The sequence below is a fragment of the Streptomyces sp. NPDC111606 genome, from assembly GCF_055656945.1.
Genome location: NZ_JBVKBY010000008.1, coordinates 1 through 454,776, shown reverse-complemented (window position 1 = coordinate 454,776; position 454,776 = coordinate 1). Strand labels below are relative to the sequence as shown.

The window sequence follows — 454,776 nt, the reverse complement described above, 5'->3', positions numbered from 1 at the left end:
AGCTGACGAACGCCCAGAAGCTCGCCCTGTCCGCCAACCCCCACGGCTCGATCCAGGCCCTCTTCGACGACTGCGCGATGGCGGCGGCGGACAAGCTGATCGGCGACTTCGGCGGGCCGGCGTGGGACGAGGAGTCGCACCGGAAGCTGTACGACAAGGTGCGTGCCGAGATCGTTGACACGACGGTCCGTGCGGTGGGCCAGGTACAGCAGGTGCTGGCGGCCTGGCAGGCCGCTGAGCGCCGCCTGAAGGCCGTACGCAGCCCTGTCCTGCTGGCAAACCTCACGGACGTCCGCAAGCAGCTGGACGCCCTCGTGAAGCCCGGCTTCGTGACACAGGCGGGCCTGCGCCGCCTGCCCGACCTCATGCGATACCTGATCGCGGTGGACCGGCGCCTCCAGCAGATGCCGACGAACGTCCAGCGCGACTCGGCGCGCATGGAGAAGGTCCACGAGATGCAGGACGAGTACGCCTGGCTGCTGGAGCAGATGCCGCAGGGCCGTCCGGTTCCTTCGCAGGTGCTGGACGTCCGCTGGATGCTGGAGGAGCTCCGCGTCAGCTACTTCGCGCACGCGCTCGGCACGGCGTACCCGATCTCGGACAAGCGGATCGTGAAGGCGATCGACACACTGGCGCCGTAACCGTCCGTGCACGCAGGGTGAGTTCGACCAGTGGGCTCACCCTCCTGTACAGTCTCTTCTCGCAGCGCAAGGCACGAATAGCGCCGCAAAACCTGGTCCTGTGGAGCAGTTTGGAGTGCTCGCCACCCTGTCAAGGTGGAGGCCGCGGGTTCAAATCCCGTCAGGACCGCAGAACGAGATCGGCCCGCATCCCACCAGGGACGCGGGCCTTTCTTCATCCCCACCACCCGCCTCCCGCCGTGCCAAGGTGGAGGCCGCGCCCGCGGCGCAGCCGCAATCGAGTACAGCAAATCCCGTCAGGACCGCAGTGAACGAGATCGGCCCGCATCCCGGCAAGGGAAGCGGGCCTTCTTCGTGTCCGGCGCCGGTTTCCCCCCCGCCCGGCGGCGGCCGGGGGAGCCCCCTGCCATCTTGACGGAGTCACATTCGCTCGGTACCCAGAAATCAGGGCTCTTCCCGGCGTGGCCCCCTGGAGGTGGCGTATGGCGGCATCGACTAGGCACGAGACGCGGGCGTTGCTCCGTGCGCACCTGTCGGCCGCCTCCTGCTATCCACGACATCTCACTCGCCACTGCCCGATCTGCCATCACCTGTTGCGTCTGGCGATGGCTTCCGCTCCGTACCCCGCCCCTCGCACCGCACAGCCGGCCCCACCCCCCGAGGAGGTCGCCGAGGACGAGGCCGCGTCGCCGGCGTGACCGCGGGCAACGTCAACTTCCGTCCCGCCGTGGGGCGCTGGAAGCCGTGTGCCCCAATAGCGCACATGGGCCAGAGGCAACAAGCACCGCGCGATGTGACGGGTGTCACCGCATGAGTTTCCGTAAGCCTGGTACTTACACCTCGCCTACAACTGGTCAATTTAATATGTGCAATTGCACCAGCTTCCCGCGATCGCCCGGTGCACGCTGAGTGACCCTCAGGGCGAATCCACAGGAGATCCGACGCCCCTCCCCAGACTCCGACAAGGCCGCCCACAGGACCACCTGCCGGCACACATCCTGCGCACAAAAAAGATCGCGCTGGACTCGGCGGAGTCCAGCGCGATCCACGACGCACCCTTGTTGCGTGCCTGAAGTGCTCTGATTGGCTTGGGCGTGGGCTCTGTTGGGGCAGAACCCGCGTCGCTTGGAGCTAGGGGTCGGGCGCCACGGCGGTTGGGGGAACTGCCGTTTTGCCCGGTTATGGAGTTGTTCAGGCCTCGCTGCGCTGCTGCGGGATGCCCGCGAGCAGTGCGCGGACCTCAGCCTCGCGGTAGCGGCGGTGTCCGCCGAGCGTACGGATGGAAGTAAGCTTCCCGGCCTTCGCCCACCGCGTGACCGTCTTGGGGTCGACGCGGAACATCGTGGCGACCTCAGCCGGGGTCAGCAGCGGCTCGGCATCAGGGGTGCGAGCGGTCATGAGCGGCCTCCTCGGGAGAACCGAACCTTCTCGGTTCTTTCCTCTAAATTCTGCACCTTGACCCGCGTTGCCCGAAATGGCGGACGCGAGTCGAGTCGGTTATAGGACGAACGGCTTGTCCTCGGCACTACAACTACACCATCTGTCCAGCCGCGTCGGCCAAACCGATGGAATTGCCCTCCCAGGTGTTCATCAGCGACGGAAGCCGATGGACCATGCCATAGCGGACAGTCACGCCACTGTGACGATCAGTCACAGTGGCGTGCAGGAGTCCCAAGACCCCCCAAAGCGTGCAATGTCGAGCGAGAGTCCTCCCCGGACTCCTTGTCCTATTTTGGCACGAGGAGGGGTTAGGGGCGCAAGAGCCGCGTAAGTGCGGTCCGTCACGCTTACGCGCATTGATGGATCCTTCGCGCAGTACGCCCGGATCGGGGCCTACGTCCCATGTTGACGAGACATCAGGAACCCCAGAGCGAGCACGAAACCCCAAAACGGGCGTTTCGTCAAACGCCAGTTCGTTACATCACACAGTTCGTTACGTCACACGAGTCATGACGTCTCACCCGGACCGCTCAGTTGGCGGAACGCCGGTCCCGTACCGAACGCCAGCGCTCCACGAGCCGCCCGTAGGCCGTCCCCGCGGCCGCCCCGTCGCCGCGCCGCAGCGCGTCGATGCCCTCGGCCACGTCCGCCGCCGAGTGGTCGTCCTCCAGCTCGCCGGCCGGCAGCGTGTGCACCAGGCCGCCGTAGTCCAGCTCGACCAGTGAGCGCGGATGGAACTCCTCCAGCCAGCGGCCGACGTCCACCAGGCCGTCGATGAGGGGCCCTTCGTCGATGGCGTCCTTCAGGGTCCGCAGGGCCCGCGCCACCCGCCGCCGCGCCTGCACCATCGGCGTCCGGTAGCGCAGCATCGGGGGAATCTCGCCCGAGCCCTTCTCGAAGCGCCGCTCCCCGTCCGACACCAGCACGAACCAGTGCAGCGGCACCTGCCAGGTCGAGGTGCGGATCCACGGCCGGGCGTCCGGGTTGCGGGCCAGCCAGCGCTCGTAGTCCTGGGCCGCCTGGCGCCGTACGACCTCCGGCAGCACCGCGTCCAGAACGGGCTTGGGCAGCTCGTCGCCGAGCTCTTCGAGGGCCTGCCAGCCGCGCAGCCGGGTGCGCCACGGGCACACGCACAGCACGCCCTCGACCTCGAGCACGAAGGCGTCGCCGCTCTCGTGCACCGGCACGGGGATGGGCGGCGTGGGCAGCAAGTCGGCCAGGGAGCGGCGCAGTTCGTCCTGGTACGAGGGCCGGTCGGCGCGGCGGGCGTAGCGGGCCCAGTGGTCGCGCTCCGGTTCCGGGAAGGCGGCCAGTGGCTCGTACACCCGCAGATAGGTCGCGTACGGGACGATCACCGAGGACACCTTGGGCACGCCTGCTCCCTCCCCCGCCGTCTGCCAGGGAAACCTGCGAAACCCGCTCACAAACGTGCGGGAAAACTATGCAAATCGTCGCACGGGTGCACTCCGGGAGTAGGTGATCCTGAGCACTGCGGGTTGGACGGGCGCCGACGGGTTTAATCTCATGCTCAACAGCTCTCCCGCCACCCGTACGGGAGCCAGCTCCAATCGCCGCACCGTACTCAGGAGTCACCACAGTGACCGACGTAACACACGGCGTCCTGCACACCCTGTTCCACTCGGACCAGGGGGGACATGAGCAAGTCGTGCTCTGCCAGGACCGCGCCAGCGGCCTCAAGGCCGTCATCGCCATCCACTCCACCGCCCTGGGCCCCGCCCTCGGCGGTACGCGCTTCTACCCGTACGCGACCGAGGAAGAGGCCGTCGCCGACGCGCTGAACCTCGCGCGCGGGATGTCCTACAAGAACGCCATGGCCGGTCTCGACCACGGCGGCGGCAAGGCCGTGATCATCGGCGACCCGGAGAAGATCAAGTCCGACGAGCTGCTGCTGGCGTACGGCCGGTTCGTGGCCTCCCTGGGCGGCCGCTACGTCACCGCGTGCGACGTCGGCACGTACGTCGCCGACATGGACGTCGTGGCCCGCGAGTGCCGCTGGACGACCGGGCGCTCCCCGCAGAACGGCGGCGCGGGCGACTCCTCCGTGCTCACCGCCTTCGGCGTCTACCAGGGCATGCGGGCCTCGGCCCAGCACCAGTGGGGCGACCCGTCGCTGCGCGGCCGCAAGGTCGGCATCGCGGGCGTCGGCAAGGTCGGCCACATCCTGGTCGAGCACCTGGTGGCCGAGGGCGCCCAGGTCGTGATCACGGACGTGCGCGAGGAGGCCGTCGGCCGGATCGTCGCGGCGCACCCGGAGTCGGTGACGGCCGTCGCCGACACCGCGACCCTGATCCGCGTCGAGGACCTCGACATCTACGCCCCCTGCGCGCTCGGCGGGGCCCTGAACGACGACACGGTGCCGGTGCTGACCGCCCGCATCGTGTGCGGCGCGGCCAACAACCAGCTCGCCCACCCGGGCGTCGAGAAGGACCTCGCCGACCGCGGGATCCTCTACGCGCCCGACTACGTGGTGAACGCCGGCGGCGTCATCCAGGTCGCCGACGAGCTGCACGGCTTCGACTTCGACCGGTGCAAGGCGAAGGCCTCGAAGATCTACGACACCACGCTGGCCATATTCGCACGTGCGAAGACGGATGGGATTCCGCCGGCCGCCGCGGCCGACCGGATCGCCGAGCAGCGGATCGCGGAGGCACGCAGGGCGCTCTGATCCGGGCGGCAATCGATCATCCGGAAGCCCTAACAAGGGTTTGAGCGGTACCCGCCGGTGGGCAGTTGGAGAGAACTCTCACTTCTACCGGCGGGTCGACCGCCAATAAGTGGTTAAAATCGCGGTTGACCAGCGGGGACGGGGCACCCCGAGGGTTGTGGGACCGGGCACGTGGTGCGGGCGACGTACCGTATGGGCGCGGGCTCAGGTACCGTGGAAGCCCTACGGACCGGTCTCTCCGAGGAGAGCCCGTTCCAGATCATGAACGCGTGTCAAGACTCTGGGGCCGTCGAGCCCCGTCACCGAGGGGGTCGAGCCATGGGGCGCGGCCGGGCCAAGGCCAAGCAGACGAAGGTCGCCCGCCAGCTGAAGTACAACAGCGGCGGGACTGACCTGTCGCGTCTGGCCAACGAGCTGGGCGCTTCGACTTCGAGCCAGCCGCCGAACGGCGAGCCGTTCGAGGACGACGACGAAGAAGACGACCCGTACGCCCAGTACGCGGACTATTACAACGACGATGAGGACGACGAGGACGACGAGTCCGGTCCCACGTCGCAACAACGCCGCGGCGCTTGACTATCCAGCAGTGCCTGACCCGGTCCTGAGCGGTTACCCGCCGGACCGGGTTTTGCGCTGCCTTCGCAGGCGTCAGCCGTTGTAGTCACTCACCAGGGCGGCGCCCGTCTCGTGGTCGCCCCGGTCCGTGATCTCACCGGCGACCCACGCGTCGACCCCGCGGTCGGCGAGCGTGGCGAGCGCCGCGTCCGCGGACTCCTCCGGCACGATCGCGATCATGCCGACGCCCATGTTCAGCGTCTTCTCCAGCTCCAGACGCTCGACCTGACCGGTCTTGCCGACGAGGTCGAAGATCGGGGCCGGGGTCCAGGTGGAGCGGTCCACGATCGCGTGCAGGTTGTCCGGGATCACCCGGGCCAGGTTGGCCGCGAGGCCGCCGCCGGTGATGTGGCTGTACGCGTGCACGTCCGTGGTGCGGGTGAGGGCCAGGCAGTCCAGCGAGTAGATCTTCGTGGGCTCCAGCAGCTCCTCGCCGAGGGTGCGGCCGAGCTCGTCGATCTGCGCGTCCAGGGCGAGGCCGCCCTGGTTCAGCAGGACGTGCCGGACCAGTGAGTACCCGTTCGAGTGAAGGCCGGAGGCCGCCATGGCGATCACCGCGTCACCCGTACGGATGCGATCCGGGCCCAGCAGCCGGTCGGCCTCCACGACGCCCGTACCGGCGCCGGCCACGTCGAAGTCGTTCTCGCCCAGCAGACCCGGGTGCTCGGCCGTCTCGCCGCCGACCAGGGCGCAGCCGGCGAGCACACAGCCCTCGGCGATGCCCTTGACGATGGCGGCGACCCGCTCGGGGTGGACCTTGCCGACGCAGATGTAGTCGGTCATGAACAGCGGCTCGGCACCGCACACCACGATGTCGTCCATGACCATCGCGACCAGGTCGTGGCCGATCGTGTCGTAGATGCCCATCTGGCGGGCGATGTCGACCTTCGTGCCGACACCGTCGGTGGCGGAGGCCAGCAGCGGGCGCTCGTAGCGCTTGAGGGCGGAGGCGTCGAAGAGGCCGGCGAAACCGCCGAGGCCGCCGAGGACCTCGGGGCGCTGGGTCTTCTTCACCCACTCCTTCATCAGCTCGACCGCGCGGTCGCCCGCTTCGATGTCGACGCCCGCGGCTGCGTAGCTGGCACCAGTTGTCTCAGACATGGCTAGTGAGAACCTTCGTGTCGTACGGCAGGCGTTTTTTGAAAAGGCACGGCACGGGCCGCTTACGGGCGGCGGATCGCGTCGGCGGCGGCCGTGGCGGCCGGGCCGGCGGCCAGCTCCGTCTCCAGCAGCTGCTTGCCGAGCAGCTCGGGGTCCGGGAGATCCATCGGGTACTCGCCGTCGAAGCAGGCGCGGCAGAGGTTCGGCTTGGCGATGGTGGTCGCCTCGATCATGCCGTCGATGGAGATGTACGAGAGGGAGTCGGCGCCGAGCGAGGTGCCGATCTCGTCGATCGTCATGCCGTTGGCGATGAGTTCGGCGCGGGTGGCGAAGTCGATGCCGAAGAAGCAGGGCCACTTCACGGGGGGAGAGGAGATCCGGATGTGGACCTCGGCCGCTCCCGCCTCGCGGAGCATGCGGACCAGGGCCCGCTGGGTGTTGCCGCGCACGATGGAGTCGTCGACGACCACCAGGCGCTTGCCCTTGATGACTTCCTTCAGCGGGTTCAGCTTCAGACGGATGCCGAGCTGGCGGATGGTCTGCGAGGGCTGGATGAACGTACGTCCGACGTACGCGTTCTTCACGAGACCCGCACCGAACGGGATGCCGCTCGCCTCCGCGTAGCCGATGGCGGCCGGGGTGCCGGATTCCGGGGTCGCTATGACCAGGTCGGCGTCGACCGGGGCTTCTTTCGCGAGCTTGCGGCCCATCTCCACGCGGGAGAGGTACACGTTCCGGCCGGCGATGTCGGTGTCCGGGCGAGCCAGGTACACGTACTCGAAGACACAGCCCTTGGGCTTTGCTTCCGCGAATCGCGAGGTGCGCAGACCGTTCTCGTCGATGGCGATGAACTCGCCCGGCTCGACCTCACGGACATAAGCGGCGCCGCAGATGTCGAGGGCGGCGGACTCGGAGGCGATGACCCAGCCGCGCTCCAGGCGGCCGAGGACCAGCGGGCGGATGCCCTGCGGGTCGCGGGCCGCGTACAGGGTGTTCTCGTCCATGAAGACGAGGCTGAAGGCGCCCTTGACCTGCGGAAGGACCGTGTGGGCGGCTTCCTCGATGGTCAGCGGCTTGCCGTCCTCGTCGACCTGGGCCGCGAGCAGCGCGGTGAGCAGGTCGGTGTCGTTGGTGGCCGCGACGCGCGGGGTGCGGCCACCCTCCTGCTTGGGCAGGTCGGCGACCATCTCGGCGAGCTGCGCCGTGTTGACCAGGTTGCCGTTGTGGCCGAGCGCGATGGAGCCGTGCGCGGTGGCGCGGAACGTCGGCTGGGCGTTCTCCCACACGGAGGCACCGGTGGTCGAGTAGCGGGCGTGGCCCACTGCGATATGACCCTGGAGCGATCCGAGAGAGGTCTCGTCGAAGACCTGGGAGACCAGGCCCATGTCCTTGAATACGAGGATCTGGGAGCCGTTACTGACCGCGATTCCCGCGGATTCCTGGCCCCGATGCTGGAGGGCGTAGAGCCCGAAGTACGTGAGCTTTGCGACCTCTTCACCCGGAGCCCAGACACCGAAGACGCCACAAGCGTCCTGGGGGCCTTTCTCGCCGGGAAGCAGATCGTGATTGAGTCGACCGTCACCACGTGGCACGGCTCCGAGTGTAGGCGAGATCGACCACTGGTCCGAATTGGGGATACGCGGCAGTAAAGGATCACTCAGCGGCGGACGCGTTTACGCGCTCGCCGTTTTCGCTGGTCAGCGTGAGGGTGCGATGATCCACTCGGTACTTCACCGTGCCGTCGAAGAGGCCCAGGAGGGTCTTCTCCGTATTCATGAGTGAGGTGTCGCACATCATTCGCGTGGTGGACGCCGTGCCGAGCGTGATACTGCCGTCGCGGACCGTGGCCTCGGCCCTCACCTTGTTGCATCCGAGGCTGCCGTTGACCAGGCCGGTCTTCTCGTCGAACGTGAGGTGGGCCTTGCCGTCGGTGTCGGGGCTGGTGATGGCCCACTTCGTGCCCTCCAGCGGGGCCGCCTTCTCCTTGGTGAGGGCGACGCGGTCACCGTCCGCCGTGGTGAGGGTGAGCTTGTCGCCGTCGACCTCGGCGGTGAGGTTGCCGTCGGAGAGGGTGCGGGCGAGGCTCACCTCGAAGTCCGGGGTGACGCCTTCGCAGGCCATCTCGGTCGCCTGCATCTTGTCGAAGGTGACCTTGCTGTCGGTGAAGGCGGCGTCGGCGCCGAAGTTGTTGCAGCCCAGGTTGCCCTTGACCGCGCCCCCGTCGGCGATGCGCACATAGGCGTTGCTCGGGGCGGCGCTCTTCTTTCCGTCGACGGTGACCTCGTCGACGGCCCAGTGCGCGCCGGTGACGGAGGCCGACGCCCCGGAGCCGACCGTGTCACTGCCGGCGTCCTCGCTGCCGCAGGCCACGGCGAGCGGGAGAAGGGTCAGCGCGGCGACGGTGGCCAGTCGCTTCTTGTCCTTGCCGAGTGTGCCGAGTGTGTTCATGCCGGTGGGACGGGAGGGACGCGAGACTGGTTCCGCTTGTGAGGCCGGACGGGGCACGCCGGCCGTGTCCCGCATTCCGTCTGCCGTGACCGGCTCTTTCGCAGGTCCCGCCTCACCCCATGAGGGGCAGCAACCCGCCCAGATCCGCCCGCTCCCCGCTCGCACGCACCTTGGCCTCCGCGACGGCCGCGTGCCAGGCCACCCGCCCGGTCGCCAGCCGGATCCAGGTCAGTGGATCGGTCTCGACGACGTTCGGCGGCGTGCCCCGGGTGTGCCTCGGCCCCTCCACGCACTGCACGACGGCGTACGGCGGGATCCGCACCTCGGTCGACCCGCCGGGCGCCTTCACGGCGAGCGCGTCGGCGAGGAGGCGGGTGCAGGCGGCGAGGGCCTGACGGTCGTACGGGATGTCGAGACCGGGGACGGCGGCGTTCAGGTCGTCGGAGTGGACGACGAGTTCGACGGTGCGGGTGACCAGGTGGTCGGCGAGGGCTATCGCACCGGTGCGGGCTGCGAGGAGCCGGTCGCCGGGGGCGTCCGCCAGCCGCTGCGTGAGGTCTTCCTCGGTGCGGGCGTAGAGGGCGGCCAGGTCGGCGTTGGCTGCGGCGAGATCGCGGGTCCCGTCGTCGATGTCGCCGGCCCGGGCCGCGGTGGCGAAGGGCCAGTCCAGGAGGGTGAGGTCGGCCTTCGCCGGCTCGTCCCGGTCGAGGCTGCGGCTCACGTCCCGCACGGCCATGGTCACGTGCGCCGCCAGGTCCCGTACGGTCCAGCCCTCCAGGCGGGTGGGCAGGGCGAGTTGCTCGGGGGTGAGGGTGCGTACGGCCTCGCGTACATGCCCGAACTGGGTGAGGACCGCGGTGCGGATCTTGGCGGGGTCGTAGGTGCGGGCGCGCTTCTTGGCCGGGGGCATGGACGCGAGATTAGTCGTCGGCACCGACAACCGGGCGGACCACCTCGAACACCTCCTGGTTGCGCGGCACCCCGACACCGCGCCAGCGGAAGGGCACACCACGGGCGCTGTCCGGGTCCGGGCCGTCCATCAGCTGGAAGTGGAGGTGCGGCTCCGAGGAGTTGCCCGAGTTTCCGCAGCGGGCGATGACCTGCCCGGCGTGCACCCGGTCGCCCTCCCGGACGGCGAGCGAGCCGCGCCGCAGGTGGGCGTAGGCCGCGTAGGTGCCGTTGCCGAGATCCAGGATCAGGTGGTTGCCGAGGATGCGGCGAAGGCCCGCCATCTCGCGGACCGAGCCCTCGATCAGCATCAGGTACAGCAGTCCCGCGAGCGAGTTGCGGCTCAGGTGATCGCGCTGTCCGTCAACGGCCCGCACGACCGTGGCGTCGGCGACCGCGAGGATCGGTTCGTCGAAGGCCGGGAAGTCCTGGGGGCGCCGGGCGATCGGCCACAGCCAGTGGAAGCCGGGGCGCCCGCCGGGTTCCGGCTCGGCGAGGATGTCGATGGCGTACGTCTGCCCGTGGGCGTGGACGCCGTGGCTCGGGGTGCGGTCTGCCGGGCTGTTCAGCGCGGACCAGCGGCCGGTGACCGGCGGGGCGACCTCGAGAGGTTCCGTGGCCCGGCGCGAGCTGTCCGGGGCGCCGCCCCAGCGATTGACGACGGTGACGACGACGTACGCCAGGACCAGCGGCAGGAAGTCCCACCAGACCGGGTAGCCCCAGCCGAAACAGATGTGGGCGATCACCAGGCCGATGAAGGCCAGCTGGAGGCCGCGGAAGGCCACCATGGCGAGCTTGCGTGCGGACATCGTTCCCCCTCTGGGTCGGTCCCTCTCTCGGTCCCCGTTCCGGGACTTGCTGCGGGACTTGCTGCGGGCCTCGTTACGGACGGGCCGCCGACAGAGCCACCAGCAGCGGTACGACCCGCCCCGGCGGCACCTCGTAGCGGCCCCGGCCGGTCGTGTGCAGCCAGCCCGCGCCGGTGAGCTGGCGCAGGTGGTGGTAGATCTGGCCGGTCGTGCCGACCTCGTCCAGCTCGGCCAGTTCGGCCGCGGTGCGGCGGCCGGCGATGACCTCGCGGAGCAGCCGGAGCCTGACCGGGTGACCGAGGGCGGCGAAGGACTCGGCGGCCTCGGTGAGCTCGGCGTCCAGCAGCCCCTCGGTCAGCGCTCCGTGCTGCCACTCGTACTGCTCCCCGGTCGGCAGCCGTACCGCACCGGTGAACAGCACTCCGCCGTCGGCCGCGCCCAGCTCGGCAAGCTGCTCCTTGAACCCCTGCAGGGCCCAGAAGTCGCCCTCGCCGATGCGGGGGGCGCCCTGCTGCGCGCTCTCCAGCGCTGCCAGCCGTCGCTCGAGGTCGGCGACGCGTTGTTCGAGTTCCACGCTTCGATATTACGGAAGTACGTAATTACGAGCAAGCCTTGAGGCACGGGCGCCCGGGAGGCGGTACGGCAAAGCCCCCGCCCGGTGACCGGACGGGGGCTTCGGAGCCGTGGGCCCCTCGTCTACTTCAGCAGCGCCGGAATCGTCGCCTCGTGCGTCTCGCGCAGGTCCTCCAGGGAGAGCGCGAACTCGCCCTGCAGCTCCACCGAGTCGCCGTCGACGACACCGATGCGGGTGACCGGCAGGCCCCGCGCACCGCACATGTCGTTGAAGCGGAGCTCCTCGGAGCGCGGCACGGCGACGACCGCGCGTCCCGCCGACTCGGAGAAGAGGAAGGTGAAGGCGTCCAGCCCGTCCGGTACGACCAGACGCGCGCCCTTGCCGCCGAGCATCGCCGACTCCACGACCGCCTGGATCAGACCGCCGTCGGACAGGTCGTGCGCGGAGTCGATCATGCCGTCCCGGGAGGCGGAGATCAGGATCTCGGCGAGCAGCCGCTCGCGCTCCAGGTCGACCTGGGGCGGCAGACCACCGAGGTGGTCGTGCACGACCTGCGACCAGGCCGAACCGCCGAACTCCTCACGGGTGTCGCCGAGGAGGTAGAGCAGCTGCCCGTCCTCCTGGAAGGCGACCGGCGTGCGGCGCGCGACATCGTCGATGACGCCGAGGACCGCCACGACCGGCGTGGGGTGGATGGCGACCTCGCCGGTCTGGTTGTAGAGCGAGACGTTGCCGCCGGTCACCGGGGTGCCCAACTGCAGGCAGGCGTCCGCCAGTCCGCGCACGGCCTCCGCGAACTGCCACATCACCGCCGGGTCCTCGGGCGAGCCGAAGTTCAGGCAGTCGGAGACCGCGAGCGGCTTGGCGCCGGTCGTGGCGACGTTGCGGTACGCCTCCGCCAGCGCCAGCTGGGCACCGTGGTAGGGGTCGAGCTTCGCGTACCGGCCGTTGCCGTCCGTGGCGATGGCGACGCCGAGGCCGGTCTCCTCGTCGATGCGGATCATGCCGGAGTCCTCGGGCTGGGCGAGGACGGTGTTGCCCTGCACGAAGTGGTCGTACTGCGAGGTGATCCACTTCTTGGAGGCCTGGTTCGGGGAGCCGACCAGCTTGATGACCTGGTCCTTCAGCTCTGCCGAAGTCGTGGGCCTGGGCAGCTTGTTCGCGTCGTCGGCCTGCAGCTCGTCCTGCCAGGACGGGCGGGCGTAGGGGCGCTCGTAGACCGGGCCCTCGTGCGCCACGGTGCGCGGGTCGACGTCGACGATCTTGCCGCCGTGCCAGTAGATCTCCAGGCGGTCGCCGTCGGTCACCTCACCGATGACGGTGGCGATGACGTCCCACTTCTCGCAGATCTCCAGGAACCGGTCGACCTTCTCCGGCTCGACGACCGCGCACATGCGTTCCTGCGACTCGCTCATGAGGATTTCCTCGGGCGAGAGCGTGGAGTCGCGCAGCGGGACGTCGTCCAGGGTGACGCGCATACCGCCGGAGCCGTTCGAGGCCAGCTCGGAGGTGGCGCAGGACAGGCCGGCCGCGCCGAGGTCCTGGATGCCGACGACCAGCTTCTCGGCGAAGGCCTCCAGGGTGCACTCGATGAGGAGCTTCTCCTGGAAGGGGTCGCCGACCTGGACGGCCGGGCGCTTCGACGGCTTGGCGTCGTCGAAGGTCTCGGAGGCGAGGATCGACGCGCCGCCGATGCCGTCGCCGCCCGTGCGAGCCCCGTACAGGATGACCTTGTTGCCCGCGCCGGACGCCTTCGCGAGGTGGATGTCCTCGTGCCGCATCACACCGATGGCACCGGCGTTGACCAGCGGGTTGCCCTGGTAGCAGGAGTCGAAGACGACCTCGCCGCCGATGTTGGGCAGGCCCAGGCAGTTGCCGTAGCCGCCGATGCCGGCGACGACACCCGGGAGCACCCGCTTGGTGTCGGGGTGGTCGGCGGCGCCGAAGCGCAGCGGGTCGACGACCGCCACCGGGCGCGCGCCCATCGCGATGATGTCGCGGACGATGCCGCCGACACCGGTCGCGGCGCCCTGGTAGGGCTCGACGTACGACGGGTGGTTGTGCGACTCGACCTTGAAGGTCACGGCGTAACCCTGGCCGACGTCCACGACACCGGCGTTCTCGCCGATGCCGACAAGCATCGCGTCGGACTCGGGGGCCTTCTCGCCGAACTGGCGGAGGTGGACCTTGGAGGACTTGTACGAGCAGTGCTCGGACCACATGACCGAGTACATGGCGAGCTCGGCACCGGTGGGCCGGCGGCCGAGGATCTCCACGACCCTCTCGTACTCGTCCTTCTTCAGGCCGAGTTCGGCCCAGGGCAGCTCGACGTCGGGGGTCGCGGCCGCGTGCTCGACCGTGTCCAGAGGCGTCCGGCTCATGCGTTGACCAGCTTCTTGAGGATCGAGGTGAAGAAGGGGAGACCGTCGGTGCGGCCCGACCCGATCAGGGGCTCGACGGCGTGCTCCGGGTGCGGCATGAGGCCTACGACGTTCCCGGCCTCGTTGGTGATGCCGGCGATGTCGTTGAGCGAGCCGTTCGGGTTGAAGTCGAGATAGCGGAACGCGACCCGGCCCTCCGCCTCCAGCTTGTCCAGCGTGTACTGGTCGGCGACGTACCGGCCGTCCATGTTCTTGAGCGGGATGTGGATCTCCTGCCCGCTCTCGTAATCACTGGTCCAGGCAGTTTCCGCGTTCTCCACCCGCAGCTTCTGGTCGCGGCAGATGAAGTGCAGATGGTCGTTGCCGAGCATCCCGCCGGGCAGCAGGTGCGCCTCGGTGAGGACCTGGAAGCCGTTGCAGATACCGAGGACCGGCAGTCCGGTCTTCGCCTGCTCGATGACGGTCTCCATCACAGGCGAGAACCGGGAGATGGCTCCGGCGCGCAGATAGTCGCCGTAGGAGAAACCGCCGGGCAGCACCACGGCGTCGACCTGCTTGAGGTCCTTGTCCTTGTGCCAGAGGGCGACCGGTTCTGCGCCCGCGAGACGGATCGCGCGCTGAGTGTCCCGGTCATCGAGACTCCCCGGGAAAGTGACGACGCCAATACGAGCGGTCACTTCGCGGCCTCCGCGACTTCCTCCACCTTGACGGTGAAGTCCTCGATCACGGTGTTGGCGAGGAAGGATTCCGCGAGATCGTGGATGCGAGCGAGCGCGGCCTCATCGACCGGCCCGTCAACTTCCAGTTCGAATCGCTTTCCCTGACGTACGTCCGAGATGCCTTCGAATCCCAGCCGCGGCAGTGCGCGCTGCACCGCCTGGCCCTGGGGGTCGAGGATCTCCGGCTTGAGCATGACGTCGACTACGACGCGTGCCACTGGCACTCCCGGTGTGTGGTGCTGAGCAGGTTCCTTCAGACTACCCGCACAAAATTTCTACGCGAGTAGAGTTGTAGGAAGCTACGTGACAGCCATCACGATGAGGTACCGGAGGGGGGCGTTCACGAAAAGTTACGGGAAAGATCCCCGATCAGCCGCAGATAGGTATTGCGCCCGCCCGTCTCCCACCACCACCCTCAATCGAAGTCGCTGCGCTCCCTCTTGATTTTTGACACGCGGACAGATTTAGTCGGGCTTCACATTGCATTGCCGGGCACTGTACAAATGAATTGGCAAATAGCCGACACTCGGCACGTCATCCCAGCTGAGCTGTATGACATGCCGGACGAAGGGACCGATATTCGTGGCGCAGAAGGTCGTGGTCACTCTCTTTGACGACATCGACGGCTCGGAAGCGGCGGAAACGATCGCCTTCGGACTCGACGGCAAGTCGTACGAGATCGACCTGAATGAAGCCAATGCCAAGAAACTGCGTAAGGCGCTCGCGCCCTACGTGGACGCCGGCCGCAAGCGGTCGAAGTCAGGCAAGGCGTACAAGCAGACCGAGGTCGCCCCGGACCCGGCGGCCGTCCGGGCCTGGGCCCAGGCCAACAAGATGGAGGTGCCGGCCCGCGGCCGCATCCCCAAGAAGGTCTACGAGGCGTTCGCCTCGGCCCAGTGAGGTGCTCCGAGGACCTGTCCTCAGGGTCCGTCAGCGCACCCTGAGGACGGCCGACTTGAGCCGGTGCGACAACCGACTTGCGCTACCCCCCTGCTGATCAGCTAATGTCTGGGACACGCCGCCGAGCGAGGCAGAAAAAGCCCAGCTCGCCGAGCATGCGGGTGTAGTTCAGTAGTAGAACATCCCCCTTCCAGGGGGAAGGCGCAGTGTGCAATTCCTGTCACCCGCTCTGCACCGCCGGCCGAACCACGGAAGTGGATCAGGTAGGCTGGTGCTCGCACCGATCGGTGAGAGCCGGTCGGGGGCAATGCGGACGTAGCTCAGTTGGTAGAGCGCAACCTTGCCAAGGTTGAGGTCGCGAGTTCGAGCCTCGTCGTCCGCTCGGGAATGAGACCCCGGTCCTGATGGACCGGGGTCTTTTCGTTATCCGGTGCGCATCCCCCTGACATTTGTCATGCGGAGTGATGACAGCGCGCACTGCTTCCGGCGTCGGATCGCCGGGACGCTGGTGTCATGAACATCAACGAACACGAACACGTGATTGAGGTCACTGACCTGCGTCGTGTGTACGGGGGCGGGTTCGAGGCGGTGCGCGGAATCACGTTCTCCGTGGACCGCGGCGAGGTCTTCGCGCTGCTCGGCACCAATGGCGCGGGCAAGACGTCCACCGTCGAGCTGCTCGAAGGGCTCGCGCGGCCCGCCGCGGGGCGGGTGCGGGTGCTCGGGCACGATCCCCACGCCGAGCGGGACGTCGTACGGCCGCGGACCGGGGTGATGTTGCAGGAGGGCGGCTTTCCGTCCGAGCTGACCGTCGCCGAGACCGCGCGGATGTGGGCGGGGTGCGTGAGCGGGGCCATGCCCGAGGCCGAGGCCCTGGACATGGTCGGGCTCGGGCGGCGGGCCGGGGTGCGGGTGAAGCAGCTGTCCGGCGGTGAACGGCGGCGGCTGGACCTGGCACTGGCCCTGCTCGGCAGGCCCGAGGTGCTGTTCCTGGACGAGCCGACGACCGGGCTCGACGCCGAAGGGCGCCGGGACACCTGGGAATTGGTGCGGGAGCTGCGCGACGCCGGTACGACCGTGCTGCTGACCACGCACTACCTCGAAGAGGCCGAGAACCTCGCCGACCGCATCGCGATCCTGCACGAGGGACGCATCGCGGCCGCCGGGACACCGGCCGAGGTTACGGCGGCCCAGCCCTCGCGGATCTCCTTCGAGCTTCCTCAGGGCTACTTCGTGGGAGATCTGCCGCCCCTCGACGACATGGGCGTGCGCGAGCACGAGGTCGACGGGCGCGTCGTACGGCTGCGCACCCACGAGTTGCAGCGCACCGCGACCCGGCTCCTGGTGTGGGCGGAGACGGCAGGGGTGGAGCTGCGGCGGCTGGACGTGCGGCCGGCGTCGCTGGAGGAGGCGTTCCTGGGGATCGCGCGGGAGGCGGCCGGCGCCGCCGAGAAGAAGGAGTACGCGGCATGAGTACGGCGATGACCACCCCGGTGGGACGCATGACGGCGTTGGCCCGCGCGGAGGTGACGCTGCTCGGGCGCAGCAGGGGGACGCTGTTCGCGGCGCTGTTCGTGCCGCTGCTCCTGCCCTTCAGCGTGCGGGAGGCGGCGAAGGGGATGGACCTGGCGGAGGCCGGCCTTTCCCTCGGCACGGTCGTCCTGCCCGCCTCGATCGGCTTCTCACTGCTCTACGCGGTGTACGCCACGCTCGTCTCCGTCTACACCGCGCGGCGCGAGGAGCTCGTCCTCAAACGGCTGCGCACCGGCGAGCTCAAGGACAGGGAGATCCTGGCCGGGGCCGCGCTGCCGGCCGTGGTCACGGGCGTCGCGCAGAGCCTGGTGCTGGCGGTCGGCTGCGCCGTCCTGCTCGACGTGGGCGCGCCGTCTGCTCCCCATCTCGCCGTACTGGGCCTGCTGTTGGGGGTCGTGCTGTGCGCGTCGCTGGGCGCCGTGACCGCGTCGTTCACCCGCAGCGTCGAGAGTGCGCAGGTCACGACACTGCCCGTGGTGTTCCTCTCCATGATCTTCTCCGGCATGTTCGTCCCCCTCGAGGTGCTGCCGGACCGGGTGGCGTCGGTGTGCGAGTTCCTGCCGCTGACCCCGGTGATCACCCTGCTGCGGGGTGGCTGGACCGGCGACCTGTCGGCGTACGAGGCGATCGGTCCCGTGCTGACCGGGCTGGCCTGGACGGTCCTGGGCGTGTTGGCTGTGCGACGGTGGTTCCGATGGGAGCCACGGCACTGAGGCAGGGGGGACGGCGCATGCGCGGGCCGGGTACGTGGTGGCGGGGCAAGAGCACACCGGCGAAGGTGGAGACGTACACACGGTGGTCGTTCCACTTCTTCGCGGTGATCGAGGTCGCCACGCTCGGTCTGCCCGCCGCCGGCTCGACGATGTCCGAGCCCGGGATCGCGCGCTGGCTGTTTCTGATGGTGTGCGTGCACGCCGTGGCCTGTGCCTTCACCGCCTCACGGGCCCTCGACTGGACGTGCGGCCGCCGTGAGCAGCCGCTGCGGTCGATGGCGGGGCTCCTCGCCGTCGCCCTGGCGGTCCTCGTCGCCACCACCCTCATCGTGCGGTACGGACCGGCCGGCGAGGACGTCGACACCGCGGCGGGTACGGTCCTCGGCGGCACGCTGGCCTTCACGGTCGGCACCCTCACGCTCGGCGTCAGCAGCAGGCGGCGCGTGTTCGCGGTCGTCGCGGGGACCGCGGTGGCCACCGGACTCGTGGCCCTCCCGCTCGGCTCCCCGGTCCCGGCGGCGCTGGGCGCGACGGTCGCCGTCTTCATCGCCTGCGGAATCCTGGCCCTCACCTCCGGTTTCTCCGTCTGGCTCCTCAACGCCGTCTACGAACTCGACGAGGCCCGCGAGACCCGGGCCCGGCTCGCCGTCGCCGAGGAGCGGCTGCGGTTCGGACGGGATCTGCACGACGTCATGGGACGGAATCTGTCGGTCATCGCCCTGAAGAGCGAACTCGCCGTGCAGCTCGCGCGGCGCGGGCGGCCCGAGGCCGTCGAGCAGATGATCGAGGTGCAGCGGATCGCGGGCGAGTCGCAGCGCGAGGTGCGGGACGTCGTACGCGGTTATCGGGAGGTCGACCTGGAGGTCGAGCTGGCCGGTGCGCAGGGGGTGTTGAAGGCGGCCGGGATCGAGTGCCGGGTGACCGGCCGGACGGCGGGGCTGCCCGTCGAGGTGCAGTCGGCGCTGGCCTGGGTGGTCCGGGAGGCGACCACCAATGTGCTGCGGCACGGGAATGCCGGGCGGTGCTCGGTGGGGGTAACGGTGAGCGAGGGACGCGTGGTGTTGACGGTGGAGAACGACGGGGCTGCCGGAGCCTCCGACGGGGGTGGGGGCTCCGGGCTCGCCGGACTGCGGGAGCGGCTGGCCGCGGTGGACGGGACGCTGGACGCCGGTCATGTGGGCGAGGCGGTGTTCCGGCTGGTGGCCGAGGTGCCGCTGGCGGGGGCGGGTGTGCGGGAGGTCGCCGTATGACCGACCTGCGGAGCGACCGAGCGACCGGCCGCCCGGCAGGGCCCGTACGACTGCTCCTCGCCGACGACGAGCATCTGATCCGGGGGGCGCTCGCCACCCTGCTCTCCCTGGAGGACGACCTGGTGATCGTCGCCGAGGCGGCGACCGGGCCGGAGGCGCTGGCGATGGCACGGGCGCACGAGCCGGACGTGGCCGTCCTCGATCTCCAGATGCCCGGCGCGGACGGTGTGAAGGTCGCCACATCGCTGCGGGCCGAACTGCCCAGGTGCCGGGTGCTGATCGTGACCAGTCACGGGCGGCCCGGGCATCTGAAGCGGGCCCTTGCGGCGGGTGTGCGCGGGTTCGTCCCGAAGACCGTCAGCGCCCAGCGGCTTGCGGAGATCATCCGGACCGTGCACGCCGGTAACCGTTACGTCGACCCGGAGTTGGCCGCCGACGCCATCGCCGCCGGGGACTCGCCGCTGACCGCCCGGGAGGCCGAGGTGCTGGAACTCGCCGCCGACGGGGCGCCCGTCGCGGAGATCGCGGAGCGGGCCGCGCTGTCGCAGGGGACCGTGCGGAACTATCTGTCCTCCGCCGTCTCCAAGCTCGGGGCGGAAAACCGGCACGCGGCGGTGCGGCTCGCGCGGGAGCGGGGTTGGGTATAGTGGTTCTCGCGCCACGGCGCATGCGAACGTAGCTCAGTTGGTAGAGCGCAACCTTGCCAAGGTTGAGGTCGCGAGTTCGAACCTCGTCGTTCGCTCAGTTTCGAAAGGCCCCCGGTTCTCCGGGGGCCTTTCGCGTTACGCCCAGCTCATGCCCGTCAGGCGCTCGTACGCCTCCACGTACTTCGCACGGGTCGCGTCCACGACCTCCTGCGGCAGCGGCGGCGGGGGCTGCTCGCTCTTGCGGTCCCAGCCGGAGGCCGGCGAGGTCAGCCAGTCGCGCACGAACTGCTTGTCGTACGACTGCTGCGCACGGCCCGGCTCCCACTGGTCGGCCGGCCAGAAGCGGGACGAGTCCGGGGTGAGGACCTCGTCGGCGATGATCAGCGTCTCCCCGTCGAACCCGAACTCGAACTTGGTGTCCGCAAGGAGGATGCCGCGGTCGCGGGCGATGTCCCGGCCGCGGGAGTAGACGGCGAGGGTCGCCTGGCGCAGCTGGGCGGCGGTGTCGGCGCCGACCTGGCGGGCGACCTCCTCGTAGGAGACGTTCTCGTCGTGCTCGCCGACCGCGGCCTTGGTCGCCGGGGTGAAGATCGGGGCGGGGAGTTCGCTGCCGTCGACGAGGCCCTCGGGGAGGGCGAGGCCGCAGACCGTGCGGGACTCGTTGTACTCCACCAGGCCGGAGCCCGTGAGGTAGCCGCGGGCCACGGCCTCCACCGGCACCATCTGGAGGGACTTGCACACGAGCGTGCGGCCCTCCCAGTCGGCGGGGGCGCCCGCGGGCACGTCGGTGCCCAGCACGTGGTTGGGGACCAGGTCGGCGAGCTGGTCGAACCACCACAGGGAGAGCTGCGTGAGAATGCGGCCCTTGTCGGGGATCTCGGTCGGCAGCACCCAGTCATAGGCGGACATACGGTCGCTGGCGACCATCACGAGGTCACCGGCCTCGTTCTGGTACAGCTCGCGCACCTTGCCGGTGTGCAGGTGCACCAGGCCCGGAACCTGGATCGGCTCGGGCTTTTCTACGAATCCGGACACGGTTCCTCCCCGTGGTTCTGTCCAATGGGTCGATTGTCCCGTACGTGGCGCTGACCTTGGACTGGGGGTGTGCTGGGTGAGCTCAGTCACGCTTGCAGATGCGGTCCAGGAGGTTGGCGGTGGCGCGCTGGACTCGGGCGTCGACGTGGCCCGGGCGGTCCAGTGCCGGGGACCACGCGAACGTCCCGGACGCGAAGACCAGGGCGCCGGAGGTGGCGCGGTAGAGGGACGTCTCCTGGTGGCGCAGGACGCCTTCGCGGTCGGCGTACGGGGAGTGGGCGAGCAGGATGCGCTCCTCGTGCTCGGGGAGCGGGGTGCGCGGGAAGTAGCGGTCGGCCTCGCCCGCGACCATGTCCTTGATCTCGTCGCCCTCGTGGGCGCCGGTCGCCTCCCACAGCCAGTGGTCGGCGTTGCGGACGATCAGGGGGTGCGGCTCCGGGACCTGGCCCGCGTACTGGATGCCGATCACCTCCTGTTCGGGGCGGTCGATCTCGCGCCAGAGGACCGAGCGGCCGGGGCCCTTGCGCTTGCGGCAGGTGAGGAGGCGGTCCGGGACGCCGGACGGGGACGGACCCAACTCCACCTGCCAGTACATGGAGTTGGCGGAGAGGAAGACGAGGGATGTGCCGTTCTCGCGGGCGAGCTCCACGGTGCGGCGCATGTTCGTCGACCAGTACTCGTCGTGGCCGGGGAAGACCAGGCCTCGGTAACGGGCGGGGTCGACGTGTCCTGCGTGCAGGTCGCGGGCGTCGGCGTAGGCGATGTCGTAGCCGTAGCGCTCGGCCCAGCGGATGAAGTCGTAGGCGTGGCCGACGTGCAGGGGCAGGCCCGCGCCCGCGTACGGGCGGTCGAAGGAGACGGTCGTGGCGGCGTCGGCCTCGCCGAGCAGCCGGCCGTCCTCGTCCCACGCGTGGTAGAGGCTGGCGCCGATGCGGCCGTCCTCGGGGTAGAGGTTGTAGGCCTGCCAGGTCACGTCGGGCAGGAGCAGGAGCAGGTCCGCGGGGTGGTTGTCGCGGACCGTGAACGGGATGTGGGAGCGGTAGCCGTCGGCGGTGGTCAGGACGGCCACATACGCGCCGATGCTCCAGTACGACGGGATCTGCAGGCGCCAGGACAGCCACCAGTGGTGGCAGGAGACCGTGCGGTCGGCGGTGAGCGGGGGCGGCTGGACGATGCCGGAGAGGCGGGGGCTGGTGGTGATCTTCGCTGCGCCGTCACCGCCGTAGTGGCCGATGCGGTAGATGTCGACGGCGAATTCCTGCGGCGGGTCGACGGTGATGTGGAAGTCGACGGCCTCGCCGGGGGCGACCGCGCCGGTGGAGATGAAGCCCTTGATCTGGCGGCGGACGTCGTCGGCCGAGCGGGGGCCGGCGCTGCGGGGTGCGGGGACCCTCGGGGTGTCCGACGTCGGTGGGTGGGCCTGGCCGTCGACGTACCAGGGGACGACCTGGCCTGTGTCGTCGAAGTACGTCACGTTGCCGCGCAGCCAGGGGACCGGGCCCTGACCGAAGGGGTCCGTCACGGCGTGCGCCAGTGCGCCCGACTCCCAGCGGCGGATCTGCTCCGACCCCATGCCCTACCCCTCCCTCGTTCCCCCGTGGTTGTGCATCAAGCGTCGTGTGGTGTGGTGCGCGTCTGCTGCAAGTGCCCTGTGTTGCAGGCGGTTGCCTGCGATGGCTTGCGGTTTCTGCCGTGCGACATGAGCTTTTTGTGGCTGTCGTATGTCGTAAGCCCTTGCCATGTGCGCTATCGGTCCCAGCACATCACATTCCGCACGCATCCTGTCACTATTCGTTGCGAATTGGCCGAAAGTGGAACCGGGGGTTCCGACCGCGTGCGGCGGGCACGGTCGCCGTCAGACCAGGCGAACCGGCTTCTCCGGGCGTATCCCCGACTCCACGAGCCAGGCCCGCAGGGGCGTCGGGTCGCCGTCCTCGATGAGGCTGAGGACTCTGGGGGTCAGGTCGGCGGCCCGTTCGCCGTTGATGAGGAGCGTCGGGCCGTCGAGCCAGTCCAGCCCCGGCACCGCACCGGCCGTGTCCATCGCGGCGCAGCACACCATCGCCGTCACATGATCCGTGAGCAACTCGCGTGAGGTGCGGGGCGGTTGCAGCGGGAAGAGGGGGAGCGCGTCGATGTCCAGAAGGGTCGTACCGGGGTCCGGGGACGCCGTCCGCTCCGGCGGTGTCGCGGCCTCCTCGCGGGCCAACTCGGCGGTGATGCCTGCGGCAAGGGCGGAGCTGCGCTCGGTCTCCTGGTCGTCGGCGGGGTGGTCGTCGGCCATGGAGGCGTAGGGGGGTTTGGGGGGCTTGAGGTGCGCGGTGGGCGTGGGGGCCCGGTCGCCGGAGCCTGCGGGCGGGTCCGTGGGCTGGGAGCCGGCTTCCGTGGGAGACGTCCGGTTCTGGGCGCTGGGTGGCTCGGGGTGGCCTGTGTCGTCGGGGTACGCGGCGGTGGGGCCCGGGGTCGTCAGGTGGTCGAGGACCCGGGCCAGGGTGGGGCCGTCGGTTTCCGGGCCCTCGGTGGTGCGGCGGACGCCGAGGGCGTCGAGGACGCGATGGAGGCGGGCCGCGTCGGTGCGCCATTTGCGGTCGACGACCTCCTCCGGGTACTCCTGCCAGCCCACCGGGGACCAGTCGGGTCCGGGCTCGGCGGGGCCGCCGTGGAAGAGGCGGGCGGCGAGCAGTGAGGTGGCCTCGTCGACCGCGCCGGGCTCTTCGAGCAGGTCACAGGCGGGGCGCTCGCCCAGCCGGGAGGCGAAGCCCTCGGCCAGCCGGTCCCGGCGGGAGAGTTCGGTGAGCGCGGCGACGACGCCCGCGTCCAGGCGGGACGGCCAGCGGCCCATCCGCCAGGCGGGCAGCGCGACCCGCGTCAGCAGCCGGTCCCAGCCCGCGTACGCCAGCCCGACCTGTTCCTGCGCGACGATCCGCAGTCCGTAATCCACAGCCTGTGCACGCTCGGCGGCCGCGGCGGCCACGCCCCGCTCCATCTCGGTCGCGTGGTCCCGGCAACTGCGCAGCAGCACCCGAGCGACCCACCCGATGCCCGCGCACACCGCCCGCGACCCAGGGCAACGGCCGCGCGTCGAGGCGACGGCCACAGCGGCGTCCAGGCCCCGGACGAAGCGCCGGGCCTGGGCTATGTCCGGGTGCGCCGAAGGTCCCGTACCGGCGACGACCGGGGCGAGGACCGCTCGAAGCTCGCCGACCCGCATCCACCACAGGAACGGGGAGCCGATGACGAGGACGGGAGCGGCAGGCGTACGGCGGTGGGGGCCGCGCGAGCTTCCGCCGCGCAGACCGTTGAGACCGTCCTCCTCGCGGTCCTCCGCCGGGGGCGGCGGGCCGTGGGACGGGTGGGTGCGGTCCTCCAGCCAGCTGTCGCAGTCCGGCGTGAGCGCTATCGCGGACGGGGCGGGAACGTCGAGGCGGTCGGCGAGGTCGCGCACCAGCCGGTACAGGTCCGGGGCCTGCTCCTCGCCGATCGGCACCGTGGGACTGACGGCGGGGCGGGAGCGGGCGACCACCAGCGCGATCGCGGCGGCGGCGAGCAGGACGAGGACGGCGACGGGGGTGACGACCCAGCGGGCGGCATGCCAGCCCGGGCCGACGAAGTGGCCCGTGGAGACGCCGGCAAGCAGCACCACGGCGACCGCCGCGGGCAGCAGGGCGACGGCCAGCGCGCGGCTGCGGATACGCAGCACCGCGAGGGCCCGGGCACGCGCGGCCTGCGCACCCATCTCCACACCCATACCGGTCACGGCCGGACCTCACCCCCTCCGCGCTGCCCTGGCTGTCCGAACTGTCCTGGCTTTGCTCACTCCCCCACTGTGGCACCCACCACTGACATCGCAATGCCGGTGGGCCAAGTGCCGGAACGCTTGCGCCGCACCCTAGTTGGGGCTTCGGCCCACGTCAGCCGGATGGGGCATCGGTCACTCGATGGAATGGCTTTGGGGAAAGGTGGATGACGGACAGCGAGGATCAGGCCCCTGATCACGGCAGGTGGCGAGACCTGGTCCCGGACGGTGGCGGGCCCCGGTCCCGGCATGGATCAGGCCCCGAATCCTGAGACGGATTCGGGGCCTTCGGGGTTTATCCGGGTCGGGCGCTCGGGGTGGCTATTCGCCCGTCGCCGCCTTCGCCGCGATGTCCGTGCGGTGCTGGGAGCCGTCGAGCCGGACGCGGGTCACGGCCCGGTACGCGCGCTCGCGGGCCTGGGTGAGGTCCGTGCCGGTGGCCGTCACGGACAGGACGCGGCCGCCGGCGCTCAGGACCGAGTCGCCGTCCTGCTTGGTACCGGCGTGCAGGACGTACGCGTGCGGGGCGTCCTCGGCGGCCACCTCGTCGAGGCCGGTGATCGGGTCGCCGGTGCGCGGGGTGCCGGGGTAGTTGTGCGAGGCGACGACCACGGTGACCGCGGCGTCGTCGCTCCAGCGCAGGGGCTCCAGGTCGGCGAGCTCCCCCTTGGCGGCGCCCAGCAGGACACCGGCCAGCGGGGTCTTCAGGCGGGCCAGGACGACCTGGGTCTCGGGGTCGCCGAAGCGGGCGTTGAACTCGATGACCCGCACCCCGCGGGAGGTGATCGCGAGACCGGCGTAGAGCAGGCCGGAGAACGGGGTGCCGCGGCGGCGCATCGCGTCGACGGTCGGCTGGAGGACCGTCTCCATGACCTCGTCGACCAGCTTCGGGTCGGCCCACGGGAGCGGGGAGTACGCGCCCATGCCGCCGGTGTTCGGGCCCTCGTCCCCGTCGAGCGCCCGCTTGAAGTCCTGGGCGGGCTGCAGCGGGAGCACCGTCTCGCCGTCGGTGATGGCGAACAGGGAGACCTCGGGGCCGTCGAGGTACTCCTCGATGACGACGCGCTCGCAGGAGTTCGCGTGCGCCCGGGCCGCCTCGATGTCGGCGGTCACGACGACGCCCTTGCCGGCGGCGAGGCCGTCGTCCTTGACCACGTACGGGGCGCCGAAGGCGTCGAGTGCCTCGTCGACCTCGGCGGGCGTCGTGCAGACGTAGGAGCGGGCGGTCGGGACGCCGGCCGCCGCCATCACGTCCTTGGCGAACGCCTTGGAGCCCTCGATCTGCGCGGCCTCCCCGGAGGGACCGAAGACGGGGATGCCCGCCGCGCGGACGGCGTCGGCGACCCCGGCGACGAGCGGTGCCTCCGGCCCGACGACCACGAGGTCGGCACCGAGCCGTTCCGCCAGTGCGGACACGGCCGTGCCGTCCAGGGCGTCGACCTGGTGCAGTTCGGCGACCTCGGCGATGCCGGCGTTGCCGGGGGCGCAATGCAGCGCGGTGACGTCGGGGTCGAGGGACAGGGAGCGGCACAGGGCGTGTTCGCGGGCGCCGCTTCCGATGACGAGGACCTTCACGGGGGTCAGCCTAACGGGGTTTTTGTGCGGGGTGACGAGGGGCCGGGGGTTCGTGACCTGTACGTTCCTCCAAGACGCCGCGCCCCGCTACTCGTTCGTGAACTCCTCCACCACGGTCGCCCCCAGCTCCCGCACGATCAGTTCACGGCCGGAGAGCGCCGACTCGTTGAGGTCGGGGTCGTCGTCCTCGGGGATGTCGTCCTCGATGTTCACCGGCGGACGCGGTTCCGGGGCGTACGAGGGCTCGGGCGCCGGGGTCGGGGCGGCGGCCGACGCGGAGGCAGTCGGGGGCGGGGTGGGCGCCGTGGGCGTGGGCTGGGGAGGGGCCGGGCGCTGGGCGGACGCACCGCCACCGCCGTAGCCGCTGTTGCCGCCGCCGCCCGAGCCGTAGCTGCCGCCGCCTCCGCCGAAGCCCGGGGAGCCGCCCGGCGGCGGGGGAGCCGAGCCGCCGCCCGACGGGTCGACGACGGCCTCGATCTTCCACTGGACGTTGAACTGCTCGGCCAGTGCCTGGCGCAGGACGTCCTCGCTGCCGCTGCTCGCGAAGTTGTCGCGCGCGCCGGCGTTGACGAAGCCGAGTTGGAGGGTGGTGCCGTCGAAGCCTGTCACCTGGGCGTTCTGGCTGAGCAGGATCCAGGTGAAGCGGCGGCGGTTCTTGACCGCCTCCAGGATGTTCGGCCAGAGCATGCGGGGGTCGACGCCGCTGCTCGGGGGTGTGTGGGCGGGGGCCGCGCCTGCGGTGGGGGCGGGTGCGGGTGTGGGCGCCGGGGGCTGCTGCGGTGGGGGTGCCGGGGTGCCGCCCGTCGGGGCCGGGGGCTGTGTGCCGCCGCCCGCAGGGGTTGCCGTGGGCCAGCCGCCGGGGCGTCGGCCGCCGCCTGCGGAGGCTGCGGTGGGCCAGGCGCCGGGGGCAGGGGCGGCGGGGGCCTGGGGAGTGGGGGCGGCCGGGTCGGGCGTAGGTGCGGATGGTGCGGGTGCGGGCTCAGGGGTGGGCGGAGCCTGGGAGGGCTGAGGTCGGTGGCCGCTCTGCGGCGCCTCGCTCGGGGCTGCGGGTGCGGGCGGGGTCTGCCCCGTGGGCGCACCCTGCCCCGCCGGATCCGGGGCGGCCGTACCGCCCGACGGAGCACCGGGACCGGCCGCGGGTGCCTGCCCCGGCCCTCCCGACGCCCGTACGGCAGCCCGGGCCGCGGCGGGACCGCCACCCGGTGGGACCGGCGCGGCGGCCGCTCCCGCGTGGGCGTCGGGGCCGGGCACGTACCCCATCGGGGGCATGCCGGCGCCGCCGCCGGCGGAGAAGTTGACGCCCCGCTCCAGTCGGTCGAGGCGGGCCATCACGGAACGCTCGTCCCCGTACGCCGCGGGCAGCATCACGCGCGCGCAGATCAGCTCGAGCTGCAGCCGGGGCGAGTTGGCCCCCCGCATCTCGGTCAGCCCCTCGTTGACGAGGTCGGCGGCGCGGCTCAGTTCGGCGGCGCCGAAGATGCCGGCCTGGGCCTGCATGCGCTCCAGGACATCGGACGGGGCGTCGATGAGCCCCTTCTCGGTGGCGTCCGGCACGGCGGCGAGGATGACGAGGTCCCGCAGCCGCTCGAGCAGGTCGGTGACGAACCGCCGGGGATCGTTGCCCCCTTCGATGACGCGGTCCACGACCTCGAAGGCGGCGGCGCCGTCGCCGGTGGCGAACGCCTCCACGACGGAGTCGAGAAGCGAGCCGTCCGTGTACCCGAGCAGGGAGGTGGCCATGGCATACGTCACACCCTCTTCCCTCGCTCCGGCGAGCAGCTGGTCCATGACGGACATGGAGTCACGCACGGAACCCGCGCCCGAGCGCACGACGAGCGGCAGCACGCCGTCCTCGACGGGGATGTTCTCCCGGCCGCACACATCGCCGAGGTAGTCCCGCAGGGTGCCCGGCGGGACGAGGCGGAAGGGGTAGTGGTGGGTCCGGGAGCGGATGGTCCCGATGACCTTCTCGGGCTCGGTCGTGGCGAAGATGAACTTCAGATGCTCCGGCGGCTCCTCGACGACCTTCAGCAGTGCGTTGAAGCCGGCCGACGTGACCATGTGGGCCTCGTCGATGATGTAGATCTTGTAGCGGCTGCTCGCCGGTCCGAAGAAGGCCTTTTCCCGCAGCTCACGGGCGTCGTCCACACCACCGTGCGACGCGGCGTCGATCTCGATGACGTCGATGGACCCGGGGCCGTTGCGGGCGAGGTCCTGGCAGGACTGGCACTCGCCGCAGGGGGCTGGCGTAGGACCTTGCTCACAGTTCAGGCACCGCGCGAGGATCCGCGCGCTGGTCGTCTTGCCGCAACCGCGCGGACCGCTGAACAGGTACGCGTGATTGACCCGGTTGTTCCGCAGCGCCTGCTGCAACGGGTCGGTGACATGCTCCTGCCCGATGACCTCGGCGAACGACTCCGGGCGATAGCGGCGGTACAGCGCGAGAGACGACACGCATACGAGGTTATAGGCGCCCACTGACAACCCGGCCCCGGCGGTCCAGGCCACGGGAACGCAAGGGCCCCCCACGCACCCGCCAGAGCCAACCTACCCTTGCTGCCTTCCGGCCCTGGGGGAGTTCAGTCAGATAGCGCCGCGTGAGGGGCTTCCCAGAGAGTACCCGATGTCAGCAGTGGGGAACGAGTTCGCGAGCACTCCTCAACGTCTTGTATTGTTTGCGGCGGAGGATTCGCCTAGAGGCCTAGGGCGCACGCTTGGAAAGCGTGTTGGGGGCAACCCCTCACGAGTTCGAATCTCGTATCCTCCGCCAGTGCCTCACCGGGCACGATGTCGAAGGGCTCCACCGTTCGCGGTGGGGCCCTTCGACGTTGTCCGTCTCAGTTTCCGTCTCAGTTGGTTTCCGGGAGCTCCCACAGCGCATCGCCGACTTGCTGCGCGACCTTGCGGAGCATGGTCCCCGTGACATGCATGTAGCGAGCGCGCATCCGAGCCGCTCCCCCGGGCTCCCAACCCATGATCGAGTCGATCACGACGTCCGGGACGCCGAGGATCAGGAGCACGGTGACGGCGGTGTGGCGAGCGTCATGGAGACGGCCATCCCGGAGACCGGCGTCCCGAGGCAGCCGCTTCCAGATGTGGAAGTCGGTGTTCGGACTCAGGGGCCCGCCGGTCGGCGAGGCGAACACGTACCCCTTGGCCTCCCAGTCGGCCCCGGCAGCCATCCGCTCCCGCTCCTGTGCCTCTTGTGCTGGCGGAAAATCTTGATCAGCGGATCGGGCAGGCCGATGGTTCGCCGTCCGGCCCGGGACTTGGTCGACTTGTGCTCACGACGGGTCTGCTCACGATTAGGGCAGTAGCCCGCTTTCCGGCCGCAAGGACTGGCACCGCAGCCGTGTGCGTACTTCGGGCGGAGCCGATTCGGCCCGGCCTCGCCACCGTTCGCGGCACGGACTGGTAACGGAGGCAGGGGCGGACGGCGAACGGGTGGGCTCACCTGGGCGCGGAGTGCAGTTCGTGTACCAACTGCGGGGTGAGCAGCTCGCCGGCGCGGTCGGCGAGGACGGCCATTTCGTAGCCGACGAGGCCCACGTCGCACCCTTCGGCGGCGAGGACGCCGAGGCAGCTGCCGTCGCGGATACGACCGACCATGAGGAAGCCCCCAAGCATTTCGATCATGACGAGCTTCATGCCGTGGAAGCCGTGTGCCGTCGCCGCGTTCTGGGCGAGGCTGGTGATGCCGGAGACGACGGCGGCCAAGTGGTCGGCGCGATCTCGGCCGAGGCTGTCCGAGGCGGCCATGAGCAGGCCGTCAGAGGAAACGGCGACGGCATCGGTGACGCCGTCGGCGGTGCGCACGAACTCCGAGACGAGCCAGCCGAAACTCTGGACGGCGGTGGTCACGATGACGCTCCTTGGGGGTTTCTGGCTTCGGCGCGGGCGACACCTGCTCGGAAGCCGTTGAGCAGGGAGGAGACAGCGGGCCTGGCGGGTGGGGGTGAGGTGGAGGGGTCCTCCACGGGGGCGAGCAAGCGCCCGGGGAGGACAAGCAGGGCGGACAGGCCGCCGCCAGGAGTGTCGAAGAGGTGGACTTGAGCGCCTTCACCGAGGCGGTGGGCGAGTCGGCCGACGACGAGGTGGCCGAGGAACCGGGTGGGTGCGGCAACCAGGGTCTCCTCGCCGGAGTCGGAGAGGAGGGCGCCCGCACGTGCTTTGTCGGCTTCGGACATGCCGATGCCGTGGTCGACGACACCGAAGGAGTACGTGTCGTCCTCGGTGTCGTACCAGCCGTGCACCTCGACCGGTTCGGTCGGGGGCGAGAAATTCAGTCCGTTCTCGATGAGCTCGGCGAGGAGGTGGGCGACATCTGCGACGGCGTGCCCACGCACCCGCACCCGCTCCACGGTCGCGATCAGAACTCGACGGTACTGCTCCACCTCGGCGACTGCGGACTGGACGACCTCCAGACCGTCGGCGGGTGCTGCCGTGGCCCGCGGCGAATTCTGCCCGGCCAGGACCAGCAGGCTTTCGGCGTTGCGCCGCATACGGGTGGCGAGGTGGTCGAGCTCGAAGAGCTCGGCGAGGGCGTCCGGGTCGAGTTCCTGCCGTTCCAGGCGGGTGATGAGGCTGAGCTGGCGACGCACGAGGCTCTGGTTCCTGCGGCCGAGATTGGCGAGCGATTCCGTGGTGTTGCGACGCAGGCCGGCCTGCTGGGCAGCCAGCTGGAGGGCCGTGTGCTCAACCTGCTGCAGGGACGCCGCGACCTCGGCGATCTCGGCCGCACCGCCCAGCAGCCGTGCATCGGGGCTGTCCCGTACGTTCTCCGGCGGGAGGAGCTGAGCATGGTCCTGCGGGGACTGCTGGATACGGGCGACGGCTGCGGGCAGCCGGCGGCGCGCCACGTCGTGAGCGGTCTCGGCGAGCCCACGGAGCGGGCGCGTGAGGGACCGGGAGGCAACAGCGGCGAGGCCCGCGACAAGGGTGGCGATGAGCGTGCCCGCGACGAGATAGGCGGCGAGGGCCAGCTCGGCGTCGTGGCTGAGCCGATCGGCCCGGTCCCGTACGCCGACACCGACCGACTGCTGGACGGCGTACAGATCGTCGACGAGTACCGTCATCGCGTCCCACCAGGTGCCGGCGTCGGCGCGCAGCGGGGAGCCGTCGGCGGCGTCTTCCGCCTGTTTCTCGTAGGCGGTGGCGCGTTCGGCGTCCTCGGTTGCGAAGGCTTTCTCCAGTGCCGCGTGCTGAGGTGCGGTGGCGACCTGCCGGAAGCGGGCGAGGGCGGCGACGCGTGTGGCTCGCACCTCGGTGAAGTCGATGTACGCGCGGCCGTGGAAGGCGCCTTGGGCGAACACACCGTTGAGGAGTCCGCGTTCGAGAGCGACGGACTCCTTGGTGGCGGCCAGCTCGCGCAACGCGGCCAGTCCGTCACGCAGTTGACGGTCGGCGCCGGTCGCGGTTTCCGCCACCGGATCGACGGCGTTCAGGGCGTTGACGGCGCTGGTGTAGAAGGTGAGGGTCGCGGCCTGGCCGGCGGTGCCTCTGTCGGCGGCGGCCCGGATGTCGGCGAGACGCCGCAAGTTCCGCTGGACGACGTCCTCGACGGCGCTTTCGCTGCGCATTCGGCGCAGTGCCGTGTCAACGCGCTTGCGCGTGGCGGAAAGCGGTGAGCGGAACTCCTTCTCACCGCCCAACAGGCCGTTGGTCAGGCCGCGTTCACGTTGCAGCTGGTGCACCAGCGCCTGGATGCGCAGGCTGAGGCCCACCTCGGCACGGGTCGTCCGGGCATCGCCGAGGGCCTCGGCGCGGCCGTGCACCGCGAGACCGGTCACCGCCAGCAGCAAGCAGATCGGGACCGTGATGACCACCGCCACCCGGCCCCTGATGCTGCGCCAGCCAGCCATGGGCCGTCGCCCTGGAGTCGTTCGGCCCCCGTGGCGGCGCGCTGAACCGCCCCTGCCTAATCTGCCCTTGCCGATCGCAGCAAGCCTGCCGCGCAGCGGCCGTACGGGCATCCACACCCTCATGTCACGAAGTTAGTCCGACCGCCGTAGCGGCCGGTTTCCTGCCTGTTAGACCGCGTGGGACATTCCGTTGCGCCCCTCTCACACCGCAGAGCAAGAGATTGTGACCGCGGAATGGTCAAGCACAGGGGTGTGGTGCGGGCGGGACCGTGACGAGCGTGGCTCTACGGGCAGCCGCCTCTCCGCGTCTTCGTACTGGACCGCGAAGCCCTGTCCCTTGCGGTACGCGGCGACAGGAAGACGATCGCCTGGCTCGACCTCGCGGCCGGGGGTGGGGCCGAGGTGGTGCCGTCTCCCATGACGCTGGTCGAGGCGTTCGACGGCAGAACCACCGAGCAGCGCTGGGACTGGGTGCTCTCCCGGCTCAAGGTCGCCGACATCGGCAAGGACGAAGCCCGCCAGGCCCGGCGCCTCCTGGCCGACACCAAGCTGCACGGTCACAAGTACGCCATCGATGCCGTGCTCGCTGTCATCGCACGCCAGCAGAAGGGGCAGGTCACCGTCTTCACCTCGACGTGGACGACCTGGAGAAGCTCCTCCCGGACACCATCGTCGTCAAGCAGGTATGACCCGGCGCCCTGGTCTCGGTTCTGGTCTCATTCATCCCCGTCCAGCACGGTCCACCACCCTCCTATTGCCCCATTTCGCCGCAGGTCAGGACGCCCTCGATCGCCACCGGACCCCCAGACGAACATTTGGAAAGCGTGTTGGGGGCAACCCCTCACGAGTTCGAATCTCGTATCCTCCGCCAGTGCCTCACCGGGCACGATGTCGAAGGGCCCCACCGTTCGCGGTGGGGCCCTTCGACGTTGTCCGTCTCGATCTACGGAAAAGATCTACGGAAAAGCGCGTGGCGCCGACCATCCGCGGAACGGACGGGCAGCGCCACGCGTGGAGCCGGAGGCTTAGCCGGGGAACGGCTTGCTCGCCTCGTCGTCACCCTTGATGCAGGCGTTGAGCTTCTTCTGGATGGCGGCCGCCTCGTTGAGCGTCCTCTTGGCCGCCGCGGTCTCCCCCAGCTGCTTCAGCTTCGCGGCCTTGGTCTTGAGGTCGGCGATCTGCTGGCGCATCTGGTTCGGGTGGCAGGTGACGGCGGCCTTGGCCGAGACCGCGGACGGGGCGGCCTGAGCGGGCACCGACGTGATGAAGAGGCCGCCGACGATGGCCGCGGAGACGGCCAGGGCGGAGAAGCGCTTGGTCATGAGTTGTTCCCCCAGTTAGGGCTTGCGATGGTCGGAATGGATCTTACAGAGCCACCGAACTCGCCAGTAACTTGCCTCGCGACCCACCAGAAGCCGCTGTCAGCCGCCCGTCTCCGGCCCCCAGCGCTCGGGCCCCACGCCGCGCCAGTCGATCCAGGACACCTCCGCCACGTCCGACGGGTCGATCTCCAGCCCGGCTCGGCGGAGGAACTCCGCCACATCGGCCACATTGTGGGCCAGCCCGAGGATCTCGCCGTCCACGCGCACGCGCCGGCCTCCGGTGGCGGACGGCGGATGCACGGTCACGCGTATCGGTGCGGACATGTCCTCAGGATCATCCGGGAAGTCGGCCCCTGCACCCCAGCTCGTCATCGACGATGCCACCGATGGCCGTCCCCGCCCGAACGGCCCAGGTCACGCAGTTCCCACCACGCGGCGGGGCCGGGGCGCCGTTGCTGCCAGTAGGGGTGGAAGAACACCTTGACCGACAGCCGGTAAAGGCGCCGGCGCAGCTCCGTGCGGCCGGGCCGCTCGGCCAGTTGCCGGTAGGTGGCACTCCACTCCCGCTGTGCCTGGGCGAGGTCGTCGGGAAACGTTCGCATGGCCAAATTCAATCATGTGTTCGATTTTTGAGGCCACACCGGTGAGCGCTAGCGTGGGGTCCCATGATCGTGTGGATCAACGGCACCCATGGTGCGGGCAAGACAACGACCAGCGCACTCGTGCAGCAACTGCTCCCGGACTCAAGGGTGTTCGACGCCGAGAAGGTCGGCGAGACACTCATGGACATCACACCGGGGCTGCCCGGGACGGACAACTTCCAGCACTGGCCGCCGTGGCGGCCGCTCGTCGTCGAGACCGCCCGCCGCGTACTCGACTACACCGGCGGCACCCTGGTGATGCCGATGACCGTCCTGGTCGAGGAGTACTGGCGCGAGATCAGCGCGGGCCTCGCGCACCATGCCATCCCGGTACGGCACTTCGTCCTCCACGCCGACCAGGACACCCTGCGCGGGCGGATCGCGGGGGACACGGTCCTCGGCCCCGACTCCCCGTTCCGCCTCAGATACCTCGAGCCCTACGCCGAGGCGGCCCGCACATGGCTGCACGCCGAGGCCGAGGTCGTCGACACCACGCACCTCACCCCCGCCCAGGCCGCCACGCAGATCGCAGCAGCCGTCAAGGGCTGAGGTCAGGCCGCGGTCTCCGCCAGTCGCTGGAACGCCCGCGTGGTGTCCGGGTGTGCCATCTCGTCCAGGAGGTGGCGCCAGTCGGGGTCGGTTGCGCGGTGGGACACGTCCCAGGCCGCGAGGAGTGGGGTGAGGTCGGTCTCGCGGGGTGTCTCGGTCAGGTCGTCCATGGCGGTACTCGGGGTCGGCAGCAGGTTCATGGCCGGTTTCCTTCCGGGCGGGGAATCCAAACCTCTGGGACGCGTGGGGTTCTCGGACCCGCCGTCAGACGCCGGTCGGCAGCGCCGGCTCCAACGGCTGTTCCGCCCAGATCGTCTTGCCCTTGGCCGTCTGGCGGGTCCCCCAGCGCCGGGTGAGCTGGGCGACGAGGAGGAGGCCGCGGCCGCCCTCGTCGAAGCTGCGGGCCCGGCGCAGGTGGGGGGCGGTGTTGCCGCCGTCGGAGACCTCGCAGATGAGGGAGTCGTCGTGGGTGAGGTGGATGAGGCGGAGCTGGATGGGGGGTTCCGCGTGCCGGATGGCGTTGGTGACGAGTTCGCTGACGACCAGTTCCGTGACGAACGCGGCGTCCTCCAGATCCCAGGCGTCCAGCTGGGCCAGCGCGTCCTTGCGGGTCTGGGCGACGGCGGAGGGGTCGGCCGGCACGTCCCAGGTGGCGACCTGGGAGGCGTCGAGCGCCCGGGTGCGGGCGAGCAGGAGCGCCACGTCGTCCGGCGGGCGGGGCGGCAGCAGATCGGTGAGGATCCTGTCGCACAGGCCGTCCAGGGTCGGCTCCGGGCCCATGAGCAGGTGGCGGAGGCGGAGCATGCCGTCGTCGAGGTCGCGGTCCGGGGACTCGATCAGGCCGTTGGTGTAGAGGGCCAGCAGGCTGCCCTCCGGCAGGTCGATCTCGGCCGCCTCGAAGGGCAGGCCGCCCAGGCCCAGCGGAGGGCCGACCGGGAGGTCGAGGACCTCGGCGGTGCCCTCGGGGCTCACCACAGTCGGTAGCGGATGCCCGGCCCGGGCCAGCGTGCAGCGCTGGGAGATCGGGTCGTACACGGCGTACAGGCAGGTCGCACCGACCTCGCCGGCGGGCTCGGAGTACTCCTCGAGCGGCCGGCCGACCTCGGGCTCCGTGGACAGGCGGGCCACCAGGTCGTCGAGGTGGGTGAGCAGTTCGTCCGGGGGCAGATCGATGTCGGCGAGCGTGCGTACGGCCGTCCGTAGCCGGCCCATCGTCGCGGAGGCGTGGATGCCGTGGCCGACGATGTCGCCGACGACCAGCGCCACCCGCGCCCCCGACAGCGGGATCACGTCGAACCAGTCACCGCCGACGCCGGCGTGCGCGCCGGCCGGGAGATAGCGGGACGCCACCTCGATCGCCGCCTGCTTGGGCAGCCGCTGCGGCAGCAGGCTGCGCTGCAGCATCACCGCGGTGGCACGTTCGCGGGTGTAGCGGCGGGCGTTGTCGATGGAGACGGCCGCCCTGGCCGCCAGTTCCTCGGCCAGCACCAGGTCGTCCTGCTGGAAGGACTGGGACTTGCGGTGGCGGGTGAAGACGGCGACGCCCAGGGTGGTTCCGCGGGCCGTCAGGGGCACGGCCATCACCGAGTGGACGCCGAACTCGCGGACCCGGGCGGCCCGGGCCGGGTCCCGGGCGACCAGCCGCGTGATCTCGGGGTGCGTCATCTCGTACACCCTCGCCCGTCCCGAGCGGAGCGCCACGACCGGCGCGGTGCCCTCCGGGTACTCGTCCACGTCGCCGAGGGCGACGACCGCCTCCGGCATGCCCGGCGTCACGGACTGGTGTGCGGCCCGTCGCATCACGACAGGGCCCGGCGGCGGCCCGCCCTCCGGGAGCGGCTCGTGCAGGTCCTCGAGGGAGGTCAGCAGGTCGACCGTGACGAAGTCGGCGAGTTCCGGGACCGTCACCTCTGCCAGCTCCTGCGCCGTACGCATCACGTCGAGGGTGGTGCCGATGCGCCGGCCCGCCTCGGCGATCAGCTGGAGCCGTTTGCGTGCCCAGTGCTGCTCGGTCATGTCGTGCGCGGTGAGGCAGACGCCCCGTATCTCGCCCGTCTCGTCGCGCAGGGCCGACAGGAAGATCGACCAGGCGTGCTCGCGGGTCTCACCGGCGGCGCGCAGGAAGTTCTCGTTGTACTGCGGCTCGCCCGTCTCCAGGACCCGGACCATGCTCTGCTCCGCCCGGTCGCCGGCCGGGTCGTCCACGATCTCGTTGACCCGCAGTCCGAGCATGTCCGCCTCGGTGAGGGCCACCGAGCGTTCCATGTCCGCGTTGGCGCGGCACAGGCGGAGCCGGGTGTCGTAGAGCGCCAGCGCGCAGCACGGGGACTGGGCGAAGCTCCAGGTCACGAACGGATCGTCGGCGGGTGGTGAGGGCTGCTGATCGGTGAGGGCCGACACCAGGAACCATTCACCGGCCCTGTGGTGGCCGAGGACCCTGATCTCCAGCCGCCGGCCGTCGCGGTGCCGGACCACGACCTTGCCGTGCCATCTCGGCAGCCGGGCGAACGGGGGCGGGTCCGGTGGGACCGGCCCGGCCAGCAGCTCGGCCGCCGGCTGCCCGACGGTCTGATCGGCCGAGTAGCCCAGGAGCTGCTCGGCGCCCGCGTTCCACCCGGTCACCGTGCCGTGTTCGTCGACGGTGACGCGGGCCGTGAGCGCCTCGCCGACCACATCGTCGAGCGGACGTGTCGTCCGGCCGGTGATGACGGGCTCGTCCATGATCGTTCATCTCGCTCTCGCCGAGATTCACCGGGATCCTGAACCGGCCCGCGCACGTCGGGCCGTCGCTTCGAGGTCGTCTGCCACACTCACGCCCCTCTCTCCTGGCACCCGGGACACACCGTCGTCCGGCCTGCCACGCGGGTGCGGCGCAGGGGCGCGCCGCAGCGGGGGCGGTGCGGGTCGGGGTCGTCGCGCCGGCCGGTGAGCCAGGTGGGGCGAGGGGGGACCCGGCCGGCGGTGACCGCGGGGCGCAGGGTGCGGCGCATCTCGGTGTAGCGGCCGTGGCGCTCGGGCTCGGCGAGGGCGTACGCCGGGGTGTTCGGGCGCAGCCTCGCCCGCCAGAGGATCTCGTCGGCCAGGAGGTTGCCGAGGCCGGCCACTACGCCATCGGAGTCGTCGCCGGCCGGCCACAGGCCCTGGAGTTTGCGCTGGTCGCGGCTGCGGAGCCGGTGGTCGCGGGCGACGGTGAGCAGGACACGGGCGTGGGGCTCGGCCGCATCGTCCGGGTGGTCGCGGAGCAGCAGGTCGGTCATGCCGAAGTGCAGCGCGAGGGTCGGGCCGCCGGTGCGGGCGAGCAGCCACTTGCCGTGCCGCTCCGCCCCGGTGACGCGCCGCCCCGCCGGCGAGTCCCGCAGCCGCCGCGTGCTCACGCCGTGCAGGACGCCCGGGTCGCGGACGTCGACGCGGCGGATGGTCCGGCCCTTCGCGCAGGACTGGAGCACGTTCCGGAAACCCTCGACGTCTGGCAGCTCAGGCATGGCGGACGGCCTTCGCGGTTGGATGCCGTGCTCTTATCTGTTTGCCCTTTTTGGGAGACTTCTCACATCGCCGGGCCCGGGCGTCGGCTCAGCGCCGCTTGAACTCCACCGGCCCCGCGTTCATCTCCACGGTGCCGTCCGCGTGCAGAACCGGGCGGCGCTCGGTCATACGGCCGCTGTAGGCCTCGACGTGGTGGATCTCCGCCCCGTCGGGCGCGGTGAAGTCGACCAGGGCGATGGCCACCCAGTACCGGGTCTTCGTGTTCTCGAAGAGCGGGACCGTGACGGTCGAGCCGCGCCCGTCGGTGACCACGACCTTCGCACCGAACCTGCGGAAGGAGCCGAAGCCGTTGCTGACCGCGGAGTAGGCGCAGAGCAGGACGTAGCCCTGCTGGTCGGGGCGGACGATACGGAGCGTCTCGCGGCCGGGGACGCGGGCGTCGCCGTCGAGGCGGATGAAGGGAGGCTTCTTCCGTGACCCCAGGCGCTTGTAGTAGACGACGTCCGCGCCCTTGCCCTTGTGCGCCGTGTCCGAGGGCGCCGGGCGCGAGCCCTTCTTCGCCGTGATGAGGGTGCCGGGGGCCCGGTCGCCGCGTATCGCCTTCGACGCCGGCACGAACAGGGCGTAGAGGTCGAGGTCGGCGCCCCGTCTGCGGCGCTGCTCGCTGCCGCCGTCCCACTCCAGGGTCGCGGTGACCACCAGCTCGCGGTCCGCCTTGTCCAGGCTCATCGCGACCTGGCCGCCCTTGTCGAGGCTGATCGTGCCGAGCGGGGGCTTGCGCAGGCTCATCGGGGGCGCGGTGGGGGCCGGCTGCGCCCCGCCCGAGGGCGGCTCGGACCGCACCGGCTCCTGAGACGCCACCTGCTGCTCGGGCTCCTCGGCCGCTTCCGGCTCCTCCTCGGCCACGTCTATGCCGAAGTCGGTGGCGAGCCCGGCCAGCCCGTCGGCGTACCCCTGGCCGATGGCGCGCAGCTTCCAGGCCTCGCCCCGGCGGTAGAGCTCCATCAGGAGCACGGCGCGTTCGCCGTCCGTGAGGGCCGGCGGGCGGAAGCGAACCGGGTCGGCGCCGGCTTGGGAGGCGCGCACGAGCACGTCCTTGACCTCGCGGAAGGTGCGGTTCGCGTCGTCGGGATCGCAGCTGCCGACCAGGACCACCCGGTCCACGCCGGCCGGGAGCGCGGCCGGGTTCACCGCGATGCGCTCCGGGCCCTCGGCATCGGCGGCGAGGTGTTGGACGGCACCGGACTCGGCGGACGGCTGGTTGTAGAAGACCAGGTCGTCGTCGGACCTGACCTTGCCGTCCGCCGCCACCAGCAGGGCACTGAGGTCGACCGTGCCGCCCTCGGCGTGCAGCTCGGCGACGACGGGCCCGGAGCCCACCGCTGTGTTCCCGCCCTTGGTCAGCTCCGGCATGCCGCCCCACCCCTCGAAGATCCCCCGGTGATTTCCCGCCACCCTGCCACATGGCGGGACGCTCAGCGCGGCTCGCGCACCACCGCCGTCTCCCCCGCCGGAACACTGACCGAACCCGGCACCGGCTTCCCGGTCAGCAGCTCCGTGGCGTCCGAAGCCACGGCCACGTGGACGGGACGGTCGGTGTGGTTGATGAGGAAGAGATAGTCGGCGTCCGCGCCCCGCCGCGAGGCCGCCTCGACGCCCCGAGGGGTGCTGCGCACCGGCTCCACTCCCGCCTCGCGGCGGATGCGGTCCAGGAGCGCGGCCAGGGTCTGCGGGTCGGGAAGGGTCGCCACGTACCAACTCACCCCGGAACCGGTGCTGTTGCGCGTCACCGCCGGTACACCACTCAGCGGCCCGGTCGTGTACGACTCGACCGGCTCGGCGCCGGACAGCCGTACCCGCTCCGACCACAGGGTCCCCGTACCGCCCCCGCTCAGCCCGACCGGCTCCCCCGGCAGCAGCGGGAACAGCTCGTCGGTCCGTACCCCGAGCGCCTCCCGGAACGCGCCCGGGTAACCGCCCAGCCGGACATGGCAGTTCTCGTCGACCGCCCCGCTGTGGAAGCCGACCGCCAGAGTGCCGCCGTCCGACGCGAAGGCCGTCAGATTCCGCGCGCCCTCGTCGTCCACCAGGTACAGCGAGGGGGCCAGCACCAGCCGGTAGGCCGACAGATCCGCGTCGGGGCGTACGAAGTCCACCGCCACGCCTGCCCGCCACAGCGGCTCGTACCAGGCGCGGACCAGGTCCAGGAAGCGGAGCTCGGTGCTCGGCTGGGAGGGGAGTTCCATCGCCCAGCGGGAGTTCCAGTCCCAGACGATGGCCACCTGGGCCGGGACGGTACTGCCCCTGACCTCCGCCAACGCCCGCAGATCCGCGCCGAGCCGGACCACGTCCCGCCAGATCCGGCTGTCCGTGCCGGCGTGCGGAAGCATCGCCGAGTGCCACTGTTCGGCACCCGCCTTCGCCGCCCGCCACTGGAAGTACGCGATGCCGTCGGCGCCCCGGGCCACATGGGCGAGGGCATTGCGCCGCAACTCGCCGGGCCCCTTGGCCCGGTTGACCGGCTGCCAGTTCACCGCGCCCGTCGAGTGCTCCATCAGCAGCCAGGGGCCGCCCGCGAGGGAGCGGACCAGGTCGCCGCTGAGCGCGATGTCGATCTCGGACTTGGGATCGGCCGACCGGAGGTAGTGGTCGTTGGAGACGATGTCCAGCTTCGGGGCCCAGCGCCAGTAGTCGAGGGCATCGAAGTTGTACATCACCATGAAGTTGGTGGTGGCGGGGACGGCAGGGGCCGCCGCCAGCAGCACCTCGCGCTCCGCCTCGTACAGCGAGAGCAGCTCGTCGCTGCAGAAGCGGCGCCAGTCCAGCTGATGGGTGGGGTTCGGAACGGCGCCGGTGGGGCGGGGCGGGAGGATCTCGTCCCAGTCGTAGTACCACTGGCTCCAAAAGCGCGTGCCCCAGGCGTCGTTCAGGGCGGCCAGGTCGTCCGCGTACCGCTCGCGCAGCCAGCGCCGGAATGCGGCAGCGCTCTCGTCGCAGTGGCACTCGGCGTTGTGGCAGCCGTACTCGTTGTGGACGTGCCACATCGCCAGCGCCGGATGGTCCGCGTACCTGGCGGCCAGCGCACGCGCGATGCGCAGGGCGGCCTCCCGGTAGGCGGGGCTCGAGGGACAGAACGTCTGACGGCTGCCGTACGACAGCCCCCTGCCGTCCTTGTCCACGGGCAGCGCCTCGGGGTGGGCGCGGAAGAACCACGCCGGGGGCGCCGCCGTCGGGGTCGCGAGGTCGGCCGCGATGCCGTGGGCGTGCAGCAGGTCGAGGACGCGGTCCAGGAGGGAGAAGTCGTACTCGCCCTCCTTCGGCTCCAGCAGTGCCCAGGAGAAGATGCCGACGCTGACCATGGTGACCCCGGCCTCGCGCATCAGGCGCATGTCCTCGGCCCAGACCTCCTCGGGCCACTGCTCGGGGTTGTAGTCGCCGCCGTAGGCGATGCCCTCGACAGACAGCTCGCGCTTCATCGGGCGCCCCCCGACAGCAGCCGGCGCGTCGTCGCCACGCCCCACTCGTCCAGTGACAGCAGCCGGTCGCTGGACGCCATCAGGCCGCCCGTCGCCTCGACATGCGCCGCCCACTGCTCCCGGGTCTCCACGGCCGGGCGGGCCATCAGGCAGTCGGGGTCGTTGGTCCAGAGGCGCCCGTGCTGCCACTGGCGGCCGACGCCGGTGAACTCGGCGGGGTCCTGGCCGGGTTGGCTGTAGTCGTCGGCCTCGGGGCGGCGGTGCGGGGCCGTGTCGGGGCTGACCCGCATCGCGTCGAACAGGCCGATGGACGCGAGCAGGGGTGCCCCGCAGCCCAGCAGGTAGGCCTCCTCGCCGATGGCCTCGCGGATCAGCCCGATCCCGGAGCGGTACGCCGTCAGCGCGTCGGCGTCCGGGTCGTGCCGTACGCCGTCCAGGGCGCCCGCGTAGAGGAAGTCGGCCTTGAAGTAGTCGTAGCCCTCGGCGCGCAGGGTCCGGAAGACCTCCGTCAGATACGCCGCCGCCCCGGGGTGCGTGGTGTCCAGGACGCGCAGGTCGTGGCCCCAGTTACGGCCGGCGTGCGTGAAGCCGCCGTCGGCGGTGCGCACCAGCCACTCGGGGTGCTCGGCGGCCAGGTCGCTCGCCGGGTCGACCAGGAAGGGGGCCGTCCAGATACCGGCGCGGCGGCCGCGGGCGCGGATGGCGTCGGCGATGCCCGCGCGGGAGCGGAAGCGGCCGGAGAGGGTGAGCCAGTCGCCCAGGGCCTTCTGGTAGCCGTCGTCGATCTGGACGACGTCGATGGGCAGGTCGAGGGTGTCCATCGCGCGGAGGTTCTCGTGGATGTCGTCCTCGGTGACGGCGGTGAAGTACTCGTACCAGGAGCACCAGACGGTGGGCGCCGGGCGGGGGGCCTCGCCCCCGAGAGCCGCGGCCCAGTCCGCCAGTACGGCCCGGATGTCCGTGCCCGTCCACTCCTTCACCGGGCCGTCGGCGCTGACCTGCGCCGTGTCCCCGTCGACGACCAGACGGATCGACGGCACCGCGCGCGTCGGCTCGACGGCCGCCCACAGACGAACGGGTGAGCCGTCGCCGGGGTCCAGGGCCAGCAGCCCCTCGCCCTGGAAGGCTCCCTCGGGAACGGTGACACCGGGCCGGTAACAGACCGTCGCCCAGTTGTCGTTGGCCGGACGGTACGGCTTCTCGCCGAGGGCGTAGGAGCCACTGGGGCTCCAGGACTGCCAGCCCTCCTCGTGGACACGGGCGTGGACCGTGTCCACGGGCACGGAGGCGACGGGGGTGAAGGGGTGGTGCACGGGTGTCTCTTTCAAGAAGGGGGCCGTCAGCCCTTGTTGGCGCCCAGCGTCAGACCGCTGACGAACTGCCGCTGGAGCACGAAGTACACGATCAGCGTGGGGATCGCGGTGAGCAGGGCGCCGGCGGCGACCAGGTTCGGATCCGTGAAGTACGCGCCGGTGAGGTTGTTCAGCGCCGAGGTGATCGGCATGTTCTCGCCGGTCGAGATCAGGACGAGGGCCCAGAAGAAGTCGTTGTAGATCCAGATGGACAGCAACGTCGCCAGGGCCGCCATCGCCGGGCGGCACAGCGGCAGCACGATCTGCCAGTACTGCCGCCACACCGAGGCGCCGTCCACGAGCGCGGCCTCGGTCAGCTCGTGCGGCAGCGAGCGCATGTAGTTGCTGAGCACGAAGGCGCAGAAGCCCGACTGGAAGGCGACATGAATCAACACCAGGCCGAGCGCGGAGTCGTAGAGCTTGCCGCTCATCGTGATGCCGGGCAGGTCGACCAGCAGGTACAGCCGGTACAGCGGGGTGATGATGACCTGCTGCGGCAGCAGGTTGCCCGCCGTGAAGACCAGCAGCAGCGCCAGGTTGATGCGGAAGTCGAAGCGGCTCACGTAGAAGGCGACCATCGAGGACAGGAACAACGTCACCAGCACCGCCGGCACGGCGATGATCATGGTGTTGACGAAGTAGTGGCTCATGTCCGACTGCGTGAAAGCGTTCGTGAAGTTGTCGAAGCTCAGCGTGTCCGGCCAGGACACGTATCCCTTCTCACTCGTCTCCGAGTACGGCCGCAGCGCCGCGTAGATCGCCCAGAGCAGCGGCGCGAGCCAGGCCAGCGCGGCGCCGGCGAGGAAGACGTGCAGCAGGATCCGGGCGGGGCGGACGGGGGCGCGCTTCTTGCCGAGCGCGAGGGTGCCGGTGCTCATGCGCGCCGCTCCTTCCGGAAGGTGGCCACCAGGTAGGGGATGATCACGACGAGCGAGATCAGCAGCAGGACGACCGCGATCGCGGAGCCGTATCCGATGCGGCTGGACTCGCCGATGATGTTGTTGGTGACCAGGATCGAGAGCAGCTCGGTGCCCTCGGCGCCCTTGTTGAAGACGAAGACCAGGTCGAAGGCGCGCAGGGCCTCGATGATGGTGACGACCAGGACGACGGTGTTGGTCGGGCGCAACGTCGGGAAGATGACGTTCTTGAACGTCTGCCACTCGTTCGCGCCGTCGAGCGCGGAGGCCTCCCGCAGCGAGGGGTCGACGCCCTTGAGGCCGGCCAGGTACAGGATCATCATGTAGCCGGTGTGACGCCAGGACGCGGCGACGAGGATCGCCCAGAGGTTGAGGTCCGGGTCGCCGATCCAGTCGATGTACTTGCCGGGCTCGTTGGCCCCGATGAGGCTGTTGATCAGGCCGGTGTCGGGGTTGTAGACGAGCTGCCAGACGAAGCCGATGACGGCCATCGACAGCACGACGGGCAGGAAGAACGCGGTCTGGTACACCCTGCTGAACCGGATCTTCTTGTCCAGCTGCACGGCCAGGAAGAGGCCGAGCGGGGTCGGGATCGCGATCAGGACGACGAACCAGATGACGTTGTGCTGGACGGCGGGCCAGAACTGCGGGTTCTGCTCGAAGAGTTCCTTGAAGTTCTGCAGCCCGACCCACTGGATGGAGTCGAAGCCGATCCCGTCCCAGGTGGTGAAGGCCAGCGCGATCGAGGCCAGCGCCGTCACCCAGACGAGAGCGATGTGCAGGACGGTCGGCAGGCCCGCCATCAGCCCGAGGGTGAGCCGGTCGCGGCGGGTCAGCAGACGGCGGTGCCCGTGGGGCACCTTCTTGGCGGGGGCAGCGCCCGGAGGCGGCACGGCGGCCGCCTCCGGGATCTCCTTGGTGGTTTCTGTGGTCATGTCGATCAGCCGGACGCGAAGATCGTCTTCTTCTGGCGCTCGATCGAGGACAGCAGGCTGTCCACGCCCTTGGGGTCGCGGATGAACTTCTGCAGCGCGGGCTGCATCACGGTCGACGTGAAGTCGGGGCGGCTGTCACGGTCCATGAACTGCGTCAGGGACTTGGCGCCGGAGATCATGTCGTACGCCTTCTTCTGCAGCGCGGTGTACGACGACGTGTCGGCCTTGGTGGAGGCGTGGACCACGCTCGGGTCGGACTTGAGATAGATGTCCTCGGCGTCCGGAGTGCCCAGGTACTCCAGAAGCTTGACGGCCTCGGCCTTGTTCTTCGGGCTCTTGCTCATCATGAAGCCGTCGGTCGGCGCCTCGACGGTGTCCTGCCCGAACTGCGGGTCGATCTCCGGGAAGGCGAAGAAGTCCAGGTCGTCCAGGGCGGCCTTGTCGGTGAACTGCTGGGCCACGAAGGTGCCGAGCAGATACATGCCGGCCTTCTTCGAGGCGAGCGTCTGGGCCGCGTCCTGCCAGGTACGGCCGACGGCGCCCTCCTGGTGGTAGGGGAGGATCTCGGTCCACAGGTCGAAGACCTTGCGCACCTTGGCGTCGGTCCAGGAGGCCTTGCCGCCCATCAGGTCGACGTGGAAGTCGTAGCCGTTCTGGCGGAAGTTGATCTGGTCGAAGGTGCCGAGCGCGGGCCAGGCGTCCTTGTCGCCGAAGGCGATCGGGACGAGCTTGTCCTTCTGCATCTGCTTGCACAGCGCCACGAAGTCGTCCCAGGTGGTGGGGACTTCGTAGCCGTTCTCCTGGAAGACGCTCTTCCGGTAGAAGATCGCCCACGGGTACGTGTACAGCGGCACGAAGTAGTACTTGCCGTCCTCGCCCTTGCTGAGCTTCTTCATCGCGTCGGGGAAGTTGCCCCCGATGGTCTGCCACACGTCGTCGATCGGGGTGGCGAGGCCCTTGGCCGCGAAGAACTGCATCCGGTAGCCGGCGAACCAGGTGAACACGTCGTCCGGCGTGCCCTGCAGGTAGGAGTTGATCTGCTCCTGGAAGGTGTTGGAGTCCTTGGTGTTCACGTCGACCGTGATGCCGGACTTCTTCTTGTAGGCCGCGTAGATGTCCGCGAACGCCTTCTTCGGCACGGCGTCGGACGCCTTGGAGCCGAGGGTGACGGTCTTCGGGTCGCTCGCCGTGCCACTGCCGCCGCAGGCGCTGAGCAGCGGAATGCCCGCGCCGAGTACGGCGGCGCCACCTATGCCGCGCAGCAGGGTGCGACGACTTGTCGAGGGCAGTGAGAGACCGGAGGGGGAGAGGTGCTGCATCTACGGCTCCTGAGGGCAGGGTTCGATCATGAGGGTTGGACGCGTCGAAGTCCGTCGTAACCGATCAGAAATCAACTTGACCGAACACGATGGCGCAATAACAGCCGTATGTCCGGTCATGCGTCAAGGGATGTCGATCGACGTTTCGGAAACGTGACCGATATCTCGGACCTCAAGGTCATCGTCGGGATGATCGAATCCGGGAACGTTCACGGCGCCTGCAAGTCCCGCCATCGAGGCGCGTGTACGGCACAGGTTCTAGCGGACGACCACGGTCTTGGTCTCGCTCACCTGGTCGACCTCCGACGTCCGCACGGTCACCTTCATCTCCCACTTCCCGGCGAGAGGCAGGCTGAGGAAGCTGTTGCCCCAGTAGCCGCCCTTGTCGGCGAGTCCGGCGTCGATGGGGCCGACGTCCTTGGCCGGGAGGGTGAAGGAGACGCGCAGTTCGGGGACGGTGGCGACGCCGGCGTCGGGGCCGAAGACGATCGCCTCGAGGGAGTTGTCGCCGACCCGGCCCGGGTCGAGGGTGATCTGCACCTTGCCGCGGCCGCCGGGGGTGCCGACGTCGAAGGGGACCACGGTCACGGAGGCGCCGATCACCGCGGGCGCCTGCGCCGCCGCCTCGGCCTGCGCCCGGCCGGGCAGGGTGCTGGTGAGCACCGTGGTGACCGCCAACACCGCGGCACCCACGGCGACCTCCGCGAGAACGGAACGGCGCAGCGCGCGGCGCTGCGGGTCGGTCGTCGGCGGTACGTCGGCCTCGGCCGCGCGCGGGGCCTCGGGCAGCGACGGCGGCCCGCCGACGGGCTCCGGAACCCGGTCGCGCTCCTTCTCCTGCACGACGGCATCCACGACGGCATCCACGACCGCCGCCGCGTCGGCCGTGGCCAGCCGCGCGGTCCAGCGCCGGGACACGGCCGCCGCCGCGAGCAACAACGCCACCGCGACGAGCTTGAGGACCAGGAGCCTGCCGTACGTCGTGCCGGTGAGCGCGTCCCAGGAGCCGAGGCCGCGCCAGGACTGGTAGACGCCGGTGACGACCAGGACGGTCACCGAGGCGAACGCGAGGCGGGAGAAGCGGGTGACCGTGGCCGGGGTCAGGTGCGCGCGGTACAGCGTCGCGAGCAGCGCCGCGAGACCGCCCATCCACACCGCCGTGGCCAGCAGGTGCAGCGCCGAGGACGTCATCGCCACCGGCACCTGGATGCCAGCGGAGGCGTGCTCGCCGGCGGCCCAGGTCACGGCGAGACCGACGGCGAGGGCGGCGCCTGCCCAGCCGTAGGGCTTACGGCGCCCGGTGAGCCGTACGAGATAGACGGCGGCGACCGCCAGGAGGCCCAGCCGGGCCAGCAGGACCGCGCCCGGCCTGCTGCTCACGGTCCGGGCCAGGGCGTCGGCGCTCAGGGCGCCCATCGGGCCCTGGCCCGTCTCGTACGGGGCACGCAGCACCAGCAGGGCGAAGGTGGCGGCGAGGAGCGTCCACCAGGCGGCCCTCAGCAGCCTGCGGAGCACCGGGGCGTCCGGTGGGCGGCACACCGCCATGAAGGTCGCGGCGCCGATGAGCAGGGCCGCGGCGAGGTAGGCCAGATAGCGGGCGATGTTGTAGAGGGTCTTGGTCGCCGGGTCCTCGGCGGGCCCGGTGTCCACGGTTGCCGTCGTCAGGGACGGCTTCCCGACGGAGAAGGTGAACGCCCCCGACACCGGGTGGCTGTCGGCCGACACCACCCGCCACGCCACCGTGTAGGTGCCCTCGGCGAGCTTCGCGGGCAGCGTCACCCGGGCGCTGTCACCACCGTCCGAGCCGTGCTCCGGCTCACCCGTGCGCAGCCGGCGGCCCTCGGGGTCCAGCACGCGGAAGGAGTCGTCGAGCAGGCCGACGGACTCCGTGAAGGTCAGGGTGAGGTCACGGGGGGCCGACTTGAGGACGGATCCGTCCTCGGGGTCGGTGGCGCGGAGGGCCGCGTGGGCCGACGCGGGTCCTGTACCGGCGAGGAGGAACAGGACCAGCAGGGTGCCGAGCAGCACCAGCCTTTGAAAGTGTCGTCGCCCTCGACGTCCTGGCCGTCCGCCATCACACCTCACGCCACTTCTCCGTCATCGATCGGTGCCACCTCGGCGTCACATACGGACGCGAAGGGTTCCACACTCACCGGCTCACCCGCTCATCTCGAACCAGAGCAGCTTCCCGGCGCGACGGTCGAGGCTGCCGTCACCGAGGGACACGCCGCCCCAGTGGTCGGCGTATTCCTGTACGAGGCGCAGGCCACGGCCACCGTCGGCGTCCGGCGGGGCGAGCGGGACGTGATCGTGGGGCGGTCGGACGAAGGGTGCGGGGACGCGGGGGTGGCTGTCCCAGACACCGACGCGCAGACGTCCGTCGGCGAGCGCGGTGAGGCGGAGCGACGCGGGGCCGTTGGTGTGCCGGTAGGTGTTCGTCACCATCTCCGAGGTCATCAGCTCGACGGCATCGAGGATCTCGGCTCTGCCGTGACTGACAAGCACCGACCGCACGGTCATGCGTGCGACCCGTGCCGCGCGGGGGTCGTGGGGGAGGCGGAGGGCGTACGTCCAGGTGTCGGGCGGGGATACGGTGCGCATGGATCCTCCGGGAGTCTCGCAAGAAAGGGGACTTGAGCTCGCTCAACTGCCGTGCCGGGCGGTGGCATTGCCTGGGTTGGTGCGCTTCCGGCTTATGGGCGCGGGGAGTTGGGCGACCTGGGCACTAAGGTAAAAGCAAAGGGAAGATAGATCTTCCAGACATGGAAGATGAGCCTGCGATTACCTCATGTGGGTTACAAGAACGCCGCGTTCGCGGCCTGGAAGGAGGTGCCGTGCCGCCCACCAGCAACCCCACCCTGCGCCAACGGCGTCTCGGCGTCGAACTGCGCAAACTCCGTGAGCGTGCCGGGTTCACGGTGACCGAGGCTGCCGCGCACCTCGGGGTCAACCAGGGACGCGTCAGCATGATCGAAACTGGGCGAAGCTCCCTCAGCGCCGACCGTGTCCGAACCGTGGCGTCCGCCTACGGCTGCCCGGACGAGGCACTCATCGACGCCTTGGCGGCGATGACCGGACGCAGGGCGCGCGGCTGGTGGGAGGAGTACCGCGAGCATGTACCCGCCGCACTGGTCGACCTGGCCGAACTGGAGCATCACGCCAGCGCGCTGCGTGTGGCACTCGTCATCCACATCCCGGCGCTCCTGCAAACCACCGACCATGCACGAGCCCTCTTCCGGTCAGTGGTGCCACCGATGCGCCAGTACGAGGTCGAGCACCGCCTCACGCACCGCATCAAGCGGCAAGGACTTCTCCATCGTGCCGACCCGCCCCCGTACACAGCGACCATCCACGAGACGGCACTCCGCATGGGCTTCGGCGGCCCTGTCGTCACCCGTGGTCAGCTCAAGCATTTGATCGACATGAGCGAACTGCCCCACGTCACGCTCCGGGTGATCCCTTTCGGCACGGACCGTTTCCCCACCACCGGCCAGTCCTTCGACTACGTCGAGGGTTCTGCCCCTCAGCTCGACACGGTCCAGTTGGACTCGCACCACGGCGCCTGCGAGTTCCTCGACGCTGAGGCACAGCTGAGCAAGTACCGGGCCGTACTGGACCGGGTGGAGTCCTGCGCGCTCGACCCCGCCAAGACGCGCGACTTCATCCACCATCGCATCCAGGACCTGTGAAGGAACCAACATGCAGACGCTCCACTGGCAGAGGTCGACCTACAGCGGTGACGGCTCGAACTGCGTCGAGATAGCCTCCACCCCCACCGCCATCCACATCCGCGACTCCAAGAACCCGACCGGCCCGCACCTCACCCTCCGGCCCACCGCGTGGACGGGCTTCCTCTCGCACGCGGCGTCCCCGAGGCGGTGATTGGCTGTGCTGACACTTGAGGACCGACTGCGACGCTGCACCCGTTCTGCCGTCCATCTGGAGATGCGCGACGAGTACATGCGCTCGGACCCCAGGTTCGCGGCCTGGCAGAACGGCGTCCGCAACGATCCTGCGGAGAGCGACCCGAAGCGCCGGCCATGGCTGCGGCTCATCACCGACCTCGTAGCCCAGGGGGTCGACGTACGCAGGGCCAGGATCGTGTCGGAGCCGGTGTCGGACTACATCCGCTTCGAGCACCACTTGACCGACCCAACCGTGCAGGCAGGCGAGCAAGTGCGCTGGCTGTCTCGCCGTCACGCATCCGGGCTGGCCCTGCCCGGCAACGACTTCTGGCTCTTCGACAACGACTCGGTCGTCTTCAATCACTTCGCCTGTGATGGAGAACTCGCTCCGGACGACGAGGAGTTCACGGGCGATCCAGCCGTCGTGAAGCTGTGCTCGGATGCGTTCGAGGCCGTCTGGGCTCTGGCACTGCCACACGGGGACTACAGGTTTGCCTGATCCACACTTCACCGGCTGCGTGGACGACTACGGCTCTCAGTGCAGGGATGCCAACGCACCCGCTATCAGGGCACGCGCCTCGGCTCCCCGCGCGGCTCCCTGCGAGAGGCGTTCAAAGGCTCTGGCGTAGAGCTCGATCTGGCCGGGCTCTGTCAGGGTGGAAGCAGCATCCAACGAGTCCGCATGCACCCTGGTGTTATCGAAGATCGTGAAGGTCGGCATGGGCCACACAGTCCGTCGATGGGAAAGCGGGACGATACCCACGGCAACGTTCTGGAGATCCATCACCCCTAGCAGGTGACCAAGTTGTGCCCCCATGGTCTCGGCACTGCACAGCCGGTACCGCAACACCGGCTCCTCCAGCACGAACGAGAACCGGCGGGAGCCATCGCTCAGTACGGCGCTACGCCTCATACGGGCCGCCACCGCGTCGCTTACGTCGTCCGGGGCTCCCCGAAATTCCGCGATGGACGACAGAAGACCGGTGGCGTATCCGGGGGTCTGGAGGAACCCAGGGATCACGTCAGACACGTAGACGCGGAAGACCTTGGTTTGTTGGTACAGATCGGCCACGGACTCCTGCAGGCGACGCAGACCACTCCGCTGGAGTCGCCGCCACTGCACATGTGCATCAGCCGACTGTCTGTTTGCCGCGATCAAGTCGGCGGCCTGGCCCTCAGCGGCGCAGACCCGGCACCACGCTTTGATGTCCGCGTCGGAGGGTGGGGTCTTGGCGTTCTCGATCCGGGAAGACTTCGACTCCGACCAGCCACACCTGACAGCCAGCTCCCGCCCCGTGATCCCGGCTTCCTTCCGGATCTCACGCAGACGCCCGGCGAGATCTTCGCGTGCCTTCTGAACGCGTGAAGAGGGGTGCGGGGGCATGAAGCCGGCCTTCGTCAGATCTCGTACAGGTGGTGCGGGACCGCTCGTTCCCAGACTGCCTCGAAGGCCGCAGAACACAGCTTCACGGCCTCCGGATCTGCCGTGATCTCGTCCTCGACCACCGCTCCGTCACCGGAGAAGTGGTGCACCCGGAGCAGCACGCCGTCGAACAGCCAGAAGTCGTTTCCCGGCAACGGGATGCTCGTGGCTCGCCGCCGTGGCAACCATCGAACCTCCTCGCCCGCCGTGACGTTGGCGTGCGTCACGTAGTGCTCCCAGCGGATGTACTGGGATACGGGCTCGGAGACCACCCTGGCCCGTCGGATCACTACGCCCCGGGCCACCGTGTCCGTGATCAATTGATCGTACGGATGCCACCAGGATTCGCGGTCCTTCCAGTTGATCCGCTCGCCCCGCTTCCACGCCTCGAAACGGTCGGTTGAAGCGTAGGAGTCGCGCAGCTCCAGGTGGATCGCAGACCGCTCGCACTGCCCAAGCAGCTCAGCGAAGCTGGGCACGCTCGACGGCATCACAGGCCTCCCTGATCATCGGGATCATCCGGGCCGGAATCCGGACGATGGCTTCGCTATCGGGCACCCTGCCGTTCGCGGGGCTACTCGCCTCGCACTCCGCCTGAGTCTCGGGGCTCGGCTTCCAGCCTTGCAACAAGATCTCCTGAGCTCCCGCGTCCGCCCAGACGGTGGGGCAGTGGTCCCGGTCGGTGTCGGGGTCAATTCCCACAAACTCTACGGCCATGGCTGGCTCCCCTTTTCGGGTGCTTGCTCGGGCTTGCATCAGCTTCATTGAAATGCCTGGACGGCATCAGAATCACCCCCGACAAGCGAATCGACATGCAAGCTCATGCAAGTTCGTAGAGCCCTGGGGGCACCGACTCCTAGCGTCGCTGCATCACGCAGACGATCCGGGGAGGCGGCAGTGTCACAGAACCCACAGGGCTACCACCTGACCGAGTTACCGACTGCCGAGCCCTCCACCATGTCTGGCTGCCCGAACTGCCTGTCCCTTTCCGTCAGCAGGGAGAACGCACGAGCCAGAGGTGACTACAGCGCCGTTTCCGACGCGAACGCAGAACTGCGCCAGCACCAAGTAGAGGCGCACCCATCATGAGAAGCGAAACCCCCGCGTCTCTCTTCGCCGACCGGCCCTTGATGACGCTCCGGGTGTCGCGTGACTCCGGGCGAACGTGGGGTTCTGAGCAGGCCGTATTCGCCACGGCCGACCTCCCGCCCCTGATGAACCACCAGTGGCCGCCCTGTCAGTGCCGGCGTTGCGCCGCGTCCGGCAAGCGCTGCGACCGCTGAGGCCTCATTCCCATGGACTCCCGCCCACAAGGGCGGCGGCGGTCAGCCATGACCGCGATCAGATCACTTGAGCAGGAAGGCACAGCGAATGCTGAACGGAACCAACCTGTATTCCCTCGACATCAACGCGGCCTCGTTCGTGAAGGCCTGCGGCGGCCCCTGCACCGAAGGATGCGTGACCCTCGCCCGAATCGGCGACGGCGCCTGGGCCCTCGGCGACAGCAAGCGGCCCGACGCACCGCCCCTCCGCTTCACCACGGAGGAACTGGACGCGGCCGGCATCGACCCGGCGCGCTTCGGACTCAACGTCTGACCCTCCCCCCAACCAGCCGGGCCGGCCCCCTCCGCCGTCCCCTCGCCCGGCCCGGCTGGTACCTCTCGAACGGGAACGACAGGTGCACCACCACGCCTACCTATGGACCGGCCCCAAAGCGCGCTTCGACAACGAGGCCCTACGGCGACCTCCGCACCCTCAGACCCCACCCCCACCGGCCCCGAACGACCCCGCAGCCGAACGCCTGCTCCAGCGCTACCGGGAAGTGGCGACGGCGTTCCCGACCTCCGACCTGCCACCGCTGGAAACGGCGTACTGGCTCGTCAAGCCGCGTTCGCTCGTGCGTGGCACCTGGGATGAGGCGAGGGATGCGGCGATCTGGCTCGGAGAACGGCTGGCCGAGTACGCGCATCGGTTCGCCTGCGAGCGCGACCGTGACACCGCCCGGCTGGCCCATCTGGTCGACTCCGCCGCCGAACGACTCGCTACGGGAGCCGACGTGTCGTACGGCTTCTACCTGGAACGCCCCGCGTACCTGTCGCTGGCCATGGTGACCTGCTCCCCGAACCGATCAAGGTCCACCGTGTCGTGTCCCCTCGGATGACCGTCACCACGTCGGCCGAGCCGACACCCCACCGTCCACCACCAGGTCATGCCCCGTGACCCAGGACGCCATCCCCGACGCCAGGAACACACAGGCGTCCCCCACGTCCTCCGGACGCCCCAGTCGCCCGGTCGGCGCCGCCCGCTCCCACCGCCGCACCCCCTCCGGCCACGCCTCCTCCAGCCCTTCCCGGTGGATCAGCCCGGGCGAGACCGTGTTGACGCGAATGCCGAAGGGGCCGTACTCCAGGGCGGCCGAACGGGCATGCATCACCACGGCCGCCTTGGACGAGGCGTAGTGGGCGTGCAGGGGGGCCGGACGGGTCGCCTCGATGGACGCGATGTGGGTCACCGAGCCGCCGCCCTCCTGCTCCCGCATCACCTCGGCCGCGGCCTGCGTACACGCGAACACGCTCGACAGATTGGTGTCCACGACCGCCCGCCACTGAGCCACCGTCATGCCGGGCAGCTCCCGCGTCGGTTGTACGCCCGCGTTGTTGACCAGCGCGTTCAGTCGCCCGTCACCCCACTCGGCAGCCTCGGCCACCACCCGCCGGCACTCCTCCTCGTGCGCCAGGTCGGCCCGCAGCACGAGCGCCCGGCCACCCGACTCCCGGATCCGGGACGCCACGTCCCCCGCCGCCTCCACCGCCGTCCGGCAGTGCAGCACGACCGCCGCCCCCTCCTGCGCGAACCGCGTCGCGATCCCGCGCCCGATGCCACCGCCCGCACCCGTGACCAGGGCGACCTGTCCTTCGAGGAGTCCGCGTCCGCTCATGGGCGGCACAGTGCCTGGATACGGTCGGCCTCGGCGGGATACCGCGCCGTCAGCTCCGCCAGGTCGCCGTGCTCGTAGCCCTCGTAGGTGAAGCCCGGCGTCATCGTGCAGCCGAAGAAGGCCCAGGACCCGCCCTCCACCACCCGCGCGCCCATCCAGGTTCCGGCGGGAACGGTGAACTGGATGTGCTGACCCCTCAGGACGTCGGGGCCGAGCACGACGGTGCGTGACGTGCCGTCCGGGGCGAGGAGCAGCATCTCGAGCGGGTCGCCCAGGTAGAAGTGCCAGACCTCGTCGGACGGCAGGCGGTGCAGGGCCGAGAAGTCGCCCGCGGTGAGCAGGACGACTATCGCGGTCCCCTGCGGCCGACCGTCGGGCAGCTCCGGCCCCGCCCAGGTCCGCCGGAACAGCCCGCCCTCACGAGGGATCGGCTCCAGTGAGTAGTGCGCGACGAGGTCTTCAGGAGTCACGCCGGGAAGGCTACCTCCCGGGTCAGGAAGGCGAGTTGGGCCTTCTTCTCAGGGATGTACACGTCCGGGAGGTCGACCTCCGGCAGCACGACCACCGGGCCGGCCGCGAAGCCCTGCCTGAGGAAGCGGGCGATGGCCCTTTCATTGCGCACATCCGGGTCGACGACCACCCGTCGGCGGTCCAGGGTGCCGAAGACGTACGACGCGATGACGGCCAGCAGCACCGAGGTCCAGCCGGGCCGCGCGCCCTCGGGACCGGCGGGCGCCAGCAACAGGTGGATGCCGATGTCGCCCGGAAGCACCTCGTAGCACTCGCTGACCCGGTCCGCCTCCGGCTCGTATGTCTGGAGCACCGCCACCGGGTCCCCGTCCACCGCCACGAGGAAGGCGTGGTGGGTGTCGAGGGTGTCCATGTGGGCGTAGATCCCGGCCACCTGGTCCCGGGTCAGGCCGTTCATGCCCCAGAAGGCGGCGCGTTCCTGGCTGACCCAGCCGTGGACGACCTCGGCGTCGGCCTCCGGGTCGAGGCGCAGCACCCGCACGGTGCCGAAGCCTTCGACGGCCTGTTCGTGAACGGCTTCTCGGACGGGTTCCGTCACGGCGGCGGGCAGGTCAGACATCGGACTCCTTCTCCAGCTCGGTGAAATCGGTGACGACCGGGACCAGATCTCCCCCGACCCACAGGGGGAGCTGGTCGCGGTGGTGGGGTGAGGCCGGGATGCCGGACGCGCCGAGCGGGACCACCCAGAGGCCGGCCTCGCGGTCGGCCAGGTCCCAGACGTAGCGGGCGGCGGGGCCGCGGACGCTCAGGTCGGTGAGGCCGGGTACGGCGGACGTGCACAGCACACAGTCGTGGTCGCCGGACAGGCCGGGTCCGTCGTACGGGGCGGTGGCGAGCGCCCGCCAGGGGGCGAGGCGGTGGGTGTCGCCCCAGGTGCCGGTGGGCTGCCCGGCCTGCGCGGCGGCCACCTCCTCGACCGCCTCGCGGACGATCTCGGCGCGGTCGATGCCGTACAACTCCTCGGCGCGCAGCAGGTGTTCCAGGGCGAAGCCGACGCGCGGGAGCAGGGCCAGCCAGGGGAGCAGGACCTGCGGATACGCGGGCGGGGCGGACAGCGCGGCGAAGGCCGGGTGCGCGGCGAGCCGCCGTACGACCGCACTGCGCACCGCGGCGTACCCGGCCGCGGCCGCGCTGTCCGCGTCCATGCGGCGGTCCCAGGTCAGCAGGGTCCGGCGGATGCCGGCGGCCTCGGGGGTGAGGGTGTCGACGACCCGCAGCATCTCCAGCAAAGGTTCCGCGGAGGCGAGTTGGGTGTCCATGTGGATCGCCGGCATGTCCGCCGCCGACCAGTGGTCCTTCTCGCCCAGCAGGGCCCTGATGCGGTCGGCGCGATGGGGCGGGGCGAACTCGACGCCCAGGGGTGCGGCGATGCCCCGCTGGTTGGCCATGGCGGCGACGCCGTCGGTGAGGCCGCCGCGGGGCGTCTCGTGCCAGCCGAGCCAGTCGTGGCCGGGCTGCCAGGCGGGCACGAGCCGGGTGCGGTTGGCCTCGGAGCGCACCGGCACCTTCCCGGCGACGCGGTGCAGCAGACCGCCCTCGGTGTCGGCGGCCTGGACGACATTGACGGGCTCGGCCCACAGGTCGACGGCCCGGTCGACGTCGGCGACGCTGCGGGCCCGGAGGAGCGGGAGGAGGGCGCTGAAGCCGAGGTCGGCGGTGACGCGGGGCGGGTAGCGGAGGGTGACGGCGAGGGGGCCGTCGGCCGGGGCATGCCCCATGGAGAAACCTTCCTGCACCTCCTCGGGCAACCCTTCCTGCAGCCCCTCGGACAGCCCCTCCTGCAGCCCCTCGGACAGCCCCTCCTGCAGCCCCTCGGGCAGCCCTTCCGGCCCCCCGATGATCACCGGCCCCCGCTCCGTCTCGATCACCTCGATCTCGACCGGCTCCTCCCCCGCGACCTCCACCACCTCGGTGTGCCGGACGGCCCGCCGCCAGACCCCGTCCGGGTCCAGGGCCTCCACGCCCGCCCCGGTGCGCCGCAGCCGCTCCCGGTACAGGTCCTGGTAGTCGGCCATGGCGTTGGTGATGGCCCAGGCGACCGCGCCGGTGTGGCCGAAGTGGGCGATGCCGGGGACGCCGGGGACGGCGAGGCCGATGACGTCGAACTCGGGGCAGGAGAGGTGGATCTGCTGGTAGACCCCGGGCTCCTCGATGAAGCGGTGCGGGTCACCGGCGATGATCGCGTGCCCGGTGACGGTCCGTTCGCCGCTCACCAGCCAGCCGTTGCTGCCGGAGGTGGCGGGCCCGTCGGCGGCGAACAGCCCGACCGCGTCGGCGCCGAGATGCCGTACGACCTGCTCACGCCAGAGCTTGGCCGGGAAGCCCGCGAAGAGGATGTGGATACCGAGCCAGATGCCGAGCGGGGTCCAGGGTTCCCAGCGGCCGGGGGTGAGCCCGGCCTGCGCGAACTCCGGGCTGCGGCGGGCACCTTCGGCCAGACTCTCGTTGACCCCGTCGACGTACGCCCGCACCCACCCCGACGTCTCCGGATCCTGTCTCTCCAACGCGTCGAAACAACGTCTCGCCGTGTCGTCGAGTCGGGCCCGTCTGACGAACCGGTCCCAGGGCAGGGCCTCGGCGCCCAGGAAGGACGCGGACGTGCCCTGGGAGCGGTGCCGCTCCACCTCCAACTGCCAGGCCCGGTCGAGGGCGGTGACGCGGCCCTGTACCCGGGCGAGTTCTCTCGCTCCGTCGGCGCGGAGATGCGGTATGCCCCAGGCATCACGGAAGATCTCGCCGGTCACCTGTGCCCCTCCCTTGCTTTAGGTTAGGCTTCCCTAAGTTATTGGTGCGGGAATCGTACGCGAAAGGTGAAGACACCATGGGCCAGGGGCACGGCTGGGAGGGCGCGGTCCTGAAGCTGCTGCGCGCCAAGGACTTCGTCTTCACGGTGACCGGCGCCGAGGACGTCACGCCGCAGTATCGCCGCGTCCACCTCACCGACGGCGGCATGCTCGCGGTGACCGGCGTCCATCCCACGATGTGGGTCCGCCTGTGGTTCGACAACGCGGGCAAGCCCCACCAGCGGGCGTACACCCTGGTCGACGCGGATCCGGCGGCCGGCACCTTCAGCCTGGAGTTCGCCCTGCACGAGGGGTGCGCGAGCGACTGGGCGCGGGCGGCGAAGCCCGGGGACACGATCGAGGCGACCGTCCACGGCACGGACTTCGCCCACCCCGACCCGGCACCCTCCCACGTCTTCGCCATCGCGGACACGGCCTCCCTCCCCGCCCTCAACTCCCTCCTCACCACCCTGGACCCGGCACCCGCGACGGTGTGGTTCGAGGGCGAGCGGGACGGCCTGCCCTTCCGGACGGCCGAGTCCCGCCACGACGTACGGACACTGCCCAGGCGCGACGCCGGGGCCCACCTGGTCACCCAGGTGAAGGAGGCCCTGCCCGGCCTCCTCGAGGACACCGCGGAGCCGTACGTCTGGATCGCCTGCGACACGGCGACGACCCGCGCCCTGACCTCCTACGTCCGCAAGGAACTGGGCCTGCCGAAGCAGCGGGTGAACGCGCTGGGGTACTGGCGCCCCTGACCGGGCAGGGACGCGTACCCCTTGCGCGTCCCTGCCCCCGCGCGCGTGCGGACGGCGCGCGCGGGATGATCGGGGTCATGGACGTCACCCTGCATCTCGCCCAGGACCCCGAGGCCGACGCACTCCTCGGCCGCAGCCCGCTCGCCGCGCTGGTCGGCATGCTGCTGGACCAGCAGGTCCCGATGGAGTGGGCGTTCAAGGGCCCCCGTACGATCGCGGACCGGCTCGGCGCGGACGACCTCGACGCGCACGACATCGCGGCCCAGGACCCCGACGCCTTCGTGGCCCTGCTGTCCGAGAAGCCGGCCGTGCACCGCTACCCGGGGTCCATGGCCAAGCGGATCCAGCAGCTGTGCCAGTACCTCGTCGAGCACTACGACGGCGAGGCCGAGCTCGTCTGGAAGGGTGTCGCCGACGGACGCGAACTGCTGCGCCGGCTGGAGGACCTGCCCGGCTTCGGCAAGCAGAAGGCCCAGATCTTCCTCGCCCTCCTCGGCAAGCAACTGGGCGTACGCCCCACCGGCTGGCAGGAGGCCGCGGGCGCATACGGCGAACCGCAGTCCTTCCGCTCCGTCGCCGACATCACGGGGCCCGAGTCCCTGACCAAGGTGCGCGCACACAAACAGGAGATGAAGGCGGCGGCCAAGGCGGCGAAGGCGGCGCGGAAGTAGGCAGCGCGGCAATGACCCCGTGACGGCCGCCGGCCGCGGCCCGTGGCAGGCCGTCAGTCGAGTGGACCGCCCCGAATGGCGGGCGGCACGGGGACGTTCCCAGCATGGAGCATGACCGAGTCACCGGGCGGCCCCCTCGGGGGCCGGGACTATGACGACCGGCGGGTTCATGCGGGACATCCGCCCGGGGCCGGAGCGCCTCGCGAGGCCGAGCCGCCCTTCGAGGGGCCCCTGCACGTCCTCTCCCGGGCCGCCTGGCAGGTCGTGCTGGGCACCGGGGTCTGTTCCCTGGTGCTGGGCATCCTGGTCCTGGTGTGGCCGGATGCCCCGCTCTTCGTCTCCGGGGTCCTCTTCGGGCTCTATCTCCTGATCAGCGGCATCTTCCAGCTGGTCTCCGCGTTCGGCACGCACCGGACGACCTCGCTGCGGGTGCTGGCCTTCGTCAGCGGCACCGTGTCGGTCCTCCTCGGTCTGTTCTGCTTCCGCCGTCCGATGCAGTCGGTCCTGCTGCTCGCCCTGTGGATCGGCATCGGCTGGCTCTTCCGCGGCGTCACCCAGACCCTGGCCGCCGCCTCCGACAAGTCCATGCCGGCCCGCGGCTGGCAGATCTTCCTCGGCATCGTCACCATCGTCGGCGGAATCGTGCTGATCGACTCCCCGATCGAGTCGGTCACCGTATTGATGCTGCTCGGCGGGTGCTGGCTGGTGGCGGTCGGCGTCGTCGAGATCGTCATCGGAATCCGGATGCGCAAGCGGGCGCGCCAGGTCCCGCACGAGCTGTGATACGCGCCGCGGACCAGTACGCCGTGCGGGCGTATCTCACCCCGAACCGGATGAACGCCGTACGGCTCCCGGGGAGATGACCTTCCGTGAGTACCGCGAGTACCGCACGACACCACTCGCGCAGCCGGGCCTGGCTGCGGGTCCTCGTGCTGCTGCTCGCGTTGCTGGTGCCGGGCGCGCACGCCCAGGCCCACGCCCTGCCCGTCACGGCCGGCATCTCCGGCGAGGTCGCCGAGCACGACGTCCTCGACACGGCTCTGCGGCCGGCGGCCCGTGCCGACCGGCGCAACGCCGTACGGGCGCGTCCGGCCCCGCCCCCGAGGCCGGCGCCCGGCGCCGCACCGACCCCTCGGTCCTGCCCGCCGCCCGGGCAGCCGTACGTCCCGCACATCCTGCGCACCGTGGTCCTGCGCTGCTGACAGACCCCAGCCACGAGGTCCGTCAGTACGACGCAAGGAGCACAGTCATGCCCACCGACCACTACGCGGTCCTGCGCGCCCTGCTGCGCGCCGAGGCCGCACGCAACACGCCGACGCCGCAGGTGAAGAAGGCCAAGCCGCAGCTTCCCCCGAAGGTCCGGGAGCGCGGCTGACGCGGGCGGCGGAGGCGGGCTTCCTCCAGGTCACCGCCTCCGCCGCGCCGTGCCGAACAGCGACCGGGTGATCTCCCGCCCGATCTGCGTACCGACCGACCGAGCCAGGGACTTGAACATGCCGCTGCCCACGACCTGCTCGACGACGGAAGTCTGCTCCTTCTGCCGGGCCCGCCGGTCCGCCGCCCCCGTCGCCTCGCGGATCTCGTCGGGCCCCTTCCCGCCGCGCGGCTCGCGCATCTCGTCCGGGCCCTTGCCGCCACGCGACTGGAGCCGCTCGTACGCCGACTCCCTGTCCACAGCCTGTGCATATTGCCCGTACAGCGCGGACGCCATCACCGCCTGCTCCAGCGCGCCGGCCTCGACCGGCCCCATCAGCGACTCAGGGGCCCGCAGCCGGGTCGCGGCGACCGGTGTCGGGGCACCCTTCTCGCTGAGCACCGTCACCACGGCCTCGCCGGTGCCGAGGCCGGTGAGGAGCTCCTCCAGGTCGTACGCCGAGTTGGGGAAGGTCTTCACCGTGGCCTTGAGCGCCTTCTGATCGTCGGGCGTGAAGGCGCGCAGTGCGTGCTGGATGCGGTTGCCGAGCTGGCCGAGCACATCGGCGGGGACATCCTTCGGTGTCTGCGTCACGAAGAAGACGCCGACCCCTTTCGAGCGAATCAGACGCACGGTCTGCGTGATCGAGTCCAGGAATGCCTTGGACGCGTCGTCGAACAGCAGATGCGCCTCGTCGAAGAAGAACACGAGCTTCGGCCTGTCGGCGTCCCCGACCTCGGGCAGGTCATGGAAGAGGTCCGCGAGCAGCCACATCAGGAAGGTCGAGAACAGCTGCGGTCTGTCCTGTACGGCGGCCAGCTCGAGGACCGACACGACGCCCCGCCCCTCCGGTGCCGTCCGCAGGAACTCGCTCGTGTCGAACTCCGGCTCCCCGAAGAAGTCCGCCATGCCCTGCGCCTCGAAGGCGGTCAGGGACCGCAGGATCACCCCGGCGGTGGCGGTCGAGAGCCCGCCGATGTTCCTGAGCTCTCCCTTGCCCTCGTCGGAGGTGAGGAAGGCGACGACCGCCCTGAGGTCCTTGAGGTCGACCAGCTCCAGGCCCTTGGTGTCGGCGTAGTGGAAGATCAGGCCGAGAGACTGCTCCTGGGTCTGGTTGAGCCGGAGCACCTTGGACAGCAGGACCGGGCCGAAGCTGGTCACCGTGGCCCGTACGGGGATGCCGTGGCCGATGCCACCGAGGGCGTAGAACTCGGCGGGGAAGCCGGTCGCCGTCCACTCCTGGTGGACCTCGGCGGCACGCGAGCGCACCTTGTCGTTCGGCTGCCCCGGCGCCGCGACCCCGGACAGGTCGCCCTTGATGTCCGCCAGGAACACCGGCACACCCTGCGCCGACAGCTGCTCGGCGATCAGCTGGAGCGTCTTGGTCTTGCCGGTGCCGGTGGCGCCCGCGACCAGGCCGTGCCGGTTCAGCATGGGCAACGGCACCCGGACCTGCGCGTCGGGCAGGCACCGGCCGTCCCAGAGCAGGGCGCCCAGATCGAGGGCAGGGCCGCCGAAGGCATACCCGGCGGCGATCTCCAGTGCCTCCTGCGGCAGCGCGGCGGCACTGCCCCGCACCTCGGGAGCCCCGGTCGACGACACGGTGCCCGAACCGCCCTTGGCCCTGCTCTCCCGCTCACTCATGCCGGCCCTCCGCCCACTGAAATTCCGACGTACCCCCCGTTCGGAGCAACTCCTCCCACCACCCGTCTCCCCGTCCATCTGGCCGTCGCCGTCTCGATCTTTGCCGTTTCATTCCGTTTGCCCCAGCTTTTCCAGCGTCGCACTGCGTCGCCATGGCTGCGCCCGGAAGGTCTTGACCGGTAGGCTTTCCGTGTGATCTTCAAGCGCATCGGAAACGGCCGGCCGTACCCCGACCACGGCCGGGAAAGCACCCGGCAGTGGGCGGACGTCGCGCCGCGCCCGGTCCGCCTCGATCAGCTCGTGACGACCAAGGGCCAGCTCGATCTGGAAACCCTGCTCGCCGAGGACTCCACGTTCTACGGCGACCTCTTCGCGCACGTCGTGAAGTGGCAGGGCGACCTGTATCTGGAGGACGGTCTCCACCGCGCGGTGCGCGCGGCGCTGCAGCAGCGCCAGGTGCTGCACGCGCGCGTCCTCGAACTGGACTGAACCCAGGGCGTCACTGGTTGGCCCTTTCGGGTAGGACCGGGCGGCATCGAATGATCATCTAGTAGGCATTGCCGCTCGGGCGCACTACGCTGCGCCCATGAGCATGCTGACTCCCCCGGGCATGGGCGGCCAGTACCGGATCAAGGGGGACAAGTACCCGCGAATGCGCCGTCCGCGGCGGCGCGGCAGGCTCGTCGTCCTCACCGTCGCCTCGGCCGCCGTACTAGGCATGATCGGCTGGGGCACGCTGCAGCTCATCGATGTCTTCACGGACGGCGGAAAGGCCTCGGCGGCCGGTCCGAAGGCCGACTGCGGGTCCCGCGTGACGCCCTCGGCCAGTGCGGCGGCGCCACTGCCCAAGCCGGGCAAGATCACCGTCAACGTCTTCAACGCCACGACACGCAGCGGCCTCGCCAAGCAGACCGCGGACGAGCTGAAGAAGCGCGGCTTCAAGATCGGCGACGTGGGCAACGCGGCCAAGGAGTACGACAAGAAGGTCAAGGGCACCGGGCTGCTGCTCGGCCCGTCCTCGGCCCTGGACACCGCGCTGCCCGTCCTCGGTACCCAGCTCGGCACCGCCGAGCGCCGCACCGACCCCGCGCGCAAGGGCCCGGCCGTCGACCTGATCATCGGCAACGGCTTCAAGGAGCTCACGAAGAAGGCGGACGCCGACAAGGCGCTGACCGCACTGGCCAACCCCGAGCCGACGCCCGACGCTTCAAAGCAAGGCTGCTGAGCAACGCCTCCGAGGGGCGGGGGCTGTGCTTCTGTGCGGCTCCGCCGCGCGGGCGCGACCAGCCATGACCGGCCCGCAGCCGCCGTAGATCCGCACCCCTACGGCGAAAAGGCGTTCCGCCCGTCCTACTCGGCGGCGCCGTACAGGCGGTCCCCCGCGTCTCCCAGCCCCGGCACGATGTACCCGTGCTCGTTGAGGTGGTCGTCGACGGCGGCCGTCACGACTGTCACCGGCGTGCCCGCCAGCTCGCGTTCCATGAGCTCGACGCCCTCGGGGGCGGCCAGCAGGACCACGGCCGTGACGTCGTCGGCGCCCCGCTTGATGAGCTCCTGGATCGCCGCGACCAGCGTGCCGCCGGTGGCGAGCATCGGGTCCAGGACATAGACCTGACGGCCCGAGAGGTCCTCGGGCATGCGCGTGGCGTACGTGGAGGCCTGAAGCGTCTCCTCGTTGCGGATCATGCCCAGGAAGCCCACCTCGGCGGTCGGCAGCAGCCGGACCATGCCGTCCAGCATGCCGAGGCCGGCGCGCAGGATCGGCACCACGAGGGGGCGCGGGTAGGAGAGCTTGACGCCGGTGGTGTCGGTGACCGGGGTCGTGATGTCGACCGCTTCGGTGCGCACGTCCCGCGTGGCCTCGTAGGCCAGCAGGGTGACCAGTTCGTCGGCGAGCCGGCGGAAGGTCGCGGAGTCGGTGCGCTGGTCGCGCAGCGCGGTGAGCTTGTGGGCGACCAGGGGGTGGTCGACGACGTGGAGACGCATGTCCACAACAATAACCGGGGCCGGTGCGCCCAGCGTCCTCACGCGCAGCAACCCCAGGGCCATCACTTAACCCATGTGCTGGCATCAAACCGCCCATCGGAGGGAAAGTGAGAGGGACGTACCGGGGGTGGTGTGCCTATGCCTGACCGTGAGTCCCCGGCGGACACCGCGCAGCAGGAAGCCGACTCCGCGCGCCGTCGCCGCCGGGCACAGTTCCTGCGGGAACTCGCCGAGGCCCGCGCGCTGCGGGACCGCGTCCAGCCACGCCGCGCCAAGGCGGCCCGGCTGCGCCACGCCCTGCGCATGCGGACGTTCCGCTGGTAGGGCTAGGCACCGGGGAAGATCCGCGCCCTTCGGGGGCGTTGAGGCGGTGGGCGTGCGTGGACACCTGGAAAAGCCGCGTACGATCCGGACGTGGCGGCAACGAGTGTGCTGGTGAGTCCTTCACGGACGTGCTCGCGGAGCCCCTCGGGACGACGCGATCAAAACTGCCGGACACAGGGAGCCGAAGACGTCCCCTGAACGCCTTGTTTCTGCCACGATTCCGAGTGGGTGGGCTCGGAGCACAGCTCTCCCCGCCCCCAACCTCCGCCGGGGGGACCCCCAACCGGCACGCCTATGACCAGTGGGAGAGTCACGGTGTACTTCGCCGCACTGCTCGCGCGCACCGAAGACGGGTGGGAAGCGAGCGACAGAGAGCTCGACGATGTGGAAACCCTGTCTGATCTGGCCGAACTGGCCCGTGAAGCCTCGCCCGAGGACGACACGGTGCTGGTGCTCATCGAGCAGGAGGACGCCTGGTTCGGCGTCGTCCGGATCGACGGCGAGGACGACCCTCGTATCTACGTCTCGGACGCCGCCGCCGCTGCCCGCAGCAGCTACGGCGAGATCCTGCTCACCGACGAACTGCTCGGCAGGGAGCCCGGCGACGACAGCGCCGACCTGGACTCCCTGGACCTCGACGGCACGGAGGAGCCCGACAGCGACTCCGATGACGACGAGGAGGGCGGCGGCGCGGACGCCGTCCCGCACAGCCCCGTCGGCGACGCCGAGATCCTCGACGACCTCGGCGTCGGCGAGAAGGAACTGAAGGCCCTGGACGCCGAGGACGCGCTGGGCGCCATCGCCGAGGCGCTGGGTGCCTCGGAGGTGCTGGAGACCGTCCGCTGACCTCGTTCGACCCGGGGTCGGTACCCGAGGGGCCCGAGGTGCCTGAGGAATCCGAAGTGCCCGACCCCGTACGCGACCGCTGGCGGGCCGCGATGCGGCTCGCCCTGGACGAGGCCGAACTGGCCGTCCGGGGCGGGGACGTCCCCGTCGGCGCCGTCGTGCTGTCCGCCGACGGCACGACCGTGCTCGGCACCGGCCACAACGAGCGCGAGGCGACCGGCGATCCGACCGCGCACGCCGAGGTCCTGGCGATCCGCAGGGCCGCCGCGCAATTGGCAGGGGCGGCGCGAAGCGCCTCCGGCGAGGGTGGTGGTGGGCGACGGGCGGGCGAGTGGCGGCTGTCGGGCTGCACGCTCGTCGTCACGCTGGAGCCCTGCACGATGTGCGCGGGCGCGATCGTGCAGTCCCGGGTGGACCGGGTCGTCTACGGCGCCCGGGACGAGAAGGCCGGCGCGGCGGGCTCCCTGTGGGACGTCGTGCGCGACCGGCGGCTCAATCACCGGCCCGAGGTGATCGAAGGCGTGCTCGCCGAGGAGTGCGCCCGGCTGCTCACGGACTTCTTCCGGGATCGGTGATCCGAGCTCGGCGAATACCGATTTCAGAGCAGGGCGGGGGGTGCTGTAAGGTCTCCCTCGGTAGCGTGTCCGAGCGGCCGAAGGAGCTCGCCTCGAAAGCGAGTGTGGCGCAAGTCACCGAGGGTTCAAATCCCTCCGCTACCGCTGAAGGAGGGCCTCGTCGTCAGACGGGGCCCTTCGTGCTGTTGATCTCCCGTGAGGCGCGAAGGTTACACTCACCGCCGGTAACACGGGGCCCTTTCGGCTCTTTCGACTCGTTCGGCGCAGCAGACAAACCCAGAAACAGCAGCCACAGGGGAGGCCGCGATGGCGGTGAATTCGAAGAAGGTCGCCGTCTATGTGGTCGTGGTCTTCGCGCTCTACGTGATCATCACGGACCCGTCCAAGGCCGCCGACTACGTGCAGATAGGGTTCGAGGGCATATCGGACGCCGCCCAGGCCATCGGCGACTTCATGACGTGGATCGCCAACGGTGGCGACAGCTAGGTCCTGCCGCAGGGAGAACTCATGATCCGCCACCTGGTCCTCTTCAAGCTCAACGAGGGCGTCGAGCGCGACGACCCACGGGTCGTGGAGGGCGTCGAGGCCTTCCGCTCACTGGAGGGCAAGATCCCCGAGCTGCGGCACTGGGAGCTGGGCTGGAACTTCAGCGACCGCCCCATCGCCTACGACTTCGCCATCAACTCCGCCTTCGAGGACACCGCCGCCCTCCGCATCTACGCGGAGCACCCCGAGCACCAGGCGGGCGTCGCCCTGTGGCGGGAGTTCGCCACCTGGGTGATCGCCGACTACGAATTCTGAGCCACGGTCCCCCGGCTCCCCCCGGAACGTCAGCAGCCCTCCGCCGGAACGGCGGGGGGCTTTCGCGTGTCTTGCGCAGCGTCGCATCCCCAACACGGGATTATGCGGTACTTGAACACAATGAACTGTCTTGTGATGCTATGACCGCTTTTGACGGATGAGTTGATGGATCACGAGGTGGAGTTGACCGTGCCGGCCAGTACTGCGCCTCAAGCCCCGACCCAGGAGGACACCCCCGCGTCCCCGCCGCCCCGCAGCCGCGGTGCCGACACCCGGGCGCTGACCCAGGTGCTCTTCGGGGAGCTCAAGGACCTGAAGCCGGGCACGCCGGAGCACAACCGCGTGCGCGGGGCGCTCATCGAGGCGAACCTCCCGCTCGTGCGCTACGCGGCCGCCCGCTTTCGCTCCCGCAACGAGCCGATGGAGGACGTGATCCAGGTCGGCACGATCGGGCTCATCAACGCCATCGACCGCTTCGACCCGGAGCGGGGCGTGCAGTTCCCGACGTTCGCCATGCCGACCGTCGTCGGCGAGATCAAGCGTTACTTCCGGGACAACGTCCGCACGGTCCACGTACCGCGCCGGCTGCACGAGCTGTGGGTCCAGGTCAACAGCGCGACCGAGGACCTCACCACCTCCTTCGGGCGCACCCCCACCACCTCCGAGATCGCCGAGCGGCTGCGCATCACCGAGGACGAGGTGCTGTCCTGCATCGAGGCCGGACGCTCGTACCACGCCACCTCGCTGGAGGCCGCGCAGGAGGGCGACGGGCTGCCCGGACTGCTGGACCGGCTCGGCTACGAGGACCCGGCCCTGGACGGCGTGGAGCACCGGGATCTCGTCCGGCACCTGCTGGTCCAACTCCCCGAACGCGAGCAGAGAATCCTTCTTCTGCGGTACTACAGCAACCTCACCCAATCGCAAATCAGTGCGGAACTCGGGGTCTCCCAGATGCACGTTTCGAGGCTACTCGCGCGTAGCTTCCAGCGACTGCGTTCGGCGAACCGGATCGACGCGTAACCGCAAGCAGGATCGAGTCGTCACCGTCGCGAGCGAATCGCTCACCAGGGCGGATCCCGACAGTTCTCTGTTGAAAAACCGTCAGACCCCCTTTATCCAGGGCGGATTCGAGTCTCACATGTCGACATGTCACTACAGCGTGTTGCCGACATGTGACATTCTTCGGGAAGCGCGTTTGCCGTGGCTTCGGCTCCGGTATTCAGGTGAAGGCTGGCGTTCCTCGTTCGGAGCGTTCGCCACGACCGTCCCGCGACCCAAAGGGGGTGGCATGTCCGCAGACCAGGGCAGCTCGAAGGTGCTCACGCTCACAAAGAGCGAGTCCGCGCCCGACGCCGTTCTCGACGACGTCACGGCTCTGGAGGCCGTCCCGGCCCAGGCCCTCCCGGCAACCGATGTCCCGGCCGTACCGGCCTCGGGTGACATCGACACCCGCACCCTGTCCCGCTCCCTGTTCCTGCGGCTCGCCGCACTGGACGAGCACAGCCCCGAGCGCGCGTACGTTCGGGACACGCTGATCGAGCTCAACCTCCCGCTGGTGCGCTACGCGGCCGCCCGCTTCCGCTCGCGCAACGAGCCGATGGAGGACATCGTCCAGGTCGGCACCATCGGCCTGATCAAGGCGATCGACCGCTTCGACTGCGAACGGGGCGTGGAGTTCCCGACGTTCGCGATGCCGACGGTCGTCGGCGAGATCAAGCGGTTCTTCCGCGACACCTCGTGGTCGGTGCGCGTCCCGCGCCGGCTCCAGGAGCTGCGGCTGGCCCTCACCAAGGCCAGCGACGAGCTCTCCCAGAAGCTGGACCGCTCCCCGACGGTGACCGAACTCGCCGCCGTGCTGGGCGTGTCCGAGGAGGACGTCGTCGACGGCCTCGCGGTCGGCAACGCGTACACCGCCTCCTCGCTGGACTCCCCGGCGCCGGAGGACGACGGCGGCGAGGGCTCCCTGGCCGACCGGCTCGGGTACGAGGACACCGCGCTCGAGGGCGTCGAGTACCGCGAGTCCCTCAAGCCGCTGCTGGCCAAACTCCCGCCCCGCGAGCGCCGGATCATCATGCTCCGCTTCTTCGCGAACATGACCCAGTCGCAGATCGGCGAGGAGGTCGGCATCTCCCAGATGCACGTCTCCCGGCTGCTGACCCGGACCCTGGCGCAGCTGCGGGAGGGCCTCATCTCCGACTGACCCCTGCTGTGCCCTTCATATTTGACGGAGCGTCAGCCACCATGGCCCGATGCTTCGCCGGATATGGACGACCTCGACACCTGGCCGTCGGCGCGCCGTGATCGGCGCTTCGGCGGCCGTCGTCTGCCTGGGCGGGGCTCTGGCCGCGTGCGGAGGCGGCGGAGGCGGTGACGGGTACGTCGCGACAGGCGCTGCGGGCGGTCCGCCCCGTGTCTCCGGTCCGGCTGCCGCGCCGACGGGCGAGGTGACGCTGGTGCCGCTCGACGGGCCGAAGGGCGGCGAGGGCGGCGGCAACAGCAGCGGCAGCGGCAGCGGCAGCGGTGAGCGTGGCGGCAACTCCCCCGATCAGGGCGGGAGTCAGGAGCCGGCAGCCTCCCGGGAAGCGGGGCGCGGAGGAACAGACCGTCCCGACCGCCTCCCGAGTGAAACCCCCGGCCGCGCGGTCACGCCGGCCGACCCCGCGGCCCCGCCCGGCAGGTCACCCGCGCCCTCGACGCCCGCGACCACTCCCGCACCCGCGAAGCTGACCGTGGGCGACCCCGTACGGGAGCCCACCGACAAGCGCTGGTGCGAGAAGGTGACGCTCGACTTCCGCAACTCGGGCGGCACGGCCGTGCGTTCGGGCACCGTCACCTTCGGCACCCACATCATCGGCGCGCTCGGTATCGACTGGGCGACCATCGAGTCGTCGCAGGAACTCCCGGCGCCGATCAAGGCCGCTGCGCGCAAGGAGAAGAGCTGGACGGTGTGCGTCGAGGCCTGGCGGGTGCCGCTCGGCATGCACATCGAGACGCGGGACGTCTCCGTCCGGTGGAAGTGAACCCGGCAGCGCCTACTTGAGCGCCAGCCAGGCCACCGCCGCCACGATCGCCACGGCGACGATCACGCCGACGATGAGGCCGATGCGGGGGCCGCCGGAGGAAGCCTGCTGCTGCCGACCGCCCTGCGGGCCCTCGTCGACGAACGCGCGGAACATCTGGGTGCTGCCTGCGGGGTCGTGGTTGCCCTGGGGGCCCTGGGTGTTAGCCATGGCCTAGGACCCTAGCGAATCTGCCCGTTCGGCCCAAGTGGGAGCTCCCGCCCTGCACAGGGGTGCACAGGACCCACCCGACCTGCACATTTACGGTCGCAATACTTGCCTTTGCCAAGTTTTTGCGGCCCCGTCGACCCTTTTGTTTGCCTGTAGCAACCAATGGCTTCTATGGTTGCCCTAAGCAACAAATGACGGAGGTGTGATGGCCGAGCAGGCGCAGTACGAGGAGCTGGTCCGTCAGTTCAGCGCCTTCGGCGCCGTGAAGCGGGAGATGGGGCGGGTGCTGCCGTCCGACTGTCCCGCCGGTTCCGCCGCCGTACTGACGTTGCTGAACCGCCACGGCGACATGCGCATGAGCAAGCTCGCGGAGTTGCTGGCCGTGGACATGTCGGTCACCAGTCGCCATGTCGCCCACATCGTGGAGCGCGGCTGGATCGAACGGTCCGCCGACCCGGCGGACAAGCGCTCGCGCATCCTGCGTCTGACGCCCGAGGGCCTGGCACAGGTGGACCGGCTGTCGCGGTGCACCACGCAGATGCTCGCCGAGCGCCTGAGCGACTGGACCGATGACGAGGTCATCCAGCTCACCCGGCTCATGGCGCGGCTGAGGTCGTCCTTCGACGAGTCCCCCCGTACACCCGCGATCACCCAGTAGGAAAAGGAATTTCATGGCAACGACCACACCAGCCGGTGTGCGGGCGCACGCCAAGCACTCAGCAGGTGCCTCCACCGACGGCGCCCCGATGTCGCACCGGCAGATCATGGAGGCACTGACCGGGCTGCTGCTCGGCATGTTCGTCGCGATCCTGTCGTCGACGATCGTCTCCAACGCCCTGCCCGACATCATCAAGGACCTCGGCGGCGGCCAGAGCGCCTACACCTGGGTGGTCACCGCGTCGCTGCTGGCGATGACCGCGTCCACGCCCCTGTGGGGCAAGCTCGCCGACCTCTTCTCCAAGAAGCTCCTCATACAGCTGGCCCTCGTGATCTTCGTGGCCGGCTCAGCGCTGGCCGGTCTCTCGCAAAACCCGGCCATGCTCATCACGTTCCGCGCGGTGCAGGGCATCGGCATGGGCGGTCTGTCCTCGCTGGCCCAGATCATCCTGGCCGCGATGATCTCCCCCCGGGAGCGCGGCCGGTACAACGGCTACCTCGGCGCCACCTTCGCGACCGCGATGGTCGGCGGCCCGCTGATCGGCGGTGTCATCACCGACACCGACTGGCTCGGCTGGCGCTGGTGCTTCTACGTCGGCGTGCCCTTCGCCGTCCTCGCCCTGATCGTGCTGCAGCGCACCCTGCACCTCCCGGTCGTCCGCCGGAAGGTCAAGGTCGACTGGGCGGGCGCGTTCTTCATCACCGCCGCGGTCTGCCTGCTGCTGGTCTGGGTGACCTTCGCCGGTGACAAGTACGACTGGGTGTCCTGGCAGACGTACGCGATGACCGGCGGCGCGCTCGCGCTGCTGCTGATCTTCGTCCTCGTCGAGTCCAGGGCGAGCGAGCCGATCATCCCGCTGCGGCTGTTCCGCAACCGCACCATCACGCTCGCCTCGCTGGCGTCCCTGTTCGTCGGCATCGCGATGTTCGCGGGCACGATCTTCTTCAGCCAGTACTTCCAGCTGGCCCGCAACGAGTCGCCGACCATGTCCGGTGTCCTGACGATCCCGATGATCGTCGGCCTGTTCGTCTCGTCGACCGTCTCCGGCCAGGTCATCACCCGCACCGGCCGCTGGAAGGCGTGGCTGCTCGCCGGCGGTGTGCTGGTGACGGCGGGCCTCGGGCTGCTGGGCACGATCCGCTACGACACCCCGTACTGGCACGTCGCGATCTTCATGGCCCTGCTGGGTCTCGGCGTCGGCATGATGATGCAGAACCTGGTCCTGGCCACGCAGAACCAGGTGGCCCCGAGCGACCTGGGCGTCGCCAGCTCGGTCGTGAACTTCTTCCGCTCCCTCGGCGGCGCCATGGGCGTCTCGGCCCTCGGCGCGGTCCTCAGCCACCGCATCACCCACTACGCCGAGGAGGGCATGGCCAAGCTCGGCGTCCAGGGCGGCTCGTCCGGCCACGGCGAGATCCCCGACCTCGACGCGCTGCCGGGGCCGGTGCGCACGGTCATCGAGAGCGCGTACGGCCACGGCGTCGCGGACGTCTTCCTGTACGCCGCGCCGATCGCCTTCCTCGCCCTCCTGTTCGCCCTGTTCATCAAGGAGGTCCCGTTGAAGACCAAGGGAGCCCTGGCCCAGGCCGCCGAGGGCGCCGAGCCCGCGACGCCGAAGCCCGCCGAGACTGCCGCGCCGGCCGCCGCGCGGGAGCGGGTCCCGAGCTGGGCCGCCGCCTCCGCCTCCTCGGACACGGAGGCCGCTCCCGACGGCACCCAGAAGCTCGCCGCCGTCGCCACGGTGGCGCGTGCCGAGGAGTCCGGCGGTACGCCGTCCGGCGGAGTCCCGGTCCGCGGCTTCGTGCGGGGCGCGGAGAGCGCGCCGGTGCCGCAGGCAGCCGTCACGCTGATCTCCCTGGCCGGGCGCCAGCTGGGCCGCTCGGTGGCACAGGCCGACGGCTCGTACGCGGTCGACGCGCCGGGCGCGGGCTCCTACGTCCTGATCGCCTCCGCCGACGGCTTCCAGCCGCAGGCCTCCACGATCGTCGTCAACGGTGACGAGGCGATGGCGTACGACATCCTGCTCAGCGGCACCAGCGGCCCGACCGGTGTGGTCCGGGCCGCGGGGAGCTCGCTGGCCGTCAAGGACGCGATGGTGATCGTCACCGACGTGCGCGGCGATCTGCTGGCCACCGCGGCCACCGGTGAGCAGGGCGAGTTCAGCTTCGCCGAACTGGTCCCGGGTGCCGTGACCGTCGCGGTGAACGCCGCCGGATACCGGCCGCGCGCCCTGCCCGTCGAGATCGGCGGCACCGGGGTCACCCGGGTCGAGGTCGACCTGGAGGCAGGTGCCCAGGTCCAGGGCGTCGTGCGGGCGCCGCACGGTCCGCTGGCCGACGCGCGCGTCACGCTGGTCGACGCCGCGGGCAACGTCGTGGGCAGTGCCACCACCGGGCCGGACGGGGCGTACGCCTTCACCGACCTGGACGGCGGCGAGTACACGGTCATCGCGACGGGCTACCCGCCGGTGGCGACGGCCCTGACGGTGACCGGCCGCGGAGCCGACGACCACGACATCGCACTCGCCCACCCCGGCGAGTAGCCGAACTCCGGCCCGTGGTGGCGGCGCGCTCTGAGCGGAGGTGCGCCGGCGCCGCGGGCCGGTTTCTTTATGGCCAATTTGTAAGACTTTGCAGGGAGTTGGACGGGATGGGACTGACGGGACTGACCGCGAGGATCCGCACCCGGGACGGATGGGCCGTCTCTCACGCGGTCGTCACGGTGACCGACATGACGGGCACGCAGGTGCTGCGGGCCGAGGCGGACGCGGAGGGGGCCGTACGGGACGCGAATCCGCTGCCTGCGGGGGCGTACACCGTCATCGTCACCGCCGTCGGCTACGCCCCGGCCGCCGCGAGCGCCATCGTCACCGCGAGCGGCCGCGCCGAGGTCGGCACGGTGACGCTGGCCCGGCAGGGCGGCACGGAACTGCCGCCGCCCGGGCCGTGGACCGTCGACCCGGCCCACTCCAGCGTCGCCGCCGTCGCCCAGCACCTGGGGATCTCCAGCGTGCACGGCCGGTTCACCCGGTTCTCCGGTGCCATCGAGATCGCGCCGGACGACCTCACCAAGTCCCGCGTGGAGGCGGTGATCCGGGCCGACTCGATCGACACGGGGAACGGCGTGCGGGACGGGCACCTGAAGTCGCCGGACTTCCTGGATGTGGAGAAGTACCCCGAGATCACATATCGCTCGACGGGCGTCACGGCTGCCGCGGGCACCGACCGCTGGACGGTGCACGGCGAGCTGACCATGCACGGTGTCGTACGGCCGGTGGACCTGGACCTGGCCTACCTCGGCACGGGGGCCGACCCCTGGGGCGGGACACGGGCGGCGTTCCGCGCGACGACCGAACTGCACCGGGACGACTTCGCCATGAACTACAACCAGGTGGTGCAGGCGGGGATCGCGGCCATCGGCACGACGCTCAAGGTCGAGCTGGACATCCAGGCGGTGCAGGGCGGGTCGCTGCCGCAAGGGTAGGCACGCCAGGGTCAGGCTGAGAGGGCCGGTCCGCCCCTAGGCTGACCCCATGGCACCGAACATCGCGACCAACACCCGCGTCTCGCTCGAAGAGCTGCTCGACTTCGTACGGCCCCGCCATCGCGCCATCCTCCTGACCCGGCGGGCCGACGGCAGCGCGCAGGCCTCGCCGCTGACCTGCGGGGTCGACGACTCGGGGCGGGTCGTGGTGTCCACGTATCCCGAGCGGGCCAAGACACGCAATGCCAAGCGGGACCAGCGGGTCAGCCTGCTCGTGCTGAGTGACGACTGGAACGGGCCGTGGGTCCAGATCGACGGTTCCGCCGAGGTCATCGACTCGCCGGAGTCGGTGGAGCCGCTCGTCGAGTACTACCGCAACATCGCCGGGGAGCATCCGGACTGGGACGAGTACCGGGCGGCGATGCTGAAGCAGGGGAAGTCGATCATTCGGGTGACGCCGGAGAAGTGGGGGCCGGTGGCGACCGGCGGGTTTCCTGCGCGGCTGGTCGAGGGCGCGTGAGAGCGCGGCTTGTTCCGGGCGCCTGAGAGCTCGGGGGGCCGGGTGATCGTGCGAGTGCCGGTTGTCTGTGGCTGATCGCGCCCACGCGGCGGAGCCGCATATCGATACGGCCCCGCGCCCCCCGAGGCACTGCCGCGCCCTAGGGGCGTTGCTCGCGCCCTGCCCTTTCGACCATCGCCTCGATGCCCGCCACCAGCAGGTCGAGGGCGAAGCCGAAGTCCCTCTCCCACATCTCCTGCACCGTGTCGCCACCCCGGGCCTCCATGAGTTCCGCGGAGTCCTGGACGATTTCGGCGGCCTCGGGAGCCTGCGTGACCGTGCTCATGGCGTGCTGGAAGTAGTCGTCCGGGGTCATGCCGAACGCCGCGCTGCGGGCGATGAAATGGCCCTCGATCGTGCCGAAGCCGTACACGAACTGGAAGACGGCGGAGATGGCCGCGACCAGGCCGTGTGCCGGGAGGCCGGTCCTGCGGATGATCCGCTGGACCTGGCGGGAGAACGCGAGGCTGTTCGGGCCGATGTTGACGTACGTGCCGATCAGCGGCGACAGCCACGGGTGCCGGACCAGCAGGCCGCGGTACTCGCGGGCCAGCGCGCGCAGTTGGTCGCGCCAGTCCTCGTCGGCCTCCGGGTCGGGCAGGGTCAGTTCACCGAACGCGGCGTCCAGGGCGAGTTCGAGCAGGTCGTCCTTGGTGTCGACGTACCAGTAGACGGACATCGCGGTCACGTTCAGCTCGGCGGCCAGCCGTCGCATGGAGAACTTGGCCAGCCCGTCCGCGTCCAGCAGCCGTATGGTCACCTCGGTGATCCGGTCCCGGTCGAGCCCGGAGGGCTGCCCGCCGCCTCGTCCGCCACGACGTTCCTTGCCCTCCAGCCAGACGCTGGTCCGCGCGGACTGCCCGGCCCTCACCATGGCGCACCTTCCTAGACATTCGCATCGTCGTCGCGGGAAACGCCCCTACAGGGGCGCAGGGCTGTATGCGGCTGCGCCGCGTGGGCGCGACCAGCCACAACGGCCCGCAGTCGCCCACCAACCGTATGTGTCCCGACCTCTCAGGCGAACTCTGCCCGCTCAGCACGCCGAAGCAACGCCCACGCGACCAGCCCCCCGAGCAACACGGCCGACGCCCCCACCAACAGACTGCTCTCCAGCCCGGAGGAGAACGCGTCCGTGATCTCCGCCTTCTCCTCGGCCGACCCCGCGGCCGCCAGCGCCGCCGGCAGGGACGTCGCGGCCACCGGAATCAGCGCCGCGAACCGCGAGTTGAGCAGAGCGCCCAGCACGGCGACGCCCAATCCCGTGCCGAACTCCGCCACCGTCCCGTTGATCCCACCGCCGACGCCCGCCTTCTCCGGCGGGATCGCACTCATGATGGCGTGTGACATCGCCGGACTGGCGACGGCGGCACCGGTGCCGATGAGGACCAGCCCCAGCAGCGTGCCGGCGTAACCGCCGGAGGCCATCGTGGCGATGGAGGCGAGGCCCGCCGCCATGACCGCCATGCCGAGCCCGATGGCCAGCGGGTTCCCCAGTCGGCCGGCCCACTTCGCCGCCACGCCGGTGAAGTTCAGCGCCACGATCATCAGGGCCAGCGGGGCCGTCCGCAGCCCGGCCTCCAGGGGCTCGTAGCCGAGCACGAACTGCATGTGCTGGGTGAGCAGGAAGAGCGAGCCGCCCATGCCGAAGGTGATCAGCACACCGCCCGAGACCGCCCCCGTGAACTGCTTGTTCCGGAAGAAGTGCATGTCGATCATGGGGTACGGGATCCGGCTCTCCCAGTACGCGAAGGCGGCCAGCACGACGACGGCCACGGCCGCTGTCGCCAGGACGCGGCCCGACGCCCAGCCGTGTTCGGGCCCGGTGATGATCGCGTACACCAGGGCGACCATGCCGATCGTGGAGAGCACGGCGCCCAGCAGGTCGGGACGGTCTCCCTGCGGGTTCTTCGACTCCGGGACGAGCACCACGACCGCGACCAGGGCGAGCAGCGCGACCGGAATGTTGATCAGGAAGATCGCGCCCCACCAGAAGTGGTCCAGCATGAAGCCGCCGAGCAGCGGTCCGGCCGCGAAGCCCAGCGAGTTCACCGCGGCCCAGATGCCGATCGCCTTCGGCTGTTCCTCCGGCGTGAAGATCTGTATGGCCACGGCCAGGACGGTGGTCATCAGCAGCGCGCCGCCGACGCCCATGCCGGCCCGCGCCGCGATCAACTGGCCCGTGGAGTCGGCGAGGCCGGCCACGAGCGAGCCCGCGCCGAACAGGGCCAGGCCCGCGGCCAGCATCTTCTTGCGGCCGTAGCGGTCGGCGGCGCTGCCCGCGGTGAGCAGCAGGCCCGACTGCACGAGCGAGTAGGCGTTGATCATCCACTGGATGTCGGAGGTGGCCGCGCCCAGTTCGCGGGTGAGGGAGGGGATGGCCACGTTCAGGACGGTGTTGTCGAGCACCACGGTGAGCACCGCGACGCACAGGACACCGAGGATCAGCCAGCGCTGCGGGTGGCCGCCCGGCGCCGCGGGCTGTGGCTGGGCCGGGGCCTGTTCCTGAGGGGACGTCGTCATGCTGTACACCGTAGAACAGATCCCATACACCGTACAACGCGAATTCCCGCCGCACCGGAAAGCCGGAAGGGCGTACGGCCGCCGAGGCCGTACGCCCTTCCGCTTCGAGAACCGTCAGCCGCTGGTCCGCTGCGTCAGGTCGTAGAACGTCGATGAGCCGACGGTCACCTGCTTGAAGTTGGCCTCGACCCACTCGGTGATCTGCGAGGACGTGCCGCTGCTGCTGCCGCCCATGCCGCCGCCGGAGCCGCTGGAGATGAAGTAGTGGATCTTGCCGTCCGTCACGTACTTCTTGAACTCCGCCAGCGTCGGGGACGGGTCGGTGCCGTTGAAGCCGCCGATCGCCATCACCGGGTCGCCGGTGGAGAGCTGGTAGCTCGCGGCGTTCTGGGCGCCGATGGCCGCGGCGGCCCAGGTGTAGTCGCCGGCGTTCTTCTCCAGCAGTTCCTTGGCCTCGTCGCTGACGCTGGCGCCGTTGAGCAGGCCGCCCGCGCCGCCACCGCCCATGCCGCCGCCGTCACCGGTCCGGCCGCCGGGGCCACCCTGCTGGTTGTTCTGCCCCTGCCCGCCCTGCGTGTTGCCGTTGCCGTTCTGCCGGCCTTGCAGGCCCGGCATACCGCCGCCGGGGAGGCCGTTGCCGTTCTGCTGGTTCTGGCCGCCCTGCTGGTTGTTCTGGCCCTGGCCCTGCTGGTTCTGGCCGGGCATGCCGCCCCCGCCGGGACCACCGCCCATGCCACCGCCACCACCGGGCCCACCACGGCCGCCCGAGACCGCCGGACCCGCGGTGACGATCGAGCCGGTGTGCCCCTCGTTCACCGTGGTGAGGGTGTACGCGGTCGGGCCGGCCAGCGCGGCGACGAGGCCCAGGCCGACGACACCCATGGTCAGTTGGCGTCCGAGCCTGCTCGCGAAGATCAGGCCCAGCGCGGCGGCCAGACCGCCGACCAGGACCAGCCACTTCAGCCAGGGCAGGTAGTCGGAGGACCGGTTGAGCAGGACGTAGCCCCAGACCGCGGTGGCCGTCATCGCGGCCCCGAGGGTCAGCGACGCCCACATCTTGTCCCGCTTCTCCCAAAGCAGCGCCGCGCCCATGCCGATCAGCGGGGCGATGTAGGGGGCGAGGGCCACCGTGTAGTACTCGTGGAAGATGCCCTGCATGTAGCTGAAGACCAGCATGGTCGTGATCAGCGCGCCGCCCCAGACGAGGAACGAACCGCGCGTCACCGACGTACGGCGCGCCTTGCGCGTGGCCACCAGGCCCGCGATCAGCAGGATCAGCGCGGCCGGGATCAGCCAGGAGATCTGGCCGCCGATGCTGGATCCGAACAGCCGGTCCCAGCCGGTCTCACCCCAGTTGCCGCCGCCACCGCCGCCGCCGACGCTGCCGGTCTCCTCGCCGTTGAGCCGGCCGAGGCCGTTGTAGCCGAAGGTCAGTTCAAGGAAGGAGTTGTTCTGCGAGCCGCCGATGTACGGGCGGGAGGAGGCGGGCCACAGCTCGACGATCGCGACCCACCAGCCGCCGGAGACGACGATCGCGACCAGGCCCGCGGCGAGCTGACCGATCCGCTTCTTCACCGGCACCGGCGCGCAGACCGCGTACACGATCGCGAGCGGCGGCAGGATCAGGAAGGCCTGCAGGGTCTTGGCGAGGAACGCGAAGCCGATCGCGACACCGGCCCACACGAGCCACTTCGTACGGCCGTCCTCCAGGCCCCGGATGACGAAGTAGCAGGCCACGGCCATCAGCAGGGCCAGCATCGCGTCCGGGTTGTTGAACCGGAACATCAGCGCCGCGACGGGGGTGAGCGCGAGCACCGCGCCCGAGATCAGGCCGGCCGCGGGGCTGAACCGGCGGCGCACGGCCGCGTACACCACGGCCACCGTGCCGACGCCCATGAGGACTTCAGGGAGCAGGATCGCCCACGAGTGGAGCCCGAAGAGCCGCACCGACAGGGCCATCGGCCACAGGGACGCCGGGGGCTTGTCGACGGTGATGGCGTTGGCCGCGTCCAGCGAGCCGAAGAAGAAGGCCTTCCAGGACTGGCTGCCCGCCTGGACGGCCGCCGAGTAGAAGGAGTTGGCGTAGCCGGAGGCGCTCAGGTTGTAGAGGTAGAGGGCGAGGGTGGCGAGGAGGAGGCCGAGGAAGGCCGGGCGGGCCCAGCGCGGGTCCTCGGGGCGGCCGCGCCACAGGCGCCGTACGAAGGGCTGCTTGGGTTCACCGGCCTCGGGCGCCGGCGCGGCCGACGGGGGTGGCGGGGGAGGGCCCCAGGTGCCGGGGCTCGCGTCTCTGCCGTGGTCGTGGGTCTGCTGGTCGTCGTGAACGGTCATCGCAAGTCCCTGGAGTCGGTGTCGTGCGGGCGCACCGGCTGCAACTGCATGGTGACGTCCCGCCAGTTGCCGTCCGCGGCTTCACCGGCGCGGAACTGGGTGGTGTCGAACGGGTGGTGGGGAGCGCTCTCGGTCACCGGGCGCTGCGGGAGCGGGCCGCGGTGGCCGGGCTGCGCCATGGAACCGGCGCCCACCGTGGAGTAGGTCGGGGAGGAGGAGTGGTGGGCCGGGGTGTGCGAGGCGCCCACCGTCGCGTCGGCGTCCCGCCGGTCCGGGAACACCCACGCCCTGAAGAGCAGGAAGCGCAGCACCGTCGCCGCGAGGTTGGCGGCGATCAGGACGGCGAGTTCGGTGGAGTGGCCCGGGTCGCTGCTCGCCGCGTTCAGGGCGGCAAGCGAACCGCTGGTCAGGGCGAGGCCGATACCGAAGACGACCAGGCCCTGCGCCTGGTGCCGGACGGCACCGCCCCGGCCGCGCACCCCGAAGGTGAGGCGCCGGTTGGCCGCCGTGTTGGCGATCGCGGAGACCAGCAGGGCGAGCGCGTTGGCGATCTGCGAGCCGGTGAAGACGCGGAAGCCGCTGTAGAGGAGGAGGTAGAAGAGGGTGGACAGGCCGCCGACGACACAGAAGCCGACGAGCTGACGGGCCAGACCCTTGGGTACGTCCTCGATCTCGCGGTCGCGCGGGTCGTCGCCGAAGGGGCGGGTGAGCCGGTCCAGCGACAGCGAGCCCGTCGCCAGGGCCCTGCCCACCCGCCACACGCCCTTGAGGTCGTCGGTCGCCGTCTTCACGATGTGCACCGTCGAGTCGGGGTCGTCGACCCAGTCGACCGGCACCTCGTGGATCCGCAGGCCCGCGCGCTCGGCGAGCACCAGCATCTCGGTGTCGAAGAACCAGCCGGTGTCCTCGATCAGCGGCAGCAGCACCTGGGCGACATCGCGGCGTATCGCCTTGAAGCCGCACTGCGCGTCCGAGAAGCGGGCCTGGAGCGAGCCGCGCAGGATGAGGTTGTACGAGCGGCTGATGAACTCCCGCTTGGCGCCGCGCACCACGCGCGAACTCCGGCTGAGCCGGGAACCGATCGCCAGGTCCGAGTGGCCGGAGATCAGCGGCGCCACCAGCGGCAGCAGGGCGTTGAGGTCGGTGGACAGGTCCACGTCCATGTAGGCGAGGATCGGGGCGTCCGAGGCGGACCAGACGGTCCGCAGCGCCCGGCCGCGGCCCTTCTGCTCCAGCCGGAAGGCCCTGACCTCCGGGATCTCCGCCTCCAGCCGCCGGGACACCTGCGGGGTGGTGTCCGTCGACGCGTTGTCCGCGATCGTGATGCGGAACACGTACGGAAACGTGCGCTTGAGGTGGTCATGCAGTCTCAGCACACACGGCTGGAGGTCCTTCTCCTCGTTGTAGACGGGGATCACTACGTCCAGGACAGGCGTACCGGCGTCGCCGGCCGGGAGGTGCTCCCGCGCCGGCAGGGTGCCGGGAGAAGAGTCGGTTCGCATGACACCGACTTTTGTCAGGCGCCCTGTTCCGCCCATGTGGTGGCACTGTGCTGTGCCTGTGAGTGCTGTTGCCAGCTCATTTCGGGGCTCGGCGGCGTCGGGAGAGCGGGCAGATGCACCGTGAAGACGGTACGCCCGGGCACGCTGTCGACGGTCACGGCGCCACCGTGCGCGGTCGCCACGGCCTGCACGATCGCGAGGCCGAGGCCCGTCGAGCCGGTGGCACGGGAGCGCGCCGAGTCACCGCGCGCGAACCTCTCGAAGACATGCGGGAGCAGATCGGACGGGATGCCCTGGCCGTTGTCCTCGACGTCCACGCACAGCCACGGGCCGCGTCGCTGCACCCGGGCGGTGACGGTCGTACCCGGTGGGGTGTGGTTGCGGGCGTTGCCGAGCAGGTTGACGAGGACCTGTTGCAGACGGGCCGCGTCCGCCGAGACGAGCGCGGGTTCGTCGGGCAGGTCGAGGCGCCAGTTGTGGTCCATGCCGGCCGCGCGGGCGTCGCTGATGGTGTCCACGACGAGCGGGATCAGGTCGGTCTGCTCGAACTGCAGGGGCCGCCCGGCGTCCAGCCGGGCGAGCAGGAGGAGATCCTCGACGAGGAGGGTCATGCGCCCGGCCTCGGACTCGATCCGGCCGAGCGCGTGCCGGGTGTCCGGGCCGACCTCTTCCCTGCCGCGTCTGGTCAGCTCGGCGTACCCGCGGATGGAGGCGAGCGGCGTCCTCAGCTCATGGCTGGCGTCGGCCACGAACTGCCGCACCCGCATCTCGCTCTGCTGGCGGGAGTGCAGGGCGCCGTGGACGTGGTCCAGCATCCGGTTGAGCGCGGCGCCGACCTGGCCGACCTCGGTGTGCGGGTCGGTCTCGGTCGCGGGGACGCGTTCGCTGAGGTTGACCTCGCCGGTGTGGAGGGGGAGTTCGGAGACCCGGGTGGCGGTGGTGGCGACCCGGCGGAGGGGGCGGGTGGCGACGCCGACGATGACGGTGCCGGCGATACCGGCGGCGACGAGGGCAGCGGCGGTGACGCTGGCCTCGATGAGGATGAGGGTGTTGAGGGTGTTGTCGACGTCGGTGGTCGGGATGGCGACGTAGTAGGTGCCGTTGGGTCCGGTGGCGTACTGGACGCGGTATTCGCCGTAGCCGGGGATGTCGACGGTGTGCTTCTTGGTGTCCTGGGCAACGGAGCCGACCGCCTTCGTCGCGGCCTCACTGAGCGACTCGGGCTTCATCTGGGGGACGCCGTTGTCGTCCGTGGTCTTCTTGCCGATCTGGGCTTCGGTGACAGAGCCGTTCTGGACCTTCGCCGCGATGGTGCCGCTCGGCTGCGGCCCCTTGGCGACGAAGTCCTTGAGGACGACCGCCTTGGGCTTCCTGCCCTGGTCGGGCGCCTCGTCGTCCTTGGGCTGGTCCGGAGGCCTGAACGCCCCGGACGCCCGAGCCGCGACCTCGTTGAGCTGACCGTCAAGCTGTTCGTACAGATGCGAGCGCAGCGCAAGCGTCGTCACCGTGCCGATCACCGCACACACCACGGCGATCAGCACCACCGACGCGACGACGAGCCGCGTCCGCAGGGTGCGCGGCTGACCCGCCCGTCTCTTCTGCGTACGCGGTCGTCGTCGCCCGCTCATGACGCCGCGGGCTTGATCAGGTAACCGGCACCGCGCCGGGTGTGGATCATCGGCTCCCGACCGGCGTCGATCTTCCGGCGCAGGTAGGAGATGTACAGCTCGACGACATTGGCCTGCCCGCCGAAGTCGTACGACCAGACCCGGTCGAGTATCTGCGCCTTGCTGAGCACCCGCCGCGGGTTGCGCATGAGGAACCGCAGCAGCTCGAACTCGGTGGCGGTGAGGTGGATGTTCTCCCCGCCCCGCGACACCTCGTGGCTGTCCTCGTCGAGCGTGAGGTCACCGACGACCAGCACGGAGTCGGAGCGCCGGTCTGCGGCGCCGGAACGCCGGATGAGCCCGCGCAGCCGGGCCACGACCTCCTCCAGGCTGAACGGCTTGGTGACGTAGTCGTCCCCACCGGCGGTGAGCCCGGCGATACGGTCCTCCACGGCGTCCTTGGCCGTCAGGAACAGCACCGGCACGTCGGGCAGCTCCCGCCGCAGCCGACCGAGGACGGTCAGCCCGTCCATGTCCGGCAGCATCATGTCCAGGACGACGGCGTCGGGCCGGAAGTCACGCGCGGTCTGGATGGCACCCGTGCCATCCCCCGCACTCCGGATCTGCCAGCCCTCGTATCGCAGGGCCATGGACAGGAGTTCGGTGATCGACATCTCGTCGTCCACCACAAGCACTCGGACGGGGCTCCCGTCCGGCCTCAGCAGTTCGGTGCGCCCCTGGGGCGAGGTCGTGGTCATGGTGGACACCTAATCGGCGTCCTCTGAGAACACGCTTTCTGGAGCCTGTGAGTTTCCTGAGAAACGCACAGGCGGCTCTCAGGCGGCCCCTGGGAACTCCTTGGCCGACGGCGAGTTCGGGCCTCCGCCGACGCGCTCGAACGCGGTGCTCCGCTCGACCCGGGCGATGTGCACGACGTACCGCTCGTACCAGTGCTCACGACCGTACGCCTTGCCCGCACGGTGCTCCGCGTCGGTCCGCCACTGCTCGATGCCGGCGAGGTCCCGGAAGTAGGCGACGGTGACGGACAGGCCGCCCGGCGTGTGTGCCGAGTCCTCGCCGAGGAACCCGGGGATCTCCTTCACCAGCTCTGCCATGCGCTCGGCGGTCGCGTGGTATCCGGCATCCGTCTCGGTGCGCACGGACGTGAACACGACGGCGTAGTAAGGGATTTCATGGGCTGGGACAGGTGCCATGTGGTGATCGCTCATGTCAGTCACCATCGGTCCCGGCGCCGCACGCCGTCCAGGCTCCTTACCGAAAGGGATCCGGACGGGATCCAACTCTTTGCCAAAGCCGACCCCTTCCAGCGCGGGGACGCCGTCAGAACAACCCGTCCTGCACGCTCGCCTCCCGGTCCCTGAACTCCCGCACCGGCATGGTCAGTTCGCCGCCCTCCTCACCTCCGCCCGCCGGCACCAGTTCCCAGCCCGTCATCAACCGCGTGTCGACCACGATCACCCCGCCCCCCGTCTCCACATGCAGGTCCGGCCCCGCAGCCGCCGCCAACCGCCCGCTCACCACCCCGCCCGCGACCAGCTCGGTCACCTGTCCGGCGGCGGCCGGCAGATCCGCCAGCCCGAACACCCCGGCGTGGTCGACCGGTTGGCAGGGCTCGCGGGTGAGTGACTCCGGCCAGGCGGGAAGGGCCACGGCCCGGGCGTGCAGGGCCTCCACCTCGGCCGCCCGCTCCGCCGCCGACCCCGGCAGCGCGGACCGCACCGCCCGCTTGTCGGCGTACGGAATCCGGTCCGGCACCCGCAGGGCCGCCCGCAGCAGTTCCTCCGTGCGCCGCGCCGCCATCAGTGGGCCCACACCCAGCCAGCTGAAGCAGACCGCCCCTTGTTCCAGCAGCCGGGCCGAGCCTCGCTCAAGGGCGGTGATGCCGACCTTGGTCATCCCGGGGCCGAACCAGGCCAGATATACGTGGTACGGGCGTGGGTCGTCCGCGATCGTGTCGGCGGCCACCGAGTGCGCCCGGTCCAGCCGCGCGCACTCCTCGCACCGCGCCCCCGTACTCCGCCCCGGCACGACCGCCCGCACCGGACACGCATGCCCCCGCGCTCCCACGCATGTCCGCACTCCCCCTTCCGCGACCCCGAAGGCCACCCGCTTCCCCCAGGTCAGCTCAGAGCGCCGACCACCGTCCCACGCCAGCTCAGGGCCGTCCGCCGACCAACGCAGCCCCTTGCATCTCCATGCCTGTGCCATCGCTCTTCGAGAGTAGAGGCAGGCACTGACAACGGCCGTTCAGCGGCTCATCGGCCCACCGGCCTCAGTGCGCTTCAGCGTGCTTCGGCGACAGCGGGCTCCTGCTCGCCCGTGACACTGACGGCCTCGGACGTCGCCGCGGCCGGACGCCGTTCCAGTGCCCGCCCCCGTCCCGCCAGCCGGCACCCCCAGCAGTCCGCGTGCCCGGCCCGCGCGCTCAGGTCACGCGCCCCCATCGGCCACTGCCCTCGCGGCCGCACGCCCGGAGGCTTGCCCCAGCCGGAGAGGTGCAGGGCCCAGGTGACGAGGACACTCGCCGCCGCGATGCCGAGTCCGCCTGTGATCAGCACGGCCGAGACCGTGCATATCCCCGCCCCCACCACGGCGGAACCGATCGTCGCGATCGCGGTTCCGGTCCATCCTGCGACCGTATGCCCCTCGTCATACTGGCTCATGTGCCTGCTCCCTCCTCGTAGGCAGCTAATCCCTCACGATGTAAGAAGTTTAGCGACTCAATCTCTCACGAGCTAAGGCAATTAGAAAAGATGCAAGCCAAGCCGCGTCCCGCCGCCACCCCGGCCCAGGCGCTGGAGGCGATGGACTCCCTCATCGCGGCCCACCTGCTCGGCCAACAGGAGATGGCCCAGCGGCTGGGCCTGAACATCACCGACCTACTCTGTTTCGGCTGTGTCCTGAAGGCCGGCGAGAACCTCCTCACGGCGGGCGACCTCGCGGAGCACGCCCACGTCACGACCGGCGCGATGACCGGCATCCTCAACCGCCTGGAACGCGCCGGCTTTGTCACCCGCCGCCCCGACCCGACCGACCGCCGCCGCGTCCGCGTGGCCGCCGTCCAGTCCGCGGTCACCCGCGTCGAGGCCCTCTACGGCCCCTACTACGCCCGCCTGATCGACCTCTTCGCCGACTACTCCGCCGACGAGATCGCCGTACTCACGGACTGGTTCACCCGGACGACGGGCCTCGCACAGGCCTACATCGACGAGCTCCGCGACCAGGACAAGACCTGACACCGGCCTCGCTGCGGGCCCGGCTCAGTCCCACCGCGCCCCGCCCAAGTACCCGGTGACACGTTCCAGTGGCCACACCTCGCCGATCTTGTGCCGGATGTCGAAGAGGTTCGCCGCGTGGACGTCCGGGTCACGGTCGCCGACCGCCTCCTCGACGACGACCGGGACGAACCCGTGCTGCATGGCGTCGAGCGCGGTGGCGCGCACGCAGCCGCTGGTCGTCAGCCCGCCGATGAGGAGCGTGTCGACGCGGTTCGCGGTGAGGTACGCCGCCAGTGCCGTACCGAAGAAGGCGCTCGGGTACTGCTTGGTCACCGTCAACTCGTCCGCCGCCGGAGCCAGTCCGTCGATGAAGTCGCCGTACGGACTCCCCTCGGCGAACACCCGCAGCGTCGGCACCTTGCGGAAGAAGACGCCGCCGTCACCGCCGTCGGGCCGGAACCGCACCCGCGTGACCACCACCCGGATCCCCGCCCCGCGCGCCGCCGCCAGCAGCGCCCGCATGGCGTCCACGACCGGTTCGACCCCGGCGTACAGCGGGCAGTCGGGGTCCACGTAGGCCCGAGCGGGGTCCACCACGAGCAGGGCCGGGGAGTTGCCGGGGGCGAGGTGTCCGGCCAGGCCGGCCCGCTCGTAGTCCTCCTCCTGCGCGGCCGGCCCCGGCCGCCGTAAACCGCTCATGTCTGCCGGCACTTCAGCAGCGGCTGGATGCGGGTGCCGAAGGCTTCGATGCCGGCCAGGAAGTCGTCGAAGACCAGCATGATCCCCTTGGTGTCGTCGACCTCGGCGATGTCGTCGAGCATCCTCGCGACGGTCTCGTACGACCCCACCAGCGTGCCCATGTTGAGGTTCACGGCGCCCTCGGGCAGCACGATGGTGCGGGCGGTCGAGGTGTCGTCGGCGGTGGTGTCGGAGGCGGATTCGCCCGCCATGTACGCGAGGGCCGCGCGGTCGGCGTGGTCGTGGTAGTCCTGCCACTTGGCCTGCGCGGCCTCGTCGGTCTCGTCCGCGATGACCATGAACAGGGACAGCGCCCCGACGTCCCGGCCCGTCTCGCGCGCCGCGTCCACGAGGGTGGCGGTGGAGTCCGCGAACGCGAGCGGGGTGTTGACGCCGCTGCCGAGGATGAAGTTGTAGTCGGCGTGCGCGGCGGCGAACCGCATGCCGGTGCCGCTCTGGCCGGCGGCGACGATGTCGATGTGCCCGTTCGCGGGGCGCGGCGACAGCACGCAGTCGTCCATCTCGTAGAACTCGCCCTTGAAGTTGCTCACGCCTTCGCGCCACAGCTCCTTCATCACGGTGACGTACTCGACGGCCCGGTCGTAGCGGTTGCCGAAGTGCTCGTCGCCGGGCCACAGGCCCATCTGGGAGTACTCGCCGGGCGCCCAGCCGGTGACGATGTTGACGCCGAAGCGGCCGGGGGCGATCGAGTCGACCGTCGTGGCCATGCGGGCGACGATCGCCGGGGGCAGGGCGAGGATCGGCGTGGAGGCGTACAGCTTGATCCGGTCCGTCACCGCGGCCAGGCCCGCCATCAGCGTGAACGACTCCAGGCAGTGGTCCCAGAACTCCGTCTCGCCACCGAACCCCTTGAGCTTGATCATCGAGAGCGCGAAGTCGAGGCCGTGCTCCTCGGCCTTCTGCACGATGGCCTTGTTCAGCTCGAAGCTGGGGAGGTACTGGGGGGAACTCTTCGATATGAGCCAGCCGTTGTTGCCGATGGGGATGAATACGCCGATGTCCATGCCGCTCCTCGCGGTCGGGATTTCTTCAACTCCACGGTAGATAACGGCTGTTGACGTTCCGTCGGGTGGTCGGGTGCGGGGCGTGAGGATCTCGCGAACCGGCGAACCGGTTGAGCGCGGAACGGTAAAGTCCGCGACATGAACGCTCGGCTGGCACTGCTCGGCACGGTGGCCCCCGGTGTCGCGGAGAGCGAGGTGTTCCGGCTGGCCCTGCAGCACGCGGTGGGCGAGCTGGGCGCCCTGGGCGGCATGATCCATCTCCGGGGCCCGATGTCCGCGCTGCGTCTGGTGTCGACGGCCGGGCTCCCTCCCGCCCTCACCCGGGCCTGGGAGATCATCGCCCAGGAGGGCCCCCTGGCCCCGGCCCACGCGCTGCACGAGGGCAACGGGGTGTGGGTCCCGCTGAGCCCGACCCAGGCGGGGGACTCCGTGGGCGCGGACACGGGGCCTCCGGGCGCGGACACCGGGTCTCCAGGCGCGGGCACCGAACTGTCGAAGGCGGCCACCGAGCCAGTGGGCGTAGACGCCCTCTCAGGGGGCCCGGCCACCGCCGCACTGAGCACGGGCACCGTCTCCGCAGGCACGGCCACCAACTCCCTCGGCGGGGCCGCCCACCTACCGCGCGCAGAGAGCGTCTCCGCGGACGCAGGCGCGGTCACCGACTCCCTCGGCGCGGCCACCGACCCACCGAGGGCAGACGCCGTCTCCCCGGGCACAGCCACCGGCCGCTCAGGCACGGCCACCGACTCCCCCGGCGGGGCCGCCCACCTACCGCGCACAGAGACCGTCACCGCGGACGCAGGCGCGGCCACCGCCCTACTGAACACAGACACCGACCCCCCGGAGACGACCACCGGTCCTCCCGGCGCGGCCGCCCACCTACCGCGCACAAAGACCGTCACCGCAGGCGCGGCCGCCTCCCCACTGAACACAGACACCGACCCCTCAGGCGCGACCACCGGCCCTCCGGGCACGGCCACCAGTTCTCTCGGCGCGGCCACCAAGTCACGGGGCGCAGACACCGTCACCCCGGGCGCGACCACCGCCCGCCTGAGCACAACCACCAGTGCTCTCGGCACAGCCACCAACCCACCGGGCACAGCGACCGATTCCCCAGGCGCACCGGCCGACCCACCAAGCGCAGACGCCGTCTCCCCAGGCACGACCACCGTCTCCCCGCACACAGCCACCACCCCCCAATGCACAACCACCCCCTGGCCCGGCACCGGCCTGGTCGCGCTCCCGCTGTTCAGCGGCGGGCGCAGCATCGGTGCCCTCAGTGTTCTGATGGGCGACGGAGGCGAACCGGGCCCCGAGCAGTGGGAGTTCCTGCGCGCCGTCGTCGCCTGGACCGAGGACCGTATGGTCCAGGCACCGCCCCCGGCCGGCCCCTCCCACCCCGCGCGGCCGGAGCAGAACGGTGAACGCCTGCGCCAGGCGCTGAAGGAGGTCAGCGTCGGCTCCTGGGACTGGAACATCCAGACCGGCGAACTGCTCTGGGACGAGGCCGCGCTGGAGCTGTACGGCACCCGGCCCGAGGACTACGTCGGCCGGGTCGAGAACTGGATGAGGTGCGTCCACCCCGACGACCTGGCGCCGACGCTGGCCCTGGTGGACCGGGCGATCCGGGAGCACGGCGTGTTCGAGGCCGAGTACCGGGTGCGCAAGCTGAACGGCACCTGGGGCTGGACCCAGGCCCGCGGCAGAGCGACGTACGACGACGCCGGCGAGCCCCATCGGATGATCGGCGTCGGCTGGGACAGCGACGAGCCGCGCTCCGCCCGTGACGCGCTCGGCCGGGCCCTGCGGCACATGAGCGACGGCTTCCTCGCGATGGACGACGACTGGCGGATCACCTTCGCCAACGTGGAGGCCGAACGCACCCTGGGCTTCTCCGAGGAGGAGCTGTTCGGCCGCCTGCTGTGGGACCTGCCCGCCGCCGAGCAGGTGCCCGGCCTGGAGATCCGCTGCCGGCAGGCCGCCGCCGCGGAGAAGTCGGTCAGCTTCGACGTACGGCTGCCGAACGGACGTCTGTGTCACCTCCGGCTGGTCCCGGGCCCCGACGGCCGCACGATCTACTTCACCGACGTCACCGAGAAGCGGCGGCTGGAGGAGGAGCGCCGGTCCGCCGAGCGGGCCGCGACCGAACGGGCCGTACGGATCGCGGAGTTGACGGCTGCGCTGGCCAAGGCGACGACCTCGAAGGACGTGGTGGACGCGGTCGCCCGCCGGGTGCTGCCGCCGTTCGAGGCTACCGGTCTGGTGGTGCAGGCCGTGGAGGGCGACCGGCTGCACACCGTCGGCTCCGTCGGCTACCCGGAGGACGTCCTCGCCGTCCTCGACGGCCGCGAACGTACGGAACCCAGCCCCCTGTGGGACGCGATACTGGGCGGCGCGCCGCTGTTCATGTCCTCCCCGCGGGAGTTCGCCGCCCGCTACCCCGAGCTGGCCGACCTGCCCGCCCGCGCCGGCAAGCAGGCCTGGGCGCTCCTCCCGCTGACGGCCTCGGGCCACACCTTCGGCATCTGCGCCGTCACCTTCGACCACCCGCGCCGCCTCACCGACGAGGAGCGCACCCTGCTCACCGCGACCAGCGCCCTGGTCGCCCAGGCCCTGGAACGGGCCCGCCTCTTCGACGCCGAGCACACCCGGTCCCGCGAGCTCCAGCGCAGCCTGCTCCCCCGGGCGCTGCCCACCGTCCCTGCCTGCACGGCTGCGGCCCGCTACCTTCCGGCCGGCCCGGGCACGGACGTGGGTGGCGACTGGTACGACATCATCCCGCTCTCGGGCGGCCGGGTCGCCCTGGTCGTGGGCGACGTCATGGGCCACGGTCTGCCCGAGGCGGCGACGATGGGCCGGCTGCGCACCGCCGTCCACACCCTGGCCGACCTCGAACTGCCCCCCGACGAGATCATGAGCCACCTCAACGACATCGTCGGCGGCATGGGCGAGGAGTCGTACGTGACATGTCTGTACGCGCTCTACGACTCCACGACGAGGATCTGCTCCATAGCCGGAGCCGGCCACCCGCCCCCGGCCCTGCTGCACCCCGACGGCACGGTGGTCTTCCCGCCCCTGTCGGCCGACCCTCCCCTGGGCGCTGCCGACCCCCCCTTCGAGACGACGGAGATCCCGGTCCCCGAGGGCAGCGTGCTCGTGCTGTACACCGACGGCCTGGTGGAGTCGTCCAAGCGCGAGATGGACCAGGGCATGGCGGCGCTCGCCGATGTCCTGCGCTCCTCGCACGCCGACGGCACGGCGAAGGACCTCGAGCAGCTCTGCGAGCGGGTCACCTCCGCCCTCCTCCCCGACGACCACCAGGCGCCCGACGACGCGGCCTTCCTGCTGGCCCGCCTGCACGCGCTGCCCGCCACCCGCATGGCCTCCTGGCCCCTCCCCGACGATCCCAGGGCGGCCGGCCAGGCCCGCGGCCTGATCCGCAAGCAGCTCGCCGCCTGGGGCCTGGACGACCTGACCCCCACCACCGAACTCCTGGCCAGCGAACTCGTCGGCAACGTCATCCGGCACGCCAAGGGCCCCCTGCGCCTACGGCTCCTCCATGGTGCCGAGCTGATCTGCGAGGTCTTCGACGGCAGCCTGACGATGCCGCGCATACGCCGGGCGACGGAGACGGACGAGGGAGGCCGGGGGCTGCAGCTGGTCACCGCGCTGTCGCAGCGGTGGGGGACGCGGTACACGGCGACGGGGAAGTGCATCTGGACGGAGCAGGCGTTGCAGCCGGCGGCGGACCCGCTGGAGCGGATGTTCCTGGACGTGGCGGGCCTGCCGGAGCTGCTGGGGCTGCCGGGGCCGGTCCCGGACCAGGAAAACCCTCCCGCTGCCGGGGTACCGTAAAAGCGCCACATATGTGAGGCGTAGCGACATATGCGGTATATGCCACATAAAGCGCTCCGCAAGAACCGGGGTGTGACGCCATGGCCCACCGCCGCACCGAATCGGCCGGTACCGCCAGAGAGCTGCTGCAGCAGCTCGGGGATCTCACGGGCCGGATCATGGACCAGATCAAGCTCCAGCAGGCGCGCGTCGAGCTCGCCGCCGCGCTCCAGCGCCAGGTTCTCGCGGCGGAGCTCCCCGCCGTGCCCGGTCTGCAGGCGGCCGGACGGTACACGCCCGCACGGGGCGGGCTGGACATCGGCGGCGACTGGTACGACGGCTTCCTGATGCCGGACGGCTCGGTGGGGTTCGCCATCGGGGACGTACAGGGTCACGACGTCGAGGCAGCGGCGCACATGGGGCAGGTGCGGACCTGTCTGCGCGCCGTCGCGACCGCCACCACGGACCCCGCGGAGGTGCTCGAACGCACCAACGACCTGCTCGTCGCGATGGCCTCCGAGCTGTTCGTGACCTGCTCGTTCCTGCGCTTCGACCCGGCCACCGGGGAGCTGTGCGACTCCCGCGCCGGGCATGTCCCGGCGGTCTGGGCGACGACCGCCGGGCGCTGCGAGATCGTCCTGCACGACGGCGGCCTGCCGCTGGGCATCCACGCCGGCGAGCACTATCCGTCGTCCCGTCGGCAGCTGACCGGCGCGGGCGCGTTCGTACTGCTCACCGACGGTGTGGTGGAAGGCCCCGGCTACCCGATCGACGACGGCATGAAGAAGGTGGCCGACCTGGTCGGCGACGCCTGCTGCACCGACCCGGAGGAGCTGGCCGCACAGGTGATCAAGGTGGCGGACCTCACCGGCCACAACGACGACGCCGCGGTCCTGGTCCTCCGCTACGACGGACTCGGGGAGCACGGGCGGGGCGGCGGCGATGACCTCTGAGGCGTCAGATGCGCGGCTTCGGCGGTACGGCGCCGAGGGCCTGCGACTGGTTGTGGTGACGGCCGCCTATTACGGCAGCGCCGAGCTCGGTCTCGAGCAGGAACTGGTACGAGGCCAGATCACGCCCTTCTGGCCGCCCACCGGCATCGCGCTCGTCGCCCTGATGCTCTGGGGGCTTCGCATGTGGCCGGCGGTCGCGGTCGGGGCGTTCGTGGTGAACGTGGCGCTCGGACCGTCGATCCTCCCCGTGCTCGCCATCGCGGCCGGCAACACCATCGCCCCGATCTGCGCCTGCCTCCTCCTGCGCCGCGCGGGATTCCGCCCCACCCTGGACCGACTGCAGGACGCCCTCGCCCTGGTCTTCCTCGGCGCCCTGGGCGGCATGGTGATCAGCTCGACCATCGGCACGGGCGTCCTGGTGGCCGCCGACGCGCTGCCCGCCGACGACTTCTGGGCGGCCTGGTCGGTGTGGTGGACGGGCGACGCGATGGGCGTCCTCTTCATCGCCCCGCTCCTGCTGGCCGTCCGCACCGCCGACCTGCCCCGAGGCTCTCCGGTGCTGCGCGGTGCGGAGGCCCTGCTCCTGCTGGGCGGCACGGCGGCGGTCACCCTGGTCGCCACCCGCAGCTCGGTCTCCCTCCTCTTCCTGGTCGTCCCCTTCCTCATCTGGGCGGCCTTCCGCTTCCAACTCCTCGGCGCCGCCCCCTGCGCCCTGACCGCCTCCGTCGTCGCGATCTACGCGGGCGCCCTCGGCTCGGGCCCCTTCGCGGGCCAGGACCTCCTCGCCAAGATGGTCATCCTCCAGGCCTTCAACGGCACCGTGGCCCTGACGGCCCTCCTGCTCTCAGCAGTGATCACCGAACGGAACCAGACCCTCCAAGCGCTCCAGGACGCCTGCGACGACCTGACCGAAGCCCTGACCCAACTCGCAGCGGACCGCCCCCTCAGCAAGCAACCGCCCAGGACCGACTCGATCCACAGCGCAAGCTCGAATCCTCAACGGGCTCTCGGAGGCAACCGCCAACGGGGGGCGTAGCGACGCCGTATCGCATGTGACGTTTGAGCATCCAGGTGCGCTGGGAATTGCGGACAGCCTGTGTGACGGCTGTGCCTGAGTCACGGGAACGGCCCGTACACGATCAAGTCGGTCGGCGGGTTCCCACTTGCCCTCTGTGAAGGAGACGCATGCGCAATCGCGCTGCCTTTGCCCTGTTCGCTGCCGTCGCCGCGCTGGCCGGCTTCGCCGCCCCCGGTGCCTACGGGGACGAGACCCAGACCGACGTCCAGATCAGCAACGTCTCCTTCGACGGCGGCAAGAACACCGTCGTCGGTCTCTACGCCAAGACGATCACGGTGTCGGGGACCTTCACCCACCCGTCGGGCATCCAGGACGCCGACTTCGTCCTGTGGCGTGGACCGGATGGCGCGAACCCCTACGAGACCTACGACGACCGCATCGTGTCGGGCCAGTACTACTCCCACGCGGACTGTGTCGCCTCCAGTGCCACCACCTCCACCTGCTCGCAGACGATCTCCCTCGAACCGGACTGGAAGTACGGCGGCACCGCGCTCACCAACGCCCACGCCGGCACCTGGAAGGTCAGCGTGCAGGGGGTGGCCAATGACGAGGACTGGACCCACTCGGCCGGCTACACCACCACCCGGCTGCAGCGGCACTCCAAACTCACCGTGAACGCGGCCCCGGAACCGATTGCCAAGGGCAAGACCCTCACCGTCACCGGCAAACTCACCCGGGCCGACTGGGACAACCTCGACTACCGGGGTTACACCAACCAGCCGGTCAAGCTCCAGTTCCGCAAGGCCGGTACCACCACCTACACCACCGTCAAGACGGTGTACACCTCCGGCACCGGCAACCTGACGACCACGCTCCCCGCGTCCGAGGACGGCTACTGGCGCTGGAACTTCGCGGGCACCACCACCACCCCGGCCGTCAACGCGACCGGCGACTTCGTGGACGTGCAGTAGCCCGGAGCGCAACAACGAACCCCCAGGTCTACGACCTGGGGGTTTCGCATGCAGTCTCAGTCAGAGGTGATGTCGACCGTGACCGAGCCGTAGGCATAGGCATGCCGGGCGTCGCCGTAGTACTGGACGGTGTACTGGACGCTGCCCTTGGCCTTCGGCTGGTCGGTGTAGTGGAACGTGCCGTCGGCGGCGACGGTCGCGGAGCCGATCAGCGTGCCCTCACCCGCCATGGGGTCGTCGAGCCGCCAGATGTCGACGGTGGTCCCCGCGCCGAAGCCCACGGGCGCCACGAGCTTTCCGGTGAGGGTGAGCTTCTGGTTCCGGGGTGACGAGGCGGGTGCCTGCACGGTGACGGTGGTGGCGACCTGCGGGTGGTTCAGGACCTGCAGCGTCAGGGACGAGGAACCGCTGGTCTCGGTGACCGCGAAGATCCGGCTGCCGTCCGGAGCCCAGGCCAGACCGCCGGGCACGAGGGTGGTGTCGGCGTACTCGGAGGGCGCCGGGAAATCCCAGGCGGTGTAGGCCGTGGAGTCGCCCTGCGCGAACAGTTGCACGTCGGCCCAGGAGGGCCCGTAGACGCCCGCCGCCGTCGTGCCGTCGGGGGCGATGGCCACCGCGGTGGGGGACCAGCTGGTCGTCTGGATGCCGTCGTCCGCCAGGTCGGCCGTGCGCAACACCTGGTGGTAGTGGGCCGCGGCGCAGGCGAGGACGACCTGCCCGCCGTCCGGCGTCAGGGCGACGTCCTGCAGGCTCTGGCATCCGTCCGGCCCCGGATCGACGCGCTGCGCCTGGGTGTCGGCCTGACCGGTACTCACGTCGTACACCGCCACGGCGGCCGTGTTGCCGTCGGACTCGGCTGCCACGAGAGTGTTCGGATCCTGCGGCGTGGCGGCCAGGCGGGGCGAGCCGCGGAACGTGTCGAGGCCCTGGTCCCGGGTGACGACCGGCTGCGCGCCGCTCAGGTCCAGCGAGCCGAGGGCGCCCCTCCAGGTGTCGAGGCTGTAGCCGAACCAGATCCTGCCTCCGGCCAGCGCGAGGGAGGTCGGACCGGCATAGGCACCCGCGCCGGTGCCGGTGTCGTACCGGGCGGTCTCCTGCAGGGTGACGGTGTCGATCGCGGCGATCGCGCCGGCGTCGCGGAGCGCCACGTACAGCGTCCTGGAGTCGCTGGACAGCGCGAATCCCCACGCGCCGTCCGCACCGCTGATCTGCTTCACGACCTGGCCCGTGTAGTCCGCCACGAGAACGCTGTCACCGAACGGGTCACTGAGAAAGACCTGCTGATGGGTCGCGTCGACGGCGATGTCCCGATACGAGCTGATCGGCAGTGGGCTACTGGTGTCCGCGGCGGCCGCGGTCGTTCCGAGGCCGAGAAGCGAGAGGCTCAGGGCAGCGGAAAGTGCCGCTCTTTCTGCGAACTGTCTTATGCGCACGTGGTCGGTCGCTTCCTTCAGTAGAACGTCTGGAGGTGAGCTCCGCGAAAGGCACGACGAGCACAGCGGTCAGGCACTGTGCTCGTCACTGCCACTGTCATGATCGACAGGCGGCACTCCTCCAGCGCAGAGCCCCAGGCAGACGTCACACCGGGGGATCCATCACGCAGCGCGGCGCACAGCCGGGAGACCGCGCCAAGCGCCTGATTCGGCATTGACCGACGTGACTGGTTCCCGGCGGCCGTACGGGCAGTACGATCCCGGTTCATGGTCGTGGGCATGGGGCGGGACGGAATACAGGACACGGTCGAACTGGCCTACCGGCCGACGCGCGCCGACCTCCTCGCGGGCGTCCGGGTGCGTGAGCGGCGTCGGCGCCTCCACCTGGTCAGGTGGGGCTTCACGGGGCTGTTCGGGGTCGGCGCCGTGCTGGCGTTGGCCGGGGACGCCTCCGTGCAGTCGTTCGTGACCGCCGTCTTCTGTGCCGCCCTGATCTGGTCTATCCCCCACCTGCAGGCCCACCACGCGTTGCGCACGGTCTCCTGGCAGGGCGAGTACCGCACATCCGTGAGCGAGACGGGGATCGCAGCCGAGACCGGACACGTGACGCTCGTACAGCGCTGGTCGGTCTTCCGCGGCTACCGCGAGACTCGCGACCACGTGGTGCTGCTCAGCCGAGACCCGAACATCCTGCTCGTGGAAGTACTGCCCAAGCGAGGCCTGCACTCCCCGCAGGACGCGGAGCGACTGCAGGCCCTCCTGAGCCGCCACCTGCCCCGCGTCTGAACAGAGTTCGGCGACGCCCGCACCAACGCTCCCTGAACCGGGGCCTCGAAATGCCAAAGGCCCCGGAGTGATCCGGGGCCTTCGATTCAGGTGCACTCGGCAGGATTCGAACCTGCAACCTTCTGATCCGTAGTCAGATGCTCTATCCGTTAAGCTACGAGTGCTTGTTGTTCTGTTTTCCCGCCGATCCCGGCCCTTCCGGCCCGCTCGCGGCGACAGGAAGAACATTACATGACTGCCGCCGCCATGTGAAATCCGTTTGCCACACCCCTTGTGACCTGCGGAAACGGCCTGATGGGGCCGGATCTCGACAGTGCCGCGAAACACCGAAGCCCCGGTCCTGGGACCGGGGCTTCGTGATCTAGCGCGGAGGCGGAGGGATTTGAACCCTCGATGGGCTTTAAGGCCCAAACCGCATTAGCAGTGCGGCGCCATAGACCGGACTAGGCGACGCCTCCAGCACAGCCGCTCGCGCGAGCGCGAGTGGTGCGTGCAGATGATGACACAGTCGAGCGTGCTGTCACCAATCGACCTCCACGGTACTAGGCGGGTGGGCCACAGGGCAAAGCTCTTCCCGGCGTGCTTCGCGGAGCGCCGGGCCGACGGGGGCGGGGCCGCAACGTACGCGGGGGCGCGGCGTTAGTCAGGTCATGTTGCAGGTCAACCGTTCCGCCCCGGCCCGGCGCCTTCGCCGGCTGCTCTTCGTCGCCGCCGGCTCCCTCGTCGCCGTCGGCTCCGCCTCCGTCGTGCCCGCCGCCGCGCACGCCCAGGCCGCGCCGGTCCCCCTGGCGCCCCCGTCGCTGAAGGACCCCGGTCGCTCCGGCGACCACCTCACCGTCACCGTCCGCAACGCCGGCGGTGGCGCCGACGGGACCTACGAGCTGTCCTGCCACCCGGCCGGCGGCGACCACCCCGACGCCACCGCCGCCTGTGCGGCGCTCGATCGCGGTGGCAGGTGGGGCAAGGACACCTTCGCCCCGGCGACGCGGGACGGCTTCTGCACCATGCAGTACGGCGGGCCGGCCACCGCGCATGTCACCGGGACCTGGGCCGGACGTCCCGTCGACGCGCGGTACGACCGCAGCAACGGGTGCGAGATCGACCGCTGGGACCGGCTCGTGCCGCTCCTTCCCGACCTGCGCCGGCAGGGACGGCCGTAGCCGCACGACAGCACCGCGCCGCCCTGCGTCAGGGAAGCAGGGGGTCCGGTACGCCGTCGCACAGGCTTTCCATGGGGGAAGCATCGGCCCCGTAAAAGTCCCGCGAAGGTCTCGCGAAGCCCGAAGGACGCTGGCAGGACGTCGGCACAGGCGGTCATACGTTCTGGGTCACTTCGTCGTGCGACCTCCCTCTCATCCGGCGTCGCGAGCGCAACCCCAGCCTTTAGACTCCCTCGCGTGACACGTCGCGGGCCGGTTGGCAAGATGGCCCGAGCGGTCGGCAAGGTGCGGTAACAGGGAGGAAGCGTCTCGTGAGCAGCAGGCCATCCCGAGGCGCTGCTCGCCTCGCAGCCATACTCGACGCGCTTCCCGATGCGTTGGTGCTGGTCAACGCCAATGGGACCGTCGTCAACGCCAACACCATCGCCCTGGAGGCCTTCGAGGCGCCGGGGACGGCTCTGGTGGGGCGAGGGCTGCTCGATCTGCTGCCGCAGTTCGACTCCAAGCTGATCCCGGGCTCCATGCGACGGCCCGACCACATGGACCCGCAGGGCCGGACCAAGCCGACCCGGATGATGGCCCGGCGGACCGACGGCAGCGAGTTCCCGGTCGAGGTCACGTCAGCGAATCTCGAGAACGGGCAACAGGCCTACGACGGATACGGCTACGGCGGTGACGAGCTGCTCATGCTCGTCGTACGCGATCTGACCGGCACCGTCGACACCGAGGCCGAGCTGGCGCGTTCGCAGCGGCAGACCGAGATGATCCTGCGGGCCGCCTCGGAAGGTGTCGTGGGCACCGACACCGACGGGCGGATCGTGCTCGTCAACCCGGCCGCCGCTCAGATACTGGGTTACCGGGCCAGCGACCTCGGTGGACGCGAGCTGCACACGCTCGTCCTGCACTCCCGTGCCGACGGGTCGCCCTTCCCGTACGAGGAGTCGGCGCTCGCCGACACCCTGCGCTCGGGGCGCAAGCACCGGGTGCGTGGGCAGGTGCTGTGGTCCAAGGGCGGGGACGAGGTGTCCGTCGACCTGACGACCGCCCCCGTGCGCGACGGCGACCAGCTCGTCGGCGCCGTGATGACCTTCGCCGACCGTCGGCCCTACGACGCCCTCGCCGAGGAGAAGACCACCGCCGACGAGCGGCACGCCGAGGAGCTGGAGCGGCTCGCCGAGGAGCACGCCTCCGAGCTGACCGCCCTGCGGCAGAAGCATGTGAGCGAGATCGAGGAGCTCCGGGAGCTGCACGCCGAGGAGCTCGCCGCGGGCGAGGAGCGGTATGCCGCGCTCGGGGAGCGGGAGAAGGACCGGTACGAAGCGCTGGCGGCTCGGCATGAGCAGTTGCTGACGCTGCTCGCGGGCTCGCTCCGGGGCCCGCTCGACGAACTCCGCCGGGAACTGGCCGCGCTCGCCGCCGACGACGCCGGGCAGCTGTGGCCCGAGGCCAACCAGGTGCTCCATCACCTGTCGGCCGGCTACTCCCGGATCACGACTCTCATCGACAACGTCCTCGGCTACCAGCAGCTCGACTCGGGGACCGACCAGGTCTCCCGTACGAAGGTGATGCTCGACGCCGTCGTCGCCGCGGGTGTCGACGGCGCCGTGGAGCTCATCGGGCCGGGGCGGGTGCAGTTCGCCGTGCACGCGCCGCCCATCGAGGCCGAGGTCGACCCGCAGCGCCTCGCCACCGCGCTCGCGCATCTCGTCGCCGATGTCGCGGGGGTCGACGCGACCGGCAACTCGCCCGTGTCGGCGGGCGGTTACATGGACAACACCGTCGTCGTCGCCGCGGCACAGCGCGGTGAGGTCGTACGGATCGAGGTGCGCGGGCCGTATGCCGGGGGAGACCCGGTGCACGAGCCGATCGTGCGCGGGATCGTGCGGGCCCATGGCGGTGTGCTCCAGACGCACGAGGTGCCGGGGATGAGCGGCAGTGCGTACGTCCTCGAAGTGCCCATCGGGGGTGGGGCGGGAGCCGTTCCGGCCGCCCCCCTGGACGACGTCGCGCCCGAGGCCGCCGACGGGACCGAGGGCGCCGCTGCGGCTGCCGGTGCCGAGCAGGGTTCCGGTGCCGGTGGGCGGCGGCGGGCCCGGCGGTCCTCCGTGGACGCCTTCCTGGAGAGCGACACGCCCGGCGCCGACGCCGATTCCGCCGACGCGGAAGGCTCGGCGCCCACCGGGCGGCGGCGCAGGCGGGCGGCAGCTGCCGCTCCGGAGCTGCCCCAGGGTGCGTCGGACGCCGGCGGCGAGGCCTCCGGCGGTACCGGCCGGCGGCGCGGACGGCCTGCCGAGGACGGCGGGGACGGCGTCTCCGAGGGGGCCGTCGTCACGGCCGCCGAGCATGCGGCGGGTGCCGCGGCCACCGGGAACGGCCTGGGCGGGACCGTGCCTCCGCAGGGGGTGCCCGCGCCCGGCGGACGACGCGCCCGGCGGGACGGCGGGGAGCAGCACGCTCTGCCGCCCGCCCTGCCCGCGGCCGGTGCCTCCGCTTCGGCTTCCGGGTCCGGTACGGCCGGCTCGGGCGATGCTCCTCAGCCGTCCGGACGACGTCGACGTGCCCTGGCCACGGCCGCCGAGCGGGGTGCCGCGCAGGCGCAGGAGGCTGGGCCCCGCCCGGTGTTCGCGCTGCCGCCCGCCGCGGCGGACCGGACTGCTGCCCCTGCCGGCAGGGGGGAGGGGCAGGGCGGCGGTGAGCCGGCTGTGGCTCCTCCTCCGGCCGCGGCTGTGACGCCGGGTGTGGCTGGGGCGCCGGGTGCGCCTGTGGCTCCGGGGCCGATCCCTGCTCCCGGGCAGACGCAGGCTCAGGTTCCCGGGCAGGTTCCGGCGCCCACGCAGGTGCCGGCTGCCGGGCAGGGCACTCCTGGGGACGTTCTCGTCGACGAGGGCCGGCACGATGCCGTGCCGCACGATCAGGCCGCCGACCACACCCCGCCGCAGCCGCATCCGACCAGCGCGCCGACCGGGCGTCGCCGACGGGCCGTGGGCCAGCCGGCTGCGGATCAGCCCGCCCAGGCCACCGCGCCGAACCCCGCTGGCCCGAGCCTGCCCCTCCCCGCCGAGGCGGCCCCCGGTCAGGCAGCCCCCGAGCAGGGCACCCCGGCGCAAGGCACCCCGGCCGCGCAACCGTGGCCCGCCGCCGATGACACCCCGGACGCCGGGACCGCCGTACCGGCGAACGTCGCTGCCGGCACGCCCGTACCCCCGCAGGCCGCGCCCGGTGCCCCCGTACCGCCGAAGCCGAACGGCCCCCGGGCCGCGCAGTCCCAGCCCGCGCCGGGCACTCCCGCTCCGGGCACCCCGCTGCCTCCGGAGGGGGCGACTGTGGCCGGTCAGGCGGAGCGGGCTGCCCAGCCGCTGCCCGCGGAAGCCGCCGCTCCGGGTGCCCCGGCCGCCCCCGTCGACCCGAACTCGACGCAGGGCCGGGCGATCAGTGTGCGGACGTTGGGGCAGGGGGTGCCGTTCACACGGCAGGCCGCGCAGGTGCAGCAGCCGGCGCCGCCCGCGGCGTCAACGGCCACGCCTCCCCCGCATCAGACCAACGGCGGCCGGCGTCGCAAGCTGGGTACGCCGCCCGACCCCGCCGCGCGGCCCGGCGCTTCGCCGGAGCTGGCGGCGCGGCCGCATCCGCCGACCGAGCAGCCGGTGCCCGCACAGCCGCAGCAGTCGCTCGGCGGGCAACCCCAGTCCCAGCCGTCGCCGGCCGGGCAGTCGCGGCCGGCGCCGACGGCCGAGGCGGCCGGACGGTCGTACGCCATAGGCGCGCCGGACGAGAACGCCGCCGAGGGGCCCGAGCCGCTGGACGGGCCGGGCGGGGCCATCGAGGTCGCCGACACTCCGCGGCCGCAGCCGATGGACGACGAACTTCCGCCGGAGCCGCTCGACAACCCGCGGCGGCTGCTGGTGTGGCCCGCGCCGGATGTGACGACCCAGCAGGCGCTGAGCGACCGTGGCTACCGGCCGGTCATCGTGCATTCGCGCGAGGAGGTCGACGCGCAGATCGCGGCGTTCCCCGCCGCGCTGTTCGTCGACCCGCTGACGGGGCCGATCACGCGGACCGCGCTGCAGTCGCTGCGGCAGGCCGCGGTCGCCGCGTCGGTGCCGGTGATGGTGACCGCGGGCCTCGGACAGGCCTCGCGGGAGGCGGCTTACGGCGCCGACCCCGCCGTGCTGCTCAAGGCGCTGGCGCCGCGGGACAGTGAGCAGCACCCGCCGCGGGTGCTGCTGATCGAGGAGCACGCGGAGATCGCGCTGGCGCTGACCGCGACGTTGGAGCGGCGCGGGATGCAGGTGGCGCGGGCCGCGAGTGATGCCGACGCGGTGGCGCTGGCGGGTGATTTCCGGCCGAACCTGGTCGTGATGGACCTGCTGCAGGTGCATCGGCGCCGGGCCGGGATCGTCGACTGGCTGCGCGCGAACGGGCAGCTCAACCGCACGCCGCTCGTCGTCTACACCGCCGCCGTCGACCAGGCCGACCTGCCTCGGCTGGCCTCGGGCGAGACGGTGCTGTTCCTGGCCGAACGGTCCACGAGTGGTGAGGTGCAGAGCCGAATCGTGGACCTGCTGGCACGGATCGGTACCAACTGAGGATGTTGCTGAAGCGCCCCGAGCGGGGCGCGGGACTGTGTCGATGTGCGGCTATCGCCGCGTGGGGCGGGCAACCACGGATTACCCGCAGCTGCCCGCCCCACGACAGTTCCCCGCAACGGCGCCCCGTCAGAGCTGGGTGACGTCCAGGCCGCCCTCGGCGTACTGCCTGCGCAGCACCTTCTTGTCGAACTTGCCGACGCTCGTCTTCGGCACCGCCGCGATGACCGTCCACCGCTCCGGCAGCTGCCACTTCGCGATCTTGCCCTCGGCGGCAAGGAATGCGCGCAGGGTCTCGAAGTCGGCGCTGGCGCCCTCCTTGAGGACCACCGTGGCCAGCGGACGCTCGCCCCACTTGTCGTCGGGGACGGCGACCACGGCCGCCTCGGCGACGTCCGGGTGGGACATCAGCGCGTTCTCCAGGTCGACCGAGGAGATCCACTCGCCGCCGGACTTGATGACGTCCTTGGCGCGGTCGGTGAGGGTGAGGAAGCCGTCGGCGGAGATGGTGCCGACGTCGCCGGTCTTCAGCCAGCCGTCCTCGCTGAACTTGTCGGCGGGGCGCAGCGGTTCGGCGTCAGGGCCGTTGTAGTAGGCGCCCGCGATCCAGGGGCCGCGCACCTCCAGCTCGCCCGCCGACTCGCCGTCCCACGGGATGCGCTCGCCGCCGGGGCCGGTGAGCCGGGCCTCGACGCTCGTCGGGAAACGGCCCTGGGTGAGCCGGTACGCGAACTCCTCCGCCGTCCCCACCGCGTGCGCCGGCGGCCGGGCGACCGTGCCGAGCGGGGAGGTCTCGGTCATGCCCCAGGCGTGGCAGACCCGCATGCCCAGGTTGTCGAACGCCTCCATCAGCGAGGGCGGACAGGCCGAGCCGCCGATGGTGACCTGGCCGAGGGTGGAGACGTCCCGGGGGTTCGCGGTGAGCTCGGCGAGCAGGCCCTGCCAGATGGTGGGCACGGCGGCCGCATGGGTCGGCCTCTCGCGCTCGATCATCTCGGCGAGGGGCGCGGGCTGGAGGAAGCGGTCCGGCATCAGCATGTTGACGCCGGTCATGAAGGTGGCGTGCGGCAGTCCCCAGGCGTTGACGTGGAACTGGGGCACCACCACGAGCGAGGTGTCCTGGTCCGTCAGGCCCATCGACTGGGTCATGTTGACCTGCATGGAGTGCAGGTAGATCGAACGGTGCGAGTAGACGACGCCCTTCGGGTCGCCCGTGGTGCCGGAGGTGTAGCACATGGCGGCGGCCTGCCGCTCGTCCAGCTCCGGCCAGTCGTACGTCGTCGGCTTGCCGGCGATCAGTTCCTCGTACTCGTGCACCTGCACGTCGGCGGCCGCGAGGCCCGAACGGTCACCCGGCCCCGACACCACCACGTGCTCCACCGTCTTGAGGTGCGGCAGCAGCGGCACCAGCAGGGGGAGGAGCGAACCATTGGCGATGACGACCCGGTCGGCCGCGTGGTTGACGATCCAGGCCAGCTGCTCGGCCGGGAGGCGCAGGTTGAGGGTGTGCAGGATCGCGCCCATGGAGGGGATCGCGAAGTAGGCCTCGACGTGCTCGGCGTTGTTCCACATCAGGGTCGCGACCCGTTCGTCGCCGACCACGCCCAGGTCCTCGCGCAGGGCGTGCGCAAGCTGGGCCGTACGGCCGCCGACCTCGGCGAAGGAACGGCGGTGTGGCTCGGCCTCACCGGTCCAGGTGGTGACCTGTGATGTTCCGTGGATCGTCGACCCGTGGGTCAGGATCCTCGAGATCAGCAGCGGTACGTCCTGCATGGTGCTCAGCACGGCGTCCTCCCGGGGCGACATTGCCTACGCGGTAGTAAGGGTTGCGGAGATTCTGCGCGCATACCGCGCGGTATGTCACTAGTACCGGCTGATCGATCACGTCACGTTGCGTTCACGGGGCTGTGACGGTAGGCGGGACGGGGCGGTCGCAGTGCGTCGGTGACGGCCTTGCTGCGGCTTCGGCTGCGGCTTTAGCTTCAGTTGCGGCTGCGGCTTCGGTCCTACCGGACCAGCATCAGCTCAGGGTCCTCGCGCAGCTTCCCGAGGGCTCTCGACACCGCCGACTTGACCGTGCCCACGGAGACACCGAGCACCTCGGCCGTCTGGACCTCGCTCAGGTCCTCGTAATACCGCAGGACGACCATCGCCCGCTGCCGCGCCGGGAGCCGCATGATCGCTCGCCACATGGCGTCGTGCAGCGCCTGCTGCTCCGCCGGGTCGTCGCCGCCGGGAGTGGGCTCCGGCTCGGGCAGCTCGTCGCAGGCGAACTCGTCGACCTTGCGCTTGCGCCACTGCGACGTCCGCGTGTTCAGCAGCGCCCTGCGCACATAGCCGTCGAGGGCGCGATGGTCCTCGATGCGCTCCCAGGCCACATACGTCTTGGTGAGCGCGGTCTGCAGCAGGTCCTCCGCGTCGCACGGGTTCGCGGTCAGCGACCGGGCGGTACGCAGCAGCACCGGCTGGCGGGCCCGCACGTACGACGTGAAGGAGGGATACGTCGCGTTCGGAAAGGACCGCGTCGCGGCGTCGGAAGCGCTGGTGCAGACGGGTGTGGTCATGGCTCCACGCTATGAGCGACCCCTACTTCAGCGGATCGGCCGCAGGTGCCGAAGCAACGTCCGCCTCAGGTTGTAGGGGTGGGGCTGACTCCACCTCCTGAAGGTGGACGAGCGACGGAGGCATACTGCGGGATTACCCCTGAGGGTCAAGCGTCGGCAGCAAGGCCGGGATCACCCGTCGGCGGCCAGGACCAGCCCCGATGTCGGCACCCCTGTCCCCGCCGTCACCAGCACCCGCTCCGCCCCGGGTATCTGATTCACCGATCTCCCCTGCACCTGCCTCACCCCCTCCGCGATTCCGTTCATCCCGTGCAGATACGCCTCCCCGAGCTGCCCCCCGTGTGTGTTGAGCGGCAGCCTCTCCTCGGCCACGAAGTCCGCGGCCTCCCCCTTTCCGCAGAACCCGAACTCCTCCAGCTGCATCAGGACGAAAGGAGTGAAGTGGTCGTACAGAATCCCCACGTCGATCTCCCCCGGCCCCAGCCCCGCGGTCCGCCACAGCTGCCGCGCCACCACTGCCATCTCCGGCAGGCCGGTGAGATCGTCCCGGTAGAAGCTCGTCATCTGCTCCTGCCCGCGGCCGGTGCCCTGGGCCGCGGCCGCTATGACGGCCGGCGGGTGGGGCAGGTCACGGGCACGGTCGACGGACGTGACGACGATCGCCTGACCGCCGTCCGTCTCCTGGCAGCAGTCCAGCAGCCGCAGCGGCTCGACGATCCAGCGCGAGGCCGCATGGTCGGCGAGGGTGATGGGTCTGCCGTGGAAGTACGCAGCCGGGTTGGTCGCGGCGTACTTGCGGTCCATGACCGCCACATGTCCGAACGCCTCCGGCGTCAGCCCGTAGGTATGCAGATACCGCTGCGCCGCCATCGCCACCCAGGAGGCGGGCGTGAGCAGCCCGAACGGTAGCGACCAGCCGACCGCCACGCCCTCCGCCGACGGCTCCCGGTGCTGCACTCCCGAGCCGAAGCGTCGCCCCGACCGCTCGTTGAAGGCCCGGTAGCAGACCACCACCTCCGCGATCCCCGTCGCCACGGCGAGCGCCGCCTGCTGGACGGTCGCACAGGCCGCGCCGCCGCCGTAGTGGACGCGCGAGAAGAAGGACAGCTCACCCATCCCGCACGCCTGGGCGACGGTGATCTCCGGGCTGGTGTCCATCGTGAACGTCACCATCCCGTCCACGTCCCCCGGCGTCAGCCCCGCGTCGTCCAGCGCGGCCCGCACCGCTTCCACCGCCAACCGCAGCTCGCTGCGCCCCGAGTCCTTGGAGAACTCGGTGGCTCCGACACCGACGATCGCCGCCCGCCCGGCGAGGGCGTCCCGTGCCCGCACGCTCATGCCGGGCCCTCCGACACGGTGACCGTCACCGTCCCGGTCACGTGCTTGCCGATGCCGTTCGCGCCGGTCACCCGAACCGTGGCCGTGCCGCCGTCGACTTCCTCGATCCTGCCCGTCAACACCATCGTGTCCCCCGGGTAGTTGGGTGCCCCGAGCCGTATGGCCACCTTGCGCAGGACGGCTCTCGGTCCGAAGTGGTCGGTGATGTAGCGGCCGACCAGGCCGTTCGTCGTCAGGATGTTCATGAAGATGTCGGGGGAGCCCTTCTGGCCGGCCAGCTCCGCGTCGTGGTGCACGTCCTGGTAGTCGCGTGAGGCGATGGCGCCGGCGACGATCAGTGTGCGGGTGATCGGGACCTCCAGCGGAGGCAGTTCGTCACCGGCCCTCATGTGCCTCCCCCTGACTCCCTCACCGCCCGTCATGTGTCCGCCCCCTGCATCTCCTCGGCCTCCCGACAGCACCAGACCGGCAGCACCAACTCCTCCTCGTACTCCTGGAATTCCAGCCGCACCGGCAGGCCGATCCGCACCTTGTCGTACGGCACCCCCAGCACGTTGCCGATCATCCGCACTCCCTCGGCCAGTTCGATCAGGCCGACCGCGTAGGGAGGGTCGAAGGCGGGGAACGGCGGGTGGTGCATCACGACGTACGAATAGACGGTCCCCTCGCCACTCGCCTCGACCGTGTCCCAGTCCAGCCCGCCGCAGGCGTTGCAGCCGGGCAGCCAGGGGTGGCGCAGGGTGCCGCAGCCGATGCAGCGCTGGATGAGCAGTCTGTGCTGCTCCACGCCCTCCCAGAAGCCGGCGTTGTCACGGCTGACGACAGGGCGCGGGCGTGCGGACTTCTGTCGCCGGTCCGGCTGTGAGGGCTGCTCCCGCCCTGCCCGACGTAAGGGCGCGTACTTGAGGATGCGGAAGCGGTGGGTGCCTGCGAGGTCGGGGCCGACGCGGATGTCCATGCGGGTGGTGACGAAGTACCCCGTGCCGAGCTTCGTCGTCTTCTTCTCAGAGATCGACTCGATCACCGAGTCGAAGGTGATCTCGTCCCCCGGCCGCAGGGGCCGTAGATACTCCTGCTCGCAGTCCGTGGCGACCACCGAGGTGAAGCCCGCCTCGTCGAGCAGGCCGAGCAGGTCGTCGTACGCGTGCGTGCGTCCCGTATGGCCGACGAGGCCGCTCATGGTCCATGCCTGGAGCATGGTGGGCGGTGCGATGGCGTCCGGTCCCGAGTACGCCGGGTTGGTGTCGCCCATCGCCTCGCACCAGTGCCGGATCATGGGCGCGTTGACGGGGTCCCTGCCCGCACGGGCCACGGCGGCGCGCCGCCCCTCGTAGGCCTTGAGCCGCGTCTCGAACTCGTCGCCCGCTTTCACCTCATGGCTCACCACCGGCTCGTAGCTCACCGTCGCCCCCTCGTCCTCATCGCCCCACGGCGCATCGCACTGACACTTCTGGTACACCGCGACCGCCGATCCGGTTCCCACCGCTTGTCGGGAACGTCCACGAGGCCCCACGAAGGTTTCTGACTGTCCGTCAGATACGACACACTGTCAAGGCCGTGGAAAAACGCCTGCGCGGCGGTACCGAAGTACCGCCGCGCAGACGCGTTGCACCCACAGAGCACACCCCACACAGTCCGAGGAGGCCGGTGCCTGAGCACGGGGCACCGGCCCCCTCAGCTCACCACCAGAGCGGCGTGAAGTTGACGGACGTGTTGTCGTTGCCCTGGTTGACGGAGGTGAACGCGGAGCCGTTGACCTGGGCCGTGTTGCTCTGGTTCGAGGCGCCGGAGCCGGTCGCCTGCTGCTGCGTGGTGGACGAGTTGCCGGAGTTGTCGTCGCCGACCCCGCTGCCGATGAGGCCCTGAGCGGCGTTCGTGACAGCCGCGCTGGATCCGTCGTCCGCGAAGGCGCCGTTGTCCGCCGTCGCGACGCCGGCGAAGAGGGCGGCGGCCAGCGGGAGTGCGGAGACGGCGGCGATGACGCGGGCGGTACGGATGCTTGCCATGTTTGTTCCTCCAGAACAGGTGCGTCCAGGCTCCCCGCCGGACGCATTGGTGGTGCATGAAGTACTGCTCGTTCCAAGGCAGTTGGCCGACCGCCCCGGAGTTCTGCACGACGTCGCGAGATCAGAGTTGCCCACCGAATCCCCGGCGAACCACCCCGGAAGCCCCTATTCGCCCTGAAGCGTGATGACAAGTCGATAAACCCCTTTCGCCACTTCCAACCCCCAAGACAGGGCAGTACGGTCACCTCCACCCCAAGCCGCACAAGGGAGGAAAGGTTCCGGCGCACTTCCGGCCAATCCCCGCCGTCCGGCGCGTCGCCCGGCGAGTCGCACCCTTCGCCTCTTTCTTTTTTCGAACATGCGTACGAACATAGAGGCATGGCCACCACCGACCGGCAGGCCACGACGCTGGCCCTCGCACACGCCCTGTCAGCCGCCGAGCGCGGACTGGCCGTCATCCCCCTGTCCCGGACGAAGCTCCCGGCCCTGCGCTCCCCGCACCGCGACGACCCCGACCCCGCGCCCTGCCACGGCGAGTGCGGCCGTTTCGGGCACGGGGTCTATGACGCCTCCACCGACCCCGCCCGCATCCGCGAACTCTTCGCCGCCGCCCCCTGGGCCACGGGCTACGGCATCGCCTGCGGCCTGCCCCCGCACCATCTGATCGGCATCGACCTCGACACCAAATCCGGTACGGACTCCTCCGCCGCCCTGCGCGAACTGGCACTGCGCCACCTGTTCACCATTCCGCCCACGGTGGTCGTCCTGACCCCCAGTGGCGGCCGCCACCTCTGGCTGACCGGCCCGGCCGACGTCGTAGTCCCCAACTCGGCGGGCCGCCTCGCACCCGGCATCGACATCCGGGGCGCCGGCGGCTACCTCGTCGGCCCCGGCTCCCGCACCGACCACGGCACCTACAGCACCGCTCCCGGCACCTCCCACATAACCCCCGCGCACTGCCCGCGCGCCCTCCTGCGGCTTCTGCTCCCCCCGCCCCGTACGCACCACCTCACGCCCCCATCGGCCGGCGGCCACGGCCAGGGGCTCGTCCAGTTCGTGCTCGCCGCCCACGAGGGCCAGCGCAACACCCGCCTGTTCTGGGCGGCCTGCCGGGCCTACGAGGACGGCATCGGCGCCGCCCTCGTCGACCCCCTGGTCGAGGCGGCGCTCAACACCGGCCTGACCGAACGCGAGGCCCGCGCGACGATCGCGTCGGCGGCACGGATGACGGGGCACCGGCCCTGACGGGCGCCGCCGCGCGAACCGAGGCCTTGAAAAATGCACGGGAGCTCGATGCACCACCGCCCTAGAGTGCCGACCATGTCGCTGACCCGCCTCGTCCTCACGTCCGGCCGCTCGCTCGACCTCTCCGAGCTGCGGCTCTCCTCGACGTACGGCGGAATGCTGGAGGGGTACCCCTGCAAGCTCGTCAACGACATGAAGATCAAGGGCCTCGTCCACGCCGCGGAACGCGCCCGTCCTTCCGTGCCGGTGCACCTCGTGCCGCCGCCGCGCGAGTATCCCGACCAGTACGCGGGCGCGTTCGGCCCCGTCGAGGTGCTGCCCTCCGTGGCCTGCGTCGGCGACTTCCACTCCACGGCCCTCGACCGCGACCACGACCCGGTCCTTTACCGCTCCGCCCTCACGATCATCTGGTTCCAGCCCACTACGCACGTGCCGTACGGCTGCGATGCGGAGGATGCGCTGCGGGACGTGGATTGGGAGGAGCTGGCGCGGGACTACGAGCTCTAGCGCTCTGCGATCTTCAGCGTGCTCCGAGTTCTCACGCCCTACGGCCTCTCGCGGGGCACGGCCTCTCGCGCGCTGAGGCCCCTGAAGGCAGCGCTCCCCGGGCGGACGTGGGGTGGGGAAATCGGCTTGCCCCGCGGGGGAGCTCCTGTGCCAAGGTCGGCCGATGAGCGTTTCCCGACGTGAGCTGTTGCGCTGGCAGTTCGATCTGACCTGGGCGCTGTTCGAGTACCACCTCGACCGGCTCCGGCCCGAGGACTTCCTGTGGGAACCCGGGCCGTACTGCTGGACGGTACGCCGGGCCGCTGACGGCACCTGGGTGCCGGACTGGGCGGAAACCGAGCCCGACCCCGTCCCGGTGCCGACGATCGCCTGGGTCAGCTGGCACATCGGCTGGTGGTGGAGCGTGGCCACGGACCATCTGCGGGGACGCGCACCCCGGGAGCGGACCGACGTCACGTGGCCCGGCGACGGCCCGGCAACCGTCGCCTGGCTGCGTGACCTGCGCACGGACTGGCTGGCGGCCCTGGAGGGGCTGGACGACACTGGCCTGGACGACACGGCGCTGTTCCCGTGGCCGGACGACCCGCAGTACACCGTCGCCCACATGATCGGCTGGGTGAACGCCGAGCTGATGAAGAACGTCGCGGAGATCGGGCAGTTGAGGCTGTTGCGGGCGAGTCAGAGCTGACGTCTGACCTGGACTTTCCCTGCGTGCCGCCACGAGATGTCCAACTCGGCTCGCACCCCCAGAATGGTCATTACCGGGTGTTTCGTGCGCCGGATCGGATCGGAGACGCCATGACAGACCTCAAGTTTGAGCAGAAGCGCTCCCTGTCCCGCCTGGAGGCGGCTGATCAGCTCGCGGCGCTCGCGGCCGCCTTGCGGCAGGGCGGGGAAGCCGAACTGGAAATCGACCCCTGGAAGTTGAGCCTGCGGATCCCCTCCGACCTTCACAGCGAGATCGAGTTCGAGGTCGAGGATGGGGAGATCGAACTCGAGATTGAGCTCAAGTGGCCGATCACATCGGCCGGCCGGACCAAGTCGTCATCGGCGACGGAAGGCACGGAGAAGGCCGAGGGCGGGCGAAAGAGCGAGCCTGCCAGTCCCGGCCGGACCGGCGCAGCCGGCGGCAGAGCTACTAAGCGGACCGCAGCAAAAGGGACCGCTGCGAAGCGAACCACCGCGAAACGAACCACCGCTGCCGCGAAGCGGACTGCGGCGAAGAAGTCCTGAACCCGCCGGCGCCGCAATTCGCAGCGCAGCACGCCAGACGCCAATGCTCACAAGGGCGCCTCCGGCGGGGGCACTCGGACCGTCAACGCCCCCGCCGATAGGCCAGGACGATCCCGAGCGCAGCCAGCACCGCGACCACGACGACAAACCAAGTGGGCATGGAGTCGAGCCCCTTGTAGGCGATCGAGACGGTCGTGGGCATCGGGCCTCCTTGGGCGGCGGCAATGTCCGAGTGCCCGTTGTGGAGATCGAGATGCGCTGCCCCGGAGGCCTGATCGTTTCACCTGGTCAGAGGCCGTCTTGTGCACGGCGGGTGTGGGCGGCGCAGCCACGCTTGTCGCGCCCGCTACGTGCCCCGGGCGCGCGATCGCGCCCGCTCAACCACCGGTCACAGCGGGAACGATCACTGCGGCGACAGCAGACAGCAGACCCCCTACAGCGAGAGCGCCATTGAACTTCTCTTTCGCCGTTGGGAACACGGAGCGGCTGACGTTCCCGACCTTGCTGCGCAGGACGATCATCTTGATCTTCTGCCACCTGTGCTGACGCTTCGAGCACCCCATCAGCACGCCGTAGGCGTTGTTGCGGCAGTAGGTCTGCCCGTCTCGGTTGACCGCCCCGCACCAGACCGGCACCTGGAAGGCGGCGTAGGCCGAGACGCCGACTGACAGAGCCACGATCACCGACAACGCCCATTGCTGGCTCCAAGCAACGACCAAGGCAGCGGCCACCATGTATCCCCAGTACAGACGCACTACTTTCCCCATGGGCACGCAGAGTATCGGTGCATATGCACAGCGCATAGACGCGAAATGGACACGCGCCACCTATCCACGCGTGCTGAGTGTCGTGCGCGATCACGGAGCAGCGAGCATGCGTGCGACGACTCGCCCAGGAACTGCCCCCGGCGGGGGCGGCCGTTGACCTCGTCATTGGCGAAGTGCGTACCTGGCACTTCAAGCCCTGGATATGGGTGGATCTCACGGCCCCGGGCCTTGGCGAAGGGTGAACGCGCCCCCTGGTGTCCGAACGTGCGGAAACCCGCGGGGACCCACGGTGGCGAACGGGCAGCGCTCAACGGAGCGGCCCCCGACCATTTTGCCTGGTCAGGGGCCGTTCACTTGCGCGGTGGGTGTGGGATTTGAACCCACGGTGACTCGCGCCACGACGGTTTTCAAGACCGTTCCCTTAGGCCGCTCGGGCAACCCACCTCGGCCCCGGCCCACCTGGGGCGGAGCGGCTACAGCCTACCGGCCGCGCGGGATGCGCGGGGTGCGTGGTCCGCACGGGGCCCAATGGCTCCGCCGTCAGGAGTGGTTGGTCGGGCGGAGCCGGTCGTACGCGTGCGTTGCCGTCGGGGTCAGCTGTCGCCCGTGCGGGAGCCCAGGGTCAGGTCGACCGTGCGGGACTGGCTGCCCCGTTCGTAGGTGATCGTGACCTTGTCGCCGGGCTTGTGGGTCCAGATCTCGCCGATCAGGGTCGGGCCGGAGTCGATCACCCGGTCGTCGAGCTTGATGATGACGTCGCCGGGCTTGAGGCCGGCCTCGGCGGCGGGACCGCCCGCCTCGACCGCGTCCGAGCCACTGGCGCCCTGCTCGGTGATCTTGGCGCCGTCGGTGGTGTCCTCCAGGGAGACGGAGGCGCCGATCTTGGCGTACACCGGCTTACCGGTCTTGATCAGCTGCTGGGCGACGTACTTGGCCTGGTTGATCGGGATGGCGAACCCGAGGCCGATCGAGCCGGACTGGCTGGTGCCGCCCAGTCCGTTGGCGGCGGACTGGATCGCGGAGTTGATGCCGATGACGTTGCCCTGCGCGTCCAGCAGCGGGCCGCCGGAGTTGCCGGGGTTGATCGAGGCGTCCGTCTGCAGGGCGCTCATGTACGAGGCGTTGCTGCCGGTGCCGTCGCTGGAGGCCACCGGGCGGTTCTTGGCGCTGATGATGCCGGTGGTGACCGTGTTGGAGAGGCCGAAGGGGGCGCCGATCGCGATCGTCGAGTCGCCGACGGCCACCTTGTCCGAGTCGCCCAGCGTGAGCGGCTTGAGGTCCGACGGGGCGCTCTTGAGCTTGATGACCGCGACGTCGTAGCCCTGCGCGTTGCCCACGACCTCCGCGTCGTACTTCTTGCCGTTCGCGAAGGTCGCCGTGAGCTTGCCGCCGTCGACCGCGTCGGCCACCACGTGGTTGTTGGTGACGATGTGGCCCTCGGTGTCGAAGACGAAGCCGGTGCCCGTGCCGCCCTCGCCGCCGCTGCTCTCCGCCTGGATGGTCACGGTGCTCGGCAGCGCCCTGGCGGTCACGCCCGCGACGGTGCCCGGGTCGCGCTTGACGGAGCCGCCGCTGTCGGGGGCCGAGACGGTCGTCGAGGAGGTGTTCTCGTTGTTCTTGGCCAGGGTGTAGCCGAGACCGCCGCCCAGGCCGCCCGCGACCAGCGCAGCGATGAGGACCCCGGCGAGCAGTCCGCCCCGCCCGCGGCCGGACTTCGGCGCCGGCTCCTGGTAGGTCGCACCCCAGCCCGAGCCCGCACCGAAACCACCGGCACCGAAGCCACCTGCACCGGCACCGGCACCCGCACCACCCGCGGTGGCGCCGCCATCGGCGTACGGCGGTGTACCGGGCGGCGGCGGGGGCGGCCACGACGCATCGGGGGCCGAGCTCTGCGGAGCCGGAGCCGGAGCAGGAGCGGGAGCAGAGGCAGGGGTCGGGCCCGGGTCGGGCTGCTGGGCTCCGTTCGAGGCGCCCTCGGCGGCAGGCTGCTCAGAGCCGTCGGAGGCCGCGTGGGCGTAAGGCTCGGTACCGGTCGACGCCGCCGGGGCATCACTCGGCACCGGCGGGATCGGAGCGGTCGGAGCGTCACCGCCCTCGGGAGCCGGGCGCTCCTGGGACGCCGGAGCAGCAGGAGCATCCACCGGCACGGGGGGTGCGGACGGGGCCGGGGGTACCGCGGCGCCCTCGTTCTCGGTGCTCACAGCTTCTCTCCTCGATCCACGGCTGTTGATATCGGTCGCACTCGGTCACGCCCGTTCACGCTGGCCAGTAATTGTCGGCAGTCGGTGCGCTTCAGCTCTGCATGTCAGCTCTGCATGGCTTTTTGTATGCCGTCAGCTTTTCCCACGGGCCGTCAGAGCACCATAAGCGGTCGCTGTGGGTCCACGGCCATTCTTTATATAGGTCATGTGAGACTAAACATGCACAATTCGAGCGTCTTCACGACTCCTCCGGTCCCACGCCTACCCCCGCTCGGTGGCACCATGACGCGGTGACCCACGCACGGCAGCAGCAGATCCGAGTCGTCGCCCATCGCGGAGCCTCCGAGGACGCCCCCGAGCACACCCTGGCCGCGTACAAGAAGGCCATCGAGGACGGTGCGGACGCCCTTGAGTGCGACGTACGCCTCACCGCCGACGGTCACCTCGTATGCGTCCACGACCGTCGCGTCAACCGTACGTCCAACGGCCGCGGCGCGGTCTCGGCGCTGGAACTCGCCGAACTCGCCGCCCTGGACTTCGGCTCCCGCAAGAACCGCGACCCATGGAAGAACCGCGCCGAGGAGCCGGACTGGGAGTTCCGGCCGGAGGACCCCGAGGACACCTCCGTACTCACTCTGGAACGACTGCTGGAGCTCGTCGCCGACGCGGGGCGGCGCGTGGAACTGGCGATCGAGACCAAGCATCCGACCAGGTGGGCGGGGCAGGTCGAGGAACGGCTGCTGCTTCTGCTGAAGCGGTTCGGACTCGACGTGCCCCCTTCGGCCGCCGAGTCCCCGGTGCGTGTCATGAGCTTCTCCGCGCGCTCGCTGCATCGCGTGCGTGCCGCCTCGCCCACGCTGCCCACGGTCTATCTGATGCAGTTCGTCTCACCGAGGCTGCGGGACGGACGCCTGCCCGCCGGCGTCCACATCGCGGGCCCCTCGATCCGGATCGTGCGCAGTCACCCTGCCTACGTGGAGCGCCTGAAGCGGGCCGGTCACCAGGTGCACGTCTGGACCGTGAACGAGCCGCAGGATATCGATCTCTGTGTCGAGCTGGGCGTCGACGCCATCATCACCAACCGCCCGCGCGCGGTGCTGCACCAGCTCGGCCGCTGACACACGGGGATACCCGGGGATACATGGGGAAACCCCTAAAACCCCTTCAACCCCTGCGCAAACCCTTGACCCCTGAGCCCCTTCAGCGCCATCCTCCACTCTCGGCCACACCTACGAATTCCAGCCATCCCGATTACAGGGAGTGCTCCGGCGCGTTCGGTCCGTATTCGATCGTTCTGAATGCGTCCCCGGACCTTGGTTGGCCGGTTTCCGGTACAGGCCAATGGGGCATCCACACCGTGGCGTGGGGCAAAGGAGGTCTCGGGGGTGGCGTTGGTGGTGGCACAGGAGGTGCCCACGTCGTCGAGCATGGCCGTTCCCCATGGTCCTGCGGGCGTGGGGAAAGCGCGGCATCGTATGCGCTCTCAGTTGCGCATACGTGGCGTGGCGGAATCGGTCATCGACGATGCCGTACTGATTCTTTCCGAACTCTTGAGCAACGCGTGCAAACACGGCCGACCGCTGGGTGACGCGCTGTCCGGGGACGGCGACGTGCGTGCCGCATGGCGCATGGAGGCGGGCGGCAGGCTCACGCTGGAGGTGACGGACGGCGGCGGACCCACTCGCCCTGCTCCGGCCACGCCCTCGGTCACCGCGCACGGCGGCCGCGGGCTCAACATCATCACCGCCCTGGCCGACGACTGGGGCGTACGGGACGACGCCCGCGGCGAGGTCACGGTCTGGGTCGTGGTCCACGACCACGTTCATGATCCGGATGCCGGGCACCGCCGCGACGATTTCGCTACGCGCGTCGCAGCGCCGACCGTGGGCGCGATATCCGGCCTCGACTTCGCGGACGCCTTCGACGACCTGGACTGAAGGCACGGGGCTGAAGCAACTGCAGGGGGCTGAAGTAACCGCATGGGACCGACGGGACGGCACAGCACTGAAGCAACTGCCCAGGGCTGAGGGAACCGAGGGAAACAGAACCGGACAGATCGGTTTCGACCGGCGCTCCGCCTCCGCCGCGAAGGGCCCGCACTCCCGGCGCGACCCGTGGGTTGTCCACAGCCTCCCGTCGACCATGGCGTGAACGGCTAGGCTCGCGCCCGTACGAGACGAGCCGTAACCGGGAGACACCCACGATGGCCAAGAAGCGACCCCAGACCAAGGCAAAGCGCCCGCAGATCATCGACGGCGAGGTCCCGGTCGTCGGCGCACGCGAGCCCTGCCCCTGCGGCAGCGGCCGCCGCTACAAGGCCTGTCATGGCCGGTCGGCCGCGCATGCGGTGACCGAGCTGGTGCAGCGCCCGTTCGACGGGCTGCCGGGCGAGTGCGACTGGGTGGCCCTGCGCGAGCTGGTGCCCGCCGCCACCGTCGAACTGCCCCTGAAGGGCGGCCTCCCCGAGGGCGTCCCGTCCGTCACGCTGGCCACGGTGCTGCCGATGGCCTGGCCGGCCCTGCGCCGCGACGACGGTTCGGTCCTGCTCGGTCTGCAGAACGACACGGCGTCGGGCGACATCAGCCGCGACCTCGCCGACACCCTCCAGCAGGCGCTCAGCGCGCAGCCCGGCACCCCGGTCCAGGGCCGCCGCGCCCCGGCCGACGGTCCGCGGCTGCAGGATCTGCTCGACCCCGAGGGCGCCTTCGAGCCAGTTGTCCACTCCGGCTTCGAGTTCTGGGTCCCGGACGCGGAGAACGCCACTCCGGACGTGGCCGCCTCCCTGGAGCGGGCCAACGCCGCGGCCATCCCCACCGTCAAGCTCACCGGCGTGGACGCCGCCTACTGGTGCGAGACGCCGGACAAGAACCACCTGCGCTGGGTCATGCCGCACCCCGAGGAGCAGCTTCTGGACGCTCTCGCGCGGCTGCACGCGGCAGGGAAGTCGAACCTCGGCGAAGGCACCCGTCTCGTGGGCTCCTTCCGCGCTCACGGCCTCACCGTGCCGGTCTGGGACCTGCCGAGCGGTGTCGGAGCGGAGGACGTGGAGAAGCCGGCCGCGGAGTTCGCGGAGCGCCTCGCCGCGGCTCTGGCCACGGACGCCCCGCTCACCGCGGACGAGCGTCGCGCGCGTGGCGGCCTGACCAACCGGCAGGTCACGCTCAGCTGACGGGCGACTCGCGGATCGGATGCGGCTGAACGACCGTTCAGCCGCACGGCCCCCCTCGGGAGGGGTGAATCCGATCACAACTCCCATGTGGAGCAAGGGAATCCGTGACTGGAAAGCCCGGATCGAATTTGCGAACCGCCGATCTCTTGTTACCGTTCCATTAGCCCGGTTGCTGGTGCATCCCCCGTCGCCAGCAACCGGGTCTTTCCATGTGCGCAGACCTTTACGGAATGACGTCACATGTCAACGGCCCGTGCTCGCGCCGGAATTGCCCGGTGCGGAGTTGCTCGCGGAACGCAGCAACAGCGCCCCGCCCCCGGCCCGCTCGGCGAACTCCGTGACGGCCGTGTAGGCGCCCGCATCTCCCCGCGTGCGCTCCCGGGGTGTCTCGCAGGTCCCCGGCTCGTCCTCGGCGCCCACGGCGCAGCGCATCTGCAACGTGCGTCCCCCGGGCCCCATGAGGCTCAGCACGGAGTCCAGCGCGCCACCGGTCGCATTGCGGAAGTAGGTGCGCGCCCAGGTGTCCTCGCCCTGTGTGAGGACACAGGTCTGCGCCTCGATGCCCTCGGGCGAGGTGAGTTCGGGACCGCAGCGGACGGCGGTGGCAAGGCCGAGGTCCAGCAGCGGGGTGCCGGTGTCAGCGGCCGACGGCGCCTTGGCGTCGCCGCGAGGGGACGGACGTACGGTGCCGTCCTTCGGGGCGGGCGGGGAGGACCGGACGGCATCACGCGCGGGCGCCCCCACGGCGGCGCGGCCCGCTTCGACGACCTGGCCGGCGGCCGCCCAGGCCAGCGGCAGGGCGACCGCGGCCGCCGCGACGGACGCGAGGGCGATCAGACGGATTCTTCTGTGCTTCGGCCCGCGGCGATGCGATGACGGTGCCCGGTTTCCCCTGGAATGACGCGACATATAGCGGAACATAACGACCGCGCACGTGTGCACCGTTCCGCGCGCGCCGGAGAGCCCTACAACTCGGGCGCGCTCACACCCGTACGAGTGAGGGCCTCGACCACGGCGTCCACCACTGCCTCCACATCCGGCACCCACGGCGAGGCCGAGCCGGGCAGCGGGGCGCGCTGCCAGCTGATGGGGCCCTGGCCCGTCTCGGACGGGGGCAGGGCGATGTAGCCGCCTTCGCCGTGGAAGCGCAGGGAGCCGGGGACGAAGTCCTTGGCGTACAGCAGTTCGCCCAGCTGTTCCATGGAGTACGGCTTCACCAGGATCGCCCAGCGGGCCGGTGAGGCGACGACCGGGCCGAGGCGCATGCCCATGCGGTCGAGTGCGGTGAGTGCGTGAGCGGCCGGCAGGGCGGGCAGGCTGACCGCGCAGGGAGCCTGGCCGCCGGTGGCGAGGATGATCGGCGCCGTCGGCCGGTTGGTCCACCACCAGCGCAGCATGCGCTCGTCGGTGGTGGCCGCGAGGAGGCCGGGGTCGAAGGGGTGCGCGCCGGGCACCGTGCAGTCCGGGTCGGGGCAGCCGCAGCGGGAGTGTCCCTGCGGGTGCGTCGTCACGCCCGGGAGTACGGGCCAGCGCCATTGCGTCGCGAAGGTCAGGGCCGCGCTGATCTGCTCAGACTTCCCGTCACCGCGCAGGAGCCTGCGTCGCTTTCCGAGGATCTCGCGCATGAGCGCTCGTTCCTTTCCGTTGCACCGCTGGCAACACCGTGGTCCACATCACACCATGTGTCGATCACTTCACTGTGCGTACCTGTTGGCGCATCACACCCCTGCAATGAGCAAGGGGAACCCCTATGGGTCGAGCGTTGGCTGCGTCCGCGGCAGCCTCGTCCATACTGCGTCTACCAAAAGCATGGGCGTGGCGTGGGGTGGCGAAGTCTGGCGTTTTGCCGTCGCGCGTATTTCTCTTCGCCTCCGCCACGGGAGGATGGGGCACGATCGTCAGTGGCTAAGACGCCCGGGTCCGTCACCAGGTTCCGGGTGGTTGTCCACCACCCCTGGCCTTCACCGAGTACGTACCCATCACGACCGCTGTGACGCTCCGTCGAGCGAAACCAGTCGACCGCAATACCCCGTTCCCTGAGGCAGTTTTAAGCCAACTTTGCCTTTACGCAAGAGGTCTACCAGGAGTGTTCGGGTGACCCACGGACACCAGGAATCCCGGCAGGACAATGCTGGACATCCCCTTACGAGTGCGTGTACATGTGGAGACACTGCTAGCGGCGCAGAATGACATGGGGGTTTGCGATGCTTTTGAGCAATACGCACCGGTCGGAAAGCCGGACGCCATGAACGCCCCTCACCCTTCGAAAGTGGCCGGAATCGATTCCACGGTTCCCTCGCCCGCACACACTGTCGCGCCCGCGCCCGGGGCCTCGGGAACCCCAGCGGTTCCCCCACCGAACCCGCCGGGCGCAGTGCTTCAGGACCGTCTCGCCGGTTGGGTCTCGGACCTCACGACGCTCCATGAACTCACCGAACGCCTGGCGCGCACGAACGCACTCGACGACGCCCTCCAGGAACTGCTGCGCGCCGGATCCGCCCTCGTGGGCGCCCGGCGCGGTCTTGTCGTCCTGGAACCCGCCGACGGCCTCGGCCCGGACACGACCATCGGGCTGGGCCTCGCGCGCGCCGACCTCGGGCACATCGAGACCGTGCCGCGCAGCTCCCTCTCGTACGGCAGGATCCTCGACGGGCTGCCCGGTGGCGACGGCGAGATCGCCGAGCCCGACCTGTTCGCCGGGGACAAGCTCGACCCCCGCCACCGCGAGGTGGCCGCCCGCCTCGGCTACGCCGCGAGCTATGCCCTCCCTCTGTCCACCGATGCCGCCGGCCGCCTCGGTGCCGCCGTTTGGCTGTACGACGAGCCCGCCGAACCGGTCGAGCGCCAGCGCCACCTCGTCGGCCTGTACGTCCGCTACGCCACCGAGCACCTGGCCCGGCTCCTCGAGGTCGAGCGCACGCGCACGGCCATGAGGACGATGGCCGAGGAGCTGCTCCCCTCCCGTCTGCCCCGCATGGCCGGCGTCCAGCTCGCCGCGCGGCACCGCACGGGCCCTCGCGGGGGCGGTGACTGGTACGACGCGCTGCCGCTGCCGGACGCCGCGCTCGGCCTCGCGGTCGGCTCGGTGACCGGGTCCGGGCCCAGCGCGGTCGCCGCGATGGGCCGGCTGAGGGCCAGCCTGCGGGCGTACGCCGTGATGGAGGGCGAGGACCCGGTCGCGGTCCTGTCCGACCTGGAGCTGCTGCTCAGACTCACCGAGCCCGCCCGCTCCGCCACCGCCCTGTTCGCCTACTGCGAGCCCTCCCTGCGCAAGATCACGCTCGCCGGTGCCGGGCACACCCCGCCGCTGCTGATCGGCGATCGGCGCACGGAGTTCGTGGAGACCTCCGTGTCCGCCCCGCTGGGCATGCTGGCGTGCTGGGAGGCGCCGAGCGTGGAGCTGCTGGCGGAAGCCGGAGAGACGGTTCTGCTGTACACCGACGGGCTGCTGCACCGCACCGGCGACCCCACCGACCGCGCTTTCGCACGGCTGCACTCGGCGGCGGCCGGGGTGCCGCGGGCGATCCGGCACGACCCGGACGCCGTCGTCGACCACGTCCTGCGGACCGTGCTGCCGGACGGGGTGGACCGGGCGGACAGCGAGGAGGACGTCGTCCTGCTGGCTGCGCGCTTCGAATAGCGGCCCGTGGCCCGTCGGTCACTCACCCATAACAGGCACGTGGCCTGCGCCATAGCAGTGCCCGGCACCAGGTCCTGCGCTCCTGGGCCTTGCTCGGTACGACCGTATGATGGACGGGGTCCAGTGCCGTATCGAGGAGGATGACCGCCGTGGCAGAAGAGTTCTCGGAGACCCCGGAGACTGCCGAAGAAGAGCCCATCAAGCAGCGCAAGAACGGCCTCTACCCGGGCGTGTCCGACGAGCTTGCCGAGAACATGAAGTCCGGCTGGGCCGACACGGAGCTGCGCGGCCTGGAGCCGATCCCGCAGGCCGCCGAGACCGCCGTGCGACGCGCCGCGCTGTCGGCGCGGTTCCCGGGCGAGCGGCTGGTGATCCCCGCGGGCAACCTGAAGACGCGCTCGAACGACACCGAGTACGCCTTCCGGGCGTCGGTCGAATACGCGTACCTCACCGGCAACCAGACCGAGGACGGTGTGCTCGTCCTCGAGCCCGCCGCCGACGGTCACAAGGCGACGATCTATCTGCTGCCGCGCTCCGACCGCGAGAACGGTGAGTTCTGGCTGTCCGGCCAGGGCGAGCTGTGGGTCGGCCGCCGGCACTCGCTCACCGAGGCGGAGACGCTGTACGGCATCCCCGCTTCCGACGTGCGCGAGCTGGCGGACGCGCTGCGTGAGGCCACCGGCCCGGTGCGGGTCGTCCGTGGCTTCGACGCCGGCATCGAGACGGCGCTCACCGACAAGGTCACCGCCGAGCGCGACGAGGAGCTGCGCGTCTTCCTGTCCGAGGCCCGGCTCGTCAAGGACGGGTTCGAGGTCGGCGAGCTGCAGAAGGCCGTCGACTCGACCGTGCGCGGCTTCGAGGACGTGGTGAAGGTCCTCGACAAGGCCGAGGCGACTTCCGAGCGCTACATCGAGGGCACGTTCTTCCTCCGCGCGCGCGTGGAGGGCAACGACGTCGGCTACGGCTCCATCTGCGCGGCCGGTCCGCACGCCTGCACCCTGCACTGGGTGCGCAACGACGGGCCCGTGCGCTCCGGTGACCTGCTGCTGCTCGACGCGGGCGTCGAGACGCACACGTACTACACCGCCGACGTCACGCGCACGCTGCCGATCAACGGGCGGTACAGCGAGATCCAGAAGAAGATCTACGACGCCGTGTACGACGCCCAGGAGGCCGGAATCGCGGCCGTGAAGCCGGGCGCGAAGTACCGGGACTTCCATGACGCGTCGCAGCGGGTGCTCGCCGAGAGGCTCGTCGAGTGGGGGCTTGTCGAGGGGCCCGTCGAGCGGGTGCTGGAGCTCGGGCTCCAGCGGCGTTGGACGCTGCACGGGACCGGGCACATGCTCGGCATGGACGTGCACGACTGCGCTGCCGCGCGCGTGGACTCGTATGTCGACGGCACGCTGGCCGCGGGCATGGTGCTGACCGTCGAGCCGGGGCTGTACTTCCAGGCCGATGACCTGACGGTGCCGGAGGAGTACCGGGGAATCGGTGTGCGGATCGAGGACGACATCCTGGTGACCGAGGACGGGAACCGGAATCTGTCGGCCGCGCTGCCTCGCCGGTCGGACGAGGTCGAGAGCTGGATGTCCTCTCTGAAGGGCTGATGTTTGGTCGATGGCCGGACACCGAGGGGGTGTCCGGCCATCAGTGGCCGGTCGCGCAGTTCCCCGCGCCCCTTCAGGGAGTTGGTGTGGACCTGCATGTAGAACTCGTCGCCGTGGAAGGGCGCCGCGCGGGACTGGAGCGTGCCCTGCGCGACGCTGTACGGGACGGGCGGCTCAGCCCTGGCGCGCGGTTGCCCGCGACTCGGCGCCTCGCGGACGAACTCGGCATCTCGCGGAACACCGTCAAGGCGGCGTACGACCAGCTTGTCGCCGAGGGGTATCTCACCGCTCGGCAGGGGGCCGGTACGCAGGTCGCCGCTTTGCCGCCCATCGACACCGAACCGCCGGAGCCCGCCGCACGCGCGCGTGTGCCGCGTTTTGATCTGCGGCCCGGGAGTCCGGACGTGGGGACGTTTCCGGCGGCTGCCTGGCTGCGGGCGTTGCGCAGGGCCATCGCCGCGGCGCCCTCACCGGCGTACGACTACGGCGATCCGCGCGGGCGCATCGAGCTGCGGAGCGCGCTGTCGGGGTATCTGGGGCGGGCGCGCGGGGTGATCGCTCCGGCGGAGCGGATCGTGATCACCTCCGGGTATGTGCAGGGGCTGGCGCTGCTCACGCGTGTGCTGGAGGGCGGCACGTTCGCGATGGAGGACCCCGGGCTGCCGTTCCATCGGGAGGTGGTACGGCGAGGCGGTGGCGACGTGGTGCCCGTTCGGGTGGATGAACGAGGCGCTTGTGCCGAGGGGTTGGGGGGCTGTGACGCCGTTGTCGTCACGCCCGCGCATCAGTATCCGACCGGCGTGACGCTGCACCCGGAGCGGCGGCGGGCGCTCACCGACTGGGCACGCGCGCGTGGGGGCTTGATCGTCGAGGACGACTACGACGGGGAGTTCCGCTACGACGGCCGGCCCGTGGGCGCATTGCAAGGGATGGCGCCGGGCCAGGTGGTGTATCTGGGCACGGCCTCAAAGACGCTCGGGCCCGCGCTGCGGCTCGGCTGGATGGTGCTGCCGCCGCACCTCGTCGACGCCGTGGCCGACGCCAAGCTGCACAGTGACCATCACACCGAGTCCATCGGCCAGTTGGCGCTCGCCGAGCTGATCGACAGCCATGCGTACGACCGTCATGTGCGCGCCTGCCGGCTGCGGTACCGGCGGCGCAGGGACCAGCTCGTGGAGCGGCTGGGGGCGCGTCGGCGGGTGCGCGGGATCGCGGCCGGGCTGCATGCGCTGGTGGAGGTCGCCGACGAGGCGCGGGTGCTGGCGCGGGCCGAGGAGGAAGGGCTCGCGGTGGGGCATCTGGGGGAGCACTGGCATGCGCCGGGCAGTGGTGAAGGGCGGCCGCAGGGGCTGGTCGTGGGGTACGGGACGCCTCGGGAGCGGGTGTATCCGGAGGCGTTGGAGGTGCTGGGGAGGGTGTTGGAGGGCGGCTGAGAAGAGCGTGCCGGGGGTGTGCCTGGGGATGGCCGGTCGACGCCGATTGGGCCACTGAATCGGCTCATGATTGGTGCTACTGAGCAGCCCACTGCGTTTCTAGTGTCGTAGGCATGACGCACTCGCTCGTCCCGCCCGCCGGTCCGCAACGCGTCCTGGCCCTCGCCCAGTTGAGCAACTCGGTCGGGGACGGGGCCTACTACACGACGTCCGCTCTCTATTTCACCCAGGTCGTCGGCCTCGACCCCGCGCGCGTGGGACTCGGGCTGACCGTCGGCTGGGCAGTCGGATCACTGGTCGGGGTTCCGCTGGGGCGGCTCGCCGACCGGCGCGGCGCGCGCGGTACGGCCGTGCTGCTGGCCCTCGCGACGGGGCTCGCGGTGGCGTCCTTCGTGGCGGTACGCGGATTCGTGCCGTTCGTGCTGGCCGCGTGCGGGTACGCGGCCGCGCAGTCCGGGCTCGCGGCGGCCCGGCAGGCGCTGCTCGCGGGGCTGGTGCCGGCCGCGGAGCGGACCGGGCTGCTGGCGCATCTGCAGTCGACGCTCAACGCCGGTCTCGCGGTGGGTGCCGGGCTGGGCGGGCTGGCACTGCACGCCGGGACACGGGCGGCGTATCTCGGGGTGTTCGCGCTGGACGCGGTGAGTTTCCTGCTGTGTGCCGGGCTGCTGCTGCGGCTGCCCGCCGTGCCGCGACCGGCGCTTGTGCCGGTGCCCTTGCGGAAGGGACGCAGCATCGGCGTCCTGCGGGACCGTCCGTACGCCCTCGTCGCCTTGCTCAACACGATCCTGTTGCTGCGGCTGCCCCTGCTCAGCCTCGTGCTGCCGCTGTGGATCACTCGTAGGACCGAGGCGCCCGCCTGGCTGGTCTCCGCGTTGTTCGTGCTCAACACCGGTGCGGTGATGCTGTTCCAGGTCAGGGCGGCGCGCGGGGTGACCGGGCTTGGCACCGCCACGCGCGCCGTGCGCCGAGCGGGCTGGGTGATGCTCGCCGCGTGCGTGGTGTTCGCCCTGTCGGCGGGAGCGTCCCTGTGGGTGGCTGTCGGCGTTCTGGTGGTTGGCGCGGTGCTTCAAGTGGTTGCCGAGATGGGGCAGTCGGCGGGTTCCTGGCAGCTGTCCTTCGACCTGGCTCCCGAGGGCCGCGTCGGCGAGTACCAGGGCCTGTTCGGAACCGGCGTCACCGTCGCCCGCACCCTCGGCCCGCTGCTGCTCACAGCCCTGCTGGTGGAGTGGGGGACACCGGGCTGGCTGCTGCTGGGCGGGGCGATGCTGGCCGCGTCCTACGCGATGGGACCGGCGGCACGGTGGGCCGCCGGTCGCCGGGCCGGGGAGGACCGCGTCAGGCAGCCCGCGCTCGTGCCGTGACGGGCAGGGCGTCCAGGAACAACGCCCCCGCGAGGAGCCCCGCACTCCCCCGCGGGCTCCACGCGCGTGCGTGCAGGTCGGCGTCGAGGGCCGCCAGGGCCTGTGCGCCCACCGCCGTGTACGTGCCGCCCGCCTCCAGCACTGCGCGGGCGCCCGCCTGGACGTGCCGCAGTCCCATCGGGCCCGCGGTGTAGAGGAGTTCGGTGTCCTGGAGGGTGGACATCACGGTGAGCAGGGCGTTCAGGCGGGCCTGTTCCTCCGTGGCGCCGGCCGCGCGGGCTGCGGCGAGCGCATCCGACGCCCGCCGTACGTGCGGGAATCCGGCCCGCGCCTCGCCCCGCGCCCCGGCGGCGCCGTACTGCGCGGACACCGAGGAGCCCCGGGACGGTCTGCGCGGGGCACGCTTGTCGGTGTGGGCGGCGATGCGCTTGGCGGTCGCGGCGACGTCCCGTGCCCCGCCCCGGGGGTCGAGTGCCGCCGCGGCGACCAGCAGGCCGAGCGTCCACAGGGCGCCCCGGTGGCCGCCGCCCGCGAGGTGCGCCGAGTGCTCGGCGCACCGGGCGATCGCGCCGAGTTCGCTGCGGAGCCCGGGCGTCGGCTCGCCCGTGCGCCGGGCCGCGGCCGCCATCGCCGCAAGGCCCGGCGTGAGCGCCTTGGCCGACCAGCGCAGCATGCCGTGGTCCCGACGGGTGACGCGGGCGCCCAGGTCGCGCGGGTCGGGCAGGCCCGGCTTGGGAGCCAGGGCCAACTGCCCGGTCAGCGCGGTCACGGCGGCCTGCGCCAGTTCCTCGTCCTCGCGACTGCTCATGGCCGTATCCCTAGGAGGAGGCCGAGGCCGACGGGGTGGCGCTGGGCGCGTCGCCAGGGGCGCCGCTCGGGGCGCCGCTCGGGGGCGTACCGCCACCGCCGCTGCCCGCGCCGGTGTTCTCGGCGTCCGGGTCGACGCCGATGGTGAGGGAGCCCTTGTAGCCCTTGGACGGGTCCTTCTTGTGGACGGCCTTCAGGGTCAGCAGGCCGCTGGAGGCGCCGCCGCCGTCGTAGACCATGTCGTCGTCGAGGGTGGTGTAGCTGCCGGAGTGCCTCGAGTACGGCTCCAGCGTGAAGATCTCCTCGGCGATCGCGTCGTCGAAGAACAGCTGGCCGGTGTAGTTGACCTTGCCGCCTTCGTACGTGCCGTCCTCCTTCCGGCCGCCGGTGTGCACCTTGAGGTGGATGTGGCAGGTGCGCGGGGTGTACCAGCCCGGGAAGATCGTCTCGAACTTCACGACCCCGTCGGCGTTGGCGATCTGGTACCCGCGCAGATAGGTGTTGTCGTTCGCGGTCGAGCCGTCCTCGCTCTCGGCGGGCGCGGACCCACCGGGGTTGGCCGTGGTGTAGCCGGAGTAGTAGCCCCAGGCGTCGCAGTGCCAGATCTCCACGGCGGCGCCCTTGACCGGGGTGCAGCCGTCGGTGGCGTCCACGACGGTGAGGCGCAGCGTCAGCGGTACGCCGCTCTTGCCCTCGGTGATGTCCTTTCGCACCAGGGCGTCGTCCAGGTAGTACGGCCCTTCGGTGACGCTCGACATCAGCGTCATGCAGGAGCCGGCGCTCTCCGAGGCGGTCGTGGTGGCCGTCGCCGCGGCGTCGGTCGCCGTCGTGGCCGTGTCGGCGAAGGCCGCCTGATAGCCCGCGACGGCGAGCCCGCCCGCCGCGACCGTGCCACCGGTCACCACGATCGCGCGGCGCCGGGTGATCGACTTGTCCGTGTGGTTTCCCGTCATGGCCAGGAAGTTAGGGATGCCCCCCGTCAACAGCGTGGGGTGGCACTGTGCGGGGGCTGTGAGTCCTGAGGAAGCTGAAGCCTGCGGGTTCGCCGCGGAGGCACGTCGGGTCAGAGAGCCGGCGCGCTTCCCTTTTGTTGAGGTATGTCGTGAATACGAGTGTGGGGTGATGCTCAGTCGGATACTCGTGCGCAATGGCACGGACACTGAAACGGCACGTAAGGCACGACGAGCACAGCGCGACCGGCAAGACGGCCGAGACCGCGCGGGCACCTGAGGCCGGGCCGGACGAGCAGGTGGAGCAGCGGGCTCCGGACACTCCGACGGACCTGCCCAAGCGCTCCTGGGGGGCGGTGCTGAAGGGCACCTTGAAGGAGTTCAAGAAGGACGAGCTGACGGACCGGGCCGCAGCGCTCACCTACTACAGCATCCTTGCGCTGTTCCCGGCGCTGCTGGCGCTGATCTCCCTGCTCGGGGTCGTCGGAGAGTCGGCGACCCAACAGGTGCTGGACAACATCCAGAAACTCGCCCCGGGCGCGGCGCGAGACGTCCTGACCAGCGCGGTGCAGCAGATGCAGGGCAACGCCGGCCTCGGCTCGGTCATGGCGATCGTGGGTCTGTTGCTCGCAGTGTGGTCGGCCTCCGGCTATGTCGCCGCCTTCATCAGGTCCGCCAACGCGGTGTACGACGTCCCGGAGGGCCGCCCGGTGTGGAAGGTGCTGCCGGTGCGCGTCGGTGTGACCGTGGTGCTGATGGTCATGGCGGTGATCAGCGCGGTGATCGTCGTGTTCACCGGCGGCCTGGCCCGCCGGGTCGGCGACACGCTGGGGGTCGGCGACACAGCGCTCACGGTGTGGTCGATCGCGAAGTGGCCCGTGCTGGTGCTCCTGGTCACGATCATGATCGCGATCCTGTACTGGGCGACGCCCAACGCGAAGGTGCGCGGCTTCCGCTGGATCACGCCGGGCAGCTTCCTGGCGCTGGTGATCTGGATGATCGCCTCGGCCGGGTTCGCGCTGTACGTGGCGAACTTCGCCTCGTACAACAAGACCTACGGCACCTTCGCCGGAGTGATCATCTTCCTGGTGTGGCTGTGGATCACGAACCTGGCCATCCTGCTGGGCCTGGAGTTCGACGCCGAGCTGGCCCGCCAGCGCGCCGTCGCGGGAGGTCACACTGCCGACGACGAGCCGTACGTGCAGCCGCGCGACACCCGCAAGTGGGACGAGGAGGACCACCGGCGGCTTGAATCCTGAACCGGTGGCCCCGACTTACGGCCTGTTCCCCCACGCCCCGCACCCCTCGCCACCGCCACTACACCGCCATCAGCGACGGGTCCTTCTTCCACTTGAGGATCTTGTCGAAGCTCACCACCGCCCCGCCCCGGCCCGGCTTGTTGCCGAACTGGACGTGGTCGGCGAGTTCCTCGATGAGGCAGAGCCCCCGGCCGTGCTCCGCGTCGGTGGTCGCCGGGCGGGGTGCGCGCAGCGGTGCGGTGAAGCCGGGGCCGGAGTCGGCGACCTCGATGTGGCACTTCTCGCCGTCCAGGTACGCCGTCACGCGGTACGCCTGCGGGGAGCCGTCGGGCATGGTGTCGCCGCCGTGCTCAACGGCGTTGGCGCAGGCCTCGCTGAGGGCGACGGAGAGGTCGTAGGACACATCGGGGTCGACGCCCGCGGTCTCCATGGTGCCGATCAGCAACCGCCGGGCAAGGGGCACGCTCGCAGCTTCGCGCCGCAGATGGAGTGACCACCAGATGCTCATGCTCCAGCCTCCTGGCCGCGGCTCGACATACCGTTACGTATTGCCACGAGTGCCCATCGGTAAGCACATCACTGACGTGATGCCGCCCATATGGTCGATGCGCCCACGCGGGAATCGGTGTATGTGGGGGCGGCCCACACCAGAGGGTGACCTACCGGTCGTACGGCCCCAATGACCCGTACTGCCCCTATGCCCCGTACGTCCCCTACCGCTCGTATGTCATCTTGCGGACCTGCCGTATGGCGGCCATAAGGCCAGTGCGATGATGACCCCGCCATGACTGCCCCCCACCCGCGCACGGTGCGCTCCGGGAGTGATCTCCGGATACTGCGGGCCGCGGTGTTCGCCGCGGTCTGCGTCGTGCTGGCCGGGGTCGGGCATGTGCTGGGCTCCTGCGCCACGATCCCGCTGTGGACGCTGGGCGCGGGGTTCCTGGGAGTCCTCCTGGTCACGGTGCCGTTCACCGGGCGTGAACGCTCGCTGCCCGGGATAGCCGCGCTGCTCGCGGCGGGTCAGACCGTCCTGCACACGCTCTTCGGGCTGGGGCAGCACGGGGCGAGTGCCGGTGCGGCCACCGGGTCCTCCGCCACGTCCGCCTCCCTGTCGGACGCCGCACTTGTGGAGCAGGCCGCGCGGCTCGTCTGCGGGACCGCCGCGGCGGCCATCAGCCCCGCCCAGGCCCAGCGACTCCTCACCGAGGCGCGGCTGAGCCCGGCCACCGGGGCGCACGCCTCCCACCCGTCGTCGGACGCCATGTCTGCCGCCACCGACTCCTCCGCATCGCTGCTGCCGTCCCTGCCCATGGTGCTCGCCCACATTCTCGCGGCGGTCGTCGCGGGGTGGCTGCTGCGGCGCGGGGACCTGGCCCTGCTGCGGATCGCCGAGATGTCCGCGGTGTCGGCGCATGTGGTCGCCGAGGGGGCTCTCGTACGTTCCCTGCGCGGGGCGCTCGCACTGGTGCGCGCCCTGCGTGCCGGGCTTCCGGGCGCGCCCGAGGCGGGCCCGCGACTCCCGCGCGCCGAGACGCTCGGGCGGTCCGCACCCCGCACCGTCGCCCTCCAGCACACGGTGATCAGGCGCGGCCCGCCGGCCGCCGCGTTCGTCCTCGCCGCCTGACACGACGCGACCGCCACTCCACCGAGGTGGGGATGAGGGCCGCCGTCGTGCGGCACGCGCGCGTGCCTGCGTGCACCGATCGCGGGAAGAGGGGCTTTCGCTCGGACCTCTGGACTTCCCGGAGGGTCACCTCTTTTCCGTCTGATCGGGCACCCCCGCGCACGCGTACTCCTCTTCACCACCGGAATCCCGATCTCACTCACAGTGGAGTGCTCAGCATGAAGGCCTCTCGTATCGCCGCCGTCGGCGCCCTCGCCGGCACGACCGTGCTCGTCCTGTCCGTCCCCGCCTTCGCCCACGTCAGCGTGCAGCCGGAGGGCACCGCCGCCAAGGGCGGTTACGCGGTGGTCGACTTCAAGGTCCCGAACGAGCGCGACGACGCGTCGACCACCAAGCTCGAGGTCACCTTCCCGACCGACCACCCGCTTGCCTCCGTGATGCCGCAGCCCGTGCCCGGCTGGAAGGCCGAGGTCACCAAGTCCAAGCTGGACAAGCCGCTGGAGATGCACGGCAAGAAGATCACGGAGGCCGTCAGCAAGGTCACCTGGACCGCCGACGGCAAGGGCGTCGAGCCCGGCTTCTTCCAGAAGTTCCCCGTCTCCGTCGGCACCCTGCCCGAGGACGCCGACGAACTCGTCTTCAAGGCCATCCAGACGTACTCCAACAAGGAGGTCGTGCGCTGGATCGAGGTGCCGCAGGAGGGCCAGGAGGAGCCCGAGAACCCGGCGCCGGTGCTCGAACTGTCCGCCGCCGAGGAGGGCCACCACGGCTCGTCGTCCTCCGACAAGGCCTCCGCCGAGGCTTCCGACTCCGACGACGCCGAGGCCGCCGCCGCGAAGACGGACGCCGCCGAGCCCGCCGACAGCAGCGACACCACGGCCCGCGTGCTGGGCGTGGTCGGCATCGTCGTCGGCGCGCTGGGCGTGGCGTACGGCGTGATCGCCGGCCGTCGGCGCACCGACGCCTGACGGCACCTTCGGTTCACGGCGCGCGCCGGGGCACGCCCCCGGTGCGCGCCGGAGCTCACACAACTGGGACATTTTCTATGCGTACGAAGACCCGTAAGAAGACCTTTGCCGCGGCCGCCCTGCTCGCCGCCGCCACCCTCACCCTCTCCGCCTGCGGCAACGGTGACGACAGCGCCGAGCCCGTGACCGTGGTCTCCGAGGAGGCCGGCTCGGACAAGGCCGCCATCGTCCTCGACAAGCCGTTCGAGAAGCCGGACCTGGTCCTCACCGACACGAACGGCAAGAAGTACGACCTCCGCAAGGAGACCGAGGGCAAGCCGACGCTGATCTACTTCGGCTACACCAACTGCCCCGACGTGTGCCCTCTGACGATGAACAACGTCGCCGTCGCCAAGAAGCAGCTGCCCAAGGCCGAACAGGACGAGCTGCGCGTGGTGTTCGTCACCACCGACCCTGAGCGCGACACCGCGGCCGCGCTCGGCAAGTGGCTCAAGGGCATCGACCCGCAGGTCGTGGGCCTGACCGGCGATTTCGACACCATCCAGGCCGGCGCCCGCACACTCGGCATCTCTCTCGAGCCGCCGCACAAGGACAAGAACGGCAAGATGGTCTCGACCCACGGCACGCAGGTCGTCGCGTTCTCGCCGAAGACCGACGCGGGGTACGTCCTGTACACCGAGTCCGCCACCGTCGACGACTACACCAAGGACCTCCCCAAGCTGATCAAGGGGGCGAAGCCGTGAGGCGGTTCGCCCCGGTGACCTTGGTGCTGACCGGAACCCTCGTCCTGGCGGGCTGCGGCTCCGGCGATTCCCAGGACGACTCCAAGGCCGAACTGTCCGTCGGCGGTGCCTACATGCCGCAGCCGGTCTCCGACTCCATGGCGGCCGGTTTCCTGACCGTCACCAACAAGGGCGGTACGGAGGACGAGTTGACGTCCGTCACCAGCGACGTCGGCGACGTGACCGCCCACGAGACGGTCGGATCGTCGATGCAGGAGGCCAAGGACGTCGCCGTCCCCGCCCACGGTCAACTCGTGTTCAAGAGCGGTGGCAGCCATCTGATGTTCGAAAAGCTGAAGCGGAAGCCGAAGCAGGGCGAGAAGGTGACCGTGAAGCTCCACTTCGCCGAGTCCGGCACGGTCACCGTCGAGATGCCGGTGAAGTCCGCCACGTACAGCCCGAAGACCGGACACTGAGGGAGAGATCGCCTTGACCCAGACCATCGCCCCCCGCGTCCGGACCCTGGTGCTGCTGCTCCTGGCCGCCACCGGTCTGCTCCTCGCCGGTGCCGGGCCGGTCTCCGCGCACGCCGCGCTGACCGGCAGCGACCCCCAGCAGGGGGCGGTGGTGGACAAGGCCCCGACGCAGGTCTCGCTGACCTTCTCCGAGGGGGTCGCCCTCTCGAACGACTCCCTGCGCGTGCTCGATCCCAAGGGCAAGCGCATCGACCGCGGCGACCCGGCCAACGTCAGCGGCACGACGTACGCCGTGAAGCTCCACAGCGGCCTGCCCGACGGCACGTACACCGTCACCTACCAGGTGGTGTCCGAGGACAGCCATCCCGTCGCCGGCGCCTACACCTTCTCCATCGGCGCGCCCTCCCAGACGACCGTCTCGGTCTCCGACCAGGAGGCGGGGGGCGGTGTCGTCGGCTGGCTCTACGGGTTCGGGCGGTACGTGTCGTACGCCGGATTCATCGTCCTGGTCGGCGGTGCCGCCTTCGTGCTGGCCTGCTGGCAGCCCGGGTCGGGGGTGCGGGCGCTGCAACGGCTCGTCGTCACCGGATGGCTGGCCCTGACCGCCGCCACGCTCGGACTGCTGCTCCTGCGCGGCTCGTACACGAGCTCCGGGAAGGTCGGCGACGTCTTCGACCTGGACCTGCTCGGGCAGGTGCTGCAGACCAAGACGGGTGCGGCACTGGTGTCCCGGCTGCTGCTGCTCGCCGCGGCGGCACTGTTCATCGCCGTGCTGTTCGGGGCGTACGACAAGCGGGAGGACGAGGAGAAGCGGGACCTGACCTTCGGACTGGCCATCGGCGGGACCGTCGTGGCGGCGGGGCTCGGGGCGAGCTGGGCGATGTCCGAGCACGCCTCGACCGGGCTCCAGGCCGGGATCGCGATGCCGGTCGACATCCTGCACCTGCTGGCCGTCGCGAGCTGGCTCGGCGGGCTGGTCGCGCTCCTCGTCGCGCTCTACCGGGCGCCCGCGGACACCCCGCTCCCCGGGTCGGCCGTACGACGGTTCTCGCGCGTCGCCTTCGGCAGCGTGCTGGCGCTGGTCGCGACCGGGATCTACCAGTCGTGGCGGCAGCTCGGATCGTGGTCGGCGTTCACCGGCACGCGGTACGGGCAGTTGCTGCTGGTCAAGATCGGGCTCGTGGTCCTGCTGGTGGGGATCGCCTGGATCTCGCGGCGCTGGACTGCGCGGCTGGCGGAGACGGTCGTGGCGAAGCCGAGGGAGGCGACGGAGGACTCCGACGGCGAGAAGGAGCACGCCACGGCCCAGGCCGGTGCGTCCGCCTCCACGTCTGCCGCCGCTTCCGGCAAGAAGGGCGCCTCGGCCTCGGCCGCGGCCGCCGGCAAGAAGGACGGTGGCTCCCAGCGAGCCGCCCAGCTCGCCCGGCAGCAGGCCGCGATCGACACGGCACGGCAGAAGCAGGAGCGGGACGCCGATCCGAACCGGTTCGGACTGCGCCGCTCGGTGCTCGCGGAGGCGGGCGTCGCCGTCGTCCTGCTCGCCGTCACCACGATGCTGACGTCGACCGAACCAGGGCGTACGGAGGAGGACGCGCGGGCTGCCACGTCGTCCTCGTCGGCCGAGGCGTCGTCGGCCGGTGCGCTGACGCTGGACATGTCCTTCGACACCGGGGGCGAGGACGGCAAGGGCGTCGTACGCGTCGACCTCGATCCCGCGCGTGTGGGCGGCAACGAGATGCACGTCTACGTGCAGCGCCCCAACGGCCGCGCCTTCGACATCCCCGAGGTGAAGGTCGCCTTCACCCTCGAGTCCCAGGACATCGGGCCGCTGCCCGTGGTCCCGGACCACATCGCCACCGGACACTGGTCGGCGAGCGGAGTGCAGATCCCCGTGGCGGGCGAGTGGAAGATCACCGTGACCGTGCGGACCTCCGACATCGACCAGACCACCGTCTCCAAGAACGCGCAGATCGGCTGAACCTCACCATGGCTGACCAGTCCATTCCGGAGGCCCGTACTCCCAAGACTCCTGCGACTCCCGAGTCGGCGCCCAAGGGCGAGACGGCACTTAATGGCGGCGTTTCCGAAAGCGCCACCAGTAGGGAGGGCCTGTCGCGGCGGCGGCTGCTCGGGACCGCCGGTGCGACCGGGCTGGTGCTCGGTGCGGCGGGTGGGGCCGTGGGCTATGCGGCGAGGCCGGCCGAGGCGACGCCGCTCACCTCGCTGGGAGCCGATCAGGTGATGTTTCACGGGAAACATCAGCCCGGCATCCTCCAGGCACTCCAGGCGCGCGGCCACGTCGTCGCCTTCGACCTGGCGGCGGGCGCGGGCCGCAAGGAGGCGGCTGCGTTGCTGCGCCGATGGTCGCAGACGGCTCGGCGGCTGATGGCGGGCGAGGCGGCCCAGCAGGACGACACGGATGTCGCCCGGGACGCCGGGCCGTCGTCGCTGACGATCACCTTCGGCTTCGGGCACAGCTTCTTCGCGCGGACCGGCCTGGAGAAGCAGCGTCCGGTCTCCCTGGATCCGCTGCCCGACTTCTCCTCGGACCAGCTCGACAAGGCGCGCAGCAACGGTGACCTGTGGGTGCAGATCGGCGCCAACGACGCCCTGGTCGCCTTCCACGCCCTGCGCGCGATCCAGAAGAACGCGGGCAAGGCAGCCAGGGTGCGCTGGCAGATGAACGGCTTCAACCGGTCGCCGGGTGCCACCGGGCACCCGATGACCGCGCGCAACCTGATGGGCCAGATGGACGGCACGCGCAATCCGAAGCCGACGGAAGCCGACTTCGACAAGCGCATCTTCGTGCCGGAGTCCGGCTCGAAGGACCCGGCCTGGATGGCGGGCGGCTCCTACGCCGTCGTACGCCGTATCCGCATGCTGCTCGACGACTGGGAGCAGCTCTCGGTCAGGGCGCAGGAGGACGTCATCGGACGCCGCAAGTCCGACGGGGCGCCGCTGTCCGGGGGCGCCGAGACGGCCGAGATGGACCTGGAGAAGACGGACAAGGCAGGGAACCTGGTCGTCCCCATCAACGCCCACGCGCGTATCACCCGGCCCGACCAGAACGGCGGGGCGGCGATGCTGCGGCGCCCGTTCTCGTACCACGACGGCATCGACGCGGACGGGGTGCCCGACGCGGGGCTCCTCTTCATCTGCTGGCAGGCCGACCCGCTGCGCGGCTTCGTCACCGTCCAGCGCAAGCTCGACCGGGGCGACGCGCTGTCGAAGTACATCCGGCACGAGGCGAGCGGGCTGTTCGCAGTGCCGGGCGGGGCGGCGGAAGGGGAGTACGTGGGGCAGCGGCTGCTGGAGGGGTGATGTCGGCCCCCGGCCCCTCGACCCCTCGGCGGCTCGGCCTCCGGACGACCCTTGCGGCGGCCGGGTGAGATGTGCACGCCGCGTTTCGCAAGGCCCATTAGGGTGAGGTCATGCCAGCCAGCTATGCCTATCTCGGCCCCGAGGGCACCTTCACCGAAGTCGCCCTGCGCACGCTTCCCGAGGCCGCGACCCGGGAGCTGATCCCGTACGTGTCGGTGCAGTCGGCGCTCGATGCGGTGCGCGTCGGCGAGGCCGAGGCGGCTTTCGTGCCGATCGAGAACTCCGTCGAGGGCGGGATCACGACCACGCTCGACGAGCTGGTCGCGGGCGCGCCGCTGATGATCTACCGCGAGGTGCTGCTGTCGATCACGTTCGCGCTGCTGGTCAGGCCCGGCACGAAGCTGTCGGACATCAAGACGGTCTCCGCGCACCCGGCCGCCCAGCCGCAGGTGCGCAACTGGCTGAAGCGGAACCTCCCGGACGCCCACTGGGAGTCCGCCGCCTCGAACGCGGACGCCGCGCGCCTGGTCCAGGAGGGCCAGTACGACGCCGCCTTCGCGGGCGAGTTCGCGGCCGCCCGGTACGGCCTGGAGGCCCTGGAGACCGAGATCCACGACGCGGAGAACGCCCAGACGCGGTTCGTGCTGGTGGGCCGGCCCGCCCGGCCCGCTGCGCCGACCGGCGCGGACAAGACGTCCGTCGTGCTGTGGCAGCGCGACGACCATCCCGGCGGGCTGCGCGACCTCCTCGGTGAGTTCGCGACGCGCGGCATCAACCTGATGCTGCTGCAGTCCCGGCCGACCGGTGCGGGCATCGGCAACTACTGCTTCTGCATCGACGCCGAGGGGCACATCTCCGACCGCCGGGTGGCCGAGGCGCTGATGGGGCTCAAGCGGATCTGCCTGGGGGTGCGGTTCCTGGGCTCGTATCCGCGCGCGGACATGCAGCCGGGGGATGTGCAGCCGCCGCGCCTCGGGACGTCGGACGAGGAGTTCGTGTCAGCGGCGGACTGGGTGGCGCGGTGCCAGGACGGGCGGTTCTGAGCGGCCCCTCGACGGCCGGTGCCGGCTGGCTCCCGCGAAGGTTTCCGGCCAGTACTACCAGCGTATTATCGTTATCCACAGAGGTTATCCACAGGTACTCATCTCGACCTGGGGACAAGTCGACAGACAAGCATGAGTCTGTCGATAAATCGCTCTCCAGGTCCTCTCGACGTCCACCATCGCGCCAGTCACCCTTCGTCCACTCTTTTCCTTTGGGCAATCCTTTGGGGCGACCGCTTTCCACTCGAAAGTGCGGATGGTCAGGGTTTGTCCTGGGAATCCTCGACTCAGGCGGCACGTTACGGAGTGATCAATTCCGGCGTCCACAGTCCATCCACACACCCTGTGGATAACTCTTCGAGGGCTGGGGATCCCTGTGGACAACCGCGACCCAAGTCCCGTTCTCCACAAGGGAATCGAGTCAACCGGCCGCCTCCCGCCTGCCCCGTTCCAGGGAGTGAGACACCTTTTATTGACACGATTAGCAATTCCCCCATAACGGTACGTAAGCCGCAGTCCGGAATAGCGAGTCGTGGGCTGTCACCCCTCCCCGGTAGCCTTGAGCGCGTGATTGACCTTCGCCTGCTCCGTGAGGACCCCGACCGAGTGCGCGCCTCGCAGCGCGCCCGTGGAGAGGACGTCGCGCTCGTCGACGCCCTCCTGTCTGCCGACGAGCGGCGCAGGTCGTCCGGCGTCCGCTTCGACGAGCTCCGTGCCGAGCAGAAGCAGCTCGGCAAGCTCATCCCCAAGGCCTCCGCGGACGAGAAGGCCGAGCTGCTCAAGCAGGCGAGCCAGCTCGCCGCCGACGTCAAGGCGGCCGACGCCGAGCGCGACGCGGCCGACACCGAGACCCAGGAGCTGCTCCTCCAGCTCGGCAACCTCGTCCACCCGGACGTCCCGGTCGGCGGCGAGGAGGACTTCGTCACGCTGGAGAAGCACGGCGAGATCCGTGACTTCACGGCCGAGGGCTTCGAGCCGAAGGACCACCTGGAGCTCGGCGCGCTCCTCGGCGCGATCGACGTCGAGCGCGGCGCGAAGGTCTCGGGCTCGCGCTTCTACTTCCTCACCGGCGTGGGCGCCCTTCTGGAGCTCGCTCTCGTCAACGCGGCGATCGCCCAGGCCACGGCGGCAGGCTTCACGCCGATGCTGACCCCGGCGCTGGTCCGCCCCCAGTCGATGGCCGGCACCGGATTCCTCGGCCAGGCGGCCCAGGACGTCTACCACCTCGCCAACGACGACCTGTACCTGGTCGGCACCTCCGAGGTCCCGCTCGCGGCGTACCACATGGACGAGATCATCGACGCCGACAAACTGCCCCTGCGCTACGCGGGCTTCTCGCCCTGCTTCCGCCGCGAGGCCGGCTCGCACGGCAAGGACACCCGGGGCATCTTCCGCGTGCACCAGTTCGACAAGGTCGAGATGTTCTCGTACGTCGACCCGGCGGACTCGCAGGCCGAGCACCAGCGCCTGCTGGAGTGGGAGAAGCAGTGGCTGACGTCCCTGGAACTGCCGTTCCGGGTCATCGACGTCGCCTCCGCCGACCTCGGCTCCTCGGCCGCCCGCAAGTTCGACTGCGAGGCGTGGATCCCGACGCAGGGCAAGTACCGCGAACTGACGTCGACCTCGGACTGCACCGAGTTCCAGTCCCGCCGGCTGTCGATCCGCGTCCGTGACGGCAAGCAGGTCAAGCCGCTGGCCACGCTCAACGGCACGCTGTGCGCCGTCCCGCGCACCATCGTGGCGATCCTGGAGAACCACCAGCAGGCCGACGGTTCCGTCCGGGTCCCCGAGGTGCTGCGCCCGTTCCTGGGCGGCCGGGAGGTCCTGGAGCCGGTCGCCAAGTGAGCGCCGGTTTCCCTTACAAGCTGATCGCGACCGATCTCGACGGAACGCTCCTGCGCTCCGACGAGTCGGTCTCGCAGCGCACTCGTGACGCCCTCACCGCCGCGACCGCCGAGGGTGCCGCGCACATCGTCGTCACGGGCCGGGCGGTCCCCTGGACCCGCCACATCCTCGACGACCTCGGCTACCAGGGCCTCGCCGTCTGCGGCCAGGGCGCCCAGGTCTACGACGCCGGCGAGCACCGCCTGCTGACGTCGGTGACCCTGGACCGTCAACTGGCGGGCGTGGCACTGGCCAAGATCGAGGCGGAGGTCGGCCCGCTGTTCCTGGCGGCGAGCCGCGACGGCCTGGACGGCGATGTGCTGGTCGGCCCCGGCTACGCACTCACGGGCAAACTCCCGTCCACCCCGTTCACGGAAGCGTCGGATCTGTGGTCCGCCCCCCTGAACAAGATCTACATTCAGCACCCTGAGCTCTCCGACGACGAGCTGGCCGAGGCCGCCCGTAAGGCCGCGGGCGGCTTCGTCACGGTGGCGATGGCCGGCGAGGGCATAGTGGAGCTGCTCCCGCTGGGCCTCTCCAAGGCCACGGGTCTCTCCCTGGCAGCCCGCCGCCTGGGCCTGAAGGCCGCCGACACCATCGCCTTCGGCGACATGCCGAACGACATCCCGATGTTCGCCTGGGCGGCACATGGCGTGGCCATGGCCAACGCCCATGTCGAACTGCGAGCGGTGGCGGACGAGGTGACGTCCTCCAACGAGAAGGACGGGATCGCGGTGGTGTTGGAGGGGTTGCTGGGCTGAGGGCGCGGATGCCGGCAGCGGCTGAGGGTGCGGATGCCGACGGGTGCCTCTCGGCAGGCACGGCAAGCACCGGTCCGACGCCGGCTGGTGCCCCGTCGGCTGCCCGGCCGACGTCGGCTGGGGGCGCCTCGGTGCGGCGGGCGGCGACTCTCGGCGGCTGGGCCAACGCCCACTGCGGGTTACCGGCCGACACCGGCCCGCGCTTGCCCAGCCAACGCCGACTCGCGGGTGCCGGGGTGACGCCCACTCCCGGTTGCTGGGCCTACCCCGGCTTGGTCTTGCCGAGCTGACGGCCACATCTCCCGATCGTCGGGCCGATGCCTGTTCGTCCATGCGAGGTCGGCGGTGGCCGACGGCTGGCGGCTGGCGGCTGGCGGCTGGCGGCTGGCGGCTGGCGGCCGTTCCTTACGTGGCTGTCGGCCCACATGCCCGCACGCCGGAGCCGACATACACGCGCGGCGTCCGCCGGTCGTGCCGGCCCGCAGCAGGCGGCCTTGGCCGCTTCGGCCGCCGAAGCCCGCGGGCATGCGTGCCGCCCGGGGCCGCACGGGTGGGCGCGGGCGGCACCCCGGAATGCCGGGCCGGGCAGCCAACCCATCAGCTGCAGCGCCGACCGCCTTCTCAAGGCCCCCAGCGCTGGCACACACGGCCAAGCCCCAGTGGCAACGTCTCGCGGAGGATGCACGAATCGAACGTGCGCGGGCCGTTCAGACCCGACCACGGTTTAGCAAACCGGTGCCTTACCACTCGGCCAATCCTCCGGGTGGGCGACCCACGCGAGAGCGACATCGCGTGCTCGAAGCGGCCGCCCCGGGCAGCTCCCCATGCGGTACGGACTCGACGGAGGGGTAGCGATTACTCCGGAGCCCGCCGCGGACTGCCCTGACGGGAGCTGGACGTACTGTCGTGCATGGACATCGTCCTGCTCCTCTCCCAGCAAGTGGCGCCGAACTCACCGTCCGGCGATGTGGACACAACCACTGTGCCTGTACGGAGAGTTGGGCGCCACCGATTAACCAGGCCCCCCGGAAGGACGCGGGGAAGACGCCGTACGCCCCTTACCGGCGGCGCCACTTGCGACGGCGCCCCTTGCTGAAGAACCATCCGGCAGGCGGCTCGTCCGAGCGCCACGGCTGCGGCTCGGGCTCCTCACGACGCCAGCGCGCAGCCAGCATCCGGGCCCGGGCGGACGGCTCGGCGATGTCGGCCGCGCGTGTGAAGTCGTCGTCCAGGACCAGGCTGTCCCAGGTGTCGTCCCCGGACCGTTCGCGATCCCCGTGCTGCGACATGCCGCCTGCCATCCCTGTCCTCCAGTTCGTGCAGTGCACCCCGGTGCATCCCCTTTGCCCAGTGTGCCCGGACAGAGGTGAAGCCCCCGTCAAAAGCGGGCCCCCTCAGGGGCCCGCCTCTTTACATGTCACCGGCACCGGCACCGGCGCGAGCGACCTGTCTCAACCGCGCGCCGGCGCCCGTCACTCCTCACCGGCGAGCGTCAGCGACCGCAGCTTCTGTCCCGCGTACCAGGTCGCAAGGACTGTCACCACCGCCAGCAGCACCGTCGCGGTGGGCAGGGCGACGTCCGACGTCACCATGTCCCCGCCGGCGACCTTCTGCGCCACCGCCAGCGCCCACTGCTGGACGCTCAACGTGCGCGCACCCGGCACCAGGGAGCCGAACAGGGCCTCCCAGACGAGCGCGTAGACGAGCCCGAAGACCACCGCGTGCCGGGACACCGTGCCGAGCAGCAGGAAGAGCGCGGCGTATGCGATGGAGGCGACCAGCGCGGCCACCGTGTAGGCGACGGCGATCTGCTGGCCGTTGCCGTTGAGGATGAAGCCCGCGATGAAGGTGGGCAGCGCCGAGAACACCATCGTCACGGCGATCGCGACGATCAGCTTGGTGAAGATGATCGTCGGCCGTTTCACCGGCTTGGACAGCAGATACACCACCGAGCCGTCGTCGATCTCGGGTCCGATCGCGCCGGTTCCGGCGATGACGCCGATGATCGGCACCATGGTGGCGAGCGCCAGCCCGCCGAGCAGGTCCGACGCCGTCTGGTCGTCGGCTCCGGCGAGGCCGCGCACCACCACCGAGATCCCGATGAGCAGCAGCGGCAACGCGCCGAGGATGAGGGCCCGGCGACGGCCGAGCAGGGCCCGGTAGGTAAGTCGGGCGACTGTGGGGTCGTACATCTTTTCGGCCTCCTACGCCGCGACCAGATACGAGAACACGGACTCGAGGGACTCGTCGGACGGCGAGACCGTGAGCAGGCGGATGCCGTGCTCGCGTGCCACCCTCGGCAGCAGGGCGGTGAAGCGACCGAAGTCGACGGCCTGGATGTGCAACGCGCCCTCGGCCAGGTCGACCTCGATCCCGGACGTCGACGGGTCGGCGATCAGCGCGGCCGCGAGCGTGCGGTCGTCGCTGGAGCGCACCAGGTAGCGGTGCGGGCGGTCGGTCATCAGGCGGCGGATCTTGCGGAAGTCACCGCTGGCCGCGTGCCGTCCGGCGACCACGACCTCGATGTGCCAGGCGAGTTGCTCGACCTCTTCGAGAATGTGGGACGAGAACAGCACCGTGCGGCCCTCGTCGCCCATGCGTCGCAGCAGGTCCATGAGCTGCATGCGCTGACGCGGGTCCATGCCGTTGAACGGCTCGTCGAGCAGGAGCAGCGAGGGGTCGTGGACGAGGGCGCTCGCCATCTTCACCCGCTGGCGCATGCCCTTGGAGTACGTGGAGATCTTCCGGTCCTGCGCGTACTCCATCTCGACCGTGGCCAGGGCCTTTTGGGCGGCCTTGGCACCCAGGCCGTGCAACTCGGCGTTGGCGACGACGAATTCGCGGCCGGTGAGGAAGTCGTACATCGCCTCGCGCTCGGGGACGATGCCGATCTGCTTGTAGATCGCTTCGTTGCGCCACACCTGCTGCCCGTCAAGGGTGACGGTGCCGGTGGAGGGGGCCAGGAATCCGCCCATCATGTTGATGAGGGTGGACTTTCCGGCGCCGTTGGGGCCGAGGAGGCCGGTGACGCCGGGGCCGATCGTCATGGTGATGTCGTTGACGGCGACCACGTTGCCGAACCAGCGGGAGACGTGGTCGATCTGGAGCGTGGTCACAGTCCCACCTTCTTGTAGCGGCGCATCAGGAGGCCGTAGGCGGCGGCGATCAGGCCCAGGGTGACGAGGACGTAGACAACGCCTTCACCGTTGCTCGGGCCGACCCCGCCGGGGAAGGCGGAACTCGCGCCCAGGAAGGCGGACTGGACACCGTCGATCAGCGTGATCGGCGAGAAGAGGCCGATCCAGGCGATGGCGCCGCTGCTGCCCCCGCCGTCGAGGGACTGCGCGTCGGCGATGGCCTGGAGCGTGGAGACCGCGCCGTAGGAGATGGTCAGTACGGCGATCACGGCTGCGATACCGAAGCCGCGGCGCGGCGTGAACGACGCGATGACCAGGCCGATTCCGGCGAACAGCAGTGAAAGCAGTGCCACGGACACGAGTCCCTGCGCGAATCCCTTGGTCTGGTCGGCGAAGTCGAGCTTGGCCAGCAGCGCGCCCACGTAGAGCACGAGCAGCGGGGCCGCGGTGAGGAGGAACAGCGCGGAGGCCAGCGCCGCGAACTTCGCGCGGACGTAGTCGGCGGTCTCGATCGGCCGCGAGAAGTACAGCGGCACGGTCTTGAAGCGCAGGTCGCGGGAGACGGACTGGGGTGCCTGCGAGGCGACGTACAGGCTGATCACGGCCTGCATGACGATCGCGTAGCGCGTGTAGTCGACGGGCAGGTCGTTGGCCTTGGTGGCGACCGCGACGGCGACCATGATGGCCGCGGGCACGCACATCACCACGAACAGCAGCATCGGCAGCACCTTGGACTTCACCGAACGGCCGAGGCCATAGGAGCCGCGCAGGGACTGCGAGTAGAGCGAGCGGGTCGCGTAGGAGCGGCCGAGACGGGGGCCGTCGTAGCTGCGGTAGCCGATGTTGTGGATGCGGGTCTGGTCACCCGACTGTGTGGTTACGGGCTGCTCAACCGCCATGGCCGACCGCCTCCTTCCGCTGTGCGTCGGTGCTCTGCTCGCCGTGCTCGCTGTCGGTGAAGACCTCCGAGATGTGATGCCGGCGCTGCTCCATGCGCACCAGGCCGAGCCCGAGGTCGGCGACCACGTCGCGCACCAGGTCGTAGGTCTCCTCGCCCTGCGCGGTGAGCAGCAGGATGTGACCGGCGCCCGGGAGGCCGCCGCTGCCGTCGAGGACCTCCACCCCGCGCGCGTGGAGCGCGTCGCGCACCGCGCGGGTGCCGTCCGGGTGGTCGTCGGTGTCGGTGACCTCGATGGCGAGCGTGGTCGTGGTCTGGGTGAAGTCGGTGGTGGAGCTGGAGCGCAGCAGCTTGCCGCCGTCGATGACGACGACGTGGTCGCAGGTGCGCTCCAGTTCGCCCAGCAGGTGCGAGGTGACCAGGACCGAGATGCCGAAGTCGGTGTGGATGCGGCGGATGAGGCCGAGCATCTCGTCGCGGCCGACCGGGTCGAGGCCGTTGGTCGGCTCGTCCAGGAAGACCAGTTGCGGGTCGTGCACCAGGGCCTGCGCCAGTTTCACGCGCTGCTTCATGCCGGTCGAGTAGCCGCCGATGGGGCGGTAGCGCTCCTCGTACAGGCCGACGTGGCGCAGCGTGTCCGCGGTGCGCTCGCGCGCGGCGGTGGGCGGGAGGCCGGACATGCGCGCCATGTGGACGACGAACTCGGTGGCCGAGACGTCGGGCGGCAGACAGTCGTGCTCCGGCATGTACCCGACCCGCTCGCGGATGGCGGCGCCCTTGGTGGCGACGTCCAGTCCGAGCACTTCGGCACGGCCCTCGGTGGCGGGGGACAGACCCAGCAAAATCTTGATCATGGTGGACTTGCCGGCACCATTGGCTCCGACGAGTCCGGTCACCCCGGGCCCGATGTCCATGGTCAGCCGGTCAAGCGCGGTCACCCTGGGGAACCGCTTGCTCAGGCTTTCGGTCGCGATCACAGTCACGGCATAGACGGTAGTGACCCGTACCACTCCGGTCATCAGACCCGAGAGCCGTCTTGGTATCAGACCTCAGGTGTACGGGCATCTAAGGGTCCCCCTGAGGTCTCACGCGATCTATTGACGCAACCTCTAACAACTGTCACATTCATCGGTGTCAAGTTACGGGCACGTACCGCAGTCAGCGTGGACGAGGGTGGGCGGTGGCATGACGAGGGCAGTGTCGGCAGGTTCGGGTGAACTGACCGCGGAACTGCGCGGGTTCAGAAGGGTGCAGCGCCTCGCGTACGAGTGCGCGGAAGCTGTCGCCGCACAGCTGGAGCCCGGCATCACCGAGCGCGAGGCGGCGCGCATGCAGCGCGAATGGCTGCGCGAGCGCGGTGTGCGTGACTGGTTCCACCTGCCCTTCGCATGGTTCGGGAACCGCACGGCGTTCGTGAACTTCCGCGTCCCGCTGCAGTTCTTCCCCACCAACCGCCGCCTGGAGCCCGGGATGCCGTTCATCCTGGACATGGCCCCGGTGTACGACGGCTTCACGGCCGACATCGGCTACTCCGGCTCGCTCGGCATCAATCCGGTGCAGGACAAACTGATGGCCGACCTGGAGGCGCACCGCGCGCTGATCCTGCGCGAGGTGCGCGAGCGCCGGCCGCTGCGGGAGATCTACGACGACGTGGACCGCCTCATGGTCCGCCAAGGCTATGCGAACCGGCACCGCGCCTATCCCTTCGGCGTGATCGCGCACAAGGTCGACCGGGTCAGGCAACGCCGCTGGTCACCGCATGTCTTCGGGTTCGGTACCCAGTCCCTGAAGGGCTTGGCGAGCGACGCGCTGCACGGCCACCGCGAGGGCTGGTCCCCGCTCTGGTCCCCGTACCGCTTCTCCGACCACCCGCCGCACCCGGGCCTGTGGGCGGTCGAACCGCACCTCGGTTTCAGAGGTACGGGTGCCAAGTTCGAGGAGATCCTGGTCGTCACCGACTCCGAGGACCCCGAGCAGAGCGCCTTCTGGCTGGACGACGATCTGCCGCACGTGCGGCGCTGGGCGGAGGAGAAGTGACGGTGCCGGTGACTCTTCAGGGCGCGCGCGAGCGCCGGGTGCGGACCGGCGATGTCGAGCTGTGCGTCGCCGAGCTGGGCGACCCCGGCCAGCCGACGGTGATGCTCGTGCACGGCTATCCGGACAGCAAGGAGGTGTGGTCCGAGGTCGCGCCGCGGCTGGCCGACCGCTTCCATGTCGTGCTGTACGACGTCCGCGGCCACGGCCGGTCGACGGCACCGAAGCCGCTGCGCGGCGGGTTCACGCTGGAGAAGCTCACGGACGACTTCCTGGCCGTCGCGGACGCGGTCAGTCCGGGCCGGCCCGTGCATCTGGTCGGGCACGACTGGGGCTCGGTGCAGGCCTGGGAGTTCGCCACGGTCAAGCGCACCGAAGGCCGGATCGCGTCCTTCACCTCGATGTCCGGGCCGTCCCTCGACCACTTCGGCCACTGGATCGGCGGGCGCCTCAAGCGGCCCACCCCGCGCCGGGTCGGCCAGCTCCTCGGTCAGGGCGCCAAGTCCTGGTACGTCTACGCACTACACACGCCCGTGCTGCCCGAACTGGCCTGGCGCGGCCCCCTCGGCAAGACCTGGCCGCGCATCCTGGAGCGCATGGAGAAGGTCCCCGGCGGCGGCTACCCGACCTCTTCCCTGCCGACGGACGCGGCGCACGGGGCATGGCTGTACCGGGACAACGTACGAGCCCGGCTGAGCCGCCCGCGCGCGGACGCCTACGCACACGCACCCGTGCAGCTCATCACGCCCCTCGGGGACGCCTTCCTGTCGGAGCGGCTCTACGACGAACTGGAGCAGTGGGTTCCGCAGTTGACCCGGCGCACGCTTGCGGCGAAGCACTGGATCCCGCGCTCGCGCCCCGACCAACTGGTGTCCTGGATCACCGAGTTCGTGACATCCGTCGAGGGCGGGCGACCGAAAGGCGTGACCGCGACCGGGAAGTACGCCGACCGCTTCGGCGGGCAGCTCGTCCTGGTCACCGGCGCCGGAAGCGGCATCGGACGGGCGACGGCGTACGCCTTCGCGGAGGCCGGCGCGCGCGTGGTGGCCGTCGACCGGGACACCGAGGCCGCGGCTCGCACCGCCGAGATGTCCCGGCTGATCGGCGCACCCGAGGCCTGGGCCGAGACCGTCGACGTCTCGGACGAGCAGGCCATGGAGAAGCTCGCCGCGAAGGTCGCCACCGAGTACGGCGTGGTGGACGTCCTGGTGAACAACGCCGGTATCGGTCTGTCGGGCTCCTTCTTCGACACCACACCGGAGGACTGGAGGAAGGTCCTCGACGTCAATCTGTGGGGCGTCATCCACGGCTGCCGGCTGTTCGGCAAGCAGATGGCCGAGCGCGGACAGGGCGGCCACATCGTCAACACCGCGTCGGCGGCGGCGTACCAGCCCTCCAAGGCGCTGCCCGCGTACAGCACGTCCAAGGCGGCCGTGCTGATGCTGAGCGAGTGCCTGCGCGCGGAGCTGGCCGGTCAGGGCATCGGCGTCACCGCGATATGCCCCGGCTTCGTCAACACCAGCATCACCTCGACCGCGCGCTTCGCAGGTGTCGACGCCGATGAGGAGAAGCGGCGCCAGAAGAAGTCCGCGCGTCTGTACGGGCTGCGGAACTATCCACCGGAGAAGGTCGCCGACGCGATCCTGCGGGCGGTGGTGCGCGGCGATGCCGTTGTTCCTGTGACGCCGGAGGCGCGTGGGGCGTATCTCATGTCGAGGTTCACGCCGAAGGCGCTGCGCAGGATCGCGCGGTTGGAGCCGCCGCTGTGAGCGACGGGGGTCCTGCGCGCGGGGGAGCGGTTGTCGGCGAAGGCCTGTCCGGGAGGCGCGGTGAGGCCGGGCCTGCGCCCGCCTACCGGATCGAGGACCTCGCGCACCTCAGCGGCGCCACCGTCCGCACCATCCGCGCCTACCAGGACCGAGGCCTGCTCCCCCGCCCGGAGCGCCGTGGCCGGGCCAACCTCTACTCGGACGCCCATCTCAACCGCCTGAGCCAGATCGCCGATCTCCTCGACCGCGGCTACACCCTGGCGTCCATCAAGGAGCTCCTGGAGGCCTGGGACGCCGGTCGTGGCCTCGGTGGGGTGCTCGGGCTGGTCGCCGAGGTGGACGGGCCGTGGACCGACGAGGAGGCGGTACGGATCTCGCGCGCCGAGCTGGAGGAGCGCTTCGGCGGCACCCCGGACGACGCGGCGGTGGCCGAGGCCGTGGAGCTCGGCGTACTCGAGCCGGTCCCCGGCGACGAGGACTCCTTCGTCGTTCCGAGCCCTCAAGAGCTCGCTGTGGCAGTCGAGTTGCACTCTGCCGGCGTGCCACTGTCCGCGATCTCCGATCATCTACGGGAGTTGAGGGGTCAGGTCGAGCACATCGCAGCGCGTTTCCTGGAGTTCACCACCGAGCACGTGTTCGCGCGCTACCTCGACGGCTCGCACCGCCCGACGGACGCGGAAGCAGCCGAGGCGGCCACTCTCGTACGACGGTTGCGCCCGCTCGCCCAGCACACCGTGGACGCGGAACTCGCCCGCGCCATGCGGCTGTTGGCCGTGCGTCATCTGCGTCAGCACCTGGGGGCGGACGAGACGCCGGAACTGATGAACCGGACGAGAACTGTGCCCGTACCCGAGGAGACAATGCAGGCCGTGGAGAGCCTGGTTGGCGCAAAGCAGTCAGCGGCGTTCATCACGCTCGCCACCGAACGGGAAGTACGGGCGCGGGCCTTGGACCGGCTTGCAGCAAGTCACGGCCCATCAGATGATCTTGACGAAACCCCTTGAAACGACGGCTCGTTGTCCACAGAATCGCCAATTCCCCTGTGGATAACCGTACTTGGCTGTGGATCAAACATCCGGAGTGAAATCGTTCGCGTGATTCGGGCCTCTCCCGGCAGTCTGGTGGCATGGACGAAAGACGCACCGTGAAGGTGTCGAAGTACCTCTCGAAGCACCTGCGCCACCAGCCCGAGCGCATCGGGCTCGCCCTCGACGAGGGCGGCTGGGTCGAGATCGAGACACTGATCGCCGCCGCAACCGCACACGGATTCCGGTTCACCCGGGAAGAGCTGGATCACGTGGTGGCCGCCAATGACAAGAAGCGCTTCGCGATCGAGGGCACCCGGATCCGCGCCAGCCAGGGCCACAGCATCGACGTCGAACTCGGACTGCCCCCGGCGACCCCGCCGCCCTACCTCTACCACGGCACCGTGGCCCGCAACCTGGACGCGATTCGCAGCGCCGGCCTCCTGCCCATGAACAGGCACGACGTGCACCTCTCCGCCGACCGCGAGACAGCGACGCGGGTCGGCGCCCGGCGCGGCCGCCCGGTGGTGCTCTCCGTGGACGCCGGCGCCATGCACCGCCACGGCCACGTCTTCCACGTCAGCGCGAACGGGGTGTGGCTGACGAAAGCCGTGCCGCCGGAGTATCTGCGGTTTCCCGAGGCGCACTGATCCGGACCGCTACGAGCCCCTGAGTACATAGCCGGTGATCGACGCACACGCAGATCACCGGCACAGATACCGGTGATCGACCTCGCTCCGTGGTTGAGCAGCCGCGGGCGGTGGCTGTTTCACGTGAAACCCATTCGGCCGCATAGGCTCGATGCATGAGTCTGCGCCTGAGCACCGTGATCCTCCCTTACCGCCGCTGGTCCGAGGGGGGCCGCGAGGCATGGCAGCGCGCGGAGGAGCTCGGCTTCCACACCGCGTACACCTACGACCACCTGTCCTGGCGGAGCTTCCGGGACGGCCCCTGGTTCGGCGCCGTGCCGACACTGACCGCCGCCGCGGCCGTCACCGACCAGCTGCGGCTGGGCACCCTGGTGACCTCGCCGAACTTCCGGCATCCGGTGAACCTCGCCAAGGAACTGATCTCCCTCGACGACATCTCGGGCGGCCGGGTCACGCTCGGCATCGGCGCAGGCGGCACCGGCTTCGACGCCACCGCCCTCGGCCAGGAGCCATGGACCCCGCGCGAGCGTGCCGATCGGTTCGCCGAGTTCGTCGTGCTGCTGGACCGGCTGCTGACCGAGGACTCGGTGTCGTACGAGGGCGACTTCTACTCGGCACACGAGGCGCGCAACATCCCGGGCTGTGTGCAGCGCCCCCGGCTGCCCTTCGCGGTCGCCGCGACCGGGCCGCGCGGACTGCGGCTCGCCGCACGCCATGGACAGGCGTGGGTGACCACGGGCGACCCGAAGCTGTACGAGAACGGCACTCCTGAACAGTCGGTTCAAGCCATTCGGGGACAGGTCGGGAAGCTGGCCGGCGCCTGCGCCGAGATCGGCCGGGACGTGTCCGGGCTCGACAAGATCCTGCTCACCGGGTTCACCCCGGACCGCGGCCGTCCGCTGGAGTCCCTCGACGCGTTCGTGGACTTCGCGGGGCGCCATCAGGAGCTGGGATTCACCGAGATCGTGGTCCACTGGCCGATCCCGGACTCGGACTTCGCGGCCGACGAGAAGGTCTTCGAGCAGATCGCCATGGAGGCGACGGCCCAGCTGCACTGAGCTCACGGGAGCGACGGTGCTGGTCAGGGGGAGGTGGGCGATGTCCGCAGGGGCGGTTTCTCCTCAGGTGAGGACTCAGATGTGCAGACCGCTGCACGGCCGTGCAGGCATATGCGGGAGAATGGCCCGGTGACCTCAGCGACTCGACAGCCCCAGACCCCGGCCGCCGCTGTCCGCCCGCGGCTCATCGCCACCGACCTGGACGGCACGCTGCTGCGGGACGACAAGTCGGTCTCCCCCCGCACGGTCGCCGCGCTTGCCGCCGCCGAGGAGGCGGGCATCGAGGTGTTCTTCGTCACCGGCCGCCCCGCGCGCTGGATGGACGTCGTCAGCGACCACGTCCACGGGCACGGCCTGGCGATCTGCGGCAACGGCGCCGCCGTGGTCGACCTGCACGGCGGCCCCGGCACCCACCAGTTCGTGAAGGTGCGCGAGCTGGCCCGGGAGAACGCCCTGGACGCCGTACGGCTGCTGCGTGACGCGGCTGAGGGCACGGTGTACGCGGTGGAGCAGACGTACGGCTTCTACCAGGAGCCGGACTACCCCAAGCTGCACATGGAGATACCGGACGACCTCGCGCCGGCCGAGGACCTCCTGGCGCCGGACGCCCCCGGAGCCGGCGAGCCGGTGCTCAAGATCCTCGCCTACCACCCCACCCTCGACCCCGACGCCTTCCTCACCCTCGCCCGCCTCGCCATCGGCGACCGGGCCAACGTCACCCGCTCCAGCCCCAGCGCCCTGCTGGAGATCAGCGGCCCCGGCGTCTCCAAGGCCAGCACGCTCGCCCTGTGCTGCGCCGAGCGCGGCATCTCGCACGAAGAGGTCGTGGCGTTCGGGGACATGCCCAACGACGTCGAGATGCTGACGTGGGCGGGCCAGTCGTACGCGATGGGCAACGCGCACCCCGATGTCATCGCCGCCGCGTCGGGGCGGACGGTCGCCAACAACGAGGACGGCGTGGCCGTGGTGATCGAAGAGCTGCTGGCGAGGCGGGGCTAGACCTACCCGAGCGGCGCTCCGCGTGCGGAGAGCCACGGCACCGGGTCCACCCCCGAGCCCAGTTCCGGAGTGATCCGCACCTCGAAATGCAGGTGCGGGCCGGTGGAGTTGCCGGTCGTGCCCGACTGACCGATCCACTGGCCGGTGTCGACCCGCTCGTCCTGGTCGACGGCGACGGAGGCAAGGTGGGCGTACTGCGTGTAGTAGCCGTCCGCGTGCCGGACGACGACCTCCATGCCGAAGGCGCCTGCGCACGCCACCTTCACCACCCGCCCGTCCCCGACCGCCCGCACGGGCGTGCCGATCGGCACCGCGAAATCCTGCCCGGTGTGCCGCTTCGCCCAGCGCTCTCCGCCACTGCCGAACGCGGCGGACAGCTCGTACTTCGCGACCGGCGTGACCCAGGCACTCGTGCCGTCCGTCTCCTTCTGGTCGAGCCGGACCGCACCCGGGCACGATCCGGCGGCCACGGAGACGTCGGCCTTCCCCTGCAACTCCCAGCGCGCCTCTTCGAGCTTGTCCTCAACGCCCTGCTTCAGGTCGGCGAGCTCGGCGTTGCGCTTCTCCAGCACCTGCCAGGCCGCCGCGGCCTTGGCCTCGTCCCCGGCGAGCCGCACCTCGGCGCGACGGTTCTTCTCGATGGAGTTGGCGACGGCCAGGTTCGCCTGCGAGAACACATGCTGACCGCGCATCAGCTGGTCCGGGCTCGTCGCGAGGATGATCTGCGCGGTGAGCGGCATGCCGCCGCCGTTGCGGTACTGGGCGCGCGCTATCCGGCCCAGGTCCTCACGCAGGACGCCGATCTCCCGCCGCTCCCGTTCGAGCAACGCCTCGATCCGCAGTGCCTTCGCCCGCCGCGTCTCAGCCTGCTTCCGCCCCGCCTCGTACCGCTCGGTCGCCCGGGCCGCCTCCTCGTACAGCTTGACCACCCGTGCGCTGAGGGACGAGTCGGTGCCGTTGTGGCCCGGCGTGCCCTTGCCGTCACCGGCCGCGCCGGCGGGCCTGGCCACCAGGCCGACGAGCACGCACAGCAGCGCCGGAACGACCAGGAGACGACGGCGATATGAGCACATGTCAGCGATCCTGGCCCGCGGGGCGGGCGAGGACCCTGTTCAAGTCGTACAGCTGGGGGACGTGTTGCTGCGGATGGGTCAGTACGGCCGTTGACCGCGAGCGCCGGCGAGCCCCGCCGCCCACGCCGTCCGCCGACGGGTGGCTGCCGGACGGCAAGGCCCACGGCAACCGGCCGGTCGCCCGCTACGGCGCCCCCACCAGCAGATCCGCCTGCTCCTCCCGCTCCACCATCCCCCGCAGCGGCCCGTCCACAGCGGCCAGCTCCGCGAACGTGCCCCGCTGTGCCACCCGCCCCTCGTCCAGGACGACCACCTCGTCCACGGCCTCCAGCCCGGCGAGTCGGTGCGTGATGAGCAGGGTCGTACGGCCCTCGGTGGCGGCCAGCAGGTCGGCGGTGAGGGCGTCGGCGGTCGGCAGGTCCAGATGCTCGGCGGGCTCGTCCAGGACGAGGACGGGGAAGTCGGCGAGCAGTGCGCGGGCCAGCGCGAGCCGCTGCCGCTGACCGCCCGACAGCCGCGCCCCGTGCTCACCCACGAGCGTGTCCAACCCGTCGGGCAGGCCGTCGGCCCAGTCGAGCAGCCGGGCGCGGTGCAGGGCGTCACGCAGTTCGGCCTCGGTGGCGTCCTTCCTGGCGAGGAGCAGGTTCTCGCGCACGGAGCTGTCGAAGAGGTGCGCGTCCTGCGCGCAGAGTCCGACGAGACGCCGTACGTCGTCACCGTCCAGCGCGTGCGCGTCCACGCCGCCCAGCGTGTAGGAACCCGCGTCGGCGTCCAGGAAGCGCAGCAGCACCTGCGCCAGCGTCGTCTTGCCGGACCCGGACGGGCCGACCACAGCGATCCGGCGGCCCTGCTCCAGGGTCAGGTCGAGTCCGGCGAGCGCGTCCCGGTCCTGCCCGGCGTGACGGGCGGTCAGGCCCTTGACGGCGACCGGGAAGGGCGATGCGGGCGCCTGCCGGGGCCGAACGGGTTCCCGTACGGGCTCCGGAGCGTCCAGCACCTCGTACACGCGCTCGGCGCTCTTGCGCACCCGCTGGCGGTACTGCACGGCGAGCGGCAGCCCCAGGACGGCCTCGAAGGCGGCCAGCGGGGTGAGGACGACGACGGCCATCGTCACGCCGCCCAGCCGCCCGTCGGCGACCCCTTGGGCGCCCACGAGGGTGGTGGCGGCGACGGTGAGCCCGCAGATCAGCGCGGTGAGCCCGTCGCCGAGCGCGGTCGCGGAGGCGGCGCGCGAGGCGATCCGGGTCAGCGTCCCGTCGGCCCGACGCACTTCTGCCTCACGGCCTGGCAGGGCGCCGGCGACGGTCAGCTCTGCGGTGCCGCTGAGCAGGTCCGTCACACGTGTCGCGAGCTCTCCGCGGGCCGGCGCCAGCCGCCGCTCGGCGCGTCGGGCGACGGCACCGGTCAGGAGCGGGACTCCGGCTCCGGCCGCGAGGAGCCCGGCCGCGAGCACGGCACCGGCCTCGGGCAGCAGCCAGGCCGTGAAGCCGACGGCCCCGGCGGACACGACGGTCGCGGCAGCGGCGGGCAGCAGCCACCGCAGCCAGTAGTCCTGCAGCGCGTCCACATCCGCGACGAGCCTCGACAGCAGGTCGCCCCGACGCGTGCGTCGCAGCCCGGCGGGCGCCAGCCGCTCCAGCCGCCGGTACACGGCGACCCGGGTGTCGGCCAGCATCCGCAGCACGGCATCGTGCGACACCAGCCGCTCGGCGTACCGGAACACGGCCCGCCCGATACCGAAGGCGCGCGTCGCCGTCACGGCCACCATCAGATACAGCACGGGCGGCTGCTGCGAGGCCCGCGAGATGAGCCATCCGGAGGTCGCCATGAGCCCTACGGCGCTGCCGAGCGCGAGGCTGCCGAGCACCAGCGCGAGGACGAGACGACCGCGCCGGGGGCCGGACATGGCGCGGACGCGGGTCAGCACACCGCGTGTGCCTGCGGTGAGCGGCACGGTCCCGGCGTCCTCGGACACGGGACCACCGTGCGGGTCCTGCTCGATCGAACGGTCAACGGACGCCTTGGGCAAGGGCTCCACCGGCACCGGCGCCACGGCCTCCGCCAGCCGCACCACCCGGTCCGCCACCCCCAGCAATGCCGGCCGATGCACCACCAGCAGCACCGTCCGCCCCACTGCCAGCCTCCGCACGGCCTCCACGACCTCGGCCTCGGTGGCCCCGTCGAGCGCGGCCGTCGGCTCGTCGAGCAGCAGGACAGGCCGGTCCGCCAGGAACGCCCTGGCCAGCGCGAGCCGCTGCCGCTGCCCCGCGGACAGCCCGACCCCGTCCTCGCCCAGCACGGCGTCGACACCCAGGGGCAGCGCGTCCACGAACTCCAGCGCCCCGGCATGTCCCAGCGCCTGCCGCACGTCGGCGTCGTTCGCCTCGGGACGCGCCAGCCGTACGTTCTCGGCGATCGTTCCGGCGTACAGATGCGGCCGCTGCGGCACCCAGGCGATCCGTGAGCGCCATCCCTCCAGATCGAGTTCGGCAAGATCCGCTCCCCCGACCAGGATCCGCCCCTCGGTCGGCCGCACGAACCCCAACAGGGCGTTCAGCAGCGTCGACTTGCCCGCGCCGCTGGGCCCGACGAGCGCGACCGTCTCCCCGGGCTCGACGGCGAAGGACACGTCCGACACCGCGTCGGAGCACCGTCCTGAGTAGCGGACCGAGACGCCCTCGAACGACATCGCCCCCGTCGGCACCGCCGCGTTTCCCGACGCCGGCGCCGGCGTCTCCAGCACCTCGAAGATCTCCTCGGCCGCGGACAGGCCCTCGGCCGCCGCGTGATACTGCGCTCCCACCTGACGCAGCGGCAGGTAGGCCTCGGGTGCCAGCACGAGGATGACCAGGCCGTCGTACAGATGCATGTCGCCGTGGACGAGGCGCATGCCGATCGTCACCGCGACCAGGGCCACCGAGAGAGTCGAGAGCAGCTCCAGCGCGAAGGAGGAGATGAAGGCGATCCGCAGGGTCCGCATGGTCGCCCGGCGGTATTCATCGGTGATACGCCGGATCGACTCGGCCTGCGCCTTGGCGCGCCCGAACACCTTCAGGGTCGGCAGGCCGGCCACGACGTCCAGGAAGTGCCCGGACAGCCGGGACAGCATCCGCCACTGACGGTCCATCCGGGACTGCGTGGCCCAGCCGATCAGCATCATGAAGATCGGGATCAGCGGCAGGGTGCCGACGATGATGGCCGCGGACACCCAGTCCTCGGTCACGATCCGCACCAGCACCGCGATCGGCACGACCACCGCGAGCCCCAGCTGCGGCAGATAGCGCGAGAAGTAGTCGTCGAGGGCATCGACGCCGCGCGTGGCGAGCGCGACCAGCGATCCGGTCCGCTGGCCGCTCAGCCAGTCGGGCCCCAGCTCGGTCGCCCGCTCCAGCAGTCGCCCGCGCAGCTCCGACTTCACGGCCGCGCTGGCACGGTGAGCGGCGAGTTCGGTGAGCCATGCGACCACTGCGCGGCCCACGGCCACAGCCACCAACAGCAGTAGGGGAGTGCGCAGTTCAGCGGCGGACATGCCGTGCTGGAACGCCCCCACCACCGCCTCGGCGATGAGCATCGCCTGTGCGATGACCAGCACGGCGCCGACGACGCCCAGGCCGACGACAGCAATCAGGAAGAGGCGAGTGGCGCGGGCGTATCGGAGGAGACGCGGATCGATCGGTTTCACGTGAAACATGCCCTTCGGCCCAGGGCGGGGTGTTTCACGTGAAACATCGTGAACCACCCCGCCACAGCGGACTCAGTGCTTGGCCCCCGCGGCGGCGTCCGCGGCAAGGTGTTGCGTGCCGATCCGCTTGCGGAAGACCCAGTAGGTCCAGCCCTGGTAGAGCATGACGACCGGCGTGGCGATCACCGCGCACCAGGTCATGATCTTCAGGGTGTACGGGCTCGACGACGCGTTGGTGACCGTGAGGCTCCACTCGTCATTGAGCGAGGACGGCATGACGTTCGGGAAGAGCGTCAGGAAGAGCATCGCGACAGCGGCCACGATGGTGACGCCGGAAAAGGCGAACGACCATCCCTCGCGCCCCGCTTGGTTCGCCACCAGCGCCGCCACCAGCGCCGCCACGGCCACGACGAGGGCGACCAGGCTCTGACCGTCGCCGTTCTCGATCTGCGTCCAGAGCAGGAAGATCAGCGCCAGTACGGCGGCGGCGAGACCGACCCACAGGGCCAGCTTCCGCGCCCGCTCCCGGATCTCCCCGACGGTCTTGAGCGCGGTGAACACCGCACCGTGGAAGGTGAACAGCGTCAGCGTCACCAGGCCACCGACGAGCGCGTACGGGTTGAGCAGGTCCAGGGCGTTGCCGACGTACTCATGGTTCTCGTCGAGCTTCACGCCCCGCACGATGTTGCCGAAGGCGACACCCCACAGGAAGGCCGGGAGCAGCGAACACCAGAAGATGGCCTGCTCCCAGTTGCGTTGCCAGTTCTCCTCGGGCCGCTTCGCCCGGTACTCGAACGCGACACCCCGGACGATCAGGCAGACCAAGATCAGCAGCAGCGGCAGATAGAAGCCGGAGAAGAGCGTGGCGTACCACTCGGGGAAGGCGGCGAACGTGGCGCCGCCCGCCGACAGCAGCCACACCTCGTTGCCGTCCCAGACAGGCCCGATGGTGTTGATCAGCACCCGCCGCTCGGGCCGGTTGCGGGCCAGCAGCTTGGTGAGGACGCCAACCCCGAAGTCGAAGCCCTCCAGGAAGAAGTAGCCGATCCACAGGACGGCGATCAGGACGAACCAGACGTCGTGAAGTTCCATGACTGTGCAGCTCCCTCGGCCTAGTACGAGAAGGCCATCGGCTTGTCGGCGTCACGGTCGTCGCCGCCGATCTTCGTGGGCGGGTTCAGGTCAGCCTCGGTGAGCTCGGGAGGGCCGGCCTTCACGTACTTCACGAGCAGCTTGACCTCGACGACGGCGAGGATGGCGTAGAGCGCGGTGAAGACGATCATCGAGGTGAGAACCTCGCCCTGGGAGACGCCGGGGGAGACCGCGTCCCGGGTGCGCAGGACGCCGTACACGACCCACGGCTGACGGCCCATCTCGGTGAAGATCCAGCCCCAGGAGTTGGCGATCAGCGGGAAGGCCAGCGTCCAGATCGCGATGCGCCAGTACAACTTGGTCAGCTTCGGGCCGAGCGCCTTCTTCGGGAGCAGCACCAGATGCGGCACCTCGTCGTCACCGACCCTCAGGTGCTGCGGCAGCATGAACTTCTTGCGGGTCAGCCAGAGTCCGATCAGGCCGATGGTGAACGATGCCATGCCGAAGCCGATCATCCACCGGAAGCCCCAGTAGGCGACGGGGATGTTGGGCCGGTAGTCGCCGGGGCCGTACTTCTCCTGCTCGGCCTTGTTGACGTCGTTGATACCGGGGACGTACGAGGTGAAGTCGTCCTTGGCCAGGAAGGACAGCAGGCCGGGAATCTCTATGGCGACCTTGTTGTGGCCCTTGTCGACATCGCCGATGGCGAAGATCGAGAAGGGTGCCGGCTCCTCGCCGTCCCACAGCGCCTCTGCAGCGGCCATCTTCATCGGCTGCTGCTCGTACATGATCTTGCCGAGCGTGTCACCGCTGATCGCGGTGAGCAGGCCGCCGATGGCGACGGTGACCAGGCCGAGCCTGAGCGAGGTCTTCATCTCGCGGATGTGCTTCTTGCGCAGCAGGTGGAAGGCGGAGATGCCGACCATGAACGCGCCGCCGGTCAGGAAGGCCGCCGAGAGGGTGTGGAAGGCCTGCGCGAGCGCGGTGTTCTGGGTCAGCACGAGCCAGAAGTCGGTGAGCTCGGCCCGCCCCTTCGCCTCGTTGATCCGGTAGCCCACGGGGTGCTGCATCCAGGAGTTGGCCGCCAGGATGAAGTACGCCGACAGGATCGTGCCGATGGACACCATCCACATACAGGCCAGGTGGATCTTCTTCGGGAGCTTGTCCCAGCCGAAGATCCACAGCCCGATGAAGGTGGACTCGAAGAAGAAGGCGATCAGGGCCTCGAAGGCGAGCGGGGCGCCGAAGACGTCGCCGACGAAGCGGGAGTAGTCGGACCAGTTCATGCCGAACTGGAACTCCTGCACGATGCCTGTGACGACACCCATCGCGATGTTGATCAGGAAGAGCTTGCCCCAGAACTTCGTCGCTCTGAGGTACTTCTCCTTCTCCGTGCGCACCCATGCGGTCTGCAGCCCGGCCGTGAGAGCGGCCAGCGAGATCGTCAGAGGAACAAACAGAAAGTGGTAGACGGTGGTGATACCGAACTGCCAGCGCGCCAGAGTCTCCGGCGCCAAAGCCAGGTCCACGTCGCCGCTCCTTACCTACCGCTTGTGAAAGCGTTCACATTCACAAGCAATTATGCAGCACGCCTATCCCTGCCCTCAAAGGGGGGGTCCTTCCTTGAGATCAGCCCCTTGGCGCACACTTCAACATATTGTTGAATCGGTGCCATGCAGACACCGACGCCCCTACAGATACGGATCTCCTGGCCCGCGGGACACCTCACCGCGACCCTCGACGACACTCCCACCACGCAGGCCCTCGCCAAGGCCCTGCCCCTCGCCTCCACTGCCCGCACTTGGGGAGAGGAGGTCTACTTCGACACCGGCGTCGCCGTTCCACGTGAAACCGACGCCCAGCAGGTCGTCGAGCCGGGCACGGTCGCCTTCTGGACCGACGGAGACGCGCTCGCCCTCCCCTACGGCCCCACACCGATATCGCGAGGCGACGAGTGCCGCCTCGCGAGCCCGTGCAACGTGCTGGGTCGCATCGACGGCGACCCCCGTCTGTTGGCGACGGTCCGCGACGGCGACCCCGTGCGCGTGGAGCTGGTGGACGTCTGACCGTGCCCGCGGAGCGCTAAAGCTCCTTCCGGAACCCTTCCGCCACCTTCAGGAAGATGTCGTTCGCCTCGTCCTCCCCGACCGTCACCCGCACACCCTCACCCGGGAACGGCCGGATCACCACGCCCGCCTGCTCACACGCCTGAGCGAAGGCGACCGTGCGCTCCCCCAGTCGCAGCCACACGAAGTTGGCCTGAGTCTCGGGCACCGTCCAGCCCTGAGCGCGCAGTCCGGCGACCACGCGGTTGCGCTCGCACACCAACGAGCCGACCCGGCCGATCAGTTCGTCCTCGGCACGCAGCGAGGCGATCGCCGCCTCCTGCGCGAGCTGGCTCACCCCGAACGGCACCGCCGTCTTGCGCAGGGCCGCCGCGACCGGCTCCTGGGCGATCGCGAAACCGACGCGGAGGCCGGCGAGGCCGTACGCCTTGGAGAAGGTCCGCAGAACACAGACGTTCGGCCGCTCACGGTAGATCTCCACCCCGTCCGGCACCTCGGGGTCCCGGATGAACTCACGGTATGCCTCGTCCAGCACCACCAGGACGTCACTGGGCACCCGGTCGAGGAACCGCTCCAGCTCGGCCCGCCTCACGACCGTGCCCGTCGGGTTGTTGGGGTTGCAGACGAAAATCAGCCTGGTGCGGTCGGTGATGGCGGCGGCCATCGCGTCCAGGTCGTGCACATCGCCCGGCGTCAGCGGCACCTTGACGGACGTGGCGCCGCTGATCTGCACGATGATCGGGTACGCCTCGAAGGACCGCCAGGCGTAGATGACCTCGTCGCCGGGTCCGGCGGTGGCCTGGATCAGCTGCTGGGCGACGCCGACCGAGCCGGTACCGGTGGCCAGGTGGGAGAGCGGGACGCCGAAGCGCTCGGACAGCTCGTTCATCAGCCCCGTGCACATCATGTCGGGGTAGCGGTTGAAGGACGAGACGGCGGCCGTCACGGTCTCCATCACGCCGGGCAGCGGCGGATAAGGGTTCTCGTTGGAGGACAGCTTGTAGGCCACCGGGCCACCGGCCGCGGCAGGCTTGCCCGGCTTGTAGGTGGGGATACCCTCCAGCTCGGCGCGCAGCTTGGGGCTCGTCTCGCTCACCGCAGTCCTCCTCGCGACCACCGGCGGCCCATCACCACCGCCGGCTCCAATACTGCTCACCTTATGAGGATTCCGCGCCGATGCGTACAGGTGAGGAGGGGTCGATGCGTACGGAAGAGGCGAGCCCGCCCGCTGATCCCTCCTGTCACACCTGCATCAGGGGCATCGCCGTACGAAGGCGTACGAATTGGGGGGCGCGCCACACATATATCTACGCGCCGGTGGCTCACTCCGTGGCGCGCATCACCCGTGAAGGTGAGTTGAGACCTCTTCGAAACATCGGGCACTTGGCAGGCCCATGCGCGCCGACAAGTCACGTCCTGCCATTGGATCGTTCAACTCCCTTGCTTTCAAAGGGTATTGACGCATGATGACCTTGCAGAAACGTGTCTGTCAACGCGTGCATATGCGTCCGCACTACCCCACCGAATGAGCCCTACTATCGGCTCGCCATGACAGCAGCAGGGAAGCACCAGGTGAGCCGCGCGGAAACCTCTCGTCGAGGCAATCGACCCGGCCGGGCGGGTATCAGAGACGTGGCCGCCGCCGCGGGGGTCTCCATCACGACCGTCTCCGACGCCCTCAACGGCAAGGGCAGACTCCCCGACGCCACCCGACGCCATGTCCGCGAGGTCGCCGACCGGCTGGGCTACCGCCCGTCGGCCGCCGCCCGCACACTCCGTACGGGCAAGTCAGGACTCATCGGCCTGACCGTGACGACATACGGGGATGAACCTTTCACCTTCACGGAGTTCGCGTACTTCGCAGAGATGGCACGCGCCGCCACCTCGGCCGCGCTCGCCCGCGGCTACGCCCTCGTGATCCTCCCCGCGACCTCACGTCACGACGTCTGGTCGAACGTCGCCCTGGACGGCACGGTCGTCATCGACCCGTCCGACCAGGACCCGGTCGTCAGCGAGCTGGTCAGACAGGGGCTGCCGGTCGTCTCCGACGGTCGCCCGGCCGGCTCGCTCCCGGTCACCGCCTGGGTGGACAACGACCACGAGGCCGCCGTGATGGGCATCCTCGACCACCTCGCCGACGCGGGCGCCCGTCGGATCGGACTGCTGACGGGCACGACGACGGACACGTACACCCATCTGTCGACCACCGCCTATCTGCGCTGGTGCGAGCGGGTCGGCCAGGACCCGGTGTACGAGTCCTATCCGGCGCACGACCCGTGCGCGGGCGCCGTCGCCGCCGACCGGCTGCTCGCCCGCCCCGACCGGCCCGACGCGGTCTACGGACTGTTCGACCCGAACGGCACCGACCTGCTCGCCGCCGCCCGCCGCTACGGTCTGCGCGTACCGGACGACCTGCTTCTGGTGTGCTGCAGCGAATCCACGGTGTATGCCAACACCGAGCCGCCGATCACCACGCTCTCCCTGAAGCCGCGGCGCATCGGCACGGCCGTGGTCCAACTCCTCATCGACGCCATCGAGGGGGTCGAGTCGGACCAGCCGGTCGAGCAGGTGATACCGACCGAACTGATTGTGCGTACCTCGTCCCAGCGACGCCCGCCGCGGACGACGGTCAGCCCGCCCCGGTCGCCCGAGGGCCGGTAGAAACCGGGCGAAGACCTGCCACAGAAGCCGAACAGGAGCGGCAGTGGCAGGTCGAAGGGCCGCAGCAGCGGGGCGAGGGGCTTCAGGAGCAGTTCGAGGGGCGTCAGGAACGCGGCCGTCGAGCTGCCGAAGCCCGGGCCAATCGGGGCGAAAGCCGCAGTGAACAGGAGTCCTGCTCCGATTCACCACCCCTGGGTCATCACATGGCGCGATCGGCATTCCTATGATGGGCCCACGACACCCACGGGCCGCTGCGACCAGGCAGTCCGATGCGGTGCAGCTGCGGCGCGATGGTGGAGGGGTCTGATGACTCAGGGGGCCGGTCAGGGACCCGAGATGGAGCGGACGGCGACGTTGCGCGACTTCCGGGTGCCCGCTTACGTGCACGAGACCGGTCCGTACGTCCACAGCATGCACCCGGGCGAGGTCGCCCCGCCCCTCGACGAGACGTATCCGGAGGGGTACACGCCCACGCAGCGCGACCTGCCCGTGATCAATCGCGGCGACACGGTCCAGGTGCACGTCGACCCCGAGACCGTGCCGGTCCCGCAGTCGACGGCAGGTGCCGGCCCGCTGTTCGTGGTCGGCGACGTGCACGGCTATCTCGACGAGCTGATGGCCGCACTCCAGGAGCAGGGCCTCATCGACTCGGCGGGGAACTGGTCCGCGGGCACCTCCCGGCTGTGGTTCCTCGGTGACTTCACCGACCGCGGCCCGGACGGCATCGGCGTCATCGACCTCGTGATGCGGCTGTCCGCTGAGGCCGCCGCGGCCGGCGGCTACTGCAAGGCCCTGATGGGCAACCACGAGCTGCTGCTCCTCGGCGCCAAGCGATTCGGCGACACCCCCGTCAACTCCGGCGCGGGCACCGCCACCTTCCACGCTGCATGGCTGCTCAACGGCGGCCAGAAGACCGACATGGACCGTCTCCAGGACCACCATCTGCAGTGGATGTCGCGCCTGGACGCCATGGAAGAAGTCGACGGGCATCTGCTCGTCCACTCGGACACCACCGCCTATCTCGACTACGGCGACTCGATCGAGGCGGTCAACGACACCGTCCGCGAGACAATCACGCGCAATGACGCCGACGAAGTCTGGGATCTCTTCCGCAAGTTCACCAAGCGCTTCTCCTTCCGCGACGAGGGCGGCGCCGACCATGTGCGTTCCCTGCTCGATACGTACGGCGGCACCCGCATCGTTCACGGTCACAGCCCCATTCCGTACCTGCTGGGCGAGGTGGGCTCCGAGGAGGGCGAGGACGACACCGGGCCCCTGGTCGAGGGGCCGCACGTCTACGCCGACGGTCTCGCCATCGCGATGGACGGCGGCGTGACCATGGCCGGAAAGCTGCTGGTCCAGCAACTTCCCCTGGATATCTGACCGTTCACGGGGCAGGCGTCGCACATGGCGGAGTGACGGAAGAGGGCCCAGGCCAGGGCCCAATTTTGGCAAACCCCCTGTCACCGTGTGCCGTGACCGCTCTACCATCGGCTTATCCGTAGCAGGCTCCCCTCCGTTTCTGCCCGACGGCTCGTTGGCATGCGAGCCCCAAGCCCTACGGAGCATCGGGGGATGCACATGAACAGCGTTCCGCAGCACCTGCTGAGCGAGGACCGCCAGGATTACGAGCGGATCCTCGATGAGGCGCTGCGCTCCGCCCCACACCGCCCGGAACTGGCCGCTGTCGGTCAGCGGCTCAACCCCGAACAGCTGCGCACCATGGCGCTCAACGCCACCGCTCTGATCACGGCGGCCGCGGCGACCGAGTACCAGCACTACGTGAAGGTCCGCGAGGAACTGCGCCAACCGGCGCCGTCCACCCCTTCCTCCACCCGCGAGTCCGGCTCCTCCGAGTCGAGCTCGGGCGCGATGGGGCTCGCCACGACCATGGGAGAAGTCGCCGAGACAGCCGGCCCGGGCGTCATAGCCGTGCTCGCCGTCCTGGCACCCGTCCTCGCCGGCACCGCAGCGGCGATCTTCCTGCTCGTCGGCTACATCCTGAAGATGTTCGATCCCGAGCCGGCGTTCGCCCAGACGATGCTCACCACCGGATGGGTGTTCGGCGCCATGGCAGCGGCCGCCATCCTGGTGGCCGCCGTCGGTCTCCTGCTCACAGCCCTGCGCAACCGGCCGGCGTTCGACGGCGGGCCGTACGGCGAACTGAGCGAGGAGGTCGCCCGGGCCAGGGAAGCCTGGCGCGAGGCCCTGCTGGAGCGCGGCGTCCTGCCCTTCCTGCGGGAGGCACTCGCCGACCCCGGCACGGCATCGGCCCTGCACCGCACGCCACCGTCGACACCGGCCGGCCGCATCCCGAACCTCGGCTACGGCCGCCCGGGTTTCAGCAGCCCGGACGACGGCGCCTCCCGGGGATCGCGGCCGAGCTTCAGCAGCCCGGACTACACGAGCCCGGACTTCGGAGGCCCGGAACACCAGCCGGAGTAGCGCCTCGGCTTGCGCCCTCCGCCGCAGGAGAGCCCCCACCCGGGGCCCCTCCTTGGCGACGGAACCCCCGGGGAGACCTCCTCGGGGAGGCGCAAGCCGAACAGCCGGGCAGCAACGCCGGACACGACGGCAGCCCGCCGGACACCGGGGCACGGCGCCCCGGGGCACGACGTCGACGTCAGTCCGCGAGCGGCAGGTACACCCGGTTACCCGCCGCGGCGAACTCCTTCGACTTCTGAGCCATGCCGTCCTCGATCTCCTCCTTCGACCCGCCATGTGCGCGGCGGATGTCCTGGGAGATCTTCATCGAGCAGAACTTCGGCCCGCACATGGAGCAGAAGTGAGCCGTCTTGGCAGGCTCGGCCGGAAGGGTCTCGTCGTGGAACTCCCGTGCCGTGTCCGGGTCGAGAGCCAGGTTGAACTGGTCCTCCCACCGGAACTCGAATCGGGCGTCGGACAGCGCGTCGTCCCACTCCTGCGCACCGGGGTGCCCCTTGGCGAGATCGGCCGCGTGGGCGGCGATCTTGTAGGTGATGACGCCGGTCTTGACGTCGTCCCGGTTGGGCAGGCCCAGGTGCTCCTTGGGCGTGACGTAGCAGAGCATCGCCGTGCCCCACCAGGCGATCATCGCGGCACCGATGCCGGAGGTGATGTGGTCGTAGGCCGGCGCGACGTCGGTGGTCAGCGGGCCGAGCGTATAGAACGGAGCTTCATCGCAGATCTCCTGCTGAAGGTCGATGTTCTCCTTGATCTTGTGCATCGGGACGTGTCCCGGGCCCTCGATCATGGTCTGTACGTTGAAACGCTTGGCGATCGTGTTGAGTTCCCCGAGCGTCCTCAACTCCGCGAACTGCGCCTCGTCGTTGGCGTCCGCGATCGAGCCGGGCCGCAGGCCGTCGCCCAGCGAGTACGTGACGTCATAGGCGGCGAGGATCTCGCAGAGCTCCTCGAAGTTCTCGTACAGGAAGCTCTCCTTGTGGTGCGCCAGGCACCACGCCGCCATGATCGAGCCACCGCGCGAGACGATGCCGGTCTTGCGGTTGGCCGTCAGCGGCACGAACGGCAGCCGCACGCCCGCGTGGACCGTCATGTAGTCCACGCCCTGCTCGGCCTGTTCGATGACCGTGTCCTTGTAGATCTCCCAGGTCAGCTCCTCGGCCCGGCCGTCGACCTTCTCCAGCGCCTGATAGAGCGGCACCGTGCCGATGGGGACGGGGGAGTTGCGCAGCACCCACTCACGGGTGGTGTGGATGTTGCGGCCGGTCGACAGGTCCATGACCGTGTCGGCGCCCCAGCGGGTCGCCCAGGTCATCTTCTCGACCTCCTCCTCGATGGAGGAGGTGACCGCGGAGTTGCCGATGTTGGCGTTGACCTTCACCAGGAACCGCTTGCCGATGATCATCGGCTCGATCTCCGGGTGGTTCACGTTGGCCGGCAGTACCGCGCGGCCCGCGGCGATCTCCTCACGGACGACCTCGGGAGAGACGTTTTCCCGGATGGCCACGTACTCCATCTCGGGCGTGATCTCACCCCGGCGTGCGTAGGCGAGCTGTGTGACGGCCTGGCCGTCACGGCTGCGACGGGGCTGGCGCGGACGTCCGGGGAAGACCGCGTCGAGGTTGCGCAGGCCGCCGCGCGGCGAGGTGTGCTTGATGCCGTCGTCCTCGGGACGGACGGGACGGCCCGCGTACTCCGCGGTGTCGCCGCGGGCGATGATCCAGTTCTCCCGCAGCGGGGACAGCCCTCGGCGGACGTCGGTATCGGCGAGCGGATCGGTGTACGGGCCCGAGGTGTCGTACAGCGTGACCGACTCCCCGTTGGTGAGGTGCACCTGGCGGACCGGCACCCGCAGATCGGGGCGTGAACCCTCGACATACGCCTTGTGCCAGCCGATGGACTTCCCGGCCTCCTCGGACTTCTCGTCCTGAACGGAGGCAGGCGTGCGCGCGTCCTTGATGGTCATGAGACCTACTCCCTACGCCGGCATTACCCGGTAACAGGTTCGGCGGTCGACGCAGCGGTATCCGTCCGCCGACGTTTCGTGTGAAACATCACTCGCGATGAGTGATGTTTCATGTGAAACATCGCTGGGACGGAGGTCAGCGCCCTCTCAGCCCGGTGCTCCGAGCTCCCGCGTGTACAAAGGTGGCACCACGCTAGCGTCAATTCGGGCGCGGTGAACAGGGGGCCCCAATCGTTCTTGCGATGATCGGGCGGTGACCACGACGCATGAACCTCCGTACCCACCGCCCGATCCGCCCCGCGGCTCCGGCTCCGGAAACGGCCCCAGAATCGGCCCCGGGCGGAGCAACGGCCGTACAGACGGCCGGGGTTCGGTGGTTCCCGGGGGGAGATACGGCGGTGCTTACGGCCGTGGTCCCGGAGGCGGGGACCAGGACGATCATGCGACTGGGGGCGGGGACTGGCACGAGCACGGCCCCAGATCCGGTGGGGTGCAGAATCACGGCAGCGGGGCCGGCGGCGGCCAGGGGCACGGTCCCGGTCCCGGCGGTTCTTACGAGCGCGGTCCCGAATCCGGCGGCTCGCAGGCGCCGGTTCCCGGCCCGGGTGGCGGGCACGGTCCTGGACCCGGGGGCGGTCATGGGCATGGACCCGGCTCCGGAGGCGGACATGGACACGGTCCCGGCTCCGGAGGCGGGCATGGTCCTGGGTCCGGGGGCCGGCGTGGCGGAGATGACGGTGGCGAGCACGGTCACGGGCACGGGCACAGTCACGCCCACGGGCCGGCTGCTCCCGTCTCCCGGCATCTGCGCAAGGTCATCGCGGCGGTCCTGATCCCGTTCGCCGCGGCGGTGGTGGTGGGGCTGGCGGTGCTGTGGCCGGGCGGTGCCCCGCCGCACGAGCGCACCGGGGTCGGCTTCGACCGGCAGACGCAACAGGCCACGGTCACCAAGGTGGTTGAGCTGAGCTGCAAGGAAGTGGGGGCCTCGGGGGTGCCCCCGACCGGCGACACCTCCACCGCCGAGGGCTCCTCCGCCGTGCAGCAGGACAGCGGCACCTGCAAGAAGGCGACGATCCGCGTCGACAGCGGCAATGACAAGGGCCGTACGTTCACGGAGATCGTGCAGCCCGATCAGTCACGGCAGTTGCACGAGGGCCAGGAGGTCGTGGTCGCCTACGAGCCCTCCGCACCCAAGGACCTGCAGTACTCCGTCACCGACGTGAACCGGCGCCTCCCGCTGACCGTGCTGGCCGCCATCTTCGCAATCGCCGTCGTGGTCGTCGGGCGGTTGCGGGGCCTCATGGCGCTGATCTCGCTGGCCATCAGTTTCCTTATTCTCAACTTCTTCATCCTGCCGGCGATCCTGCAGGGCTCGAATCCGCTGGTCGTGGCGGTGGTGGGGTCGAGTGCGATCATGCTGATCGCCCTCTATCTATGCCACGGCCTCTCGGCGAGAACGTCGGTCGCGGTTCTCGGCACGCTGATCTCGCTGCTGCTGATCGGCATCCTCGGCTCGGTGTTCATCGACTGGGCCGCGCTCACCGGCAATACCGACGACAACACCGGCCTCATCCACGGGCTGTATCCGTCGATCGACATGAGCGGTCTGCTGCTGGCCGGCATCATCATCGGTTCGCTCGGTGTCCTCGACGATGTGACGGTCACCCAGACGTCCGCGGTCTGGGAGCTGCACGAGGCCAACCCGACGATGGGCTGGCGCGGGTTGTACCGGGCGGGCATCCGCATCGGCCGCGACCACATCGCGTCCGTCGTCAACACCCTCGTCCTCGCGTACGCGGGTGCCGCACTGCCCCTGCTGCTGCTGTTCTCGATCGCGCAGAGCGGCGTGGGGACGGTCGCCAACAGTGAGCTGGTGGCGGAGGAGATCGTGCGCACCCTGGTGGGCTCCATCGGCCTGGTCGCGTCCGTGCCCGTCACCACGGCACTCGCGGCCCTGGTGGTCTCGGCCGACCGGCCGGAGAAGGGGGCGGTGCCGACGGGTGCCCAGCCGGTCCCGGCAGGCGGGGCGCCGATCTCGACGGGCGCGCAGCCGGCTCTGGGGCGCGGTGGGCGGGGGCGTCGGCGGAAGCGGTGACATCGGAAAGCTGTGACACCGGGGAAAGCGGGGGGCGTCGGCGGAGCAGGGACGTCGCGTCTGTGCAAGGGGCGGCGAACACGGTTCGCCGCCCGCGCGCCTCCCGTGCGCCGAATCCGAACCCGAGACCTCGCGCCTCCGGCCTTGCAGATCCGGCGTCTTGGGGAGCAAGCCCGGCAAGGAAGCCCTCCCATGCGCGCCGGGAGCGCCCGGCGAAGCGTTACGCCACCCCTGACAGCCACGAGCCTCAGCCCGCGCTCTGCTCCTCCGCGAGGATGCGGTCCAGGGCATCGTCGAGGTGGGCGTCGAAGTCGGCGAGCGCGCCCTCCTGACCGAGCGGCACCAGCTTGTCGGTGCGGTCGAGAAAGGCCACCAGAGGCGCCACCGAGGAGCGGAACAGTGCCTGGTCGGCACCCACCTGAAGCCGGATCAGAACGTCGCCCAACGTCTCGGTACCTGCTGGAGAGACCCGTACATCTCCCTCCCCGCACGGGCGGCCCACCCCATCGACCAGCAGTTCCCGGCCGAAGGCCCAGGTCACGGGGGCGTCGCCGGGCAGGTGGAAGGTAAGCCGCACGGCATAGGGATCACAGGTCTCGTAGCGCAACTCCACCGGGATGCGGAAGGAGAGCTCCTCGGACACGAGAAAGCTCATCATGACCTCTGCCTCTACGGACTCGCGCATCGCCCTACCCCGTCGTTTGCAGTCGACTGGCCGGGAACGGACCCCGACACTGGTGGAATCTTGCTGAACGTACACGAGAGATCACAAGGAGTGAGTTTTCAGATACTGATAGAGATCGAGAGTGACCCCAGGAGCCGCCCGATCTCCTCCTGCAGTTGCAGCACCGCCGACAGCAGCCGGTCGGCCTGGTGGGCGGGCAGCGAAATGGCCATCGTCGCGGCCGTGGTGCCCACCGTGATGGGAATGGCAGCGCACACCGTGCCCAGCGCGTACTCCTGACGCTCGGTCACGGGATCCATCCGCCGGGTCCGTTCGAGACGTTGCAGCAGGGTGCGGGTATCGCGCACGGTGTAGGGGGTGATGGACTCCACGGGGTGGCGGGCCAGGTGATCGCGGCGAGCGTCCTCGTCGAGCTGGGACAGCAGGCACTGACCGATGGCGTGCGCGTGGCCGGTCTCCCTGAAGTCGGCCCACTCCTCGACCGCCGGATTGCCCGGGGTGTCGGAGACGCACATGACCTCGATCTCGCCGTCGCGGTACTGGGCGTAGTAAACCGGGACACCAATGGCGTCACGCCATTGAGCGAGCGCGTCGACAACCGTGCTGCGACGTTTCTGCGCTGCTGCGCTGCTGCTGAGCCGTACGGCTCCCTCGCCGAGGAAGAACAGCCCTTTGTCACGGCGCAGATAGCCCTCGTGCACCAGTGTGCGCAGCAAGTGGTAGGCCGTGGGCAGGGCCAGGCCCGCCTCACGGGCGAGCTGTTTGGCCGGGGCGCCGTACTCATGCTCGGCGACACACTCCAGCAGGCGCATCGCGCGCTGGACGGATCCGATGAGCGTCGCGGACTGCGACTGCTCGGCGGAGGCCGGGGAGGCCTGCTGCGGGACCTGGGGGACGGAGGAGCGCGGCTGTTCGAGGGGTGCCTGAGGTTCTGAGGGTGCGGTGTCGACCGTGGCCAAGGGTTACTCCCGAAGCGCGAGAGGGGAGCCCGTGCTGGGGAACACGGGGCGGTGCACGCCGCTCGCGGGGTCGTCCCCGCGTCGATTTCCGGACTCTATTGGCCCGTCACCGCTCGAAGACGCCCTGCTCGGAAAACTTCCCCCGCCCGAGGGAACCGGCGATTCCTGTTACCGCCCACCGGTCCCCACGGCCCCCATGGCCCTCACCAGTCGCTGCGCGACGAGGAACTCGACGTGAACTTCCGTACGACGTAGACGAGTCCACCGACCAGTGCCACGAAGACCAGCACCTTGAAGAGCAGTCCGATGACGAACCCCACGACGCTGGCTATCAGCCCACCGAACACCACCAGTGCGATGACCGGCACCGCGATCCACTTCACCCACCACGGCAGTCCTGCGAAGATCTCACGCATCGCCCTCGTCCTTACCTCTCCGCCCGTTACTGTGCCGGGTCCTGATCCGTCGAATCTGCTGATTCCTGCATTCGATGCTAGGTCCGGCGGGCGCCGAGCGGACGCCTCGCAGCCCTTGTCCTCCCCTGATCGATCCCCTAGGGAACCCCGAGGCCAAAGGTCAGCTCGCGGGCGGAGAGAACACCACGAGCACCCTCAGGTCCTCGCTGATGTGGTGGAACTTGTGGGCCACCCCGGCCGGCACGTACACCACGCTGCCGCGCGCCACATGTGTGGTCTCCATGCCGACGGTGATCTGAGCACGGCCGCTCACAACGAAGTAGACCTCGTCCTGGTTGTGCGGCTTCTGTGGATCGTGCGCACCGGCGTCGAGCGCGTACAGACCGACCGACATGTTCCGCTCCCGCAGAAACTGCAGGTAGGCGCCCTCGTTGGCGGCGCGCTCCGCCTCCAGTTCATCCAGCCGGAATGCCTTCATCGCTCTCGTCCGCCCTTGTCCCGGTGCTCGTGACCGATCTCGTCTGCCACGATCAGACACATGAAGAATTTCGTAGTCAAGACGATCGCCAACGCGGGTGCCCTGGCGGTCGCCGTCTGGCTGATAGACAAGATCACCCTCACCGGCGACAGTACTGGCAAGCAGATCGGCACCCTGCTCATAGTCGCGCTGATCTTCGGCCTGGTGAACTTCGTCGTCAAGCCGATCGTGAAGCTTCTCAGCCTCCCGCTGCTCATCCTGACGCTCGGCCTGTTCACCCTGATCGTCAACGCGCTGATGCTGCTGCTGACCTCGTGGCTCGCCGACAATATCGACCTGAGCTTCCACGTCGAGGGCTTCTGGACGGCCGTCCTCGGTGGCCTGATCATCTCGATCGTCTCCTGGGCGCTCAACATCGTTCTGCCCGACGGGGACTAAGTATCCGATGACCTACCGCGTCTGCTTCGTCTGCACCGGCAACATCTGCCGCTCCCCGATGGCCGAGTCGGTCTTCCGCACGCGCGTGGCGGAGGCCGGGCTCGACAGCCTGGTCGAGACCGACAGCGCCGGCACCGGCGGCTGGCACGAGGGCGACCCTGCCGACCCGCGCACCGTCTCCGTCCTCGAGGAGCACGGCTACGACAGCGGTCACACGGCCCGCCAGTTCCAGCCGTCCTGGTTCGCGCGCCTGGACCTCGTCATCGCCCTCGACACCGGCCACCTCAAGGCCCTGCGCCGCTTGGCGCCCTCACCGGAGGACGCGGCGAAGGTGCGCCTGCTGCGCTCCTACGACCCCGCCGCCGGCGACGACCTCGACGTGCCCGACCCGTACTACGGGGCCATGGACGGCTTCGAGGAATGTCTTGAGATGGTGGAGGCGGCAAGTACGGGCCTCCTCACGGCGGTCCGCGAACAGGTGGAGGGACAGCCGGTATGAGCAGCACGGATCCTCAAGGACCGCCTTCCGAGGGGCGGCCTTCCGACGGAGACGGCACGCGCGCGGTGCGGGCCGGACTGCCCGAGCCGGTCGCGTACGAGCCGACCCTGCCCGGCCCCGTGTTCGCGGCCCACTACCACCTGCCGGGCGAGCCCACGGGCCCGTACACCTACGGCCGGGACGAGAACCCCACCTGGACCCATCTGGAACGCGCCATCGGCGGCCTGGAGGCGCCGGGGGAGGACGCCGTCGAGACGCTGGTCTTCGCGTCGGGCATGGCCGCCACCTCCTCGGTGCTCTTCTCCCAGCTGCGGGCCGGGGACGCGGTCGTCCTGCCCAGCGACGGCTACCAGGCGCTGCCCCTGGCACGCGCGCAGTTGGAGGCCTTCGGCATCGAGGTCCGCACGGCACCGACCGGCGGGGACGCCCAGCTCGGCGTCCTGGACGGCGCGAAGCTGCTGTGGATCGAGACCCCGTCGAACCCGGGCCTCGACGTGTGTGACGTCCGGCGGCTCGTCGAAGCGGCACACGCGCGTGGCGCCTTCGTCGCCGTCGACAACACGCTCGCGACGCCGCTCGGTCAGCGCCCGCTGGAGCTCGGCGCCGACTTCTCGGTGGCCAGCGGCACCAAGCAGCTGACGGGACATGGCGACATCCTGCTGGGATACGTCAGCGGCCGCGGCGCCGAGGCCATGGCCGCCGTACGGCGCTGGCGCAAGATCGTCGGGGCGATTCCGGGGCCCATGGAGGCCTGGCTCGCGCACCGTTCCCTCGCCACGCTCCAGATGCGCGTGGAGCGGCAGAACTCCACCGCCCTGGCCGTCGCCGAGGCGCTGCAGAACTGGCCGGAGGAGCTCGGGGTGCGCTATCCCGGGCTGCCGCGCGACCCCTCGCACAAGATCGCTTCGCAGCAGATGCGGCGCTACGGGTGCGTCGTGTCCTTCACGCTGCCCACGCGCGCGCGTGCCGAGCGATTCCTGGAGGCGCTGCGCCTCGTCGACGACGCGACCAGCTTCGGCGGAGTGCGCTCCACGGCCGAACGGCGTGGGCGCTGGGGCGGCGACGCCGTGCCGGAGGGCTTCATCCGAATGTCGGTCGGCGCCGAGGATCCCGAGGATCTGGTGGCGGATGTGCTGCGTGCGCTGGACGAATCGGCCCGGTGACGGGGCCCGCCCGTACGTGCGTCGGAGCCCGGACATGTGGAACGGGCGGTCCGAGCCTCCCCCCTCGTGGCTCGGACCGCCCTCGGTTCTGCGCGCGAAGAACCGCGCGAACAAGGCTAGTTGACTGTCTGTCAGTGTCCAATCACAGTAGCGACAGCGACCTATCGACTTATTTATAGTTAGGCCCTGCCCTGGGGATGGAGAGAAGGGCGGGGAAGGGGAGGGTGTGGCATGGACCTGGCCTTGTTGCGCACTTTTGTGACCGTGCACCGGGCTGGTTCCTTCACCCGCGCCGCCGCCCTGCTCGGCCTGTCGCAGCCGGCCGTGACCTCGCAGATCCGCACCCTGGAACGGCAGTTGGGCCGCCCCCTCTTCCTGCGGCAGGCCCGCGGAGTGACGCCGACGACCATCGGCGACGAACTCGCCCACAAGGCCGCACCTCATCTCGACGCCCTGGTGGAGATCACAGAGACCGGTCTTGACGACGAGTCCTCCTTACGATCCCTGCACCTCGCCGGCCCTCCTGAGTTCACCGCCGAGCGGGCCCTGCCCGCGCTCACCGAGCTGACCGGCGAAGAAGGCCAGGGCTTCGCTCTGCGCGCGTCCTTCGGAAACGCCGAGGAGACCCTCGAGGGGCTGGCTGCCGGACATCATGATCTGGCCATCAGTACGGCCCGTCCGCGCGGCGGTCTGCTCACGGCGACGACGCTCTGCGACGAGATGCACGTGCTGGTCGCCGCGCCCCAATGGGTCGACCGGATCGGCTCGGGGCAGCTGCGCCACAAGGGAGCGCACGCGCTGGAGGACGTCCCGGTGGTGGAGGTGCACGAGTCCCTGCCCTTCGTCTCCCGCTACTGGGCTTCGGTCTACGACTGCCGTCCCGCCGCCCCGGGCACCGTGATCGTCCCCGACCTTCGAGCGGTCCTCGCCTGCGCGGTCGCGGGGGCAGGGCTGGCGGTGTTGCCCCGCTATCTGTGCGCGGCCGCCCTGGAGCGCGGCGATGTCGTCGCCCTGCATGATCCGCCGGTGCCACCGCTGCGGACGTACTTCCTGGTGGTGCGTACCGGCACACTGGCAATGCCGCATGTCGCGCGGGCCCATGAATGGCTTCTGCGGGCGGCTTCCGGCTGGGCCTGAGCCGGGCATTCAGGGCGAATCCGGGGGCGCATCAGAGGCGCTCACACCATGAGCTCGGCCGGTGACGATTCGCGATGTTTCACGTGGAACCAGCCGGGCCACATTTCTCCCATGACCGTCCGACCCGTGGTCAAGCGCACCGCCCGCGCCGTTCTGCTGGACGGCGACGCCCTGATCCTGATCAAGCGCACCAAGCCCGGCATCGATCCCTACTGGCTCACACCAGGTGGCGGGGTCGAGCCGACGGACGCGACCGTCGTCGACGCCCTGCACCGCGAGGTGTACGAGGAGCTCGGCGCCAAGATCGTCGATGTCGTGCCCTGCTTCGTCGACACCGTCGAGCACATCGGCGAGGACGGCGGAGCGACCGGAGTGAAGGTGCAGCACTTCTTCGTGTGCCGCCTGGAGTCCATGGACACGTCCTTGCGGCACGGGCCCGAAGTGGACGAACCCATCGGCGAGTACGAGATCGTGCGCGTGCCGTTCACCCGGGTCGGGATCGCTTCCGTCCACCTCGTACCACTGTCACTGCGGCACTACCTCGACGGGAACATCGAGGGCGTCCGTGCCATGCACGCCCCCGATCTGGGCTGATCCGACGGCAGATCTCCGCCGTGGCGAGGCTCGTCAGTCCCCGGCGGTGACGAGCTCCTCCACAGAGTCATGGCGTATGCGCTCGAACGGCATGCCGATGCCCCTCAGGGCGTCGACACCGCTGCGGATCATGCCGGGCGGTCCCGAGACATAGGCGTCGTACTCGGTCCACGGCCCGTACTCGCGTATGGCTTCGGGAAGCTGGAGCAGGCCATGCCGGTCCACCACCGGGCGGACATGCAGCCAGGGGTGGGACTGCTGGAGGCGGAGCATCGTGTCGATGTCGTACAGGTCCTGGTTGGTGCGGGCGCCGTAGAAGACCTCGACCGATCGCCGTTCGCCGTGCTCGGCGACGTCCTCGACCAGTGCCTTGATGGGCGCTATGCCGGTGCCTCCGCCCACGCAGAGCAGGCCGCTGTCGGTGGTGTGGTCCACGGTCATCGAACCGGCCGGCGGGCCGAGCCGGATGATGTCTCCCGGCCGCGCGCGGTGCACCAGCGCGTTGGAGACCCAGCCCGCGGGCACCGCCTTCACATGGAAGGTCAGCAGACCGTCCGAGCGGGCCGCCGAGGCGAAGGAGTAGTGCCGCCAGATCCTGGGCCACCAGGGTGTCTCCACGCTCGTGTACTGCCCGGCGAGGAAGGGATACGGCTGGTCGGGGCGGACGGTGAGAACCGCGACGTCCGAGGTTCTGAGGTCGTGCGAGACGACCTCCGCGTACCACCAGGCGGGGGCGCGCAGTTCGTCCGCCGCCGCGGCGTCGATCATGACCTGCGAGATCGTCGTGTACGCCCGGATCCAGGCGGCCTCCATCTCGCCGTCCCAGATTCCGGCGGCGTACTTGCTCAGCGCGCCGATGAGGCACTCGCCGACGGCCGGGTAGTGCTCGGGCCGGGTGCCGTACTTGCGGTGTCCGCGGCCCAGGTTCTGCAGGTAGTCGACGAGGACAGGGGTGTTGTCGATGTGCTCGGCCGCGGTGAGCAGCGCCTTCAGCAGCCGGTCCCGCTGGGTGTCCATCGCCGCCGGGAAGAGGGAACGCAGATCGGGATGGCGTACGAAGAGCAGCGCGTAGAAGTAGGAGGTGACCTTGTCGGCCACGGGGCCGACCTCGGCCATGGTCCGGCGGATCAGGACGGCGTCCGGGGAGACGGGTTGGGCCGGGGCGGGGCGCTGGCTCGGTACGCGCAATTGGGGCGAGGGCGATGCGACAGGGGCGGGGCCCGGTGTGTCCGGCCGTGGTGTGGTCGCCTGGGCGGCCTGCATCTCCGTGCGGGCTGCGGTGCCTTGGGCGGCGGCGTGCACGGCCTGAGCGGTGGCTTGCGGGGCTTGAGCCGAGGCTTGCCGGGCTTGGCCTGAGTACGGGGTGTGGGCGGGCGTCGACGGTGTGGGCTGCATGTGGCTGGGGGCGGTCGCATGAGGCGTCGGTATCGGGGCTGGTGCCCCACGTTCCGCGTACGGGCGGCCGGCAGGGCCCGGAGCTGCGGGGCCTGGTGCCGCGAGACGGGAGCCGACGTCCGCAAGGGTGGGCCCGGGCGGAGGCGCCGTCGCGGCGGGCTGTGGTGGGCCGGCCGTCGTGGGGGGCTGTGTGGTGCTCTGGGGCGGCGGGGCCGGGCCGTCGCCTGCCGTCGTCCGGCCCACCGGGCGCATCGCCGCCAGGCGGCTGCCCTCTGCCGCCTCCTGTTCAGGGCCCGGAGAAGTCTCCGGCTGCTTGCGGGGCGTGAACCAGCCGCCCCCGCCGCCGGAAGTGCCGTTGTCGGCCGACGTGGTGGTCGGAGCGTCCATGGTGTGCCTCGCCTCGAACATCTTTCGGTCGGTCTGCGCACTTCCCCTATCGGAAGGTGCCTGCTTCCCCCGCGACGGCTTGCTTGGCCCCGTTCGTTGCCGCGATCAATACGGCCACATTCAACCCGTATTCACACTCAGTACGGACAAGTAAGGCGAGAGTGTGACATTGGCCGCAGTACTCTCACCGCAGCATCCCACTGCGTGTGGACGCCCAGGCCGCATAACCGAGAATGCGGGTCTTTGATCTCTCCGTCCCGTTACGCTGCCTTGCCTTGCGCTCGGTCCGCGTCGACAGTCCGCATCACGGCTCGGACACGAACCGGACTCGACCATACCGGCCGCTGCCCCGATCACAAGTCCCCCCTTGCTCCCTCACGAATTGGGCGAGGGGACGAACGGGCAATTCCTTCAATTACCGGCTGCTGCGCACCAATTCATAGGCTTCCCGCAGATCCATCCCTATGTAAGAGCCGGTCGCGAGTCCAGGCCGGATGGCAGTCCGCGTTGAATGGCCCTCCCGACGCACTTCATGGATGCTCGCCGTTCGTCCATGTTTCACGTGAAACACCCAGCGTCCATCGGCGGGCCGTGCGGCGGGCCATGACATGGCCAAAAGCTCGTACGTCTCACCGGAAACGGCTGGACGACCAGGGCAGTAGTCAGACAGCCTGACCTGCGTGCCGACTCCTTCCCTCGCCGCTCTGCCCATCCGCCGTCTGACGCCTCGCGACCTCACCGCCTGCGCCGACTTGTCCGAGGATCGGGGCTGGCCCCGTGAGGAACACAAGTGGCAGTTTCTCCTGACAGCCGGGAAGGGCTACGGGATCGACGACCCCGCCGGCGGGCTGGTCAGCGCCTGTGTCGTCACGGACTACGGACCGCGGGACCGCCCCGATCTGGGGGCCATTGGCATGGTCCTGGTCGCCGAGCGTCATGCGCGCCAGGGCGTCGGGCGTCGGCTCATGCGTCACGTCGTCTCCTTGATGGGCACGACACCCCTGACTCTGCACGCGACGCCGAACGGCCAAGGGCTCTACGAGGAAATCGGCTTCAAGGTCACCGGCCGGGCGGAAATGCTGCGCGGGCACTTCAGGGCCGATACTGCGGGGCCCTCAGTCGCCACGCGCGCGGCCACCGCCGAGGACCTCAGCGCGATGGTCCGGCTCGACGAGGAGGTGTTCGGCACGGATCGCACGCACATCATCACGCGGCTCCCCGCCTTCACCGACCGGTTGCGCGTCGCCGAGGAGAACGGCCGGCTCATCGGATACGCGGGCGCCTGGCCCAACATGGACACGCAGGTCGTGGGCCCACTGGTTGCCCGCGACACGGAGACCGCGAAGGCGCTCATCGCTTCCCTGGCCACCCACACCGACCGCCCACTGCGCACCGACATCGACGTACGCCATGAGGAACTGCTCAGCTGGGCCAAGGAGCACGGTCTGGCGTCCGTCGCCTTCAACTCGGTGATGACGTACGGCATCTCGGAGCTGCCCGGCGATTGGACCCGGCGGTTCGCTCCGGTGACGGTGGCGGCGGGCTGAGGTAGTCGACTACGAGCTTCGGAGCTGCGAGCTGAGGCGGTCATGGAACACGCCGGTCCCCGTCGGGAACCGGCGTGTCCTTGCTGGTGGGATGCCTTGACGGCGTGTCCCGCTGATGCGGTGTGCCGTCAGGCAAGTGCCTCGATCGCGGCCGTCGCGAATTGGTGGTCCTGCTCGGGCGCACCGCCGCCCACGCCGATCGCGCCGATCAGCCGGCCGTCCCGATGGACCGGCACACCACCCGCGATGAACAGCAGCGGCCGGTCCAGCGCGGTGGGCAGGGTGTGGAACGGGCCACCCGGCTGTACGGCCTCGACGAGATCGGCGGTGGGAGCGTTGAGCTGAAGTGCCGTGTAGGCCTTGCGGGTGCTGGTCTCCCCGGAGATCAGCACAGCTCGGTAGTCCCGCCGGAACCCGAGCAGGTGGCCTCCGGCATCGAGGACGGTGACGCTGACGGTCACTCCGGCGGCCTCGGCGGCACGGTGGGCGGTGGCGACGAGGAGGTCGGCGTCCTGGGTCGTCAGGGGCGTGACGGCGCTGGTGGTGCTCATGGGGGGGTTCTCCCTGATGTGTGGTGCGAAGGTGTGGTGTTGAAGTGCTGGCGTGGGCTGTCACGGGACCGGATGTGCGGGGGCGGCCCTGACCCCGCACACGGGTCGGCTCAGTTGTGTACGACGGCTCGCTGCCCGGCGGGCTCGGTGGGCTCGGTGGGCTCGGTGCTCGTGACGGCAGTGCCGGCGGATGCTCCGTCACGGCGCTCCAGCGCGGCCGAGAGGAACGCGAGCAGCAGTGCGGCCGCGGCGAGGGCGGCGCCCACCCAGTTGGGGGACGTGTAGCCGTAGCCGGCCGCGATGACCATGCCGCCGAGCCAGGCGGCGAGGGCGTTGCCAAGGTTGAAGGCGCCGATGTTCACGGCCGAGGCCAGCGTCGGGGCGCCGTGTGCCTGGTCGAGGACCCGCTTCTGGAGCGGGGGCACCGTGGCGAAGCCCAGGGCGCCGATCAGCGCGATGGTGACGGCCGCGAGGACCTTGTTGTGCACCGTGAGCGTGAAGAGCGCGAGCACGACGGCGAGGGCGCCCAGGGAGACGTACAGCATCGGCATCAGCGCGCGGTCGGCGTACTTGCCACCGATCAGGTTGCCACCGACCATGCCGAGCCCGAAGAGGACCAGCAACCAGGTGACGGAGCCGTCTGCGAAGCCGCCGACATGGGTCATCATCGGCGCGATGTAGGTGATGGCTGCGAAGACACCGCCGAAGCCGAGGACCGTCATCGCCATGGCGAGCAGGACCTGGGCGTTCTTGAACGCGGCCAGCTCATGGCGCAGATGTACGCCCTGGGGCTTGGGCATGTCGGGGACGAGCTTGGCGATCCCGGCCAGGCCGACCACCCCGAGGGCGGCGACGATGCCGAAGGTGACCCGCCAGCCGGCGGACTGCCCGACGAACGTGCCCAGCGGGACGCCGACCACATTCGCGACGGTCAGACCGGTGAACATCATCGCGATGGCGCCGGCCTTCTTGTTCGGGGCGACCAGATCGGCCGCGACGACCGAGCCGATGCCGAAGAAGGCACCGTGGGCGAGCGAAGCGACCACACGCCCGATCAGCATGACGGAGAAGCTGGGAGCGAGAGCGGACAGCAGGTTGCCGGCGATGAACAGTCCCATCAGCAGCATCAGCATCCGCTTGCGGGAGACCTTGGTGCCGAGCACGGTCATCAGGGGAGCGCCGAGGACCACGCCGAGGGCGTAGCCGGTCACCAGAAGCCCGGCGGTGGGGATGGTGACCCCGAAGTCGCCCGCGACCTCGGGCAGCAAACCCATGATCACGAATTCGGTCGTGCCGATTCCGAAGGCCCCGATCGCAAGGGCCAGAAGCGCGAGAGGCATGAAGGAGTGCACCTTCCAGAAAATTGCAGGAGCGCTTTACGTTTGATGACAATACTTGCAGACGCGTCATACTTGCAAGCGCAGACTATTGCGAACCTGCTCTACTCTGGCTTCAGCCACTCCTGGACGGAGGAAACGCCATGACAGCGACAGACCCCGCGCTCACCGCGCTCGCCCAGGGCTGGTGCGCTCTCTCCCTGCTGCACGGGAGGATCGAGGCGCACATCGAGCGCGCCCTGCAGACCGGGCACGACCTGAGCGTGCGGGAGTACTCCCTACTCGATGTGCTCAGCCGCCAGCACAGCGGCGAAGGCGGCCACCTGCAGATGAAGCAGGTCGCCGACGCCGTCGTCCTCAGCCAGAGCGCCACCACCCGGCTCGTCACCCGGCTCGAGGACCGCGGCCTGCTCTCCCGCTACCTCTGCCCCACCGACCGCCGCGGCATCTACACCGACGTCACCGAAGCAGGCCTGGCGCTCCTGGACGAGGCACGGCCCACCAACGACAAGGCCCTGCGCCAAGCCCTCGACAAGGCCGCGACCAATCCCGAGCTGGCCCCCCTCGTCAGGGCCGTCGAGACGCTTCGTATCCCCGTCTGAGCCCGCCCGCATAGGGTGCGGGCATGGGAGATCTTGAGATACGAGCCGCCGTCGCCGATGACGTCCCCGCGATCGTCGGCATGCTCGCGGACGACCCGCTGGGTGCACAGCGTGAGTCACCGGACAACCTGGCCCCTTACCTGGACGCCCTGGAGCGGCTCAGCGCCGATCCGAACCAGCATCTGGTCGTCGCCGTCCGCGAAGGCCGCGTCATCGGCACGCTCCAGCTCACGATCATTCCCGGGCTCTCCCGGATGGGCGCGACCCGATCCATCATCGAAGGCGTACGCATCCACGCCGACGAGCGCGGCAGCGGCCTGGGTACGCATCTCATCGAGTGGGCGGTCGCCGAATCCCGGCGTCAGAACTGCCAGTTGGTACAGCTGACCACCGACAAGTCCCGTACCGACGCCCACCGCTTCTATGAGCGGCTCGGCTTCACGGCCTCGCACTTGGGCTTCAAGATCCAGCTGTGACCATGCCGGAGCGCCTGTTTCACGTGAAACAGGCGCTCACCCGAACCGTCAGACCGTGCCGGTCCCCCGCCACCCGTCCGGATCCACACCGCCCGGCACAGCAGCCCCCTCGTCGTACGGCTGACGCGTGAAGACGAACGACCCGAGGTCCAGGTGGTCCACGGTCCCGTCAGGGCGTCGTACGGCCCTCAGGAGCTCGCCGGCGTAGTAGCCCTCCAGTCCCGTCCATGTGCCGTCACCGTTGGCTCGGAACCGCGAGCGGCGGCCGTTGCCCGACAGGGGCTCCAAGGAGAGCAGCCCGTCGGCCGTCAGCCGCAGCGCGAAGGCGTGTGTCCCCCAGTACCACTGACCGGCCAGCTCCAGGGACACGACGTCGGCCTCGGTCATCGGACGCCACGGCTCGGGGATGCGGGGCTCGGCTTCGGCGACGATCCGGACGAGGTCGGCGGCAACCGTGAACAGCAGCGGGCCGGACGTGCAGTTGGTCAGCACGATGGCTGCGAGATCGTCCTCCACGCTGACAGTGAGTGAGGCGAGGAAGCCCGGCAGGGATCCCGAGTGCCCAATGAAGGTCCTGCCGCCATGCTGCCGGATCTCCAGTCCCAGGCAGTACGCGTACCCACTCGCCACATCCGCCGCCTCCGACGGTGCCGCCGGCGTCCTCATCTCCCGCAGCGACTCGGTGCTCAGCACACGGTCATCGCCCTTGATCAGGAACGCGGCGAAGTTCGCCAAGTCACCTGTTGTCGACCAGAGTTGACCGGCCGGAGCCATCCGACCGAGGTCTTCGAGAGGCTCGGGAAGCATCACGTCGGCCCAGGGATGGACCGCCCAGCCACCGGCATGCGGTGCCTGCGGTCGTGTAGTCGTCCGGGTCAGGCCCAAGGGGTCGAGCACTTCGCGCCTGAGTACGTCCTCCCACGGAGCGTCGCGCAGCTTCTCGACCAGAGCGCCCAGCAACGTGTAGCCGGGGTTCGAGTAGTGGAACCGGCGGCCGGACGGATGCAGGAAGGGGTGCTCGCCCAGGACGTCGGAGAGCTCGGGACGCAGTGATCCAGGGGTCCGCTCCCACCAGGGTCCAGGCGTCTCGGCCGCCAGCCCGCTGGTGTGCGCGAGCAGCTCGGCGATCGTGGCCTCCCCCGCTGCCGTGCCCGGCAGGTGCTTCTCCAGCCGGTCCCCGAGGGCCAACAGACCTTCGTCGCGCAGTCGCAGGACGAGAACGGCGGTGAAGGTCTTGGTGATGGAGCCGATGCGGTACTGCACGTTCTCGTCCGGCCCGTGCCCGTCCACCGAGGTTCGCGAGCCGTGCCACACCGCCCGACCGTCCCGTACGACCGCGGCGACCAACGAGGGCGTGCGTCCTTCGGCCTGGGCCATTGCGATGCGATGCAGCAGCGCTCGACGCGTGGCAGGGAGCAGATCTTCCGGAGGTGTCGTCATGGCCCCAGTCCACCCCGTCGGGCAACGGGAGTCGAGCGCATAACCTCGAAGCTCACCATCCCCGTGCGGGCCCCGATCAGGTCTGCGCCATGTCCACGAATCGTGAGTAGTGCCCCTGGAAGGCGACCGTGATCGTGGCCGTCGGGCCGTTACGGTGCTTGCCCACGATGATGTCCGCCTCGCCCGCGCGGGGCGACTCCTTCTCGTAGGCGTCCTCGCGGTGCAGCAGGATCACCATGTCGGCGTCCTGCTCGATGGAGCCGGACTCACGCAGGTCGGACACCATCGGCTTCTTGTCCGTGCGCTGCTCGGGGCCACGGTTGAGCTGCGAGAGCGCGATCACCGGGACCTCCAGCTCCTTGGCCAGGAGCTTGAGGTTACGGGACATGTCCGAGACCTCCTGCTGACGGCTCTCGGAACGCTTCGAACCGCCGGCCTGCATCAGCTGCAGATAGTCGATGATCACGAGCTTGATGTCGTTGCGCTGCTTCAGGCGACGGCACTTCGCACGGATCTCCATCATCGACAGGTTCGGGGAGTCGTCGATGTAAAGCGGTGCCGCCGAGACCTCGGGCATCCGCCGCGCCAGGCGGGTCCAGTCCTCGTCCGTCATCGTGCCGGAACGCATGTGATGCAGCGCCACGCGCGCCTCGGCCGACAACAGACGCATCGCGATCTCGTTGCGCCCCATTTCCAGGGAGAAGATGACGCTGGCCAGGTTGTGCTTGATCGACGCCGCCCGCGCGAAGTCCAGTGCGAGCGTGGACTTACCCATCGCGGGACGCGCCGCGATGACGACCATCTGACCCGGGTGCAGGCCGTTGGTGAGCGAGTCGAGGTCCGTGAACCCGGTGGGCACACCCGTCATCTCGCCGGTACGGGAGCCGATCGCCTCGATCTCGTCGAGCGCGCCCTCCATGATGTCGCCGAGCGGCAGATAGTCCTCGCTGGTCCGTTGCTCGGTGACCGCGTAGATCTCGGCCTGGGCGCGGTTGACGATCTCGTCGACGTCGTCGTCGGCCGCGTATCCCATCTGCGTGATGCGGGTACCGGCCTCGACCAGGCGGCGCAGAACGGCTCGCTCGTGAACGATCTCCGCGTAGTACTCGGCGTTCGCCGCCGTCGGTACCGTCTGGACGAGGGTGTGGAGATAGGAGGCGCCCCCGACCTTGTTGATCTCGCCGCGCTTGGTGAGCTCGGCGGCGATGGTGATGGGGTCGGCCGGCTCACCCTTGGCATAGACGTCGAGGATCGCCTGGAAGATCGTCTCGTGGGCGGGCTTGTAGAAGTCGTGGCCCTTGATGACCTCGACGACATCGGCGATGGCGTCCTTGGACAGGAGCATGCCGCCGAGGACGGACTGCTCGGCGTCGAGGTCCTGTGGCGGCACCCGCTCGAAGGCCGAACCACCACCGTCCCACTGACCGTTGTCCCGGCCGCGATCGTGCTGCTCGTCACGTCCTCGGCCGCCGTCGCCCTGTCGGCGGGAAGCAGGCAGACGATCACTGGGGCCGCTGTCGGCCCACGGGTCGTCCAAGGGCTCGGAAATGCTCACCGAGCAGCCTCCTCCCGTCCGCCGAGCGGACCTCGCCGTGCCCCTCTGTTCTACGGCACGGCACTGACAAATGAGAGGCCCAGCTCCGGTCCTGGCACGTCGGTTGTACGGCGGTTTCCCGGGACGACGGACGGAGTGGGCGCCGGACCACGGTAGGCCTGCAGGCACCGTCAGCCAATCTGGTTATCCACAGGCCATGTGGACGACGGCCCGGATGCTGTGGAGAACTCCACAAAACCTGTGCACGACACGGTGGACAGCCCTGTGAACAAGCCCCCACGAAATCTCAATCAGCGCCTCTGACCTGCCACTTTGCCATCCACGGGCTGTGCAGAAGAAAAACTTCCCCAGTCGGACCAAGATCGCTTCGAACGGTGCGCGAGAGCACACACCACGAGTTGGCAAGTAAGGGTCAGTGGTCCATTGCATCTCTTACCTGTGGACGATTAGATTGGTGGCCATGACACAGGCTCCCGCGACCCCCAAGGCCGCCCGGCGACAGCACGACCGAGAGATCGTCGCACTGGCCGTCCCGGCCTTCGGCGCACTCGTCGCCGAGCCCCTCTTCGTCATCGCCGACAGCGCGATCGTCGGCCATCTCGGCACAGCACAGCTGGCCGGGCTCGGGGTCGCTTCCGCCCTCCTCATGACGGCCGTCAGCGTCTTCGTCTTCCTCGCCTACGCCACCACAGCGGCCGTTGCCCGACGCGTCGGCGCCGGCGACCTTCAAGCCGCCATCCGCCAGGGCATGGACGGTATCTGGCTGGCCCTCCTCCTCGGCGCCGCCGTCATCGCGGTCGTCCTGCCCACGGCACCGTTTCTCGTGGAACTCTTCGGCGCCTCGGACACAGCAGCCCCGTACGCGACCACCTATCTACGGATCTCGGCACTCGGCATCCCGGCCATGCTCGTCGTACTTGCCGCCACCGGCGTTCTCCGTGGACTCCAGAACACCAAGACTCCTCTCTATGTCGCTGTCGCCGGCTTCGTCGCCAATGCCGTCCTGAACGTCGGCCTCGTCTACGGCGCCGACCTAGGTATCGCAGGCTCCGCCTGGGGCACGGTCATCGCTCAGTGGGGCATGGCTGCGGTCTATCTCATAGTCGTGGTCCGCGGGGCTCGTGAGCACGGCGCCTCGCTGCGCCCCGACACGGTCGGCATAAGGGCCTCCGCACAAGCCGGAGTGCCGCTGCTGGTCCGCACCCTCTCACTGCGGGCCATCCTGATGATTGCGACGGCCGTCGCGGCCCGCCTCGGGGACGCGGACATCGCAGCGCACCAGATCATCCTGTCGCTGTGGAGCCTGCTCGCCTTCGCCCTGGACGCCATCGCCATAGCCGGGCAGGCAATCATCGGGCGGTACCTCGGGGCCGACGACGCCGAGGGCGCCCAAGCCGTCTGCCGCCGCATAGTGGAGTGGGGCATCGCAGCAGGCGTCGTCCTCGGGCTGCTCGTGGTGATCGCCCGGCCGCTCTTCCTGCCGTTGTTCACCAGCGACACGGCCGTCCAGAACACAGCCCTGCCCGCCCTGCTCGTAGTGGCGCTCTCCCAGCCGATCTGCGGCGTCGTCTTCGTCCTGGACGGCGTCCTGATGGGAGCAGGCGACGGCCCCTACCTCGCCTGGGCCATGGTGCTCACCCTGGCGGTATTCACTCCGGTAGCACTGCTCATCCTCGCGGTCGGCGGTGGCCTCACCGCAGTCTGGGCAGCCATGACACTGATGATGGCGGTGCGCATGCTGACGCTCTGGACACGCACCCGCTCAGGCCGCTGGCTCGTCACGGGCGCGACGCGCTGAATGCGACGCACTGAATGTTTCACGTGAAACACGCTGTTTCACGTGAAACGGGCTCGATCTGACCCACTGCACAGATGAGGGGCCGTACCCAGCGGGTACGGCCCCTCATCTCAGCTGTTCAAGCCGAGCGCAGCATTCAGGCCGCGACAACCTCGATGTTGACCTTGGCGGCAACCTCGGGGTGCAGACGCACGGACGTCTCGTGAGCGCCCAGGGTCTTGATCGGCGAACCGAGCTCGATGCGGCGCTTGTCGACCTCGGGACCACCGGAAGCCTTGATCGCGGAAGCGATGTCGGCCGGGGTGACGGAACCGAAGAGACGACCGGCGTCGCCGGAGCGAACGGCCAGACGGACCTTGACAGCCTCGAGCTGGCCCTTGATCTGGTTGGCCTGCTCGATGGTCTGGATCTCGTGGATCTTGCGAGCACGACGGATCTGCTCGACGTCCTTCTCGCCACCCTTGGTCCAGCGGATAGCGAACTTCCGCGGGATCAGGTAGTTGCGAGCGTAACCGTCCTTGACGTCGACGACGTCGCCCGCGGCACCGAGGCCGGAGACCTCGTGGGTGAGGATGATCTTCATGTTTCGGTCACCCTTCCCTTATCGCGCGGTGGAGGTGTAGGGCAGCAGCGCCATCTCACGGCTGTTCTTCACGGCCGTGGCGACGTCACGCTGGTGCTGCGTGCAGTTGCCGGTCACGCGGCGGGCACGGATCTTGCCGCGGTCGGAAATGAACTTCCGCAGCATGTTCGTGTCCTTGTAGTCCACGTACGTGACCTTGTCCTTGCAGAATGCGCAGACCTTCTTCTTCGGCTTGCGCACAGGCGGCTTCGCCATGATGTTTCTCCTGTGTGATCAAGAAGTGTGGGTACGACCCACCCTCGGCCCGGGGGCCTAGAAGGGGGGTTCGTCCGAGTAGCCGCCGCCCTGCTGACCGCCGCCGGAGTTTCCACCCCAGCCGCCGCCACCACCGCCGCCGCCCTGGTTGCCACCGGCGGGAGCGCCGGTCGCCCACGGGTCGTCGGCGGGAGCACCGCCGCCCTGCTGACCGCCGCCGGAGCCACCGCCCCAGCCGCCGCCACCCTGGCCGCCACCGCCGCTGTAACCACCCTGGCCACCGCGAGCACCACCGGAGGTCTTGGTGACCTTGGCCGTAGCGCTGCGCAGGCTGGCGCCGACTTCCTCGACGTCCAGTTCGTAGACCGTGCGCTTGACGCCCTCGCGGTCCTCGTAGGACCGCTGCTTCAGCCGGCCCTGCACGATGACGCGCATGCCTCGCTGGAGCGACTCCGCGACGTTCTCCGCCGCCTGACGCCAGACCGAGCAGGTCAGGAACAGGCTCTCGCCGTCCTTCCACTCGTTCGTCTGGCGGTCGAAGGTGCGGGGAGTGGACGCGACACGGAACTTCGCGACCGCCGCACCGGAGGGGGTGAAGCGCAGCTCGGGGTCATCGACAAGATTGCCGACGACCGTGATGACGGTCTCGCCTGCCATGGGGGAACCTCTCGGCGGGTTTGCTGCTCTGGCTGCTTGGTTGCTGCTACTCGAATCCCGAGATCAGCTGAGCGGGAGAGCTCAGTGGGTCTCGGGTCGGAGGACCTTGGTCCGGAGGACCGACTCGTTCAGGTTCATCTGGCGGTCGAGCTCCTTGACGACCGCAGGCTCGGCCTGCAGGTCGATGACCGAGTAGATGCCCTCGGGCTTCTTCTTGATCTCGTACGAGAGACGACGACGGCCCCAGGTGTCGACCTTCTCGACCTTGCCGTTGCCCTCACGGACGACGGAGAGGAAGTTCTCGATCAGGGGGGCGACAGCGCGCTCCTCCAGATCGGGGTCGAGGATGACCATCACCTCGTAGTGACGCATGTGGAACCCACCTCCTTCGGACTCAGCGGCCACGGTCGTTCCGTGGCAGGAGGGTTGTGATGCGTACGCAACGGTATCGGCCGCCACTGACAATCGGGGTGACCTCGCGGTCGCCCCGAGCTGGCCCGGGCAGACACCGGTGCAGACGGTACACAGTACCCGCACACCCGCTTCCGGTTGAAATCCGGCCGCCCTGGTCCACAATCTGTACACATCGGGTGTGTATGGCGCTACGATGCGCCGCCTTCCGCAGGAGGTGCCCTATGGCACAGGCAATGCGACCCAACACCGTCGGAGGCCTCTTCGCCACGGACGGAAAGTCCCATCCCATCCAGGACACCCTGCTCGTGGTGACCCTGGTGCTCGGCATCACGTCGTTCATCACGGCCCAGTTCCATTTCTTGCACCTGCTCAGCTCCTGGACCGGTCTGGTGGGCATCCTCACGGGTGCTTACGGCCAGTGGATCTCGGAGACGACCCGTGAGCGCTTCGGCCTGATCGTGGGTCTCGGCGCCTCCGGAGTCGGCTTCTTCCTCGGCATGGCACACGGCGGGCTCTTCGGCGGCTTCTGACGCCTGCGCCCACGCACCCCTCGCGCCGGTCACGGAGACCGACCTCCGAACACCGGCACAACAGGGCATAGAACACCCTCGAACGCCCCGGCGGCCTCAAGGCCGGGGCGAAGCTGCCGTACGCCCAGTCGGGGCGCTCGCAAGGCGCAGTAGGCTTCGGCGCGAGAGCCGGAGCCCCTGAACCCATGGGGACACCCCAGCCCGAGGAGCGCCCCGAATGAGCCTGACCCTGAGGACGATCAGTCGCGAGCAGCATCTGGCATACATCCAGAGCCTGCCGTCGGCGAGCCACATGCAGGTCCCGGCCTGGGCAGACGTCAAGGCGGAGTGGCGCTCGGAGAGCCTCGGGTGGTTCGACAGGTCCGGCGAGCTCGTCGGCGCAGGCCTCGTCCTCTACCGGCAGCTGCCCAAGATCAAGCGCTATCTCGCCTATCTGCCCGAGGGCCCGGTCATCAACTGGTTCACGCCGAATCTGACCGACTGGCTGGAACCGATGCTCGCGCATCTGAAGAACCAGGGCGCCTTCTCCGTGAAGATGGGCCCTCCGGTGATCATCAGGCGCTGGGAGGCCACCTCCATCAAGGCGGGCATCCAGAACCCGGACGTGAAGCGGCTGCGTGACATCGAGGCCGACTTCATCGAGCCGCGCGCCTTCGAGGTCGCCGACAAGCTCCGCCGCATGGGCTGGCAGCAGGGCGAGGACGGCGGGGCCGGCTTCGGCGACGTACAGCCCCGCTACGTCTACCAGGTGCCGCTGGCCAACCGCTCCCTGGAAGAGGTCCACAAGAACTTCAACCAGCTGTGGCGACGCAACATCAAGAAGGCCGAGAAGGCCGGCGTCGAGGTCGTCCAGGGCGGATACCACGACCTCGAGGAGTGGCAGCGCCTGTACGAGATCACGGCCGTGCGCGACCACTTCCGCCCGCGCCCGCTGTCGTACTTCCAGCGCATGTGGACGGCCCTCAACACCGAGGACCCCAACCGCATGCGGCTGTACTTCGCCCGTCACAACGGAGTGAACCTGTCGGCCGCGACGATGCTGATCGTCGGCGGGCACGTCTGGTACTCCTACGGCGCCTCCGACAACATCGGCCGTGAGGTCCGGCCCTCGAACGCGATGCAGTGGCGGATGCTGCGCGACGCCTACGCGCTCGGCGCGACCGTCTACGACCTGCGCGGCATCTCCGACTCCCTGGACGAGACCGACCACCTCTTCGGCCTGATCCAGTTCAAGGTGGGCACCGGCGGCCAGGCCGCCGAGTACCTCGGCGAGTGGGACTTCCCGCTCAACAAGCTGCTCCACAAGGCGCTCGACATCTACATGTCGCGTCGCTGACCTTGCGCTCTCTGCTTCGATACCGTCAACAGCTGCACCGTCGATAGCTTCCATACCTCTGATACACCGCAGCCACGAGAAAGGTTCCAGGTCCGGCCATGGCGCTCACGCTCTACGTCGACACCGCGCGCTGGCGGGCGCACCACAAGCACGTGCAGGAGCAGTTCCCGGGACTCGTCCCGGTCTGCAAGGGCAACGGCTACGGCTTCGGGCACGAGCGGCTGGCGGAGGAAGCCACTCGACTGGGCTCGGACGTCCTGGCGATCGGCACGACGTACGAGGCCGCGCGCATCAAGGACTGGTTCGGCGGTGACCTGCTGGTTCTGACGCCGTACCGGCGCGGCGAGGAGCCGGTGCCGCTGCCCGACCGGGTCATCCGCTCGGTGTCGTCCGTGGACGGCGTGTACGGCCTCGTGGGAGCCCGTGTCGTCATCGAGGTGATGTCCTCGATGAAGCGGCACGGCGTCAGCGAGCACGAGCTGCCGCAGCTGCACGCCGCCATAGAGAACGTCCGGCTCGAGGGCTTCGCCATCCACCTGCCGCTGGACCGCACCGACGGCTCCGACGCCGTCGAGGAGGTCATCGGCTGGATGGACCGGCTGCGTGCGGCCCGGCTGCCGCTGCACACGATGTTCGTCAGCCATCTCAAGGCCGAGGAACTGGCCCGTCTGCAGCAGCAGTTCCCGCAGACCCGCTTCCGCGCCCGCATCGGCACCCGGCTGTGGCTGGGGGACCATGACGCCACCGAGTACCGCGGCGCGGTCCTGGACGTCACTCGCGTCTCCAAGGGCGACCGCTTCGGCTACCGGCAGCAGAAGGCGGCCTCGGACGGCTTCCTGGTGGTCGTTGCGGGCGGTACGTCGCACGGGGTGGGCCTGGAGGCCCCCAAGGCACTGCACGGCGTCATGCCGCGCGCCAAGGGCGTCGCCCGGGCCGGCCTCGCCACGGTCAACCGGAACCTCGCTCCCTTCGTGTGGGGCGGCAAGCAGCGCTGGTTCGCGGAGCCGCCGCACATGCAGGTGTCGATCCTGTTCGTGCCCTCGGATGCGCCCGAGCCGAAGGTCGGGGACGAGCTGGTTGCCCATCTCCGCCACACCACTACGCAGTTCGACCGGATCGTGGACCGCTGACCTGCCGCACTCGGCACACGCTCGGCAACGCCGCAACAACGAAAGGCCCTACACGGACTCTCCCGTGCAGGGCCCTTCGCATGTTCGGCCAGTACCGCCTTTCGCGAGTTCGACCTCTCGCGCGCGCTTCCCACGCCGTGTTCGCTCAGAGCGAACCGCCGGCCGCCCCCCGGTTGCCCCACTCCACGTGCGGCCCCTCGAAGTGGGCCGCGTGCCGCGGGGGATGGGCTGCTTGGCCGAGCACGAACACGTCCTCCGCTCCGTCGAGGACGCCTCCCGACGGGTCGTCGTCGCCTGCCCGGCGCACCGGGTCCCGCTCCGGCATGAGGATGTCCCGCACGATCACGGCGCACATGTACAGCGTCCCCAGCAGGTGCACGCCGATGGCCCAGTGGTAGCCGTCGGGCGGCAGTCCCTTGTGGGCGTCCCCGCTGGTCGTGTATGCGAGGTAGAGCCAGATCCCGAGGAAGTACGCCACCTCGCAGGCCTGCCAGATGAGGAAGTCCCGCCACCTCGGCCGGGCCAGCACCGCCAGAGGCACCAGCCACAGGACGTACTGCGGCGAGTAGACCTTGTTTGTGAGGATGAACGCCGCGACGATCAGGAAGGCCAGCTGGGCGAAGCGCGGTCGGCGCGGTGCGGTCAGCGTGAGCGCGGCGACGCCGGCACAGCACAGCAGCATCAGCAGCGTGGCGAGCGTGTTGACAGTCTCGGTGCTCAGCGGGTCGCTGGAGTTCTGGGCCAGGATCAGCCAGAAGGAACCGAAGTCCACGCCTCGTTCCTGGCTGAACCGGTAGAACTGCGACCAGCCGTCCCAGGCGAGGAGCATCACCGGAAGGTTCACCACCAGCCAGGCCACCGCCGTGCCGCCCAGCGCCTTCCCGAAGTCCCGCCACTTGCCCGCACGCCAGCACAGGACGAACAGCGGGCCGAGCAGGAAGACGGGATAGAGCTTCGCGGCCGTGGCGAGCCCCAGCAGGACGCCGAAGGCGAGCGCGCGGCCACGTGACCACATCAGCATCGCCGCGGCCGTCAGAGCGACGGCCAGCAGGTCCCAGTTGATGGTCGCGGTCAGTGCGACGGCAGGCGCCAGGGCGACCAGCAGGCCGTCCCAGGGTCGCCTGGCGTGCGTGCGGGTCACGCAGACGGCGATGACGGCCGCGCAGACCATCAGCATCCCGGCGTTGACCATCCAGTACCACTGCTCCTGGTCCTGGATGCTGCCGCTGCCCGTCGTGAGCCAGGAGGCGACCTCCATGAACACACCGGTCAGCACCGGGTATTCGAGGTACTCCATGTCGCCGGGAAGCTTGTCGAAGTACGGCACCAGCCCGTCGGCGAAACCGCGCCCCTGGAACAGGTGCGGGATGTCCGAGTAGCAGGCATGCGTGTACTGCGAGCTGGCGCCGAAGAACCAGGCGCCGTTGTAGCAAGGTGCCTTCTGGACCAGCCCCAGGGCGAACATGCCGATCGCCACGAGCACGATGATCCGCACCGGAGTCCACCAGGACGTGCCGAGCAGGGCCCGCCGTCCGATGGGGCCACCGATCAGCTCACTCCCGTTGGCGGCGACCTCGTCCTCTCTGGTCGGCCCCACCAGGTCCGGCTCGTGCGCGCTTGTGGGCGTCGTCTCTGCACTGGGCATGGGGCACATCCTGCCGTACGTGTCTGAGAACGGTGCGAGGGCGACAGGGATGAGGCGGCTGAGTGTTTCACGTGAAACCGACGTTTCACGTGAAACAGGCCCTCGCCCCAGGCCACCCGCGCGGCCTCGCTCATGACGAAGGCCGGTGGCCGGCACCCTCTGTGTGGATGCCGGCCACCGGCCTTCTGGCGTCATACGAGCCCGTCAGCCTGACGGGCCGCCGAAGATGCCTCCGTTGCCATTGCCATTGCCGTTGTTGTTGCCGTCCGTCTCGGTTTCCGTGGGCGTCGGCGTGGAGGTCACGCCGCCGTCCGTGCCGCCGTTGTCCGAGCCTCCGACGTCGTTGCACTGGAAGCCAAAGCAGGTCTCGGTCGGCGTAGGCGTCGGCGAGATCAGCGACTCACTCGGCGTGGGGCTCGGAGTCGGGCTGGCTTCCTCGGTCTCGCTGGGCGTAGGACTGGGTGTCGGCGTGGGGATGTCGTTGACGACCTCACCGATGGGCGTCGGCACCGGGAACGGTGTCGGGGTGGTGCCCTTCAGCGCCTGCTCCATGTAGTCGTGCCAGATCTCGGCCGGGAACGAAGCACCGTGGATCTTCTCCTGACCACCCGTTCCGAACATCTTCAGGAACTCGCGGTTCTGGTTCTTCTCGTTGTCGTCCAGCCTGAACATCGCGATCGACGTCGACAGCTGCGGGGTGTAGCCCACGAACCAGGCCGACCGGTTGCCGTCCGTGGTACCCGTCTTGCCGGCCACCTGACGGTCGCTGAGCTGCGCGCTGGTACCCGTGCCCTTGTCGACCACCGTCTTCAGGACGTCCGTGACGTTGTCGGCGACCTCCGGGGTGAAGGCCTCCTTGGTCAGCGTCTTGTAGGAGAAGACCTCGCCGTCCTTGTCCGTCACCTTCTTGACGGAGTAGGGAGCACGCTGCTTTCCGCTGGACGCGAAGGTGGCGTAGGCGCCCGCCATACGGATCGCGCTGGGCTGAGAGGTGCCGATGGAGAAGGACGGGTAGTCCGTACCGGTCAGGCTGCTCTCCAGGATGCCGGCGTCCTCGGCGGCCTCCTTCACCTTGTCCAGCCCGATGTCCATGCCGAGCTGCACGAAGGCGGAGTTCACCGAGTTCCTCATCGCCTCACGGAGGTCGATGCGGTAGGCGGGAGGAGTGCCGTACGACTCATCGCCGTCGTTGACCTGGTTCCACTCCTCACCCTTCTCGTTCCGCCAGATGTCGCCCTTGAAGTCCCTGATCTTGAGCTTGTTCTTGCCGCTGTACAGGCTCTTCGGCGACACCTGGGTGCGCTCGTCCTGCGCCTGTTCCCCTTCGAGGTCCGGGTCCCGCACGCCCCACTTCATCGCGGCCGCGAGCACGAACGGCTTGAACGTCGAACCGACCTGGGCGCCGGTGACGTCGGCGTTGTTGGTGAAGTGCTTAGTCGCGTCCGTACCGCCGTAGATGGCCTTGATGGCCCCGGTCGCCGGATCCACCGAAGCCCCGCCGAACTGGACGTGAGTGTCCGTCTTCGGACGCTCCTCGGGCTTGATGTTCGCCTTCTGGACCTTCTTCACCGCGTTCTCGAGCTCCTTGACCTTCTTCTTGTCGAAGGTCGTCTGGATCGAGAGGCCGCCCGCTCGCAGTTTCTGCTCGGTGATGTTGGTCGTCTTGCTGTTGTTGACCAGGTAGCCGTTGGCGAGATCCACGAGGTAGCCGATCTGGCCGCTCAGCGCGGAGTTGAAGCGCGGGTTCTTCGAGTCGGGCAGCTTGGTGTACTTGGCGCGCACCTCAGGGCTCAGATGCCCGTACTGGACCATCTTGTCGAGGGTGTCCTGCATCTGGATCCGGGCACGCTTCTTGTTGGCCTCGGGGGTGGCCGCCGGATCAATGGACGCCGCACCAGCGGGGTCGTAGTACGTGGCGCCCTTGAGCGTGGCCGCCAGGAAGGCGCACTCTCCCTCGTTCAGCTTGATGGCGTCCTTGTTGAAGTACGCGCGGGCGGCCGCCTGGATCCCGTAGGCGTTGCGCCCGTAGTAGGCGGAGTTCAGGTAGCCGGCCATGATGTCGTCCTTCGACACCGTGGTGCCCACCTTGACCGAGATGAAGATCTCCTTGAACTTCCGCGAGATCGTCTGAGACTGGTCGCCCAGCCTCGCGTTCTTCACGTACTGCTGGGTGATGGTGGAACCACCCTGCGTCTCGCCACCGGTGGCCATGTTGAACACGGCGCGGGCGATGCCCTTCGGGTCGATGCCGCTGTCGCTGTAGAAGGTCTTGTTCTCCTGCGAGATCACAGCGTTCTGCATCGCCTTGGGAATCTGCGACAGGTTGATGATCTGCCGGTTGGTCTCGCCACCGGTGGAAACCATCTCGCTGCCGTCAGCCCAGTAGTAGACGTTGTTCTGCGCCGTAGCGGTCTCGTCGACCTTGGGGACGCCCACCATGGCGTAACCGATACCGGCCACCGCCACGAGGCTTCCGAGGAACCCGACGAACAGGCCCGCCACGAGCTTCCATGACGGCACCCAGCGCGCGACGCCGTACTTGCCCGCCCGGGGATAGTCGACGAACCGCTTCTTTCCGGGGGGAGCAGCGCGCCCTCGGCCCCGTCCGGGACCGGTGGCGCCGCCGGGAGCGGCGCGGCGGCCTGCCCGGGCCGGCTCGGCCGCTCTGCGGCGGCCACCGCTGCTTCTCTGGGCCGCGCGTCGTGCCTCGGCACGCCCGCCGTACGGACGTTCCTCGCCTTCCGAACCGCTGAAACCCGACCCGTACGAGTCGGAAGGAGATCCGGTGGCGCCACGCGGTGCCGCTCGGCGGCCGGAGGACGAGCCGGACTGGCCGCGTCGGGCCGCGGCACGTCCGCCTTCCTGCGGCTGCGGCGGTTTGCGACGGTGCTCGCTCATCGAACGACTACTCCTCGGGCAGGCGCACCCCTGCGCGCCTGACAACGGCGGCTGATTTCCGGTCCCCCCGAAGTACGGATGTGGTCGGTTCTGCATTCACCCGTACTGCACCAAGGACAACGACGCCCTCAGGTGTCACGCGGTTCCCGGTGCTGTGCATGGCGCACAGACTACGCACCGTCAAAGCCTGCCTAGCCCCGAACTTCACCCCAAATCAGGCAACTCGCTCCACATGAATCGTTGATGTGATCCCGTTCACCGTTCCCCCACTTGTCGCGCCCGGAAGGCCGTTCTATCGTCTAGATGTATCGAGTCGATACATCAGCGCGAGATATGACGAGGAGGCGAGGGGATGAGCCGACGGTCCGGGATCCTCGAGTTCGCCGTCCTCGGACTGCTCCGCGAGTCCCCTATGCACGGCTACGAGCTGCGCAAACGACTCAATACGTCACTGGGCGTGTTCCGCGCGTTCAGCTACGGCACGCTCTACCCCTGCCTCAAGACGCTGGTCGCCAACGGCTGGTTGATCGAGGAACCGGGGCACACCGCCGAGGACGCCCTTGCCGCACCACTCGCGGGGCGTCGCGCAAAAATCGTCTACCGGTTGACGGCGGAAGGTAAGGAGCACTTCGAGGAACTGCTCTCGCAGACCGGCCCCGACGCGTACGAGGACGAGCACTTCGCTGCCCGATTTGCCTTCTTCGGACGTACACCGCAGGACGTGCGCATGCGCGTGCTGGAGGGCCGACGCAGCCGGCTGGAGGAGCGTCTGGAGAAGATGCACGCCTCCTTGTCACGCACGCGGGAGCGCCTCGACGACTACACGCTTGAGCTCCAGCGCCACGGGATGGAGTCCGTGGAGCGCGAAGTGCGCTGGCTGAACGAGCTCATCGAGAGCGAGCGGGCCGGGCGGGACCTGAAGGGTTCCGCTGCCGGGGGGTCCGCTCAGCAGGACACCACAAATGGAGAGCCGGGCGATCTGCCCCGTCCCGGGGGCACCCCCAGGACGGATTCGCCCGGCGACACCGCCACGTGAGAGCTCAGTCAGGGCCTCACTCGTACACACAGGGAGCAACCGGAATGGGTTCGGTTCGCGTAGCCGTCGTCGGCGTGGGCAACTGTGCCGCGTCGCTGGTTCAGGGAGTCGAGTACTACAAGGACGCCGACCCGGCGTCCAAGGTCCCCGGCCTGATGCACGTGCAGTTCGGCGAGTACCACGTCCGTGACGTCGAGTTCGTCGCCGCCTTCGATGTCGACGCGAAGAAGGTCGGCCTCGACCTCGCGGACGCCATCGGCGCCAGTGAGAACAACACCATCAAGATCTGCGACGTGCCGCGCACCGGCGTGACCGTCCAGCGCGGCCACACCCTCGACGGTCTCGGCAAGTACTACCGCGAGACCATCGAGGAGTCCGCCGACGCCCCGGTCGACGTCGTCCAGGTCCTCAAGGACAAGCAGGTCGACGTCCTCGTCTGCTACCTGCCCGTCGGCTCCGAGGACGCGGCGAAGTTCTACGCCCAGTGCGCCATCGACGCCAAGGTCGCCTTCGTCAACGCCCTTCCGGTCTTCATCGCCGGTACGAAGGAGTGGGCGGACAAGTTCACCGAGGCGGGCGTCCCGATCGTCGGCGACGACATCAAGTCCCAGGTCGGCGCCACCATCACGCACCGCGTCATGGCGAAGCTGTTCGAGGACCGCGGCGTCGTCCTGGACCGCACGATGCAGCTGAACGTCGGCGGCAACATGGACTTCAAGAACATGCTCGAGCGCGAGCGCCTGGAGTCCAAGAAGATCTCCAAGACGCAGGCCGTCACCTCGCAGATCCCCGACCGTGAGCTCGGCGAGAAGAACGTCCACATCGGCCCGTCGGACTACGTGGCGTGGCTCGACGACCGCAAGTGGGCCTACGTCCGCCTCGAGGGCCGCGCCTTCGGTGACGTCCCGCTGAACCTGGAGTACAAGCTCGAGGTCTGGGACTCCCCGAACTCCGCCGGCGTCATCATCGACGCCCTGCGTGCCGCGAAGATCGCCAAGGACCGCGGCATCGGCGGCCCGATCCTCTCGGCGTCGAGCTACTTCATGAAGTCCCCGCCGGTGCAGTACTTCGACGACGTGGCCCGCGAGAACGTCGAGAAGTTCATCAAGGGCGAGGTCGAGCGCTAAGCACCGCGGCGCCGTAGTTGAACGCTCCTGCCAGAGCTGCCGAGGGTCCCCGGGTTGTACCGCCCGGGGACCCTCCCCGTATGTGAGGCTGTGCCCCATGTCCGTCGTACGCGACCTGCGGGTCCTGCTGCGCTTCGGGAACTTCCGGCGCCTGCTCGTCGTACGCCTGCTCTCGCAGGGCGCAGACGGCGTCTTTCAGACCGCGCTCGCCACGTACGTCGTCTTCTCCCCGGAGAAACAGACGTCGGCCACCGCGATCGCCTCCGCGATGGCCGTCCTGCTCCTGCCGTACTCCCTGGTGGGCCCGTTCTCCGGCGTCTTCCTGGACCGCTGGCGCCGTCGACAGGTCCTTCTGTACGGCAGCCTGCTGCGCACCGTGCTGGCCTCGGCGACAGCCGTGCTGATCATCACCGACGTCCCGGACTGGCTCTTCTACGTCTCCGCCCTGAGCGTCACCGCCGTCAACCGCTTCGTCCTGTCCGGCCTGTCCGCCGCACTGCCACGCGTGGTCGACGAAGAGCGCCTCGTGATCGCCAACTCCCTTTCCCCGACCGCCGGAACGCTCGCCGCGACCGCGGGTGCCGGCCTGGCCTTCGTCGTACGGCTGGTGGCCTGGGACTCCGACGCGGCCGTAGTGCTCCTGGGCGCTGCCCTGTACCTGTGCGCGGGACTGGCGGCACTACGCATGTCACGGGAACTGCTCGGCCCTGATCCCGAGTTGGTACAGCCACGCCTGGCTACGGCCCTGGCCGGTACCGTGCACGACCTGGCCGCGGGCGTCCGTCATCTCGCCACTCCGCCGCGCCGGGAAGCGGTCTGGGCTCTGCTCACGATGACCCTGATGCGCTTCTGCTACGGCGCCCTGCTGGTCATGCTGCTGATGCTGTGCAGGTACGCCTTCTCGTCGAATGCGGATGACGGACTCGCCCTGCTGGGGCTGGCGTTGGGGGTCTCCGGCGCCGGCTTCTTCGCGGCGGCCTTGGCAACCCCCTGGGCGGCGGGCCGGTTGGGTCCCGGACGCTGGATCGCCGCGTGCGCGGGGGTCGCGGCACTCCTGGTGCCCACGCTCGGCCTGCCCTTCGCCACAACTCCCATGCTCGTCGCGGCTTTCGTCCTCGGCCTGACGACGCAGGGGGCGAAGATCGCAACCGACACGATCGTGCAGGCCTCGGTCGAGGACGGCTTCCGTGGCCGGATCTTCTCCGTTTACGACGTGCTGTTCAATGTCGCGTTCGTCGGTGCGGCCGGAGTGGCCGCCCTGGTACTGCCGCCGGATGGCCGCTCGGCGGCGCTCGTGGTCGCAGTCGCCGTTGTCTACGCGGCAGTTGCGGTGGCTATGGCCCGCTTTGAACACCGCTCTGTGTCACATCAATGACACAGAGCCCCCCGCGGCTACGGGACTGTCAGTGGTGGCCGGTAACTTACGTGCGTCTTATATCGCGCATTGTTCGCGCCACGCACCCATGTTCCAGGGGGACCCAAGTGACAACTCCGCCGCCCACAGGCAACCCGTTCGCCCAGGGCCAGAACCCGTACGCCCAGGGGCAGCAGCCCTCCGGCCAGCCTCAGGGCCAGGCCCCGTATCCGCCCCAGGGCGGCTACCCGCAGCAGCCTGGGCAGCCGGGGTTCCCTCCGCAGGGGGCGGCGCCGTATGCGCCGGTTCCGCCGCAGCAGCCCGGCCGCCGGTTCAGCTTCAAGGCGATCAAGAACATCGCTGCCGTGGTCATCGTCGGCATCATGCTCATCGTCGGCTACATAATCAGCCTGGACGACGCCGAGAACGCCGCGGTGGGCGACTGCCTGAAGTCAGCCTCCTCCTCGTCGTCCTCCAACGACCGCATGGAGGTCGTGGACTGCACGTCCTCCGAGGCCGAGGCCAAGGTGCTCAAGAAGATCGACGGCACCTACACCTCGCTCACCGCCGAGACGGAGTGCCGCAAGGTCAGCGGCGCCACCAGCTTCTACGCCCAGACCGGCGACGGCGACAACTTCCTGCTGTGCCTGTCGGACGTCTGATCTGACCTCTCCACGTACTGAGGGGCGGTGTTTCACGTGAAACACCGCCCCTCAGTACGTGCTGCTCTTGTTGAAGCCGGGCCATGTTTCACGTGAAACATGGCCCGGCTTCACACAGTCTCAGCCCTGCTCGGTCCACCACTCCTTGAGTGCGGCCACGGCATCGTCGTGCCCCATCGGCCCGTTCTCCAGCCTCAGTTCCAGCATGTACTTGTACGCGTGGCCGATGACCGGACCGGGGCCGACCCCAAGGATCTCCATGATCTGGTTGCCGTCGAGGTCGGGGCGGATGGCGTCCAGTTCTTCCTGCTCCTGGAGTTGAGCGATCCGCTCCTCCAGGCCGTCGTAGGCGCGGGACAGTGCAGCCGCCTTGCGCTTGTTCCGCGTGGTGCAGTCCGAGCGGGTCAGCTTGTGGAGGCGGTCCAGGAGCGGACCGGAGTCACGGACATAGCGACGGACAGCGGAGTCCGTCCACTCGCCGGTGCCGTAGCCGTGGAAGCGCAGGTGGAGTTCAACCAGACGTGAGACGTCCTTCACCAGCTCATTGGAGTACTTCAACGCCGTCATGCGCTTCTTCGTCATCTTCGCTCCGACCACCTCGTGGTGGTGGAACGAGACCCTGCCGTCCTTCTCGAAGCGACGTGTGCGGGGCTTGCCGATGTCGTGCAGCAGCGCGGCCAGGCGGAGGGTCAGGTCGGGACCGCTCTCCTCCAGCGCCATCGCCTGCTCCAGGACGATCAGGGTGTGCTCGTACACGTCCTTGTGACGGTGGTGCTCGTCGCTCTCCAGCCGCAGGGCCGGCAGCTCGGGCAGCACGTGGTCGGACAGCCCGGTGTCCACCAGGAGCCGCAGCCCCTTGCGCGGGTGGGCGGACAGGATCAGCTTGTTCAGCTCGTCCCGCACCCGCTCCGCCGAGACGATCTCGATCCGCCCGGACATCTCCTGCATGGCCGTGACAACCTCGGGAGCGACCTCGAAGTCGAGCTGCGCCGCGAAACGCGCCGCCCGCATCATGCGCAGCGGGTCGTCCGAGAAGGACGCCTCGGGAGTGCCCGGCGTGCGCAGTACCCGCTCGGCGAGGTCCTCCAGACCGCCGTGCGGATCGACGAACTCCTTCTCCGGAAGCGCGACGGCCATGGCGTTCACGGTGAAATCACGCCGGACGAGGTCTTCCTCGATCGAGTCGCCGTACGACACCTCCGGCTTGCGGGAGGTCCGGTCGTAGGCCTCCGATCGGTAGGTGGTCACCTCGATCTGGTAGCCGTCCTTCTGTGCTCCGACCGTACCGAAAGCGATACCGACCTCCCACACGGCATCCGCCCACGGCCGCACGATCTTCAACACGTCCTCGGGACGCGCGTCGGTCGTGAAGTCCAGGTCGTTGCCGAGCCGGCCGAGCAGCGCGTCCCGGACCGATCCGCCGACCAGGGCGAGTGAGAACCCGGCCTCCTGGAACCGGCGGGCAAGATCATCGGCAACAGGGGCAACCCGCAACAGTTCACTGACCGCGCGATGCTGCGCCTGGCTCAGGGCGCTGGGCTTTTCTTCGTTGGCGTTCGGCACAACAAAAGAGGGTACGTGGCCCGGCCGACCGTGAGCGCCCCCATTAACGCGCATCCCGGGGCCGCAGACAGCTCTGCCGATACGCGCACAAGCGCTGCTCTTGCGACCTACGAAACGCTCCTCTTTATACGGGCACATACGGGACAGGCCGACGGTGTGAACCGATCTTGTGGAGGAGACCGCGGCACTTCCCCTCAGCGCGCATCGTTACCATGCGTGGACGCACATTCCGACGACCACTGACGACGACGAGGGACGGACGAGCGCGTGGCCGAGGCGGCAGACTTCCAGGGGATGACTCCCTCACCTGCCCGCCGGTGGATGCGGCGCACCGGAGCACTGCTCGCCGGGGCGCCTCTGCTGGCTGGGCTGCTTCAGCTGCCCACCGCCGCCCCCACACAGGCTGCGGTGCAGGACTCCGTGCAGGCCGCTTCCGGCTCGGGCACGGTGGCTGTCGCTGTGGATTCGCTCACTCCCTCCGCCCCCAGTGACGGCGACACACTGACCGTGTCCGGCACGGTGACCAACACGGGCAAGCAGGCCGTCACCGACGCGCAGGTGGACCTGCGTCTCGGGGGCGCTCTGAACACCCGCTCGGCCATCGACAGGGTCGCCGGGCGCAGCGACTACCAGCAGGGCGTCGACGGAGCCCCGGTGGGCGGGAAGTACGTCAAGGAGTTCTCCAAGCTCACGCCTGGCGTGTCCCAGCGCTTCAGCATCTCCGTACCGGTCGACAAGCTGGATCTCGGGGAGGACGGCGTCTACGAGTTCGCCGTCTCCCTGTCCGGCGAGACGTCCGCGCGGCCGTGGGACCAGGTGCTCGGCATCCAGCGGACGTTCCTGCCGTGGCAGCCCGACGAGGCCGACCCGAAGACCCGCACGACGGTGATGTGGCCGCTCGTCTCCACCGCCCACATGACGGCGCAGACGGGGTCGGACGAGTCGCAGACGCCGGTCTTCCGTGACGACGACCTCGCCAAGGAGATCGCTCCCGGCGGCCGCCTCGAGCAGCTCGTGTCGCTGGGCAAGGACCTCGACGTCACCTGGGTGATCGACCCCGACCTGCTGGCCTCCGTGGACGCGATGACGGAGCGCTACCGCGTCCAGGGCGAGGGTGACGCGACGACGGCGGGCACCCACCAGGCACTCGCCAAACAGTGGCTGGCCGACCTGCAGGAAGCCGTGCAGGACAAGGAGGTCGTCGCGCTGCCCTTCAGCGACCCCGACCTGGCTTCCCTGGCCCACAACGGCACGAACGTCACCGGCTCGCTCAGCCACCTCAAGGAGGCCACCGAGGCCGCCGTCGTCACGGTCGACTCGATCCTCCACGTGCAACCGAACACCGACTTCGCCTGGCCCGTGAACGGCGCGGTCGACCCGTCCATCGTCAAGGTGGCCACCTCCGCCGGCGCGGACAAGGTGATCGCCCGCAGCGACAGCCTGGAGGAGCAGGGCGGCCTGCCCTACACGCCCTCCGCGGCCCGCCCCATCGGCGGCGGCACGACGGCGGTCGTCACGGACGCACGGATGTCGACGCTGTTCCAAGGGAACCTGACAAGGGCGTCGAGCTCGACGCTCGCCGTGCAGAGGTTCCTGGCGCAGAGCCTGGCCCTCAACCTCCAGACGGACAATCAGCGCAGCATCGTCGTCGCCCCGCAGCGGATGCCGACCGCGAGCCAGGCCCGCGCGATGGCCGAGGCGGTGACGGCACTCCAGGACGGCACGTGGTCCCAGTCCCAGGACCTCACCGCCGCTGCCACGGCCAAGCCCGACTCCGCCGCCACCACGCAGGTGCCGCCGGTGTCCAAGTACCCCGCCTCGCTGCGGGACCAGGAGCTGCCGCGATCCGCCTTCAGGCAGATCGCGAGCACGCAGGACAAGCTCGACAAGTTCAAGGTGATCCTCACCAACCAGGACCGGGTGGTGACCCCCTTCGGGCGGGCCATGAACCGGGAGATGTCCACGTCGTGGCGTGGCCGCCCCGCAGAGGCCGCTGACTATCGCAACGGCGTGGAAGCGTACGTCGACTCCCTGGCCGGCCAGGTCACACTGATCGACAAGTCCGAGACCAAGCTGTCCGGGCGCAGCGCCACGATCCCGGTGACGGTGCAGAACAACCTGGTGCAGGGCGTCGATCACCTGGTGCTGCGACTCACCTCCAGCAGCCCGAGGCGGCTCGAAATCGGCGGGGAGCGCTTCTACGAGCAGCGCGTCGCGGTGTCCGGCGGGCACAGCCAGACGGTGAAGTTCCCCACGTCGGCTCAGGCCAACGGCCAGGCCACGGTCGTGGCCCAGCTGTACACGGAGGACGGCCAGAAGTACGGCGCACCGGTCACCTTCGACGTGAAGGTCACGGAGTTCACGGCCACCGTGATGCTGGTCATCGGCGGCGGTTTCCTCCTGCTCGTCCTCGCCGGGTTCCGTATGTACACGCAGCGCAAGCGAGCTGCCGCCCGTGCGGCCGAGGAAGACGGGGCCGAGGAGACTAGCGAGGCGGACGGCGATCCGGAGAACCCGGAAGGCCCTGAGAACCGTCTCACACCCGAGGACCTTCTCAAGGAGGAGTCCGGCGCGGGCGCCCGGGAAGAGGCCCCGGAGCAGCCGAGTGACCCGACACCGGACACCGCAGCGGAAAGCGCCGACCCGTCCGGCACGGGTGAGAGAGTGGACCGTTGAGCGATGTCGTGGCCGGTGGGCCCGGGACGATGAGGTGGGGTAACCATGAACGCGCCGTACGACGGTGACCGCGGCCAGGCCGCGGGCCCCCCGGGGCACCCCGAGGGCCCGCCGCCCGAGGACGGCCAGGTACCGCCGCAGCACCCCGCGGACATGTACCTCCAGGACGCCTACGACCAGGACCCCTACCGGGCCCAGAACCTCTCGTCCCAGGACCCGGTCGCAGAGGCCCTGTACGACCGTGCCGCGCACCCGCCGCCCCCGCCGGGCACGTACCCGCCGCAGCAGCAGCTGTACGCCCAGCCGCCCCAGTCGCCGTACGCCCCCGACCCCCAGGTGTGGGCGCAGACCCCGGCGCCCGAGCCGGAGGGCCCGACCCAGTACCTGCCGTACGGCGACGACCCCCGTACGACCCAGTACGTCGGCGTCGACGACCTCGTCACGCACTCCACCGAGAACCAACCGGAGCACGACGCCTTCGCGCACCTCTTCCGGGACCAGCAGCAAGGTGGCCACCCGCAGTACCAGCCGCCGACGGTCCCTGGGCCTTCCCCGGCGCCTGCCGGCGGCCCCTACCCGGGCCCCGCGGCACCTGCCGCTGCCGAGGCCGCTGCGCCGGCTCCGGCGCCCGCTCCCGCCTCTGCGCCGGCCGCCAAGAAGGGCGGGCGGGCCGGCGGCCTGCTGAAGTCGAGCGCCGTGATGGCGGCGGGCACGATGGTGTCCCGGCTCACCGGCTTCGTCCGGTCCATGATGATCGTTTCGGCACTGGGCCTCGGCCTGCTCGGCGACTCGTTCCAGGTCGCCTACCAGCTGCCGACGATGATCTACATCCTGACCGTCGGCGGCGGCCTCAACTCCGTCTTCGTGCCGCAGCTCGTGCGGGCGATGAAGGACGACGAGGACGGCGGCGAGGCCTACGCCAACCGGCTGCTGACCCTGGTGATGGTGGCGCTCGCTGCACTCACCGCCCTGGCGATGTTCGGCGCGCCGTTCCTGGTCAGAGCCCTTTCCACCCCGGTCGCCAACGATCCCGCCGCCAACGAGGTGGCCGTCACCTTCACCCGCTACTTCCTGCCCTCGATCTTCTTCATGGGCGTCCACGTGGTGATGGGGCAGATCCTCAACGCCCGCGGCAAGTTCGGCGCGATGATGTGGACGCCGGTTCTGAACAACATCGTCATCATCGTGACGCTGGGGATGTTCCTCTGGGTGTACGGCACCGCGGAGCACTCCGGCATGTCCGTCACGAACATCCCGCCGGAGGGCCAGCGGCTCCTCGGCATCGGTGTCCTGCTCGGCCTGGTCGTCCAGGCCCTGGCGATGATCCCGTACCTGCGCGAGACGGGCTTCCGGCTGCGGCCGCGCTTCGACTGGAAGGGCCACGGTCTCGGCAAGGCGGCGATGCTCGCGAAGTGGACGATCCTGTTCGTCCTGGCCAACCAGGCCGGTGCGCTCGTGGTCACCCAGCTGTCCACCGCCGCCGGCGTCGACTCCGACGTCGACGGAACCGGCTTCGCCGCCTACGCCAACGCCCAGCTGATCTGGGGCCTGCCTCAGGCCATCATCACCGTCTCCCTGATGGCCGCCCTGCTGCCACGGCTCTCGCGCTCCGCCGCCGAGGGCGACCGCGGTGCCGTCCGGGACGACATCTCCCAGGGCTTGCGGACGACAGCCGTCGCCATCGTCCCCATCGCCTTCGGGTTCCTCGCCCTGGGCATCCCGATGTGCACGCTGATGTTCGGCTCCTCGGGCACCAGCGAGGCCACCAACATGGGCTTCATGCTGATGGCCTTCGGTCTCGGCCTCATCCCGTACTCCGTGCAGTACGTGGTCCTGCGCGCCTTCTACGCCTACGAGGACACCCGGACCCCCTTCTACAACACGGTGATCGTCGCGGCGGTCAACGCCATCGCCTCGGCCGCCTGCTACTTCGTCATCCCGGCCCGCTGGGCCGTCGTCGGCATGGCCGCCTCCTACGGCCTGGCCTACGCGATCGGCGTCGGCATCGCCTGGAGCCGACTGCGCAAGAAGCTGGGCGGCGACCTCGACGGCACCCGCGTGATGCGGACGTACGCCAGACTCTGCATCGCCTCGGTGCCTGCGGCCCTGCTGAGCGGCGCGGCCTGCTACGGCATCGCCCAGACCCTCGGCCAGGGGGTCATCGGTTCCTTCGCCGCCCTGCTGGCCGGCGGAGCCGTGCTACTCGGGATCTTCTTCGTCGCCGCCCGCAGGATGCGCATCGAGGAGCTGAACTCACTGGTCGGCATGGTTCGCGGGCGCCTGGGTCGCTGAACCTTGGGTAGGCGCACAACCATCGTCCGCCATCGTGTGTCGTGCATAGCGGCGGACTGTGGGCACAATTGGTTTCGGCGTCGGACGGCGCGCACTGAGTCGGACGGCGCGCAAGGAATGGGGAGGCAGGAACGACGGTGGCGGAACGGAGCACGGCTGCCGTCGACGTGGCAGACAACAGCGGCGATGAGCCGCTGACCGCTCAGGCGGACCAGTCCACGGCCGACGGGGTGGCCAAGAATCGGGAGCGGGACACGGACATCGACGAGGCACAGGGGAGTGGCGGGACCGAGGGTCCCGAGAAGGCCTCACCGCCCGAACTGCACAGCGGTCACAAACTCGCCAGACGCTACCGCCTCGAGGAGTGCGTCACCCGTCTGGACGGTTTCAGCAGTTGGCGTGCGGTCGACGAGAAACTCCGTCGCGCCGTCGGCGTCCACATCCTGCCCGCGGACCACACTCGGGCCCGTTCCGTACTGGCCGCTGCCCGCTCCTCCGCGCTGCTCGGCGACCCCCGGTTCGTCCAGGTCCTCGACGCCGTCGAGGAGAACGATGTCGTCTACGTCGTTCACGAATGGCTCCCCGACGCCACCGAACTGACCACGCTGCTCGCTTCCGGCCCGCTGGAGGCGTACGACATCTACCAGATGGTCACCCAGGTGTCCGCCGCCATGGCGGCCGCTCACCGTGAAGGTCTGGCGCATCTGCGCCTCAACCCGAACGCCGTGCTGCGGGCATCGACCGGCCAGTGGCGCATCCGCGGCCTCGCTGTGAACGCCGCCCTGCGCGGCATCAGCTCCGACACCCCGCAGCGCACCGACACGGAGGCCATCGGCGCCCTGCTGTACGCCGCGCTCACCCAGCGCTGGCCGTACGAGAGCGACGCGTACGGTCTGTCCGGCCTGCCCAAGGACATCGGACTGATCGCCCCCGACCAGGTGCGCGCCGGCGTCCACCGTGGCCTGTCCGAGCTCGCCATGCGCGCGCTGGTCAACGACGGTGCGACCGCGTCCCGCCACGAGTCCGCGTGCACGACGCCGGAGGAACTGGTGAAGGCGATCGGCGAGATGCCCCGCATCCGCCCGCCGGAGCCCACGTTCACGGCCCCGCCGGACTATCAGCGCACGACGTACCAGCAGGGCACGTACGGCCGCCGGCAGGGTTCACATCCGGGCGCCACCCAGCCGGTACCGACCCCGCCGCCCCCGCTGCAGAGCCGCACCGGAAAGGCCCTGAAGTGGGCCGTGTCGGCCCTCCTGATCGCGGCCCTGGGCCTTGGCAGCTGGCAGCTCGCTGATGCGCTCATGGACCAGGGCAACAAGCCCGAGGACGGCAGCCAGACGCAGACGACGGACGACAACGACAAGAACGGCGACAACACCAAGCCGGTCCGGCCGATCAAGATCCAGAACGCTCAGGAGTTCGTCGCGAAGGGCGGCGCCCAGGCGCCGGAGGACGTGGCGAAGACATACGACGGCGACAGCTCGTCGTACTGGCGCACCAAGAGCTTCGTCGACGGTCCGGAGATGAACCCCGCCTTCAAGCCCGGTGTCGGCATCGTCTACGACCTCGGATCGTCCCAGTCGGTGTCGGCCGCTTCGATAGGGCTTCTGTATCCCGGCGACCACACGACTGTCTCGCTCTACGCGTCGGACTCCCTGACGCCCTCGTCGCTGGACTCGATGGAGAAGATCGGCACCGTCACGACGAGCGGCACCAGTGCGTCGGTGAAAGTCACCAAGTCGGTGAAGACCCAGTACGTTCTGGTGTGGCTCACCGCCATGCCCCATGCGGACGGTGACCAGTACAGCGGCTCCGGGTTCAAGCAGGCCATCACCGACCTGAAGTTCACCGGCTAGAGCTCACCACGTCCAAGGGGAGGGGGTCCGATGGCAGAGGGCACCGCACACCGCGAGGTGAGCGACGAGGATCTCCTGGCCCTCCATGTGAAGGGCGACCCCGATGCCTTCGGTGAGCTCGTGCGGCGTCATCGCGATCGGCTCTGGGCGGTGGCGCTGCGGACGCTCGGAGACCGCGAGGAGGCCGCTGACGCCGTCCAGGACGCCCTCGTGTCCGCCTACCGGGCCGCCCACACGTTCCGAGGCCAGTCGGCCGTCACGACGTGGCTGCACCGGATCACCGTGAATGCCTGCCTGGACCGCGCTCGCAAGGCGGCCTCACGGAAGACCTCCCCCGTCGACGACACCGAGCGCCTGGAGCAGTTGCTGGAGCCTCACGAGGAGGCATCCGCGCCCGCGGAGCGCAACGATCTGCATCGCCAGTTGCTGGAGGCCCTCGGCACGCTGCCGCCCGACCAGCGCGCTGCACTCGTCCTGGTGGACATGCAGGGATACCCGGTCGCGGAGGCCGCCCGTGTCCTCGATGTTCCGACCGGCACGGTCAAGAGCCGATGTGCGCGTGGCAGAGCCAGACTCCTGCCTCTCCTCACGCATCTACGACCGGAGAGCGCGCGTGGTGGCAAGGACTCCGGCGAGAGGCGGAACCGGACGCAGGGGGCATCCGTCCCACCGGCAGCGGGTCCTCATGACACGACGCAAGCCAAGGATCCGCGTGATACCGGGCCGAGTGATTCAGCAGCAGTGAAGGGCGGAGGTGGGCGAGCGTGACATCCACGACGGACACGGCCGGGCACCCGGACGTCACCGAGCTCTCCGACCTCACCGAGGGCCTCCTCCCTCCGGCCAGGACCACCGAGGTACGGAGTCATCTGGACGAGTGCGAACTGTGCGCGGACGTCCACGCCTCGCTTGAGGAGATCCGAGAGCTGCTCGGCACCCTGCCCGGCCCGGCGCGCATGCCCGCCGATGTCGCCGGACGCATCGACGCCGCGCTCGCCGCAGAGGCTCTGCTGAACGCGACGGCGCCCGATGGCGTCGAGGCACCGACGCTGGGTGGAGAGACCCACACTCCGGTCTCCGGTGCGGACGACAGCGCGCATGTTTCACGTGAAACATCGGCAGCGTCCGACCGTCCGGCAGGGCACGCCCGCTCCTCGACCACCGGTCCCGGCCGCAAGGGCCGTAGTAAGCCCGGGCGCCGCAGGGTGGCCGTCCTCGGCGCCGCCTTCACAGCTGCCGCTCTCGGACTCGGCTCCGTGCTGCTGACCTCGCTGATGGGTGGCGGAGGGGCCGGTCCATCGGCCGATGGCGGGCAGACCGGCGCCGACACCTTCTCCGCAGCGAAGCTGGAGAAGCACGTCACCGATCTCCTCGCCGCGAGCGAGAGCTCTCCAGGTAGCTCCCGCGGTCCGGACCGCAGCATGGGCATCGAAGGCGGGTCCGACACCGAGAGCCCCAAGATCCTGCGCGAGATCACGGTGCCTGACTGCGTCAGGAAGGGCATCAACCGCGACGATGCGGCGCTCGCCGCCGAGGAGGGCGTCTTCCAGGGCAAGGACGCTCTCCTCGTCGTGATGCCGGACGCCTCCGACGTCAGCCGGGTCGCCGTTTACGTCATGGACGCGACCTGTGTGAAGCAGCCGTCGTCGACCACGGCCAAGGTTCTCCTGAAGGACTCCTACCCGCGTTCCTGAGACCCCGGCCGCTCGTCCCCGTCAGGACCGCCAACCCCTAGGCTGTGGCGTCACCGTGTGCCCGGACACAGCGGGAATGCGCGCCCCTTAGGATCCGTTGGGTGGGGTGAGAGTCCTGAAAGGGGCTCCCCCGGCCCTTCGACGCAGTCCAGAGACGAGGAATCAAGCCGTGAGCGATGTCCGTAACGTGATCATCATCGGCTCCGGGCCCGCCGGTTACACGGCGGCGCTCTACACCGCGCGCGCGTCGCTGAAGCCGCTCGTGTTCGAGGGAGCCGTCACCGCAGGCGGTGCGCTCATGAACACGACCGAGGTCGAGAACTTCCCGGGCTTCCAGGACGGCATCATGGGCCCCGAGCTCATGGACAACATGCGCGGCCAGGCAGAGCGCTTCGGAGCCGAGCTCATCCCGGACGACATCGTCAACGTCGACCTGAGCGGTGAGATCAAGACCGTCACCGACACCGCCGGCACCGTCCACCGGGCGAAGGCCGTCATCGTCACCACCGGCTCGCAGCACCGCAAGCTCGGTCTGCCGAACGAGGACGCCCTCTCCGGCCGCGGCGTGTCCTGGTGCGCGACGTGCGACGGCTTCTTCTTCAGGGACCAGGACATCGCTGTGATCGGCGGCGGCGACACCGCGATGGAGGAAGCCACCTTCCTCTCCCGCTTCGCCAAGTCGGTGACGATCGTCCACCGTCGCGACACCCTGCGCGCCTCGAAGGCGATGCAGGACCGTGCCTTCGCCGACCCGAAGATCAAGTTCGTCTGGGACAGCGAGGTGGCCGAGGTCCAGGGCGAGCAGAAGCTGTCCGGCCTGAAGCTGCGCAACCTCAAGACCGGCGAGCTCTCGGACCTGGCGGTCACCGGCCTGTTCATCGCGATCGGCCATGACCCGCGCACCGAGCTGTTCAAGGGCCAGCTGGAGCTGGACGAGGAGGGCTACCTCAAGGTCGAAGCCCCCTCCACCCGGACCAACCTGACCGGTGTCTTCGGCGCCGGTGACGTGGTCGACCACACCTACCGCCAGGCGATCACCGCGGCCGGCACCGGCTGTTCCGCCGCCCTGGACGCCGAGCGCTTCCTCGCCGCCCTCGCGGACGAGGAGCAGGCCGAGCCCGAGAAGACCGCTGTCTGACCCCCACCCACCCCACGCACCACAGTTAAGGAGCCCGCCGTGGCCGGCACCCTGAAGAACGTTACCGACGACTCCTTCGAGCAGGACGTCCTCAAGAGCGACAAGCCCGTCCTGGTGGACTTCTGGGCCGCCTGGTGCGGTCCGTGCCGCCAGATCGCGCCCTCCCTCGAAGCGATCGCCGCCGAGCACGGCGACAAGATCGAGATCGTCAAGCTCAACATCGACGAGAACCCGGGTACGGCCGCCAAGTACGGCGTCATGTCCATCCCGACGCTGAACGTCTACCACAACGGCGAGGTCGCCAAGACCATCGTCGGCGCGAAGCCGAAGGCCGCGATCCTCCGCGACCTCGAGGACTTCATCGCCGAGTGATGTTTCACGTGAAACACGAATGGGCCAACCCTCTCGGGTTGGCCCATTCGCTTTAGAGGGGCCCGGAGCTATAGAGGGGCCCGGAGCACCGGTCAGAGAGGCCGCAGCACGGGCTCCTTCTGCACAGCCCCCAGCAGCCGGTCGATCGCCATCTCCACGTCTTCCTTCCAGGACAGCGTCGTGCGCAGTTCCAGCCGCAGGCGCGGAGACGTGGGGTGAGGGCGAACGGTCTTGAAGCCCACGGCCAGGAGATGATCTGCGGGCAGCACACACGCCGGCTCTTTCCAACGCGCGTCGCCGAATGCCTCGATGGCCTTGAAGCCCCGCCGCAGCAGATCCTTGGCCACCGTCTGGACCATCACCCGGCCCAGTCCCTGTCCCTGGTACCCGGGCATGATGAACGCCGTCATCAGCTGCACGGCATCCGGCGACACCGGACTCGTGGGGAACGCCGTCGAGCGCGGAACGTAAGCCGGAGGCGCATAGAGCACGAAGCCCACCGGCACGTCATCGACGTAGACGACCCGCCCGCAGGAGCCCCAGTCCAGGAGGACGGCGGAGATCCAGGCTTCCTTCTCCAGGGCCGGAGTGCCGGCTCTTACTGCGGCTTCACCGCTGACCGGGTCCAACTCCCAGAAGACACACGCGCGGCAGCGCTTGGGAAGGTCCGGAAGGTTGTCCAGCGTGAGCGGTACGAGCCGTCGCCCCATGAAGGCCGTTCCTCGCTTCCTTCGCCCGCGGCATCGCGAGCGGCTGTCAGGGCGCTCCGTTCCCTGAGCAGGCTGCCGACGAATCCGCCGACCGCGCCCAGCCCAAGACCCGCGCTCACCAATCCGGTGCGGCTCACCATTCGCATGGACCCCGCCCTCCCCTTAGAGGTCTGCCAGGTGGATGCGCCATACCCGAACGCATCGTATCCACGATGCGATTCCATCGATACCGCCAGAAAGCAAAGTGCGGGCCGTGTTCCGGTACACACCGGACACGGCCCGCATGGACAGACTGGGAAGGAAGCCCGGCCGGCTGGGCCTCAGGCCTCGTCCTCCTCTGCGTCGCCCTCCAGAAGGCTCTTCTGGAGGGCGAGCTTCTCGCCCGGAGCAAACGTGCTGAGGATCCGCTCGAGGTCCTCCGGAGAGGCGAACTCGACGGTGATCTTGCCCTTCTTCTGGCCCAGTTCGACCTTCACCCGAGTCTCGAAGCGGTCCGAGAGCCGGGTCGCGAGGTCGGACAGCGCCGGGGAGGGCACAGAGCCGGCCCGCGGCCCCCTGGAGCGCTGGGCCTTCTGCGGGCGGGAGCCCATCAGGGTCACGATCTCTTCGACGGACCGGACCGAGAGCCCTTCGGCGACCACCCGGTAGGCCAGCCGCTCCTGCTCCTCTGGGTCATCCACGGAGAGAAGCGCCCGCGCATGGCCGGCGGAGAGCACACCGGCGGCCACCCGGTTCTGGACCTTGGGCGTGAGCTTCAGCAGACGCAGGGTGTTGGAGACCTGCGGGCGAGAACGGCCGATGCGGTCCGCCAGCTGGTCGTGCGTGCAGTTGAAGTCCTTCAGCAGCTGATCGTAGGCAGCCGCCTCTTCGATCGGGTTCAGCTGAGCACGGTGCAGGTTCTCCAGGAGGGCGTCCAGGAGAAGCTTCTCGTCGTCCGTCGCCCGCACAATCGCCGGGATCGCCTCGAGGCCGGCCTCACGGCAGGCCCGCCAGCGACGCTCACCCATGATGAGCTCGTACCGTGCGAGGCCGATCTGCCGTACGACGATCGGCTGGAGGAGACCAACCTCCTGGATGGAGGTGACGAGCTCCTGCAGAGCGTCCTCGTCGAAGACCTCACGCGGCTGCCGTGGGTTCGGCGTGATCTCGTCGAGGGGGATCTCCGCGAAGTGGGCGCCCATGGGAGATGCGGGCGTCTCCACGGCACCGTTGAGCGAAGGCTCCTCGGTTTCATGTGAAACAGGCGGCAGCGTGGCCACCTTGGCCGCAGCTACGCCACGGTCACTCATCACCGGGACAGCAGCCGGGGACGTGGCCGCAGCGCCCCCCATCGCAGCCGGCGGCACCGTCTTCTCCGTCGGTGCAGCAGGGATCAGTGCGCCGAGACCACGACCCAAACCCCTCCGTCGCTCGCTCACTGGATCCCCTCCACCATGCTCGGGTTGCTCTGGGCGCCGAAGTGGGCGTTCGTCGGGTCGTAACTGACGCCGACACCCCTCAGCGCGATTTCTCGTGCCGCCTCAAGATAAGACAAGGCACCGCTCGATCCTGGATCGTAGGTCAGCACGGTCTGCCCGTAGCTCGGCGCCTCCGAGATACGGACCGAGCGGGGAATGCTCGTCCGCAGCACCTCGTCGCCGAAGTGGCTGCGCACCTCGTCCGCGACCTGGGACGCGAGCCGCGTCCGGCCGTCGTACATGGTGAGCAGGATCGTCGAGACATGCAGAGCGGGGTTGAGGTGCCCCCGCACCAGGTCGACGTTGCGCAACAGCTGGCCGAGGCCCTCCAGCGCGTAGTACTCGCACTGGATCGGGATCAGGACCTCCTGCCCGGCCACGAGTGCGTTGACCGTCAACAGGCCGAGCGAGGGTGGGCAGTCGATGAGGATGTAGTCCAGCGGCTGCTCGTAGGCCTGGATCGCCCGCTGCAGTCGACTTTCGCGTGCCACCAGGGACACCAGCTCGATCTCCGCACCGGCGAGATCGATCGTGGCCGGGGCACAGAAGAGACCCTCGACATCAGGGACCGGCTGGACGACCTCCGACAGCGGCTTGCTCTCGACCAACACGTCATAGATCGAGGGAACTTCTGCGTGATGGTCGATCCCCAGGGCCGTGGACGCATTGCCCTGCGGGTCGAGATCGATGACCAGTACACGGCCACCATGCAGAGCCAGCGACGCGGCAAGATTTACGGTCGTCGTCGTCTTGCCCACGCCCCCCTTCTGGTTGGCGACCACCATGACGCGGGTCTGCTCGGGCCGTGGAAGGCCCTCGCCGGCGCGGCCTAGAGCCTCCACCGCCAGTTGGGCAGCACGACCGATGGGAGTGTCGTCCATCGGGGGCGGTGTTTCACGTGAAACATCGTCCCCCATCGACTCGGTACGGGGACCGGGGACCGGATCGGTCATCGGTCCCGCGATGTTGGCGTCGGACCGCACGGATTCACTCTCCTCGACTTCAGGCTCGCAATGAACAGAGCCTCCCATGTCTTCGGGGTCGTGAACCAGTGAGGCCTGGTGTTCTGTGGAGAAATCCACCTCTGTGGACAACTCCGTGCCCCGCAAGGGGGGCGGAGCGTCATCGGAAGCACCTTCTCCGAGAGAACCGAGGGGTTGTCTATCTCGAGGTTCGGCCGCAGCGCGGCCGCGACTGATGATGCCGTGAAGCAGTGAGCGACGTTTCACGTGAAACACGATGCACAGCAGCCGAGGCCGAACTGTCGCGACACTCCGGCATGGGTAGGTTTGCCAGCTTGTGTGGAGTACGTCTCGTCGTCAGGACGGATCAGCGTCGTCGGCGAGCGCGTCCCGTCCTGGCTGCCTTCGCTCGCTTGGCTGCGAAGCGCACACCGCCCGGGCTCTCCCCGACCTCCACCCGGACGACCGTCGACATGGGATCCACGACGCCCTCACCGACATGCAGGATCGACGTCTCCACGGCGCCGAGTTTACTCAGGGCGGTCGCAGCGCTCTTCAGCTCCTCCTCGGCGGCGTCGCCCTTGAGGGCAAGCATCTCGCCGTATGGCCGCAGCAGCGGAATGCCCCAGGTGGCCAGTCGGTCCAGCGGTGCCACCGCACGTGCGGTCACGACATGCACCGGCGGCAGCTTCCCCATGACCTCCTCGGCACGGCCACGGACGACCGTCACATGGTCGAGTCCCAGCAGCTCCACGACCTCTGTCAGGAAGTTCGTCCGGCGCAGGAGGGGTTCCAGCAACGTGATCTTCAGGTCCTCCCTGACCAGCGCCAGGGGGATACCGGGCAGGCCCGCGCCCGAGCCGACGTCGCACACCATCACGCCCTCCGGGACGACCTCGGAGAGCACCGCGCAGTTCAGCAGGTGCCGCTCCCACAGGCGGGGCACCTCTCTCGGGCCGATCAACCCCCGCTGCACACCCGCCTCGGCGAGCAGTTCGGCGTAGCGGACCGCATCAGCGTAGCGATCGCCGAACACCTCACGTGCCTGCTCGGGCACAGGGGGAAGCTCCGCTGCCTCCGTCACGGGGGACCGTCCTTCCGTTCGCGCCGACGCGGCGAGCGCCGGCACCAGAACCACCAGAACTATTCAGGCTGACAAAGTTCGGCCCCGCCTGCGCGCAGACGGGGCCGGGGGAATGTAGAGGACCGATCAGGCGGGAAGCACAACGACGAACCGCTGCGGTTCCTCGCCCTCGGACTCGCTGCGCAGGCCCGCCGACTTGACCGCGTCGTGCACGACCTTGCGCTCGAACGGCGACATCGGCTTCAGCTTCACGGGCTCGCCCGTGCTCCTGACCTCGGCGGCGGCCTTGGCACCCAGCTCGGAGAGCTCGGCACGCTTCTTGGCCCGGTAACCCCCGATGTCCAGCATCAGCCGGCTGCGGTCTCCGGTCTCCCGGTGGACGGCCAGGCGCGTGAGCTCCTGCAGTGCCTCCAGCACCTCGCCGTCACGACCGACCAGCTTCTGCAGGTCTCGGCCGCCCGCGTCGCTGATGATCGAGACAGCGGCGCGGTCGGCCTCGACGTCCATGTCGATGTCGCCGTCGAGATCGGCGATGTCAAGCAGACCCTCGAGATAGTCCGCCGCGATCTCGCCCTCCTGCTCCAGGCGGGACAGGGTGTCTGCACCCTCGGCAGCGGCGGAGGTGGTGCCTTCCGTCACGGGATGGGCTCCTTCTTACTTCTTGGTCGGGGACTTGGGGCGCTGCGGACCGCCCTTGCGCTGCCCGGACTGGGCCTTACTACGGCTGCCACCGCCGGACTTCTGCGCGGTCTTCTTGGCAGCACCGGGCTTTTCGTCCTCGGGCTCGTCGGACTTCTCCAGGGACGTCGTCGGCTCACCGGCCTGCTTGGGACCGCCGTGCTGACGCTGGGACTTGCTCTGCCGCTTCGGCTGCTGCCGCTTGGCGGCGGCACCGGTGGTCGGCGTACCGTCCTCGGCCACTGTGGCGACAGCGCCCTCGCCCTTCAGCACGGTGCCGTCGGCCTGCGCCGCGAGCCCCGCCTTGCTCAGGCCGTTGATGAACTTGCGCTCGTGCTCGTTGCGGTCGCGTCCCTTGGCGACGATGGCCTTGACGATGGCGCGCTCACCGCGACCGCGGGTCTTGCCGTGGCTCGTGACGTGCTTGGTCAGACGCTCCAGGTACGCGGCCTGCGCCTTGGACCCCGGGGTCGGGTTGTTGCGGATGACGTACATCTGCTGGCCCATGGTCCACACGTTGGTGGTCAGCCAGTAGACGAGGACACCGACCGGGAAGTTGATGCCGAAGACGGCGAACATCACCGGGAAGATGTACATCAGCATCTTCTGCTGCTGCATGAACGGCGTCTTCACCGTGGTGTCGACGTTCTTCGTCATCAGCTGACGCTGCGTGTAGAACTGCGACGCCGACATCAGGACGATCATGACCGCGGTGACGATGCGGACGGTGACCAGCGACGCATCGAGCGCGGCGACATCGGCGGAGCTGTCGGTGAACTTCGCGGCCAGCGGAGCACCGAAGATGTGTGCCTTCTGCGCGCTCTGCAACAGGCTCTCGTTGATGACACCGACGGTGTCGTTGTTCGCGATGCTGTTGAGCACGTGGTACAGGGCGAAGAAGAACGGCGACTGCGCCAGGATGGGAAGGCACGAGGAGAGCGGGTTGGTACCCGTCTCCTTGTACAGCTTCATCATCTCTTCGGACTGGCGCTGTTTGTCGTTCTTGTAGCGCTCTTGGATCTTCTTCATCTCGGGCTGCAGCGTCTGCATGGCCCGGGTCGCCTTGATCTGCTTCACGAAGAGCGGGATCAGGCAGATACGGATCAGAATCACCAGGGACACGATGGACAGCCCCCAGGCCCACCCGGTGTCAGGGCCGAAGATGGCGCCGTACACCGAGTGGAACTGGACGATGACCCAGGAAACGGGTGTCGTGATGAAGCTGAAGAAGCTGGCAATCGTGTCCACTAATCATGCTCCTTGGGCATGGGGCGAGGTCTCTGCGGCCGGGCTCGAAGGAACCTTCTCTTCGGTGGCCGTTTCGGCGGCGGAGGGCCCGCCCTTGCGTGCGCGCCAAGCGTTGCGCAGCAACTCGTGCCACCGCGGGCGCTTGCGTGGCGGGACATGGTCCACACCACCCAGCGACCACGGATTGCACCGCAGAATGCGCCAGGCGGTGAGCGCCGTGCCCTTGATCGCACCGTGCCGGTCTATGGCGGTGTAGCCGTAGTGGGAGCACGACGGGTAGTACTTGCACACCGGCCCGAGCAGTGGACTGATCGTCCACTGGTACAGCTTGATCAGAGCCAGCAGTGGGTACTTCATCGCGCGCCCCTTCCCAGCAGCCGCTGCAGAGCGGCGTCCAGGTCTTGGGCCAGCTGTGCATGGTCGGCGTCACCCGCACCGGGCAGCGCTCGTACGACTACCAGGCTACCGGGGGGCAGCTGGTCGACTCGGTCGCGCATCAGATGGCGAAGCCTGCGCTTCACCTTGTTCCGCACGACCGCGCCACCCACTGCCTTGCTCACGACGAAACCCGCACGCGTCGGGGGAGCGCTCTCCCCAGGCGCGTGCGGGTCCGTGGCACCGCTACGAAAGTGGACGACGAGAGTCGGGCGTCCAGCCCGGCGTCCTCGTCGTACCGCGGTCGCGAAGTCCTCGCGCCGCCTCAGCCGATGCTCGGTAGGCAGCACGACGTCATGACCTGATCAGAATCAGGCGGACAGGCTGGCGCGACCCTTGCTGCGGCGGTTCGCCAGAATCGCGCGGCCGGCACGGGTGCGCATCCGCAGGCGGAAGCCGTGGGTCTTCGCGCGACGACGGTTGTTCGGCTGGAAGGTGCGCTTGCTCACTCGGGGGCTCCAGAAATCATTGGTAGTGGCGGGGTGCCGTCTTGGCTGTCACCGTGCGCCCACGAGTAGCTCGCGTTAACGCCCGAGTGCACCGCTTCCCGATCACCTGACGCGATCTGTGCCCATCGGAGGCAGGCGGCAGCAGCCATCGACAACTCGACCTGGTTACGGTACGCGCGGCTACGCCATCCGGTCAAACCAGAGGTCACTAGGAGACACTATCCACAGGCTGGGGACAACAACTTGAACCGCACCCACCGCCCTGACTACCGTGACTGGACTCCGATTCGTTCCCTTGTCTCCTTGATTCGGGCTCCGCCCGGTTTGAATCCCGACCCGTCCCACAATCACACGTTCGTGGGACCCGTGAGAGAGCGTGCCCTGTGGCTGACGTACCTGCCGATCTTGCCGCAGTGTGGCCACGAGTACTCGAGCAACTCCTCGGTGAAGGTCGCGGCCAGGGTGTCGAGGTGAAGGACGAGCACTGGATCCGGCGCTGCCAGCCGCTCGCGCTGGTCGCCGACACCGCGTTGCTCGCCGTGCCGAACGAATTTGCGAAGGGCGTACTGGAGGGCCGCCTGGCCCCCATCGTCAGCGAGACCCTGAGCCGCGAGTGCGGCCGTCCGATCCGCATCGCGATCACCGTCGACGACTCCGCCGGCGAGCCCCCGGCCCCGCCGGCGCCCCCCGCCCCGCCCCAGTCGCGCTACGAGGAGCCCGAACTCCCCTCGTACGAGGGCTACGGCCGCCACCGCGCCGATGATCAGCGATCCGGCGACCAGCTGCCCACCGCCCGCCCGGCCTACCCGAGCGAGTACCAGCGCCCCGAACCCGGCCCCGGCAGCTGGCCGCGCCCGAGCCAGGACGATTACGGCTGGCAGCAGCAGCGGCTCGGCTTCCCGGAGCGGGACCCGTACGCGTCGCCGTCGCAGGACTCCTACGGCCAGGACTCGTACCAGCAGGACTCCTACGGCCCACCCGCCCAGGACTACCGGCCGCAGCCGATGGAGCGGTCGTCGTACGACGGGCACCGCCCCGACTACGAGCAGCACCGCCCCGAATACGAACAGCAGCGGCCGGACTACGACCAACCACGCGCCGACTACGACCGCGACGCCCGGCGTGACCTGGACGCCCGCCGTGGCCTCGACTCCCGCCGCGACCGGCCCGAGCCGCCCTCCGGCTCCGGCCATGTGCACCGCGGCGGCCCCGTCGGCTCGAACCTGCCGACCACCGGCGCCCCCGGCCCGCTGGCCGCGCAGCCCGCGCCGGCGCCCGGGCCCGGCGAGCCGACCGCGCGCCTGAACCCGAAGTACCTCTTCGACACGTTCGTCATCGGCGCCTCCAACCGCTTCGCGCACGCGGCCGCGGTCGCCGTCGCCGAGGCGCCCGCGAAGGCTTACAACCCCCTCTTCATCTACGGGGAGTCGGGGCTCGGCAAGACGCACCTGCTGCACGCGATCGGACACTACGCGCGGAGCCTGTACTCCGGCACGCGCGTGCGATACGTGAGCTCGGAGGAGTTCACAAACGAGTTCATCAACTCCATCCGCGACGGCAAGGGCGACAGCTTCCGCAAGCGCTACCGCGAGATGGACATCCTGCTCGTCGACGACATCCAGTTCCTCGCGGACAAGGAGTCGACGCAGGAGGAGTTCTTCCACACCTTCAATACCCTCCACAACGCCAACAAGCAGATCGTGCTCTCCAGCGACCGGCCGCCCAAGCAGCTGGTCACCCTGGAGGACCGGCTGCGGAACCGTTTCGAGTGGGGCCTGATCACCGACGTCCAGCCGCCCGAGCTGGAAACGCGCATCGCGATCCTGCGCAAGAAGGCGGTCCAGGAGCAGCTCAACGCCCCGCCGGAGGTCCTGGAGTTCATCGCCTCCCGCATCTCGCGCAACATCCGCGAGCTGGAGGGCGCGCTGATCCGGGTGACGGCGTTCGCCTCGCTCAACAAGCAGCCGGTCGACCTGGGACTGACGGAGATCGTCCTCAAGGACCTGATCCCCGGCGGCGACGGCGCGACGCCGGAGATCACGTCGACGGCCATCATGAGCGCCACGGCCGACTACTTCGGTCTCACCGTCGAGGACCTGTGCGGCAGCTCCCGCGGCCGCCAGCTGGTCACGGCCCGGCAGATCGCCATGTACCTGTGCCGTGAGCTGACGGACCTGTCGCTGCCGAAGATCGGTGCGCTGTTCGGCGGCCGCGACCACACCACGGTGATGCACGCCGACCGCAAGATCCGCAATCTGATGGCCGAGCGTCGTGCCATCTACAACCAGGTCACCGAGCTCACGAACCGCATCAAGAACGGCTGACCGACCCAGCGATACGCACGCAAGGGCGCCCCCGGTGGAAGACATCGGGGGCGCCCTTCGTCATGTCGCGGTTGTCGGCTGTTCGAATACTTGCCGCGTTACGGCCACTCTCCACAGATTCGGCGACTTTCTGCCGTCCACATCCTGGGGACTGGGAAGTTGTCCAGACTGTGTCCACAGAGGCCTCTGTTGAAAGACCATCAGACCAGGTCAACTGCCTGTGGATTCGTGGACGAACGATCTCCACAGACTGTGGACAGCGAGACGATCCACAGGCTGTGCATCAAGTTGTCCACCGGCAACCCACAGGCTGGAGCCAGTTGTCCCCAGTGATCCCCAGCTTCTCCACATCACTGTCCACTGTTCGGCAACGCGACGCGCCTTCTCACCGGCGCGAGTGAAAGGCGTCACACGAAGGTGCCGGGTTGGCCTGTGGGAAAGGTGGGTAAAGCTGGGGACGGCGCTGGGGAGAAGTCGCCTCAGGCTGTGCATGGGGTGTGCAGAACTTTCCGTTCTCCACAGAAACACCTGGTTGTCCACTGGCGTCGCCCACAGGACCCGTGGACAAAATCTTGCCTCTGAGCTGGGCAAACGCGGTTATCCACGGTTTCCACAGGCCCTACTACTACTCCCAACTAGAGAGAGCTGGGAATCCGTTTCGAAGAGGGTCCTGTGCACAACTCGCTGTCCGGCTCCCGGCTGCCCCTCGTCACGACTTGACCCCGAGAGGCACCTACTGTCAGTGGGGTGCGTCAGACTGTTCCCGGTGTCCTTCCCGTCACTGGGGCCGACGACACCGAGACAGACGACGAAGCCAGGCAGGCCGAGAAGCGCCGGCAACAGCAGGAGGCGGCAACAGTGAAGATCCGGGTGGAACGCGACGTACTCGCGGAGGCAGTGGCCTGGGCGGCACGCAGCCTCCCGGCCCGTCCGCCGGCGCCGGTCCTCGCCGGCCTCCTCCTCAAGGCCGAGGACGGCCAGCTGAGCCTGTCCAGCTTCGACTACGAGGTCTCCGCGCGGGTGAGCGTCGAGGCCGAGGTCGAGGAGGAGGGCACGGTCCTGGTCTCCGGCCGCCTGCTGGCCGACATCTGCCGCGCTCTGCCCAACCGACCGGTGGAGATTTCCACAGACGGTGTACGGGCGACCGTGGTCTGCGGCTCCTCGCGGTTCACACTCCACACCCTGCCTGTGGAGGAGTACCCGGCGCTGCCGCAGATGCCGACGGCGACCGGCACCGTCCCCGGTGAGGTCTTCGCCTCCGCCGCCGCCCAGGTGGCCATCGCCGCCGGCCGCGACGACACGCTGCCCGTCCTCACCGGTGTGCGCATCGAGATCGAGGGCGACACCGTCACGCTGGCCTCCACCGACCGCTACCGCTTCGCCGTCCGCGAGTTCCTGTGGAAGCCGGAGAACCCGGAGGCGTCCGCGGTTGCCCTGGTGCCCGCGAAGACGCTCCTGGACACCGCCAAGGCGCTCACGAGCGGCGACAGCGTCACCCTGGCGCTGTCCGGCTCGGGTGCCGGCGAGGGCCTGATCGGTTTCGAGGGCGCCGGCCGTCGGACGACGACCCGTCTCCTGGAGGGCGACCTCCCCAAGTACCGCTCGCTGTTCCCGACGGAGTTCAACAGCATCGCCGTGATCGAGACCGCCCCCTTTGTGGAGGCCGTCAAGCGCGTGGCCCTGGTCGCCGAGCGCAACACCCCGGTGCGGCTCAGCTTCGAGCAGGGCGTGCTCATCCTGGAGGCCGGTTCCAGCGACGACGCACAGGCTGTGGAAAGGGTCGACGCCCAGCTGGAGGGCGACGACGTGTCGATCGCCTTCAACCCGACCTTCCTGCTGGACGGCCTGAGCGCCATCGACTCCCCGGTCGCCCAGCTGTCGTTCACGACGTCCACGAAGCCCGCGCTGCTCAGCGGCAAGCCGGCGCTGGACGCCGAGGCGGACGAGGCCTACAAGTACCTGATCATGCCGGTGCGGCTGAGCGGCTGAGCGGCTGAGCGGCTGCCGAGGTCGGCGCCGCGGTTGTCCACAGCGTCCCCAGCACCGGTGGATCACCGGGCCTGGGGACGAGCTGTCGGGCGAAGCCGCAGGTGAGGGCGTACGTATGAGCGCCTATGCCCACGGATGTGCGCGTGCGTCCGGGTTTAGGCTCGTACGCGGGTACGAAGGTGCCCCACACGCCACAGCAACCTAAGGAACAACTGATGGAGCTCGGTCTCGTCGGCCTCGGCAAGATGGGCGGCAACATGCGCGAGCGGATCCGCCGCGCAGGCCACACCGTCGTCGGATACGACCGCAACCCGGACCTCGCGGATGCCCACAACCTCGAAGAGCTTGTGGGCAAGCTCCCCGGGCCGCGTGTGATCTGGGTGATGGTCCCGGCAGGTGCCCCGACCCAGTCGACCATCGACGAGCTCGCCGAGCTGCTGGAGCCCGGTGACGTCGTGGTGGACGGCGGGAACTCCCGCTGGACGGACGACGAGCGGCACGCCGAGGAGCTGGCGGCCAAGGGCATCGGATTCGTCGACTGCGGCGTCTCCGGCGGCGTCTGGGGCCTGCAGAACGGCTACGCGCTGATGTACGGCGGCGACGCGGAGAACGTCGCCAAGGTGCAGCCCATATTCGACGCCCTCAAGCCGGAGGGCGACCGCGGCGCTGTACACGCCGGCAAGGTCGGCGCGGGGCACTTCGCGAAGATGGTCCACAACGGGATCGAGTACGCGATGATGCAGGCCTACGCCGAGGGCTGGGAGCTGCTGGAGAAGGTCGACTCCGTGACCGACGTCCGGGAGATCTTCCGCTCCTGGCAGGAGGGCACGGTGATCCGTTCCTGGCTGCTGGACCTCGCGGTGAACGCCCTCGACGAGGACGAGCACCTGGACAAGCTCAGGGGTTATGCACAGGACTCCGGCGAGGGACGCTGGACTGTGGAAGCAGCCATCGACCACGCGGTGCCGCTGCCGGCGATCACCGCGTCGCTGTTCGCGCGGTTCGCGTCCCGCCAGGACGACTCCCCGCAGATGAAGATGATCGCGGCGCTGCGGAACCAGTTCGGCGGCCACGCGGTCGAGAAGAAGTGACCGGTGGAGCACAAGTGACCGTCGGGACGGAAGTGCCCGTCGGAGACCGGAGAAAGTAATCCACACCCTGGGGATGGCACCCTGGCACCCCCAGGAGTGACCCGGTTGTCCACAACTGGGGACAGTCGAACCACATGTTGGGGGAGGTCGGCGAACGACCATGCACGTCACGCATCTGTCGCTGGCCGACTTCCGCTCGTACGCCCGGGTCGAAGTCCCGCTCGACCCGGGCGTCACCGCCTTCGTCGGACCCAACGGCCAGGGCAAGACCAACCTCGTCGAGGCCGTCGGCTATCTCGCCACCCTCGGCAGCCACCGGGTCTCCTCCGACGCACCCCTCGTCCGCATGGGCGCCGACCGGGCGGTCATCCGGGCGCAGGTGCGGCAGGGCGAGCGGCAGCAGCTGGTCGAGCTGGAGCTGAACCCCGGCAAGGCCAATCGGGCCCGTATCAACAGGTCCTCGCAGGTCAGACCCCGTGACGTGCTCGGCATCGTCCGGACCGTCCTGTTCGCCCCGGAGGACCTCGCCCTGGTCAAGGGCGATCCAGGCGAGCGGCGCCGCTTCCTGGACGAGCTGATCACCGCCCGTACCCCGCGCATGGCCGGCGTCCGCTCCGACTACGAGCGGGTCCTCAAGCAGCGCAACACGCTCCTGAAGTCGGCCGCGCTGGCCCGTCGGCACGGCGGCCGTTCCATGGACCTGTCCACCCTCGACGTCTGGGACCAGCATCTCGCCCGCGTGGGCGCCGAGTTGCTCGCCCAGCGCCTGGATCTGATCGCGACGATCCAGCCGCTGGCCGACAAGGCGTACGAGCAACTGGCCCCCGGCGGCGGCCCCATCGCGCTGGACTACAAGCCGTCGGCTCCCGGCGAGGCCCACACGCGCGAGGACCTCTTCGAGCAGCTGATGGCGGCGATCGCCGAGGCCCGCAAGCAGGAGATCGAGCGGGGTGTCACCCTCGTAGGCCCTCATCGGGACGATTTGCTTCTCAAACTCGGTCAGCTGCCCGCCAAGGGATACGCCTCGCACGGCGAGTCCTGGTCCTATGCGCTGGCGCTCCGTCTGGCCTCGTACGACCTGCTGCGGGCCGAGGGCAACGAACCGGTGCTGGTCCTGGACGACGTCTTCGCGGAGCTGGACACTCGGCGCCGTGAGCGCCTGGCCGAGCTGGTCGCGCCCGGCGAGCAGGTCCTGGTGACCGCTGCGGTCGACGACGACGTACCGCACGTGCTGACGGGGGCGCGGTACACGGTGTCCGAGGGGATGGTGGAGCGCGTATGAGCGAGAAGCCGTCCGCGAAGGACAACGAGGGCTCTCCCCGGAAGGCCCCCGAACCCTCGGGTGTCGACCTCGCGCGCGTGGCGCTCAGGGCGGCCAAGGAGCAGGCACGCGCGCGCGGCGACGCGGCGCAGCAGAAGAAGCAGGCGCGGCGCGGTGGCCTGCGCTCCGGCGCGCGGGCGGACGGCCGCGACCCCATGGCGCTCGGCTCCGCCATCAACCGCTTGATCACCGAGCGGGGCTGGGAGGCCCCGGCCGCGGTGGGCGGTGTGATGGGCCGCTGGCCGCAGATCGTCGGCGAGGACGTCGCCAAGCACTGCGTGCCGGAGAAGTACGACGAGGACGAGCGGACTCTGATCGTGCGCTGCGACTCGACGGCCTGGGCGACGAATCTGCGGCTGCTCGCGCCGACGCTGGTCGCCCGTCTCAACGAGGACCTCGGGCATGGCGCGGTGCGGCAGATCAAGGTGCAGGGTCCCAACGGCCCGGCGCGCCGCTACGGCCCGCTGCGCGCTCCCGGCAGCACGGGGCCCGGCGACACCTACGGGTGATCGGACCGGCGGGAGGACGCGTCAGGGGCTTCCGGAACCGCCGTCACAGCAGTCTCCACAGCCCCGTCGGCCACAGGTGACTGACATCACACCAGCAGGCATCAGTGGTCGCTGACCACCACCGCTGACCTCGTCCTCGTGCAACCGCACGCGGTTGCGAATCGCGACCTGACTCCTAAGTAGCAAAGGGTTGACGGCCGGAAGCGCTGAGTGGCTCTGTGAGCCTCTTGGAGCCCCCATCCGTATATCGGGAGTCGGCGGAGCCAGGTTCAGGGCGGCACATGCGGACTCAGGTACCGGCAAACCCCCATCACTGTCGGCGCTACCGGTAGACTGGAGGCTAATCCCGCCCCAATCGTGGGGACCGCCGGGAAAAGCTGAGCAACGCTGATCAAGGCTTACCAACGCAACATGCCGCAGCCGCTCCGGCAACCCGCCGACGAGCCTGGCTTGTGCTGTGCCAGAAAGGGCGCTTCGTGGCCGATTCCGGCAACCCCAACGAGAACATCCCGTCCACCGACGCCGGCGCCAACGGCGCGATGACCTCGTCGAACGGCGAGGTCACCGCCTCGTACGACGCCAGCGCCATCACCGTCCTCGAGGGTCTGGACGCGGTTCGCAAGCGACCCGGTATGTACATCGGCTCGACCGGTGAGCGCGGACTTCACCACCTGGTGCAGGAGGTCGTCGACAACTCCGTCGACGAGGCGCTGGCCGGGCACGCGGACACGATCGACGTGACGATCCTCGCCGACGGCGGTGTACGGGTCGTGGACAACGGCCGTGGCATCCCGGTGGGCATCGTGCCGTCCGAGGGCAAGCCGGCCGTCGAGGTCGTGCTGACCGTGCTCCACGCGGGCGGCAAGTTCGGCGGCGGCGGCTACGCGGTCTCCGGCGGTCTGCACGGCGTGGGTGTCTCCGTCGTGAACGCCCTGTCGACCAAAGTCTCCGTCGAGATCAAGACCGACGGCCACCGCTGGACGCAGGACTACAAGTTGGGCGTGCCGACGGCCCCGCTTGCCCAGCACGAGGCCACGGACGAGCACGGCACCACGGTCACCTTCTGGGCCGACCCGGACATCTTCGAGACCACCGAGTACTCCTTCGAGACGCTCTCGCGGCGTTTCCAGGAGATGGCGTTCCTCAACAAGGGTCTGCGGATCAACCTCACCGACGAGCGTGAGTCGGCGAAGGCCACGGCCGGTGCGGACGAGGCGGGCGAGGACGAGAAGCACGAGGTCAGGAGCGTCTCGTACCACTACGAGGGCGGCATCGTCGACTTCGTGAAGTACCTCAACTCCCGCAAGGGAGACGTGGTGCACCCCACCGTGATCGACCTCGAGGCCGAGGACAGGGACAAGAGCCTTTCCCTCGAGCTCGCCATGCAGTGGAACGGCGGTTACAGCGAGGGTGTGTACTCCTTCGCCAACATCATCCACACGCATGAGGGCGGTACGCACGAAGAGGGCTTCCGCGCCGCGCTGACCTCGCTGATCAACAAGTATGCGCGTGACAAGAAGCTGCTGCGTGAGAAGGACGACAACCTCACGGGTGACGACATCCGCGAGGGTCTGACGGCGATCATCTCGGTGAAGCTGAGCGAGCCGCAGTTCGAGGGCCAGACCAAGACCAAGCTGGGCAACACCGAGGTGAAGACCTTCGTGCAGAAGGTCGTCTACGAGCACCTCAACGACTGGCTGGACCGCAACCCGGTCGAGGCCGCGGACATCATCCGCAAGGGAATCCAGGCGGCCACCGCGCGCGTGGCGGCCCGCAAGGCCCGTGACCTGACGCGTCGCAAGGGGCTGCTGGAGACGGCGTCCCTGCCGGGGAAGCTCTCCGACTGCCAGTCGAACGACCCCACCAAGTGCGAGATCTTCATCGTCGAGGGTGACTCCGCCGGCGGCTCGGCCAAGTCCGGCCGCAACCCTGAGGTCCAGGCGATCCTCCCGATCCGGGGCAAGATCCTCAACGTCGAGAAGGCGCGGATCGACAAGATCCTGCAGAACCAGGAGATCCAGGCGCTGATCTCGGCCTTCGGTACCGGAGTCCACGAGGACTTCGACATCGAGAAGCTGCGCTATCACAAGATCATCCTGATGGCGGACGCCGACGTCGACGGCCAGCACATCAACACCCTGCTGCTGACCTTCCTGTTCCGCTTCATGCGGCCGCTGGTCGAGGCCGGGCACGTGTTCCTGTCCCGTCCCCCGCTCTACAAGATCAAGTGGGGCCGGGACGAGATCGACTACGCGTACTCCGACCGTGAGCGCGACGCACTGCTGGAGATGGGCCGCCAGCGCGGCAAGCGCGTCCGCGAGGACTCGATCCAGCGCTTCAAGGGTCTCGGCGAGATGAACGCCGAAGAGCTGCGCATCACGACGATGGACCAGGAGCACCGCGTCCTCGGCCAGGTCACCCTCGACGACGCCGCCCAGGCCGACGACCTGTTCTCGGTCCTCATGGGCGAGGACGTGGAGGCTCGCCGCCAGTTCATCCAGCGCAACGCCAAGGACGTCCGCTTCCTCGACATCTGAGTCGGTCTCAGCTGACCGCACCAGGAAGGACCTTCACCAGCAATGACCGACGAGAACACTCCCGTCACGCCTGAGGACGACGGCCTGGCCCTGCGCGTCGAGCCCGTCGGGCTCGAGACGGAGATGCAGCGTTCGTACCTCGACTACGCGATGTCCGTCATCGTCTCGCGTGCGCTGCCGGACGTCCGGGACGGCCTCAAGCCCGTCCACCGCCGCGTCCTGTACGCCATGTACGACGGCGGCTACCGTCCCGAGCGCGGCTTCTACAAGTGCGCGCGCGTGGTCGGCGACGTCATGGGTAACTACCACCCCCACGGCGACTCCTCGATCTACGACGCCCTGGTCCGCCTCGCCCAGCCGTGGTCGATGCGCATGCCGCTCGTCGACTCCAACGGCAACTTCGGCTCGCCGGGCAACGACCCGGCGGCGGCCATGCGCTACACCGAGTGCAAGATGGCGCCGCTGTCGATGGAGATGGTCCGCGACATCGACGAGGAGACCGTCGACTTCACGGACAACTACGACGGCCGCTCCCAGGAGCCGACCGTCCTGCCGGCCCGTTTCCCGAACCTGCTGATCAACGGCTCGGCGGGCATCGCGGTCGGAATGGCGACCAACATCCCGCCGCACAACCTGCGCGAGGTCGCGTCCGGCGCCCAGTGGTACCTGGAGAACCCGGAAGCCTCCCACGAGGAGCTCCTGGACGCGCTCATCGAGCGCATCAAGGGCCCCGATTTCCCGACCGGCGCCCTCGTGGTCGGCCGTAAGGGCATCGAGGAGGCGTACCGCACCGGCCGCGGCTCCATCACCATGCGTGCCGTCGTCGAGGTCGAAGAGATCCAGAACCGCCAGTGCCTGGTGGTCACGGAGCTGCCGTACCAGACCAACCCCGACAACCTCGCGCAGAAGATCGCCGACCTGGTGAAGGACGGCAAGATCGGCGGCATCGCCGATGTCCGCGACGAGACCAGCTCCCGTACCGGTCAGCGTCTCGTCATCGTGCTCAAGAGGGACGCGGTCGCCAAGGTCGTACTGAACAACCTCTACAAGCACACGGACCTGCAGACGAACTTCGGCGCCAACATGCTGGCGCTCGTCGACGGCGTCCCGCGCACGCTCTCCCTGGACGCGTTCATCCGCCACTGGGTGACGCACCAGATCGAGGTCATCGTCCGTCGTACGAAGTTCCGCCTGCGCAAGGCGGAGGAGCGGGCGCACATCCTGCGCGGCCTGCTGAAGGCCCTGGACGCCATCGACGAGGTCATCGCGCTGATCCGGCGCAGCGACACCGTCGACATCGCGCGCACGGGCCTGATGGAGCTCCTGGAGATCGACGAGATCCAGGCCAACGCCATCCTCGAGATGCAGCTGCGCCGACTGGCCGCCCTGGAGCGCCAGAAGATCGTCCAGGAGCACGACGAACTCCAGGCGAAGATCACCGAGTACAACGAGATCCTCGCCTCGCCGGTCCGCCAGCGCGGCATCGTCAGCGCGGAACTCGCCGCGATCGTCGAGAAGTATGGCGACGACCGCAAGACCATGCTGGTCCCCTACGACGGTGACATGTCCATCGAGGACCTCATCGCCGAAGAGGACATCGTGGTCACGGTCTCGCGCGGCGGTTACGTCAAGCGCACCAAGACCGTCGACTACCGGGCGCAGAAGCGCGGCGGCAAGGGCGTACGGGGCACGAAGCTCAAGGAAGACGACATCGTCGACCACTTCTTCGTCTCGACGACCCACCACTGGCTGCTGTTCTTCACGAACAAGGGCCGCGTCTACCGGGCGAAGGCGTACGAGCTCCCCGACGCCGGCCGTGACGCGCGCGGGCAGCACGTCGCGAACCTGCTCGCCTTCCAGCCGGACGAGGCGATCGCCGAGATCCTCGCGATCCGCGACTACGAGGCCGTGCCGTACCTGGTGCTCGCCACGAAGGCGGGTCTGGTGAAGAAGACGCCTCTGAAGGATTACGATTCGCCGCGCTCCGGTGGTGTGATCGCGATCAACCTTCGGGAAACGGCGGACGGTTCCGACGACGAACTGATCGGTGCCGAACTCGTCTCGGCCGACGACGATCTGCTTCTGATCAGCAAGAAGGCACAGTCGATCAGGTTCACCGCCACCGACGAGTCACTGCGTCCCATGGGCCGCGCCACCTCGGGTGTCAAGGGCATGAGCTTCCGCGAGGGAGACGAGCTCCTCTCGATGAATGTTGTTCGACCCGGTACGTTCGTGTTCACTGCCACCGACGGCGGGTACGCGAAGCGGACTCCCGTCGACGAGTACCGCGTCCAGGGTCGCGGCGGCCTCGGCATCAAGGCCGCCAAGATCGTCGAGGATCGCGGATCGCTCGTCGGTGCGCTGGTGGTCGAGGAGGCCGACGAGATCCTCGCCATCACGCTGGGCGGCGGTGTGATTCGTACGCGAGTCAACGGGGTCAGGGAGACGGGCCGTGACACCATGGGCGTCCAACTGATCAACCTGGGCAAGCGCGATGCCGTCGTCGGTATCGCACGTAACGCCGAGGCGGGACGCGAGGCGGAGGAGGTCGACGGCGACATCGTCGTCGACGAGATCGCCGAGGGTGCCGCGACCACCGGCACGGACGAGGGTGAAATGCCCTCGGCCGAGTAGCACGAGGAGAGAGTCATCGTGAGCGGAGCCACGGGCGCCGGATCGTCCGGTACCTCGACCGGTTCTACAGCCGGTTCGGAGACGGGCGGCGGCCGTGGCTCCGCCGCGCCTGCGAACGACCCGCACACCACCCAGCTGAAGGCGATCAAGTCGCCCGCGAAGGGCTCGCCCTCGCCCGATGCACCTGGATCCCAGGGGGGACCCGTGACGGACACCCGAGGCTCGCAGACCCAGCAGTACGCGGCGGGCTCGGCCGCTCCGGGCGCCCAGCCCCAGCCGCAGCCCTCAGGGGCGCAGCAGGCGGCCTCCGCGACGTCCACGTCGCCGCTGCCCGGGGAACGGCAGCCGCAGCAGTCCGCCGGGCCTTACCACCCGCCGCAGGCCTACCAGACGCCCGCCCCGGAGAGCGCGGTACGCCGGCCGCGCACCGGTGCCCGTACGACGCCCCGCACCCGCAAGGCGCGCCTGCGCGTGGCCAAGGCCGACCCGTGGTCGGTCATGAAGGTCAGCTTCCTGCTCTCCATCGCGCTGGGCATCTGCACGATCGTCGCGTCCGCGGTGCTCTGGATGGTCATGGACGCCATGGGCGTCTTCTCGACGGTCGGCGGCACGATCTCCGAGGCCACCGGCTCGAACGAGTCGAACGGCTTCGACCTGCAGGCCTTCCTTTCGCTGCCGCACGTCCTGATGTTCACGTCGATCATCGCGGTCATCGACGTCGTCCTCGCGACGGCGCTGGCGACCCTCGGCGCGTTCATCTACAACCTCTCCGCCGGCTTCGTGGGCGGCGTCGAGCTGACGCTCGCGGAGGACGAGTGACCGTTGCCGCCCCAGGGTGGCTTCAAAGGCGGCTTCAAACCTCTCCTGACGGTCCCCCGACAACCGATTTTGGGACTGCCCACGTCGTGCGCTAATCTTCAGGAGTCAGCGCGCGGGACACACCGCAGAGCGCGGCGGGGCTATAGCTCAGTTGGTTAGAGCGCATCCCTGATAAGGATGAGGCCACAGGTTCAAATCCTGTTAGCCCCACCAGCGAAAAGGCCACCCCCTCACATGAGGGGGTGGCCTTTTGCCGTAGCCCGATTGTCAGTGCCGGATGAGAGCCTGGCTGCATGATCGTCGAACGGGCATACGCGCATGTTGCCGAGGGCGAGCTGGGGGAAGGCAGCCAGTGGCCCTGGTCGGTGCCGTGCGTGCGGCAGCTGCTGGAGGGCGGCCTGAAGTTCACCGCGCCGGTCACGTTCCTCGTGGGGGAGAACGGCTCGGGCAAGTCGACCCTCGTGGAGGCGCTGGCGGAGGGCTTCGGCCTGGACTCCTGGGGCGGATCCGCGGGCTACAAGTACGCGAGCTGGCGTGAGCCGTCGGCGCTGGGCGGGCGGATCCGGTTCGAGCCGACGCCGGCCGGTCGGCGCATGCTGCAGGGGCCTCGTACGCGCCGCAGAGGTTTCTTCCTGCGGGCGGAGACGGCGCTGGACGCGCTGGACCGTGAGCAGAAGACGGGAAGGCTGTCCGGGGCCGCGGACGAGATGAGCCACGGCGAGGGCTTTCTGATGGCCTTCCGCGAGCGGTTTCAGGAGCCGGGGCTGTACGTCATGGACGAGCCCGAGGCTGCGCTGTCCTTCGCTTCTTGTCTTCAACTCGTGGGTCTGCTGTATGAATTGGGGCGTTCCGGCGCACAGATCATCTGCGCGACGCACTCACCCGTGCTGACGGCGCTGCCTGGCGCCGAGATCATCGAGGTGGGTGACCACGGAATGCGTCCCGCCGGCTGGCGGGATCTGGAGCTCGTCGACCACTGGCGGCGCTATCTCAACGATCCATGGGCCTATCTCCGGCACATCGTCGATGAGAGGTGAGCACGCCGTGGCGCTTACGGGATGGTGCGCGTTGGGGCAAGGGGTGACGGCTCGGGGTGGGCCGTCGGTTCAGCGCTGGTGTGGCACGAGGGGCTGCGTCGGGGGGCCGGCGTGGACGCATTCTCGGGGGGCCGAGGGGGGCGTCGCCGCTTCTGTCTCCGTCAGCGGTCGGTGCCGGCAGCTGGGGGTCTTGCCGTGGGCCTCGGCTCTGATGCGCTGCTTCATCGTGGGGGGCAGCGCTCTGGCGTAGGACCACGCCCAGTTCGGCATCGCAGGCACCGTCAGCTCCGCGCTGCGGTCGCTGTCGTCGCTGCCGCTCTTGCGTGACGTCTCGGTGTGCGGCACCGCCGCAGCGCTGGTCGATGTGACAAAGCCGAGCGCTGTGCACAGCGCGAGGAAGGCGGTGACGATGGCCGTCCACAGGTTCATGACCTTGTTCCTGGTCATGGCCCCTCACTTTCGGGTTGGGCGATTTGCGTACTTTCCTCATGATGTGTATGGGGGCCGAGAAGTCATGGACCGACGCCCATGACGCGTCGATCTTCAGATGAACACCACTCGAATGGGCGCAAGAGACGGGAAGAGTGCCGAAAGCCGGAGGAAGAGGCGCGAAGTCACCGTCTGTCGGGGTGTGATCACCCTCCGATCGGAGCGATGTCATCCGCTTCTACTGCGCTGTTCCGGAGGGCAGTTGAGCCCCGACTCAGGTCACCGATCGATATCGGTCGGTGTGTATAGTCGGGCGCCAGAGGTCCCCTACGTCAAGGAAAGACGAGGTCGCGCGGTGAAGAAGCTTCTCCTGGTCGCACTGGCCGCCATCGGCGGGCTCCTCGTGTACCGCCAGATCCAGGCGGATCGCGCCGAGCAGGATCTGTGGACGGAGGCGACTGACTCCGTGCCCACGGGTTCGTGAGTCACCACTTCGGAATCTGAACAGACCCCGGCCGCCGTTGCGGTCGGGGTTTTGTGTGCTCGGGTTGCGGGAGTCGCCGTGAGGCCTTAGAGCCGGGCGTATCGGACAGTCGTACGGATTGCGTGGGTGCCGAGCTGCCGGGCTGGGCAGGATGGGCGAGTCCATGGTCCGGTGGCGGCGAGGGGTGGCGCGTGATGAGGCGGCGGCGTACGGCGTGGTGGCGCCGCGCGGGGGTGCGGCGAGGTGCGTGGGTGCGGAGCGATGCGAACCCGCCTCGCGGTCACTCCTCGGCACGCGCGCGTATGGCCGTCGGAGGGGCACTGCTGCTGTGCGCGACCGCCGCACTGCCGAGCGGGGCGGCTTTCGCGGCCGGCACGCCCAGCCCGTACGCCTTCGCGCCGGACGCCCGGCCCGTCGCGGGTGCGACAGGCACCGCGGATGCCGTACGCCTCACACCCGGAGCGACGTACAAGAGCTCCCTCCCGAGCGACGGGAAGATCTACTACCGCCTCGACCTCGACGCCACCTCCGACACCTACGTCTCCGCGACCGCGATCCCCGCCCCCGGCAGCACTGTCTCCGCGAGCGACGGCATCAGGGTCTCCGTGCAGGACGCCGACGGCCGCTCCTGCTCCTTTGGAACCGAGACCTTCCGCGTCGTCCACAGCCCACGGCCCATCGCGGCGTGGGCGGCCCGTGAGATCTCCGCCAACACGTCTCGCTGCGAGAGCGCGGGCACCTACTACGCGGTCGTCGAGCGCGTCGGTACGGCGAGTTCCGCGCCGGACACCTGGGACCTGGAGCTCTTCGCCACCTCCGAGCCGTCCCTGGAGCAGACCGGCGCGACGAGTGCCCCCGAGGCGTGGGACTCCGCCTCACCCGCCCCGCTCACGGGCGAGGGTGTGCGCCGCGAGGGCGGCTCCGGCTTCGCCTCGGCGGTGTCCGTCGGCGAGGGGGTCTGGAGTGCCGACATCGAGCCCGGCCGGACGCTTTTCTACAAGGTGCCGCTGACCTGGGGACGCCAGCTGTACGCCACCGCCGAACTGGGCAGCTCGGCCGACGGTGACGGCATCGCGGTCGGTGCCCTCGACCTCTCGCTCTACAACCCGGCACGCGGCCTCGTCGACGACGCGAGCACCAACTACGACGGCAGTCAGAAGGCCGTCGAGATCGATCCCCTGCCGCCGGTCGCGTACGAGAACCGGTACGCCGTGCCCGACCGGCTCAGCGGCATGCGATTCGCCGGTTCCTACTACCTCGTGGTGCACCTTGCGGCCGACGTGGCCGAGAAGTACGGCGACGGGCCGCTCCCGCTGACGCTGCGTGTGCGGGTGGGGGGTTCGGCCGAGTCGGGTCCCGGTTATGCGGGGGAGTCCGAGCCGCCAGGCGTCTTTCAGGTTGGTGGAGGCGATCCGGGAGCGGCTGCCGAGAGCGGGGCCGGGGGCGACGGTGACGCTGCGATGACCCTGCTCGCGGTGGGTGGGATCGGGGCGGGGACTGTGGTGCTGGTGGTGCTGGGGGTGTGGATGGTGGTGGCTCGGCGGAGGGTTGGGGCCCTGTAGGGCGGGTGGGCCCGTAGGGCGCGGGGTGAGGCTCGGGCTGTGGGTTCGACGGCCACTGGGTGGGTCCGTGGCGGGTGAAGGCCGGCGGGGCCGGGGTGCCGACCGGTGACTTTAGGTGTCTCAGCGGCCTCAGCGGCCTGAGCGGCCTCAACGGACTCAGATGCGAGTCAGTGCCCAGAAACCCACGGCGTAACAGGCCAGCGCCAGCAGCAGGAGCGGGATCGCCACCTTGGCGGGTGGGCCGGGGCGGCGCGCGACGCGGTGGGCTGAGCGGCGGGTGGCGCGGTGGCCGCCGCGGCGGTGCGGCTGCGGAACTGGGGGCGCCGAAGGTGGAACCTGTGGGCTCTGAGCGGTGTACGAAGCAGTAGAGGCATCGACGCGTTGGTGTTGCACCGGCGTCGGGGGCTGAGACGGGTACTGCGGTGTGTGCGGGTGGGGGGAGGACAGGACGTGGGTGGTGTCGTAGGGGGAGGCGTGGGGCGCGTGATGCTGCGCGCCGTGGTGTGCCTGGCCGGTCTCTCGCTGGCCTTGTGCCCGGCCGGGCTCGCCCTGGACCTGGCCCTGTGCGTGACTGTGGCCCTGTGCGTGACCGTGGCTCTGTGCTGGGTGGGGCTGCGGCGGGGGCGGTTGAGTCCGGAGGGAGGACGACGTGTCCTGAGGAGGTGGCAGGTGGAAGCTGCCGGTGTCCGACATGGTGAGGCGTCCGTCTTGCCCGGCCCTTTCGCTTCCGTCCCCGGGTGGGGACTGGGATGGCGTGACGTCCGAAGCCGAAGCCGAAGCCGGGGTCGAAGCCGAAGCCGAAGCCGGGGTCGGAGTGGGAGTGGGACTCGGAGTCCGGGTCGGTCCGGCCACGCCTTGGCGTGGATCGCTCGGGGCCGTGCCCGAGCCGGTGCCGTTGCCGGCGGCCACGTGTCCGGTGCCGCTCGCCACCGAACCGGTGCCGGTAGGCGTGGACACAGAGCCGGTGTTGGCCGTCCCTACAGAGCTCGAGGTCGTGCCCGCGCCGTACTGGCGCGAGCCCCCCGTGCTCTCCTCGACGCCGGGTGCCCGTTTGAACGGCCCGTCCGGCCCGAACCCCGGTGGCAGGGGCCCGATTTGGTCGAAGATCTCGATGAGCTCGTCGTCGGGGCCGGGCTCCGGAAGGAGTTCGGCGGCCGATGCGAGGGCCTTGCGCGCCCCAGTGGCTGTGCGGAACCGCGCGTGTGGATCCGGCTGCAGCAGCGAGGCCACCACCTGCCACAGCGGTTCGGGAATGCCCTTGGGCGCACCGGGAGTTCCGTGCGCGGTGAAGTACTGGACGAGCGCCTTGACGTCGGGCTTGGCGCCCTCCAGCAGATACAGGGCGACCAGTCCTACGGCGAACAGGTCGGCCGGGAAGTCCGGTTCAGAGCCCATGAGTTGCTCGGGCGCGAGATAGCCGGGCGTTCCCACCACGAGGTTGGTCTCGGTCAGGCGCGGCTCTCCGAGCCGCATGGCGATGCCGAAGTCGGACAGACGCAGCCGCGGGCGGGCGGTGCCGGTTGCTTCGAGGAGCAGGTTGGCGGGCTTGATGTCGCGGTGGACGACGCCCTCCGCGTGCACCGCGGCCAGCCCCGCGAGGAGCTGGTCGAGGAGTGTGCAGACCAAGGAGGGCGGCAAGGGACCGTAGTCGCCGATGAGATGGACCAGCGAACCGCCGGCCACCAGGTCCATGGTGAACAGGACCTTGTCGTCATCGGCCGCCCAGCTGGCGGGCGCGAGCACATGGGGGTGATCGATCCGGAGGGCCTGTTCGCGGACGAACCGCAGCAGCGAGTGCGCGTCGCTCTGCTGCAGCACCTTGGCGGCCACATACCGGCGGCGGCGGTGGTCCCAGGCACGCCAGACGGCGCCGACGCCTCCGCGTCCGATCGGGTCGACCAGTTCGTACCGGCCGGCGAAGACCTCACCCATGGCTGTGCGTCGCTCCTCCCCCTTCGACTACCCCCCTGCTTCCCCCTCGACGAGCGATACGACTCCCCCTCCGCCGACTCCCCTTCTCGCCCAGCCACGGCGAGAGACACTCCCGCGGCTTCCTGGTACCCGTTCGTGCCCGCTCCGGACATAGGCCGTCGGCCCGGTTGCCGAACCCCCTTCGGTAACCGGGCCTCCGGGTCAGTTCTGGTGGGACTGGTAGTGCGTGACCGCGTCGGAGGTCCGGCCGGCGCCGTACACCCGGAGGAACTCTGCCAGTTCCGGGTGGGTGGGGGCGAGGGTGTCCGCGGCGTCGATGATGTCCCCGGCGGCCGCCACCGACCGCAGCAGGGACTGGATCTCACGGACCACCCGCTTGACCGTGGGCGCACCCGAACTGCTCGTGGTCTGCGTCGTGTTGCTCAGCACCGAACCCCCCTGCGACTTCTTGATCTCTTCCATGCGCTCGGTGGCCTCCGCCGCGCTCACGCTGCCGTCCGCGACCTGCCCCGCCAGGTCCTGCAGCAGCTGCACCCGCTGGACCACGGCGGGATTGCCGATCTTCGCCCGCTGGCCGCTCATCAGCTGCGACAGCATCGGTGCGGACAGTCCCAGTACCCCCGCGAGACGAGCCTGGTTGAGACCAAGATCGTCGATGAGCTTACGGAAGAGCGTCCCCAGCGGCTCCCCGTACCAGTTCCGCTGCAGATCCCGCGCTCTTGCGGTGGCTTCCTGCTGTGCGGCGTCCATTGCGTCTCCCCATCGCTTCCCCAAAACCGCGGTTCGCTGTAGCGAACCACGCCGAGCATCTTACGGAGAGTGGTCGTTCATCGGGACCCCCAATCTTTTTGCGAGATACGGGGGGCGAACCGGTACTCTGGTCTGCGGCGCCCGCCGGTACGTGGTTCTTCCGGTTGGTTGCTCCCCTTCCGGGGCCTTAGCTCAGTTGGTAGAGCGCTGTCTTTGCATGGCAGATGTCAGGGGTTCGACTCCCCTAGGCTCCACACTCCGGACCGGTCAGATGCCTCGTTGCCTCTGGCCGGTTTTTGTATGCCCTGGTCTCCGGTGGACCCTCCGGTGGACCCGATCTCCTGAGTGACGTGTGTCACGTGACGGTCGGGTGAGGTCGTTGCAGACGTTTGCGCAAATACGTGGGAGGGGTGGAGCCCCCGAGGTCGGTGCGCAGGTGGCGGACGTGGCGCCAGGGTGGCGGGCTCGAGTGCTGAGGCCGTGTGTGAGCTGGCGTGAACGTGATGGCGTAATCAGAAGGATGCGCTCCGTTAAGAAAATCTGTGCGGGACTTGCACACACGGGCCGTTGCAAACGTCATCGTGGGCGGAGGGCGTAAACACACGCCGTCCCGAGGCCCACCGGGGGTGCTGAGCGGCCTCGCCTTGCATCAGGAAGGCACAACAGCACAGTGACGATGGACATTGCCGGTGAGGTGATCCTGGCGGCGCTCGCCCTACGGGTGTTCGGCCGGGACGCGGTCGTTCTGTTGCGTCGGCTGGCCGCGGCCGGAGTACGGGCGGGCATCAGCGAGATGCGGCGCGACCTTCCCGAGGGCGCCAACAGCCCACGCCACGAGGGGCAGGCGTCGTGAGTCAGGACCTGCCGAGCCAAGCCTCTCGCGCCCCGCGCATGAAGAAACTGCCGCTGGACTTCGAGGCCTTCCACCAGATGTACCGGCCGCTGTACGTCAACTGGGCCAAGTCCAGGCTGGGTAACTGGCACGACGCCGAGGAAGCCGTCGACGCCGCCTTCGAGCAGTTGCTGAAGGCGTGGAGCACCGTGCTGTCCAAGGAGAACCCCGCCGCGTATGCCTGGCGTGTGCTCAAGAACAGCACCATCGACCACTCCCGCACCCGCGACCGCCGCCCGGCACTCATCGGCGAGGCCTTCGAGACCGTGGCGCTGGACCGGGCCGTGGACCCCATCAGCCAACTCGAGGAAAGCCTCAACCTCTACGCGGAGATCGGCCAGCTGCCGCCGCGTCAGATGGACGTGGTCCTTCTGCACTTCGGGCTCGGCTACAGCGCGGTCGAGATAGCCGCCGCTCTCGGTATCACCCCGGCCGGCGTGCGCTCCACCGTCCGCCACGCCAAACGGCGCCTCCAGCACGCGTACGGCGTGAACAAGAGCCTCGCGGAATCCCGTACTGACGCCGAGCCCTGTACGGGCGCGGAAGGACTGGCCGAGGAAGGGAATGCACAGGAAGGGAATGCCGATGACATCGCCGATTGACGAACTGCTCGGCCGGGCCCGCCTCCTCCGTCCGCCCTACGCCAAGGCAGCCATAGAGGCGGCGGCCGTACGTCTGTCCGCGTGCGCCGCCTCCTTCCTGCACCCCGCCGACCCGAACCCGGCAGACGTCATCACCGGCCAGGCCCCGCCGATCGCGCAGGGCCAGGCTCCTCCGGCCGACGAACGCTCTGCCGCCGACGACCTTCAGACCCTCTGCGAGACGGTCATCACCCACGCCGACGCCCTCGCTGATCTCGAGGAGTTCCTCGCCCGAGCCCTGCCCCAGCCGCCAGGAGCCCGTGTCCTCGGCTGCATGCTTCAGCTCTGTGCGCGGGAGGAGTCGGCACGCTTCTGGTGGCAGTACGCCGCGGGCGCCGGCGACTCCGCCGCCAGCTACTGCCTCTATCTGCACCACCGCTCCCTGGGCGAACCAGGAGTCGCCGACTGGTGGCAGACCCAGCACGCGCGGTACGCCCGCAGCGTCCGGCCCGAGGCGGACGACCCGCACGGCGAGGGCACCGCCGGTGCGGACGCCGCCCTCCGTATCGAGGACTCCGGCCCCGAGCCGGAGGACGAGATCAGCACCACCCTCCGCGTGCTGCGCGCCCTCAAGCCCGACTGCCCACCCGTCCCCGACCCCGTCAGCGCCGTGCTGCACTACATCCCCGCCGCCGTTGCCTACGTGGACGATGACCTGGACCTGCCACTGCCGGACCCCGACTTCACCGACCGAATACGCGCCCTCGCCACGCCGGCACCGGTGGTGCAGGACACCGCGGGGCGTGGCCGCAGACTCGCCCCCCTGCCATCGCGCCGGCGGACGTGACCGGCGTTTCACGTGAAACAACGCCGTGGGGCGGGAGACCCTCAAGTCTCCCGCCCCACGGCGCAGTTCAACATTGCAGCCGAAGCTGGACCTTCATATCGCCGGCCTTCGTATCACCGGCCTTCACGTGACCGGTCTCGTCTCGCAGGCCTTCGTCCTACCGGCCGTCGTCGCGCCGGGCGGCCTCCTCCTCGGCTTCCTTCGCCTCGACCTCGGGATCGAGGACGGACTTGCCGCTGCCGTCCACCGAAGTGAGACGGTTCGACTCGGGGACCTCGGTCGCGGCGGGAGGCTCGACCAGCCAGTCCGGGTTGGCCTGCTTGTCCCACCACTTCCACGCGGCGAACGCTCCGCCCGCGAGGGCGCCGAGCAGCGCCAGCACCTTCAAGGCACGGCCGGCGCTGGCACGCCGCTCGTGCTTGCGAACGAGCTTCTCGATCTCCTTCGGTGAGACCTGACCGCGCAGCGCGGCCACAGCGGCCAGACCGCGCGCGGTGGCCTCATCCCTGACGGGTCCGGCCGCGGCAACTGCCTGCTCGAGCCTCGGACGGGAGTAGTCGGCGGCCTGCCGGGCAGCCTTACGGGTACGGACGGCGGCTTCATGCGCGGCGTTGTCGACGCCCGGCGGCACATGAGCCAGTGCCTGCTCCAAGCGCGGCGCGACATGCACGCCGTACTGCAGGCGGGCCTGGGCGCGGGCCTGCTCGGTGGCCTGCGTCACCTTCGGCGCGAGCCGTACGCGTGCCTCGTGTGCGTAGTGTGCGGCCCTGTCCTTGGCGGTGTCGGCGTAGGGCGCCACCACTTCCGCGGCGTGCAGCACGCTGTCCTTCGCCGAGCCGGTCGCGGCGCGCACGCTGTCGATGCGGGTCACGGGTTCCTCCTCCACGGTGGCGTACGGTAATTCGACTTTCCACACTTTTACGGATCATGCCTGTCAGAACGCTGCGCGGCATGTGAGGGCGGGCATTTGGGTGCCGATGAGCTTGATCAAGTGCAATAACGGACCAATGCGGGGCAACGGTGGCTTGTCGTCGACAATGCCACGGTTCTCCGCGTCGCGCCCCCGCCACGGACCGACTCGTCGGCTTTTCTGCAAGCAATCCGCCCGGTTGCGTACCGGTGAACGACTGCCGGGGGACGGATGTCGCCGCACGTGCGAGGATCGTGGGGTCACAGGAAGACAACGGAAGGCAGATCGTGGCCGAGCAGCTCTACGCCACCCTGAAGACCAACCAAGGCGACATCGAGGTCCGGCTCCTCCCGAACCACGCGCCGATCACGGTCAAGAACTTCGTCGAACTCGCCAAGGGCGAGCGTGAGTGGACGAACCCCACCACCGGTGAGAAGTCCACGGCCAAGCTCTACGACGGCACGGTCTTCCACCGGGTCATCAGCGGCTTCATGATCCAGGGCGGTGACCCCCTGGGCAACGGCACCGGCGGCCCCGGCTACCAGTTCCAGGACGAGTTCCACCCGGACCTCGCCTTCGACAAGCCGTACCTGCTGGCCATGGCCAACGCCGGACCGGGCACCAACGGCTCGCAGTTCTTCGTCACGGTCTCCCCGACGACCTGGCTGAACCGCAAGCACACCATCTTCGGCGAGGTCACCGACCCGGCCAGCCAGAAGGTCGTCGACGCCATCGCCGGCGTCCAGACCAACCCGCGCACCGACCGCCCGGTCAGCGACGTCGTCATCGAGTCGGTCGTCGTCGAGACCCGCGAGGGCTGAGTCCGACACGTCCCGCAGGGAACCAATCGCCCCGCTCGTCCGTAAGGATGAGCGGGGCGATGTATGAGGACGTGCATCGCGTACGACGACCTAGGGGACCCTCATGGACCAGCCGGCAGGTAGCCCGCAGGACGCGCAGAGCCTGCCCGGCTGCTACCGCCACCCGGACCGCGAGACCGGCATCCGCTGCACCCGTTGCGAGCGCCCCATCTGCCCCGAATGCATGGTCAGCGCCTCCGTCGGCTTCCAGTGCCCCGACTGCGTCCGCGGCGGCTCCGGCACCGGACACGCCCCTGACGCCGCGCGCCCCCGCACCATCGCAGGCGGCAGCATCGTCGCCGACCCGCGCCTGCTGACGAAGATCCTCATCGGGATCAACCTCGCAATTTTCATCGCCGTACAGACCAGCACCGCGTTCCTGAACGACATCGTCCTCATCGGCACCTGGCCCCCCGCCCCCTTCTACCCCACCCAGGGAGTCGCCGAAGGTGAGTGGTACCGCCTGGTGACCTCGATGTTCACGCATGAGGCCATCTGGCACTTCGCCTTCAACATGCTCAGCCTGTGGTGGCTCGGCGGCCCCCTCGAAGCGGCCCTCGGCCGTGCCCGCTACATCACGCTCTACGTCTGCTCAGGCCTCGCGGGCAGCGCCCTGGCCTATCTGCTGGCCTCCCCGACGACGGCCACGCTCGGCGCCTCCGGTGCCATCTTCGGTCTCTTCGGCGCGACAGCAGTCCTTATGCGGCGCCTCAACTACGACCTGCGACCGATCATCGCGCTGCTGGCGATCAACCTGATCTTCACCTTCGCCCCAGGATTCAACATCTCCTGGCAGGCCCACATCGGCGGCCTCGTCGCCGGCGTCATCATCGGGTACGCCATGGTTCACGCCCCCCGCGAGCGTCGGGCGCTGGTGCAGTACGGCACATGCGCGCTTGTCCTGGCCGCGGTGGTCCTGATGACCGTACTGAGAACGCTCCAGCTCACCTGAGCCGTGCCGTTATCCACGTGAGCGGCACCGTTGTCCACAGCGTGTGGCGGATCTTGTGCGCACGGTGTGGGAACAGCTTCGCCCCCTGTCCAAGCCCTACGTTTCCGCAGGTCAGACAGGTGGCGTACGTGCGTTCGAGAAGCCTTCGGGTGACCGGTGTGGCTGTCATACCGGCGTCAACGTCCGATGGGTTATCCACAGATCGTCGTCTTTTCCCCAGTCAGCTTGTGGAAATTGCTGCAAGGCTGTGGATAACTCAGCGGATGGCCCTGGGCAGAGCTTCGTTCACCGCGAAGTGGCCGCCGCGTCGGCTGCCGCTCAGGCTGTCGCCTCGACCGCTACTTCCACTGAGTGGAGACGCCGAAGCCGGCGGCGATGAAGCCGAAGCCCACGACGATGTTCCAGTTGCCCAGCGCGTCGAGGGGCAGCGAACCGTCGGTCACATAGAAAACGACGATCCAGGCGAGGCCAATGAGGAACATGGCCAGCATGACGGGCGCGACCCAGGCGCGGCTGTTCAGCTTGATCGCGGTCGTCTGCTTCGACGGCGGCGGCGTGTAGTCGGCCTTCTTGCGGATACGTGACTTCGGCACGAGGGTCTCTCCTGTCGATGCGCTGCGTGGCCGCGCAGGGAACTGTGGCTGGCTCGGGGCAGCGTACAAGGGGACTCTGATTGCTCCCCCGGGCGTCCGTTAGCGTAGTGCTTCCGCGGCGCCGAAGGAGATAAGGGTACGTTGAGCAATTCTGCCGACTCCCCCGGGGCGGGATCCAGCCCTGTACGCGGCCGATTCCGGCCGGTGCGGGTGCTGACCGCGGCCGTCTTCGCTCTCGCCGGGCTCATTTTCTTCACCAGTTTCAACACGGCCAAGGGCACCAATATCCGCACGGACGCCTCGCTGCTGAAGCTCTCGGACCTGATCCACGAGCGCAGCCACAAGAACGGCCAGCTGGGCGAGTCCAACGCGGCCCTGCAGGACGACGTGGAGGCCCTGGCCGAGCGCGACGACGGCAGCACCAAGGCCGAGGACGACAAGCTGGCGGCCCTGGAGCAGAACGCGGGGACGCAGAAGCTGACGGGCGAGGCGATCTCGGTCACGCTCAACGACGCCCCGCCGGACGCCACCGCCAAGCTCCCGGGCTATCCCGAGCCGCAGCCCGACTACCTGGTCATTCACCAGCAGGACCTCCAGGCCGTGGTGAACGCGCTGTGGCAGAGCGGTGCCAAGGGCATCAAGGTCATGGACCAGCGGCTGATCTCCACCAGTGCGGTCCGCTGCGTCGGCAACACCCTGATCCTCCAGGGCCGGGTCTACTCACCGCCGTACAAGATCACGGCGGTCGGTGATCCCGAGAAGATGCAGCAGGCGCTCGCGGCCTCGGCGGCGATTCAGAACTACATGGTGTACGTCAATGTCTACGGCCTCGGCTGGAAAGTCACCGAGGACGGGACGGTGACTCTGCCGGGTTACTCGGGCACAGTGGATCTGCAGTACGCCAAGCCCGTGGAGTGAGTGAGCCCCTTTCTGGAGCTGCCGGTGCGTGTCGTCGTCAGGACCGTCAGCGAACTGTGCATCACCGCCGGCACCGTGATCGTCCTTTTCGTCGTCTATGTCCTGTTCTGGACCGGTGTGAAGGCCGACAACGTCATGGACGACCAGATCGATCAGTTACAGGACCAGTGGGCGCAGGGGGCGGTACGCCCGAGGCCCGCGGCCCCCGGAGGTTCGGCGAGTCCGGGCGCCGCCACGACTCCGGGCGCGACCACGAGTCCGCCGAAGCCCGCCCCGTACACCGCGGACAAACCCTTCGCGATCATGTACATCCCGCGCCTTGGTTTCACGTGGAACAAGCCCGTGCTCGAGGGCACCGCCACCAAGACCCTCAAGAAGGGCCTCGGCCACTACGCGAACACCGCCCAGCTCGGTCAGAAGGGCAACTTCTCGGTCGCCGGCCACCGGCGCACGTACGGCGACCCCTTCAAGGACTTCCCGAGGCTGCGGGCCGGCGACGCGGTGGTGCTGACGGACGGGACGACCTGGTTCACGTATCGGATCGACAAAGGCCCCTACAAAACCGTGCCCACCGACATTGAGGTGATTGACCCTGTGCCCCGTAAGTCGGGGTACACGCGTGAAGGCCGCTATCTGACCCTGACCACGTGCGATCCGGAGTGGGGGCACAGTCACCGGCTGATCGTGTGGGCCCATCTCGACTCCACCCAGCCTGTGGAGGCCGGGAAACCGGAGGCGTTGCGCCGTTAGTCTGGTGGCTGTACGGCGTGAGTCTGGTGCCGTGGTGCGACGGAAGGGACGGCATGTACGGCTGGATCTGGCGGCATCTGCCGGGGAACGCGTGGGTGAGGGCGCTGCTCTCGCTCGCTCTGGTCGTGGCCGTGGTCTACGTCCTGTTCAACTACGTCTTCCCGTGGGCCGAACCGCTCCTGCCCTTCAACGATGTGACGGTGGACAACCAGTGAGCGCGCGCATTCTCGTCGTGGACAACTACGACAGCTTCGTCTTCAACCTGGTCCAGTACCTCTACCAGCTGGGCGCCGAGTGCGAGGTCCTGCGCAACGACGAGGTGTCGACGGCACACGCGCAGGACGGCTTCGACGGCGTCCTGCTGTCGCCCGGCCCGGGCACGCCCGAGGAGGCCGGCGTCTGCGTCGAGATGGTGCGCCACTGCGCCTCGACGGGGGTGCCCGTCTTCGGCGTCTGCCTCGGCATGCAGTCGATGCAGGTGGCGTACGGCGGTGTCGTCGACCGTGCGCCCGAGCTGCTGCACGGGAAGACCTCGCTGGTCGAGCACGGGGGCAAGGGCGTCTTCGCGGGCCTGCCGACGCCCTTCACCGCGACCCGCTACCACTCGCTGGCCGCCGAGCCGCAGACGGTGCCGGCCGACCTCGAGGTCACCGCACGGACGCACGACGGCATCATCATGGGCCTGCGCCACCGTGAACTTCCCGTCGAGGGCGTGCAGTTCCACCCCGAGTCCGTGCTGACCGAGCACGGGCACCGGATGCTGGCCAACTGGCTGGTGGAGTGCGGCGACCAGGGCGCGGTGGCGAGGTCGACGGGGCTCGCCCCGGTGGTGGGCAGGGCCACGGCGTGACCGCGCTGCGCCCCGAGCGCGAGTCCGGCGCCACGTACGGGGAGTCCTTCACGGACTCCTACGGCGGCGCCGGCGACCAGGGCACCTCGTACGGGCAGCAGCCGTACGGGGCGTCGGGTGGTGCGCTCGGGGAGCGGTACGGCGGGGAGAGCCACGTCACTCAGGGGCAGGGCGCCGAGGCTTATGGCGCCGACGGCTACGGCGGCGGATACACCTACGGCACCGACGGGTACGGCACGCAGAACCCCGGCACCGAGGGCTACGGCGCCGAGGGAGCCGCCGCGGCCCGACAGTCGTACCAGGAACCGTACGCAGAGCCGTACATACCGCCCCCGGACGACGAGACGGTGGCCCTGCGGGTAGCTGATCCGCCGCCTCTCGGCCGCCGTGTATCGGCTTCTGCCGCCTCCTCTGCAGCTTCCGCCACAGGAACCCCAACAGGCGGCCGTGCGGCCCGCAGAAAGGCCGCCAAGCGGCGTCACGGGCGCCATGGTGGCTCACACGCGGCGTCGGAGCCCGCCGAGACGGGCTCGGAATCCTCGCAGGCCCCCCTCTCGCGCCTGGAGGCCCGCAGACAGGCAAGGGCACGCAAGCCCAGCGCGGGCGTCCTCGCCAGCCGGGCGATCGGCGAGGTCTTCATCACCACCGGCGTGCTGATGCTGCTGTTCGTCAGCTACCAGTTGTGGTGGACGAACGTCCGCGCGCACGCCCAGGCGGACAAGGAAGCCAGCAGCCTCCAGGACGACTGGGCGAACGGCAAGCGCAACCCGGGAACCTTCCAGCCGGGGCAGGGTTTCGCCATCCTGCACATCCCGAAGCTGGACGTGGTCGTCCCGATCGCCGAAGGCATCAGCAACAAGAAGGTGCTCGACCGGGGCATGGTCGGCCACTACGCCGAGGGCAAGCTGAAGACGGCGATGCCCGATGCCAAGACCGGCAACTTCGCGCTCGCCGGGCACCGCAACACCCATGGTGAACCGTTCCGGTACATCAACCGGCTCGCACAGGGCGACGCGATGGTCGTGGAGACGCAGGACAAGTACTACGTCTACAAGATGGCGTCGATCCTGCCGGTGACGTCGCCGAGCAACGTGAGCGTGCTGGATCCGGTTCCGCCGGGGTCGGGCTTCACCGGGCCGGGCCGCTACATCACACTCACCACGTGTACGCCGGAGTTCACCAGCAAGTACCGGATGATCGTCTGGGGCAAGATGGTCGAGGAACGGCCGCGCAGCAAGGGCAAGCCGGATGCGCTCGTCAGTTAAGGGCAGATGAAAAAGTGGCAGCGACCACCGACGGCACCGAAGAGCAGACGGCCGCCCCCGCAGCACCGCGCCCCCCGGCACGCCGCCGCGGCAGGGGCCGGATCGCGACGGCGGTCAGCGTCTTCGGCGAACTCCTCATCACGGCGGGCCTGGTGCTGGGCCTGTTCGTCGTCTACTCCCTGTGGTGGACGAACGTCGTCGCCGACCGCGCGGCGGACAAACAGGCCGACAAGGTGCGTGACATCTGGGCCCACGAGGACGAGGACAGCGGCCGTCCCGCCGAGTTCGACTCCAAGAACGGCATCGGCTTCCTGCACGTGCCCACGATGAGCGGGGACGACATCCTGGTCGAGAAGGGCACGACGTCGAAGATCCTCAACGACGGCGTCGCCGGCTACTACACCGACCCGGTCAAGGCGACCCTGCCGACCTCGGGCAAGAAGGGCAACTTCTCCGTCGCCGCCCATCGCGACGGCCATGGCGCGGAGTTCCACAACATCCACAAGATCAAGAAGGGCGACCCGATCGTCTTCGAGACGAAGGGCGACTGGTACGTCTACAAGGTCTACGCCGTCCTTCCCGAGACCTCGAAGTACAACGTGAAGGTCCTCTCCGCCATCCCGAAGGAATCGGGCAGGACGAAGGCGGGGCACTACATCACGCTGACGACCTGCACGCCGGTGTACACGAGCCGGTATCGGTATGTGGTGTGGGGGGAGTTGGAGCGGGTGGAGAAGGTGGATGAAGAGCGGACGGTGCCGGAGGAGCTGCGTTAGCGGCAGTCCCCTTCAGCTGTTCGTTGCCGGGCCGGGATGGATATGGCTGAGCCCCGGTGCCCTGTCCGGGGCACCGGGGCTCAGCCATTGATACCGGGGGTCAGTCCTCCGTGCGGGCCGACGTTCCCGTCACGCCGCCGAAGATCCCGCCGTTGTCGCCGCCGCCGTTGTTGTTGCCGCCCTGGCCGGGCACGGCGCCCAGGTTGACCGCGGTGCCCTTGGCGACCTGGGTGTTCGGCTGGGGGTCCTGGGTGAGGACGATGGCGTTGTCGTCCTGGGCACCCTGGATGGTGCCCACGGCCAGACCCGCGTCCTGGAGCGCCTTCCTGGCGTCCTTGAGGGACAGCTGGGTCACGGTCGGCACGGCCACCTGCTGCTGCTCGGCTGCCTTTCCGATCTGGATCGTCACCGTCGAGTTCTTGTCGGCCGAACTGTTGGCCTCCGGCGAGGTCGCGATGACCTTCCCGACCTGGTTCGGGTCCTGGGTCTCCACCTCGGCGCAGGTGCCGACCAGGTTGTTGGCCGTCATCTGCGCCTTCGCCTCGTCACAGGTCTTGCCGAGGACGTCCGGGACGGTGGACTTCTCCTCTTCCTTGGCGATGGTGAGGGTGATCGTCGAGCCCTTCTCGACTTCATCGCCCTTGACCGGGTCCTGGTCGAGGACGGTGTTCTCCTCATCCGAGGACTCCCGGAACTCCGTCTTGACTTCCAGCTGGTAGTCGTCGCCTTCGAGCTTGGACTTCGCCTCGTCCAGACTCAGACCGATCACGCTCGGCACAGTCACCTTCGGAGCGCCGGTCGACACCACCAGATCGACGGAGGAGTTCTTGTCGACAGTGGTCTTGGGCTCGGGGTTCTGTTCGCAGATCTTGCCCTGGGGCTGGGCCTCGCAGGCCTTCTTGGTGACCTCGCCCACCTTGAGGTCGCTGTTCGTCAGCAGACTCTCGGCGTCCTTCTGGCTCTGGCCGACCAGGTTGGGCACGGCCACCGTGCTGTTCCCGACGCCGTCGCCGCTGAACACCCACCGGCCGATCAGAACCGCGCCCACCAGTACCAGCACAGCCGCGACGACCAGCAGGATCGTCGACGTGTTGGACTTCTTCTGCTGGCGGCGTCGGTCCGGGCGGTCGTCGTAGCCGTAGCCGCCGTCGTCCGGGTTCATGGGCGGCAGCATCGACGTGGCGCCGGCGTCCGCGGAGCGCAGGGCCGTGGTCGGCTGGTCGTCCGGGTAACCGCCGTAGCCGACCGAGCCCATGGCCGCCGTGGCGGCGACGGGCTGGCCGTCGAGGCAGGCCTCGATGTCGGCGCGCATCTCGTCGGCCGACTGGTAGCGGTAGTTCGGGTCCTTGGTCAGCGCCTTCAGGACGATCGCGTCCATCTCGGGCGTGATCTCCGGGTCGAAGACCGAGGGAGCCTGCGGCTCTTCCCGCACGTGCTGGTACGCGACCGCGACCGGGGAGTCGCCCACGAAGGGGGGCCGCACCGTCAGGAGCTCGTACAGCAGGCAGCCGGCGGAGTAGAGGTCCGAGCGGGCGTCCACCTGCTCGCCCTTCGCCTGCTCCGGCGAGAGGTACTGGGCGGTGCCGATCACGGCGGCCGTCTGCGTCATCGTCATGCCGGAGTCGCCCATGGCGCGGGCGATGCCGAAGTCCATCACCTTGACCTGGCCGTTGCGCGTCAGCATGACGTTCGCCGGCTTGATGTCGCGGTGGACGATGCCGTTGCGGTGCGCGTACTCCAGACCCTGGAGGATGCCGATGGTCATCTCCATGGCGCGCTCCGGCAGCAGCTTGCGGCCGCTGTGAAGCAACTCACGAAGCGTGGAGCCGTCGACGTACTCCATGACGATGTACGGGATCGACACGTTGTCGATGTAGTCCTCGCCCGTGTCGTACACCGCCACGATCGCGGGATGGTTGAGCGAGGCGGCCGACTGGGCCTCCCGGCGGAACCGGGCCTGGAAAGACGGATCGCGCGCCAGGTCCGCGCGCAGCGTCTTCACCGCCACGGTGCGGCCGAGCCGGGTGTCATGCGCGAGGTATACCTCCGCCATGCCACCACGGCCGAGCACCTGGCCCAGCTCGTACCGGCCGCCGAGGCGACGCGGCTCTTCCATAGCTACCTACCAGCCCTCTCCGTCGGTCCCGCCGTCACCCTTGTGGGTGTGGCGGTGTGCCGTCCGGGCATACCGTACCCGGCTCATCTTGTGTGACCTGGCCAAGCCCGTAACCCGATACAGGACCGGTATCGCAACGTGCACCGATGTGAAGGGGACGTGAGCGGGGTCACTTCTTGCTGTCGATGACCGCCTCCATGACGCTCTTGGCGATGGGGGCCGCGAGGCCGCCGCCGGAGATGTCGTCGCGGACCGCGTTCTCGTCCTCGATCACGACGGCCACGGCCACCGGTGCGCTGTTGTCGCTGAGCCTGGCGTAGGAGATGAACCACGCGTAGGGGTTCTCGCTGTTGTCCACACCGTGCTGGGCGGTACCGGTCTTGCCGCCGACCTTGACGCCGTCGATCTGCGCCTTCTTACCGGTGCCCTCGTCGACGACCGTCTCCATCATCGACTGGAGGATCTGCGCGTTCTCCGCGGACAGCGGCTTGCTCATCTCCTCGGGGTCGGTCTTCTCGATGGCGTCGAGGTTGTTGGTCTGGAGCTCGTCGATCATGTACGGCTTCATGAGGGTGCCGTTGTTGGCGACGGCGGAAGCCACCATGGCCATCTGCAGCGGGGTGGTGGCGGTGTTGAACTGGCCGATGGAAGACAGCGCGGTCTGCGAGGGGTTCATGTCGTCGGAGAAGATCGACGCGCTGGTGCGGACCGGCGTGAACTGTTCCTCGGTGAAGCCGAACTTCTTGGCCGTCTCCAGCATCTTGTCGTTGCCGAGGTCCGAGCCGACCTTGCCGAAGACGGTGTTGCAGGAGTACTGCAGGGCGACCCTCAGGGTCGCGTTCTTGCAGGGGATGTTGCCCTCGTTCGGCAGCTTGGTGGTGGTGCCCTCCATGACCCACGGGTCCGGCGAGTCCGTCTTCGCGTCGGCGTCCGTGTACAGGCCGTGCTCCAGTGCCGCCGCGGCGGTGACGACCTTGAAGGTCGAGCCGGGAGGGTAGACCTCGCGCAGCGCCCGGTTGAGCATCGGGTCGTCCGGATTGGTCTTCTTCTGGAGCTTCTGCCACGCCTCGGTGTCGGTCGTCGTGGAGTTGCCGGCGAAGGACGAGGGGTCGTACGACGGGTAGGAGGCCAGCGCCAGGATCTTGCCGGTCGACGGCTCGATGGCCGCGACGGCGCCCTTGGCGCCCTGATTCTTCAGACCGTTGTACGCGGCCTTCTGCGCGGCGCCGCTGAGGGTGGTGACGACGTTTCCACCCTCCCTCTCCTTGCCTGTGAGCATGTCGAGGGTGTTGCGGAAGAACAGCCGGTCGTCGTTGCCGGTGAGGATGCCGTCCTCGATGGACTCCAGCTGGGTGGCACCGAAGGCCTGCGAGGCGTATCCGGTGACGGGCGCCCACATGGGTCCGTTCGCATAGGTGCGCTTGAACTTGAAGTCGCTGCCGGAGGTCTCCTCCGAGCCGGTGATGGCCTTGCCGTCGACGATTATGTCGCCGCGGGGCGTGCCGTAGCGCTCGATGACGACGCGGCGGTTGTTCTTGTCCGTCCTGAGCTTGTCGGCCTGGGCGTACTGGATCCAGTTGTCGCGGATGAGCAGCGCCAGGACCAGAAGTCCGCAGAAGATCGCGATCCGGCGTAGGGGCTTGTTCACGGACGGACCACCTGGGTCATCTCGGCGTCGGGGTTGGGCGCGGGGGCGGGCGCCGGGCGGCGTGCGGTGTCGCTGATGCGCAGCAGGATGCCGATCAGCGCCCAGTTGGCGATGACGGAGGAACCGCCGTACGCCACGAACGGCAGCGTCATACCGGTCAGCGGGATGAGGCCCATGACACCGCCGGCCACGACGAAGACCTGGAGGGCGAAGGCGCCGGACAGGCCGACGGCCAGCAGCTTGCCGAACGGGTCGCGGGCCGCGAGCGCCGTGCGCACACCGCGTTCCACGATCAGGCCGTACAGCAGCAGGATCGCCATGACGCCCGCCAGGCCCAGCTCCTCGCCGAACGTGGCGAGGATGAAGTCGGAGTTGGCGGCGAAGCCGATGAGGTCGGAGTTGCCCTGGCCGAGGCCGGTCCCGAGGGTGCCGCCGGAGCCGAAGGCCCACAGGGCCTGCATGGCCTGCTCGGAGTGGACGATGCCGTCCTGGACGGCGGCACGGGAGAGCGCGAACTCGCGCGCCGGGTCGAGCCAGGCCTGCACACGCGTCTGGATGTGCGGCTCGAAGCTCGCCACACCGACGGCGCCGACCGCGGACATCAGCAGACCGAAGACGATCCAGCTGGTCCGTTCGGTGGCGACGTACAGCATGATGACGAACATCCCGAAGAACAGCAGGGACGTACCGAGGTCGGTCTCGAAGACCAGGATGAGGATCGAGATCGCCCAGACGACGAGGATCGGACCGAGGTCGCGGCCGCGCGGCAGGTACAGGCCCATGAAACGACGGCTGGCCAGTGCCAGGGCGTCCCGCTTCACCATCAGGTAGCCGGCGAAGAAGACGGCAAGGATGATCTTCGCGAACTCGCCGGGCTGGAGCGTGCCGAGGCCGGGGATCTTGATCCAGATCTTGGCGCCGTAGACGTTCGCGCCCAGCCCGGGTACGAGCGGCAGGAGGAGCAGGAACAGCGCGGCTGCCATGGAGATGTAGGTGTAGCGCTGAAGGACGCGGTGGTCCTTGAGGAAGATCAGCACAGCCACCAGCAGGGCGACGCCCATCGCGGAGTACAGCAACTGGCGCGGCGCGGCCTCGACGTAGGCACTGCTCTGCTGCAGTCGCTTCGACTGGTCCAGGCGCCAGATCACCACCAGGCCGAGGCCGTTCAGCAGGGTTGCCAGCGGCAGCATCAGGGGATCGGCGTACGGAGCGAACTTCCGGACGGCCAGATGACCTATGCCTGCCAGCAGGCCCAGACCGATGCCGTAGCCGAGCAGGCCGGCCGGCACCTCGTCGTTGATCGCCAACCCCACGTTGGCGTAGGCGAACACCGGAATGACAACCGCGAACACCAGCAACGCGAGCTCGGTGTTGCGCCTGCTCGGCGCGCCGATCGCGCCGATCGTGGACGTGTGATGCGTCGGCGAGTTCGTAGTACTGCTCATCGTGTGACGGGGCCTCTCACGGCTTGCCTACTGCGTACCGCAGTTCGAGACGACCTTCTGCTCTTCCTCCGAGAGAGTGGGGCCGGGGTTTGGCGTCGCAGTCGGTGTCGGGGAGGTGGACGGGGGCGGGGACTTGGTGGACGCCGACGGATTCGGCGTCGGTGAGGCCTTGGACGTAAGGGAGGTACGGGTGGTTCCCGTGGTGCCTCCGGCCTCGCCCTCGCCCGTCTTGGAGTTCTGCTCGCTCTGGGCGGCCTGCTGATCGGAGCGCTTCTTGCACGCGGAGGCCTGAAGCGACAGCTCGTCGATCTTCGCCTGGGCGTCCTTCAGGCCGCCCTCGGTGATGGTCCCCTCGACGAGTTTGCGCTGGTACGGCGGCAGGTACTTGAGTTCGATCTCGGGGTGATCCTTCTCCACCTTCGAGAGCGAGACCCAGGCCAGGTCCTGGCTGATCCCGCGGTACAGAGCGACGTGTTCCTCGTTGGTGCCGACGTAGTACTGCGTCTGCGTCCAGCGCCAGCCGCCGTAAAGGCCGCCGCCGATGACGGCGAGCGCGAGGGCCGAGTAGAAGGATCTCTTCAGCCACTTGCGGCCCTTGCGCGGCTTGACGAAGTCGTCGTCGGTGTATTCACCGAAGCTGCCCGCCGGGACATAGCCGGTGGTGTCGCCGGAGCCGGGCGGGCCGAACTCGCCGCCCCCGCCGCCCTGTCCGGGCACCTGACGGCCGAGCCCGGAGGCGCGGCCGGCGGGGGTCTGCATGATGCCGTTGTCGTGCAGGTGGTGCTGCTGGTTCTCGGCGACCGCGCCGACCACGACCGGGGTGTCGGACAGCTGCCCGGCCAGGGTGTCACCGGTGTCCAGGTCGAGGACGTCCGCGATGATCACGGTGATGTTGTCGGGGCCGCCGCCGCGCAGCGCCAGCTGGATGAGCTCCTGGACGGTCTCCTGGGGCCCCTGGTAGCTGGCGAGGGTGTCCTCCAGGGTCTGGTGGGACACGACGCCGGAGAGGCCGTCGGAGCAGATCAAGTAGCGGTCGCCGGCGCGGACTTCGCGGATGGAGAGGTCGGGCTCGACATGGTCGCCGCTGCCCAGCGCGCGCATGAGGAGGGACCGCTGTGGATGCGTGGTCGCTTCCTCCTCGGTGATGCGGCCCTCGTCGACGAGGCGCTGCACCCAGGTGTGGTCCTGCGTGATCTGGGTCAGCACGCCGTCCCGGAGCAGGTACGCGCGCGAGTCGCCGACGTGGACGAGGCCGAGCCGCTGCCCGGTCCACAGCAGGGCCGTGAGCGTGGTGCCCATGCCCTCCAGCTGCGGATCCTCGTCGACCATCCCGCGCAGCTGGTCGTTGGCGCGCTGTACGGCCGTACCGAGCGAGGTGAGGATGTCGGAGCCGGGGACGTCGTCGTCGAGGGCGACGATGGTGGAGATCGCCTCGGAGGAGGCGACCTCGCCCGCGGCGGCGCCGCCCATGCCGTCGGCGATGGCGAGCAGGCGGGGACCGGCGTATCCGGAGTCCTCGTTGCCCTCCCGGATCATGCCTTTGTGCGATCCGGCGGCGAAGCGCAGTGACAGACTCATGCGCACCTCGCCCGTCGGCTCCGGATACATCCGCACGGTGCCCACCCTCCGGTCGGGAGCGCGCCGGGGCCCCTGGTGGGGGCCGCCACTGCGTGCTCGCTCCGCTCGCTCATTGTCGTACTACTTCCGCAGCTCGATGACGGTCTTGCCGATGCGGATCGGCGCGCCCAGCGGAATCGGTGTCGGGGTCGTGAGCCGCGTTCGGTCGAGGTACGTGCCGTTGGTGGAGCCCAGGTCCTCGACGATCCACTGGCCGTCGCGGTCCGGGTAGATCCTGGCATGCCGGCTGGAGGCGTAGTCGTCGTCCAGCACGATCGTGCTGTCGTGCGCCCGGCCCAGGGTGATGGTCTGGCCCTGCAGCGCGACGGTGGTGCCGGTGAGTGTCCCCTCGGACACGACCAGCTTGGAAGGGGCGTTACGGCGCTGTCGGCCGCCGCCCTGCTGGCCGCGCTGCTGCGGCGGGGTCGCCGCCTGCCGTGCGGCCTGCTGCGGTCGTGCGGCCTCGCGACGCGATCCGCGCTGTGTGACGCGCGTACCGAACAGGTCGCTGCGGATGACCTGCACGGCCACGATCACGAACAGCCACAGGACGGCCAGGAAACCCAGCCGCATGACCGTGAGGGTCAGCTCTGACATTGCCCCCGCTTCACCCTTCGGCTTGCCGGTAAATGATGGTGGTGCTGCCCACGACGATCCGCGAGCCGTCGCGGAGCGTAGCGCGGGTGGTGTGCTGCCCGTCCACCACGATGCCGTTGGTGGACCCGAGATCCGCGACTGTCGAGGGCGTTCCGGTCCGGATCTCACAGTGCCGGCGGGAGACGCCGGGGTCGTCGATCCGCACGTCGGCGTCGGTGCTGCGGCCCAGCACCAGCGTCGCGCGGGAGATCTGATGGCGTGTGCCGTTGATCTCGATCCAGTAGCGGGTGCGGCCACCGGCCGCGGGCGCGGCGGGAGGTCGCTGGCTGCCCGCGGGCTGCGGGTAGCCGTAGCCGCCGGGGCGGCCGCCGGGCGGCGGCGCGGCCGGCATGGGCGGGGCGCCGGCGGGTGCGGCGGCCGGCGGGTAGCCGTAGCCACCCTGGGCGCCACCACCGCCACCGGCACCGGGCCGCCCGGCCGGGGCGGCGGGTGCGGGGGCCGGCTGGCCGCTCTGCTGGTCGGTGGAACCGGCGAGCGTACGGCTGCGCACGCGGTACAGGCCGGTGTCGAGGTCGTCGGCCTTCTCCAGGTGGACCTTGATCGGGCCCATGAAGGTGTAGCGCTGCTGCTTGGCGTAGTCGCGGACCATGCCGGCGAGCTCGTCGCCGAGCTGGCCGGAGTAGGGGCTCAGACGCTCGTAGTCCGGGGTGCTGAGCTCCACGATGAAGTCATTGGGGACGACCGTGCGGTCGCGGTTCCAGATGGTCGCGTTGTTGTCGCACTCGCGCTGGAGCGCTCCCGCGATCTCCACGGGCTGGACCTCGGACTTGAACACCTTGGCGAAGGTGCCGTTGACCAGACCTTCGAGACGCTGCTCGAACTTCTTCAGGACTCCCATGGGGCACCTCCTCCGTAGCCTGCTTCGTCCTTTTTCCCGCCGGGCGGGCACTGCCTTACCTGGTACTGCTTACTGATCGTATCCACGCGCCGGTGAATCGGCTGGTTCCCCCTGTCGGCCCGGTCGACGGGTGTCGACGCCCTCGAAGTTCCCTGTGGAGCTCCCCTTCGAACTCCTCACGGACACAGTCTTGCCATGGATCGTAGAGGCGGCCGCAGACCAGTGTCCCGCACCTGACTGTGGACCCCGACCCGCTCCTGGGGAGATGCGCGGTACCGGTACGAGGTTGATACGTGAACAGGTTCTCGCTGATACGGAGTGCGGGGCACCCCCGCGCGGCCGGTGCCGGGCGGGCCGTCCCGACTTGTGCTGGTGGGCGACTGTACGGCCGTCGCATGGCATCCGCATGGCCTCCGTATGCCCGCTGAACGGCGGTTGCCTGGGGATTAAGGGATGTGAATCCACCCTGGACGGCGTGCTAATGTTCTGCGTGTCGGAAGGCGCCGGACCGCAAGGGAAGAGCCCGAGGACACACCCAATGCGCGGGTGGCGGAATAGGCAGACGCGCTGGATTCAGGTTCCAGTGCCCGCAAGGGCGTGGGGGTTCAACTCCCCCCTCGCGCACCGTGAGAAACCGACGAAACGGGTCTCTGCAGGTGACAGAAGTCATCGCAGGGGCCCGTTTCTCGTTTTCATGATCGCTGTGAGACATCACACAGCCTGGTCAGGGGCACACGAGAGGCCCCGACGCGTGAGCTATCTCACGGTGGGGCCCGTCTTCGTTGCGCTGCTGCGCAGGGGTCGGATTGATCTATGCCGCTGGCGCGACGTGGCCGGTTGGCGTCCAGCTCTGCGGTTCCTTGGTCCGACGTCGGTGGTGGGTACGTCGGCGTGGGCGCTCGCCGCCGAGCGACAGGGTGTCCAGCCATTTCTTGATCTTGCGGCGGTTCGCGTGGGCCAGCTGGAAGGCGAGCAGGATCGTTTGTGCCGCGATGCCACGGATACGGCGGGAGCCCGCGGACTCGATGCCCTCGGCGAGGGGGTTCTTGGCGTAGCCGTTGTAGCCCTCGACGCTGTTGCGGAGCCGGAAGTAGACCCTCTGCCATTCCGGGCTGCCGTAGTCCAGGGCCTGCCACTGCTTTGCGCCGGCTTCGGGGCTGACGGTGATAGTGCGCTGGCGGCAGACTTTGAGCGGACCGGCCGGGCTCGGCTCCGGGTCGATCAGGGGCAAGTGGATACCGCGCCCGAGAGTGTGCGGCTTGATGGGGCACTGAGCCTTGCCTGCCTCGGCGGGGCACATCATCCGCTGGTAGCCATCGGTGTCGGCGTTCTCCTTCGGCATGATGCGGTAGCCGCGTCGAGCTGCGATCAGTCGGACCCAGGTCTCCCGGTCGATGCGATCGGCGTGCAAGTCGATGGTGGCGTTGATCAGGGGGGCCGGCATGGACGGGCAGTACCAGCGGCCCTCGACGAGGATCGCGCCGTGTGCGCCGGCCTGCTTGCCTAGCTGGTCCGCGCGATAGTCGTAGACGGGCTTGTAGCCCATGGCGCGGATGGGTAGCTGCCACTCGTCGGGCTCGGAGTTGTTGTAGGCGCGGTCGCCGGCAAGGTAGCCGGGTTTGTATCCACGCTCCCGGAGTCGGTTGAGGATCTTGAGGCCGTTGTACGCGGGGCGGTGGCCGGGTTTGTCGAGGGAGACGCCGAGGACGAGGGCCGGGAGGACTTCGGGGTTGGGGGTGCCGTCGTCGAGGAGTACGGCTTCGTGCTCGGCGTCGCGGGTCACGATGAGGTGGGCGTCGTAGCCGAAGAGGTACTTCTTCTTGAGCGAGGTCTTCTTCGTGTTCCGAGAAGCCTTGGGCTTCTTGGCGGGCGGTGGAGACGGGCGCATGGAGTTGGAGACTGGCGCGTCAGGGTCCCTGTGGTCGCCTTCGCGTACGTACCAGCCGGCATCGGGGTCCGTGGCAAGCTCCGGCCCGTTCGTGCGGCGGCCGCGGGAGAACGTTCGGACGGGGGTGGCGTCCACGCCCAGGGAGACTTCCGAAAGCGCCGTCAGCAGGCTGTGGAGAGGGCGTAGGGAGGCGTCCAGCACGAACTCGGTGAACAGGGCCAGACGCCGCTCGCGCTCTGCCAGGTCGTCGGTGTCTGCTGCTGTGGCCAGATCGTGGGCCTCTCTGCGTGAGAGGTGCCCGTTGGGCGGGAGCGGAGACGGGTTCATCGCGTCCTTCATCGCGTGGAAGAGCCGGCGGACGACCGCGTAGGCCGCTTCGAAACCCTGGTCGTCGTCTGTGTACTCGGGGATGTCCAGCAGCTCACGTAGCCGCGGGGAGATACGGAAGTACAGGATGTCGGTGACCCGTTCCAGGACGATCTTTCCGCCGGTGTCCTGGGTGCAGACGTAGAGGCCGATGAGGAGGCTTCTGAGGTGCAGGCTGCGGCGCCGCCCGCGCGGCAGGTGGACGAACTCCTCGAGCAGCGCGACGAGTTCGCTGTTGTCCACCTCCCTGATTGCTGCTTCGACGTCGGCGTCGTCGATGTACCTGCGCTCGGCGCGCATCGCCATCAGTCGCTCGTGACGGTCGCTGGGCAGCCTGTGGAAGATCGTCATTGGCTGCCTCGCAGCAAGCGAGCCGCTTCTTCGGCGGGGACGGGGTTCAGGAACGGCAGAATGCGCGAGAGGCCGTGGAGAGTGTCGACGCCGGCAGCCGCGACGATGACGCTGATGGGGAGCCGTGTCTCGAAGAGTTCGACCAGCCAGGTGGACCTGAGGCGGCCCATGACCAGGCGGGGGGTACCGGGGCTGGCCTTGGTGCGGTCAAGGAAGTTGGTGACGGTGTTGGTGCCGCGGCTGAAGCAGTTCGGACGGAACAGGAACTGGGCGGCGCCTGCGGTGTCGAGACGGTCGGCGGCGGCGGCCAGGACGCCTTCCCAGGGGCGGCGGCAGAGGATCTCGCGTTTCCGAGTTCCGCGAGTGGCCACGACGACTGAACCGCTACCGCTGGAGGTTCGGCGGACGTCATGGACGCGCAGCGGGATGACCTCCGGTGAATCGAGGCCGACGCCGAGTCCGACTGCCATGAGGGTCTTGCAGCCCCAGCGAAGCTCCTCGGTGGGCTGCCCACTGGCCCAGCCCCACAGATCCGCGAGCTCGGTCCTGCTGTACGGGCCGTTTGCGACGGAGGCCGACAGCTTGGCTGGTTTACCGGTACGGCACTCGCCGCCCAGGACGACTTCGCGCAGACGAAGGAGCCTGGTGCGGTAGTTGCCCCGGGTGCTCTCGCCCACTTGGGGACAGCCGACTGCGATGAACCGCTCGATCGCCTCGCGGGACAGCCACACCTCGGCCCTTGCGGGCATGCCTTCCCCATCACAGAAGAGCGCCAACTGCGTCAACGAGGTGAGCAGTTCACGCGCCTGGTACGGCAGGAGCGGGTCGGCGAGACGGACCACACGGCGCACTTCATCGCCGACGCGGCTCCACCCCGCGGGGGAGCCGGCCGGGCGATAGGAATCAATGCGCTGACTCATCACATGCCGCCACACCAGCACCCCGGCAGGTGGGGTGCTATTCGAATAACATGTATCTGCGGCAGCAGTCCCGCGCGACCGGGGAGGACCGGATGGGTCAGACTTCACCTCATGCCCCAAGGAGATGCCCGTCGACTGCCGCCGCGCGCGTACTGCGCCAGCGGCGCGTGGCCTGAGGCCGTCATGGAGGAGCATCACGGGGCGCGTGTCGCCCAGGCACTGGCCGGCAGGCTCCACGCGGCGATCGCCGAGAAAGGTTGGTCGGCCGCGGAGCTGTCCCGGCGCAGCGGGGTCGCCCGTTACACGATTGCCAAGGCCCTGGCCGGTGAGGCCTGGCCCGATCTGCTCACCATCGCCAATCTGGAAAAGGCGCTGGAAGTGGACCTGTGGCCGGGGCGGGAAGTGTGACGACCGAGGCCGTTGAGGTCGAAAGAAGGGCTGTTCGAGGCTGAACACGAAGCGGTCATCCCTTCGAGCGAAGGGCAGGACCATATTTCGCAACGCGCTACCGGCGGCGCGGAGCCGTCCGTAAAATACAGCGTGGCACGAACTGATCCGGCACTGTGGAAGGTTCTCGGGAGGTTCGTTGCTGTAGGCCGCCACCGCGGAAGTAATTCCAGGTGGCGGCCGCCTTTTGCTCGATAGAGGCTGAGTGATCGAGTTTTGTTCTAAGAGGTCGTCCGGACTCCGGAGGCGTGCTGGTAATTGGAACCCGGGTGCTTCACGAGTTCGCCGGCACGCACAAGCTCATCCATGGTCACGCGGACGCTCTTCCCCTTGGCGGGCTCGCCCAGGGCCTGAGCCATGGAGCCTGCCTTCCAATGGCGCATTGGATCCTGAAGCATGATCTCCCGGATGCGATCCTTGCGGGTCTGGCCTTGGGCGTTGGCTGCTGTCATGTCATCGTCTTCGTCGTCGTCCGCCGACGACTGTCGCTGATCCGGGATGCCGTTGCGCCTCCACTCGTCCGCGGTGTCCTTGTGCTTCTTCAACTGGCGGGCCAGGCGCAGCTCCTGACGCACCTTATAGATGTCCTTTTGTAGACCCTCCTCCTTCTCCTCGAGCTTTGCGATGTGCGTGTCAGGGTCACCGGCAAATTCTTCCCAGGGAAGGTCCTCAACCATTGGTGAACCGTATCTATGACAGGGCATCGGCAACCCTCTCCGCAAGGGGTATTTCACTCGAACTGGCGACGTGATCAATTACCCTTGTCAGCCAGGTTCGAAGATGCTCGAAAAGGGTGAAAATTTCCCCTGTGCTGTCTACTGATCTGGTGGAACGTTTCTCTCGCCTGCGTTTCTAATGGTTTCCCTGTTCTATTCCGTCTGGTCGATTACCCGGCCCATGTTTCAGGGGTAATTTCGATCGGATCCCAGAATTGCGCTTCGTGGTAACTGGGTATCTGTATTCCCCTGTCTTTGTAGGTAGCTGGGCCTACCCGGAGGGGACAGGCCCTCGCCTGAGCATCGTGGAGTCCTGCTTCCTCGGGCATGCCTGACCCGGTCCTGGTTACGCCTGAGGGGTAAGGCGCACAGGTAAGTGGCGCTGTTCTGCGCCGCAATGAGCCGACTCATCGAGTTTGCCGGGCTACGTGCGTGTCCTGGGGTTCCAGTGCTGTACGGGGTGTCGTCGCTGGCATAGGGCGTGACGGCCCACATGCACATGTCTCTTTGCCCTACCGGTGGCGGTCTGCGCAAGCCGCCTGAGTGAGCCGACAACATGGGGCGGATATGTGGGCCAGCCCATCCGACGGGGGCCTGTGTACAGAACACAGGGGGAGGACAGGTAGCTCAGCGGGGCCTGAAGAACAGGCAACGCCACTTCCCATGGCTTGCGTTGTGCCCGCACACCTCCTCCAACGGCGCGGGAGCCTCGTCCGTTGCGCGCACCGCGAGTGTCACCCGATCAGGGCCCGGGCTGACATGGCTCGATGATTCCCTGATTGCGAGGATGCGCACGTCACGCACGTCGGGCCTGTCTGGTCCTCAGACCTGCGCCGGTCCGGACATGCGCGGGGTCGTACTCCTCGTGGGTGCCCTCCAGCCAGAGGTTGGCGTGGTTGGCCGGGGCGCCGTGGGCCGGGACCGGGCACCAACAGCCCATCGGCGTCCCGCTCACGGACGAGCGTGTTGAGCGCCGCGTACACCATGGTGATCCCCGGGCACGGGCCCCAGTGGGCGAGCTGCCTCGGCTTGATGTGTTCCGGCCACAGCGGCTCCCGTAGCAGCACGTTGCCGCGTAGGAAGATCACTGATGCGGCCATGTAGTCGGCCGCTCGCCGGTACGCCGCACCTTCCTCGGGTGCCGAGCTCATCCGGTGGGCCTCCGTTTCCTGCAAGGTCAGGCGGGTACCCGGCTGCCTCGGCACACGCGCCGAGCCGTTGCGGGCACAGCCGCGCGATGCGGTCCGGGACGGCGGGGAAGGAGCACCGTGTCGGCAGGAAACATCGGCCCTGTCCTGGTGGCCGCCGCAGGCTCGTCCAGCCTGAGGCTGACCGTGTTCGGCGACGACGGGCAGGTCCTGGCCGAACATCACAGCGCCTCCGCACCCGGCGAAGATGTGTCCGGCGCTCTGCGGCAACTGCTGGCTCAAACGCCATCGCCCGCTGCCGTGGGTCACCGCATCGTCCACGGCGGGCCCGGACTGCGCAGCCACGTCCTGGTCGACGACGAGGTCCGGGCCGCCCTCGGGAATGTGGCCGACCTGGCACCGCTGCACGTCCCGCCGGCCCTCACTGTCCTGGATGCCGCCCGGAACTTGCTACCCGACGTCCCGCACGCCGTCTGCTTCGACACCGTCTTCCACGCGGGCCTGCCCGCCGCCGCCCGCGAGTACGCGGTGCCCGCCACCTGGCGCGAGGAGTACGGGATGCGCCGCTACGGCTTCCACGGGCTGTCCTACGCCTGGGCACTCGGCCGGACGGCCGAGCTGCTAGGTCAGCGCCCCGAGCAGCTGCACCTGGTGATCGCCCACCTCGGCGGCGGCTGCTCCGCCTGTGCGGTGCGCAACGGGACCAGCGTCGACACCACCATGGGCTTCACACCGCTGGAGGGGCTGGTGATGAGCCACCGCAGCGGAAGTGTGGACCCCGGCGCCCTGACCTGGCTGCAGACGCGGCACCGTCTGTCCGCTGAGGACATCGAGGACGTACTGAATCACCATTCCGGTCTGCTCGGCCTCTCCGGCACCTCCGACGACACTCGCGACCTCGTCCGCAGCCGGGCAGCGGGCGACGAGCGCGCCGCTCTTGCCCTGGACGTCTTCACTCATCATTGTCGTCGCGGCATTGCTGCGATGGCCGCGTCCCTCGGCCGGCTCGACGCCTTGGTCTTCACCGGGGAGATCGGCGAAGACCAGCCCGAGGTCCGCGAAGAGGTATGCACCCGGCTCACCGCCCTCGGCCTGACCGGCGGACTGCGCACGCCTGACGACGCGAGCCGTCCGGCGATCGTCAGCGGGCGGGGGGCGGTAATACCGATCGTGGTCGTACCCACCGGAGAGGCCCAGCAGATCGACCACGAGACCCGAACCCTTCTCCGCGGCCCGTGAGGCGCAAGCGGGCCTTCCGTCGCGCCTCGTCGCGTTCGTAGGAGAAGTGCGAGAAGGTCGTGACCGGCCGGGACCGCACCGCTACCGCTCGCTCCTACGGGCTCGGCGCGCAGTGAAGCCGTTTCCCATCCCGTCAGCCCACGTGCGCAGGGCGATGTCGGCGGGAGGGCGATGTCGGCGGGAGGCCGCGAGTGCATGGGTAGCAGCGTTGCAAGGCGTGTGTCGGCGGGCTCCGGCAGCCAGCTGAAACGCTGCGCCGGCCCCTCGGGTCTCCGCGATCAGCGCCCCTGCCCGCCCAGGATGATCTTCCAGACGCGCGTTGCCACCTGCAGATTGAGCCGGGTGTCCACATCCGCCAGGTCGCGGTCGGTGATCTCGCGGATGCGCTGCAGCCGGTAGCGCAGGGTGCTGCGGTGGACGGTCAGCATGGCGGCCGCATCGTCGTAGTTGCCTCCGCAGTCGAAGTAGCGCGAGAGCGTCTCCACCAACTCCGTGTCGTGCCCTGCGTCATAGTCGATCAGCTGGCCGAGCCACTCTCGTACGAAGCCTTCGAGCTCCCGGAGATCGTTTCCGGGCCCCAGGATCCGGTACAGCCCGAGGTCGTCGAAGAACGTCGTTCCGGTGTGTTGGCGGGAGTTCTGCCGCACCTCCAGGGCCCGCAGTGCCTCCTGATAACAGCGGGGAATGCCGTCCGGGGCGTCGCAGCGGGTGCTCACCCCGATCGCTCCGTCGGGCGTCCCCAGCTCATGGGCCAGCGCCGCGTACACGGCGTCGTCGGGCCTCGCTTCGGTCAGCAGGACCATCCGGTCGCCGCGACGGGTGATCAGCGGCCGGGTCGCCGTAGTGGCCGTCGCTTGCTCGACGGCACGGATGAAGGAGCTGGTCGCGGCGTTGCCCTGCCAGTGCACCACGACCACGTAGTGAGTACGTTGCAGGTCGTGGCCGACGGCTTCGGCCCGGGCATTGGCGCTCGTCTCGTCAGTGCCCTCCAACAGGTCGTCGATGAGCTGGCGGCGCAGCCGCAGTTCAACCTCCGTGAGTTCGCGCATATGTACGAGCTCCTGGGCGAGCGACTGCTGGGCGTGATCCAAGGTGAACATGGTGTGCTCGTCGGCCGTCGCCTCGGGGTCCTCGATGGCGAGTACGCCGAGGACGTCGCCGCGCGGCCGGGCCAGGGCGATCAGCCGGTCCTTGACTCTGACCGGGCCCGCTTCGTGCGTGACCTGGCTCAGCATCTCTTCCTGGGAGGTCGAGGACCGTACCGGATAGGGGTCGGGCCGGTCGGGACCGGCCCAGGATCTCAGGTTGCCGAACTGGTCCTCGATGAGCGCCGACAGCCCGGTGAGCTCGTACAGCGCTTGGGTGATGGCGTCCTCGCCGCCGCCCCGGGCAGCGACACGGGTGAGGGTCTCGTGCACGGTGTTCTGCAGGTGCAGCTCGGAGCGCACTGTGTCCAGCTGCTCCAGTGCGGTGTCCCGTTCGGTGCGGAGGCGGCTCCGTTCGCCGGCGTTGTCGTGCTGCGGGGCGCGCGTGACCGTCAGTGACAGGGCCGCTGATGTGAGCTCCACGAGGGTCGAGAGGAGGAAGTGCCCCTGGTCATCGGGCTCGGAGTGAGAGGAGACTACGAGGTAGCCGAGCAGACCGCCGGCCCCGCGCAGGCCGAACGCCCAGGTCCAGGACCGCTCTGGAACGGATACGGAACCGTCAGCCTCGCCCAACTCCTTCATCCTCGTATCGTCGACCGTTGGCGCTCCCACGTCGTGGTCGGGGACGCGGGACAAACCGTCGTCCGTCGCGAGGTATCCGGCCTCGGCGTGGTAGGGACCAAGGGCACTGACGTGGCGCATGGCCAACCGCACGATCTCGCTCTGCTCCGCGCAGGTGAGCAGGGTGTGGGACAGCATCAGCAGCCCGTGTGGATCCAGCGCCGCGAGCGGACGGGGGTCGTACCGTTCGGTGCTCGGGTGGCGGGTCATCTTCTGGTCGGAGACGTAAGGGGAATGCCTCCGTGACGGATGGGAGGCCATGGTGTCACTCCGTTCTCCTCCGGTCATCGGAGGTGATCGAGTGAGTTTTGGGATCCACGCCGGTGCGAGCCCCGCGTACCCAACCTAGGCACGGTCAACCGGCTTGTCAGGATTTGGCCTTGTTCTCGTGGACCGACCGACCGCGTCGATTTCTGACCTGCCGGGCGCAGGCGAAGCGCGCTGCTCCCTTGCAACTCTGGGGCTTGTCAGGGATCACCGGGCGCACCGGTGGTCGTGGCAGGAAGGACTGGCTGATGAACGAGCAGGCCCGCAGGACCATCGCCTCGTACACGGCCTACCAGGAGGCGGAACGCGCCGTCGATCATCTGTCCGATCACGGTTTTCCCGTCGAGAGGGTGGCCATCATCGGGCAGGACGTGCGCCTGGTCGAGCAGGTGACCGGCCGCATGGGATACGGCGGGGCCGCGCTGCAGGGCGCGGCGAGCGGCGCCCTGCCCGGCGCACTGATCGGGTGGATCTTCGGGCTGCTGAACTGGCTGGACCCGGTCGTGTCGGGACTGCTCCTCGCCTTGTACGGGCTGGTTTTCGGAGCACTCGTCGGCGCTCTCTTCGGCCTGCTGGTGCACGCGGCCCAGCGTGGCCGCCGGGACTTCGCCTCGGTGAGCTTCATGCAGCCCAGCCGGTACGACGTCGTCGCGGATGAAGCGGTCGCCGACGAGGCGGTGCAGATGCTGGCCGAGCTGCCCAGCTGGACCGGCACCACTACAAGCAGCGGCGCTTGGAAGAGCAGCCGCCCGCGGAGCGGTCCCGCCGTCACCTGAGCGAGTGCGGAAGACCGGGCGTGACTCCGAGGCGAACGGGGCCGCCCGTCGCGGAAGGAGTTCCTCATGGCCAAGGCAGTAGGCATCGACCTGGGCACCACGAACTCGGTGATCGCAGTCTGGGAGGGCGGCGAGTCGGCGGTCGTTCCCAACAGCGAGGGCAACCGCACGACGCCGTCCGTGGTGGCCTTCACCGACACCGGCGAGCGCCTGGTGGGCCAGCTGGCCCGCCGCCAGTCGATTCTCAACCCCAAGGGCACCATCTACTCGGCCAAGCGGTTCATCGGCCGGCACTTCGACGAGATCTCCGATGAGGCCAAGGCCGTCGCGTACGACGTGGTCGAGGGAGACGGCGGCGCCGCCCGCTTCAAGGTGCGCGACAAGCTCTACGCGCCTGAGGAGATCAGCGCGCAGGTGCTGCGCAAGCTCGCCGACGACGCCTCCAAGCAGCTGGGAGAACGGGTCACGGAGGCGGTCATCACGGTGCCCGCCTACTTCAACGACGCCCAGCGCACCGCCACCAAGGACGCCGGACGGATCGCCGGCCTGGAAGTGCTGCGGATCATCAACGAGCCGACTGCGGCCGCCCTCGCCTACGGCATGGACAAGAAGCAGCACGAGACGGTGCTCGTCTTCGACCTGGGCGGCGGCACCTTCGACGTCAGCATCCTCGACGTCGGCGACGGCGTGGTGGAAGTGCGGTCCACGGCGGGCGACAGCCATCTGGGCGGCGACGACTTCGACCGCCGGCTGGTCGACCAGCTCGCCGACGGCTTCCAGAAGGAGAACGGCATCGACCTGCGCCAGGACCCACAGGCCCTGCAACGCCTGTTCGAGGCCGCCGAGAAGGCCAAAACCGAGCTCAGCTCGGTGACCCAGACGCAGGTCAGCCTGCCGTTCATCACGGCCGACGCCTCCGGGCCCAAGCATCTGACCACGACGATCATGCGGTCCACGTTCGAGCAGATCACCGGCGACCTGGTGGAGCGCTGCCTGGGCCCGGTGCGGCAGGCCATGGACGACGCCAAGGTCAGTGACAGCGACATCGACGAGGTCATCCTCGTAGGCGGCTCCACCCGCATCCCCGCCGTCCAGGCCCTGGTGCGCAGGCTGACCGGCGGCAAGGAACCCAACATGAGCGTCAACCCCGACGAGGTCGTGGCGATGGGCGCCGCGATCCAGGCCGGGGTCCTCAAGGGCGAGGTCAAGGACGTCCTGCTGCTCGACGTCACCCCGTTGTCGCTGGGCGTGGAAACGCGCGGCGGCGTGATGACGAAGATCATCGAGCGGAACACCACCATCCCGGTGCGACGCTCCGAGACCTTCTCCACCGCCGAGGACAACCAGCCCGCCGTCGACGTCGTCGTCCTGCAGGGCGAGCGTGAGAGGGCCGCCGACAACCGGGTCCTGGGTCGCTTCCAGCTCACCGACATCCGCCCCGCACCGCGCGGAGAGCCGCAGATCGAGGTCATCTTCGACATCGACGCCAACGGCATCCTCAACGTCACCGCGCGGGACAAGGACACCGGCAAGGAACAGGGCATCACCATCAGCGAGAGCTCCAACCTCGACCGCACCGAGGTCGAGCGGATGGTCCAGGAGGCCGAGCGCAACCGCGGTGAGGACCAGGCACTGCGCGAGGCAGTCGACGCCCGCAACGAACTGGACGCCATCGCCTACCAGGTCGAAAAGCGCCTCGGCGAGCTCGGCGACGCCGCGCCCACACACGAGAAGGCCCGCGCCGAGATGCTGGTGACCGAAGCCCGCGAGGCGGTCAAGAACGAGGCCGACGCGGACAAGGTCCGGCCGCTGACGTCCGAACTCCAGCAGATCTTCGCGGGGCTCGCAGCCCACCAGGCGGGAGCCGCCGCGGGCGGTCCGGCGGGCACCGGCTCACCGGACGGATCCGGTCCCGGCGAGGCCGCGCAGGGCGGCGCCGGGGACGACGACGATGTGATCGACGCCGAGTTCGACAAGGGCTGAGGTGCCCGCCATGCCCATCCCACCCCGAGACCGAGAGCCCGACCCGTCGCCCAACGGCGCCGTACAGCCGCCGCGCGGGGACCTTGAGCAGTCCGGACCGCCCGCCGAGGAGGCCGAGCCGGGGCCCGACGCCGCAACCGCCACCGCCGCACCCGAGGACGAATACGCGGCCGCGCTGCGTGAGGCCGAGGACCGCTGGCGCCGCACCCTGGCCGACCTCGACAACCTGCGCAAACGCCACGCCAGGGAGCTGGAGCGGGAGGCCGCGGCCGAACGCGCCCGTACGGCAGCGGCCTTCCTGCCCGTCATCGACAACCTGGAACTTGCCCTGAGCCACGCGACCGCCGACCCCCACGCGATTGTCGAAGGTGTCCGGGCCGTGCGCGACCAGGCCGTAAACGTCCTGGAGCGGCTGGGCTACCCGCGCCACGCAGAGACGGGCGTGTCGTTCGACCCGGCCCGGCACGAGGTGGTCGGCGTGGTCCAGGATTCCGACGCCGACCCGAACACCGTGGTCCAGGTGCTGCGACCCGGTTACGGGGAGGCCGAGCGGCAGCTGCGGCCTGCCGCCGTGACCGTCGCCAAACGGGAGTGACCCTCCATGGCACGCGACTTCTACGAGGTGCTCGGCGTTGCGCGCACCGCCGACCCGGACGAGATCCAGCGGGCCTACCGCACCCTGGCCCGCAGGTACCACCCCGACGTTAACAAGGACCCCCAGGCAGAGGAGCGGTTCAAGGAGATCAATGAGGCCTTCAGCGTCCTGTCCGATCCGGACCAGCGAGCCCGGTACGACCGCTTCGGCGAGGACTTCCGGAAGATCCCGGAGGACTGGGAGGAGCGGGTCGCCGCCGGCGCCGGAGCCGGCAGCGGCTTCCGGGGGACCAGCGGCGGCGGCCCCCGGGTGCGGTACTCCACGGCAGGCTTCGGGGGAGAGGGGGTCGACGTCGAGGATCTGTTCGGCTCGCTGTTCGGCGGCGCCGGGCGGATGCGCGTGCCCGGCGCCGACCAGGAGGCCGAACTACCGCTCACCGTCGAGGAGGCCTACCGGGGCGGCCGCCGTACGGTCACCCTCGCCGGACCCGCCGGGCAGCGGAGCTACCAGGTCGACGTGCCGCCCGGCACCACCGACGGGCAGCGCATCCGGCTGGCCGGGGAAGGCGGGCGCGGGAGCGGCGACGATGCTCCCTCCGGGGACCTGTACCTGAGGGTGCGGATCCAGCCGCACCCCGAGTTCCGCCTCGACGGCCGGGACGTCCACGTGAGGCTTCCGGTCACCCCGTGGGAGGCGGCGCTGGGCGCGACCGTGCCGGTGCCCACGCCGAGCGGCGCCACGGCGAAGGTGACCGTGCCCGCCGGGTCCTCCAGCGGACGGCGCCTGCGGTTGCGTGGCGAGGGCATGCCGGGCCCGCGCGGCGCGAACGGTGACCTGTACGCAGAGCTGCGGATCATGGTGCCGCCCCGGCTGAGCGATCGGGAGCGCGAGTTGCTGGAGGAACTTGCGGCTACATCCTCGTTCGACCCCAGGAGGACCTGATGAGCGACCGACCGGCCGAGCCCCGCCCGTCCCGCGCACGCACGCACGAGGTGGGCGCGCAGTACGCGATCGTGCCCGTGCCCAGGCTCTCCCTGGTGACCGTGGCCCGCCGCTCAGGCCTCCATCCCGACCTGATCCGTCGGTTCGTCGCCCTCGGACTGGTGGACGCCGACCGTGACGCCTCCGGAAGGCTGGTGTTCGCCCCCACTGCCCCGGCCGCCCTGGCCCGTGTCCAGCGGCTGCGCACCGGGCTGTGCCTGAACTACGCATCCCTCGGTCTGGTGCTCGACCTGCTCGACCGCATCAGCTTGCTCGAAGCCGCGCTGCGGCGTGCAGGCGTGAGGAGTGATCTACCACCATGGACATGAACCGCCTGACCCAGAAGTCCCAGGAAGCCCTGCAGGAGGCCCAGAGCGCCGCCGGCCGCCTGGGCCACACCGAGGTCGACGGCGAGCATCTGCTGCTCGGCCTCCTCGACCAGGACGAGGGCCTGATCCCGCGGCTGCTGCAGCAGACGGGCACCGAGCCCGAGGAGTTGCGCGCGGCCGTACGCGAGGAGCTCTCCCGTCGGCCCAAGGTGACCGGCCCCGGCGCGGAACCGGGCCAGGTCTTCGTCACCCAGCGCCTGGCCCGGCTGCTGGACGCGGCGGAGCGGGAGGCCAAACGCCTCAAGGACGAGTACGTGTCCGTGGAACACCTGCTGCTGGCCCTGGCCGAGGAGGGCTCGGCGACCGCAGCCGGGCGCCTGCTGAAGGAGCACGGCGTGACCCGGGATTCCTTCCTCGGCGCGCTCACCCAGGTCCGCGGCAACCAGCGCGTCACCTCCGCCAACCCCGAAGTGGCCTACGAGGCTCTGGAGAAGTACGGTCGCGACCTGGTCCTCGAGGCTCGGTCCGGGCGGCTGGACCCGGTCATCGGCCGTGACGCGGAGATCCGCCGCGTCACCCAGATTCTCAGCCGCAAGACCAAGAACAACCCCGTCCTCATCGGCGACCCCGGCGTCGGCAAGACCGCCATCGTAGAGGGACTCGCCCAGCGCATCGTTCGCGGCGACGTCCCCGAGGGCCTGCGCGACAAGACCGTGTTCGCCCTCGACATGGGCTCGCTCGTGGCAGGCGCCAAGTACCGCGGCGAGTTCGAGGAACGCCTCAAGGCCGTGCTGAGCGAGGTAAAGGCCGCCGAGGGGCGGATCCTGCTCTTCGTCGACGAGTTGCACACGGTCGTCGGCGCGGGCGCCGCCGAGGGCGCCATGGACGCGGGCAACATGCTCAAGCCGATGCTGGCACGCGGCGAACTGCACATGATCGGCGCGACCACCCTGGACGAGTACCGCAAGCACATCGAGAAGGACGCCGCCCTCGAACGCCGCTTCCAGCAGGTACTGGTCGACGAACCCAGCCTGGAGGACACCATCTCCATCCTGCGCGGGCTGCGTGAACGCCTGGAGGTCTTCCACGGTGTCAAGATCCAGGACACCGCGCTGGTCGCGGCTGCGACGCTCTCCCACCGCTACATCACCGACCGGTTCCTGCCCGACAAGGCCATCGACCTCGTCGACGAGGCGTGCGCCCGGCTGCGTACGGAGATCGACTCCATGCCGGCCGAACTCGACGAGATCACCCGCCGCGTCACCCGCCTGGAGATCGAGGAAGCCGCCCTGTCCAAGGAGACCGACCCCGCCAGCAAGGCCCGCCTGGAGGAGCTGCGCAAGGAACTGGCCGACCTGCGCGGCGAGGCCGACGCCAAACACGCCCAGTGGGAGGCCGAACGGCAGGCGATCCGCCGCGTGCAGGAACTGCGCCAGGAACTGGAACAGGTCCGCCACGAGGCGGAGGAGGCAGAACGCGCCTACGACCTCAACCGCGCCGCCGAACTCCGCTACGGCCGCCTCCAGGACCTGGAGCGCCGACTCGCCGCAGAGGAGGACCAACTGGCCGCCAAACAAGGGCAGAACCGGCTGCTGCGCGAGGTGGTCACCGAGGAGGAGATCGCCGACATCGTCGCCGCCTGGACCGGCATCCCCGTCGCCCGCCTCCAGGAGGGGGAACGCGAGAAACTGCTGCGCCTCGACGAGATCCTGCGCGAGCGCGTCATCGGCCAGGACGAGGCCGTCAAGCTCGTCGCCGACGCCGTCATCCGCGCCCGCTCCGGCATCCGCGACCCGCGCCGCCCCATCGGCTCGTTCATCTTCCTCGGCCCCACCGGCGTCGGGAAGACCGAGCTGGCCAAGACCCTCGCCCGTGCCCTGTTTGACTCCGAGGAGAACATGGTCCGGCTCGACATGAGCGAGTACCAGGAGCGGCACACCGTCAGCCGGCTCATGGGGGCCCCGCCCGGATACGTCGGCTACGAGGAGGGCGGCCAACTCACCGAGGCCGTACGCCGCAAGCCGTACTCGGTCGTGCTCTTCGACGAGATCGAGAAGGCGCACACCGATGTGTTCAACACCCTGCTGCAGATCCTCGATGACGGCCGCATCACCGATGCCCAGGGCCGCACCGTCGACTTCCGCAACACCGTGATCATCATGACGTCCAACATCGGCTCCGAGCACCTCCTCGACGGCGCCACCGCCGAGGGTGAGATCAAGCCGGACGCCCGCGCCCTGGTGATGGGCGAGCTGCGCGGACACTTCCGCCCGGAGTTCCTCAACCGCGTCGACGACATCGTGCTGTTCAAGCCGCTCGGCGAGTCCCAGATCGAGAGGATCGTGGAGCTGCAGTTCGACGAACTGCGCAGCCGCCTCGCCGAACGCCGCATCACCGTCGAACTCACCGACGCCGCCCGGGAGGTGATCGCCCACCAGGGCTACGACCCGGTGTACGGAGCCCGGCCGCTGCGGCGCTACATCTCCCACGAGGTCGAAACCCTCGTCGGGCGCGCCCTGCTGCGCGGCGACGTCCAGGACGGCGCCACGGTCCGCATCGACGCCCAGCACGCAGAGCTGGTTGTCACCTACGACCAGCCCGAGGACGTGACGGGAGCGAGGGCGGCATGAGTACCGTGCAAGCCACCAACGTCACCTGCCCGCACTGCGGGCGCACCAACCGGGTACCCGTGGTGGCCGAGGGCCGCCCCAGGTGCGGCAACTGCAAGCAGCCACTGCCGTGGATGGCCGACGCGGGCGACGACGACTTCACCGAGGTCGTCGAGCAGGCCACCGTGCCCGTCGTCGTCGACCTGTGGGCCACCTGGTGCGGCCCCTGCCGCATGGTGAGCCCAGCGCTGGAGAAGGTCGCCGCCGATCTCGCGGGAAAGATCAAGCTGGTCAAGGTCGACATCGACAAGAACCCGCGCCTGGCGCAGCGGTTCGAGGTCCAGGCGGTACCGACGCTGCTGGTCCTCGACAAAGGACAGACCATCGCCCGACAGGCGGGTGCCGCACCTGCCCCTGCCCTGCGGCAGTGGGTGGAGCACTCGATCGCGGGCCACGAACCGGCCGGGAAAGGGTGATCGGCCATGACCGTAGGAACAGACCCACACCTCGCCCTCGTACGCCCCGTCACTCCGCGCGCCCCTGGGTGCGAGGAATGCCTGGCCACACGTTCCCCCTGGGTCCACCTCAGGCTCTGCCTGACCTGCGGCCACGTCGGCTGCTGCGATTCCTCGCCGAACCGGCACGCCCGCCGTCACGCAGCCGCCGACGCCCATCCGATCGTGGCGTCGCTGGAGCCCGGCGAGGACTGGCGGTGGTGCTTCGTCCACGAGGCGCTCGTGTGATGCCCGGCGACGAGACGCGGCCGGGCACAGCGCCGGTGCCGGACGAGGCGGAGGAGAGCGTCCCCTTCGAGACCCCCGACCTCTACGGCGCCTATCCCCGTCTGCCGGACGACCAGATGGCCCGCCTGGCGCAGCACGGCCAGAACCGCGCGGTTGACGCCGGTGACGTCCTGATCCGGGAGGGGGAACGGTGCGAGGCGTTCTACGTCGTCCTCAGTGGCTCGGTCGCCATCGTCGAGGGCTACGGCACACCCGGCGAACGCCTGCTGCGTGTCCACGGCCCTGGCCGCTTCATCGGCGAACTCGGCCTCCTGAACGGACAGGTGGCTTTCTACACCGCCGTGGTCAGGGACCCCGGCGAGATCCTCGCCCTGTCCATGGATCAGCTGCGTGACCTGGTGACCCAGGACTCCATCCTCGGTGATGTGGTGCTGCGCGCCTGCCTGGGCCGCCGTGCTCTGCTCGTCGGGCAGGGCGCCGGCTTCCGCATCATCGGCTCGCGCTATTCGCCCGACACCCGGCGGCTGCGCGAGTTCGCCGCCCGCAACCGGCTGCCGCACCGCTGGATCGATCTGGAGACGGACGAGGAGGCCGAGGCGCTGCTGCGCCGCTTCGCGGTCGGTCCGGAGCAGACGCCGCTGGTGATCTGGCGGGACACGACACTGCTGCGCAATCCGAGCAACGCCGAACTGGCCCGGTTGATCGGCTTGCCGCCCCTGCCATCGGGCAACGGCCGCGGCGATCTCCTCATCGTCGGCTCCGGTCCGGCCGGTCTCGCCGCCGCGGTGAACGCCGCCTCGGAAGGCCTCGGCACGACCGTGGTCGAGGCGATGGCCACCGGCGGCCAGGCCGGGACCTCCTCTCGCATCGACAACTGCTTCGGCTTCCCCTCCGGCATATCCGGCGCCGAACTCACCGAGCGGGCTGTCCTCCAGGCGGGCAAGTTCGGCGCCCGGATCAGCGTCCCGGCGGAGGCGGCCCGGCTCGAACGGCGGGACGGCCACTACGCCGTCAGGTTCGCCGACGGCAGCGAGATCACCGCCCGTACCGTTGTCCTGGCCACCGGCGCCCACTACCGCCGCCTCCATGTGCCCGGCATCGAGCCGTTGGAGGGCGCGAGTGTCCACTACTCGGCGACCGTCTACGAGGCCCAGCAGTGCCGTACCGACCCGGTGGCGGTCGTCGGCGGCGGCAACTCCGCGGGTCAGGCGGTGCTCTTCCTGGCCGGGTACGCACCGCAGGTGTATCTGCTCGTCCGTGGGCCGAGCCTCGAGGCGCACATGTCCCGCTACCTGATCGATCAGATCGAGCGCCACCCGCGGGTGCACGTGCTGCTGCACACCGAGATGACCGAGGCACTCGGCGACAACGCGCTGGAGGCGGTCACCGTGGTCGACCACCGCACGGGCGAGCACCACCGCCTCGCGGTGCGGGCCCTGTTCGTCTTCACCGGCGCCGACCCCCACACCGAGTGGCTGTCCGGCGCGCTCGCCCTCGACGCGCGCGGCTTCGTGCTCACCGGCGCGGAGGCGCAGGCCTGCTCCGCTCCCGAACTGTGGCAGAGCCAGGGCCGCGACTGCCTGACATTGGAGACCAGCCTGCCTGGCGTCTTCGCCGCCGGCGACGTCCGCAGCGGCTCGGTGAAGCGCGTGGCCTCCGCGGTCGGCGAAGGCGCGATGAGCATCCACTTCGTGCACCGCTACCTGGACCACACGGCCGCGCCCGGTGGCACCGACAGTTCCTCGCGTACCCGTCCGAAGGAGTCCGCTTGGCTCGCATGACACCCAGCGGGCGACGAGATCACGAGAAGGAGAAGGAGGCGATGGGCATGACCGCGCCCGTCCGGCGTCACCGCGGTGGCGCAATGCAGGGCAGCCCCGTTGGCTGGGCACGCAATCCGCTGACGGAGTTCGACCAACTGCTCAGCGAGATGAGCGGACTGATGGAATCCACGGTGACAGGCACTGCGCCCGCAGTCGCGTGGACGCCCCTGGCGGATGTCACGGAGTCCGACGACGCCTTCCACGTCGAGATTGAACTCCCCGGCGTCAAGAGCAAGGACATCAACGTCGAAGCGAACGGCCAGGAGCTGGTGGTCACCGGAGAGATCAAGGAGAAGGAACGCAAAGGCGTCCTGCGCCGGAGCACCCGCCGCACCGGATCCTTCGAGTACCGGCTGCGGCTGCCCGGAGAGCTCGACACCGAAAAGATCAATGCGCAGATGTCGGACGGGGTGCTCAACATCACCGTCCCCAAGGCCGAGGTCGCAAAGCCCCGGCACATCGAGATCAGCGAGACGAGTGAAAGCACCGAGAACAAGGGCTGAGACGCGAACGCCGCGGTTCCGGGCACCCATCCGGCACCGCGGCCGGCCGGCGAGGCTCGACACCCGGGGGTGACTCATGAACCACGTCCCCTGTCAGAACCCCTCACGGCGGCGGAGACTCGGCACGCGGCTCCCCACCGGCGTCCTTTCGGCGCCGCAGACGCCAGGCGCGCAGCAGCCGAAGGGGGAGCAGGCCAAGCGGTGCTCGCCGGCCCATGTCCGCCTGGTCCTCGCGGTCGAATGCCCGTGCGTAACGCTCGGCGTCCTGGACGGTCGGGTATCGCTTGCTGCCCTCCGCTCCGCACCCACGCGCGCAGCGCCAGAGCATCGTGTCGCCCTCATGGAGAAAGCGAAAACGGTGTCCCAGAAGGCGGCAGCGCAGCACAGAAGACCACCCTATGCGGACCAGGCCATACCGGCCTGTTCTTCCGGCGACAGCCCGTGGCCCTGAACGAGGAGGCACGGCATGACCACCACAGCCGAGCTCGGTGTCGTCACGACCAAGGTCCCCGCCCGGCTTGACCGGCTACCGTGGTCCCGATTCCATTGGCGGATCGTCATCGGTCTGGGAACCGTCTGGATTCTGGACGGACTCGAAGTGACGATCGTCGGGGCGGTCGCCGCCCGTATGACCGAGCCGGGCAGCGGCATCAACCTGACCAGCGCCGACATAGGCACTGCCGCGGCCATCTACGTGGCAGGCGCATGTGCGGGCGCTCTCCTGTTCGGGAGGCTCACCGACCGCTACGGGCGTAAGAAGCTGTTCATGCTCACGCTCGGCATCTATATCCTCGCTACCGTCGCGACCGCGTTCGCCCACGACGCCTGGTACCTCTACCTCGCCCGCTTCATCACCGGTATGGGCATCGGCGGAGAGTATGCCGCGATCAACTCGGCCATCGACGAGCTGATTCCGGCCCGTAACCGCGGGCAGGTGGATCTGGCCATCAACGGCAGCTACTGGGTCGGTGCGGCGATCGGCAGCCTGGTCGCCGTGCTGCTGCTCAACGAGAGTCTGCTGGCAGCCGACCTCGGCTGGCGGCTGGCCTTCGGCCTCGGCGGCATCCTGGGCCTGGGCATCATGCTGGTACGCCGCCATGTGCCGGAGAGTCCGCGATGGCTGTTCATCCACGGGCATGAAGACGAGGCTGAACGCATCGTCGACCGGATCGAGGCCCAGGTGCACCAAGAGACCGGCCGTGAGCTGCCGGAGCCGGGCGAGGCGGTCACCGTACGACAGCGCGACGTCATCCCATTCAGGGAGATCGCCGGCGTGGCTCTGCGGCGGTACCCGCGTCGCGCCGTTCTCGGTCTGGCACTCTTCGTCGGACAGGCGTTCCTGTACAACGCGATCGTCTTCGACCTGGGCACGATCCTGAACGGCTTCTTCGACATAGGCTCCGGCTCGATCCCCTACTTCCTTGCCCTCTTCGCGATCGCCAACTTCCTCGGACCACTCCTTCTCGGCCGACTGTTCGACACCGTCGGCAGAAAGCCGATGATCGCGGGCACCTACTTCGGCTCGGCAGTCGTGGCAGCCGTCCTCGCCGTCCTGCTGATCAACGGCTCCCTGACGACTTGGTGGTTCTTCCTGCTGGTCTCGCTGACCTTCTTCGTGGCGTCCGCGGGAGCGAGCTCGGCCTACCTGACGGTGAGCGAGGTCTTCCCCATGGAGACCCGAGCCCTGTCCATCTCGCTGTTCTTCGCGATCGGCACGGCCGTGGGCGGAATCACCGGCCCACTGCTGTTCGGCCACTTGATTCACACGGGCGATGCCAACCTGGTGGCCATCGGTTTCCTCGTCGGAGCGGCAGCCATGGCGCTGGGCGGGCTCGCCGAGGTCTTCTTCGGTGTCAGGGCCGAACAACAGTCCCTGGAGAACATCGCCCGTCCGCTTACCGCTGAGGAAACCGAGGCGGACTGGCGCAACGAGCCCGCGCCACAGGACGCACGAGACCGCCTCCGGCCCGCGCACGTCCGGCAGGCCGAGCACGAGCGGGAACTGCGTATCGCCGACCGCACCGCCCGCCGCCGGGAGCGGGAGCGCACCGGAGCCCGCCGCTATCGCCCAGGCACCGGACCGGGCAGCACCATGTACTCGCCGGGGATGGCCGGCACCGCGGGCACGGCAAGCCGTACGTCCGCCATGGCCGAACAACGCCTCGACAACGAGATCGAACAGATCACCCACGCGCTCCAAGAAGCCGGCCCGACGAGCCGCGACCGACTCGAACAGGCCGTCGGCGGACGTTCCTGGGGCCCGGGTCGCTTCCGCCGTGCCCTGCGTGAATCCGTGCGGGAGTCCCGGGCCAAGGGCCTCGCGGACGGCAGCTACGCGACGACGGACGGACCCGCACGGCCCGACAGCCCACCGGCCGACCCCCATGACCAGCGGTGACCGGGGCAGAAGGAGGCAGCGATGAAGTACGACGGATTCCTTGCCCGTGTACGCGAGCGAGGCGAATACAGCGACCAGGACGAAGCCGCGGACGTCACCAACGCCGTGCTGGAAGTGCTGGCCCAACGGATCAGCCCGGGAGAGGTCAAGGACCTCGCATCCCAGCTGCCCGGCCCGCTGGGACAAGTTCTGGAACATGCCACGCCGCAGCAGGCGCAGAGCTTCGGGATCGAAGAGTTCTACCGCCGGGTCGCCGAGCGCACCAATGCCCGGCCGCGTACGGCGCAGTGGGACGCCAGCGCGGTCCTGACGACCGTTGCCGACGCTGTCACCGGGGGAGAGCTGAATCAGATCATCAGCCAACTCCCCTCCAGTTACGCGGTCCTGTTCGGCAAGGCCGACCTCGCGGACTGAGCCCGTGAGCGCCCAGAACGAAAGGTCCACGAAAATGGTTGATACAGGTTTCGCCTCGTTCGACACCATGGTGGACAAGGCCAATCGGCTCCTCAAAGACGTCGAGGAGGCCTTCGAATGGCCCAGAGACCGCCGCAAGCAGTCGTACGCGGCACTTCGGGCCGTGCTGCACCCGCTCCGGGATCGTCTCCCGGTCGAGACAGCCGTACAGTTCGGTGCCCAGCTGCCGACCATCGTCAGGGGCATCTACTACGACGGCTGGAAGCCGGCCGAGACGCCCGTGAAGATGAGCAACGAGGAGTTCTTTGCACGGGTTCGGAGCGAATTCCCCTATGCGGTCGAGGGCGGCAGCGAGAAGCTGGTGCGCACCGTACTGAAATCCCTGGAACGCCATGTGAGCGCTGGCGAATGGCAGCACCTCAAATCCCGGGTGCCGAACTCGTTTGCCGCGCTCCTGCCGTGATTCGGGCGGAGGAGGTCTCGAGTGCCGCCCAGCCCGCCGAGCAGGCCTGCCTGGCCCCGGCCGTCCCAACACCCAGGTCTCGGGTGGTTGTCGAGCGCGCTGATCGTCGAGAGTCGGGGGGCCCGGCCACCGCAGAACCCAAGCCTCCGGCAGCATCCGTCGGAAAGCAGGGCGCCGCTGCGGCCAACGACCTGCAGCCCGTCGCCTGAGGCGCCGCGCCTGCGCGGTCTGGCGCTGCGGATAGTTGCGGTCACGGTTCAGGGGGCTGCCACTCGAACATCAAAATCGTGGCATCGTCGCTGAGTTTGTCGTGCCGATGCTCGAGGATGGCATGGATGAGCAGGCGCAGCACTTCCGGGGCGCTCTGCCCCGCTGCGGTCGACCGGATGATGTAGTCGGTGAAGCGCTCCAGGCCGAACTCTTCGCCTGCATCATCGCGTGACTCCACGACGCCGTCTGAGTAGAGCAGTATTCGGTCACCGGGTTCGAGGCTGACGTCGTGCACCTGACGGGCGGTCCCGGCGAGACTGGCGGGCAGACCCAAAGGGGGCTCAGGTGCCCGCTCCAAGGCCTTGTGGAGCAGGCGATGGCGACGGATGAGCAACGGAGGCGGGTGGCCGCAGTTGCACCAGCGCAGCACCCCGGTGGGCATGTGCAACTGGGTGAAGATACCCGTGCAGAACTGGTCCGGAAGCCACTTCGCCAGCGCCTCGTCCACGGTGCCCGCGAGTTCGTTCAGGTCTGCCCCGCTGCGCCGGGAGTTACGGCAGCCTGCCATGGCGACAGACGTGGCAAGTCCGGACGCCAGGTTGTGCCCCATGCCGTCAAGGATTGTGGCGTGCAGAACGTCCTCGGTGAACGCATGGTCGAAAGCATCGCCGCCCAGTTCGTACGCAGGCTCCAGAACCGCCGTCGAAACGACCCGCCCGGTCCCGATCGACCGGGGAGGGAGAAAAGCCCTCACCATCTCCGTGGGCAGGTGCATCGGCCTGGTACGCATGCGCTGCGCGATGGTGTCGCTGTAGGTGCGCTTGGATGTGATGATCAGTGCGAGGAGCAGCGCCGTCGTTCGACAGCGCCGCAGCTTGTGCCCGTCCAGGGTGCTCAAGTTCAGTTCAACGACGCCCAGCCGCTCCGCCCCGTCGGCCAGGGGCAGCCAGACGTCCATCCCGCCGGAGGGGCCTTCTTCCACTCGGAGAGAGTCGGTGCGGTAGGCCCATCCGGCCAGTGAAGTGTCGAGGTCCAGTTCTGGCTTGCCTTCGACAAGCGGCACCAGCAGTCTCTGCTGGATGTCGACCAGATAGATAGCGGCCCTGCCCAGACCCATGGCCTCGGCATACCGGTTCAGGACCACGGGCAGTTCCGCAGGTGATGCCAGCTGGGCTGCTCTGACCAACTCCTCCAGCAGCCGCTCCCCGGACCCGACGGACACGTTCCTGTCCATGCCTTCGATGATCCCCGCGAGGTGGAGCCGCCACAATCTGAGCCCTCCGACACCCGAGATGTGGGTCGATCAGCCTGGCGGGCTGGGGCCCCTGGCGGATCGGTCGGGAATCGGGATCGGGTTCGGCTGACACCAGCAGGTCGGGATCGTGCGGATCCCCGCAAGCCGCACAGCGGTCCGCTCCAGCAGCCGACGGGTGCCCGCCGCGGTCTCGGTCGGCTCACCGACCAGATGCGTCAGCCGCCCCACAGGCTGGTTGCCCATCATCCGTCAGGCGGTTGCGCTCCACCGCAGGACGATCTCGACGTGGACGCGGCGCTGCAGCGGGCTCTGGACCTCCTGCCGCTGCTGGCTGGCGGAGGCACGCGACCGGTCTCAGCAACACCCTGGACGTGGACGAGGCCCTGCGACGGCTGAGCAGGATCGTTGAGGCAGCCGCGGAAGCAGAGCGCGCTGAAGCTGTTTGGCCCATGGCCTGCTCCGCCTGGTCCGGTCGCCACTCACAGGAGGAGGTCGAAGACGGCTCGAGCCTCGCCCCAGTGCTGGGTCTGGGGGTTCTTCAGGTCGGGGTGGAGGATCTTGAAGCTTTGAGCAAGGGCCAGGCTGAGTCCACCGATGATGTCCGGATAGGCCGCCTCGGTCTCCTCGTCGGGCGTGCGGTCCAGAGCGGGGTGGGTGGCGAGCTGTTCCAGGATCGGCTTGAGTTCTACTTCCTGGTCGATCTTCCGGAAGTGGTGAATGCTCTCCTGCAGGCCTTTCGTGATCGGTAGGTCACAGGTCCGGATGACGTCGCGCCCGTTGGCCTTGGCAGTGGCCTGGGCGACGGTCAGCAGATCGTAGAGCTTGGCGTCGACGAAGTCGCTGTAGCGCTTGAGATCGTTCTTGTCGACGTCCAGCCCCCCGGCCGCGCGGAAGAACCTTTCGAACCTGGCGATGGACATCACGGTCATGACGGCAACCTCCGGCTGCGGGCGTCGGGTGGCTCCCGGCCCCCTGGGGCTTCCCCGTCAGCCTGGCCGACGGGGGTGCGCGAACGCATGCGCATACCGGGCCCAATTAGCCTCCCTGTATTGCCCTGCCAGGCCCAGGCGTCCGACTGCCCGGGGAGTCGGACGGGCGTGCGGATCGACAGCAGCGTGTACACCGCGTCGCCGAGCTGCCACGTAAGGGGGGTGTCCCCCCAGATATAGCTGCTTATGAGGCCGAGCCGCGGTGGCAAACACGCCAGGGACCGCTCGGGAGATGCCGGTGGACAGCGCCCGGGCCCGGTTGACGCGGACCATCCCGCCTACCAGCCGATCCGACGCCAGCAGGACGTAGTGCTGTGCCTCGCAGCCGTTCTGGATTTGGTGGTCGGTGGCGCGGAGCGCGGTGCGTGCCGGGGTGATGCCTGAGCGGGTCTTCGCGCTGGCGGACGCGATCGCGGCCGGTGCTGGGAAGACGAGGAGATCCGGCCGTACCGTCTGCACCTGCAGGCGGAGGCCAGCGTGTCACGCGGCACCGACGTTACCTCGGCGGCGTCTGTGGGCACTTGGGAGCGCGGGGCAGCCGACGAGGAGGGTCCAGTCATGCGGGTGTCGCAGGGCGTTACGGTCGTGGCTCTCCTGGCGGATCCGGACGCGCCGACGGAGGTCGCGCAGCGCATGGCCCGGACACTTTCAGCTCGGCTCGCCGACAAGTCGGGCCAGGGGCGACGGTTCGACGTCGAGGTGGTCAGTGAGCCCATCACCTCAGGGACGGAGGACCCGCCCACCTTGATGCGCCGGATCATGGACCGCGGGAGTGCGGAGAACTGGGACATCGTCGTGGCCCTCACCGACCTTCCGCTGCACTCACACGGGCGCAGGCTCGCTGTGAATCTGAATCACGAACACGGCTTGGCGCTGCTCTCTCTTCCTTCACTGGGAGGCCTGCGGCTGCAGACGAGGGCCCGGCGGGCCGTCGAAGAAGCCGTGCTTGGCTTGACGGCTCCGCAAACCACTGGAGCTGAAGGACCTCCACGAAGTCAGCCGCTTCTGGGGCCCTTCGTCAATCGTCTCGCGCCTATTCAGCCGGGCCCAACCGGTGAGAAGGAGACCGACGATCTTCGGTACGTCGTCAGCGGGCCGCGCGGTTACCTGCGAGTGCTCGCCGGTATGGTCCGCGCCAACCGGCCGTGGCGGTTGGTGCCGGGCTTGTCGAAAGCCCTGGCGGCCGCACTCGCCACGGGAGCAGTCGCCACCGTGAACTCCACCGTCTGGACCCTGGCCGCGTCCCTCAGCACGCCACGCCTCGTGATTGCCACGGTCGGATCTGTCGCGATCATGATCGGCTGGCTGATCATAGACGCGGAGCTGTGGCATCGATCAACAGAGAGCTCGCCGGAGGCGAGGCAGAGGGCGCGGCTGTACAACGCCTCGACGGTCGTGACCGTGGGTATCGGGGTGCTCGTCTGCTACGTGGGCTTGATGGTCATCAACTGGGTGTGGGCGCTGTTCATCCTCAACGACCAAGCGTTCGCTTCCGTGACCCGAACCCCACTGGACGCCGAGGAGTACTTGACGCTGTCCTGGTTCGTCGCTTCGGTCGCCACCGTGGGCGGCGCGCTGGGATCAGGCTTGGAGAGCGACGATGCGATCCGGGCAGCCGCCTACTCCAAGCGCGAACAGGAACGTCGTCACACGCTCCAAGACGACCACGGTGACCAGCCCTCGAAGTGAACCTATACCGGCACACACGGCTCCCGGGCGCGCGTGCGGCATCGCCGCTCACCGAATAGCAGGCGTACCGGCGGTTCGGCTCACGCGGCGGTCCTTCGGACTAGCCCCACGCCCGCGCCCCTCGCCCGCGGGCACAGAAGTGGGCTGAAGGACCTCGCGGCTACAAGTAAGCCGCACGCCCCTGGAAGGGGATGTCGGCTCCGCTCGAGAGGAGCAACGGGTGGGGCGGCCGTGGCTGCGGAAGGTGACGGATCACGACCCGCGCACCGAGGTGGGTGAGGGCTCCGGCGGCGGGGAGCGACGCGCCTCCTGAAGCGGGAAGTAGTCTCCCGGCCGCGTCGAGCGCCGCCACACGTACACCGCTGTCGCCATCACGAGGATCAGCCCCGCCAGGATGAGCAGTTCGATCCCCTCGGGGTTCCAGCGGAAGGACTTCTCCGCCTCGGCCGTCACGATGAGCACCTTGCGAATGCCGGCAATCAAGCCAACGACGAGGAACGGTTCCGCGTCGAGGGTCTGGTTCCTGATGGTGAGGCGGACGGTGTGGAGCAGCTCGGCCACGATGAACAGCACAAGGCCGTTGTCCAGGGCGGAGAGAACGACCGTCTCCTCGCGGTACGGCCCCTGGATCGACCCGATGACGTCTCGGACGACCCCGACGGTCAGAAGCCCCGCGAGCAGTACGAGAAGCGCCGCGACGACGAGATGGATGCCGTCCTCGATGAGCTGCAGGAGGCCCTGTACCCGGCCGCCCTCGATCTTCGGGAGAATGGGTCGCACATTCAGCATGCTAGGGGTCCCCCGGCCCGCAGGCGCGGCGTGCTGCCGAACGGGCGGATCCCTCCCTCTGCTGGCAGCCTGGGGAAGCGGCGAGGCGCGACGAAGCCTCCCCGGCGGCAAGACGAGATGAGGCAGCCCGACGCAGACACGAACGGCAGGAGCCTGCGGCTCGTCCTGGTCGCCGACCCGGGCCTGCCCTCCGAGATGGGCCGGACTCTCGCCCCCCGCGTGGGTGTGCCGCCTTCGCCGTCCTCACCCGCTGGTGGGCTCCCGACCACGTCCGTGCCCTGACCGTCGTCACACTCGCCGACGGTCTCGCCTCCACTGTCTTCGCCCCGCTGACAGCGGTGCTCGCCGACCACCTGTCCTGGCGCACCACGTACGTCGTGCTCGCCGCGGTCCTAGCCGTGATCACGATCCCGGCACACGCCGTCGCCCTGAATTCCCCCTGGCCCAAGGCACCCCGCTCACCTGCACCCAGCGGACATGGCGGCGAACGGGCGTCACGAACCCGCCTGTTCTGGATGCTCGCTGCAGCACTGACCCTCTCGGCGTTCGCCATGTACGCCGTCGTCTTCGCCTTGGTCCCGCTGCTCCTCGAACGCGGATACTCCACGACGCCGGCAGGCAGCATGGGGCCTCGGCCTCGGCGGAGCGGCCAGAGCCTCGATCGCAGCCGGCCGGTCCGAGGGAACCTGACCCTTCTTCAGGCCACGGCGGTGACCGACCGCTGGGGCACCGCTCCCTATGGGCGGATGTCAGGACTTCTCACCGCTCCCGCTACCACGGCCGCTGCCCTGGCACTGTTCGCCGGAGCCGTGCTCGCCGTGCCCATGGGTGGATACCCCCAGATGTTAGGCGTGCTGGCCGTCCTCTCCCTCCTGGCGTCCCTCATCGCCCTAGGCACGTCGGTACGGTCCGGCGACGAGTGGTCATAGCCAGCTGCCGAGGGTGATCAGCCCGCGGTGCACCAGCGGTTCGATGAAGGGGTTGGGCCGGAGCGAGGGCCCGTAGGCCAGCTCCGCCATGTCCATGCGCCAGGGCTTACGCCGGTGGTCGAGGAGGCGAAGGTCGGCGATCCATTCAGCGACCTCGGTGGCGGAAGAGGAACGGCGCACCCGTCCGTCGGCTGCACAGACGGCGGCCGTCACCCGAAGTGAGTCGGTCCATGGCCTTCTGCCTTCTCGCTTCCGTTGCGAGGTGCCTCTGGGGGAGCGCAGCGCGTACCGAAGCAGCGGATCACCGCGCCGCACCATCGACGGAGACACAAGCGGGATCAGTACAGCCGCCAGTGCCACGAGCTGCCGGTCCTGGTGCGTGGGCGAACCATCGAGCCAGGCGTTGACACGCGCCTGGAGGGCGAGAACAGAGTCGTCACTGACCGGCACAGGCTGGCTCATGATGAGTGGGAACCCGCATGGCTGTCCAAGGTCGTATGTCCATTCACCCTCGTCGGTCCAGTTCTCGCAGGTTTGCGCGGGTGGGGCGTCGTGAGGCAAACGGACGGTGTCCCAGCAGGCCTGGCATTCCGTCACCATGTACACACCGTGGTCCACGCACGCGAACGACCATGGAAGTTTCCAGCGCAGGAGCCAGCGCCGACTGGTGTTGTCCCGTAGACACTTCGGACACCAGCGTGCCTGCGAGTGGTGGATCCACGCCCCCTTGTGCCATTGCTGAACGGCGACGCCATCAGCAGGGAGCAACGGCAGATGCGGCAGCGCGTTGCCGGCATAGCGGGCGAGGGTCATTGAGTGCAGGCGCTCGGCGTCGACTCCGGTCAGTTTCTCCATCCGCCGGGCCACGGGGTCGGACAGCCGCATTTCGGCCGCGGAGACGCCGCCCAGCCTGTCGAGGTGAAGTTCCCGGAGAAGCGGCTTCATCTCGAGGTCCTGCTGCTCGGCGACTGCGCCGATCCAGCTGGTCAGAGACTCGCCGGGGATCGGCTCAACGATTGGTGCAGTCAGGGTGCGGCGCGGTTGGCGCTTCCCCTGCGCTGGCTTCTTCGCGGTGCTCACGGCGCGAATCCTGTGGCAGATGCGGCCTGCTGAACCGTGGCTCGTGAGCGGACCACCGATGTGGGTGACTGAGAAGTGGGCTCTGTTTACTGGAACCCTTTCCTCGGTGGGTCACCCAAGAGGACGCTTATGTGTGTTATTCGAATAACATCACGGAAGTGATGTGGCATGGACGACGCTCACTCGGACAGCCGCGACGTAGTACGCCCCGTTGTCATCGATTCTCCGAGGCGCCAGCTACTCCTGATTCCGTCCGAGTCCGACGATGAAGATGGTTGGACGCTACCGACAGTGCCCATGCGCCCCGGCGAAACCATCCGCCGCGCGGCATCCCGCCATCTACGTCGCACCGTCCACCTTCCGCCGATTCGTATCTCTCCTCTCATCGGTCGGCTCTCCCGCAGGGACTCCGTGGTGGGCGTTCAGTTCGTCGTGGTGGTGCGCCCAGCCGCGGAAAGCTGGCCGCCGGCCGTGCGCTTCGCCATCGCCCCGGAAGCCTGCTGGTGGACGACGGCCGAATTGCGGTCAGACCAAGCCCAGGTCGAGCCCGCTGAACTGCTCGATTTCATGGACGGCTACTGGGGCGGGTGGCTGCCGGACGGAGAGATTCCGCTCGAGTAGGGGCCTTCCTCCGGCCTTGGCCCGTCCGCCGTGACTGGCTGCGCCCAGCATCTCGTACGCCCGAACCCGCGGAAGGAGAGCAACCAGTGCCCGTGCATGCGATCGAGATCACCCTGACTCGCACCATCGAAGCCGCCGAACTCGAAGCCGCACGGCACGAAAGTGCCCTGCCCATGGCTGCCGCTTGCGATCGGAAACGTCTTGTGGTCCTCGTGTCCGCAACGAACGAACGCCGGGCCGTGAGAAAGATCTGGAAGCGGTTGGAAGACGCGCTCCCCATCGACGTGCTCTGCTGTCTCTTTCCGGGCGCCGACGGCGAATACCTCATGAGCATCCCCATGAGTGACGAGGTCCAGGAGCGGATCCAGCGGCTCGCTGCCGCCGAGGAGAAGACTCCGGAGGAGTACTTGCAACAAGCGATTGCGCAGGCTCTGGCACGTGACCGTTCCACGCGCCGAGCGCAGTTGGACTGCTCGCTGAACGAGTTGCTGCAGACCTACAGTCCCGGTGAGATCACGGCGGCAGCAGCTCGACGGATTATGGAATAGGGCCTCGAGGCTGCTTCCTCAGCGGAGGGCCGGGGACATGGGCTCCACCTGCTCGTCTTGCCAGGTGTGTCTAGCGTGGCACTGGCGGCGAGAGGTGATCGACATCGATCTCTTCGCTGCGGAGAATGCGTTCGTATGTGATGTCTCGGATCGTGGTGACTTCCAAGTCGATCTCGCCCCCGATGACGGCATTGATCACGGTGGCAGGAGCTGATTGCTTCGGCTTGCACTCCGCAACAAGAGCTTGCGCGAACCCTTCCCAGAGCCACAGCCTTTGGTCTCTGTCACCAGTGATGGAGAGCTGGAGGAGTCGGTCCGCGATCGCCGCTGGACGCTGCTTAATGTTTCCGTCTGTATCCCAAAGCCATTGCTCAAGGGTCGGAGGCGGCTCAGGCTTTTCGTCCTCGTCGAACACCGGCAGCAGGCTTGGCTTCACGAGCACGAGCAATGTCAGTTGATACGGCGGGCCGGCATCCCAACTCGGGGCGCACTCCAGCCGCAGGGACTCCACCCAATCGTCAAGTACCCGCCCCAGAGGGCTGCTGGTCTTGCCTGCCTTGCTGATCACCGAACTCTTGAGCGGCTCAAGCCACGGCACGACGTCGTCAGGAAAGGCGAAGCGTGAGAAGCGACGACCGACCCGCATCCCGAAGACGCGTAGAGCTGCCACGTCTGCGACACCTCGCTGCGGAGCAAGTAGTGCCACGTGAGCTTTCGACACGGTCGCGATGTGATCGAGGTCAGCGAAGGCGTCGGATCCAGCCTCGGGCACCGCAACAAAACCGGGCATGGCTCCCTTGGAGGCCCGTTTCATCAACTGTTCCGGCAACTTGACAATGGGAGCCACCTGGAGGAACGCCTTGCCCGGCTGCACGACATCGCACGTCTGGCTGATGATCGCCACGCCATCTGGGGTGGCATGCCAGATCACTTCGCCTGAAGGGCCGCGTAGCGGGATGCGATCCGTCTTGAGCACGTCCGCTTGCTGGAAACCGGAAAGATCTACTGATGCGTGTTCCGATGGTGAGGCTGGCTTGGTGAGTTCTTCCTCGACCCCATCCGCGGGGACGGATGGCTCGGTCATGTTGCGATGGCCCCCCGCTACTCGTCAGTAATCCCCAGCAACCCCGCTGGTGTGTATCCCGAGCCGCTGAGCGGCTGGCCAGGACGGCGATGCTCCTTCAAGAATCGCTCAATCGGGGTCACTCCGTCAGCACTTGGCGCAAAAAGCCATGCCCGGCGTTCATCGGTCGTTCCGCCTGGGGCCGAGTTGATGAGGCGTAGCAGTTCGGCCAGCAGCTCCGTGTTCCGGGCGTTCATCCGCTTGCCGGAAGCCCACATGTGCACGGCGCGCCGACTGACTCCGAACAACTTGCCCAGTTGGTCCCAGGTCAAGCCCGAGTGATCGTGGAGATGCGAAACCGACCCGGCGGTGGTCGTGCGAGGTGAGCTCGGCCCCTCCGCCGCCACCCGGTCAGTGGTATCCGCTTGGCCTTGTGAACTGAGGCCTTGCCGTACCTGGGGCGTGTAGGTGCGGCGGTCCAGGGGGGTCGTCGCCTCAGCAGGGGCTGCCACGGCACCAAAGGTCATGCTGCCTGCGAGACATGCTGCCGCCACTGGTCCCGCCACCCAGATGCGGATGCGGGACGAAGCGGCGGCATGGCGGGTTTCGAAGCCTTGGTCGTACGGCGTTGACGTGGCGGTGTACGGCCCAGGGTTCAGCAGGGTGCCGCTCATGGTCGGCCGCCGAAGTGTGTAAGAAACTCTCGAGTGACGGCCCAACGGAACAGGGTGTGGGCACGTTCAGCACAGGCCACGGCAGCCTTGCTTACCGCATCGGTGTCTCCGGCCAGAGCCAGATGAGAGTCGGGAAACTCCTCGTACGAGTCCAGGTCAAACACCCAGCTGGGCTCGGTTACTGGGGGCAGCGTTGGGTCAAACGTGCCGCCTTCCGGGAGGAGCCCGAACTGGACAAGCAGCTTTGCCGTCCCTTCGAAGGACAAGAGTGATTGCGACAGTGTGTACGACAGTTGCGTTCCACTGCCCAGCGGGGCTCCGACCAGACCAAGGAACTCGGGGTGGACGAGTTTCGTCAGTTGCCTGAGTGTTTCTGCACCGGTCAGACGGTTGGTGTAACGCACCGCTACGCGGTTGTACGAGGGGACTCGGGTGATGGCCCGGAAAGTGCCTGCCAGGCGGGCCAACTCGTTGCAGAAGTTTGTGCGCCCTGGATAGGCCGCGGTCTCGAGCGTCAGCGCTCCGTTGGTCAAGGCGACGACGCTCTTGTGGTCTGCGGATCGAAGACGCCAGACCTTGCCGACCTCGGCTTGCTGCGCCGGCTGACCAGGGGCGAAGAGGAAGGTCTGTTCAAGGCCTTGCTCGATGAACGGATAGCTCTCGGACAGTTCCTTGACGAATGCCTGCGCAGCCTCGTCCCCTGATGCAAGCACCGACAGGGTGCCGAAACGCAGCTGCCCGATCACTCTGGCCAGAGGCGCGTCAGGCAGCGGCACGTCATCGACTAGTACCCGCTCGAAAAGGGCTCCCCGCTCAGTCCCGTCCACACTTCACACTCTACTTCTCACTTACTGGGCTGTCAGTAGAGCTTGGGCCGAGCGGGTGACTGACGCCTTGGCTTGTCGCGTGCCCGTTGCTCTCATTTCACCCTCGTGGCGTGGTACGGGCCGCTAGCGTCCACTCATGCCTCTTGAACCGGTTTGGGTAGCGCTCATCGATGCCCCTTCGCTGCCGCCAGCACAGCAGCATGTGCTGGCGGAGCTCCTGGCGCGCCAGGGTGATCCCGTCACAGCGGCTCGCTTCTTCGCCCGACCCGACGTCACAGCTCACGCGCGTGACCTTTTGATCCGAGAGGCTCATGACCGGCAGTTGATCAAGGCGGTCCTGGCCACCCCGGTTGTCACCACGGGCACGCTGTTGATCGCAGCAGAGAAGCTGGGCGCCGAGACCGTCCTGACCGAGGTCGCTCGGACCCGATGGGACCTGCAAGAAGCCCAGATGCTGCTCATCGAGAGGCTGGATCATTCAGCGGCACGTCGCGTCGGAGTCTCGTGGGCTTTCGTCAACTCAGAGTTGCGTACGGCGCTGATCGATGCTGCTGTCCAGGACAAACCGCAGGACCTTGAGACGGGCGTTGCCTCTGATGCCCACCGCAAGGCCGAGCGCGATGCATGGGTGGCCAAGGTGGAGGCGTGGCACGACGATGTCTGGGCCTTGCTGTCCGCCCCGTCCGCAATGGGCATATGGCCGCAGCTCATCGCCCGCGGTGCGGACCACAACAGCACCAACCTCATAGTCAACTTGCTGCTCAGCGAGGCCAAGGAGCTCACCGACGAGACGCTGCAGGCTTGCTTGAAGACAGCTTTTCCCGACAGCGTTCCTGAAGCGGCTTCTGACCTCCGGCGATGGGGAGCGCTGCTGGAACTCGACAGGATCGCGGACATTGTCGACCGTCATCCTCGCGCCCTCCTCCTGCACGGATCGGTTCTCCGTCCGCGAGTGGCGGCGTTGGCCACGGCTGCCGTTGCTCACGCGAGGGAGAAGGGCATCTCGCAGTGGGACTGGTCGCACTTCGAGCCGATTGCTGCTGTGTGCACGAGCCCCGAAGTACTCGACGACGTCGCCAGGCTCATGTCGACCGCGAAGCGGCCCTCGTGGCAGCGGAGAGAGAGGCCTGATCCCGAATGGACTGCCGGCCGCGCCAAGGCCGCTGATGCCCTCGCCGCGAACCCGCTGCTCCCCTCGGTTGCTCTCGCCCGCATCGCTCCCTTGCTCAGTCCCGAAGCTGCCGCTCGGTTGGTTCAGCACCCGGACGAGCAGGTGCGGAATGCAGCGGAGGACGTCCTGACTCGGGCGATCATGCAACTGCACGGCGAGCGTCACAGTGCGCGGGTGCCTCGTCAGGAGCCTGAGCGCCAGACGGTTCCTTCGGACGACGTCCTCGCTGAGAGCGCAGATCCCCGAGCCGAACTAGCTGCTTTCCTCCCGCTCAAGGGACCGGCGGCGTACAAGCGGCAGGTCGCTGAGGCGATCGCCGCTTCCCGTTTCGCGGATGCTGACCTCCTCCGGGAATTGCCGGCTGTCCTTGCCCTGAACAGTGGAGCGCAGGCTCTGGAAGTTGCCTACCTGCTGCAGAAGGAACTGGGTGACGACGCCCACTCATGGAACGTGCTGGTCGGCAAGGTGGGACGACTGACGACGAATGCGACGAAGAGCCTGTCGATGCTGATCGAGGAGGCACGCGAGGACAGGCCCTCGACCTGACGGGAGGCCCTTCGACGTGCACGGCGGGAAACGATCAACATCTGCGCGGGAAATCACCTCTGTCCGTCCTGCTCGGCCGCTGACCAGCCCATTCCGTCGGTTCCCCACCGTCGAAGAGGCGGCATCGTAATCACGATGCCGCCTCTTCTCGTTGTGCGGTGTTGCGTTCGACACGTCGCGCCTCTCGCTGCATCGATACGCCGCCCTCGGCGGCCGTGACCTGTGATGAAGCTCTCAGGCCACGGCGTCGGGCTCAGCCGGCCGCGATGACCGTGGCGAGGGTCACGGCCGCGGGCAGTGCCTGGGCGAAGAGGATGCGGCGGTTGGCGGTGGCCGCGCCGTAGACGCCCGCGACGACGATGCAGGACAGGAAGAAGATCTGGACGCGGTAGCCGGTCGGGTCGTCGGCGATCAGGCCCCAGACCAGGCCCGCGGCGAGGAAGCCGTTGTAGAGGCCCTGGTTGGCCGCCAGCGGCGCGGTGGTGCGGGCCAGCTCGGCGTCGAAGCCGTGGAAGCGGCGTCCCGGACCGCGCTGCCACAGGAACATCTCCAGGACCAGGATGTAGACGTGCAGCAGCGCCATGAGGGCGACGAGGACGACAGAGATCAGATGCATGCGGTGATTGTGCCGGTGGGTGTGCGGGCGCGGTGAGGCGGTGGGGCGGCGTGCGCTGACCGCGGTCGCCGGTGGGTTCTTCGGTCGGCCCGGGGCCCGGCGGGAGGCGGCCTGGTCGCCCGGTCGGTCTTTCGGCTGAGCGGCTTGCCGCACGGGCTGTGAACGGTGGCCGTTCGGCCGAGGTGGCCGTTGCCGCGTCGGCGCGAGATTGGGGATCCCCTGCTCCAGGAGCCCGCCGATGCCACCCGAGTCGCTCTCATTCGTTGCCGGAGTCCGGTCCGGTGGCGGCCCTGTGCTCGCCCCCGTGCCGCAGGTGCCCGTCCGGAGTGGCCGTCATCGGTCGCGCCGAGTTCCCCGCCTTCGCCGCGACGTGCTGTTCCGGCTCGGATGCGCGGTCTTCGCGCTGTCGCCGGCCCTGGTCACCACCCTCACCCCGCACCGGATCTGGGGCGTCTGCGCCGCCCTCGGGTACGCGGTCGCCGCGGAGTTCGCCCGTAGGTCGCGCCCTTGGAACGGCCGCGGTGCGGTCGCCGCGCTGCTCGGATCCGTCGTCGTCCCGCTGGCGCTGATGATCGCGGCGGGTGGGTGAGGGCGGGGCGCGCCCCTCAGGGGAGTGCCCGAGTGCAGGGACGCGCATCTGGTGCGGGTCACCGTGCTCGCGGTGATCGGGCTGGTCGTGGCGCTGTGTCTGCCCTCGGCGGGGCGGGACTCGGCGGGAGAGGCGCCGGGGGTCTCGATCGGTGTTTCGGTTGTTTCGGGGCAGGGGGTCGGCGACGGCCCGTGACCGGTGGCCTGTGGCCCGGTAGCGCGGTGACGAGTGGAGCGTCGCGAGACGTTGCCCGGGTCGGCGGCTCGGGCTTCGTATTCGGCGTCGGGTTCGGTGCCGTCTTCGGCGTCGTGGCGGCTCCCGGCGCTGCGCACCGCCACGCGCGCGTAGGGCCCCGTTCGCCGGAGCGGGTTCTCCCACGCGCGCGTGACTGCAATGCGGCGTGCGCGACTGCCCTTGGGCCGCGTGCGACGTGGCTACGCCGCGAGCCGCTGGGCCAGCTGCTTCGCCCTCGCGGCGGCCTCGTCGAGGGCGCGCTCGCGGGAGGCCTCGAAGAGGGGGACCAGGTCGGCCATCTCCGGGTTGGCCGGGGCCATCGTGAGCTCCGGAACGATGAACTCGAGGTCGGCGCCGAGGAAGTCGGCCAGGACTGCCGAGAGGTAGTTCTGCACGTACTCGTAGCCCTCGCGCGGAGTGCCCGGCCCGTACGCGCCGCCGCGGCTGGCCACGACGGTGACCGGGGTGCCCTTGACCGACTGGGCGTCGCCCGCGGTACGGCCGAACAGGACCACCTGGTCCAGCCAGGCCTTCAGGGTCGACGGGATCGTCAGGTTGTACATCGGAGCGCCGATCAGCACGGCGTCCGCGCGCTCCAGTTCCTCGATCAGCGTCACGCGCTCGGCGAAGGCGGCGGCCTGCTCGGGGGTGTGCGTGGCCGGATCGGCGAAACCGGCGGTGTGGGCGTGGGCGGAGATGTGGGGCACCGGGTTCAAGGCCAGGTCGCGGTGGATCACCGTGCCCTCGGGGTGCTGTTCCTGCCAGGTGCGGCGGAAGGCGTCGGTGACGGCGCGGGAGGAGGAGGCGTCGGTCGGGAAGACCGAGGAGTCGATGTGCAGGAGCGTTGCCATGGGGGTCTCCGGAGGGACGGAAGCGGATGGGGGCGGATGGGAAGCGGGCAGGGGAAGGGCAGGGCCCTGGAAGCACCTTCCCGCAGTTACTGAGGATTCGTACTCGACTATGAATAACACAGTCACTTACTTTTTTTCATCCCCGTACCGCAGGGCAGTACCCTGAAGGGCATGGCGGGTGAGCAGAGTCACGACGTATCGGCGTGCAAACGGGTCGACGAGGGCATCACTCGCGTCTTCCAGCTGCTCGGCAAGCGCTGGACCGGCCCGATCGTGTCCGTCCTGACCGCGGGGCCCGCGTACTTCGTCGCCCTGCGCCGGGCGATTCCCGGCATCAGCGAGCGCATGCTCTCCGACCGGCTGACCGAGCTCGCCGCCGCGGGGCTGGTGGTGCGTGAGGTGTACGAGGGGCCGCCGCTGCGGGTGGTGTACCGGCTGACGGAGGCGGGCGCGGCGCTGGAGCCTGCGCTCACCGCGCTGGGACTGTGGGCGCAGGAACATCTGGCTGATGGAGTGGGGCCGGAGAGCTGCTGAGGCGGAGGGCCTGGTGACTGTCGATGCTCTGGTGGCTGCCGAGGCGGACTCGCCAGAAACTGCCGAGGCGGATCGCGGCCTCCTCGCCCGGCGCTCCGGCATCGCGGCGAGCGGTGGTTTCCACAACCGCGGAGTTGTCCACAGGGTCTGACGTGTTTCGGCGACCGGCTGTAACGTCGGCACGAGTTGATGTTCGTGCGTGAGCGGGGGAGGCGGTCGGTATGACCGAGGTCGGTGCGGAGGCTACGGCGCAGGTGGCCGCGGTGGCATCGGAGTCGTCGTCGGATTCCGCGGCGCGTCGGCTGCCCAGCGTGCGCGGCTTCGCCAAGTGGCCGGGCGGCGGATCGCCCAAGGAGGACGGCAAGGCACTGCGCGGGCGGGTGCCGCGCGCCGACCACGCGGTTCTCGACCTCGATGCCGCCCGCCCCGATGCCGTGGCCGCCGTCGAGGAGTCCAACCTCGGCCGGCTCCCCGAACTCACGCCGATAAGGGTCGGCCGGATGGCGGCGACGCCCTTCGCGTTCCTGCGCGGCTCGGCGGGCCTCATGGCGTACGACCTCGCCCGCACCCCCATGACCCGGATCCGCGCCCAGATCTGCGGTGACGCGCACGCGGCGAACTTCGGCCTGTACGGCGACGCGCGTGGCGGCCTGGTCATCGATCTGAACGACTTCGACGAGACGCTGTACGGCCCCTGGGAGTGGGACCTCAAGCGGCTCGCCACCTCGCTCGTGCTCGCGGGCCGGGAAGCGGGCGCCGACGAGGACGCGTGCCGCAAGGCGGCGCACGACACGGTGGGTGCCTACCGGCGCACCATGCGGCTGCTGGCCAAGCTCCCGGTGCTGGACGCGTGGAACGCGATCGCGAACGAGGAGCTGGTCTCCCACACCGACGCCCATGACCTGATCGGCACGCTGGAGCGGGTCGCGGAGAAGGCGCGGGGCAACACCAGCGGGCGCTTCGCGGCGAAGTCGACGGAGCCGACCGGGGACGGAGGCCGCCGGTTCGTCGACGCCCCGCCGGTGCTGCGCCGGGTTCCGGACGCGGAGGCGGCGGCGGTTGCGGCGTCGCTGGAGAGCTACCTCGGCACGCTCTCCGAGGACCGTCACCCCCTGCTCTCCCGGCACGCGGTGCACGACGTGGCGTTCCGCGTGGTGGGCACGGGCAGCGTGGGCACGCGCTCGTACGTCGTCCTGCTGCTGGACCACCGGGGCGAGTCCCTGGTCCTTCAGGTGAAGGAGGTCCGCCCCTCGGCCCTCGTCCCGCATCTGGTGACGGCCGGTTTCGAGGTGCCGGAGCCGGAGCACGAGGGGCGGCGCGTGGTGCTCGGCCAGAAGCGGATGCAGGTGGTCAGCGACATCCTGCTGGGCTGGACGACGGTCGAGGGCCGGCCCTTCCAGGTACGCCAGTTCCGCAACCGCAAGGGCAGCGTCGACCCGGCGGCACTGGCCGCCGACCAGATAGACGACTACGCCCGCATGACCGGCGCCCTCCTGGCCCGCGCCCACTCCCACAGCGCCGACCCCCGCCTGGTCTCCGGCTATTGCGGCAAGAACGAGGAACTGGACGAGTCGATCGCTTCCTTCGCCGTCGCCTACGCCGACCGCACGGAGGCCGACCACACCGCGCTGGTGTCGGCGGTACGGGCGGGGCGGATCGCGGCCGAGACGGGAGTGTGAGGGGCGGCGGTCGGTTCGCGGGGAGGGGGCGGTGAGGTACGTCACCCTCGGCGGCGGTGGGCCCGCCGAGGCGGCCGACGTGATCGACCCGACCGCCTGTCTGGCCCGGCTTATCGGGGCTCACCAGCCGAACGCAGGCAATGGGGCCAGGCCGATTGGGGCGGGGGTCCGGAGCCGCGGGCACGAAGACGCCAGGCGGACTGGGGCGGAGGTCCGAAGGCCGGCAGCGGCACGAAGACGCCGGGCCGACTGGGGCGGAGGCCCGGAGCCGCAGGGCACGAAGACGCCGGGCCGAATGGGGCGAAGCGCCCGAGCTGGCGGCGTGGAGTCGCAGGGCACGAAGGGCCGGGCAGGTGTGGCCTACGCTGGTCGGGTGACGACGCCGGAAGCTGAACAGTCCCAGGCCGAACCCGCTGGTGCGGGGACGTCGGGCGGTGCCGAGGTGCCCGCCGGCGGAGCTGAGCAGGGTGGTGAGGCACAGGTGCCGGCCGAGGACGGGGCGGAGCGGCCCGAGGCGCGGCTGGAGCGGGCCGTGCGGGCCGCCGAGCAGGCGTTGATCGAGTACGAGATCGCGGTGGAGACCTTCCGCGTCGAGGTGGAGAACTTCTCCCGGCTGCACCACCAGAAGCTCGGCCCGATGTACGCCCGCCTCGACGAGCTGGACGCCCGGATCGCCGAGGCCACGGCTGCCCGCACCGGTGACCCCGAGGACATCCGCAAGGCCGACGAGGCCCGCGCCCGGGTCCTGCCGATGCCCGGCGTCGAGGAGCTGTTCCACGGCTGGATGGACGGCGAGGGGCTGTTCCCGGAGGCCGCGGCGATGCTCACGGACCAGCCGGTGCGGCCCCCGCAGCGGGTGCGCCCCAGCGACGAGGCCCGCAAGCTCTACCGCGAGCTGGCCCGCAAGGCCCACCCCGACCTCGCCCAGGAGCCGGACGAGCGCGCGAGGCGCGAGGAGTTCATCACCCGCGTCAACGCTGCCTACGCCCGAGGCGACGAGGCGCTGCTGCGCGAGCTGGCCGAGGAGTGGGCCGCGGGACCGGTGCCGAAGGAGCAGGGCCCAACTCCGGCCGAGGAGCTCTACGCCCGCCTCGAGTGGCTCGCCCAGCGCAAGGAGCTGCTTGCCCTGGTCGCGAACGAGCTGGAGGAGAGCGCGATCGGTGCGATGCTCCGCCTGGCCCCGGACGACCCCGACCGCCTCCTCGACGAGATCGCCGACCAGCTCCTGGCCCAGGTCGAGGCGAGGGAAGCAGAACTGGCAACGCTGCTCGACTAGGGGCCGGAAACCGCCCGCAACGGCTCTCCCCTTGGGAGCTCCGTCGGGCACCGGCAGCCGTCCGGTAGCGTCGGACTCATGCATTTCGGATCTGGTGTGCCGACAGTCGAGGTCACCGACCTCAAGGACGACGACTTCCTGCTGGACGTCCGCGAGGACGACGAGTGGCAGGCGGGTCACGCCGAGAAGGCCCTGCACATCCCCATCAGCGACTTCGTGGCCCGCTACGGCGAGCTGACCGAGGCCGCCCCGCAGGACGGCCGCGTTCATGTGATCTGCCGCTCCGGCGGCCGCTCGGCGCAGGTCGCGATGTACCTCGTCCAGCAGGGCATCGACGCCGTGAACGTCGACGGCGGCATGCAGGTGTGGGCGGCGGCGGGACGTCCCGTGGTGAACGACGAGGGCCGGCCCGGCTACGTCCTCTGAGCCGCCCGCCTGAGCTGCTGCCTCTGCCCGTCCGCTGAACCGTCGGAGACGACCGTCACCCCAGCGGATGCGCCGCCAGCAGGTCCCCCAGTGCCTCCTCGTGTGCCGCCGCCGGGCCGAGCGCCAGCTCAAGGTGCTTGGCCCAGGCGTGGTACCGGTGCAGCGGATAGTCGACGTCGGCGCCGAAGCCGCCGTGCAGATGCTGGGCCGTCTGCACGACGCGGCGTACGCCCTCCGAGGCCCAGATCTTCGCCACGGCCACGTCTCCGGAGGCGGGCAGCGCTCCCGGCGCCCCCGAGGCGATCCGCCACGCGGCCTGCCACAGCGTGGCCTCCATCGCGCGCAGGTCGATGTAGCGGTCGGCGGACTGCACGGCGACCGCCTGGAACGTGGCGATCGGATGCCCGAACTGCTCCCGCTTGCCCGCGTACTCCGAGGTCATCCCGAGGACCCGCTCACCCAGCCCGAGCGCCAGCGCACATGTCCCCGTGGCCAGCAGCTCCCGCAGCCACTCCCACGCCCCCTCGGTGTCGATGACGTCCCGCGCCGTGAGCTCCACCGAGTCCAGCCGCAGCTCCCCCAGCCGCTCGCCGCTGGTCGAGAACTGCTCGGCGAGCGAGACCCCCGGCGCCTCGCGCGGGACCAGTGCGAGGACGGTCCGGTCGGCGGCCGTACGGGCCGGCACGACGACGAGATCGGCGTCGTACGCCCAGGGCACCGCTGTCTGCACCCCGTCCAGCACCCAACCGGAACCGGAACCGGAATCCTGCCGGGCGGTCACCGCGAGCTCGGCCGGGTCGTGGCCGGTGCGGCCGTGCGCGGCGACCGTGAGCACGACTTCCCCGCGCCCCGCCCGCGCCGGCAGGTCGGACTTCAGCTCGGGGCCGCCGTAGGCCTGGACGGCCGCCGTCGCCGCGGTGTTCTCCAGCAGCGGCACCCGTGCCAGTACCTTCGCCGACTCGCGCAGCACCAGGCACAGCGCGACGGCGTCGAGGCCCGCCCCGCCATGCTCCTCCGCGAGCAGCAGGCTCAGCAGGTCGGCGTTCGCGAGCCGCCCCCACAGTGCGCGGTCGAAGTCGTCGGCGACGGCACCCGGCGTGAGCGCGGGAGAGGGCACGGAGTCCGGTGCGACCCCGGCGAACACCCCGCGTGCCGCCTCGGCCGCCGCCTGCTGCTCCTCGGTGAAGGTGAAGTCCACGGTCCCTGCCCTTCCACACGTCCACACCCACGGCGATCTGACGGAGCGTCAAGATAGAACAGGTTCTAGAAGAAGGGAATGCTCTGTGGAGGACCCACGCAGGGCCCCGTACGGCCGTGTAGGACCCCCGTAAGGTGTGGACGACGGCGGCCCGGCTGGGGCTTTGCCCGGCGGGTGGGCCTGAGTACCGTTCCCGTGCGAGCGCCGCGTGCTGAGGGAAGACGGACCGGAATCGGGAAACGGGGCTACATGGACGGGTACGACGCAGGCTCGGCCGCCCGGCACGGGCCGGACGAGGAGCCGCGGGACGCCGCTGTCCCGTCCGCCGTCGAGCCGTCTCCCGTGCCGCCGTCCGGCGAACCCCGCACCGGCGTGGCCGCCCTCTCCCTGCGCTACCAGATCGGCGCCGCCCTGGCCCTCGCGGTCGTGGCGATAGCCGTCTGTGTCCACATAGGCATGGTCTTTCTGCACGTCGCCCCGCCGAACACGGTCACCAAGCAGCACGGCAAGGCGATCGACGACTGGATATACCCGGAGTTCGAACAGAACTGGAAGCTGTTCGCCCCCAACCCGCTGCAGCAGAACATCGCGGTGCAGGTCCGCGCCCAGGTCGGCACGGCCGACGGCGGTCGCCGCACCACCGGCTGGTACGACCTGTCCGCCCAGGACGGCCGGGCCATCGACGGCAATCTGCTGCCCAGCCACACCCAGCAGAACGAGCTGCGCCGGGCCTGGGACTTCTTCGTCGCCACGCACGATGCCGAGAACCGTCCGGTAGGCCTGCGCGGTGCCCTGTCAGAGACGTATGTGCGACGCATAGTGGAGCTGCGCCTGGACCGCGCGAACGCGGCCGGTGAGAGCGGCGTCCTCGAACGCGTGCAGGTTCGCTCCCGCACCACCAACGTGGACCCGCCCAAGTGGAGCGGCGAGCAGGTCTCGGACAAGCCGACCTACCGGGTGCTGCCCTGGTGGTCGGTCACGGCCGACGCGACAGACACCGCGGGCGCGCAAGAGGGGAGCGCCCGGTGAACCGCTACTCCCTCGCGATTTCCGCCGGCATCGCCCGGGTCACCGAGTCCGCGCTCGGCCCGTACCAGACGGCCGTGATCCGTATCGGCTTCACCGCGACCTGGCTGCTGTTCCTGCTGCGCGAGTTTCCGCACCGCCAGGAGATGTACGGCCCCGACGGTCCCTGGGACTTCGACCTGGCCCAGCAGCTGATCGGGACGAACGGCTCCTTCACGGCCCTGATCTGGTCGAGCAGCGGGTTCTGGTTCGAGAGCGTCTACGTCCTCGCGGTCCTGAGCAGCGTGCTGCTGCTGCTCGGCTGGCGCACCCGCACGATGTCCGTGCTCTTCATGGTCGGCGTGCTCTCGCTGCAGAACCGCTCCATCTTCATGGGCGACGGCGGCGACAACGTGCTGCACCTGATGTGCGTCTACCTCGTTTTCACGCGCTGCGGCCAGGTCTGGTCACTGGACGAGCGCCGGGCGAGGCGTGCGGGCGAGGCACGTGCGCGTGGCGAGCGGGTCGGGCCGGACCGGATCGGTCCGCTCCTGTGGAGCGTGTTCGGGGTCGCGCTGGTCGCCGTGACCGCGGTGGGCCGTCTCGACGGCGACCTGACCGTGCCGGTGATCCTGTGGGGCGTCTGGCTCGCACTGGCCGGCCGGTGGATCGTGGGCCGCCTGGCGCGGACCGACCAGCCCCGCATCCTGCTCGACGTCATCGGCAACATCGTCCACAACGGCGCCCTGCTGGTGATCATGGCCGAGGCGTGCCTGATCTACGCCACCGCCGGCTGGTACAAGATCCAGGGCTCCCGCTGGCAGGACGGCACCGCCGTCCACTACCCGCTGCACCTCGACTACTTCTCGCCCTGGCCCGCCCTCGCCGACCTGCTGTCGTCCAGCGGCACGATGGTGATGCTCATCACCTACGGCACGGTCATCGTGCAGGTCGCCTTCCCGTTCACGCTGTTCAACCGGCGGGTCAAGAACGTCCTCCTCGCCGCGATGATCACCGAGCACGCCGTGATCGCGGTCGTCCTCGGGCTGCCGTTCTTCTCCCTGGCGATGATCGCGGCGGACGCGGTCTTCCTGCCGACGTCGTTCCTGCGCCGCCTCGGCGACTGGGCGGCACGCGCGCGTGGGGGGCTGTCGAGGCTGGCCCGGCGCGGTGACGGCCCCACGGAGCTGCCGGGGCCGCGCGCCCCGGAGAACCCCGAGCACGCGCACGTAGGCTTCACGGCATGACCGTGACCTCCTGGAACCGGCTCGCCGGCACCTCCGTGCTGCTCGACGGTTTCCACGCCCTCAAGCACGCCGTGCGCTTCGGCGCCGAGGTCCCGGTCGCGGTCGCCGTAGACCGGGATGCGGCGCTCGCGCTCGCCGACGAGCTGGCACCGGACGTACGGGACGCCCTGGACGCGCTCCTGACGCAGGTCCCGGAGTCGACATACACCTCGCTGGTGCCGCGCCCGCACCCCACCGGGGTCGCCGCCCTGGCGGTACGACCGCCTCGCGCCGCCAACCTGGAGAAGCTGGCGCGCACCCCGCGCACCGCCCCCGTCGTGGTCCTCGACAACCCGCGCAACCTCGGCAACGCGGGCGCCGTGATCCGTCTGGCCGCCGGCTTCGGCGCGACCGGCGTCGTCACCACCGGCACCCTCGACCCCTGGCATCCGACGGTCGTACGCGGCGGGGCGGGGCTGCACTTCGCGACCGCCGTGGAGCGGCTGGACGTGGCGGAGCTGCCGCCCGGGCCGCTGTTCGCCCTGGACCCCGAGGGCGACGACATCCGGGGCAGCAAGCTCCCGGACGACGCCGTCCTCGCCTTCGGCTCCGAACGCACCGGCCTGTCGGCCGAACTACGCGCGCGTGCCGACCATTTGGTGGCGTTGCCGATGCGCCCCCAGGTCTCCAGCTACAACCTTGCGACGAGTGTGGCGATGACGCTGTACCACTGGAGTCTCACCGGGGGCGCCTTCAGGGCTTAGGCCTCCCGGCGCACCTCGACGACCCGGAACCGGTTCGCCACGAACGCCCCGTCGCACAGGGCGGAGTTGGCCGCAGGGTTGCCGCCCGAACCGTGGAAGTCCGAGAACGCGGCCGTCTGGTTCACGTACACCCCGCCCGTGAGGTTCAGCGACAGCTGGGCCGCCTCCTCCAGGCAGGCCTCCTGCACGGCCTGCTCGACCTCGTCGTCGGTCGTGTACGCACCGACCGTCATGGCCCCCTTCTCGCGCACCGTCCGCCGCAGCAACTCCACCGCGTCCGCTGCCGAGTCGACCGCGACGGCGAAGGAGACCGGGCCGAAGCACTCGCTCATGTAGGCGGACTCGTCGTCCGGCTTGGCGCCGTCCAGCTTCACGATCACCGGCGTGCGGACCACCGCGTCCGGGAACTCCGGGTTCGCGATCTCGCGGGAGGCGAGGGCGACTTCGCCGAGGCCGGCGGCAGCCTCCAGGCGCGCCTTGACGTCGGGATTGACGATCGCGCCGAGCAGCGCGTTCGCGCGGGCGTCGTCGCCGAGGAGGCCGTCGACCGAGCGGGCGAGGTCGGCGACGACCTCGTCGAAGGTCCGCGGGCCCTCCTCGGTGCGGATGCCGTCACGGGGGATGAGCAGGTTCTGCGGGGTGGTGCACATCTGGCCGCTGTACAGGGACAGCGAGAACGCCAGGTTGGACAGCATGCCCTTGTAGTTGTCCGTCGAGTCGACGATCACCGTGTTGACGCCGGCCTTCTCCGTGAAGACCTGCGCCTGGCGGGCGTTGGCCTCCAGCCAGTCGCCGAACACGGTCGAGCCCGTGTAGTCGATGATCCGGATCTCCGGGCGGGTGGCCAGCGTCTTGGCGATGCCCTCGCCGGGGCGCTCGGCGGCCAGCGCGATCAGGTTCGCGTCGAAGCCCGCCTCGGCGAGCACCTGCCGGGCGACCTGCACGGTGAGCGCGAGCGGCAGTACCGCGCGCGGGTGGGGCTTCACGAGGACCGCGTTGCCGGTGGCGAGGGAGGCGAACAGCCCGGGGTAGCCGTTCCAGGTCGGGAAGGTGTTGCAGCCGATGACCATCGCGATGCCGCGCGGGACCGGCGTGAACTGCTTGTTCAGGGCGAGCGGGTCGCGCTTGCCCTGCGGCTTGGTCCACTCCGCCGTGTCGGGGGTGCGCACCTGCTCGACGTACGCGTACGCCACAGCCTCCATGCCGCGGTCCTGTGCGTGCGGGCCGCCCGCCTGGAACGACATCATGAAGGCCTGGCCGGAGGTGTGCATGACCGCGTGCGCGAACTCGTGCGTGCGGTCGCTGATCCGCTTGAGGATCTCCAGACAGACCACCGCGCGCATCTCCGCGCCCGCGTCCCGCCACGCCCGCATGCCGGACTTCATGGCGGGCAGCAGCTGGTCGATGTCCGCGTGCGGGTACTCGACGCCCAGCTCGATGCCGTACGGAGAGCCCTCGCCGCCGACCCAGCCGTCGGTGCCGGGCTGGCCGAGGTCGAGGCGGCCTCCCAGGAGGGCGTCGAAGGCCGCCTTGCCCGCTGCGGCGTCCAGGCTGCCGTTCTCGCCGTAGGCCTTGGGGTGCTCGGGGTGCGGGGACCAATACGCACGTGTGCGGATCGCTTCCAGCGCCTGGTCGAGGGTGGGCCGGTGCTTGGCGATCAGCTCGTGGGCGGTCAGTTCGGCGGCCATGCGGGACCAACTCCTCGTTTCAAGAGCTCTCCGTCGAGCTCATGACCTGGGCAGAAACATGGGCAGGAAAGGCCAGTCAGAGTTAGAGTAACCGAACGATCGGTCGGTTCAAGGGGGTCCGCCGCATCTGTGGAAAACCCCGTGCGGGAGGATCGCGCCCATGACAGCACTCGACCTCAGCAGCCCCGTGGCCGTCGTCGGCACCGGCACCATGGGCCAGGGCATCGCCCAGGTCGCGTTGGTGGCGGGCCACCCCGTACGGCTGTACGACGCTGCTCCGGGACGCGCCCGGGCCGCCGCGGACGCGATCGGCGCGCGCCTCGACCGGCTCGTCGAGAAGGACCGTCTCACCGGCGCCGACCGGGACGCGGCCCGCGCGCGGCTGCTGCCCGCCGAGTCCCTCGCCGAGCTCGCGGACTGCGCCCTGGTCATCGAGGCCGTCCTGGAACGCCTCGACGTCAAACAGGAGCTCTTCCGCGAGCTGGAGGGCATCGTCGGCGAGGACTGCCTGCTCGCCACCAACACCTCGTCCCTGTCGGTGACGGCCATCGGCGGTGCCCTGGACAGCCCCGGCCGCTTCGTCGGCCTGCACTTCTTCAACCCCGCTCCGCTGCTGCCGCTGGTCGAGGTCGTCTCCGGGTTCGCCACCGACGTCACGTCGGCCACGCGCGCGTACGAGACGGCACGCGCGTGGGGCAAGACGCCGGTCGCCTGCGCGGACACCCCCGGCTTCATCGTCAACCGCATCGCGCGGCCCTTCTACGCCGAGGCTTTCGCGGTGTACGAGGCGCAGGGCGCGGATCCGGCCACCATCGACGCCGTCCTGCGCGAGTGCGGCGGCTTCAGGATGGGCGCGTTCGAGCTGACCGACCTCATCGGGCAGGACGTCAACGAGTCCGTCACGCACTCCGTGTGGCAGTCCTTCTTCCAGGACGTGCGCTTCACGCCCTCGCTCGCCCAGCGGCGCCTGGTCGAGTCCGGCCGGCTCGGCCGCAAGAGCGGACACGGCTGGTACGACTACGCGGAGGATGCCGAGGCCTCCGAGCCGCACACCGCCGAGAAGGCCCGGCAGCCCGCCTACGTCGTCGTCGAGGGCGACCTGGGCCCCGCCTCCGAGCTGCTCGCGCTGATCCGCGAGGCGGGCATTCCGGTCCGTGAGGAGGACGAGGACCACGGCACCCGCCTGGTGCTGCCCGGCGGCGGCCAGCTCGCGCTCGCCGACGGCCAGACGTCCGTGGAGTTCCGGGACGTCGTCTACTTCGACCTCGCCGTCGACTACCGCCGGGCCACCCGGATCGCCCTGTCCGCCTCCCAGGACACCTCGCCGCAGACCCTTGCCGAGGCCACCGGCCTCTTCCAGGCGCTGGGCAAGGACGTCAGCGTCATCGGTGACGTCCCCGGCATGATCGTCGCCCGCACGGTCGCCCGGGTCGTCGACCTCGCGCACGACGCGGTGGCCAAGGGGGTGGCCACCGAGGAGGACATTGACACCGCGATGCGCCTGGGCGTGAACTACCCGCTCGGGCCCTTCGAGTGGAGCCGCAGGCTCGGCCGCAACTGGGCGTACTCCCTCCTCGACGACCTGCACCTGCGCGACCCCTCCGGGCGCTACGCGCCGTCCCTCGCGCTGTACCGCCACGCGTACGCCTCCGACAAGCGGGAGGGCGGTACCTCATGACCACCGCCAAGCGCGACACGTACACCCCGGAGACCCTGCTCTCCGTCGCCGTGCAGGTCTTCAACGAGCGCGGCTACGACGGCACCTCCATGGAGCACCTCTCCCGCGCGGCCGGTATCTCCAAGTCGTCGATCTACCACCACGTCACGGGCAAGGAAGAGCTGCTGCGCCGGGCTGTCAGCCGGGCGCTGGACGGCCTCTTCGCGATCCTCGACGAGGACCTCGCGCGCGGGGGGCACGCCGCCGACCGGCTGGAGTACGTCGTACGGCGCATGGTCGAGGTGCTCATAGCGGAGCTGCCGTACGTGACGCTGCTGCTGCGTGTGCGCGGCAACACCGACACCGAGCGGTGGGCCCTGGAACGGCGCCGCGACTTCGACCACCAGGTCGCCGCCCTGCTGAAGGCGGCCGCCGCCGACGGCGAGGTGCGCGCGGACGTGGAGGTCCGGCTGGCGACCCGGCTCGTCTTCGGCATGATCAACTCGATCGTCGAGTGGTACCGCCCGGACGGCCGCGGCATGAACGAGCGCGAGGTCGCCGACACGGTGGCGCGGCTGGTCTTCGGGGGACTGCGCCGGGCGAGCTGACCTCAAAGGACGCCGCCCTTGCGTGACGGGCGACCTGAGTACGCGCGCGTGGGCGGGTGAGTACGCCGCCCGATGGACCGGGACGACCCGGGCTGGTGAGCTGGGGCGCGTGATCCAGAACGACGTGCAGCTCTCCGGCGCCCATCCGACATGGTGGAGGGTGCCTTCCGTTGCGACGCTGCTCGGACTGCCGCTCCTCGTGTGGGAGTACGGCATGTTCCGCGCCGACGGCTACACCAGCGGCATCGAGGTGGTGATCCTTTGGGGGTTCGCCCTGCTCGCGATCGCCTGGGCGCTGCCGCACCGCCGCTCCCTGCGGACGCTGCGCATGGCCGCGGCCGGTGCCGGGCTCGGATGCGCGCTCCTTCCGGTGCTGTTCGCGGTGCTGATGGCCATGGCGATGGCCTCGGGCTGACCGTCGGATTCGGCGCTCAGCCCTGCGGCTCCAGGTCCTCCTCCTCGAACACCAGCAGCGTGCGGGTGCTGAGCACCTCGGGGATCGCCTGGAGGCGGGTGAGGACCAGTTCGCGCAGTGCCCTGTTATCGGAGGTGTGGACCAGTAGCAGGACGTCGAAATCGCCCCCGACGAGGGCGATGTGAGAGGCACCCGGCAGCTGTCTGAGCTGCTCGCGGACCGTGCGCCAGGTGTTCTGGACGATCTTGAGGGTGATGTAGGCCGAGGTCCCGTGACCGGCACGTTCGTGGTTGACGCGGGCGCCGAAACCGCGGATGACGCCGTCCTCGACGAGGCGGTTGATACGGGCGTAGGCGTTGGCGCGGGAGACATGGACGCGCTCGGCGACCGACCGTATCGACGCGCGGCCGTCCGCCTGGAGCATCTGCAGGATGTCCTCGTCGATGGCGTCGAGCGGCCGCGCCGGTGGCAGGGGGGCACCCTCGTCCGAGCTTTCGGCCATTTGTTCAGGCGCCATGTCCCCCCACCTTCCCTCCGTGGACGTACTGCGTTCATTGGAGGCTGTGGAGAACCGTTTGTCCACAGCCTGAGGGCGCCTGTAGCCAAAATGTGCCGACGACCGAACAATCGGTAGGTGAGGCGCGTCACTGGAGCTGCGCCTCCCGTAGCCGCTCCCAAGAGGAGGTGCCGTCATGACGGTCATGGAGCAGCGAGGCGCGTACCGGCCATCGCCGCCGCCCGCCTGGCAGCCCCGCATGGACCCCGCGCCGCTGCTGCCCGACGCGGAGCCGTACCGCGTCCTGGGCACCGAGGCCGCCGCGAAGGCCGACCCGGACCTGCTGCGCCGGCTCTACGCCGAGCTGGTGCGAGGCCGGCGGTACAACGCGCAGGCGACCGCGCTCACCAAGCAGGGCCGCCTTGCCGTCTACCCGTCGACCACCGGCCAGGAGGCCTGCGAGGTCGCCGCCGCGCTCGCCCTCGAGGAGCGCGACTGGCTCTTCCCGAGCTACCGCGACACGCTCGCGGTCGTCGCACGCGGCGTGGACCCCGTCGAGGCGCTGACCCTGCTGCGCGGCGACTGGCACACCGGCTACGACCCCCACGAGCACCGCGTGGCCCCTCTGTGCACGCCGCTCGCCACCCAGCTCCCGCACGCCGTCGGTCTCGCGCACGCCGCCCGCCTCAAGGGCGACGACGTGGTCGCGCTCGCCATGGTCGGCGACGGCGGCACCAGTGAGGGCGACTTCCACGAGGCGCTGAACTTCGCCGCCGTATGGCAGGCACCGGTCGTCTTCCTCGTCCAGAACAACGGCTTCGCGATCTCCGTCCCGCTCGCCAAGCAGACCGCGGCCCCGTCGCTGGCCCACAAGGCCGTCGGCTACGGGATGCCCGGCCGCCTGGTCGACGGCAACGACGCGGCCGCCGTGCACGAGGTGCTGAGCGACGCCGTACGGCACGCGCGCGCGGGCGGCGGTCCCACGCTGATCGAGGCGATCACCTACCGCATCGACGCCCACACCAACGCCGACGACGCGACCCGCTACCGCGGCGACTCCGAGGTCGAGACCTGGCGCGGGCACGACCCGATCGCGCTCCTGGAGCACGAGCTGACCGAGCGCGGCCTGCTCGACGAGGCCGGCAAGCAGGCCGCCCGGGACGCCGCCGAAACCATGGCCGCCGACCTGCGCGAACGCATGAACCAGGACCCGGCTCTCGACCCGATGGACCTGTTCGGCCATGTGTACGCCGACCCCACACCGCAACTGCGGGAACAGCAGGCCCAGTTGAGGGCCGAGCTCGAAGCCGAGTCGGAAGGGTCGCACCGATGACCACCGTCGCCGCCAAGCCGGCCACCATGGCGCAGGCCCTCACGCGCGGGCTGCGCGACGCCATGGCGGACGACCCCACCGTGCACGTCATGGGTGAGGACGTCGGCACTCTCGGCGGTGTCTTTCGGGTCACCGACGGGCTCGCCAAGGAGTTCGGCGAGGACCGCTGCACCGACACGCCGCTGGCCGAGGCCGGCATCCTGGGCACGGCGGTGGGCATGGCCATGTACGGCCTGCGGCCCGTCGTGGAGATGCAGTTCGACGCGTTCGCCTACCCGGCGTTCGAGCAGCTCATCTCGCACGTGGCGCGCACGCGCAACCGCACCCGCGGCAGGATGCCGCTCCCCATCACCATCCGCGTCCCCTACGGCGGCGGCATCGGCGGCGTCGAGCACCACAGCGACTCGTCCGAGGCGTACTACATGGCGACTCCGGGGCTCCATGTCGTCACGCCCGCAACCGTCGCCGACGCCTACGGGCTGCTGCGCGCGTCCATCGCCTCCGACGACCCGGTCGTCTTCCTCGAGCCGAAGCGGCTGTACTGGTCGAAGGACACCTGGAACCCGGACGAGCCGCAGAGCGTTGAACCGATTGGCCGCGCGGTGGTGCGGCGCTCCGGCCGGAGCGCCACGCTCATCACGTACGGACCGTCCGTGCCCGTCTGCCTCGAAGCCGCCGAGGCGGCTCGGGACGAGGGGTGGGACCTGGAAGTCGTCGACCTGCGCTCGCTGGTGCCGTTCGACGACGAGACGGTCAGCGCCTCGGTACGGCGGACCGGGCGAGCGGTCGTCGTGCACGAGTCGGGCGGGTTCGGCGGCCCGGGAGGGGAGATCGCGGCCCGGGTCACGGAGCGCTGCTTCCACCACCTGGAGGCGCCGGTGCTGCGTGTGGCCGGGTTCGACATCCCCTACCCACCGCCGATGCTGGAGCGTCACCACCTGCCCGGCGTGGACCGGATCCTGGACGCCGTGGGGCGTCTGCAGTGGGAGGCCGAGAGCTGATGGCACAGGTGTTGGAGTTCAAGCTCCCCGACCTCGGGGAGGGGCTCACCGAGGCGGAGATCGTCCGCTGGCTGGTGGAGGTCGGTGACGTCGTCGCCGTCGACCAGCCGGTCGTCGAGGTCGAGACGGCCAAGGCGATGGTCGACGTCCCGTGCCCCTACGCCGGGGTGGTCACGGCCCGCTTCGGCGAGGAGGGCTCCGAGCTTCCCGTGGGCGCGCCGCTGCTGACGGTGGCCGTCGGCGCGCCGGCCTCCGACGGCCCGGCCGAGGACTCGGGTGCGGCCTCGGACAAGGGCTCCGGCAATGTCCTCGTCGGCTACGGCACCTCCGAGGCACCGGCGCGGCGCAGAAGGGTGCGCCCGGGGGAGTCGGTACCCGCCGTCCCTGTGGAACCCGTGTCCGCCAACGGCGCCGCTGCCGCGCGGGAGGTGATCGAGGGGCCCGTGCCGGTCATCTCCCCCCTCGTCCGCCGCCTCGCCCGGGAGAACGGCCTGGACCTGAGGGAGTTGCACGGCTCCGGACCGGAGGGGCTGATCCTGCGGGCCGACGTCGAGTACGCCCTGCGGGCCGCTCAGGCACACGGACGCACGGCACAGCCGTCGGCCGGGCCGCACGCGCGTGTGACGCCCACCCCGGCACCGGCCCCGGCTTCCTCCGCTGCCGTCCCGGCCGCGCAGCCGCCCGTCCGTTCCTCCGCCCCTCCCGCCGGCATCCGTACGCCCCTCAAGGGCGTCCGCGGTGCTGTGGCCGACAAGCTCTCCCGCAGCCGGCGGGAGATCCCGGACGCCACCTGCTGGGTGGACGCCGACGCGACGGAGCTCATGCGGGCGCGGACCGCGATGAACGCCGCAGGGGGACCGAAGATCTCTCTGATCGCCCTGCTGGCCCGCATCACCACCGCGGCCCTGGCCCGGTTCCCCGAGCTCAACTCCACGGTCGACACGGAGGCCAGGGAGATAGTCCAGTTCGATCATGTACACCTCGGGTTCGCCGCGCAGACCGAGCGCGGGCTCGTCGTCCCGGTCGTACGGGACGCCCACGCGCGGGACGCGGAGTCGCTGACGGCGGAGTTCGCCAGGCTGACCGAGGCCGGCCGCACGGGCACCCTCACACCGGCGGAACTCACCGGCGGCACCTTCACGTTGAACAACTACGGCGTGTTCGGTGTCGACGGCTCCACCCCGATCATCAACCACCCCGAGGCCGCCATGCTCGGCGTCGGCCGCATCATCCCCAAGCCCTGGGTGCACGAGGGCGAACTGGCGGTGCGGCAGCTCGTCGAGCTCTCGCTCACCTTCGACCACCGTGTCTGCGACGGTGGCACCGCGGGCGGCTTCTTGCGGTATGTGGCGGACTGTGTGGAACACCCGGCGGTGCTGCTGCGCACGCTGTGACCAAGACCCCCGCGTTTCGGCTGCTTCCCCTGCGTTCCCTGTGATCGCGGAGGCACGCATACTCGGGGGGTGACCGCGTACGGACCGACTGGCGCGCAAGGCGCCGCCGATGCAGTTCACGACGTCGCGTACGACGCCGTCGTGCTCGCCGGCGGTGCCGCGCGGCGGCTCGGCGGGGTGGACAAACCCGGGGTGCGTGTCGGTGGGCGCCCGCTGCTCGACCGGGTGCTCGCCGCCTGTGCCGATGCCCGCACCACCGTGGTCGTCGCCGATCCCCGGTCCACGGCGCGTCCGGTCACCTGGGCGCGTGAGGACCCGCCCGGCGGCGGCCCGGTCGCCGCCCTCGACGCCGGGCTCCGGCACACCGGCGCGGAGCAGGTCGTCGTCCTCTCGGCCGACCTGCCGTTCCTCGACGAGGGCACGGTACGGCGGCTGTTGGCCGCCCTGCGCTCCGGCGACGCCGACGGCGCGCTGCTCACCGACGCCGACGGCCGCGACCAGCCGCTCGTCGCCGCGTACCGCGCGCCCGCGCTGCGCCGCGAACTGGCCGCACTCACCCAAGGTCGGGACGGCCTCGCCGGCCTCCCCCTGCGTCGGCTGACCGGCGCGCTCGCACTCACCCGCGTCCCCGACCCCGTCGCGTCCTTCGACTGCGACACCTGGGACGACATCGCCACCGCCAGGGCACGCATCAGGGAGCATGGGCACGTGTTGGATGAATGGATTTCCGCAGTCAAGGACGAGCTGGGCATCGACCTCGACGTCGACATCAAGGCGCTGCTGGACCTCGCCCGCGACGCCGCCCACGGCGTGGCGCGGCCCGCGGCCCCGCTGACCACCTTCCTGGTCGGGTACGCGGCGGCGCAGGCCCGGGACGGCGAGGGCGGACCCGAAGCGGTCGCCGAGGCATCCCGCAAGGCCGCCGCCCTCGCCCTGCGCTGGGCCGAAGAGGCCGCCGCCAAGTCCGACGTGGCCCCCGACGCCACCCCCGACACCCGCCCGGACGCCGGATGACCCCCCGCGGCATCCGGGCGGACGAGGACGCCGAGGACCTCGACGTCGAGGAGGTGCTCGCCCTCGTGAACGAGGACAACGGCCACCACACACCGGGCGAGCCTGTGCCCGCAGCCACCCCGCCCACCCCGCCCACCCCGGGCTCCCCCAAACCGGCCGGCCACCACAAGGCCACCCCCTGGCCCGAAGCCCGCGATATCGCCGCCCGCGCCGCCCGATCCGGCACCCGGGCCGCCGGCCGTGCCCCCGTCTCCATCCCCCTCGACGCCGCCCTGGGTCTCGCCCTGGCCGCTCCCCTCACCGCCCTCACCGATCTGCCCTCCTTCGACACCTCGGCGATGGACGGCTGGGCCATCGCGGGGCCCGGCCCCTGGGACGTACGGGACGAGGGTGTGCTGGCCGGGCACGGCGAGCCCGATCCGCTCACCGACGGCGAGGCCGTCCGTATCGCGACCGGCGCCCGCATCCCCCCGGACACCACCGCCGTCCTGCGCAGCGAGCACGGCCGCACGGGCGCTCAGGGCCATCTGCACGCCACCCGGGAGATCCAGCACGGCCAGGACATCCGGGCACGCGGCCAGGAGTGCCGTAAGGGCGATCATCTGCTGGCCGCGGGCACCCTCGTGACCCCGGCCGTGCTCGGGCTGGCAGCCGCCGCCGGATACGACACTGTCACCGCCGTACCCCGCCCCCGCGTCGAAGTACTCATCCTCGGCGACGAGTTGCTCACCGAAGGGCTCCCGCACGACGGGCTGATCCGCGACGCCCTCGGGCCGATGCTGCCGCCCTGGCTGCGCGCCCTCGGCGCCGAGGTCACCGCGGTGCGCCGGCTCGGCGACGACGCCAAGGCCCTGCGCAAGGCGCTCACCAGCTCCCAAGCGGACCTCGTCGTCACCACCGGCGGCACCGCGGCCGGCCCCGTCGACCACGTCCACCCCACCCTGCACCGCATCGGCGCCGAACTCCTGGTGGACAGCGTCAAGGTGCGCCCCGGCCACCCCATGCTGCTGGCCCGCCTCAAGGAGAACCAGCACCTCGTGGGCCTGCCCGGCAACCCCCTCGCCGCCGTCTCCGGCCTGCTCACGCTCGCCGAACCCCTGCTGCGCACGCTCGCGGCACGCCCCGCCCCGGAGCCCTACACGCTGCCGCTGAGCGAGGCGGCACACGGGCATCCGTACGACACCAGGCTCATCCCCGTCGTGCTGCGCGGCGATCATGCCGTGCCGCTGCGCTACCACGGCCCGGCCATGCTGCGGGGCATGGCGGCGGCCGACGCGATCGCCGTCGTTCCACCGGGCGGTGTTCGTGCCGGTCAGGAGACCGAACTGCTCGACCTGCCCTGGGCCACTGCCGGTATCGAGGTGTGTTTCACGTGAAACTTCCGGGCCAGGACGCCATAGCGCGCGAGGCGGACGAGCGGGTCGCAACCTATCGCGTGAAGCTCCCGAAGAAGATCGTGGAGCATCCGTTCCGGCAGGTCGCCAAGCGGGTCACGATCGCGATGTCGCTGCTCGTGGCGTCCGCCTTGATCGTCTACGCCGACCATGACGGCTACAACGACAGCTCCGACGGTGCCGTCGACCTTCTCGACGCCTTCTACTACGCGACCGTCAGCCTCTCCACCACCGGATACGGCGACATCACCCCGGTCAGTGACGCCGCCCGGCTCACCAATATCTTCGTCATCACGCCGATGCGTGTGCTGTTCCTGATCATCCTGGTCGGCACCACGTTGGAGGTCCTCACCGAACGGACCCGCGAGGAATGGCGTCTGAACCGCTGGAGGTCCACCTTGCGCGACCACACCGTCGTCGTCGGCTTCGGCACGAAGGGCCGTTCGGCGATCCAGACCGTCTGCGCGACGGGCCTGAAGAAGGAACAGGTCATCGTGGTCGACCCGAGTTCCAAGGTGATCGAGGCGGCGGTCGCGGACGGATACGCGGGGGTCACGGGGGACGCGACGCGCAGCGAGGTCCTGAAGCGGGCCGAGGTGCACAAGGCACGGAAGATCATCATCGCCACCCAGCGCGACGACACCGCCGTCCTGGTGACGCTGACGGCCCGGCAGCTCAACCGCGGGGCGAAGATCGTGGCCGCGGTGCGTGAGGAGGAGAACGCGCCGCTGCTCAAGCAGTCCGGCGCCGACGCGGTCATCACCAGCGCCAGCGCGGCCGGGCGGCTGCTCGGCCTCTCCGTGCTCAGCCCCGCCGCCGGCATGGTGCTGGAGGACCTGATCCAGCAGGGCAGCGGGCTCGACATCGTCGAACGGCCGGTCATAAAGGCCGAGGTGGGCAAGAACCCACGCCAGACGGACGACCTGATCGTGAGCGTCGTACGCGGGCACCGGGTGCTCGGATACGACGATCCGGACGTCGGGACACTGGAGCTGACGGACCGGCTCATCACCATCGTGAGGGCGACGCCGGGCAGTCAGGTCGCACCCGACGACCGGCGTCTGCCCCCAGGGATGAAGCCCGTCTGACGTCTCAGACGGGCTTCATCGTCGGTGCCGCTTGCGGCTGTACGCGCTACTTGCGGTTGTACAGCCGCATGGTGATCGGTCCGAAGACCAGGACGAACAGGCCCGCCCAGCCCACCGACCAGGCGATCTCGTCCGTCGGCCAGTTGCCCGCCATCAACTCGCGGACGGCCGAGGCCAGATGAGTGATCGGGCTGTTGTTGACGAAGGCCTGGAGCCAGCCCGGCATGGTCTTGGGGTCGACGAAGATGTTCGACAGGAAGGTCAGCGGGAACAGCACCATCATGCTGACGCCCATCACCGACTTCTCGCTGCGCAGCAACAGCCCGAACATCGTCCAGACCCATGAGAACGCGAACGAGAAGGCGACCAACAGGGCGATCCCGGCGAGGACACCGGCCACCCCGCCGTCCGGGCGGTAGCCGATGATCATGCCGACGGTGAGCATCACCACGGACGCGATCGTGTAGCGCAGGGCGTCGCCCAGCAGATAGCCGACCATCGTCGACGGCCGCCAGATGGGCAGCGTACGGAACCGGTCGAAGACACCCTTCTCGATGTCGGTGTTCACCGAGACGCCCGTGTACATCGTGATCATCACGACCGACATCACCAGGATGCCCGGCAGCAGGAACTGGATGTACTCCTTCGGGGAGCCGGCCAGGGCACCCCCGAACAGGTACGTGTACATCAGCACCATCATGATCGGGAACGCGGTGACGTCGAAGAGCTGCTCCGGCACGTGCTTGATCTTCAGGATCGCGCGCCAGCCGAAGGTCATCGAGGCCGACAGGGCGCTGGGCCGCGGCGGTCGCTCCCCCGCGACGAGCAGCGCCGCGAGCGACTCGGCGCTGACGGGGGCGAGTTCCTTGTCCTCGGTCTGCGTCACGGTGCTCATGCCGCCACCCCGTCCTTGTCGTCCTTGCCGGCCTTGTCAGTCCGGTCGTTGTTGTCGCGTGCGTCGTGGGTGTCGTGTCCGGTGAGGGCGAGGAACACCTCGTCCAGGCTGGGCTGGCCCAGCGAGAAGTTGTCGACGGTGATGCCGGTGCGGGCCAGCTCGGCGAGCGCGCGGGCGGCCTGTTCCGCCGCGCCCTGGCCATTGGCGGCCCCGGAGCCGACACGTGCGGTGAGGGCCACGGGGTCCGGCTCCAGCTGCACCTCCGCGTCCAGGGTCAGTCGCAGGACGCGCTCGGCCTCCGGACGCTGCGCCGCGTCGCGCAGCCGCAGATGAACGGAACCGGCGCCCACGGACGCCTTGAGCTCGCCCTTGGTCCCCTCGGCGATCACCTTGCCGCGGTCGATGACGGCGATCCGGGAGGCCAACTGGTCGGCCTCGTCCAGGTACTGCGTGGTCAGCAGCACCGTGGTGCCCTGGGCGACGACCGCGCGCACGATGTCCCAGACCTGGTTGCGGCTGCGCGGGTCGAGGCCGGTCGTCGGCTCGTCGAGGAAGAGCAGGTCGGGGGTGTTGAGGATGGAGGCGGCGATGTCGATACGGCGCCGCATGCCGCCGGAGTAGTTCTTGACCTGCTTCGCCGCCGCCTCCGTCAGCCCGAAGGCCTCCAGGAGCTGCGCGGAGCGCTGCCGCGCGGCCTGCTTGCCGTGTCCGAGGAGCCGGCCCAGCAGGACCAGGTTCTCGGTGCCGGTGAGGTCCTCGTCCACGGAGGCGTACTGGCCGGTGAGGCTGACGCGGCCACGCACCTCGTCGGCCTCGCGGACGACGTCGTGGCCGAAGACGTGGGCCTCGCCGCCGTCGGGTCGTAGGAGGGTGGCGAGCATCTTCACCGTGGTGGTCTTTCCGGCGCCGTTGGGGCCGAGGACGCCGTAGACCGTGCCGGCCGGAACCGCGAGGTCCACGCCGTCGACGGCCCGTGTCTCACCGAACGTCTTCACCAGGCCGGCGGTCTCGATCGCGAGACCGGACGTCGTCTGCGTGCTCATGCTGTCGGGGTCCTTCCGGGTGGTCCTTCCGCGTTCTTGGGCTACGCATGGGGAGACCTTTACGGTGGCGCAAACTCATCGGCGGCGCACAGGGATTTTCGAAGGACCCGCCCAAGGACCGAGAGGTATGGGACCGGGGACCGAGGCGGAGGGCTCCCCGCGTGCCCGGGCGGGAGTACGGCGGCAGGGGCGCGAGGGGCGGGGAGTAGCGTCCGTCCCATGCATGCGATCACGATTCCCGAACCTGGTGGGCCCGAGGCGCTGGTGTGGGACGAGGTCCCCGATCCCGTCGCCGGCGAGGGCGGGGTGCTGGTCGAGGTGGTGGCCGGGGCCGTCAACCGCGCCGACATCCTGCAGCGGCAGGGCTTCTACAACCCGCCGCCCGGCGCCTCCCCCTACCCCGGTCTGGAGTGCTCCGGCCGGATCGCCGAGATCGGCCCCGGCGTCTCCGGCTGGGCCGTCGGCGACGAGGTGTGCGCGCTGCTCTCGGGCGGCGGTTACGCCGAGAAGGTCGCCGTACCGGCAGGCCAGTTGCTGCCCGTGCCCAAGGGCGTGAGCCTCACCCAGGCCGCCGCGCTGCCCGAGGTGGTCTGCACGGTCTGGTCGAACGTCTTCATGGTGTCCCATCTGCGCCCCGGCGAGACCCTGCTCGTGCACGGCGGTTCGAGCGGCATCGGCACCATGGCCATCCAGCTGGCCAAGGCCGTCGGGGCCAGGGTCGCGGTCACGGCGGGCAGCAAGGACAAGCTCGACCGGTGTGCCGAGCTGGGCGCCGACATCCTCGTCAACTACCGGGAGCAGGACTTCGTCGCCGAGGTCAAGGAGGCCACCGGCGGGGCCGGAGCCGACGTCATCCTCGACAACATGGGCGCCAAGTACCTCGACCGCAACGTACAGACCCTCGCCGTGAACGGCCGCCTCGCCATCATCGGTCTGCAGGGCGGCGTCAAGGGCGAGCTCAACATCGGCGCGCTCCTGGCCAAGCGGGGTGCCGTCAGCGCGACCTCGCTGCGTGCCCGTCCCCTCGGTGAGAAGGCGGCGATCGTCGCGGCCGTACGCGAGCACGTCTGGCCCCTGCTGGACGCCGGGCATGTACGGCCGGTGGTGGACCGCGAGATGCCGATGGACGACGCGGCCGGGGCGCACCGGGTGCTGGAGGAGAGCGGACACGTGGGCAAGGTGCTGCTGGTCGTGCCGTAGGACGGCCAGGACGGCCAGGACGGCCAGGACGGCCAGGACGGCCAGGACGGCCACGGCGGCCACGGAGGCCACGGCGGCCACGGCGGTCCGAGCGGCCACCCGCTAGCCGCGCCGCAGCCTGAGGCCGACGAAGGCGAGGCCCAGCCCGAGCCCGATGAGCACCAGCCCCGCGCCGAGGGGCAGCACCTGCAGTACGGGTTCGGCGGGGTCCTCGGCGTGCGTGACGGGCCGGTGCACGGGGTGGGTCGCCGGGGCGGAGGTCTCTCCGGCGGCCTGGGAGCTCTCGGTCGCCGTACCCCCGTCGTCCTCGCCCTCCGGCTCCGGCCGCGTCGAGCTGTCACCCTCCTCCTCGCGGCCGGGTTCCCGCCCGGTCGCCGCTTCCTCGTCCTCCAGCGGCCCCTTCTCCCGCCCCGGCCGCTCCCGCCCCTCACCGGCCCGGCTCCCGGCCCGGGACGGGCCGTCGGAGGGGCTGGGACGGGAGGCGGCGGGGCCGTGGGCCGTGGAGGTGCGCGCCGCACCGGGCTTCATGTCCCCCTCCGACCTCCCGGCCTCCCAGTGCTGTCCGGATTTCCCGGACGCCGTGGGGGAGGCGGAGGGGACATCGGACGCCGGGGGCGAGCCGGAGGGGGCCCCGGACGCGGAGGCGGAGCCGCCGGACCCCTCGGACGCAGTTGCAGGGGAACCCGAGGGCCCGGCGGAGGCCGGCGGCGCGGCCGCGGAGCCGGAGGGGCCCCGGGATGCGGCAGCCGGACCGGGCCGAGGCGTGCTTGCGGGGCCGTAGGAGCCCCTGGACTCGGCTGCGGAGCGGGACGAGGCCCTGGACCCGGCTGTGGAGTCGGAGGCGCCCCTTGACCCCGCCCTGGCGTCGGAGGAAGCCCGGGCCCCGGCTCTGGCATCGGCGGAAGCCCCGGAGGGGGCCGCGCCCCGCGTGCCCTCAAGGCCGTACGCCATCACGGACCCGCCCGGCCCCATGATCAGCCCCACCGCCAGTACCCCCAGCAATCCCGCGGTGCGCAGCTCCCGCGGTCGCCCCCGCCCCGCCCGTACCGCCCCCAGCCAAGAAGTCATGGCACAAGCCTCACAGGACCCTGCAAACCCGGCATTTCGGAGACCGCCACTCGACCGAACCCGGCCCCGACGGAATCTCCCTGCCCTCAAACGGTGGATCACCCCACACAGGGGGCACCACGATGATGAGCTGTACGGGTGCGAGAGAATGGCGGCATGGAGATGCCGAGGAACGAACGGTCGTCGGAGAACCCCCAGATCCTGGTCGTGGGCCAGGACGGGATGGCCATCGGCGGCGGAGGTGACGAGGACTCCCGCGAGGTTCCGGTGACGGAGATGGTCGAGCAGCCGGCGAAGGTCATGCGGATCGGAAGCATGATCAAGCAGCTGCTCGAAGAGGTCCGCGTGGCGCCGCTGGACGAGGCGAGCCGCGTCCGGCTCAAGGAGATCCATGCCAGCTCCGTGAAGGAGCTGGAGGACGGCCTGGCCCCGGAGCTCGTCGAGGAGCTGGAGCGGCTCTCCCTGCCGTTCACGGACGAGGCGACACCGAGCGACGCGGAACTGCGGATCGCGCAGGCCCAGTTGGTCGGCTGGCTGGAGGGCCTGTTCCACGGCATCCAGACCACGCTGTTCGCCCAGCAGATGGCCGCGCGGGCCCAGCTGGAGCAGATGCGCCGCGCCCTCCCGCCGGGCGTCGGCGGCCCCGAGGACGGCGAGCAGCACCCGGGCGGCCGCTCGGGCGGACCGTACCTGTAGGACACACCCGACTTGTAGGACACCCGCCGCGTACGCGAAGGGCCCGGCAGCCGATGCTGCCGGGCCCTTTCGGTTACGGGATCAGTCCGACTCCGGATTGCCCGTCGAGACCGTGAACTTCATCTCCGGCGGGTCGTCCGGGTCGAAGTCCGTACCCTTCTCGGGCGACTGCCGCATGACGGTGCCCTCGCCGAAGGTGTTCTCGTCGACGTCGACCTTCTCGACCTCCCACCCTGCGGCCTTGAGGCACTCGACGACCGACGGCCAGTACTTGAACGTCATGTCCGGCATCGTCACCTTGTCGGGGTCGAGGTACGACTCCCGCGGCTCGGTGCACTCGGTCGTCTCGACCGTGTTGTCGCTGTCGCCCGCCCGGTATCCCGCCGCCTTCGTCGCCGGCTCCGAGGCGGTCGTGCCGCCGCTGCCGCCGCTCCCGCCCCCGTCGTCCTCGGTCCCCCCGCCCTTCAGGTTCAGGGCCAAGATCAGGCCGCCCACCGCGACCACGGACACGATGATGGAGCCGATGATCATCGGCCGGTTGCTCTTGCCGCCGCCCGAAGCGGGCTGCGCCTGGGGCGACATGGTGTACGGCGCCGGGGTCGGGTGGCCCGGCTGCGGGGAGTACGAGGCCGGTGGCGGTGTCTGGAAGCCCTGCTGCTGCGGGTAGCCGTACGCCGGTGAAGGCATCGACGGCGGCGGGGTGCCGTACGGGTTCGGGGCCGGAGTCTGCTGGTACGGCGTCTGGACGTGGCCCGCGGGCGGGGGCGTCTGGCCGACCGGCGGGAACACCGAGGCGCCGACGCCCTGGCCGCTCTGCGACTGCGAGCCCGGCACGATGCTGGGCGCGGCCGCCTGGAAGGACGCGGCCACGCGCAGGCACTCGTCGCGCATGGACTCGGCGCTCGGGAAGCGCTCGTTCGGGTTCTTCTTCAACGCGCGGGCGATCAGCGCGTCCACGGCCGGCGGCAGGGCGCTGTTGATCGTGGACGCAGCGACCGGCTCTTCCTGCACGTGCGCGTACGCGATCGCCAGCGGTGAGTCGGCGTCGAACGGCAGCCGCCCGGTGACCAGTTGGAACAGCATGATGCCGACCGAGTAGAGGTCGGAGCGGGCGTCCACGGCCCGGCCCAGCGCCTGTTCCGGCGAGAGGTACTGCGGGGTGCCGACCACCATGCCGGTCTGTGTCATCGACGTCACACCGGACTGCATGGCGCGCGCGATGCCGAAGTCCATGACCTTGACGACGCCGCGCTTGTTCATCATCACGTTGCCCGGCTTGATGTCCCGGTGGACCAGGCCCATCTCGTGGCTGATCTCCAGCGCCGCGAGCACGTCGGCGGTGATCTTCAGCGCCTTGTCGGCGGGCATCGCGCCCAACTGCCGTACGTCCTCGTCGAAGACGGAGCTGAGCGGGCGGCCCTCGATGTACTCCATGACGATGTACGGCGTCGTCATGCCGTCGACGTCGTCCTCGCCGGTGTCGAAGACTGAGACGATATTGGTGTGCGTGAGCTTCGCCACGGCCTGGGCCTCGCGGCGGAAGCGCTCGCGGAAGGCCTGCTCGCGGCCGAGTTCGGTGTGCAGCGTCTTGACCGCGACCTGCCGGTCGAGCACGGAGTCGTAGGCGAGATGCACGGCGGCCATGCCGCCCTGGCCGAGCAGGTCGCGCAGCTGATAGCGGCCGCCGGCCAGCGACCGCCCCGCGTCCTGGCCCTGTGCGCCGTCCTGGCTCATGTTCTGCGTCCCCCGTACCCTCTCGGGCGCCTGCGATTGCCGTGGATCGAATGATCCAATGTGGTATTCCCGGCCAAGTCTGCCCCACGGCACTGACAGGTCAAGCGCGGTGCCCGTTCCGTGACCGTACGCGAAGGGAGCGTCGCGGAAGCGTTACAGGGGCTGTACGGCCGGTGCACAGAATTTGCACGACGGGACGGGGTAACGGTTTGATGGCCGGTCCGTCTGCGTCAGGCCGGGGCCACCGTCTCGGACCGACGGCTTGCTTTGAGGCTGTAGCGTGGCCGACGGAGACCGTAACAACACCGCGCGCACCGCGGGCAGAAACGACGGCGAGGACCGATGGCACAGCAGCAGCGCGCTCAGGGCCCGTCCGACCCCGAGGCGGCTGGCGGCGGTATGTCAGACGCGCCGGAAATGTGGGGTAATGGCGGACTTGTCGGGGACGGTCGATATCGGCTGACCCGCAGACTCGGCCGGGGCGGCATGGCCGAGGTGTTCGCGGCCGAGGACGTACGTCTCGGACGCACCGTGGCGGTCAAGCTGCTGCGCTCCGACCTCGCCGAGGACCCGGTCTCCAAGGCCCGCTTCACGCGCGAGGCCCAGTCGGTGGCCGGCCTCAACCACCATGCGATCGTCGCCGTGTACGACTCCGGCGAGGACGTCGTGGGCGCGCACAGCGTGCCGTACATCGTCATGGAGATCGTCGAGGGCCGCACCATCCGCGACCTCCTCCTCAACGCCGAGGCGCCCGGCCCCGAGCAGGCCCTGATCATCGTCTCCGGTGTCCTGGAGGCCCTCGCCTACTCGCACCAGCACGGCATCGTGCACCGCGACATCAAGCCCGCCAACGTCATCATCACCCACAACGGCGCCGTGAAGGTGATGGACTTCGGCATCGCCCGCGCCCTGCACGGCGCGCAGTCGACGATGACGCAGACCGGCATGGTCATGGGCACCCCGCAGTACCTGTCGCCCGAGCAGGCGCTCGGCAAGGCGGTCGACCACCGTTCCGACCTGTACGCGACGGGCTGCCTGCTCTACGAACTTCTCGCGCTGCGCCCGCCGTTCACCGGCGAGACGCCGCTGTCGGTGGTCTACCAGCACGTCCAGGACATCCCGACCCCGCCGTCCGAGGCCTCCGACGCGGTGCCGCCGGAGCTCGACGGCCTGGTCATGCGCTCGCTCGCCAAGGAGCCGGACGACCGCTTCCAGACGGCCGAGGAGATGCGCGGCCTCGTCCAGTACGGCCTGCAGATGCTGTACGACCAGGGCGGCCACACCGGCACCTGGAACACCGGCCCGGTGACGATGCACGAGGGCCGGCACACCCCGGCGGCGGGCTTCGCGAACACCACCGTCATGGGGCACCCCGGCGACTCCGGTTCCGGCACCACGCAGATCCCGCAGCCGATCATGCCCTCCGGGTACGGCGGCGGTGACGACGGCGGCTTCGAGGGGCGCGGCAACAGGGGCAGCGGCCGCGGCAAGCTGTGGATCCTCGCCGTCCTCGCGGTGATCGCCATCGCGGCGGGTGTCGCGCTGGCGCTGAACAACGGCGGCGGTGGTGGCGGCGGCGGTGACACCCAGCAGACGCCGACCACCCAGCAGACCACCGACGAGGACAAGGCCACCGACGAGCCGACGGACGAGGCGACCGACGAGCCGACCGACGAGGTCACCGACGACGGCTCTGGCACGGGCACCGACCCGGACTACACGCCCTCGGACACGCCCTCGTACTCGCCGAGCGACGAGCCGACGGAGGAGCCCACCGAGGAGCCGACGGAGGAGCCGACCACCGAGGAGCCGACGGAGGAGCCGACCACCGCCGAGCCGACGGACGAGCCGACCGACGATCCCACGGTGCCGACACCGCCGACGGGCGGCGTCGAGGGCTGACCCCTTCCTGGCGCAAAACAGCCTGTACACGCGCGTGCGGCCCGGCAGACGGGCTGCACGCGCGTGCGGCGTTTTCGGGACATATCGGCCGACCGGGTGGCACCCCGAGGTGGCCCCCGGCTTAGATCTCACGTCCGGCGACTCTTCCCGTGACCTGGGTCACCGATATAACGTGCCGTTGTTCCGGCCCCCTGCAAGGCTGTGACCAGGACTTGTTCCCGACTTTCGCGGTTTACTTGGAAATCCAAGCAAAAACGCAGGTCAGGAGGGGTTTCACAGAAATGTGGAGCACTGGGTAACGTGCCTATTGCAGGGCGCTCGCCGGGGCACCTGTCACGCCTGTCCCCCAACGAGCCGCACCCACCCTGTGCGTCCGTAGGGCTTCAGGTGAGCCGCACTGGCACCCGGCGAACCCGGGTAGCCGGACCGACGGAGGAGCACACGTGACCGTGGAGAGCACTGCCGCGCGCAAGCCGCGACGCAGCGCCGGTACCAAGAGCACGGCCGGCAAGACAACCGCAAGGAAATCGCCGAGCACGGACCCCGAGCTCGTGCAATTGCTGACGCCAGAGGGTAAGCGCGTCAAGAATGCCGAATACGACAAGTACGTCGCCGGCATCACCCCCGAAGAGCTCCGCGGCCTCTACCGCGACATGGTGCTCACCCGCCGCTTCGACGCCGAGGCCACCTCCCTGCAGCGCCAGGGCGAGCTGGGCCTGTGGGCGTCGCTGCTCGGCCAGGAGGCCGCCCAGATCGGCTCCGGCCGCGCCACCCGCGAGGACGACTACGTCTTCCCGACCTACCGCGAGCACGGCGTCGCCTGGTGCCGCGGGGTCGACCCGGCCAACCTGCTGGGCATGTTCCGCGGCGTGAACAACGGCGGCTGGGACCCGAACAGCAACAACTTCCAGCTCTACACGATCGTCATCGGCTCCCAGACGCTGCACGCCACCGGCTATGCGATGGGCATCGCCAAGGACGGCGCCGACAGCGCGGTGATCGCGTACTTCGGCGACGGCGCCTCCAGCCAGGGCGACGTCGCGGAGTCCTTCACCTTCTCCGCGGTCTACAACGCGCCCGTGGTGTTCTTCTGCCAGAACAACCAGTGGGCGATCTCCGAGCCGACCGAGAAGCAGACCCGGGTGCCGCTCTACCAGCGTGCACAGGGCTACGGCTTCCCCGGCGTCCGCGTCGACGGCAACGACGTCCTGGCCTGCCTGGCCGTGACGAAGTGGGCGCTGGAGCGTGCCCGTAGCGGCGAGGGGCCGACGCTCGTCGAGGCGTACACGTACCGGATGGGTGCCCACACCACCTCCGACGACCCGACGAAGTACCGGGCCGACGAGGAGCGCGAGGCCTGGGAGGCGAAGGACCCGATCCTGCGCGTTCGCCGGTACCTCGAGGCTTCAAACCACGCGGACGAGGGATTCTTCGCGGAACTGGAGACCGAGAGCGAGGCGTTGGGCAAACGAGTGCGCGAGGCGGTCCGTGCCATGCCGGACCCGGACCACTTCGCCATCTTCGAGAACGTGTACGCGGACGGGCATGCGCTCGTCGACGAGGAGCGCGCCCAGTTCGCCGCCTACCAGGCGTCGTTCGCGGACGTAGAGGGGGCCTGACATGGCAGCGGAGACAGTCAAGAGCATGGCTCTTGCCAAGGCGATCAACGAATCGCTGCGGCACGCGCTCGACGCGGACCCCAAGGTCCTCATCATGGGCGAGGACGTCGGCAAGCTCGGCGGCGTCTTCCGGGTCACCGACGGCCTGCAGAAGGACTTCGGCGAGAGCCGGGTCATCGACACCCCGCTGGCCGAATCGGGCATCGTGGGCACCGCGATCGGCCTGGCCCTGCGCGGCTACCGCCCGGTGGTGGAGATCCAGTTCGACGGCTTCGTCTTCCCGGCCTACGACCAGATCGTCACGCAGCTCGCAAAGATGCACGCGCGCTCGCTGGGCAAGGTCAAGCTCCCGGTCGTCGTCCGCATCCCCTACGGCGGCGGCATCGGCGCGGTCGAGCATCACTCGGAGTCGCCGGAAGCCCTCTTCGCGCACGTGGCGGGCCTGAAGATCGTCTCGCCGTCCAACGCGTCGGACGCGTACTGGATGATGCAGCAGGCCATCCAGAGCGACGACCCGGTGATCTTCTTCGAGCCCAAGCGGCGCTACTGGGACAAGGGCGAGGTCAGCACCGAGGCGATCCCGGGCCCGCTGCACAAGGCGAAGGTCGTCCGCGAGGGCACGGACCTCACGCTGGCCGCGTACGGCCCGATGGTGAAGCTCTGCCAGGAGGTCGCCGCCGCGGCCGCCGAGGAGGGCCGCAATCTGGAGGTCCTGGACCTGCGCTCGGTCTCCCCTCTGGACTTCGACTCGATCCAGACGTCGGTCGAGAAGACCCGCCGCCTGGTGGTGGTCCACGAGGCCCCGGTGTTCTTCGGCTCGGGCGCGGAGATCGCCGCCCGGATCACGGAGCGCTGCTTCTATCACCTGGAGGCCCCGGTGCTGCGGGTGGGCGGCTATCACGCCCCGTATCCGCCGGCGCGTCTGGAGGAGGAGTACCTGCCGGGCCTGGACCGGGTGCTCGACGCCGTCGACCGTGCCCTGGCGTACTGAGGAGAGGGTCGTGACGACGATGACGGAAGCGTCCGTGCGCGAGTTCAAGATGCCCGACGTGGGCGAGGGACTCACCGAGGCCGAGATCCTCAAGTGGTACGTCCAGCCGGGCGACACGGTCACCGACGGCCAGGTGGTGTGCGAGGTCGAGACGGCCAAGGCGGCCGTCGAGCTGCCCATCCCGTACGACGGGGTGGTCCGCGAGCTGCACTTCCCCGAGGGCACCACGGTGGACGTCGGTATGGCGATCATCGCGGTGGACCTGGCGGGCGGAGCCGCTCCGGCGCCGACTGCTCCGGCGCCGGCCGCGCAGCCGGAGGCCGCTCAGGAGGAGCCCAAGCCGGAGGGCTCGGGCCGCCAGCCGGTCCTGGTCGGCTACGGCGTGGCCCAGACCTCGACGAAGCGCCGCCCGCGCAAGGGTGCCGGCGTCCCGCAGCAGGAGCCCTCGACGCCGGCGCAGGCACTGCAGTCCGAGCTGAACGGCCACGGCCCCGCGCCTGCGGTGACGTCCGACCGACCGCTGGCGAAGCCGCCGGTGCGCAAGCTGGCGAAGGACCTGGGCGTCGACCTGGCCACGGTGACTCCGACCGGCCCCGACGGCATCATCACGCGCGAGGACGTCCACGCGGCGGTGGCCCCGGCCGCCGAGCCGGTGCCCCAGGCTGCCCCGGCTGCGCCGGTCGTCGCCCCCGCCGCCGCACCGGCGCCGGTGGCCGCGGCCACGTACGACACGGCCCGTGAGACCCGTATCCCGGTCAAGGGCGTGCGCAAGGCGACGGCGGCGGCGATGGTCGGGTCGGCGTTCACGGCGCCGCATGTCACGGAGTTCGTGACGGTGGACGTGACGCGCACCATGAAGCTGGTCGAGGAGCTCAAGGCGGACAAGGAGTTCGCGGGCCTGCGCGTGAACCCCCTGCTGCTGATCTCCAAGGCCCTGCTGGTCGCGATCAAGCGCAACCCGGACGTCAACGCGTCCTGGGACGAGGCGAACCAGGAGATCGTGCAGAAGCACTACGTCAACCTGGGCATCGCTGCGGCGACCCCGCGCGGCCTGATCGTCCCGAACATCAAGGACGCCCACGCCAGGACGCTTCCGCAACTGGCCGAGGCGCTCGGCGAGCTGGTGTCGACGGCACGGGACGGCAAGACCACCCCCGCCGCGATGCAGGGCGGCACGGTCACCATCACCAACGTCGGCGTCTTCGGCGTCGACACCGGCACCCCGATCCTGAACCCCGGCGAGTCCGCGATCCTCGCGGTCGGCGCGATCAAGCTCCAGCCGTGGGTCCACAAGGGCAAGGTGAAGCCGCGTCAGGTCACCACGCTGGCACTCAGCTTCGACCACCGGCTGGTCGACGGTGAGCTGGGCTCCAAGGTGCTGGCGGACGTGGCGGCGATCCTGGAGCAGCCGAAGCGGCTGATCACCTGGGCGTGAGCCACGGGCATTAGGCGACAGGCGAAAGGGGCGGCCACTCAGGAGTGGCCGCCCCTTTGCCGTGTGACTGCGGGCGTCAGCTGATCCTGGCGTAGCCGTAGTTGATCAGCTTCTTCACGTCAGCCGTGCGGTTGGCCTCCGAGGAGGCGGTCAGCACGGCGCCCATGACCTGCTCGCCGTTCATCGTCGCGGCGAAGACGAGGCAGTACTTGGCCTCGGTGCCGGAGCCGGTCTTGATGCCGAGCGTGCCGTTCCAGCCGAGCAGCGCGTTGGTGTTCTTCCACGCCGCCATCGTGCGGGTGGAACCGGTCTTCGTGATCGTCTTGGCCGTGTACGACTTGGTCTTCACGACGGTCTTGAACGTGGAGCTCTTCATCACGCTGCGGGCGAGCTTCGTCAGATCGCGCGGCGTCGAGGCGTTGGAGCCGTTGCTGATGCCGTCGAAGGAGTCGAACTTCGTGTTCGTCATGCCCAGGCTCTTGGCCATGGTGTTCATCTTGCCGATGAAGTTCTTGGTGCGGGCCGAGACCGTCGTGCCGGAACCGAACTTGTCGGCGAGGGCCATCGCGGCGTCGCAGCCGGAGGGCAGCATCATCCCGTACAGCAGCTGACGGACGGTCACCTTGTCGCCGACGATCAGGCGGGCCGTCGACGGGTAGCCCTTGCGGACCATGTAGTCGCTGACCTCCTTCTTGATGGTCACCTTGGTGTCCAGGTTCAGGTTCGACTGCGACAGCACGACCTTCGCCGTCATGATCTTCGTGGTCGAGGCGGTGAGCCTCTTGGTGTCGGCGGCCTTGGTGAAGAGCGTCGTGCCGGTCGCGCTGTTCATCAGGTACCCGCCCTTGGCGGTGATGGAGGGCGCCGTCACGGCCTGCGCGGGAGCCGCGGTGAGAGCTCCGGTCACGAGCACGGCGCCGGTCGTGACGGCGACGGCTGCGGCTCTGCGGACGCGGAAGCCCTTTGTGGCGGTTATCAACTTAAATACCCCGATTACGTCGAATGCCCCGAAAGTGCGGCCGAGTTGGAGGGGGAAGAGTGGGGCCGCACGTGTGTGACACGTAATTAACACAGAAGGTTGTGCACCGGATGCGGCAGGTGCCGCTTCTTTGCCCGGGGATTCCTTTTGGGGTCCGCATGGTGGACGCCGGCCGTCATGCGTACGTGTTGTATCTATGCTGTGGCCATGCCTTCCGCCCCGCTCAAGCAGCCACCCGCCGCCGACCGCGTCTACACCCACGTCAAACAGGGTGTCCTGGACCGCCGTTACGAGGGCGGCACGCTGCTCACCGAGGGCGAGCTCGCCGAAGCCGTGGGCGTTTCGCGCACTCCGGTGCGGGAGGCGCTGCTGCGGCTGGAGGTCGAAGGGCTGATCAAGCTCTACCCGAAGAAGGGCGCACTGGTCCTGCCGGTCTCCGCACAGGAGATCAAGGACGTGGTGGAGACGCGGATGCTCGTCGAGGAGCACGCGGCACGCAAGGCCGTCCCCGCGCCCCCCGCACTCATCGAGCGCCTGGAGGAACTGCTCGCCCGGCAGAAGGCACAGGCCGCCGCCGGTGATCTCGCCGGGGCCGCCGTCACCGACCGGTGCTTCCACGTGGAGATCGTCCGCAGCGGCGGCAACGAGATCCTGTCGCGGCTCTACGACCAACTGCGCGACCGGCAACTGCGCATGGGCGTGGCCGTCCTGCACTCCCACCCCGACCGGATCGCCAAGACCCTCGTCGAGCACGAGGAGATCCTGCAGGCCCTGCGCGCCGGGGACGCCGAGGAGGCCGTCGGACTGGTCCACCGGCACATCGGCTGGTTCTCGCATCTGGCGCGGGGTGAGGAGCGATGAAGGCTGCCGCGTTGCCGGGCGATCCTCCCGGCGGCCGCCGCGCCCTGGCCATCTGGGGCATAGGCGTCTCGGTCTACTTCGTCGCCGTCATCTTCCGTACGTCCCTCGGGGTCGCCGGCCTCGACGCGGCGGACCGCTTCGACGTGAACGCCTCGGCCCTGTCGACGTTCTCGATCCTCCAACTGCTCGTGTACGCGGGCATGCAGATACCCGTCGGCCTGCTGGTCGACCGGCTCGGCACCAAGAAGGTGCTGGCCATCGGTGTGGTGCTGTTCACGGCGGGCCAACTCGGCTTCGCCTTCTCGCCGTCGTACGGCACGGCCCTCGCCTCGCGTGCGCTGCTGGGCTGCGGCGACGCGATGACGTTCATCAGCGTGCTGCGGCTCGGCACCCGCTGGTTCCCGGCCCGGCGCGGCCCGCTGATCGCGCAGCTCGCGGGCCTTGCGGGCATGGCGGGCAACCTCGTCTCCACGCTGGTCCTGGCGCGGCTGCTGCACGGGGTGGGCTGGACGGCGGCGTTCGCGGGCAGCGCGGCCGCCGGTGTCGTCGTACTCGTCCTGCTCCTCCTGTTCCTCAAGGACCACCCCGAGGGGCACGAGCCGGAGCCGCTGCTGCACCAGGGGTCGGCGTACGTACGACGCCAGATAGCCGCGTCCTGGCGGGAACCCGGCACCCGGCTCGGGCTGTGGGTGCACTTCACGACGCAGTTCCCGGCGATGGTGTTCCTGCTGCTGTGGGGCATGCCGTTCCTGGTGGAGGCGCAGGGGCTGTCGCGGGCGACGGCCGGTGAACTGCTCACCCTGGTCGTCCTGTCGAACATGGTCGTGGGCCTGGTCTACGGCCAGGTCGTCGCCCGGCACCACGAGGCGCGGCTGCCGCTGGCGCTGGGCACGGTGGGGGCGACGGCGGTGCTGTGGGCGACGACGCTGGCCTGGCCCGGTGAGACGGCGCCGATGTGGCTGCTGATCGTGCTGTGCACGGTGCTCGGGGCGTGCGGGCCCGCCTCCATGCTCGGCTTCGACTTCGCGCGGCCGGCGAATCCGCCGGAGCGTCAGGGGACGGCGTCCGGGATCACCAACATGGGTGGGTTCGTCGCCTCGATGACGACACTGTTCGCGATCGGCGTGCTGCTGGACGCGACAGGTGACGACTACGCCGTGGCCTTCTCGGCGGTGTTCGTCCTCCAGGCCCTGGGCGTCAGCCAGATCCTGCGGCTGCGCACGCGCGCGGCGCGCAGGGAGCGGGAACGGCTGGTCGCCAGCAGGGTGGAGACCGTACACGTACCGGCATAGCCGCCAGGAACGTCAGCCGCGGACGGGTACGAGCGTGAGGTAGGCGATCCCCAGCACCCCGCGGTAGCTCATCCACTGGGCGCGATGCCGGTCGAGGCGCTCGCGCGTCTCGGCCGCGAGCGGGTGATCCGGGTGTTCGGCGAGCCAGATCTCGACGTCCGCCTGGTACCCCGACTCGAACTCCTCCCACTCCCCGAGGGTCGCCGTCTCCGTCCACTCCGGGCGGAAACCGGCGTCGACCACGAGGTCGAGCAGGGTGGCGAGGTCGTGGTGGTCGGTGGGGGCGGCTCCGGGCCACATGCCGGACAGTTCGGCAGGGGTCGGGGTGCGCTGCCAGAAGCCCTCCCCGAGCAGCACGCGTCCGCCGTCGGCGACCAGGCGGCGCAGTTCGCGCAGGGCATCGGTGAAGAGCTGGGGCGGCTCGGCCGAGCTCAGGGCCTGGCTCGCCCCGACGCACAGGACCAGGTCGGCCGGCCCGCGTGAGGTCCCGACCGCGGACTCCTCGACGAACTCGGCCCTGCGCGCCAGCCCTCGGTCCTCGGCAAGGCGGCGGCCCCGCGCGAGATCCTCGGCCTTGATGTCGATACCGACCCCCGTCGCGTCCGGCGCGGCGGCCAGAACGCGCAGCATCAGCTCGCCCCAGCCGCAGCCGATGTCGAGGACCGACGTGGGGTTCGTACGGGTGAGCCGCTGGACGAGACCCTGCGCCCGTGCCTCGGACAGCGGACCGTGGAAGGTCAGCCTGGTGAGGCGGGGCGGTTCGTCGGTACGGGGGCCGGGGGCGGCCTCGGTTTCAGTTGTCGTATCAGTCACGGCACGCACGCTAACTCCGCGTCCCCTGCCGCGGACAGCGAATAACGGGCAGGCGCCTCGCGGCACCCGGCGCCCGGCACCCGGCGCCCGGCGCCCGAAGGGCTGCTACGGCGTGACCGTGAAGTTCCGCAGGATCGCCGCCGTCAGGTCCGCGTCGCCCTCCGACTTCAGCCGGTCCGCCGCCGACTCCGGTGTGATGCGGCCGCAGGCAAGGCGGACGTAGGTCTCCCAGTCGAGGGTGAGGGTGGCGGCAGGGCCCAGCGCGGGGGCCGTCTCGAGGGTGCCGCGGCCCTGGATGTCGATGCGGATCGTGCGCAGGAACTCGATCGGGCCGTGAACGTCGAGGACGATCGCCGAGCTGCGGGGCGCGCCCGCCTTGGTGGCGACGATGTCGGGCAGCTTGCCGAGCAGGACGTCCCGGGCGACGTGCGCGCCGGGGGAGTCGAGGTTGCCGGGACGGCCGAGGGCCGCGCGCAGGTCCTGCTCGTGGAGCCAGATGTCGAACGCGTGGGTCCGCATCGCCTCCTCGAGGGTCAGCTCCGCCCCGAGCGGGCCGCGCACCTTGGTGCCGGGGTCGCGGGACTCGTTGCGCAGCTGGCGGTTGCGGCGGATGACCGTGTACTCCAGCTCGGAGGTCATCTCCGGCGCCGTGTGGTGGCGGCGGACGTCGACCTGCATCTCCATGTAGCGCTGGTGGTCGTTGGTGACGTGGAAGAGGTCGCGCGGAAGCGTGTGAATGGGACGCGGGTCGCCGAGCATCTCGCAGTCCAGGCCGATGACATGGGACACGACGTCGCGGACCGACCAGCCGGGGCAGGGCGTGCGCCGATTCCACTCGCCCTCCACAAGCGGCGTCACCAGCTCGGATATCGCTTCGATGGAGTGGGTCCAGGCGTCGGCGTAGGGCTGGAGGGTGGGATGCAGACTCACGGAAACGGGACCCCTCGGCGGTTGGAGCGTCGGTACGCGGGCAGGTTGTGGCGGCGGTGCCAGTGGGCGGCGGCTGCTGTCGGCGGGTGTCTTGAAACGCTAAGTTACGCTGCTGTGAGGCACCCCGGCAGTGCTTTCGTGTGACGATCGTAGGCCCCGCGTGGATGCGCGTGTGGACCGCTCGAATGCCAGGACGGTGGTAGTGTGCGCGCCTCTTTGCTGCAGATCGACGTCAATGAGGGCGAATCGGTCGAATCGCGTCGGGTGAGGGTCGCCTCGCTCGTGCGGGACCAGGCGGGTGCGGATCTGGTCGTCCTGCCCGAGCTGTGGACCACCGGGGCCTTCGCCTACGAGGAGTTCGGCAGCGAGGCCGAGCCGCTCGAAGGGCCGACGTACGAGGCGATGGCGAAGGCCGCGAGTGACGCGGGCGTGTGGCTGCACGCGGGCTCAATTCCCGAACGGGACCCCGACGGGCCGCTCTACAACACCTCTGTCGTCTTCTCCCCCTCCGGCGATCTGGCCGCCGCCTACCGCAAGATCCATCGCTTCGGCTTCGACAAGGGCGAGGCGGTGCTGATGGGCGCGGGCGAGGAACTGGTGACGGTCCGGCTGCCCGGCACGACCCTGGGCGTGGCCACGTGCTACGACCTCCGATTCCCCGAACTCTTCCGCGGCCTCGTCGACGCCGGCGCCGAGACCCTGGTCATTCCGGCGGGCTGGCCGGAGCGCCGCCGGGCGCACTGGACGCTCCTGGCTCAGGCGCGGGCGGTGGAGAACCAGGCGTTCGTGCTCGCCTGTGGAACGGCCGGGACGCACGCGGGAGTTCCCCAGGCCGGTCACTCGATCGTGGTCGATCCGTGGGGCGAGGTGCTGGCGCAGGCCGGTGCGGAGGAGCAGGTCCTGACGGTGGAGTTCGACCCGGGGAAGGTCGCGGTGACGCGGGATCAGTTCCCGGCGCTCAAGGACCGGATGCTGGGGCTGACGCCGCCGCGTCGCTGACGGCGCACCGCCCTCCCCGGCCGCCGCCCGTCAGTCGTCCCCTCGCTCCTTCTCCGCCAGGTGGATCACGCACACCGCCACCGCGATCAGCAGCGCCGGATCCGTGTCGTCCCGTACGACGTCCACGCCGTAGGTCTCCCGCACGTGCAGCCACCGGCGGGAGACGACGGCCAGCAGTTCGCCGTCGTACTCGACGGCGAACTCCCGGTCGAGGATCTTGCCGCTGACGTCGAGTTCCGTGCTGCCGTCGGCCAGGGAGACCCGGTAGTGGTTGCGCAGCAGGGACAGCCGCTTGCGGCGGATCGTGGCGAGCGGTTCGCCGGCCCGCTCGATCACCATCGTGTCGCGCAGGGCGAGCATCTTCTGGTGGATGTCGATGAGGACGTGCCCCTGGGCGTCCTTCAGCTCGAAGGTGTCCCGCAGCCGCATCGCCTTGCCGTCGACGAGGAACACCTTGTTGCCCCGGTCGTCCTCGATCCAGTAGTCGTCACCGAAGCCGAGGAGCCGGTCGCGTACGAGGAATCTCATGACACGAGGGGTTCCCCGCCGCCCGCCCCGAAACGCCGTCTGTAGGCCGAGGGGCTGAGCCTGTCCGGCGCCGCACACGCGAGCGGAGGTTCGCCCCGGTGCCGATTCCGCTCCTGGCAGCCACCACGCCCAGCGGCTTCTCCCCGCGCTCGATCAGCGCGCACGCCGGCCCACTCAACCCTGTCAGCCAGGCCAACGGCAGCGGCCCCTGGTTGCGCTCGGAAGCGGCGATGTCGGGGGGAGGGGTGAGGGACTGGCGACTCCGCCGTCCGGGCCGTCGGTCCGCCACCGTCAGCGGCTCCCTTCCCCGCCACTCCTGCACCCGCGTCGGCAGCAGGGCCGGCGACCCGTCCGGCACCGGCCGCTCCACGAACTGCTTCTGCCCGCCGTCCCGGTGCGCGGCGAACACTCGCCGTCGGGAGACCGCGTCCGCGACCTCGACGCCGTGGTCGCGCCGTACGACATGCACGCGCTGACCCTACGGTCACACCCCGGCTTCCACCGGGGCGTCCTCGTCGTCCAGGCCGCTCTCCTCGTCGTGGGTGATCTTCCGGCGGAGGTTCTCGACGTCCGTCTGCAGGCCGATGAGCAGCTTGTGGAGGTCGTCGAGGACGGGGAGCGAGACGATCGGGGTGTGGCCGCCGACTTCGGGTTCGAGCAGGTGCAGCCGGTCGAGGGCGTCCCGGGCGGCCGTCACGCTGTGGCGCAGCACCTGGCGTTGCTCCGCGGCGAGCTGGCTGGGGGGCCGGGACGTCTGCGTGACCTCCTGCCGCTCGGCCGGGTAGCCGATCGCGGCCCGGGGCAGCTCGGTGCCATCCGTCTCGCCGTTCGCCCCCGTGTCGGTTGCGCGGGTTTCCGCCTCCGCGGTGGCCTCCGTGGCACAGGTGTCATCCGGCATCGAGGCCGACGTCTCGGGCGTGGACAGCGGGCGGAGGGACGGGACGACGAGAGCCTTCGGAGGGTGAGCCTTGCGTGCGCGTTCGGGATTGGACGCCCACACGACGTCCCACTGGTGCAGCGTCACGGGCACACCGTCGGTGTCGCGCTCGATCCAGTCGTCGCTGCTGAGGTCGACCTTGAAGTGGATGTAGGGCGGTTCGGCCGCATCCCCCGTCCGCTCCTGGCGGATGAGCTGGCGCGCGGTCACGGCGTTCTCCGGCAGGGCGTCGCTGCGAAACCGGTTGGCGGCCAGTGCGAGGGTCCACAGACCCAGTCCGTTGTGCTGCTGCGAGAGGTCCTCGACGACCTGGTTGACGTCGGCGCGGAAGGGGACGCCCCCCTTTTCCTTGGCGACCAGCAAGGCCGAACCCACGTTCCGGGTGAGCAGCTTGTCGGCGATCAGCGCCACGCCGCCGGCCACGGCCAGGGTGCAACGGGCGTTGATGTCGCCTGTCATGGCCGGAGCCACGAGGTCGGTGAAGTCCTCCGTCGGGCAGGGCGTCCACTCCTGGAGCACGTCGGAGGTGAGGACGCCGCCGTTGTTCCAGGCGTTTCGGGCCTGGGTCGTGATCTGCTTCTTGTGCGAGCGCCACGGCAGGTCGATCAAGGGACCGAGGAGCTCGGCGAACCCCTTGAGACCCATGCGTTTGCCCCCCTTGATGGCTTTGGCCTGGTCCTTGAGGTGGTCCAGGAGTTCCGGTCGGGTCAGCCAGTACACGAGGTAGACGCTGCGCCACAGCGCGGTGCCGGGCGGGGGCGTGTCCCCGGGGACCATGTCGGGGAGTTCGGCCACCGGGATACGGCCTACGGCCAGGCCGTAGACCACCTGGAGATCGTCCTTGCGCACCTGCGAACTGCCCAGCTGGATCACGCGCTTGAGGGCACGGGTGGCGATCTCGACGTTCTGGGCGGCCGCGTCCCACTGCTTGAACTCCACGTGGACCGACGCCAGTACGGAGCGGATGGCGTCGTCGAAGATGTCCTCGGCGGCGAGGAGATGGCCCGGGTGTCCATGTGCGCCGACGGTGATCTGGGCGGGCAGGACGTAGGTCTGGGCGATCTGGGCCGCGCGCAACCCTGGTTCCTCGGCCGTGATCTCCCGCGCAAACTCCTCGGCGAGGCTGCGGCGTCTCTTCTCCCTCGCCTCGGCAAGCTGTTGCCCGAGCGGGAGGCCGCCCGCCGTGGGCCGGAGCGTGCCCGCCTTGCCGAACAGCGAGTCCACCGCGAGTGTCGCCGCCTCCGAGGCCTCGGCATTGGGGCCGGCGAGCACGGCCCAGGCGCTGGCGAGCCGGGTGATGCCGTCCCGGACGACCAGGGCGTGGAAGGACTCGGTGCCGTCCTCGAAGGCGATCTCGACGGGGTGGGTGATCAGGCTGCGGGTGACCTTGCGGGACAGGACGGAGGGCGCGTAGCTGTTGAGCGAGAGGGTGCCGTGGATGGTCTGCCACACATGGTCCCGGAGGTGGGCGAGGCTCCGGTACCGGTAGCGGACGATCGCGCAGGGGCGACCGCCGTCGGTGATCCCTTGGACCTGGGGGTCGGGAATCTCCATCACCTCCATTCCTGTACGGGGCTGGATACCGGGCAGAAACTCGCTCAGATGAACCCGGGTGACGACCGAGTGCAGCGTCGCACCGTCCACGTTCTCCACCATCAGCAGCCCGGCCGCTTCTTCGCCGGTGGGCCGCAGTTGTACGGCCACCGCGTCGGGGCCGGTGGTGGCACGGGCGATGGCCTGCCAGGCGGCCTTCGGCAGCAGAGCCACCGGATTGGCACTGCCCGCGTCGACCACCTTCGCCAGGTCGGCATCCGAAGAGGTGGACGGCAGCACGGGATCGACGTTGGACACCAGAACGGACTCGGTTCCCCAATGCACGGGGAAGGAACGGGGGGCCGGGGCAGGCATGGGCGTCCTCCAGGGGACGAGCGGGGCCGCAGAAGGCGGAGCGAAGGAGCGGAAACGAGGAAGAAGCACGGGATGAGGGAGCAGGACGGGACCAGAAGCAAGGGCGGAACGGGGCGGCCGGGAAGTCGGCACGACGGGCGTGCCATCTGCGAGCTCCTGGCCGCTCCGTAGGCCGGTGACGTCAGTTCAGAGCTGGAGGGGACCCTCTGCGTCGGGGTGCAGCTCCGCGAACCAGTCGGACAGGAAACGTCGGTTGTGCTGCCGGGCATGGTGCTGGTACGCGCAGTACGCGACGAACTCTGCGGCCTCCAGGAGGCCGTCCGTGTCGGCCGCGGCGCTGGGCAGGCTTTCGGGCGGCGTCGGTGACGGGGCGGCGTCGGTGACGGGGCGGCGAGGTCGTACCAGGTGGCGATGGTGTTCATGCGGATGACCGCGAGCGCGGATGTGCCGTCCGCCGTGTGACGGGCCGACAGCCGTTCGATGAGCGCCCGGGCAGCAGCCGCTCCGTTGGCGGTGTGCGGTCGGTGGGCGGTGCCGACCGTGGTGCCGGGCAGTTCAGCGATCGTCGCCAGTCCGCGCCGGAGGACCCGCTGGTATCTCCATTGTTCGGCCCTGTTGGGTCCGCGCCTGGTCGAGAGTGCGAGCGGTCGGCCCTGCCCGGCAGCGAGTTTCCTGGCGCGAAGGGTGTCACCGCGCCGGATGTTCAGCGCGGGGTCCGTGTACAGCTGTTCGCGGAAGTCGGCCCAAACGGCGGCGACAGCCTTGGATTCGAAGGCATCGAAGTTGATGCGCAGCCACCCGGCCAGGGTCAGGCCCCGGTCCCCGGAGAGGGCCGCGACATAAACGCATGGGAGGCGATAGTTCGCGCTAGCAAATGGTGGCCAATCCTCGCCGCCGGCGGCATGGGCAGGGGGTTGGTTCGCGAAGGTGTTCATGACTTACTCCATGGCACAGCAAGAGATGTGATGGAGCGTCCGCAGCAACGGCGGTGCTCGCGCGTTGCAGGAACCCCTTGCGTCACGCATTGACGACGTTACTGTCCGTCGGTTCATCCGAAGAAAGGAATATTGCGATCGGATCGGAATTGATCAGTACTTCACTCGATCCGAACCGATCGCGATCGAAGCGTGCCGAGAATAGGTGCTACTGGATCAAGTTACTTCGTGCCTCGGGATAGTTGTCGAATAGCTGCGGCAGCGGGCTCTGGCCCAGCTTGTCGAGAAGAGCGATGGCCGTGGCGATCGCCACGGTCTGTCCGAGGGCGCTGTTCTTCTCGATGACGAGCACGAACTCGTTCTCCGAGGTCGGCAGCCGCCTCGGCAGGGTGATGAGGCCGAGCTTCTCGAACTCGTTCGTGATCTCCTCGCACAACTCCGCGCTCAGCCGCTGGCGTTCCGGCGCGGCGTATTTCTTGATGAAGCGCATGGAGAGCCGCTTGATCCCGTGATCGACCTCTACGGCGTGCGCGATAACGGTGAAGTCCATAACTCAGTACATTACTGAGTTGATTACGGAGCTGTGCGGGCATACGAGAAAAGCTCCGCCCGACCGCGGAGCCTTTCTGTGCCGAGCTTCATTGGTGATCGAAAAGGAACGTCCGGGTCCTAGGCGCCGTAACCGTCGCTGTAGCCGTCCCGCCGATGGGGCTGCTCGCCGACGACCGGTGTCGTCGGCGGCACGACCACGCGCTTGCGCCTGGCGATGCTGCTGAACGTCGTGACGCCGATGAGCCCCACGATCATGAGGATGATCCCGACCAGGTCGAGATTGACCCCCTCCATCTCCCAGTCGGTCGCAAACGTGAGGATGGCTCCCGCGGCGATGAGGATGATGCACCCGCCGAGGCCCATGAGTTGTCGCCTCCCTGTCCGGTCCGGTGGTTCCGGTCGGAGGCGGGTACCCCACCCTTGAGGAACTACCCCTCCAGGAACGCCACCAACGAGTTCGCCAGCAGCCACGGGTCTTCCGCGCCGCACAACTCCCGCGCGCTGTGCATGGAAAGGATCGCCACGCCGATGTCGACGGTCTTGATGCCGTGCCGGGCCGCGGTGATCGGGCCGATCGTCGTGCCGCAGGGCATGGAGTTGTTGGAGACGAAGGACTGGAAGGGCACGTCGGCCTTCTCGCAGGCCGCCGCCCACACCGCCCGGCCCGAACCGTCGGTCGCGTAGCGGTTGTTGACGTTGACCTTCAGGATCGGCCCGCCGTTGACGCGCGGGTGGTGCGTCGGGTCGTGGCGCTCCGCGTAGTTGGGGTGGACCGCGTGGCCCGTGTCGGAGGACAGACAGACCGTGCCGGCGAAGGCCCGCGCCCGGTCCTCGTACGATCCCCCGCGCGCGAACACCGAGCGCTCCAGGACGCCGCCCAGCAGCGGCCCGTCGGCGCCCGTGTCGCTCTGCGAGCCGTTCTCCTCGTGGTCGAAGGCGGCCAGCACCGGGATGTACGGCAGTCCGGCGCCCGAGCCGGCCACCGCGGTCAGGGCCGCCGCTCCGGCGTGGACCGAGAGCAGGTTGTCCATGCGCGGGCCCGCGACGAGCTCCTTGTCCCGGCCCAGGTAGGCCGGCGGCTCCACGGAGTGCACCATCAGGTCCCAGCCGGCGACCTCGCCCTCCGCAAGCCCGGCCGTCTCCTCCAGGAAGGCGATCAGGTCGCCGTCGCGCACGTCGCCGCCGAGGCCCCAGATGGGCTGCAGATGCCGCTGCTTGTCGAGCTTGAGCCCCTCCGCCGACACGGAACGGTCCAGGTGGATGGCGAGTTGGGGGACCCGCAGCAGCGGCCGGTCCACGTTCACCAGCCGCGTCGTGCCGTCCCGCAGCGTCAGCCGGCCGGCGATGCCCAGATCGCGGTCCAGCCAGGAGTTGAGGAGCGGTCCGCCGTAGATCTCCACGGCCACCTGCCGCCAGCCGTGCGCTCCGGTGTCGGGCAGCGGCTTCACCCGCAGGTTGGGGGAGTCCGTGTGGGCGCCGACGATCCGGTACGGCGTGTGGGGCGCCGCGCCCTCGGGGACGTACCAGGCCACGATCGCGCCACCGCGCAGCACGTACTTGCCGCCGCTCGTCCCGTCCCAGGCGTCCGTCTCCGAGACCTGCCTGAATCCGGCCTTTTCCAGCCGTTCGGCGGTGTTCGCCACGGCGTGGTACGGCGTCGGGCTCGCCGCCAGGAAGGACATGAGGTCGTCGGTGTGGCCGCGGTCGAAGCGGGGGGGTTCGCTCATGGGGTTCACCTTAACGACGTACGAGGGCCCGCTCCCGGTGAAGAGGAGCGGGCCCTCGTAAGGGCGATGTGGAATGTCCGTGAGTGACTGGAACAGGTGGCTGGAAAGGGGCGGTGGCGGCGCCCCTTCGCCGACGGGAAGGGGCCGACTAGAAGGCGGCCTCGTCCAGCTCCATCAGGTCCAGCTCGACGCCCTCGGCGAGCTTGCGCGCACCGGTGACGCCCGGCAGGACGTTGGCCGCGAAGAACTTCGCCGCGGCGATCTTGCCCGCGTAGAACGCCTTGTCCTTGGCGGAGGCCGTCGGCAGCTTCTCCGCGGCGACCGCGGCGCCCTTGAGCAGCAGGTAGCCGACGACCACGTCACCGGAGGCCAGCAGCAGGCGGGTGGTGTTCAGGCCCACCTTGTAGATGTTCTTGACGTCCTGCTCGGTGGCCGCGAGGTCCGTCAGCATCAGGCCGACGATCGCCTCCAGCTCGACGGCGGCCTTCGCGAGGTGCTCGCGGGCACCGGCCAGCTCCTCGCCGCCCTCGCCGAGCGCCAGGAACTTCTTGATGTCCTCGGCGAGCGAGTTCAGCGCGGCGCCCTGGTTGCGGACGATCTTCCGGAAGAAGAAGTCCTGGCCCTGGATCGCCGTCGTGCCCTCGTACAGGGTGTCGATCTTGGCGTCGCGGATGTACTGCTCGATCGGGTACTCCTGCAGGAAGCCGGAGCCGCCGAAGGTCTGCAGCGACTGGGCGAGCTGCTCGTAGCCCTTCTCGGAGCCGTAGCCCTTCACGATCGGCAGGAGCAGGTCGTTCAGCGCGTGCTCGGTCTTGACGTCCTCGCCCGCGGCCTCCTTGACGGCGATCGCGTCCTGCACCGACGCCGTGTACAGCACCAGCGCCCGCATGCCCTCCGCGTACGCCTTCTGCGTCATGAGCGAGCGGCGCACGTCCGGGTGGTGGGTGATGGTGACCTTGGGCGCGGTCTTGTCCATGAAGTTCGCCAGGTCGGGACCCTGGACGCGCTCCTTGGCGTACTCAAGGGCGTTCAGGTAGCCCGTCGAGAGCGTGGAGATCGCCTTCGTGCCGACCATCATGCGGGCGAACTCGATGATGCGGAACATCTGGCGGATGCCGTCGTGCTTGTCGCCGATCAGCCAGCCCTTGGCGGGGTGCCGGTCGCCGAAGGTCATCTCGCAGGTGTTGGAGGCCTTCAGACCCATCTTGTGCTCGACGTTCGTGGCGTAGGCGCCGTTGCGCTCGCCCAGCTCGCCGGTCTCGAAGTCGAAGAGGTACTTCGGGACGAGGAAGAGGGACAGGCCCTTGGTGCCCGGACCGGCGCCCTCGGGGCGGGCGAGGACGTAGTGGAGGATGTTCTCCTCCATGTCGTGCTCACCGGACGTGATGAAGCGCTTCACGCCCTCGATGTGCCAGGAGCCGTCCTCCTGCTGGACCGCCTTGGTGCGGCCGGCGCCCACGTCCGAGCCGGCGTCCGGCTCGGTGAGCACCATGGTGGAGCCCCAGGTCCGCTCGACGGCGATCTGCGCGATCTTCTTCTGGACGTCGGTGCCCTCGTCGTGGAGGATGCCGGCGAACGCCGGGCCGGAGGTGTACATCCACACGGCCGGGTTCGAGCCGAGGATCAGCTCCGCGTACGACCAGATCAGGGACGGCGGGGCCGTCGTGCCACCGATGGCCTCGGGCAGGCCGAGACGCCAGTACTCGGAGTCCATGAAGGCCTTGTAGCTCTTCTTGAAGGACGCCGGGACGGGCGCGGTGTTCGTCTCGGGGTCGAAGACCGGCGGGTTGCGGTCGGCGTCGGCGAAGGACTCGGCCAGCTCGTTCTCCGCGAGCCGGGTCAGCTCCTCGAGGATGCTCTTCGCGGTCTCGACGTCCATCTCCTCGAACGGACCCGTGCCGTACAGCTTGTCGCGTCCGAGTACTTCGAAGAGGTTGAACTCGATGTCGCGGAGGTTCGACTTGTAGTGCCCCATGGTCACGGCTCCGTAGAGGGTCGGCGAGGCACTTGGTTCCTCGCGCTAGTTCACGTACCAACAAGTAGCTACGATGATGCTACCCGTCAGTAATAAGACGCAACCCCGATCCGTAATCTGTGACAGGTCACACCGGAACCGTCAGTGTCGCCGTGTAACCCTCCGCCACACTGCCCTTCGTCGCGGCCAGCTGCCGGTCGTGACCGTCGCTGAAGATCCCGTCCGTCTCCAGGGAGAGGCCGCTGAGGTTGCGCACGCTCTCGTCGTAGCCGTCCGTGGCGTACACCGTCTCGCAGACGTCCTTCGGGAAGGCGAGCTGCGAGGTGTTGGTGAGGGAGGTGGCCGCCGTGGCGTCGGCCAGGCTGCCGTAGACCTCGAAGTGGATGTGCGGCCAGCGGCCCGCGTAGCAGCCGGGGAAGATGCTCCGGAAGGTGACCCGGCCCAAGCCGTCGGTCTCCTGGACGCCGCGCAGGTAGTTCTCGTCGGTGACGCCCTCGGAGTACAGGGAGTAGTCGCCGGCCCGGTCGCAGTGCCAGATGTAGACCGCGGCACCCTTCTTGGGCGTCCCGCAGCCGGAGGCGGCGTCCACGACCGTGAGCGTGACGGTCAGGGGCACGCCCTCGGCGGTACCGCCCGCGGAGTCGCCGAAGCTCTTGGTGATGTCGCTGCGGACGACACCGCTCTCCTTGAGGACGTTCACGCCGTTCGAGCCGTCCCCGGGGAAGGGGCCGGCGGTCTCGTCCGGGATGGTCGCGCACTCGGCGGACGACGACGCGGAGCCCTTGGCGGAGGAGGACGAGGACGACGCCGAGGTCTCGTCCTGCGAGGTGCAGCCCACCAGCGGGACCAGGCTCGCCCCCGCCATCAGCCGGATCATGCGCCGGCGGGCGAGGACGGGAAGGTCGTACGAGAGCCCTCTGTCGTGCTCGTGGACTTGGCCGTCGTGGCCCTCGTCGGCGTGGTGTCGGCCCATGGCTGTCCCCTCGCTGGTGCGGTGCCGTCCCGGCACTCCTCCCGGTACGGCAGACGCTAGTGAGGGACAGCTGTCGGAAAGCAGTACGGCGGCTGTCGACTCGCTGTCGGTTTTGCCGGAGCCCCCGTAGCGGCTCCGGTGCCGGCCCGCTCTCCCCACCGCTCTCGGTACTCTTGCGTCCATGTACGGCTACGACCAGAACGTCGGCGCTCAGCAGCAGTACGCCTCGCCGCAGCAGCCCATGCCCGGCGGCGTCGGCGGCTATGGCCAGCAGCCACCCCTGTACCCCGAGCCGTCGCCGCCCTCGCTCGCGGACGCGGTGCGGGCCTTCACCACCGGGCAGATGGCCGCCGAGGACTTCCAGCAGGTCTTCGCGACGTCGAAGGTCTACTGCCCGCGCGGCGACAACCCGGGCTTCCTCGCCCTGCACAACACCCAGCAGCCGGTGATCCCGATGTTCACCTCGCTGAAGGAGCTGCGCCGGTACGCGGGCAAGGAGTCCAAGTACTTCGTCATCACCGGCGCCGAGGTGATCGACCTGCTGCCGACCGGCTACGGCTGCGTCCTCGACATGGAGGGCGAGCACCGCATGGTCTTCGACGCGAAGGCCGTGGAGCAGATGGTCGAGTTCGCGATGCGGCGGATGTACGGATAGCGCTTCGCGGGGTGCCGCGTCGGGTTGTCCGGCGTCTGCGGGTCCGGCCCTAAGGGCGCTCGGGCCCCGTTGCCTCCAGCCGCAGCGCCAGTCCGTCGAGGACGATCTCCAGGGCGGCGGCGAACTTTCCGTCCCGCAGGGCCACCGGGTCGGCCGCCGCTGTCTCCACGCCGGTGTACCCCCGGGCCAGGTGCTCATGGTCGGCGACCGCCTGCTGGGCGGCGGGCAGCAGGCGGGCGATGAAGTCGGCCTCGGTCTCGCCGGAGCGGGCGACCGTGATGAGCCAGGCGCCCTCGGTGGTGCTCATGCCGATGACGTACGAGAGGACGGCGTCGATCGCGCCGTTGGGGTCCTGGAAGCCCGCTGCCGTGAACAGGGCGGCCAGCTGCTCCGAGTACGCCATCAGGTTGGGGCCGAGGTAGGCCAGCCCGGCCTGGCCCAGAACCGACGACAGCCACGGGTGCCGTAGCGCCGTCGTACGGAACGAGTGGGCCGCCTCCGCGACCGCCGCGCGCCAGTCGGGGCTGTCGGCGGGCGGTACGTGGATCTCGGCGGCGACCTCGTCGACGGCCAGCTCCATCAGCTCGTCCTTGGTGGCGACGTGCCGGTAGAGGGAGGCGGCGCCGGCGTTCAGCCGGGTCGCGAGCTTGCGCATGCTCAGCGCCTCGACCCCCTCCGCGTCCAGCATGGTGATCGCCTCGCGCACGATCGTGGCGCGGCTGAGCGCCGGCTGGTCGGACTCGCGCTGGGGGCGGGCCCAGACGGAGGGGATGGAGCTCTGCTTCGTCGTCCTGGCGGCCATCGGCACTCCTTCGCATCCCTGCGTACATCGTTCGCACCGAGCGTACAGGAATCGATGGTTGCGAACACTGTTCCGCTGTGCGTACAGTGTTCGCAACGAAGGAACGGTGTTCACAGAGCCGGGGAGAGCGTCATGGAGGGGAACGTCATGGACGTCAAGGGAACTCGTGATCCACGCCGCTGGTGGATTCTGATCGTGCTCTGCCTGAGCACGCTGGTGCTGGTCGTCGACAGCATGGCGCTGACCGTCGCGGTGCCGGTGATGACCGGGGACATCGGGGCGAGCGCCCAGGACACCCAGTGGATCCTGGACTCCTACATCCTGGTCTTCGCCGGCCTCCTGCTCACGTCCGGCAGCCTGGGCGACCGGTTCGGGCGCCGGAAGGTGATGGTGATCGGGCTCCTGCTCTTCGGGGCGGCCTCGCTGGCCGCGACCTGGTGCACCAGCCCCGGCGAGGTGATCGCCGTACGCGTCGCGATGGGTGTCGGCGGGGCCCTGATCATGCCGTCCACCCTGTCGATCCTCATCACCGTCTTCGACGAGGAGGAGCGCGGCAAGGCGATGGCGGCCTGGAGCTCGGTGTCGATGCTCGGCCTGGTCGGCAGCCCGGTGCTGGGCGGCGTCCTGATCGACCACTTCTCCTGGCAGTCGATCTTCTTCATCAACGTGCCGATCGTGGTGCTGGCGATCGTCGCCGCCCTGACCCTGATGCCGGAGTCCAGGGCGCCCTGGCAGAAGGCGGACCCGCTGGGTGCGGTGCTGTCGGCGGTCGGGATGACGGCCCTGGTCTGGTGGATCATCGAGCTCCCGCAGCACGGTGCGCTGGGCGGCCGCTCCACGGTCACCCTGGTGGTGGCGCTCGCCTCGCTGGTCGGCTTCGTGGTCTGGGAGAACGTCACGAAGTCGCCGATGGTCCCGCTGGTCCTGTTCAAGCACCGCAACTTCAGCGGCGGTTCGCTCTCGCTGGCGCTCGTGCAGATCGGCAACGGTGGTCTGCTGCTGGTCCTCACCCAGTACCTGCAGTTCGTGCTCGGCTACTCGCCGCTCGAGGCGGGCCTCGCCTTCCTGCCGCTGGCGATCACCGCCCTGATCGGCAACGGCGTGGGCGTCAAGCTCGCCGCCCGGTACGGCAACCGGTGGGTGATCCTCGCGGGGATGCTGGTCATGGTGGCCTGCTTCGCCCTCATGGCCACGGTCTCCGCGGACTCCGGCTTCACGGTCCCGGCGGTGGCGCTCGGTCTCCTCGGCCTCGGCGCGGGCCTCGCGATGCCGGCCGCGGTCGGTGCGCTGATGGGCACCATCCCCGAGGACAAGGCGGGCGTCGGCTCGGCCCTGAACGACACCATCCAGCAGGCCGGCACCGCACTCGGCATCGCGATCCTGGGCTCGCTGCTGTCGAGCGGCTTCGCGGACCGGATGCCCGAGGGGACGCCGGAGGAGGCCAAGCACTCGATCGCCGGGGCGGTGGCCGGTGGTGACCCCGGTCTGGTCGCGGCGGCCCGCGAGGCCTTCACCGCCTCGATGTCCACCACCTTCACGGTCAGCGCGATCGGTGTCCTGGCGGCTGCGCTGCTGGCGACGCTGGTGATGCGGGACGACCGGCGCAAGCCGGCCGCCGCCGACTCGGAGAGCGCGCCCCAGAAGCAGCCAGAACCGGTCGTCTGACCTCCAAGTCCGCGCTCTTGCTGACACACTGAGCCGCTCCCGCACCACCGGGTCCTTGTGACGAAGGCCGCGCCCACTTCGGGTGTCGGCCTTCGGCTGTGCCCGGAGGGAATGCCCTCCGGGTTCTTCCCGTTAGGGGTAGCAAGAAGTTCAATGCTCAACTAAAGTGGACGCACAAGGAGGTACCGACATGCCTGCAGTGACCGTCGAGAACCCGCTGACGCTGCCGCGCGTCGCCGCGCCCGTGGACGCCGTTGCCCGTCCCGTGCTCGCCGTCACGACCGCGCCGAGCGGTTTCGAGGGTGAGGGCTTCCCGGTGCGCCGTGCGTTCGCCGGGATCAACTACCGCCACCTGGACCCGTTCATCATGATGGACCAGATGGGCGAGGTGGAGTATGCGCCGGGCGAGCCCAAGGGCACCCCCTGGCACCCGCACCGCGGCTTCGAGACCGTCACGTACATCATCGACGGGATCTTCGACCACCAGGACAGCAACGGCGGCGGTGGCACCATCACCAACGGCGACACCCAGTGGATGACGGCCGGCAGCGGTCTCCTCCACATCGAGGCCCCGCCGGAGTCCCTCGTCATGTCCGGCGGCCTCTTCCACGGCCTGCAGCTGTGGGTGAACCTCCCGGCCAAGGACAAGATGATGGCCCCGCGCTACCAGGACATCCGCGGCGGCAACGTCCAGCTGCTCACCACCCCCGACGGCGGCGCGCTGCTGCGCGTCATCGCGGGCGAGCTGGACGGCCACCAGGGTCCCGGCATCACCCACACCCCGATCACGATGATCCACGCGACGCTGGCGCCGGGCGCGGAGATCACGCTGCCGTGGCGGGAGGACTTCAACGGCCTCGCGTACGTCCTCGCGGGCCGCGGCACGGTGGGTGCGGATCACCGCCCGATCCAGCTGGGCCAGACGGCGGTCTTCGGCAGCGGCGGTTCCCTGACCGTCCGCGCCGACGAGAAGCAGGACTCCCACACGCCGGACCTCGAGGTCGTCCTCCTGGGCGGGCAGCCGATCCGCGAGCCGATGGCCCACTACGGCCCGTTCGTCATGAACACCCGTGACGAACTCCAGCAGGCCTTCGACGACTTCCAGAAGGGCCGGCTGGGCACGATCCCGGCCGTGCACGGGATGAGCGCCGACGGCCCGTCCAAGGCCTGACCCGCCCAACCCGCACGACACGCCTGACCCGCCGACACGAGAAGGCCCGCCTCCGCCCCCCCCGGTGCGGCTGCGGGCCTTCCGGCGTCCCGTCACCCACCCGGTCCGCCCGCGCACGACAGCGTCGTCCCGCGCGTGATCCGCTGGAACCGTGCAGGCCCCCACCCCGCTGCTCCCCGATCCCGTCCGGCGGCTCGCCGCCTGGTGTGCCGTCGTGTTGCTCGTCGCCGGGGTCGTCTACGTCGGGATCCGGCTGGTCGTGGAGTTCAGTACGGCCGTGGTGCCCGTGCTGCTCGCGCTGCTCGGGACGGCGCTGCTCGGGCCGCTGCACCGGCGGCTGGTGCAGGCCAAGGTGAACCGGTCGGTCGCCGCCGGGCTCACCTGCGTCGCCGTGGTGGCCGTCGTGGGCGGGACCGTCTACATCGTCGCCGCCGCGATCGTCGACAGCGGGGACCAGATCGTCGCCTCGCTCAAGCAGGCGGGCCGGGACCTGGCCGAGCACTTCGGGGCCGCCGGAACCTCGCTGGACGACCTCGCCACCAACTCCAAGGAGCTACTCACCAAGTTCGGCGGGACGGCCGCCTCCGGGGTCATCAGCGGGGTCAGTGTCGTGGGCGAGACCATCGCCATCGCCGTGCTCGCGCTGCTGCTCGTCTTCTTCTTCCTGCGGGACTCCCACCGGGCCGCCGGTGCCGTGCGGTCCGTGGTGCCCCGTAGCAGCGGGGATCTGGTGGAGGCCATGGCCAGGCGCGCCTTCCGGGCGGTGGAAGGGTTCATGCGGGGGACCACCTTCATCGCCTTCATCGATGCCGTCTGCATCACCGTCGGACTGCTGATCCTCGACGTGCCGGGTGCGGTCGGGCTCGGTGCGCTCGTCTTCATCGGGGCCTACATCCCCTATCTCGGCGCCTTCATCTCGGGAGCAGTCGCCGTGCTGGTCGCGTTGGCCGACAGGGGGTTCGTCGTCGCGCTGTGGGTGACGGGCATCGTGCTCGCCGTGCAGCAGCTGGAGGGGCATGTGCTGACGCCGGTGATCCAGAGCCGGACCGTTCAGATGCACCCGGCCGTGGTCATGGTGACGATCACCGCGGGGGCCTCCGTGGCCGGCATCCTCGGCATGCTGCTCGCCGTACCGCTCACCGCAGCCGCCACCGGAGTCGTTTACGAACTGAGAGAGCGCTACGCCGACTCCGAGCACTCCGGCCCGTCCGCGCCCCCGGCGCCCTCGGACTCGTAGAGCTCGAACCAGATGCTCTTGCCCTCGCCCCGAGGGTCCACGCCCCACGCGTGAGCCAGCAGCTCGATCAGCATCAGGCCCCGCCCGGACGACGCCAGTTCGCCGGGCCGGCGCCGGTGGGGCAGGTCGTCGCTGGTGTCCGTCACCTCGACGCGCACCCGGCGGTCCCCCGGCCCGCCCCGCACCTCGGCCAGCAGCAGGGCGTCGGCGTCGGTGTGGACGAGGACGTTCGTCAGCGTCTCGGACAGCAGCAGGACCGCCGAGTCCACCTGGTCGTCGCAGGCCCAGTCGTGCAGCAGCTCCCGCAACTGCTGCCGGGCCACCGCGACCCGCTCCGGCTCGGCCTGCGCCACCGACAGCATGGTGCGCCGGATCGTCGGCCGTACGGCGACCGGATCACCGCAGCCGCACCCCTCCTCCTGCCGCCACAGCAGCAGTACGGCTATGTCGTCCTCGCGCCGGTCGGCGAGCGGGCCGGTGGTGTGGTGGGAGGACGGGCCGTGAACGGCCTGAACGAGGGCGTCGGCGAGTGCCTCCAGGTCGCCGTCGTGTTCCTCGAGGATCGTGCGGATGCGCTTCCAGCCGGTCTCCAGGTCGTGGCCGCCGGTCTCGATCAGGCCGTCCGTGCAGATCAGCATGGTCTCGCCGGGTTCCAGGGTGATCCGGGTCGTCGGGTAGTCGGCGTCCGGGTCGATGCCCAGCGGAAGGCCACCGGCCGTCGGGCGGGCGAGCACCGTGCCGTCGATCATGCGGATCGCCGGGTCCGGGTGGCCGGCACGGGCGATGTCCAGCAGCCCGGTCGCGGGGTCGACCTCGACGTACAGGCAGGTCGCGAAGCGCAGGTCGGTCGGGTCCTCGTCGAGGGAGCCGAACGTCATCCCGTGCAGGAAGCGCGAGGCGCGGGAGAGCACGGCGTCGGGCCGATGGCCCTCGGAGGCGTAGGCGCGCAGCGCGATCCGCAGCTGGCCCATCAGGCCCGCGGCCCGTACGTCATGGCCCTGGACGTCGCCGATGACGAGGGCGAAGCGGCCGTTGGGCAACGGGATCATGTCGTACCAGTCGCCGCCGACCTGAAGGCCGCCGCCGGTCGGGACATAGCGTGCCGCCACGCTCATGCCCGGTATCTCGGGGCCCAGCTGAGGGAGCATCGAACGCTGCAGGCCGTCCGTCAGCTCGCGCGCGGACTCGGCGGCCTCGGCGCGGGAGAGGGCCTGGGCGAGCATGCGGGCCACCGTCGTCAGCACGGACCGCTCGTCGGGCGTGAAGGCGACCGGATAGGTGAACGCCGCCATCCAGGCGCCCATCGTGCGGCCCGCCACGGTCAGCGGCAGAAACGCCCAGGACTGGCGGTTGAAGTGCGCGGCGAGCGGCCAGGTGACCGGGTAGCGGTCCTTGTAGCGCTCGGGTGAGGAGAGATAGACGGCACGGCCGGTGCGGACGACCTCGGCGGCCGGGTAGTCCGTCTCCAGGGCCATGTGCGTGAACGGGCTTTCGTCACCGGGCTGGTGGCCGTGATGGCCGATGATCGTCAGACGGTCGCCCGTCACCCCGAACACCGCGAGTCCGTCCGGTGAGAAGCCCGGCATCGACAGGCCCGCCGCGACCCGCAGCACCTCCGCCGTCGACCGTGCCTCGGCCAGCGCCCGGCCCGCGTCCAGCAGGAACGCCTCCCGCGAGCGCCGCCAGTCGCCCGTGACCGCCGTACGCCCGGCCGAGGTGCCCGGCACCGGTTCGGTGACCTCCTGGAGGGAGCCGGTCACCTCGTACGACTTCTTCTCGCGGTCGAACGAGGCGTGGAAGCGGCTGCGGCCGAGCCGGATCACCCGGCCCCGCTCGTCCATGATCCGCACCCGCGCCTCGCCCAGCGTGCCCTCGGCCACGGCGAGCTGGATCACCCCGCTGATCTCGTTCCAGTCCACCGGGTGCAGGCGGGCGCGCACCTGGGCCTGGCTGAGGGTGGCCTGTTCGGCGGGCAGCCCGAGCAGCCGTGCCGCCTCCGCGTCGACCGTGACCAGTCCCGTGGCGGTGTTCCAGTGCCACAGTCCGGTCGCGAGGGCGGCGAGAACCTCCCCCACGGCGGGCAGGGGCTCACCAGTGCGCATTGCCCCACTCTAAGAAGAGGTGATCGCACACTGCCACCGAAGCTGTACGGGGCACCTGGTCGGGAAGGGCCCGCGGGCACCGCCAAATGGTGGGGAGCCGATCTTGGGGTCCCCGGTAGGCTGGGGGGAGTTTCACGTGAAACACGCCCCCCGATCCGCGAAGACTGGATGAACGACGATGCATCGGTACAGGTCCCACACCTGCGGCGAGCTCCGCTCCTCTGACGTCGGCACCGACGTCCGACTGAGTGGCTGGCTGCACAATCGGCGCGACCTGGGCGGCATCCTCTTCATCGATCTGCGCGACCACTACGGCATCACGCAGCTCGTCGCCCGTCCCGGCACGCCCTCCTACGAGGCTCTCGACAAGCTCTCCAAGGAGTCCACCGTCCGCGTCGACGGCAAGGTCGTCTCCCGCGGCGCCGAGAACATCAACCCCGAGCTGCCCACCGGCGAGATCGAGGTCGAGGTCGGCGAGGTCGAGCTGCTCGGCGCGGCCGCCCCGCTGCCCTTCACGATCAACACCGAGGACGGGGTCAACGAGGAGCGGCGCCTGGAGTATCGCTTCCTGGACCTGCGCCGCGAGCGCATGCACCGCAACATCCTGCTGCGTACGTCGGTCATCTCGGCGATCCGCCACAAGATGACGGCGCTGGGCTTCAACGAGATGGCGACGCCGATCCTGTCCGCGACCTCCCCCGAGGGCGCCCGCGACTTCGTCGTCCCCTCCCGGCTGAACCCGGGCAGGTTCTACGCCCTGCCGCAGGCGCCGCAGCAGTTCAAGCAGCTGCTGATGATCTCCGGCTTCGACCGCTACTTCCAGATCGCGCCCTGCTTCCGTGACGAGGACGCGCGTGCGGACCGTTCGCCGGGCGAGTTCTACCAGCTCGACGTCGAGATGAGCTTCGTCGAGCAGGAGGACGTCTTCCAGCCGATCGAGCAGCTGATGACCGAGCTGTTCGAGGAGTTCGGCAACGGCCGCCACGTCACGTCCCCGTTCCCGCGGATCCCGTTCCGCGAGGCGATGCTGAAGTACGGCTCGGACAAGCCGGACCTGCGCGCCCAGCTGGAGCTCGTCGACATCACCGACGTGTTCGAGGGCTCGGAGTTCAAGGCGTTCGCCGGCAAGCACGTGCGTGCGCTGCCGGTGCCGGACGTCTCCGCGCAGCCCCGCAAGTTCTTCGACCAGCTCGGTGACTTCGCGGTCTCGCAGGGCGCCAAGGGCCTGGCCTGGGTCCGTGTCGCCGAGGACGGCTCGCTGACCGGCCCGATCGCCAAGTTCCTCACCGAGGAGAACGTCAAGGTCCTCACCGAGCGTCTCGGCCTGGAGGCCGGCCATGCCGTGTTCTTCGGCGCGGGCGAGTTCGACGAGGTCTCGAAGATCATGGGCGCGGTGCGGGTCGAGGCCGCCAAGCGTGCCGGGCACTTCGAGGAGGGCGTCTTCCGGTTCTGCTGGATCGTCGACTTCCCGATGTACGAGAAGGACGAGGAGACCGGCGCGATCGACTTCTCGCACAACCCGTTCTCCATGCCGCAGGGCGGCCTGGAGGCCCTGGAGAACCAGGACCCGCTGGACATCCTGGGCTGGCAGTACGACATCGTCTGCAACGGCGTCGAGCTGTCCTCCGGCGCGATCCGGAACCACGAGCCCGAGATCATGCTCAAGGCCTTCGAGATCGCCGGTTACGACCGTGAGACCGTCGAGGACAAGTTCGCCGGCATGCTGCGAGCGTTCCGCTTCGGCGCCCCGCCGCACGGCGGCATCGCCCCCGGCGTCGACCGCATCGTCATGTTGCTCGCCGACGAGCCGAACATCCGCGAGACGATCGCCTTCCCGCTCAACGGCAACGCCCAGGACCTGATGATGGGCGCGCCGACGGAGCTGGAGGAGGCGCGGCTGAAGGAGCTGCACCTGACGGTGCGCAAGCCGCAGCCGAAGTAGGCGGCCCGTTGCCCCAGTAGGCAGCGAACTCGAAAAGTGGCTCGGAACCGGCGTAGGTTCCGAGCCACTTTCTCTTGCGGCCGTCATGCAGGGCTCTCACCCAGGTCTTACCTAACCCCCTGACAGGCGCGCTCCCTAACTTCCCTGCACATGACGGGAAACCAGACGGCCGAAGGGCCGAAACACAAGCGGGACCTCACGCGTCGCAAGGTCGTCGTCGCCGGTGCGGGAGCCGCCGCGGCGGTGGGCGTCGGCGGCACGCTGGCGGCGGGCGCCTTCGCGGGTGAGCCGGCGGCGAGCGGTGCGAAGGCGTCGGGTGCGAAGGCGTCGGCGAGCAGCAGCTCCACCGCCGCGGAGACCTGCTACAAGCTCACCTCGGAGACCACCGAGGGCCCCTACTACATCGACGCCGACAAGCTCCGCCAGGACATCACCGAGGACAAGGAGGGCATCCCGCTCACCCTCCGCATCAAGGTGATCGACGCCGAGAGCTGCAAGCCGGTCGGCAACGCGGCCGTGGACATCTGGCACTGCGACGCGCTGGGCCTGTATTCGGGCTACGAGTCCTTCTCGAACGGCGGCGGGGGCGGCACCCCGCCCACAGACGCCCCTTCGGGCACGCCCACCGCGGTGCCGTCCGGCACCCCGACCGGAGAGCCGCCGGCCGGCGGCGGTGGCGGCGGGCACGAGGAGCCGACCAGCGACACCCGCTATCTGCGCGGCACCTGGAGGACGGACCGCAAGGGCTTCGTCACCTTCAAGACCGTCTTCCCGGGCTGGTACCAGGGCCGTTGCGTCCACATCCACACCAAGGTGCACGTCAGCGGCGAGTGGACGGACGCCGGGTACGAGGGCGGCACGACCTGCCACACCGGCCAGTTCTTCTTCGACGAGGAGACGGTCCTGCTCTCGGCCGAGGAGGAGCCGTACTCCACGTCCACGACGGAGCGCACCACGCTCGACGAGGACACGATCTACGACCAGAGCGGGACGACCGGCGGCCTGCTCAAGCTGAAGTACAAGAAGAACGACATCGCCAAGGGTGTCCTCGCGACGATCACCGTGGGCGTCGACCCGGAGGCGACGAACACCGGGACCTGACCGGCGGCGACATCACTCCTCGTCCGGCGGAGGCTTGAGCGCCTCCTCCTCCAGCAGGCGCTCGGCGATGTCGTCGGCCCAGGCCCTGACCCACTGGCGCAGCGTTGCCACCGACTCCGCGGTGAGGCCCCGGGCGGTGAACACCCGGTCGTCCAGCAGTTCCGTCGCCTCCAGGCGGGACTGCAGGTCGGCCGGGTCGAACTCGTCCCAGGCGTGGCGGCGGCCCTGCTCCACCAGGTCGGGGAAGCTCCAGTGGGCCGCGGCGGCGTAGACGTCGATCAGGTCGCGTGCGGTGCCGCGGTCGGTCAGGGCGCGGACCTTGGTGCCGATGAGGTCTTCGAGGGAGAGGGCCGGGCCGAGGTCGGTGGTGACCGGCGGGTGCCAGAGAGTCTCCTTCAGGAGGTCGAGCGTGTGCTCCTCGGCATCGCCTCCGGTGAGCTGGTCACCGGCGTCCGGGGCGGTGACGAGCAGCCGGGCGGAGAGCGGGTCGGTCTCCAGGGGGCGTACCCGCCAGCCGAGTTCGGTCAGGCCACGCAGCATGTCGGCAGCGATCCGGTCCATGGGCTCGGGCGACTCCGTCGCCACCTCCAGCGGCCCACGCACCGACTCCCACGACGTCAGACCGTGCGCTCGGACCGCGTACTCGCCGGCCAGGACGAGAGGATAGCGGGCGCCCAGAGCGAGGACGTCGGTCAGGAGGTGGCGGGGCTGCGGGATCATCGTGCGCCGATTATGGCTGCCCCGCCGAGTCGGACGACCTCGGCGGGGCCGGGCGTACGGCTACTTCGCCACGAACTGCGTCAGGATCGCCTGCACCTCGTAGATGTCGACGCCCTTGGTGAACGTCTTCTGGACCGGCGTCGCCGAACCCGAGAGCCAGATCTTCAGCTCGGCGTCCAGGTCGAAGGTGCCGGCCGTCTCCACCGCGAAGTGCGTGATGCTGCGGTACGGGATCGAGTGGTACTCCACCTTCTTGCCGGTGATGCCCTGCTTGTCGACCAGGATCAGACGGCGGTCGGTGAACAGGATGGTGTCCCGTATCAGCAGGTACGCCGCGTGCACCTGCTCACCGTGGCCCAGCAGCCGCGCGTAGTCCTGCTGCGCCTGCCCCTGGTCGATGGTGTGCGCGTTTCCGAAGAGTGCCATGAATGGATCCCCCCATGTGATGGCCTTACATGATCTTCGCAATGTATAGCGCCTCGGGGGTGTCCAGGCATAGGGGCGTAAACGATCAGGTGTCGTACGAACCGTCCCAGGGTGCCCCGAAGCCCAGGTGGTCCGGGTACAGCTCGGCCCACGCCTCACCCTCGTCCTCGTCCGTCACCAGGCCGAACAGCACGCCGTCGACGGTGAGTTGGAAGGGGCGGACGGTGATGTCCGTGTACGTACGGCGGGGAAGGCTGCGCAGCTGGGTCGCGAGGTGGGCGCGGGCGCGGGCGAGCACCGAGTCGGGTCCGTGCGGGGCGCGCATCTGCTCGGCCCAGGTGCCGGCGCACCAGATCTCCGAGTCGCGGTACCGGCCCTCGGGGTCGAAGGTGTGCAGTACCGAGTACAGGCGTTTGTGCTCTTCCCAGCCGGTGCCGAGGTCGAAATCCTTGGGGAAGGCGTACGTGACCGACCCCAAGAACTGTCCGTCCGCGTAACAACCGATCGCCTCGGTACGGCCGTGCGGCTCGTAGGCGATCGGGATGACCTTTGGGACTGCCATGGCGGAAACCTTACGGTCGTGACGGGGGGCATGGTGGCGGTGGGGGGCGATCCATGCCAACCGGATGGACAACATCCGCGTGATGTCCCCGAGTTGCACACCGATCAGTCAAGACCTCCACGGCAACCTTTCGGATCTCCGCGACCACAGAGGAGTCGGAAGCCCGCTCACGCGGGATCGCTCGCCGGTGTGCGAGCCTCACCGAAGCATCCGAAGGACTCATTCGTGGCATCCGATTCCCACCGCCCTGTCCAGCGCCCCTCCCACCGCCGTTCCCTGCGTCGGCGCCGCACCGCCATCGCCACCGCCGCGCTCGCGGCGGCCGGTATCGGTGCCGGTGTCCTTGTGGTGAACGCGAGCGCCGACGCGGTCGACCTGTACCACCAGTCCCTGCCCGCGAAGGACGGGTGGGCGGCCTCCGGCTCCGGTACGACGGGCGGCTCGAAGGCCGACTCCGCGCACGTGTACATCGTCAGCACCCCAACACGTTCACGGACGCGCCGGTCTTCGACAAGTCGCTCAAGACGTACTTCGGCCGCAAGTACCAGATCCACGACGGCGCCCTCGACATCACCAACGGCTCCGACCTGGTCACCGTCGAGCGCAATGTCTTCAGCAACCACGACAAGACGATGCTGATCGGCAGCAGCGACACCGACAGCACCGGCAAGCTGCGGGTCACCCTCCACCACAACGTCTGGAAGGGGATCGTGCAGCGGGCGCCCCTGGCCCGCATCGGCCAGATCCACCTCTACAACAACCTCTACGACACGACCACGCTCAACGGCTACGCGCCGAAGTACAGCATCGACTCCCGCGCCAGGGCCCAGGTCGTCGCCGAGCACAACGCCTGGAAGCTGCCGTCCGGCGCCAAGCCGGCCAAGCTGCTGAGCGGTGATGGCACCGGCTCGATCGCGGGCACCGGCAACCTCGTCAACGGCACCGCGACCGACATCGTGGCCGCCTACAACGCCGCGAGCTCGAAGAAGATCAAGACGACGGTGAACTGGAAGCCGGCGCTCACCGCGGGCCTGCAGACGTCGGCGAAGAACCTCGCGACCGAGCTGGCGGCCAGCACGGGAGCCGGGGTCCTCAAGTAGCCGGCGCCTCTTCCAGCCGCGGGAACAGCACCGCACCCTTGGTGACCGTCGTACCGGCGGGGAGCCTCCCCCAGTCGGCCGCCTCCTGGATCCTCTGGTCCCGGAGCCGGCCCAGGGAGGCCTCCGCGCCCAGGGAGTCCCAGAGCTTCGCGGAGGTCTCCGGCATGATCGGATCCAGGAGCACCGCGATCGCGCGCAGGGATTCCGCGGCCGTGTAGAGGATGGTGGCGAGACGGGCCCGGCCCTCCTCGGATTCCTCCTTCGCGACCTTCCACGGCTGCCGCTCGGTGAGGTAGCCGTTGACCTGCTTCACGAAGTCGAAGACCGCCAGGATGCCGCCCTGGAAGTCCAGCTCGTCGCCGATCCTGCGGTCGGCCTCCGCGACGGCCCTGGCGAGACCCTCCTGGACGGCCCGCTCGGCCTCTCCGTGGGCCGTCGACGCCGGCAGCTCGCCGCCGAAGTACTTGCCGACCATGGCCGCCACGCGGGAGGCGAGATTGCCGTAGTCGTTCGCCAGCTCGCTGGTGTAGCGGGCGGAGAAGTCCTCCCAGGAGAACGAGCCGTCCTGGCCGAAGGCGATCGCGCGCAGGAAGTACCAGCGGTACGCGTCCACGCCGAAGTGCGAGGTCAGGTCCTGCGGCTCGATGCCGGTCAGGTTGGACTTGCTCATCTTCTCGCCGCCGACCAGCAGCCAGCCGTTGGCCGCGATCCGGCCCGGCAGCGGCAGACCGTTCGCCATCAGCATGGCCGGCCAGATGACCGCGTGGAAGCGGAGGATGTCCTTGCCGACGAGGTGCACGTCGGCCGGGAAGGTCGACTCGAACTTCTCGGGGTTCTCGTTGTAGCCGACGGCCGTGGCGTAGTTGAGGAGGGCGTCCGCCCAGACGTAGATGACGTGGTCGTCGTCCCAGGGGACCTTGACGCCCCAGTCGAACGTCGAGCGGGAGACGGAGAGGTCCTGAAGGCCGCCCCGGACGAAGTTCACCACCTCGTTGCGGGCCGACTCCGGCTGGATGAAGCCGGGATTGGCCTCGTAGTGGGCGAGGAGGCGCTCACCGTACTCGCTGAGCTTGAAGAAGTAGTTCTCCTCCTTGAGGAGGTCCACCGGGCGCTTGTGGATCGCGCACAGAAGGGTGCCGTCCGCCGCCTCGATCAGCTCGCCGGGGAGCTTGTACTCCTCGCACGCGACGCAGTACGGCCCCTCGTAACTCCCCTTGCGGATACGGCCGTTGTCGTACAGGTCCTGGAAGAACTCCTGCACCCGGTCCGTGTGCCGTTTCTCCGTCGTACGGATGAAGTCGTCGTGGGAGATCTCCAGGTGCTGCCAGAGCGGCTTCCAGGACTCCTCGGCCAGCCGGTCGGCCCAGACCTGCGGCGGCACGCCGTTCGCCTCGGCCGTCCGCAGGATCTTCTGGCCGTGCTCGTCGGTCCCCGTGAGGAACCACACGTCCTCGCCCCGCTGCCGGTGCCAGCGGGCGAGGACGTCGGCCGCCACCGTCGTGTAGGCGTGGCCCAGGTGCGGGGCGTCGTTGACGTAGTAGATCGGGGTCGTGACGTAGTACGTCATGACCTCACTCCATCACAGTCGCGCGACGCCCCTCACATCTTTTAGGCGCCTTCGCCGCCGAAGCGCTCCTTGTACGCCTCCAGGTCCTCGTCCGTGAGCTTGGCGAAGAGGACCGGCGGGACGGTGAAGGGGGTGCCGGCGGGGACGGCCGTGAGGGACCTGGCCTCCTCGGCGCTCACCCAGGTCGCCGTGTCCGCCTTGAGGGCGAAGGCCTGGCGCATGGCGGCCGCCGTCGACGGGATGAACGGCTCCGAGACCACCGCGTACAGGTGGATCAGGTTCATCGCGGTACGGAGGGTGAGGGCGGCGCCGTCCTTGTCGGTCTTGATCTCCAGCCAGGGGGCCTTCTCCTCCAGGTAGGAGTTGCCCGCGGACCACAGGGCGCGCAGGGCGGCGGCCGCCTTGCGGAACTGGAGGGTCTCCATGTGCTGCTCGTACTCGGCGAGGAGCTCGGCGATCTGCTCGCCCAGCTTCGCCTCCGCCTCGCCGGCCTCGGCACCCGCCGGGACCTCCTCGCCGAAGCGCTTCTTGGAGAAGGACAGGACGCGGTTGACGAAGTTGCCGAGAGTGTCGGCCAGGTCCTTGTTGACCGTGGCCGTGAAGTGCTCCCAGGTGAAGGACGAGTCGTCCGACTCGGGGGCGTTGGCGATCAGGAAGTAGCGCCAGTAGTCGGCGGGGAGGATCTCCAGGGCCTGATCGGTGAAGACGCCGCGCTTCTGGGAGGTGGAGAACTTTCCGCCGTAGTACGTCAGCCAGTTGAAGGCCTTGACGAAGTCGACCTTCTTCCAGGGCTCGCGGATGCCGAGCTCCGTGGCCGGGAACATCACCGTGTGGAACGGGACGTTGTCCTTCGCCATGAACTCCGTGTAGCGGACGTCGGTGTCGACGTCGTACCACCAGGACTTCCAGTCACGCGTCGACGGGTCGAGGTCCGACCACTCCTTCGTCGCGCCGATGTACTCGATCGGGGCGTCGAACCAGACGTAGAAGACCTTGCCCTCGGCGGCCAGCTCCGGCCAGGTGTCGGCCGGGACCGGGACGCCCCAGTCCAGGTCACGGGTGATCGCACGGTCGTGCAGGCCCTCGGTCAGCCACTTGTGGGCGATGGAGGACGCCAGGTGCGGCCAGACGCCGTCGTGGCGGGCGACCCACTCCATGACCTCGCTCTGCAGCTTGGACTGGAGGAGGAAGAGGTGCTTGGTCTCGCGGACCTCCAGGTCCGTGGAGCCGGAGATCGCCGAGCGCGGGTCGATCAGGTCGGTGGGGTCGAGTACGCGGGTGCAGTTCTCGCACTGGTCGCCGCGGGCCTTGTCGTAGCCGCAGTGCGGGCAGGTGCCCTCGACGTAACGGTCCGGGAGGAAGCGGCCGTCGGTCGGGCTGTACACCTGGCGGATCGCCCGCTCCTCGATGAAGCCGTTCTCGTGCAGCTTGCGGGCGAAGTGCTGGGTGATCTCGACGTTCTGCGGGGAGGAGCTCCGGCCGAAGTAGTCGAAGGCCAGCGCGAAGCCGTCGTAGACCGCCTTCTGGGCGTCGTGCGCCTGGGCGCAGAAGTCCGCCACGGGCAGGCCCTGCTCCTTGGCGGCCAGCTCGGCCGGGGTGCCGTGCTCGTCCGTCGCGCAGATGTAGAGGACGTCGTGGCCTCGCTGGCGGAGGTACCTGGAGTACACGTCCGCCGGGAGCATGGACCCCACCATGTTGCCCAGGTGCTTGATTCCGTTGATGTACGGAAGGGCGCTGGTGATGAGGTGTCGAGCCATCGGGGGCTGCTCCCAGGTCGGATTTCGGGGTTCTTGGTTCTTTGCGAACCTTGAAATCGTAGCCGACACGGGTGGGCCGCCCGCTTCCCATTTCGAGGGGTGGGAAGGGGGCGGCCCGGGGCGATCTTCGGTGGTTACGGGCGCCAGGCGGCCAGGATGCCCTCGTAGATCTCCGCGTCCGTGAGCTCCTTCGGGTCCTCGCCGGCCAGGAAGTAGGACATGTTGTCCAGCTTCAGCTTGCGGAGGTAGTCGAAGGCCTTGTTCTCCGGGTCACCGAACGCGACGAAGGAGAAGAAGACGGCGGGGTGGTTCTTCGCGGCCTCGGTGAGGGCGTGGGTGGCGGGGGTCTTGGCGTCGGGGGCGCCGTCGGTCTGGAAGACGACCAGGGCGGGGGTGCCGGGGGCGGTCTTGGCGTGGTGGGCGAGGACTTCCTCGACCGCGACGTGGTAGCTGGTACGGCCCATGCGGCCGAGGCCCGCGTGCAGCTCGTCGATCTTGTTCTCGTGGTCGGTGAGGGTGAGCTCGCCGGTGCCGTCGAGTTCCGTGGAGAAGAAGACGACGTGGACCTTGGGGTCGGTGGCCTCGGGGTCGAGGTGGGCGGCGAGGGCGAGGGTCTGCTCGGCGAGGGCCTGGGCGGAGCCGTCCTTGTAGTACGGGCGCATGCTCGCGGAGCGGTCCAGCACGAGGTAGAGCTTCGCTGTGGTGCCGGTGAGGTCGGTTTTGGTGAGGGTGGTTGCGGCGGCGGTGTGGGCGGTGCGGAGGGTTGCGGGGATGGCCTCGGCTTCGTTGTTCCCACCCGCACCACCCGTGCCGGTTTCGTCGTCGGCTGCGGGTGACTCCTGTGGGGCGGTCTCGCCGTCGGCGGCTGCGGGGGCCTTTGGCGTGGGCTCGGCCTCGGCTTCGCCTTCGGCTTCGTTGTTCCCACCCGCACCACCCGTGCCGGTTTCGTCGTCGGCTGCGAGTGGCCCCTGTGGGGCTTCCTCGCCGTCGGCGGCCGCGGCCGCGACGGGCTCCGGCTCCGGCTCGGTCTCGGCAGCCACGGGCTCGGGAGTGGTCTCCGTCGCCTTCGGCTCCTCGGCCACCTCCACCGGCGCAGATTCCTCGGCGGCAGCGGGCTCCGCCGTGACCGGCTCCTCGGCCTTCACCGGCTCAGCAGCGGGCTCCTCGGCGGCAGCGGGCTCCGCCGCAACCGGCTCCTCGGCCTCGGCCGGCTCCGCTGCGGCAGGTGCCTCGGCGGCAGCCGGCTCGGTGGCGGGCTCCTCCGTGGCAGCCGGCTCCGCCGCCGGCTCCTCGGTGGCCGGGGCCTCCGCCACCGGCTCCTCGGCGGTCGGGGTCTCCACCGCCGGCTCCTCGGCGGTCGGGGTCTCTACCACCGGCTCCTCGGTCGCAGTCGGCTGCTCGGTTGCGCGGTCCTCCGCCGGGTCCGCCGGCTTGGGCACCGAGATGTTGTCGAAGGCGGCCGAGACCAGCTCGTGCTCGTCGTCCGACTCGTCGGGTGTGGACGGCGTCCGCGGCTCCGACGTGCGCGGTTCCGGGACCTGGGCCGTGGTCGGCGGGGTGGGTTCCGGGGAGGGGGACGGAAGCGTCGGCTGCGGTTCCGGCGCAGGAGTCGCACCCTCTGCTTCGGCCGTACCAACCTTGCGTGACCGGCCGAATGCGTTCCGCAGGAGAGTGAGAATGCCCATGTCCGCAACCCTTCGCGTGAGTTGATGCCCGTTGATCCCTGGCCAGGACGGACACGTAAGGTTAGCGGCCCCAGATGGCGATCTTGGGGAGGGGCGGGCACAGAAGGATTCCGTCCGTCGAGGTACGTCAAGGGCAGCATCGCGCCGATTCCGCGGCGTGGGCTCAACTCCCGTACGGCTACCTCTGATTCACCTCCAGTTCATGCGGTCGCCCCGCTCCCGCACAAACGTGCCCCTACCGTCCCCCACGCTGCACTCAAGGGGAAGCAAGGGGAGTACAAAAAATCATGCGTATTCAGCTGCCGATCATCAGAACGAACAGTGACTCGCATCCCGGCGGTCGGGCCGCCCTGACCTGCCGGTTCCGGTGTGGTGACGCCTGTTTCCACGAGGTGCCCAACACCACCACGAACCCGTACGTGGGTGACGTGATCGCCGAGGCCGTCAGCCGCCGTACGACGCTGCGCGCCGCCGCCGTCGTCACCGCGGCCGCCGCCGTGGGAGCCTCCGCCACCGTCGCCGCGCCGAAGGCCGAGGCCGCCGAGGCCGCCGCCGCGACCGAGCGGACCGGTACCTTCGGCCGCGGTGCCCGTGGTCTGAGGTTCAACCCCGTCGCGCCCAACACCGCCGACACCGTGACCATTCCGGACGGATACGGGCAGAACATCGTCATCCGCTGGGGTGAGCCCATCCTGCGCGGTGCGCCCGCCTTCGACCCGGCGAAGCAGACCGCCAAGGCCCAGGCCGGCCAGTTCGGGTACAACTGCGACTTCCTCGCGCTGCTGCCGGTCCCCGGCGAGCGCGGCCGCCAGATCCTCGTCGCCAACCATGAGTACACCGATGAGGTACTCATGTTCCGTGGCTACGACGCCGCCAACCCGACCAAGGAGCAGGTCGAGATCGCCTGGGCCGCGCACGGCCTGTCCGCGGTCGTCGTCGAGTCCGAGCACCGGACCGGCAAGCTCACCCCGGTCTCCCGCCACCCGCTCAACCGCCGCGTCACCGCCACCACCGAGTTCCGGATCACCGGCCCCGCCGCCGGCTCCGACCTGCTGAAGACCTCCGCCGACCCGACCGGCCGCAAGGCCCTGGGCACCCTCAACAACTGCGCCGGCGGCGTCACCCCGTGGGGCACCACGCTGCACGGCGAGGAGAACTTCAACCAGTACTTCGGCAACGCCACCCGCGCCACGGACAAGCGCTACGGCATCGGCACCGGCGCCACCGAGCGCAAGTGGGAGCGTTTCGACAAGCGCTTCGACGTCGCGCAGGAGCCCAACGAGGTGCACCGCTTCGGGTACGTCGTCGAGCTCGACCCGTACGACCCCGACTCCAAGCCGCGCAAGCACACCGCGCTCGGCCGCTTCAAGCACGAGGGCGCGACCGTCCGCCTGACCGACGACGGCCGCCCGGTCGTCTACTCCGGTGACGACGAGCGCTTCGACTACTTCTACAAGTTCGTCGGCAGCAAGCGGATGAAGAAGGGCAGCTCGCGCGCGGTGCGGGAGCACAACCTCTCGCTGCTCGACGAGGGCACGCTCTACGTCGCCAAGCTCACCGGTGACTCCCCGGCCATCGAGATCGACGGGACGGGGAAGCTTCCCGCCGACGGTGAGTTCGACGGCAGCGGCGAGTGGATCCCGCTGGCCACGGCGACCGCGAAGGGCGCCGTCTCGCACGTCGAGGGCATGACCGCCGAGGAGGTCTTCGTCTTCACGCGCCTCGCCGGTGACAAGGTCGGCGCGACGAAGATGGACCGGCCCGAGGACATCGAGCCCAACCCGCACACCGGCAAGGTGTACGTCGCCCTCACCAACAACAGCAACCGCGGCATCAGCACGAACGCCCAGGCGGACGAGGCCAACCCGCGCAACGCCAACAAGCACGGGCACATCCTGGAGCTGACCGAGCGCTGGAACCGGGCCGACAGCAAGAAGTTCGCCTGGTCGCTGTTCCTGGTCGCCGGTGACCCGGAGGACCCGGCCACCTACTTCGCCGGGTACCCGAAGGACGGCGTCTCGCCGATCTCCTGCCCGGACAACGTCGCCTTCGACTCGTACGGCAACCTGTGGATCTCCACCGACGGCGCGCAGCTCGGCTCGCACGACGGCCTCTTCGGTGTCGCCACCCGCGGTGACCGGCGCGGTGAGCTCAAGCAGTTCCTGACGGTGCCGAAGGGCGCGGAGACCTGCGGGCCGCTCATCCAGGACCGCCGGGTGCTCGTCGCCGTGCAGCACCCGGGCGAGATCGACGGCGCCACGGCCGAGAAGCCGCTGAGCGCCTGGCCCGACGGTGCCGGCAAGATCAACCGCCCGGCGGTCGTGGCGGTCTGGCGCAAGGACGGCTGCGACATCGGCGTCTGATCCACGGACACCGACAGGCACTAGGGAAGGGCTGGGACCGGCGGCTGCCGCTCGCCGTCGTGTTCCAGCCACTCCCGGTACGCCGGTGCCTGCCGCGCCGCCTCCCAGTACGCCTCCTCCAGCGCGGGATAGACCCCGTCGAGGTCCGTCTCCGTACGGCCCGCGAGGAGGAGCCGTACGCCGAGCGGGTCGCCGTGCAGGCGCCGTACCGCCATCGTGGGACTGTCGGCGTGGGTGGGCTGGCAGACGGCGACGACCTCGCCGGTGGCGACCAGGGCGTCGGCCGTGTAGTAGTCGCCGTGCAGGACATGGGGGTTGACGCCGGCCGCGCGGAACATCCGCTGCACGGCGTCCCACTCGCCGTCGACCGTCGGGTCGACCATCCAGCGGTCGTCGGCCAGGTCACGCAGGGCGACCTCGGACTTCGCCACGGCCGGGTGATCGGTCGGCAACGACACGAACTGCGGCTCGCGCTCCATCAACACGCGTAGCCGTAGCTCCGGCGGAATACGCAGCGGGCAGCCCTCGACCTCGTGCACGAAGGCGACGTCCAGCTGGCCGTCGGCGACCATGCGCAGCAGGGCGTTGGGGGAGACGTTCATGTGGAGCGTGGGGTCCTGGCCGTGGCCGCGCAGCCGGCGCAGCCAGCCGGCCAGGGCCTTGCTCGCGGTCGAGCCGACCCGCAGTTCCGGGCCGCCGACCGCGGCCGCCCTCGCCTCGGCGACCAGGGCACGCATATCGGCCACCAGCGGGCGGGCCCGGCTGAGGACCAGCCGGCCCAGCGGCGTGGGCCGGCAGCCGGTTCTCGCGCGCAGGAACAGCGCGCCGCCCAGTTCCTGCTCGATCCGTCGCAGTTGCGTGCTCAACGATGGCTGGGCGACGCCCAACTGGCGGGCGGCCCGGTGCAGACTGCCGGTGTCGGCTATGGCGCACAGCGCGCGGAGGTGTCTCACCTCGAGCTCCATGCCCTCGGAGACTAAAGCGGAACAGCTGGTTTCACCAGCCGCACAAATCCCCCCTGATGCCCGCCAATTGGGGCCCCGATAGGGCCGTCCTATCACCGATTGCCATCATCACAGCGGCCACACAGGCGCCGACACTCGCCTTGACGACTCACCCCCCACCTAGGAGTCATCGATGCGTATGTCCACATCCATGTCCGCCCGTACGGCGGCGGCAGTCGGTCTCAGTGTCGCGGCACTCGGCCTGGGCACGGCAGCCCCGGCCACGGCGGCACCCGCCCACACCGCCGCCACCGCCGGCTACGTCGCCAAGTCCGCGGAGTCCGACGCCAGTCGGGCCTTCTTCGAGGCGGTCGTGAAGTCCGTCGCCGAGAAGCGCGCCGCGAACCCTCGCGCCGCGGCCGTCACCGTCGTCTACGACGCCTCCGGGGCGCCCACGTTCAGCGCGCAGATATCCCGCAGTACCCAGATATGGAACAGCTCGGTGTCCAACGTCCAGCTCCAGCAGGGCTCGAACGCCGACTTCACCTACCGCGAGGGCAACGACCCGCGCGGCTCGTACGCCTCGACCGACGGTCACGGCAACGGGTACATCTTCCTCGACTACGCGCAGAACCAGGAGTACGACTCGACTCGCGTCACCGCGCACGAGACCGGGCACGTGCTGGGTCTGCCGGACCACTACGAGGGCCCGTGCAGTGAGCTGATGTCGGGCGGCGGCCCCGGTCCGTCCTGCACGAACCCCAACCCGGACGCCAACGAGCGCTCCCGCGTGGAGCAGCTGTGGGCCAACGGGTTCGCCGCGGCGATGGACAAGGCGCTGCACAAGGCGGCTCGCTAGCCGCGGAAGCAAGCCACCCCCCACACACGGCGCGGTCGCCCTCCTGCACGGGGCGGCCGCGCCGCGCTTCATTCGGGGACGGTGCGCCCAATGGCTCGGGTGGTTGGTCTCGGTGGGCGGCTGCGGGTTGTTTGTGGCTTGTCGCGCCCACGCGGCGGAGCCGCAGATCGACACAGCCCCGCGCCCCTTTCAGGTCGGCTCAGTGCGGGGACGCGATGGCTCTTGCCGCCGCTACCTCTTGGCGTAGGGGCTCCAGGACGCTGTCGGCTGGGCCCGTCAGGTCCGTGCGGACCTCGTACAGGGTTTCCGACTGGCGCAGGCCCTCCGCCAGTTCTGTCAGCTGGCGGGCCACCTGGGTCGCCTCGGTGGTGGACGGTGGAGGTGCGCCGTGGGCCACGCGGACCCGCGCCGCCGTCGTCGCGTCCACGATGCGTTCCACCGCGACGACCAGGGGCCACCAGGCGGCTGCCCGGCGGCCGGTGGGCGGGGGTTCGGTCAGGGCGCGCTGGAATTCGGTGCGGATGGCGGAGAGGGTGCGGTAGAGGCCGCGGCGCATCCGGGCGCGGGCCGGTGGGTCCACGGGGTCCGGGCCGAAGGCGGCCTCCACGTAGCGTGCCGTGTCCTGCACCGCGTCCGCGAGGCGGGCGCCGACCCGGGTGTGCCAGCTCTCCGGCCACAGCAGATAACCGGCGATCAGGGCGATCGCGCACCCCATGAGGGAGTCGCCCAGGCGGGGCAGCAGCAGGGCGGTGCCCTGGCGGTTCAGGACGTCGGACAGGAGCAGGATCACCGGCGTGATGGCGGCCGTCTGGTAGCCGTACCCGCGCGGGGTGAGCGCCGGGATCAGCGGTGCGAGCAGGAACAGCACCGGTACGTCCCACCAGCCGCGCGGCACTTCCGCGAGCACCGCCGCCGCGATGACCAGCCCGGCGACCGTGCCGAGGGCGCGCAGCAGCGCGCGGGAGAAGACCGAGCCGAAGTCGGGCTTGAGGACGAAGGTGATGGTCAGCGCGACCCAGTAGGAGCGGGGGACGGGGATGAGGGACACCAGCGCCTGGGCGATCCCGATGCACAGGGCGAGGCGCAGGCCGTAGCGCCAGGAGGCGGCGGAGAGCGTGACGTTCCGCAGGGCGCGGGCGGCGCGGATGCTCAGGGCGGCCGGGCGGCCCAGGCGGTCGTCGATGCCATGGGGGTCCCCCCGCTCGAGCGAAGCCGAGAGTGGGGGAGGGTCGACGTCCGGGTTGCTGACGACCTCGGCGGCGTGCCGCAGGGCGTGGTCGACGGCGCGGCCGGTTTCGGTCGTCGGGGCGGGCAGTTCCAGCCCTATCGGTCCGGTGTAGCCGGTCTCCACGGCGGAGGCGAGGTGCCGTACCGCCGCCGGGACCTCGGGCGGGAGGGGGCTGCCGCTGAGGCGGGCGGCGGGGGCGGCCTCCACGACCGGGGTGATGGCGTTCAACTGGGCCAGCAGGCGGGTGAGTTCGGGGCTGCGGCCGTGGTGGCGGGCGCGGTGGGCGAGGATGATGTCGTACGACTGGTTCAGGGACTGGGTGACGGCGTGCCGGCCGGCGTCGTACGCAAGGGTGCCGCCGTCGCTGCCGCCGACCTCCAGCAGCTCGGCGACCGTCCGGTAGGTGTCCGCCACGGCGGCACGCTCCGGTACCCCCGACCGCAGCGGCCAGGCGAGCAGCGCCAGGGCCAGCACGAGCAGCCCGCCGCCGGCCATCAGCAGCGGTGCCATCCACCATTCGCCCGGCAGCGGCAACCCCGCGCCGATCACGGACGTCAGCAGCAGCAACAGCCCCGACACGGAGGCGACCGCGCCGATCGTCGAGATCATCCCGGAGACCAGCGCGACGCCGGTGACGGCGGCGACGGCGACCCAGCCGTGGCCGAACACCAGGGCGCCGAGGGTGATGCCGACGGCGCCGAAGAGCTGCGGGATCGCGATGGTGGGGATGCGCAGGCGGTACGCGGAGGCGGTGTCGCTGATGACGCCGTTGAGGGCGCCCATCGAGGCGAGGGCGCCGTATCCGGGGCGGTCGAAGGCGAGCCCGATGGCCAGGGGCAGGGACAGGGCGATCGCCGCGCGGACCACGGCGGGCCAGTTGACGGGGGCCGGCTGGGCCCGGAGGTTGCGCACGAGCCAGTCGGGCGGGGTGAGGCCGATGGGGAGCTCGCGGGACATGGGGCCCATTATGGGCGCGCTTGTTCAGCTCGTCGTCGACCTCATCGCCGCTGGTGAAGCGTGACGTCGACGAGCAGGGCACGGTGGTCGGTGTCCGGCAGATCGAGGAAGCGGGCGGTGCGGGCGGAGAAGTCGGCCGAGAGGAGCACGTGGTCGATCTGCGCCCCGAGGGGCGGCGCGGTACGGGCCGGCCAGCTGGGTGTGCGGTCCTCGCCGGTGAGCCGGGTGGCGTCGCGCAGACCGGCGTCGAGGATGCGGCGGAAGGCGGCGTGGTCCTGGGAGGCGTTGAAGTCCCCGGCCAGAATGACGGGGGTCCTGCCGTCGCCGCCGATGCTCTCGGCGGCGAAGTCCCGCAGGTCGCCGAGCTCCCGGCGCCACAGGTCGACGTGCTGGGGCAGCGGCGGCATGGGGTGCGCGAGCTGGAGCCGTACGGCATGTCCGCGCACGTCGGCGACGGCGCCGGGCATGGCCATGGTGCCTTCGACTCCGTCGGCGGGGTCGAGCGGGAAGCGGCTGAGGACGACCGACCCCGCGGACCCGGCCTCGACCCGCGCCGCCCGGTGCGGATAGTCGGTGCCGAGCGCTTCCTTGAGCCCGGCGTCGCAGGTGTACTCGCACTCCTGGACGAACACGATGTCCGGCCGCTCACGGCGGACGGCGGCGACCAGGGCGTCGGTCGCCTGCCCGAACTCGACGTTCGAGGTCAGCACCCGGAAGGAGACGAGCGGGGGCCCGCCCGGCAGACCGGTCTTCCCGTACGGCTCGATGTACCAGGCCAGCAGTCCGAGGAGCGCGACGGCCCAGACGACGCCGAACCACCAGCGCGAGAAGAGCGCGACCAGCAGTCCGAGGCCGGTGGGCACGAGCAGCCACGGCAGGAAGGCGAGGAGCTGGGGGACGGGGGTGATGCCGTCGACGTCGGCGACCCGGCAGCCGACGACCACGCCGACACCCAGGAAGAGCAGGGCGGCCATCCATCTGCCGAGCCTGTGCCCGGCCCGCCGTCCTGGCTCACCGCCCCGGGAAGCCGTCCACTCGGCAGCCGCAGTGTCCAAGTCCCGGCCTTCCGCTCGCGGGTGGGATGCCCGAATCCTGCCTCAAAGACGGGGGTCGTGGGGGGAAGGTTGCGCGGCGGCCACGGGTACGGATCACCCGTCCACCCGCGCCAGAAACGCCCCCAGCGCCTCGTCGAACTCCCCGGGCCGCTCCAGGTTCGGCATATGGGCCGCGCCCTCGATCACCCGCAGGGTCGAGTCCGGGAGGGTCGCGTGCATGGCCTGCGCGTCGGAGACGGGCGTGTAGGCGTCGTCCGCGCCGACGACGACCAGGGTGGGGACCGTGACGCGGGTGAGCAGGCCGCGGTAGTCGGGACGTTCGGCGCGGCCGCGCAGGGCCGCTGCGGCGCCCTCGGGCGGCGTCGCCGTCATCATGCCGTGGACGTGGGCCTTGACCTCGGCGTCGGCGTACGGCGCGACCATCTTCTCCAGCACCTCGTCGGCGTAGCCGCGCATGCCCTCGCGCAGCAGCCGGTCCGCCATGGCGTTGCGCGCCTTCTTGCCCTCCTCCGTCTCCGCCGCCGGGAACGTGTCGGCGAGGACCAGGCCCCGGATGCGGTGGGGGAAGCGGGCGTAGCACTCCATGACGATCTGGCCGCCCATCGACAGGCCCGCCAGCACGAAGGTCTCCACCTTCAGGTCGTCCAGCAGCGCCTCGATGTCGTCGGCGAAGGCGGCGAGCGGGGTGACGCCGGGGACGACCGGGGAGGCGCCGTAGCCCCGCAGGTCGGGGGCGACGACCCGGCGGGCGGCGGAGAACGTCGCGATCTGCGGTGCCCACATCGTGCGGTCGAAGGGGTGGCCGTGGACGAGGACGAGGGGGACCGAAGCAGAATCGGCGCCTTTGTCCTCGTATACGAGGAAGGGGCTCATGTGGACGACCCTAGATCGGCCAACTCCTCGGTGCAATAAGATCTTTGCCCTCGGTGCAATCGGGAAAGCCTGCGCAAGGGGGAGTTCGTGGACGACTATCGGCGTCTCGCCGACCGCATGGCCGACGACATCGCCGCCGGACGGCTCAGGCCGGGTGAACGGCTGCCCCCGCAGCGGGTGTTCGCGCGGCGGCGCGGGATCGCCGGGTCGACGGCGGGGCGGGTGTACGCCGAACTCGTACGGCGCGGGCTGGTCGTCGGCGAGGTCGGCCGCGGGACCTTCGTGCGGGCCGCTCCGGCGGGCAACGGGCGGGCCCTGGTCGAGGCCGCCACCGCGGCGCCGGTCAACCTGGAGCTCAACTACCCCTCCGCTCCGGGGCAGTCCAAGCTCCTGGCCCCCGCCCTCGCGCCGCTCCTGCGCCCCGACGTCCTGACCGACGCCCTGCGCCCGGCCCCCGTCTCCGGCACACCCGAGGCCCGCCGGGCCGCGGCCGGCCTGCTCGCGACCCCCGCCTGGCAACCCGCACCCGACCGGATCCTCTTCACCGGCAACGCCCGCCAGGCCGTCGCCGCCGCCCTCGCCTCCCTGGTCCGGCCGGGCGGCCGGGTCGGCGTCGAGGCGCTGACGTATCCCGTGGTCAAGGAGATCGCCGCCCGGCTCGGTATCACCCTGGTGCCGCTGGCCACGGACGAGGAGGGCCCGCGCCCCCAGTCCGTCGCCGCCGCGCACCGCACCGCTCCCCTGGCCGCCCTCTACCTTCAGCCGACCCTGCACAACCCGACCTCGGTGACGACGAGCCCCGAGCGCAGAAGCCAACTCGCCGACACGGCGGCCGACTTGGGCATCCCCGTCGTCGAGGACCGCATCTGGTCGTTCCTCACGGACGACGACCCCCTCGCCGCCCACGCGCCCGGCCTCACCCACGTCGTCGACGGTCTGTCCAAGCGCGTCGCACCCGGGCTCACCGTCGGCTTCCTCGTCGTACCCGAGGAGCGGGTCGAGACGGTGGCCGCGGCCGTACGGTCCGGTGGGTGGAGCGCGGGGCGGTTCGCGCTGGAGGCGGCCGTGCGGTGGATCGGGGACGGGACGGTGGAGCGGCTGGTCGCGGCGAAGCGGGCGGACGCGGCACGCCGGCAGCGGATCGTCGGCGAGGAACTGCACGGGTTCGCCGTACGGTCCGATCCGCGCGCCTATTTCGCCTGGTGGGAGCTGCCCGCGACGTGGCGCGCGGACACCTTCACGGCCGCTGCCGCCGCGCACGGCATCGCCGTGACACCCGGCCCCGCCTTCGCCGTCGACCCGAACCGTACGCCCGACGCGGTCAGGCTCGGGCTCGCGTCGGTTCCTGAGCCGGATCTGCGGCGGGCGTTGCGGACGCTCGGCGGCGTCGTGCGAGCTGGCCCGTGAGGCGGCGGACGAGGGCGAGGGTCGGGCCGGAGGTGGGGCAGCGAGGCAGGGGGCGGCAGCGGTCGTGGGTGAGGAGGTGTGCGGGGTCGCCCGACGCGGTCAGGCTCGGGCTCGCGTCGGTTCCTGAGCCGGATCTGCGGCGGGCGTTGCGGACGCTCGGCGGCGTCGTGCGAGCAGGTCCGTGAGGCGGCAGACGAGGGCCACGGCCAGACCGAGGGTGATGAGCAGCCAGGACACCGTGCGCAGGGTCTGGGTCAGGGCGTCGTAGACCGCGCCCGCGGCCGGGCGGTGGGCCGCCTCGGCCAGGCCGGCCAGCGTGAGCCTGCGGCCGATCACCAGCGTGAGGAGCAGCAGCGAGCCGCCGAGTGCCGTGCCCAGCGCGGTCGCCGTGACCGCGCGGCGGCGGCAGGCGGCGACGGCGATGCCGGTCGCGGCGAGCGCGGCGGCCGAGACGGGCAGCCAGAACCCGGCGACCTCGAGCACGTCGTACCCCTTCCTGAGCCGGTCCAGCTCGTGGGCCGGGAGCACGGGGACGTCGGTGTGCTCGACCGGGATGTGGTGCGCGAACGGGATGCGGTCCTCGGTGAGCCGGTGTTTGACCTGGGCGGTGACCGGGCCGAGGTCGACGGTGACCGTGCCGTGTCGTCCGTCCTGGAGGGCGCTGAGCACCGCGTCGTGGACGGCTCTGTTGCCCGCCTCCCACGCCGTGCGGAAAGCCTCGGTCCGGGTGAAGGAGCGCACCGCGTCCTGCACGAAGGGGCGCACCGTTCCGCTCTCGGGCGACACCGGGGATACGGGGGACGTGTCCAGTCTGTCGCCGACCGCGTCCATGATCCCGGCCCCGACGGTGTCCGCGACCGCGCCCTGCACCGCCGGATCGTGGGCCAGCGGCGCCATCGCGGTCACGTACCGGCCCGTGTCGACCAGCGCGTACGACACCCACGCCGCCAGCGCGCCGAACGGCACGAGGAGGCACGACAGGGCGATCAGCGCTGCCGACAGGGCGTTCCGCAGACGGGTGGACACCCTCTCAGGCAAAGGTCACCGAGGACGGGGCGCCAGACAGGTGCCTGCATACGGCGGCACTGTTCCGCTCTCCCGTGCACCGTTCACCCGAACGGGTGGCTCATCGGAGGCGGTGTCCCTGGGCGTCCTCGTGCGTGTAGTAGCGGTAGAACAGCACGACGAAGAAGGCCGCGCCGATCGCGAGCCCCATGACCGAGGACCTCAGGACCGAGTTGCCGCCCTGGCTGTACAGGAACCCGAACGTGCCGCCCGCGAAGACGGCCCACAGGACCGCGTGCAGCTCCCGGATCACCTGCGAGGCGACCCAGCGCACGGCGACGTACAGCACCATGAACGCGGCCGCGGTGACGAAGCCGAAGAGCAGGTTCCAGCCGGTGATCTCCCCGCCGGAGCGCCGGTTGGCCGCGGCCCAGTAGCCGTAGACCAGCCCGAGGACGACCGGCACGGCCACACTCGCGATGCGGTGCGTCCGCGCGCTGAACACATCGGGCAGACCGCTCAATCCGGTCGTACCCACCCGCCGGGCCCGTCGGGGCACGGGTGCCGCATGAGCCATGAGAGCACTCCTCTCTCTCCACGCCCCCGCCATCCAGAGCACACCTGGGGCGGTCGGGTGGCAAGTCGGCGGTGCCGATCCCGCCCTTCCGGCGTTCGAGGGCGGGGCCCGGGTACCCGGATGCGGCGCGTCGAACGCCGTGTTTCGCTGAAGCCCATGAGGGCCGTAAGCGACGGTGAAGCCGGCCCGCGGGGCGACGCGCGCCGGTCGGGGCTGCTGAGCGTGCGCGGTCGCAGCGTTGCCTGGGTGCCGCCGCTGGTGTTGCTCGTCGCCATCGTGGCCGTCGACTTCAGGACCAGCAGCGACTTCCGGATTCTGTCCTGGATCGTGCTGGTGCCCGGTATCGCCGCCGCGATCTGCGGGGTGTGGGGTACGGCCGTCTTCGCGGTGCTCGCACCCGCCACCTACCTCGCAGCCGACGCGGCCCTGCCGCACGAGTACCAGGCCGGGCTGCCCGACCTCGTCCTCGCCGGCATCGGCGGCGTCCTCGCCACGCTGGCCTGCGTGGTCCGGGTGCGCGGTGAGCGGCGCATGCTGCACATACAGGACGTCGTCGCCACCGTCCGCCGTACCGTGCTGCGCCCGCTGCCGCCGGGCTGGGGCGGTCTGGAGCACGCGGCCGTCTATCTCGCCGCCGACAGCGAGGCACGGGTCGGCGGAGACTTCTACGACATCCAGATCGGCCTGCACGGCACCCGCGTCATCCTGGGCGACGTCCAGGGCAAGGGGCTGGGCGCCGTGGAGGCGGCGGCCGCACTGCTCGGCACCTTCCGTGAGAGCGCCTACCACGAGCCGGACCTGGCGAGGGTCGCCGTACTGCTGGAGGAGCGTCTGCTGCGGCACATCCGCCTGCGCGCGGCTCTGGGCAAGGAGGAGGGAGACCGGTTCGCCACCGCCGTCCTGATCGGCTTTCCCGAGGAACAGCCGGACACCATCGAGGCCGTCGTCCTCGGCCACGACTGTCCGCTCGTCGTCGGCCCCGACGGCGTGGAGCCGCTGCCGCCCGGCCACGCCCTGCCCCTCGGCTACGGCGGACTGGCCCCCGCCGACGGTCCGCCGCCCATGCACCGGGTGCCCCTGCGGCCCGGCGAGACGCTGCTGCTGACCACGGACGGCGTGACCGAGGCGCGGGACGGCGACGGCGTCTTCTTCCCGCTCGACATCGAGGTCGCCAAGGCCGTCGCCGCCGACCCCGACATCGCGCAGCCCCGGCGCCTGGTCGACTTCGTGCGGGAGAGCACGCTGCGGCACTGCAGAGGGCATCTGTCCGACGACACGACGGTGTTCGCGGTACGGCGGACGGCAGGTGCGGGGAATGGGGACGGAAATGGACGTTTGCAGCCCTGAGATCCCCTCTTTGCAGCCGCAGCGGTTACGGTGCTGCCGTACGTGATCGACGGGGGATGGGGAGGGACCGATGCCCGGAACAGTGCTGTTGCTCGCCGCCTCACCGGCGGGCAGGGGCTCTCTGGTGGACGCCGCCTCCGTGCTCCCGATTCTCGCGGCGGTCCCGCCCGCGGTGCTGTCCGGCACGGACACCGCCAACGTCGTCGAACTGGCCGACCCCCTGGAGCCGCAGGCCGTCCTCACCCGCCTGCGTGCCGCGGCGGTCGCCCCCGGCCCGCTCACCGTCTTCGTCGCCGGCCAGCTGCAACTGGACCGCCGCCAGCATCTGCCCCACCTGGCGCTGGCCCGGTCCACGCCCTCGACGGTCCGCTACAACGGCTTCCCCTGGCACTGGATCCGCGAGGAACTGCGCCTGCGCGCACCGGGTTCCACCTCGCTGGTCCTCGATCTGCACGCCGATCGCGAGACCTGGCAGTGGCTGCTCGCGAACCCCCTCGACTCGGGCCGCGACCATGCCGTCTACGGCCGGATCGCGCCGCCGCCGAACCGGCGGACCCTGGCCGGCCCGGCGTACATGAAGGCGGTCGCGACGCTGCTGCGCAGCGGACACCGCCCGCCTCTCGACCAGTTGCACCAGTTGGCGTTGCAGCGGATCGCGCCCGAGGGCGGGGTCGGCATCGACATCGTGCTGACCGCGCAGGGCCCTGTGCCGAGCGACCCGCACGCCGCCATCACCGGCGCCGTCCAGGCGGGCCGGCACGGCGACGCCGACGCGCTGGCCGCCCGGCACGAGCAGACCGCCGTCCACACCCATGGCCACGCCTCCGAGGAGGCCCTGCACTGGGGCGAGGTCCGCGCGGACCTGGCGATGCTGGCCGGGGACCCGGTGCGCAGCTGCCGCACCTGGCTGACGGTCGCCTCCTCCCGGCTCTCCGCCGGACAGGCCCCGGACGCGCCCGCGGTGGAGGCCGCGGTGGACCGCGCCCACCACCAGTGGGGACAGATCCACGACACGTCCCTCGCCCGCGAACTGGGCCCCGTCCTCGTGGAGTTGAGAAGCCGGGTACCGGGGCGCCGCCGCGGCGCCCTGGAGAACGTCCATCGACAGCTGCGGCAGCTGCAGGTCAGCGGGTGAAGGCGACGTACGTCCAGCCGCCCGAAGAGGGTCTGCACCGCTGATCTGCCGCTCTACTCCCGCAATGCGCGCCGGAGTTCCTCGAACGCGGTCGGGCGAGCTCGGTTCGGCAGGAAGTCGCGGATGTGGAGGGCGCATTCGGCCGGGGTCAGGACGTCGGTGTGGACGTCGAGGTCGTGCGGGCCGTGGGAGTGGACCTGGGCGAACTGCAGGGCGGCGAGGCCCGGTTGGCGGTCGCCGCGTTCGCGCTCGCGGCGTTCCAGTTCCGGCAGCGGGCAGCGGACCCCGATCAGGACCGTGTCCTCGGGCACGAGCAGATCGAGGAGGTCCAGCAACCGCCAGCGGCGGCTGAGCGGGTAGTCGACGACGAGGTTGTTGCCGCCCGCGGCCATACCGGCGACCGCGCGGTGGAAGCCCTTGGCGGTGCGGTCGATTTCGGTCTGGAGGTCCTCGTCGGCGAGGGGGCTGCCGCCGCGCATCGCGTGGAAGGCGTCCACCGGCAGGTGGAACCAGGTGCCGTCGAGGACGTCGAGGAGCGCGCGGGCGATGCTGCTCTTGCCGGAGCTGGAGGTTCCGTTGAGTAGGACGACCTTTCCCGGGGTCGCGGTCCCGGGTATGCGGGCGTGGGGGTCGGCGTGGTCATGGACGTGCGTCGGCAAGGTGGGTTCCCCGTGCGAGCCGTGGTTGTGGGGTGGTTGCTCCGTGAGATCTACGGCGTGGGTGACACCCGGATGACATGCTGGGTCGGTTGCTCTGTCCGGGTCGGTTCTGCGGCTCGGGCGGGGCCCGTGTTGGCTGCCAGGATCAGGGTCGCCACGGCGATGACCGCCGCGGCGAGACCACGGGTGTAGCGCTCGGTGATGCTGGTGCGTTCCTGCACGGCGACCTCGCAACAGCCAGGTGTTAACCACGTTTAATACGCGGTTTAACCTATGGGCTGTCGGAGTCGAACGGCAAGGGGCACAGGGGGAGTTGGGGGCGTTGAGCGTGTCTGACCGTGATGATCCGGGGACGATCGGGCGAAGAGTGCAGCAGTTGCGGGCCGATCGTGGGCTGACGCAGCGACAGTTGGCGGAGCCGGCGTACACCCCCGCGTACATCTCCACCCTGGAGGCCGGGCGGGTCCGCGCCTCCGACGAGGCGCTGAGGCATATCGCCGACCGGCTCGGCGTCGCCTTCGAGGAGCTCGCCACCGGACGGCCCGCGCACCTCGTCACCGCCCTGCGGATGCGGCTGACCGAGGCCCAGCGCGCCCTCGCCACCGGCGACGCCGAGGCCGCGGCCGAGCAGTACGCCGCGCTGCTCGCGGAGGCGGACGCGCACGGGTTCCCCGAGGAGCGGGCGGCGGCGCTGCTCGGGCTCGGCGAGTGCGACATCGACGTCGGGGAAATCGACTCCGCCCGGCGGTACTTCGAGCGCGCCGAGCAGGTCCTCGCGGACGCCGACGCGCCACTGCCCGCCCGGGTGCCCGCGCTGCGCGGCCGGGCCGTGTCGCACTACCTCGCCGGTGAGCTGCGCTACGCCGTCTACCTCATCGAATCCACCCTCGACGAGCTCAACCGCGGCGGCCTGCACGACCCCGACGCCCTCCTGCTGCTCTACGCCAGCGTCATCGGCCCCTACATGGACATGGGCGCCCACGCCCGCGCCGCCCAGGCCGCCGAGTACGCCCTCGCCCTCGCCCCGCAGGCCGCGGACCCCGCCCTGGTCGCCCGTATGCACCGGTCCGTCGCCCGCACCCTGCTCGCCGAGGGCCGGGTCGCCGAGGCCGACGCCTCCCTCGCCAAGGCCGCCGAGCTGTACCGCCAGCTCCAGATCCGCACCGAACTCGCCAACTGCCACTGGATGCGCGGCTACGTCTACGCCCAGAACGGCGACCTCGCACGCGCCGAGGCCGAACTGCGCGAGGCCCAGACCATGCTCACCGCCAAGCGCGCCGCCCTCTACACCAGCCAGGTCGCCGTCGAACTCGCCGACGTACTGCACCGCCGCGGCAAGTCCGACGAGGCCGCCGCCCTCCTGCACGACGTGCTCAGCGACCTCAGCCCCGAACGCGGCGCCCTGCACTCCGCCGCCGCCCACCGCCTCCTCGGCATCATCGCCGAGGACGCCCGCGACACCGAGGCCGCCGAGGAGCACTACGTCCGCGCCCTGAGCCTGCTGGAGCGCGCCGGTGCGGCCGGTGACCTGGCCGACCTGTGCCGGCTGCTCGGCGACCTGCTCCGCCGTACCGGCAGGGTGGAGGCGGCGCTGGACGCGTACCGGACGGGACTCGGCCACCGTACGGCCCCCGGCACCACGACCCTCGGACCCGCACCCGCACAGCCCCCTCTGTAAGGAACCCAAGCCGCCCCACAGGTCGTCCCGGTTGGCTGCCCGGGACATCCGGACAGGTGGGGACAGGCACGTGGACAACCAGCGGACCGCGCGGACGACGGCCGACGGGCTGCGGCTCGTCGTACGCGCGCTCGTGTACGCCGTCGTCGGCGGCGCCGCGCTCATCGCCATCGCCACGGTCGCCGCCGTCCTCGGCCCCACGCTCGCCCTCGACCTCTACACCCCGCCCGTCGCCGCCTGGTGGACCGTCTTCACGGCGATCGCGGTGCAGGGCGTGCCCTTCCTGCTGCTCGGCACGGTCGTCTCGGCGGCGATCGGGGCGTTCGTGCCGGAGCGGGTCCTCAGTCGCCTGCTGCCCCGCAACCAGGCGCTCGCGGTACCGATCGCCGGGGCGGCCGGTGTCGTCCTGCCCGGGTGCGAGTGCGCGTCCGTGCCGGTGGCCGGGAGCCTGATGCGGCGCGGGGTCGCCCCCTCGGCCGCCCTCGCCTTCCTCCTCTCCGCTCCCGCGGTCAACCCGGTCGTCCTGGTGGCCACGTCCGTCGCCTTTCCCGGGCAGCCGCGGATGGTCCTCGCCCGGCTGGCCGCCTCCCTGGCCACGGCGGTGGTGATGGGCTGGCTGTGGGCCCGGTTCGGCCGCGAGGAGTGGCTGCGCCCGCCGAGGCGGCACGCCGACCCGGCCGCCACCGGCCTGCGTGCCTTCACCGCCGGCCTCCAGCACGACTTCCTGCACGCGGGCGGCTTCCTCGTCCTCGGCGCGGCGGCCGCGGCGACCTTCAACATCGCGGTGCCGCGCTCGGTACTGGACCCCTTCACCGGCTCGCCCTGGCTGTCGGTGCTGCTCCTGGCACTGCTGGCGGTCGTCCTGTGCGTGTGCAGCGAGGCGGACGCGTTCGTCGCCGCGTCGCTGAGCGGCTTCTCGCCGACCGCGCGACTGGCGTTCATGGTGGTCGGCCCGATGGTCGACCTGAAGCTGATCGCCCTGCAGGCGGGGACGTTCGGCCGGTCCTTCGCCCTGCGGTTCTCGTCCGTGACGTGGGTGGCGGCCGTGGCGAGCAGCGCGCTGGTGGGGTGGTGGCTGCTGTGAGGCGGTACGGGCCGGCGGTGCTGCTGCTCGTAACGGGCGCGGCGGTCCTGCGGATCTCGCTGTTCGGCGAGCTGTATCTGCGGTACGTGCAGGCAGGACTACGGCCATACCTTGTGGTGTCCGGATTCCTGCTGGTGCTGCTGGCGGTGGCCGCGGCGGTTGTCCGGCGACCGGAACAAGAACCGCACGCCGAGCAGGGCGAGCACGCAGAGCACGGCGAACACTCCGGCTGCGATCAGCACGGCGAGCACGGCGAGCACGACGAGTCCGGCGACGATTCCCACGCCCACGATCAGCACGGCGGTCACCATAGCCCCCGCGTCGCCTGGCTCCTCGCCCTCCCCGCCCTCGCCCTCCTCCTCTTCCCGCCCCCCGCCCTCGGCTCCTACAGCGCCGGACGCGAGGCGGCGCAGCGGGCCGCGCAAGGGGTCGGGGCCTTTCCCGCGCTGCCGGCCGGGGATCCGGTGGCGCTGACGCTCGCGGAGTTCAGCTCCCGGGCGATCTACGACAGCGGACGGTCCCTGACGGGCCGTACGGTCCGGTTGACCGGGTTCGTCACCCGGGACGACGACGGCACCTGGTACGTCACTCGCCTCCTCGTCTCCTGCTGCGCCGCCGACGCCACCACCGGCAAGGCCGAGATCCGGGGCGCGGACGCCCCGCCCGCCGACGCCTGGGTCACCGTCACCGGCACCTGGCACCCCAGGGGCGAGCTCGGCACGGACGGAGCGTGGCCGCCGGTCCTGGACGCCGCGTCGGTGCGGCGGGTCGCGCAGCCCGCGAACCCGTACGAGAGGCGCTGAGCGCTCCGCGGTACCGGTACGGCCCCGCACCCCTGGGGTGCCGGCGGGGTTTCGCCGTACGGGCCAGGGGTAGTCGGGCGTCGTCCGGGGCGGGCGGTGGGGCGGCCGCGGAGCCTTGGACCACGCAGGCCGCGCAAGGTGAGGAGGCTGCCGTGCGGCCAAGAGACGATCACCGTGGTGAGGCAGGGCGGAAGCGGACCGGTGCCGCCGACGCGCTCGCCGAGAGCGTGCGCGGGGCGGGACCCGGCGAGATCCCGGCGCGGCTGTGCGATGTCGCCGTCGAGCTGCTGCCCGTGACCTGCGCGAGCGTGTCGCTGCACAGCGACGGTATGCCCGTACAACTGGGCGCGAGCAGTCCGCAGGCCGCCTATGTGACCGAGATCCAGGCCACCTTGGGCGACGGGCCCTGTCAGTCAGCCGTGGAGAGCGGTACGGCCGTGCTCGCGCGCGACCTGACGGCGGGCCGGGACGTCCTGCGCTGGCCGGTCTTCGCCCAACAGGCCACGGCCGCCGGGGTGCGGGCGGTGTACTCGATGCCGCTCGGCAACGACACGGTGTGCGTGGGCACGCTGGACCTCTATTGCGATACGCCCGGCGATCTGACCGACCGGGACCTGCGCACGGCGCGGGTGGTGGCCGGAATGATGACCGTGGCGCTGATGGCGCTGCCGCGCGCCGAGGAGGCGGGCGACCCCGGCGACGAGCGATGGCTGAGCGGCCTCGCCGCCGACCAGGACCAGATCTACCAGGCCACCGGCATGATCATGGCCCAGCTGGGCGTCGGCACGGGCGAGGCGCTGGCACGGCTGCGGGCGCACGCGTTCGCACACGGGCGTACGGCGATGGATGTGGCCCGGGATGTGGTCGACCACCGGTTGCGGTTCGACCGGGACCGAGGCCCCCTATGATCGCCGACCATGGAAATAGTGGGTTACTTCATCGCTCTGGTCGCGATCGTCGGCTTCGTCAGCGTCGAGAGCCGGATCTCCCGTGCCGACCGGCGAGTTGCCCGGGTCGAGCGCAAACTCGACCTGATTCTCGACCACTTGGGGCTGCGTGACGACGATCCCCGGATGGCGAAGGTCGTGGCGCTGCTGCGGGAGGACAAGAAGATCAAGGCGATCAAGGAGTACCGGGAGATCACGGGGGTGGGACTGGTGGAGGCCAAGGAGGCGGTGGAGCGCATGGGGCAGACGTCCTAGACGTTCCGGACCGTCTGACCGTCCGGCCCCTGTGACAGGGTGGACGCATGACCACCCCGGCACACAGCGATCTCGCGGCGGCGGCAGAGCTCGTCTACGACCCTTGCGGATTCGCCTGCTCGCAGCCGGTTCCCGAACCCGAGAGTGCCGAGTACGCCGCCCACGCATTCACCTTGGACGGCCTTTCCGTCCGGTTCCGCGCGGCCAGGACGACCCCCACCAAGGTCGGTCAGTTCGTCACCGTGTGGAAGCGGTCCCCGGGCGGGCCCATCCAGCCCTTCGACGTCACGGACCCCGTCGACCTCTTCGTCATCAGCTGCCGTGACGGTGAGCGCTTCGGCCAGTTCGTCTTTCCCATGGAAGTGCTCCGCCGGCGCGGTGTCGTGTCGGTGGACGGTTCCGGTGGGAAGCGGGCCTTCCGCGTGTACCCGCCGTGGGTGACCACCACCAACCGCCAGGCGACCGGCACTCAGCGATGGCAGCTGGACCACTTCCTGCACCTGGACCAGGACGGGCCCGTCGACTCCGCTCGCGCCCGGAAGCTCTACCACCCGTAGGACAGCGCCGGGACGACCGTCCTAGATCTCCGCCCGGCCCCGCTTCCTGACCTCCGTCAGTCGTTGGGTGCCCGTCTCGATCGCCGTCCAGGTGGCGTCGGCCGGTACTTCGCCGAGGCCGCCGTTGGTGATGGCGATCGCGTCGTCGCCCACGCGGATGGCGGCGACGTGCAGCGTGAGCGTGGGTGCGTCGTCGTACTCGGAGACGGCGCGCAGGAGGACCCGCAGCCCCTGCCGGGCGTCCCCGACCTCCGGCATCTCGGCCGCACTCACTTCGACGGCCATCTCCCCGCCCTGCGCGGTAGCTGTGAACTCGCCGCACCGGTCCGGGAGGCGGCCCAGCCACGCCAGCGTCCGGTCCAGGTCCGCGGGCCGATGGGCCACGACCTGGTAGCGCAGCTGCGCCTCGTCCCAGGCGTCATCCAGTCCGACCGACGCGCGTGTACGGGCGTCCGGGCCGAAGAGCTCCTCGGCATACAGGGCGTCCAGGAGCCGTCGGCAGTCGGCCGACTCGGTCTCCGCCTTCAGCATGGCCTCCCGCCAGGTGGCGAAGCCCTGCGTGGCCACCCAGCTCTCACCGAGGTCGGCCTCGCTGATCAGCGCGGCCCGGGCCTGCGCCTCGGTCAGGGTGGGGGCGGCCGCGGGGGTCGCCGGCGGGGTGGGGCTCGCGGCGGAGGCGTGGCCGCGGGGGGCCGAGACGGGCCTGCCCAGGCCGGCGATGGAGTCGCATGCGGGCACGGTCAGCAGGGTGGCTGCCAAGAGCGTCGCGGCGATGACGGCTCGGGCCGGGGGACGGGGCATCGCGGGCCTCCTGGGCTGGTGCCTCAAGATCAGTACGTGCTCTTAAGGCACCACCCCAGGAGTACGGCCACCAGTGCGCCGGTCCGTCCGGGTGACGGGAGTATGCGGGTCCTACTGCGTCTGGACGTACCCGATGAAGGCGCCGTACGCCTCCGGCGAGAGGGTGAGCGTGCCGGCCTCGGGGAGCTTGGAGTCGCGGACGGCTATGCAGGGGGCGGGGTGGGCTACCTCGACGCAGTCGCCGCCCGAGCTTCCGCTGTACGAGGACTTGCGCCAGGCGACTTGGCCGAGCGGGGCGCACTCGACGCAATCGCCGCCGTTGGTGCCGCTGTAGGACGACTTACGCCACTTCAGCTCCATAGCGTTCCTCCATCACGCGCGCGATCAGTGCCGCTGATTTCTTCGGCGAGAGAGCCTCGGCCTGAAGGCGAGCGTAACCGACTGAACGCCCCCTGATCACAGCAGGATTGGCCGTCATGTGCCCCTGGTCGTAGCTCTCGCTGTAGAACAGGTCGGGGTGATCGTCGAAGCGCAGGAGATTGAAGGAGCCCATCACTCCGGAGTGCTGTCCGACCGAGAACGGCAGCACTTGGAAGTGCACCGACTGGTTGTCCTGGAAGCTCAACAGGTGGGCGAGTTGCTCGCGCATGACGTCCCGGCCGCCGATCTCCCGATACAGCGCCGCCTCGTCCAGAACTACCCACAGCGAGGGCGGCTGTTCGCGCTCCAGGATGCGTTGCCGTTCTATCCGTGCCGCCACCATCTCGTCGAGCGTGTCGGTGTGGTCCACCTCCATCACGGCCCGGGCGTAGTTCTTCGTCTGCAGCAACCCGTATACCAGCTGGCACTGATACGTAGAGATATACGTCGCCTTCGCCTCCAAGTCGGCGTACGGCTGAAACCACGTCGGCAACTGGCTCCGCAGCACCAGCCCCACCAACCGCGAGAACATCCCGTCCGTCACCAGCGCCGCATCCAGCCGCTCGGCGAAATCCCGCGTCGGCACCTTCAGCGTCGTCTCGATCTGGCCGATCAGTGAGCCCGTGCAGAACAGCACCGAACCCAACTGCTTCAGCGTCAGCCCCGCCTCCTCCCGTTTCCTCCTCAGCTCGAAGCCGAAGTAGTCCAACGGAGATGCCGTGGGATCGAGTTGGCGGATGTGAACCAAGGCGTACCACCCCCAGGGTCGGTCTGTAGCTGAGCGTAATCACGCAACTTCGCATAGGTGACGTGAATCGTGAAAATGACCGCGACACCCCCACCCGCCCGCTGTTACGGTCGCCCCATGCAGCGCGCCAACCCGTCTCTGACGACGACGCCGGACCCCGTCCCGGCGCCGCGCTGAAAGCTGAGCGAAGATCCAAGCCCCGGGGCGAGTGCCCCGGGGCTTTGTCGTGGGCGCTCGTCCCCTCACCCGGAGGAGCAGCCATGCACGACCACCGCCGCCTCGGCCGCGAACTGGACCTTTTCGACACCGACCCCCTGATGGGCGCAGGCCTGCCGTACTGGCTGCCCGACGGCGCCACCCTCCGGCACGTACTGGAGGAGTACATCCGGGAAGTGGAACGCGAGGCCGGCTACCGGCACGTCCACTCCCCCGTCCTCGGCAAGCGCGAGCTCTACGAGATCTCCGGGCACTGGGACCACTACAGCGAGGACATGTTTCCGCCGATGGACCTCGGCGGCGGCAGCGGCAGCCTCGCCGAGCAGCTCGTCCTGCGCCCGAGCCTGTGCCCGCACCACGCCCTGATCTACCGCTCCCGCTCCCACAGCTACCGCGAACTGCCCTTTCGGATGGCCGAGTTGGGCGACATGTACCGCGCCGAGCTGTCCGGCGTCCTCGGCGGCCTCACCCGCGTGCGGGCGATCCACCTCAACGACGCCCACATCTTCTGCACCCTCGACCAGGCAGTCGACGAGGCCCGAGCCGCCCTCGAACTCATCGCCCGCGCTTACGCCGACCTGGGGATCGGAGCCGTCCGCCACCGCCTCTCCCTCCCGTCCGAGGGCGGGGGCGCGGGCGGCGGCAAGTACGTCGCCGACCCCGAGCTGTGGCGGCGAGCCACCGCGCTGCTCCGCGAGGTGCTGGACGCCTCCGGCATCCCGTACGAGGCCGCGGAGGGCGAGGCCGCGTTCTACGGTCCCAAGATCGACGTCCAGATCGCCGACCCGGCCGGACGGGAATCGACCCTCTCCACCGTCCAGATCGACTTCCACCAGCCCGAACGCTTCGACCTGCACTACATCGGCCCCGACGGCGCCAGGCACCGCCCGGTCATGGTTCACCGCAGCATCATCGGCAGCGTCGAAAGAGCCGTCGCCCACCTCATCGAGCAGCACGGCGGCGCCTTCCCCGTCTGGCTCGCCCCTGTGCAGCTGGTGATCCTCCCGGTGTCGGACGACCAGACCGAACAGGCGGAGAGGCTGCTGCACCGCGCCCTCGACCGGGGCCTGCGCGCCGAGCTCGCAGGTCCCGAACACGGCACCCTGGGTGCCCGTATCCGGGCGGCACGGCTCGTGCCGTACCAGGCGGTCATCGGGGAGCGGGAGGCGGCGGACGGGGAGCTGGTGGCCGTACGGCTGCGGGACGGGCGTAAGCCGGGGGCCGTACCGGCCGCGGAGCTCGTCACCCGGATCGCCGCCCGCGCGGCGGCCCGCGGCACCGAGCTGTGGGACGGCCGATGAGGCCCGATGACGCCTGCGACGGGTGATGAAGACGCCGTATGACGCCGCGCGCACGAAGCCCGTACGGCGGCGCCATACGACGCGCACTCCACCTGATCAACACCGTAAGGTCGGTTCCGGTGACCCGCCACCGCACCCGTGAGAGGAACCCCGCCGTGACGAACGCCGACGGTCCGCCCATCCCGGTGATCATCGACTGTGACACCGGCGTCGACGACGCCCTCGCGCTGCTGTTCGCCGTACGCCACCCGGGTATCGACCTGCGCGCGGTCACCTGCGTGGCCGGGAACACGGATGTGGACGGCGTCGTCCGCAACACCCTCACCGTGCTGGAGCAGGCCGGCGCCCCCGACATCCCCGTCGCCCGGGGCGCCGGACGGCCGCTGATCGAGGCCGCGCGCTCGGCGCGGCACGTGCACGGCGAGGACGGCATGGGTGACATCGGCCTGCCCGCCCCGACCCGCGCCCCGGCCGACGTGGACGCGGTGACGCTGCTGCGCCGCGAGATCCTGGCGTCCCCGAGCCCGGTCACGCTCGTCCCGACCGCGCCCCTAACCAACATCGCCCTGCTGCTGCGTACGCACCCGGAGGTGACCCGCAACATCGAGCGGATCGTCTTCATGGGCGGCGCGGTGGCCTGCGGAAACGCCACGCCGGTCGCGGAGTTCAACGTGTGGCACGACCCGGAGGCGGCGGCGATCCTGCTCACCGCCGGAGTGCCGATCACCATGTACGGGCTGGACGTCTTCCAGCGGGTCGTGGTGCCCGGCGCGGACGTACGGCGGCTGCGGGAGAGCGCGGAGCCCGGTACCCGTCTCGCGGGCGACCTGCTGTCCCACCGCCCGGCCACGCCCGATGTCGCCGCCGACTCCGAGGCGGGCGGCATCGGCGACGCGGGCGCGGTGTGCGCGGTCGTGGACCCGGCGGGCATCGCCACCCGCCTGCTGCCCGTCGAGGTGTCCCTCGGCCCCGGTCCGACGCGCGGCCAGACGATCGTCGACCGCCGGCCCCGGCCGGGTGAGGCCGAGATCCACACCGGCCTGCGCGAACAGCCGTTGGTGGACGTGGCCCTGGACGTGGACGTGGACCGCTTCGTGAAGCTGTACCTGACGGCGGTCGAGCGTCTCTGACGCATCTGAGGACCGCACTGGCGCCATCCGTGTCGCGTACGGCCGTCAGGGTGTCGGCGGGCAGTACCCGCCCTTCACACCGCGCCGCCGAAGAACACCAGCACCTCCCTGATCAGCCCGTCCCGGACACTGATCGCCTCGACGTTGCGGTAGCGGCCGCCCGCTGTGAGCTCGTACTCGTAGTAGGCGAAGACGAGTTCGCCGTCGGCGGGGGTGACGTGCAGGAGTTGCTGTTCCTCAAACCGGTCGGCGGTCGGGAAGCACCGCTCGAAGAAGGCGGCCTTGTCGATGTGGTCGTCATGCGGGCTGGTGAAGGTGAAGTCGTCGGCGTAGAGGGGGAGGGCGGCTTCGCGGTCCTGTGCCAGATAGTGGCGGAATGCCGCCCTGACGATGTCCGTCGGTGTGCTGCTCATGCGGGCTCCTCGGCCGTGGGGGACGGTCCTCCCCCGTCACCCACCGTATCCACGGGTTCTCAGGGCTTCAGGGTCACCTGCGGTTCGCCCGCCGCAGGAGGGGGCGGGGTCAGGTCCTCGGACGGGAGCTTCGGTGGGGTCGTCTCCTGGAACAGGACCTGACCGAAGTCGACCAGCCCGGTCTGCTCCATGACCGTGATGTGGTCCAGGACGGTGTCGTTGGCCTGCTCGGCGAGCTGCCGGACCAGCGTGTTCTCGGTCGTGGCCCGGATCTTGGCGATCGTGCCGAAGATCTGGCCGTGGGTGGTGCGCAGGATGGTGGCCATGTCGCTGTCGAACTGCCGGCCGGTGTCCGCGTCGAGCGTCGCTACGAAGCCCTGCTGCTGCGGGCTGGGCCGGTTGGGCAGCGTGATGTTCAGCCGCGCGGCGATCCTGCGGCAGCTCGCGTCGAGTGCCGCGTGCCCCGAGACCAGGTGCTGCCCGGCCGTGCGCACCGCCCCGGTCGTGCCCTTCTGCAGGGCCATCCTCCCCACCGGGTACTCCCACAGCCCGGCCGCCCGCACCTTGACCACGAAGTCCCGGTCGGCCTCCGTCAGCGGCCCGGCCGGCGTCTCGGCGACGACCCTGTCCTGCGCCGCGGCGACGGTGCCGAAGCCGAGCATGGCGGGGTAGGCGAGCGCGGCCAGGGTCACGCCCAGGGCCCCGCCCACGAAGAGAGCTCCCGTCGCCTTCCGTGTGATGCGCACCCGGGCCTCCTGCTGGACGGGGGTGGTCGGCTGTCATACGGACGTACTGAAATCCCCGGTGCGGGAAGCCTTTTGGCTTGGCATCGGCTCCGTAAAGCGACCTTGAGCGCGTCTTTGCCCGGGCCCGGCGGGCGCCGTACGGGTGAGAGGCACCGGCCGCGCGCGTGGCGCATCGGATCGCCCGGCCCGGCTGCCCCAGGATCCGGACGCGTGGCACACACCTTCGACGAACTGGTCGCCATGCAACGGGAGGCGGACCAGGCGCACTCCAGGGTGGAGGACCTACGGGACGAGTACGGCCCGCCCGCCCACACCCCGTGGACCGAGCTCCGGACCGACACCTACGCAGCCGCCTGGCGCACCTGGCGCGACCTCGCCCGCACCGTCCAGACCGCGGTCACCGAGCACGCGGCGGAACAGGGCATCGCCCGCAGCGAGGTCGAGGCGGACGTGAAGTCGACGGCCCGCCATCCGAAGCCGGCGGCGCAGGACTGACGTCGGCTTCCCGGCGCCCGGACGGGTGGTGCGGACCGCGCTCCTGGTCCGTACGGCCGAACAGCGCGCGTCGTCCGCGCGGACGGGCCACGACAATCGCAGGCAGTGGTGTTGCCGACGCACGTGTGAGGAGCTCCGCCGACGATGAGCAGATTCAGGAGGGCAACGGTCCTCGGTTGTCTCGCCGTGGCCGGCGCGGTGACTGCGGCCGGAATGGCGTACGGCGCTGACGGGGCGTCAGGATCGGGCGGCGGTGACCTGTGGGCGTCCGCGACCATCGAGCCCGGGCGGGAAGGCATCGTCCGGGTCGGCGGGTACGAGGGGGCGCCGCTGGGCGCGGGCTCGGTGCTGACTCTGTCGGCGCCCGCGCAGGCGAGGGTGACGGACACGCCGTTCGCCGCGGGCGGGTACCGAGGGGCGGTGACCCTGGGCGGGAGCAGTGGGACGTACACCTTCGAGGGGGCGGCCGGCCCGGTCGCCGGGGAGTCGGCATCGGCGGCCTGGAAGGGCCGTACGTTCCCCTTCGTCCTGTCGGTCCCCGCGGACGCCGAGCCCGGCACCCGTCTGCCCGACTGCGCCCTGGTCCTGAAGGACGCCGAGGGAGCCGTGAAGGAGAAGGGCACGTGTGCCGTGACGGTCGGGCTGCCCGCGCCGACCCTGTCCCGCCCCCAGTCGGGCGTGCCGCTGAGCGCGTTGCCGGAGATGTCGGGGACGGCCTACCCGGGCGCCCAGGTCACGGTGCGCGACGCGCTGGAGGAGGAGGTCTGCGCGACGACCGCCGCGCCCGACGGCACCTGGTCCTGCGTGCCGAGCCTCGCCCTCGCGCCGGGCGCGGGCCGCATCCAGGCGACGGCCACGTTCAACGGGGTCAGCGCGGCGAGCGAGCAGATCCAGATCCTCGTGACGGAGCCGGCCACCGCGCGGCCGGACACGGTGACGGACAGCGAAGGCGGACGGCTGGCGCCCGGCGCCGCGCGCAACGCCGGTGGCACAGGTCAGTAGCGCACGGCCCGGGCCACCTCCGCCCGGATGTCCCCGGCCAGTTCACGCGTGCTGCGGACGGTTCCCTTGCCTGTCTTGCCCGCGGCCACGTCCGACACGGTCAGCACGTTCGCGTCCAGCAGATTGCCGTCCTCGTCGCGGAAGTTGACCTGTACGCCGAAGGACTTCGTCGAGTCGGTCGTGTTCTCCGCCGTGACCTCCACGGTCGTACGGCCGTCCGAGTCGGTCGCCGGATCGCCCAGCCGGATCGCGCGCTTGGCGTTGACGCCGCCCTTGATCTCGTCGAGCTGTTGCCCCGCCTCTGCGGTCGCCGAGGCGAAGGCCGACGCCGCCTGACTGGCCACCGAGGAGGGCGTGTCCTCGTCGCCGCAGGAGGTCAGGGTGAGGGCGGCGACCACGGCGGCGGTCGTCGTGAGGATCGCGGTGGTCGTCCACCGCGTTCGGTGACCGGGCATGGCGCCTCCAGCGGGTCGGTTCGGTCCGGGTTCCTTCAGTGAAGTTCCGTACGCCGCCGTCCGCACTCCGGGCGTCACCCGATCGGTCCTTCCCCCGTGGTGGCCGCCCCCCGGCCGGTCGATCGTCGAACCGACCGCAGCACCCGACCACGGGTACAGCGAGAAGTGGGGTACGGCAGCCATGAGCCAGCAGCAGCCGCAGTCGCATGCGACGGACGCGGCACACAGTCCCGCCGGTACCCCGGGTTCGCCCGGCACCCAGACCACCTGGGGCTCCTCCGCACCCGACGCCGGCGGCTACCGCCCCGGCCCGCCCGCCCCCTCCGACACCGGCTGGGCGACCGGCGCGCTCGTCTTCGCCGGTGTGCTGATGCTGGTCAACGGGCTGCTGGCGATCCTCCAGGGGATCTCCGCGATCGCCGAGGACGACGTCTACGGCAGCGTCGGCGACTACGTCTACAAGATCAACCTCACCGCGTGGGGCTGGGTCCTGTTCGGCATCGGCATCGTGGCCGCCTGCGTCGGCTACGGCATCCTCAAGGGAGCCTGGTGGGCCCGGATCACCGGCATCTTCCTGGCGTCCCTCAGCATGGTCGCCCACTTCCTGTTCCTGCCGTACACGCCCGTCTGGTCGGTGATCATGGTGGGCATCGACTTCTTCGTGATCCTCGCCCTCGCCACGGCGCCGGACGTCCCGCGCGCCGACGCTTCGACGCGCGCTAACGCTTCAGCGCGCGGTAACGCCTCAGGAGTGCGCTGACCCTGGCCGGGTCCCTGCGGCCGTTCAGCTCGGTCAGCAGGTCGTCGGGGCACAGCTCGTAGAGGTCGCCCCAGAAACGGCGGCCGTGGTTGTCCCAGATGCGGTAACCGCCGGGGACACCCCTGGCCACATAACGTCGTCTGCTCAATCCGCCACGCCCCCCGTCCGGACCGCACACGTGTCGCACGCCTACGGTCCGGACAGGGTGGCATCGCGCGGCCGCTCGCGTCGCCCGGATTTCCGGGGCTCAGCCGTGCCTCAGCCGTGCCCGATGCCGCCGCCGCCGAAGGAACCGCTCTTCCCCGGCAGCCAGCGCTTGCGGTGCTGGTCCGTGCTGCGCCTGCTGCCCGCGTGGTGCAGCTCGTGCGGCAGAAGCCGTTCCCTGCCCTCCGCGTGCGGCACTTCGTCGGGTTCCCTGAGCTCCCGTTCCTCATGGACGGGACCGGTGTCGGGAAGATGGGGCTGCTCGTCGGCCTTGGGCCGCGGCAGCTCTCGATCACGGACCCGCATGCCGAACTGCACGGCCCAGACCAGGGCGCCGGCGATGAACAGGCCACCCACCAAGGCGGCGAGCACGTTGAGTACTTCGCTCGACGTGGCCGCTAGTACAAACGTCGTCGTACTCATGCCCCAATTATCACCGAAACGGACGAATAAGCTCCTTGTGGCGCCGAGGAACCCCAGGACCCTGTGTCCACGCGTGTCTACGCGCGTTCCGTGGTGTCCTCCAGCTCGGTGAAGAGGGTCAGTTGGAGGGCGCCGGGCGCTTCGAGGCGGGAGTTGAGAGAGTTCCAGGGCGTACGGGTGGGCTCCGCGAGAACCTCGGCCCCGGCGTCCGCCAGCCTGGCCGTGGTCGCCGTCGAGTCGGCCACCTGGAAGGCGACCCGGACGTGCCCGGCCACCCGCCGACCGACCTCGACCTCGTCGATGAACTCCGCGTGCTTCGGATCCGTCAGCTCCAGCGTCGCCCGCCCGGCGTCAAGGATCGTGACCCGGCCACCGGGCGAGGTGAACGCGCCGCGCTCGGGGAGCCCGAGCACATCCCGGTAGAACCGCAACGCCTCGTCGTAGTCCTCCGCCGTGACCACCAGACGCAGCTCGAGTACGGGGGGTTCGGCCTGGGTGTCGGCGGCGGGTGCGTCGGACATGTTCGGCTCCTACTCGACGAGCGGCTCTTCGACTGGTTCTGACACCTGAACCCTGGGCCTTGGGTCGGTGATTCCCGGCCGACGTCGGCACCGGCCCTGCAGATGGTCAGGGCGGTCTGCGGACGGGGGCCGTGGGTCTGCGGGAGCCCTGCTCCCGGGGCCTGTGATCCCCGATCGGCCTCGGCACCGCACCGCCACGACGGCGTTCGGCTTCGGCGGGGCGGACTTCCCTCCCTTGTCGGCGGGTCGGTCGACGGCGTGGGGCATGGCGGAGCCTCCATCAGGGGTTTGGACACAGGTGCGGTGAGTGAGTCGGGGGGCCCGCTCACGACGGCAGATGTGGCGGGTGCCGCGGGTGTGGTGTGTCCGGACCCGGCGGCGGATGGGGGATCCGATTCCGCCGCCGGGCCGGTGGCCGCGCCGTCCCCGTCCCCACGGAGTCGGCGCGTCGGGGCCGTCCTCCGCTCAAGGCGGCCCCGAGCTCTGCAGCTCGTCGGCTGCCGGCTCATTACTTGACTTAGGCAAGCATGAGCGAGTTACTTAAGTCAAGCAATCATTTGCGGTACGGTGGGGCCATGCCCGCATCGACATCCGCAGCAGCGTCGCCCGGCCCGGCCGAGATCGTGGAGATCGAGAAGTGCCTCACCCGCGTCACCTACCTGGCGGGCCGGGCGAGACAGCACGAGTACCTGATGGCCATGGCGGGCCTGACGCTGGACCGGGCCGCCGTGGCGATCCTGCGCCGCCTCGCCGAGTCCGCGCCGATGCGGCCCGGCGTGCTGGCGGGGCTGCTGGCGGTCGAGGCGTCCCATGTCACGCGCCAGGTGCACCAGCTGGAGCGGGCCGGCTATGTGATCCGCACCGCCGACCCGCACGACCGGCGGGCCCAGCGCGTCGAGCTCACCGACGCGGGCAGGGCGGCAGTGGACCGCATCCGGGAGGCGGCCCGTGCCGGCATGCGCCTGGCGCTGGCCGACTGGTCCGACGAGGACCTGCGGCAGCTGGCCGAGCTCTTCCATCGCCTGGTCGACGACTTCGTCACCCGCGCCGAGGTGCCGGCCGACCTCGGCCCCAGGGCCTGATGATCCGTTCCGGCGCGCAGCGCAGCCCGTGCAACCCGCGCACCCCCCACCCGGCCCCACACGAAGGGTGTCGCCATGACCGCGAACCTCTCGAACCTGCTGGAGAAACCCTCCCCGCCCCGTGGGGCCGGACAGCGGGTCCTGGTCGTCGCCGACGATCCGGGGGACAGCGAACTGCTCAGCACCACCCTGGAGTTGGCGGGTTACCGGGTCGGCACCGCGGGCACCGGCGCCGAGGGCCTGGTCCGGCTGGCGGAGCACCCCTTCGACCTGGCGGTGTGGGACGCCGTACTCCTCTCCCACCTCACACACCCGCCCCGCACCCCCCACGCCGCCGCCCGCCCGCCCCACCCCCCGCTGCTCTTCCTCACCACCTGCGACTCGCTGCACCGCCTCGTCCCCGAACTCGGGCCGGGCGAGAAGGACTACGTCACCAAGCCCCTGCGCATCGCCGAGGTCCTCGCCCGGGTCGACGTCCTGCTGCGCAGACGGCGACCCGAACGGCAGGCGGTGCTGCCCCGCTACGGCGATCTGGTCCTGGACGACGCCGCCTGCCGGGCCCGCCGCGGCCCCCGCTCCCTCGACCTCACGCCCGCCGAGTACCGCCTGCTGCGCCATCTGCTCGTCAACGCCGGGTGCGTGCTGTCGAAGGAGCAGATCAGCCGTCATGTCTGGGGGGACTTCCGGGCCAACGAGGCGATCGAGAAGCTCGTCTCCCGGCTGCGCCGCAAGGTGGACGGCGATCCGGGCGAACCGGCCCTGATCCACACGCGCCGGGGCTTCGGGTACTGGCTCGGGGCCGCCTGCTGAAGCCCCGGCCGGACGGCCGCGGTGCCCGGACTCCTGGCGCGTACATCGGTGTCCGGAACAGCTACCAAAGATGCACTCCGAGCGACGATCGGCCGACGCGGGCCGGGCTGTCCCCGCTCGACCATGGACACGTCCGGCGACACCGACGACAGCAGCAAATGGATCACCGTGCGGGACAACGCCGTCCACAGTTACCGCGCATCGATCGGCGGGTGCAGCGAGGACTGGGGCAGCCGCCCTGTCCAGAACGTCCGTTTCCACGGCAACTTCCGGGACGACACCGTCCCCGACTGGCTGCCCCGCCGGTCCTACCCGGGAGGCCGGCCGCCCGCACCGGACTGCGGTGACCCCAAGAACCTCGAGTTCAGGCACGACACTTTGCTGACGCCGGATGCCCCCGCCTCCGACTGCGCGGCCCGCCCCGCCTGCGCCGCGATCGTGGAACGGGCCGGGCCGGGCCGGGGGAGTCGTACCGGCGGAGCGCGGGCCTGCAGTGAAGGAGGGCGCAGGGCGGTGTGGGCCCGGGCCGCGTCACGCGGCCCGGGCCGACCGACTGTCGGAGCGTCAGCCCGCGCTCTTGCCGAGCAGCTTGTTCATCTCCTCGATCTCGGCCGTCTGGGCGGTGACGACGTCGTCGGCCAGGGCGGTCGCGGGAGCGTACCTGCCCTTCGCCTTCTCGGTCCCGGCCATCTCCACCGCGCCCTCGTGGTGCTCGACCATCATGGTCAGGAACAGGGAGTCGAAGGCCTTGCCGGAGGACTTCGCCAGCCGGTCCATGTCCTTTTGGTCCATCATCCCGGCCATGCCGGAGTCACCGCCGTGTCCGCCGGAGTGGTCCATTCCGTCCGTGCCGGGCGCGTCCGACGGCACGTCCTCGCCCCAGGCCTTCAGCCACCCCGACATGGTCCGGATCTCCGGGTCCTGAGCCTTCTCGATGCGTGCGGCGAGGTCCTTGACCCGGGCCGAGGAGGCGCGGTCGGCGGCCAGCCCGGCCATCTCCACCGCCTGCCGGTGGTGCGGGATCATGCCCTGCGCGAAGGAGACGTCCTGCGCGTTGTGCGCGCCGGCGGTGGCCCCGGCGGTGGCCCCGGCGGTGGCGTCGGCGCTCGTCGAGGACGACGGGTGCGTGCCGGAGGCGGTGTCCGAGTGGTCGCCCCCGGCGCAGGCGGAGAGGACGAGTGCGGCGGTGACGGCCGTCGCGGCCAGGGCGGCGCGACGGACCACGGTACGTGTGCTGGTCATGCTGAGAACTCCTGCGGTGTACGTGAGTTGCAGCGCCCTCGGGGCGCGGCACGGGCATGGCTGAGCGCCGTACGCCCTCAGCGGGTGAGGGGCACGGCCCGGCCTTGTCCTAGGTCCGCAGGATCTGCAGTTCGGCCAGAGAGGGAGGCGCCCGCCCGCCTTCGGGCAGGGCGGCAACGGAACGGCCGTCGAGGTCGGCCGCGACGGCGCTGCCGGCCGGATCGGGCACCGGGGCCGGCAGCACGGGGCCCGCACCGACGGCACTCGACGCGCAGGTCGGGTCGGCGTGCTGGGCGTGCCCGCCGCCCGAGTCGGCGCCGTGGCATGCGGCCTCGTCGGTCACGGGCGTCAGATGGGCGCTCATGACAGGAGCGCTGTGCCCGTGGTGCGCGGAGGCCGAGACGGCGTCGGCGGGGCCGAGCGCGTGCATCCCGAACAGCCCCGCGAGGAGCCCGAGCAGCAGAAGCATGCGCCACGGTCCCGGCAACGGGATCCGCAGCGCACGGTGTTGCTGTGCGCGGGCTGTCACGCCGCCATCGTAGCGGCGGACGACTTTGCCATCTCTTTACAACCTGCTCCGCCGCCCCGTCGTCTCTTCGCTCGACCCGTCACCCAGCCCGCCGGGTACGGCAGTACCGGCCGGGCCGACGAAAGAGAGCGACTCAATGCGCCGAACCGTCCTCAGCGCCATGGCACTCAGCTGCGCGGCCCTGTTCGCGACCGCCGCCCCCGCGCTCGCCGACAGCTCGTCCCCGACCCCGGTCCCGAGCACGACGGCCGGCTCGCCCGCCACGGAGGCCCCGAGCCCCAGCGCCGAGCCGACCCGTCCCTCGTCCTCCGCCGAGCCGACCCGTCCCCCGGCCGACGACACCCCCGAGCCGTCGGCCGCGCCGACCCGGGACAGCGGCCAGGTCTCCGTCAGGCCGTCCGGGGCGCCCGACACCGGCGTGACGCCGGCCTCCTCGGACTCCGGCAGCGGACGCGGCGGGATGATCGGCGGGGGCGCCGCCGCCGTGCTCCTCGCCGGGGGCGCGACCGCCTTCGTCGTACGGCGTCGCCGGACCACGGGGGCCTGATGCCGCTGTCCAGGCGGGCGTTCGCCACGGCGGCGATGGCGTCGCTGCTGGTGGGATGCGGCGGCCAGGGCACAGAGCAGGGCGCCACCGCGGGCTCCCGGAGGAGGAGGGACACGGACGCCTCCAAGGAGGGCCAGGAAGGCGGGTCCTCCTCGGCGTCCTCGAACTCCACGCACACACTGAGCAGTTCACCCCCGGTCCGGCTCCGCATCCCGGCGATCGACGTCGACACCCCCGTCATCCGGCTGGGCCTGGCGCAGGACGGCACCATGGAGGTGCCGCCGATCACGGCCGACGACCGGGCCGGCTGGTACCGGCACTCGCCGACGCCGGGCCAGGTCGGGCCGTCCGTCATCCTCGGCCATGTCACGGTGGGCTCCTACGGGGCCGGAGTGTTCCGGGACCTGGCGCGGCTGCGCCGGGGGGACCGGATCGTGGCGCGCAGGAAGGACGGCACATCGGCGGAGTTCGCCGTGAGCTCCGTACGGACGGTCGCCAAGGCGGACTTCCCGGCGGACGACGTCTACGGCGACGTGGACCGCCCGGAGCTGCGGCTGATCACGTGCGGCGGACCGCGCTCCGGCGACGAGTACCGCGACAACGTGATCGTCTTCGCCGAGCTGCGCTCCACGTCCCCCTGACCGCACCCTGCTCCCGCAGTACCGGCACGCAACCGGTGCCGGGCCGACGGAACGTACGCCGCCGGCCCGGCATCCCTCTCAGTGCCGCGCAAGTTCCTCACGACCATGGAGAGCGTTGAAACGGTCCCGCGACAAGGCAGCGTCCGAGCTGTTCGCCGCCCTCTACCCACGCCTGGCCGGCTGGTGCCGCCGTCTCGTCGACGACGACGAGACGGCCCACGAGATCGCCTCGGAGGCCTTCACCCGGCTCTGGGCGCGCTGGAGCCGGGTGGAGGAGCCGCGCGGGTTCCTCTACGTCACCGCGGCGAACCTGGTCCGGGACCACTGGCGCAAGCTGGAGCGCGAACGGCGGGCGATGCGCCGGGCCACGACGGAAGCCGCGGTCAACTCCCACACCGAGCAGGAGGACCCGTCCGTACGCCTGCTGGTCCAGTCCCTCCCCGAACGCCTCCGCGTCCCGATCCTGCTCCACTACTACGCTGACATGCCGATCCGGGAGGTGTCCGTGCTGACCGGACGAAAGGAAGGAACCGTCAAGGCCGACCTCCACGCGGCCCGCGAACTGCTCCGCGTCCACCTGAGGAGAAGCCTTGACCACACGCTTTGACGAAGACGCGGACGGTCCGGAGTTGTCCCCCGAAGACCCGCTCGCGGTGATCCTCCGCCCCGCCACGGACTACCTCGCCCCACCCTCCGGCAGCTACCGGTCCATCCGCCGCCGGGCCGCACGCCGCCGACTCGTCCGTGCGTCGATCGGGGCGGCCGTGACCTGCGCCGCGGCGCTCCTGGTCGCCATCCCGCTCACCTCGGGAAGCTCCGACGCCCCGCCCGCCCCTGCGCCCCCGCTCGCGCCCCCGCCCGCGACCGACCGCACGACGCCTCCCACCCCGTCCCCGTCGCCGCCGCGCTCGACCTCACCGACGCCGACGGTGCCATCGGACGACACGACTGCCCTGCCCACCCCGACCGCCCGCGCCACCGACTCCCGCACGCCCGGCAGTTCGCGCCTGCCCACGGCCGCCCCGTCGTCGACACCTACGCCGGAAGGGGCGGTCGCGTCGGTGGATCCGACCACGGGCGGGGTGACGGTGAACGTGACGGCCACGCCGGGGCGTTAGCCGGGTGCGCGTGTCAGTCGGTCCGAGGCACGATGCTCACCGCGCGGTAGTCGTAGCCGTCCTGCTTGAATCCGGGGGCTTCCCACGTGAGGTCGACCTGCTGCCCGGGCGACAGCGTGCGGAACCCGGTCACCTGGATGTCCGAGTAGTGGCCGAAGCAACCACCCGGAGTCTCGGGCGAGTCGAGCACACCCCACCCTTCCTCGTCGCTCCACTCACGAACCGTCGCAATCACCATGGCGCGAGCCTACGTTCCGCCACGACCATGGCCGGCGCCCGGTGCGGAAAATGCCTCGCGGCGCTGCGCGGGTCGCGTTACGCTCGCCCGCGATGACGACTCACTCTGTTCACAGATTGGGGGACCCGTCCGCGCAAGGTGAGTGCTGATGAGTACTCAGATCGCGAACGGGAACACCCGGCTCTCCGAGCCTCCTGTCTCTGCCTTTCTCTCCCGGCCTTCCCCGCCTTCCCCGCCTTCCTTGCTTTCCTTCTGGCCCCGTGTGCGGGAGTTCGCCGTGCCGGCCGCCATGATCGAGACCGCCACCGCGCGCCGGCTGGCGGGGGACTGGGCGGGGGCCTGTGCCGCCGCCGGCGTCGATGTCGATCTCGATCTGCGTTCCGTGGCGCGGGATCACGGTCGGGAAACCGCCGCCCGCCTTCGCAGCGACCTACGGCACCTCGCTCCCGACCTGCTGCGCTGGCACATGCCGAGGATCGCGCCCGACGGGCTGTTGCGGCCGGGGCTGACTCTCGCGCTGGCCAAGTACGGTGGCGGGGAACGGGGTTGCAAAGGTCTCCTGCACCTCGTCGTGCGGACTCCTCCCGCTTGGGCCGATGCCGGGCAGCGGATCAGTCTCGGGCTGTGGGAAAGGGCTGCGAACCCCCGCACCACACACCCGCATCCGCGTCCCAGCCGGCGGTTCCGCTTCGATCTGCACCGCCATCTGTGGGATGCGCGGCGGGTCGGTGAGCTGCGGATACGGGCCGGTGGGGGGCTGCCCGACGGTGACCGGCCCGGGCTGGATCCGGATCTGCCCGGGCCTTTGCCGTACGGGCGTGGCTGTGCCGTTGACCGGTGGGCCGACGAGGCGCGGTTGCTGCTTCGCGCCGAGGGGCGGTCCGTTGGGGCCGTGCTCGTGCGGCTGGGGGGACGGCATCGGCTGGTCCTGGAACTGGAGGGCGAGCGGGGCGGCAACGGGGACGAGTTCGGTGACGCCGGGCCGGCGGTGATGCGGATCGCGGCGTCCACCAGGCGGAGTCACGGTGCGCTTCCGGTGTTGCCCGACGCGGCGACCTGGGTGCTGCCCGACCTGGAGTTGCTGCGCGTCGGTGCGGTCGACGCCGATCGGCTGCATCCGCTGGTCGCCCCGGCCCTCGTACCGGATCGTCCGCCGCCGGCACGGCCGTCCCCGGCTCCGGACCGGGCAGGGCAACCACGCCTCGTCGAGTGCCGGGGGGCCAGGCATCGGATCGGTCTGGTCGACGGGGTGCTGGCTCCGCTCGACCACGACCCCGCCGAGATCCGGCGGGAAGAACTGCTGGCCTCCCTCAGCGGCACGCCGCTGCCCTGTCTCCAGGCCATCGACGAGGCGTACCGGCATCCGGAGTGTCTGCCCGATGTCCGCGAACGGCTCTGTCACGGCGACACCGCCGGGGCGCTGGCGGTCGTCGAGGGGCTGTTGGGTCCGGACGCGGTGCTGCGTGACGGTGCGTTGCGGGACGAGCTGCAGGCCGCTGCGCGCCGGCGTCTGACCTACGGGCTCTTCCGGGCCGGGTTGATCGGTCCCGGTCCGGGCCGGGTCCGGTACGACGAGCGTGGCCGGCCCCGTGAGCAGCGCGGGCATCCACGGCACGCGGCACGTCGCTGACCCCGCGCCGCACGGCATCTCCCCGGGCCTCGATACGCCCTCGCACCTCACCTCACCTCGCCCCACCACCCGCCCACCTCTCACGAGACCCACAGGTGACCTCACATGCCCACATGCACCCGGAACGAGCCCGCTGTGTCCCAACTCGATGTCGCTGCCGACCTGTTGAACCTCCTCCGTGACACCACCACCGAACCCCGCCCCGACGTTCAACTGGAGGCCCTCACCCTGGCCGTGGCCGCCGACCTGCCCGTCCTTTTGTGGGGTGAGCCGGGGATCGGCAAGACCGCCGCGCTCACCCAACTCGCCGACACCCTGGGCCTTCCGCTGACCACGGTGATCGCCAGCGTCCACGAACCCTCCGACTTCTCGGGGTTGCCCGTCGTCGGCGACGACCCCGCGGAACAGGGAGTTCCGATGGCGCCGCCGGACTGGGCCGTACGGCTGGTGAAGGCCGGGCGGGGGCTGCTGTTCCTGGACGAGTTGTCGACCGCGCCGCCGGCCGTCCAGGCCGCGCTGCTGCGGCTGGTGCTGGAGCGGCGGATCGGGGCGTTGCGGCTGCCGCCGGGCGTGCGGATCGTGGCAGCCGCCAACCCGCGGTCCTCGGCGGCGGACGGGTGGGAGCTGAGCGCGCCGCTGGCCAACCGGTTCGTGCATCTGCAGTGGACCCACGACCACGAGGTCGTCGTACGCGGACTGGGTGGCACCTGGCCACGGGCGACCCTGCCGCGGCTGGACCCGGAGAAGCTGGCGGGGGCCGTGGACTTCGCCCGGCGCGCCGTGTGCGGGTTGCTCTCCGGGCGGCCGGGGCTGGTGCACCGGTTGCCGAGCGGCGAGGCGCGGCGGGGTGGGCCGTGGCCCTCGCCCCGGAGTTGGGAGATGACACAGTGCCTGGTCGCCTTCGCCACCGCTGCCGGGGCCTCGCGGGAGGTGCTCTCCCTGCTGGTGCGGGGCACGGTGGGGGACGGGCCGGGCCTGGAGCTGCTGGCGAGCGTGGACCGGATGGATCTGCCGGACCCCGAACTGCTCCTGGCCGACCCCGCGGGGGCCGAGCTGCCCGAGCGGGGGGATCTGCGGCAGGCCGCGCTGGACGGGGTGGTCGAGGCGGTTCGGGCACGGCCGGACAAGTCCCGCTGGGACGCGGCCTGGGCGCTCCTGGTCCGAGCCGTGGAAACCGGCCCCCCGGACCTCGTCGTCGTCCCCGCCACCACACTCGCCTCCCTCCGCCAGGAGCACTGGGACGTACCGGCCACCATCGACCGGCTCGCCGGAGTGGTGTCCCTGTCCCGACGCGCCGATCACACGGCGGCACGGACAGCGGCGGTCGCGGCGCAGGCGGGGCGGCGATGAGCGGGGGTGAGGCGGGGTCACGCCGGGATGTGCCTGGGGCCGTGAACGTGGGGACGTCGAGCGTGAGTTCGCAGGGGGCACTCGCTCAGCCGCTGCGGTCCGGTGGGGTGGAGTCGTCGAGGGCTGCGGATCCGGCCGGGGCCTGTCGTGACGCCTTGCAGCCTGCGCAGGGCGGGTCGGTGAGCGGGGGTGAGGCGGGGGCGCGCCGGGAGGTGCCCGGGGCCGCGGAGGCGGGACCGATGAGCGGCAGCGACCCGTCACCCACCCCCCACCCGCCACCCCACCCCCTGGACCGGGAAAAGCTCTTCGCCGCCCGCCTCCATGCCGCTCGGGTTCGCCCCTACCTGGCCACGGCCCTCTTTGCCCTGCACGTGGTCGAGTCGTGGCGGGTGCCGACGATGGCGGTGGACCGGCACTGGCGGTGCTATGTGTCGCCGGGGTTCGTGGCGCGGACACCGGTGGAGGAGTTGGCCGGGGTGTGGGTGCACGAGGTGTCGCATCTGCTGCGGGATCATCACGGGCGCGGCGACCGGGTGGCGCGTGAGCGCGGGCTGACGGGCCCCGGGGAGCGGCTGCGGATGAACATCGCCGCGGACTGCGAGATCAACGACGACGTCTACGGCGACGGGCTCGCCCGGCCCGACGGCGCCGTCGAACCGGCGACGCTGCAACTGCCCGAGGGCGAGCTCATGGAGGACTACCTGCGGCAGTTCCGGCTGGGACCGCGTACGCAGGATCTCGCCTGGCTGGACTGCGGCAGCGGGGCCGACGGCCTGGAGCGGGAGTGGGATCTGGGGGCGGACGGCGCGCAGGGGCTGAGCGCGCAGGAACGCGACGCCGTCCGGTTCCGGGTCGCGCAGGGCATCACCGGGCGGCCGGGCAGCGCCTCGCAGGGATGGCAGCGGTGGGCCGAGGAGGCGTTCCATCCGCCGCAGCCCTGGCGGGAGTTGCTGGGGGCGGCCGTGCGGTCGGCCGCCGGTGGCCCCGGTGTCGGCGAGGACTACACCTACGGCCGCCCGTCGCGCCGCTCCGCCTCGGTGCCCGGCGCCGTCCTGCCGAGCCTGCGGCGCAGGCCGCCCCGCGTCTGTGTCGTCATCGACACCTCCGGCTCGGTCAGCGACGCCGAACTGGGCAGCGCCCTGCTGGAGGTCGCCGCGATCTCCCGGGCCGTGGGCGGGCGCCGGGACCTGGTCGGTGTGGTGCCGTGCGACGCTGCGGCCGGGAGCGTGCACCGGGTGTGCCGTGCCGAGGGGATTCCGCTGGTCGGGGGCGGGGGAACGGATCTGCGCGCGGGCTTCGCCAGGGCACTGCGCGCGCAGCCCCGGCCCGATGTCGTCGTGGCCCTGACCGACGGCCAGACACCCTGGCCGAGCACACGGCCGCCGTGCCGGACCGTGGTGGGGCTGTTCCCCCGGCACCGGACGCCCCGCTCCTGGGACGAGGACGATCCCGAGTACGTACCGGACGCACCGCCGGCGTGGGCGCGCGTGGTCGAGATCGGGTCGGTGGGAGCGGGCCGGTGAGCCCCGGGCCGGAGGCACAGGTGGGAGGCACGGGCGTGAGACCCCGGGGTGAGAACCGGGGCGTGGCCCGTCGTACCCACGGCTGACCCGCCTCCGCGCCGTACTGCGTTCTCAGTACCCCCGATTGTCGGCAGCCGCACGACGACAGGGCACCCCCGCTCCGGACAGCCTGGGCACACGTTCGAGTCCCAGATGTGGAGACCCCCTGCCGTGGCTACTTTCCTGTATCGAGTGGGCCGTCTGGCCTTCCGGCGGCGCTGGTACGTCGCCCTGGTCTGGGCGGCCGTCCTGGCCGCCGTCGGACTGGGTGCCCTGAAGGCCCCGGGCGCCGTCGACGAGGAGTTCTCGATGCCGGGCATCGAGTCGCAGAAGGCGTTCGACCTGATGGAGGAGCGCTTCCCGGGGGCGACGGCGGACGGCGCCACCGCGCGGGTCGTCTTCGTCGCGCCGGGCGGCGAGAAGGTGACCGCCGCCGAGAACAAGAAGGCCGTCGAGGACGCCGTGGCCGAACTCGGTGACGGGTCGCAGGTCGCGAGTGCCGTCGACCCGTTCCGGGCGCAGGCCGTCAGCAAGGACGGCACGACGGCGTACTCGACCGTCACCTACAAGGTCGGGGCGAGTGACCTCACCGACGCGAGCAAGGCGCATCTGGAGCGGACGCTGACGCAGGCCCAGGAGTCGGGGCTGACCGTCGAGGCCGGCGGGACCGCGATGGACGACGGCGGTGGTCCGGGCGGGGCGGCCGAGGTCATCGGCGTCGCCATTGCCGCCGTCGTCCTGCTCGTCACCTTCGGGTCCCTCGCCGCCGCCGGGCTGCCGCTGCTGACGGCCGTCATCGGCGTCGGCGTCAGCATGGCCACGATCCTCGCGCTGTCGAGCGCGCTCGGCCTGTCCACCACGACCGGCACCCTCGCCATGATGCTGGGCCTGGCCGTCGGTATCGACTACGCCCTGTTCGTCGTCTCGCGGTACCGGGAGGAGCGCGCCAAGGGCCGTACGCCGCAGGAGGCGGTCGGGATGGCCGTCGGCACGGCCGGCTCGGCGGTCGTCTTCGCCGGGCTCACCGTCGTGATCGCGCTCGCCGGGCTCGCGGTGGTCGGCATCCCGATGCTCACCAAGATGGGCCTGGCCGCGGCGGGCGCGGTCGTCGTCGGCGTACTGATCGCGCTGACGCTGGTCCCGGCCTTCCTCGGCTTCTGGCCGAACGCGGTGCTGTCGCGGCGGGCCCGCAAGAGCGGCCGTATCGAGGAGAGCGCCGACAGCAACGGCGGCACCCGCTGGGCGCGGTTCGTGCTGCGCCGGCCCCTGCCCGTGCTGCTCCTCGGCGTCGTGGGGCTCGGGGCGCTCGCCGTGCCGATGACGGAACTGCAGCTGGGCATGCCCGGTGACGAGGCCAAGTCGACCTCCACCACCGAACGGCGGGCCTACGACGCGCTCGCCGACGCCTTCGGGCCGGGCTTCAACGGGCCGTTGACCGTCGTCGTGGACGCCAAGGGGGACGCGGATCCGAAGGGCGCCGTCAGCACGATCTCCGAGGAGATCGGCGGCACGAAGGGGGTCGTGTCCGTCTCCCCCGCCCGCTTCAACGAGGCCGGGGACACCGCCGTCTTCTCGGTCGTGCCGTCCACCGCGCCGACCGACGAGAAGACCAAGGACCTGGTGACCACCATCCGGGGCGAGCGGGACGGAGTCGAGGCCGGGACGGGGGCCACCTTCGAGGTCACCGGCACCACCGCGATGAACATCGACATCGCCGACAAGGTGCAGGCCGCCCTGGTCCCGTATCTGATCGTCGTGGTCGGGCTGGCGATCTTGCTGCTGATGGTGGTCTTCCGGTCGCTGCTCGTGCCGTTGAAGGCGGCCCTCGGCTTCCTGCTGTCGGTGCTGGCCTCGCTCGGCGCGGTCGTCGTGGTCTTCCAGCAGGGGCACGGCGCCGAACTGCTGGGCGTGGAGCAGACCGGGCCGATCATGAGCCTGATGCCGATCTTCCTGGTGGGCATCGTCTTCGGGCTCGCCATGGACTACGAGGTCTTCCTCGTCTCGCGGATGCGGGAGGCGTACGTCCACGGTGAATCGCCCGGCCAGGCGGTCACGTCCGGCTTCCGGCACAGTGCCCGCGTGGTCGTGGCCGCCGCCCTGATCATGATCGCGGTCTTCGCCGGGTTCGTCGGGGAGAGCGACTCCATGATCAAGATGATCGGGTTCGGGCTCGCCTCCGCCGTGCTCTTCGACGCGTTCGTCGTACGGATGGCGATCGTGCCCGCGGTGCTCGCGCTGCTCGGCGACAAGGCCTGGTGGCTGCCGAAGTGGCTGGACCGGATCCTGCCCCGGGTCGACGTGGAGGGGGAGGCGCTCAGCGGGCGGTCCGCGGCGGAACCCGCCCCGAGCGAGGCGGCCGAGCCGGTGGCGGCGCGCACCTGATCTGCCCGCCCACCCCCACCGGGACCGTCCGTGACGAAGGACACGGGCGGTCCCGTCGGCCGTTCGTACCGTCCGTACCCGCAGGCGTTCACCATGGACCCAGCCGACCGACCGGAGAGCATCATGAGCACCAGCCCGGAGCGGCGCTACGCGGACCGCATCGAGGAGTTCTCGGACCGCCACCCCCATGTCGTCGACGTGGTGCTGGTCGCGGCGCTGATGGGCTGCGCGTCCCTCGGCAGCATGCTCACCCTGCCCGGTGCCGACCCGCCGGACCAGGACAGGACCGCCGTCGCCTTCATGGGGGTGGCCTGCCTCGCCCTGCTGAAGCACCGCAGGCATCCGCGCGTCGCCGTCGTCGTGGCCGCCGCCTGCACGGTGACCGTCATCGCGCTGGGGTATCTGCTCACCCCGCTGTTGCTGGCGCCCGTCATGGGGGCGCTGTACTGGCTGGCCACCCTCACCGACCGCCCGACGACCCGCGCCTACGGCGTCGCGACCATGGTGGCCGTGACCGTCGCGGCGGCGATCTCCGACAGCATGGACCACCTCTCGCTGCTGCTCAGAACGATCGGCCCGTTCTTCTGGCTGCTGCTGCCCCTCGCCGCCGGCAACATGACGCGGCTGCGGCGCGCCTACCTCCAGGCCGTGCAGGCCCGTGCCGAGCATGCCGAGCGCACCCGGGAGGAGGAGGCCCGGCTGCGGGTCACCGAGGAGCGGATGCGGATCGCCCGCGAGCTGCACGACGTCGTCGCCCATCACCTTGCCCTGGCCAATGCCCAGGCCGGCACGGCCGCGCACCTGGTGCTCACCAGCCCCGAGCAGTCGCAGAAGATCCTCACCGACCTGACCGGGACGACGTCCTCCGCGCTGCGCGAACTGAAGGCCACACTGGGCCTGCTGCGGCAGAACGGCGACCCGGACTCCGCCCCCCTGGAACCGTCCCCGGGGCTTGCCCGGCTGCCCGAGCTGGTCTCGGCGTGCGCGTCGGCGGGGGTCACCGTCACGGTGACCACGGAGGGGGAGCCGCAGCCGCTGTCCCCCGGTGTGGACCTGACCGCGTTCCGGATCGTGCAGGAGGCGCTCACCAACGTCACCAAGCACGCCACCGCGGAAGCCGCGACCGTACGGATCGGCTACTCCGACTCCCGGCTGCTGATCACGGTCGTCAACGACGGCCCCGCCGCAGCCGGTGCCGGCCCCGCTCCCGGGACCGGGGCGCTCCACGGCTTCGGCGTCATGGGCATGCGCGAGCGGGCCCACTCCATCGGCGGCGAACTCCACGCGGGCCCGCGCCCCGAGGGCGGCTTCGAGGTCGCGACCGCCCTGCCCCTGCAGCCGTACGGTGCCGGGGAGCGGGCGACCCCATGAGTGGCCGGTGCCCTCCGTGCGAGAATGCCGGTGCTCCACGTCCGTGTCCGCACGGTGTCCCACCTGCTCCGCGCTGATCCATCGAGGTTTCCGTGACCAAGCCCGTCGCCCGCGAGCCCCTGCGCCGCAACGCGCGGGCCAACCGGGCGCGCATCCTGGCCACGGCCCGCCGGGAGTTCGGCCGGAACCCGGACGTCACGCTGGAGGAGCTGGCGCGCGCCGCGGGTGTCGTACGGCGGACCCTCTTCGGCCACTTCCCCGGGCGCGAGGCGCTGTTGGAAGCCCTCGCCGAGGAGGCCTCCGAGAGTCTGCGCAGTGCGCTGGCCTCCGGTGTGCAGGCCGCTGAAGGGGAGCCCGCCGAGCGGTCGCTCGCCCGGCTCGCCTTCTCGATGTGGCCCGTGGGCGACCGCTACCGCCTGCTGCTGGCGCTGGCCCAGCGCGACCTGGGTGCGGAACGGGTGGCCGAGGTGCTGGCCCCGGCCCGCGCCACGGCCACGGCCATCCTGGAGCGGGGCCAGCGGGACGGCGTCTTCCACACCCACCTGCCGGCCGCCGCGCTCAGCGCCGGGCTGGAGGCGATGACGGTCGCGCTGCTGGAGTCGGTCAACACCGGAGTGCTGGAGGACGACGGCACCCGCGTCGCCATCGTCACCCTCATCGCGGCCGGCGTGCCGGAGGAACGGGCGCGGGCGGTGGCGGAGGCGGTCGCGCCGACGGTGGCCCCGGTGCCGGACGCGGCCGACGACTGAGCCGTCGTATCCCCCTTCTGACAGGGGAAGGACGGTGCCGGGCGTCCCCTCCCGGCACCGTCCGGGGCCGTGTGCCGCTCAAGGCACGGCCCGTTCAGGGGTGGCTGCGTCTCAGGCGACGCCGCCCGTGTGAGCCTCCTGCGAGTCGCGGGTCTCCTGCGTCTCCTGGGGCTCGGGCTTCTCCTGCGCGTCCTCCGGGCGGTGCTTGCCCGCCTTGCGGTGGCCGGGCAGGACGGCGAGGACGATCAGCGTGCCGGCGGCCATGATGATCCCGCCGGTCAGGCTGGTCCGGGCGACGCCGTGGGCGAAGGCCTCGTGGACGGCGTCGACGAGGGCCTGGGCCTGCTGGACGCCGCCGGCCGGGTTCTTCGCCACCTCCTGGGCCACCGCGAGTCCGCCGCCCACCGAGTCCTTGGCCGTCTCCAGCGCGGAGTGCGGCAGCTGACCGCCGATCAGGTCCGAGAGCTTGTCGCGGTACGCCGTTCCCAGCAGTGAGCCGAGGATCGCGATGCCGAGGGCACCGCCCAGCTCCAGCGAGGTGTCGTTCGCACCGCCGCCGACGCCCAGCTCGGACTCGGGGAAGGAGCCCATGATCGTGTCGGTGGCCGGGGACACGCTCAGGCCGATCGCGAAGCCCAGCATGATCAGCGACGCCAGGAAGTCGGTGTACGTCGAGCCCGACTCGATCCGCGTGAGCAGGAGGACGCCCGCCGTGCCGATCACCATGCCGGCGACGACCATGGCCTTCACGCCGAGCTTCGGGGTCAGCCGCCCGGTCACCGCGGCGCCGGCGAACACGGCGCCGGCCAGCGGCAGCAGCCGTACGCCGGTCTCCAGCGCGCCGTACCCGAGGACGAACTGGAGGTACTGGGTGGCGTAGTAGAGCGAGCCGAAGGTGCCGAAGAAGAAGAACAGCACCGCGAGCATCGAGCCGCTGAAGGGCCGCTGGGCGAACTTGCGCACGTCCAGCATCGGGTGCGGGTGGCGCAGCTCCCAGGCGACGAAGGCCAGCAGTCCGACACCGGCGGCCACGGCCGCGGCGATCGGGCCGGCGCCCCAGCCGAAGTGCGGGCCCTCGATGGCCGCGTAGACGAGCGAGCCGACGGAGACGATGGACAGCAACCCGCCGACGTAGTCGATCCGGCCCATGCCCGCTGCCTTCGACGGCGGTACGAGTGCCAGCGCGCCGACGACGGCGACGATCGCGATGGGCACGTTGATCAGGAAGGTCGACCCCCAGGCGTGGTCCTCCAGAAGCCAGCCGGCGACCAGCGGGCCCACGGCGATGGCGAGGCCCGAGGTGGCGGTCCAGCCCGTGATGGCCTTGGCGCGCTCACCGCGAGGGAAGATCGCGACCAGCAGGGACAGGGTGGCCGGCATGACGACGGCGGCACCGACGCCCATGACCGCGCGGGCGGTGATGACGAGCGCGGTCTCGTCGACCAGGCTGCCCATCACCGATCCGCCCGCGAAGATCAGCAGGCCCACGATCAGGGCGCCGCGGCGGCTGTATTTGTCGCCGATCGCGCCCAGGACGAGCATCAGCGCCGCGTACGGGACGGTGTAGCCGTCGATGACCCACTGCAGGTCGCTGCTGGTGAGGTCCAGATCCCGGGTCATGTCGGGCGCGGCCACGATCAGCGACGTGTTGGCCATGACGACGATCAGCAGGCTCAGGCAGAGCACGAGCAGTGCCCACCAGCGCCGTGTGTACGGCCCGGTCATCTTCTCGACGGGTGTGGTGGCAAGGAAGGGCACGGGGACTCCCAGGGGAGGTGAGTTATTTGCACATCACTGAGCAGACTAGTTTCTTGCCCGTCGGTGTGCAAATATCGCGGTGAGCCCACCGAACCCCTCCCTCCGCACCGAGGTGCCGACGTGACCAGCCCGACAGCCCCGAGCCCCGTACGCCGCCGCCGTACGACGCGTGCCACGCGCGCCCGCATCCTGGACGCGGCCCTGCGGGAACTGGGCCGCAACGCCGACTGCAGCCTCGGCGACATCGCTGAAGCCGCCGGGGTGGCACGGCGCACCGTCTACACGCACTTCACCGGCCGGGCGGCACTGGTGGAGGGGCTCGCGGGGGAGGCGGCGGAGGCGATACGCCTTGCCGTCGCCGACACGAGCGGCGCCGAAACGAGTGGAGCCGGCCCGGGCGCACCCGACCCCGACCGCGACCGCGACCCCGACCCCGCGCGTGACCTTGCCCACTTCGTCCTCACCCTGTGGCCGGTCGGCGACTGCTACCGCACGCTGATGGGCCTCGCCCGCCAGGACCTGGGCAGCGAGCAGGTGAGCGACCTCCTCTCCCCGGCCCGCGAGCGGGTCGCCGGCATCCTCGCCGAGGGGCAGCGCCAGGGCGTCTTCCACGGCGCCGTACCGCCCGGCCCGCTCAGCGGCGCCATCGAGGCCCATCTGCTCGCCCTGCTCGGCATGGTCAACTCCGGGATCTGGGCCGACGACGGCACGGGTGCCGCCACCGCCGCGCTGATCGCCGCCGGAGTCGACAGCGACACAGCCGCCGTCACGGTCCGGCGGCTGCACGCCACCGACCGGATCCGTCCGCCCCACCGACCCCACTGAGGAGGCCACCGCGCATGCGCCGGTCCCAACAGCACGGACACGACCACGACTACGGCCCCGACGATGACCACAACCCCGACTACGCCTACGAGTCGGCGTACGAGCCCTACGAGCCGTACCCCCCGCACGAGCCGATGGATCCGAACGAGCCCCACCGCCCCCGTCCCCGCCGCGGCGCACGACGAGTCACCGCCGTCGCCGTCGCCGCCCTGCTCACGCTGACCCTCCTCCCCGTCGCCGCCGACCGGTTCGTGGCGGCGCGCATCGAGTCACGTACGGCGAAGGCGTTCCAGGAGGGCATGGACACACCCGTCGAGCCGGAGGTGCACGTCCGCGGCTTCCCCGTCGTGACGCAGGCGGCGTCCGGCACCCTGGACCACGTCGACATCACCGCCCACGACATACCGGCCCGCGGGACCACGCGCCCGCTGCCGGTGAGCGAACTCTCCCTCCAGCTCAACGGGTTGACGAAGTCCGACGACGACAGCGAGGCACGGGCCCGCAGCGCGCAGGCCACCGCCTTCCTGTCGTACGCGGACGTCTCGAACGCGCTCGGGCTGGAGATCTCCCAGGGCCGCCGTCCGGGCCGGGTGAGCGCGGCCGTCCTCCTGCCCCTCGGCGAAGAGGTCACCGTGACGACGACCGTCTCGGCGGACTCCGCGAACCGCATCGCCTTCGATGACTTCACCGTCTCGGGCGGGGCGTTGCCGGCCGTCGGGAGCGCGGTCCTCGACAAGGTCTTCGAGCGGCCGATCCAGCTGCGGAACATCCCTGAAGGGCTGCACCTGCGCTCGGTCACCCCTGCGGCCGACGGCCTCAGCGCCCGCTTCTCGGGCCGCGCGGTCACCTTCCGGCCGGAGAAGGAGTCGCAGGGCGACGCCTGACGGTCCGCCGGTGTGGGTCCGCGGGCGTCGGGGAGTCGGCGTCAGGTCCGGCTCACCTTCACGGAGTACCGTGCGGCGTGATCAACCGGCGGCCCGGCCGTCGCTGCACGGAAGGACCGACCCTGAACACCCCGCTCGCCGAGACGCTGTCCGTGGCCGTGCTCGTGCTCGTGCTGGTCTGTGCCGTCGTCCGTCCCTTCAACTGGCCGGAGGCCGTGGTCGCCGTACCGGCCGCGGCGCTGGTGGTGGCGACCGGCGCGATCTCCCCGGGCCACGCGCTGGACGAGGCCGAACGGCTCGGGCCGGTGATCGGCTTCCTCGCGGCCGTCCTGGTCCTCGCCCAACTCTGCGACGACGAAGGGCTGTTCCAGGCCTGCGGGGCATGGATGGCGCGTACGGCCGCCGGCCGGCCGCGTCGCCTGCTGATGCAGGTGTTCCTGGCCGCTTCGGCGATCACGGCCGTACTGAGCCTGGACGCCACGGTGGTGCTGCTCACGCCGGTGGTGTTCGCGACGGCGGCCCGGCTCGGGGCCCGCCCCAAGCCGCACGTCTACGCCTGCACGCACCTGTCCAACACGGCCTCCCTGCTCCTGCCGGTGTCCAACCTGACCAACCTGCTGGCGTTCGCGGCCAGCGGGCTCAGCTTCACCCGGTTCGCCGCGCTGATGGCGCTGCCGTGGGTGGCCGCGATCGCCGTGGAGTACGTGGTCTTCCGGCGCTTCTTCGCCACCGACCTGGACGCCGGGGCACAGGCCCCGCGCACCGCCGACGCCCCCGAACTGCCGCTGTTCGCCCTGGTGACCGTGGGGTGCACGCTTGCCGGGTTCGTGCTGACGTCGGCCGTCGGCATCGATCCGGCCTGGGCGGCCCTGGCCGGGGCGGTGGTCCTCGCCGTGCGGGCCCTGCTGCGGCGCAGCACATCCCCCAAGGCGCTGCTGCGGTCCGTCTCGGTGCCGTTCCTGGCCTTCGTGCTGGCGCTCGGGATCGTGGTCCGCGCGGTCGTCGACAACGGACTCGACACGGCCCTTGGCCATCTCATCCCCGACGGCACCGGGCTGGCGGCCCTGCTCGGGATCGCGGCGCTGGCCGCCGTACTGGCCAACGTCATCAACAACCTGCCCGCGGTGCTGGTCCTGCTGCCGCTGGCCACCGACTCCGGCCCCGGCGCGGTCCTCGCGGTGCTGCTCGGGGTGAACATCGGCCCCAACCTCACCTACGCCGGTTCGCTTGCCACCCTGCTGTGGCGGCGTATCGTCCACGCGCATGACGCGGAGGTGGAGCTGGGGGAGTTCACCCGGCTCGGTCTGTACGCCGTACCGGCGAGCCTCCTCGCCGCGGTGCCGGCACTGTGGGCCTCACTGGCCGTGATCGGAGGAGGCTGATCCCATGGCGGTGGTCGTCTGGATCGTCGAGGGCACCTGGCCCGCCTGCGTGGACGCCGCGCGACGGCACGCGCCCGACGCCGCCGACGTCGTCCTGCTGCACGTCACCGGGCACGAGGCCGCGGACGCCGCGCACGGCGCGTACGCCGGGCTGCTCGGCCGGGGCCACCCCGAGCGCGACCCCGGCACCCGCGTCGAGCACCTCGCCGCCGCCTCCGCCGAGAGCCTGCTGCAGGCGGCCGCCGAGCGTCTCGACCGGCCCTGCACCCGTGTCGAGCGCTCCGGCCGCGTCGAGCGCGAGGTCGTCGCCGCGACGGAGGGCGCCGAACTGCTCATCCTGGCCCGCGACGGCGACCGCGCCACCCTCGGCCCCCACAGCCTCGGCCCCGCAAGCCGCTTCGTCGTGGACCACGCCCCCTGCCCACTCCTGCTGGTCTGGCCGGAGCCGACCCCCGACCTGACGACCATGCCGCCCCCGCCGCCTCATCCTCCGCACCACGGGTAGCACCTGCGGAGCCTGAGGAGCGGGGGCAAGCGAGTGAACAGTGCCGGCGTCAGAGGCCGAATTCCTGCGGGGACAGGCCGAGCGTCGAGCAGGCCTCGCGCAGGACCTGCTCCTCCGCCGGTGCGATGTAGCCGTCCGCGCCCGCCACGACGAAGCCGGTCTGGACGACCGCCCGGGCCTCCGTCGGCTTCTTCGCGGCCTTGGCGATCTCCTGCAGGGCCTCGGCCTTGCCCTGCTGGAAGTTGAAGGACAGCTGGTCGACGTGCTTGTTGAAGCGCTGCCGCAGCTGCTCGGACGGGAAGTTCTGCAGGACGTCGTTGTTCAGGATCAGCGACTCCACATGCTGGCGCTCGGCCGGGTCGACATTGCCGTCGGCGGCGGCGACCAGGGCGCACATGGCCATGCTGGCGTCCCGGTAGGCGCCGCTCTTCAGCTCCGTCTTGAGGGAGGTGAGCTGCGTCTTGAGCGCGCTCACCAGCTGGGCCTTGGATCCTCCCGAGGACCCGGAACCCGGCCGCCCGTGCCCGCCGGAGCTCCGCCCGGCCTGTGTCTGCTGCTGCAGACCCTTGGCCTGGTCCTTGATCCGATCCCACATCGCCATCCGTGCCACCTCGGCTTCAGCCCATGTCGTTCAGGTCGACTGCGTGTGTTGCATGTGTTCCGTGTGTCCTCCTGCAAACGTCCGCCGGCCCTCGGGAGTTCCTGGGCCGGCGGACACGCCCGAGGGTCACCGCTCGACGACCGGCCACACGGTGACGTCGAGCAGCCGGCCCGTGCCGATGACAGCGAACGCGGCCGGCCGCGTACCAGCCCGGCGGCGGCCAGCACGGCCACGCTCCCCCTCTTGCCCATCGAACGACCTCTCTTTCTGCGCTGATCCCGTCTGCACGGGCCGGATCCCGGCGCCGTGGGACCAGTCCAACGCGGGCACGGATTGTTCGGTCACCCCGTACTCAGCCGCGAACAATGCCCTTCCGCGGCGGTGCCGTGCTCCGGCGTCCCACGAGTCGGGTCGGGACGAGCGTCGTGCCGTGGTCGGGGCCCCCGTGCCGCATCTTGCTGAGGACGCCCTCGACACACAGGCGGCCCACCTCGGCGAAGTCCTGGTGGATGGTGGTGAGCGGGGGCAGGAAGGACGCGGACTCGGGGATGTCGTCGAAGCCGATGACACTGACGTCGTCGGGGACCTTCCGGCCGCGTTCGTGCAGGGCGCGCAGCAGGCCCAGCGCCATCTGGTCGTTGGCCGCGAACACCGCCGTGCAGTCCGGCTGCTCGGCGAGCCGCAGACCGGCCCGGTATCCGGACTCCGCCGACCAGTCGCCGCGCACCAGGGGCGGCGCGTCCACGCCCGCCTCCGTGAGGGCGCCGCGCCACGCGTTGGCACGGCGCTGCGCGGCGAAGGAGTCCTCCGGCCCGGCGAGGTGCCACACCGTGTCATGGCCGAGGTCCAGCAGATGCCGTACGGCGTCGCGGGCGCCGCCCGCCTGATCGGTGTCGACGACGGTGTAGCGGTCGCCGGCGTCCGAGTCGGCGACCACGACCTGGACGCCGGGCGGCAGGGAGACCGTGGCCGCGTCGAGCAGATGGATCTCCATGATGACGATGACCGCGTCCACGGCGAGTTCGCCGAGGCGGGAGAAGGCGCCGTTCACCTCGTCCTGGGTGGGGACGGCGACCGGCAGCAGCGTGACGGCGTAACCGTGCTGGGCGGCGGAGGTCGCGATCGCCTCCAGGGTGCGGATGTTCCCCATGGTGGAGAGGGAGAAGGTGATCACGCCGAGGGTGCGGAACTCGCCGCGCCTGAGGGCCCGTGCGGCGCTGTTGGGCCGGTAGCCCAGCTCCCGCATCGCGGCCAGGACCTGCTGCCGGGTCTGCTCGTTCACGCCCGGGAACCCGTTGGAGACGCGGGAGACCGTCTGGGAGGAGACCCCGGCGAGGTGCGCGACGTCGGCCATGGAGGCGCCCTGACGGGGGCGAGCTGCGCGCTTCCGCGTCCCCGCCCGGGTGCCGTCACCGTCCGCTGTGCCCATCCTGCCCACCTTGTCCCCTCGGTCGCCGGGCTGCGCAACTTTCGGTCCCGGACGACTCCTTGACCCCTGAGATTCGGACAGTGTAGACATCCCGCGAACGCATGTTTACGTAAACATTCCGAGCAGAAACTATACGAGAACACACTGAACCGCACCGAACCGAACCTCGCTGGAGTACTCGACATGGCACACCGAACCCGTAAGAGAAGGCTCCTGGGGGTCGGCATCACGGCCCTCGCGACCGGGACCGTGCTGGCCGCCACCGCGCTGCCGGCCGCGCACGCTGAGCCGACCGCCACCGCCGCGGTCACCGTCGTGCCCGACCCCTCCTACAAGCAGGAGAAGTTCGAGGGCTGGGGCACCAGCCTGGTCTGGTTCGCCAACGCGACCGGTGACTACCCGCCCGCGATACGCGAGAGGCTGGCCCAGCTCCTGTTCGGCGACGACGGCCTCGCGCTGAACATCGCCCGCTACAACGTCGGCGGCGGAAACGCCCCCGACGTCAAGGACTACCTGCGCGCCGGCGGTGCGGTCCAGGGCTGGTGGAAGGCCCCGGCGGGCACCACCCGCGAGGACGTCGACTGGTGGGACGCCGACGACCCGGCCGACTGGAACAACAAGGCCGACAAGACGCAGCGCTGGTGGATCGACCGCATCAAGAAGGACATCACCCACTGGGAGACGTTCAGCAACTCGCCGCCCTGGTTCATGACCGAGAGCGGCTACGTCTCCGGCAACTTCGACGCGGGCAAGGACCAGCTCAAGACGGAGTCCGTCGACGACTTCGCCAAGTACCTGGTGGGCGCCACCGAACGCCTGGAGAAGGCGCACGGCATCAAGGTCGACACCCTGGACCCGTTCAACGAGCCGAACACGAACTACTGGGGCACCAAGCTCGGCCCGGACGGTGAGCCCGTCGGCGGCCGTCAGGAAGGCGCCCACATCGGTCCCGAACTCCAGCAGAAGGTGATCAGCGCGCTGGGCCCGACCCTCGCCAAGTCCCGCACCCACGCGGAGATCTCCGCGATGGACGAGACCAACCCCGGCACCTTCGCCACGAACTGGAACTCCTACCCCCAGGAAGTGCGCGACCTCGTCGGCCAGATGAACGTCCACACCTACGGCACCGGCCAGCGCACCACCGTCCGCGACCTGGCCAAGGCCGCGGACAAGCCGCTGTGGATGAGCGAGGTCGAGGGCGACTGGGGCGACGGCCAGAGCTTCACGGACATGCGGCCCGGCCTCGGCCTCGCCCAGCGCATCGTCGACGATCTGCGCGAACTGGAGCCCCGCGCCTGGGTGTTCTGGCAGCCCGTCGAGGACTACGACAACATGAAGCCGGGCGGCGAGTCCGCGAAGGGCGGCAACTGGGGCGAGATCCAGCTGTCGTTCAGCTGCACGTCGAAGGACACGCTCAAGTCCTGCCCGATCTACACGAACACCAAGTTCGACACCGCCCGGAACTTCACGCACTACATCAAGCCCGGCGACCGGCTGATCAAGACGAACGACACCTCCAGCACCGCGGCCGTCTCCCGCAAGGGCGACGCGGCCACCGTCGTCCACGTCAACAGCACCGCCGAGGCACGCGAGGTCACGCTCGACCTGTCGAAGTTCGGCCGGGTCTCCTCCCGGGCCACCGTCACCCCGGTGGTGACCAGCGCCGACGGCAAGCTGGAGCGGCAGAAGGCGGTCCGGGTCAGCGGCGAGCAGGCCACGGTCACCGTGCCCGCCCAGTCGGTGACGTCGTTCCTCGTCCAGGGCGTGTCCGGCGTCGCGAAGGACGCGGCCGAACTGAAGAAGGGCCACACCTACCGGCTGACCGGCGCCCAGAGCGGCAAGGACCTCACCATCGCCGACAACGGCACTGGACTGGTCATCAGGAGCGCCGACGCCGCCGACCCCAGCGGTCAGCAGTGGCGCGTGGAGCAGGTCAGCGGGTCCGACAACCGCAAGCGGTACGCCTTCACCGAGGCGAGCGAGGGCAAGCGCCTCGCCGTCCGCGACGGGGCCCTGGTGGCCGAGCCGGACGAGGGGCGCCGGGACAGCGCCGCTCAGTGGATCATGTCGACGACGGGCGACGGCACCTGGACCCTGGTCAACGCCGCCACCGGCCGTCTCGCGGACGTCTCCGGGCAGTCCACCGACGAGGGCGCCGGGGTCGGCGTGTGGCTGGGGAATTCCGGCGCCAACCAGCGGTGGAAGGTGACCGAGGTGACGGGCGCCGGGGCCGAGTAGGGCGTCTGGTCCCTACTGGTCCGAGTAGCCGATGTCGCCGATGGTCCAGGCGCTCACTTCCTCCAGGGCGACCCGGTACATGCCACCCGTGTCGGGGATGCCGAAACTGCCCTGGAGGATCCGGGCGACGTGGAAGTGGAGGTGCGTGGGCCGGTCACCGTGGTCCGGCCCGCGGCCGTCGCCGTCCTGGCGGTCGGCCTCGTGGTTGTCTCGGCGCCGGGTGAACGCGGCGGCGAACTGCCCCAGGTCATCGGAGTCCCGCAGGACTTCGGCCACCCGCTCCTTCCACAGGGATTCCGGCGCCAGCCGGCCCGTGATCACGGCTCCCGGAACCACCACGGTCAGGGACATCTGGCTGCTGTGCCGCGACTCCACCATCGCGGCGATCGCGACGAGCAGGTCGTCAGGGTGTGTCATGCCTCCGGAGCCTAGCCCGACGACCGGCGTCGGGGCGTGGCAGGAGGCGAGGCATCACCAGCCGAGCGCACCTTCGTCAGCTCGCGCGTCCCGGGTCGGCGGGACCGGCGGCGGCGTGTCGTGGCAGACGAAACCGAGCCTGGTCAGCGCCCGGCGCATCTCGCCCGTGGTGAAGTCGCGGCGGTTCTGCCTGGTGATCACTTCCCCGACCTGCATCACGGGGTAGACGCGGCGGCCGATGGTCACGGCCACGCCGGTGACGGGTTCGGGGGTGATGCCGCTCATCGACTGTTCGACCTCGCTCTTGGTCAGGTCGAAGGGGAAACGGGCGATGACGCAACGCATGGATGCCTCCACGGCACGAGAATGAGCCGAAGGAATTCGAAAATCCGGACCTCTCGGCGGTGAATCCGAGGCTGCTGACAATCCGGGAACGTCAGGAAATGCAAAGAGCTGGGGCCCGCACCCCAAGAGCGCGGGCCCCAGCCACGTAGTACGCGTCAGCGTCAGGCGGGAACGATGTTCTCGGCCTGCGGGCCCTTCTGGCCCTGCGTGACGTCGAAGGTAACCTTCTGGCCTTCCTGAAGCTCGCGGAAGCCGCTGGTGGCGATGTTCGAGTAGTGGGCGAACACGTCAGCGCCGCCGCCGTCCTGCTCGATGAAGCCGAAGCCCTTTTCCGCGTTGAACCACTTCACGGTGCCAGATGCCATATTGAATCTCCCTTGGGGGGCAGTGCCGGACTCCGCACTTTACGGGCCCGAGTCGCCGCGATGATCACCCCTCCGGAAAGATCCGGAAAGCTCTGCAAAGAAACAAATCTCTGGCAACCAAAACTGCAACTGGTATCACGCTAACACAGCCCGGCCGTAAGTACCCGTGTGTTTTCGGCGCCGAGTATTGAGTCTCATCCCGCAGCAGCCCGCATTTCTGTACCGGCGGGACTAGGTATCCGGGCCGCGCTCGTCCAGCTTCCGGCGCATGTCCCGGTTCAGGCGGAGGGCGTCCGCCAGCCGGTCCTCGAGGGAGATGATCCGGCAGGCCGCCTCGATGGGAGTGCCCTGGTCGACGAGCTCACGGGCGCGGGCGGCGATGCGCAACTGGCGTCGCGAATACCGGCGGTGACCACCTCCCGAACGCAGGGGAGTGATCAGCTCGGCCTCCCCGATGGCCCTCAGGAAGGCGGGAGTGGTGCCGAGAACGTCGGCGGCCCGCCCCATGGTGTAGGCGGGATAGTCGTCGTCGTCGAGGTTCCCGGCGACAGGGGCGTTCTCAGCGGGCATGGCACCTTCGTTTCGGGGACGCGGCGAGGGATCCGGGCGGGCACGGCACCCGTGCTCCGAACGGTTCAGCACCCTCTGCCTCGTGCCACAACCCTAGCGCCGACGGGCATGGACATGTGGTCCCGCCGGGACAGACTTTTCGCCGACGAGGACGGCAGCCGGTCGTGCCGACGACAGCGTGACCAGTCCGATCGAGCTCCTCAACGGCCTCGCCGAGGTTGCGGTCCCCGGATCCAAGCATGGGCTGAGCTGCGGACTGCGACAGGCCCCCCCGGGCCGCCCGCGCGGGCGTGGGGTCGGATGAATTCCTGACGACGCCGGCCTGACAGGCAGGTGTCGAGCTGAGCGTTGCCGCAGGGATGATCGCTGGTCAGCGCGCTCCGCGCACCCGCTGACGGCGCGGTGACGCGATGCCACTGCACAAACCCCGGCGCAACCCCCCCACAGGCCCTACGAGTCACCTGTGGTTGTCGTAACCACATGTGTTCTCAGGGAGGTTGTCCATGTTCTCTCGTCCCGTCCGCCGCAAGGCCATAACTGCCGCGTCGGCCCTGACCCTGGCCATCGGCACGGCGCTGACCGCATCGATCGCCCTGCCGGCGGTGGCCGGTGCCGCGGCGCCGGCGGCCACCGTGGGCGTCGACGGCAAGTCGATCGTCTACACGGCGGCGCCCGGTCAGGCCAACAGGACGACCGTCACCGCGACGGCCGCCGACGGCCTGGCGAGCATCACCTATGTCATCGACGACGTGGTCCCGATCGACCTCGCCCCCACGGGGGAGGCCTGCACCCACCCCGACAGCGCGGACCGCACCAAGGTCTCCTGCACGCAGACCACCCTGGAGAGCCAGGACCCCTACGCCGTGCTGTACATGCATCTCGGCGACGGCGACGACACCATCACCTACGACAACACCACCGACCAGGCCTACTACTTGGCCGCGATGGACCTGGGGCCGGGCAAGGACTCCTACACCCACACCGGCAGTGTCGACGGCAACTGGATCCAGGGCGGATCCGGCGACGACACCGTCAAGCTGGGCGTCGCGGGGACGGTGAGCGGCGGGGACGGCAACGACACGCTCCACGGCGCCGAATCCTCCATCGTGCAGGGCCAGGCCGGCGTCGACACGATTTATCTCGACGGCGACGAGAGCGACGCGGACGGGGGCGCGGGCAACGACCTCCTCTACGGCGGACCCGGGCGCCAGCGCCTGAACGGCGGGGACGGCAACGACACCCTTCGTGGCGGCACCGGCAGCGACTTCCTCTACGGCGGCCCCGGCGCCGACATCCTGTACGGCAACAGCGGCGACGACACGCTGTACGGCAACAGCGGCAACGACAAGCTGTACGGGGGCCCGGGCACGGACACGCTGTCGGGTGGTCCCGGCACGGACGTCGAACGCCAGGACTGACCGCACGGGTCTCGCACCGGGGCTTCGCCAGCCGGCTCAGCGGCCGTCGAGCAGTCCGGCGTCGTGGGCAAGTACGGCTGCCTGGACACGGTTGGCGCAGCCGGTGCGGGTCAGGATGCGGCTGATGTGCGCCTTGACGGTGCCGGCACTGAGGTACAGCCGGTCGGCGATCTCCGAGTTCGACAGTCCCGTACCGAGCAGGCGCAGGACATCGCGCTCGGCAGGGGTCAGCTCCGCGATCCGGTGCAGGGCGGCTTCGGTGCCGCGGCCGGACTGCACATGGCGTTCCAGCAGTTGGCGGGTGACCCGGGGTGCCAGGACCGGTTCCCCCTTCGCGGCGAGCTGCACGGCGCGGATCAGTTCGGTGGGGCCGGTGTCCTTGAGGAGAAAGCCGCTGGCGCCGGCCCGCAGGGCGCGCGTGACGCCGGCCTCCTCGCCGAAGGCCGTCAGCATCACGACATGCGTACGGGGTGACAGGCGGGTGATGTCCTCGGCGGCCGCGATGCCGTCCGCGACCGGCATCTGGATGTCGAGCAGGGCGACGTCGATGTCCTGGGCGCGGCAGGCCGCGGCGGCCTCCCTGCCGTCCCCGGCTTCGGCCACGACCTCGATGTCGTCGGCGTTCTCCAGGATCAGCCGGATACCGGTGCGCATCAGCGCCTCGTCGTCGGCGATCAGGACTCGGATCATCGGCTCATCCTAGGACTCTGTGACTCACGCCTGCGCAACTCGGTGCTTGTAACTCCCCTCCCGTAACTCCTCTCCCGTAATTCCCCGTTCGGGATTCACCTCAGCGCCGCCAGCAGCACGACGACGAGGAAGCCTGCCGTCGGCAGGACCACGAGTACGGACGCGCAGCCGGCTCCCAGGACGCGCGGCCAGGTCAGGACCTCGGTCGACAGCGGGGCGTGAGCTCCTCCCGGAGGAGGGAGTGGCCCGGCGGAGATTGCCGAGAGCGGCCCGGACACGGACCTGATCGCATCGGTGGGCAGCCGTGCCGTCACGCGGAAGCCGCCGTCCGGCAGGGACCCCGCCCCGAATGAGCCGCCGAGCAACGAGATGCGCTCGTGAAGTCCGGCCAGTCCACTGTGAGTTCCGCCCTGCGATCGGCCGGCCTCGCGCGGCGGCCCGTTCGTGACGTCGACCTCGATGCCTGCGTCCGTGCTCCTGACCTCCACCCGTGTGGGCGCGCCGGACGCGTGTTTCAGCACGTTCGTCAGCCCCTCGCGGACCACCCGGTGGATCGCCTGCCGGGCCCGGGCGCCCACCTCGGCCGTACCGGGAACCGACCAGTCCAGCTCGACGGGGCCGCCGCCCGCCTGCCGGGACTGTGCCACCAGGGCGGTGATGTCCTCGCGGGTCCCTCGCTCGCTCGCGCCCGCGTTCCCGCTCCCGTCCGTCGGATCCATCGCGTCCGCCAGCTCGGCGCGCCGCAGGACGCCGAGGATCTCGCGCAGCTCCTCCATGGCCGTGCCGGCGGTCGTGCGCAGCAGTTCCACCTGCCCCACCAGGGGCGGTGCCTGCCGGGCGGCGGCGAGTTCCAGCGCTCCCGCGTGCACCGAGATCAGGCTCAGCCGATGGCCCAGGAGATCGTGCATCTCGCCCGCGATCCGGGTCCGCTCCTCCAGCCGGGCCGCCTCCGCGGTGAGCGTACGGGTCTGCTCCAGATAGGCGTTGCGCTCCCGCAGCAGGCCGGTCAAGGGCCGGCGGCGGCCCAGCAGGGTCCCGGACAGGGCGGGGAGCAGCAGGAGGAGCGCCGCGGAGATCGCGTTGTCGGCCAGGTCCCTCGGCAGGTGGTCCCAGCGGAACAGGCCGACGGCGACGGTCAGGACACCGAGGACGGCACAGGCCGCGCCCACGACCTGCCAGGCACGCCGGGACGGTGCGATACGGCGCGTGGCGGACAGCACGATCAGCGCAATCACCGGCAGCGTCCACACGTTGCCGCCCATGACCAGCGGCGCGGCACCCATGACCGCGGCGACGGGACGGCCACGCCGTACGGCGACCAGCAGCGCCGCCCACAGTGCTTGCAGGACCGCCGGAACCGGGTGCTGCGGGTGCACGAGCAGCAGCGGCAGCAGCCCGAGGACCGCCGTCAGCGCGGACAGCGACGCGTCGACGGCGACCGTACGGCGCGAGGCGGTGCGCAGGGCGGCCCGGCTCACGCCCGCCTCGCGGCGCAGCCACCGCACCGCCGCACTGATGAGGCGGCGGTCCGTGGAGTCAACGGCGGCCTCGTGCTCCCCGGCTGTCACGTCCCCGTGGGTCACGCGCCCGCCCGGCGCGGCAATTCCGCCCGCAGCGCGGCGACGTCCACCCGCGAGGCGGCCAGCAGCAGCCGGACCACCTGGTTGTCCTCGGCTTCGAGCAGCGCGGCCAGCAGGTGGACCGTACCGACCGAGGGCGAGCCGTGCTCGGCGGCGGTGAGCTGCGCGACCGCCTTGGCCCGCTCGGTGGAGTCGGAGAGCCGTATCCGGTCGGCATCGCGATCCGATGCGGAGGCGCTGTCCGCAGGGGCTTCTGTCGTGCGTTCCATGGCCACCCGGGTCAGGGAGTCCTGCCGTACGCCATGCCTGCGCAGCGGCGCGGCGGCGGAGTTGGCGTCGGCCAGCTCCGCGGGCAGGGAGCGTCCGGCAACGGCAAGGGAGCGGTCCAGGGCCAGGATGCCCAGCAGCAGATCCACGGGCTCCGCCGCGGAACGCCCGCACCGCGCGGCCTGCCGTACGGCCTCGACGGTCACCGCGAAGACGATCGGTGAGCCGTACACGCCGGCCCCGGAGGTCCACGAAGTCAGCGCGCGCGTCAAGCGGTTGCCGCTCCTGCCCAGCGTCCCGGCCCGGCGGAGAAGCGTGACGCCACGGGATTCCGGCCGTTCGGTCTCCGCCGGGGCGCTCGCGTCCAGCGCGTCGAGTGCGGTCGCCGCGGCTGCCAGGTCCAGCCGCTGCAGCACCAACGCCTCCCGGGCCCGGCTCTCCGGCAGCTCCAGCACAGCCCGCGCCACATGCCGGCAGCGCACCGAGACCGTACCTTCGGCGCGGGCCGACGCGAGCGCGAGCAGCAGGCACCGGCGCAGGGCGCCGGTCATCCCGGGCAGCTCACGGTCGACGTCCGCGTCCGGTCCGCGCTTCGCGAGCCCGAGCCGCCAGTGCGCCTCACGCCAGGCGGCGGTGACCTCGTCCTCGTCGGCAGCGGCCGCGACGGTCGTGCCCGCGTCCTCGTCCCCGTCGTCGCTCACCCAGCCGCGGCCGCCGCGACCGGAGATCAGGCCGCTGAGCGCACCGGCCTTCCGCATCCCCGGGGCGATCGCCGCACCCGCGTCCGTGTCTCCCATGACGAGCGCGGCCAGCAGGTGCTCGAGCCCCACGGCCGCCGCCTCATGCTTGATCGCACCGCGCAGCGCCGCCACGAACAGGTCCATGGCGTCGCACTCGAACTCCACGGTGGCTCCGGCCATGTCCGTGGCGCCGTTGTGCACTTCGGTACTCGGTCGCTGGTCCATCGAACGCTCCCCCTCGGGCTGCGGTATGCCGGTCGTATCCGGTCGAGACCGACCCTAGGCAGCCACCTGACGGCGCCGCGTCGGCCGACCGGCCAGGCCTCCGGTCCGACCGGCCAGAGTCCCGGTCCGATCGGCCGGGTGAGAGCATGCGGGGTGTTCGGTCGCCGGAGTAGGGCCACCGAGTGTGATGCAGGTCACGGGAAGTCGGTGTGGGGTGCCGGACAGCTCATTGAGGTGAGCATTCATATGCGTACCCGGGTACGGGCCGGGGAGTCGAGCGCGTTCGCCGAGCTCTTCGACAGCTACTCCCGCGCGGTCTACAACCATGCCTTCCGGCTGACGGCCGACTGGTCGGTGGCCGAGGACGTGATGGCCGCGACCTTCTTGGAGGCCTGGCGGCTTCGCGACAGGGTCGAGCCCGACGGCGGCTCTCTGCGGCCCTGGCTGCTGGGCATCGCCACCAACACGGCGCGCAACCAGTACCGGAGCAACCGGCGCTACCGGGCGGCGGCCACCGCGGCCGCGGCTGCCGAGCTGTCGGTGGCCGACCACGCCGACGAGGTGGCCGACCGGGTCGACGACCGGCGGCGTCTCGCGACGGCCCTCACGGCGCTCGCCGCGCTGCGCAGACCGGAGCGCGAGGTCATCACGCTCTGCCTGGGGGAGGGCCTGGACTACGAGGCGGCGGCCGAGGCGCTGGGGATCCCGGTCGGAACGGTGGCCTCCCGGCTCTCCCGGGCCCGCAAGAAGCTGCGTGCGCTGGCGGAGGCGGGGTCGAAGGCGGAGTCGGCGCGCCCCGCCGCCGCGGCCGTCCGGCCGGCAACCGGCAGTCAGGACAGGAAAGTTCGCGGGAAACGGGAAGGCGGCCTGCTCGGCCGACAGATAAGAGGCGATCACACCAACGCGATACGGCCCGCACAGGAGGGAAACCGATGAACGCGAACACGTCCCGGCAGAACCCGGCAGAGCGGGATGAGAGCGCAGAGCTCCTGTCCCGGACGGCGCGTGACCTGCCGGTGGGCCGTCACGAGTTCCACAGGGAGCGCCTGATGGCCCAGATCCACGACATGCAGCGGGAAGAGCACACGGCGCCGGGAGCCACCGAAGCGCCCGCGAAGGTACGGCGGTTCCGGCTGCCGCGTCCGGCGATCGTGCTGCCCGCCATGGCGGCCGCCGTGGCCGGTGTCGTCGTCGCCGGGTTCGCGGTGTCCGGGGGTGGCGGAGCCCCGGGCGATGACGGAGCTCAGGACGGCGCCCTCGCGACGGGACCGGCCCTGACCACGCGGCTCGGCGCCGCGAGTACCGAAGGTGTTCCGCAGCTGCTCGACCGGATCTCGCTGGCGGCGGCCGACGTGTCCCACCCGACCGTCAAGCCCGGCCAGTACGTCTACGTCGAGTCCAGGTCGGCCGACACCTTCGTCAGGACCGTCGGCGACAAGAGCAGCCTGGCCAGCCACCGGCTGCACCGCCGGCAGGTGTGGATGTCCGCCGACGGCACGAAAGGCTGGCTGATCGACCCCGCGGTCAACGACAGCCCTGAGGGCGAGACCCTCAGCCTCCCCGACGAGCAGGGCAACGAGCGCAAGGCGTACCTGAACGCTCCGTCGTACGACTACCTGGCCAAGCTCACCACCGACCCCGACGCACTGCTGGCCAAGATCTACAAGGAGACGGAGGGGATGGGCAACTCGCCCGACCAGCAGGCGTTCACCACGATCGGGGACCTGCTCGGCGAGAGCTACCCGCCGGCGGAGCTCTACTCGGCGCTGTTCAAGGCCGCCGAGAAGATCCCGGGCGTCGTCGTCGTGAACGACGCCGTGGACGCGGTGGGACGGCACGGTGTGGCGGTGGCCCGCCTCGACGAGGCCAGCGGCCAGCGCGAGGAGTGGATCTTCGACAAGAAGACCCATGTCTTCCTCGGCGATCGCAGCGTCCAGGTACGGAAGGCCACCGGCGAGGCCGCGCTGATCAAGCCCGGCACGGTGCTCTACACGAGCGCGGTCATCAACAGGGCGGTGGTCGACGGCATGAAGCAGAGCCCTTCGCAGGCGGGCTGACACGGCCCACGACCTGAACTCTCGCAACGAACCTCGGGAAGAGGGTCGTTGCGAGAGCCCTCGTGTCCCAAAAGAGCGTTCCAGGACGACCGTATTCTCCCTGCTCAGAGGGCGTTCCAGCGTTCCGGCGTCCCCAACTGCCCGCCTTCCGTGGCCGCTGGGACGGATCACCGCACAGGCTTCGGTCATCCAGTCACCACCCACCGGAACACGAAGGGCACAGCCACATGTCGAAGCTCCGCACCTCCCGCATCCGCCTGGCCGGCGCCGCCGCGACCGCCGTTCTCGCCACGCTCTCCCTGGGCGCCTGCAGCGACGGATCGGGCGTCCAGGACGAGGGTGCCTCGGCGAAGGTGCAGCCCTCCACGAGCACGAGCCAGTCCTCCGGCGCATCCGCTTCGGACGCCGGCTCCGGCTCCTCCTCGAACTCCGCGGGCTCCTCGGGCAACAAGGCCTCCACCAACGGTTCGGGCACCGCGGCGCACACCCCCACGTCGAAGGCGCCCGCTCCCTCCGACGCCAAGCCGGTCACCTGCGAGGGCTCCAACACCAAGACGGTCGCCGCCCCGCTGAGCCGCCCCCTGAACCACATGCTGCTCACGGTGACCAACACCGGCAGCAAGACCTGCTACCTCTACGGCTACCCGGCCGTCCGCTTCGGCGAGGCCCAGTCCGTGCCGCCGGTCATCGAGGACTCGCAGCCCCAGGCAGTCGTCACGCTCCAGCCGGGCGAGTCCGGCTACGCCTCCGTGAACCTCTCTGCAGCCGACGGCAGCGGCACCAACGGCCACACCGTGAAGTCCCTGTCCGTCTACTTCCAGGGCCGCTCCGGCAACGGGAGCGTCGGCACGGGCGCCCACCCGTCGCTGCCCGCGAAGGGCGTGTACGTCGACGACTCGCTCAAGGTCACGTACTGGCAGCAGGAGAGGGAGGACGCCATCGTCTGGTGACGTGGCGCCCGGTCTTCGCCGACCGCGTTGTCAGTGCCCGCGGTTATGGTCTCCAAGCGCGGTCGGCTTCCGGGGGTTCCAGCTCTGTAGGGAATGGTTGCATCCCCGGTCTGTCGGGGGCGGCCCGGAGATACGTCCGGGACCCAACCGACGGCCGGGCTTCGTCGATGGCCAGGCAGAGACCTGCCAGCGCCGACCGCGCACCCTCCTCCGTCGAGCACCCGGGGCGCCGGCTCGCCGCTCACCCCGATGAAGGTACCGACGTAGGCACCGAGGAGGGCGGCCCCACCGCATCCTCCTTCTCGGCGCCTCCCGGGTCCCCCTTCGTGGCGGCACTCCAGATCGCCGTCGCCACGCTCTCCGCGAACTCGGTCGGCGGCGGCTCGTTCGGCAGCCGGGCGGGTGCCGTCGTGCCCTTCTTGCTGCCGGCCCGGTCGGCGAACAGCGCGACCGTCAGGCTGAGCCGGCTGTCGTAGCCGGTGGTCCACACGGTCCGCCGGGTGGTTCCGCCACCCGCCCCCTCGGTGGTGAACCCGTTCGTCTCCGCCGGGCGGACGCCCACGGGGACCGGCCTGTTCCCGGTCATCGCGCCCGCCACCATCGCTTCCTTCTCGTCCAGCGCCTGCCGCACCTGAGGCTGCGCCTTGTAGACCGTACGGCCCGCCCGGGTGATGCGCGCGACGGTGTACGGAGTGGCGTACTCACCGTTCGCAGCGACCGTCGCGTAGGCCGACGCCATGTTCAGCGGCGTCGGCGCCGGTGTCCTGAGCAGGGCGCGCAGCGGCTCGTCCGCCCGCACCAGCTTGGTGAACGGGTCCAGGGCCGTCCCCGCCTCCACCGCTCCGCTCACCGCGTCGTTGAAGGGCTGGCGCGCGTAGTCCGAACCCCCGTACAGCAGCCGTACCGCTCCGTCGCCCGGCACCATCCCCACGACCGCGGTGTGCAACCGCACCCCGCCCTTGCCGCCGGGATGCTCCGCGACCCGTTGCGTGGCGGTGTCCTGGAGTGCCAGGTCGAAGGTGGTCGTCACGTTGTAGCCGCCGCTCGCCAGCTGGTCCTCGGTGATGCCGAGCCGGTCGGCGGCCTCCTTCGCGGCGACGTCGATCAGATACTGCCGCTGCCCCTCGGTCTCGCCCGGCGGATAGAAACGGAACGCCGGGAAACGCGCCGCCGCCCGCTGCTCCGCCGTGATGCTCCTGCTCGCCGCCATCGCGTCGAGCACCCACTCCCAGCGGTTGCGGAGCTTCGCGGTCACCTTCGGATCGGAGCCCGCCTTCTCGTAGTACGAGGGGATGTTGACGATGGACGCGATCGCCGCGCCCTGCGCGACCGTCAGGTTCTTCGCGTCCACGCCGAAGTAGTTGCGTGCAGCGGACTGGATCCCGGCGGCGCCCCGGCCGAAGTACACGGTGTTGAGGTAGCCCTCCAGGATCTCGTCCTTGCCGCGGGTACGGTCCAGCTTGATCGCGATGAGCGCCTCGCGCGCCTTGCGGGTCAGCGAACGCTCCGGGCTCAGCAGCGCGTTCTTCACGTACTGCTGGGTGATGGTGGAGCCGCCCTGCGGCTCGCCGCCCGTCACCGTGGCCAGCGCGGCCCGTGCGATGGCCCGCGGTGAAATGCCCTTGTCCGTGCGGAAGGAGCGGTTCTCCGCCGCGATCACCGCGTCCTGCACATGCCGGGGGATCCCCGACAGCGGGACGTCCTGCCGGTCGACCGGTCCGCGCCGGCCCAGATAGGCCCCGTCCGCGTCGAGGAACACGGTGCTCTGGGTGACGGTCTCGGGGTGCGGCTTCGGAATGGTCGTCAAGTGGTACGCCACGACAGCCGTCGCGCAGAGCGTGGCGACCAGCGCGAGGAAGGCGTAGAGCAGTCGGCGCAGTCGCCGGCCCCGGGTGCGGCGGAACCGGACCCGCAGCGGTACGCGCTCGCGGTGCCGGGGCGTCGATGGCCTGCCCGACTTCCCGGCCTTTTTCCTGCTCTTCTCCAGCCACCGGGCCGTGTTCATATCCGCCACCATTCGCGGTCGGACCGTGCGGCGACCTTGCCCGCGGCGTCGTACACGGTGACGATCCGCTCGTCGCCGCCGAGGGAGAGAAGCGCCTTCATGTCCTGCCCGGGCAGCGGCGCGGGCGCGTACCAGACGCCCCATCCCGGAGTGCCCGCGAGGACGAGGACCTTCGCCGTGGTGGTGCCGTCGCCGGTTCTCACCTCGACGCGGCTCGGCTCGCCGCGCAGGCCGCGGACGAGGCCCGACAGGAAGAAGCCGCCCTGGACGGCGTCCGCCCGCACGGAGACGGCTGCCGCACCGTCCGGTCCGTCGGCGGGGAGGTGGTTGTCGTCCTGCGGGAGGGCATCGGGCACCGACCAGTGTCCACCGTCGGCCGTGAGCCACACCCGTACTCCTGGCCCCACGGTCACCCGCTCGCCCGGCGCCACGACCCGCATCGGGCTCGTCGCCGAACGCTCGCCCCGGGCTCCGGACGCTCCGTCGCCCGCGCCGCCCCCGAGTTGCTCGACGCTGAGGAGGGCGACCGTCACGGGCATGAGCAGCGCCACACAAGCCGTCGAGGTCACCGCGAGCCGGCGCCGCCGCCGGACACGGCCCTGTGTCCGGAGGTCGGCCAGCGGCGCCTCGGACGGGACGAGGTCCTCGACGGCACGGGCGTACCTCTCACGCAGCCGTACGGGTTCGTCGCCGGCCTCTTTCAACGCGTGCCGGGCATGCGCACGGACCGCACCCACGGAGCAGCCCAGCAGCTGGGCGATCTCCGCGTCCGCCAGCCCCTCCCAGATCCGCAGCACCAGAACCGTCCGCCGGCGTGCGGCCCGCCTCCCGCGCAGCGGGCGCAGATGGCTCTGCACCAGACAGCGCCGCACGTGGAAGTCCACGTCGTCGCGCGGAACTCCCCGCCACCGCGCGCACATCCGCACCAGCGTTCTCCGCACCAACTCCTGTGCCGCACCGGCGTCGTCGGTGAGCAGCCGCGCGGTCACGACCAGCCGGGACCAGTGCGTCCGGGCGTAGGCGGCGAAGTCATGGTCGGCGGGGAGTACGGCGTGGCTGGGTGGCACGTGGGGGGTCCTTCGGCTCGGGGACTCGGTCGTGGCGCGTGGCCGGGTGCGCAGGGTGCCCAACACCGTTGAGGAAAAGGGAGCCTGAAACCCCCGAGCACCGTCTTCCTGATGGGTTGCGCTTCACTGGATGCGACCTACGCGATCCAGCGAGACCTACGGGACCTGTACGCACGGGCGGGGCGGCCGGGTTGCAAGGAAACGGAAAGAGCACGGATTCCGGCGGGGAGTGGGGGTGGTGGGCATGACCGAGGACGAGTTCGACGCCTTCTACGCGGCCGCGTTCCCCCGGCTGACCGGACAGCTCTACGCCTTCACCGGAGACCACGGCGAGGCCCAGGACGTCGTACAGGAAGCGTTCGTACGGGCCTGGGACCGGCGCAAGCAGTTCCTGGCGGACAGTGCCCCCGAGGCGTGGATCCGCACGGTGGCCATGCGGCTGGCGGTGAGCCGCTGGCGGCGGGCGAAGCGCTGGCTGGAACTGGTGCGGCGCACCCCGCCCCCCGACTCCACGCCGGGGCCGGGTCCTGAGCACACCGCGCTCGTGGCCGCCCTGCGCGAACTGCCCGAGGCGCAGCGGATGGCGATCGTCCTGCACCATTTGTGCGATCTGACCGTGCAGCAGGTAGCCTCCGAGACCGGCGCGCCCGTGGGGACGGTCAAGGCGAGGCTGGCGCGGGGGCGGGCCGCGCTGGCGGAGCGCCTTGCGGAGGACGGGGCCGACGAGCCGGTCCGGAAGGAGAGCGGCCGTGTCCGATGAACTCTCTGCCGCACTGCGCGAGTTGGCCGCCGCCGAGGCGACCCAGCCGGCCGCCCCCGGCGCCGAGATCCGCGGCCGGGCGCTGCGCCGCCGACGCCGCCGCCGGGTCGCGGCGACCCTGGGTGCGGGAACCGCCGGCCTCACCGCACTGGCCGTCGCGCTCACGCTCCACCTCGGCGGGACCCCGGACCACCAGGACCGGCTCCACCCCCCGGCAGCAACACCGGCCGAGCCCCCGCTCCCGTCCCCGACCACCCCGGAGCCCGTCTCCGGCACCCTCGACCTGCCCGGACGCACCCTCACCTTCGGCGGCCGACCGATGCCGATCCTCTGGGAGTCGGCACGCGAGGCCCCGGCCACCCCGACGACCTCGATGACGGTGGTCGCGAAGCAGGAGCAGAGAGACCTGCCCGTCGACATCCCGTCCAAGGACCGGGCCATGGTGGACGTCCCGTATGTCGTCGAACTGCGCGACGGCAGCGACCAGCCGCTCTACGTCGGCTCCTTCACCGCACAGCTCAAGTCCCTGACCGGCTTCCGCGTCGGCGGCACCCTGATCGCCCTCGGCCCCGAGGACGCCAAGTCCTTCTACGCCCGGGTCGGCGTGGGCGAGCGTATCTCGGTGACCACAGGGGCGACACCGACCTCGACCCCGACGGCCGATCCGTCGGCTGCTGTGTCGGTGCCGGGGCAGGGAGCGGTGGGGGTGGGGGAAGGGGCGGTGCCCGAGCGGGGCACGGCCTACCCCTCTGACGTTGCCCGGTGAGGGGAGAGTCACCAGGCGCGCCCGAACCGGCCCGGCCGTACAGGACGGCCGGGCCGGTTCTGGGTGGGGTCGGACACCGGCTACCCGCTGCCCGTCAAGGCGCCGAGCGTCGCCACCACGCGGCCGACGCGTCGCGCAGGGTGTTGGTGCCGCAGTGCACCTCGCCCATGCCGAGGTGGTACGTGTACCAGTCGTCGATGTAGGACACCTTCATGCCGACGTTCCGGTACACGGCGGTCACCGCCTCCGTGAAGATGTCCTTGCCGTTGACGACGGGTCCCCACTGGCGCGGAGCGAGGTAGCGGTCGCGGCCCAGGAGGACGCCGTTGACCGCTCCGGGAACGTACGCGCTGGTCGTCACCGTCGCCCGGGCCGCCGCCCGCGGGGCGGCCGGGTTCTCGGTGAGCCACTTCTGCTGGCCGTTGTCCTTGAGGCCGTCCACGAGGTCGGAGCCGGCGCCCATGCGCGTCAGGCGCGGCACGGGAACCTCCTGGCCATCGGCGGTCAAAGCCTCCGAATCACGGGTGTACAGCGCGGGCACCCGCACGATCTCGCCGTCGGTGACGCCCGTCTCGCGCTTCAGGATCTCCAGGTTGGCCGCGATGCGCCGCGCCGCCATCTCGTTGTCGGCCACCAGGTGCCGGGAGGCGAGCGCCTGGTCGATGGTCTCCTTCGGCGCCGGGGTGTCGGCGCGGCCCGGGACGGAGAACATCTTCGTCGCGCCGTGGCCGTCGCGCTTCGCGTCGCGCAGCAGCCGCAGCCCCGCCTGCGGGTCGGCGATGCCGATGCGCCAGCCGCGCGGGGTGTCGGCGGGCAGGAACTGTACGAACTCGTCGACGTGCCCGACGCCCAGCCAGGAGGTGTCCAGCAGCAACGGGTCCTGCAGGCCCTGCGACTTGAGCATGGTGCGCATCACCTTCGACGGGCGCGCCCCGCTGTCCTTGCGCTCGCCCATGATGATGCGGCCGGCGGGGAACGAGCGCCCGCCGTGCGAGTAGGGCGGGATGGTCTCCAGGTTGCCCATGGAGTTGAGCGACCAGTCGTCGGGTTCCGCCCGGTCGGTCACCTGCACGACGCCGATGTCCCGGCCGCGGACCTTCTCGAACAGTTCCCGCCCGGCGTCCCGGTCCGGCTGGGCGGAGCGCAGCATCACGCGCATCACCTGCCGCTTGCCGCCCGGCCCGGTCATGCTGACGTAGGCCGGTTCGACGAAGTCCTGGGCCCAGCGGTCGGCGTACTTCTCGAAGGTGATCAGCGGGGTGGTGATCCCGGCCTTCTTCACCTCCTTGTCGAGCGCGGTGACGAACTCCCGCTGAAGGCGGCTGTCCGGGCCGTCACCCTGGACCTTGGACACCATCACCTGCTGGGTGTTCTGCAGGTGATGCTGGGTCAGCAGCGGCGCGACGCGCAGGGTGACGGAGTCGGAGGTGGACGTCTGCCCGGCCGTGACCGTCAGCCGCACCACCGCCCGACCGTCCCACTTGGAGCTGTCCCGGACGACGTCGGTGGCCTCGACGCCGAACTCCACACCGGAACGCAGCTCGGCCGCGGTCAGCCGGGTCCCGGGCGTCACCAGGACCCAGGCGCCGGCCCGCTTGAGGAAGAGGCGCGTCTGCTTGCCGCCCGTCGTGATCTTCAGGCTGCCCTTGGCGCTCGCCGGGACGTCGGTCATGGGCACGGAACGGACCCGGGCGAGGTCGGCGGCGTCCGCACTGCCGTTGACCTTCTTGTCCGTTCCGTCGTTGCAGGCGGCCAGCGCGGCGTCGGACAGCGGTCTGCCACCCGGGCCGGCGACGGGACACCGCTTGGTGTCGTCGTCGATGTTGGGCAGGTATACGGCCCCGCGCTCGACCGACCAGCGATCCTCACGGTATGTGTCGGTACCGCCGGTGACATCGACCCGCCCGTCGCGGTTCACATCCGCGCGCAGATCGGCGACGCCGGCCGGTCCGGCGGCGGGGGCCGCGTGGGCCGGCCCCGCCAGCACGGATCCCGCGGCGGCGAGAGCCAGAACCAGGGAGCCGGCGGGATACGGGCGTATGCGTATCGGTGAACGTGAACGCACGGCGCGTTCCTCTCAGTTGGTGGGTGTCGCCGTATAAGAGGAGGAACCGTGCGCTGTGCGTTCACTGTGAGGCGGGACTTACTGCCTGGGTCCGACGACGTCAGTGGTCGTCACGGATGCTGGTCGCGATGCCGTTGCTGATCACGACCTCGGCGCTGAAGCCCTTCTTGGCGGCTGCCTCCAGTTCGGCCTCGGTGCACTCGGTGCCGCCCTCGCCGCCCGCACCCGTGTTCACCGCGTCGCAGATGTCGTCGTAGCCCAGGATCTCGGTGTCCTCGGCGACGAAGAACTGCTGCTCGACGCCCTTCAGGTCGGAGACCGTGTACTTGCCCGGCGCCAGGTAGGAGACGTTGCCGAACCAGGTTCCGTTGACGCCCTTGGAGCCGGAGCCGGTGTCCTGCTGGGCGGCGCGCCGCTCGGTCACCAGGGTCGCGATGCCGTTCTTCATCTTCACGTCGGCGCTCACGGCGGCCTTCTTGGTGGCCGCCTCCAGCTGGTCCAGCGTGCACGGCGCGTCCACCTTGGCCCCTGCCTCGCCGCAGATCGTGCCGGCGCCGTACACCTCGGTGTCGTCGGCGACCAGGAACTGCTGGTCCTCCTTGCCCGGTACGGACACGATGTACTTGCCCGGGGCGAGATAGGTGACCTTGCCGTCCGTGAACGAGCCGCTGACGCCCTTGGAGTTCGTGGAGCCCTGGGAGCCCCGGGAGTTCTGGGAGTCCTTGGATCCCTTGGACGCCTTGGAGTCCGACGCCTTTTCCGCGACCGACGTCGCGCCCGCTCCGCTCTTGGCGGCCGCGTTGTCGTCGGAGCCGTTCTGGCACGCCGTCATCAGCAGCCCGGCGGTGATCGCGGCGGCGGCGACGACGGTGTTGCGCAGGTGGCGGTTCATCACGGGAGGTTCCTTCCGAGGCGTCGACAGCGGGGGAGCCGACGGCGTTCTCCGCCGGTTTCCCGCTCTGTACCGACTATGAGGAGCCCCGGAGCCCGCAGGTCACGCCCGTCCGCCCTTCAGGACGCCCCCGTGGCACGGCCGTGACACAGCAACACATCGGCTGTGGAAGGCGGTTCGCCGCCGCGCCGCCTTGAGAGCGGCCACGTCCTGTGATGGCCATCGGCGCCCGGTGCCGGCTCAGACGGTCAGCACCGCCCGGACGGTCTTTCCGCCGGTCACCGGCACCGCGACGTCGAACCGCTCGGTGAGTGCCTGCACTATGGCCAGGCCCCGTCCGCTCTCGTCGTCGGCATGTCCGGCACGCATGCGGGGCCGGCCCGGGGCGTCGTCGTGCACCTCCACGGTCACGCGGCCCGCGCTCACCTGCAGCCGCAGCCGGCAGCCGGTGCGTCCGTGCCGGACCGCGTTGGCGACCAGCTCGGACGCGATGAGCGTGGCGTCGGCCACCTGATCGGCCCCGACGGCGGCGATGCGGGAATGCGTCCGGCTGAGAAAGGCGGACGTCAGTCTGCGGGCCCGCCCGGCCGAGGCGACGGTGCACGGCAGCAGGTACTCGGCGCGTGCGGTGTACTCACGGGCACCACCCTTGTGGGCACGCATGAGTGGTCAACTCCCTCCCTGGGACCGTCGGCGCGCTCGGCCGCAACCGCAGCGTCCGCACCGGGGCCACACCCTGTCCCCCGCGGCCGGTCCCGTTCGGTGGTGATGCCCGCGGTGGCTGATCGGCAACCTGGAACCGTCCCCGGAATCCAGCGACCTTCACGGTCCTTGCGACGGCAGCATCCCCCCATCGGGTGCTCATCAGCACACCTGTCCGGTGAACTGAAGCCTCCACATGGCTCATCCGTTCGAGTCGAACCCCTCGAAAGAGTTACGCGCAGTCAATTCTGCGATGCGTGATCAAGAACCTCAGGCGAGCCGTCCTCGCGGCCGCCCTCTTCGTCGTGCCCCTCGCGGCCCCCACGCCGGCCCATGCGCAGCACCGCCCCGCCGAGACGTACACGCTCCCGATGGCGACCTCGGTCCACCTCATCCCCCTCGCCGCGGAGGTGCGGGACGGCTATCAGCGCACGAGCTTCAAGCACTGGAACGCCGGCCAGAACCCCACCGACGGCTGCAACACCCGAGCGGAAGTGCTGCTCGCCGAAGCGGTCGACCAGCCTCAGATCCTCCCCGGCTGCAAGCTCTCCGGCGGTCGCTGGTGGTCGTACTACGACGCCAGGTGGCTCACCTCGGCCTCCGCCCTGGACGTCGACCACATGGTGCCGCTCGCCGAGGCCTGGGACTCCGGGGCGTCCCAATGGAGCGCCGAGCGGCGTGAGTCGTACGCCAACGACCTGGGCGTCAGCCCTTCCCTCGTCGCCGTCTCCGCGGCCTCGAACCGCAGCAAGTCCGACCAGGACCCGGCCGAATGGCTGCCGCCGGCCGTCGAGGTCACATGCCGCTACACCTCGGAGTGGATCGCGACCAAGCTCCGCTGGGGCCTGACCGCCGACGCCGCCGAACTCGAAGCACTCACCCAACACGCAGAAGCGTGCCCCGGCACGACGGTGACCTACGAGCCCGTGCCGTAGAACTGCGGCCCCGCCCCGACAACGGGGCGGGGCCGGCCATCGCACTCATTGCGGCACTCAACGCACCGGGAACCCGCAGGAGTAGCCCTGCTCCTCGAGCCACGGGAGGATCCGGCGCAGGGCCTCGACGGTCTGGGAACGGTCGCCGCCCGCGTCGTGGAAGAGGATCGTCGGCCCGTTGGGCAGCTCTCGCTCGACGGTGGCGACCATGGCGTCCGTGCCCGGCCGTTCGAAGTCCTTGCTGTCCACGTTCCAGCCCAGCGGGCGCATGCCCCGGGAGGCGGCGAGCTTGCGGCTGTACGGGGTGAAGGCACCGCCGGGCGCCCGGTAGTACACCGGCCGTACGCCCCCGGACGCCTTGGTGATCATGCGTTCGGCGTCGAGGATCTGCTGCGACTGGTAGGCCTCGGACTGCCTGTCCATGGTGGTGTCGTGCGACACCGAGTGGTTGCACAGCAGGTGCCCGGCCGCGACCACCTTCTTCACGAGGTCCGGGTGGGCCTGCGCCTGCGTCCCCACCATGCAGAACGTGGCCTTCACCCCGTACTCCCGCAGCACGTCGAGCATTTGAGGGGTCCACACGGGGTCGGGGCCGTCGTCGATGGTGATGTTGACGCCGCGCGCCCCCTTGTCCGAGGCGTGCACGATGGTCTCCGCGACCGCCTTGACGTCACTGCCCGGCTTGGCGGACGCGGACGTCTTCGGTGACGCGGCCCCCACGGCATCGGCTTGCGCGGTCCACAGCGAGGCACCGGTGGCGAGCACCGTCACCCCGAGCGCCGCCCCGACCAGCTTGCCGTACCAGCCCCGCCCGCCGCTGTGCCGTGCCATGTCCGCCCCGCTTTCGCGCAATTCCTCGCCGATGCCCGGTCACCTTGTGACCACATGGCAGGACGAGAGGCGGCGGCCAGGGGATGCGTCCGTTACCGATCACGGACAATCTCGGGGGAGTTCGCGGACAACCCGCCGAGCCGGGGCCGCGGCGACGGCGAGTCGGACAGGCCCGGCGGCTCAGCCTTCACTTCGCGGGCGCGCCGACCAGGTCGTCCAGTTCGGCGGCGAAGAGCAGCCCGGGGTCGAATCCCATACCGGAGAACTGGCCGGCGAGTTCCAGGGACAGGACGCCGTGCAGCCGGCTCCAGAAGGTCAGGGCCCGGCGGAGGACCGCGGGCGGGGCGGGATGGCCGCCCGCCCAGTCCCGGTGGCCTTCCAGATGCGCGTCGAACGGCGTCGCCGGAGCGTCCGAGGACACATCCGAGGACCCCTCCGAAGGCAGCGCGGCACAGGCGTCCAGGAGGGTCGCCATGATCTCGGAGGAGATCGCGGTGGTGTCGTCGGGCGCGTGGTAGCCGGGGACGGGCGTGCCGTAGATGAGGAAGTAACGCTGGGGGTCCTCCAGGGCCCACCCCCGCAAGGCGTGCGCCAGCCCGGTCAGATCGGCGCCTGCCTCCGAGGCCGCGCGGAAGGTGTCGGCGAGGCTTCGGTAGGCGTCTCGCACGAGCTCGGTGATCAGCTCGTCACGGCCGCTGAAGTACCGGTACAGCGCGGGTCCGCTCATGCCCATCTGCTTGGCGATCGCGTTGAGGGACAGCGCGGACGCGCCCGCCGTGGCGATCTGCTCCCACGCGCGCTGCTTGATCTCCGTACGCACCTGGGCGCGGTAGCGCTCGCGCGGGGTCGTCGTGCCCTGTTCCGCCACTGACCTGCCACCTTTCCGCACCGCTGCGCTGTACTCGCAACGACTAGTTAGAGGTTATCACTGAAGCTATTGACTCTCAGCGGCGCGATGAGTTAGAACTTATAACGAACGCGAAAGCACGTAACCGGATCGGGAAAGCAGTGGAGGTCACCATGGACGCCGAAGGTCTCGTCGAGGTCGTTCTGCCGGGCAAGGTCGAGCCCGAGGGGCTGCGGATCCGGCACGGAGCCGTCCCCTCGGCGGGCCCGGGCCAGGTCGTGATCCGGATGGAGGCGACCGGCGTCTCCTTCGCCGAGCAGCAGATGCGGCGTGGCCGCTACTACGACCAGCCGGCCTTCCCGTTCGTGCCCGGTTACGACCTCGTGGGCACGGTGCTGACGACCGGCGAGGGGGTCGAGCCGGACCTGGCCGGCACCCGGGTCGCCGCGCTGGTCAAGGTCGGCGGCTGGGCCAGCCACGTGGTCGTCGACGCCGCGGACGTGGTGCCCGTGCCGGACGGGATCGCCGCGGCGGAGGCGGAGACCCTCGTCGTCAACGGCATCACCGCCTGGCAGATGCTGCACCGCAAGGCCCGAGTCCGTGCGGGACACACCGTCGTGGTGCACGGCGCCAACGGTGGCGTCGGATCGGTCCTGGTCCAGCTCGCCCAGGCCGCCGGCGTGCGGGTGATCGGCACAGCGTCCGCCCGCCACCACGACGCCCTGCGGGAGCGGGGAGTCGCCCCCGTCGACTACCGGGCCGACGACGTCGCCGCACAGATCCGCGAACTCGCCCCGCACGGGGTGGACGCCGTCTTCGACCACGTCGGCGGCAGCGGCATCGTCGACTCCTGGCGCCTCCTCGCCCCCGGCGGCACGCTCGTCTCGTACGGCAGCGCCGCCACCCGGGACGACGAGGGCTCCAAGCAGCTGCCCGTCCTCAAGCTGCTCGGCCGGGTGTGGCTGTGGAACGCCCTGCCCAACCGCCGCCGCGCGTACTTCTTCAACGTCTGGGCCGGCCGGGCCCTGGCCAAGAACCGGTTCCGGTCCCGCCTGCGCGCCGACCTCACCCAGGTCTTCGCCGCACTCCAGCGCGGCGAGGTCAGTGCCCAGATCGCCGCGCAGCTGCCCCTCACCCGCGTCGCCGACGCCCTTCGGCTGGCCGAGTCGGGCACCGTCGCCGGAAAGGTCGTCCTGAACCCGTAGCAAGCCTTTGAGCGCCCGGCCCGTTCACACCGACCGACCAGCCGAACCAGCGAGAGGAACACCATGTTCAGCAGCAGCCCGTCCAACGCCCCCGTTCAGCAGCCGCGTCGGCACCGGGGCGTCATGGCCGCGGTCACCGTCGCACTCGCCGTCACCGGTGTCCTCGCCGGCACCGTCCCGGCCGCCCAGGCGACCCCGCACGGCCGCACGTCCCAGTGCGGCGGTCGCGGCGTCGACAAGGACGCCGTCATCCGCTACGAATCCGACGTCTTCATCAAGGCGTCCCTGAGCACCATCTGGAAGCTCCAGACCGACGTCGAACGCTGGCCGTCCTGGCAGGCCCCCGTCCTCACCGCCGAACGTCTCGACCACGGCCGTCTGAAGGCGGGTTCGCAGTTCCGCTGGACGACCCCCGCGCCCGCCACCCCCACGACCCCCGCCACCACGCTCGACATCACCTCCACCGTCCAGGAACTCCAGCGCGACAAGTGCATCCTGTGGAGCGGACCCGCGATCGGCGAGGGACTGCGCATCGACGAGGGCGTCCACCTGTGGACCTTCAAGAAGGTCAAGGGCGGCGTGCGCGTCCACACCGAGGAGACCTGGACCGGCGACCAGGTCGAAGCGGATGTGCCCACCGCCACCGAGGCCCTCGGCTGGGGCCTCGAAGCGTGGCTGCGCGACCTCAAGGCCGCCGCCGAAGGGTGACGTGCGTGACGCACGGCAAGCGGGCCCAGGTCTCCGACCCGGGCCTCAAGCCGTGTCTCGGCGCAGGGCGCTCTTGCCCTGCCACTCGGACCACGAGAGGTTCCACGCGCCGAAGCCGTTCCCGGGCGCGACCACACCCTTGGTGTCCTTGCCGGTGATCTCGAACGGGTCGCCCGGCCGCACCTGGCCGTAGAACCAGGCCGCGTTCGCGTCGCTCATTCCTATGCACCCGGAACTCCGGTTGGAGTTGCCGAAGTAGCGGGCGTTCCACGGGGCGGCGGTGATCGCCAACCTCGTGGGCAACGCCCTGCGGCACGGCAGCGCGCCGGTCACGGTACGCCTGCGCACCGAGACCCGCTCCCCGGCCACCCCCGTCCTGCTGATCACGGAGGTCGCGGACAACGGCCCCGGCATCCGGCCCGCCGTGCTCCCGCACATCTTCGACCGCTTCTACAAGGCCGACGCGGAGATACCGCTCCACGCGGAGGAGGCCGGCGGATGAGGCGTGCGCGGACGCGCCGGCCCGCGGCAGCCGTCGCCCTCGCCTTCGCGGTGACCGCACCGCTGCTCGGCGGCTTCGGTATCAAGGAGACCGACGTCATCGAGGCGGGCGGCCCCGCCAGCTTCCAGGCCTTCCTCAACCGCGACTACGACATGCTGCTCTTCTTCCGTTACCCCGACGGAGCGCTGACCCCCGTCATCCGGACGACCGGGCCTTCGGCCGAAGACGAGAACCTCAGCGAAGCGGCAGGCCCGGTGCCCACGGAGAAGGTCGTCCTGGCGTTGCTCGGCGGCCCGCGGGACGAGGACCGCGCCGCGGGCCTGAGCACCTCCCTCCCGGCCACCCGCCCCGGCGCGACCGTCGAGGTCGAAGCCTCCCCGGGCGGCAGGGTCACGACCCGCCTGCCCGTCGCCCTGAAGGGCATGTCCGGCCCTGCGCTACGTCAGCTGATCTGCACGAACGCCTACAGCCAGGACGCCGACGGCAAGGTCGCCGTACAACTGACGGGGCAGGACGGGGTGTCGAGGTCCGGCACGTGCGGACTCGCCCCCGGCCACACCCGGAACGCATCGATGGAGACCGAACCCCGGGCCGGCACCACGCCACCCGCCACGAGCGGCTGAGAACGCGTCACAAGGCGGCAGCCGATCGGGGTTGCGCGGGGCGGCCGGTTCTCCCGGCCAAGGCACCTGCTGTGGCGCCGCCATGTGCGGCATAGGCAAAACATAGACGCGGCACGAAGGCTGGGCGGGCAGGCAATCACCCTTTCGATGGGATGACATGAACCCGAAAAGACGTAATGTCGTATCGCTCGCCGCGATGTTCCTCGCCGCTTCCGCCGTGACCGCCGTCGCGCCGTCCGCTCAGGCTGCCCCCGGGTCCGCCGTCCAGGCGTGCACGTACCGGGCCTCCCACCTGGCGGTGCCGTCGGGTGTCAAGGCCGGATCCGTGACGGCGGACGGCGGGGCGGGGGTGTACGCGGGGGAGATCGAGTTCCCCGAGGAGGGCGCGCTGCAGCATGCCGTCCTGTGGTCGGGCGGTCAGGTCACGGACCTGGGTCCGGCGGCCGGTGCCGACTTCGACCTCTCGATCAGCGACGTGAACAGCAAGGGCACCGTCGTGGGGCACGGCGCCAAGATCACCGGCGTGACCGACGGCTTCCCGTCCTGGTCGTGGTTCCCGGTGGTCTCCCGCAACGGCAAACTGGAGCAGCTTCCCGTGCTCCCCGGCACCCACGACGTGCAGACCCGTGTGATCACGGAGAGCGGGGACATCTACGGCGAGGGCTACGGCTCCGACCCGAACTACACCGAGGTCTACAAGTGGCCGGCGGACCAGCCCGGCACCGTGGTCAAGCTGCCCGGATTCCCCCGCGGCAGTCGCGTCGCGGGCGTCGACACCGACGGCACGGTGGCGGTGACGGCCGTGGACAACCCCAAGGGCACCTGGCGGCCGTACCTGTGGAAGGACGGCGTCGCCAAGCAGCTGCCGATCCCGGTCGGCGCGGCGCACGCCCAGGTCACCGGGATCTCGAACGGCTATGTCATCGGTGATGCCCTGACCTCCGACTTCGCCCGGTCCGCAGTCCTGTGGAACAAGGACGGCAAGGCGTCTGCCCTGCCGAACGGCCAGGGCGCCAGGGCAATCAACAGCAAGGGCCTGATCCTCGGCAGCAACAAGAACCTGGTCCCCACCCTGTGGCAGCTGACCACCCGCGTGGGGGCGGCCCCGAGCGACGGTGCGGTCTACACGCTCGGTGACGACGGGACGCTGGCGGGCGCGAAGGAGCGCGCGGGCACCAGCTACCCGCGGTTCCCGGCCGTGTGGCGCTGCGGCTGACCCGAGCATCGCCGTCCGCTTCACCAGAAGGGCGCCCCGCCGGTCGGCGGGGCGCCCTTCGCCGTCCGCGTGTGCCACTCCATTGCATGTGCTTACTCCTCAAGGCAGTTGACATCTCGTCATGGCACCTGCAAGGATTTGTTTGCAGATAGAGGAGGGACATGGAGCTATCCGAAGTGACGGGAGACCGGCTGGTGCAGATCCTGGCCACGCTCGCCAACCCGCACCGGGTGCGCATCATGGCCGCCCTGGCGGGTGGCCAGGACTACGTGAGCCGACTGGCGCGCGAGCTGGGAATCAGTCGTGCGCTGCTCCAGGTCCACCTGCGCAAGCTGGAAGCGGCAGGGCTGGTCACCTCGAGACTTGTGCTCTCCGAGGACGGCAAGGCCATGAAGTACTACGACATCGAGCCGTTCTCGCTGCACCTCACGCCCGAGGCCCTCGCAGTGGCCGCGCTCTCACTCACCACTGACCAAAGTCAAGGAGACCGTTAATGAGTTCTGTGCAGCTGGCCGCCGACAGCGACGGCATGATCTGGTCCTTCGGGTCCATGGGATTCATTCTCGTGTGCGCGCTTCTCGTGATCTGGCCGACGATCGCCGTATGGCGGGCCAAGACCGTGATGTCCAGGGAGAGCGACTACAAGAGCATCGCGGAGAAGGCGGTGATCGCCCAGCAGGACGTGGAGCGCGAACTGGTCGAGGTGCGCCTCCAGCTCAACGACATGAGTGACCGGGTCAAGACGGTCGAGCGGGTCCTCAAGGACGTCGACTGACCTGAGGCCGCCCGGCTCCCCGTTCCCAGGGGCTCGCTCGCTGAGCCCCGCCCCGCACCCCCCGGCTGGAAGGACAACTGCCTTGTTCAGGAACGCCGTAATGACCGAGACGCCGACGGCCGCCCTGGCGGTGGCCCCCGAGCCGGCGGCCGAGCCCGCACCGCTCCCGCAGGGCGGACTCCGTCCGCCGGGGGCCGGCGGCGACCTGGTGCTGGCGAACAGCGGCATCGTGGTCCGGCTGGTTCCGAACCCGGCGTTCGAGGGCCGCCCCGCGCTCGCCCTGCTGTCCAACGACGAACCGGTGGCGCTGACCCCGGCCCTGGCCGGTTCCGGCCGAGTGCTGGCCGGGGCGCTGCACGGCCGACGCGGCGAGCGCTCCTGGTCACTGGCCTGGGGCCGGTTGTCCGCCGGCGAGTTCAGCGTCTGCGCGGAGTTCGTCGGCGAGGCGCAAGGTGGCGCCTCGCGCACGATTCTGGCCACGCGACTGGGCTCCGACTTCTGGCTCGCCGAGACGGCGGGCGACTATCGCGGGGTCACCGTCACGACCGCGCAGAACCGGCTGTACAGCGCCCTGTGGCCAGTGCCCGCGGCGCCTCACACGCTCTGAGACGCTCCTGAGATCAGTTTGGCATCGTCCTGTCATTGCAGGAGGTTGACAGTCTGACGAGCTGACAGTTCCGCGCCAGAGCGGCAGGATTCAGACCGACGGGGGAATCCTGATGGTTCGCGACTGGGCCTGATCGTTTCTGAAAGAGCATTGAACGGAACTGACTTGTATCGGGACCGTCCCCCTCAACATGGTCTGTATGTACCTCGCCATCGGCGAGGTGGTGGGGGGAGTCCTGGATGTCCAAAGGCGAGACGACACCATCGTTCGCCGTCATCTCCGGCGCGCAGGTGCGGGACGCACTGCACGGCCAGGAGAAGAGGATCGTCGAACTGGTCGAGGAGACCTACCGGCTGCACGGAGCCGGAGAGACCGTCAATCCTCCGTCCTACTTCCTGCGCTTTCAGGACCGCCCCACGGCACGGATCATCGCTCTTCCGGCATCCCTCGGCGGCCGGATGCAGCTGGACGGCCTGAAGTGGATCTCCAGCTTTCCCGAGAACGTGGCGGGAGGTCTGCCCAGGGCCTCCGCGGTGCTCGTCCTCAACGACCATGACACCGGCTACCCCTTCGCCTGCCTGGAAAGCTCCATCGTCAGCGCCACCCGCACCGCCGCCTCCGCGGCCCTGGCGGCCGACGTCCTCACCCGCGACCGACACCGCCCCACGCGGGTCGGCTTCATCGGCACCGGACTGATCGCGCGCTACATCCACACCTACCTCACGGGCACCGACTGGTCCTTCGAGGAGACCGGGGTGTACGACGTGTCCGCGGAGTCCGCGGAGGGGTTCCGCTCCTACCTCGAACGCACAGGCGTCGACGGCCGGGTCACCGTGCACGACCGCGCCGAGGACCTGATCCGCTCCTGCGACCTGGTGGTGTTCGCCACTGTCGCGGCCGCGCCGCACATCACGGACCCGTCGTGGTTCACCCACAATCCGCTGGTGCTGCACGTGTCGCTGCGCGACCTGTCGCCGGAGATCATCCTGTCCGCCACGAACGTCGTCGACGACGTCGAACACTGTCTGAAGGCGGACACCTCACCGCATCTGGCCGAACAGCGCGTCGGGCACCGGGAGTTCGTGCACGCCACGCTGCCCGAGGTGCTGGCCGGCAAGGTCGGCCTGCCCGACGACCGACCGCTGGTGTTCTCTCCGTTCGGCCTCGGTGTCCTCGACCTCGCGGTCGGCGGCTTCGTCCACGAGGAGATGCACCGACGTGGCGAACTGGCCGTCGTCGACGGCTTCTTCTCCGAGCTGGACCGATACGGGCGCGGCTGACCCTGCCCACCCCGATCGACCCTTTCCCCCGGCGGTGCACAGCCACAAGCCGTGACCCCGATCGCGCGGCAGGTGTCCCCACCGCCTGCCACTCCCGGCCCGAGAGCCTGCGGAACAACAGCCTTCCCCACAAGCACGGTTCCCGCTCAATGCGCCAGTACGCACCACAGCCACAGCATGCGGGCGTCCTCAGCGGGGACGCACCCCTCTTGCGCATGCACTGAGAGGGAGAACATGAGATTCCTGGTTCTGGGCTCGGTCGAAGCGTGGACGACGCCCCACCACAAGATCGCCCTCAGCGGGTCCAAGCTGAGGACCGCCTTCGCCGCGCTGGTCCTCGCGCGGGGAAGAGTCGTACCCGACTCCCGGCTCTCCGCCCTCCTGTGGGGCGAGGAGCCACCCACGACGTCGGCCGCGCAGATCCAGACCTATATGTCGCGGCTGCGTCAACTGCTCGGCGACCATGCCGAGGTGGTCCGGCAGCGGCCCGGTTACCTCCTGCGGGTGCCGGACACCCCGGGGCACAAGGGCGCCTGGGACACGGACGTGGCCGAGTTCGAGCACTTCGCCGCGCTCGGCCGTGACGCGCTGGCCGCGGGCGAGGCGGACCGCGCCGCGGACCTGCTGCGCCGGGCACTGGCGGTGTGGCGCGGCCCCGTGCTGGGCGGCGTGACCGAATTCCTGGCCGAGGCCGAGCGGGGCCGGCTGGAGGAGATGCGGCTGACTGTCCTGGAGCGGCGCATCGACGCCGACTTCGCGCTCGGGCGCCACGCCGAGCTCGTCTCCGAGCTGATCGGCCTGGCCGCCGCCCATCCGCTCCGCGAACAGCTGTGCGGTCAGCTCATGACCGCCCTGTACCGGTGCGGCAGGCAGGCCGACGCACTCACCGTGTACCAGGACTGCCGCCGGACCCTGGCCGACGAACTGGGCATCGACCCCACCCCGTCGCTCCAGGGTCTGTATCAGTCCATCCTGGTGGCCGCACCCGTACTGGCCACCCCCGGTCAGGCGGCCGCCCGGGCCGAGGAGCCGCGGCAGGCGCCCGCCGAACTGCCGCCCGCACTGTGGGACTTCACCGGCCGTGAGCAGGAGGTCATCCGGCTGCGGACCCAGCTCGCCACCCGGCCGCGCGCCGGCACACCGGCCATCGGCGTCGTGACGGGTATGCCGGGCGCGGGCAAGACCTCGCTCGTGCTGCATGTCGCCCACCAACTCGTCGACGACTACGCCGACGGGCAGCTCTGGGTGGACCTGCGCGGTACCTCGTCGGCCCCCCTGGACCCCGCCGACGCGCTCTTCGACCTGCTGCGGGCGCTGGGCGTCGACAGCCGGGACATCCCGGACGGCCTCGCCGAGCGCACCCGGCTGTACCGCAGCACGCTGGCCGACCGGCGCTGCCTGATCATGCTGGACGACGCCGCGGGCGCCTGGCAGGTGCGGCCGCTGGTGCCCGCCGCACCCGGCTGCGGTGTGCTGGTCACCGCCCGGTCCCGGCTGACCGCCCTGGAAGGCGTACGTCCCATCGTCCTCGGTACCTTCACCCGTGCCGAGGCGACCGCCCTGTTGTGCAGCACGGTCGGCGAGGAGCGGTTCGCCGCCGATCCGGAGTCGGCCGAGGACCTCGCGGAGGCGTGCGGGGGGCTGCCGCTGGCGGTGCGGATCGCCGGATTGCGGCTGGCCGCCCGGCCGCACTGGACCCCGCGCGGGCTGGCCGACCGGCTCACCGATCCGCGGCGCAGCCTGGACGAGTTGTGCCTCGCCGATCTGGGGGTGCGCGACGCCCTGGAGGCGGGCTACCGCCGGCTGGCCGAGTCCGCCCAGCGTGCGCTGCGCACGCTGGCGCGGCACGACGTCCCCGCCTTCAGCGCCCGCACGGCGTCCCTGCTGCTCGAACTGCCGCTGGACGCGGCGCAGGACGTGCTGGACCTCCTTGTGGACGACCATCTGTTGGAGCCCGTCGAGGGTGAGAACCGCGGCTACCGCATGCACCGGCTGGTCCGGGCCTTCGGCCTCGAGCAGGCGGCGTGGGGCGAGCCGGGCCGGGAACAGCCCCCGGCGCTCGACCGGGCCGGCCGGCCGCATCGGCGACTTGTCAGCCGGCGAGGCGAAGTGGCCTGAACCCGCTGTCCCTTCTCCCACGAGGGAGAAGGGACAGCGGGTCCGGACGCAGCACGAGATCCCGGGACGCCGCGGCGGGCGTGAGGCCTCAGGACGTGACGGAGACCGACCCGCCGCCGGACTTGGCGATCACCTTGTGCGACGAGGCCGGGTCGGTCTTGACGGTCACCTTCTCCTCCCCGCCCTCGCCGTCCGCGTCGACGGCATACGAGCCGCCGGGCAGCCGTACGGTGAGGTCGCCGCCGTCGGTGCGTACATCGGCGCTGTCCGGCGCGGACGTGAACTCGGCGTCGGCGTCACCGCCACCGCTGGAGATCCGGACGGCGGTGGAGGCCAGTTGCTCCGCGGTCGCACTGCCGCCCTCGGTGTCGACGGTGAGCTTTCCGGCCAGGCCCCTGACCTCGGCGTCACCGCCCTCGGAGTTGAGGGTCACCGTCAGGGCCCGGGGCACCTCGATCCGGTACGAGACCTCACAGGGCGAGGAATCCTCCGAGCAGCCGCCGGTCTCGAGAGAGAGCGTGGAGCCGCTCACCGCATGCCGGGTCTCCGGCTTGGAGCCTGAGTAGAGGAACTTCTCGGTCACCTGTACGGTCGTGCGGTCGCTCGCCACCAGTTCGATGAGGCCGCCGTTGCTCTTCACGTTCAGCGCAGAGACGGCTTCCTTCACCGTGTACGAGCTGCTCTCGGACGTCTCGTCGTCCGACGTACAGCCGGCCAAGAGCGCCATGAGCGTCAGTGCTGCTGCGGCGGAAGCCCTGGTCTTCACGGAGTGTTTCCTTTGCCTTGAGTGACACGGCGCGCGGAGGCCCGAAGGCCCCCAGCCGACAAGTCTGCTCAACCCGTGGAAGTGCTGTCAGGCGACTGCGATGGCAGGAGCCTGCGTTGGCAGGATGTTGCCGCCGCGGGCGCCCCGGGCACGCCCCTCGAGGGGTGCCCGCTGTGCCATGGTGATGCGGTGCCCCGGCCGACCGCCCGGGCAGCCGCGTCCGCCGTCCGGACGCGAGAAACCCACACCCCAGGCATCGGCTGCCGTGGTGTGCTCGGACCGACGGGGGGCCTGAGACTTGGACGTTCGTCGTGGTCAGGCACCCGTGCGGACCGGTGGGAAACCGTTGCCATGGATGCGCGATAGGTGCGCCATAGAGGAGCCCTCCAGGCTGATCGCCGTCAGCCGGCGGCCCGCGGCACCTTCTCACGGGCACCGGAACAAAACGATTCAGCAGCGGAGGGCAGCCACTATGGGCCGTCCCGTGCTCAACGGAATTCTGGCGGCCATTGGGGAAACCCCCTTGGTGGAGCTGGGAAAGGTCTTCCCTGGGCTGGGTTCCAGGGTCTACGCGAAGATGGAGAGGTTCAACCCGGGAGGAAGTGTCAAGGACCGGTCCGCCCTCGGGATGCTGCTGCGCAGAATCCAGGACGGCGAGCTCGTCCCGGGGCGCTCGGTCGTCGTCGAGTCGAGTTCCGGCAATCTGGCCGTCGGTATCGCGCAGATCTGCCGCTACTACGGAATCGACTTCATCTGTGTAGTCGACGCCAAGACCACACAGCAGAACCTGGCCCTGCTGCGCGCCTACGGAGCCAAGCCCGAAGTGGTCCTGACACCGGACCCCGAGTCGGGCGAGTATCTGGCGGCGCGTCTGGCGCGGGTGCGCGAACTGGTGGCCACCGTGCCGGGTGCCTACTGGCCCAACCAGTACTCCAACCTGCTCAACCCGCAGGCGCATCGCAACACGATGAGGGAGATCGTCGAATCGCTGGACGGGAAGGTGGACTACCTGTTCGCCGCCGTCAGCACCTTCGGCACCCTGCGCGGATGCTCCGAGTACCTGCGCGAACAGGGGATGGACACGACCGTCGTGGCGGTCGACGCGGTGGGCAGCAGGATCTTCGGACGCCAGGGAGCGCCCCGGCTCATCCCCGGGCACGGAGCCTCCGTACCGCCGGCGCTCCTGGAGCCGGACGCCGCCGACCACGTGGTGCACGTCTCCGACGTCGACTGTGTCGTGGCCTGCCGGCGACTCGTGCTCTCCGAGGCCGTCCTCGCCGGAGGTTCCTCCGGCGCGACCGTGGCGGCGCTGGCGAAGTTCGCCGGCCGCATCACTCCCGGGTCCAACTGCGTTCTGATCTTCCCGGACGGGGGCGACAGGTACCTGGACACCATCTACTCGGACAGGTGGGTCAGTTCGTCCTTCGGAGAGATCTCCCATCTTTGGAAGCAGCAGGGGGACAGCGACGGCTGACCCCTGCCGCCCGCCCCGTCCCGGTCCGCCGGCACCCCAACAGGGTCCGGCGGGCTCTCAGGCGTGTCGCGCACGCCCGCGCGGTACTTGAAGGAATCGAACGAGAAGGGAGAGCCGCTCGTGCCCTCCAACGGTCAGCCGGCTGCCCCCATGACTCCGTTGCCGCCGGGAAGAGGCCAGCCGGAGCCTCTGGTCGAGAGAGTGGCCGCGTGGTCGGCACGCCGCCGCAAGACCGCACTGTTCGGCTGGCTGCTCTTCGTCGTGCTCACCTTCGTGGTGGGCGCGGCCGTGGGCGGCAAAGGCCCGCAGAACCACGATCCGGGTGAGTCGGGCCGGGCCCAGGTCATGGTCGAGGAGGCGGGCGACGACACCCGGCCGCCCAGTGAGAACGTCCTCGTCCAGGCGCGCAAGGACTCCCCGGGCTTCACCTCCGACACCGCACTGCAGCAGGCGGTCCAGGACGTCGGCACGGCGCTGCGCGGTCTGACCGGCAAGGTGTCGGACGTGGTGGTCCCGACGCCCGCCGAACCCGGCGGTCTGGTCTCCGCCGACGGCCGCTCCGTGCTTGTCACGTTCTCGCTCGCCGGACCCGGCCACGGCTGGGACAACGCGGCAAGCGTCGTGGAACAGACCCACCAGCGCATCACGCAGGTCGCCGAGGACCACAAGGGACTGAAGATCGTCCAGGCGGGTGACGCCAGTGTCGACTTCGCCGTGGAGCAGGCCACCAGTGAGGACTTCGGCACCGCCGAACTGACGTCCATCCCACTGACGTTGGCCATCCTCCTCGTGGTGTTCGGCGCGCTGATCGCGGCGGGCATCCCGCTGCTGCTCGCCGTGACCGCCGTCCTCGCCTCCATGGGGCTGCTGACCCTGGCGGCCAACTGGCTCCCGGTCGACGACACGGCGTCCTCCGTGGTGCTCCTCGTCGGCATGGCCGTGGGCGTCGACTACACGCTGTTCTATCTGCGCCGGGAGCGGGAGGAACGGCTCGCCGGACGCGACACGGCACAGGCCCTGCGGATCACAGCGGCCACCTCCGGCCGGGCCGTCGTGGTCTCCGGGCTCACCGTCGCCGTCTCCATGGCGGGCCTCTTCCTCACCGGCATCGACACCTTCACCGGCATGGCCGTCGGCACCATCGCCGTGGTGCTGCTCGCCGTCGTGGGCTCGCTGACCGCGCTGCCCGCCGTGCTGTCCATGCTCGGTCCGAAGGTGGACGGCCTGCGCCTGCCCTGGATCGGCCGACGACGCGCCGAGCCCCGCGAATCCCGCGTCTGGACGGCCGTCGTGACCCAGGTCGTGCGTCGGCCGCTGATCTGGGGCGGGGCGGCGGTCGCGGCCCTCGTGCTGGCCGCGCTGCCGGCCGCCGGCATGCGGCTGGCCGACCCCGGGCTCCAGGAGCGGTTCCCGGACAGCGTTGCGGAGATCTCCCACCTGGTCGCCATCCAGGAGGCGTTCCCCGGCAAGCCGGCCCCCGCCCAGGTCGTGGTCACCGGCGACGCCGTCGGCACCGGCGCCTTCGACAAGGCGGTCACCGCCCTGCGCGAGCAGGTCGCCCAGAGCGGCGGAGCGCTCGCCGAACCTGTCCGGACGGCGAAGATCGGCGACGGCGGGACCGTCGTCGTCACCGTCCCACTGGCGGGTACGGGGAACGACGCCGCGTCGCTGAAGGCGCTGGAGCTGCTGCGCGAGAAGGCACTGCCGCGCAGCCTCGGCGAGGTCGACGGACTGCGCTACGCGGTCACCGGTCAGACGGCCGGCCCGGCCGACATGGCGACCGCCCTGGACAGCCGTACGCCGGTCGTCTTCGCCTTCGTCCTCGTCTTCGCGTTCCTGCTGCTCGTCTCGGCGTTCCGGTCGCTGGCGATCCCGCTGGTGTCCATCGCGCTGAACATCCTGTCCATCGGCGCCGCATACGGAGTCGTCACGCTGGTCTTCCAGGACGGCCACCTCAGCGGCCTGCTGGGCTTCGAGTCGTATGGCGGGATCATCAGCTGGCTCCCGCTCTTCATGTTCGTGATCCTCTTCGGTCTGTCGATGGACTACCACGTCTTCATCCTCAGCCGGATCAGGGAACTGCGCATGGACGGCGCCGACACGAGGACCGCGGTGACTCGGGGCATCGGCGGCAGCGCCGGCGTGGTCACCAGCGCCGCCGTGGTAATGATCGCCGTGTTCTCGATCTTCGCCACGCTGTCCATGCTCGACTACAAGATGCTCGGCATCGGCATGGGGGTGGCCATCCTGGTGGACGCCACGCTGGTGCGCGGAGTGCTGCTGCCGGCGGCACTGACCCTGCTCGGGGACCGCAGCTGGACGCTGCCACGGGCGCTCGCCTGGATTCCCGCGGTAGCCGCCGAGAGGACCCCGCAACCGCCCGCCGCCCACGAGGAGGTGGCGCCGGACAGCGGTACGGAGGACCGGGCGAAGGACGTCGAACGGGTCTGAGCCCCGGCCCTCGAACACACACGGCCCGGCCGTCCCCACCCACGGGGCGGCCGGGCCGTGCTCTGTCACCACCGTGGCCAGATAGCTCCGGTAGAGCCGGAGTATGGGAGCCCTCGACAGGATGAACAGCACGATGCCCGCAGCCTGGCGGACGTGATCCCGGGCCGCGGAGCCCGCTGCGGCTTATTGGCCGGCAGCACACACATCATCCGACGAGGAGTCCTGTCATGGCCGACGAGCGTGCCGACGACCGCATCTACCACGTGGTCCTCAACGACGAAGAGCAGTACTCGATCTGGCCGGCGGACCGTGACATCCCGGCCGGCTGGCGAGCGGCGGGTACCACGGGCAGCCGCGAGGAGTGCCTCGCCCAAATCGGCGAGATCTGGACGGACATGCGCCCGCTGAGCCTGCGCCGGCGCATGGAGCAGGCGAACGCCTGACCCCAGCCTCCACCGCCGTCGGCCTGCCGGTGGCGAGTCGTGCGCGACCGCGCCGCACCCCATCCACCGCTGACCACCCAGGAGTACCCATGAAGTCCGAGTCGGCACGGAACGGCTCGCTCGACGAGGCCATCACCGTCCACGAACTCGTCGCGAACCAGGCGGCTCGGACGCCGGACGCGATCGCCGTCACCGACGGGTCACAGCACCTCACCTACGCGGAACTGGTCGCGCGGGCGGGCCGGCTGGCCCACCTCCTGCGTGACCACGGGGTCGTCGCGGACTCCAGGGTCGGCATCTGCCTGGGCCGTGGTCTGGACCTGGTGACCGCGGTACTGGGCGTGTGGAAGGCGGGTGCGGCGTACGCGCCGCTGGACCCGGCCCAGCCGAGCGCCCGGCTGGAATGGCTGCTCGAGGACCTGGGAGCCGCTCTCGTCCTGACCGACGAGGCGATGGCGCCCACCGTCGAGCGCGCGGGCGTACGCGCGCTGGTCCTCGGCTCCGCCGACGCCCGCCGGGAGCTCGCACAGCGCCCGGCCGACGGCCCGGCCGTCGAGGTGGACCCGGCCCAGGCCGCGTACGCCATCCACACCTCCGGATCCACCGGCCGGCCCAAGGGCGTGGTCGTCACCCACGAGGGCATCGCCAACCGGGTCCGCTGGGCGGTCGACACGCATGATCTCGGCGCCCGGGACCGGGTGCTGCAGAAGACGGCAATCACCTTCGACGCCTCCTGCTGGGAGATCTTCGCCCCGCTCGTCAGCGGCGGCACGCTGGTGCTCGCACCGGCCGGAGCCGAACGCGACCCCGCCGCTCTGCTGCGGGCAGTGGCCGAGCACGACGTGACCGTCCTCCAGGTCGTCCCCTCGGTCCTCCAGGCGCTCGCCGAGGAGTCCGACTGGGAGCGGTGCACGGCGCTGCGGCTGCTGTTCTCGGCCGGCGAGCCCCTGCACGCCGAACTGGCCCAGCGTGTCCTGGCCCGCCGGCCCGGCCTGGTCATCTGGAACACGTACGGCCCCACCGAGTGCGCCATCGACGTCACCGCGCACCGCTTCGACCCGGACATGAAGACCGGACCGGTGCCCATCGGCCGGCCCATCCCCGGCATGCGCGTACTGGTCCTCGACACGGCCGGCGCCCCCGCCGCCATCGGCGCGCCCGGCGAACTGCACGTCGGCGGGGTCGGCGTGGCTCGCGGATACCTCGGCCGGCCCGACCTGACCGCCGACCGCTTCGTGCCCGACCCGTACGGCAGGACCGGCGGCGCCCGGCTCTACCGCACCGGCGACAAGGTCCGCTGGAACCAGAACGGCTACCTGGAGTACCTCGGCCGGTTCGACGACCAGACCAAGGTGAACGGCGTACGCCTCGAACCCGCCGAGATCGAGACCGCGCTCGTCACCCATCCCGGCCTCAAGGGCGCCGTCGTCGTCCCCGTGAAGACCGACGACGGCGCCACCCGGCTCGCCGCGCATGTGCTGCCCCACACCCCCGAAGTCCTCGGTGAACTCCGGGACTTCCTGCGCGAGCGGCTGCCCGAGAGCCACATCCCCGCCGCCTTCATGGACGCCGGCGAGTTCCCGCTCACCGCCCACGGCAAGGTCGACCGCTCCGCGCTCGCCGCCCGGGGCCTGGACGCCGGTGCGGCCCGCACGGCACCCCGTAACGACGCCGAGAAGCTCGTCGCGCAGATGTGGGAGCAGCTGCTGAAGAGCGAGGACATCGGCGTCCACGACGACTTCTTCCAGCTCGGCGGCTCCTCCCTCCAGCTCACCCGGCTCGCGAACCAGCTGCGCGCTGCGGCCAAGCGGGACATCCCGCTGCGAGGCCTGCTGACGGCCACCACCGTCGAGGCCCAAGCCCTGCTGATCGCCCCCGAGCCCGCCGAGACGGCGGCCCGCACCGTGCAGCCGGAGGCCCCCGACAGCATCCCGCCCGTCCCGCGCGGCGGAACGCTGTCGGTCTCCTCCGGCCAGCGCCGGCTGTGGGCCCTGGACCGGATGAACCCGGGCAGCGCCGAGTGGGTCGCCGGTGTCTTCCTGCCGGTCCCGCCGGAAGCGGACACCGACGCGGTACGCACCGCACTGGACGCCCTGGTCGCCCGCCACGAGTCGCTGCGCACCCGGTACATCACCGAGCAGGGCGAACCCCGTCAGCACATCGACACCCCGGCACCCGTGGCGCTGCACGAGACGGACACCACCCGGGAGGAGCTCGCCGACCTGCTCGGCACCGCCCTCGGCCACGGCTTCGACCTGGAACGCGGACCACTGCTGCGGGCCACGCTGGTGCGCACCCTCGACGACGGGCAGCGCGTCCTGGTGCTGGCCGTGCACCACATCTGCAGCGACGGCTGGTCGACGCAGGTCCTCCAGCGGGACTTCCATGAACTGATCACCGCCGCGGTCACCGGTCGGGACCCGCTCCTGCCGCCCCTCGGCGTGCAGTACGCCGACTACGCCGGCTGGCAGCGCGCCCGGCTGACCGACGAGCTGATCGAGGGCGAACTCGCCCACTGGCGCGCCGCCCTGGACGGCTCCTCCCCGGTGGCCCTGCCCACCGACCGGGCTCGGCCCGCGGCCCGCGACGGCCGTGGCTCGGTGGCGGCCTTCACGGTCCCCGCCCCCGTCGTGACGGCGCTCACCGACCTCGGACGCAGCCGGGGCGCCACGCCGTTCATGACGCTGCTGACCGCCTACGCCACGCTGGTGGCCCGCCACACCGCCCAGTGGGACCTGCCCGTCGGCACGCCTGTCGCCGGGCGCAACCGGCCCGAACTCGAGGACGTCGTCGGCTTCTTCCTCAACAACGTGGTGCTGCGCTGCGGACTCGACGCCGACCTCACCTTCGTCGAGGCACTGGACCGCGTCCGTGACGCCTGCCGGGACGCCTTCGCCCACCAGGATCTGCCGTTCGACCTCCTGGTGGAGGCGCTGGCCCCCGAACGGGACCTGTCCAGGACGCCGCTGTACCAGGTCGCCTTCGACCTGCATGACCAGGAGTTCACCGGCCGCGCCACGACCCTGGAGGACACCGGCACCGTCGTGGACTCCTGGCGCCTGGCCCACACCGATCTCACACTGCTGATGCGCCGGACCGCCGACGGCGGCATGGAGGGCGCCTTCGAATACGCCACCGCACTCTTCGAGCCCGCCACGATGGAGCGCTTGGCCGACCGGTTCCTGCACCTGCTGCGGGCCGCCGCGGAGGGCCCGGCCACCCGTCTCGCCGACCTCCCTGTCGTGTCGGCGCGCGAGGCCGAACTGCTGGCGCTGTGGTCGGTGGGTGCGGGGCCGGTGGTGGAGCGGCCGGTGGTGGAGGTGTTCGAGGAGCAGGTTGCTCGGGTGCCGGATGCGGTGGCGGTGGTGGCGGGTGATGTGTCGCTGTCGTTTGCGGAGTTGGATGCGCGGGCGAATCGTCTGGCGCATCATCTGCGGGCGTTGGGTGTGGGTCGGGAGTCGTTGGTCGGTGTGTTGCTGGAGCGGGGCGCCGATTTGATGGTGGGGCTTTTGGGGGTGTGGAAGGCCGGGGCGGGTTATGTGCCGTTGGATCCGGTGCTGCCGGGTGTGCGGGTGTCCGGGATGCTGGCGGATGCCGGGGCTCGGGTGCTGGTGACGCGGGGTGGGCCGGTGGCCGGTTTCGAGGGCACGGTCGTGGATGTGGACGTGGATGCGGACACGATCGCGGCGCTGCCTGGGACTCGGCCTGAGGGTCGTGTTGATGTCGATGGTGTGGCGTATGTGGTGTTCACGTCCGGCTCGACGGGGCGTCCGAAGGGTGTGCTGGTTTCTCATCGTGGGCTTGGCAACCACGTGGGCTGGGCGGTGCGTGAGTTGGCGTCGTGTGGTGACGGTGGTGGGGCGGTGTTCTCGTCCGTTGCCTTCGATTTGGTGGTGCCGAATGTGTGGGCGCCGTTGTGTGCGGGGCAGCGGGTTGCGTTGTTCCCGTCGGAGGCGGGTCTGGATGAGCTGGGTGGCTGGCTGCTTGGGCAGGGGCCGTTCAGTTTCCTGAAGTTGACTCCGGGTCATCTGGAGGTGTTGTCGCATCAGGTCACTTCGGAGCAGGCTGCGGGGCTTGCGGGTGTGGTCGTGGTGGCGGGTGAGGCGCTGGCGGGTTCGCTGGGTGCGCGGTGGGCGGGCTGGCTCGGTGAGGGGCGTCTGATCAACGAGTACGGGCCGACCGAAGCCTCGGTGGGTTCGACGATCCATCCTGTGCCCGTCGCCACGGACGTCGACTCGGTCGTGCCGATCGGTCATCCGTTGCCGGGTATGCGGGTGTATGTGCTGGATGAGTGGATGTGTCCGGTGCCGGTGGGTGCGTTGGGTGAGTTGTATGTCGGTGGTGTCGGTGTGGCTCGTGGGTATGTGGGTCGGCCGGGGCTGACGGCGGAGCGGTTTGTGCCGGATCCGTTCGGTGGTGCGGGTGCGCGTTTGTATCGGACCGGGGATGTGGTGCGGTGGAACGCGGCGGGTGCGGTGGAGTTCCTGGGGCGTGCGGATGATCAGGTGAAGATCCGCGGTTATCGGGTGGAGCCGGCTGAGGTGGCTGCGGTGCTGGCGGGGTGTCCGCTGGTGGGTGAGGCCGTGGTGGTGGCTCGTGCTGATGAGGGTGAGCCGCGGCTGGTCGGTTATGTGGTGCCGGCGGATGGTGTGGGTACGGCGTCCGGGGATGAACTGGGCGCATATCTGGCGGAGTTGTTGCCGGAGTACATGGTGCCGTCGGTGTTCGTCGAGCTGGACGTGGTGCCGTTGAACGCGAACGGCAAGGTCGACCGCAAGGCACTGCCCGCCCCCGCCGACAACACCGACCAAGCCGGACGGGTCGCGCCGCGAAACGGCGTGGAGGAACGGATCGCCGAGCTGTGGGGGGACGTTCTCGGCACGTCAGGGTTCGGCGTGCACGACAGCTTCTTCAAGGTCGGCGGCAACTCCATCCTCGCCATCCGCCTGATCGCCGCACTGCGCGGCGAGTACGAGATCGACCTTCCGGTCCGCGCCCTGTTCGAGGGCCCGACCGTCGCCGCGCTCGCCGACTCGGTCGAGACCTGCATCAGAACCGAAATCGACATGATGTCCGACCGAGACGTGGCGGACTCGATGCTGCTGAAGGAGCAGAACCGATGAGCAACGGGGGCCACGAATCCAACGCCGTTCCTTCCGCGGCCGGAACCGACCGCGAGGAACTGCTGCGCCGACGGCTGGCCGGCCGTCGTTCGGGCGGCCGCCGCTCGGTGATCCCGAAGGCCGATCGCAGCGCACCCCTGCCGCTGGCCGCCGGGCAGCAGCAGATGTGGTTCCTCGGTCGCCTCGACCCGGACAGCACCGAGTACCTGATTCCCCTCGTGGTGCGCCTGCGCGGCGCTCTGGACGCCGGGGCGCTGGAGCGTGCCCTGGGCGAGATCAGCGCCCGGCACGAAATCCTGCGCACCCGCTACACGATGACGCCGGACGGACAGCCGGTCCAGATCGTCGACGCGCCCGCCGAATCCGCCGCCGTCCTGCCGGTGGAGCAGGTACCCGGCGGTTCGCCCGCCGAGCGTGAGCGTCGGCTGACCGAACTGGTCGCGGCGCGGACCGCGACCCCGTTCGACCTTGAGACCGACTGGCCGCTGCGGGCCAGGTTGTTCCGCCTCACCGAAGACGACCACGTTCTGTGCCTGGTCTTCCACCACATCGCTTGCGACGCCTGGTCCACCCGCATCCTGCTCACCGAAATCAGTGCCCTGTACGGCGCCTTCACCGCGGGCCGGCCGTCTCCGCTGGAACCGCTGCCGGTGCAGTACGCCGACTACGCTGCCTGGCAGCGCGAGCAGCTGTCCGGCGAGGGTCTTCAGCGACAGCTCGCCCACTGGCGCACGGCACTTGACGGTGCCGCCCCGACCGAGCTGCCCACGGACCGGCCGCGCCCCGCGGCGCGGGACTACGCGGGTGCCGAGGTGTTCTTCGACTTCCCTGCCGAGCTGCCTCAGGCGGTGCGTGAACTCGCCGCCGCGCAGGAGACGACTCCCTTTACCGTCATGATGGCCGCCTTCCAGGCGGTCATCGCCCGCAGCACCGGGCAGAGCGACATTTCCGTCGGCACGGTCGTCTCCGGCCGCGCGCGGCATGAACTCCAGTCGCTCATCGGCTACGGCATCAACAGCCTGGTCCTGCGCGGGCACTGGGACGAGGACATCGACCCCGCCTTCACCGAGCTGCTCGACCGCACACGCCGCACGGTCCTGGACGCCTTCGACCACCAGGACGTGCCGTTCGCCCAGCTCGTGGACGAACTCCAGCCGGAGCGCGACCTGTCGCGTACGCCGCTGTACCAGATCGCGTTCACGATGCACGAGTCCCGGCTGGACGCCGCCGACCTGCCGGGTCTGCGCGTCGAGCCGTACTCCGGCGGCGCACCCGTGGCCAAGTGCGACCTGACCCTTCAGGTCGAGGAGTCGACCGACGGCTCGTTCCACGGACGCGTCGAGTACGCGAGCGCCCTGTTCGACCGGGAGACCGCACAGCGCACGGCCCGCCATTTCCTCCAGCTCCTCCAGAGCGCCGTCGCTGCACCGTCCACTCCGATCTCCCGGCTGGGCATGCTCGACAGAGCCGAACACGCCATCGTCAGCGGAAGCCTCGACGGACACGTTCCGTCGGGTGTGGTGGATCGGTGTGTGCATGAGATTTTCGCGGAGCGTGCTGTGCTGTCGCCGGATGCGGTGGCGGTGGTTGCGGGTGGTGTGT

416 protein-coding genes, 13 tRNA genes, 1 other RNA gene and 6 pseudogenes (1 of these 436 only partly in view) are annotated in these 454,776 nt (G+C 70.1%); 237 read left to right on the top strand and 199 right to left on the bottom strand.

Annotation, left to right across the window (positions count from 1 at the left end; translation table 11 throughout):
• The 3 genes from hrpA to ACZ7M7_RS28955 all read left to right on the top strand — a co-directional run.
• Positions 1-641 carry the final stretch of an ATP-dependent RNA helicase HrpA gene (hrpA, locus tag ACZ7M7_RS28965; protein WP_472121634.1) on the top strand. 3,304 nt of this gene lie to the left of the window's left edge, so 641 of the gene's 3,945 nt are visible here — the last part of the coding sequence; its start codon lies off the left edge, out of view; it ends in the stop codon at positions 639-641.
• Positions 642-735: 94 nt separating this feature from the next.
• Positions 736-810: transfer RNA gene (locus ACZ7M7_RS28960), tRNA-Asp, on the top strand.
• A gap of 313 nt (positions 811-1,123) precedes the next feature.
• Positions 1,124-1,339, top strand: coding sequence for a DUF6274 family protein (locus tag ACZ7M7_RS28955; RefSeq protein WP_383607986.1), 216 nt, complete (start codon positions 1,124-1,126; stop codon positions 1,337-1,339).
• A gap of 493 nt (positions 1,340-1,832) precedes the next feature.
• On the opposite strand, the gene bldC is transcribed toward ACZ7M7_RS28955, so the two are convergent.
• Both bldC and ACZ7M7_RS28945 read right to left on the bottom strand, forming a co-directional pair.
• Complete coding sequence (gene bldC, locus ACZ7M7_RS28950) at positions 1,833-2,039, bottom strand: developmental transcriptional regulator BldC (protein ID WP_003949541.1); 207 nt, start codon at positions 2,037-2,039, stop codon at positions 1,833-1,835.
• A 572-nt stretch (positions 2,040-2,611) separates the two neighbouring features.
• The gene (locus tag ACZ7M7_RS28945) at positions 2,612-3,454 is read right to left on the bottom strand and encodes a DUF8083 family protein (protein ID WP_383607988.1); all 843 of its coding nucleotides are present in this window, start codon (positions 3,452-3,454) and stop codon (positions 2,612-2,614) included.
• Positions 3,455-3,678: 224 nt separating this feature from the next.
• Here ACZ7M7_RS28945 and ACZ7M7_RS28940 point away from each other — a divergent pair, with 224 nt between their 5' ends.
• Complete coding sequence (locus tag ACZ7M7_RS28940; protein WP_383607990.1) at positions 3,679-4,767, top strand: Leu/Phe/Val dehydrogenase; 1,089 nt, start codon at positions 3,679-3,681, stop codon at positions 4,765-4,767.
• 318 nt (positions 4,768-5,085) lie between these two features.
• Positions 5,086-5,343 (top strand): DUF3073 domain-containing protein, encoded by a 258-nt coding sequence (locus tag ACZ7M7_RS28935; protein WP_030049714.1) that lies wholly within the window; start codon positions 5,086-5,088, stop codon positions 5,341-5,343.
• Between the two features lie 72 nt (positions 5,344-5,415).
• Here the strand turns inward: ACZ7M7_RS28935 and purM are convergent, their stop codons facing one another.
• The 9 genes from purM to purS form a co-directional block, all read right to left on the bottom strand.
• Positions 5,416-6,483, bottom strand: coding sequence for a phosphoribosylformylglycinamidine cyclo-ligase (gene purM / locus ACZ7M7_RS28930; protein WP_383607992.1), 1,068 nt, complete (start codon positions 6,481-6,483; stop codon positions 5,416-5,418).
• A 62-nt stretch (positions 6,484-6,545) separates the two neighbouring features.
• Entirely contained in the window at positions 6,546-8,075 is a 1,530-nt protein-coding gene (gene purF, locus ACZ7M7_RS28925; RefSeq protein ID WP_383607994.1) for an amidophosphoribosyltransferase, read from the bottom strand.
• Between the two features lie 61 nt (positions 8,076-8,136).
• Positions 8,137-8,931: an META domain-containing protein gene (locus ACZ7M7_RS28920; RefSeq protein WP_383607996.1), complete on the bottom strand. Its 795-nt coding sequence runs from the start codon at positions 8,929-8,931 to the stop codon at positions 8,137-8,139.
• A gap of 112 nt (positions 8,932-9,043) precedes the next feature.
• Positions 9,044-9,841 (bottom strand): maleylpyruvate isomerase family mycothiol-dependent enzyme, encoded by a 798-nt coding sequence (locus tag ACZ7M7_RS28915; protein ID WP_383607998.1) that lies wholly within the window; start codon positions 9,839-9,841, stop codon positions 9,044-9,046.
• 10 nt (positions 9,842-9,851) lie between these two features.
• On the bottom strand, positions 9,852-10,688 hold the full coding sequence (locus ACZ7M7_RS28910; protein ID WP_472121628.1) for a M23 family metallopeptidase: 837 nt from the start codon (positions 10,686-10,688) through the stop codon (positions 9,852-9,854).
• A gap of 73 nt (positions 10,689-10,761) precedes the next feature.
• A complete protein-coding gene (locus tag ACZ7M7_RS28905; protein WP_383608002.1) occupies positions 10,762-11,262 on the bottom strand; it encodes an ArsR/SmtB family transcription factor in 501 nt (166 codons plus the stop codon).
• Positions 11,263-11,384: 122 nt separating this feature from the next.
• Positions 11,385-13,643 (bottom strand): phosphoribosylformylglycinamidine synthase subunit PurL, encoded by a 2,259-nt coding sequence (gene purL, locus ACZ7M7_RS28900; RefSeq protein WP_383608004.1) that lies wholly within the window; start codon positions 13,641-13,643, stop codon positions 11,385-11,387.
• Entirely contained in the window at positions 13,640-14,320 is a 681-nt protein-coding gene (gene purQ / locus ACZ7M7_RS28895; RefSeq protein WP_369272024.1) for a phosphoribosylformylglycinamidine synthase subunit PurQ, read from the bottom strand. The genes purL and purQ overlap by 4 nt, the downstream gene beginning before the upstream one ends.
• Positions 14,317-14,580 (bottom strand): phosphoribosylformylglycinamidine synthase subunit PurS, encoded by a 264-nt coding sequence (gene purS, locus ACZ7M7_RS28890; protein WP_015659417.1) that lies wholly within the window; start codon positions 14,578-14,580, stop codon positions 14,317-14,319. The genes purQ and purS overlap by 4 nt, the downstream gene beginning before the upstream one ends.
• A gap of 364 nt (positions 14,581-14,944) precedes the next feature.
• On the opposite strand from purS, the gene ACZ7M7_RS28885 reads away from it, so the two are divergent.
• The 8 genes from ACZ7M7_RS28885 to ACZ7M7_RS28850 all read left to right on the top strand — a co-directional run bounded on the left by ACZ7M7_RS28885 (position 14,945) and on the right by ACZ7M7_RS28850 (position 19,500).
• Positions 14,945-15,262, top strand: coding sequence for a histone-like nucleoid-structuring protein Lsr2 (locus ACZ7M7_RS28885; protein ID WP_148000186.1), 318 nt, complete (start codon positions 14,945-14,947; stop codon positions 15,260-15,262).
• Between the two features lie 157 nt (positions 15,263-15,419).
• Positions 15,420-15,491, top strand: a tRNA-Gly gene (locus tag ACZ7M7_RS28880).
• Between the two features lie 80 nt (positions 15,492-15,571).
• A tRNA-Gly gene (locus ACZ7M7_RS28875) sits at positions 15,572-15,644 on the top strand.
• Positions 15,645-15,775: 131 nt separating this feature from the next.
• A complete protein-coding gene (locus ACZ7M7_RS28870; protein WP_383628998.1) occupies positions 15,776-16,735 on the top strand; it encodes an ABC transporter ATP-binding protein in 960 nt (319 codons plus the stop codon).
• The gene (locus ACZ7M7_RS28865) at positions 16,732-17,508 is read left to right on the top strand and encodes an ABC transporter permease (RefSeq protein ID WP_383628996.1); all 777 of its coding nucleotides are present in this window, start codon (positions 16,732-16,734) and stop codon (positions 17,506-17,508) included. The genes ACZ7M7_RS28870 and ACZ7M7_RS28865 overlap by 4 nt, the downstream gene beginning before the upstream one ends.
• A gap of 17 nt (positions 17,509-17,525) precedes the next feature.
• A complete protein-coding gene (locus ACZ7M7_RS28860) occupies positions 17,526-18,758 on the top strand; it encodes a sensor histidine kinase (protein WP_472121623.1) in 1,233 nt (410 codons plus the stop codon).
• Positions 18,755-19,405 carry a response regulator gene (locus ACZ7M7_RS28855; RefSeq protein WP_383608012.1) on the top strand — a complete coding sequence of 217 codons (651 nt, stop codon included), beginning with the start codon at positions 18,755-18,757 and terminating at the stop codon, positions 19,403-19,405. Before ACZ7M7_RS28860 ends, ACZ7M7_RS28855 begins: the two co-directional genes overlap by 4 nt.
• 22 nt (positions 19,406-19,427) lie before the next feature.
• Positions 19,428-19,500 (top strand) — tRNA-Gly (locus ACZ7M7_RS28850).
• Between the two features lie 40 nt (positions 19,501-19,540).
• On the opposite strand, the gene ACZ7M7_RS28845 is transcribed toward ACZ7M7_RS28850, so the two are convergent.
• The 6 genes from ACZ7M7_RS28845 to ffs form a co-directional block, all read right to left on the bottom strand.
• Positions 19,541-20,440, bottom strand: coding sequence for a phosphoribosylaminoimidazolesuccinocarboxamide synthase (locus tag ACZ7M7_RS28845; RefSeq protein WP_472121620.1), 900 nt, complete (start codon positions 20,438-20,440; stop codon positions 19,541-19,543).
• Positions 20,441-20,522: 82 nt separating this feature from the next.
• Positions 20,523-22,013 (bottom strand): N,N-dimethylformamidase beta subunit family domain-containing protein, encoded by a 1,491-nt coding sequence (locus ACZ7M7_RS28840; protein ID WP_472121617.1) that lies wholly within the window; start codon positions 22,011-22,013, stop codon positions 20,523-20,525.
• 282 nt (positions 22,014-22,295) lie between these two features.
• Entirely contained in the window at positions 22,296-24,197 is a 1,902-nt protein-coding gene (locus ACZ7M7_RS28835; protein ID WP_472121615.1) for a hypothetical protein, read from the bottom strand.
• A gap of 360 nt (positions 24,198-24,557) precedes the next feature.
• The gene (gene purD / locus ACZ7M7_RS28830; RefSeq protein WP_472121612.1) at positions 24,558-25,811 is read right to left on the bottom strand and encodes a phosphoribosylamine--glycine ligase; all 1,254 of its coding nucleotides are present in this window, start codon (positions 25,809-25,811) and stop codon (positions 24,558-24,560) included.
• 87 nt (positions 25,812-25,898) lie between these two features.
• Positions 25,899-28,265 (bottom strand): DNA polymerase III subunit gamma and tau, encoded by a 2,367-nt coding sequence (locus tag ACZ7M7_RS28825; protein WP_472121610.1) that lies wholly within the window; start codon positions 28,263-28,265, stop codon positions 25,899-25,901.
• A gap of 60 nt (positions 28,266-28,325) precedes the next feature.
• Positions 28,326-28,420: signal recognition particle sRNA small type (gene ffs / locus ACZ7M7_RS28820), an RNA gene on the bottom strand.
• Positions 28,421-28,493: 73 nt separating this feature from the next.
• Here ffs and ACZ7M7_RS28815 point away from each other — a divergent pair.
• A tRNA-Ser gene (locus ACZ7M7_RS28815) sits at positions 28,494-28,581 on the top strand.
• 79 nt (positions 28,582-28,660) lie between these two features.
• Here ACZ7M7_RS28815 and ACZ7M7_RS28810 read toward each other — a convergent pair.
• The 6 genes and pseudogenes from ACZ7M7_RS28810 to ACZ7M7_RS28785 all read right to left on the bottom strand — a co-directional run.
• Positions 28,661-29,190: pseudogene (locus tag ACZ7M7_RS28810) on the bottom strand (tyrosine-type recombinase/integrase); the annotation flags it as partial.
• Positions 29,191-29,261: 71 nt separating this feature from the next.
• Positions 29,262-29,672, bottom strand: coding sequence for a roadblock/LC7 domain-containing protein (locus ACZ7M7_RS28805; protein WP_472121607.1), 411 nt, complete (start codon positions 29,670-29,672; stop codon positions 29,262-29,264).
• Positions 29,669-31,672 (bottom strand): sensor histidine kinase, encoded by a 2,004-nt coding sequence (locus ACZ7M7_RS28800; protein WP_472121605.1) that lies wholly within the window; start codon positions 31,670-31,672, stop codon positions 29,669-29,671. The genes ACZ7M7_RS28805 and ACZ7M7_RS28800 overlap by 4 nt, the downstream gene beginning before the upstream one ends.
• A gap of 1,025 nt (positions 31,673-32,697) precedes the next feature.
• Entirely contained in the window at positions 32,698-32,994 is a 297-nt protein-coding gene (locus ACZ7M7_RS28795; RefSeq protein WP_472121602.1) for a hypothetical protein, read from the bottom strand.
• 99 nt (positions 32,995-33,093) lie between these two features.
• Complete coding sequence (locus ACZ7M7_RS28790; protein WP_369272038.1) at positions 33,094-33,318, bottom strand: hypothetical protein; 225 nt, start codon at positions 33,316-33,318, stop codon at positions 33,094-33,096.
• A 44-nt stretch (positions 33,319-33,362) separates the two neighbouring features.
• On the bottom strand, positions 33,363-33,596 hold the full coding sequence (locus tag ACZ7M7_RS28785) for a hypothetical protein (RefSeq protein ID WP_383608030.1): 234 nt from the start codon (positions 33,594-33,596) through the stop codon (positions 33,363-33,365).
• Positions 33,597-33,659: 63 nt separating this feature from the next.
• Here ACZ7M7_RS28785 and ACZ7M7_RS28780 point away from each other — a divergent pair, with 63 nt between their 5' ends.
• On the top strand, positions 33,660-34,184 hold the full coding sequence (locus ACZ7M7_RS28780) for a P-loop nucleotide/nucleoside kinase family protein (RefSeq protein WP_383608032.1): 525 nt from the start codon (positions 33,660-33,662) through the stop codon (positions 34,182-34,184).
• Positions 34,185-34,186: 2 nt separating this feature from the next.
• Here the strand turns inward: ACZ7M7_RS28780 and ACZ7M7_RS28775 are convergent, their stop codons facing one another.
• From ACZ7M7_RS28775 to ACZ7M7_RS28725, 11 genes are all read right to left on the bottom strand, one after another.
• Positions 34,187-34,384 carry a hypothetical protein gene (locus ACZ7M7_RS28775; protein WP_383608034.1) on the bottom strand — a complete coding sequence of 66 codons (198 nt, stop codon included), beginning with the start codon at positions 34,382-34,384 and terminating at the stop codon, positions 34,187-34,189.
• A gap of 64 nt (positions 34,385-34,448) precedes the next feature.
• Positions 34,449-36,905, bottom strand: a complete 2,457-nt coding sequence (locus ACZ7M7_RS28770; protein ID WP_383608036.1) for a SpoIIE family protein phosphatase — start codon at positions 36,903-36,905, stop codon at positions 34,449-34,451.
• Between the two features lie 89 nt (positions 36,906-36,994).
• Positions 36,995-37,666 (bottom strand): DNA-formamidopyrimidine glycosylase family protein, encoded by a 672-nt coding sequence (locus tag ACZ7M7_RS28765; RefSeq protein ID WP_472121598.1) that lies wholly within the window; start codon positions 37,664-37,666, stop codon positions 36,995-36,997.
• 88 nt (positions 37,667-37,754) lie between these two features.
• Complete coding sequence (locus ACZ7M7_RS28760) at positions 37,755-39,080, bottom strand: TerD family protein (protein WP_472121596.1); 1,326 nt, start codon at positions 39,078-39,080, stop codon at positions 37,755-37,757.
• 62 nt (positions 39,081-39,142) lie between these two features.
• The gene (locus ACZ7M7_RS28755) at positions 39,143-41,143 is read right to left on the bottom strand and encodes a beta-galactosidase (protein WP_472121593.1); all 2,001 of its coding nucleotides are present in this window, start codon (positions 41,141-41,143) and stop codon (positions 39,143-39,145) included.
• The gene (locus ACZ7M7_RS28750) at positions 41,140-42,456 is read right to left on the bottom strand and encodes a glycoside hydrolase family 36 protein (protein WP_472121590.1); all 1,317 of its coding nucleotides are present in this window, start codon (positions 42,454-42,456) and stop codon (positions 41,140-41,142) included. Before ACZ7M7_RS28750 ends, ACZ7M7_RS28755 begins: the two co-directional genes overlap by 4 nt.
• Before the next feature lie 26 nt (positions 42,457-42,482).
• Positions 42,483-43,373, bottom strand: a complete 891-nt coding sequence (locus ACZ7M7_RS28745; RefSeq protein ID WP_383608046.1) for a carbohydrate ABC transporter permease — start codon at positions 43,371-43,373, stop codon at positions 42,483-42,485.
• A complete protein-coding gene (locus ACZ7M7_RS28740; RefSeq protein WP_383608048.1) occupies positions 43,370-44,347 on the bottom strand; it encodes a carbohydrate ABC transporter permease in 978 nt (325 codons plus the stop codon). Before ACZ7M7_RS28740 ends, ACZ7M7_RS28745 begins: the two co-directional genes overlap by 4 nt.
• A 5-nt stretch (positions 44,348-44,352) precedes the next feature.
• On the bottom strand, positions 44,353-45,666 hold the full coding sequence (locus ACZ7M7_RS28735; RefSeq protein WP_383608050.1) for an ABC transporter substrate-binding protein: 1,314 nt from the start codon (positions 45,664-45,666) through the stop codon (positions 44,353-44,355).
• A gap of 258 nt (positions 45,667-45,924) precedes the next feature.
• Positions 45,925-47,694, bottom strand: a complete 1,770-nt coding sequence (locus ACZ7M7_RS28730) for a copper resistance CopC/CopD family protein (RefSeq protein WP_472121586.1) — start codon at positions 47,692-47,694, stop codon at positions 45,925-45,927.
• A 129-nt stretch (positions 47,695-47,823) separates the two neighbouring features.
• Positions 47,824-48,267, bottom strand: a complete 444-nt coding sequence (locus tag ACZ7M7_RS28725; RefSeq protein WP_472121583.1) for an ATP-binding protein — start codon at positions 48,265-48,267, stop codon at positions 47,824-47,826.
• 233 nt (positions 48,268-48,500) lie between these two features.
• On the opposite strand from ACZ7M7_RS28725, the gene ACZ7M7_RS28720 reads away from it, so the two are divergent.
• The 3 genes from ACZ7M7_RS28720 to ACZ7M7_RS28710 are packed head-to-tail and all read left to right on the top strand — an operon-like array spanning position 48,501 to position 50,070.
• Positions 48,501-49,355, top strand: coding sequence for a helix-turn-helix domain-containing protein (locus tag ACZ7M7_RS28720; RefSeq protein ID WP_472121580.1), 855 nt, complete (start codon positions 48,501-48,503; stop codon positions 49,353-49,355).
• Positions 49,356-49,365: 10 nt separating this feature from the next.
• The gene (locus ACZ7M7_RS28715; RefSeq protein ID WP_472121577.1) at positions 49,366-49,548 is read left to right on the top strand and encodes a DUF397 domain-containing protein; all 183 of its coding nucleotides are present in this window, start codon (positions 49,366-49,368) and stop codon (positions 49,546-49,548) included.
• Between the two features lie 6 nt (positions 49,549-49,554).
• Positions 49,555-50,070, top strand: coding sequence for a DUF6879 family protein (locus tag ACZ7M7_RS28710; RefSeq protein ID WP_472121574.1), 516 nt, complete (start codon positions 49,555-49,557; stop codon positions 50,068-50,070).
• A gap of 36 nt (positions 50,071-50,106) precedes the next feature.
• Here the strand turns inward: ACZ7M7_RS28710 and ACZ7M7_RS28705 are convergent, their stop codons facing one another.
• Genes ACZ7M7_RS28705 through ACZ7M7_RS28695 form a run of 3 tightly spaced genes read right to left on the bottom strand, consistent with a single transcriptional unit; the run spans position 50,107 to position 51,711 of the window.
• Positions 50,107-50,955, bottom strand: coding sequence for a helix-turn-helix domain-containing protein (locus ACZ7M7_RS28705; protein ID WP_472121572.1), 849 nt, complete (start codon positions 50,953-50,955; stop codon positions 50,107-50,109).
• Positions 50,956-50,969: 14 nt separating this feature from the next.
• Positions 50,970-51,485, bottom strand: coding sequence for a DUF6879 family protein (locus ACZ7M7_RS28700; protein WP_472121569.1), 516 nt, complete (start codon positions 51,483-51,485; stop codon positions 50,970-50,972).
• Entirely contained in the window at positions 51,457-51,711 is a 255-nt protein-coding gene (locus ACZ7M7_RS28695) for a hypothetical protein (protein ID WP_472121566.1), read from the bottom strand. The genes ACZ7M7_RS28700 and ACZ7M7_RS28695 overlap by 29 nt, the downstream gene beginning before the upstream one ends.
• A gap of 654 nt (positions 51,712-52,365) precedes the next feature.
• Here ACZ7M7_RS28695 and ACZ7M7_RS28690 point away from each other — a divergent pair.
• Together ACZ7M7_RS28690 and ACZ7M7_RS28685 are read left to right on the top strand one after the other, a co-directional pair.
• A complete protein-coding gene (locus ACZ7M7_RS28690) occupies positions 52,366-52,590 on the top strand; it encodes a DUF397 domain-containing protein (RefSeq protein ID WP_472121563.1) in 225 nt (74 codons plus the stop codon).
• An 82-nt stretch (positions 52,591-52,672) separates the two neighbouring features.
• The gene (locus ACZ7M7_RS28685) at positions 52,673-53,155 is read left to right on the top strand and encodes a hypothetical protein (RefSeq protein WP_472121560.1); all 483 of its coding nucleotides are present in this window, start codon (positions 52,673-52,675) and stop codon (positions 53,153-53,155) included.
• Between the two features lie 3 nt (positions 53,156-53,158).
• Here the strand turns inward: ACZ7M7_RS28685 and ACZ7M7_RS28680 are convergent, their stop codons facing one another.
• The 4 genes from ACZ7M7_RS28680 to ACZ7M7_RS28665 are packed head-to-tail and all read right to left on the bottom strand — an operon-like array spanning position 53,159 to position 57,207.
• Positions 53,159-53,932 carry an SDR family NAD(P)-dependent oxidoreductase gene (locus tag ACZ7M7_RS28680; protein ID WP_472121558.1) on the bottom strand — a complete coding sequence of 258 codons (774 nt, stop codon included), beginning with the start codon at positions 53,930-53,932 and terminating at the stop codon, positions 53,159-53,161.
• On the bottom strand, positions 53,929-54,402 hold the full coding sequence (locus ACZ7M7_RS28675; RefSeq protein ID WP_472121554.1) for a cupin domain-containing protein: 474 nt from the start codon (positions 54,400-54,402) through the stop codon (positions 53,929-53,931). The genes ACZ7M7_RS28680 and ACZ7M7_RS28675 overlap by 4 nt, the downstream gene beginning before the upstream one ends.
• Complete coding sequence (locus ACZ7M7_RS28670; protein WP_472121550.1) at positions 54,399-55,022, bottom strand: GNAT family N-acetyltransferase; 624 nt, start codon at positions 55,020-55,022, stop codon at positions 54,399-54,401. Before ACZ7M7_RS28670 ends, ACZ7M7_RS28675 begins: the two co-directional genes overlap by 4 nt.
• A complete protein-coding gene (locus ACZ7M7_RS28665) occupies positions 55,015-57,207 on the bottom strand; it encodes a penicillin acylase family protein (RefSeq protein ID WP_472121547.1) in 2,193 nt (730 codons plus the stop codon). Before ACZ7M7_RS28665 ends, ACZ7M7_RS28670 begins: the two co-directional genes overlap by 8 nt.
• Before the next feature lie 77 nt (positions 57,208-57,284).
• Here ACZ7M7_RS28665 and ACZ7M7_RS28660 point away from each other — a divergent pair, with 77 nt between their 5' ends.
• The 5 genes from ACZ7M7_RS28660 to ACZ7M7_RS28640 all read left to right on the top strand — a co-directional run bounded on the left by ACZ7M7_RS28660 (position 57,285) and on the right by ACZ7M7_RS28640 (position 60,050).
• Entirely contained in the window at positions 57,285-58,004 is a 720-nt protein-coding gene (locus ACZ7M7_RS28660) for a siderophore-interacting protein (RefSeq protein ID WP_383608064.1), read from the top strand.
• A 77-nt stretch (positions 58,005-58,081) separates the two neighbouring features.
• Positions 58,082-58,675, top strand: a complete 594-nt coding sequence (locus tag ACZ7M7_RS28655; protein ID WP_369272054.1) for an HhH-GPD-type base excision DNA repair protein — start codon at positions 58,082-58,084, stop codon at positions 58,673-58,675.
• Between the two features lie 111 nt (positions 58,676-58,786).
• Positions 58,787-59,458, top strand: coding sequence for an HdeD family acid-resistance protein (locus ACZ7M7_RS28650; protein WP_472121544.1), 672 nt, complete (start codon positions 58,787-58,789; stop codon positions 59,456-59,458).
• Between the two features lie 86 nt (positions 59,459-59,544).
• Positions 59,545-59,877: a hypothetical protein gene (locus ACZ7M7_RS28645; RefSeq protein ID WP_472121541.1), complete on the top strand. Its 333-nt coding sequence runs from the start codon at positions 59,545-59,547 to the stop codon at positions 59,875-59,877.
• A 47-nt stretch (positions 59,878-59,924) separates the two neighbouring features.
• Positions 59,925-60,050: a hypothetical protein gene (locus ACZ7M7_RS28640; protein ID WP_383608071.1), complete on the top strand. Its 126-nt coding sequence runs from the start codon at positions 59,925-59,927 to the stop codon at positions 60,048-60,050.
• Positions 60,051-60,080: 30 nt separating this feature from the next.
• Here ACZ7M7_RS28640 and ACZ7M7_RS28635 read toward each other — a convergent pair whose 3' ends face one another.
• Complete coding sequence (locus ACZ7M7_RS28635) at positions 60,081-61,733, bottom strand: helicase HerA-like domain-containing protein (protein ID WP_472121538.1); 1,653 nt, start codon at positions 61,731-61,733, stop codon at positions 60,081-60,083.
• A 192-nt stretch (positions 61,734-61,925) separates the two neighbouring features.
• Here ACZ7M7_RS28635 and ACZ7M7_RS28630 point away from each other — a divergent pair, with 192 nt between their 5' ends.
• Both ACZ7M7_RS28630 and ACZ7M7_RS28625 read left to right on the top strand, forming a co-directional pair.
• Positions 61,926-62,222 (top strand): type II toxin-antitoxin system VapB family antitoxin, encoded by a 297-nt coding sequence (locus tag ACZ7M7_RS28630; protein WP_003999914.1) that lies wholly within the window; start codon positions 61,926-61,928, stop codon positions 62,220-62,222.
• Between the two features lie 121 nt (positions 62,223-62,343).
• Positions 62,344-62,958 carry a LytR C-terminal domain-containing protein gene (locus tag ACZ7M7_RS28625; RefSeq protein ID WP_383608556.1) on the top strand — a complete coding sequence of 205 codons (615 nt, stop codon included), beginning with the start codon at positions 62,344-62,346 and terminating at the stop codon, positions 62,956-62,958.
• Between the two features lie 125 nt (positions 62,959-63,083).
• On the opposite strand, the gene upp is transcribed toward ACZ7M7_RS28625, so the two are convergent.
• Positions 63,084-63,719, bottom strand: coding sequence for a uracil phosphoribosyltransferase (gene upp, locus ACZ7M7_RS28620; protein ID WP_328880640.1), 636 nt, complete (start codon positions 63,717-63,719; stop codon positions 63,084-63,086).
• A 138-nt stretch (positions 63,720-63,857) separates the two neighbouring features.
• Between upp and ACZ7M7_RS28615 the strand changes: the two genes are divergently transcribed.
• The 9 genes from ACZ7M7_RS28615 (at position 63,858) to ACZ7M7_RS28575 (ending at position 69,285) form a co-directional block, all read left to right on the top strand.
• Positions 63,858-64,043, top strand: a complete 186-nt coding sequence (locus ACZ7M7_RS28615) for a hypothetical protein (RefSeq protein ID WP_383608076.1) — start codon at positions 63,858-63,860, stop codon at positions 64,041-64,043.
• A 315-nt stretch (positions 64,044-64,358) separates the two neighbouring features.
• Entirely contained in the window at positions 64,359-64,889 is a 531-nt protein-coding gene (locus ACZ7M7_RS28610) for a tRNA adenosine deaminase-associated protein (protein ID WP_472121731.1), read from the top strand.
• A 92-nt stretch (positions 64,890-64,981) separates the two neighbouring features.
• Complete coding sequence (locus ACZ7M7_RS28605; protein WP_451167903.1) at positions 64,982-65,464, top strand: nucleoside deaminase; 483 nt, start codon at positions 64,982-64,984, stop codon at positions 65,462-65,464.
• Positions 65,465-65,523: 59 nt separating this feature from the next.
• A tRNA-Ser gene (locus ACZ7M7_RS28600) sits at positions 65,524-65,608 on the top strand.
• A 162-nt stretch (positions 65,609-65,770) separates the two neighbouring features.
• Positions 65,771-65,950 carry a hypothetical protein gene (locus ACZ7M7_RS28595; RefSeq protein WP_383608078.1) on the top strand — a complete coding sequence of 60 codons (180 nt, stop codon included), beginning with the start codon at positions 65,771-65,773 and terminating at the stop codon, positions 65,948-65,950.
• Positions 65,951-65,971: 21 nt separating this feature from the next.
• On the top strand, positions 65,972-66,265 hold the full coding sequence (locus tag ACZ7M7_RS28590; RefSeq protein WP_383608080.1) for a Dabb family protein: 294 nt from the start codon (positions 65,972-65,974) through the stop codon (positions 66,263-66,265).
• A 165-nt stretch (positions 66,266-66,430) separates the two neighbouring features.
• Positions 66,431-67,285: an RNA polymerase sigma factor SigF gene (locus tag ACZ7M7_RS28585; protein ID WP_328880636.1), complete on the top strand. Its 855-nt coding sequence runs from the start codon at positions 66,431-66,433 to the stop codon at positions 67,283-67,285.
• Between the two features lie 268 nt (positions 67,286-67,553).
• The gene (locus ACZ7M7_RS28580) at positions 67,554-68,465 is read left to right on the top strand and encodes an RNA polymerase sigma factor SigF (protein WP_328426320.1); all 912 of its coding nucleotides are present in this window, start codon (positions 67,554-67,556) and stop codon (positions 68,463-68,465) included.
• A 49-nt stretch (positions 68,466-68,514) separates the two neighbouring features.
• Positions 68,515-69,285, top strand: coding sequence for a hypothetical protein (locus ACZ7M7_RS28575; protein WP_472121533.1), 771 nt, complete (start codon positions 68,515-68,517; stop codon positions 69,283-69,285).
• 12 nt (positions 69,286-69,297) lie between these two features.
• On the opposite strand, the gene ACZ7M7_RS28570 is transcribed toward ACZ7M7_RS28575, so the two are convergent.
• The gene (locus tag ACZ7M7_RS28570) at positions 69,298-69,495 is read right to left on the bottom strand and encodes a hypothetical protein (protein WP_472121530.1); all 198 of its coding nucleotides are present in this window, start codon (positions 69,493-69,495) and stop codon (positions 69,298-69,300) included.
• A gap of 205 nt (positions 69,496-69,700) precedes the next feature.
• On the opposite strand from ACZ7M7_RS28570, the gene ACZ7M7_RS28565 reads away from it, so the two are divergent.
• The 4 genes from ACZ7M7_RS28565 to ACZ7M7_RS28550 all read left to right on the top strand — a co-directional run bounded on the left by ACZ7M7_RS28565 (position 69,701) and on the right by ACZ7M7_RS28550 (position 74,156).
• Positions 69,701-70,153 carry a MarR family winged helix-turn-helix transcriptional regulator gene (locus ACZ7M7_RS28565; protein ID WP_383608087.1) on the top strand — a complete coding sequence of 151 codons (453 nt, stop codon included), beginning with the start codon at positions 69,701-69,703 and terminating at the stop codon, positions 70,151-70,153.
• 88 nt (positions 70,154-70,241) lie between these two features.
• Positions 70,242-72,695 carry an MFS transporter gene (locus ACZ7M7_RS28560; protein WP_472121728.1) on the top strand — a complete coding sequence of 818 codons (2,454 nt, stop codon included), beginning with the start codon at positions 70,242-70,244 and terminating at the stop codon, positions 72,693-72,695.
• A 107-nt stretch (positions 72,696-72,802) separates the two neighbouring features.
• Positions 72,803-73,636, top strand: a complete 834-nt coding sequence (locus ACZ7M7_RS28555) for a YceI family protein (protein ID WP_472121527.1) — start codon at positions 72,803-72,805, stop codon at positions 73,634-73,636.
• Positions 73,637-73,685: 49 nt separating this feature from the next.
• On the top strand, positions 73,686-74,156 hold the full coding sequence (locus ACZ7M7_RS28550; RefSeq protein ID WP_383628951.1) for a PPOX class F420-dependent oxidoreductase: 471 nt from the start codon (positions 73,686-73,688) through the stop codon (positions 74,154-74,156).
• Between the two features lie 139 nt (positions 74,157-74,295).
• Here ACZ7M7_RS28550 and ACZ7M7_RS28545 read toward each other — a convergent pair whose 3' ends face one another.
• The 9 genes from ACZ7M7_RS28545 to ACZ7M7_RS28505 all read right to left on the bottom strand — a co-directional run bounded on the left by ACZ7M7_RS28545 (position 74,296) and on the right by ACZ7M7_RS28505 (position 84,836).
• Positions 74,296-75,069, bottom strand: coding sequence for a TetR/AcrR family transcriptional regulator (locus ACZ7M7_RS28545; RefSeq protein WP_451167688.1), 774 nt, complete (start codon positions 75,067-75,069; stop codon positions 74,296-74,298).
• A 140-nt stretch (positions 75,070-75,209) separates the two neighbouring features.
• Positions 75,210-76,715, bottom strand: coding sequence for an MFS transporter (locus ACZ7M7_RS28540; RefSeq protein WP_472121524.1), 1,506 nt, complete (start codon positions 76,713-76,715; stop codon positions 75,210-75,212).
• A 114-nt stretch (positions 76,716-76,829) separates the two neighbouring features.
• Complete coding sequence (locus ACZ7M7_RS28535) at positions 76,830-79,043, bottom strand: ArnT family glycosyltransferase (protein WP_472121521.1); 2,214 nt, start codon at positions 79,041-79,043, stop codon at positions 76,830-76,832.
• Positions 79,040-80,545 (bottom strand): bifunctional glycosyltransferase family 2/GtrA family protein, encoded by a 1,506-nt coding sequence (locus tag ACZ7M7_RS28530; protein WP_472121518.1) that lies wholly within the window; start codon positions 80,543-80,545, stop codon positions 79,040-79,042. The genes ACZ7M7_RS28535 and ACZ7M7_RS28530 overlap by 4 nt, the downstream gene beginning before the upstream one ends.
• A gap of 14 nt (positions 80,546-80,559) precedes the next feature.
• Entirely contained in the window at positions 80,560-82,173 is a 1,614-nt protein-coding gene (locus ACZ7M7_RS28525) for a sensor histidine kinase (RefSeq protein WP_383608102.1), read from the bottom strand.
• A complete protein-coding gene (locus ACZ7M7_RS28520; RefSeq protein ID WP_031115301.1) occupies positions 82,170-82,910 on the bottom strand; it encodes a response regulator transcription factor in 741 nt (246 codons plus the stop codon). The genes ACZ7M7_RS28525 and ACZ7M7_RS28520 overlap by 4 nt, the downstream gene beginning before the upstream one ends.
• A gap of 78 nt (positions 82,911-82,988) precedes the next feature.
• Entirely contained in the window at positions 82,989-83,381 is a 393-nt protein-coding gene (locus tag ACZ7M7_RS28515; RefSeq protein ID WP_472121514.1) for an antibiotic biosynthesis monooxygenase family protein, read from the bottom strand.
• A 112-nt stretch (positions 83,382-83,493) separates the two neighbouring features.
• Complete coding sequence (locus tag ACZ7M7_RS28510; protein WP_451167676.1) at positions 83,494-84,381, bottom strand: DUF2797 domain-containing protein; 888 nt, start codon at positions 84,379-84,381, stop codon at positions 83,494-83,496.
• 74 nt (positions 84,382-84,455) lie between these two features.
• Positions 84,456-84,836, bottom strand: coding sequence for an HGxxPAAW family protein (locus ACZ7M7_RS28505; RefSeq protein ID WP_383608110.1), 381 nt, complete (start codon positions 84,834-84,836; stop codon positions 84,456-84,458).
• Positions 84,837-84,926: 90 nt separating this feature from the next.
• On the opposite strand from ACZ7M7_RS28505, the gene ACZ7M7_RS28500 reads away from it, so the two are divergent.
• A complete protein-coding gene (locus ACZ7M7_RS28500) occupies positions 84,927-85,409 on the top strand; it encodes a MarR family winged helix-turn-helix transcriptional regulator (protein ID WP_472121510.1) in 483 nt (160 codons plus the stop codon).
• A gap of 24 nt (positions 85,410-85,433) precedes the next feature.
• On the opposite strand, the gene ACZ7M7_RS28495 is transcribed toward ACZ7M7_RS28500, so the two are convergent.
• Together ACZ7M7_RS28495 and rutA are read right to left on the bottom strand one after the other, a co-directional pair.
• The gene (locus tag ACZ7M7_RS28495) at positions 85,434-86,090 is read right to left on the bottom strand and encodes an isochorismatase family protein (protein ID WP_472121507.1); all 657 of its coding nucleotides are present in this window, start codon (positions 86,088-86,090) and stop codon (positions 85,434-85,436) included.
• Positions 86,087-87,154 carry a pyrimidine utilization protein A gene (gene rutA, locus ACZ7M7_RS28490; RefSeq protein ID WP_472121504.1) on the bottom strand — a complete coding sequence of 356 codons (1,068 nt, stop codon included), beginning with the start codon at positions 87,152-87,154 and terminating at the stop codon, positions 86,087-86,089. Before rutA ends, ACZ7M7_RS28495 begins: the two co-directional genes overlap by 4 nt.
• A gap of 138 nt (positions 87,155-87,292) precedes the next feature.
• Here rutA and ACZ7M7_RS28485 point away from each other — a divergent pair, with 138 nt between their 5' ends.
• The 4 genes from ACZ7M7_RS28485 (at position 87,293) to ACZ7M7_RS28470 (ending at position 93,930) form a co-directional block, all read left to right on the top strand.
• On the top strand, positions 87,293-91,009 hold the full coding sequence (locus ACZ7M7_RS28485) for a SpoIIE family protein phosphatase (protein WP_472121500.1): 3,717 nt from the start codon (positions 87,293-87,295) through the stop codon (positions 91,007-91,009).
• 80 nt (positions 91,010-91,089) lie between these two features.
• Positions 91,090-91,941, top strand: a complete 852-nt coding sequence (locus ACZ7M7_RS28480; RefSeq protein WP_383608119.1) for a PP2C family protein-serine/threonine phosphatase — start codon at positions 91,090-91,092, stop codon at positions 91,939-91,941.
• The gene (locus tag ACZ7M7_RS28475; protein WP_383608121.1) at positions 91,931-92,977 is read left to right on the top strand and encodes an MASE1 domain-containing protein; all 1,047 of its coding nucleotides are present in this window, start codon (positions 91,931-91,933) and stop codon (positions 92,975-92,977) included. The genes ACZ7M7_RS28480 and ACZ7M7_RS28475 overlap by 11 nt, the downstream gene beginning before the upstream one ends.
• A 149-nt stretch (positions 92,978-93,126) precedes the next feature.
• The gene (locus ACZ7M7_RS28470; RefSeq protein ID WP_472121497.1) at positions 93,127-93,930 is read left to right on the top strand and encodes a calcium-binding protein; all 804 of its coding nucleotides are present in this window, start codon (positions 93,127-93,129) and stop codon (positions 93,928-93,930) included.
• 56 nt (positions 93,931-93,986) lie between these two features.
• On the opposite strand, the gene ACZ7M7_RS28465 is transcribed toward ACZ7M7_RS28470, so the two are convergent.
• A complete protein-coding gene (locus ACZ7M7_RS28465; protein WP_472121494.1) occupies positions 93,987-95,363 on the bottom strand; it encodes a YncE family protein in 1,377 nt (458 codons plus the stop codon).
• Positions 95,364-95,630: 267 nt separating this feature from the next.
• On the opposite strand from ACZ7M7_RS28465, the gene ACZ7M7_RS28460 reads away from it, so the two are divergent.
• A complete protein-coding gene (locus ACZ7M7_RS28460) occupies positions 95,631-96,149 on the top strand; it encodes a YcxB family protein (protein ID WP_472121491.1) in 519 nt (172 codons plus the stop codon).
• Positions 96,150-96,240: 91 nt separating this feature from the next.
• Here ACZ7M7_RS28460 and ACZ7M7_RS28455 read toward each other — a convergent pair.
• Positions 96,241-96,313 (bottom strand) — tRNA-Arg (locus ACZ7M7_RS28455).
• A gap of 203 nt (positions 96,314-96,516) precedes the next feature.
• Positions 96,517-96,607 (bottom strand) — tRNA-Ser (locus tag ACZ7M7_RS28450).
• Positions 96,608-96,799: 192 nt separating this feature from the next.
• Here ACZ7M7_RS28450 and ACZ7M7_RS28445 point away from each other — a divergent pair.
• Positions 96,800-97,309 (top strand): SSI family serine proteinase inhibitor, encoded by a 510-nt coding sequence (locus tag ACZ7M7_RS28445; protein WP_472121487.1) that lies wholly within the window; start codon positions 96,800-96,802, stop codon positions 97,307-97,309.
• 311 nt (positions 97,310-97,620) lie between these two features.
• Positions 97,621-101,895: a hybrid sensor histidine kinase/response regulator gene (locus ACZ7M7_RS28440; protein ID WP_472121484.1), complete on the top strand. Its 4,275-nt coding sequence runs from the start codon at positions 97,621-97,623 to the stop codon at positions 101,893-101,895.
• 129 nt (positions 101,896-102,024) lie between these two features.
• Here ACZ7M7_RS28440 and ACZ7M7_RS28435 read toward each other — a convergent pair whose 3' ends face one another.
• From ACZ7M7_RS28435 to ACZ7M7_RS28410, 6 genes are all read right to left on the bottom strand, one after another.
• Entirely contained in the window at positions 102,025-103,701 is a 1,677-nt protein-coding gene (locus ACZ7M7_RS28435) for a long-chain fatty acid--CoA ligase (RefSeq protein WP_472121481.1), read from the bottom strand.
• A gap of 200 nt (positions 103,702-103,901) precedes the next feature.
• Complete coding sequence (locus ACZ7M7_RS28430) at positions 103,902-104,459, bottom strand: SigE family RNA polymerase sigma factor (RefSeq protein ID WP_383608135.1); 558 nt, start codon at positions 104,457-104,459, stop codon at positions 103,902-103,904.
• 171 nt (positions 104,460-104,630) lie between these two features.
• Entirely contained in the window at positions 104,631-105,797 is a 1,167-nt protein-coding gene (locus ACZ7M7_RS28425; RefSeq protein ID WP_472121478.1) for a lipid-transfer protein, read from the bottom strand.
• Positions 105,794-106,186 (bottom strand): MaoC family dehydratase, encoded by a 393-nt coding sequence (locus ACZ7M7_RS28420; protein WP_383608139.1) that lies wholly within the window; start codon positions 106,184-106,186, stop codon positions 105,794-105,796. Before ACZ7M7_RS28420 ends, ACZ7M7_RS28425 begins: the two co-directional genes overlap by 4 nt.
• A gap of 29 nt (positions 106,187-106,215) precedes the next feature.
• Positions 106,216-107,199 (bottom strand): bifunctional MaoC family dehydratase N-terminal/OB-fold nucleic acid binding domain-containing protein, encoded by a 984-nt coding sequence (locus ACZ7M7_RS28415; protein WP_472121475.1) that lies wholly within the window; start codon positions 107,197-107,199, stop codon positions 106,216-106,218.
• A 277-nt stretch (positions 107,200-107,476) separates the two neighbouring features.
• On the bottom strand, positions 107,477-107,803 hold the full coding sequence (locus tag ACZ7M7_RS28410; RefSeq protein ID WP_383608143.1) for a hypothetical protein: 327 nt from the start codon (positions 107,801-107,803) through the stop codon (positions 107,477-107,479).
• Positions 107,804-108,181: 378 nt separating this feature from the next.
• On the opposite strand from ACZ7M7_RS28410, the gene ACZ7M7_RS28405 reads away from it, so the two are divergent.
• From ACZ7M7_RS28405 to ACZ7M7_RS28390, 4 genes are all read left to right on the top strand, one after another.
• Complete coding sequence (locus tag ACZ7M7_RS28405) at positions 108,182-109,048, top strand: bifunctional DNA primase/polymerase (RefSeq protein WP_383608145.1); 867 nt, start codon at positions 108,182-108,184, stop codon at positions 109,046-109,048.
• 75 nt (positions 109,049-109,123) lie between these two features.
• The gene (locus tag ACZ7M7_RS28400; protein ID WP_472121472.1) at positions 109,124-109,555 is read left to right on the top strand and encodes a hypothetical protein; all 432 of its coding nucleotides are present in this window, start codon (positions 109,124-109,126) and stop codon (positions 109,553-109,555) included.
• Between the two features lie 163 nt (positions 109,556-109,718).
• Positions 109,719-110,243, top strand: coding sequence for a DinB family protein (locus ACZ7M7_RS28395; RefSeq protein WP_472121469.1), 525 nt, complete (start codon positions 109,719-109,721; stop codon positions 110,241-110,243).
• A gap of 110 nt (positions 110,244-110,353) precedes the next feature.
• The gene (locus tag ACZ7M7_RS28390; RefSeq protein WP_472121466.1) at positions 110,354-110,788 is read left to right on the top strand and encodes an amphi-Trp domain-containing protein; all 435 of its coding nucleotides are present in this window, start codon (positions 110,354-110,356) and stop codon (positions 110,786-110,788) included.
• Between the two features lie 377 nt (positions 110,789-111,165).
• On the opposite strand, the gene ACZ7M7_RS28385 is transcribed toward ACZ7M7_RS28390, so the two are convergent.
• The 3 genes from ACZ7M7_RS28385 to ACZ7M7_RS28375 form a co-directional block, all read right to left on the bottom strand.
• Complete coding sequence (locus ACZ7M7_RS28385; protein WP_369272088.1) at positions 111,166-111,555, bottom strand: hypothetical protein; 390 nt, start codon at positions 111,553-111,555, stop codon at positions 111,166-111,168.
• A gap of 359 nt (positions 111,556-111,914) precedes the next feature.
• Positions 111,915-111,999, bottom strand: a tRNA-Ser gene (locus ACZ7M7_RS28380).
• 149 nt (positions 112,000-112,148) lie between these two features.
• Positions 112,149-113,756 (bottom strand): S1C family serine protease, encoded by a 1,608-nt coding sequence (locus ACZ7M7_RS28375; protein WP_472121462.1) that lies wholly within the window; start codon positions 113,754-113,756, stop codon positions 112,149-112,151.
• A gap of 290 nt (positions 113,757-114,046) precedes the next feature.
• Here ACZ7M7_RS28375 and ACZ7M7_RS28370 point away from each other — a divergent pair, with 290 nt between their 5' ends.
• From ACZ7M7_RS28370 to ACZ7M7_RS28360, 3 genes are all read left to right on the top strand, one after another.
• The gene (locus ACZ7M7_RS28370; RefSeq protein WP_472121459.1) at positions 114,047-114,874 is read left to right on the top strand and encodes a glycerophosphodiester phosphodiesterase; all 828 of its coding nucleotides are present in this window, start codon (positions 114,047-114,049) and stop codon (positions 114,872-114,874) included.
• Positions 114,875-115,054: 180 nt separating this feature from the next.
• Positions 115,055-115,693, top strand: a complete 639-nt coding sequence (locus tag ACZ7M7_RS28365) for an ATP-binding protein (protein ID WP_383628921.1) — start codon at positions 115,055-115,057, stop codon at positions 115,691-115,693.
• Positions 115,694-115,959: 266 nt separating this feature from the next.
• Positions 115,960-116,925 carry a DUF5926 family protein gene (locus tag ACZ7M7_RS28360; RefSeq protein WP_383628920.1) on the top strand — a complete coding sequence of 322 codons (966 nt, stop codon included), beginning with the start codon at positions 115,960-115,962 and terminating at the stop codon, positions 116,923-116,925.
• A 243-nt stretch (positions 116,926-117,168) separates the two neighbouring features.
• Here the strand turns inward: ACZ7M7_RS28360 and ACZ7M7_RS28355 are convergent, their stop codons facing one another.
• Both ACZ7M7_RS28355 and ACZ7M7_RS28350 read right to left on the bottom strand, forming a co-directional pair.
• A complete protein-coding gene (locus tag ACZ7M7_RS28355) occupies positions 117,169-117,834 on the bottom strand; it encodes a hypothetical protein (RefSeq protein WP_383608161.1) in 666 nt (221 codons plus the stop codon).
• A gap of 56 nt (positions 117,835-117,890) precedes the next feature.
• A complete protein-coding gene (locus ACZ7M7_RS28350) occupies positions 117,891-118,550 on the bottom strand; it encodes a bifunctional DNA primase/polymerase (RefSeq protein ID WP_369272102.1) in 660 nt (219 codons plus the stop codon).
• A 503-nt stretch (positions 118,551-119,053) separates the two neighbouring features.
• On the opposite strand from ACZ7M7_RS28350, the gene ACZ7M7_RS28345 reads away from it, so the two are divergent.
• The 4 genes from ACZ7M7_RS28345 to ACZ7M7_RS28330 all read left to right on the top strand — a co-directional run bounded on the left by ACZ7M7_RS28345 (position 119,054) and on the right by ACZ7M7_RS28330 (position 124,966).
• On the top strand, positions 119,054-120,565 hold the full coding sequence (locus ACZ7M7_RS28345; protein ID WP_383608164.1) for a PP2C family protein-serine/threonine phosphatase: 1,512 nt from the start codon (positions 119,054-119,056) through the stop codon (positions 120,563-120,565).
• A 149-nt stretch (positions 120,566-120,714) separates the two neighbouring features.
• Positions 120,715-122,172, top strand: coding sequence for an aminopeptidase P family protein (locus tag ACZ7M7_RS28340; protein WP_472121455.1), 1,458 nt, complete (start codon positions 120,715-120,717; stop codon positions 122,170-122,172).
• A gap of 86 nt (positions 122,173-122,258) precedes the next feature.
• On the top strand, positions 122,259-123,605 hold the full coding sequence (pdxR, locus tag ACZ7M7_RS28335; RefSeq protein ID WP_472121452.1) for a MocR-like pyridoxine biosynthesis transcription factor PdxR: 1,347 nt from the start codon (positions 122,259-122,261) through the stop codon (positions 123,603-123,605).
• A gap of 113 nt (positions 123,606-123,718) precedes the next feature.
• On the top strand, positions 123,719-124,966 hold the full coding sequence (locus tag ACZ7M7_RS28330) for an MFS transporter (RefSeq protein ID WP_472121449.1): 1,248 nt from the start codon (positions 123,719-123,721) through the stop codon (positions 124,964-124,966).
• Here ACZ7M7_RS28330 and ACZ7M7_RS28325 read toward each other — a convergent pair.
• Both ACZ7M7_RS28325 and ACZ7M7_RS28320 read right to left on the bottom strand, forming a co-directional pair.
• Entirely contained in the window at positions 124,941-125,774 is an 834-nt protein-coding gene (locus tag ACZ7M7_RS28325) for a triphosphoribosyl-dephospho-CoA synthase (RefSeq protein WP_472121446.1), read from the bottom strand. The two genes, ACZ7M7_RS28330 and ACZ7M7_RS28325, sit on opposite strands and share 26 nt — an antisense overlap.
• Positions 125,775-125,784: 10 nt before the next feature.
• Positions 125,785-126,726 (bottom strand): intradiol ring-cleavage dioxygenase, encoded by a 942-nt coding sequence (locus ACZ7M7_RS28320; RefSeq protein ID WP_472121443.1) that lies wholly within the window; start codon positions 126,724-126,726, stop codon positions 125,785-125,787.
• A 194-nt stretch (positions 126,727-126,920) separates the two neighbouring features.
• Here ACZ7M7_RS28320 and ACZ7M7_RS28315 point away from each other — a divergent pair, with 194 nt between their 5' ends.
• A complete protein-coding gene (locus ACZ7M7_RS28315; RefSeq protein ID WP_383628907.1) occupies positions 126,921-127,982 on the top strand; it encodes a YihY/virulence factor BrkB family protein in 1,062 nt (353 codons plus the stop codon).
• A gap of 58 nt (positions 127,983-128,040) precedes the next feature.
• Here ACZ7M7_RS28315 and ACZ7M7_RS28310 read toward each other — a convergent pair whose 3' ends face one another.
• Positions 128,041-128,490, bottom strand: a complete 450-nt coding sequence (locus ACZ7M7_RS28310; protein ID WP_328426228.1) for an ATP-binding protein — start codon at positions 128,488-128,490, stop codon at positions 128,041-128,043.
• A gap of 276 nt (positions 128,491-128,766) precedes the next feature.
• On the opposite strand from ACZ7M7_RS28310, the gene ACZ7M7_RS28305 reads away from it, so the two are divergent.
• The 9 genes from ACZ7M7_RS28305 to ACZ7M7_RS28265 all read left to right on the top strand — a co-directional run bounded on the left by ACZ7M7_RS28305 (position 128,767) and on the right by ACZ7M7_RS28265 (position 138,781).
• Positions 128,767-129,606, top strand: a complete 840-nt coding sequence (locus ACZ7M7_RS28305; protein ID WP_472121440.1) for a hypothetical protein — start codon at positions 128,767-128,769, stop codon at positions 129,604-129,606.
• 218 nt (positions 129,607-129,824) lie between these two features.
• The gene (locus ACZ7M7_RS28300; RefSeq protein WP_451167625.1) at positions 129,825-130,574 is read left to right on the top strand and encodes a YcnI family copper-binding membrane protein; all 750 of its coding nucleotides are present in this window, start codon (positions 129,825-129,827) and stop codon (positions 130,572-130,574) included.
• 77 nt (positions 130,575-130,651) lie between these two features.
• On the top strand, positions 130,652-131,317 hold the full coding sequence (locus ACZ7M7_RS28295) for an SCO family protein (protein ID WP_472121436.1): 666 nt from the start codon (positions 130,652-130,654) through the stop codon (positions 131,315-131,317).
• Complete coding sequence (locus ACZ7M7_RS28290; protein ID WP_472121433.1) at positions 131,314-131,772, top strand: copper chaperone PCu(A)C; 459 nt, start codon at positions 131,314-131,316, stop codon at positions 131,770-131,772. Before ACZ7M7_RS28295 ends, ACZ7M7_RS28290 begins: the two co-directional genes overlap by 4 nt.
• A 13-nt stretch (positions 131,773-131,785) precedes the next feature.
• Positions 131,786-133,750 (top strand): copper resistance CopC/CopD family protein, encoded by a 1,965-nt coding sequence (locus ACZ7M7_RS28285; protein ID WP_472121430.1) that lies wholly within the window; start codon positions 131,786-131,788, stop codon positions 133,748-133,750.
• An 8-nt stretch (positions 133,751-133,758) separates the two neighbouring features.
• Positions 133,759-135,093 (top strand): iron uptake transporter deferrochelatase/peroxidase subunit, encoded by a 1,335-nt coding sequence (gene efeB, locus ACZ7M7_RS28280; protein WP_472121427.1) that lies wholly within the window; start codon positions 133,759-133,761, stop codon positions 135,091-135,093.
• Between the two features lie 110 nt (positions 135,094-135,203).
• Complete coding sequence (gene pheA / locus ACZ7M7_RS28275; RefSeq protein ID WP_427843662.1) at positions 135,204-136,136, top strand: prephenate dehydratase; 933 nt, start codon at positions 135,204-135,206, stop codon at positions 136,134-136,136.
• Positions 136,137-136,703: 567 nt separating this feature from the next.
• Positions 136,704-137,981 (top strand): serine--tRNA ligase, encoded by a 1,278-nt coding sequence (gene serS, locus ACZ7M7_RS28270; RefSeq protein WP_383608192.1) that lies wholly within the window; start codon positions 136,704-136,706, stop codon positions 137,979-137,981.
• Positions 137,978-138,781, top strand: a complete 804-nt coding sequence (locus ACZ7M7_RS28265) for an HAD family hydrolase (protein ID WP_472121424.1) — start codon at positions 137,978-137,980, stop codon at positions 138,779-138,781. Before serS ends, ACZ7M7_RS28265 begins: the two co-directional genes overlap by 4 nt.
• Positions 138,782-139,454: 673 nt before the next feature.
• Here the strand turns inward: ACZ7M7_RS28265 and ACZ7M7_RS28260 are convergent.
• From ACZ7M7_RS28260 to ACZ7M7_RS28235, 6 genes are all read right to left on the bottom strand, one after another.
• Positions 139,455-139,542, bottom strand: a tRNA-Ser gene (locus ACZ7M7_RS28260).
• A 297-nt stretch (positions 139,543-139,839) separates the two neighbouring features.
• Entirely contained in the window at positions 139,840-140,082 is a 243-nt protein-coding gene (locus tag ACZ7M7_RS28255; protein ID WP_472121421.1) for an SGM_3592 family protein, read from the bottom strand.
• A gap of 171 nt (positions 140,083-140,253) precedes the next feature.
• Positions 140,254-140,973, bottom strand: a complete 720-nt coding sequence (locus ACZ7M7_RS28250) for an ABC transporter permease subunit (RefSeq protein WP_369272118.1) — start codon at positions 140,971-140,973, stop codon at positions 140,254-140,256.
• Positions 140,974-140,985: 12 nt separating this feature from the next.
• Positions 140,986-141,897 (bottom strand): ABC transporter ATP-binding protein, encoded by a 912-nt coding sequence (locus tag ACZ7M7_RS28245; RefSeq protein ID WP_328880580.1) that lies wholly within the window; start codon positions 141,895-141,897, stop codon positions 140,986-140,988.
• Positions 141,894-142,817, bottom strand: coding sequence for an ABC transporter permease (locus tag ACZ7M7_RS28240; RefSeq protein WP_451167610.1), 924 nt, complete (start codon positions 142,815-142,817; stop codon positions 141,894-141,896). Before ACZ7M7_RS28240 ends, ACZ7M7_RS28245 begins: the two co-directional genes overlap by 4 nt.
• Positions 142,807-143,793 carry an ABC transporter ATP-binding protein gene (locus ACZ7M7_RS28235; RefSeq protein WP_383608566.1) on the bottom strand — a complete coding sequence of 329 codons (987 nt, stop codon included), beginning with the start codon at positions 143,791-143,793 and terminating at the stop codon, positions 142,807-142,809. Before ACZ7M7_RS28235 ends, ACZ7M7_RS28240 begins: the two co-directional genes overlap by 11 nt.
• A gap of 208 nt (positions 143,794-144,001) precedes the next feature.
• Between ACZ7M7_RS28235 and ACZ7M7_RS28230 the strand changes: the two genes are divergently transcribed.
• The 6 genes from ACZ7M7_RS28230 to ACZ7M7_RS28205 all read left to right on the top strand — a co-directional run bounded on the left by ACZ7M7_RS28230 (position 144,002) and on the right by ACZ7M7_RS28205 (position 150,351).
• Positions 144,002-144,853 carry a M24 family metallopeptidase gene (locus tag ACZ7M7_RS28230; RefSeq protein ID WP_472121417.1) on the top strand — a complete coding sequence of 284 codons (852 nt, stop codon included), beginning with the start codon at positions 144,002-144,004 and terminating at the stop codon, positions 144,851-144,853.
• A gap of 8 nt (positions 144,854-144,861) precedes the next feature.
• On the top strand, positions 144,862-146,619 hold the full coding sequence (locus ACZ7M7_RS28225) for an SDR family oxidoreductase (RefSeq protein WP_472121725.1): 1,758 nt from the start codon (positions 144,862-144,864) through the stop codon (positions 146,617-146,619).
• A 44-nt stretch (positions 146,620-146,663) separates the two neighbouring features.
• Positions 146,664-147,623, top strand: a complete 960-nt coding sequence (locus tag ACZ7M7_RS28220) for a MerR family transcriptional regulator (RefSeq protein ID WP_472121722.1) — start codon at positions 146,664-146,666, stop codon at positions 147,621-147,623.
• A 122-nt stretch (positions 147,624-147,745) separates the two neighbouring features.
• The gene (locus ACZ7M7_RS28215; RefSeq protein ID WP_472121414.1) at positions 147,746-148,294 is read left to right on the top strand and encodes an RNA 2'-phosphotransferase; all 549 of its coding nucleotides are present in this window, start codon (positions 147,746-147,748) and stop codon (positions 148,292-148,294) included.
• A 155-nt stretch (positions 148,295-148,449) separates the two neighbouring features.
• A complete protein-coding gene (locus ACZ7M7_RS28210; RefSeq protein ID WP_472121411.1) occupies positions 148,450-149,352 on the top strand; it encodes an LLM class flavin-dependent oxidoreductase in 903 nt (300 codons plus the stop codon).
• 111 nt (positions 149,353-149,463) lie between these two features.
• Positions 149,464-150,351 (top strand): Cof-type HAD-IIB family hydrolase, encoded by an 888-nt coding sequence (locus ACZ7M7_RS28205; protein ID WP_383628896.1) that lies wholly within the window; start codon positions 149,464-149,466, stop codon positions 150,349-150,351.
• Between the two features lie 2 nt (positions 150,352-150,353).
• Here ACZ7M7_RS28205 and ACZ7M7_RS28200 read toward each other — a convergent pair whose 3' ends face one another.
• The 4 genes from ACZ7M7_RS28200 to ACZ7M7_RS28185 all read right to left on the bottom strand — a co-directional run bounded on the left by ACZ7M7_RS28200 (position 150,354) and on the right by ACZ7M7_RS28185 (position 157,727).
• Entirely contained in the window at positions 150,354-151,424 is a 1,071-nt protein-coding gene (locus ACZ7M7_RS28200) for a M23 family metallopeptidase (protein WP_472121407.1), read from the bottom strand.
• 184 nt (positions 151,425-151,608) lie between these two features.
• The gene (cydD, locus tag ACZ7M7_RS28195) at positions 151,609-155,115 is read right to left on the bottom strand and encodes a thiol reductant ABC exporter subunit CydD (protein WP_472121405.1); all 3,507 of its coding nucleotides are present in this window, start codon (positions 155,113-155,115) and stop codon (positions 151,609-151,611) included.
• A gap of 63 nt (positions 155,116-155,178) precedes the next feature.
• Positions 155,179-156,198, bottom strand: coding sequence for a cytochrome d ubiquinol oxidase subunit II (gene cydB / locus ACZ7M7_RS28190; protein WP_472121402.1), 1,020 nt, complete (start codon positions 156,196-156,198; stop codon positions 155,179-155,181).
• A gap of 20 nt (positions 156,199-156,218) precedes the next feature.
• A complete protein-coding gene (locus ACZ7M7_RS28185; RefSeq protein ID WP_383608215.1) occupies positions 156,219-157,727 on the bottom strand; it encodes a cytochrome ubiquinol oxidase subunit I in 1,509 nt (502 codons plus the stop codon).
• 144 nt (positions 157,728-157,871) lie between these two features.
• Here ACZ7M7_RS28185 and ACZ7M7_RS28180 point away from each other — a divergent pair, with 144 nt between their 5' ends.
• The gene (locus tag ACZ7M7_RS28180; RefSeq protein WP_453821222.1) at positions 157,872-158,264 is read left to right on the top strand and encodes a cyclophilin-like fold protein; all 393 of its coding nucleotides are present in this window, start codon (positions 157,872-157,874) and stop codon (positions 158,262-158,264) included.
• Between the two features lie 16 nt (positions 158,265-158,280).
• Here the strand turns inward: ACZ7M7_RS28180 and hisC are convergent, their stop codons facing one another.
• On the bottom strand, positions 158,281-159,360 hold the full coding sequence (gene hisC, locus ACZ7M7_RS28175; RefSeq protein ID WP_383608219.1) for a histidinol-phosphate transaminase: 1,080 nt from the start codon (positions 159,358-159,360) through the stop codon (positions 158,281-158,283).
• Positions 159,361-159,812: 452 nt separating this feature from the next.
• On the opposite strand from hisC, the gene ACZ7M7_RS28170 reads away from it, so the two are divergent.
• From ACZ7M7_RS28170 to ACZ7M7_RS28160, 3 genes are all read left to right on the top strand, one after another.
• The gene (locus tag ACZ7M7_RS28170) at positions 159,813-160,925 is read left to right on the top strand and encodes a LacI family DNA-binding transcriptional regulator (protein WP_383608221.1); all 1,113 of its coding nucleotides are present in this window, start codon (positions 159,813-159,815) and stop codon (positions 160,923-160,925) included.
• 306 nt (positions 160,926-161,231) lie between these two features.
• Positions 161,232-162,308: a metallophosphoesterase gene (locus ACZ7M7_RS28165; RefSeq protein ID WP_383608223.1), complete on the top strand. Its 1,077-nt coding sequence runs from the start codon at positions 161,232-161,234 to the stop codon at positions 162,306-162,308.
• A 192-nt stretch (positions 162,309-162,500) separates the two neighbouring features.
• Complete coding sequence (locus tag ACZ7M7_RS28160; RefSeq protein WP_383608225.1) at positions 162,501-163,370, top strand: hypothetical protein; 870 nt, start codon at positions 162,501-162,503, stop codon at positions 163,368-163,370.
• 178 nt (positions 163,371-163,548) lie between these two features.
• Here ACZ7M7_RS28160 and thiC read toward each other — a convergent pair whose 3' ends face one another.
• Entirely contained in the window at positions 163,549-165,333 is a 1,785-nt protein-coding gene (gene thiC, locus ACZ7M7_RS28155; protein WP_383628889.1) for a phosphomethylpyrimidine synthase ThiC, read from the bottom strand.
• 490 nt (positions 165,334-165,823) lie between these two features.
• On the opposite strand from thiC, the gene ACZ7M7_RS28150 reads away from it, so the two are divergent.
• The gene (locus ACZ7M7_RS28150; protein ID WP_472121398.1) at positions 165,824-167,428 is read left to right on the top strand and encodes a YibE/F family protein; all 1,605 of its coding nucleotides are present in this window, start codon (positions 165,824-165,826) and stop codon (positions 167,426-167,428) included.
• A gap of 247 nt (positions 167,429-167,675) precedes the next feature.
• On the opposite strand, the gene ACZ7M7_RS28145 is transcribed toward ACZ7M7_RS28150, so the two are convergent.
• From ACZ7M7_RS28145 to ACZ7M7_RS28130, 4 genes are all read right to left on the bottom strand, one after another.
• Complete coding sequence (locus ACZ7M7_RS28145) at positions 167,676-168,113, bottom strand: SsgA family sporulation/cell division regulator (protein WP_328426174.1); 438 nt, start codon at positions 168,111-168,113, stop codon at positions 167,676-167,678.
• 98 nt (positions 168,114-168,211) lie between these two features.
• Positions 168,212-169,072, bottom strand: coding sequence for an IclR family transcriptional regulator (locus ACZ7M7_RS28140; RefSeq protein WP_472121395.1), 861 nt, complete (start codon positions 169,070-169,072; stop codon positions 168,212-168,214).
• Between the two features lie 203 nt (positions 169,073-169,275).
• Complete coding sequence (locus ACZ7M7_RS28135) at positions 169,276-169,488, bottom strand: DUF5326 family protein (RefSeq protein WP_133927993.1); 213 nt, start codon at positions 169,486-169,488, stop codon at positions 169,276-169,278.
• A 160-nt stretch (positions 169,489-169,648) separates the two neighbouring features.
• Positions 169,649-169,966, bottom strand: a complete 318-nt coding sequence (locus tag ACZ7M7_RS28130; RefSeq protein ID WP_328426167.1) for a cupin domain-containing protein — start codon at positions 169,964-169,966, stop codon at positions 169,649-169,651.
• A 60-nt stretch (positions 169,967-170,026) separates the two neighbouring features.
• Here ACZ7M7_RS28130 and ACZ7M7_RS28125 point away from each other — a divergent pair, with 60 nt between their 5' ends.
• The 5 genes from ACZ7M7_RS28125 (at position 170,027) to ACZ7M7_RS28105 (ending at position 173,797) form a co-directional block, all read left to right on the top strand.
• Positions 170,027-170,404 (top strand): phage holin family protein, encoded by a 378-nt coding sequence (locus ACZ7M7_RS28125; protein ID WP_472121392.1) that lies wholly within the window; start codon positions 170,027-170,029, stop codon positions 170,402-170,404.
• 7 nt (positions 170,405-170,411) lie between these two features.
• Entirely contained in the window at positions 170,412-170,903 is a 492-nt protein-coding gene (locus tag ACZ7M7_RS28120) for a low molecular weight protein-tyrosine-phosphatase (RefSeq protein ID WP_383608237.1), read from the top strand.
• Positions 170,900-172,066, top strand: a complete 1,167-nt coding sequence (locus tag ACZ7M7_RS28115; protein WP_472121389.1) for a cystathionine gamma-lyase — start codon at positions 170,900-170,902, stop codon at positions 172,064-172,066. Before ACZ7M7_RS28120 ends, ACZ7M7_RS28115 begins: the two co-directional genes overlap by 4 nt.
• 231 nt (positions 172,067-172,297) lie before the next feature.
• Positions 172,298-173,203 (top strand): LysR family transcriptional regulator, encoded by a 906-nt coding sequence (locus ACZ7M7_RS28110; RefSeq protein WP_383608241.1) that lies wholly within the window; start codon positions 172,298-172,300, stop codon positions 173,201-173,203.
• A gap of 111 nt (positions 173,204-173,314) precedes the next feature.
• A complete protein-coding gene (locus tag ACZ7M7_RS28105) occupies positions 173,315-173,797 on the top strand; it encodes an NUDIX domain-containing protein (RefSeq protein WP_383608243.1) in 483 nt (160 codons plus the stop codon).
• A gap of 33 nt (positions 173,798-173,830) precedes the next feature.
• On the opposite strand, the gene ACZ7M7_RS28100 is transcribed toward ACZ7M7_RS28105, so the two are convergent.
• Complete coding sequence (locus ACZ7M7_RS28100; RefSeq protein ID WP_472121385.1) at positions 173,831-175,600, bottom strand: globin domain-containing protein; 1,770 nt, start codon at positions 175,598-175,600, stop codon at positions 173,831-173,833.
• Between the two features lie 659 nt (positions 175,601-176,259).
• Between ACZ7M7_RS28100 and ACZ7M7_RS28095 the strand changes: the two genes are divergently transcribed.
• Entirely contained in the window at positions 176,260-177,126 is an 867-nt protein-coding gene (locus tag ACZ7M7_RS28095; protein WP_451167535.1) for a GNAT family N-acetyltransferase, read from the top strand.
• A 128-nt stretch (positions 177,127-177,254) separates the two neighbouring features.
• Here ACZ7M7_RS28095 and ACZ7M7_RS28090 read toward each other — a convergent pair whose 3' ends face one another.
• Both ACZ7M7_RS28090 and ACZ7M7_RS28085 read right to left on the bottom strand, forming a co-directional pair.
• Complete coding sequence (locus ACZ7M7_RS28090; protein WP_472121381.1) at positions 177,255-177,677, bottom strand: GlcG/HbpS family heme-binding protein; 423 nt, start codon at positions 177,675-177,677, stop codon at positions 177,255-177,257.
• 110 nt (positions 177,678-177,787) lie between these two features.
• On the bottom strand, positions 177,788-179,017 hold the full coding sequence (locus ACZ7M7_RS28085; RefSeq protein ID WP_472121378.1) for an MFS transporter: 1,230 nt from the start codon (positions 179,015-179,017) through the stop codon (positions 177,788-177,790).
• Between the two features lie 140 nt (positions 179,018-179,157).
• On the opposite strand from ACZ7M7_RS28085, the gene ACZ7M7_RS28080 reads away from it, so the two are divergent.
• Positions 179,158-179,616 (top strand): MarR family winged helix-turn-helix transcriptional regulator, encoded by a 459-nt coding sequence (locus ACZ7M7_RS28080; protein ID WP_383608253.1) that lies wholly within the window; start codon positions 179,158-179,160, stop codon positions 179,614-179,616.
• Between the two features lie 23 nt (positions 179,617-179,639).
• Entirely contained in the window at positions 179,640-180,092 is a 453-nt protein-coding gene (locus tag ACZ7M7_RS28075) for a GNAT family N-acetyltransferase (RefSeq protein WP_472121375.1), read from the top strand.
• A gap of 48 nt (positions 180,093-180,140) precedes the next feature.
• Here ACZ7M7_RS28075 and ACZ7M7_RS28070 read toward each other — a convergent pair whose 3' ends face one another.
• Both ACZ7M7_RS28070 and dnaB read right to left on the bottom strand, forming a co-directional pair.
• Positions 180,141-181,532: a serine hydrolase domain-containing protein gene (locus ACZ7M7_RS28070; protein ID WP_472121373.1), complete on the bottom strand. Its 1,392-nt coding sequence runs from the start codon at positions 181,530-181,532 to the stop codon at positions 180,141-180,143.
• 76 nt (positions 181,533-181,608) lie between these two features.
• Positions 181,609-183,087, bottom strand: coding sequence for a replicative DNA helicase (dnaB, locus tag ACZ7M7_RS28065; protein ID WP_369272149.1), 1,479 nt, complete (start codon positions 183,085-183,087; stop codon positions 181,609-181,611).
• Between the two features lie 460 nt (positions 183,088-183,547).
• On the opposite strand from dnaB, the gene ACZ7M7_RS28060 reads away from it, so the two are divergent.
• Complete coding sequence (locus tag ACZ7M7_RS28060; protein WP_472121370.1) at positions 183,548-184,885, top strand: MATE family efflux transporter; 1,338 nt, start codon at positions 183,548-183,550, stop codon at positions 184,883-184,885.
• A 136-nt stretch (positions 184,886-185,021) separates the two neighbouring features.
• Here ACZ7M7_RS28060 and rplI read toward each other — a convergent pair whose 3' ends face one another.
• The 4 genes from rplI to rpsF all read right to left on the bottom strand — a co-directional run bounded on the left by rplI (position 185,022) and on the right by rpsF (position 186,752).
• The gene (rplI, locus tag ACZ7M7_RS28055) at positions 185,022-185,468 is read right to left on the bottom strand and encodes a 50S ribosomal protein L9 (protein ID WP_059194386.1); all 447 of its coding nucleotides are present in this window, start codon (positions 185,466-185,468) and stop codon (positions 185,022-185,024) included.
• 18 nt (positions 185,469-185,486) lie between these two features.
• Positions 185,487-185,723 carry a 30S ribosomal protein S18 gene (gene rpsR, locus ACZ7M7_RS28050; RefSeq protein WP_003949403.1) on the bottom strand — a complete coding sequence of 79 codons (237 nt, stop codon included), beginning with the start codon at positions 185,721-185,723 and terminating at the stop codon, positions 185,487-185,489.
• 57 nt (positions 185,724-185,780) lie between these two features.
• On the bottom strand, positions 185,781-186,380 hold the full coding sequence (locus ACZ7M7_RS28045) for a single-stranded DNA-binding protein (RefSeq protein ID WP_383608262.1): 600 nt from the start codon (positions 186,378-186,380) through the stop codon (positions 185,781-185,783).
• A gap of 81 nt (positions 186,381-186,461) precedes the next feature.
• A complete protein-coding gene (gene rpsF, locus ACZ7M7_RS28040; protein ID WP_005482942.1) occupies positions 186,462-186,752 on the bottom strand; it encodes a 30S ribosomal protein S6 in 291 nt (96 codons plus the stop codon).
• 263 nt (positions 186,753-187,015) lie between these two features.
• Between rpsF and ACZ7M7_RS28035 the strand changes: the two genes are divergently transcribed.
• From ACZ7M7_RS28035 to ACZ7M7_RS28025, 3 genes are all read left to right on the top strand, one after another.
• Entirely contained in the window at positions 187,016-187,324 is a 309-nt protein-coding gene (locus tag ACZ7M7_RS28035; protein WP_328880546.1) for a hypothetical protein, read from the top strand.
• A 217-nt stretch (positions 187,325-187,541) separates the two neighbouring features.
• Positions 187,542-188,660, top strand: coding sequence for a peptidoglycan bridge formation glycyltransferase FemX (femX, locus tag ACZ7M7_RS28030; RefSeq protein ID WP_383608264.1), 1,119 nt, complete (start codon positions 187,542-187,544; stop codon positions 188,658-188,660).
• Between the two features lie 98 nt (positions 188,661-188,758).
• Positions 188,759-189,790: an alanine racemase gene (locus tag ACZ7M7_RS28025; RefSeq protein WP_383608266.1), complete on the top strand. Its 1,032-nt coding sequence runs from the start codon at positions 188,759-188,761 to the stop codon at positions 189,788-189,790.
• A 145-nt stretch (positions 189,791-189,935) separates the two neighbouring features.
• On the opposite strand, the gene ACZ7M7_RS28020 is transcribed toward ACZ7M7_RS28025, so the two are convergent.
• Positions 189,936-191,435 (bottom strand): glycosyltransferase family 87 protein, encoded by a 1,500-nt coding sequence (locus ACZ7M7_RS28020; RefSeq protein ID WP_472121364.1) that lies wholly within the window; start codon positions 191,433-191,435, stop codon positions 189,936-189,938.
• Between the two features lie 204 nt (positions 191,436-191,639).
• Positions 191,640-194,333, bottom strand: coding sequence for a transglycosylase domain-containing protein (locus ACZ7M7_RS28015; RefSeq protein WP_472121362.1), 2,694 nt, complete (start codon positions 194,331-194,333; stop codon positions 191,640-191,642).
• Positions 194,334-194,685: 352 nt separating this feature from the next.
• On the opposite strand from ACZ7M7_RS28015, the gene ACZ7M7_RS28010 reads away from it, so the two are divergent.
• The 4 genes from ACZ7M7_RS28010 (at position 194,686) to ACZ7M7_RS27995 (ending at position 198,512) form a co-directional block, all read left to right on the top strand.
• Positions 194,686-195,369, top strand: coding sequence for a PadR family transcriptional regulator (locus tag ACZ7M7_RS28010; protein ID WP_383608272.1), 684 nt, complete (start codon positions 194,686-194,688; stop codon positions 195,367-195,369).
• A gap of 44 nt (positions 195,370-195,413) precedes the next feature.
• Positions 195,414-196,496, top strand: coding sequence for an inositol-3-phosphate synthase (locus tag ACZ7M7_RS28005; protein WP_383608274.1), 1,083 nt, complete (start codon positions 195,414-195,416; stop codon positions 196,494-196,496).
• 97 nt (positions 196,497-196,593) lie between these two features.
• Entirely contained in the window at positions 196,594-197,871 is a 1,278-nt protein-coding gene (locus ACZ7M7_RS28000) for an MFS transporter (protein ID WP_472121356.1), read from the top strand.
• Between the two features lie 107 nt (positions 197,872-197,978).
• A complete protein-coding gene (locus ACZ7M7_RS27995) occupies positions 197,979-198,512 on the top strand; it encodes an LppU/SCO3897 family protein (protein ID WP_383628864.1) in 534 nt (177 codons plus the stop codon).
• Between the two features lie 120 nt (positions 198,513-198,632).
• Here the strand turns inward: ACZ7M7_RS27995 and ACZ7M7_RS27990 are convergent, their stop codons facing one another.
• Positions 198,633-200,075 carry a CCA tRNA nucleotidyltransferase gene (locus tag ACZ7M7_RS27990; protein WP_472121351.1) on the bottom strand — a complete coding sequence of 481 codons (1,443 nt, stop codon included), beginning with the start codon at positions 200,073-200,075 and terminating at the stop codon, positions 198,633-198,635.
• A gap of 267 nt (positions 200,076-200,342) precedes the next feature.
• Between ACZ7M7_RS27990 and ACZ7M7_RS27985 the strand changes: the two genes are divergently transcribed.
• From ACZ7M7_RS27985 to trxA (ACZ7M7_RS27955), 7 genes are all read left to right on the top strand, one after another.
• Positions 200,343-202,751, top strand: coding sequence for a DUF6049 family protein (locus ACZ7M7_RS27985; RefSeq protein WP_472121348.1), 2,409 nt, complete (start codon positions 200,343-200,345; stop codon positions 202,749-202,751).
• A 45-nt stretch (positions 202,752-202,796) separates the two neighbouring features.
• The gene (gene murJ, locus ACZ7M7_RS27980; protein ID WP_472121343.1) at positions 202,797-205,043 is read left to right on the top strand and encodes a murein biosynthesis integral membrane protein MurJ; all 2,247 of its coding nucleotides are present in this window, start codon (positions 202,797-202,799) and stop codon (positions 205,041-205,043) included.
• Positions 205,044-205,180: 137 nt separating this feature from the next.
• Entirely contained in the window at positions 205,181-206,902 is a 1,722-nt protein-coding gene (locus ACZ7M7_RS27975; protein WP_383608286.1) for a protein kinase family protein, read from the top strand.
• Positions 206,903-206,932: 30 nt separating this feature from the next.
• Positions 206,933-207,670 carry an RNA polymerase sigma factor SigM gene (sigM, locus tag ACZ7M7_RS27970; protein WP_472121337.1) on the top strand — a complete coding sequence of 246 codons (738 nt, stop codon included), beginning with the start codon at positions 206,933-206,935 and terminating at the stop codon, positions 207,668-207,670.
• Entirely contained in the window at positions 207,667-208,596 is a 930-nt protein-coding gene (locus ACZ7M7_RS27965; RefSeq protein WP_472121335.1) for an anti-sigma factor family protein, read from the top strand. Before sigM ends, ACZ7M7_RS27965 begins: the two co-directional genes overlap by 4 nt.
• 169 nt (positions 208,597-208,765) lie before the next feature.
• Positions 208,766-209,734, top strand: coding sequence for a thioredoxin-disulfide reductase (trxB, locus tag ACZ7M7_RS27960; protein ID WP_383608292.1), 969 nt, complete (start codon positions 208,766-208,768; stop codon positions 209,732-209,734).
• Between the two features lie 39 nt (positions 209,735-209,773).
• Positions 209,774-210,106, top strand: coding sequence for a thioredoxin (trxA, locus tag ACZ7M7_RS27955; RefSeq protein WP_031484651.1), 333 nt, complete (start codon positions 209,774-209,776; stop codon positions 210,104-210,106).
• A 92-nt stretch (positions 210,107-210,198) separates the two neighbouring features.
• Here trxA (ACZ7M7_RS27955) and ACZ7M7_RS27950 read toward each other — a convergent pair whose 3' ends face one another.
• The 9 genes from ACZ7M7_RS27950 to rpmH form a co-directional block, all read right to left on the bottom strand.
• Positions 210,199-210,816 carry a GNAT family N-acetyltransferase gene (locus ACZ7M7_RS27950; protein WP_406200225.1) on the bottom strand — a complete coding sequence of 206 codons (618 nt, stop codon included), beginning with the start codon at positions 210,814-210,816 and terminating at the stop codon, positions 210,199-210,201.
• A 320-nt stretch (positions 210,817-211,136) separates the two neighbouring features.
• Complete coding sequence (locus ACZ7M7_RS27945) at positions 211,137-212,234, bottom strand: ParB/RepB/Spo0J family partition protein (RefSeq protein ID WP_427843624.1); 1,098 nt, start codon at positions 212,232-212,234, stop codon at positions 211,137-211,139.
• Positions 212,231-213,304, bottom strand: a complete 1,074-nt coding sequence (locus ACZ7M7_RS27940) for a ParA family protein (RefSeq protein WP_472121719.1) — start codon at positions 213,302-213,304, stop codon at positions 212,231-212,233. Before ACZ7M7_RS27940 ends, ACZ7M7_RS27945 begins: the two co-directional genes overlap by 4 nt.
• A 298-nt stretch (positions 213,305-213,602) precedes the next feature.
• Positions 213,603-214,319, bottom strand: coding sequence for a 16S rRNA (guanine(527)-N(7))-methyltransferase RsmG (gene rsmG / locus ACZ7M7_RS27935; RefSeq protein ID WP_383608298.1), 717 nt, complete (start codon positions 214,317-214,319; stop codon positions 213,603-213,605).
• 126 nt (positions 214,320-214,445) lie between these two features.
• On the bottom strand, positions 214,446-214,958 hold the full coding sequence (locus ACZ7M7_RS27930) for a Jag family protein (RefSeq protein ID WP_369272170.1): 513 nt from the start codon (positions 214,956-214,958) through the stop codon (positions 214,446-214,448).
• 15 nt (positions 214,959-214,973) lie between these two features.
• Positions 214,974-216,245 carry a membrane protein insertase YidC gene (gene yidC, locus ACZ7M7_RS27925; RefSeq protein ID WP_383608300.1) on the bottom strand — a complete coding sequence of 424 codons (1,272 nt, stop codon included), beginning with the start codon at positions 216,243-216,245 and terminating at the stop codon, positions 214,974-214,976.
• 3 nt (positions 216,246-216,248) lie between these two features.
• The gene (gene yidD / locus ACZ7M7_RS27920; protein ID WP_383608302.1) at positions 216,249-216,602 is read right to left on the bottom strand and encodes a membrane protein insertion efficiency factor YidD; all 354 of its coding nucleotides are present in this window, start codon (positions 216,600-216,602) and stop codon (positions 216,249-216,251) included.
• Positions 216,599-216,970 (bottom strand): ribonuclease P protein component, encoded by a 372-nt coding sequence (rnpA, locus tag ACZ7M7_RS27915; protein ID WP_472121315.1) that lies wholly within the window; start codon positions 216,968-216,970, stop codon positions 216,599-216,601. The genes yidD and rnpA overlap by 4 nt, the downstream gene beginning before the upstream one ends.
• A 21-nt stretch (positions 216,971-216,991) precedes the next feature.
• The gene (gene rpmH, locus ACZ7M7_RS27910; protein WP_005482975.1) at positions 216,992-217,129 is read right to left on the bottom strand and encodes a 50S ribosomal protein L34; all 138 of its coding nucleotides are present in this window, start codon (positions 217,127-217,129) and stop codon (positions 216,992-216,994) included.
• Between the two features lie 383 nt (positions 217,130-217,512).
• Here rpmH and dnaA point away from each other — a divergent pair, with 383 nt between their 5' ends.
• The 10 genes from dnaA (at position 217,513) to ACZ7M7_RS27860 (ending at position 231,390) form a co-directional block, all read left to right on the top strand.
• The gene (dnaA, locus tag ACZ7M7_RS27905; RefSeq protein WP_383608306.1) at positions 217,513-219,453 is read left to right on the top strand and encodes a chromosomal replication initiator protein DnaA; all 1,941 of its coding nucleotides are present in this window, start codon (positions 217,513-217,515) and stop codon (positions 219,451-219,453) included.
• Positions 219,454-220,311: 858 nt separating this feature from the next.
• The gene (gene dnaN, locus ACZ7M7_RS27900; protein WP_266824758.1) at positions 220,312-221,442 is read left to right on the top strand and encodes a DNA polymerase III subunit beta; all 1,131 of its coding nucleotides are present in this window, start codon (positions 220,312-220,314) and stop codon (positions 221,440-221,442) included.
• A 215-nt stretch (positions 221,443-221,657) separates the two neighbouring features.
• Positions 221,658-222,533 carry a phosphogluconate dehydrogenase (NAD(+)-dependent, decarboxylating) gene (gene gnd, locus ACZ7M7_RS27895; RefSeq protein WP_472121310.1) on the top strand — a complete coding sequence of 292 codons (876 nt, stop codon included), beginning with the start codon at positions 221,658-221,660 and terminating at the stop codon, positions 222,531-222,533.
• Positions 222,534-222,693: 160 nt separating this feature from the next.
• The gene (recF, locus tag ACZ7M7_RS27890; protein WP_383628850.1) at positions 222,694-223,815 is read left to right on the top strand and encodes a DNA replication/repair protein RecF; all 1,122 of its coding nucleotides are present in this window, start codon (positions 222,694-222,696) and stop codon (positions 223,813-223,815) included.
• Positions 223,812-224,363 (top strand): DciA family protein, encoded by a 552-nt coding sequence (locus ACZ7M7_RS27885; RefSeq protein WP_383608311.1) that lies wholly within the window; start codon positions 223,812-223,814, stop codon positions 224,361-224,363. The genes recF and ACZ7M7_RS27885 overlap by 4 nt, the downstream gene beginning before the upstream one ends.
• Before the next feature lie 476 nt (positions 224,364-224,839).
• Positions 224,840-226,900, top strand: coding sequence for a DNA topoisomerase (ATP-hydrolyzing) subunit B (gene gyrB / locus ACZ7M7_RS27880; protein WP_472121304.1), 2,061 nt, complete (start codon positions 224,840-224,842; stop codon positions 226,898-226,900).
• 42 nt (positions 226,901-226,942) lie between these two features.
• On the top strand, positions 226,943-229,534 hold the full coding sequence (gyrA, locus tag ACZ7M7_RS27875) for a DNA gyrase subunit A (RefSeq protein WP_383608317.1): 2,592 nt from the start codon (positions 226,943-226,945) through the stop codon (positions 229,532-229,534).
• Positions 229,535-229,552: 18 nt separating this feature from the next.
• Positions 229,553-230,353, top strand: coding sequence for a DUF3566 domain-containing protein (locus ACZ7M7_RS27870; protein WP_472121298.1), 801 nt, complete (start codon positions 229,553-229,555; stop codon positions 230,351-230,353).
• Positions 230,354-230,489: 136 nt separating this feature from the next.
• Positions 230,490-230,566 (top strand) — tRNA-Ile (locus ACZ7M7_RS27865).
• A gap of 80 nt (positions 230,567-230,646) precedes the next feature.
• Positions 230,647-231,390: an AAA family ATPase gene (locus tag ACZ7M7_RS27860; protein WP_383628845.1), complete on the top strand. Its 744-nt coding sequence runs from the start codon at positions 230,647-230,649 to the stop codon at positions 231,388-231,390.
• 69 nt (positions 231,391-231,459) lie between these two features.
• Here the strand turns inward: ACZ7M7_RS27860 and ACZ7M7_RS27855 are convergent, their stop codons facing one another.
• Positions 231,460-231,837 (bottom strand): DUF6344 domain-containing protein, encoded by a 378-nt coding sequence (locus tag ACZ7M7_RS27855; protein ID WP_383608325.1) that lies wholly within the window; start codon positions 231,835-231,837, stop codon positions 231,460-231,462.
• A gap of 337 nt (positions 231,838-232,174) precedes the next feature.
• On the opposite strand from ACZ7M7_RS27855, the gene ACZ7M7_RS27850 reads away from it, so the two are divergent.
• On the top strand, positions 232,175-232,303 hold the full coding sequence (locus ACZ7M7_RS27850) for a DLW-39 family protein (protein ID WP_003999697.1): 129 nt from the start codon (positions 232,175-232,177) through the stop codon (positions 232,301-232,303).
• Between the two features lie 251 nt (positions 232,304-232,554).
• A complete protein-coding gene (locus tag ACZ7M7_RS27845) occupies positions 232,555-233,865 on the top strand; it encodes a hypothetical protein (protein WP_472121290.1) in 1,311 nt (436 codons plus the stop codon).
• A gap of 156 nt (positions 233,866-234,021) precedes the next feature.
• On the opposite strand, the gene ACZ7M7_RS27840 is transcribed toward ACZ7M7_RS27845, so the two are convergent.
• Both ACZ7M7_RS27840 and ACZ7M7_RS27835 read right to left on the bottom strand, forming a co-directional pair.
• Positions 234,022-235,797: a serine/threonine-protein kinase gene (locus ACZ7M7_RS27840; protein WP_472121286.1), complete on the bottom strand. Its 1,776-nt coding sequence runs from the start codon at positions 235,795-235,797 to the stop codon at positions 234,022-234,024.
• A gap of 201 nt (positions 235,798-235,998) precedes the next feature.
• Positions 235,999-236,547 carry a DNA-binding protein gene (locus ACZ7M7_RS27835; RefSeq protein ID WP_328880513.1) on the bottom strand — a complete coding sequence of 183 codons (549 nt, stop codon included), beginning with the start codon at positions 236,545-236,547 and terminating at the stop codon, positions 235,999-236,001.
• Positions 236,548-236,728: 181 nt separating this feature from the next.
• Between ACZ7M7_RS27835 and ACZ7M7_RS27830 the strand changes: the two genes are divergently transcribed.
• From ACZ7M7_RS27830 to ACZ7M7_RS27815, 4 genes are all read left to right on the top strand, one after another.
• A tRNA-Ala gene (locus tag ACZ7M7_RS27830) sits at positions 236,729-236,801 on the top strand.
• Between the two features lie 416 nt (positions 236,802-237,217).
• The gene (locus tag ACZ7M7_RS27825) at positions 237,218-237,400 is read left to right on the top strand and encodes a hypothetical protein (protein ID WP_383629054.1); all 183 of its coding nucleotides are present in this window, start codon (positions 237,218-237,220) and stop codon (positions 237,398-237,400) included.
• On the top strand, positions 237,397-238,041 hold the full coding sequence (locus ACZ7M7_RS27820; protein WP_451169067.1) for an RNA polymerase sigma factor: 645 nt from the start codon (positions 237,397-237,399) through the stop codon (positions 238,039-238,041). Before ACZ7M7_RS27825 ends, ACZ7M7_RS27820 begins: the two co-directional genes overlap by 4 nt.
• Positions 238,025-238,867, top strand: a complete 843-nt coding sequence (locus ACZ7M7_RS27815) for a hypothetical protein (protein WP_472121281.1) — start codon at positions 238,025-238,027, stop codon at positions 238,865-238,867. Before ACZ7M7_RS27820 ends, ACZ7M7_RS27815 begins: the two co-directional genes overlap by 17 nt.
• Positions 238,868-239,024: 157 nt before the next feature.
• Here the strand turns inward: ACZ7M7_RS27815 and ACZ7M7_RS27810 are convergent, their stop codons facing one another.
• A complete protein-coding gene (locus tag ACZ7M7_RS27810; RefSeq protein ID WP_472121278.1) occupies positions 239,025-239,738 on the bottom strand; it encodes a DUF5324 family protein in 714 nt (237 codons plus the stop codon).
• A 326-nt stretch (positions 239,739-240,064) separates the two neighbouring features.
• Here ACZ7M7_RS27810 and ACZ7M7_RS27805 point away from each other — a divergent pair, with 326 nt between their 5' ends.
• Both ACZ7M7_RS27805 and ACZ7M7_RS27800 read left to right on the top strand, forming a co-directional pair.
• Positions 240,065-240,598, top strand: a complete 534-nt coding sequence (locus ACZ7M7_RS27805; protein ID WP_453821268.1) for a peptidylprolyl isomerase — start codon at positions 240,065-240,067, stop codon at positions 240,596-240,598.
• Positions 240,599-240,701: 103 nt separating this feature from the next.
• The gene (locus tag ACZ7M7_RS27800; RefSeq protein WP_472121271.1) at positions 240,702-241,589 is read left to right on the top strand and encodes a rhomboid family intramembrane serine protease; all 888 of its coding nucleotides are present in this window, start codon (positions 240,702-240,704) and stop codon (positions 241,587-241,589) included.
• 338 nt (positions 241,590-241,927) lie between these two features.
• Here the strand turns inward: ACZ7M7_RS27800 and crgA are convergent, their stop codons facing one another.
• Positions 241,928-242,182, bottom strand: a complete 255-nt coding sequence (gene crgA, locus ACZ7M7_RS27795) for a cell division protein CrgA (RefSeq protein WP_328425900.1) — start codon at positions 242,180-242,182, stop codon at positions 241,928-241,930.
• A gap of 141 nt (positions 242,183-242,323) precedes the next feature.
• On the opposite strand from crgA, the gene ACZ7M7_RS27790 reads away from it, so the two are divergent.
• From ACZ7M7_RS27790 to ACZ7M7_RS27765, 6 genes are read left to right on the top strand one after another with little or no spacing between them, the layout of a single operon-like run.
• Entirely contained in the window at positions 242,324-243,100 is a 777-nt protein-coding gene (locus ACZ7M7_RS27790) for a DUF881 domain-containing protein (RefSeq protein WP_383608349.1), read from the top strand.
• A gap of 24 nt (positions 243,101-243,124) precedes the next feature.
• Positions 243,125-243,850 (top strand): class E sortase, encoded by a 726-nt coding sequence (locus ACZ7M7_RS27785; RefSeq protein ID WP_383629046.1) that lies wholly within the window; start codon positions 243,125-243,127, stop codon positions 243,848-243,850.
• Positions 243,851-243,867: 17 nt separating this feature from the next.
• Positions 243,868-244,065 carry a hypothetical protein gene (locus tag ACZ7M7_RS27780; RefSeq protein ID WP_164905044.1) on the top strand — a complete coding sequence of 66 codons (198 nt, stop codon included), beginning with the start codon at positions 243,868-243,870 and terminating at the stop codon, positions 244,063-244,065.
• Positions 244,062-244,700, top strand: coding sequence for an aminodeoxychorismate/anthranilate synthase component II (locus tag ACZ7M7_RS27775; RefSeq protein ID WP_383608351.1), 639 nt, complete (start codon positions 244,062-244,064; stop codon positions 244,698-244,700). The genes ACZ7M7_RS27780 and ACZ7M7_RS27775 overlap by 4 nt, the downstream gene beginning before the upstream one ends.
• The gene (locus tag ACZ7M7_RS27770; protein ID WP_472121262.1) at positions 244,697-245,965 is read left to right on the top strand and encodes a class E sortase; all 1,269 of its coding nucleotides are present in this window, start codon (positions 244,697-244,699) and stop codon (positions 245,963-245,965) included. Before ACZ7M7_RS27775 ends, ACZ7M7_RS27770 begins: the two co-directional genes overlap by 4 nt.
• 14 nt (positions 245,966-245,979) lie before the next feature.
• On the top strand, positions 245,980-246,741 hold the full coding sequence (locus ACZ7M7_RS27765; RefSeq protein ID WP_365055411.1) for a class E sortase: 762 nt from the start codon (positions 245,980-245,982) through the stop codon (positions 246,739-246,741).
• A gap of 100 nt (positions 246,742-246,841) precedes the next feature.
• Here the strand turns inward: ACZ7M7_RS27765 and pknB are convergent, their stop codons facing one another.
• The 6 genes from pknB to ACZ7M7_RS27735 all read right to left on the bottom strand — a co-directional run bounded on the left by pknB (position 246,842) and on the right by ACZ7M7_RS27735 (position 255,062).
• On the bottom strand, positions 246,842-248,857 hold the full coding sequence (gene pknB, locus ACZ7M7_RS27760; RefSeq protein ID WP_472121258.1) for a Stk1 family PASTA domain-containing Ser/Thr kinase: 2,016 nt from the start codon (positions 248,855-248,857) through the stop codon (positions 246,842-246,844).
• Positions 248,858-249,026: 169 nt separating this feature from the next.
• Positions 249,027-250,505, bottom strand: a complete 1,479-nt coding sequence (locus ACZ7M7_RS27755; RefSeq protein ID WP_383608359.1) for a peptidoglycan D,D-transpeptidase FtsI family protein — start codon at positions 250,503-250,505, stop codon at positions 249,027-249,029.
• Positions 250,502-251,950, bottom strand: coding sequence for an FtsW/RodA/SpoVE family cell cycle protein (locus ACZ7M7_RS27750; RefSeq protein ID WP_383608362.1), 1,449 nt, complete (start codon positions 251,948-251,950; stop codon positions 250,502-250,504). Before ACZ7M7_RS27750 ends, ACZ7M7_RS27755 begins: the two co-directional genes overlap by 4 nt.
• 27 nt (positions 251,951-251,977) lie before the next feature.
• On the bottom strand, positions 251,978-253,558 hold the full coding sequence (locus ACZ7M7_RS27745) for a Stp1/IreP family PP2C-type Ser/Thr phosphatase (protein WP_383608581.1): 1,581 nt from the start codon (positions 253,556-253,558) through the stop codon (positions 251,978-251,980).
• 90 nt (positions 253,559-253,648) lie between these two features.
• Positions 253,649-254,164, bottom strand: a complete 516-nt coding sequence (locus ACZ7M7_RS27740; RefSeq protein WP_383608365.1) for an FHA domain-containing protein FhaB/FipA — start codon at positions 254,162-254,164, stop codon at positions 253,649-253,651.
• A 10-nt stretch (positions 254,165-254,174) separates the two neighbouring features.
• A complete protein-coding gene (locus ACZ7M7_RS27735; RefSeq protein ID WP_383628833.1) occupies positions 254,175-255,062 on the bottom strand; it encodes an FhaA domain-containing protein in 888 nt (295 codons plus the stop codon).
• A gap of 540 nt (positions 255,063-255,602) precedes the next feature.
• On the opposite strand from ACZ7M7_RS27735, the gene ACZ7M7_RS27730 reads away from it, so the two are divergent.
• Positions 255,603-255,686 (top strand) — tRNA-Leu (locus ACZ7M7_RS27730).
• A 187-nt stretch (positions 255,687-255,873) separates the two neighbouring features.
• Here ACZ7M7_RS27730 and ACZ7M7_RS27725 read toward each other — a convergent pair.
• Together ACZ7M7_RS27725 and ACZ7M7_RS27720 are read right to left on the bottom strand one after the other, a co-directional pair.
• On the bottom strand, positions 255,874-257,667 hold the full coding sequence (locus ACZ7M7_RS27725) for a hypothetical protein (protein ID WP_472121251.1): 1,794 nt from the start codon (positions 257,665-257,667) through the stop codon (positions 255,874-255,876).
• Complete coding sequence (locus ACZ7M7_RS27720; RefSeq protein ID WP_472121248.1) at positions 257,664-258,509, bottom strand: hypothetical protein; 846 nt, start codon at positions 258,507-258,509, stop codon at positions 257,664-257,666. Before ACZ7M7_RS27720 ends, ACZ7M7_RS27725 begins: the two co-directional genes overlap by 4 nt.
• A gap of 189 nt (positions 258,510-258,698) precedes the next feature.
• Between ACZ7M7_RS27720 and ACZ7M7_RS27715 the strand changes: the two genes are divergently transcribed.
• A complete protein-coding gene (locus tag ACZ7M7_RS27715) occupies positions 258,699-258,995 on the top strand; it encodes a helix-turn-helix domain-containing protein (protein WP_380849927.1) in 297 nt (98 codons plus the stop codon).
• Positions 258,996-259,255: 260 nt separating this feature from the next.
• Here ACZ7M7_RS27715 and ACZ7M7_RS27710 read toward each other — a convergent pair whose 3' ends face one another.
• Positions 259,256-259,711, bottom strand: coding sequence for a hypothetical protein (locus ACZ7M7_RS27710; protein ID WP_380849930.1), 456 nt, complete (start codon positions 259,709-259,711; stop codon positions 259,256-259,258).
• Between the two features lie 773 nt (positions 259,712-260,484).
• Entirely contained in the window at positions 260,485-260,850 is a 366-nt protein-coding gene (locus ACZ7M7_RS27705; protein WP_472121715.1) for a phosphoketolase family protein, read from the bottom strand.
• Positions 260,851-261,018: 168 nt separating this feature from the next.
• Here ACZ7M7_RS27705 and ACZ7M7_RS27700 point away from each other — a divergent pair, with 168 nt between their 5' ends.
• Positions 261,019-262,137 carry an acetate/propionate family kinase gene (locus ACZ7M7_RS27700; protein ID WP_472121239.1) on the top strand — a complete coding sequence of 373 codons (1,119 nt, stop codon included), beginning with the start codon at positions 261,019-261,021 and terminating at the stop codon, positions 262,135-262,137.
• A 278-nt stretch (positions 262,138-262,415) separates the two neighbouring features.
• On the opposite strand, the gene ACZ7M7_RS27695 is transcribed toward ACZ7M7_RS27700, so the two are convergent.
• Positions 262,416-264,113 (bottom strand): PucR family transcriptional regulator, encoded by a 1,698-nt coding sequence (locus ACZ7M7_RS27695; RefSeq protein ID WP_472121712.1) that lies wholly within the window; start codon positions 264,111-264,113, stop codon positions 262,416-262,418.
• Positions 264,114-264,418: 305 nt separating this feature from the next.
• Here ACZ7M7_RS27695 and ACZ7M7_RS27690 point away from each other — a divergent pair, with 305 nt between their 5' ends.
• From ACZ7M7_RS27690 to ACZ7M7_RS27630, 13 genes are all read left to right on the top strand, one after another.
• Positions 264,419-264,946 (top strand): YflT domain-containing protein, encoded by a 528-nt coding sequence (locus ACZ7M7_RS27690; RefSeq protein WP_472121235.1) that lies wholly within the window; start codon positions 264,419-264,421, stop codon positions 264,944-264,946.
• A gap of 66 nt (positions 264,947-265,012) precedes the next feature.
• Complete coding sequence (dnaK, locus tag ACZ7M7_RS27685) at positions 265,013-266,929, top strand: molecular chaperone DnaK (protein ID WP_472121232.1); 1,917 nt, start codon at positions 265,013-265,015, stop codon at positions 266,927-266,929.
• Positions 266,930-266,939: 10 nt separating this feature from the next.
• Positions 266,940-267,524: a nucleotide exchange factor GrpE gene (locus ACZ7M7_RS27680; RefSeq protein WP_472121229.1), complete on the top strand. Its 585-nt coding sequence runs from the start codon at positions 266,940-266,942 to the stop codon at positions 267,522-267,524.
• 6 nt (positions 267,525-267,530) lie between these two features.
• A complete protein-coding gene (locus tag ACZ7M7_RS27675; RefSeq protein WP_472121224.1) occupies positions 267,531-268,466 on the top strand; it encodes a DnaJ C-terminal domain-containing protein in 936 nt (311 codons plus the stop codon).
• Complete coding sequence (locus ACZ7M7_RS27670) at positions 268,466-268,834, top strand: chaperone modulator CbpM (protein ID WP_472121220.1); 369 nt, start codon at positions 268,466-268,468, stop codon at positions 268,832-268,834. The genes ACZ7M7_RS27675 and ACZ7M7_RS27670 overlap by 1 nt, the downstream gene beginning before the upstream one ends.
• On the top strand, positions 268,825-271,464 hold the full coding sequence (gene clpB / locus ACZ7M7_RS27665; RefSeq protein ID WP_472121216.1) for an ATP-dependent chaperone ClpB: 2,640 nt from the start codon (positions 268,825-268,827) through the stop codon (positions 271,462-271,464). Before ACZ7M7_RS27670 ends, clpB begins: the two co-directional genes overlap by 10 nt.
• Positions 271,461-271,919, top strand: a complete 459-nt coding sequence (trxA, locus tag ACZ7M7_RS27660; protein ID WP_472121210.1) for a thioredoxin — start codon at positions 271,461-271,463, stop codon at positions 271,917-271,919. The genes clpB and trxA (ACZ7M7_RS27660) overlap by 4 nt, the downstream gene beginning before the upstream one ends.
• Positions 271,920-271,925: 6 nt before the next feature.
• The gene (locus ACZ7M7_RS27655) at positions 271,926-272,186 is read left to right on the top strand and encodes a UBP-type zinc finger domain-containing protein (protein ID WP_383626751.1); all 261 of its coding nucleotides are present in this window, start codon (positions 271,926-271,928) and stop codon (positions 272,184-272,186) included.
• On the top strand, positions 272,186-273,967 hold the full coding sequence (locus ACZ7M7_RS27650; protein ID WP_472121205.1) for an FAD-dependent oxidoreductase: 1,782 nt from the start codon (positions 272,186-272,188) through the stop codon (positions 273,965-273,967). The genes ACZ7M7_RS27655 and ACZ7M7_RS27650 overlap by 1 nt, the downstream gene beginning before the upstream one ends.
• 47 nt (positions 273,968-274,014) lie before the next feature.
• The gene (locus ACZ7M7_RS27645; protein WP_472121710.1) at positions 274,015-274,512 is read left to right on the top strand and encodes an Hsp20/alpha crystallin family protein; all 498 of its coding nucleotides are present in this window, start codon (positions 274,015-274,017) and stop codon (positions 274,510-274,512) included.
• 466 nt (positions 274,513-274,978) lie between these two features.
• Positions 274,979-276,910: an MFS transporter gene (locus ACZ7M7_RS27640; protein WP_472121201.1), complete on the top strand. Its 1,932-nt coding sequence runs from the start codon at positions 274,979-274,981 to the stop codon at positions 276,908-276,910.
• 21 nt (positions 276,911-276,931) lie between these two features.
• Positions 276,932-277,324 carry a DUF2267 domain-containing protein gene (locus tag ACZ7M7_RS27635; RefSeq protein WP_380849971.1) on the top strand — a complete coding sequence of 131 codons (393 nt, stop codon included), beginning with the start codon at positions 276,932-276,934 and terminating at the stop codon, positions 277,322-277,324.
• Between the two features lie 4 nt (positions 277,325-277,328).
• On the top strand, positions 277,329-277,787 hold the full coding sequence (locus ACZ7M7_RS27630; protein ID WP_472121198.1) for a DUF2267 domain-containing protein: 459 nt from the start codon (positions 277,329-277,331) through the stop codon (positions 277,785-277,787).
• A 250-nt stretch (positions 277,788-278,037) separates the two neighbouring features.
• On the opposite strand, the gene ACZ7M7_RS27625 is transcribed toward ACZ7M7_RS27630, so the two are convergent.
• The gene (locus ACZ7M7_RS27625) at positions 278,038-279,231 is read right to left on the bottom strand and encodes a PP2C family protein-serine/threonine phosphatase (protein WP_472121195.1); all 1,194 of its coding nucleotides are present in this window, start codon (positions 279,229-279,231) and stop codon (positions 278,038-278,040) included.
• 500 nt (positions 279,232-279,731) lie between these two features.
• Complete coding sequence (locus ACZ7M7_RS27620; RefSeq protein WP_383407191.1) at positions 279,732-280,181, bottom strand: DUF1931 family protein; 450 nt, start codon at positions 280,179-280,181, stop codon at positions 279,732-279,734.
• A 618-nt stretch (positions 280,182-280,799) separates the two neighbouring features.
• Here ACZ7M7_RS27620 and ACZ7M7_RS27615 point away from each other — a divergent pair.
• Positions 280,800-281,930, top strand: a complete 1,131-nt coding sequence (locus tag ACZ7M7_RS27615) for a hypothetical protein (protein WP_472121191.1) — start codon at positions 280,800-280,802, stop codon at positions 281,928-281,930.
• A gap of 252 nt (positions 281,931-282,182) precedes the next feature.
• Here the strand turns inward: ACZ7M7_RS27615 and ACZ7M7_RS27610 are convergent, their stop codons facing one another.
• Positions 282,183-282,719, bottom strand: coding sequence for a phosphate-starvation-inducible PsiE family protein (locus ACZ7M7_RS27610; protein WP_472121188.1), 537 nt, complete (start codon positions 282,717-282,719; stop codon positions 282,183-282,185).
• 230 nt (positions 282,720-282,949) lie between these two features.
• Between ACZ7M7_RS27610 and ACZ7M7_RS27605 the strand changes: the two are divergent.
• Positions 282,950-283,648: pseudogene (locus ACZ7M7_RS27605) on the top strand (MFS transporter); the annotation flags it as partial.
• Here ACZ7M7_RS27605 and ACZ7M7_RS27600 read toward each other — a convergent pair.
• Positions 283,643-284,728 (bottom strand): TniQ family protein, encoded by a 1,086-nt coding sequence (locus tag ACZ7M7_RS27600; protein ID WP_472121185.1) that lies wholly within the window; start codon positions 284,726-284,728, stop codon positions 283,643-283,645. The pseudogene ACZ7M7_RS27605 and the gene ACZ7M7_RS27600 sit on opposite strands and share 6 nt — an antisense overlap.
• 414 nt (positions 284,729-285,142) lie before the next feature.
• Between ACZ7M7_RS27600 and ACZ7M7_RS27595 the strand changes: the two genes are divergently transcribed.
• On the top strand, positions 285,143-285,349 hold the full coding sequence (locus ACZ7M7_RS27595; RefSeq protein WP_472121182.1) for a hypothetical protein: 207 nt from the start codon (positions 285,143-285,145) through the stop codon (positions 285,347-285,349).
• A gap of 92 nt (positions 285,350-285,441) precedes the next feature.
• Entirely contained in the window at positions 285,442-285,897 is a 456-nt protein-coding gene (locus ACZ7M7_RS27590) for a hypothetical protein (RefSeq protein ID WP_472121178.1), read from the top strand.
• 70 nt (positions 285,898-285,967) lie between these two features.
• Here the strand turns inward: ACZ7M7_RS27590 and ACZ7M7_RS27585 are convergent, their stop codons facing one another.
• The 3 genes from ACZ7M7_RS27585 to ACZ7M7_RS27575 are packed head-to-tail and all read right to left on the bottom strand — an operon-like array spanning position 285,968 to position 288,461.
• On the bottom strand, positions 285,968-286,981 hold the full coding sequence (locus ACZ7M7_RS27585) for a hypothetical protein (protein WP_472121175.1): 1,014 nt from the start codon (positions 286,979-286,981) through the stop codon (positions 285,968-285,970).
• 17 nt (positions 286,982-286,998) lie between these two features.
• Entirely contained in the window at positions 286,999-287,634 is a 636-nt protein-coding gene (locus ACZ7M7_RS27580) for a helix-turn-helix domain-containing protein (protein ID WP_472121171.1), read from the bottom strand.
• Positions 287,631-288,461, bottom strand: a complete 831-nt coding sequence (locus ACZ7M7_RS27575; RefSeq protein WP_472121168.1) for a TIGR04255 family protein — start codon at positions 288,459-288,461, stop codon at positions 287,631-287,633. Before ACZ7M7_RS27575 ends, ACZ7M7_RS27580 begins: the two co-directional genes overlap by 4 nt.
• 136 nt (positions 288,462-288,597) lie before the next feature.
• Between ACZ7M7_RS27575 and ACZ7M7_RS27570 the strand changes: the two genes are divergently transcribed.
• Positions 288,598-290,178: a hypothetical protein gene (locus tag ACZ7M7_RS27570; protein WP_472121165.1), complete on the top strand. Its 1,581-nt coding sequence runs from the start codon at positions 288,598-288,600 to the stop codon at positions 290,176-290,178.
• Positions 290,179-290,431: 253 nt separating this feature from the next.
• On the opposite strand, the gene ACZ7M7_RS27565 is transcribed toward ACZ7M7_RS27570, so the two are convergent.
• Positions 290,432-290,794, bottom strand: coding sequence for a DUF1304 domain-containing protein (locus ACZ7M7_RS27565; RefSeq protein WP_383608370.1), 363 nt, complete (start codon positions 290,792-290,794; stop codon positions 290,432-290,434).
• 370 nt (positions 290,795-291,164) lie between these two features.
• Here ACZ7M7_RS27565 and ACZ7M7_RS27560 point away from each other — a divergent pair, with 370 nt between their 5' ends.
• Both ACZ7M7_RS27560 and ACZ7M7_RS27555 read left to right on the top strand, forming a co-directional pair.
• Positions 291,165-291,383: a hypothetical protein gene (locus ACZ7M7_RS27560; protein WP_472121161.1), complete on the top strand. Its 219-nt coding sequence runs from the start codon at positions 291,165-291,167 to the stop codon at positions 291,381-291,383.
• Between the two features lie 24 nt (positions 291,384-291,407).
• On the top strand, positions 291,408-291,578 hold the full coding sequence (locus ACZ7M7_RS27555; RefSeq protein WP_472121158.1) for a hypothetical protein: 171 nt from the start codon (positions 291,408-291,410) through the stop codon (positions 291,576-291,578).
• A 239-nt stretch (positions 291,579-291,817) separates the two neighbouring features.
• On the opposite strand, the gene ACZ7M7_RS27550 is transcribed toward ACZ7M7_RS27555, so the two are convergent.
• On the bottom strand, positions 291,818-292,468 hold the full coding sequence (locus ACZ7M7_RS27550; protein ID WP_383608376.1) for an FMN-dependent NADH-azoreductase: 651 nt from the start codon (positions 292,466-292,468) through the stop codon (positions 291,818-291,820).
• Positions 292,469-292,639: 171 nt separating this feature from the next.
• Between ACZ7M7_RS27550 and ACZ7M7_RS27545 the strand changes: the two genes are divergently transcribed.
• The 4 genes from ACZ7M7_RS27545 (at position 292,640) to ACZ7M7_RS27530 (ending at position 296,383) form a co-directional block, all read left to right on the top strand.
• Entirely contained in the window at positions 292,640-293,002 is a 363-nt protein-coding gene (locus ACZ7M7_RS27545; RefSeq protein ID WP_362386041.1) for a winged helix-turn-helix transcriptional regulator, read from the top strand.
• 221 nt (positions 293,003-293,223) lie between these two features.
• Positions 293,224-294,681, top strand: coding sequence for a DUF2252 domain-containing protein (locus ACZ7M7_RS27540; protein WP_472121154.1), 1,458 nt, complete (start codon positions 293,224-293,226; stop codon positions 294,679-294,681).
• A gap of 373 nt (positions 294,682-295,054) precedes the next feature.
• Positions 295,055-295,957 carry a hypothetical protein gene (locus ACZ7M7_RS27535; protein ID WP_383608388.1) on the top strand — a complete coding sequence of 301 codons (903 nt, stop codon included), beginning with the start codon at positions 295,055-295,057 and terminating at the stop codon, positions 295,955-295,957.
• Between the two features lie 96 nt (positions 295,958-296,053).
• Positions 296,054-296,383, top strand: a complete 330-nt coding sequence (locus tag ACZ7M7_RS27530) for a rhodanese-like domain-containing protein (RefSeq protein ID WP_383608584.1) — start codon at positions 296,054-296,056, stop codon at positions 296,381-296,383.
• Positions 296,384-296,438: 55 nt separating this feature from the next.
• Here the strand turns inward: ACZ7M7_RS27530 and ACZ7M7_RS27525 are convergent, their stop codons facing one another.
• Positions 296,439-297,581: an acyl-CoA dehydrogenase family protein gene (locus ACZ7M7_RS27525; protein ID WP_472121149.1), complete on the bottom strand. Its 1,143-nt coding sequence runs from the start codon at positions 297,579-297,581 to the stop codon at positions 296,439-296,441.
• A 249-nt stretch (positions 297,582-297,830) separates the two neighbouring features.
• On the opposite strand from ACZ7M7_RS27525, the gene ACZ7M7_RS27520 reads away from it, so the two are divergent.
• The 3 genes from ACZ7M7_RS27520 to ACZ7M7_RS27510 are packed head-to-tail and all read left to right on the top strand — an operon-like array spanning position 297,831 to position 300,576.
• Positions 297,831-298,610, top strand: a complete 780-nt coding sequence (locus ACZ7M7_RS27520; RefSeq protein ID WP_472121145.1) for a DUF5819 family protein — start codon at positions 297,831-297,833, stop codon at positions 298,608-298,610.
• Positions 298,607-299,833, top strand: a complete 1,227-nt coding sequence (locus ACZ7M7_RS27515; RefSeq protein ID WP_472121142.1) for an HTTM domain-containing protein — start codon at positions 298,607-298,609, stop codon at positions 299,831-299,833. Before ACZ7M7_RS27520 ends, ACZ7M7_RS27515 begins: the two co-directional genes overlap by 4 nt.
• On the top strand, positions 299,830-300,576 hold the full coding sequence (locus tag ACZ7M7_RS27510; protein WP_383608400.1) for a TrmH family RNA methyltransferase: 747 nt from the start codon (positions 299,830-299,832) through the stop codon (positions 300,574-300,576). Before ACZ7M7_RS27515 ends, ACZ7M7_RS27510 begins: the two co-directional genes overlap by 4 nt.
• On the opposite strand, the gene paaN is transcribed toward ACZ7M7_RS27510, so the two are convergent.
• On the bottom strand, positions 300,573-302,264 hold the full coding sequence (paaN, locus tag ACZ7M7_RS27505) for a phenylacetic acid degradation protein PaaN (protein ID WP_472121138.1): 1,692 nt from the start codon (positions 302,262-302,264) through the stop codon (positions 300,573-300,575). The genes ACZ7M7_RS27510 and paaN overlap by 4 nt on opposite strands.
• 160 nt (positions 302,265-302,424) lie before the next feature.
• On the opposite strand from paaN, the gene ACZ7M7_RS27500 reads away from it, so the two are divergent.
• From ACZ7M7_RS27500 to ACZ7M7_RS27490, 3 genes are read left to right on the top strand one after another with little or no spacing between them, the layout of a single operon-like run.
• Entirely contained in the window at positions 302,425-303,942 is a 1,518-nt protein-coding gene (locus ACZ7M7_RS27500) for a 3-hydroxyacyl-CoA dehydrogenase (protein ID WP_472121135.1), read from the top strand.
• Positions 303,939-304,529, top strand: coding sequence for a TetR/AcrR family transcriptional regulator (locus ACZ7M7_RS27495; protein WP_383608409.1), 591 nt, complete (start codon positions 303,939-303,941; stop codon positions 304,527-304,529). The genes ACZ7M7_RS27500 and ACZ7M7_RS27495 overlap by 4 nt, the downstream gene beginning before the upstream one ends.
• 22 nt (positions 304,530-304,551) lie before the next feature.
• Positions 304,552-304,944, top strand: a complete 393-nt coding sequence (locus ACZ7M7_RS27490) for a hypothetical protein (RefSeq protein WP_472121131.1) — start codon at positions 304,552-304,554, stop codon at positions 304,942-304,944.
• 16 nt (positions 304,945-304,960) lie between these two features.
• Here ACZ7M7_RS27490 and ACZ7M7_RS27485 read toward each other — a convergent pair whose 3' ends face one another.
• A complete protein-coding gene (locus ACZ7M7_RS27485) occupies positions 304,961-305,446 on the bottom strand; it encodes an Lrp/AsnC family transcriptional regulator (protein WP_383608587.1) in 486 nt (161 codons plus the stop codon).
• Positions 305,447-305,636: 190 nt separating this feature from the next.
• On the opposite strand from ACZ7M7_RS27485, the gene pdhA (ACZ7M7_RS27480) reads away from it, so the two are divergent.
• The 6 genes from pdhA (ACZ7M7_RS27480) (at position 305,637) to ACZ7M7_RS27455 (ending at position 312,664) form a co-directional block, all read left to right on the top strand.
• Positions 305,637-306,773, top strand: coding sequence for a pyruvate dehydrogenase (acetyl-transferring) E1 component subunit alpha (gene pdhA / locus ACZ7M7_RS27480; RefSeq protein ID WP_472121128.1), 1,137 nt, complete (start codon positions 305,637-305,639; stop codon positions 306,771-306,773).
• The gene (locus tag ACZ7M7_RS27475; RefSeq protein WP_383628816.1) at positions 306,770-307,774 is read left to right on the top strand and encodes an alpha-ketoacid dehydrogenase subunit beta; all 1,005 of its coding nucleotides are present in this window, start codon (positions 306,770-306,772) and stop codon (positions 307,772-307,774) included. Before pdhA (ACZ7M7_RS27480) ends, ACZ7M7_RS27475 begins: the two co-directional genes overlap by 4 nt.
• On the top strand, positions 307,774-309,168 hold the full coding sequence (locus ACZ7M7_RS27470) for a dihydrolipoamide acetyltransferase family protein (RefSeq protein ID WP_472121123.1): 1,395 nt from the start codon (positions 307,774-307,776) through the stop codon (positions 309,166-309,168). The genes ACZ7M7_RS27475 and ACZ7M7_RS27470 overlap by 1 nt, the downstream gene beginning before the upstream one ends.
• 69 nt (positions 309,169-309,237) lie before the next feature.
• Positions 309,238-310,182, top strand: a complete 945-nt coding sequence (locus ACZ7M7_RS27465) for an NTP transferase domain-containing protein (protein WP_472121119.1) — start codon at positions 309,238-309,240, stop codon at positions 310,180-310,182.
• The gene (locus ACZ7M7_RS27460; protein ID WP_472121116.1) at positions 310,179-311,558 is read left to right on the top strand and encodes a molybdopterin molybdotransferase MoeA; all 1,380 of its coding nucleotides are present in this window, start codon (positions 310,179-310,181) and stop codon (positions 311,556-311,558) included. Before ACZ7M7_RS27465 ends, ACZ7M7_RS27460 begins: the two co-directional genes overlap by 4 nt.
• A complete protein-coding gene (locus ACZ7M7_RS27455; protein ID WP_383628809.1) occupies positions 311,555-312,664 on the top strand; it encodes a potassium channel family protein in 1,110 nt (369 codons plus the stop codon). The genes ACZ7M7_RS27460 and ACZ7M7_RS27455 overlap by 4 nt, the downstream gene beginning before the upstream one ends.
• Positions 312,665-312,710: 46 nt before the next feature.
• Here ACZ7M7_RS27455 and ACZ7M7_RS27450 read toward each other — a convergent pair whose 3' ends face one another.
• A complete protein-coding gene (locus tag ACZ7M7_RS27450) occupies positions 312,711-313,559 on the bottom strand; it encodes an ABC transporter permease (protein WP_472121110.1) in 849 nt (282 codons plus the stop codon).
• Positions 313,556-314,602 (bottom strand): ATP-binding cassette domain-containing protein, encoded by a 1,047-nt coding sequence (locus ACZ7M7_RS27445; protein ID WP_383608434.1) that lies wholly within the window; start codon positions 314,600-314,602, stop codon positions 313,556-313,558. The genes ACZ7M7_RS27450 and ACZ7M7_RS27445 overlap by 4 nt, the downstream gene beginning before the upstream one ends.
• Positions 314,603-314,821: 219 nt before the next feature.
• On the opposite strand from ACZ7M7_RS27445, the gene ACZ7M7_RS27440 reads away from it, so the two are divergent.
• Entirely contained in the window at positions 314,822-315,802 is a 981-nt protein-coding gene (locus tag ACZ7M7_RS27440; RefSeq protein WP_472121105.1) for an NAD(P)H-quinone oxidoreductase, read from the top strand.
• 102 nt (positions 315,803-315,904) lie between these two features.
• Here ACZ7M7_RS27440 and ACZ7M7_RS27435 read toward each other — a convergent pair whose 3' ends face one another.
• A complete protein-coding gene (locus tag ACZ7M7_RS27435; RefSeq protein WP_472121100.1) occupies positions 315,905-316,330 on the bottom strand; it encodes a hypothetical protein in 426 nt (141 codons plus the stop codon).
• A gap of 696 nt (positions 316,331-317,026) precedes the next feature.
• Between ACZ7M7_RS27435 and ACZ7M7_RS27430 the strand changes: the two genes are divergently transcribed.
• Complete coding sequence (locus ACZ7M7_RS27430; protein WP_328425801.1) at positions 317,027-317,566, top strand: bacterial proteasome activator family protein; 540 nt, start codon at positions 317,027-317,029, stop codon at positions 317,564-317,566.
• Positions 317,567-317,647: 81 nt separating this feature from the next.
• Here ACZ7M7_RS27430 and ACZ7M7_RS27425 read toward each other — a convergent pair whose 3' ends face one another.
• The gene (locus tag ACZ7M7_RS27425; protein WP_472121091.1) at positions 317,648-319,300 is read right to left on the bottom strand and encodes a protein kinase domain-containing protein; all 1,653 of its coding nucleotides are present in this window, start codon (positions 319,298-319,300) and stop codon (positions 317,648-317,650) included.
• A gap of 342 nt (positions 319,301-319,642) precedes the next feature.
• On the opposite strand from ACZ7M7_RS27425, the gene ACZ7M7_RS27420 reads away from it, so the two are divergent.
• The 4 genes from ACZ7M7_RS27420 (at position 319,643) to ACZ7M7_RS27405 (ending at position 325,247) form a co-directional block, all read left to right on the top strand.
• Positions 319,643-321,202 (top strand): protein kinase domain-containing protein, encoded by a 1,560-nt coding sequence (locus ACZ7M7_RS27420; protein WP_383608447.1) that lies wholly within the window; start codon positions 319,643-319,645, stop codon positions 321,200-321,202.
• A gap of 443 nt (positions 321,203-321,645) precedes the next feature.
• Positions 321,646-322,821, top strand: coding sequence for a pyruvate dehydrogenase (acetyl-transferring) E1 component subunit alpha (pdhA, locus tag ACZ7M7_RS27415; RefSeq protein WP_328425795.1), 1,176 nt, complete (start codon positions 321,646-321,648; stop codon positions 322,819-322,821).
• Position 322,822: 1 nt separating this feature from the next.
• On the top strand, positions 322,823-323,812 hold the full coding sequence (locus ACZ7M7_RS27410) for an alpha-ketoacid dehydrogenase subunit beta (RefSeq protein WP_328880473.1): 990 nt from the start codon (positions 322,823-322,825) through the stop codon (positions 323,810-323,812).
• Between the two features lie 10 nt (positions 323,813-323,822).
• Positions 323,823-325,247, top strand: a complete 1,425-nt coding sequence (locus tag ACZ7M7_RS27405) for a dihydrolipoamide acetyltransferase family protein (protein WP_383628801.1) — start codon at positions 323,823-323,825, stop codon at positions 325,245-325,247.
• A gap of 76 nt (positions 325,248-325,323) precedes the next feature.
• Here the strand turns inward: ACZ7M7_RS27405 and ACZ7M7_RS27400 are convergent, their stop codons facing one another.
• Positions 325,324-326,226 (bottom strand): D-alanyl-D-alanine carboxypeptidase family protein, encoded by a 903-nt coding sequence (locus ACZ7M7_RS27400; protein ID WP_383608453.1) that lies wholly within the window; start codon positions 326,224-326,226, stop codon positions 325,324-325,326.
• A 207-nt stretch (positions 326,227-326,433) separates the two neighbouring features.
• Between ACZ7M7_RS27400 and ACZ7M7_RS27395 the strand changes: the two genes are divergently transcribed.
• Entirely contained in the window at positions 326,434-327,087 is a 654-nt protein-coding gene (locus ACZ7M7_RS27395; protein WP_472121079.1) for a GntR family transcriptional regulator, read from the top strand.
• On the top strand, positions 327,084-328,379 hold the full coding sequence (locus ACZ7M7_RS27390) for an MFS transporter (RefSeq protein ID WP_472121075.1): 1,296 nt from the start codon (positions 327,084-327,086) through the stop codon (positions 328,377-328,379). Before ACZ7M7_RS27395 ends, ACZ7M7_RS27390 begins: the two co-directional genes overlap by 4 nt.
• Before the next feature lie 12 nt (positions 328,380-328,391).
• On the opposite strand, the gene ACZ7M7_RS27385 is transcribed toward ACZ7M7_RS27390, so the two are convergent.
• Together ACZ7M7_RS27385 and ACZ7M7_RS27380 are read right to left on the bottom strand one after the other, a co-directional pair.
• Positions 328,392-329,192, bottom strand: coding sequence for an SAM-dependent methyltransferase (locus ACZ7M7_RS27385; protein WP_383608462.1), 801 nt, complete (start codon positions 329,190-329,192; stop codon positions 328,392-328,394).
• A gap of 105 nt (positions 329,193-329,297) precedes the next feature.
• Positions 329,298-330,122 carry a maleylpyruvate isomerase family mycothiol-dependent enzyme gene (locus tag ACZ7M7_RS27380; protein ID WP_451169040.1) on the bottom strand — a complete coding sequence of 275 codons (825 nt, stop codon included), beginning with the start codon at positions 330,120-330,122 and terminating at the stop codon, positions 329,298-329,300.
• 204 nt (positions 330,123-330,326) lie between these two features.
• Between ACZ7M7_RS27380 and ACZ7M7_RS27375 the strand changes: the two genes are divergently transcribed.
• The gene (locus ACZ7M7_RS27375; protein WP_383608468.1) at positions 330,327-331,121 is read left to right on the top strand and encodes a carbon-nitrogen family hydrolase; all 795 of its coding nucleotides are present in this window, start codon (positions 330,327-330,329) and stop codon (positions 331,119-331,121) included.
• A 30-nt stretch (positions 331,122-331,151) separates the two neighbouring features.
• On the opposite strand, the gene ACZ7M7_RS27370 is transcribed toward ACZ7M7_RS27375, so the two are convergent.
• From ACZ7M7_RS27370 to ACZ7M7_RS27335, 8 genes and pseudogenes are all read right to left on the bottom strand, one after another.
• A complete protein-coding gene (locus tag ACZ7M7_RS27370; protein WP_472121065.1) occupies positions 331,152-331,649 on the bottom strand; it encodes an LURP-one-related/scramblase family protein in 498 nt (165 codons plus the stop codon).
• Positions 331,646-332,118 (bottom strand): annotated as a pseudogene (locus tag ACZ7M7_RS27365) (AraC family transcriptional regulator); the annotation flags it as partial. The gene ACZ7M7_RS27370 and the pseudogene ACZ7M7_RS27365, both read right to left, overlap by 4 nt.
• A 15-nt stretch (positions 332,119-332,133) precedes the next feature.
• Complete coding sequence (locus tag ACZ7M7_RS27360; RefSeq protein WP_472121062.1) at positions 332,134-334,494, bottom strand: hypothetical protein; 2,361 nt, start codon at positions 334,492-334,494, stop codon at positions 332,134-332,136.
• A gap of 1,143 nt (positions 334,495-335,637) precedes the next feature.
• The gene (locus ACZ7M7_RS27355) at positions 335,638-335,979 is read right to left on the bottom strand and encodes a hypothetical protein (protein WP_472121058.1); all 342 of its coding nucleotides are present in this window, start codon (positions 335,977-335,979) and stop codon (positions 335,638-335,640) included.
• A 119-nt stretch (positions 335,980-336,098) separates the two neighbouring features.
• The gene (locus tag ACZ7M7_RS27350; protein WP_328425773.1) at positions 336,099-336,344 is read right to left on the bottom strand and encodes a DUF6458 family protein; all 246 of its coding nucleotides are present in this window, start codon (positions 336,342-336,344) and stop codon (positions 336,099-336,101) included.
• Positions 336,345-336,409: 65 nt separating this feature from the next.
• Positions 336,410-337,708 (bottom strand): M18 family aminopeptidase, encoded by a 1,299-nt coding sequence (locus ACZ7M7_RS27345; RefSeq protein ID WP_472121055.1) that lies wholly within the window; start codon positions 337,706-337,708, stop codon positions 336,410-336,412.
• A gap of 148 nt (positions 337,709-337,856) precedes the next feature.
• The gene (locus ACZ7M7_RS27340; RefSeq protein ID WP_383628788.1) at positions 337,857-339,683 is read right to left on the bottom strand and encodes an acyl-CoA dehydrogenase; all 1,827 of its coding nucleotides are present in this window, start codon (positions 339,681-339,683) and stop codon (positions 337,857-337,859) included.
• Between the two features lie 127 nt (positions 339,684-339,810).
• Entirely contained in the window at positions 339,811-340,656 is an 846-nt protein-coding gene (locus ACZ7M7_RS27335; protein WP_472121050.1) for an intradiol ring-cleavage dioxygenase, read from the bottom strand.
• A gap of 181 nt (positions 340,657-340,837) precedes the next feature.
• On the opposite strand from ACZ7M7_RS27335, the gene ACZ7M7_RS27330 reads away from it, so the two are divergent.
• Complete coding sequence (locus ACZ7M7_RS27330; RefSeq protein ID WP_383608480.1) at positions 340,838-341,311, top strand: SseB family protein; 474 nt, start codon at positions 340,838-340,840, stop codon at positions 341,309-341,311.
• A gap of 49 nt (positions 341,312-341,360) precedes the next feature.
• Here the strand turns inward: ACZ7M7_RS27330 and ACZ7M7_RS27325 are convergent, their stop codons facing one another.
• A complete protein-coding gene (locus ACZ7M7_RS27325) occupies positions 341,361-342,113 on the bottom strand; it encodes a TetR/AcrR family transcriptional regulator C-terminal domain-containing protein (RefSeq protein WP_472121045.1) in 753 nt (250 codons plus the stop codon).
• 132 nt (positions 342,114-342,245) lie between these two features.
• On the opposite strand from ACZ7M7_RS27325, the gene ACZ7M7_RS27320 reads away from it, so the two are divergent.
• The 3 genes from ACZ7M7_RS27320 (at position 342,246) to ACZ7M7_RS27310 (ending at position 346,186) form a co-directional block, all read left to right on the top strand.
• Positions 342,246-343,778, top strand: a complete 1,533-nt coding sequence (locus ACZ7M7_RS27320; RefSeq protein ID WP_472121042.1) for an MFS transporter — start codon at positions 342,246-342,248, stop codon at positions 343,776-343,778.
• Positions 343,779-343,968: 190 nt separating this feature from the next.
• A complete protein-coding gene (locus ACZ7M7_RS27315) occupies positions 343,969-344,949 on the top strand; it encodes a pirin family protein (protein WP_383608488.1) in 981 nt (326 codons plus the stop codon).
• 151 nt (positions 344,950-345,100) lie between these two features.
• Positions 345,101-346,186 (top strand): AI-2E family transporter, encoded by a 1,086-nt coding sequence (locus tag ACZ7M7_RS27310; protein ID WP_472121037.1) that lies wholly within the window; start codon positions 345,101-345,103, stop codon positions 346,184-346,186.
• On the opposite strand, the gene ACZ7M7_RS27305 is transcribed toward ACZ7M7_RS27310, so the two are convergent.
• On the bottom strand, positions 346,129-348,288 hold the full coding sequence (locus ACZ7M7_RS27305; protein WP_472121032.1) for a SpoIIE family protein phosphatase: 2,160 nt from the start codon (positions 348,286-348,288) through the stop codon (positions 346,129-346,131). The two genes, ACZ7M7_RS27310 and ACZ7M7_RS27305, sit on opposite strands and share 58 nt — an antisense overlap.
• 178 nt (positions 348,289-348,466) lie before the next feature.
• Between ACZ7M7_RS27305 and aspS the strand changes: the two genes are divergently transcribed.
• Together aspS and ACZ7M7_RS27295 are read left to right on the top strand one after the other, a co-directional pair.
• Positions 348,467-350,230, top strand: a complete 1,764-nt coding sequence (gene aspS, locus ACZ7M7_RS27300; protein WP_383608497.1) for an aspartate--tRNA ligase — start codon at positions 348,467-348,469, stop codon at positions 350,228-350,230.
• A 150-nt stretch (positions 350,231-350,380) separates the two neighbouring features.
• The gene (locus tag ACZ7M7_RS27295; RefSeq protein ID WP_472121027.1) at positions 350,381-351,331 is read left to right on the top strand and encodes an intradiol ring-cleavage dioxygenase; all 951 of its coding nucleotides are present in this window, start codon (positions 350,381-350,383) and stop codon (positions 351,329-351,331) included.
• A 12-nt stretch (positions 351,332-351,343) separates the two neighbouring features.
• On the opposite strand, the gene ACZ7M7_RS27290 is transcribed toward ACZ7M7_RS27295, so the two are convergent.
• The 3 genes from ACZ7M7_RS27290 to ACZ7M7_RS27280 all read right to left on the bottom strand — a co-directional run bounded on the left by ACZ7M7_RS27290 (position 351,344) and on the right by ACZ7M7_RS27280 (position 353,039).
• Positions 351,344-352,051: a nucleotidyl transferase AbiEii/AbiGii toxin family protein gene (locus ACZ7M7_RS27290; RefSeq protein ID WP_472121023.1), complete on the bottom strand. Its 708-nt coding sequence runs from the start codon at positions 352,049-352,051 to the stop codon at positions 351,344-351,346.
• A gap of 60 nt (positions 352,052-352,111) precedes the next feature.
• On the bottom strand, positions 352,112-352,477 hold the full coding sequence (locus tag ACZ7M7_RS27285) for a PH domain-containing protein (protein WP_093907565.1): 366 nt from the start codon (positions 352,475-352,477) through the stop codon (positions 352,112-352,114).
• Between the two features lie 85 nt (positions 352,478-352,562).
• Positions 352,563-353,039, bottom strand: coding sequence for a hypothetical protein (locus ACZ7M7_RS27280; RefSeq protein ID WP_472121017.1), 477 nt, complete (start codon positions 353,037-353,039; stop codon positions 352,563-352,565).
• A 225-nt stretch (positions 353,040-353,264) separates the two neighbouring features.
• Here ACZ7M7_RS27280 and ACZ7M7_RS27275 point away from each other — a divergent pair.
• A pseudogene (locus tag ACZ7M7_RS27275) lies at positions 353,265-354,139 on the top strand (pectate lyase family protein).
• Here ACZ7M7_RS27275 and metG (ACZ7M7_RS27270) read toward each other — a convergent pair.
• From metG (ACZ7M7_RS27270) to ACZ7M7_RS27260, 3 genes are all read right to left on the bottom strand, one after another.
• Positions 354,132-355,706 carry a methionine--tRNA ligase gene (metG, locus tag ACZ7M7_RS27270; RefSeq protein WP_472121014.1) on the bottom strand — a complete coding sequence of 525 codons (1,575 nt, stop codon included), beginning with the start codon at positions 355,704-355,706 and terminating at the stop codon, positions 354,132-354,134. The pseudogene ACZ7M7_RS27275 and the gene metG (ACZ7M7_RS27270) sit on opposite strands and share 8 nt — an antisense overlap.
• Positions 355,707-355,747: 41 nt before the next feature.
• Complete coding sequence (metG, locus tag ACZ7M7_RS27265) at positions 355,748-357,463, bottom strand: methionine--tRNA ligase (RefSeq protein ID WP_451169018.1); 1,716 nt, start codon at positions 357,461-357,463, stop codon at positions 355,748-355,750.
• A gap of 134 nt (positions 357,464-357,597) precedes the next feature.
• Positions 357,598-359,148, bottom strand: coding sequence for a VWA domain-containing protein (locus tag ACZ7M7_RS27260; RefSeq protein ID WP_472121008.1), 1,551 nt, complete (start codon positions 359,146-359,148; stop codon positions 357,598-357,600).
• A gap of 287 nt (positions 359,149-359,435) precedes the next feature.
• Between ACZ7M7_RS27260 and ACZ7M7_RS27255 the strand changes: the two genes are divergently transcribed.
• Entirely contained in the window at positions 359,436-361,511 is a 2,076-nt protein-coding gene (locus ACZ7M7_RS27255; RefSeq protein ID WP_472121004.1) for a PhoX family protein, read from the top strand.
• A 20-nt stretch (positions 361,512-361,531) separates the two neighbouring features.
• On the opposite strand, the gene ACZ7M7_RS27250 is transcribed toward ACZ7M7_RS27255, so the two are convergent.
• On the bottom strand, positions 361,532-362,476 hold the full coding sequence (locus tag ACZ7M7_RS27250) for a LysR family transcriptional regulator (RefSeq protein WP_383614111.1): 945 nt from the start codon (positions 362,474-362,476) through the stop codon (positions 361,532-361,534).
• Between the two features lie 172 nt (positions 362,477-362,648).
• Between ACZ7M7_RS27250 and snpA the strand changes: the two genes are divergently transcribed.
• Positions 362,649-363,314, top strand: a complete 666-nt coding sequence (gene snpA / locus ACZ7M7_RS27245) for a snapalysin (protein ID WP_383614108.1) — start codon at positions 362,649-362,651, stop codon at positions 363,312-363,314.
• A gap of 199 nt (positions 363,315-363,513) precedes the next feature.
• Here snpA and ACZ7M7_RS27240 read toward each other — a convergent pair whose 3' ends face one another.
• The 3 genes from ACZ7M7_RS27240 to ACZ7M7_RS27230 form a co-directional block, all read right to left on the bottom strand.
• On the bottom strand, positions 363,514-365,499 hold the full coding sequence (locus tag ACZ7M7_RS27240; RefSeq protein ID WP_472120995.1) for an FUSC family protein: 1,986 nt from the start codon (positions 365,497-365,499) through the stop codon (positions 363,514-363,516).
• 41 nt (positions 365,500-365,540) lie between these two features.
• Positions 365,541-366,554 (bottom strand): endonuclease/exonuclease/phosphatase family protein, encoded by a 1,014-nt coding sequence (locus tag ACZ7M7_RS27235; protein ID WP_472120992.1) that lies wholly within the window; start codon positions 366,552-366,554, stop codon positions 365,541-365,543.
• A 93-nt stretch (positions 366,555-366,647) separates the two neighbouring features.
• Complete coding sequence (locus ACZ7M7_RS27230) at positions 366,648-367,427, bottom strand: alpha/beta fold hydrolase (RefSeq protein WP_472120989.1); 780 nt, start codon at positions 367,425-367,427, stop codon at positions 366,648-366,650.
• Positions 367,428-367,514: 87 nt separating this feature from the next.
• On the opposite strand from ACZ7M7_RS27230, the gene ACZ7M7_RS27225 reads away from it, so the two are divergent.
• The gene (locus tag ACZ7M7_RS27225) at positions 367,515-368,834 is read left to right on the top strand and encodes an aminotransferase-like domain-containing protein (RefSeq protein WP_472120985.1); all 1,320 of its coding nucleotides are present in this window, start codon (positions 367,515-367,517) and stop codon (positions 368,832-368,834) included.
• Between the two features lie 99 nt (positions 368,835-368,933).
• Here the strand turns inward: ACZ7M7_RS27225 and ACZ7M7_RS27220 are convergent, their stop codons facing one another.
• Complete coding sequence (locus tag ACZ7M7_RS27220; RefSeq protein ID WP_472120982.1) at positions 368,934-369,860, bottom strand: hypothetical protein; 927 nt, start codon at positions 369,858-369,860, stop codon at positions 368,934-368,936.
• A gap of 100 nt (positions 369,861-369,960) precedes the next feature.
• Positions 369,961-370,416: a hypothetical protein gene (locus tag ACZ7M7_RS27215; protein WP_472120978.1), complete on the bottom strand. Its 456-nt coding sequence runs from the start codon at positions 370,414-370,416 to the stop codon at positions 369,961-369,963.
• Between the two features lie 156 nt (positions 370,417-370,572).
• On the opposite strand from ACZ7M7_RS27215, the gene ACZ7M7_RS27210 reads away from it, so the two are divergent.
• Positions 370,573-371,763 carry a PP2C family protein-serine/threonine phosphatase gene (locus ACZ7M7_RS27210; RefSeq protein ID WP_472120975.1) on the top strand — a complete coding sequence of 397 codons (1,191 nt, stop codon included), beginning with the start codon at positions 370,573-370,575 and terminating at the stop codon, positions 371,761-371,763.
• Between the two features lie 70 nt (positions 371,764-371,833).
• A complete protein-coding gene (locus ACZ7M7_RS27205; RefSeq protein ID WP_472120971.1) occupies positions 371,834-372,898 on the top strand; it encodes a hypothetical protein in 1,065 nt (354 codons plus the stop codon).
• Between the two features lie 53 nt (positions 372,899-372,951).
• Here ACZ7M7_RS27205 and ACZ7M7_RS27200 read toward each other — a convergent pair whose 3' ends face one another.
• Entirely contained in the window at positions 372,952-373,557 is a 606-nt protein-coding gene (locus ACZ7M7_RS27200) for a phosphotransferase-like protein (protein WP_472120968.1), read from the bottom strand.
• A 50-nt stretch (positions 373,558-373,607) separates the two neighbouring features.
• On the bottom strand, positions 373,608-373,778 hold the full coding sequence (locus ACZ7M7_RS27195) for a hypothetical protein (protein ID WP_383614076.1): 171 nt from the start codon (positions 373,776-373,778) through the stop codon (positions 373,608-373,610).
• A gap of 107 nt (positions 373,779-373,885) precedes the next feature.
• On the opposite strand from ACZ7M7_RS27195, the gene ACZ7M7_RS27190 reads away from it, so the two are divergent.
• From ACZ7M7_RS27190 to ACZ7M7_RS27165, 6 genes are all read left to right on the top strand, one after another.
• Positions 373,886-375,235, top strand: coding sequence for a helix-turn-helix domain-containing protein (locus tag ACZ7M7_RS27190; RefSeq protein WP_472120965.1), 1,350 nt, complete (start codon positions 373,886-373,888; stop codon positions 375,233-375,235).
• 70 nt (positions 375,236-375,305) lie between these two features.
• Entirely contained in the window at positions 375,306-376,319 is a 1,014-nt protein-coding gene (locus tag ACZ7M7_RS27185) for a permease (protein WP_472120962.1), read from the top strand.
• Complete coding sequence (locus ACZ7M7_RS27180; protein WP_472121707.1) at positions 376,316-377,122, top strand: TIGR03943 family putative permease subunit; 807 nt, start codon at positions 376,316-376,318, stop codon at positions 377,120-377,122. The genes ACZ7M7_RS27185 and ACZ7M7_RS27180 overlap by 4 nt, the downstream gene beginning before the upstream one ends.
• A 152-nt stretch (positions 377,123-377,274) precedes the next feature.
• Positions 377,275-378,030, top strand: a complete 756-nt coding sequence (locus tag ACZ7M7_RS27175; RefSeq protein WP_472120957.1) for a GAF and ANTAR domain-containing protein — start codon at positions 377,275-377,277, stop codon at positions 378,028-378,030.
• A 9-nt stretch (positions 378,031-378,039) separates the two neighbouring features.
• Positions 378,040-378,324, top strand: a complete 285-nt coding sequence (locus ACZ7M7_RS27170) for a ribosomal protein L7/L12 (protein ID WP_472120953.1) — start codon at positions 378,040-378,042, stop codon at positions 378,322-378,324.
• A 47-nt stretch (positions 378,325-378,371) separates the two neighbouring features.
• Positions 378,372-378,881 carry a MepB family protein gene (locus ACZ7M7_RS27165; RefSeq protein WP_472120949.1) on the top strand — a complete coding sequence of 170 codons (510 nt, stop codon included), beginning with the start codon at positions 378,372-378,374 and terminating at the stop codon, positions 378,879-378,881.
• Positions 378,882-378,902: 21 nt separating this feature from the next.
• On the opposite strand, the gene ACZ7M7_RS27160 is transcribed toward ACZ7M7_RS27165, so the two are convergent.
• The 3 genes from ACZ7M7_RS27160 to ACZ7M7_RS27150 all read right to left on the bottom strand — a co-directional run bounded on the left by ACZ7M7_RS27160 (position 378,903) and on the right by ACZ7M7_RS27150 (position 380,850).
• Complete coding sequence (locus ACZ7M7_RS27160) at positions 378,903-379,682, bottom strand: hypothetical protein (RefSeq protein WP_472120945.1); 780 nt, start codon at positions 379,680-379,682, stop codon at positions 378,903-378,905.
• A 111-nt stretch (positions 379,683-379,793) separates the two neighbouring features.
• A complete protein-coding gene (locus ACZ7M7_RS27155) occupies positions 379,794-380,042 on the bottom strand; it encodes a DUF397 domain-containing protein (RefSeq protein ID WP_472120941.1) in 249 nt (82 codons plus the stop codon).
• Positions 380,023-380,850 carry a helix-turn-helix domain-containing protein gene (locus ACZ7M7_RS27150; RefSeq protein ID WP_472120938.1) on the bottom strand — a complete coding sequence of 276 codons (828 nt, stop codon included), beginning with the start codon at positions 380,848-380,850 and terminating at the stop codon, positions 380,023-380,025. The genes ACZ7M7_RS27155 and ACZ7M7_RS27150 overlap by 20 nt, the downstream gene beginning before the upstream one ends.
• A 260-nt stretch (positions 380,851-381,110) precedes the next feature.
• Between ACZ7M7_RS27150 and thrS the strand changes: the two genes are divergently transcribed.
• Both thrS and ACZ7M7_RS27140 read left to right on the top strand, forming a co-directional pair.
• Positions 381,111-382,367: a threonine--tRNA ligase gene (gene thrS, locus ACZ7M7_RS27145; protein ID WP_472120933.1), complete on the top strand. Its 1,257-nt coding sequence runs from the start codon at positions 381,111-381,113 to the stop codon at positions 382,365-382,367.
• 155 nt (positions 382,368-382,522) lie between these two features.
• The gene (locus ACZ7M7_RS27140) at positions 382,523-383,497 is read left to right on the top strand and encodes a nucleoside hydrolase (protein WP_472120929.1); all 975 of its coding nucleotides are present in this window, start codon (positions 382,523-382,525) and stop codon (positions 383,495-383,497) included.
• A 74-nt stretch (positions 383,498-383,571) separates the two neighbouring features.
• Here ACZ7M7_RS27140 and ACZ7M7_RS27135 read toward each other — a convergent pair whose 3' ends face one another.
• Together ACZ7M7_RS27135 and ACZ7M7_RS27130 are read right to left on the bottom strand one after the other, a co-directional pair.
• A complete protein-coding gene (locus ACZ7M7_RS27135; protein ID WP_383614045.1) occupies positions 383,572-383,910 on the bottom strand; it encodes a nuclear transport factor 2 family protein in 339 nt (112 codons plus the stop codon).
• 59 nt (positions 383,911-383,969) lie between these two features.
• Complete coding sequence (locus ACZ7M7_RS27130; RefSeq protein WP_472121704.1) at positions 383,970-384,620, bottom strand: DUF4142 domain-containing protein; 651 nt, start codon at positions 384,618-384,620, stop codon at positions 383,970-383,972.
• A gap of 246 nt (positions 384,621-384,866) precedes the next feature.
• Between ACZ7M7_RS27130 and ACZ7M7_RS27125 the strand changes: the two genes are divergently transcribed.
• Positions 384,867-385,151 (top strand): hypothetical protein, encoded by a 285-nt coding sequence (locus ACZ7M7_RS27125; RefSeq protein WP_472120923.1) that lies wholly within the window; start codon positions 384,867-384,869, stop codon positions 385,149-385,151.
• 144 nt (positions 385,152-385,295) lie between these two features.
• Positions 385,296-386,153 (top strand): Ig-like domain-containing protein, encoded by an 858-nt coding sequence (locus tag ACZ7M7_RS27120; protein WP_472120918.1) that lies wholly within the window; start codon positions 385,296-385,298, stop codon positions 386,151-386,153.
• Here ACZ7M7_RS27120 and ACZ7M7_RS27115 read toward each other — a convergent pair.
• Positions 386,147-386,608: an FxLYD domain-containing protein gene (locus ACZ7M7_RS27115; RefSeq protein ID WP_472120916.1), complete on the bottom strand. Its 462-nt coding sequence runs from the start codon at positions 386,606-386,608 to the stop codon at positions 386,147-386,149. The two genes, ACZ7M7_RS27120 and ACZ7M7_RS27115, sit on opposite strands and share 7 nt — an antisense overlap.
• A gap of 181 nt (positions 386,609-386,789) precedes the next feature.
• Here ACZ7M7_RS27115 and ACZ7M7_RS27110 point away from each other — a divergent pair, with 181 nt between their 5' ends.
• Positions 386,790-387,368 carry a DUF7144 family membrane protein gene (locus ACZ7M7_RS27110; protein ID WP_472120911.1) on the top strand — a complete coding sequence of 193 codons (579 nt, stop codon included), beginning with the start codon at positions 386,790-386,792 and terminating at the stop codon, positions 387,366-387,368.
• Here the strand turns inward: ACZ7M7_RS27110 and ACZ7M7_RS27105 are convergent.
• From ACZ7M7_RS27105 to ACZ7M7_RS27095, 3 genes are all read right to left on the bottom strand, one after another.
• The gene (locus ACZ7M7_RS27105; RefSeq protein ID WP_472120906.1) at positions 387,328-387,516 is read right to left on the bottom strand and encodes a hypothetical protein; all 189 of its coding nucleotides are present in this window, start codon (positions 387,514-387,516) and stop codon (positions 387,328-387,330) included. The genes ACZ7M7_RS27110 and ACZ7M7_RS27105 overlap by 41 nt on opposite strands.
• Positions 387,517-387,626: 110 nt before the next feature.
• Positions 387,627-387,995, bottom strand: a complete 369-nt coding sequence (locus tag ACZ7M7_RS27100; RefSeq protein WP_383614028.1) for a DUF6479 family protein — start codon at positions 387,993-387,995, stop codon at positions 387,627-387,629.
• 77 nt (positions 387,996-388,072) lie between these two features.
• The gene (locus tag ACZ7M7_RS27095) at positions 388,073-388,516 is read right to left on the bottom strand and encodes a VOC family protein (protein WP_472120898.1); all 444 of its coding nucleotides are present in this window, start codon (positions 388,514-388,516) and stop codon (positions 388,073-388,075) included.
• Positions 388,517-389,091: 575 nt separating this feature from the next.
• On the opposite strand from ACZ7M7_RS27095, the gene ACZ7M7_RS27090 reads away from it, so the two are divergent.
• Both ACZ7M7_RS27090 and ACZ7M7_RS27085 read left to right on the top strand, forming a co-directional pair.
• Entirely contained in the window at positions 389,092-389,598 is a 507-nt protein-coding gene (locus ACZ7M7_RS27090) for a MarR family winged helix-turn-helix transcriptional regulator (RefSeq protein ID WP_383628741.1), read from the top strand.
• Between the two features lie 75 nt (positions 389,599-389,673).
• Complete coding sequence (locus ACZ7M7_RS27085; RefSeq protein WP_383614019.1) at positions 389,674-390,408, top strand: response regulator transcription factor; 735 nt, start codon at positions 389,674-389,676, stop codon at positions 390,406-390,408.
• 564 nt (positions 390,409-390,972) lie between these two features.
• Here ACZ7M7_RS27085 and ACZ7M7_RS27080 read toward each other — a convergent pair.
• Together ACZ7M7_RS27080 and ACZ7M7_RS27075 are read right to left on the bottom strand one after the other, a co-directional pair.
• Positions 390,973-391,650: a DUF305 domain-containing protein gene (locus ACZ7M7_RS27080; RefSeq protein ID WP_472120892.1), complete on the bottom strand. Its 678-nt coding sequence runs from the start codon at positions 391,648-391,650 to the stop codon at positions 390,973-390,975.
• A 109-nt stretch (positions 391,651-391,759) separates the two neighbouring features.
• Positions 391,760-392,179: a DUF6153 family protein gene (locus tag ACZ7M7_RS27075; RefSeq protein WP_472120887.1), complete on the bottom strand. Its 420-nt coding sequence runs from the start codon at positions 392,177-392,179 to the stop codon at positions 391,760-391,762.
• A gap of 136 nt (positions 392,180-392,315) precedes the next feature.
• On the opposite strand from ACZ7M7_RS27075, the gene ACZ7M7_RS27070 reads away from it, so the two are divergent.
• From ACZ7M7_RS27070 to ACZ7M7_RS27055, 4 genes are all read left to right on the top strand, one after another.
• On the top strand, positions 392,316-392,726 hold the full coding sequence (locus ACZ7M7_RS27070; protein WP_472120884.1) for a sortase-dependent protein: 411 nt from the start codon (positions 392,316-392,318) through the stop codon (positions 392,724-392,726).
• Positions 392,723-393,367: a class F sortase gene (locus tag ACZ7M7_RS27065; RefSeq protein ID WP_472121701.1), complete on the top strand. Its 645-nt coding sequence runs from the start codon at positions 392,723-392,725 to the stop codon at positions 393,365-393,367. Before ACZ7M7_RS27070 ends, ACZ7M7_RS27065 begins: the two co-directional genes overlap by 4 nt.
• A gap of 115 nt (positions 393,368-393,482) precedes the next feature.
• Positions 393,483-393,974, top strand: coding sequence for an RNA polymerase sigma factor (locus tag ACZ7M7_RS27060; protein ID WP_383614004.1), 492 nt, complete (start codon positions 393,483-393,485; stop codon positions 393,972-393,974).
• Entirely contained in the window at positions 393,958-394,485 is a 528-nt protein-coding gene (locus ACZ7M7_RS27055) for a hypothetical protein (RefSeq protein WP_472120879.1), read from the top strand. The genes ACZ7M7_RS27060 and ACZ7M7_RS27055 overlap by 17 nt, the downstream gene beginning before the upstream one ends.
• 13 nt (positions 394,486-394,498) lie before the next feature.
• Here the strand turns inward: ACZ7M7_RS27055 and ACZ7M7_RS27050 are convergent, their stop codons facing one another.
• Positions 394,499-394,723, bottom strand: coding sequence for a cold-shock protein (locus ACZ7M7_RS27050; RefSeq protein ID WP_472120876.1), 225 nt, complete (start codon positions 394,721-394,723; stop codon positions 394,499-394,501).
• A 289-nt stretch (positions 394,724-395,012) separates the two neighbouring features.
• Between ACZ7M7_RS27050 and ACZ7M7_RS27045 the strand changes: the two genes are divergently transcribed.
• From ACZ7M7_RS27045 to ACZ7M7_RS27020, 6 genes are all read left to right on the top strand, one after another.
• The gene (locus ACZ7M7_RS27045) at positions 395,013-396,353 is read left to right on the top strand and encodes a hypothetical protein (protein ID WP_472121699.1); all 1,341 of its coding nucleotides are present in this window, start codon (positions 395,013-395,015) and stop codon (positions 396,351-396,353) included.
• A gap of 105 nt (positions 396,354-396,458) precedes the next feature.
• On the top strand, positions 396,459-397,703 hold the full coding sequence (locus ACZ7M7_RS27040; protein WP_472120873.1) for an AAA family ATPase: 1,245 nt from the start codon (positions 396,459-396,461) through the stop codon (positions 397,701-397,703).
• Between the two features lie 239 nt (positions 397,704-397,942).
• Complete coding sequence (locus ACZ7M7_RS27035; RefSeq protein WP_472120870.1) at positions 397,943-399,226, top strand: vWA domain-containing protein; 1,284 nt, start codon at positions 397,943-397,945, stop codon at positions 399,224-399,226.
• A 210-nt stretch (positions 399,227-399,436) separates the two neighbouring features.
• The gene (locus ACZ7M7_RS27030) at positions 399,437-401,647 is read left to right on the top strand and encodes an MMPL family transporter (RefSeq protein WP_472120867.1); all 2,211 of its coding nucleotides are present in this window, start codon (positions 399,437-399,439) and stop codon (positions 401,645-401,647) included.
• Between the two features lie 123 nt (positions 401,648-401,770).
• Positions 401,771-403,018: a sensor histidine kinase gene (locus ACZ7M7_RS27025; protein WP_383613989.1), complete on the top strand. Its 1,248-nt coding sequence runs from the start codon at positions 401,771-401,773 to the stop codon at positions 403,016-403,018.
• A gap of 92 nt (positions 403,019-403,110) precedes the next feature.
• Entirely contained in the window at positions 403,111-403,767 is a 657-nt protein-coding gene (locus ACZ7M7_RS27020; protein ID WP_383613986.1) for a TetR/AcrR family transcriptional regulator, read from the top strand.
• Between the two features lie 111 nt (positions 403,768-403,878).
• Here the strand turns inward: ACZ7M7_RS27020 and ACZ7M7_RS27015 are convergent, their stop codons facing one another.
• The gene (locus ACZ7M7_RS27015) at positions 403,879-405,525 is read right to left on the bottom strand and encodes an MFS transporter (RefSeq protein ID WP_472120865.1); all 1,647 of its coding nucleotides are present in this window, start codon (positions 405,523-405,525) and stop codon (positions 403,879-403,881) included.
• Positions 405,526-405,645: 120 nt separating this feature from the next.
• Here ACZ7M7_RS27015 and ACZ7M7_RS27010 point away from each other — a divergent pair, with 120 nt between their 5' ends.
• The 4 genes from ACZ7M7_RS27010 (at position 405,646) to ACZ7M7_RS26995 (ending at position 409,121) form a co-directional block, all read left to right on the top strand.
• On the top strand, positions 405,646-406,350 hold the full coding sequence (locus ACZ7M7_RS27010; protein WP_472120862.1) for a TetR/AcrR family transcriptional regulator: 705 nt from the start codon (positions 405,646-405,648) through the stop codon (positions 406,348-406,350).
• A gap of 14 nt (positions 406,351-406,364) precedes the next feature.
• Positions 406,365-407,234, top strand: a complete 870-nt coding sequence (locus tag ACZ7M7_RS27005) for an LmeA family phospholipid-binding protein (protein ID WP_472120859.1) — start codon at positions 406,365-406,367, stop codon at positions 407,232-407,234.
• Positions 407,235-407,356: 122 nt separating this feature from the next.
• A complete protein-coding gene (locus ACZ7M7_RS27000) occupies positions 407,357-408,616 on the top strand; it encodes an SLC13 family permease (protein WP_472121696.1) in 1,260 nt (419 codons plus the stop codon).
• 4 nt (positions 408,617-408,620) lie between these two features.
• Positions 408,621-409,121 (top strand): universal stress protein, encoded by a 501-nt coding sequence (locus ACZ7M7_RS26995; protein WP_472120856.1) that lies wholly within the window; start codon positions 408,621-408,623, stop codon positions 409,119-409,121.
• A 49-nt stretch (positions 409,122-409,170) separates the two neighbouring features.
• Here ACZ7M7_RS26995 and ACZ7M7_RS26990 read toward each other — a convergent pair whose 3' ends face one another.
• Entirely contained in the window at positions 409,171-409,722 is a 552-nt protein-coding gene (locus ACZ7M7_RS26990) for a tellurite resistance TerB family protein (RefSeq protein WP_383613971.1), read from the bottom strand.
• A 352-nt stretch (positions 409,723-410,074) separates the two neighbouring features.
• Positions 410,075-411,076, bottom strand: coding sequence for a LacI family DNA-binding transcriptional regulator (locus ACZ7M7_RS26985; protein ID WP_472121693.1), 1,002 nt, complete (start codon positions 411,074-411,076; stop codon positions 410,075-410,077).
• 258 nt (positions 411,077-411,334) lie between these two features.
• Between ACZ7M7_RS26985 and ACZ7M7_RS26980 the strand changes: the two genes are divergently transcribed.
• On the top strand, positions 411,335-413,389 hold the full coding sequence (locus ACZ7M7_RS26980) for a glycoside hydrolase (RefSeq protein WP_472120854.1): 2,055 nt from the start codon (positions 411,335-411,337) through the stop codon (positions 413,387-413,389).
• A 12-nt stretch (positions 413,390-413,401) separates the two neighbouring features.
• Here ACZ7M7_RS26980 and ACZ7M7_RS26975 read toward each other — a convergent pair whose 3' ends face one another.
• The 4 genes from ACZ7M7_RS26975 to ACZ7M7_RS26960 form a co-directional block, all read right to left on the bottom strand.
• Positions 413,402-413,806 (bottom strand): hypothetical protein, encoded by a 405-nt coding sequence (locus ACZ7M7_RS26975; RefSeq protein ID WP_383613962.1) that lies wholly within the window; start codon positions 413,804-413,806, stop codon positions 413,402-413,404.
• Positions 413,807-413,860: 54 nt separating this feature from the next.
• Positions 413,861-414,151 (bottom strand): SCO5918 family protein, encoded by a 291-nt coding sequence (locus tag ACZ7M7_RS26970; protein ID WP_472120851.1) that lies wholly within the window; start codon positions 414,149-414,151, stop codon positions 413,861-413,863.
• A gap of 161 nt (positions 414,152-414,312) precedes the next feature.
• Complete coding sequence (locus tag ACZ7M7_RS26965) at positions 414,313-414,516, bottom strand: cold-shock protein (protein ID WP_007383480.1); 204 nt, start codon at positions 414,514-414,516, stop codon at positions 414,313-414,315.
• A 231-nt stretch (positions 414,517-414,747) separates the two neighbouring features.
• A complete protein-coding gene (locus ACZ7M7_RS26960; RefSeq protein ID WP_383613959.1) occupies positions 414,748-415,086 on the bottom strand; it encodes a MerR family transcriptional regulator in 339 nt (112 codons plus the stop codon).
• Between the two features lie 503 nt (positions 415,087-415,589).
• Here ACZ7M7_RS26960 and ACZ7M7_RS26955 point away from each other — a divergent pair.
• On the top strand, positions 415,590-416,504 hold the full coding sequence (locus ACZ7M7_RS26955; protein WP_472120848.1) for a calcium-binding protein: 915 nt from the start codon (positions 415,590-415,592) through the stop codon (positions 416,502-416,504).
• Positions 416,505-416,540: 36 nt separating this feature from the next.
• On the opposite strand, the gene ACZ7M7_RS26950 is transcribed toward ACZ7M7_RS26955, so the two are convergent.
• The 3 genes from ACZ7M7_RS26950 to ACZ7M7_RS26940 all read right to left on the bottom strand — a co-directional run bounded on the left by ACZ7M7_RS26950 (position 416,541) and on the right by ACZ7M7_RS26940 (position 420,006).
• Complete coding sequence (locus tag ACZ7M7_RS26950; protein ID WP_472120846.1) at positions 416,541-417,194, bottom strand: response regulator; 654 nt, start codon at positions 417,192-417,194, stop codon at positions 416,541-416,543.
• 95 nt (positions 417,195-417,289) lie between these two features.
• Positions 417,290-418,762, bottom strand: a complete 1,473-nt coding sequence (locus ACZ7M7_RS26945) for a sensor histidine kinase (protein WP_472120843.1) — start codon at positions 418,760-418,762, stop codon at positions 417,290-417,292.
• An 11-nt stretch (positions 418,763-418,773) separates the two neighbouring features.
• A complete protein-coding gene (locus ACZ7M7_RS26940) occupies positions 418,774-420,006 on the bottom strand; it encodes a hypothetical protein (RefSeq protein ID WP_472120840.1) in 1,233 nt (410 codons plus the stop codon).
• A 246-nt stretch (positions 420,007-420,252) separates the two neighbouring features.
• Between ACZ7M7_RS26940 and ACZ7M7_RS26935 the strand changes: the two genes are divergently transcribed.
• The 3 genes from ACZ7M7_RS26935 (at position 420,253) to ACZ7M7_RS26925 (ending at position 423,013) form a co-directional block, all read left to right on the top strand.
• Entirely contained in the window at positions 420,253-420,942 is a 690-nt protein-coding gene (locus ACZ7M7_RS26935) for an RNA polymerase sigma factor (RefSeq protein WP_451168977.1), read from the top strand.
• On the top strand, positions 420,939-422,063 hold the full coding sequence (locus tag ACZ7M7_RS26930; RefSeq protein ID WP_472120837.1) for a CU044_5270 family protein: 1,125 nt from the start codon (positions 420,939-420,941) through the stop codon (positions 422,061-422,063). The genes ACZ7M7_RS26935 and ACZ7M7_RS26930 overlap by 4 nt, the downstream gene beginning before the upstream one ends.
• Positions 422,064-422,290: 227 nt before the next feature.
• Entirely contained in the window at positions 422,291-423,013 is a 723-nt protein-coding gene (locus ACZ7M7_RS26925) for a DUF4232 domain-containing protein (protein ID WP_472120834.1), read from the top strand.
• A 241-nt stretch (positions 423,014-423,254) separates the two neighbouring features.
• Here ACZ7M7_RS26925 and ACZ7M7_RS26920 read toward each other — a convergent pair whose 3' ends face one another.
• Together ACZ7M7_RS26920 and ACZ7M7_RS26915 are read right to left on the bottom strand one after the other, a co-directional pair.
• Complete coding sequence (locus ACZ7M7_RS26920; protein ID WP_383613939.1) at positions 423,255-425,018, bottom strand: transglycosylase domain-containing protein; 1,764 nt, start codon at positions 425,016-425,018, stop codon at positions 423,255-423,257.
• The gene (locus ACZ7M7_RS26915) at positions 425,015-426,085 is read right to left on the bottom strand and encodes a sigma factor-like helix-turn-helix DNA-binding protein (RefSeq protein WP_472120831.1); all 1,071 of its coding nucleotides are present in this window, start codon (positions 426,083-426,085) and stop codon (positions 425,015-425,017) included. The genes ACZ7M7_RS26920 and ACZ7M7_RS26915 overlap by 4 nt, the downstream gene beginning before the upstream one ends.
• Positions 426,086-426,329: 244 nt before the next feature.
• Between ACZ7M7_RS26915 and ACZ7M7_RS26910 the strand changes: the two genes are divergently transcribed.
• A complete protein-coding gene (locus ACZ7M7_RS26910) occupies positions 426,330-426,845 on the top strand; it encodes a SigE family RNA polymerase sigma factor (protein ID WP_362386229.1) in 516 nt (171 codons plus the stop codon).
• Positions 426,835-427,611: a hypothetical protein gene (locus ACZ7M7_RS26905; RefSeq protein ID WP_472120828.1), complete on the top strand. Its 777-nt coding sequence runs from the start codon at positions 426,835-426,837 to the stop codon at positions 427,609-427,611. The genes ACZ7M7_RS26910 and ACZ7M7_RS26905 overlap by 11 nt, the downstream gene beginning before the upstream one ends.
• Positions 427,612-427,705: 94 nt before the next feature.
• Here ACZ7M7_RS26905 and ACZ7M7_RS26900 read toward each other — a convergent pair whose 3' ends face one another.
• The 3 genes from ACZ7M7_RS26900 to ACZ7M7_RS26890 form a co-directional block, all read right to left on the bottom strand.
• Positions 427,706-429,676 carry a protein-arginine deiminase domain-containing protein gene (locus ACZ7M7_RS26900; RefSeq protein WP_472120826.1) on the bottom strand — a complete coding sequence of 657 codons (1,971 nt, stop codon included), beginning with the start codon at positions 429,674-429,676 and terminating at the stop codon, positions 427,706-427,708.
• A gap of 100 nt (positions 429,677-429,776) precedes the next feature.
• Positions 429,777-430,568: a hypothetical protein gene (locus tag ACZ7M7_RS26895; RefSeq protein WP_383629037.1), complete on the bottom strand. Its 792-nt coding sequence runs from the start codon at positions 430,566-430,568 to the stop codon at positions 429,777-429,779.
• 240 nt (positions 430,569-430,808) lie between these two features.
• Positions 430,809-431,231: an ATP-binding protein gene (locus ACZ7M7_RS26890; RefSeq protein ID WP_383613927.1), complete on the bottom strand. Its 423-nt coding sequence runs from the start codon at positions 431,229-431,231 to the stop codon at positions 430,809-430,811.
• 296 nt (positions 431,232-431,527) lie between these two features.
• Between ACZ7M7_RS26890 and ACZ7M7_RS26885 the strand changes: the two genes are divergently transcribed.
• Complete coding sequence (locus tag ACZ7M7_RS26885) at positions 431,528-432,205, top strand: HNH endonuclease family protein (protein ID WP_472120823.1); 678 nt, start codon at positions 431,528-431,530, stop codon at positions 432,203-432,205.
• A gap of 57 nt (positions 432,206-432,262) precedes the next feature.
• On the opposite strand, the gene ACZ7M7_RS26880 is transcribed toward ACZ7M7_RS26885, so the two are convergent.
• Positions 432,263-433,036, bottom strand: coding sequence for a polysaccharide deacetylase family protein (locus ACZ7M7_RS26880; protein ID WP_451180635.1), 774 nt, complete (start codon positions 433,034-433,036; stop codon positions 432,263-432,265).
• A gap of 187 nt (positions 433,037-433,223) precedes the next feature.
• Complete coding sequence (locus ACZ7M7_RS26875; protein ID WP_472120821.1) at positions 433,224-433,904, bottom strand: TetR/AcrR family transcriptional regulator; 681 nt, start codon at positions 433,902-433,904, stop codon at positions 433,224-433,226.
• 152 nt (positions 433,905-434,056) lie between these two features.
• Between ACZ7M7_RS26875 and ACZ7M7_RS26870 the strand changes: the two genes are divergently transcribed.
• Positions 434,057-435,088 carry a medium chain dehydrogenase/reductase family protein gene (locus tag ACZ7M7_RS26870; protein ID WP_472120819.1) on the top strand — a complete coding sequence of 344 codons (1,032 nt, stop codon included), beginning with the start codon at positions 434,057-434,059 and terminating at the stop codon, positions 435,086-435,088.
• A 63-nt stretch (positions 435,089-435,151) separates the two neighbouring features.
• A complete protein-coding gene (locus ACZ7M7_RS26865) occupies positions 435,152-435,796 on the top strand; it encodes an SRPBCC family protein (RefSeq protein WP_383613912.1) in 645 nt (214 codons plus the stop codon).
• Between the two features lie 45 nt (positions 435,797-435,841).
• Here ACZ7M7_RS26865 and ACZ7M7_RS26860 read toward each other — a convergent pair.
• Positions 435,842-436,075, bottom strand: a pseudogene (locus tag ACZ7M7_RS26860) (L,D-transpeptidase family protein); the annotation flags it as partial.
• 1 nt (position 436,076) lies between these two features.
• On the opposite strand from ACZ7M7_RS26860, the pseudogene ACZ7M7_RS26855 reads away from it, so the two are divergent.
• The 8 genes and pseudogenes from ACZ7M7_RS26855 to ACZ7M7_RS26820 form a co-directional block, all read left to right on the top strand.
• A pseudogene (locus tag ACZ7M7_RS26855) lies at positions 436,077-436,298 on the top strand (ATP-binding protein); the annotation flags it as partial.
• Positions 436,295-436,921, top strand: coding sequence for a hypothetical protein (locus ACZ7M7_RS26850; protein WP_472120817.1), 627 nt, complete (start codon positions 436,295-436,297; stop codon positions 436,919-436,921). The pseudogene ACZ7M7_RS26855 and the gene ACZ7M7_RS26850, both read left to right, overlap by 4 nt.
• 157 nt (positions 436,922-437,078) lie before the next feature.
• Positions 437,079-438,137 (top strand): hypothetical protein, encoded by a 1,059-nt coding sequence (locus ACZ7M7_RS26845; protein WP_472120815.1) that lies wholly within the window; start codon positions 437,079-437,081, stop codon positions 438,135-438,137.
• A 161-nt stretch (positions 438,138-438,298) separates the two neighbouring features.
• Entirely contained in the window at positions 438,299-438,631 is a 333-nt protein-coding gene (locus ACZ7M7_RS26840; protein ID WP_383613895.1) for an ArsR/SmtB family transcription factor, read from the top strand.
• Complete coding sequence (locus ACZ7M7_RS26835) at positions 438,631-438,912, top strand: hypothetical protein (protein WP_383613892.1); 282 nt, start codon at positions 438,631-438,633, stop codon at positions 438,910-438,912. The genes ACZ7M7_RS26840 and ACZ7M7_RS26835 overlap by 1 nt, the downstream gene beginning before the upstream one ends.
• Positions 438,913-439,012: 100 nt before the next feature.
• The gene (locus ACZ7M7_RS26830; protein WP_383613890.1) at positions 439,013-439,519 is read left to right on the top strand and encodes a hypothetical protein; all 507 of its coding nucleotides are present in this window, start codon (positions 439,013-439,015) and stop codon (positions 439,517-439,519) included.
• Positions 439,520-439,758: 239 nt separating this feature from the next.
• Complete coding sequence (gene sbnB, locus ACZ7M7_RS26825) at positions 439,759-440,799, top strand: 2,3-diaminopropionate biosynthesis protein SbnB (RefSeq protein ID WP_472120812.1); 1,041 nt, start codon at positions 439,759-439,761, stop codon at positions 440,797-440,799.
• Positions 440,800-441,033: 234 nt separating this feature from the next.
• Positions 441,034-442,917: an AfsR/SARP family transcriptional regulator gene (locus tag ACZ7M7_RS26820; protein WP_472120810.1), complete on the top strand. Its 1,884-nt coding sequence runs from the start codon at positions 441,034-441,036 to the stop codon at positions 442,915-442,917.
• 88 nt (positions 442,918-443,005) lie between these two features.
• On the opposite strand, the gene ACZ7M7_RS26815 is transcribed toward ACZ7M7_RS26820, so the two are convergent.
• A complete protein-coding gene (locus tag ACZ7M7_RS26815; protein ID WP_383613881.1) occupies positions 443,006-443,683 on the bottom strand; it encodes a DUF4097 family beta strand repeat-containing protein in 678 nt (225 codons plus the stop codon).
• Between the two features lie 472 nt (positions 443,684-444,155).
• On the opposite strand from ACZ7M7_RS26815, the gene sbnA reads away from it, so the two are divergent.
• The 5 genes from sbnA to ACZ7M7_RS26790 all read left to right on the top strand — a co-directional run.
• Positions 444,156-445,157: a 2,3-diaminopropionate biosynthesis protein SbnA gene (gene sbnA, locus ACZ7M7_RS26810; protein WP_472120808.1), complete on the top strand. Its 1,002-nt coding sequence runs from the start codon at positions 444,156-444,158 to the stop codon at positions 445,155-445,157.
• 201 nt (positions 445,158-445,358) lie between these two features.
• The gene (locus ACZ7M7_RS26805; protein ID WP_472120806.1) at positions 445,359-447,608 is read left to right on the top strand and encodes an MMPL family transporter; all 2,250 of its coding nucleotides are present in this window, start codon (positions 445,359-445,361) and stop codon (positions 447,606-447,608) included.
• Positions 447,609-447,835: 227 nt separating this feature from the next.
• Positions 447,836-448,051 (top strand): MbtH family protein, encoded by a 216-nt coding sequence (locus tag ACZ7M7_RS26800; protein WP_383613873.1) that lies wholly within the window; start codon positions 447,836-447,838, stop codon positions 448,049-448,051.
• An 89-nt stretch (positions 448,052-448,140) separates the two neighbouring features.
• Positions 448,141-453,174 carry an amino acid adenylation domain-containing protein gene (locus tag ACZ7M7_RS26795; protein WP_472120804.1) on the top strand — a complete coding sequence of 1,678 codons (5,034 nt, stop codon included), beginning with the start codon at positions 448,141-448,143 and terminating at the stop codon, positions 453,172-453,174.
• On the top strand, positions 453,171-454,776 hold a 1,606-nt coding region (locus ACZ7M7_RS26790; protein ID WP_472120802.1), incomplete at its 3' end, for a condensation domain-containing protein. The genes ACZ7M7_RS26795 and ACZ7M7_RS26790, both read left to right, overlap by 4 nt.

Coding starts and splice junctions, on each gene's coding strand:
- ACZ7M7_RS27565 (WP_383608370.1), bottom strand. CDS start 290,794: ATGCATCTGATCTCTGTCGTCCTCGTCGCCCTCATGGCGCTGCTGCAC.
- ACZ7M7_RS27435 (WP_472121100.1), bottom strand. CDS start 316,330: ATGAAGCCCGGTGCGGCGCGCACCTCCACGGCCCACGGCCCCGCCGCC.
- upp (WP_328880640.1), bottom strand. CDS start 63,719: ATGCGTCTCCACGTCGTCGACCACCCCCTGGTCGCCCACAAGCTCACC.
- ACZ7M7_RS28775 (WP_383608034.1), bottom strand. CDS start 34,384: ATGAACCTGCTGCCGACCCCGAGTACCGCCATGGACGACCTGACCGAG.
- ACZ7M7_RS27550 (WP_383608376.1), bottom strand. CDS start 292,468: ATGGCAACGCTCCTGCACATCGACTCCTCGGTCTTCCCGACCGACGCC.
- cydB (WP_472121402.1), bottom strand. CDS start 156,198: ATGGAACTTCACGACGTCTGGTTCGTCCTGATCGCCGTCCTGTGGATC.
- ACZ7M7_RS27570 (WP_472121165.1), top strand. CDS start 288,598: ATGCCTCTTGAACCGGTTTGGGTAGCGCTCATCGATGCCCCTTCGCTG.
- ACZ7M7_RS27110 (WP_472120911.1), top strand. CDS start 386,790: ATGAGCCAGCAGCAGCCGCAGTCGCATGCGACGGACGCGGCACACAGT.
- ACZ7M7_RS27005 (WP_472120859.1), top strand. CDS start 406,365: ATGCGCCGGTCCCAACAGCACGGACACGACCACGACTACGGCCCCGAC.
- ACZ7M7_RS27695 (WP_472121712.1), bottom strand. CDS start 264,113: ATGACCCGCCACCCGAGCACCGAACGGTACGACCCCCGTCCGCTCGCG.
- ACZ7M7_RS28935 (WP_030049714.1), top strand. CDS start 5,086: ATGGGGCGCGGCCGGGCCAAGGCCAAGCAGACGAAGGTCGCCCGCCAG.
- ACZ7M7_RS27835 (WP_328880513.1), bottom strand. CDS start 236,547: ATGGACGCCGCACAGCAGGAAGCCACCGCAAGAGCGCGGGATCTGCAG.
- ACZ7M7_RS28650 (WP_472121544.1), top strand. CDS start 58,787: ATGACCGAGTCACCGGGCGGCCCCCTCGGGGGCCGGGACTATGACGAC.
- ACZ7M7_RS28420 (WP_383608139.1), bottom strand. CDS start 106,186: ATGAGGGCCGGTGACGAACTGCCTCCGCTGGAGGTCCCGATCACCCGC.
- ACZ7M7_RS26880 (WP_451180635.1), bottom strand. CDS start 433,036: ATGGCACGGCACAGCGGCGGGCGGGGCTGGTACGGCAAGCTGGTCGGG.
- ACZ7M7_RS27280 (WP_472121017.1), bottom strand. CDS start 353,039: ATGGCAGTCCCAAAGGTCATCCCGATCGCCTACGAGCCGCACGGCCGT.
- ACZ7M7_RS28790 (WP_369272038.1), bottom strand. CDS start 33,318: ATGTCCGCACCGATACGCGTGACCGTGCATCCGCCGTCCGCCACCGGA.
- ACZ7M7_RS28365 (WP_383628921.1), top strand. CDS start 115,055: ATGCGTCCCCGGACCTTGGTTGGCCGGTTTCCGGTACAGGCCAATGGG.
- ACZ7M7_RS26995 (WP_472120856.1), top strand. CDS start 408,621: ATGGCGGTGGTCGTCTGGATCGTCGAGGGCACCTGGCCCGCCTGCGTG.
- ACZ7M7_RS28565 (WP_383608087.1), top strand. CDS start 69,701: ATGGCCGAGCAGGCGCAGTACGAGGAGCTGGTCCGTCAGTTCAGCGCC.
- sbnA (WP_472120808.1), top strand. CDS start 444,156: ATGGGCCGTCCCGTGCTCAACGGAATTCTGGCGGCCATTGGGGAAACC.
- ACZ7M7_RS28690 (WP_472121563.1), top strand. CDS start 52,366: ATGCTGAACGGAACCAACCTGTATTCCCTCGACATCAACGCGGCCTCG.
- rpsR (WP_003949403.1), bottom strand. CDS start 185,723: ATGGCGAAGCCGCCTGTGCGCAAGCCGAAGAAGAAGGTCTGCGCATTC.
- ACZ7M7_RS28110 (WP_383608241.1), top strand. CDS start 172,298: ATGGACCTGGCCTTGTTGCGCACTTTTGTGACCGTGCACCGGGCTGGT.
- thrS (WP_472120933.1), top strand. CDS start 381,111: ATGCACGACCACCGCCGCCTCGGCCGCGAACTGGACCTTTTCGACACC.
- ACZ7M7_RS27625 (WP_472121195.1), bottom strand. CDS start 279,231: ATGGACAGGAACGTGTCCGTCGGGTCCGGGGAGCGGCTGCTGGAGGAG.
- ACZ7M7_RS28205 (WP_383628896.1), top strand. CDS start 149,464: ATGCGGGAGAATGGCCCGGTGACCTCAGCGACTCGACAGCCCCAGACC.
- ACZ7M7_RS26930 (WP_472120837.1), top strand. CDS start 420,939: ATGAACGCGAACACGTCCCGGCAGAACCCGGCAGAGCGGGATGAGAGC.
- ACZ7M7_RS28635 (WP_472121538.1), bottom strand. CDS start 61,733: ATGAGTGAGCGGGAGAGCAGGGCCAAGGGCGGTTCGGGCACCGTGTCG.
- ACZ7M7_RS26835 (WP_383613892.1), top strand. CDS start 438,631: ATGAGTTCTGTGCAGCTGGCCGCCGACAGCGACGGCATGATCTGGTCC.
- thiC (WP_383628889.1), bottom strand. CDS start 165,333: ATGACCATCAAGGACGCGCGCACGCCTGCCTCCGTTCAGGACGAGAAG.
- ACZ7M7_RS28430 (WP_383608135.1), bottom strand. CDS start 104,459: ATGACCACACCCGTCTGCACCAGCGCTTCCGACGCCGCGACGCGGTCC.
- ACZ7M7_RS26970 (WP_472120851.1), bottom strand. CDS start 414,151: ATGCGTTGCGTCATCGCCCGTTTCCCCTTCGACCTGACCAAGAGCGAG.
- ACZ7M7_RS27285 (WP_093907565.1), bottom strand. CDS start 352,477: ATGGCACTCTTCGGAAACGCGCACACCATCGACCAGGGGCAGGCGCAG.
- ACZ7M7_RS27940 (WP_472121719.1), bottom strand. CDS start 213,304: ATGGGAGGCTCTGTTCATTGCGAGCCTGAAGTCGAGGAGAGTGAATCC.
- ACZ7M7_RS27475 (WP_383628816.1), top strand. CDS start 306,770: ATGACCACCGTCGCCGCCAAGCCGGCCACCATGGCGCAGGCCCTCACG.
- ACZ7M7_RS27390 (WP_472121075.1), top strand. CDS start 327,084: ATGAAGGCTGCCGCGTTGCCGGGCGATCCTCCCGGCGGCCGCCGCGCC.
- metG (WP_472121014.1), bottom strand. CDS start 355,706: ATGACGTACTACGTCACGACCCCGATCTACTACGTCAACGACGCCCCG.
- ACZ7M7_RS28135 (WP_133927993.1), bottom strand. CDS start 169,488: ATGCGTGAGATCTTCGCAGGACTGCCGTGGTGGGTGAAGTGGATCGCG.
- ACZ7M7_RS27495 (WP_383608409.1), top strand. CDS start 303,939: ATGACCACCGCCAAGCGCGACACGTACACCCCGGAGACCCTGCTCTCC.
- ACZ7M7_RS28125 (WP_472121392.1), top strand. CDS start 170,027: ATGAAGAATTTCGTAGTCAAGACGATCGCCAACGCGGGTGCCCTGGCG.
- ACZ7M7_RS27620 (WP_383407191.1), bottom strand. CDS start 280,181: ATGACCGTGATGTCCATCGCCAGGTTCGAAAGGTTCTTCCGCGCGGCC.
- ACZ7M7_RS28910 (WP_472121628.1), bottom strand. CDS start 10,688: ATGTCCGCACGCAAGCTCGCCATGGTGGCCTTCCGCGGCCTCCAGCTG.
- ACZ7M7_RS28505 (WP_383608110.1), bottom strand. CDS start 84,836: ATGAGCCAGTATGACGAGGGGCATACGGTCGCAGGATGGACCGGAACC.
- ACZ7M7_RS28735 (WP_383608050.1), bottom strand. CDS start 45,666: ATGCAGCACCTCTCCCCCTCCGGTCTCTCACTGCCCTCGACAAGTCGT.
- ACZ7M7_RS28320 (WP_472121443.1), bottom strand. CDS start 126,726: ATGACGGGAAACCACACGGACAAGTCGATCACCCGGCGCCGCGCGATC.
- ACZ7M7_RS28580 (WP_328426320.1), top strand. CDS start 67,554: ATGTCCGCAGACCAGGGCAGCTCGAAGGTGCTCACGCTCACAAAGAGC.
- purL (WP_383608004.1), bottom strand. CDS start 13,643: ATGAGCCGGACGCCTCTGGACACGGTCGAGCACGCGGCCGCGACCCCC.
- ACZ7M7_RS28015 (WP_472121362.1), bottom strand. CDS start 194,333: ATGAGCGAGCACCGTCGCAAACCGCCGCAGCCGCAGGAAGGCGGACGT.
- ACZ7M7_RS28590 (WP_383608080.1), top strand. CDS start 65,972: ATGATCCGCCACCTGGTCCTCTTCAAGCTCAACGAGGGCGTCGAGCGC.
- ACZ7M7_RS28180 (WP_453821222.1), top strand. CDS start 157,872: ATGCAGACACCGACGCCCCTACAGATACGGATCTCCTGGCCCGCGGGA.
- ACZ7M7_RS27705 (WP_472121715.1), bottom strand. CDS start 260,850: ATGGCCGCATCAGTGATCTTCCTACGCGGCAACGTGCTGCTACGGGAG.
- ACZ7M7_RS28705 (WP_472121572.1), bottom strand. CDS start 50,955: ATGCCCCCGCACCCCTCTTCACGCGTTCAGAAGGCACGCGAAGATCTC.
- ACZ7M7_RS28090 (WP_472121381.1), bottom strand. CDS start 177,677: ATGAGCACCACCAGCGCCGTCACGCCCCTGACGACCCAGGACGCCGAC.
- ACZ7M7_RS27205 (WP_472120971.1), top strand. CDS start 371,834: ATGCCCGGAACAGTGCTGTTGCTCGCCGCCTCACCGGCGGGCAGGGGC.
- ACZ7M7_RS26935 (WP_451168977.1), top strand. CDS start 420,253: ATGCGTACCCGGGTACGGGCCGGGGAGTCGAGCGCGTTCGCCGAGCTC.
- ACZ7M7_RS28310 (WP_328426228.1), bottom strand. CDS start 128,490: ATGAGCATCTGGTGGTCACTCCATCTGCGGCGCGAAGCTGCGAGCGTG.
- ACZ7M7_RS28250 (WP_369272118.1), bottom strand. CDS start 140,973: ATGTACGACCCCACAGTCGCCCGACTTACCTACCGGGCCCTGCTCGGC.
- ACZ7M7_RS28445 (WP_472121487.1), top strand. CDS start 96,800: ATGTTGCAGGTCAACCGTTCCGCCCCGGCCCGGCGCCTTCGCCGGCTG.
- ACZ7M7_RS27320 (WP_472121042.1), top strand. CDS start 342,246: ATGGAGGGGAACGTCATGGACGTCAAGGGAACTCGTGATCCACGCCGC.
- ACZ7M7_RS28500 (WP_472121510.1), top strand. CDS start 84,927: ATGCAAGCCAAGCCGCGTCCCGCCGCCACCCCGGCCCAGGCGCTGGAG.
- ACZ7M7_RS28070 (WP_472121373.1), bottom strand. CDS start 181,532: ATGACGACACCTCCGGAAGATCTGCTCCCTGCCACGCGTCGAGCGCTG.
- ACZ7M7_RS26845 (WP_472120815.1), top strand. CDS start 437,079: ATGAACCCGAAAAGACGTAATGTCGTATCGCTCGCCGCGATGTTCCTC.
- ACZ7M7_RS28130 (WP_328426167.1), bottom strand. CDS start 169,966: ATGAAGGCATTCCGGCTGGATGAACTGGAGGCGGAGCGCGCCGCCAAC.
- rpsF (WP_005482942.1), bottom strand. CDS start 186,752: ATGCGTCACTACGAGGTGATGGTCATCCTCGACCCCGATCTGGAGGAG.
- ACZ7M7_RS27460 (WP_472121116.1), top strand. CDS start 310,179: ATGACCCCCCGCGGCATCCGGGCGGACGAGGACGCCGAGGACCTCGAC.
- ACZ7M7_RS27260 (WP_472121008.1), bottom strand. CDS start 359,148: ATGGGCATTCTCACTCTCCTGCGGAACGCATTCGGCCGGTCACGCAAG.
- ACZ7M7_RS28715 (WP_472121577.1), top strand. CDS start 49,366: ATGCAGACGCTCCACTGGCAGAGGTCGACCTACAGCGGTGACGGCTCG.
- ACZ7M7_RS27410 (WP_328880473.1), top strand. CDS start 322,823: ATGGCAGCGGAGACAGTCAAGAGCATGGCTCTTGCCAAGGCGATCAAC.
- ACZ7M7_RS28025 (WP_383608266.1), top strand. CDS start 188,759: ATGGCGCTCACGCTCTACGTCGACACCGCGCGCTGGCGGGCGCACCAC.
- ACZ7M7_RS26795 (WP_472120804.1), top strand. CDS start 448,141: ATGAAGTCCGAGTCGGCACGGAACGGCTCGCTCGACGAGGCCATCACC.
- ACZ7M7_RS27680 (WP_472121229.1), top strand. CDS start 266,940: ATGCCCATCCCACCCCGAGACCGAGAGCCCGACCCGTCGCCCAACGGC.
- ACZ7M7_RS28560 (WP_472121728.1), top strand. CDS start 70,242: ATGTCGCACCGGCAGATCATGGAGGCACTGACCGGGCTGCTGCTCGGC.
- ACZ7M7_RS27240 (WP_472120995.1), bottom strand. CDS start 365,499: ATGTCCCGCGAGCTCCCCATCGGCCTCACCCCGCCCGACTGGCTCGTG.
- ACZ7M7_RS27670 (WP_472121220.1), top strand. CDS start 268,466: ATGAGCGACCGACCGGCCGAGCCCCGCCCGTCCCGCGCACGCACGCAC.
- ACZ7M7_RS27350 (WP_328425773.1), bottom strand. CDS start 336,344: ATGGGCCTCGGCGGGTGCATCATCCTCATCGCCGCGGGAGCCATCCTC.
- clpB (WP_472121216.1), top strand. CDS start 268,825: ATGGACATGAACCGCCTGACCCAGAAGTCCCAGGAAGCCCTGCAGGAG.
- ACZ7M7_RS27290 (WP_472121023.1), bottom strand. CDS start 352,051: ATGATCCCGCAGCCCCGCCACCTCCTGACCGACGTCCTCGCTCTGGGC.
- ACZ7M7_RS26910 (WP_362386229.1), top strand. CDS start 426,330: ATGACCGAGGACGAGTTCGACGCCTTCTACGCGGCCGCGTTCCCCCGG.
- ACZ7M7_RS27450 (WP_472121110.1), bottom strand. CDS start 313,559: ATGAGCACCGTGACGCAGACCGAGGACAAGGAACTCGCCCCCGTCAGC.
- ACZ7M7_RS28200 (WP_472121407.1), bottom strand. CDS start 151,424: ATGTGCTCATATCGCCGTCGTCTCCTGGTCGTTCCGGCGCTGCTGTGC.
- ACZ7M7_RS28355 (WP_383608161.1), bottom strand. CDS start 117,834: ATGTCGCGTCATTCCAGGGGAAACCGGGCACCGTCATCGCATCGCCGC.
- ACZ7M7_RS27655 (WP_383626751.1), top strand. CDS start 271,926: ATGACCGTAGGAACAGACCCACACCTCGCCCTCGTACGCCCCGTCACT.
- ACZ7M7_RS26840 (WP_383613895.1), top strand. CDS start 438,299: ATGGAGCTATCCGAAGTGACGGGAGACCGGCTGGTGCAGATCCTGGCC.
- ACZ7M7_RS28170 (WP_383608221.1), top strand. CDS start 159,813: ATGACAGCAGCAGGGAAGCACCAGGTGAGCCGCGCGGAAACCTCTCGT.
- pheA (WP_427843662.1), top strand. CDS start 135,204: ATGCCAGCCAGCTATGCCTATCTCGGCCCCGAGGGCACCTTCACCGAA.
- ACZ7M7_RS27800 (WP_472121271.1), top strand. CDS start 240,702: ATGGACCAGCCGGCAGGTAGCCCGCAGGACGCGCAGAGCCTGCCCGGC.
- ACZ7M7_RS26980 (WP_472120854.1), top strand. CDS start 411,335: ATGGCACACCGAACCCGTAAGAGAAGGCTCCTGGGGGTCGGCATCACG.
- pknB (WP_472121258.1), bottom strand. CDS start 248,857: ATGGAAGAGCCGCGTCGCCTCGGCGGCCGGTACGAGCTGGGCCAGGTG.
- ACZ7M7_RS27295 (WP_472121027.1), top strand. CDS start 350,381: ATGACGGGAAACCAGACGGCCGAAGGGCCGAAACACAAGCGGGACCTC.
- ACZ7M7_RS27045 (WP_472121699.1), top strand. CDS start 395,013: ATGATCGAGACCGCCACCGCGCGCCGGCTGGCGGGGGACTGGGCGGGG.
- gnd (WP_472121310.1), top strand. CDS start 221,658: ATGGAGCTCGGTCTCGTCGGCCTCGGCAAGATGGGCGGCAACATGCGC.
- ACZ7M7_RS26955 (WP_472120848.1), top strand. CDS start 415,590: ATGTTCTCTCGTCCCGTCCGCCGCAAGGCCATAACTGCCGCGTCGGCC.
- ACZ7M7_RS27740 (WP_383608365.1), bottom strand. CDS start 254,164: ATGTCAGAGCTGACCCTCACGGTCATGCGGCTGGGTTTCCTGGCCGTC.
- ACZ7M7_RS26850 (WP_472120817.1), top strand. CDS start 436,295: ATGAGGCGTGCGCGGACGCGCCGGCCCGCGGCAGCCGTCGCCCTCGCC.
- ACZ7M7_RS27050 (WP_472120876.1), bottom strand. CDS start 394,723: ATGGTGATTGCGACGGTTCGTGAGTGGAGCGACGAGGAAGGGTGGGGT.
- ACZ7M7_RS27255 (WP_472121004.1), top strand. CDS start 359,436: ATGCGTATTCAGCTGCCGATCATCAGAACGAACAGTGACTCGCATCCC.
- aspS (WP_383608497.1), top strand. CDS start 348,467: ATGCATCGGTACAGGTCCCACACCTGCGGCGAGCTCCGCTCCTCTGAC.
- ACZ7M7_RS27735 (WP_383628833.1), bottom strand. CDS start 255,062: ATGGGAGTCCTGAAGAAGTTCGAGCAGCGTCTCGAAGGTCTGGTCAAC.
- ACZ7M7_RS28080 (WP_383608253.1), top strand. CDS start 179,158: ATGACAGCGACAGACCCCGCGCTCACCGCGCTCGCCCAGGGCTGGTGC.
- ACZ7M7_RS28480 (WP_383608119.1), top strand. CDS start 91,090: ATGGCCCACCGCCGCACCGAATCGGCCGGTACCGCCAGAGAGCTGCTG.
- ACZ7M7_RS28230 (WP_472121417.1), top strand. CDS start 144,002: ATGACGAGGGCAGTGTCGGCAGGTTCGGGTGAACTGACCGCGGAACTG.
- sbnB (WP_472120812.1), top strand. CDS start 439,759: ATGTCCAAAGGCGAGACGACACCATCGTTCGCCGTCATCTCCGGCGCG.
- ACZ7M7_RS28840 (WP_472121617.1), bottom strand. CDS start 22,013: ATGGGGTCGGAGCAGATCCGCCGCTGGGAGTCGGGCGCACTGGCGCAC.
- ACZ7M7_RS28605 (WP_451167903.1), top strand. CDS start 64,982: ATGCGGCTCGCCCTGGACGAGGCCGAACTGGCCGTCCGGGGCGGGGAC.
- ACZ7M7_RS26985 (WP_472121693.1), bottom strand. CDS start 411,076: ATGGCCGACGTCGCGCACCTCGCCGGGGTCTCCTCCCAGACGGTCTCC.
- ACZ7M7_RS28485 (WP_472121500.1), top strand. CDS start 87,293: ATGAACGCTCGGCTGGCACTGCTCGGCACGGTGGCCCCCGGTGTCGCG.
- ACZ7M7_RS27040 (WP_472120873.1), top strand. CDS start 396,459: ATGCCCACATGCACCCGGAACGAGCCCGCTGTGTCCCAACTCGATGTC.
- purM (WP_383607992.1), bottom strand. CDS start 6,483: ATGTCTGAGACAACTGGTGCCAGCTACGCAGCCGCGGGCGTCGACATC.
- ACZ7M7_RS28100 (WP_472121385.1), bottom strand. CDS start 175,600: ATGTTCGAGGCGAGGCACACCATGGACGCTCCGACCACCACGTCGGCC.
- ACZ7M7_RS27860 (WP_383628845.1), top strand. CDS start 230,647: ATGATCGTCGAACGGGCATACGCGCATGTTGCCGAGGGCGAGCTGGGG.
- ACZ7M7_RS27085 (WP_383614019.1), top strand. CDS start 389,674: ATGACCGCGAACCTCTCGAACCTGCTGGAGAAACCCTCCCCGCCCCGT.
- ACZ7M7_RS28860 (WP_472121623.1), top strand. CDS start 17,526: ATGCGCGGGCCGGGTACGTGGTGGCGGGGCAAGAGCACACCGGCGAAG.
- ACZ7M7_RS26800 (WP_383613873.1), top strand. CDS start 447,836: ATGGCCGACGAGCGTGCCGACGACCGCATCTACCACGTGGTCCTCAAC.
- ACZ7M7_RS27430 (WP_328425801.1), top strand. CDS start 317,027: ATGGAGATGCCGAGGAACGAACGGTCGTCGGAGAACCCCCAGATCCTG.
- ACZ7M7_RS28460 (WP_472121491.1), top strand. CDS start 95,631: ATGGTCGTGGGCATGGGGCGGGACGGAATACAGGACACGGTCGAACTG.
- ACZ7M7_RS27330 (WP_383608480.1), top strand. CDS start 340,838: ATGTACGGCTACGACCAGAACGTCGGCGCTCAGCAGCAGTACGCCTCG.
- ACZ7M7_RS27345 (WP_472121055.1), bottom strand. CDS start 337,708: ATGAGCGAACCCCCCCGCTTCGACCGCGGCCACACCGACGACCTCATG.
- ACZ7M7_RS26940 (WP_472120840.1), bottom strand. CDS start 420,006: ATGGACCAGCGACCGAGTACCGAAGTGCACAACGGCGCCACGGACATG.
- ACZ7M7_RS27420 (WP_383608447.1), top strand. CDS start 319,643: ATGGCACAGCAGCAGCGCGCTCAGGGCCCGTCCGACCCCGAGGCGGCT.
- ACZ7M7_RS28120 (WP_383608237.1), top strand. CDS start 170,412: ATGACCTACCGCGTCTGCTTCGTCTGCACCGGCAACATCTGCCGCTCC.
- bldC (WP_003949541.1), bottom strand. CDS start 2,039: ATGACCGCTCGCACCCCTGATGCCGAGCCGCTGCTGACCCCGGCTGAG.
- metG (WP_451169018.1), bottom strand. CDS start 357,463: ATGGCTCGACACCTCATCACCAGCGCCCTTCCGTACATCAACGGAATC.
- ACZ7M7_RS28920 (WP_383607996.1), bottom strand. CDS start 8,931: ATGAACACACTCGGCACACTCGGCAAGGACAAGAAGCGACTGGCCACC.
- ACZ7M7_RS27135 (WP_383614045.1), bottom strand. CDS start 383,910: ATGAGCAGCACACCGACGGACATCGTCAGGGCGGCATTCCGCCACTAT.
- ACZ7M7_RS27510 (WP_383608400.1), top strand. CDS start 299,830: ATGACCGTGACCTCCTGGAACCGGCTCGCCGGCACCTCCGTGCTGCTC.
- ACZ7M7_RS27250 (WP_383614111.1), bottom strand. CDS start 362,476: ATGGAGCTCGAGGTGAGACACCTCCGCGCGCTGTGCGCCATAGCCGAC.
- ACZ7M7_RS28870 (WP_383628998.1), top strand. CDS start 15,776: ATGAACATCAACGAACACGAACACGTGATTGAGGTCACTGACCTGCGT.
- ACZ7M7_RS28655 (WP_369272054.1), top strand. CDS start 58,082: ATGGACGTCACCCTGCATCTCGCCCAGGACCCCGAGGCCGACGCACTC.
- ACZ7M7_RS28425 (WP_472121478.1), bottom strand. CDS start 105,797: ATGAGCGTGCGGGCACGGGACGCCCTCGCCGGGCGGGCGGCGATCGTC.
- ACZ7M7_RS28400 (WP_472121472.1), top strand. CDS start 109,124: ATGTCGCTGACCCGCCTCGTCCTCACGTCCGGCCGCTCGCTCGACCTC.
- ACZ7M7_RS26920 (WP_383613939.1), bottom strand. CDS start 425,018: ATGAACACGGCCCGGTGGCTGGAGAAGAGCAGGAAAAAGGCCGGGAAG.
- recF (WP_383628850.1), top strand. CDS start 222,694: ATGCACGTCACGCATCTGTCGCTGGCCGACTTCCGCTCGTACGCCCGG.
- ACZ7M7_RS28740 (WP_383608048.1), bottom strand. CDS start 44,347: ATGACCACAGAAACCACCAAGGAGATCCCGGAGGCGGCCGCCGTGCCG.
- ACZ7M7_RS28035 (WP_328880546.1), top strand. CDS start 187,016: ATGGCACAGGCAATGCGACCCAACACCGTCGGAGGCCTCTTCGCCACG.
- ACZ7M7_RS28165 (WP_383608223.1), top strand. CDS start 161,232: ATGACTCAGGGGGCCGGTCAGGGACCCGAGATGGAGCGGACGGCGACG.
- ACZ7M7_RS28745 (WP_383608046.1), bottom strand. CDS start 43,373: ATGAGCACCGGCACCCTCGCGCTCGGCAAGAAGCGCGCCCCCGTCCGC.
- ACZ7M7_RS28060 (WP_472121370.1), top strand. CDS start 183,548: ATGACACAGGCTCCCGCGACCCCCAAGGCCGCCCGGCGACAGCACGAC.
- ACZ7M7_RS28540 (WP_472121524.1), bottom strand. CDS start 76,715: ATGACGACGTCCCCTCAGGAACAGGCCCCGGCCCAGCCACAGCCCGCG.
- ACZ7M7_RS28765 (WP_472121598.1), bottom strand. CDS start 37,666: ATGCCTGAGCTGCCAGACGTCGAGGGTTTCCGGAACGTGCTCCAGTCC.
- ACZ7M7_RS27090 (WP_383628741.1), top strand. CDS start 389,092: ATGCCCGCATCGACATCCGCAGCAGCGTCGCCCGGCCCGGCCGAGATC.
- ACZ7M7_RS27440 (WP_472121105.1), top strand. CDS start 314,822: ATGCATGCGATCACGATTCCCGAACCTGGTGGGCCCGAGGCGCTGGTG.
- ACZ7M7_RS28760 (WP_472121596.1), bottom strand. CDS start 39,080: ATGCCGGAGCTGACCAAGGGCGGGAACACAGCGGTGGGCTCCGGGCCC.
- ACZ7M7_RS27675 (WP_472121224.1), top strand. CDS start 267,531: ATGGCACGCGACTTCTACGAGGTGCTCGGCGTTGCGCGCACCGCCGAC.
- ACZ7M7_RS28570 (WP_472121530.1), bottom strand. CDS start 69,495: ATGGCTAACACCCAGGGCCCCCAGGGCAACCACGACCCCGCAGGCAGC.
- ACZ7M7_RS28640 (WP_383608071.1), top strand. CDS start 59,925: ATGCCCACCGACCACTACGCGGTCCTGCGCGCCCTGCTGCGCGCCGAG.
- ACZ7M7_RS28770 (WP_383608036.1), bottom strand. CDS start 36,905: ATGGACGAGCCCGTCATCACCGGCCGGACGACACGTCCGCTCGACGAT.
- ACZ7M7_RS28915 (WP_383607998.1), bottom strand. CDS start 9,841: ATGCCCCCGGCCAAGAAGCGCGCCCGCACCTACGACCCCGCCAAGATC.
- ACZ7M7_RS28800 (WP_472121605.1), bottom strand. CDS start 31,672: ATGGCTGGCTGGCGCAGCATCAGGGGCCGGGTGGCGGTGGTCATCACG.
- ACZ7M7_RS28315 (WP_383628907.1), top strand. CDS start 126,921: ATGGCACGGACACTGAAACGGCACGTAAGGCACGACGAGCACAGCGCG.
- ACZ7M7_RS28615 (WP_383608076.1), top strand. CDS start 63,858: ATGCCTGACCGTGAGTCCCCGGCGGACACCGCGCAGCAGGAAGCCGAC.
- ACZ7M7_RS28045 (WP_383608262.1), bottom strand. CDS start 186,380: ATGGCAGGCGAGACCGTCATCACGGTCGTCGGCAATCTTGTCGATGAC.
- ACZ7M7_RS28680 (WP_472121558.1), bottom strand. CDS start 53,932: ATGAGCGGACGCGGACTCCTCGAAGGACAGGTCGCCCTGGTCACGGGT.
- cydD (WP_472121405.1), bottom strand. CDS start 155,115: ATGTTTCACGTGAAACCGATCGATCCGCGTCTCCTCCGATACGCCCGC.
- ACZ7M7_RS28405 (WP_383608145.1), top strand. CDS start 108,182: ATGGCCACCACCGACCGGCAGGCCACGACGCTGGCCCTCGCACACGCC.
- ACZ7M7_RS28215 (WP_472121414.1), top strand. CDS start 147,746: ATGGACGAAAGACGCACCGTGAAGGTGTCGAAGTACCTCTCGAAGCAC.
- ACZ7M7_RS28470 (WP_472121497.1), top strand. CDS start 93,127: ATGCGCAATCGCGCTGCCTTTGCCCTGTTCGCTGCCGTCGCCGCGCTG.
- ACZ7M7_RS28305 (WP_472121440.1), top strand. CDS start 128,767: ATGACTGCCCCCCACCCGCGCACGGTGCGCTCCGGGAGTGATCTCCGG.
- snpA (WP_383614108.1), top strand. CDS start 362,649: ATGCGTATGTCCACATCCATGTCCGCCCGTACGGCGGCGGCAGTCGGT.
- ACZ7M7_RS26890 (WP_383613927.1), bottom strand. CDS start 431,231: ATGCGTGCCCACAAGGGTGGTGCCCGTGAGTACACCGCACGCGCCGAG.
- ACZ7M7_RS27325 (WP_472121045.1), bottom strand. CDS start 342,113: ATGGCCGCCAGGACGACGAAGCAGAGCTCCATCCCCTCCGTCTGGGCC.
- ACZ7M7_RS26975 (WP_383613962.1), bottom strand. CDS start 413,806: ATGACACACCCTGACGACCTGCTCGTCGCGATCGCCGCGATGGTGGAG.
- ACZ7M7_RS27445 (WP_383608434.1), bottom strand. CDS start 314,602: ATGAGCACGCAGACGACGTCCGGTCTCGCGATCGAGACCGCCGGCCTG.
- ACZ7M7_RS26950 (WP_472120846.1), bottom strand. CDS start 417,194: ATGATCCGAGTCCTGATCGCCGACGACGAGGCGCTGATGCGCACCGGT.
- ACZ7M7_RS26870 (WP_472120819.1), top strand. CDS start 434,057: ATGGACGCCGAAGGTCTCGTCGAGGTCGTTCTGCCGGGCAAGGTCGAG.
- ACZ7M7_RS27170 (WP_472120953.1), top strand. CDS start 378,040: ATGGAAATAGTGGGTTACTTCATCGCTCTGGTCGCGATCGTCGGCTTC.
- ACZ7M7_RS28670 (WP_472121550.1), bottom strand. CDS start 55,022: ATGTCTGACCTGCCCGCCGCCGTGACGGAACCCGTCCGAGAAGCCGTT.
- ACZ7M7_RS28010 (WP_383608272.1), top strand. CDS start 194,686: ATGAGCCGACGGTCCGGGATCCTCGAGTTCGCCGTCCTCGGACTGCTC.
- ACZ7M7_RS28625 (WP_383608556.1), top strand. CDS start 62,344: ATGGGCGGCCAGTACCGGATCAAGGGGGACAAGTACCCGCGAATGCGC.
- ACZ7M7_RS28300 (WP_451167625.1), top strand. CDS start 129,825: ATGAAGGCCTCTCGTATCGCCGCCGTCGGCGCCCTCGCCGGCACGACC.
- ACZ7M7_RS26990 (WP_383613971.1), bottom strand. CDS start 409,722: ATGGCGATGTGGGATCGGATCAAGGACCAGGCCAAGGGTCTGCAGCAG.
- ACZ7M7_RS27070 (WP_472120884.1), top strand. CDS start 392,316: ATGCGCCGAACCGTCCTCAGCGCCATGGCACTCAGCTGCGCGGCCCTG.
- ACZ7M7_RS27485 (WP_383608587.1), bottom strand. CDS start 305,446: ATGGCCGAAAGCTCGGACGAGGGTGCCCCCCTGCCACCGGCGCGGCCG.
- ACZ7M7_RS28075 (WP_472121375.1), top strand. CDS start 179,640: ATGGGAGATCTTGAGATACGAGCCGCCGTCGCCGATGACGTCCCCGCG.
- ACZ7M7_RS28795 (WP_472121602.1), bottom strand. CDS start 32,994: ATGACCAAGCGCTTCTCCGCCCTGGCCGTCTCCGCGGCCATCGTCGGC.
- ACZ7M7_RS28105 (WP_383608243.1), top strand. CDS start 173,315: ATGACCGTCCGACCCGTGGTCAAGCGCACCGCCCGCGCCGTTCTGCTG.
- ACZ7M7_RS28955 (WP_383607986.1), top strand. CDS start 1,124: ATGGCGGCATCGACTAGGCACGAGACGCGGGCGTTGCTCCGTGCGCAC.
- ACZ7M7_RS27815 (WP_472121281.1), top strand. CDS start 238,025: ATGACATCGCCGATTGACGAACTGCTCGGCCGGGCCCGCCTCCTCCGT.
- ACZ7M7_RS26960 (WP_383613959.1), bottom strand. CDS start 415,086: ATGCCCGCTGAGAACGCCCCTGTCGCCGGGAACCTCGACGACGACGAC.
- ACZ7M7_RS27650 (WP_472121205.1), top strand. CDS start 272,186: ATGCCCGGCGACGAGACGCGGCCGGGCACAGCGCCGGTGCCGGACGAG.
- ACZ7M7_RS26965 (WP_007383480.1), bottom strand. CDS start 414,516: ATGGCATCTGGCACCGTGAAGTGGTTCAACGCGGAAAAGGGCTTCGGC.
- ACZ7M7_RS28360 (WP_383628920.1), top strand. CDS start 115,960: ATGGCCAAGAAGCGACCCCAGACCAAGGCAAAGCGCCCGCAGATCATC.
- efeB (WP_472121427.1), top strand. CDS start 133,759: ATGGCTGACCAGTCCATTCCGGAGGCCCGTACTCCCAAGACTCCTGCG.
- sigM (WP_472121337.1), top strand. CDS start 206,933: ATGGCAGAGGGCACCGCACACCGCGAGGTGAGCGACGAGGATCTCCTG.
- ACZ7M7_RS27115 (WP_472120916.1), bottom strand. CDS start 386,608: ATGCCCGGTCACCGAACGCGGTGGACGACCACCGCGATCCTCACGACG.
- ACZ7M7_RS27355 (WP_472121058.1), bottom strand. CDS start 335,979: ATGGACTTCACCGTTATCGCGCACGCCGTAGAGGTCGATCACGGGATC.
- ACZ7M7_RS27710 (WP_380849930.1), bottom strand. CDS start 259,711: ATGGTTGAGGACCTTCCCTGGGAAGAATTTGCCGGTGACCCTGACACG.
- ACZ7M7_RS28435 (WP_472121481.1), bottom strand. CDS start 103,701: ATGTCGCCCCGGGAGGACGCCGTGCTGAGCACCATGCAGGACGTACCG.
- ACZ7M7_RS26820 (WP_472120810.1), top strand. CDS start 441,034: ATGAGATTCCTGGTTCTGGGCTCGGTCGAAGCGTGGACGACGCCCCAC.
- ACZ7M7_RS27395 (WP_472121079.1), top strand. CDS start 326,434: ATGCCTTCCGCCCCGCTCAAGCAGCCACCCGCCGCCGACCGCGTCTAC.
- ACZ7M7_RS27635 (WP_380849971.1), top strand. CDS start 276,932: ATGAAGTACGACGGATTCCTTGCCCGTGTACGCGAGCGAGGCGAATAC.
- ACZ7M7_RS28550 (WP_383628951.1), top strand. CDS start 73,686: ATGGCACCGAACATCGCGACCAACACCCGCGTCTCGCTCGAAGAGCTG.
- ACZ7M7_RS27580 (WP_472121171.1), bottom strand. CDS start 287,634: ATGAGCGGCACCCTGCTGAACCCTGGGCCGTACACCGCCACGTCAACG.
- ACZ7M7_RS27690 (WP_472121235.1), top strand. CDS start 264,419: ATGAACGAGCAGGCCCGCAGGACCATCGCCTCGTACACGGCCTACCAG.
- ACZ7M7_RS27155 (WP_472120941.1), bottom strand. CDS start 380,042: ATGGAGCTGAAGTGGCGTAAGTCGTCCTACAGCGGCACCAACGGCGGC.
- ACZ7M7_RS27305 (WP_472121032.1), bottom strand. CDS start 348,288: ATGCGCACTGGTGAGCCCCTGCCCGCCGTGGGGGAGGTTCTCGCCGCC.
- ACZ7M7_RS27095 (WP_472120898.1), bottom strand. CDS start 388,516: ATGTCCGACGCACCCGCCGCCGACACCCAGGCCGAACCCCCCGTACTC.
- ACZ7M7_RS28000 (WP_472121356.1), top strand. CDS start 196,594: ATGTCCGTCGTACGCGACCTGCGGGTCCTGCTGCGCTTCGGGAACTTC.
- ACZ7M7_RS28390 (WP_472121466.1), top strand. CDS start 110,354: ATGACAGACCTCAAGTTTGAGCAGAAGCGCTCCCTGTCCCGCCTGGAG.
- ACZ7M7_RS28350 (WP_369272102.1), bottom strand. CDS start 118,550: ATGCGCGAGATCCTCGGAAAGCGACGCAGGCTCCTGCGCGGTGACGGG.
- ACZ7M7_RS27750 (WP_383608362.1), bottom strand. CDS start 251,950: ATGAGCAGTACTACGAACTCGCCGACGCATCACACGTCCACGATCGGC.
- ACZ7M7_RS28330 (WP_472121449.1), top strand. CDS start 123,719: ATGACGCACTCGCTCGTCCCGCCCGCCGGTCCGCAACGCGTCCTGGCC.
- ACZ7M7_RS28865 (WP_383628996.1), top strand. CDS start 16,732: ATGAGTACGGCGATGACCACCCCGGTGGGACGCATGACGGCGTTGGCC.
- ACZ7M7_RS27855 (WP_383608325.1), bottom strand. CDS start 231,837: ATGACCAGGAACAAGGTCATGAACCTGTGGACGGCCATCGTCACCGCC.
- ACZ7M7_RS28385 (WP_369272088.1), bottom strand. CDS start 111,555: ATGGGGAAAGTAGTGCGTCTGTACTGGGGATACATGGTGGCCGCTGCC.
- ACZ7M7_RS28240 (WP_451167610.1), bottom strand. CDS start 142,817: ATGGCGGTTGAGCAGCCCGTAACCACACAGTCGGGTGACCAGACCCGC.
- ACZ7M7_RS26895 (WP_383629037.1), bottom strand. CDS start 430,568: ATGAACCGCCACCTGCGCAACACCGTCGTCGCCGCCGCCGCGATCACC.
- ACZ7M7_RS28345 (WP_383608164.1), top strand. CDS start 119,054: ATGCTGGACATCCCCTTACGAGTGCGTGTACATGTGGAGACACTGCTA.
- ACZ7M7_RS28295 (WP_472121436.1), top strand. CDS start 130,652: ATGCGTACGAAGACCCGTAAGAAGACCTTTGCCGCGGCCGCCCTGCTC.
- ACZ7M7_RS28515 (WP_472121514.1), bottom strand. CDS start 83,381: ATGAGCGATCACCACATGGCACCTGTCCCAGCCCATGAAATCCCTTAC.
- ACZ7M7_RS27315 (WP_383608488.1), top strand. CDS start 343,969: ATGCCTGCAGTGACCGTCGAGAACCCGCTGACGCTGCCGCGCGTCGCC.
- ACZ7M7_RS27840 (WP_472121286.1), bottom strand. CDS start 235,797: ATGGGTGAGGTCTTCGCCGGCCGGTACGAACTGGTCGACCCGATCGGA.
- ACZ7M7_RS28115 (WP_472121389.1), top strand. CDS start 170,900: ATGAGCAGCACGGATCCTCAAGGACCGCCTTCCGAGGGGCGGCCTTCC.
- ACZ7M7_RS27725 (WP_472121251.1), bottom strand. CDS start 257,667: ATGACGATCTTCCACAGGCTGCCCAGCGACCGTCACGAGCGACTGATG.
- ACZ7M7_RS28085 (WP_472121378.1), bottom strand. CDS start 179,017: ATGCCTCTCGCGCTTCTGGCCCTTGCGATCGGGGCCTTCGGAATCGGC.
- ACZ7M7_RS27950 (WP_406200225.1), bottom strand. CDS start 210,816: ATGGGGCGACGGCTCGTACCGCTCACGCTGGACAACCTTCCGGACCTT.
- ACZ7M7_RS28555 (WP_472121527.1), top strand. CDS start 72,803: ATGGGACTGACGGGACTGACCGCGAGGATCCGCACCCGGGACGGATGG.
- ACZ7M7_RS28210 (WP_472121411.1), top strand. CDS start 148,450: ATGAGTCTGCGCCTGAGCACCGTGATCCTCCCTTACCGCCGCTGGTCC.
- ACZ7M7_RS28495 (WP_472121507.1), bottom strand. CDS start 86,090: ATGAGCGGTTTACGGCGGCCGGGGCCGGCCGCGCAGGAGGAGGACTAC.
- dnaK (WP_472121232.1), top strand. CDS start 265,013: ATGGCCAAGGCAGTAGGCATCGACCTGGGCACCACGAACTCGGTGATC.
- ACZ7M7_RS27500 (WP_472121135.1), top strand. CDS start 302,425: ATGACAGCACTCGACCTCAGCAGCCCCGTGGCCGTCGTCGGCACCGGC.
- ACZ7M7_RS28595 (WP_383608078.1), top strand. CDS start 65,771: ATGGCGGTGAATTCGAAGAAGGTCGCCGTCTATGTGGTCGTGGTCTTC.
- rutA (WP_472121504.1), bottom strand. CDS start 87,154: ATGGACATCGGCGTATTCATCCCCATCGGCAACAACGGCTGGCTCATA.
- ACZ7M7_RS28255 (WP_472121421.1), bottom strand. CDS start 140,082: ATGGCAGGCGGCATGTCGCAGCACGGGGATCGCGAACGGTCCGGGGAC.
- ACZ7M7_RS27340 (WP_383628788.1), bottom strand. CDS start 339,683: ATGGGGCACTACAAGTCGAACCTCCGCGACATCGAGTTCAACCTCTTC.
- ACZ7M7_RS28660 (WP_383608064.1), top strand. CDS start 57,285: ATGGGCCAGGGGCACGGCTGGGAGGGCGCGGTCCTGAAGCTGCTGCGC.
- pdhA (WP_472121128.1), top strand. CDS start 305,637: ATGACGGTCATGGAGCAGCGAGGCGCGTACCGGCCATCGCCGCCGCCC.
- ACZ7M7_RS27520 (WP_472121145.1), top strand. CDS start 297,831: ATGGACGGGTACGACGCAGGCTCGGCCGCCCGGCACGGGCCGGACGAG.
- femX (WP_383608264.1), top strand. CDS start 187,542: ATGAGCCTGACCCTGAGGACGATCAGTCGCGAGCAGCATCTGGCATAC.
- ACZ7M7_RS27540 (WP_472121154.1), top strand. CDS start 293,224: ATGACCGAGGTCGGTGCGGAGGCTACGGCGCAGGTGGCCGCGGTGGCA.
- rplI (WP_059194386.1), bottom strand. CDS start 185,468: ATGAAGATCATCCTCACCCACGAGGTCTCCGGCCTCGGTGCCGCGGGC.
- ACZ7M7_RS27640 (WP_472121201.1), top strand. CDS start 274,979: ATGACCACCACAGCCGAGCTCGGTGTCGTCACGACCAAGGTCCCCGCC.
- ACZ7M7_RS27360 (WP_472121062.1), bottom strand. CDS start 334,494: ATGCCTGCCCCGGCCCCCCGTTCCTTCCCCGTGCATTGGGGAACCGAG.
- murJ (WP_472121343.1), top strand. CDS start 202,797: ATGAACGCGCCGTACGACGGTGACCGCGGCCAGGCCGCGGGCCCCCCG.
- paaN (WP_472121138.1), bottom strand. CDS start 302,264: ATGGCCGCCGAACTGACCGCCCACGAGCTGATCGCCAAGCACCGGCCC.
- ACZ7M7_RS27715 (WP_380849927.1), top strand. CDS start 258,699: ATGCCCCAAGGAGATGCCCGTCGACTGCCGCCGCGCGCGTACTGCGCC.
- ACZ7M7_RS28520 (WP_031115301.1), bottom strand. CDS start 82,910: ATGACCACGACCTCGCCCCAGGGGCGCACCGAACTGCTGAGGCCGGAC.
- ACZ7M7_RS27885 (WP_383608311.1), top strand. CDS start 223,812: ATGAGCGAGAAGCCGTCCGCGAAGGACAACGAGGGCTCTCCCCGGAAG.
- ACZ7M7_RS27585 (WP_472121175.1), bottom strand. CDS start 286,981: ATGACCGAGCCATCCGTCCCCGCGGATGGGGTCGAGGAAGAACTCACC.
- ACZ7M7_RS27160 (WP_472120945.1), bottom strand. CDS start 379,682: ATGCCCCGTCCCCCGGCCCGAGCCGTCATCGCCGCGACGCTCTTGGCA.
- ACZ7M7_RS28695 (WP_472121566.1), bottom strand. CDS start 51,711: ATGGCCGTAGAGTTTGTGGGAATTGACCCCGACACCGACCGGGACCAC.
- gyrA (WP_383608317.1), top strand. CDS start 226,943: ATGACCGACGAGAACACTCCCGTCACGCCTGAGGACGACGGCCTGGCC.
- yidD (WP_383608302.1), bottom strand. CDS start 216,602: ATGAAGTACCCACTGCTGGCTCTGATCAAGCTGTACCAGTGGACGATC.
- ACZ7M7_RS27645 (WP_472121710.1), top strand. CDS start 274,015: ATGACCGCGCCCGTCCGGCGTCACCGCGGTGGCGCAATGCAGGGCAGC.
- ACZ7M7_RS28755 (WP_472121593.1), bottom strand. CDS start 41,143: ATGAAGCGCGAGCTGTCTGTCGAGGGCATCGCCTACGGCGGCGACTAC.
- ACZ7M7_RS28700 (WP_472121569.1), bottom strand. CDS start 51,485: ATGCCGTCGAGCGTGCCCAGCTTCGCTGAGCTGCTTGGGCAGTGCGAG.
- ACZ7M7_RS28325 (WP_472121446.1), bottom strand. CDS start 125,774: ATGAGCAGTCGCGAGGACGAGGAACTGGCGCAGGCCGCCGTGACCGCG.
- ACZ7M7_RS27425 (WP_472121091.1), bottom strand. CDS start 319,300: ATGAGCCAGGACGGCGCACAGGGCCAGGACGCGGGGCGGTCGCTGGCC.
- ACZ7M7_RS27470 (WP_472121123.1), top strand. CDS start 307,774: ATGGCACAGGTGTTGGAGTTCAAGCTCCCCGACCTCGGGGAGGGGCTC.
- ACZ7M7_RS28530 (WP_472121518.1), bottom strand. CDS start 80,545: ATGCGAACCGACTCTTCTCCCGGCACCCTGCCGGCGCGGGAGCACCTC.
- ACZ7M7_RS27615 (WP_472121191.1), top strand. CDS start 280,800: ATGCGGGTGTCGCAGGGCGTTACGGTCGTGGCTCTCCTGGCGGATCCG.
- ACZ7M7_RS27335 (WP_472121050.1), bottom strand. CDS start 340,656: ATGGGCCGACACCACGCCGACGAGGGCCACGACGGCCAAGTCCACGAG.
- ACZ7M7_RS28410 (WP_383608143.1), bottom strand. CDS start 107,803: ATGGCAAGCATCCGTACCGCCCGCGTCATCGCCGCCGTCTCCGCACTC.
- ACZ7M7_RS27080 (WP_472120892.1), bottom strand. CDS start 391,650: ATGACCAGCACACGTACCGTGGTCCGTCGCGCCGCCCTGGCCGCGACG.
- ACZ7M7_RS28525 (WP_383608102.1), bottom strand. CDS start 82,173: ATGAGCGGGCGACGACGACCGCGTACGCAGAAGAGACGGGCGGGTCAG.
- ACZ7M7_RS28510 (WP_451167676.1), bottom strand. CDS start 84,381: ATGGCACAGGCATGGAGATGCAAGGGGCTGCGTTGGTCGGCGGACGGC.
- ACZ7M7_RS28160 (WP_383608225.1), top strand. CDS start 162,501: ATGCACATGAACAGCGTTCCGCAGCACCTGCTGAGCGAGGACCGCCAG.
- ACZ7M7_RS28145 (WP_328426174.1), bottom strand. CDS start 168,113: ATGCGCGAGTCCGTAGAGGCAGAGGTCATGATGAGCTTTCTCGTGTCC.
- ACZ7M7_RS27230 (WP_472120989.1), bottom strand. CDS start 367,427: ATGAGCCCCTTCCTCGTATACGAGGACAAAGGCGCCGATTCTGCTTCG.
- ACZ7M7_RS28725 (WP_472121583.1), bottom strand. CDS start 48,267: ATGCGCACCGTATCCCCGCCCGACACCTGGACGTACGCCCTCCGCCTC.
- ACZ7M7_RS26925 (WP_472120834.1), top strand. CDS start 422,291: ATGTCGAAGCTCCGCACCTCCCGCATCCGCCTGGCCGGCGCCGCCGCG.
- ACZ7M7_RS27215 (WP_472120978.1), bottom strand. CDS start 370,416: ATGGCTCATGCGGCACCCGTGCCCCGACGGGCCCGGCGGGTGGGTACG.
- ACZ7M7_RS26830 (WP_383613890.1), top strand. CDS start 439,013: ATGACCGAGACGCCGACGGCCGCCCTGGCGGTGGCCCCCGAGCCGGCG.
- ACZ7M7_RS28780 (WP_383608032.1), top strand. CDS start 33,660: ATGATCGTGTGGATCAACGGCACCCATGGTGCGGGCAAGACAACGACC.
- ACZ7M7_RS27100 (WP_383614028.1), bottom strand. CDS start 387,995: ATGAGTACGACGACGTTTGTACTAGCGGCCACGTCGAGCGAAGTACTC.
- ACZ7M7_RS27370 (WP_472121065.1), bottom strand. CDS start 331,649: ATGAGATTCCTCGTACGCGACCGGCTCCTCGGCTTCGGTGACGACTAC.
- ACZ7M7_RS28005 (WP_383608274.1), top strand. CDS start 195,414: ATGGGTTCGGTTCGCGTAGCCGTCGTCGGCGTGGGCAACTGTGCCGCG.
- ACZ7M7_RS28475 (WP_383608121.1), top strand. CDS start 91,931: ATGACCTCTGAGGCGTCAGATGCGCGGCTTCGGCGGTACGGCGCCGAG.
- ACZ7M7_RS28585 (WP_328880636.1), top strand. CDS start 66,431: ATGGATCACGAGGTGGAGTTGACCGTGCCGGCCAGTACTGCGCCTCAA.
- ACZ7M7_RS28855 (WP_383608012.1), top strand. CDS start 18,755: ATGACCGACCTGCGGAGCGACCGAGCGACCGGCCGCCCGGCAGGGCCC.
- ACZ7M7_RS27165 (WP_472120949.1), top strand. CDS start 378,372: ATGACCACCCCGGCACACAGCGATCTCGCGGCGGCGGCAGAGCTCGTC.
- trxA (WP_472121210.1), top strand. CDS start 271,461: ATGAGTACCGTGCAAGCCACCAACGTCACCTGCCCGCACTGCGGGCGC.
- ACZ7M7_RS27210 (WP_472120975.1), top strand. CDS start 370,573: ATGAGGGCCGTAAGCGACGGTGAAGCCGGCCCGCGGGGCGACGCGCGC.
- ACZ7M7_RS28545 (WP_451167688.1), bottom strand. CDS start 75,069: ATGGTGAGGGCCGGGCAGTCCGCGCGGACCAGCGTCTGGCTGGAGGGC.
- ACZ7M7_RS27035 (WP_472120870.1), top strand. CDS start 397,943: ATGAGCGGCAGCGACCCGTCACCCACCCCCCACCCGCCACCCCACCCC.
- ACZ7M7_RS28395 (WP_472121469.1), top strand. CDS start 109,719: ATGAGCGTTTCCCGACGTGAGCTGTTGCGCTGGCAGTTCGATCTGACC.
- ACZ7M7_RS27120 (WP_472120918.1), top strand. CDS start 385,296: ATGAGCAGATTCAGGAGGGCAACGGTCCTCGGTTGTCTCGCCGTGGCC.
- ACZ7M7_RS27025 (WP_383613989.1), top strand. CDS start 401,771: ATGAGCACCAGCCCGGAGCGGCGCTACGCGGACCGCATCGAGGAGTTC.
- ACZ7M7_RS27610 (WP_472121188.1), bottom strand. CDS start 282,719: ATGCTGAATGTGCGACCCATTCTCCCGAAGATCGAGGGCGGCCGGGTA.
- ACZ7M7_RS28575 (WP_472121533.1), top strand. CDS start 68,515: ATGCTTCGCCGGATATGGACGACCTCGACACCTGGCCGTCGGCGCGCC.
- ACZ7M7_RS28535 (WP_472121521.1), bottom strand. CDS start 79,043: ATGACCGTTCACGACGACCAGCAGACCCACGACCACGGCAGAGACGCG.
- ACZ7M7_RS27545 (WP_362386041.1), top strand. CDS start 292,640: ATGGCGGGTGAGCAGAGTCACGACGTATCGGCGTGCAAACGGGTCGAC.
- ACZ7M7_RS27745 (WP_383608581.1), bottom strand. CDS start 253,558: ATGTATCCGGAGCCGACGGGCGAGGTGCGCATGAGTCTGTCACTGCGC.
- ACZ7M7_RS28020 (WP_472121364.1), bottom strand. CDS start 191,435: ATGCCCAGTGCAGAGACGACGCCCACAAGCGCGCACGAGCCGGACCTG.
- ACZ7M7_RS26865 (WP_383613912.1), top strand. CDS start 435,152: ATGTTCAGCAGCAGCCCGTCCAACGCCCCCGTTCAGCAGCCGCGTCGG.
- ACZ7M7_RS28785 (WP_383608030.1), bottom strand. CDS start 33,596: ATGCGAACGTTTCCCGACGACCTCGCCCAGGCACAGCGGGAGTGGAGT.